Source organism: Streptomyces nidicola, from assembly GCF_050106155.1.
In the GTDB taxonomy this organism is placed as follows: Bacteria; Actinomycetota; Actinomycetes; order Streptomycetales; family Streptomycetaceae; genus Streptomyces.
The window spans coordinates 5,324,094-5,783,605 of sequence record NZ_JBNBPI010000001.1 but is presented as its reverse complement, the minus strand read 5'-3'; the positions used below and the strand labels follow the sequence as shown (position 1 = coordinate 5,783,605).

The 459,512-nt window shown below is 70.4% G+C and carries 385 protein-coding genes, 8 tRNA genes, 3 rRNA genes, 1 other RNA gene, 1 pseudogene and 2 riboswitches (2 of these 400 cut by a window edge); of the genes and pseudogenes, 173 read left to right on the top strand and 225 right to left on the bottom strand.

What is annotated here, in order from left to right; genetic code table 11:
- The 11 genes from ACOKM3_RS26245 to ACOKM3_RS26195 form a co-directional block, all read left to right on the top strand.
- Positions 1-186, top strand: partial view of a carboxyl transferase domain-containing protein gene (locus ACOKM3_RS26245; protein ID WP_426903479.1) — the 3' portion only. 1,437 nt of this gene lie to the left of the window's left edge; the window shows 186 of its 1,623 coding nt (coding positions 1,438-1,623); its start codon lies beyond the left edge, outside the window; it ends in the stop codon at positions 184-186.
- A 15-nt stretch (positions 187-201) separates the two neighbouring features.
- A complete protein-coding gene (locus ACOKM3_RS26240; protein WP_426903478.1) occupies positions 202-2,133 on the top strand; it encodes an acetyl/propionyl/methylcrotonyl-CoA carboxylase subunit alpha in 1,932 nt (643 codons plus the stop codon).
- Positions 2,130-3,104 (top strand): hydroxymethylglutaryl-CoA lyase, encoded by a 975-nt coding sequence (locus tag ACOKM3_RS26235; protein WP_426903477.1) that lies wholly within the window; start codon positions 2,130-2,132, stop codon positions 3,102-3,104. Before ACOKM3_RS26240 ends, ACOKM3_RS26235 begins: the two co-directional genes overlap by 4 nt.
- Before the next feature lie 7 nt (positions 3,105-3,111).
- Positions 3,112-4,272 carry an acyl-CoA dehydrogenase family protein gene (locus ACOKM3_RS26230; RefSeq protein ID WP_426903476.1) on the top strand — a complete coding sequence of 387 codons (1,161 nt, stop codon included), beginning with the start codon at positions 3,112-3,114 and terminating at the stop codon, positions 4,270-4,272.
- A gap of 276 nt (positions 4,273-4,548) precedes the next feature.
- A complete protein-coding gene (locus ACOKM3_RS26225) occupies positions 4,549-5,595 on the top strand; it encodes an ABC transporter substrate-binding protein (RefSeq protein WP_426903475.1) in 1,047 nt (348 codons plus the stop codon).
- A gap of 4 nt (positions 5,596-5,599) precedes the next feature.
- Complete coding sequence (locus ACOKM3_RS26220; RefSeq protein WP_426903474.1) at positions 5,600-6,457, top strand: siderophore-interacting protein; 858 nt, start codon at positions 5,600-5,602, stop codon at positions 6,455-6,457.
- A 130-nt stretch (positions 6,458-6,587) separates the two neighbouring features.
- The gene (desA, locus tag ACOKM3_RS26215) at positions 6,588-8,030 is read left to right on the top strand and encodes a lysine decarboxylase DesA (RefSeq protein WP_426903473.1); all 1,443 of its coding nucleotides are present in this window, start codon (positions 6,588-6,590) and stop codon (positions 8,028-8,030) included.
- Positions 8,014-9,288, top strand: a complete 1,275-nt coding sequence (locus ACOKM3_RS26210) for a lysine N(6)-hydroxylase/L-ornithine N(5)-oxygenase family protein (RefSeq protein WP_426903472.1) — start codon at positions 8,014-8,016, stop codon at positions 9,286-9,288. The genes desA and ACOKM3_RS26210 overlap by 17 nt, the downstream gene beginning before the upstream one ends.
- The gene (locus ACOKM3_RS26205; protein ID WP_426903471.1) at positions 9,285-9,854 is read left to right on the top strand and encodes a GNAT family N-acetyltransferase; all 570 of its coding nucleotides are present in this window, start codon (positions 9,285-9,287) and stop codon (positions 9,852-9,854) included. The genes ACOKM3_RS26210 and ACOKM3_RS26205 overlap by 4 nt, the downstream gene beginning before the upstream one ends.
- Entirely contained in the window at positions 9,851-11,632 is a 1,782-nt protein-coding gene (locus tag ACOKM3_RS26200) for an IucA/IucC family protein (protein ID WP_426903470.1), read from the top strand. The genes ACOKM3_RS26205 and ACOKM3_RS26200 overlap by 4 nt, the downstream gene beginning before the upstream one ends.
- 79 nt (positions 11,633-11,711) lie before the next feature.
- Positions 11,712-12,611 (top strand): DUF4429 domain-containing protein, encoded by a 900-nt coding sequence (locus tag ACOKM3_RS26195; protein WP_426903469.1) that lies wholly within the window; start codon positions 11,712-11,714, stop codon positions 12,609-12,611.
- Here the strand turns inward: ACOKM3_RS26195 and ACOKM3_RS26190 are convergent.
- Positions 12,608-14,191: a purple acid phosphatase family protein gene (locus ACOKM3_RS26190; protein ID WP_426903468.1), complete on the bottom strand. Its 1,584-nt coding sequence runs from the start codon at positions 14,189-14,191 to the stop codon at positions 12,608-12,610. The two genes, ACOKM3_RS26195 and ACOKM3_RS26190, sit on opposite strands and share 4 nt — an antisense overlap.
- A gap of 230 nt (positions 14,192-14,421) precedes the next feature.
- Here ACOKM3_RS26190 and ACOKM3_RS26185 point away from each other — a divergent pair, with 230 nt between their 5' ends.
- Positions 14,422-14,679 carry a hypothetical protein gene (locus ACOKM3_RS26185; protein ID WP_426903467.1) on the top strand — a complete coding sequence of 86 codons (258 nt, stop codon included), beginning with the start codon at positions 14,422-14,424 and terminating at the stop codon, positions 14,677-14,679.
- A gap of 36 nt (positions 14,680-14,715) precedes the next feature.
- Positions 14,716-16,533 carry a glutamine--fructose-6-phosphate transaminase (isomerizing) gene (glmS, locus tag ACOKM3_RS26180; protein WP_426903466.1) on the top strand — a complete coding sequence of 606 codons (1,818 nt, stop codon included), beginning with the start codon at positions 14,716-14,718 and terminating at the stop codon, positions 16,531-16,533.
- A 248-nt stretch (positions 16,534-16,781) separates the two neighbouring features.
- On the opposite strand, the gene ACOKM3_RS26175 is transcribed toward glmS, so the two are convergent.
- Positions 16,782-17,306: a universal stress protein gene (locus ACOKM3_RS26175; RefSeq protein ID WP_266719304.1), complete on the bottom strand. Its 525-nt coding sequence runs from the start codon at positions 17,304-17,306 to the stop codon at positions 16,782-16,784.
- A gap of 1,072 nt (positions 17,307-18,378) precedes the next feature.
- On the opposite strand from ACOKM3_RS26175, the gene ACOKM3_RS26170 reads away from it, so the two are divergent.
- The 3 genes from ACOKM3_RS26170 (at position 18,379) to ACOKM3_RS26160 (ending at position 20,464) form a co-directional block, all read left to right on the top strand.
- Positions 18,379-19,587 carry a GlxA family transcriptional regulator gene (locus ACOKM3_RS26170; RefSeq protein WP_426903464.1) on the top strand — a complete coding sequence of 403 codons (1,209 nt, stop codon included), beginning with the start codon at positions 18,379-18,381 and terminating at the stop codon, positions 19,585-19,587.
- A gap of 79 nt (positions 19,588-19,666) precedes the next feature.
- Positions 19,667-20,269 carry an oligoribonuclease gene (orn, locus tag ACOKM3_RS26165; protein ID WP_266719301.1) on the top strand — a complete coding sequence of 201 codons (603 nt, stop codon included), beginning with the start codon at positions 19,667-19,669 and terminating at the stop codon, positions 20,267-20,269.
- Positions 20,270-20,391: 122 nt separating this feature from the next.
- Positions 20,392-20,464: transfer RNA gene (locus tag ACOKM3_RS26160), tRNA-His, on the top strand.
- Between the two features lie 89 nt (positions 20,465-20,553).
- Here the strand turns inward: ACOKM3_RS26160 and ACOKM3_RS26155 are convergent.
- The gene (locus ACOKM3_RS26155; RefSeq protein ID WP_426903463.1) at positions 20,554-21,609 is read right to left on the bottom strand and encodes a LacI family DNA-binding transcriptional regulator; all 1,056 of its coding nucleotides are present in this window, start codon (positions 21,607-21,609) and stop codon (positions 20,554-20,556) included.
- Between the two features lie 276 nt (positions 21,610-21,885).
- On the opposite strand from ACOKM3_RS26155, the gene ACOKM3_RS26150 reads away from it, so the two are divergent.
- The 7 genes from ACOKM3_RS26150 (at position 21,886) to ACOKM3_RS26120 (ending at position 31,922) form a co-directional block, all read left to right on the top strand.
- Positions 21,886-23,208 (top strand): ABC transporter substrate-binding protein, encoded by a 1,323-nt coding sequence (locus ACOKM3_RS26150; protein WP_426903461.1) that lies wholly within the window; start codon positions 21,886-21,888, stop codon positions 23,206-23,208.
- Positions 23,205-24,239 carry a carbohydrate ABC transporter permease gene (locus ACOKM3_RS26145; protein ID WP_426903460.1) on the top strand — a complete coding sequence of 345 codons (1,035 nt, stop codon included), beginning with the start codon at positions 23,205-23,207 and terminating at the stop codon, positions 24,237-24,239. The genes ACOKM3_RS26150 and ACOKM3_RS26145 overlap by 4 nt, the downstream gene beginning before the upstream one ends.
- Positions 24,236-25,111, top strand: coding sequence for a carbohydrate ABC transporter permease (locus ACOKM3_RS26140; protein WP_426903459.1), 876 nt, complete (start codon positions 24,236-24,238; stop codon positions 25,109-25,111). Before ACOKM3_RS26145 ends, ACOKM3_RS26140 begins: the two co-directional genes overlap by 4 nt.
- A gap of 177 nt (positions 25,112-25,288) precedes the next feature.
- Positions 25,289-26,740, top strand: a complete 1,452-nt coding sequence (locus ACOKM3_RS26135; protein WP_426903458.1) for a GH1 family beta-glucosidase — start codon at positions 25,289-25,291, stop codon at positions 26,738-26,740.
- Between the two features lie 107 nt (positions 26,741-26,847).
- On the top strand, positions 26,848-28,524 hold the full coding sequence (aspT, locus tag ACOKM3_RS26130; protein ID WP_426903457.1) for an aspartate-alanine antiporter: 1,677 nt from the start codon (positions 26,848-26,850) through the stop codon (positions 28,522-28,524).
- Positions 28,525-28,540: 16 nt separating this feature from the next.
- Positions 28,541-30,244, top strand: a complete 1,704-nt coding sequence (gene aspT, locus ACOKM3_RS26125) for an aspartate-alanine antiporter (RefSeq protein ID WP_426903456.1) — start codon at positions 28,541-28,543, stop codon at positions 30,242-30,244.
- A gap of 28 nt (positions 30,245-30,272) precedes the next feature.
- Positions 30,273-31,922 (top strand): bifunctional aspartate transaminase/aspartate 4-decarboxylase, encoded by a 1,650-nt coding sequence (locus ACOKM3_RS26120; RefSeq protein WP_426903455.1) that lies wholly within the window; start codon positions 30,273-30,275, stop codon positions 31,920-31,922.
- A gap of 33 nt (positions 31,923-31,955) precedes the next feature.
- Here the strand turns inward: ACOKM3_RS26120 and ACOKM3_RS26115 are convergent, their stop codons facing one another.
- The 3 genes from ACOKM3_RS26115 to ACOKM3_RS26105 form a co-directional block, all read right to left on the bottom strand.
- A complete protein-coding gene (locus ACOKM3_RS26115) occupies positions 31,956-32,984 on the bottom strand; it encodes a chitinase (RefSeq protein ID WP_426903454.1) in 1,029 nt (342 codons plus the stop codon).
- Positions 32,985-33,115: 131 nt separating this feature from the next.
- Positions 33,116-34,549, bottom strand: coding sequence for a sensor histidine kinase (locus tag ACOKM3_RS26110; protein ID WP_426903453.1), 1,434 nt, complete (start codon positions 34,547-34,549; stop codon positions 33,116-33,118).
- Positions 34,546-35,250, bottom strand: a complete 705-nt coding sequence (locus ACOKM3_RS26105; protein WP_426903452.1) for a response regulator transcription factor — start codon at positions 35,248-35,250, stop codon at positions 34,546-34,548. The genes ACOKM3_RS26110 and ACOKM3_RS26105 overlap by 4 nt, the downstream gene beginning before the upstream one ends.
- Before the next feature lie 437 nt (positions 35,251-35,687).
- Here ACOKM3_RS26105 and ACOKM3_RS26100 point away from each other — a divergent pair, with 437 nt between their 5' ends.
- The gene (locus tag ACOKM3_RS26100; protein ID WP_426903451.1) at positions 35,688-36,251 is read left to right on the top strand and encodes a hypothetical protein; all 564 of its coding nucleotides are present in this window, start codon (positions 35,688-35,690) and stop codon (positions 36,249-36,251) included.
- A gap of 189 nt (positions 36,252-36,440) precedes the next feature.
- Here ACOKM3_RS26100 and ACOKM3_RS26095 read toward each other — a convergent pair whose 3' ends face one another.
- Both ACOKM3_RS26095 and ACOKM3_RS26090 read right to left on the bottom strand, forming a co-directional pair.
- Positions 36,441-37,313, bottom strand: a complete 873-nt coding sequence (locus ACOKM3_RS26095; protein ID WP_426903450.1) for a spermidine synthase — start codon at positions 37,311-37,313, stop codon at positions 36,441-36,443.
- 33 nt (positions 37,314-37,346) lie between these two features.
- Positions 37,347-37,781: a hypothetical protein gene (locus ACOKM3_RS26090; RefSeq protein ID WP_426906900.1), complete on the bottom strand. Its 435-nt coding sequence runs from the start codon at positions 37,779-37,781 to the stop codon at positions 37,347-37,349.
- A gap of 309 nt (positions 37,782-38,090) precedes the next feature.
- Here ACOKM3_RS26090 and ACOKM3_RS26085 point away from each other — a divergent pair, with 309 nt between their 5' ends.
- Complete coding sequence (locus ACOKM3_RS26085; RefSeq protein WP_426903449.1) at positions 38,091-39,458, top strand: tetratricopeptide repeat protein; 1,368 nt, start codon at positions 38,091-38,093, stop codon at positions 39,456-39,458.
- 1,517 nt (positions 39,459-40,975) lie between these two features.
- Here ACOKM3_RS26085 and ACOKM3_RS26080 read toward each other — a convergent pair.
- Positions 40,976-41,575, bottom strand: a complete 600-nt coding sequence (locus tag ACOKM3_RS26080; protein ID WP_426903448.1) for a histidine phosphatase family protein — start codon at positions 41,573-41,575, stop codon at positions 40,976-40,978.
- A 243-nt stretch (positions 41,576-41,818) separates the two neighbouring features.
- Here ACOKM3_RS26080 and ACOKM3_RS26075 point away from each other — a divergent pair, with 243 nt between their 5' ends.
- From ACOKM3_RS26075 to ACOKM3_RS26045, 7 genes are all read left to right on the top strand, one after another.
- Positions 41,819-42,748, top strand: coding sequence for a phosphatase PAP2 family protein (locus tag ACOKM3_RS26075; protein WP_426903447.1), 930 nt, complete (start codon positions 41,819-41,821; stop codon positions 42,746-42,748).
- Positions 42,672-43,829: a hypothetical protein gene (locus ACOKM3_RS26070; RefSeq protein ID WP_426903446.1), complete on the top strand. Its 1,158-nt coding sequence runs from the start codon at positions 42,672-42,674 to the stop codon at positions 43,827-43,829. The genes ACOKM3_RS26075 and ACOKM3_RS26070 overlap by 77 nt, the downstream gene beginning before the upstream one ends.
- On the top strand, positions 43,826-45,433 hold the full coding sequence (locus tag ACOKM3_RS26065; RefSeq protein WP_426903445.1) for a hypothetical protein: 1,608 nt from the start codon (positions 43,826-43,828) through the stop codon (positions 45,431-45,433). Before ACOKM3_RS26070 ends, ACOKM3_RS26065 begins: the two co-directional genes overlap by 4 nt.
- An 11-nt stretch (positions 45,434-45,444) precedes the next feature.
- Positions 45,445-46,773, top strand: a complete 1,329-nt coding sequence (locus ACOKM3_RS26060) for an AAA domain-containing protein (protein ID WP_426906899.1) — start codon at positions 45,445-45,447, stop codon at positions 46,771-46,773.
- 197 nt (positions 46,774-46,970) lie between these two features.
- On the top strand, positions 46,971-47,321 hold the full coding sequence (locus ACOKM3_RS26055) for a hypothetical protein (protein WP_426903444.1): 351 nt from the start codon (positions 46,971-46,973) through the stop codon (positions 47,319-47,321).
- Between the two features lie 146 nt (positions 47,322-47,467).
- On the top strand, positions 47,468-48,109 hold the full coding sequence (locus ACOKM3_RS26050) for a bifunctional DNA primase/polymerase (protein WP_426903443.1): 642 nt from the start codon (positions 47,468-47,470) through the stop codon (positions 48,107-48,109).
- Positions 48,100-48,173: transfer RNA gene (locus ACOKM3_RS26045), tRNA-Lys, on the top strand. Before ACOKM3_RS26050 ends, ACOKM3_RS26045 begins: the two co-directional genes overlap by 10 nt.
- A 158-nt stretch (positions 48,174-48,331) precedes the next feature.
- Here the strand turns inward: ACOKM3_RS26045 and ACOKM3_RS26040 are convergent.
- Positions 48,332-49,621, bottom strand: coding sequence for a M6 family metalloprotease domain-containing protein (locus ACOKM3_RS26040; RefSeq protein WP_426903442.1), 1,290 nt, complete (start codon positions 49,619-49,621; stop codon positions 48,332-48,334).
- Positions 49,622-50,050: 429 nt separating this feature from the next.
- On the opposite strand from ACOKM3_RS26040, the gene ACOKM3_RS26035 reads away from it, so the two are divergent.
- Positions 50,051-51,802 (top strand): putative bifunctional diguanylate cyclase/phosphodiesterase, encoded by a 1,752-nt coding sequence (locus ACOKM3_RS26035; RefSeq protein ID WP_426906898.1) that lies wholly within the window; start codon positions 50,051-50,053, stop codon positions 51,800-51,802.
- 28 nt (positions 51,803-51,830) lie between these two features.
- Here the strand turns inward: ACOKM3_RS26035 and ACOKM3_RS26030 are convergent, their stop codons facing one another.
- From ACOKM3_RS26030 to ACOKM3_RS26020, 3 genes are all read right to left on the bottom strand, one after another.
- Positions 51,831-52,910: an LLM class flavin-dependent oxidoreductase gene (locus ACOKM3_RS26030; protein WP_426903441.1), complete on the bottom strand. Its 1,080-nt coding sequence runs from the start codon at positions 52,908-52,910 to the stop codon at positions 51,831-51,833.
- A gap of 520 nt (positions 52,911-53,430) precedes the next feature.
- Positions 53,431-54,162, bottom strand: a complete 732-nt coding sequence (locus ACOKM3_RS26025) for a maleate cis-trans isomerase family protein (protein WP_426903440.1) — start codon at positions 54,160-54,162, stop codon at positions 53,431-53,433.
- A 3-nt stretch (positions 54,163-54,165) separates the two neighbouring features.
- Positions 54,166-54,990 carry a maleate cis-trans isomerase family protein gene (locus tag ACOKM3_RS26020; RefSeq protein WP_426903439.1) on the bottom strand — a complete coding sequence of 275 codons (825 nt, stop codon included), beginning with the start codon at positions 54,988-54,990 and terminating at the stop codon, positions 54,166-54,168.
- Positions 54,991-55,330: 340 nt separating this feature from the next.
- Here ACOKM3_RS26020 and ACOKM3_RS26015 point away from each other — a divergent pair, with 340 nt between their 5' ends.
- The 6 genes from ACOKM3_RS26015 (at position 55,331) to ACOKM3_RS25990 (ending at position 60,912) form a co-directional block, all read left to right on the top strand.
- The gene (locus ACOKM3_RS26015) at positions 55,331-56,737 is read left to right on the top strand and encodes an amidase (protein WP_426903438.1); all 1,407 of its coding nucleotides are present in this window, start codon (positions 55,331-55,333) and stop codon (positions 56,735-56,737) included.
- A gap of 108 nt (positions 56,738-56,845) precedes the next feature.
- Entirely contained in the window at positions 56,846-57,778 is a 933-nt protein-coding gene (ehuB, locus tag ACOKM3_RS26010; protein ID WP_426903437.1) for an ectoine/hydroxyectoine ABC transporter substrate-binding protein EhuB, read from the top strand.
- The gene (gene ehuC / locus ACOKM3_RS26005) at positions 57,775-58,518 is read left to right on the top strand and encodes an ectoine/hydroxyectoine ABC transporter permease subunit EhuC (RefSeq protein WP_426903436.1); all 744 of its coding nucleotides are present in this window, start codon (positions 57,775-57,777) and stop codon (positions 58,516-58,518) included. The genes ehuB and ehuC overlap by 4 nt, the downstream gene beginning before the upstream one ends.
- Entirely contained in the window at positions 58,515-59,162 is a 648-nt protein-coding gene (ehuD, locus tag ACOKM3_RS26000) for an ectoine/hydroxyectoine ABC transporter permease subunit EhuD (RefSeq protein ID WP_426903435.1), read from the top strand. Before ehuC ends, ehuD begins: the two co-directional genes overlap by 4 nt.
- The gene (gene ehuA, locus ACOKM3_RS25995) at positions 59,152-59,967 is read left to right on the top strand and encodes an ectoine/hydroxyectoine ABC transporter ATP-binding protein EhuA (protein WP_426903434.1); all 816 of its coding nucleotides are present in this window, start codon (positions 59,152-59,154) and stop codon (positions 59,965-59,967) included. The genes ehuD and ehuA overlap by 11 nt, the downstream gene beginning before the upstream one ends.
- A gap of 174 nt (positions 59,968-60,141) precedes the next feature.
- Entirely contained in the window at positions 60,142-60,912 is a 771-nt protein-coding gene (locus ACOKM3_RS25990; RefSeq protein WP_426903433.1) for an IclR family transcriptional regulator, read from the top strand.
- A gap of 64 nt (positions 60,913-60,976) precedes the next feature.
- Here the strand turns inward: ACOKM3_RS25990 and ACOKM3_RS25985 are convergent.
- The 5 genes from ACOKM3_RS25985 to ACOKM3_RS25965 all read right to left on the bottom strand — a co-directional run bounded on the left by ACOKM3_RS25985 (position 60,977) and on the right by ACOKM3_RS25965 (position 66,105).
- A tRNA-Lys gene (locus ACOKM3_RS25985) sits at positions 60,977-61,050 on the bottom strand.
- Positions 61,051-61,113: 63 nt separating this feature from the next.
- Positions 61,114-62,784: an AMP-binding protein gene (locus tag ACOKM3_RS25980; protein ID WP_426903432.1), complete on the bottom strand. Its 1,671-nt coding sequence runs from the start codon at positions 62,782-62,784 to the stop codon at positions 61,114-61,116.
- Positions 62,785-62,890: 106 nt separating this feature from the next.
- Positions 62,891-63,502: a lytic polysaccharide monooxygenase auxiliary activity family 9 protein gene (locus ACOKM3_RS25975; protein ID WP_426903431.1), complete on the bottom strand. Its 612-nt coding sequence runs from the start codon at positions 63,500-63,502 to the stop codon at positions 62,891-62,893.
- Positions 63,503-63,682: 180 nt separating this feature from the next.
- The gene (locus ACOKM3_RS25970) at positions 63,683-64,792 is read right to left on the bottom strand and encodes an SPFH domain-containing protein (protein ID WP_426903430.1); all 1,110 of its coding nucleotides are present in this window, start codon (positions 64,790-64,792) and stop codon (positions 63,683-63,685) included.
- A 20-nt stretch (positions 64,793-64,812) separates the two neighbouring features.
- Complete coding sequence (locus tag ACOKM3_RS25965) at positions 64,813-66,105, bottom strand: peptidoglycan-binding protein (RefSeq protein ID WP_426906897.1); 1,293 nt, start codon at positions 66,103-66,105, stop codon at positions 64,813-64,815.
- Positions 66,106-66,339: 234 nt separating this feature from the next.
- Between ACOKM3_RS25965 and ACOKM3_RS25960 the strand changes: the two genes are divergently transcribed.
- The 3 genes from ACOKM3_RS25960 to glxA all read left to right on the top strand — a co-directional run bounded on the left by ACOKM3_RS25960 (position 66,340) and on the right by glxA (position 70,856).
- Positions 66,340-66,413: transfer RNA gene (locus ACOKM3_RS25960), tRNA-Lys, on the top strand.
- 538 nt (positions 66,414-66,951) lie between these two features.
- Complete coding sequence (locus ACOKM3_RS25955) at positions 66,952-68,922, top strand: glycosyltransferase family 2 protein (RefSeq protein WP_426903429.1); 1,971 nt, start codon at positions 66,952-66,954, stop codon at positions 68,920-68,922.
- The gene (gene glxA, locus ACOKM3_RS25950; RefSeq protein WP_426903428.1) at positions 68,919-70,856 is read left to right on the top strand and encodes a radical copper oxidase GlxA; all 1,938 of its coding nucleotides are present in this window, start codon (positions 68,919-68,921) and stop codon (positions 70,854-70,856) included. The genes ACOKM3_RS25955 and glxA overlap by 4 nt, the downstream gene beginning before the upstream one ends.
- A gap of 90 nt (positions 70,857-70,946) precedes the next feature.
- Here the strand turns inward: glxA and ACOKM3_RS25945 are convergent, their stop codons facing one another.
- Positions 70,947-71,948, bottom strand: coding sequence for a glycoside hydrolase family 6 protein (locus tag ACOKM3_RS25945; protein WP_426903427.1), 1,002 nt, complete (start codon positions 71,946-71,948; stop codon positions 70,947-70,949).
- Between the two features lie 160 nt (positions 71,949-72,108).
- On the opposite strand from ACOKM3_RS25945, the gene ACOKM3_RS25940 reads away from it, so the two are divergent.
- Complete coding sequence (locus ACOKM3_RS25940) at positions 72,109-72,849, top strand: ANTAR domain-containing protein (protein ID WP_426903426.1); 741 nt, start codon at positions 72,109-72,111, stop codon at positions 72,847-72,849.
- 211 nt (positions 72,850-73,060) lie between these two features.
- Here the strand turns inward: ACOKM3_RS25940 and ACOKM3_RS25935 are convergent, their stop codons facing one another.
- Positions 73,061-73,732 carry a class F sortase gene (locus ACOKM3_RS25935; RefSeq protein ID WP_426903425.1) on the bottom strand — a complete coding sequence of 224 codons (672 nt, stop codon included), beginning with the start codon at positions 73,730-73,732 and terminating at the stop codon, positions 73,061-73,063.
- Between the two features lie 7 nt (positions 73,733-73,739).
- The gene (locus ACOKM3_RS25930; protein ID WP_426903424.1) at positions 73,740-74,327 is read right to left on the bottom strand and encodes a hypothetical protein; all 588 of its coding nucleotides are present in this window, start codon (positions 74,325-74,327) and stop codon (positions 73,740-73,742) included.
- A gap of 138 nt (positions 74,328-74,465) precedes the next feature.
- On the opposite strand from ACOKM3_RS25930, the gene ACOKM3_RS25925 reads away from it, so the two are divergent.
- Positions 74,466-75,245: an HAD-IIA family hydrolase gene (locus ACOKM3_RS25925; RefSeq protein ID WP_266710698.1), complete on the top strand. Its 780-nt coding sequence runs from the start codon at positions 74,466-74,468 to the stop codon at positions 75,243-75,245.
- Positions 75,246-75,283: 38 nt separating this feature from the next.
- On the opposite strand, the gene ACOKM3_RS25920 is transcribed toward ACOKM3_RS25925, so the two are convergent.
- From ACOKM3_RS25920 to ACOKM3_RS25890, 7 genes are all read right to left on the bottom strand, one after another.
- Positions 75,284-76,345, bottom strand: coding sequence for a 2-aminoethylphosphonate ABC transporter substrate-binding protein (locus tag ACOKM3_RS25920; RefSeq protein ID WP_426903423.1), 1,062 nt, complete (start codon positions 76,343-76,345; stop codon positions 75,284-75,286).
- Between the two features lie 45 nt (positions 76,346-76,390).
- Positions 76,391-77,188, bottom strand: coding sequence for an ABC transporter permease (locus tag ACOKM3_RS25915; protein WP_426903422.1), 798 nt, complete (start codon positions 77,186-77,188; stop codon positions 76,391-76,393).
- Complete coding sequence (locus ACOKM3_RS25910) at positions 77,175-78,047, bottom strand: 2-aminoethylphosphonate ABC transporter permease subunit (RefSeq protein ID WP_426903421.1); 873 nt, start codon at positions 78,045-78,047, stop codon at positions 77,175-77,177. The genes ACOKM3_RS25915 and ACOKM3_RS25910 overlap by 14 nt, the downstream gene beginning before the upstream one ends.
- On the bottom strand, positions 78,040-79,107 hold the full coding sequence (locus ACOKM3_RS25905) for an ABC transporter ATP-binding protein (protein ID WP_426906896.1): 1,068 nt from the start codon (positions 79,105-79,107) through the stop codon (positions 78,040-78,042). The genes ACOKM3_RS25910 and ACOKM3_RS25905 overlap by 8 nt, the downstream gene beginning before the upstream one ends.
- Before the next feature lie 141 nt (positions 79,108-79,248).
- Positions 79,249-80,031, bottom strand: coding sequence for a GntR family transcriptional regulator (locus ACOKM3_RS25900; RefSeq protein WP_426903420.1), 783 nt, complete (start codon positions 80,029-80,031; stop codon positions 79,249-79,251).
- 123 nt (positions 80,032-80,154) lie between these two features.
- Positions 80,155-80,859 (bottom strand): hypothetical protein, encoded by a 705-nt coding sequence (locus tag ACOKM3_RS25895; protein WP_426903419.1) that lies wholly within the window; start codon positions 80,857-80,859, stop codon positions 80,155-80,157.
- A 273-nt stretch (positions 80,860-81,132) separates the two neighbouring features.
- Positions 81,133-82,260, bottom strand: a complete 1,128-nt coding sequence (locus tag ACOKM3_RS25890; protein WP_426903418.1) for an ROK family transcriptional regulator — start codon at positions 82,258-82,260, stop codon at positions 81,133-81,135.
- Positions 82,261-82,371: 111 nt separating this feature from the next.
- On the opposite strand from ACOKM3_RS25890, the gene ACOKM3_RS25885 reads away from it, so the two are divergent.
- From ACOKM3_RS25885 to ACOKM3_RS25875, 3 genes are all read left to right on the top strand, one after another.
- Positions 82,372-83,466: a Gfo/Idh/MocA family protein gene (locus tag ACOKM3_RS25885; protein ID WP_426906895.1), complete on the top strand. Its 1,095-nt coding sequence runs from the start codon at positions 82,372-82,374 to the stop codon at positions 83,464-83,466.
- Positions 83,466-83,951, top strand: a complete 486-nt coding sequence (locus tag ACOKM3_RS25880) for a heme-degrading domain-containing protein (protein ID WP_426903417.1) — start codon at positions 83,466-83,468, stop codon at positions 83,949-83,951. Before ACOKM3_RS25885 ends, ACOKM3_RS25880 begins: the two co-directional genes overlap by 1 nt.
- A 107-nt stretch (positions 83,952-84,058) precedes the next feature.
- Entirely contained in the window at positions 84,059-85,012 is a 954-nt protein-coding gene (locus ACOKM3_RS25875; RefSeq protein WP_426903416.1) for an IS481 family transposase, read from the top strand.
- Between the two features lie 905 nt (positions 85,013-85,917).
- On the opposite strand, the gene ACOKM3_RS25870 is transcribed toward ACOKM3_RS25875, so the two are convergent.
- From ACOKM3_RS25870 to ACOKM3_RS25855, 4 genes are all read right to left on the bottom strand, one after another.
- Positions 85,918-86,775: a fumarylacetoacetate hydrolase family protein gene (locus tag ACOKM3_RS25870; RefSeq protein WP_426903415.1), complete on the bottom strand. Its 858-nt coding sequence runs from the start codon at positions 86,773-86,775 to the stop codon at positions 85,918-85,920.
- A gap of 144 nt (positions 86,776-86,919) precedes the next feature.
- Complete coding sequence (locus ACOKM3_RS25865; protein WP_426903414.1) at positions 86,920-87,690, bottom strand: YidC/Oxa1 family membrane protein insertase; 771 nt, start codon at positions 87,688-87,690, stop codon at positions 86,920-86,922.
- A gap of 76 nt (positions 87,691-87,766) precedes the next feature.
- Positions 87,767-88,093: a DUF6412 domain-containing protein gene (locus ACOKM3_RS25860; protein WP_426903413.1), complete on the bottom strand. Its 327-nt coding sequence runs from the start codon at positions 88,091-88,093 to the stop codon at positions 87,767-87,769.
- Positions 88,094-88,140: 47 nt separating this feature from the next.
- Positions 88,141-88,668 (bottom strand): winged helix-turn-helix transcriptional regulator, encoded by a 528-nt coding sequence (locus tag ACOKM3_RS25855; protein WP_426903412.1) that lies wholly within the window; start codon positions 88,666-88,668, stop codon positions 88,141-88,143.
- Between the two features lie 113 nt (positions 88,669-88,781).
- On the opposite strand from ACOKM3_RS25855, the gene ACOKM3_RS25850 reads away from it, so the two are divergent.
- Together ACOKM3_RS25850 and ACOKM3_RS25845 are read left to right on the top strand one after the other, a co-directional pair.
- Positions 88,782-90,203: an MFS transporter gene (locus tag ACOKM3_RS25850; protein WP_426903411.1), complete on the top strand. Its 1,422-nt coding sequence runs from the start codon at positions 88,782-88,784 to the stop codon at positions 90,201-90,203.
- A gap of 112 nt (positions 90,204-90,315) precedes the next feature.
- The gene (locus tag ACOKM3_RS25845; RefSeq protein ID WP_426903410.1) at positions 90,316-92,844 is read left to right on the top strand and encodes an FtsX-like permease family protein; all 2,529 of its coding nucleotides are present in this window, start codon (positions 90,316-90,318) and stop codon (positions 92,842-92,844) included.
- A 36-nt stretch (positions 92,845-92,880) separates the two neighbouring features.
- Here ACOKM3_RS25845 and ACOKM3_RS25840 read toward each other — a convergent pair whose 3' ends face one another.
- The 3 genes from ACOKM3_RS25840 to ACOKM3_RS25830 are packed head-to-tail and all read right to left on the bottom strand — an operon-like array spanning position 92,881 to position 95,424.
- Positions 92,881-94,377: a sodium:solute symporter family protein gene (locus ACOKM3_RS25840; RefSeq protein WP_426903409.1), complete on the bottom strand. Its 1,497-nt coding sequence runs from the start codon at positions 94,375-94,377 to the stop codon at positions 92,881-92,883.
- A complete protein-coding gene (locus ACOKM3_RS25835; protein WP_426903408.1) occupies positions 94,374-94,577 on the bottom strand; it encodes a DUF3311 domain-containing protein in 204 nt (67 codons plus the stop codon). Before ACOKM3_RS25835 ends, ACOKM3_RS25840 begins: the two co-directional genes overlap by 4 nt.
- Positions 94,578-94,623: 46 nt before the next feature.
- Complete coding sequence (locus tag ACOKM3_RS25830; protein ID WP_426906894.1) at positions 94,624-95,424, bottom strand: class E sortase; 801 nt, start codon at positions 95,422-95,424, stop codon at positions 94,624-94,626.
- Positions 95,425-95,691: 267 nt separating this feature from the next.
- Here ACOKM3_RS25830 and ACOKM3_RS25825 point away from each other — a divergent pair, with 267 nt between their 5' ends.
- The 6 genes from ACOKM3_RS25825 (at position 95,692) to ACOKM3_RS25800 (ending at position 104,216) form a co-directional block, all read left to right on the top strand.
- Positions 95,692-96,729, top strand: coding sequence for a hypothetical protein (locus ACOKM3_RS25825; RefSeq protein WP_426903407.1), 1,038 nt, complete (start codon positions 95,692-95,694; stop codon positions 96,727-96,729).
- A gap of 194 nt (positions 96,730-96,923) precedes the next feature.
- The gene (locus ACOKM3_RS25820; RefSeq protein ID WP_426903406.1) at positions 96,924-98,474 is read left to right on the top strand and encodes an ATP-binding protein; all 1,551 of its coding nucleotides are present in this window, start codon (positions 96,924-96,926) and stop codon (positions 98,472-98,474) included.
- The gene (locus tag ACOKM3_RS25815; RefSeq protein WP_426903405.1) at positions 98,474-101,461 is read left to right on the top strand and encodes a Z1 domain-containing protein; all 2,988 of its coding nucleotides are present in this window, start codon (positions 98,474-98,476) and stop codon (positions 101,459-101,461) included. Before ACOKM3_RS25820 ends, ACOKM3_RS25815 begins: the two co-directional genes overlap by 1 nt.
- A 53-nt stretch (positions 101,462-101,514) precedes the next feature.
- Positions 101,515-101,913: a very short patch repair endonuclease gene (locus ACOKM3_RS25810; RefSeq protein WP_426903404.1), complete on the top strand. Its 399-nt coding sequence runs from the start codon at positions 101,515-101,517 to the stop codon at positions 101,911-101,913.
- Positions 101,910-102,902 carry a DNA cytosine methyltransferase gene (locus ACOKM3_RS25805; protein WP_426903403.1) on the top strand — a complete coding sequence of 331 codons (993 nt, stop codon included), beginning with the start codon at positions 101,910-101,912 and terminating at the stop codon, positions 102,900-102,902. The genes ACOKM3_RS25810 and ACOKM3_RS25805 overlap by 4 nt, the downstream gene beginning before the upstream one ends.
- 42 nt (positions 102,903-102,944) lie before the next feature.
- Complete coding sequence (locus ACOKM3_RS25800; RefSeq protein ID WP_426903402.1) at positions 102,945-104,216, top strand: DNA cytosine methyltransferase; 1,272 nt, start codon at positions 102,945-102,947, stop codon at positions 104,214-104,216.
- Here ACOKM3_RS25800 and ACOKM3_RS25795 read toward each other — a convergent pair.
- The 3 genes from ACOKM3_RS25795 to ACOKM3_RS25785 are packed head-to-tail and all read right to left on the bottom strand — an operon-like array spanning position 104,203 to position 108,217.
- Entirely contained in the window at positions 104,203-105,090 is an 888-nt protein-coding gene (locus tag ACOKM3_RS25795) for a DUF6339 family protein (protein ID WP_426903401.1), read from the bottom strand. The genes ACOKM3_RS25800 and ACOKM3_RS25795 overlap by 14 nt on opposite strands.
- Positions 105,087-106,079, bottom strand: coding sequence for a hypothetical protein (locus ACOKM3_RS25790; protein WP_426903400.1), 993 nt, complete (start codon positions 106,077-106,079; stop codon positions 105,087-105,089). The genes ACOKM3_RS25795 and ACOKM3_RS25790 overlap by 4 nt, the downstream gene beginning before the upstream one ends.
- Positions 106,079-108,217, bottom strand: a complete 2,139-nt coding sequence (locus tag ACOKM3_RS25785; RefSeq protein WP_426903399.1) for a helix-turn-helix transcriptional regulator — start codon at positions 108,215-108,217, stop codon at positions 106,079-106,081. The genes ACOKM3_RS25790 and ACOKM3_RS25785 overlap by 1 nt, the downstream gene beginning before the upstream one ends.
- A gap of 505 nt (positions 108,218-108,722) precedes the next feature.
- Here ACOKM3_RS25785 and ACOKM3_RS25780 point away from each other — a divergent pair.
- From ACOKM3_RS25780 to drmB, 4 genes are read left to right on the top strand one after another with little or no spacing between them, the layout of a single operon-like run.
- Positions 108,723-113,474 carry a DEAD/DEAH box helicase gene (locus ACOKM3_RS25780; RefSeq protein WP_426903398.1) on the top strand — a complete coding sequence of 1,584 codons (4,752 nt, stop codon included), beginning with the start codon at positions 108,723-108,725 and terminating at the stop codon, positions 113,472-113,474.
- Positions 113,471-115,375, top strand: coding sequence for a UvrD-helicase domain-containing protein (locus ACOKM3_RS25775; protein WP_426903397.1), 1,905 nt, complete (start codon positions 113,471-113,473; stop codon positions 115,373-115,375). Before ACOKM3_RS25780 ends, ACOKM3_RS25775 begins: the two co-directional genes overlap by 4 nt.
- Positions 115,372-118,629 carry a helicase-related protein gene (locus ACOKM3_RS25770; RefSeq protein WP_426903396.1) on the top strand — a complete coding sequence of 1,086 codons (3,258 nt, stop codon included), beginning with the start codon at positions 115,372-115,374 and terminating at the stop codon, positions 118,627-118,629. The genes ACOKM3_RS25775 and ACOKM3_RS25770 overlap by 4 nt, the downstream gene beginning before the upstream one ends.
- Positions 118,626-120,491: a DrmB family protein gene (gene drmB, locus ACOKM3_RS25765; RefSeq protein WP_426903395.1), complete on the top strand. Its 1,866-nt coding sequence runs from the start codon at positions 118,626-118,628 to the stop codon at positions 120,489-120,491. The genes ACOKM3_RS25770 and drmB overlap by 4 nt, the downstream gene beginning before the upstream one ends.
- Here the strand turns inward: drmB and ACOKM3_RS25760 are convergent.
- Positions 120,485-121,126, bottom strand: coding sequence for an ATP-binding protein (locus ACOKM3_RS25760; RefSeq protein WP_426903394.1), 642 nt, complete (start codon positions 121,124-121,126; stop codon positions 120,485-120,487). The genes drmB and ACOKM3_RS25760 overlap by 7 nt on opposite strands.
- A 226-nt stretch (positions 121,127-121,352) precedes the next feature.
- Here ACOKM3_RS25760 and ACOKM3_RS25755 point away from each other — a divergent pair, with 226 nt between their 5' ends.
- Together ACOKM3_RS25755 and ACOKM3_RS25750 are read left to right on the top strand one after the other, a co-directional pair.
- Positions 121,353-122,198: a helix-turn-helix domain-containing protein gene (locus ACOKM3_RS25755; protein ID WP_426903393.1), complete on the top strand. Its 846-nt coding sequence runs from the start codon at positions 121,353-121,355 to the stop codon at positions 122,196-122,198.
- A complete protein-coding gene (locus tag ACOKM3_RS25750; RefSeq protein ID WP_426903392.1) occupies positions 122,198-122,413 on the top strand; it encodes a DUF397 domain-containing protein in 216 nt (71 codons plus the stop codon). Before ACOKM3_RS25755 ends, ACOKM3_RS25750 begins: the two co-directional genes overlap by 1 nt.
- 339 nt (positions 122,414-122,752) lie before the next feature.
- On the opposite strand, the gene ACOKM3_RS25745 is transcribed toward ACOKM3_RS25750, so the two are convergent.
- Positions 122,753-123,454: a hypothetical protein gene (locus ACOKM3_RS25745; RefSeq protein ID WP_426903391.1), complete on the bottom strand. Its 702-nt coding sequence runs from the start codon at positions 123,452-123,454 to the stop codon at positions 122,753-122,755.
- A 198-nt stretch (positions 123,455-123,652) separates the two neighbouring features.
- On the opposite strand from ACOKM3_RS25745, the gene ACOKM3_RS25740 reads away from it, so the two are divergent.
- Both ACOKM3_RS25740 and ACOKM3_RS25735 read left to right on the top strand, forming a co-directional pair.
- Positions 123,653-124,126 carry a carboxymuconolactone decarboxylase family protein gene (locus ACOKM3_RS25740; RefSeq protein WP_426903390.1) on the top strand — a complete coding sequence of 158 codons (474 nt, stop codon included), beginning with the start codon at positions 123,653-123,655 and terminating at the stop codon, positions 124,124-124,126.
- A 90-nt stretch (positions 124,127-124,216) separates the two neighbouring features.
- Entirely contained in the window at positions 124,217-124,525 is a 309-nt protein-coding gene (locus ACOKM3_RS25735) for a hypothetical protein (protein WP_426903389.1), read from the top strand.
- A 16-nt stretch (positions 124,526-124,541) separates the two neighbouring features.
- On the opposite strand, the gene ACOKM3_RS25730 is transcribed toward ACOKM3_RS25735, so the two are convergent.
- On the bottom strand, positions 124,542-124,943 hold the full coding sequence (locus ACOKM3_RS25730) for a VOC family protein (protein ID WP_426903388.1): 402 nt from the start codon (positions 124,941-124,943) through the stop codon (positions 124,542-124,544).
- Positions 124,944-124,947: 4 nt separating this feature from the next.
- Complete coding sequence (locus ACOKM3_RS25725) at positions 124,948-125,952, bottom strand: GlxA family transcriptional regulator (RefSeq protein ID WP_426903387.1); 1,005 nt, start codon at positions 125,950-125,952, stop codon at positions 124,948-124,950.
- A 182-nt stretch (positions 125,953-126,134) separates the two neighbouring features.
- Between ACOKM3_RS25725 and ACOKM3_RS25720 the strand changes: the two genes are divergently transcribed.
- The gene (locus ACOKM3_RS25720; RefSeq protein ID WP_426903386.1) at positions 126,135-126,605 is read left to right on the top strand and encodes a GNAT family N-acetyltransferase; all 471 of its coding nucleotides are present in this window, start codon (positions 126,135-126,137) and stop codon (positions 126,603-126,605) included.
- Between the two features lie 17 nt (positions 126,606-126,622).
- Here the strand turns inward: ACOKM3_RS25720 and ACOKM3_RS25715 are convergent.
- A pseudogene (locus tag ACOKM3_RS25715) lies at positions 126,623-127,876 on the bottom strand (DUF445 domain-containing protein); the annotation flags it as partial.
- A 457-nt stretch (positions 127,877-128,333) separates the two neighbouring features.
- Here ACOKM3_RS25715 and ACOKM3_RS25710 point away from each other — a divergent pair.
- A complete protein-coding gene (locus ACOKM3_RS25710) occupies positions 128,334-129,653 on the top strand; it encodes an SGNH/GDSL hydrolase family protein (protein ID WP_426903385.1) in 1,320 nt (439 codons plus the stop codon).
- Positions 129,654-129,847: 194 nt separating this feature from the next.
- Here the strand turns inward: ACOKM3_RS25710 and ACOKM3_RS25705 are convergent.
- From ACOKM3_RS25705 to bcp, 5 genes are all read right to left on the bottom strand, one after another.
- Positions 129,848-129,922: transfer RNA gene (locus ACOKM3_RS25705), tRNA-Leu, on the bottom strand.
- Between the two features lie 10 nt (positions 129,923-129,932).
- Positions 129,933-130,589, bottom strand: a complete 657-nt coding sequence (locus tag ACOKM3_RS25700; RefSeq protein ID WP_426903384.1) for an HNH endonuclease — start codon at positions 130,587-130,589, stop codon at positions 129,933-129,935.
- A complete protein-coding gene (locus tag ACOKM3_RS25695; protein WP_426903383.1) occupies positions 130,586-131,209 on the bottom strand; it encodes an HNH endonuclease signature motif containing protein in 624 nt (207 codons plus the stop codon). The genes ACOKM3_RS25700 and ACOKM3_RS25695 overlap by 4 nt, the downstream gene beginning before the upstream one ends.
- Positions 131,210-131,375: 166 nt before the next feature.
- Positions 131,376-132,878 (bottom strand): glycine betaine/L-proline transporter ProP, encoded by a 1,503-nt coding sequence (gene proP, locus ACOKM3_RS25690; RefSeq protein ID WP_426903382.1) that lies wholly within the window; start codon positions 132,876-132,878, stop codon positions 131,376-131,378.
- Between the two features lie 173 nt (positions 132,879-133,051).
- Complete coding sequence (bcp, locus tag ACOKM3_RS25685; protein WP_266710760.1) at positions 133,052-133,519, bottom strand: thioredoxin-dependent thiol peroxidase; 468 nt, start codon at positions 133,517-133,519, stop codon at positions 133,052-133,054.
- Between the two features lie 135 nt (positions 133,520-133,654).
- Here bcp and ACOKM3_RS25680 point away from each other — a divergent pair, with 135 nt between their 5' ends.
- The 3 genes from ACOKM3_RS25680 (at position 133,655) to sugE (ending at position 134,941) form a co-directional block, all read left to right on the top strand.
- Complete coding sequence (locus tag ACOKM3_RS25680; protein WP_426903381.1) at positions 133,655-134,002, top strand: DUF3618 domain-containing protein; 348 nt, start codon at positions 133,655-133,657, stop codon at positions 134,000-134,002.
- Between the two features lie 146 nt (positions 134,003-134,148).
- A complete protein-coding gene (locus ACOKM3_RS25675; RefSeq protein WP_326015685.1) occupies positions 134,149-134,451 on the top strand; it encodes a GroES family chaperonin in 303 nt (100 codons plus the stop codon).
- A gap of 57 nt (positions 134,452-134,508) precedes the next feature.
- Positions 134,509-134,588, top strand: a riboswitch (guanidine-III (ykkC-III) riboswitch).
- A 32-nt stretch (positions 134,589-134,620) separates the two neighbouring features.
- Positions 134,621-134,941, top strand: a complete 321-nt coding sequence (sugE, locus tag ACOKM3_RS25670; protein ID WP_426903380.1) for a quaternary ammonium compound efflux SMR transporter SugE — start codon at positions 134,621-134,623, stop codon at positions 134,939-134,941.
- On the opposite strand, the gene ACOKM3_RS25665 is transcribed toward sugE, so the two are convergent.
- Positions 134,919-137,183, bottom strand: a complete 2,265-nt coding sequence (locus ACOKM3_RS25665) for a transglycosylase domain-containing protein (protein WP_426903379.1) — start codon at positions 137,181-137,183, stop codon at positions 134,919-134,921. The two genes, sugE and ACOKM3_RS25665, sit on opposite strands and share 23 nt — an antisense overlap.
- 154 nt (positions 137,184-137,337) lie before the next feature.
- Between ACOKM3_RS25665 and ACOKM3_RS25660 the strand changes: the two genes are divergently transcribed.
- From ACOKM3_RS25660 to ACOKM3_RS25645, 4 genes are read left to right on the top strand one after another with little or no spacing between them, the layout of a single operon-like run.
- The gene (locus ACOKM3_RS25660) at positions 137,338-138,141 is read left to right on the top strand and encodes an ABC transporter permease (RefSeq protein ID WP_426903378.1); all 804 of its coding nucleotides are present in this window, start codon (positions 137,338-137,340) and stop codon (positions 138,139-138,141) included.
- A gap of 52 nt (positions 138,142-138,193) precedes the next feature.
- Positions 138,194-138,958, top strand: coding sequence for an ABC transporter permease (locus ACOKM3_RS25655; RefSeq protein WP_426906893.1), 765 nt, complete (start codon positions 138,194-138,196; stop codon positions 138,956-138,958).
- 17 nt (positions 138,959-138,975) lie between these two features.
- Complete coding sequence (locus ACOKM3_RS25650) at positions 138,976-139,965, top strand: ABC transporter ATP-binding protein (protein WP_426903377.1); 990 nt, start codon at positions 138,976-138,978, stop codon at positions 139,963-139,965.
- 19 nt (positions 139,966-139,984) lie between these two features.
- Positions 139,985-140,725: a DUF1707 SHOCT-like domain-containing protein gene (locus ACOKM3_RS25645; protein WP_426903376.1), complete on the top strand. Its 741-nt coding sequence runs from the start codon at positions 139,985-139,987 to the stop codon at positions 140,723-140,725.
- A gap of 58 nt (positions 140,726-140,783) precedes the next feature.
- Here the strand turns inward: ACOKM3_RS25645 and rdgB are convergent, their stop codons facing one another.
- The 4 genes from rdgB to ACOKM3_RS25625 form a co-directional block, all read right to left on the bottom strand.
- Complete coding sequence (gene rdgB / locus ACOKM3_RS25640; RefSeq protein ID WP_426903375.1) at positions 140,784-141,392, bottom strand: RdgB/HAM1 family non-canonical purine NTP pyrophosphatase; 609 nt, start codon at positions 141,390-141,392, stop codon at positions 140,784-140,786.
- Positions 141,393-141,416: 24 nt separating this feature from the next.
- Positions 141,417-141,809: a hypothetical protein gene (locus ACOKM3_RS25635; protein WP_426903374.1), complete on the bottom strand. Its 393-nt coding sequence runs from the start codon at positions 141,807-141,809 to the stop codon at positions 141,417-141,419.
- 166 nt (positions 141,810-141,975) lie between these two features.
- The gene (gene rph, locus ACOKM3_RS25630; protein ID WP_426903373.1) at positions 141,976-142,710 is read right to left on the bottom strand and encodes a ribonuclease PH; all 735 of its coding nucleotides are present in this window, start codon (positions 142,708-142,710) and stop codon (positions 141,976-141,978) included.
- 85 nt (positions 142,711-142,795) lie between these two features.
- On the bottom strand, positions 142,796-143,029 hold the full coding sequence (locus tag ACOKM3_RS25625) for a PTS glucose/sucrose transporter subunit IIB (protein WP_306322340.1): 234 nt from the start codon (positions 143,027-143,029) through the stop codon (positions 142,796-142,798).
- Between the two features lie 199 nt (positions 143,030-143,228).
- On the opposite strand from ACOKM3_RS25625, the gene ACOKM3_RS25620 reads away from it, so the two are divergent.
- Positions 143,229-144,512, top strand: a complete 1,284-nt coding sequence (locus tag ACOKM3_RS25620) for a PTS transporter subunit EIIC (RefSeq protein WP_426903372.1) — start codon at positions 143,229-143,231, stop codon at positions 144,510-144,512.
- Positions 144,513-144,666: 154 nt separating this feature from the next.
- The gene (locus ACOKM3_RS25615) at positions 144,667-145,917 is read left to right on the top strand and encodes a PTS transporter subunit EIIC (RefSeq protein ID WP_426903371.1); all 1,251 of its coding nucleotides are present in this window, start codon (positions 144,667-144,669) and stop codon (positions 145,915-145,917) included.
- A 76-nt stretch (positions 145,918-145,993) separates the two neighbouring features.
- On the opposite strand, the gene ACOKM3_RS25610 is transcribed toward ACOKM3_RS25615, so the two are convergent.
- Positions 145,994-146,746: an MBL fold metallo-hydrolase gene (locus ACOKM3_RS25610; protein ID WP_266710785.1), complete on the bottom strand. Its 753-nt coding sequence runs from the start codon at positions 146,744-146,746 to the stop codon at positions 145,994-145,996.
- Between the two features lie 222 nt (positions 146,747-146,968).
- Here ACOKM3_RS25610 and ACOKM3_RS25605 point away from each other — a divergent pair, with 222 nt between their 5' ends.
- Positions 146,969-147,415 (top strand): type II toxin-antitoxin system PemK/MazF family toxin, encoded by a 447-nt coding sequence (locus ACOKM3_RS25605; RefSeq protein WP_426903370.1) that lies wholly within the window; start codon positions 146,969-146,971, stop codon positions 147,413-147,415.
- Positions 147,416-147,491: 76 nt separating this feature from the next.
- On the opposite strand, the gene ACOKM3_RS25600 is transcribed toward ACOKM3_RS25605, so the two are convergent.
- The 7 genes from ACOKM3_RS25600 to clpS all read right to left on the bottom strand — a co-directional run bounded on the left by ACOKM3_RS25600 (position 147,492) and on the right by clpS (position 152,268).
- On the bottom strand, positions 147,492-148,442 hold the full coding sequence (locus tag ACOKM3_RS25600) for a PLP-dependent cysteine synthase family protein (protein WP_266710789.1): 951 nt from the start codon (positions 148,440-148,442) through the stop codon (positions 147,492-147,494).
- Positions 148,443-148,450: 8 nt separating this feature from the next.
- The gene (locus ACOKM3_RS25595; RefSeq protein ID WP_426903369.1) at positions 148,451-148,729 is read right to left on the bottom strand and encodes a MoaD/ThiS family protein; all 279 of its coding nucleotides are present in this window, start codon (positions 148,727-148,729) and stop codon (positions 148,451-148,453) included.
- A gap of 117 nt (positions 148,730-148,846) precedes the next feature.
- Entirely contained in the window at positions 148,847-148,948 is a 102-nt protein-coding gene (locus ACOKM3_RS25590) for a putative leader peptide (RefSeq protein WP_323179532.1), read from the bottom strand.
- A 112-nt stretch (positions 148,949-149,060) separates the two neighbouring features.
- Positions 149,061-149,477 carry a M67 family metallopeptidase gene (locus tag ACOKM3_RS25585; protein ID WP_426903368.1) on the bottom strand — a complete coding sequence of 139 codons (417 nt, stop codon included), beginning with the start codon at positions 149,475-149,477 and terminating at the stop codon, positions 149,061-149,063.
- Positions 149,478-149,564: 87 nt separating this feature from the next.
- Entirely contained in the window at positions 149,565-151,001 is a 1,437-nt protein-coding gene (locus tag ACOKM3_RS25580; RefSeq protein WP_426903367.1) for an amino acid permease, read from the bottom strand.
- A gap of 333 nt (positions 151,002-151,334) precedes the next feature.
- The gene (locus ACOKM3_RS25575) at positions 151,335-151,940 is read right to left on the bottom strand and encodes a DUF2017 domain-containing protein (RefSeq protein ID WP_426903366.1); all 606 of its coding nucleotides are present in this window, start codon (positions 151,938-151,940) and stop codon (positions 151,335-151,337) included.
- Between the two features lie 10 nt (positions 151,941-151,950).
- The gene (gene clpS, locus ACOKM3_RS25570; protein WP_327663126.1) at positions 151,951-152,268 is read right to left on the bottom strand and encodes an ATP-dependent Clp protease adapter ClpS; all 318 of its coding nucleotides are present in this window, start codon (positions 152,266-152,268) and stop codon (positions 151,951-151,953) included.
- A gap of 81 nt (positions 152,269-152,349) precedes the next feature.
- On the opposite strand from clpS, the gene ACOKM3_RS25565 reads away from it, so the two are divergent.
- The gene (locus tag ACOKM3_RS25565; protein ID WP_426903365.1) at positions 152,350-153,678 is read left to right on the top strand and encodes a nicotinate phosphoribosyltransferase; all 1,329 of its coding nucleotides are present in this window, start codon (positions 152,350-152,352) and stop codon (positions 153,676-153,678) included.
- 124 nt (positions 153,679-153,802) lie between these two features.
- On the top strand, positions 153,803-154,393 hold the full coding sequence (locus ACOKM3_RS25560) for an isochorismatase family protein (RefSeq protein ID WP_426903364.1): 591 nt from the start codon (positions 153,803-153,805) through the stop codon (positions 154,391-154,393).
- A gap of 56 nt (positions 154,394-154,449) precedes the next feature.
- Here ACOKM3_RS25560 and ACOKM3_RS25555 read toward each other — a convergent pair whose 3' ends face one another.
- Both ACOKM3_RS25555 and ACOKM3_RS25550 read right to left on the bottom strand, forming a co-directional pair.
- Complete coding sequence (locus tag ACOKM3_RS25555; RefSeq protein WP_426903363.1) at positions 154,450-154,776, bottom strand: hypothetical protein; 327 nt, start codon at positions 154,774-154,776, stop codon at positions 154,450-154,452.
- A 121-nt stretch (positions 154,777-154,897) separates the two neighbouring features.
- Positions 154,898-157,309 carry an immune inhibitor A domain-containing protein gene (locus ACOKM3_RS25550; RefSeq protein ID WP_426903362.1) on the bottom strand — a complete coding sequence of 804 codons (2,412 nt, stop codon included), beginning with the start codon at positions 157,307-157,309 and terminating at the stop codon, positions 154,898-154,900.
- Positions 157,310-157,623: 314 nt separating this feature from the next.
- Between ACOKM3_RS25550 and ACOKM3_RS25545 the strand changes: the two genes are divergently transcribed.
- Positions 157,624-157,920 (top strand): hypothetical protein, encoded by a 297-nt coding sequence (locus tag ACOKM3_RS25545; RefSeq protein WP_426903361.1) that lies wholly within the window; start codon positions 157,624-157,626, stop codon positions 157,918-157,920.
- A 36-nt stretch (positions 157,921-157,956) separates the two neighbouring features.
- On the opposite strand, the gene ACOKM3_RS25540 is transcribed toward ACOKM3_RS25545, so the two are convergent.
- Positions 157,957-158,610: an RDD family protein gene (locus tag ACOKM3_RS25540; protein WP_426903360.1), complete on the bottom strand. Its 654-nt coding sequence runs from the start codon at positions 158,608-158,610 to the stop codon at positions 157,957-157,959.
- Between the two features lie 106 nt (positions 158,611-158,716).
- Complete coding sequence (locus ACOKM3_RS25535; protein ID WP_426903359.1) at positions 158,717-160,162, bottom strand: RDD family protein; 1,446 nt, start codon at positions 160,160-160,162, stop codon at positions 158,717-158,719.
- 232 nt (positions 160,163-160,394) lie between these two features.
- Between ACOKM3_RS25535 and ACOKM3_RS25530 the strand changes: the two genes are divergently transcribed.
- Positions 160,395-160,874: an SsgA family sporulation/cell division regulator gene (locus ACOKM3_RS25530; protein ID WP_426903358.1), complete on the top strand. Its 480-nt coding sequence runs from the start codon at positions 160,395-160,397 to the stop codon at positions 160,872-160,874.
- Positions 160,875-160,896: 22 nt separating this feature from the next.
- On the opposite strand, the gene ACOKM3_RS25525 is transcribed toward ACOKM3_RS25530, so the two are convergent.
- From ACOKM3_RS25525 to hppD, 6 genes are all read right to left on the bottom strand, one after another.
- On the bottom strand, positions 160,897-161,091 hold the full coding sequence (locus ACOKM3_RS25525) for a hypothetical protein (RefSeq protein ID WP_426903357.1): 195 nt from the start codon (positions 161,089-161,091) through the stop codon (positions 160,897-160,899).
- A 147-nt stretch (positions 161,092-161,238) separates the two neighbouring features.
- On the bottom strand, positions 161,239-162,609 hold the full coding sequence (locus ACOKM3_RS25520) for an FAD-binding oxidoreductase (protein WP_426903356.1): 1,371 nt from the start codon (positions 162,607-162,609) through the stop codon (positions 161,239-161,241).
- Between the two features lie 53 nt (positions 162,610-162,662).
- The gene (nthA, locus tag ACOKM3_RS25515) at positions 162,663-163,250 is read right to left on the bottom strand and encodes a nitrile hydratase subunit alpha (RefSeq protein WP_426903355.1); all 588 of its coding nucleotides are present in this window, start codon (positions 163,248-163,250) and stop codon (positions 162,663-162,665) included.
- Complete coding sequence (locus ACOKM3_RS25510; RefSeq protein WP_426903354.1) at positions 163,240-163,548, bottom strand: SH3-like domain-containing protein; 309 nt, start codon at positions 163,546-163,548, stop codon at positions 163,240-163,242. Before ACOKM3_RS25510 ends, nthA begins: the two co-directional genes overlap by 11 nt.
- A complete protein-coding gene (locus ACOKM3_RS25505; RefSeq protein WP_426903353.1) occupies positions 163,541-163,825 on the bottom strand; it encodes a hypothetical protein in 285 nt (94 codons plus the stop codon). Before ACOKM3_RS25505 ends, ACOKM3_RS25510 begins: the two co-directional genes overlap by 8 nt.
- Before the next feature lie 22 nt (positions 163,826-163,847).
- The gene (gene hppD, locus ACOKM3_RS25500) at positions 163,848-164,993 is read right to left on the bottom strand and encodes a 4-hydroxyphenylpyruvate dioxygenase (protein ID WP_426903352.1); all 1,146 of its coding nucleotides are present in this window, start codon (positions 164,991-164,993) and stop codon (positions 163,848-163,850) included.
- A gap of 139 nt (positions 164,994-165,132) precedes the next feature.
- Here hppD and ACOKM3_RS25495 point away from each other — a divergent pair, with 139 nt between their 5' ends.
- The 5 genes from ACOKM3_RS25495 to ACOKM3_RS25475 are packed head-to-tail and all read left to right on the top strand — an operon-like array spanning position 165,133 to position 169,410.
- The gene (locus ACOKM3_RS25495; RefSeq protein WP_266710827.1) at positions 165,133-165,603 is read left to right on the top strand and encodes an Lrp/AsnC family transcriptional regulator; all 471 of its coding nucleotides are present in this window, start codon (positions 165,133-165,135) and stop codon (positions 165,601-165,603) included.
- Positions 165,604-165,637: 34 nt separating this feature from the next.
- Positions 165,638-166,285 carry an ABC transporter permease gene (locus ACOKM3_RS25490; protein ID WP_266710829.1) on the top strand — a complete coding sequence of 216 codons (648 nt, stop codon included), beginning with the start codon at positions 165,638-165,640 and terminating at the stop codon, positions 166,283-166,285.
- Positions 166,278-167,549, top strand: a complete 1,272-nt coding sequence (locus ACOKM3_RS25485) for a betaine/proline/choline family ABC transporter ATP-binding protein (protein ID WP_426903351.1) — start codon at positions 166,278-166,280, stop codon at positions 167,547-167,549. The genes ACOKM3_RS25490 and ACOKM3_RS25485 overlap by 8 nt, the downstream gene beginning before the upstream one ends.
- Complete coding sequence (locus ACOKM3_RS25480) at positions 167,546-168,424, top strand: ABC transporter permease (protein WP_426903350.1); 879 nt, start codon at positions 167,546-167,548, stop codon at positions 168,422-168,424. Before ACOKM3_RS25485 ends, ACOKM3_RS25480 begins: the two co-directional genes overlap by 4 nt.
- 5 nt (positions 168,425-168,429) lie before the next feature.
- Entirely contained in the window at positions 168,430-169,410 is a 981-nt protein-coding gene (locus ACOKM3_RS25475) for a glycine betaine ABC transporter substrate-binding protein (protein WP_426906892.1), read from the top strand.
- A 28-nt stretch (positions 169,411-169,438) separates the two neighbouring features.
- Here ACOKM3_RS25475 and ACOKM3_RS25470 read toward each other — a convergent pair whose 3' ends face one another.
- The 4 genes from ACOKM3_RS25470 to ACOKM3_RS25455 all read right to left on the bottom strand — a co-directional run bounded on the left by ACOKM3_RS25470 (position 169,439) and on the right by ACOKM3_RS25455 (position 174,734).
- Positions 169,439-170,230 carry a S16 family serine protease gene (locus ACOKM3_RS25470; RefSeq protein WP_426903349.1) on the bottom strand — a complete coding sequence of 264 codons (792 nt, stop codon included), beginning with the start codon at positions 170,228-170,230 and terminating at the stop codon, positions 169,439-169,441.
- Between the two features lie 134 nt (positions 170,231-170,364).
- Entirely contained in the window at positions 170,365-171,006 is a 642-nt protein-coding gene (locus tag ACOKM3_RS25465) for an IclR family transcriptional regulator (protein ID WP_266710835.1), read from the bottom strand.
- Positions 171,007-171,288: 282 nt separating this feature from the next.
- Positions 171,289-173,091: a DEAD/DEAH box helicase gene (locus ACOKM3_RS25460; RefSeq protein ID WP_426903348.1), complete on the bottom strand. Its 1,803-nt coding sequence runs from the start codon at positions 173,089-173,091 to the stop codon at positions 171,289-171,291.
- 185 nt (positions 173,092-173,276) lie between these two features.
- Entirely contained in the window at positions 173,277-174,734 is a 1,458-nt protein-coding gene (locus ACOKM3_RS25455; protein WP_426903347.1) for an MFS transporter, read from the bottom strand.
- A gap of 186 nt (positions 174,735-174,920) precedes the next feature.
- On the opposite strand from ACOKM3_RS25455, the gene ACOKM3_RS25450 reads away from it, so the two are divergent.
- Positions 174,921-174,995, top strand: a tRNA-Cys gene (locus ACOKM3_RS25450).
- Positions 174,996-175,055: 60 nt separating this feature from the next.
- Here ACOKM3_RS25450 and ACOKM3_RS25445 read toward each other — a convergent pair.
- From ACOKM3_RS25445 to ACOKM3_RS25420, 6 genes are all read right to left on the bottom strand, one after another.
- Complete coding sequence (locus tag ACOKM3_RS25445) at positions 175,056-177,398, bottom strand: xanthine dehydrogenase family protein molybdopterin-binding subunit (RefSeq protein ID WP_426903346.1); 2,343 nt, start codon at positions 177,396-177,398, stop codon at positions 175,056-175,058.
- On the bottom strand, positions 177,395-178,969 hold the full coding sequence (locus ACOKM3_RS25440) for a (2Fe-2S)-binding protein (protein WP_426903345.1): 1,575 nt from the start codon (positions 178,967-178,969) through the stop codon (positions 177,395-177,397). Before ACOKM3_RS25440 ends, ACOKM3_RS25445 begins: the two co-directional genes overlap by 4 nt.
- On the bottom strand, positions 178,966-179,865 hold the full coding sequence (locus tag ACOKM3_RS25435) for an FAD binding domain-containing protein (protein ID WP_426903344.1): 900 nt from the start codon (positions 179,863-179,865) through the stop codon (positions 178,966-178,968). Before ACOKM3_RS25435 ends, ACOKM3_RS25440 begins: the two co-directional genes overlap by 4 nt.
- A 310-nt stretch (positions 179,866-180,175) precedes the next feature.
- Positions 180,176-181,825, bottom strand: coding sequence for a beta-N-acetylhexosaminidase (locus tag ACOKM3_RS25430; RefSeq protein ID WP_426903343.1), 1,650 nt, complete (start codon positions 181,823-181,825; stop codon positions 180,176-180,178).
- Positions 181,826-181,940: 115 nt separating this feature from the next.
- Positions 181,941-182,240 carry a DUF3039 domain-containing protein gene (locus ACOKM3_RS25425; protein ID WP_426903342.1) on the bottom strand — a complete coding sequence of 100 codons (300 nt, stop codon included), beginning with the start codon at positions 182,238-182,240 and terminating at the stop codon, positions 181,941-181,943.
- Between the two features lie 42 nt (positions 182,241-182,282).
- Positions 182,283-182,852: a YqgE/AlgH family protein gene (locus tag ACOKM3_RS25420; protein WP_389283253.1), complete on the bottom strand. Its 570-nt coding sequence runs from the start codon at positions 182,850-182,852 to the stop codon at positions 182,283-182,285.
- A 249-nt stretch (positions 182,853-183,101) separates the two neighbouring features.
- On the opposite strand from ACOKM3_RS25420, the gene murA reads away from it, so the two are divergent.
- Positions 183,102-184,442, top strand: a complete 1,341-nt coding sequence (murA, locus tag ACOKM3_RS25415; protein ID WP_266710853.1) for a UDP-N-acetylglucosamine 1-carboxyvinyltransferase — start codon at positions 183,102-183,104, stop codon at positions 184,440-184,442.
- 253 nt (positions 184,443-184,695) lie between these two features.
- Here murA and ACOKM3_RS25410 read toward each other — a convergent pair whose 3' ends face one another.
- The 7 genes from ACOKM3_RS25410 to ACOKM3_RS25380 form a co-directional block, all read right to left on the bottom strand.
- Positions 184,696-184,977: an HU family DNA-binding protein gene (locus ACOKM3_RS25410; protein ID WP_016645140.1), complete on the bottom strand. Its 282-nt coding sequence runs from the start codon at positions 184,975-184,977 to the stop codon at positions 184,696-184,698.
- Between the two features lie 299 nt (positions 184,978-185,276).
- On the bottom strand, positions 185,277-186,710 hold the full coding sequence (locus ACOKM3_RS25405) for an NAD-dependent malic enzyme (protein ID WP_426903341.1): 1,434 nt from the start codon (positions 186,708-186,710) through the stop codon (positions 185,277-185,279).
- 337 nt (positions 186,711-187,047) lie between these two features.
- Positions 187,048-189,438, bottom strand: a complete 2,391-nt coding sequence (locus tag ACOKM3_RS25400; RefSeq protein WP_426903340.1) for a HelD family protein — start codon at positions 189,436-189,438, stop codon at positions 187,048-187,050.
- A gap of 80 nt (positions 189,439-189,518) precedes the next feature.
- Positions 189,519-190,334, bottom strand: a complete 816-nt coding sequence (locus ACOKM3_RS25395) for an anti-sigma factor family protein (protein ID WP_426903339.1) — start codon at positions 190,332-190,334, stop codon at positions 189,519-189,521.
- Complete coding sequence (locus ACOKM3_RS25390; protein WP_266710860.1) at positions 190,331-190,936, bottom strand: sigma-70 family RNA polymerase sigma factor; 606 nt, start codon at positions 190,934-190,936, stop codon at positions 190,331-190,333. Before ACOKM3_RS25390 ends, ACOKM3_RS25395 begins: the two co-directional genes overlap by 4 nt.
- Before the next feature lie 74 nt (positions 190,937-191,010).
- Entirely contained in the window at positions 191,011-191,619 is a 609-nt protein-coding gene (locus tag ACOKM3_RS25385; protein ID WP_426903338.1) for a CGNR zinc finger domain-containing protein, read from the bottom strand.
- 65 nt (positions 191,620-191,684) lie between these two features.
- Positions 191,685-192,227: a GNAT family N-acetyltransferase gene (locus tag ACOKM3_RS25380; protein ID WP_426903337.1), complete on the bottom strand. Its 543-nt coding sequence runs from the start codon at positions 192,225-192,227 to the stop codon at positions 191,685-191,687.
- A gap of 93 nt (positions 192,228-192,320) precedes the next feature.
- On the opposite strand from ACOKM3_RS25380, the gene ACOKM3_RS25375 reads away from it, so the two are divergent.
- Positions 192,321-192,821, top strand: a complete 501-nt coding sequence (locus ACOKM3_RS25375) for an anthrone oxygenase family protein (RefSeq protein ID WP_426903336.1) — start codon at positions 192,321-192,323, stop codon at positions 192,819-192,821.
- A gap of 98 nt (positions 192,822-192,919) precedes the next feature.
- Here the strand turns inward: ACOKM3_RS25375 and ACOKM3_RS25370 are convergent, their stop codons facing one another.
- The 6 genes from ACOKM3_RS25370 to ACOKM3_RS25345 all read right to left on the bottom strand — a co-directional run bounded on the left by ACOKM3_RS25370 (position 192,920) and on the right by ACOKM3_RS25345 (position 201,351).
- Positions 192,920-194,095 (bottom strand): uroporphyrinogen-III synthase, encoded by a 1,176-nt coding sequence (locus ACOKM3_RS25370; protein ID WP_426903335.1) that lies wholly within the window; start codon positions 194,093-194,095, stop codon positions 192,920-192,922.
- A 126-nt stretch (positions 194,096-194,221) separates the two neighbouring features.
- The gene (locus ACOKM3_RS25365; protein WP_426903334.1) at positions 194,222-195,592 is read right to left on the bottom strand and encodes a nitrate/nitrite transporter; all 1,371 of its coding nucleotides are present in this window, start codon (positions 195,590-195,592) and stop codon (positions 194,222-194,224) included.
- 173 nt (positions 195,593-195,765) lie between these two features.
- Entirely contained in the window at positions 195,766-197,250 is a 1,485-nt protein-coding gene (locus tag ACOKM3_RS25360; protein ID WP_426903333.1) for an acyltransferase family protein, read from the bottom strand.
- Positions 197,247-199,436: a glycosyltransferase gene (locus tag ACOKM3_RS25355; RefSeq protein WP_426903332.1), complete on the bottom strand. Its 2,190-nt coding sequence runs from the start codon at positions 199,434-199,436 to the stop codon at positions 197,247-197,249. The genes ACOKM3_RS25360 and ACOKM3_RS25355 overlap by 4 nt, the downstream gene beginning before the upstream one ends.
- The gene (locus ACOKM3_RS25350) at positions 199,437-200,213 is read right to left on the bottom strand and encodes a hypothetical protein (protein ID WP_426903331.1); all 777 of its coding nucleotides are present in this window, start codon (positions 200,211-200,213) and stop codon (positions 199,437-199,439) included.
- Positions 200,214-200,373: 160 nt separating this feature from the next.
- Positions 200,374-201,351 carry a LysR family transcriptional regulator gene (locus ACOKM3_RS25345; RefSeq protein ID WP_426903330.1) on the bottom strand — a complete coding sequence of 326 codons (978 nt, stop codon included), beginning with the start codon at positions 201,349-201,351 and terminating at the stop codon, positions 200,374-200,376.
- A 106-nt stretch (positions 201,352-201,457) separates the two neighbouring features.
- Between ACOKM3_RS25345 and ACOKM3_RS25340 the strand changes: the two genes are divergently transcribed.
- A complete protein-coding gene (locus ACOKM3_RS25340) occupies positions 201,458-202,672 on the top strand; it encodes an MFS transporter (RefSeq protein ID WP_426903329.1) in 1,215 nt (404 codons plus the stop codon).
- A 10-nt stretch (positions 202,673-202,682) separates the two neighbouring features.
- On the opposite strand, the gene dacB is transcribed toward ACOKM3_RS25340, so the two are convergent.
- The 6 genes from dacB to ftsE form a co-directional block, all read right to left on the bottom strand.
- Positions 202,683-204,266 (bottom strand): D-alanyl-D-alanine carboxypeptidase/D-alanyl-D-alanine endopeptidase, encoded by a 1,584-nt coding sequence (gene dacB / locus ACOKM3_RS25335; RefSeq protein ID WP_426903328.1) that lies wholly within the window; start codon positions 204,264-204,266, stop codon positions 202,683-202,685.
- A 117-nt stretch (positions 204,267-204,383) separates the two neighbouring features.
- Positions 204,384-204,771, bottom strand: a transfer-messenger RNA (tmRNA) gene (gene ssrA, locus ACOKM3_RS25330).
- 143 nt (positions 204,772-204,914) lie between these two features.
- On the bottom strand, positions 204,915-205,463 hold the full coding sequence (smpB, locus tag ACOKM3_RS25325; RefSeq protein ID WP_399233573.1) for an SsrA-binding protein SmpB: 549 nt from the start codon (positions 205,461-205,463) through the stop codon (positions 204,915-204,917).
- A 31-nt stretch (positions 205,464-205,494) separates the two neighbouring features.
- A complete protein-coding gene (locus ACOKM3_RS25320; protein WP_426903327.1) occupies positions 205,495-206,667 on the bottom strand; it encodes a S41 family peptidase in 1,173 nt (390 codons plus the stop codon).
- A 78-nt stretch (positions 206,668-206,745) separates the two neighbouring features.
- Entirely contained in the window at positions 206,746-207,663 is a 918-nt protein-coding gene (gene ftsX / locus ACOKM3_RS25315; protein ID WP_426903326.1) for a permease-like cell division protein FtsX, read from the bottom strand.
- 61 nt (positions 207,664-207,724) lie between these two features.
- Positions 207,725-208,414, bottom strand: coding sequence for a cell division ATP-binding protein FtsE (gene ftsE / locus ACOKM3_RS25310; protein WP_266710884.1), 690 nt, complete (start codon positions 208,412-208,414; stop codon positions 207,725-207,727).
- A gap of 301 nt (positions 208,415-208,715) precedes the next feature.
- Between ftsE and ACOKM3_RS25305 the strand changes: the two genes are divergently transcribed.
- A complete protein-coding gene (locus tag ACOKM3_RS25305; RefSeq protein WP_426903325.1) occupies positions 208,716-208,907 on the top strand; it encodes a hypothetical protein in 192 nt (63 codons plus the stop codon).
- A 68-nt stretch (positions 208,908-208,975) separates the two neighbouring features.
- Here ACOKM3_RS25305 and ACOKM3_RS25300 read toward each other — a convergent pair whose 3' ends face one another.
- The 4 genes from ACOKM3_RS25300 to ACOKM3_RS25285 form a co-directional block, all read right to left on the bottom strand.
- Entirely contained in the window at positions 208,976-209,797 is an 822-nt protein-coding gene (locus ACOKM3_RS25300) for a hypothetical protein (protein ID WP_426903324.1), read from the bottom strand.
- Positions 209,798-210,138: 341 nt separating this feature from the next.
- The gene (gene prfB, locus ACOKM3_RS25295) at positions 210,139-211,245 is read right to left on the bottom strand and encodes a peptide chain release factor 2 (protein WP_426903323.1); all 1,107 of its coding nucleotides are present in this window, start codon (positions 211,243-211,245) and stop codon (positions 210,139-210,141) included.
- Between the two features lie 55 nt (positions 211,246-211,300).
- Positions 211,301-212,542: a serine/threonine-protein kinase gene (locus ACOKM3_RS25290; RefSeq protein WP_426903322.1), complete on the bottom strand. Its 1,242-nt coding sequence runs from the start codon at positions 212,540-212,542 to the stop codon at positions 211,301-211,303.
- A gap of 157 nt (positions 212,543-212,699) precedes the next feature.
- Positions 212,700-214,346, bottom strand: a complete 1,647-nt coding sequence (locus ACOKM3_RS25285) for a serine/threonine-protein kinase (RefSeq protein WP_426903321.1) — start codon at positions 214,344-214,346, stop codon at positions 212,700-212,702.
- Between the two features lie 431 nt (positions 214,347-214,777).
- Between ACOKM3_RS25285 and ACOKM3_RS25280 the strand changes: the two genes are divergently transcribed.
- The 6 genes from ACOKM3_RS25280 (at position 214,778) to ACOKM3_RS25255 (ending at position 224,242) form a co-directional block, all read left to right on the top strand.
- Positions 214,778-217,900, top strand: coding sequence for an FHA domain-containing protein (locus ACOKM3_RS25280; RefSeq protein WP_426903320.1), 3,123 nt, complete (start codon positions 214,778-214,780; stop codon positions 217,898-217,900).
- A 187-nt stretch (positions 217,901-218,087) separates the two neighbouring features.
- Entirely contained in the window at positions 218,088-219,500 is a 1,413-nt protein-coding gene (locus tag ACOKM3_RS25275) for an ABC transporter substrate-binding protein (RefSeq protein WP_426903319.1), read from the top strand.
- Between the two features lie 7 nt (positions 219,501-219,507).
- Positions 219,508-220,911, top strand: coding sequence for a carbohydrate ABC transporter permease (locus ACOKM3_RS25270; protein WP_426903318.1), 1,404 nt, complete (start codon positions 219,508-219,510; stop codon positions 220,909-220,911).
- Complete coding sequence (locus ACOKM3_RS25265; RefSeq protein ID WP_426903317.1) at positions 220,908-221,789, top strand: carbohydrate ABC transporter permease; 882 nt, start codon at positions 220,908-220,910, stop codon at positions 221,787-221,789. The genes ACOKM3_RS25270 and ACOKM3_RS25265 overlap by 4 nt, the downstream gene beginning before the upstream one ends.
- 175 nt (positions 221,790-221,964) lie before the next feature.
- Complete coding sequence (locus ACOKM3_RS25260) at positions 221,965-222,807, top strand: class I SAM-dependent methyltransferase (RefSeq protein ID WP_426903316.1); 843 nt, start codon at positions 221,965-221,967, stop codon at positions 222,805-222,807.
- A 124-nt stretch (positions 222,808-222,931) separates the two neighbouring features.
- The gene (locus ACOKM3_RS25255; protein ID WP_426903315.1) at positions 222,932-224,242 is read left to right on the top strand and encodes a hypothetical protein; all 1,311 of its coding nucleotides are present in this window, start codon (positions 222,932-222,934) and stop codon (positions 224,240-224,242) included.
- Positions 224,243-224,249: 7 nt separating this feature from the next.
- Here the strand turns inward: ACOKM3_RS25255 and ACOKM3_RS25250 are convergent, their stop codons facing one another.
- Entirely contained in the window at positions 224,250-224,663 is a 414-nt protein-coding gene (locus tag ACOKM3_RS25250; protein WP_426903314.1) for an organic hydroperoxide resistance protein, read from the bottom strand.
- Between the two features lie 127 nt (positions 224,664-224,790).
- Between ACOKM3_RS25250 and ACOKM3_RS25245 the strand changes: the two genes are divergently transcribed.
- The gene (locus ACOKM3_RS25245; protein ID WP_426903313.1) at positions 224,791-225,273 is read left to right on the top strand and encodes a MarR family winged helix-turn-helix transcriptional regulator; all 483 of its coding nucleotides are present in this window, start codon (positions 224,791-224,793) and stop codon (positions 225,271-225,273) included.
- On the opposite strand, the gene ACOKM3_RS25240 is transcribed toward ACOKM3_RS25245, so the two are convergent.
- Entirely contained in the window at positions 225,270-226,808 is a 1,539-nt protein-coding gene (locus ACOKM3_RS25240; RefSeq protein WP_426903312.1) for a threonine/serine exporter family protein, read from the bottom strand. The genes ACOKM3_RS25245 and ACOKM3_RS25240 overlap by 4 nt on opposite strands.
- Before the next feature lie 65 nt (positions 226,809-226,873).
- On the opposite strand from ACOKM3_RS25240, the gene ACOKM3_RS25235 reads away from it, so the two are divergent.
- Genes ACOKM3_RS25235 through ACOKM3_RS25225 form a run of 3 tightly spaced genes read left to right on the top strand, consistent with a single transcriptional unit; the run spans position 226,874 to position 228,714 of the window.
- Positions 226,874-227,362, top strand: a complete 489-nt coding sequence (locus tag ACOKM3_RS25235) for a helix-turn-helix transcriptional regulator (protein ID WP_426903311.1) — start codon at positions 226,874-226,876, stop codon at positions 227,360-227,362.
- Positions 227,363-227,419: 57 nt separating this feature from the next.
- Complete coding sequence (locus ACOKM3_RS25230) at positions 227,420-227,854, top strand: VOC family protein (RefSeq protein WP_266710901.1); 435 nt, start codon at positions 227,420-227,422, stop codon at positions 227,852-227,854.
- Complete coding sequence (locus tag ACOKM3_RS25225; RefSeq protein ID WP_426903310.1) at positions 227,851-228,714, top strand: class I SAM-dependent methyltransferase; 864 nt, start codon at positions 227,851-227,853, stop codon at positions 228,712-228,714. Before ACOKM3_RS25230 ends, ACOKM3_RS25225 begins: the two co-directional genes overlap by 4 nt.
- Before the next feature lie 93 nt (positions 228,715-228,807).
- Here the strand turns inward: ACOKM3_RS25225 and ACOKM3_RS25220 are convergent, their stop codons facing one another.
- A complete protein-coding gene (locus ACOKM3_RS25220; protein ID WP_426903309.1) occupies positions 228,808-229,431 on the bottom strand; it encodes a TetR/AcrR family transcriptional regulator in 624 nt (207 codons plus the stop codon).
- A gap of 149 nt (positions 229,432-229,580) precedes the next feature.
- On the opposite strand from ACOKM3_RS25220, the gene ACOKM3_RS25215 reads away from it, so the two are divergent.
- Together ACOKM3_RS25215 and ACOKM3_RS25210 are read left to right on the top strand one after the other, a co-directional pair.
- Positions 229,581-230,501 (top strand): ABC transporter permease, encoded by a 921-nt coding sequence (locus tag ACOKM3_RS25215; protein WP_426903308.1) that lies wholly within the window; start codon positions 229,581-229,583, stop codon positions 230,499-230,501.
- Positions 230,494-231,351 carry an ABC transporter ATP-binding protein gene (locus tag ACOKM3_RS25210; protein WP_426903307.1) on the top strand — a complete coding sequence of 286 codons (858 nt, stop codon included), beginning with the start codon at positions 230,494-230,496 and terminating at the stop codon, positions 231,349-231,351. The genes ACOKM3_RS25215 and ACOKM3_RS25210 overlap by 8 nt, the downstream gene beginning before the upstream one ends.
- A 73-nt stretch (positions 231,352-231,424) precedes the next feature.
- On the opposite strand, the gene ACOKM3_RS25205 is transcribed toward ACOKM3_RS25210, so the two are convergent.
- The gene (locus ACOKM3_RS25205; protein ID WP_426903306.1) at positions 231,425-236,374 is read right to left on the bottom strand and encodes an NAD-glutamate dehydrogenase; all 4,950 of its coding nucleotides are present in this window, start codon (positions 236,372-236,374) and stop codon (positions 231,425-231,427) included.
- A gap of 461 nt (positions 236,375-236,835) precedes the next feature.
- Between ACOKM3_RS25205 and ACOKM3_RS25200 the strand changes: the two genes are divergently transcribed.
- Positions 236,836-237,405 carry a DJ-1/PfpI family protein gene (locus tag ACOKM3_RS25200; protein WP_426903305.1) on the top strand — a complete coding sequence of 190 codons (570 nt, stop codon included), beginning with the start codon at positions 236,836-236,838 and terminating at the stop codon, positions 237,403-237,405.
- Positions 237,406-237,917: 512 nt separating this feature from the next.
- Here the strand turns inward: ACOKM3_RS25200 and ACOKM3_RS25195 are convergent.
- From ACOKM3_RS25195 to ACOKM3_RS25185, 3 genes are all read right to left on the bottom strand, one after another.
- Complete coding sequence (locus ACOKM3_RS25195; protein ID WP_426903304.1) at positions 237,918-240,236, bottom strand: ATP-binding protein; 2,319 nt, start codon at positions 240,234-240,236, stop codon at positions 237,918-237,920.
- A gap of 178 nt (positions 240,237-240,414) precedes the next feature.
- Positions 240,415-241,098, bottom strand: a complete 684-nt coding sequence (locus ACOKM3_RS25190; RefSeq protein ID WP_426903303.1) for an HAD family hydrolase — start codon at positions 241,096-241,098, stop codon at positions 240,415-240,417.
- 116 nt (positions 241,099-241,214) lie between these two features.
- The gene (locus ACOKM3_RS25185; RefSeq protein ID WP_426903302.1) at positions 241,215-241,721 is read right to left on the bottom strand and encodes a DUF6912 family protein; all 507 of its coding nucleotides are present in this window, start codon (positions 241,719-241,721) and stop codon (positions 241,215-241,217) included.
- A 269-nt stretch (positions 241,722-241,990) separates the two neighbouring features.
- Here ACOKM3_RS25185 and ACOKM3_RS25180 point away from each other — a divergent pair, with 269 nt between their 5' ends.
- Positions 241,991-242,440: an Rv3235 family protein gene (locus tag ACOKM3_RS25180; RefSeq protein WP_426903301.1), complete on the top strand. Its 450-nt coding sequence runs from the start codon at positions 241,991-241,993 to the stop codon at positions 242,438-242,440.
- Between the two features lie 47 nt (positions 242,441-242,487).
- Here ACOKM3_RS25180 and secA read toward each other — a convergent pair whose 3' ends face one another.
- Positions 242,488-245,301 carry a preprotein translocase subunit SecA gene (gene secA / locus ACOKM3_RS25175; RefSeq protein ID WP_426903300.1) on the bottom strand — a complete coding sequence of 938 codons (2,814 nt, stop codon included), beginning with the start codon at positions 245,299-245,301 and terminating at the stop codon, positions 242,488-242,490.
- A gap of 228 nt (positions 245,302-245,529) precedes the next feature.
- Between secA and ACOKM3_RS25170 the strand changes: the two genes are divergently transcribed.
- The gene (locus ACOKM3_RS25170; RefSeq protein ID WP_426903299.1) at positions 245,530-246,102 is read left to right on the top strand and encodes a GNAT family N-acetyltransferase; all 573 of its coding nucleotides are present in this window, start codon (positions 245,530-245,532) and stop codon (positions 246,100-246,102) included.
- A gap of 179 nt (positions 246,103-246,281) precedes the next feature.
- Positions 246,282-247,469 carry a winged helix-turn-helix domain-containing protein gene (locus tag ACOKM3_RS25165; protein WP_426903298.1) on the top strand — a complete coding sequence of 396 codons (1,188 nt, stop codon included), beginning with the start codon at positions 246,282-246,284 and terminating at the stop codon, positions 247,467-247,469.
- Between the two features lie 38 nt (positions 247,470-247,507).
- Here ACOKM3_RS25165 and ACOKM3_RS25160 read toward each other — a convergent pair whose 3' ends face one another.
- From ACOKM3_RS25160 to mtnA, 7 genes are all read right to left on the bottom strand, one after another.
- Positions 247,508-248,260, bottom strand: coding sequence for a response regulator (locus ACOKM3_RS25160; RefSeq protein WP_426903297.1), 753 nt, complete (start codon positions 248,258-248,260; stop codon positions 247,508-247,510).
- Between the two features lie 204 nt (positions 248,261-248,464).
- Positions 248,465-249,160 carry a ribosome hibernation-promoting factor, HPF/YfiA family gene (hpf, locus tag ACOKM3_RS25155; protein ID WP_426903296.1) on the bottom strand — a complete coding sequence of 232 codons (696 nt, stop codon included), beginning with the start codon at positions 249,158-249,160 and terminating at the stop codon, positions 248,465-248,467.
- 335 nt (positions 249,161-249,495) lie between these two features.
- A complete protein-coding gene (locus ACOKM3_RS25150) occupies positions 249,496-250,323 on the bottom strand; it encodes a ComF family protein (protein WP_426903295.1) in 828 nt (275 codons plus the stop codon).
- Positions 250,324-250,449: 126 nt separating this feature from the next.
- On the bottom strand, positions 250,450-252,312 hold the full coding sequence (locus tag ACOKM3_RS25145) for an LpqB family beta-propeller domain-containing protein (RefSeq protein WP_426903294.1): 1,863 nt from the start codon (positions 252,310-252,312) through the stop codon (positions 250,450-250,452).
- Positions 252,296-254,452, bottom strand: coding sequence for an MtrAB system histidine kinase MtrB (gene mtrB / locus ACOKM3_RS25140; protein WP_426903293.1), 2,157 nt, complete (start codon positions 254,450-254,452; stop codon positions 252,296-252,298). The genes ACOKM3_RS25145 and mtrB overlap by 17 nt, the downstream gene beginning before the upstream one ends.
- Position 254,453: 1 nt before the next feature.
- Positions 254,454-255,143 (bottom strand): two-component system response regulator MtrA, encoded by a 690-nt coding sequence (mtrA, locus tag ACOKM3_RS25135; RefSeq protein WP_306324333.1) that lies wholly within the window; start codon positions 255,141-255,143, stop codon positions 254,454-254,456.
- A 4-nt stretch (positions 255,144-255,147) separates the two neighbouring features.
- The gene (gene mtnA, locus ACOKM3_RS25130) at positions 255,148-256,335 is read right to left on the bottom strand and encodes an S-methyl-5-thioribose-1-phosphate isomerase (protein WP_426903292.1); all 1,188 of its coding nucleotides are present in this window, start codon (positions 256,333-256,335) and stop codon (positions 255,148-255,150) included.
- Positions 256,336-256,475: 140 nt separating this feature from the next.
- On the opposite strand from mtnA, the gene ACOKM3_RS25125 reads away from it, so the two are divergent.
- The 5 genes from ACOKM3_RS25125 (at position 256,476) to ACOKM3_RS25105 (ending at position 262,192) form a co-directional block, all read left to right on the top strand.
- Positions 256,476-257,825, top strand: coding sequence for a glycerophosphoryl diester phosphodiesterase membrane domain-containing protein (locus tag ACOKM3_RS25125; RefSeq protein ID WP_426903291.1), 1,350 nt, complete (start codon positions 256,476-256,478; stop codon positions 257,823-257,825).
- Positions 257,826-257,829: 4 nt separating this feature from the next.
- Positions 257,830-258,522, top strand: coding sequence for a DUF4129 domain-containing protein (locus tag ACOKM3_RS25120; protein ID WP_426903290.1), 693 nt, complete (start codon positions 257,830-257,832; stop codon positions 258,520-258,522).
- Between the two features lie 167 nt (positions 258,523-258,689).
- Positions 258,690-259,856, top strand: a complete 1,167-nt coding sequence (locus ACOKM3_RS25115) for a DUF4350 domain-containing protein (RefSeq protein ID WP_426906891.1) — start codon at positions 258,690-258,692, stop codon at positions 259,854-259,856.
- Positions 259,856-260,845, top strand: a complete 990-nt coding sequence (locus tag ACOKM3_RS25110) for an AAA family ATPase (protein ID WP_426903289.1) — start codon at positions 259,856-259,858, stop codon at positions 260,843-260,845. The genes ACOKM3_RS25115 and ACOKM3_RS25110 overlap by 1 nt, the downstream gene beginning before the upstream one ends.
- 36 nt (positions 260,846-260,881) lie before the next feature.
- Positions 260,882-262,192 carry a DUF58 domain-containing protein gene (locus ACOKM3_RS25105; protein WP_426903288.1) on the top strand — a complete coding sequence of 437 codons (1,311 nt, stop codon included), beginning with the start codon at positions 260,882-260,884 and terminating at the stop codon, positions 262,190-262,192.
- Between the two features lie 86 nt (positions 262,193-262,278).
- Here ACOKM3_RS25105 and rrf read toward each other — a convergent pair.
- From rrf to ACOKM3_RS25085, 4 genes are all read right to left on the bottom strand, one after another.
- A 5S ribosomal RNA gene (rrf, locus tag ACOKM3_RS25100) occupies positions 262,279-262,395 on the bottom strand.
- A gap of 89 nt (positions 262,396-262,484) precedes the next feature.
- Positions 262,485-265,608, bottom strand: a 23S ribosomal RNA gene (locus ACOKM3_RS25095).
- Positions 265,609-265,919: 311 nt separating this feature from the next.
- Positions 265,920-267,445 (bottom strand): 16S ribosomal RNA (locus ACOKM3_RS25090).
- The 16S, 23S and 5S rRNA genes sit together here, the layout of an rRNA operon.
- Before the next feature lie 583 nt (positions 267,446-268,028).
- Positions 268,029-269,036: a stage II sporulation protein M gene (locus tag ACOKM3_RS25085; RefSeq protein ID WP_426903287.1), complete on the bottom strand. Its 1,008-nt coding sequence runs from the start codon at positions 269,034-269,036 to the stop codon at positions 268,029-268,031.
- 105 nt (positions 269,037-269,141) lie between these two features.
- Between ACOKM3_RS25085 and ACOKM3_RS25080 the strand changes: the two genes are divergently transcribed.
- A complete protein-coding gene (locus tag ACOKM3_RS25080) occupies positions 269,142-270,116 on the top strand; it encodes an RDD family protein (protein WP_426903286.1) in 975 nt (324 codons plus the stop codon).
- A 10-nt stretch (positions 270,117-270,126) separates the two neighbouring features.
- On the opposite strand, the gene ACOKM3_RS25075 is transcribed toward ACOKM3_RS25080, so the two are convergent.
- Both ACOKM3_RS25075 and ahcY read right to left on the bottom strand, forming a co-directional pair.
- Positions 270,127-270,741 carry a hypothetical protein gene (locus ACOKM3_RS25075; protein ID WP_426903285.1) on the bottom strand — a complete coding sequence of 205 codons (615 nt, stop codon included), beginning with the start codon at positions 270,739-270,741 and terminating at the stop codon, positions 270,127-270,129.
- A 225-nt stretch (positions 270,742-270,966) separates the two neighbouring features.
- Positions 270,967-272,430, bottom strand: coding sequence for an adenosylhomocysteinase (ahcY, locus tag ACOKM3_RS25070; RefSeq protein WP_422407643.1), 1,464 nt, complete (start codon positions 272,428-272,430; stop codon positions 270,967-270,969).
- 462 nt (positions 272,431-272,892) lie between these two features.
- Here ahcY and ACOKM3_RS25065 point away from each other — a divergent pair, with 462 nt between their 5' ends.
- Positions 272,893-275,010 carry a fructose-specific PTS transporter subunit EIIC gene (locus tag ACOKM3_RS25065; protein WP_426903284.1) on the top strand — a complete coding sequence of 706 codons (2,118 nt, stop codon included), beginning with the start codon at positions 272,893-272,895 and terminating at the stop codon, positions 275,008-275,010.
- Positions 275,011-275,128: 118 nt separating this feature from the next.
- On the opposite strand, the gene ACOKM3_RS25060 is transcribed toward ACOKM3_RS25065, so the two are convergent.
- The 7 genes from ACOKM3_RS25060 to ACOKM3_RS25030 form a co-directional block, all read right to left on the bottom strand.
- The gene (locus ACOKM3_RS25060; protein ID WP_426903283.1) at positions 275,129-276,106 is read right to left on the bottom strand and encodes a cation diffusion facilitator family transporter; all 978 of its coding nucleotides are present in this window, start codon (positions 276,104-276,106) and stop codon (positions 275,129-275,131) included.
- A gap of 85 nt (positions 276,107-276,191) precedes the next feature.
- Positions 276,192-277,343 (bottom strand): mannose-6-phosphate isomerase, class I, encoded by a 1,152-nt coding sequence (gene manA, locus ACOKM3_RS25055; RefSeq protein WP_426903282.1) that lies wholly within the window; start codon positions 277,341-277,343, stop codon positions 276,192-276,194.
- An 82-nt stretch (positions 277,344-277,425) separates the two neighbouring features.
- Positions 277,426-278,553 carry an SIS domain-containing protein gene (locus tag ACOKM3_RS25050; RefSeq protein WP_426903281.1) on the bottom strand — a complete coding sequence of 376 codons (1,128 nt, stop codon included), beginning with the start codon at positions 278,551-278,553 and terminating at the stop codon, positions 277,426-277,428.
- Between the two features lie 105 nt (positions 278,554-278,658).
- Positions 278,659-278,829 (bottom strand): Trm112 family protein, encoded by a 171-nt coding sequence (locus ACOKM3_RS25045; RefSeq protein WP_266710935.1) that lies wholly within the window; start codon positions 278,827-278,829, stop codon positions 278,659-278,661.
- A gap of 223 nt (positions 278,830-279,052) precedes the next feature.
- Positions 279,053-280,420 (bottom strand): phosphomannomutase/phosphoglucomutase, encoded by a 1,368-nt coding sequence (locus ACOKM3_RS25040; protein WP_426903280.1) that lies wholly within the window; start codon positions 280,418-280,420, stop codon positions 279,053-279,055.
- A 158-nt stretch (positions 280,421-280,578) separates the two neighbouring features.
- Positions 280,579-282,195, bottom strand: a complete 1,617-nt coding sequence (locus ACOKM3_RS25035) for an L-lactate permease (protein ID WP_426903279.1) — start codon at positions 282,193-282,195, stop codon at positions 280,579-280,581.
- 148 nt (positions 282,196-282,343) lie between these two features.
- Positions 282,344-282,721 carry a DUF3499 domain-containing protein gene (locus ACOKM3_RS25030; protein WP_206302118.1) on the bottom strand — a complete coding sequence of 126 codons (378 nt, stop codon included), beginning with the start codon at positions 282,719-282,721 and terminating at the stop codon, positions 282,344-282,346.
- Between the two features lie 321 nt (positions 282,722-283,042).
- Here ACOKM3_RS25030 and ACOKM3_RS25025 point away from each other — a divergent pair, with 321 nt between their 5' ends.
- On the top strand, positions 283,043-283,537 hold the full coding sequence (locus ACOKM3_RS25025; protein WP_426906890.1) for a metallopeptidase family protein: 495 nt from the start codon (positions 283,043-283,045) through the stop codon (positions 283,535-283,537).
- A gap of 81 nt (positions 283,538-283,618) precedes the next feature.
- Here ACOKM3_RS25025 and ACOKM3_RS25020 read toward each other — a convergent pair whose 3' ends face one another.
- From ACOKM3_RS25020 to ACOKM3_RS25010, 3 genes are all read right to left on the bottom strand, one after another.
- A complete protein-coding gene (locus tag ACOKM3_RS25020) occupies positions 283,619-285,079 on the bottom strand; it encodes a DUF5719 family protein (protein WP_426903278.1) in 1,461 nt (486 codons plus the stop codon).
- The gene (locus tag ACOKM3_RS25015) at positions 285,076-288,771 is read right to left on the bottom strand and encodes a glycosyltransferase family 2 protein (protein ID WP_426903277.1); all 3,696 of its coding nucleotides are present in this window, start codon (positions 288,769-288,771) and stop codon (positions 285,076-285,078) included. Before ACOKM3_RS25015 ends, ACOKM3_RS25020 begins: the two co-directional genes overlap by 4 nt.
- A 217-nt stretch (positions 288,772-288,988) precedes the next feature.
- Entirely contained in the window at positions 288,989-289,252 is a 264-nt protein-coding gene (locus ACOKM3_RS25010; protein WP_127831770.1) for a WhiB family transcriptional regulator, read from the bottom strand.
- 612 nt (positions 289,253-289,864) lie between these two features.
- Here ACOKM3_RS25010 and ACOKM3_RS25005 point away from each other — a divergent pair.
- From ACOKM3_RS25005 to ACOKM3_RS24995, 3 genes are read left to right on the top strand one after another with little or no spacing between them, the layout of a single operon-like run.
- Entirely contained in the window at positions 289,865-290,398 is a 534-nt protein-coding gene (locus ACOKM3_RS25005) for a cysteine dioxygenase (RefSeq protein WP_426903276.1), read from the top strand.
- 43 nt (positions 290,399-290,441) lie between these two features.
- Complete coding sequence (cofD, locus tag ACOKM3_RS25000) at positions 290,442-291,410, top strand: 2-phospho-L-lactate transferase (protein ID WP_426903275.1); 969 nt, start codon at positions 290,442-290,444, stop codon at positions 291,408-291,410.
- A complete protein-coding gene (locus ACOKM3_RS24995) occupies positions 291,407-292,726 on the top strand; it encodes a coenzyme F420-0:L-glutamate ligase (protein ID WP_426903274.1) in 1,320 nt (439 codons plus the stop codon). The genes cofD and ACOKM3_RS24995 overlap by 4 nt, the downstream gene beginning before the upstream one ends.
- A 25-nt stretch (positions 292,727-292,751) precedes the next feature.
- On the opposite strand, the gene ACOKM3_RS24990 is transcribed toward ACOKM3_RS24995, so the two are convergent.
- The 3 genes from ACOKM3_RS24990 to ACOKM3_RS24980 all read right to left on the bottom strand — a co-directional run bounded on the left by ACOKM3_RS24990 (position 292,752) and on the right by ACOKM3_RS24980 (position 296,360).
- Entirely contained in the window at positions 292,752-293,786 is a 1,035-nt protein-coding gene (locus tag ACOKM3_RS24990; RefSeq protein WP_426903273.1) for a DNA-3-methyladenine glycosylase family protein, read from the bottom strand.
- A 128-nt stretch (positions 293,787-293,914) separates the two neighbouring features.
- A complete protein-coding gene (manB, locus tag ACOKM3_RS24985) occupies positions 293,915-294,997 on the bottom strand; it encodes a mannose-1-phosphate guanylyltransferase (RefSeq protein WP_426903272.1) in 1,083 nt (360 codons plus the stop codon).
- 91 nt (positions 294,998-295,088) lie between these two features.
- Complete coding sequence (locus tag ACOKM3_RS24980) at positions 295,089-296,360, bottom strand: peptidoglycan recognition protein family protein (protein ID WP_426903271.1); 1,272 nt, start codon at positions 296,358-296,360, stop codon at positions 295,089-295,091.
- 366 nt (positions 296,361-296,726) lie between these two features.
- Between ACOKM3_RS24980 and ACOKM3_RS24975 the strand changes: the two genes are divergently transcribed.
- From ACOKM3_RS24975 to ACOKM3_RS24960, 4 genes are all read left to right on the top strand, one after another.
- Entirely contained in the window at positions 296,727-297,482 is a 756-nt protein-coding gene (locus ACOKM3_RS24975; RefSeq protein WP_426903270.1) for a TIGR03089 family protein, read from the top strand.
- An 87-nt stretch (positions 297,483-297,569) separates the two neighbouring features.
- Positions 297,570-298,817: an LCP family protein gene (locus ACOKM3_RS24970; RefSeq protein WP_426903269.1), complete on the top strand. Its 1,248-nt coding sequence runs from the start codon at positions 297,570-297,572 to the stop codon at positions 298,815-298,817.
- 277 nt (positions 298,818-299,094) lie between these two features.
- Positions 299,095-300,804: an LCP family protein gene (locus ACOKM3_RS24965; protein WP_426903268.1), complete on the top strand. Its 1,710-nt coding sequence runs from the start codon at positions 299,095-299,097 to the stop codon at positions 300,802-300,804.
- A gap of 86 nt (positions 300,805-300,890) precedes the next feature.
- The gene (locus tag ACOKM3_RS24960) at positions 300,891-302,567 is read left to right on the top strand and encodes an LCP family protein (RefSeq protein WP_426903267.1); all 1,677 of its coding nucleotides are present in this window, start codon (positions 300,891-300,893) and stop codon (positions 302,565-302,567) included.
- 70 nt (positions 302,568-302,637) lie between these two features.
- Here the strand turns inward: ACOKM3_RS24960 and ACOKM3_RS24955 are convergent, their stop codons facing one another.
- Positions 302,638-303,696, bottom strand: coding sequence for a glycosyltransferase family 2 protein (locus ACOKM3_RS24955; RefSeq protein ID WP_426903266.1), 1,059 nt, complete (start codon positions 303,694-303,696; stop codon positions 302,638-302,640).
- A 175-nt stretch (positions 303,697-303,871) separates the two neighbouring features.
- On the opposite strand from ACOKM3_RS24955, the gene ACOKM3_RS24950 reads away from it, so the two are divergent.
- A complete protein-coding gene (locus tag ACOKM3_RS24950; protein ID WP_461855555.1) occupies positions 303,872-305,344 on the top strand; it encodes an LCP family protein in 1,473 nt (490 codons plus the stop codon).
- Positions 305,345-305,402: 58 nt separating this feature from the next.
- Here ACOKM3_RS24950 and ACOKM3_RS24945 read toward each other — a convergent pair whose 3' ends face one another.
- The gene (locus ACOKM3_RS24945; RefSeq protein ID WP_426903264.1) at positions 305,403-305,948 is read right to left on the bottom strand and encodes an acyl-CoA thioesterase; all 546 of its coding nucleotides are present in this window, start codon (positions 305,946-305,948) and stop codon (positions 305,403-305,405) included.
- A gap of 108 nt (positions 305,949-306,056) precedes the next feature.
- On the opposite strand from ACOKM3_RS24945, the gene ACOKM3_RS24940 reads away from it, so the two are divergent.
- Genes ACOKM3_RS24940 through ACOKM3_RS24930 form a run of 3 tightly spaced genes read left to right on the top strand, consistent with a single transcriptional unit; the run spans position 306,057 to position 308,846 of the window.
- The gene (locus ACOKM3_RS24940; protein ID WP_426903263.1) at positions 306,057-307,331 is read left to right on the top strand and encodes an LCP family protein; all 1,275 of its coding nucleotides are present in this window, start codon (positions 306,057-306,059) and stop codon (positions 307,329-307,331) included.
- Between the two features lie 15 nt (positions 307,332-307,346).
- The gene (locus ACOKM3_RS24935) at positions 307,347-308,090 is read left to right on the top strand and encodes an SDR family NAD(P)-dependent oxidoreductase (protein WP_426903262.1); all 744 of its coding nucleotides are present in this window, start codon (positions 307,347-307,349) and stop codon (positions 308,088-308,090) included.
- A 12-nt stretch (positions 308,091-308,102) separates the two neighbouring features.
- Positions 308,103-308,846, top strand: coding sequence for an SAM-dependent methyltransferase (locus ACOKM3_RS24930; RefSeq protein WP_426903261.1), 744 nt, complete (start codon positions 308,103-308,105; stop codon positions 308,844-308,846).
- A gap of 37 nt (positions 308,847-308,883) precedes the next feature.
- Here the strand turns inward: ACOKM3_RS24930 and ACOKM3_RS24925 are convergent, their stop codons facing one another.
- Positions 308,884-310,041 carry an acyl-CoA dehydrogenase gene (locus ACOKM3_RS24925; RefSeq protein ID WP_426903260.1) on the bottom strand — a complete coding sequence of 386 codons (1,158 nt, stop codon included), beginning with the start codon at positions 310,039-310,041 and terminating at the stop codon, positions 308,884-308,886.
- Between the two features lie 203 nt (positions 310,042-310,244).
- Here ACOKM3_RS24925 and ACOKM3_RS24920 point away from each other — a divergent pair, with 203 nt between their 5' ends.
- The gene (locus tag ACOKM3_RS24920) at positions 310,245-311,627 is read left to right on the top strand and encodes a UDP-glucose dehydrogenase family protein (RefSeq protein WP_426903259.1); all 1,383 of its coding nucleotides are present in this window, start codon (positions 310,245-310,247) and stop codon (positions 311,625-311,627) included.
- Positions 311,628-311,703: 76 nt separating this feature from the next.
- On the opposite strand, the gene ACOKM3_RS24915 is transcribed toward ACOKM3_RS24920, so the two are convergent.
- Positions 311,704-312,207, bottom strand: coding sequence for a CGNR zinc finger domain-containing protein (locus ACOKM3_RS24915; protein WP_426903258.1), 504 nt, complete (start codon positions 312,205-312,207; stop codon positions 311,704-311,706).
- 87 nt (positions 312,208-312,294) lie between these two features.
- On the opposite strand from ACOKM3_RS24915, the gene ACOKM3_RS24910 reads away from it, so the two are divergent.
- Both ACOKM3_RS24910 and ACOKM3_RS24905 read left to right on the top strand, forming a co-directional pair.
- Positions 312,295-312,657: a VOC family protein gene (locus tag ACOKM3_RS24910; RefSeq protein WP_426903257.1), complete on the top strand. Its 363-nt coding sequence runs from the start codon at positions 312,295-312,297 to the stop codon at positions 312,655-312,657.
- Between the two features lie 39 nt (positions 312,658-312,696).
- Positions 312,697-313,083, top strand: coding sequence for a VOC family protein (locus tag ACOKM3_RS24905; RefSeq protein ID WP_426903256.1), 387 nt, complete (start codon positions 312,697-312,699; stop codon positions 313,081-313,083).
- A 34-nt stretch (positions 313,084-313,117) separates the two neighbouring features.
- Here ACOKM3_RS24905 and ACOKM3_RS24900 read toward each other — a convergent pair whose 3' ends face one another.
- From ACOKM3_RS24900 to ACOKM3_RS24885, 4 genes are all read right to left on the bottom strand, one after another.
- The gene (locus tag ACOKM3_RS24900; protein WP_426903255.1) at positions 313,118-314,344 is read right to left on the bottom strand and encodes a dipeptidase; all 1,227 of its coding nucleotides are present in this window, start codon (positions 314,342-314,344) and stop codon (positions 313,118-313,120) included.
- A 1,514-nt stretch (positions 314,345-315,858) separates the two neighbouring features.
- On the bottom strand, positions 315,859-317,055 hold the full coding sequence (locus ACOKM3_RS24895; RefSeq protein WP_426903254.1) for a dipeptidase: 1,197 nt from the start codon (positions 317,053-317,055) through the stop codon (positions 315,859-315,861).
- Positions 317,056-317,060: 5 nt separating this feature from the next.
- Positions 317,061-317,597 carry a 5-(carboxyamino)imidazole ribonucleotide mutase gene (purE, locus tag ACOKM3_RS24890; protein ID WP_426903253.1) on the bottom strand — a complete coding sequence of 179 codons (537 nt, stop codon included), beginning with the start codon at positions 317,595-317,597 and terminating at the stop codon, positions 317,061-317,063.
- Positions 317,594-318,796, bottom strand: coding sequence for a 5-(carboxyamino)imidazole ribonucleotide synthase (locus ACOKM3_RS24885; RefSeq protein ID WP_426903252.1), 1,203 nt, complete (start codon positions 318,794-318,796; stop codon positions 317,594-317,596). Before ACOKM3_RS24885 ends, purE begins: the two co-directional genes overlap by 4 nt.
- Before the next feature lie 152 nt (positions 318,797-318,948).
- Between ACOKM3_RS24885 and ACOKM3_RS24880 the strand changes: the two genes are divergently transcribed.
- A complete protein-coding gene (locus tag ACOKM3_RS24880) occupies positions 318,949-319,473 on the top strand; it encodes a GtrA family protein (RefSeq protein ID WP_426903251.1) in 525 nt (174 codons plus the stop codon).
- Positions 319,474-319,476: 3 nt separating this feature from the next.
- Here the strand turns inward: ACOKM3_RS24880 and ACOKM3_RS24875 are convergent, their stop codons facing one another.
- Together ACOKM3_RS24875 and ACOKM3_RS24870 are read right to left on the bottom strand one after the other, a co-directional pair.
- Entirely contained in the window at positions 319,477-320,757 is a 1,281-nt protein-coding gene (locus ACOKM3_RS24875; protein WP_426903250.1) for an ATP-binding protein, read from the bottom strand.
- A 162-nt stretch (positions 320,758-320,919) separates the two neighbouring features.
- A complete protein-coding gene (locus ACOKM3_RS24870) occupies positions 320,920-321,597 on the bottom strand; it encodes a response regulator transcription factor (RefSeq protein ID WP_266710971.1) in 678 nt (225 codons plus the stop codon).
- A gap of 512 nt (positions 321,598-322,109) precedes the next feature.
- Between ACOKM3_RS24870 and ACOKM3_RS24865 the strand changes: the two genes are divergently transcribed.
- Entirely contained in the window at positions 322,110-323,603 is a 1,494-nt protein-coding gene (locus ACOKM3_RS24865) for a peptide MFS transporter (protein WP_426903249.1), read from the top strand.
- Positions 323,604-323,678: 75 nt separating this feature from the next.
- Here the strand turns inward: ACOKM3_RS24865 and ACOKM3_RS24860 are convergent, their stop codons facing one another.
- From ACOKM3_RS24860 to ACOKM3_RS24830, 7 genes are all read right to left on the bottom strand, one after another.
- Positions 323,679-324,035 (bottom strand): hypothetical protein, encoded by a 357-nt coding sequence (locus tag ACOKM3_RS24860; protein WP_426903248.1) that lies wholly within the window; start codon positions 324,033-324,035, stop codon positions 323,679-323,681.
- Between the two features lie 203 nt (positions 324,036-324,238).
- Positions 324,239-325,579, bottom strand: coding sequence for a hypothetical protein (locus ACOKM3_RS24855; protein WP_426906889.1), 1,341 nt, complete (start codon positions 325,577-325,579; stop codon positions 324,239-324,241).
- Positions 325,580-325,617: 38 nt separating this feature from the next.
- Positions 325,618-326,787, bottom strand: coding sequence for a hypothetical protein (locus ACOKM3_RS24850; protein WP_426903247.1), 1,170 nt, complete (start codon positions 326,785-326,787; stop codon positions 325,618-325,620).
- Positions 326,784-327,539 (bottom strand): hypothetical protein, encoded by a 756-nt coding sequence (locus ACOKM3_RS24845; protein WP_426903246.1) that lies wholly within the window; start codon positions 327,537-327,539, stop codon positions 326,784-326,786. The genes ACOKM3_RS24850 and ACOKM3_RS24845 overlap by 4 nt, the downstream gene beginning before the upstream one ends.
- 361 nt (positions 327,540-327,900) lie before the next feature.
- On the bottom strand, positions 327,901-328,608 hold the full coding sequence (locus tag ACOKM3_RS24840; RefSeq protein WP_426903245.1) for an LPXTG cell wall anchor domain-containing protein: 708 nt from the start codon (positions 328,606-328,608) through the stop codon (positions 327,901-327,903).
- Between the two features lie 145 nt (positions 328,609-328,753).
- A complete protein-coding gene (locus ACOKM3_RS24835; protein ID WP_426903244.1) occupies positions 328,754-329,245 on the bottom strand; it encodes an ATP-binding protein in 492 nt (163 codons plus the stop codon).
- A 283-nt stretch (positions 329,246-329,528) separates the two neighbouring features.
- On the bottom strand, positions 329,529-329,912 hold the full coding sequence (locus ACOKM3_RS24830) for an STAS domain-containing protein (protein ID WP_426903243.1): 384 nt from the start codon (positions 329,910-329,912) through the stop codon (positions 329,529-329,531).
- Positions 329,913-330,155: 243 nt separating this feature from the next.
- Between ACOKM3_RS24830 and ACOKM3_RS24825 the strand changes: the two genes are divergently transcribed.
- Both ACOKM3_RS24825 and ACOKM3_RS24820 read left to right on the top strand, forming a co-directional pair.
- On the top strand, positions 330,156-331,067 hold the full coding sequence (locus tag ACOKM3_RS24825; protein WP_426903242.1) for an RNA polymerase sigma factor SigF: 912 nt from the start codon (positions 330,156-330,158) through the stop codon (positions 331,065-331,067).
- A 200-nt stretch (positions 331,068-331,267) separates the two neighbouring features.
- Complete coding sequence (locus tag ACOKM3_RS24820; protein ID WP_426903241.1) at positions 331,268-332,965, top strand: ricin-type beta-trefoil lectin domain protein; 1,698 nt, start codon at positions 331,268-331,270, stop codon at positions 332,963-332,965.
- Between the two features lie 3 nt (positions 332,966-332,968).
- Here the strand turns inward: ACOKM3_RS24820 and ACOKM3_RS24815 are convergent, their stop codons facing one another.
- The 3 genes from ACOKM3_RS24815 to ACOKM3_RS24805 form a co-directional block, all read right to left on the bottom strand.
- Positions 332,969-333,820 carry a hypothetical protein gene (locus tag ACOKM3_RS24815; protein ID WP_426903240.1) on the bottom strand — a complete coding sequence of 284 codons (852 nt, stop codon included), beginning with the start codon at positions 333,818-333,820 and terminating at the stop codon, positions 332,969-332,971.
- Positions 333,821-333,923: 103 nt separating this feature from the next.
- Entirely contained in the window at positions 333,924-334,124 is a 201-nt protein-coding gene (locus ACOKM3_RS24810) for a DUF397 domain-containing protein (protein WP_426903239.1), read from the bottom strand.
- Positions 334,121-334,933 carry a helix-turn-helix domain-containing protein gene (locus tag ACOKM3_RS24805; RefSeq protein WP_426903238.1) on the bottom strand — a complete coding sequence of 271 codons (813 nt, stop codon included), beginning with the start codon at positions 334,931-334,933 and terminating at the stop codon, positions 334,121-334,123. Before ACOKM3_RS24805 ends, ACOKM3_RS24810 begins: the two co-directional genes overlap by 4 nt.
- An 83-nt stretch (positions 334,934-335,016) precedes the next feature.
- Here ACOKM3_RS24805 and ACOKM3_RS24800 point away from each other — a divergent pair, with 83 nt between their 5' ends.
- Complete coding sequence (locus tag ACOKM3_RS24800; RefSeq protein ID WP_426903237.1) at positions 335,017-335,475, top strand: ATP-binding protein; 459 nt, start codon at positions 335,017-335,019, stop codon at positions 335,473-335,475.
- Between the two features lie 28 nt (positions 335,476-335,503).
- On the opposite strand, the gene ACOKM3_RS24795 is transcribed toward ACOKM3_RS24800, so the two are convergent.
- The 5 genes from ACOKM3_RS24795 to hutU form a co-directional block, all read right to left on the bottom strand.
- Positions 335,504-336,076 carry a Uma2 family endonuclease gene (locus ACOKM3_RS24795; protein ID WP_426903236.1) on the bottom strand — a complete coding sequence of 191 codons (573 nt, stop codon included), beginning with the start codon at positions 336,074-336,076 and terminating at the stop codon, positions 335,504-335,506.
- Between the two features lie 116 nt (positions 336,077-336,192).
- Positions 336,193-337,368: an imidazolonepropionase gene (gene hutI / locus ACOKM3_RS24790; protein WP_426903235.1), complete on the bottom strand. Its 1,176-nt coding sequence runs from the start codon at positions 337,366-337,368 to the stop codon at positions 336,193-336,195.
- Between the two features lie 149 nt (positions 337,369-337,517).
- Positions 337,518-338,870, bottom strand: a complete 1,353-nt coding sequence (locus tag ACOKM3_RS24785) for a formimidoylglutamate deiminase (protein WP_426903234.1) — start codon at positions 338,868-338,870, stop codon at positions 337,518-337,520.
- Positions 338,867-340,078 (bottom strand): allantoate amidohydrolase, encoded by a 1,212-nt coding sequence (locus ACOKM3_RS24780; protein WP_426906888.1) that lies wholly within the window; start codon positions 340,076-340,078, stop codon positions 338,867-338,869. Before ACOKM3_RS24780 ends, ACOKM3_RS24785 begins: the two co-directional genes overlap by 4 nt.
- A 161-nt stretch (positions 340,079-340,239) precedes the next feature.
- Complete coding sequence (gene hutU, locus ACOKM3_RS24775; protein WP_426903233.1) at positions 340,240-341,898, bottom strand: urocanate hydratase; 1,659 nt, start codon at positions 341,896-341,898, stop codon at positions 340,240-340,242.
- 343 nt (positions 341,899-342,241) lie between these two features.
- On the opposite strand from hutU, the gene ACOKM3_RS24770 reads away from it, so the two are divergent.
- Genes ACOKM3_RS24770 through ACOKM3_RS24755 form a run of 4 tightly spaced genes read left to right on the top strand, consistent with a single transcriptional unit; the run spans position 342,242 to position 344,385 of the window.
- Positions 342,242-342,655, top strand: a complete 414-nt coding sequence (locus tag ACOKM3_RS24770; protein WP_426903232.1) for a hypothetical protein — start codon at positions 342,242-342,244, stop codon at positions 342,653-342,655.
- Positions 342,652-343,422, top strand: coding sequence for a DUF4388 domain-containing protein (locus ACOKM3_RS24765; RefSeq protein ID WP_426903231.1), 771 nt, complete (start codon positions 342,652-342,654; stop codon positions 343,420-343,422). Before ACOKM3_RS24770 ends, ACOKM3_RS24765 begins: the two co-directional genes overlap by 4 nt.
- 44 nt (positions 343,423-343,466) lie before the next feature.
- Positions 343,467-343,970 (top strand): roadblock/LC7 domain-containing protein, encoded by a 504-nt coding sequence (locus ACOKM3_RS24760; RefSeq protein ID WP_426903230.1) that lies wholly within the window; start codon positions 343,467-343,469, stop codon positions 343,968-343,970.
- Positions 343,971-344,010: 40 nt separating this feature from the next.
- Positions 344,011-344,385, top strand: a complete 375-nt coding sequence (locus tag ACOKM3_RS24755) for a roadblock/LC7 domain-containing protein (RefSeq protein WP_426903229.1) — start codon at positions 344,011-344,013, stop codon at positions 344,383-344,385.
- Positions 344,386-344,450: 65 nt separating this feature from the next.
- Here ACOKM3_RS24755 and ACOKM3_RS24750 read toward each other — a convergent pair whose 3' ends face one another.
- The 6 genes from ACOKM3_RS24750 to ACOKM3_RS24725 are packed head-to-tail and all read right to left on the bottom strand — an operon-like array spanning position 344,451 to position 349,718.
- A complete protein-coding gene (locus ACOKM3_RS24750; protein ID WP_426903228.1) occupies positions 344,451-344,882 on the bottom strand; it encodes a hypothetical protein in 432 nt (143 codons plus the stop codon).
- 11 nt (positions 344,883-344,893) lie between these two features.
- Positions 344,894-346,309, bottom strand: a complete 1,416-nt coding sequence (locus ACOKM3_RS24745; protein ID WP_426903227.1) for a purine-cytosine permease family protein — start codon at positions 346,307-346,309, stop codon at positions 344,894-344,896.
- An 11-nt stretch (positions 346,310-346,320) separates the two neighbouring features.
- On the bottom strand, positions 346,321-347,271 hold the full coding sequence (locus ACOKM3_RS24740; protein WP_426903226.1) for an ABC transporter substrate-binding protein: 951 nt from the start codon (positions 347,269-347,271) through the stop codon (positions 346,321-346,323).
- Positions 347,272-347,282: 11 nt separating this feature from the next.
- Positions 347,283-347,960 carry an ABC transporter permease gene (locus ACOKM3_RS24735; RefSeq protein ID WP_426903225.1) on the bottom strand — a complete coding sequence of 226 codons (678 nt, stop codon included), beginning with the start codon at positions 347,958-347,960 and terminating at the stop codon, positions 347,283-347,285.
- A 7-nt stretch (positions 347,961-347,967) separates the two neighbouring features.
- Entirely contained in the window at positions 347,968-348,624 is a 657-nt protein-coding gene (locus ACOKM3_RS24730) for an ABC transporter permease (protein ID WP_426903224.1), read from the bottom strand.
- Positions 348,621-349,718 (bottom strand): ABC transporter ATP-binding protein, encoded by a 1,098-nt coding sequence (locus tag ACOKM3_RS24725; protein ID WP_426903223.1) that lies wholly within the window; start codon positions 349,716-349,718, stop codon positions 348,621-348,623. The genes ACOKM3_RS24730 and ACOKM3_RS24725 overlap by 4 nt, the downstream gene beginning before the upstream one ends.
- Positions 349,719-349,897: 179 nt before the next feature.
- Here ACOKM3_RS24725 and ACOKM3_RS24720 point away from each other — a divergent pair, with 179 nt between their 5' ends.
- Both ACOKM3_RS24720 and ACOKM3_RS24715 read left to right on the top strand, forming a co-directional pair.
- A complete protein-coding gene (locus tag ACOKM3_RS24720) occupies positions 349,898-351,361 on the top strand; it encodes an aromatic amino acid ammonia-lyase (RefSeq protein ID WP_426903222.1) in 1,464 nt (487 codons plus the stop codon).
- A gap of 96 nt (positions 351,362-351,457) precedes the next feature.
- The gene (locus tag ACOKM3_RS24715) at positions 351,458-352,339 is read left to right on the top strand and encodes a MurR/RpiR family transcriptional regulator (protein WP_426903221.1); all 882 of its coding nucleotides are present in this window, start codon (positions 351,458-351,460) and stop codon (positions 352,337-352,339) included.
- Positions 352,340-352,632: 293 nt separating this feature from the next.
- On the opposite strand, the gene ACOKM3_RS24710 is transcribed toward ACOKM3_RS24715, so the two are convergent.
- Positions 352,633-354,024: a cystathionine beta-synthase gene (locus ACOKM3_RS24710; RefSeq protein ID WP_426903220.1), complete on the bottom strand. Its 1,392-nt coding sequence runs from the start codon at positions 354,022-354,024 to the stop codon at positions 352,633-352,635.
- 158 nt (positions 354,025-354,182) lie between these two features.
- Between ACOKM3_RS24710 and ACOKM3_RS24705 the strand changes: the two genes are divergently transcribed.
- The 3 genes from ACOKM3_RS24705 to ACOKM3_RS24695 all read left to right on the top strand — a co-directional run bounded on the left by ACOKM3_RS24705 (position 354,183) and on the right by ACOKM3_RS24695 (position 357,747).
- Complete coding sequence (locus ACOKM3_RS24705) at positions 354,183-355,205, top strand: SGNH/GDSL hydrolase family protein (RefSeq protein ID WP_426903219.1); 1,023 nt, start codon at positions 354,183-354,185, stop codon at positions 355,203-355,205.
- A gap of 259 nt (positions 355,206-355,464) precedes the next feature.
- The gene (locus tag ACOKM3_RS24700; RefSeq protein WP_426903218.1) at positions 355,465-356,685 is read left to right on the top strand and encodes an acetyl-CoA C-acetyltransferase; all 1,221 of its coding nucleotides are present in this window, start codon (positions 355,465-355,467) and stop codon (positions 356,683-356,685) included.
- Between the two features lie 243 nt (positions 356,686-356,928).
- Positions 356,929-357,747, top strand: a complete 819-nt coding sequence (locus ACOKM3_RS24695) for a hypothetical protein (protein WP_426906887.1) — start codon at positions 356,929-356,931, stop codon at positions 357,745-357,747.
- Positions 357,748-357,807: 60 nt separating this feature from the next.
- Here the strand turns inward: ACOKM3_RS24695 and ACOKM3_RS24690 are convergent, their stop codons facing one another.
- The gene (locus tag ACOKM3_RS24690) at positions 357,808-358,119 is read right to left on the bottom strand and encodes a hypothetical protein (protein ID WP_426903217.1); all 312 of its coding nucleotides are present in this window, start codon (positions 358,117-358,119) and stop codon (positions 357,808-357,810) included.
- An 87-nt stretch (positions 358,120-358,206) separates the two neighbouring features.
- On the opposite strand from ACOKM3_RS24690, the gene ACOKM3_RS24685 reads away from it, so the two are divergent.
- A complete protein-coding gene (locus ACOKM3_RS24685) occupies positions 358,207-358,437 on the top strand; it encodes a DUF4287 domain-containing protein (protein ID WP_326019949.1) in 231 nt (76 codons plus the stop codon).
- A gap of 93 nt (positions 358,438-358,530) precedes the next feature.
- Here ACOKM3_RS24685 and ACOKM3_RS24680 read toward each other — a convergent pair whose 3' ends face one another.
- The 3 genes from ACOKM3_RS24680 to ACOKM3_RS24670 form a co-directional block, all read right to left on the bottom strand.
- Positions 358,531-359,427: a Bax inhibitor-1/YccA family protein gene (locus ACOKM3_RS24680; protein WP_426903216.1), complete on the bottom strand. Its 897-nt coding sequence runs from the start codon at positions 359,425-359,427 to the stop codon at positions 358,531-358,533.
- Between the two features lie 147 nt (positions 359,428-359,574).
- A complete protein-coding gene (locus ACOKM3_RS24675; protein WP_426903215.1) occupies positions 359,575-360,750 on the bottom strand; it encodes a 4-hydroxybenzoate 3-monooxygenase in 1,176 nt (391 codons plus the stop codon).
- Positions 360,751-361,012: 262 nt separating this feature from the next.
- A tRNA-Leu gene (locus ACOKM3_RS24670) sits at positions 361,013-361,095 on the bottom strand.
- A gap of 382 nt (positions 361,096-361,477) precedes the next feature.
- Here ACOKM3_RS24670 and ACOKM3_RS24665 point away from each other — a divergent pair.
- On the top strand, positions 361,478-362,251 hold the full coding sequence (locus ACOKM3_RS24665; RefSeq protein WP_426903214.1) for an ABC transporter ATP-binding protein: 774 nt from the start codon (positions 361,478-361,480) through the stop codon (positions 362,249-362,251).
- Between the two features lie 57 nt (positions 362,252-362,308).
- On the top strand, positions 362,309-364,840 hold the full coding sequence (locus ACOKM3_RS24660) for an ABC transporter permease (RefSeq protein WP_426903213.1): 2,532 nt from the start codon (positions 362,309-362,311) through the stop codon (positions 364,838-364,840).
- A gap of 70 nt (positions 364,841-364,910) precedes the next feature.
- On the opposite strand, the gene ACOKM3_RS24655 is transcribed toward ACOKM3_RS24660, so the two are convergent.
- From ACOKM3_RS24655 to ACOKM3_RS24580, 16 genes are all read right to left on the bottom strand, one after another.
- The gene (locus ACOKM3_RS24655; RefSeq protein WP_426903212.1) at positions 364,911-366,230 is read right to left on the bottom strand and encodes a class I SAM-dependent methyltransferase; all 1,320 of its coding nucleotides are present in this window, start codon (positions 366,228-366,230) and stop codon (positions 364,911-364,913) included.
- 210 nt (positions 366,231-366,440) lie between these two features.
- Positions 366,441-367,853 carry an NAD(P)/FAD-dependent oxidoreductase gene (locus ACOKM3_RS24650; RefSeq protein ID WP_426903211.1) on the bottom strand — a complete coding sequence of 471 codons (1,413 nt, stop codon included), beginning with the start codon at positions 367,851-367,853 and terminating at the stop codon, positions 366,441-366,443.
- Between the two features lie 459 nt (positions 367,854-368,312).
- Complete coding sequence (locus ACOKM3_RS24645) at positions 368,313-369,257, bottom strand: Ppx/GppA phosphatase family protein (protein ID WP_426903210.1); 945 nt, start codon at positions 369,255-369,257, stop codon at positions 368,313-368,315.
- Positions 369,258-369,476: 219 nt separating this feature from the next.
- Complete coding sequence (locus tag ACOKM3_RS24640; protein WP_266711015.1) at positions 369,477-370,001, bottom strand: DUF501 domain-containing protein; 525 nt, start codon at positions 369,999-370,001, stop codon at positions 369,477-369,479.
- Between the two features lie 45 nt (positions 370,002-370,046).
- On the bottom strand, positions 370,047-370,538 hold the full coding sequence (locus ACOKM3_RS24635) for an FtsB family cell division protein (protein WP_426903209.1): 492 nt from the start codon (positions 370,536-370,538) through the stop codon (positions 370,047-370,049).
- A 94-nt stretch (positions 370,539-370,632) separates the two neighbouring features.
- Positions 370,633-371,913: a phosphopyruvate hydratase gene (gene eno / locus ACOKM3_RS24630; protein WP_426903208.1), complete on the bottom strand. Its 1,281-nt coding sequence runs from the start codon at positions 371,911-371,913 to the stop codon at positions 370,633-370,635.
- Positions 371,914-372,275: 362 nt separating this feature from the next.
- Positions 372,276-372,995, bottom strand: a complete 720-nt coding sequence (locus tag ACOKM3_RS24625; protein ID WP_426903207.1) for a transglycosylase family protein — start codon at positions 372,993-372,995, stop codon at positions 372,276-372,278.
- 4 nt (positions 372,996-372,999) lie between these two features.
- Positions 373,000-373,157: riboswitch (cyclic di-AMP (ydaO/yuaA leader) on the bottom strand.
- Between the two features lie 180 nt (positions 373,158-373,337).
- Complete coding sequence (locus ACOKM3_RS24620; RefSeq protein ID WP_426903206.1) at positions 373,338-374,384, bottom strand: LysM peptidoglycan-binding domain-containing protein; 1,047 nt, start codon at positions 374,382-374,384, stop codon at positions 373,338-373,340.
- Positions 374,385-374,527: 143 nt separating this feature from the next.
- A complete protein-coding gene (locus ACOKM3_RS24615; RefSeq protein ID WP_426903205.1) occupies positions 374,528-375,823 on the bottom strand; it encodes a cytochrome P450 family protein in 1,296 nt (431 codons plus the stop codon).
- A gap of 19 nt (positions 375,824-375,842) precedes the next feature.
- Positions 375,843-376,853 (bottom strand): nucleoside triphosphate pyrophosphohydrolase, encoded by a 1,011-nt coding sequence (locus tag ACOKM3_RS24610; RefSeq protein ID WP_426903204.1) that lies wholly within the window; start codon positions 376,851-376,853, stop codon positions 375,843-375,845.
- A 46-nt stretch (positions 376,854-376,899) separates the two neighbouring features.
- Entirely contained in the window at positions 376,900-377,568 is a 669-nt protein-coding gene (locus ACOKM3_RS24605) for a SurA N-terminal domain-containing protein (RefSeq protein ID WP_426903203.1), read from the bottom strand.
- Between the two features lie 142 nt (positions 377,569-377,710).
- Entirely contained in the window at positions 377,711-378,547 is an 837-nt protein-coding gene (locus ACOKM3_RS24600; protein WP_426903202.1) for a glycoside hydrolase domain-containing protein, read from the bottom strand.
- Between the two features lie 41 nt (positions 378,548-378,588).
- A complete protein-coding gene (locus ACOKM3_RS24595; RefSeq protein WP_426903201.1) occupies positions 378,589-379,311 on the bottom strand; it encodes a hypothetical protein in 723 nt (240 codons plus the stop codon).
- A gap of 221 nt (positions 379,312-379,532) precedes the next feature.
- Positions 379,533-381,068: a serine/threonine-protein kinase gene (locus tag ACOKM3_RS24590; protein ID WP_426903200.1), complete on the bottom strand. Its 1,536-nt coding sequence runs from the start codon at positions 381,066-381,068 to the stop codon at positions 379,533-379,535.
- Positions 381,065-381,667, bottom strand: coding sequence for a hypothetical protein (locus ACOKM3_RS24585; RefSeq protein WP_426903199.1), 603 nt, complete (start codon positions 381,665-381,667; stop codon positions 381,065-381,067). Before ACOKM3_RS24585 ends, ACOKM3_RS24590 begins: the two co-directional genes overlap by 4 nt.
- A gap of 227 nt (positions 381,668-381,894) precedes the next feature.
- On the bottom strand, positions 381,895-383,973 hold the full coding sequence (locus ACOKM3_RS24580) for an N-6 DNA methylase (RefSeq protein WP_426903198.1): 2,079 nt from the start codon (positions 383,971-383,973) through the stop codon (positions 381,895-381,897).
- 225 nt (positions 383,974-384,198) lie between these two features.
- Here ACOKM3_RS24580 and ACOKM3_RS24575 point away from each other — a divergent pair, with 225 nt between their 5' ends.
- Positions 384,199-385,044, top strand: a complete 846-nt coding sequence (locus ACOKM3_RS24575) for a DUF4190 domain-containing protein (protein ID WP_426903197.1) — start codon at positions 384,199-384,201, stop codon at positions 385,042-385,044.
- A 97-nt stretch (positions 385,045-385,141) separates the two neighbouring features.
- Here the strand turns inward: ACOKM3_RS24575 and ACOKM3_RS24570 are convergent, their stop codons facing one another.
- The 5 genes from ACOKM3_RS24570 to ACOKM3_RS24550 all read right to left on the bottom strand — a co-directional run bounded on the left by ACOKM3_RS24570 (position 385,142) and on the right by ACOKM3_RS24550 (position 394,112).
- A complete protein-coding gene (locus tag ACOKM3_RS24570; protein WP_426903196.1) occupies positions 385,142-385,924 on the bottom strand; it encodes a GNAT family N-acetyltransferase family protein in 783 nt (260 codons plus the stop codon).
- A gap of 55 nt (positions 385,925-385,979) precedes the next feature.
- Positions 385,980-386,510, bottom strand: coding sequence for a hypothetical protein (locus ACOKM3_RS24565; RefSeq protein ID WP_426903195.1), 531 nt, complete (start codon positions 386,508-386,510; stop codon positions 385,980-385,982).
- A 142-nt stretch (positions 386,511-386,652) separates the two neighbouring features.
- Positions 386,653-390,189, bottom strand: a complete 3,537-nt coding sequence (gene mfd, locus ACOKM3_RS24560) for a transcription-repair coupling factor (protein ID WP_426903194.1) — start codon at positions 390,187-390,189, stop codon at positions 386,653-386,655.
- A gap of 546 nt (positions 390,190-390,735) precedes the next feature.
- The gene (locus ACOKM3_RS24555; protein ID WP_426903193.1) at positions 390,736-393,327 is read right to left on the bottom strand and encodes an ABC transporter permease; all 2,592 of its coding nucleotides are present in this window, start codon (positions 393,325-393,327) and stop codon (positions 390,736-390,738) included.
- Positions 393,324-394,112: an ABC transporter ATP-binding protein gene (locus ACOKM3_RS24550; protein WP_426903192.1), complete on the bottom strand. Its 789-nt coding sequence runs from the start codon at positions 394,110-394,112 to the stop codon at positions 393,324-393,326. Before ACOKM3_RS24550 ends, ACOKM3_RS24555 begins: the two co-directional genes overlap by 4 nt.
- Positions 394,113-394,409: 297 nt before the next feature.
- Between ACOKM3_RS24550 and ACOKM3_RS24545 the strand changes: the two genes are divergently transcribed.
- From ACOKM3_RS24545 to ACOKM3_RS24535, 3 genes are all read left to right on the top strand, one after another.
- Positions 394,410-395,999 (top strand): MFS transporter, encoded by a 1,590-nt coding sequence (locus ACOKM3_RS24545; protein ID WP_426903191.1) that lies wholly within the window; start codon positions 394,410-394,412, stop codon positions 395,997-395,999.
- A gap of 116 nt (positions 396,000-396,115) precedes the next feature.
- Positions 396,116-396,523, top strand: coding sequence for a DUF485 domain-containing protein (locus ACOKM3_RS24540; protein ID WP_426903190.1), 408 nt, complete (start codon positions 396,116-396,118; stop codon positions 396,521-396,523).
- Positions 396,520-398,157 carry a sodium/solute symporter gene (locus ACOKM3_RS24535; protein ID WP_426903189.1) on the top strand — a complete coding sequence of 546 codons (1,638 nt, stop codon included), beginning with the start codon at positions 396,520-396,522 and terminating at the stop codon, positions 398,155-398,157. Before ACOKM3_RS24540 ends, ACOKM3_RS24535 begins: the two co-directional genes overlap by 4 nt.
- Before the next feature lie 13 nt (positions 398,158-398,170).
- Here the strand turns inward: ACOKM3_RS24535 and def are convergent, their stop codons facing one another.
- The 5 genes from def to ACOKM3_RS24510 all read right to left on the bottom strand — a co-directional run bounded on the left by def (position 398,171) and on the right by ACOKM3_RS24510 (position 404,855).
- Positions 398,171-398,773: a peptide deformylase gene (gene def, locus ACOKM3_RS24530; protein ID WP_426903188.1), complete on the bottom strand. Its 603-nt coding sequence runs from the start codon at positions 398,771-398,773 to the stop codon at positions 398,171-398,173.
- Between the two features lie 188 nt (positions 398,774-398,961).
- Positions 398,962-399,864 (bottom strand): cellulose-binding protein, encoded by a 903-nt coding sequence (locus ACOKM3_RS24525; protein ID WP_426903187.1) that lies wholly within the window; start codon positions 399,862-399,864, stop codon positions 398,962-398,964.
- Positions 399,865-400,016: 152 nt separating this feature from the next.
- Positions 400,017-401,015, bottom strand: coding sequence for an LCP family protein (locus ACOKM3_RS24520; protein ID WP_426903186.1), 999 nt, complete (start codon positions 401,013-401,015; stop codon positions 400,017-400,019).
- A 107-nt stretch (positions 401,016-401,122) separates the two neighbouring features.
- Positions 401,123-403,855, bottom strand: a complete 2,733-nt coding sequence (locus ACOKM3_RS24515; protein WP_426903185.1) for an SUKH-4 family immunity protein — start codon at positions 403,853-403,855, stop codon at positions 401,123-401,125.
- A 7-nt stretch (positions 403,856-403,862) separates the two neighbouring features.
- Positions 403,863-404,855, bottom strand: coding sequence for an SMI1/KNR4 family protein (locus ACOKM3_RS24510; RefSeq protein WP_426903184.1), 993 nt, complete (start codon positions 404,853-404,855; stop codon positions 403,863-403,865).
- Between the two features lie 290 nt (positions 404,856-405,145).
- Here ACOKM3_RS24510 and ACOKM3_RS24505 point away from each other — a divergent pair, with 290 nt between their 5' ends.
- Together ACOKM3_RS24505 and ACOKM3_RS24500 are read left to right on the top strand one after the other, a co-directional pair.
- Positions 405,146-405,709, top strand: a complete 564-nt coding sequence (locus ACOKM3_RS24505) for a YwqJ-related putative deaminase (protein ID WP_426903183.1) — start codon at positions 405,146-405,148, stop codon at positions 405,707-405,709.
- Positions 405,709-406,206 carry an SUKH-3 domain-containing protein gene (locus tag ACOKM3_RS24500; RefSeq protein WP_426903182.1) on the top strand — a complete coding sequence of 166 codons (498 nt, stop codon included), beginning with the start codon at positions 405,709-405,711 and terminating at the stop codon, positions 406,204-406,206. The genes ACOKM3_RS24505 and ACOKM3_RS24500 overlap by 1 nt, the downstream gene beginning before the upstream one ends.
- A 1,886-nt stretch (positions 406,207-408,092) precedes the next feature.
- Here ACOKM3_RS24500 and ACOKM3_RS24495 read toward each other — a convergent pair.
- Complete coding sequence (locus tag ACOKM3_RS24495; RefSeq protein WP_426903181.1) at positions 408,093-409,409, bottom strand: sensor histidine kinase; 1,317 nt, start codon at positions 409,407-409,409, stop codon at positions 408,093-408,095.
- Positions 409,410-409,577: 168 nt separating this feature from the next.
- On the opposite strand from ACOKM3_RS24495, the gene ACOKM3_RS24490 reads away from it, so the two are divergent.
- The 7 genes from ACOKM3_RS24490 (at position 409,578) to ACOKM3_RS24460 (ending at position 415,228) form a co-directional block, all read left to right on the top strand.
- The gene (locus tag ACOKM3_RS24490; RefSeq protein WP_426903180.1) at positions 409,578-410,450 is read left to right on the top strand and encodes a hypothetical protein; all 873 of its coding nucleotides are present in this window, start codon (positions 409,578-409,580) and stop codon (positions 410,448-410,450) included.
- A gap of 11 nt (positions 410,451-410,461) precedes the next feature.
- A tRNA-Gln gene (locus ACOKM3_RS24485) sits at positions 410,462-410,532 on the top strand.
- 115 nt (positions 410,533-410,647) lie between these two features.
- The gene (gene glmU / locus ACOKM3_RS24480) at positions 410,648-412,108 is read left to right on the top strand and encodes a bifunctional UDP-N-acetylglucosamine diphosphorylase/glucosamine-1-phosphate N-acetyltransferase GlmU (protein ID WP_426903179.1); all 1,461 of its coding nucleotides are present in this window, start codon (positions 410,648-410,650) and stop codon (positions 412,106-412,108) included.
- Between the two features lie 130 nt (positions 412,109-412,238).
- The gene (locus ACOKM3_RS24475; protein ID WP_385760460.1) at positions 412,239-413,216 is read left to right on the top strand and encodes a ribose-phosphate diphosphokinase; all 978 of its coding nucleotides are present in this window, start codon (positions 412,239-412,241) and stop codon (positions 413,214-413,216) included.
- Between the two features lie 197 nt (positions 413,217-413,413).
- Positions 413,414-414,010, top strand: coding sequence for a 50S ribosomal protein L25/general stress protein Ctc (locus ACOKM3_RS24470; protein WP_426903178.1), 597 nt, complete (start codon positions 413,414-413,416; stop codon positions 414,008-414,010).
- A gap of 94 nt (positions 414,011-414,104) precedes the next feature.
- Positions 414,105-414,698 (top strand): aminoacyl-tRNA hydrolase, encoded by a 594-nt coding sequence (pth, locus tag ACOKM3_RS24465; protein ID WP_426903177.1) that lies wholly within the window; start codon positions 414,105-414,107, stop codon positions 414,696-414,698.
- A gap of 74 nt (positions 414,699-414,772) precedes the next feature.
- Positions 414,773-415,228 (top strand): hypothetical protein, encoded by a 456-nt coding sequence (locus ACOKM3_RS24460; RefSeq protein ID WP_426903176.1) that lies wholly within the window; start codon positions 414,773-414,775, stop codon positions 415,226-415,228.
- Positions 415,229-415,241: 13 nt separating this feature from the next.
- On the opposite strand, the gene ppc is transcribed toward ACOKM3_RS24460, so the two are convergent.
- Positions 415,242-417,980 carry a phosphoenolpyruvate carboxylase gene (gene ppc / locus ACOKM3_RS24455; protein WP_426903175.1) on the bottom strand — a complete coding sequence of 913 codons (2,739 nt, stop codon included), beginning with the start codon at positions 417,978-417,980 and terminating at the stop codon, positions 415,242-415,244.
- A 286-nt stretch (positions 417,981-418,266) separates the two neighbouring features.
- Here ppc and ACOKM3_RS24450 point away from each other — a divergent pair, with 286 nt between their 5' ends.
- Together ACOKM3_RS24450 and ACOKM3_RS24445 are read left to right on the top strand one after the other, a co-directional pair.
- On the top strand, positions 418,267-419,256 hold the full coding sequence (locus ACOKM3_RS24450) for an acyl-CoA desaturase (RefSeq protein WP_426903174.1): 990 nt from the start codon (positions 418,267-418,269) through the stop codon (positions 419,254-419,256).
- Between the two features lie 23 nt (positions 419,257-419,279).
- The gene (locus tag ACOKM3_RS24445; protein WP_426903173.1) at positions 419,280-419,969 is read left to right on the top strand and encodes a TetR/AcrR family transcriptional regulator; all 690 of its coding nucleotides are present in this window, start codon (positions 419,280-419,282) and stop codon (positions 419,967-419,969) included.
- Between the two features lie 109 nt (positions 419,970-420,078).
- On the opposite strand, the gene ACOKM3_RS24440 is transcribed toward ACOKM3_RS24445, so the two are convergent.
- A complete protein-coding gene (locus tag ACOKM3_RS24440) occupies positions 420,079-420,468 on the bottom strand; it encodes a VOC family protein (protein WP_426903172.1) in 390 nt (129 codons plus the stop codon).
- Complete coding sequence (locus ACOKM3_RS24435) at positions 420,465-421,259, bottom strand: trans-aconitate 2-methyltransferase (RefSeq protein WP_426903171.1); 795 nt, start codon at positions 421,257-421,259, stop codon at positions 420,465-420,467. Before ACOKM3_RS24435 ends, ACOKM3_RS24440 begins: the two co-directional genes overlap by 4 nt.
- A gap of 88 nt (positions 421,260-421,347) precedes the next feature.
- Between ACOKM3_RS24435 and tamR the strand changes: the two genes are divergently transcribed.
- Entirely contained in the window at positions 421,348-421,845 is a 498-nt protein-coding gene (tamR, locus tag ACOKM3_RS24430) for a MarR family transcriptional regulator TamR (protein ID WP_266711058.1), read from the top strand.
- Positions 421,846-421,875: 30 nt separating this feature from the next.
- Here tamR and ACOKM3_RS24425 read toward each other — a convergent pair whose 3' ends face one another.
- Positions 421,876-422,625: a LuxR C-terminal-related transcriptional regulator gene (locus tag ACOKM3_RS24425; RefSeq protein WP_266711060.1), complete on the bottom strand. Its 750-nt coding sequence runs from the start codon at positions 422,623-422,625 to the stop codon at positions 421,876-421,878.
- A gap of 287 nt (positions 422,626-422,912) precedes the next feature.
- Here ACOKM3_RS24425 and ACOKM3_RS24420 point away from each other — a divergent pair, with 287 nt between their 5' ends.
- Positions 422,913-423,368, top strand: coding sequence for a GNAT family N-acetyltransferase (locus tag ACOKM3_RS24420; RefSeq protein WP_426903170.1), 456 nt, complete (start codon positions 422,913-422,915; stop codon positions 423,366-423,368).
- Positions 423,369-423,371: 3 nt separating this feature from the next.
- Here ACOKM3_RS24420 and galK read toward each other — a convergent pair whose 3' ends face one another.
- Genes galK through galT form a run of 3 tightly spaced genes read right to left on the bottom strand, consistent with a single transcriptional unit; the run spans position 423,372 to position 426,590 of the window.
- Positions 423,372-424,535 carry a galactokinase gene (gene galK, locus ACOKM3_RS24415; RefSeq protein ID WP_426903169.1) on the bottom strand — a complete coding sequence of 388 codons (1,164 nt, stop codon included), beginning with the start codon at positions 424,533-424,535 and terminating at the stop codon, positions 423,372-423,374.
- 19 nt (positions 424,536-424,554) lie between these two features.
- On the bottom strand, positions 424,555-425,526 hold the full coding sequence (galE, locus tag ACOKM3_RS24410) for a UDP-glucose 4-epimerase GalE (RefSeq protein ID WP_426903168.1): 972 nt from the start codon (positions 425,524-425,526) through the stop codon (positions 424,555-424,557).
- Entirely contained in the window at positions 425,526-426,590 is a 1,065-nt protein-coding gene (galT, locus tag ACOKM3_RS24405) for a galactose-1-phosphate uridylyltransferase (RefSeq protein ID WP_426903167.1), read from the bottom strand. Before galT ends, galE begins: the two co-directional genes overlap by 1 nt.
- Before the next feature lie 259 nt (positions 426,591-426,849).
- Here galT and ACOKM3_RS24400 point away from each other — a divergent pair, with 259 nt between their 5' ends.
- From ACOKM3_RS24400 to ACOKM3_RS24390, 3 genes are all read left to right on the top strand, one after another.
- Complete coding sequence (locus ACOKM3_RS24400; protein ID WP_426903166.1) at positions 426,850-428,532, top strand: sodium:solute symporter family protein; 1,683 nt, start codon at positions 426,850-426,852, stop codon at positions 428,530-428,532.
- 18 nt (positions 428,533-428,550) lie between these two features.
- Positions 428,551-428,862: a hypothetical protein gene (locus tag ACOKM3_RS24395; protein WP_426903165.1), complete on the top strand. Its 312-nt coding sequence runs from the start codon at positions 428,551-428,553 to the stop codon at positions 428,860-428,862.
- Between the two features lie 73 nt (positions 428,863-428,935).
- Positions 428,936-429,292 (top strand): hypothetical protein, encoded by a 357-nt coding sequence (locus ACOKM3_RS24390; RefSeq protein WP_426903164.1) that lies wholly within the window; start codon positions 428,936-428,938, stop codon positions 429,290-429,292.
- A 176-nt stretch (positions 429,293-429,468) separates the two neighbouring features.
- Here ACOKM3_RS24390 and ACOKM3_RS24385 read toward each other — a convergent pair whose 3' ends face one another.
- The 9 genes from ACOKM3_RS24385 to rsmI all read right to left on the bottom strand — a co-directional run bounded on the left by ACOKM3_RS24385 (position 429,469) and on the right by rsmI (position 442,669).
- Positions 429,469-430,158, bottom strand: a complete 690-nt coding sequence (locus tag ACOKM3_RS24385) for a helix-turn-helix transcriptional regulator (RefSeq protein WP_266711072.1) — start codon at positions 430,156-430,158, stop codon at positions 429,469-429,471.
- A 250-nt stretch (positions 430,159-430,408) separates the two neighbouring features.
- A complete protein-coding gene (locus tag ACOKM3_RS24380) occupies positions 430,409-432,028 on the bottom strand; it encodes an outer membrane protein assembly factor BamB family protein (protein ID WP_426903163.1) in 1,620 nt (539 codons plus the stop codon).
- 195 nt (positions 432,029-432,223) lie between these two features.
- A complete protein-coding gene (locus tag ACOKM3_RS24375) occupies positions 432,224-434,047 on the bottom strand; it encodes an ABC-F family ATP-binding cassette domain-containing protein (RefSeq protein WP_426903162.1) in 1,824 nt (607 codons plus the stop codon).
- A gap of 2,827 nt (positions 434,048-436,874) precedes the next feature.
- Positions 436,875-437,777, bottom strand: coding sequence for a 4-(cytidine 5'-diphospho)-2-C-methyl-D-erythritol kinase (locus tag ACOKM3_RS24370; RefSeq protein ID WP_426903161.1), 903 nt, complete (start codon positions 437,775-437,777; stop codon positions 436,875-436,877).
- Positions 437,774-438,640, bottom strand: coding sequence for a 16S rRNA (adenine(1518)-N(6)/adenine(1519)-N(6))-dimethyltransferase RsmA (gene rsmA, locus ACOKM3_RS24365; RefSeq protein ID WP_426903160.1), 867 nt, complete (start codon positions 438,638-438,640; stop codon positions 437,774-437,776). Before rsmA ends, ACOKM3_RS24370 begins: the two co-directional genes overlap by 4 nt.
- A 173-nt stretch (positions 438,641-438,813) precedes the next feature.
- A complete protein-coding gene (locus tag ACOKM3_RS24360) occupies positions 438,814-440,079 on the bottom strand; it encodes a ubiquitin-like domain-containing protein (RefSeq protein ID WP_426903159.1) in 1,266 nt (421 codons plus the stop codon).
- Positions 440,080-440,242: 163 nt separating this feature from the next.
- Positions 440,243-441,121 (bottom strand): TatD family hydrolase, encoded by an 879-nt coding sequence (locus ACOKM3_RS24355; RefSeq protein WP_426903158.1) that lies wholly within the window; start codon positions 441,119-441,121, stop codon positions 440,243-440,245.
- Between the two features lie 24 nt (positions 441,122-441,145).
- Positions 441,146-441,586 (bottom strand): hypothetical protein, encoded by a 441-nt coding sequence (locus ACOKM3_RS24350; RefSeq protein WP_426903157.1) that lies wholly within the window; start codon positions 441,584-441,586, stop codon positions 441,146-441,148.
- Positions 441,587-441,784: 198 nt separating this feature from the next.
- Complete coding sequence (gene rsmI / locus ACOKM3_RS24345; RefSeq protein ID WP_426903156.1) at positions 441,785-442,669, bottom strand: 16S rRNA (cytidine(1402)-2'-O)-methyltransferase; 885 nt, start codon at positions 442,667-442,669, stop codon at positions 441,785-441,787.
- A gap of 63 nt (positions 442,670-442,732) precedes the next feature.
- On the opposite strand from rsmI, the gene ACOKM3_RS24340 reads away from it, so the two are divergent.
- The 5 genes from ACOKM3_RS24340 to ACOKM3_RS24320 all read left to right on the top strand — a co-directional run bounded on the left by ACOKM3_RS24340 (position 442,733) and on the right by ACOKM3_RS24320 (position 449,617).
- Positions 442,733-444,496, top strand: coding sequence for a dolichyl-phosphate-mannose--protein mannosyltransferase (locus tag ACOKM3_RS24340; RefSeq protein WP_426903155.1), 1,764 nt, complete (start codon positions 442,733-442,735; stop codon positions 444,494-444,496).
- A gap of 126 nt (positions 444,497-444,622) precedes the next feature.
- A complete protein-coding gene (locus ACOKM3_RS24335) occupies positions 444,623-446,254 on the top strand; it encodes a penicillin-binding transpeptidase domain-containing protein (protein ID WP_426903154.1) in 1,632 nt (543 codons plus the stop codon).
- A gap of 232 nt (positions 446,255-446,486) precedes the next feature.
- Positions 446,487-448,199, top strand: coding sequence for a penicillin-binding transpeptidase domain-containing protein (locus tag ACOKM3_RS24330; protein WP_426903153.1), 1,713 nt, complete (start codon positions 446,487-446,489; stop codon positions 448,197-448,199).
- A 57-nt stretch (positions 448,200-448,256) separates the two neighbouring features.
- Positions 448,257-448,769: a YbaK/EbsC family protein gene (locus ACOKM3_RS24325; protein WP_426903152.1), complete on the top strand. Its 513-nt coding sequence runs from the start codon at positions 448,257-448,259 to the stop codon at positions 448,767-448,769.
- Positions 448,766-449,617: an EamA family transporter gene (locus tag ACOKM3_RS24320; protein ID WP_426903151.1), complete on the top strand. Its 852-nt coding sequence runs from the start codon at positions 448,766-448,768 to the stop codon at positions 449,615-449,617. The genes ACOKM3_RS24325 and ACOKM3_RS24320 overlap by 4 nt, the downstream gene beginning before the upstream one ends.
- A 36-nt stretch (positions 449,618-449,653) precedes the next feature.
- Here ACOKM3_RS24320 and ACOKM3_RS24315 read toward each other — a convergent pair whose 3' ends face one another.
- Genes ACOKM3_RS24315 through ACOKM3_RS24305 form a run of 3 tightly spaced genes read right to left on the bottom strand, consistent with a single transcriptional unit; the run spans position 449,654 to position 452,011 of the window.
- A complete protein-coding gene (locus ACOKM3_RS24315; protein WP_426903150.1) occupies positions 449,654-450,028 on the bottom strand; it encodes a VOC family protein in 375 nt (124 codons plus the stop codon).
- Between the two features lie 27 nt (positions 450,029-450,055).
- On the bottom strand, positions 450,056-450,829 hold the full coding sequence (locus ACOKM3_RS24310) for an SDR family NAD(P)-dependent oxidoreductase (RefSeq protein ID WP_426903149.1): 774 nt from the start codon (positions 450,827-450,829) through the stop codon (positions 450,056-450,058).
- Between the two features lie 9 nt (positions 450,830-450,838).
- Positions 450,839-452,011, bottom strand: a complete 1,173-nt coding sequence (locus tag ACOKM3_RS24305) for a serine hydrolase domain-containing protein (RefSeq protein WP_426903148.1) — start codon at positions 452,009-452,011, stop codon at positions 450,839-450,841.
- Between the two features lie 82 nt (positions 452,012-452,093).
- Between ACOKM3_RS24305 and ACOKM3_RS24300 the strand changes: the two genes are divergently transcribed.
- Together ACOKM3_RS24300 and ACOKM3_RS24295 are read left to right on the top strand one after the other, a co-directional pair.
- Positions 452,094-452,225, top strand: coding sequence for a hypothetical protein (locus ACOKM3_RS24300; RefSeq protein ID WP_426903147.1), 132 nt, complete (start codon positions 452,094-452,096; stop codon positions 452,223-452,225).
- A gap of 45 nt (positions 452,226-452,270) precedes the next feature.
- Positions 452,271-452,438 (top strand): hypothetical protein, encoded by a 168-nt coding sequence (locus ACOKM3_RS24295; RefSeq protein WP_426903146.1) that lies wholly within the window; start codon positions 452,271-452,273, stop codon positions 452,436-452,438.
- Between the two features lie 21 nt (positions 452,439-452,459).
- On the opposite strand, the gene ACOKM3_RS24290 is transcribed toward ACOKM3_RS24295, so the two are convergent.
- From ACOKM3_RS24290 to ACOKM3_RS24280, 3 genes are read right to left on the bottom strand one after another with little or no spacing between them, the layout of a single operon-like run.
- Positions 452,460-453,245 carry an energy-coupling factor ABC transporter ATP-binding protein gene (locus tag ACOKM3_RS24290; protein WP_426903145.1) on the bottom strand — a complete coding sequence of 262 codons (786 nt, stop codon included), beginning with the start codon at positions 453,243-453,245 and terminating at the stop codon, positions 452,460-452,462.
- Positions 453,233-453,994 carry a cobalt ECF transporter T component CbiQ gene (gene cbiQ / locus ACOKM3_RS24285; RefSeq protein WP_426903144.1) on the bottom strand — a complete coding sequence of 254 codons (762 nt, stop codon included), beginning with the start codon at positions 453,992-453,994 and terminating at the stop codon, positions 453,233-453,235. Before cbiQ ends, ACOKM3_RS24290 begins: the two co-directional genes overlap by 13 nt.
- A gap of 1 nt (position 453,995) precedes the next feature.
- Positions 453,996-455,060: an energy-coupling factor ABC transporter permease gene (locus tag ACOKM3_RS24280; RefSeq protein ID WP_426903143.1), complete on the bottom strand. Its 1,065-nt coding sequence runs from the start codon at positions 455,058-455,060 to the stop codon at positions 453,996-453,998.
- A gap of 181 nt (positions 455,061-455,241) precedes the next feature.
- Here ACOKM3_RS24280 and ACOKM3_RS24275 point away from each other — a divergent pair, with 181 nt between their 5' ends.
- The gene (locus tag ACOKM3_RS24275) at positions 455,242-455,616 is read left to right on the top strand and encodes an SsgA family sporulation/cell division regulator (protein WP_426903142.1); all 375 of its coding nucleotides are present in this window, start codon (positions 455,242-455,244) and stop codon (positions 455,614-455,616) included.
- Positions 455,617-455,639: 23 nt separating this feature from the next.
- Here the strand turns inward: ACOKM3_RS24275 and ACOKM3_RS24270 are convergent, their stop codons facing one another.
- Positions 455,640-457,838: an MMPL family transporter gene (locus ACOKM3_RS24270; protein WP_426903141.1), complete on the bottom strand. Its 2,199-nt coding sequence runs from the start codon at positions 457,836-457,838 to the stop codon at positions 455,640-455,642.
- A 123-nt stretch (positions 457,839-457,961) separates the two neighbouring features.
- Complete coding sequence (locus ACOKM3_RS24265) at positions 457,962-458,549, bottom strand: TetR/AcrR family transcriptional regulator (protein ID WP_426903140.1); 588 nt, start codon at positions 458,547-458,549, stop codon at positions 457,962-457,964.
- A gap of 145 nt (positions 458,550-458,694) precedes the next feature.
- Here ACOKM3_RS24265 and ACOKM3_RS24260 point away from each other — a divergent pair, with 145 nt between their 5' ends.
- Positions 458,695-459,512, top strand: partial view of a S41 family peptidase gene (locus ACOKM3_RS24260; protein ID WP_426903139.1) — the start only. 2,530 nt of this gene lie beyond the right edge of the window; the window shows 818 of its 3,348 coding nt (coding positions 1-818); the start codon lies at positions 458,695-458,697; its stop codon lies off the right edge, out of view.

Here is a 459,512-nt window from a genome sequence, read left to right as displayed (position 1 = left end):
TTCAAGGCGCCGATCCGCGCCCAGTACGAGTCGCAGGGGAACGCCTACTACGCGACGGCCCGGCTCTGGGACGACGGCGTGATCGACCCGATGGAGACCCGCCAGGTCCTCGGCCTGGCCCTGACCGCGTGTGCCAACGCGCCGCTGCCGGAGAAATCCGCCGGCTTCGGCGTCTTCCGGATGTGAGGGGCGGAGCGAGACGTGTTCGAGACGGTACTTGTGGCCAACCGCGGCGAGATCGCGGTGCGCGTCATCCGTACGCTGCGGGCGCTCGGCATCCGCTCGGTGGCGGTGTTCAGCGACGCGGACGCGGACGCGCGCCATGTGCGCGAGGCGGACGAGGCGGTGCGGATCGGGCCGCCGGCGGCCACCGAGAGCTATTTGGTGGCGGACCGGCTGATCGAGGCCGCGGCGGCGACCGGCGCGCAGGCGGTGCACCCCGGCTACGGCTTCCTCGCGGAGAACGCGGAGTTCGCGCGGGCCTGCGAGGAGGCGGGCCTGACCTTCATCGGCCCGCCCGCCGACGCGATCGGGCTGATGGGCGACAAGATCCGCGCCAAGGAGACGGTGAGCGCGGCCGGGGTCCCGGTGGTGCCGGGCGGCCGCGACCCTGAACTGGCAGAGGCAGCAAGGAAACTGGGCGCGCCCGTCCTCCTGAAGCCGAGCGCGGGCGGCGGCGGCAAGGGCATGCGGCTCGTCCGCGATCTGACCACCCTGGAGGAGGAGATCGCGTCCGCCCGGCGCGAGGCGCGCGCCTCCTTCGGTGACGACACGCTCCTCGTGGAGCGCTGGATCGACCGGCCGCGCCACATCGAGATCCAGGTCCTCGCGGACGGCCACGGGAACGTGGTGCACCTCGGCGAGCGCGAGTGCTCCCTCCAGCGCCGCCACCAGAAGATCGTCGAGGAGGCGCCGTCGGTGCTGCTCGACGAGGCCACGCGCGCGGCGATGGGCGCGGCGGCCGTGGAGGCGGCGCGCAGTTGCGGATACCGGGGCGCGGGCACGGTGGAGTTCATCGTGCCGGGCGAGGACCCGGCGGCGTACTGCTTCATGGAGATGAACACGCGCCTCCAGGTCGAGCACCCGGTGACCGAGCTGGTCACCGGCATCGACCTGGTGGAGTGGCAGCTGCGGGTCGCGGCGGGCGAGCGACTGGGCTTCGCCCAGGAGGACATCGAACTCACCGGGCACGCGGTGGAGGCGAGGCTCTGCGCCGAGGACCCCGCTCGCGGCTTCCTCCCCTCCGGCGGCACGATCGTGGCGCTGCACGAACCCGAGGGTGAAGGCGTCCGGGTCGACTCCGGTCTCACCGAGGGCACCGAGGTCTCCAGCCTCTACGACCCGATGCTCGCGAAGATCATCGCGTACGGCCCCGACCGGGACACGGCGCTGCGCAGGCTGCGGGCGGCGCTCGGCCGTACGGTGACGCTCGGCGTGCCGACGAACGCCGGGTATCTGCGGCGCCTGCTCGCCCACCCGAACGTCGTGGCGGGCGAGTTGGACACGGGACTTGTGGAGCGTGCGACGGACGAGCTGGTCGACGCGGAGGTCCCGGCGGGGATCTACGCGGCGGCGGGCGCACTGCGTCAGGAGCGTCTTGCCCCGGCCACGACCGGGGGCTGGACGGACCCGTTCGACCGGCCCACCGGCTGGCGGCTCGGCGGCGAACCGGCGTGGACCGTGCACCCCTTGAGGGTCGCGGGACACGACCCGGTCGAGGTCCGGGTGCGCGGCACCGAGGTCCTGGTCGACGGCGTCCCGACCACGCCCGCCCGCCTCACCGCGACGGCGGGCGACTGGCTGGCGCGCGACGGCGACGCCTGGCACGTGCGGGACCACGACCCGGTGGCGGCGAACCTGACGGGGGCGGGCACCGGCGGCGCGGGCTCCCTGACGGCGCCGATGCCCGGCACGGTGACCGTGGTGAAGGTGGCCACGGGCGACCAAGTTGCGGCGGGACAGAGCCTGTTGGTGGTGGAGGCGATGAAGATGGAACACGTGATCACGTCCCCGCACGCGGGCACGGTGACGGAGCTGGATGTGTCACCCGGGACGACGGTGGCGATGGACCAGGTGCTGGCCGTCGTCGCCCCGGCGGACGCGGACGCGACCGAAGAGGGGGCCGCGCGATGACGCCCTCCGCACTCCCCATGGTCGTCCCCACCCAGGGCCTCCCGGCCCGCGTCCGGATCCACGAGGTGGGCGCGCGGGACGGACTGCAGAACGAGAAGCGGGCCGTGCCCACCGAGGTGAAGGCCGAGTTCATCCACCGCCTCGCGCGCTCCGGCCTCACGACCATCGAGGCCACGAGCTTCGTGCACCCCAAGTGGGTGCCCCAACTCGCGGACGCGGAGGACCTGTTCCCGCGGATCCAGGACCTCGGGCCCGGCGTCCACCTCCCCGTCCTCGTACCGAACGCGCGCGGCCTCGACCGGGCCCTGGCCCTCGGCGCGAACCGCGTCGCCGTGTTCGCCAGCGCCACCGAGTCCTTCGCCAAGGCGAACCTGAACCGCACCGTGGCGGAGTCCCTCGCCGTGTTCGAGCCGGTCGTGGCGGCGGCCAAGGAGCACGGGGCGCACGTCCGCGGCTACCTCTCCATGTGCTTCGGCGACCCGTGGGAGGGCCCGGTCCCCGTCCACCAGGTCGTCTCCGTCGCCAGGGCCCTGAGGGACATGGGGTGCGACGAGCTGAGCCTCGGCGACACGATCGGCGTGGCCACCCCCGGACACGTACAGACGCTCCTGTCGGAGCTGAACGAGGAGGGCGTGCCGACGGACGCGATCGGCGTGCACTTCCACGACACGTACGGCCAGGCGCTCTCCAACACCCTGGCGGCGCTGCAGCACGGCGTGACGACGGTGGACGCCTCCGCGGGCGGCCTCGGCGGCTGCCCGTACGCGAAGAGCGCCACCGGCAATCTCGCCACCGAGGACCTCGTCTGGATGCTGCGCGGACTCGGCATCGAGACCGGGGTCGACCTCGGCCGTCTCACCGACACCAGCAGGTGGATGGCCGGGCATCTGGGCCGACCCAGCCCGTCCCGCACCGTCCGCGCCCTCGCACCCGAGGCCGACGCGGACGCCGATGCCGACCAGGAGCAGTGAGGCAGTCATGGATCACCACCTCTCCCCCGAGCACGAGGAACTCCGCCGCACCGTCGAGGAGTTCGCGCACGAGGTCGTCGCCCCGAAGATCGGCGACCTCTACGAGCGGCACGAGTTCCCCTACGAGATCGTCCGCGAGATGGGCCGCATGGGGCTCTTCGGCCTGCCCTTCCCCGAGGAGTACGGCGGCATGGGCGGCGACTATCTGGCGCTCGGCATCGCCCTTGAGGAGCTGGCCCGCGTCGACTCCTCGGTGGCGATCACCCTGGAGGCGGGCGTCTCGCTCGGCGCGATGCCGCTCCACCTCTTCGGCACGGAGGAGCAGAAGCAGGAGTGGCTGCCGAAGCTGTGCGCGGGCGAGGTCCTGGGCGCGTTCGGGCTCACCGAACCCGAGGCGGGCTCGGACGCGGGCGGCACCCGCACCACGGCCGTACGGGACGGGGAGACCGGCGACTGGATCATCAACGGCACGAAGTGCTTCATCACCAACTCCGGTACGGACATCACGGGCCTGGTGACGGTGACGGCGGTGACCGACCGCACAGCGGACGGCCGCCCGGTGATCTCCTCGATCATCGTGCCGTCCGGGACGCCCGGCTTCACGGTCGCGGCGCCGTACTCGAAGGTGGGGTGGAACGCGTCGGACACGCGTGAGCTGCACTTCGACGACGTACGGGTGCCGGCGGCGAATCTGCTGGGCGCGGAGGGCCGGGGTTTCGCGCAGTTCCTGCGGATCCTCGACGAGGGGCGCGTGGCGATCTCCGCGCTGGCCACGGGTCTTGCGCAGGGGTGCGTCGACGAGTCGGTGAAGTACGCCAAGGAGCGCCGCGCCTTCGGGCACCACATCGGCAGCTACCAGGCGATCCAGTTCAAGATCGCCGACATGGAGATGAAGGCGCACACGGCGCGGCTGGCCTGGCGGGACGCGGCGTCGCGGCTCGTCTGCGGGGAGCCGTTCAAGAAGGAGGCGGCGCTGGCGAAGCTGTACTCGTCGACGGTCGCGGTGGACAACGCGCGGGAGGCGACGCAGATCCACGGTGGGTACGGGTTCATGAACGAGTACCCGGTCGCCCGGATGTGGCGCGACTCCAAGATCCTTGAGATCGGCGAGGGCACGAGCGAGGTGCAGCGGATGCTGATTGCGCGGGAGCTGGGGCTGACGTCATAGGGCGCCGGCGCCGGTTGGGCAATTTAAGCCCCTGCGGCGATTGAGCAGCGGGGTATGGGGCAGAGCCCCATGTCTTTGGGCCGGCATCCGGAGCTGAGGCCACGGGGCTCCGCCCCGGACCCCGCGCCTCAAACGCCGGCGGGGCTTGATTTGCCCAACCGGCGCCGGGGCGAGGGGCCGCCCCCACCCTCTGGACAACCGGGGAACTTAGGTTAACCTACCCTGAGTTTACGTACCCGCCCGGTCGCCGCCTCGGCACGTCCGAAAGTAGCCCGCATGTCCAACGCCCGACTGTCCCGCCCCACCCGCCGCGGCATCCTCGCCGCGACCGGCGCCATCGGCCTCGGGGCCGCACTCGCCGCCTGCGGCGACGGCGGCTCCAAAGAGGGCGGCTCGAGCTCGGCCGGCTCCGCCGAGAAGTCCGGCCCCTGGTCGTACAAGGACGACCGCGGCAAGACCGTGAAGCTGGACAAGGTCCCGACGAACATCGTCGCCTTCACCGGCATGGGCGCCGCCCTCTACGACTACGGCATCCAGGTCAAGGGCGTCTTCGGCCCGACCACCACGAAGGGCGGCAAGGCCGACGTCCAGGCCGGCGACATGCCCGTCGACAAGGTCACGGTCATCGGCAACGAGTGGGGCCAGTTCAACATCGAGAAGTACGCGGGCATCGCGCCCCAGGTGCTGATCACCACGATCTTCGACGGCGCGGGCACCCTCTGGTACGTCCCCGAGGAGTCCGCCAAGAAGATCGCGAAGCTCGCCCCGAGCGTCGGCATCTCCGTCTACGACCGCCAGCTCACGACGCCGCTCGAGCACGTCTACAAGCTGGCCGAGTCGCTCGGCGCCGACCTGAAGGCCGACAAGGTCGTCAAGGCCAAGAAGCGCTTCGAGGACGCCGCCGCCCGGCTGCGCAAGGCGGCGAAGGCCCACCCCGACATCAAGGTGCTGGCGGGCAGCGCGAGCCCCGACATCTTCTACGTCTCGGGCACGAACCTCTCCGTCGACCTGGAGTACTTCAAGGCGCTCGGCGTGAACTTCGTGGAGCCCTCGGAGGCCGCGAAGAAGGCGTCCGGCGGCTGGTTCGAGAACCTGAGCTGGGAGAACGTCAACAAGCACAAGGCCGACATCATCATGATGGACGACCGCGCCCAGGCGATTCAGCCCGCCGACATCGACGAGCCGACCTGGAAGAAGCTGCCTGCGGTCAAGGCGGGCCAGGTCATCTCCCGCTCCCCCGAGCCGATCCTGTCCTACGACAAGTGCGCCCCGCTCCTGGAAGACCTCGCGAAGGCCATCGAGACGGCGAAGAAGGTGTCCTGATCCCATGACGGCGACGACCGAAGCCCCCGCTGTAGCCCCTTTCCGATTCTTCGATCTGCAAGTGGTCCGCACCCGGCGGCTCGGTCCGTCGCTGCTCAGGGTCACTTTCACGGGCCCCGACCTCCCCGACTTTCACGGCGGCGGCCGGGACCAGTCCCTCTCCCTCTTCCTGCCGCATCCCGGCCAGGACGCCCCCGTACTGCCGCCGATCAACGCCGGTGACGACGGCCGCGCCTGGCACGCGGCGTACCGGGCGATCCCGGACGGCGAGCGCGCGATCATGCGCTCGTACACGCTGAGCGGCCAGCGCCGCTTCCCCGCGGAGGAAGTCGACATCGACTTCGTGCTGCACGACGACGACCCGTCGACCTCGGGCCCCGCCTGCCGCTGGGCCCGCGCCGCGGCCCCCGGTGACCGCGCCGTCGTGCTCGGCCCGGCGATCGCGGACAACGCCGCCGTGCGCTGCCAGCCCCAGGACGACTTCGACCACATCCTGATGTGGGGCGACGAGACGGCGCTTCCCGCGGCGCTCGGCGTGCTGGCCTGGCTGCCCGAACACGTCTCGGCGCACGTGTACTTGGAGGTTCCGCACCGCGAGGACATCCAGCCGATCATCACGCTCGCGAACGTCTCCGTCACCTGGCTCGTCCGTGACGAGGGCGCACCCTCCGTGGTCGACACCGTGCGCGCGGCCCAACTCCCGGACGCCGTAAGCCCGTACGCGTGGCTGGCCGGCGAGTCCGGGACGATGAAGGAGCTGCGGCGGCACCTGGTGCGTGAGCGCGGCTACGACAAGCGGGCGGTGACCTTTGTCGGTTACTGGCGGCGCGGCATGAGCGAGGACGCGCTGCGCGCTGCGTGAGTGACAACAGAACAGGGGGCGGGGTCGCGAACCAAAGTTAGGTTAGGCTAACCTAATCCAAGGGTTCGCGACCTCGCCCTTTTTCCTGCCCCACCCGGGAACCACCCCACCCCACCCGGAGGAACCGTTCATGCGCTCGCACCTGCTCAATGACACCACCGCGGAGCTGTACCGCAGCTCCGTGACCGAAGGAGTCGAGCGGGTGGCGGCCAAACTCGCCACCACCACAAGGCCGTTCACCGGCGTCACCCCCGACGCCCTCTCCCCCACCGTCGACGCCGTCGACCTGGACGAGCCGCTCCAGGACACCATCGCCGCCCTGGACGAGCTGGAGGACGTCTACCTCCGCGACGCCGTCTACTTCCACCACCCCCGCTACCTCGCCCACCTCAACTGCCCGGTCGTCATCCCGGCGGTGCTCGGCGAGGCGATCCTCTCCGCGGTCAACTCCTCGCTCGACACCTGGGACCAGTCCGCGGGCGGCACGCTCATCGAGCGCAAGCTCATCGACTGGACCACCGGACGGATCGGCCTCGGCCCCGCGGCCGACGGCGTGTTCACCTCCGGCGGCTCGCAGTCCAACCTCCAGGCGCTGCTGCTGGCCAGGGAGGAGGCCAAGTCGCGGGACCTGTCCAAACTCCGCGTCTTCGCCTCCGAGGTCAGCCACTTCAGCGTCAAGAAGTCCGCGACGCTGCTCGGCCTCGACCCGCAGTCGGTCGTCTCGATCCCCGTCGACCGCGAGAAGCGCCTCCAGACCGTGGCCCTCGCCGCCGAGTTGCAGCGCTGCCGCGAGGAGGGCCTCGTCCCCATGGCCGTCGTCGCGACCGCGGGGACGACCGACTTCGGCTCCATCGACCCGCTGCCGGAGATCGCCGAGCTGTGCGCCCAGTACGACACGTGGATGCACGTCGACGCCGCGTACGGCTGCGGGCTGCTCGTGTCGAACAAGAACCGTGAGCGGCTCACCGGCATCGAGCGCGCCGACTCGGTCACCGTCGACTACCACAAGTCCTTCTTCCAGCCCGTGAGTTCGAGCGCGATCCTGGTCCGCGACGCGGCCACGCTCCGGCACGCCACGTACCACGCGGAGTACCTCAACCCGCGCCGCACCGTCGCCGAGCGGATCCCCAACCAGGTCGACAAGTCCCTCCAGACCACGCGCCGCTTCGACGCGCTCAAGCTGTGGCTGACGCTGCGCGTGATGGGCGCGAAGGGCATCGGCGGCCTCTTCGACGAGGTGTGCGACCTGGCGTACGAAGGCTGGCAGCTGCTCGCGTCCGACCCGCGCTTCGACGTGGTCGTGGAGCCGAGCCTGTCCACGCTCGTCTACCGCTACATCCCGGCCGACGCCACCGACCCGGCGGAGATCGACCGCGCCAACCTCCACGCCCGCAAGGCCCTGTTCGCCTCCGGCGACGCCGTCGTGGCGGGCACCAAGGTGGGCGACCGCCAGTACTTGAAGTTCACCCTGCTCAACCCCGAGACGACCCTCGACGACATCTCGGTCGTCCTCGACCTCATCGCCGGCCACGCCGAGCAGTACCTGGGAGACACCCTTGACCGCGCATCCTGACACGTACGACTTCATCGGGATCGGCCTCGGCCCCTTCAACCTGGGTCTGGCCGCGCTCACGGAGCCGATCGACGAGCTGACCGGGCTGTTCATCGAGTCCAAGCCGGACTTCGAGTGGCACTCGGGGATGTTCCTCGAAGGCGCCCACCTCCAGACCCCGTTCATGTCGGACCTGGTGACGCTCGCCGACCCGACGTCCGAGTACTCCTTCCTCAACTACCTGAAGGAATCGGGGCGGTTGTACTCGTTCTACATCCGCGAGAACTTCTATCCGCTGCGCGTCGAGTACAACAACTACTGCCGCTGGGCCGCCGCCAAGCTGTCCTCGATCCGCTTCTCGACGAGCGTCACCGAGGTGCGCTACGACGACGCGGCCGAGGTCTACCTCGTGGACACCGACAAGGGCGAGACGTTCCGCGCCCGCCACCTGGTCCTGGGCACCGGCACCCCGCCGTACGTCCCCGAGGCCTGCCGGGGTCTCGGCGGCGACGGGGTCGTCCACAACTCCCGCTACCTCCAGCACAAGCAGCAGCTCCAGCAGAAGAAGTCGATCACCCTGGTCGGCAGCGGGCAGTCCGCGGCCGAGATCTACCAGGACCTGCTCAGCGAGATCGACGTGCACGGCTACCGGCTCAACTGGGTCACCAGGTCGCCGCGGTTCTTCCCGCTGGAGTACACCAAGCTGACGCTGGAGATGACGTCCCCGGACTACATCGACTACTTCCACAAGCTGCCGGAGGAGACCCGCTACTCGCTGGAGCAGCGGCAGAAGGGCCTGTTCAAGGGCATCGACGGCGAGCTGATCGACGCCATCTTCGACCTGCTGTACCAGAAGGGCCTCGACGGTCCCGTGCCGACGCGCCTGCTCACCAACTCGGCGCTGCGCACGGCGAGTTACGAGGACGGCACGTACACGCTCGGCCTGCACCAGGAGGAGCAGGACAAGGCGTTCGAGCTGGAGACCGAGGGCCTGATCCTCGCCACCGGCTACAAGTACACGACGCCCGCCTTCCTTGAGCCGGTCCGCGACCGCATCCGCTGGGACGGCCAGGGCCGCTACGACGTCGCCCGCAACTACGCGATCGACACCACCGGGCGCGGCATCTTCGTGCAGAACGCGTCCGTGCACACGCACTCGATCACCAGCCCCGACCTGGGGATGGGCGCGTACCGCAACAGTTACATCATCGGCGAGCTGCTCGGCTCCGAGTACTACCCCGTCGAGAAGACCATCGCGTTCCAGGAGTTCGCAGCATGAGCACCACAAGCACCACCACCGGGACCCTCGGGAAACTCTCCCTCCGTCCCGTCGACCCGCAGGCCGACGCCGAACTGCTGCACCGCTGGGTCACCGACCCCAAGGCCGCCTTCTGGCTGATGCAGGAGGCCAGGCTCCAGGACGTCGAGCGCGAGTACATGTCGATCGCGGCGCACGAGCACCACGACGCCTTCCTCGGCCTGCACGACGGCGAGCCCGCGTTCCTGATGGAGCGCTACGACCCGCGGTACGTCGAGCTCGTCGGCCTGTACGAGCCCGAGCCCGGCGACATCGGCATGCACTTCCTCACCGCGCCCTCGGACGTCCGCATCCCGGGCTTCACGCGCGCCGTGATCACGACGGTGATGGAACACCTCTTCGCCGACGCGTCGGTGAAGCGCGTCGTCGTCGAGCCCGACGTGGGCAACAAGGCGGTGCACGCCCTGAACGAGGCCGTCGGCTTCGTCCCCGAGCGTGAGATCGACAAGCCGGAGAAGAAGGCGCTGCTGAGCTTCTGCACGCGCGAGCAGTTCGAAGCGGCCACGGGAAGGACCACCGGAGCATGAGCATCGCCGACGCCGCCACCCACCTGACCCCTGAGCGCTGGGCCGAGGCCAACCGCCTCCTCATCCGCAAGGGCCTCGCGGAATTCAGCCACGAGCGGCTCCTCAAGCCCGAGATATCGGGGGCCGCCGCCGCTGACCGCTACTTCGTCCTCAGCGACGACGGCCTGACCCGCTACGAGTTCACCGCGCGCCGACTGCGCCTCGACCACTGGCAGGTGTCCGCCGACTCGATCACGCGTCACCGCGACGGCGCCGAACTCCCGCTGAACGCCCTGCAGTTCTTCATCGAGCTGAAGGACAGCCTGGGCCTGAGCGACTCGACCCTCCCGGTCTACCTGGAGGAGATCTCCTCCACGCTCTCCGGCACCTGCTTCAAGCTGACGAAGCCGTACCTGTCCTCCGCCGAACTCGCCGCCTCCGGCGACTTCCAGGCGATCGAGACGGGCATGACCGAGGGCCACCCCTGCTTCGTCGCGAACAACGGCCGGCTCGGCTTCGGCGTCCACGAGTACCTCTCGTACGCCCCCGAGACCGCGAGCCCCGTCCGGCTGGTCTGGCTGGCGGCGAGCCGCGAGCGCGCGGCCTTCACGGCGGGCATGGGCCTCGACTACGAGTCGTTCCTGCGCGCCGAGTTGGGCGAGGCCACCCTGGAGCGCTTCGACGGCATCCTGCGCGACCAGGGCCTCGACCCGGCCGACTACCTCCTCATCCCCGCCCACCCGTGGCAGTGGTGGAACAAGCTCTCCGTCACGTTCGCCGCCGAGGTCGCGCAGCGGAACCTGGTGTGCCTGGGCGAGGGCGAAGACGAGTACCTGGCGCAGCAGTCGATCCGCACGTTCTTCAACAAGAGCGCCCCCGAGAAGCACTACGTGAAGACGGCCCTCTCGGTCATCAACATGGGCTTCATGCGCGGCCTTTCGGCGGCGTACATGGAGGCGACTCCGGCGATCAACGACTGGCTGGCGAACCTCATCGAGAACGACGAGGTGCTCAAGGACACCGGCCTGACGATCATCCGCGAGCGCGCGGCCGTCGGCTACCGGCACCTGGAGTACGAGGCCGCCACCGACCGCTACTCGCCGTACCGCAAGATGCTGGCGGCGCTGTGGCGCGAGTCCCCGGTGCCCTCGCTGGCCGAGGGCGAGCGCCTGGCGACGATGGCGTCCCTCCTGCACGTGGACCGCGAGGGCAAGTCCTTCGCGGGCGCCCTGATCGAGCGCTCGGGCCTCACGCCCCGCGAGTGGCTCAAGCCCTACCTGAAGTCGTACCTGACCCCGCTCCTGCACAGCTTCTACGCCTACGACCTGGTGTTCATGCCCCACGGCGAGAACGTCATCCTGGTCCTGGACGAGCAGGGCGTCGTCAAGCGGTCGATCTTCAAGGACATCGCCGAGGAGATCGCGGTGATGGACACGGAGGCCGTCCTGCCGCCCGCCGTGGAGCGGATCAAGGCCGAGGTCCCCGACGACATGAAGCTGCTCTCGATCTTCACGGACGTCTTCGACTGCTTCTTCCGCTTCCTCGCGGCGAACCTCGTCGAGGACGGCGTCGTGGACGAGGAGACCTTCTGGTCGGCGGTCGCGGACTGCGTGCGCGACTACCAGGCATCGATGCCCCAACTCGCCGAGAAGTTCGAGCAGTTCGACATGTTCGCCCCGCAGTTCTCGCTCTCCGCCCTGAACCGGCTCCAGCTGCGCAACAACGAGCAGATGGTCGACCTGGCGGACCCGTCGGGCGCCCTTCAGCTGGTGGGCGACCTGGAGAACCCGATCGCGTAGGCGGTCTCAGCAGGCCTCACGGACCAGGGGGCTCGGGAGACGGTCCTCCCGAGCCCCCTTCTCGTACGAGAATGGCGGCATGGCGGAAATCATCCAGCGCGACGGCACGTGGACGTATCTCGGGGACACGCTGCGGCTCGTGCCGGGGCGCGACAAGGCCGTGAGCCCGCTCCGCAAGGCGCTGGGCGAGCTGACCGTGCCGCTGACGGCGCTCGCCGGCGCGTCCTTCGAGCAGGGCAAGAAGTCGGGCCGGCTGCGGCTGCGGCTGCGCGACGGCGCCGACCCCCTCCTCCAGGCGACCGGCGGCAAGCTGACCGAGGGCATGGACCCGTACCAGCTCACCGTCGAGCCGGACCGCTACGGCGTCGCCGAGTACTTCGTCGACGAGGTGCGCAACGCGCTGCTCCTGGACGAGGTCCCCACGTCTGCCTCCGACACGTACCTCCTGCCGGGCCCCGCCGTGCCGCTGTCCGTCTCCGCGGGGGACGGCACGGCGAGCTTCGACGGGGAGCGCGTGCGCCTGGAGTGGAACTGGAAGACGGAGGAGGCGAAGTCCTCCGCGGGCACGCGGGTGCTCGCGCTCGGCGACATCACGGCGGTCGAGTGGCAGCCGGCGATCGGCCTGGAGAACGGCTGCCTCCGCTTCACGGTCCGCTCCTCCCCCACGAAGGCGCCACCGAAGTACGACCCGAACTCGATCGAGCTGTGGGGCTTCAAGAAGGACCCGCTGATGGCCCTCGTGGCGGCGGCAGTCCAGGCCCGCCTCCCCCACCCGGGCCCCGCGGGCGAACCCGCCACGCCCCCGGCCTTGGAACAGGCCCCACCCGCGGCGGCTCCCGCCGAGGACGAACACGACGCCCTCCTGCGCCGCCTCCGCGAACTGGGCGACCTCCACAACTCCGGAATCCTGACGGAGGACGAGTTCGCACTGGCGAAGGCGGCGGTCCTGAAACGCCTTTCAGGCCCCTCCGGCGATTAGCGCCTCACCTTCCGCGCCACCACGAACCGGTCGACCTCCGCCCCCGTCTCGGCCAGCCCCCGCACGGTCAGCTTCGCGGTACGTCCTACTGGCGCGGGCTCCACATCCACCCGCAGGAACGAGTAGTTGGTGTACCGCACCCGCGACCAGTCGACGGTCACCGCCTTCTTGCCGCCCCCGTCCTTCGTCACGTACGAGGCGAACGGGTCGACCTTCTTCTCGTTCCCCTCGTACGTGTCCTCGACCGGGAACTCGTAGAGCCCCTTGCCCGCCGCGCCCGCCGTCACATACACGACCCCGTCTGTCTCCGGGTACGCCGTGCCCCCGATCGGCAGCTCCTTGGTGACCTTGTCGCCCTTCAGCACATCCGTGCGCTCGTAGACGTGGTTGTGCCCGTTGATCACGAGGTCGACCGTGTACTTCTCGAACAGCGGCACCCACTCCTCGCGCACACCGCCCTCGGAGGCATGCGCGGTGGCGGTGCAGTAGGCACAGTGATGGAAGAACACGACCACGAAATCGATCCCGGACCCGGCGGCCCGGAACTTCTTCAACTGCCGCTCGAACCAGGCGGTTTGCGTACCCCCACTGATCCCCAGATTCGCCGGAATCTCGTACGAGATGTCATTCGCGTCGAGCGAGATCACGGCGGTGTTGCCGTGCACGAACGAGTACACGCCCGGCAGTTCCTTCGGGTCGGGCCCATTGGCCGGCGGCGCGAACCGGGCCTCCTGGCTCCCGTACCCGTTCGGCGAGTACCACGCCTCCATGTCGTGATTGCCGTACGAAACCATCCACGGCACGGACTTGGCGACCGTCTCGGTCTGCGCGAGGAACTGGTCCCAGGTGCGCGCGTCGAACGTATCGCTGGTCTTACCCTGCCCGGAGGGATCCGCGTACGCGATGTCACCGGCGTGCAGGTGGAAGGCCGGGCCCTGCGCGAGGATCAGGCTGTCGTTGGCGAGCGCGTGGTAGCTGACGCCCTGGTCGCCGAAGGCGGTGAACGTGAAGCGCTCCGAACGGGCGGGCGCGGTCGTGAACGTACCGATCGTCCCCGCGAACTTCGGCGACGCCGGGTCGAAGCCCCGGTGCCCGACTCCGTAGTAGTACGTCTTGCCGGGCTTGAGCCGGGTCAGCTTGGCGTGCACGTAGTACTGGGTGTGATCGGCACTGGTCCCGACACCGGCCGGGGTGTGGAGCGCCTTCAGCTCCGCCGGAATCTTCCGCGACAGCTCACCGGCACTGGCCCCGACCCGGATGAACGGGTCCTTCACCGCGACCGGCACCTGCCAGGACACGGTCATCTCGGTGCGCGCGTCGTCGCCGTACGAGAGGTGCCGGCCGAAGGGCGCGACGAGCGCACCGTCGACGGCCTCTGCCGCCGGAGCGGTCGCGGCCGCCGAGGCCGTCGCGGCACCGGCCGCCCCCGGCACGAAGACCCCGCCCGCGACCGCGCCCAGGGTGACGGCCCCGCCCCGGATCACCGTCCGCCGCGAGAACCGGCTGCGCAGATACTCGTGCTGCTCGGCGAGGGACCGGTCGGCGAGCTCGGCGGGTACGCCCATACGTGGAATGTCCATGCCCGGAAAGATGCTTGAGGCATCTATCCGCGAGGGGTACACCACGTGAACGCGCCCCTAATTGAGCCCCGCCGTCGGCCGAGAGCCGACATTCAAGCCCCGCCGGCGATTGAGGCGCGGGGCCCGGGGCAGAGCCCCGCGACCTCAACCACGCCCACCCGAGCGAACCTCCTGCCCGATTTCGGGCAGGATTCTTGCAAAACCACCCCCCAGCCCCGAGGATCGCTTCCGTGCACGAGGAACTTGTCGACCACCTGACACGCAGCAGCGCCCTGAGCCGGGGCGAGGCGCTGCGGGTGGTCCAGGACGTGCTCGCCTACTTCGACGAGTCGACGGAGGACTACGTCCGCCGCCGGCACCGCGAACTCCAGGGTCAGGGCCTGGTGAACGCGGAGATCTTCGAACAGATCACGGCGGACCTGCGGTACCGGGCGGTGGCGCCGCCGGAGCTCTCGCTCCGGCAGTTGCGCCGCATCGTCTACGGCTGACCGCGGACCCACTACCCGAGGGGATCAACACCACATATGTGCGGAATCGTCGGTTACATCGGCAAGCGTGACGTCGCGCCGCTCCTTCTCGAAGGACTGCAGCGCCTGGAGTACCGCGGATACGACTCCGCGGGCGTCGTCATCACCAGCCCCAAGGCCACCGGCCTGAAGATGGTCAAGGCCAAGGGCCGGGTGCGCGACCTGGAGGCGAAGGTCCCGGCCCGCTTCAAGGGCACCACCGGCATCGCCCACACCCGCTGGGCCACGCACGGCGCCCCCTCCGACCACAACGCGCACCCGCACATGTCCGCGGACGACAAGGTCGCCGTCGTCCACAACGGCATCATCGACAACGCCTCCGACCTGCGCGCCAAGCTGGTCGCCGAGGGCGTCGAGTTCCTCTCCGAGACGGACACCGAGGTCCTCACCCACCTCATCGCCCGCTCCCAGCTGCCCGAGCTGGAGGACCGGGTCCGTGAGGCGCTGCACCTGATCGAGGGCACGTACGGCATCGCGGTCCTGCACGCCGACTTCCCGGACCGCATCGTGGTCGCGCGCAACGGCTCGCCGGTCGTCCTCGGCATCGGCGACAAGGAGATGTTCGTCGCCTCCGACATCGCCGCGCTGATCACCCACACCCGCCAGATCGTCACGCTCGACGACGGCGAGATGGCCACGCTCAAGGCCGACGACTTCCGTACGTACACCACGGCCGGCACCCGTACCGCCAACGAGCCGACCACCGTGGACCTCGAGGCCGCCTCCTTCGACATGGGCGACCACGACACGTACATGCACAAGGAGATCTCCGAGCAGGCCGACGCCGTGGACCGCGTGCTGCGCGGCCGCATCGACGACCGCTTCTCCACCGTGCACCTCGGCGGCCTCAACCTGGACGCCCGCGAGGCCCGCACGGTCCGCCGTGTGAAGATCCTCGGCTGCGGCACCTCGTACCACGCGGGTCTGATCGGCGCCCAGATGATCGAGGAGCTGGCCCGCATCCCCGCGGACGCCGAGCCGGCCTCCGAGTTCCGCTACCGCAACGCGGTCGTGGACCCCGACACCCTCTACATCGCGGTCTCCCAGTCCGGCGAGACGTACGACGTCCTCGCCGCGGTCCAGGAGCTGAAGCGCAAGGGCGCCCGCGTCTTCGGCGTCGTGAACGTCGTCGGCTCGGCGATCGCCCGCGAGTCGGACGCGGGCGTGTACGTCCACGCGGGCCCCGAGGTCTGCGTCGTCTCGACCAAGTGCTTCACCAACACCACGGTCGCCTTCGCCCTGCTCGCCCTGCACCTCGGCCGCATCCGCGACCTCTCGGTCGCCGACGGCAAGCGCATCATCGAGGGCCTGCGCAAGCTCCCCGCCCAGATCACCGAGATCCTGGAGCAGGAGGCGGAGATCAAGAAGATCGCCGAGGAGTACGCGGACGCCCGCTCGATGATGTTCATCGGCCGCGTGCGGGGCTACCCGGTGGCCCGCGAGGCGTCCCTGAAGCTCAAGGAGGTCTCGTACATCCACGCCGAGGCCTACCCGGCCTCCGAGCTCAAGCACGGCCCGCTGGCCCTCATCGAGCCGGCGCTCCCCACGGTCGCGATCGTCCCCGACGACGACCTGCTGGAGAAGAACCGCGCCGCGATGGAGGAGATCAAGGCCCGCTCCGGCCGCATCCTCGCGGTCGCCCACCAGGAGCAGGAGAAGGCCGACCGCACGATCGTCGTCCCGAAGAACGAGGACGAGCTGGACCCGATCCTGATGGGCATCCCGCTCCAACTCCTCGCCTACCACACGGCCTTGGCCCTCGGCCGCGACATCGACAAGCCCCGCAACCTGGCGAAGTCCGTCACGGTCGAATAGACACCTCGCGCCGCACAAACGGGTCCCGTACGCGCCACCATGCGCACGGGACCCGTTTTCGTGAGGGCCGGAGCCGCCCATTGCCCCGGCCCTTGGCCATCGGCCGGCGGCCGTCACCCCCCGGCCAACAGCACGCCAACGCCCCGTATTTACCCTTCACAAGGGCACAAAGCACCTCTACGCGGGAGTAGATTTATCCAACGGCGCGAATTCAACCACCGGCCCAACTCCCGCTTCCCGAAAGGGACTTACGGGATCACAATGACGGGCCGCTGCGCGCGCCGCGCGAGCCGTCCCGCGACCGAGCCGAAGATCCGCCCGACGAGCCCGTGGGTCGAGCCCACGACGATCGCGTCGGCCGAGTACTCGTGCCCGACCTCCTCCAGCTCGTGGCAGATGTCGCCACCGCGCTCGACGAGGATCCAGGGCACCTCGGACAGATACTCCGCACAGGCGAGCTCGAGCCCGAGGACCTCCGTCCGGTGATCCGGCACGTCCACGAACACGGGCGGCTCACAGCCCGCCCACACCGTGGTGGGCAGCCGATTGGCCACATGGACGATGACAAGACCCGAGCCCGAACGGTGGGCCATGCCGATCGCGTACGCGAGTGCCCGCTCACTCGATGTCGAGCCGTCGAAGCCGACGACGACACCGTGCTTGAACGCGGGGTCACAGGCTTGACGTGTCTCTTCCGCCGCTCGGGGCGTCGCCGTGGGATCGGCGACCTGCCGCTTGCGGTCCGCGGGTTCAGGGATTTCGTGACCGGCCATGAGTGTCTCGGCGTGTACCTCGTGGGCCTCTAAAGAGGGGACGACAACTGATCGGCGGAGCTGTGTCCGGGAATCATCTTCCCAACCCCATACCCCCAAGGGTACGGCGACACTCCTCCTCTGCCCAGACTCTGCTTTCCGGGCCCAGAGCCGCACCTTCGTTCACCGATGGCTCCGCTCCGCCGCGTTCAGGGGAGCATGCACGAGGGGCGACCGTATGGCAATGGTTGCTGCCCCGTACAGGCGGATTGCGCACTCAACTGGGCGTCTGCCCTCCCCCGGCGAAGTGACCCGGGCCGGTCGTCGGCGTTGAACTCGCGTACCGAAAGACACAGGGGAGCGCTCAGTGCCCGGACCGACCATCGCCCAGCGAACCAGCGCCGCGGCCCACCCCGACACGCCCCTGCCCGCGCGCTGGGCCGCGTTCAGCTGCGTCCTGGTGCCCCCGCTCGTACTCGTCTGGTACGCCTCCTCCGCCACGGGCGCCGCCGGCGCCGCCCTGGGGCTCGCCGCGATCACCGCGGCGTGCCGGGTACTCCTTCGACAGACGGAGCGCGGGGCTGCACAGTTGCACAGTGAACAATGCGTCGCGCATCGTGGTCGACGCGAGTGGAACGGACCTGACGCACAGGACGGCGGGCGTCGGACCGAGTGGGATACGCCGGTTGGCTGACCGGTTTCAACGCGGCGCTCCGATAATTTTCAGCCAACTTGGGCCAGCGGGCCTCCCCTTGCGTTTCGCCTCCCCCAACCCCCTTTCCACCAGGGCAAAAACGGCGACGAAAAGCGCTTCCACCCTACGGGGACCGGCCACGGAGTTGAGGCCCACTTCCCAGCAACGCCCCTGAGTGCGACGCTTCGTGATCGAATGCTTCACGCCAAGTTGCCATGTCGACAATCTGTCAGGTTCTTAACTGGTCACGACGGCACCATGGGACGCAGTAGATTCGATCTTGACTGTCTGATCTGAAGGCGGCGGGGGACTTCGTGCATCACCGAGGGGAAACGTGCAGGAGCGAACGACCCGTCAAAATATTGAGGGAGCCGGGATCACCGAGGGGGGCTTAGCAGCATGAGCCACGACGCCACCACCGCGCCGGAGGCGGCGGCTCGCAAGCTGTCGGGGCGCCGTCGACGAGAGATCGTCGCGGTGCTGCTGTTCAGCGGCGGACCCATCTTCGAGAGTTCCATTCCACTCTCCGTGTTCGGCATCGACCGACAGGACGCGGGAGTTCCGCGCTATCGATTGCTCGTGTGCTCCGGCGAAGAGGGGCCCCTGAGGACGACAGGGGGACTCGAACTCACCGCGCCGCACGGGCTCGAGGCGATATCGCGAGCGGGCACGGTGGTCGTGCCCGCCTGGCGGTCCATCACTTCTCCGCCACCGGAGGAGGCGTTGGACGCCCTGCGCCGCGCCCACGAGGAGGGCGCGCGCATCGTCGGCCTGTGTACGGGAGCCTTCGTGCTCGCCGCCGCGGGCCTGCTGGACGGCCGTCCGGCGACCACGCACTGGATGTACGCGCCGACGCTCGCCAAGCGCTATCCGTCGGTCCACGTGGACCCGCGCGAGCTCTTCGTGGACGACGGCGACGTACTGACGAGCGCCGGCACCGCGGCCGGTATAGATCTGTGTCTGCACATCGTGCGCACGGACCACGGCAACGAGGCGGCCGGGGCGCTCGCCCGGCGCCTGGTGGTCCCACCGCGCCGCAGCGGCGGCCAGGAGCGCTACCTCGACAGGTCTTTACCGGAGGAGATCGGCGCGGACCCGCTGGCCGAGGTCGTCGCCTGGGCCCTGGAGCACCTCCACGAGCAGTTCGACGTGGAGACGCTCGCCGCCCGCGCCTATATGAGCCGCCGCACCTTCGACCGCCGCTTCCGGTCGCTGACGGGGTCCGCCCCGCTCCAGTGGCTGATCACGCAGCGGGTGCTTCAGGCCCAGCGGCTCCTGGAGACCTCCGACTACTCGGTCGACGAGGTGGCGGGCCGCTGCGGCTTCCGCTCCCCCGTCGCGCTGCGCGGGCACTTCCGGCGCCAGCTGGGCTCGTCCCCGGCCGCGTACCGGGCGGCGTACCGGGCGCGCAGGCCGCAGCCGGGCGAGGGCCAGGGGAAGCCGGAGAAGCCCGACAGGACGGTCGAGCTCGCGGGTGTGCCGGGCGCCGAGGGGGCTCCGGTCCCCGCGCAGTCCCGGCGCACGGCGGCCGCGAGCGCGCTGGGCCCGCACGCGGCCTCGATGCCGACGGGCCACTCGGGACTGCCCGGCCCGCGCACGGCTTCGTAGCCCCGCGGGACAGCACCGAGCACAGGAGCTGATGCCCGTCGTCTGCCAGTGGGAAGGTCGGACCCGTAGGGTTGGGCGCATGAACGATCGCATGGTGTGGATCGACTGCGAGATGACCGGACTCTCGCTGGCGAACGACGCGCTCATCGAGGTGGCCGCACTGGTCACCGACTCGGAGCTGAACGTACTCGGCGACGGTGTGGACATCGTGATCCGCCCGCCGGACGAGGCCCTGGAGACGATGCCCGAGGTGGTGCGCAACATGCACACCGCCTCGGGTCTCCTCGACGAGCTGGCGGGCGGCACGACGCTCGCGGACGCCGAGGAACAGGTCCTGGCGTACGTACGTGAGCACGTCAAGGACGCGGGCAAGGCCCCGCTGTGCGGGAACTCGGTCGGTACCGACCGCGGATTCCTGCTGCGTGACATGCCGACGCTGGAGGACTACCTCCACTACCGGATCGTCGATGTGTCCTCGGTCAAGGAGCTCGCCAGGCGCTGGTACCCGAGGGCGTACTTCAACAGTCCGGACAAGAACGGCAACCACCGGGCGCTCGCCGACATCCGCGAGTCCATCGCCGAGCTGCGCTACTACCGCGAGGCGGTCTTCGTCCCGCAGCCGGGGCCGGACTCGGACACCGCGAAGTCGATCGCGGCGAAGTACGTCCTGCCTGCGGAATAACCCCTCGTAAGCCCCTGTGTACGGGGTCCGGACCCGCTCGGGAAAAGGTGTGCGCGAGCACCCCTTCGGACCCTGTACACTTTTTCTCGGCCGGTCGGAAGAAAGACAAACGACCGGACATGGTGGGTGTAGCTCAGTTGGTAGAGCACCTGGTTGTGGTCCAGGTGGCCGCGGGTTCAAGTCCCGTCACTCACCCTGAAGGGTCCGAAGGCCCCGGTTCGAGAGAACCGGGGCCTTCGGCGTTCCCGGGGGATCCGAACGGTTCCGGACCCCCGGGGCCGCATCTACGACGAGGCGCGGACCACCAGCTCCGTCGGCAGCACCAGGTGCCGCTGCGTGCCCCGGCGGACGGACGAGCGCTTCCCCTCCGCGGCCAGGGCGATCTCGTCGAGCAGCAGCTCCGTCATCGCCCGGCCCATGTCCAGGGTGGGCTGGCGCACGCTGGTGAGGCCCGGCTCCATGTGGCGGGCGATCACCGAGTCGTCGAAGCCGACCAGGGAGACGTCCTCGGGGATGCGGCGGCCCGCCTCGCGCAGCACCTGGCGGGCGCCCGAGGCCATCAGGTCGGAGCAGGCGAAGACCGCGTCGAGGCCGGTGCCGCGCTCCAGGAGCTCCTCCATGCAGCGGCGGCCGCCCTCCTCCGTGAAGTCTCCGTAGGTCACCAGCTTCTCGTCGTAGCTGATGCCGCTCGCGGCCAGCTCGTCCTGGTAGCCGGCGAGGCGGCGCTGGGCCCCGTACACATCGAGCGGGCCCGCGATGATCGCGACGGAGCGGCGGCCCCGGGAGACCAGGTGCCCGACGGCGGAGCGGGCGCCCGCGTGGTTGTCGGTGTCGACCGAGGGCAGCGGCTCGTCCGCGGAGCGGGGGCCGCTGATCACGGTGGGGATGTCCATCTGGATGAGGCGGTCCGCGAGCGGGTCGTCGGAGTGCACCGAGACCAGGAGGACGCCGTCGACGCGGTGGGCGGCGAGGTAGGTGGCCAGCCGGTCCTGTTCGCGCTCGCCGCGGGCGAAGGTGAGCAGGAGCTGGAGGTTGGTCTCGGCGAGGGCGAGGCCGACGCCGCCGACCATGCCGGAGAAGTACGGCTCGGAGAAGAACCGGGACTCCGCCTCCGGGACCACCACGGCTATGGAGTCCGAGCGGTTGGCCGCGAGGGCACGGGCCGCCGTGTTCGGTACGTAGCCGAGCTCGGCGACCGCTTCCTCGACCGCGGCGCGGGTGCGGTCGCTGACCCGCGGCGATCCGTTGATGACACGGGAGACCGTGCCCCGGCCGACGCCCGCTCGGGCCGCGACCTCCTCGAGGGTCGGGCGCCTGCCGTGCGTGCCGTGAGCCACCATGACTCGTACCTCCCCAGATCTTGAGCGGAATCTAACAGCCCGATAACCGCACGAACTTGTCGCCGCCGGGTGTCTTGACACCCCGGGTTCGAGCGACGACCCTTCAACTCATCACGGATGGGAGCGCTCCCACCCTACTGGACGCATACAGAAGCCGCACGTTCCCCGCCCGAGCCGCACGTGAACAACCGGGCCCAGTACAACAGTTGGCAGTGGCAGTTGGCCGGGGGTCTGCACGTCTCAGCATCAAGAGCACTTGAGCACTTGGAGGACGCAATGCGCACTGCCCGTACGTCCCGACGCGCGATGACCTTCGCGGTCGTCGCCGCCCTGGCCACTGGCCTGCTTGCCGGTTGTGCGAGCGATGACGGCGACGACTCCGGGGGCGCCGGAGGCTCCGGTGACAAGGAGGGCGCGACCACGCTGACGGTCGGCACCTTCGGCACCTTCGGTTACAAGCAGGCCGGGCTCTACGACGAGTACATGAAGCTGCACAAGAACATCACCATCAAGGAGAACGTCACCACCCGGACCGACGTCTACTGGCCCAAGACCCTCACCCGTCTGCAGGCCGGCTCCGGCACCGACGACATCCAGGCCATCGAGATCGGCAACATCACCGAGGCCGTGCAGACGCAGGCGAACAAGTTCGTCGACCTCGGCAAGGAGGTCGACAAGTCGCAGTGGCTTGACTGGAAGAACAAGCAGGCCACCACCAAGGACGGCAAGCTGATCGGTCTCGGCACGGACGTCGGCCCGATGGCGATCTGCTACCGCAAGGACCTCTTCAAGAAGGCCGGCCTGCCCACCGACCGCACCAAGCTCGCCGAGATGTGGAAGGGCGACTGGGCGAAGTACGTCGACGTCGGCAAGGACTACATGAAGAAGGCGCCGAGCGGCACCAAGTTCGTGGACTCCGCCTCGTCGGTCTACAACGCGGCGCTGGGCGGCGCGAAGGACCGCTATTACGACAAGAGCGGCAACGTCATCTGGGACAAGTCCGAGGGCGTCAAGCAGTCGTGGGACGCCGCGATGGAGGTGGCGACCTCCAACATGTCGGCGAAGCTGAAGCAGTTCGACAAGCCGTGGGACCAGGGCTACGCGAACGGCACCTTCGCCACCGTCGCCTGCCCGGCGTGGATGGTCGGCTACATCCAGGAGAAGTCCGGTGACTCCGGCAAGGGCAAGTGGGACATCGCCGCCGCGCCGACCGCGGCCAACTGGGGCGGCTCGTTCATCGGTGTGCCGACGGCGAGCAAGCACCAGAAGGAGGCCATCGCCCTGGCGAAGTGGCTGACCGCCCCCGCGCAGCAGGCGAAGGTCTTCGGCAAGCAGGCCAGCTTCCCGTCGACGCCGTCGGCGTACGCGACGCTGAAGCCGAAGGCGGACACCACCGCGTACTTCTCGGACGCGCCGATCACGCAGATCTTCTCCGACTCGGCGAAGACCATCCCGGTGCAGATCTTCGGCATCAAGGACCAGCCGATCAACACGGCGATCACCGACACGGGCATCCTCCAGGTCGAGCAGAAGGGCAAGTCGCCCGCGCAGGGCTGGGACGCCGCCACCGCGGAGGTCAAGGACGTGCTCGGCCAGTGACCAGCTCCAACGAGGCTCTCGCGCAGACCGCGTCGAGCGCCGACGCCGCGTCCGACTCCACCGAGGAGTCGGGCGCGGCCCGGGGCGCTCAGGGTCGCGGTACGCCGCCGTCGGACACCACTTCCTGGCGCAGCCGGCTGTACCGCTGGGACATGAAGGCGTCTCCGTACGCGTTCATCGCCCCCTTCTTCATCATCTTCGGTGCCTTCTCCCTGGTGCCGCTGCTCTATACGGCCTGGTACTCGCTGCACAACGTGCAGTTGGCGAACCTGGACGGCCAGACCTGGGCGGGTCTGGAGAACTACACCAACCTGTTCCAGTCGGACTTCTTCTGGAACGCGCTGAAGAACACCCTGACCATCGGTGTGATCTCCACGGTTCCGCAGCTGGCCGGGGCGATCTGGCTCGCGCACATGCTCAACTACCGGCTGCGCGGCTCGGTCGTGTGGCGCGTCGTCGTGCTCACGCCGTACGCCACGTCGGTGGCGGCCGCGACGCTCGTCTTCGTGCTGCTGTTCGCGCCGGACAGCGGGATGATCAACTGGGCGCTCGACTCCATCGGCCTCGACAAGATCAACTGGCAGGAGTCCGACTGGGGTTCACAGCTCGCGGTGTCCTCGATCGTGATCTGGCGGTGGACCGGGTACAACGCGCTGATCTATCTGGCGGCGATGCAGGCCATCCCCGCCGACCTCTACGAATCGGCGGCGCTGGACGGGGCCAACCGCTGGCAGCAGTTCCGGCACGTGACCATTCCGATGCTGCGGCCGACGATCCTCTTCACGATCGTCGTCTCCACCATCGGCGCGATGCAACTCTTCGGTGAGCCCCTGCTGTTCGGCGGGGTCAGCGGCACCAAGGGCGGGTCCGAGCACCAGTACCAGACGATCGGCCTCTACATGTACGACCAGGGCTGGATCGTCGGCAACCTCGGCAAGGCGTCCGCGATCGCCTGGTCGATGTTCCTCATTCTGCTGATCGTCGCCGCGATCAACCTGCTGATCTCCCGCCGGCTGAGGAAGTCCCAATGACCACCATCGAAGATGCGACGCGGACGAAGCGCCGCCGGATCCTGGGCGCGGGCAAACAACTGCACGCCGGTCCCGTCACGTACGTCGTGCTGGCCCTGTTCGCCGCGATCTCCCTCGCCCCGCTGCTGTGGACCGTGGTCGCGGCCTCGCGCACCAACGAACGCCTCGCCCAGACTCCGCCGCCGTTCTGGATCGGCGGGAATCTCTTCAAGAACCTGGAGACCGCCTGGAACCAGGCCGGCCTCGGCACGGCGATGTGGAACAGCATTCTCGTCGCGTCGGCCATCACCGTCGGTACGGTGCTGTTCTCCACGCTGGCCGGGTTCGCCTTCGCCAAGCTGAAGTTCCGGTTCTCGACGACGCTGCTCCTGATGACCATCGGCACGATGATGATTCCGCCGCAACTGGCCGTCGTACCGCTGTACTTGTGGATGACGGACCTCGGGTGGGCCAACCATCTGCAGACCGTCATCCTGCCGACGCTCGTCTCCGCCTTCGGCACGTTCTTCATGCGGCAGTACCTGGTGCAGGCGCTGCCGGGCGAGCTCATCGAGGCGGCGCGGGTCGACGGGGCGAGCAGCCTGCGGGTGGTCTGGCATGTGGTGTTCCCCGCGGCGCGGCCCGCGATGGCCGTGCTCGGGCTGCTGACGTTCGTCATGGCCTGGAACGACTTCCTGTGGCCGATCATCGCGCTCAACCAGGAGAACCCCACGGTGCAGGTCGCGCTGAACGCGCTCGGGACCGGGTACATCCCCGATGACTCGGTGATCATGGCGGGGGCGTTGCTGGGGACGTTGCCGTTGCTCGTCGCGTTCTTGCTGTTCGGGAAGCAGATCGTGGGCGGGATCATGCAGGGAGCCGTCAAGGGGTGAACACGGGGAGGGCGGGGTGTTCTCGTTGCGCCCCGCCGCTCCCACGCCTCGGGGCTCCGCCCCGGACCCCGCGCCTCAAACGCCGGCGGGGCTGGATCTGCTCAATCGCCGCAGGGGCTTGATGTGCGCGGCTCGAAGTGCCCGCCCCGTCTGATCACTATCTATGGGAGCGCTCCTATGACCACCACTGACAACACCAGCACCGGGCTCACCACCGAACCCGTCGCCACCCGGTTTCCGGCCGGGTTTCTTTGGGGGGCGGCCACTGCCTCGTACCAGATCGAGGGGGCCGTGCGGGAGGACGGGCGGACGCCGTCGATCTGGGACACGTTCAGCCATACACCGGGCAAGGTGCTGAACGGTGACACCGGGGACGTCGCCGTGGACCACTACCACCGGTGGCGCGACGACGTGCGGCTGATGGCCGACCTGGGGCTCACCGCGTACCGCTTCTCCGTGGCGTGGCCGCGGGTGCAGCCCACCGGGCGCGGGCCCGCCGTGCAGCGTGGGCTCGACTTCTACCGGGGGCTCGTGGACGAGCTGCTCGCCAACGGGATCAAGCCCGTGGTGACGCTCTACCACTGGGACCTGCCGCAGGAGTTGGAGAACGCGGGCGGCTGGCCCGAGCGGGACACCGCCTACCGGTTCGCCGAGTACGCGGGGCTCGTCGGCGAGGCGCTCGGCGACCGCGTCGAGAGCTGGGTGACGCTCAACGAGCCCTGGTGCAGCGCCTTTTTGGGCTACGGCTCCGGGGTGCACGCCCCCGGCAGGACGGACCCGGCGGCCGCCCTGCGCGCGGCGCACCACCTCAACCTCGGCCACGGGCTGGCAAGTTCGGCCCTACGCGGCGTGCTGCCGGCCCGCGCCAAGGTCGGCATCAGCCTGAACCCGAGCGTGGTCAGGGCGCTCACCGATGCACCTGCGGACCTGGACGCCCGGCGCCGGATCGACGCGCTGGCGAACCGGGTCTTCACCGGGCCGCTGCTCAAGGGCGCCTATCCGCGCGACCTCTTCACCGACACCGCGGCCGTCACGGACTGGTCGTTCGTGCGGGACGGGGACACCGCGGCGATCCACCAGCCGCTCGACTTCATCGGCCTGAACTACTACACGCCCGCCGTCGTCTCCGGCCCCCGTCCCGACCGGGACGGCCCGCGCCTCGACGGGCACGGCTCCAGCGAGCACTCCCCGTGGCCGGCCGCCGACGACGTCCTCTTCCACCACGCGCCCGGCGAACTCACCGCCATGAACTGGCCCGTGGACCCGACCGGCCTCACCGACCTGCTCCTCGACCACACCGCGCTCGCGCCGGGCATCCCGCTCTACGTGACCGAGAACGGGGCGGCGTACGAGGACGTCGTCGACGCCGAAGGACGCGTGCACGACCCGGACCGCATCCGCTATCTGCACGGCCACCTCGCCGCCGTCCACGAAGCCATCGAGCAGGGCGCCGACGTCCGCGGCTACTTCCTCTGGTCGCTGCTCGACAACTTCGAGTGGGCCTACGGATACGGCAAGCGGTTCGGCGCCGTGTACGTCGACTACGAGACGCAGGAGCGCATCCCGAAATCCAGCGCCACCTGGTACTCCCAGGTGGCGCGCCGCGGGGGGCTGCCCGCCGAATCCTGACGCCGGCGGGCAGTAGGGCCGGTGCGCGTCGCGTGGCAGCGGGGCGCACCGGCCCTTAGCTTTCGCATATGCCCGATACTTACCAATACGAGCGGTTCTGAAGCGCCATGGGTGTGCTCAAGGACCATCCGGAACTCGTCCTGTTCGTGAGCCTCGCGCTCGGCTACCTCGTGGGGAAGCTGCGCGTGGGGCCGCTGACGTTGGGCGGCATCTGCGGGACGCTGATCGTCTCGCTGCTGCTCGGGGCCTGGACCAAGGCCCATGTCTCCGACGACGTGAAGACCGTGTTCTTCGCGCTGTTCATCTTCGCGCTCGGCTACATGGCCGGGCCGCAGTTCTTCCGCAACCTCAACAAGAAGAGCCTGCGCTTCTTCGTGCTGTGCGGCATCGAGCTGGTCTGTGTCATCGGCATCGCGCTCGGCCTGGCGAGCTGGTTCGACCTGGACGTCGGCACGGCCTCCGGCATCCTGGCCGGCGCCGCCACCGAGTCCGCGGTCGTGGGCACGGCCACCGAGTCCATCGGCAAGCTCAGCGACCTCACAGCCGCTCAGATCACCGAGTACCAGGGCAACGTCGCCACCGCGTACACGGTCTGCTACCTCTTCGGCCTGATCACGATCGTGCTCTACACGAGCCAGATCATGCCGATGATGATGCGCATCAACCTGCGCGACGCCGCCCGTGAGCTGTGGGAGCGCACGCGCAGCAAGGGCAGCCTGGAGGCGGACGAGCGCCCCGCCCTGCCGGGCATGGTGGGCCGCACGTATCTGGTGACGACCGCCGACGGACGTACCGTCGGGGACCTCCAGTCCTCGCTCGCGGACCGGGTCACCGTCGAGTCGGTCAAGCGCGGCAGCAAGGTCCTCGACGTCGCCCCGGACCTGGAGCTCACCCTCTCCGACCTGGTGCTCCTGGTCGGCCGCCGGGCGAACGTGATCGACGCGGGCCGGGTCATCGGCCCGGAGACGCCGGGCGTGCCGGGGCTGGACTCGCCGCTCGCCTCCCGCGAGGTGTCCATCACCGACAAGGCGCTGGACGGCAAGTCCGTCGACGAGCTGCAGAAGGCCAACCCCGAGTTCTACAAGGACGGCGTCTACGTCACCGACATCACCCGCGGCGACCAGGACATGCCCGCCAACGGGGACACGGTGCTGCACCGCGGCGACGTGGTGACCCTGGTGGGCGCCCGCTCGGGCCTCAACAAGCTGGTCGCCAGGATCGGCTCGGTGGTCAAGAACGACGCCACCGACTTCATCTACCTGGGGCTCGGCATCGCGGCCGGTTCGCTGCTCGGGCAGGTCGTGGTGAAGTTCGGCGACATCCCGATGTCGCTCGGCACCGGCGGCGGCTGCCTGATCTCGGGGCTGCTGTTCGGCTGGTTCCGCTCGCGCTCGCAGACCTTCGGCGCGTTCCCGCCGCAGGCCGCCTCGACGATCAAGGACATGGGGCTCGCGGTCTTCATCGCCTGCACGGGCCTCGTCTCCGGACCGCAGGCCTGGCCGCTGATCAAGGAGTACGGGGCGCTGCTCCCGTTCGCCGGGATCGCGATGGTGCTGATCCCCGCGACGATCTCACTGATCGTCGGCCGCAAGCTCCTCAAGATCGAGAAACCGCTCCTGATCGGAGCCATCGCCGGACAGCAGTGCTCGACCCCCGCGATCACCGCCGTCACCCAGGTGGCGCAGTCGTCCGTACCAATGCTCGGCTACACGATCACCTACGCCCTCTCCAACTTCCTGCTCCCCCTGACGGGCCCTGTGCTCGTCGGCATCCTCGGCAACTGAGAGGACGGTTCACGACGTGATCGACTTCCTCAACCGGAACATCTTCCAGCCCTATCCGGAGCTCCTGGTCTTCCTCACGGTCGCCTTCGGCTTCCTGCTCGGGAAGATCCGCTACAAGGCCATCGCGCTCGGCGCCGTCACCGGCTGCCTCGTCGCGGGCCTGCTGCTCGGCGCCTGGACCGGGGTCGAGATCAACGGCACGGTGAAGAGCCTGTTCTTCATCATGTTTCTGTTCGCCCTCGGCTACAAGGTCGGCCCGCAGTTCTTCCGCGGCCTCAAGACCGACGGCCTGCCGCAGGTGCTCAACGCCATCGTGGTCTGCGTCTCCGGCCTGCTGATCTGCTGGATCTTCGCCGCGATGCTCGGCTACGGTCCCGGGCTCTCGGCCGGACTGCTCGGCGGCGCGCTCACCCAGTCCGCCGTGATCGGTGTCGCGCAGGACGCCATCAGCACCCTGCCGGGCCTGTCCTCCGGGGCGGCCAAGCACGAGGGGAACCTCGTCGCGATCGGCTACGCGGTGACGTATCCGCTCGGCACCATCCTGTGCGCGATGCTGCTCGCCAACATCCTGCCGAAGCTCTACAAGAAGGACCTCGCCGCCGAATCGGCCCGGATGGCAAAGGAGTTGGACGCCCCGGACAACGACCCGGACCTCGCCGAGGGCTACTACGAGGTGGTGCTGCGGGCGTACACCATCGAGCGCCCCGACATCGTCGGCCGCACCATCGAGGACTTCGAGAACCAGCAGAAGGAGCTCGGCCACCGCATCTACCTCACGCGGGTGCGCCGGGACGGGCAGATCCTCGACCACACCCAGCAGACGGCGCTGCGCGAGGGCGACGTCGTGGCGGTGAGCGCGCTGCGCGGCTCGCTCGTCGACTACGACGCCCGCACCCACATCGGCAGGGAGACCGACGACGTCGAACTGCTCGGCTACGAGACGGAGACGCTGCACGTGGTGGCGTCCGAGAAGGCCCAACTGGGCAGGACCGTCGCTGAGTTGAGGCGCGAGCCGTTCATGGTCGGCGTCTACATCGACAAGATCTACCGGTCCGGCGCCGAGTTCCCGTACCGCCTCTCCTCGAAGGTCGAGCGCGGCGACACGCTCGTCCTCACCGGGCCCAAGCGCCTGGTGGACCCGGCGGGAGCGGCCCTCGGCAAGCCGGTGCCGACCTCGTTCGCCACCGACATGATCTGGGTGGGCCTCGGCATCTTCCTCGGCGGCTGCATCGGCATCCCCGCGCTGACCGTCTCCGGCGTCCCGATCTCGCTGTCCACGTCGGGCGGCGCGCTCATCATGGGCCTGGTCTTCGGCTACATCCGGGGCAAGTACCCGACATACGGCAACGTCCCGCCCGGCGCCCAGTGGTTCATGGACACGCTCGGCCTGTGCATGTTCGTCGCCATCGTCGGCATCAACGCGGGCCCGAGCTTCACCTCGGGGCTCTCCGACGCCGGCTGGGGCCTGCTGGTCTTCGGCGCGGTCGCCACCGTCGTCCCGCTGATCGTCGGCTTCCTGTTCGGCCACTACGTGCAGAAGATGCGCTTCCCGATCCTGATGGGCGTCCTCGCGGGCGGCCAGACGACCACCGCGGCGATCGGCGCGATCAACGAGTCCTCCCGCTCCCAGGTGCCGACCCTCGGCTACACGATCCCGTACGCGGTCGGCAACGTGCTCCTGACCATCTGGGGCGCCGTGATCGTCCTCCTCCAACACTGAGCCCCCGCACCGCACTTAAGGACCCCTCATGACCAAGACGACGTTCACGCGCGAAGAGATCCAGCAGTACGCCCAGCTCTCCCCCTTCGAGCTGAAGAACATCTTCATCGACCTCGCCGAGCAGGCGCAGGCCGACAAGCCGGGCCAGAAGGAGAAGTCCAGCCGTCAGATGCTCAACGCGGGCCGCGGCAACCCGAACTGGATCGCCACCGGCCCCCGCGAGGCCTTCTACGCGCTCGGCTACTTCGCCCTGGAGGAGTCGCGGCGCGTATGGACCGCCGACAACCTCGGCGGGATGCCGGAGAAGCACGGCGCGTACGAGCGCTTCGACACGTTCGTGCGCCGCCACCCCGACCTGCCGGGCATCGAACTCCTCGCTCAGTGCGTGCAGCACGGCATCCAGCGCTTCGGGTTCGACAAGGACGAGTGGGTGCACGAGCTGACCGACGGCATCACGGGCGACAACTACCCGGTGCCCGACCGGATGTTGACCCACGCCGAGCAGGTGGTGCGCGGCTACCTCGCCGACGAGATGTTCGACAAGAAGGCACCCGCGGACAATCTGTCGCTGTTCGCCACCGAGGGCGGCACGGCGGCCATGTGCTACATCTTCGACTCCCTCATGAAGAACGGGCTGTTGAAGAAGGGCGACAAGATCGCGCTGATGACCCCGGTCTTCACCCCGTACATCGAGATCCCCGAACTCGACACCTACGAGTTCGACGTCACGTACATCTCGGCCAGCAAGTTCGCCGAGACGGGCGTGCGCGAGTGGCGGTACCCGGAGGAGGAGGTCGCCAAGCTGGAGGACCCGGAGATCAAGCTGGTCTGCCTGGTGAACCCCTCCAACCCGCCCTCTCTTGCCCTGAGTTCGCGGGTCGCGAACCAGATCAAGGAGATCGTGGCGCGCAAGAACCCGAACCTGCTGCTCGTCACCGACGACGTGTACGGCACGTTCGTCCCGGGCTTCCGCTCGATCGCCGCCGACCTGCCGCGCAACACCCTGCTCGTCTACTCGTACTCGAAGCACTACGGGTGCACGGGCTGGCGGCTCGGGGTGATCGGGCTGCACGACGACAACGTCATCGACGAGCGGATCGCCCAGCTCCCCCAGGAGGAGAAGGACCGCCTCAACAAGCGCTACGGGTCCCTCACCCTGGAGCCCGAGAAGATCAAGTTCATCGACCGGCTCGTCGCGGACTCCCGGCAGGTGGCGCTCAACCACACGGCGGGCCTGTCGCTGCCGCAGCAGGTGATGATGGCGCTCTTCTCCCTGTTCGACATGCTGGAGGAGGGCCAGGCGTACAAGGAGAAGATCCGCTCCATCGTCCACCAGCGCCTGGACCTGCTCCTCGAAGGCGCCCAGATGAAGATCCACGAGGATCCCCACCGGGCGGCCTACTACATCGAGCTGGACCTCCTCGCCGAGGCCGAGCGCGTCCACGGCAAGGACTTCGCGAGCTTCCTGGAGAAGAACTACGAGCCGGTCGACGCCCTGTTCCGGCTCGCCCAGCAGACCGGCGTGGTGCTCCTCAACGGAGGCGGCTTCGAGGGCCCCACGTGGTCCGTCCGCGTCTCGCTGGCCAACCTGGACAACCTCGACTACCTGAAGATCGGCCACCATCTGCGCAGCATCTTCAACGACTACGCGGAGGAGTGGCAGACGTCGAAGGCGTAACGCCAGGGCCTCCGGGGCCAGTTGGACGAGATGTCAGTTGAACGAGGCGAACGCCTTCTGGAAGGCGTTCGCCTCCTGCTCGATCGAGCTGCACGTCGGCTGCGCCGAGTCGGAGGCCCCGCCCTCGCAGGCCTTGTCACGGGTCGCCGACCACATCGACAGACCGCCGAGGTCCTTCTCCTTCGCGAAGGAGACGAGCTGCGTGGCGTCCTCGACCTTGAAGACCTCGGACGAGACGTCGTTGACGCCGATCATCGGGGTGATCGCGAGGGCCTTCCAGGCGTCCGCGTCCGACAGGCCGAGGGCCGACTTCACCTGCGCCTGCGTGGCGGTCGCCGCCTGCTCGGCGTAGTCGCCCATGTCGCCGCTGTACGACGCCCCGTAGTCCATCGCCATGATGTTGACGAGGTCGGGCGAGGCGCCGTTCTCCTTGGCGTTCTTGAGGAAGTTCACGCCGTCCTGGGTGAGTCCCTCGGGCATCACGGGAAGCGTCACCGACACGTTCAGGTCCGCGTTGTTCTTCTGAAGCGTCGCGATCGCCTCGGCGCGCTCGGTGTTGGCCGCCGTGTCGGGCAGCGCGCCGCCCTCGATGTCGAAGTCGACCTTGGTGAGGTCGAACTGGTCGATGACCTTCTGGTACGCCGCCGCGAGCTCGGAGGCGGACGAACACGCCTGGGCCAGCTCGGTGCCGGACGCGCCACCGAAGGAGACCCGTACGTCACCGCCCGCCGACCTCAAGTCGCCTATTTGCGCGGCGACTTCGTCGCTGCCGAGGTCGGTGACGCCGCCCCACTTCGGCGCGCAGTCGCCGCCGGAGGTGATGAAGGCGAGGTTGAACTCCTTGACGCCGGTGGCCTTGGAGGAGTCGACAAGGTCGAACTTCGGCTGCAACGAGGTGTCGACGTACGGGGCGAAGCCGGCGCCCGCAGCCGCGTCCGTCACCTCGGCGGACGCGCCGGAGGCGAAGAGGAACGCGCCGCCGCCCACGAGGGCGGCGGCCACGACACCGCCCACCGCCTTCTTCCTGCCGCTGATCCTGCGCCGGTGCATGCTGCTGCTCATCGCGTGCCTGCCTTAGGTCTACGTGGGGGGTGGATGCGCCCACGAGGAGGCGAGGGCGCAGCAGCACGCTAGCGATCGACAACCCGGCAATTCGGGCAAGCGGCAAGGGTGTTGAGGATCTTAGGGTTGGCTTAAGTAAGGGATCGGGAGCGGTTAAAGGTCGATACCAATCCGTGCACGACCGATTTCTTTCGGCTGCCGCTCCCTCCCTTTCGGTCCCGGCCGCGCCGCCCGTGCCCGCGGCGCCCCTCGACGCGCCGGTGCCCCTCCAGCTGGAGCCAGATCCGCACCTCGGTGCCGCCGAGCACGGACGAACCGATGCGCACGTCGCCGCCGGTGGACTCGGCGACCCGGCGCGCGATGTCCAGGCCGAGCCCGGTCGAGCCGACCTCGACGCCTTCCGTGCCGCGGGCCAGCGCGGCCTCCGGGTCGGCGATGCCGGGGCCCGCGTCGGATACGAGCACGATCACGGCACCCTCGGCCCGGTGCACGTCGACCGCGAACGCCGTGCCCTCCGGGGTGTGCCGGAACACATTGCCCAGCAGCGCGTCGAGGGCGGCCGCCAACTCCCCGCGGGCGACCGGCAGTCGGACGGGCCGGTCGACGCCGGCGACCCGCACCTTGCGCCCCTCGTCCTCGGCGAGCGCCGACCAGAAGTCCATCCGCTCGCGGATCACCTCGGCGGCGTCGCAGCCCGCGCCGGGCCCGGCCGCGGCGGTCTGGGGCTTGGCCTCCCTGGCCGTACGGATGATGGTGTCGACCTCGTGCTCCAGCTGCTCCACGGCGGCCCGGGTCTGCTCGGCGGCGGGCCCGTCCCCGAGCGAGGCGGCATTGAGCCGCAGCACGGTCAGCGGCGTCCGCAGCCGATGCGACAGATCGGCAGCCAACTCCCGCTCATTAGCGAGCAGTTGCACGACTTGATCGGCCATCGAATTGAACGCGACGGCCGCGAGCCGCAGCTCGGTGGGACCGTCCTCGGGCACCCGCGCCCCGAGCTTCCCGTCCCCCAGATCGTGCGCCGCGCCCACGAGCCGCTGCGCCGGCTGCACCATCCGCCCGCCGAGCCGGTCCGCGACCGCCACGGAGCCGATGATCAGCGCGATGCCGACACCACCGAGCACGACCCACGCGGTCGTCACGCCATTGGTGACCTCGGCCTCGGGCACGTACACCTCGACGACGGCGATCTTGCCCGTGCTCACCGCGATGGGCTGCAGCCACACCGAGCCGCCCGGCACGTCCACGACGGTGGCCTGCCGGATGTCGAGCCGGTCCCGGCCGACCCGCTGCTCGCCGAGCCGGATCGCCTCGTGCCCACCGCCAGCCGGGACGTACACCGACATCCGGTCCTCGCCGCCGGTCTGCGCGGTGGCGAGGGCGCGGGCGAGCTGGTCGCGGTCGGTGGTGATGGAGAGGGTGGGGCCGATGGCGGCGGCGGTCCGCTCGGCGTTGGAGAAGGCCCGGTCCCGCGCCATCTCCTTGATCACGAGGCCGAGCGGTACGGCGAAGGCGACCACCACCATCGTCGTGACGGCGAGGCACACCTTCACCAGCGCCCACCTCATGCCGGCGGCTCCACGCGAGGGGGCTCCAGCTTCACACCGACGCCGCGCAGGGTGTGCAGATACCGCGGCCGCGCGGCAGTCTCCCCGAGCTTCCTCCGCAACCACGACAAATGCACATCAATGGTCTGATCGTCCCCATAGGACTGCTGCCACACCTCGGCGAGCAGCTCCTTGCGCGCGACGACGACGCCGGGCCGTCCGGCGAGGAAGGTCAGCAGATCGAACTCGCGCCGCGTCAGATCCAGCGGCGCACCATCGAGCTCGGCCTGCCGCCGCAACGGATCGATGGCGAGCCCGCCGACCCGGATCACCCGCGAGGGCGGCTCGGCGCCCGTGCTCCCCCGCGAGCGGCGCAGCACGGCGGCCATCCGGGCGGACAGGTGCTCGGGCGAGAACGGCTTGGTCAGATAGTCGTCGGCGCCGTCGTTCAGCAGCCGCACGATCTCGGCCTCGTCGTCCCGCGCAGTGGCGATGATCACGGGTACGTCGGTGATCCCGCGCAGCATCTTGAGCGCCTCGGCCCCGTCGAGATCGGGCAGACCGAGATCCAGAATCACGACGTCGAACCGGAAATGAGCGACCTCGCGCAGCGCCTCCAACGCGGTGCCGACGCTGCGCACGGTGTGCGCGGCGTCGGTCAGGTGCCGGATGAGGGCTGAGCGTACGAACTGGTCGTCCTCGACCACGAGCACACTTGCCATGGGACGGCACCGTACGCCATCCGGCGGTTCAGGGTCTGGGTGGAGTGATGGTCCGGAGAAGGGAGCGGGGCGTGGTGCGTGCGATCGCAAGGCGCCGGGAAGTCCTCGTAGCGGAGCTACTAGGTCCTGTCGTCAAACTCCCGTCGTCGCCCGCAGGGCGGCCCGGCGGCGCCTGGTGCGTGCGATCGCAAGGCGCCGGAGAGTCCTAGTAGCGGAGCTACTCGGGCTTTTCGGCAACGCCGCGAGCGTGCGTGCCAGGCGCCGCCGGGCAGACGGGAGTTTGACGACAGGGCCTAGGTCTTCTCGGTAACGCGGCGAGCGTGCGTGCCACGCCCCGCGAGCCCGGACCATCACTCCACCCGGGCCCTGGGGCCTCTTCCGGGTGACTGGGGGACCTGCGGGACAGGCGGGGCGGGTGTGGTGCAGTATGGCCCGCGATGCACGAGACACCCCCGCCTCCGAAGCACTCCGGCCGTAGGTGGCTCACTCACGGCGTCGCGTGGCTGCTCGCCACGGGGGCCGCGGTGACGCTGTCGTGGTGGGGCGTCCACACGGTGATGTCGGGCACGGTGTACGACCCTCCGCAGGCGCTCCCCGTCGCGGCGACGCAGGACGAGCCGGACGCGAAGCCGCCGGTGTCCTCCTCGACCCACCGGCCCCAGCCGTCGACGTCGACGCGCAAGCCGTCGGTGTCACCGAGCCATACGTCACCGCCTCCGTCGCGGTCGACGTCCCCCTCGCCCACCCCTCGTACGACATCCCCCGCACCGCCGTCCTCCGGCTCCGTCAAGAGCTACGCGACGACCGGCGGCCGCGCGGTCTTCGACCTCCAGAAGACCTCGGCCACCCTCGTCTCCGCGACACCCGCCGCGGGCTGGTCGGTCCAGGTGTGGAAACAGCCCACGTGGATCCGCGTCGAATTCACCTCGGGCGAGAAAAAGGTCTCGGTCTTCTGCACGTGGCACGACCACGAGCCGACGGTGGAGATCGCGAAGTACTGACCCATTTGAGCCCCGCTCTTGGACGGGAGCCCGCGGGGTCCGGGGCTTTCAAGCCCCGCTCTGGGACGAGACTCGCGGGGTCCGGGGCAGAGCCCCGGCCTTTCAAGCCCAGCGGCGAGTGGGCAAATCCAGCCCCGCCGGCGTTTGAGGCGCGGGGTCCGGGGCGGAGCCCCGTGACGTGGGCAACGACTAGCGAAACACGGACGGCGGCGGAGCCGGAGACGCCTTCGCCGACGCGTCGGTGACCGCAACCACCCCACCCGCAAAATCCACAAGCTCCTTGCCGTGCAGAACCCGCCCCGGATGCGGATCCCCCGCCGCCCGCCGCGTCAACTCCGCCACCCCCAACACCCCCGCGGACGCGACCAGCACCGCATTCCCGAACCGCTTCCCCCGCAACACCGTCGGATCAGCGACGAGCGCAAGCTCGGGAAACACGGCCGCGGCAGTGGCGATCTGCCCCCGCAGATACGCGAGCGGCGGCCCGTCCGCGATATTCGCGACATACGTCCCCGCGGGCCGCAACACCCGCCGCACCTCCGCCAGGAACTCCGTACTGGTGAGATGCGCGGGCGTCCTGGCCCCACTGAACACATCGGCCACGAGCACATCCGCCCAGTCGTCGGGCAACTTGGCCAACGCCTCACGCGCATCCGCGGTCCGCACCCGAATCCGCTGCCCCGGATCCAACGGCAGCGTCCCGCGCACGAGTTGGATCAACGCCCCGTCACGCTCCACGACCTGCTGCGTGGAACGGGGCCGGGTCACGGCGACGTAGCGGGCCAGGGTGAACGCCCCGCCACCGAGGTGCACGGCCTGCACGGGGCGGCCCCGCTCGGCGGCCAGATCGATGACGTGCCCGATGCGGCGCTGGTACTCGAAGGAGAGGTGGACCGGGTCGTCGAGATCCACGTGCGACTGCGGCGCACCGTCCACGAGCAGCGTCCAGCCGGCCGGGCGGTCCCGGTCGGGCACCAGCTCGGCGAGCCCGCCGTCGACCTTCTCGACCACGGCTTCCCGCCCCGCGCGCCCCTGCCCCTGTTTCCCTCGCGACCTTCCCATTCGCCCATTATCGACGCCCACCCCCGGAACGGCTCAGCGGCAGCCGTCCGCCGCCTCGATCATGCGCGCCGCCTCGTCGAGCGCGGCCCGCAGCACCGCGGGATCGGTGACCAGGTCCGTGGGCCGCTCCGCGGGGTCCGGCGGGAGCAGCCAGCCCGTGCCCTCGACCGGCGGGTCGGGCCGGGCGCCGAGCGCGAGGCCGCGCCCCTGCGTGTGCGTGCAGTCGCTGCCGGGCAGGTCCCAGCCGTCGGCGGTGCCGGGCGGGACGAGGAAGCCGAGGGTGTCGCCGCCCCCGTCGTGCAGCACCGGGCCAACCGTTTCCGTACAGCCGCGGCGCAGGATGTCGACCGCCTCCAGGCCCTGCCGGGCCGGCACGGTGACCAGGTCGCAGTCGCCGGGCGGCGACGCGCTGCACTCCTCGCTCGGTCGATGCCGCACCGTCGTGGGGGTCGTGGGAAGTGACAGCATGGGCTTGGCCGCATCCAACACGTCGGCCCCTCCTCGCTCGTGGGGTTTCGCCGCAAGGTTCAACGCGCACGTGCTGTCAACGGCTACGGCGGCACACCGCCGCAAAGGATGGCAGTTCATGGCGGATCGTGGGTGAGATATCCGGTTTGTAGCCAAACCCAGCGTGTCGCGGTCGTGACAGCCGGTACCTTCGAGCCTCGCCGGAACAAGGAAGTTGCGGCTGCCCTCCCTCTCCCGGGACCTCCGGGATGCCGGGCGCGCTCCCAACTTCCCTGCCGTCCGGCACGGTTCGCACGGGAGGACCCGCTCATGACGTCGTCGCCGATCGCCTCGGACACCTCGACGCCGCAGTCTCCACGACCGAACCTCGCCTTCCGGGAGCTGCGCGGTCAGCGCTCGCCGGGCGAGTTCGCGGCCGCGGTGCGGCGCGCGGCGCGGGAGATCGGTGAGCGGGTCAGCTGCGACGCGCGCTACATCGGACGCGTGGAGGCGGGCGAGATCCGCTGCCCCAACTACGCGTACGAGCGGGTGTTCCTGCACATGTTCCCGGGCCGGACCCTCGCGGACCTGGGGTTCGCGCCCCGCTCTGCGGTACGTGGCCGGGGTGCGCGCCCCGCCGCTGCCACCGCCGACCCGCAGTATCCGTACGACGAGGAGAGCGACGTGCGACGTCGCGCATTCATGACCGGCATGACCGGCTCGACGGCCACCGTGGCCGTCGCCGCCCTGGCACCCTTCGGCGTCCCCACGCTTCCCGCGGACCTCGACCGGCATCCGGCGCGGGCCGGGATCAACGCCGTCGAGGAGGCGATCCGGCGGATCCGGCTGCTCGACGACCGGCACGGCGCGGACGGCCTGTACCGGCGGGCCTCGACCCCGCTGCGGACCGCCTTCGAGCTGCTCGACGCGGGCCCGGGCCGGCGCGAGGTCACCGAGCGATTGCAGGCCGGGGCGGGTGAACTGGCCATCTCCGTCGGCTGGTTGGCCCATGACTCGGGCCGCTTCGACGACGCGCGCTCGCACTACGCGGAGGCGCTCGCGACGGCGCGGATGGCGGGCGACGAGGCGTTGGAGGCGCACGCGTTCTGCAACACGGCGTTCCTGGCGCGCGACGCGGGGCGCCCCCGCGAGGCGGTGCGCGCCGCCCAGGCGGCGACCCGCGTGGCGTCCCACCTCGGCTCGCCGCGCCTCCTGTCCCTCCTCGCGCTACGAGAGGCGGGCGGCTGGGCGGGGTTGGGCGACCAGCCGTCCTGCGAACGCTCTCTCGCTCGGGCGCAGGCGCTGTTCGCGCGGGGGGCGTCGGACGCGGATCCGGAGTGGATGTCGTTCTACGGGGAGGCCGAGTTGGAGGGCCTGGAGGCGCAGTGCTGGTCGGCGCTGGGCGGCTGGGACCGGGCGTCCCTGCACGCGCGGCGCGCGGTGGCCCTCCAGGATCCGCACTTCACCCGCAACATGGCTTTGTACACGGCCGAGTTGGCCGACGACCTGGCGCGGGCGGGGCACCCCGACGAATCGGCTGCCGAGGGTCTGCGCGCCCTCAACCTTCTCCAGGACGTCCGCTCCTCCCGCATCGAGGGCATGCTGGCCACGACGGCCCGCGTCCTCCTCCCCCACCGCCGCGCATCAGGCGTCTCCACGTTCCTGAACACCCACGCGACATCACGCCGCTCGGCTTGACCACCCACCCCTCCACCACGGGCTCCGCCCCGGGCCCTGTGCCTGAACCGCCGGCGGTGCTGATTCGCCTACCCGACGTCACAACCTCGGGGCTCCGCCCCGGCCCCCGCGGGCTCTCGCCCGTAGAACGGGGCTTCAAAGATCGGGGCTCCGCCCCGGACCCCCGCGCCTCAAACGCCGGCGGGGCTGATGTGCCGAACCGGCATTACGGCCTCGGGGCTCCGCCGGCTCCCGCCCAAGAGCGAGGCTTAAGTTGAACACCCGCCACAGGGGCTTGAATTGGCCCGCGCCCCCGCAGGCAATCGCCCGGCTCCCCACCCGCCCGCCCCCTCCGGGGGCGTCGGCCCGACGGGGTACCGCCACCGTGGGCAATCCGCCGCCGGCCACGGCCCCGCACCCGTCGCGATCGACGCCGCCCCGCCTTGGCCAACGCCAACCACGGCTCCCCACCCAAAACAGCGAGCTCCGCCCCCGCCGCTACCTCCGCCAACCGCGACTCCCCACCCGCTGCGGCCGACCGAACGCGCCTTGGATAACACCAACCACGACTGCCCACCCGCTGCGATCGGGCTGCACCCGCCTTGGACAATCCGCCACAGCCACGGCTCCCTACCCGTGACGGTCGACGCTGTCCCCGCCTTGGGCAACCCGCCGCAACCACGGCTCCCCATCCAAGACGGCGAGCTCCGCCCTCCGTCGCTACCTCCGCCAACCGCGACTCCCCACCGGCTGCGGTCGGCCGGACGTGCCTTGGGTAACGCCAACCACGACTGCCCACCCGTGACGGTCGACCGCACCCGCCTTGGGCAATCCGCCGCCTGGGGCGGCTCCCCACCCATTGCAGTCGACGCCGTCCCCACGTTGGACAATCCGCCACAGCCACGGCTCCCCACCCGTGACGGTCGGCCGTCGCCGACTTGGGCAATCTGCCGCCTGGGGCGGCAGGGTGGGCAAGGCGGCACCCCGGTGCGGCGCACCCCTCACGAAGGGCCCGGCCACAGCACAGCGACCGGGTCCCCGGACGAGCCGGAGCCCCCGGAGGGGGCGGGCGGGTGGGAGATGACCGGGCACCGGCCCAGCCGGACAGGCACCGGTGCCGTGCGCCGAACACAGGGACGCCCACTCCCGCGCGCCCGGACAAGGACCGGTCCCGCGCGCCGAACGCAAGAGCGCCCGCCCCGGCACAGCCCCAACACCCAGTGCCCCGCAACCAGAACGCGAGACGCCGACCACGGCACAGCGGCACCCAGGTGCCGCGCAACAGCTACGACAGGCGCCGACCAGGGCACAGCAACCCGGGCCCCGGACAGGCCGAAGCCCCCGGAGGGGGCGGGCGGGTGGGAGATGACCGGGCACCGGCACAGCCGGACAGGCACCGGTACCGCGCACCCAGCGCACCGGCCTCGACCCTCGGCACAGCCGGACGAAGACCGGTACCGCGCACCCGGCGCACCGACGTCGACCCCCGGCCCAGCCGGACAAGGACCAGTACCCACCGGCCCCGCCCCCAACACCGCTCAGCCCACCGCCAGGTGCCCCGTGTCGTTCCACGCCTCCAACGCCGGCTCCCCATAGGCCCACCCGAGCACCGACAGCGACGTCGGGTTCAGCCGGATCCGCGCCGCGAAGTCCAACGGGAAACCGAGCCAACGCGCCCCGATCGACCGCAGAATGTGCCCGTGGGCGAAGACGAGAACGTCCCGGTCGGCCGACCGCGCCCACTCCACGACCTCGTCGGCCCGCGCCGTCACCTCGTCGAGCGACTCCCCCTCCGGCACCCCGTCCCGCCAGATGAACCAGCCGGGCCTGCGCTCCTGGATCTGCGCCGGCGTCAGCCCCTCGTACGCCCCGTAGTCCCACTCCATGAGCGCGTCCCACGTGCTCGCCCGCTCCCCGAACCCGGCAAGCTCGCACGTCTCGCTCGCCCGCACCAGCGGGGACGTCCGCACCTCCACCCCGTCGAGCCCGTCGTACGGCGCACGCCCGAGCCGCTCGCCGAGCAGTTTCGCGCCGCGCCTGCCCTCTTCCAGGAGGGGAATGTCCGTCCTCCCGGTGTGCCGTCCGGACAGCGACCATTCGGTCTGTCCGTGCCGGGCCAACAGGATGCGCGGTGCCATGAGCGGGGCCTCTTTCGAAACTGCAAGCAACTACAAGGGTTCAAGGGTGAACATAGGGCGAGCGGGAAGGATCGCCCCGTCCATCATCGCGCAACCCACAGGGAGGACGCCCGGCGGGCAACCCGCAGCGTGATCGCTGCGTCTAGGAGGGTCAAGGGTCGCCCACGCAGAGGCCCATATACACCGTAAAAGTGAGGCCGTGGCCAGAGGCCGCCGCACGAGCGAAGAGGGGGAGCGGCCCGCATGTCGCAGACCGACGAGGCACCGCGCACGGAAGCGATACCCGGCGCCGGGCTCCGCTGGTGGACGGAACTGCCGCTGATCCTCCTGGTGTACGGCGCGTACTCGGCGGGCCGGCTGCTCGCGCGTGGCGACGTGGGGCAGGCCGTCGACCACGGCCTCGCGATCCTCCGGGCCGAACAGGCCGTCCACCTCAACCTCGAACACCCGCTGAACCGTCTCTTCACCCGCGAACCGTGGCTCGGCATCCCCGCCGACTTCTGGTACGCCTCGCTGCACTACCTGGTCACGCCGATCGTCCTCGTCTGGCTGTTCCGCCGCCGCTCCGAGATCTACCGCACGGCGCGCACGTGGCTGATGACCTCGACGATGATCGGCCTCGTCGGCTTCGTCCTGCTGCCGACCAGCCCGCCCCGGCTGCTCGCCGCGCACCACGGCTTCATCGACACGATGGCCCACTACAGCTCGTACGGCTGGTGGGGCGGCGCGGCCAGCGCCCCCAAGGGCATGGGCGGACTGACCAACCAGTACGCGGCGATGCCCAGCCTGCACGTCGGCTGGGCACTGTGGTGCGGCGTCCTGCTGTGGCGGCACGCCCGCTCCCCGTACGTGAAGGCGCTGGGCGTCGCGTACCCGCTGCTCACCACGGTCATCGTGATGGGCACGGCCAACCACTACTTCTTCGACGCGCTCGCCGGGGTCGCGGCGATGGCCCTCGGCCTGCTCCTGACGAAGCCGGTGCGGCTCGTCGCGGCGCGCCTGAAGGACCGGGCGTACACCGTGCTCGCGGGGGCCAAGGCCTTCCCTTCCGCCACGCACGCCCCGATTGTCAGTGGAGAATGCCAGACTTCCCAGGGTGAGCGAATTCCCCGACAGCGCAAGGCAGCCGCGTCACAGGACAGCGACGACGGGGCTGCGGCACCGGCTCGCTGAACTGCGCGGCCCGGACCATCCGCCGCGTCCGCTGGACGCCCGGGCCCTGGCCGCGCTCGCGGCGAACCCGGGCTGCCGAAGGCGGGCGCTCCTGGACGGTGCGGGGGTCGACAAGGCGCGCATCGCGGATGCGCTGGGTTCACCGTCCTCGTTCGGCCAGTCCCAGTTCGCCCTGGCCCGCGGCAATGTGTTCGAGGCGCGGGTGAAGTCGGACGGCGGCGCGGAGCTGCTCAAGCTGGTCCGCGCGCGCGTGGACGGCGCCGCGCCGGAGCCGACGCCCGATGTCGTACGGGCCCCCGACCTGTCGGCGATCGGCCCCGAGGGCCGCACGGCGCGCACCGCGCTCGCCCTCCGTGAGGCCGTCGAGTCGCCGGGGACGTGGACGTTCCTCGACCATCCGATGCTGGCGCTCGACGTGGCGGGCAGCCCCGCGTTCCTGGAGCCGGACGCGGTGGTGGTGCATCCGGACGGCAGCTGGACGGTCGTCGAGATCAAGTCGTTCCCGATGATCGACGGCGCGGCGGACGCGTCGAAGGTGGGCGCGGCGGCCCGCCAGGCGGCGGTGTACGTGCTGGCCCTGGAGGAGGTCGCGGCGCGGATGCCGGACGCGGAGGTGCTGGTCAGGGACCGGATCGTCCTCGTCTGTCCCAAGGACTTCTCGAACCTGCCGGCCGCGTCGGCCGTCGACGTGCGCAAGCAGCGGGCGGTGACGCGGCGCCAGTTGGCGCGTCTGACCCGCGTGGAGGACATCGCGGAGGCGCTCCCGCCGGGCACGGTCTTCGACCCGGAGCTGCCCGCGGATGAGCTGACGGCGGCGGTCGAGTCGGTTCCCGCGACGTACGCGCCGGAGTGCCTGGCCGCGTGCGAGCTGGCGTTCCACTGTCGCGACCACGCGCGCGGGGAGGGCGCGGTGACCGCGCTCGGCCGCCCCTTGCGCGCCGAACTCGGCTCGCTGACGACGGTCGACGAGGTGCTCGCCGCCGCCCACGGCGAGGCGGGCGACCCCGCGGATCCGACGGTGGCGGCACTGCGCCGTGCGGCGGCGCTGCGGGCCGAGGCGCTCGGAGGTGTGCACCAGTGAGCCTGATCAACCATCTGGCCCGGCTGGAAGCCACCCGATCGGGCCGCGCGCAGCGCACGGCCACGGTCCGGCACCGCCATCTGTCCCAGCGCCCCCTGGTGGTCGTACCGCTCACGACGGCCGGCGAGACCGGCGCGCCGCTCGGCGCGCTCGTCGGCACCGAGCGCACGTCACCGCGTCTCCTGGTCGTCCCGCAGCCCCGCGACCGCGACCTCCGCTTCGCGTTCCTGACGCAACTGGCCGACGGGGTCCTGCCGTACATCGACTCGTACGCCACCGACGTCGAGGCCGCCGAGCGCAGCGAGGTGGATCCGGAGACCGGCAAGAAGGTCAAGGTCGAGGTCGAACTGTGCGCGGACGCCCCGCAGATGATCGTGCCGGGCCGCGCGGGCATCGAGTTCCTGCGCCTCCTCGGCCGCTCCATGCGCTTTCGCCGCACCGCCGAGCAGGACCCGGAGACGCCCTACCCCGCGCCGCCGCACGTCCCGCTCCTCGGCCGCTGGCTCACGCACTTCGGGGAGCGGGCGCGGGTTCCCGGCTCCGCCCTGCTCCTCGCGATGACCGACCTGCTGTCGCGGCACTGGGCGACGGGCCAGTCGAGCCTGGAGGACCAGCACTTGGGCGCGCTGCTCGCCTGGATCGAGGCGCCGGAGGGCACCTCGGGCGCGGCGGCCGCGCTCGGCGCCGAGCTGGACCGCGACAGGCACGGGCAGCTGCTCTGCCCGCCGGCGGGCCCCGCCACGGACCCCGCCTTCGACAACAAGCTGCTCGCGCCCGCGATCGAGCGCTACGACAAGGCCCGTACGCGCCACGCGGCCGCGGAGGACGCCGTCGAGGCCGAGGGCCGCCTCGCCGAACTGACCGCGGCCGAGCGGGAGATCAACGCCCTGGTCGAGTCCCGGACGCGGCCCACGTGGGACGCGGTGTGGCGCGGCCTCGACCAGCTGTGCACGCTGCCCGAGGGCGCGTACGCGGCGGAGCGCTGGACCCGCGACCGCTGGTCGTTCACCGGGCACCGCGACCGGGTCCTGGCGGGCGAGCCCCCGCAGCCGCGCCGGGACGACGCGGTGACGGCGGCGAACAAGCTGGCCACGCGCGAGCGCGAGCAGGCCCGCCTGGAAGCGCAGGAGGCGCTGGACGACCCGCTGGTGATGGCGGGCCGCCGCCTCGCGGGCGAGGCGTTCGCCGGGGAGGTGACCGAGGTGGTGGCGGCGTACAACGAGAAGAAGCGGCCCCGCCCGCTCGTCACGGTCCGCACGCAGGACGGTCCGCGCCTCGGCGTGGGCGTGAAGGTGTACCGAACCCTCGAAGGCAAGCCGCAGACGGCCGAGTTCGTGGGCTACGAAGACGAGGGAGCCGAGGGCGTCGAGGGCGGGGACGCCTCCGTCGTGCTGCGGATCCTGGACAAGATGGGGCGCGGCAAGGAGCCGGCCGAGGGCTCGCTGCCGGAGAAGGGCGAGCGGATCTGCTGGACGCTGTTCGAGCACGAGCAGCGCGGCGGCCCCAAGCTGCCGGAGCCGGAGGAGACACCGTGGACGCACGGCGGCCCGCCGGGGACGGGCGCGGAGTCGCCCGACACCGTGACTTCGGAGGACGTGCTGTGACCACGACGACCATGACCACGACCACCGCCCTCAGCCCGTCGGATGCGGCCGGGCAGGCGACCGCCGCCATCCTCCGCGACACCCTGCACGGCACGGCGCGCGGCATCGTCGTCGACTCGCCTCCCGGCGCCGGAAAGTCCACCCTCGTAGTGCGCGCCGCGCTCGAACTCTCCGAGGCAGGCCGCCCGTTGATGATCGTGGCGCAGACGAACGCGCAGGTGGACGACCTCGTCCTCCGCCTCCACGCGAAGAACCCGGAGCTCGCCGTCGGCCGGCTGCACAGCAGCGATCCCGACGCGTACGAGAAGGCGCTCGACGACCTGCCGAACGTCCGCCTGTCGACGAAGGCCGGCGACCTGGCCCCGCTGCCGATCGTCGTCTCGACAGCCGCGAAATGGGCGCACGTCAAGGACGTGGAGCCGTGGCCGCACGCGATCGTCGACGAGGCGTACCAGATGCGCTCCGACGCGCTGCTCGCCGTGGCGGGGCTGTTCGAGCGGGCGCTGTTCGTGGGCGACCCGGGGCAGTTGGACCCGTTCGCGATCGTCGGCTCGGAGCAGTGGGCGGGCCTGTCCTACGACCCGTCGGCCTCGGCGGTCTCCACGCTCCTCGCCCACAACCCGGACCTCCCGCAGCACCGCCTCCCGGTCTCCTGGCGCCTCCCGGCGTCCGCGGCCCCACTCGTATCGGACGCCTTCTACCCATACACACCGTTCCGCAGCGGCACGGACGAGGGCGACCGGGAGCTGGACTTCAAGGTGGCGTCGGACGGTTCGGGCCCGGACCTGGTCATCGACGAGGCGGCGGCCTCCGGCTGGGGCCTGCTGGAACTCCCCGCGGCGCACACGCCACGTACGGACCCGGAGGCGGTACGGGCCGTGGCCCTGGTCGTCCGGCGCTTGCTCGACCGGGAGGGCGTCACCCGCTCCGAGTCCGGCGAGGGCGCGCTGACGGCGGACCGGATCTGCGTCGGCACGGCGCACCGCGACCAGGCGGCGGCGGTACGGGCGGCCCTCACCGAACTCAATGTCCAGGACGTCACCGTCGACACGGCGAACCGCCTTCAGGGCCGCGAGTTCGACGTCACCGTCGTCCTGCACCCGCTGTCCGGACGCCCCGACGCGACGGCGTTCCACTTGGAGACGGGCCGCCTGTGCGTCCTGGCCTCCCGGCACCGGCACGCGTGCGTGGTGGTGTGCAGGGCCGGGGTCGCGGACCTCCTGGACGAACACCCGTCGGCGGACCCGGTGCAACTCGGTGTGACGGTGAAGTTCCCGGACGGCTGGGAGGCGAACCACTCGGTCCTGGCCCGCTTGGCGGAACACCGGGTCCACCTCTGAGTAGCGGGTACGCCTTCAAGCCCCGCTCTTGGACGAGACTCGCGGGGTCCGGGGCAGAGCCCCGATCTTTCACCCCGGGCCGGCCCGACCACCCACCCGCAAGAGGGCGGAGCCCCCCGCCCTCTTGCGGGCCGAAGGACAATGGAAGGTGGCCCGACACCGAACCGCGGGTCACCCCGGCAACAGGAGGCCGCACGATGGCGGAGCCCGACCGTACCCACCAGCCCCGGCTGCGACCCGCCCCGCTGATCTTCGAACCCGCGGAGGCGTCCGCCGACCCGGAGCACTTCTTCGACCTGGAGTCCATCGAGGACCCCCGCGACCTGCTGACCCGCGCCACGGAGCTGACACACGCGTTCCGCTCCGCGGCGGACCGGTCCATGGAGTTCCAGGCCGTCGCCGCGGCGCAGCTCGCGGACCCGCGCCGCTTCGACCGGCTCACCACGGCGGACATCGCGGAGCGCGCGGACTGGACCGAGGACTACGCGAAGAAGATGGTCGAGTTCGGCCGCGATCTGCTGCGCGGGGCCAAGGACCAGACGACGTGACGAGGCCGCGTCGGGGCCGCACCACGAGGCCCTAAAGATCATCTGGCATATGCCAGGTGGGCAAGATACTCCACCCCGCCCACCCCTGTCCCGATTTTCCGCAACCCTTGGCGATTGCCCCCTCACCCCCTGTAGATGTATGAGGCATGAGCACCGCGACGCCTTCGTACTCCCCCCACGCCCCGTCGGCCACGGCCTCTGGCACGCGTGGCCACTTCGACATCTGCGACGTCACCCCCGAGGGCGCCGCCTGGCTCGCCTCCGCCGGGGCGTACCCCCGGTCCACGCTCGCCCACTGGGAGGCGCGACCCACGGCCCCCGTCGTCCTCCCCTGCGGATCCGCCTTCGACGTGGTGAACGTGCCCGCGATCTTCGGCCGGCGGATGTTAGACCACCTCTGGTCCGAGGGGCCCGGCTCCGGGCCCGTCGCCACGCACCGGGGCCGCATGCTCCTGTTCACCGCGCCGGGCACGGCCCAGCGCCTACCGTCCCTCCTCCACTGGGAGGAGTGGGGCCACGCGGTGCCGCCGCTGCTGTACCACGGCGCCGGCGACGCGGTCACGGGCCCGGCCCCCACGACCCGCGCCGCGCTCCGGCCCGACCAGCGCCAGGAGTCCCGCTGGGTCGTCGCCCCCGACACCCGCCACCCGTGGCTGCCGGGCCCCGAGGTCATGCGCTGGGCATGCGTCCGGGCGGCCCGCGCGAGTGCGCAGGCCGCGGTACGGATTTCGATTTTTCCTGCCCCGGATCCTGATGCTAATGTCTACGACGTCAACCGGCGCCATTAGCTCAGTTGGTTAGAGCAGCGGACTCTTAATCCGCGTGTCCGGGGTTCGAGTCCCTGATGGCGCACCTAAAGCCGAAGGCCCTCCGCGAATCGCGGAGGGCCTTCGTCGTGCGTCACGACGGCGGCCCGCCCAAGCACGGGTGGGCAAATCAAGCCCCTGCGGCGATTGAGCAGCGGGGTCCGGGGCAGAGCCCCGAGGCCGCAACCACGGTGCCGTGTGGGATCAGCCCGCCGTCGTCACCTTCACCGTCCACGCCCCCGAACCCGTACGGCCCTCCGCCTCGACGCGGATGTCGTCGCCCGGCACCGTGAACGTCTCCCCCATCCCCACCGGCGCGTCGGCCAACGGCGGGTAGACGGATTCGCCGTAGCAGGCCTCCGTGCGGGGGTGGGCGTCGAGGACCTCAATGGGGCCGCCCCCGGACGAGGAGTCGCTGCGTACGCGGTAGACGAGAACACCCCGGCTGCAGGTCGCGGCATCATTGCCGGAGCCGCCTCGCGCCTCCAGGGCGATGGCGCTGTCGACACCCGTGCGGATGACGGCGAGCTTGGTGCCACCCCCCGTACCGAACGGAGAACCCGCCCCCCGCGGCCCCGTACTCAGCGGTTCCAGGGTCAACCGCGTCTCACCACTGCGCTTCACACACGCCACCTGCCGCCGCTCCAGCCACCCCAGCTTCCACTTGTGCCAGCCGAACAGATCCGGCGAGAGGCCGAACTGGCTGCCCATGACGTCCCAGTCACCGACGTACGTGTCCCAGTCCCCCTTGCCGTCGGTGGGCCGGTGGTACAGGTCGGGCAGGTCGAAGACGTGACCGGTCTCGTGCGCGAGCACATTGCGGTCCGGCGGGTGCCGCTCGAAGACCGTGACGATGCGGCGGATGTCGGTGCCGTCGGCGCGCATCGGCCGGTCGAAGTTCACGACCTTCGTCGCGTCGGAGTCGACGCCCGGCGCGTCCGGGTCGGCGACGAAGTAGACGACGTCGTACTTGCTGAAGTCCGTGTGCGGATCCGCCGCCTTCAGGGCGTCCTGCAGATACGCGCTGCGGTGCGCGGCGTCCCAGTCGCGCTGTATGGCGTACGCGGTCGAGGGGTGCGGCATCTGGACCCACTGCCGCTGCGGATGCGGGACCAGGGAGAACTTCCCGTACGAGGCCCGGTCGAAGAAGCGGCTGGTGGACGGGAAGTAGTCGGAGGCCAGCTCGTCGGGCGTGGCCAGGGGCAGCGAGTCGGGAAACGAGAGGAAGACCATCACGGCGTTGAGGGTCTTCTTGGGCTTCGGGTACGCCGGGTTCCAGGTGTCCAGACCCTCGGAGTGGTGGGCCGCCGTGCGCTCCAGGGCGCAAGGCCCCGCGAACGGAACGGCCGCGGCCGGCCCCGCGACCAGCCCCATGGCGGCCACGGCCGCGAAGGCGGTGAGCCCCGCCGCGAGTGCGCGCGGGCGCGGCTTGTCCACTCCCGCGAGTGGCTGCGGACGCGGCAAGTCGACCTCCGGGACGGGAATGCGGGACACCCAACCCAGAATGTTGGTGTTTGATGAAACTTGCCCTGTTTATCTGGCCCGGATGAGTGACCGGACGACACTCCGGTCGATCACGGAACGTCACAGCCGATCGGCCACGATCGGGCCCCGACAGAAGGTCGGTCCCCGGCGAGCAGAAACGATCTACCGGGGAGGGGTTCGGCGGCCCGGAACCCGCGTGCACCGCGATCCAGGCTGGATAGGCCGTCCGACCTGCCTCTATGATCGGCACACTTTCCAGCCGGGACCCGGCCGCAGCAGATCACGCAACCATCCGACGCACCACGGGAGCGAGCGGTGAGCGCACAGCCCGAAGGGCCCACGACCGCGCGCCGGGTGGCCCCGCCCGGCCTACGCCACGATCCCCTCGCGGGGATCCAGGGGCTCACGGAGACCTCGGATTTCACGGAGGGTGATGACATGGGGTCGGCCTCCCGGGCCCCGTCCGCCCAGGCGCTCTACCGGCCGGCGTTCGCGACGTCACCGCTGGCCATGGCGGTCGTCGACCGCGAGGGCGCGATCGTCGGCGCCAACGACGCCGCGTGCGCGCTGCTGTGCGGGGAGGACGCCGAGCAGGACACCGGGCAGCTCGCGGGCCGCTCCGTCGACGAACTGCTGGACCTGCACTCGGACCCGCGCACCGCGGACGCCTACCAGGAGATCCTGCGCGGTCGGCAGGCCCGGCTCAGCCGCACCCGCCGCCTCAAGCACCCCTCGGGCCACTCGATGTGGCTGCGCGTCACGGTGTCCCCGCTCCCGGACGCGGAGGCCGTGCTGCTCTCGCTCAGCGACATCACCGCGCACCGCGGCCTCCAGGACCGGCTGCACCACCTGGAGCTGCACGATCCGCTGACCCGGCTGCCCAATCGCGCGCTGTTCTTCGAGCGCGTCTCCGCGGCCCTGGAGGCGCGGCCGTACGAGAGCACGGGCGCGACCGGGCGCGTGGGGCTCTGCCTGCTGGACCTCGACGGGTTCAAGGCGGTCAACGACTCGCTCGGGCACCCGGTCGGCGACCGGCTGCTCGTCGCCGTCGCCGAGCGGCTCACGCGCTGCGCGGACCGCGCGCAGAGTGCCTCGGGCGCCCCGCTGGTGGCCCGGCTCGGCGGCGACGAGTTCGCGCTGCTCGTCGAGGACTCCACCGGTACGGAGCAGGTGGCCGAGCTCGCCCGGGCGGTGCTCGACGCGCTGCGGGAGCCCTTCGACCTGGCCGGTGAGCAGGTGTCGGTCTCCGCCTCGATCGGCGTGGTCGAGCGGCAGGTCACGGGCGTCAGCACGACGGCCCTGATGCAGGCGGCCGACACGACGCTGTACTGGGCGAAGGCGGACGGCAAGGCCCGCTGGACCTTCTTCGACCCGGAGCGCAACGCCCACCGGATGACCCGCCAGGCCCTGTCGTCCAGCCTGCGGCCCGCGGTCGACCGGGGTGAATTCGCCCTGGAGTACCAGCCGTTGGTGGAGATGGCGGACGGTGCGCTGCGCGGGGTCGAGGCGCTGGTGCGCTGGCGGCACCCGCAGTTCGGCCTGCTGACGCCGAATCGGTTCATCGGACTGGCCGAAGAGGACGGCTCCATCGTCGAGTTGGGGCGGTGGGTGCTGCGGACGGCCTGCGCGCAGGCGCGGCGCTGGCAGGTGGAGCACCCCGAGGCGCCGCCGGTGTTCATGAGCGTCAATGTGGCGGTTCGTCAGATGTGGGACTCGGACCTGGTGGCGGACGTCGCGCGGATCCTCGCCGAGACCGGACTCCCGCCGGAACTCCTCCAGTTGGAGCTGATCGAGTCCGCCGTGATGGGCCCGACCGGACGGCCGTTGCAGGCGCTCAGGGCGCTGAGCGACATGGGCGTGCGCATCGCCATCGACGACTTCGGCACCGGGTACTCCAACCTCGCGTACCTCAGCCGGCTGCCGGTGTCGGTGCTCAAGCTCGACGGGGCGTTCGTGCGGGGGTTCCAGGACGACGGGTCCGCGCCCGCGGAGCCGGCGGACGCGATGATCGTCGAGGCGCTCGTGCAGCTGGCGCACCGGCTCGGGCTCACCGTGACCGCCGAGTGCGTGGAGACGGCGGAGCAGGCGGAGCGGCTGCGCCGGCTCGGGTGCGACACCGGGCAGGGGTGGCTCTACTCGCGGCCGGTGACGGCGGATCGTATCTCTGGGCTTCTCGCCGAGCGCAGATGATCCGCCGCCGTCAGGCGTCCTCGTACGCTCAGGGGCGCGGCAAGTCGTAGGCGTCCGCGATGAGTTCGTAGGAACGCAGGCGTACGTCGCCGCCGTGGGCGTTGGCCGTGAGCATCAACTCGTCGGCGCCCGTGCGCTTTTGCAGCTCGTCGAGGCCGGAGCGGACCTCGTCGGGGGTGCCGTGGATGACGTTGGAGTTCCAGGAGTTGACGAAGTCCCGCTCCATCTCGTTGAACTGGTACGCCTCCGCCTCCTCGGGCGTCGGCACGAGGCCGGGGCGGCCGGTGCGCAGCCGGACCATGTTGAGGGCGGCGGCGAGCACCTGACGGCGGGCCTCCGTGCCGTCGTCGTCCGTCGCGAGGGCCGATACGCCGATGAGGGCGTAGGGCTCCGACAGGATCTCGGACGGGCGGAAGTTCTCGCGGTACAGGTCGAGCGCCGGGAGGGTGTTCTGCGCCGAGAAGTGGTGCGCGAAGGCGAACGGGAGGCCGAGGGTTGCGGCCAGGCGCGCGCTGAAGCCGGAGGAGCCGAGGAGCCAGACCGGCGGGCGGTTCGGGTCCTGTACGCCACCCGGGGACGTGGCCTGGACCGGGCCGGGGACGGCGTGGATGCGGGAGTACGGGTGGCCGTCGGGGAAGTCGTCGTCGAGGAAGCGGGTGAGCTCGACGAGCTGCTGCGGGAAGTCGTCGGCGCCCTCGTTGAGGCGGTCCGTGCGGCGCAGCGCGGCGGCGGTCGCGCCGTCCGTGCCGGGGGCGCGGCCGAGGCCGAGATCGACACGTCCCGGGGCCATCGCCTCCAGCGTGCCGAACTGTTCCGCGATCACGAGCGGGGCGTGGTTCGGGAGCATGACGCCGCCGGAGCCGAGGCGGATGCGGTCCGTGTGGGCGGCCAGGTGGGCCAGGATCACGGCCGGGCTGCTGGAGGCCACGCCGGGCATGGAATGGTGCTCGGCCACCCAGTAGCGGTGGTACCCGCGGTTCTCCGCGAGGCGGGCGATGTCGACGCTGGTGCGGAGGGCGTCGGTGGCTGTGCGACCCGCTCCGACGGTGACCAGGTCCAGGACGGAGAGGGGGGTCGGGGCAGTGCCCTGGGCTGCGCCGCGGATCACGGGTCCTCCTGCGTACGTACGGGTGTGTGTGGCTTGACCCCGTTCGTAACGGAGGGCTACTCCGCTTTATTCCCGGCACCGTGGCCGGACCCCTCTTCCTGTTACGCCGCACCGGGGCGCCGCCTTGCCCACCCTGCCGCCCAAGGCGGCAGATTGCCCAAGGCGGGGGCGGCCACCCGTAGGCCCGAGCGGCAGGTTGCCCCAGGCGGGGGCGGCCACCCGTAGGTCCGAGCCGCAGGTTGCCCAAGGCGGCGACGGCCACCCGTAGGCCCGAGCGGCACGTTGCCCCGGGCGGGGCGGGCACACCCGTCGGGCCGACGCCCCCGGAGGGGGCGGGTGGTGGGAGGTGGGCGGGGCAGATCAAGCCCCGCTCTACAGACGAGAGCCGGCGGGGTCCGGGGGCGGAGCCCCGATCTTTTCGGCCCCGGCGGCGGGTGGGCAAATCCAGCCCCGCCGGCGTTTGAGGCGCGGGGGCCGGGGCGGAGCCCCGTGGCGTAGGGCCGGGTGGGCGTCACCCCACTCACACCTGAACCACCGGCTCCTTCGTGAAGAGCGCGCCCAGGGCCGGCGCGTTGACCCTCCGGTCGACCAGTCGCAGCGCCTCCCAGACCGTGACCTGGTTCGCCGTGAGGACCGGCTTGCCGAGCTCGGACTCCAGGTCACGGACGTACGCCGCCGTGTGCAACGCCGTGTCCGGCAGCAGCAGCGCGTCCGCGTCGGGGTGGTCGCCGGCCCGGGCCATGGCGAGGACCTCGTCCCACCCCCACGTCCCCACCTCGGCCGCCGTGATGATCCCGCTCCCCCGGACGGACACGACCTCCGCCCCGCCCGCCTTGAGGAACGTGGCGAAATGGTCCGCGACATCCTCCGGATAGGTCGCGGCGACCGCCACCCGCCGCGCCCGCACCTCCCGCAACGCATGAGCGAAGGCGAAGGACGTACTGGAGGCCGGCAGCCCCGCCGCACGCGCAAGCCCACGCACCTGCTCGTGCGCACCGTCCCAGCCGAAGACGAAGCTCCCGGACGTGCACGCCCACACCACCGCCTCCGCACCGGAGAGCCGCAGTTCCTCGACCCCCGCGGCGAGGCGGTCCGGCGCGCCCATCTCCAGCAGCGCGTCGACACGGTGCGCGTCCTCTCCGATGTCGGTGTGGACGACGGGCAGCCGCACATCGCTGTCGATCAGCATCTCGATGCGCGGGTAGTCGTCCTCCGCGGAGTGTCCGGGGTAGAGAAAACCGAGCGAGGTCATGCGCTATGCCCACCCTTCCTGTTCCTTCGACCGTTCCCTCGGCAGATCCTCCGGAGGCAGCGCCTCCGGCACGTCCGCCGGGGGCCACACCCGCGCCGCCGGATCGAGCAGCGCCTGGTAGGGCCCCACGGCACGGGTACCCAGTCGGGCGAGGGCTGCCCACATCGTGACTTGATTGGCCGAGATCACCGGGATCCGCAGCTCCGCCTCCAGTTGCGGGATGATGTCGTAGGTCGGCAGGTTGGTGCAGCTGATGAAGAGCGCGTCGGCGCCGGAGCGCCCCGCTTCCCTGGCCATCGCCGCCACATCCCGGTAGGGCACCTTCCAGATGTGCCGGGTCAGACCGAGGTAGGCCCGGTCCGTGACCGTGATGCCCGCCTCGGACAGATACTCCTCCAGCGATTCGGTGACGGATCGCGTATAGGGCGTCACGAGGGCGATGCACCGCGCGCCCAGTTCGGACAGGGCCTGGAGCAGGGCCCCTGAGGTGGTCACGGCGGGCAGCTCCCCGGCCCGCCGCATCGCCGCGCACATCGCCCGCTCCCCCGCGAGACCGCCGACGAAGCTGCCGGAGGCGCAGGCGTACGCGAGGACTTCGGGCCCGGTGGCACCGAGCGCACGGACCGCCTCACCGAGCGTCTCGTGCTCGCTGACCAGGCGGGCCAGGTCGAGGCCGACCTCGACGGGCACGTAGGGAGTACGGGTGAGGTGGAGGGATACATGGTCGGGCACCCAACGCCACAGCTCGCGGTCGAGAGCGAAGTCGAACGGGGCGACGACGCCCACACCGCGCTGCGGTTTCGGTCCCCCCAGGAATGAGACGTCCATGAGCAGGCCCCATGTTCAGCTGACTGATCAATGCCGGTGTGGTGCATGAGCCGGCGAACCGCCGGGACGTCGGGACAGCGACACAGCGCGAAACAAGGTGCAGGAACCCTAGTGGTGTCCTCTGTTGTCGACGGTAGGTTCCGGTGCCTGCGGGGTCAATCCGCACATGTCGGCAGGTGTCTTTGAACTTTCCGGTGTTCATGAAATGGGTGGCTGTTCCCGACTTCTCGCGCCCAGGAAAGCGGATCTTCATTGCCGGACGGTTTCCCCGCGATGTCCGTGCCTGACGAGGTGATCCTGGGTAGGTCCCCGGCAACATATCGCTGGTGCTGGAGGGCGGATGACGAGCGAGCTCATCGGACTGACCGCGCAGGACCTCATCGAGGGATATCGCAAGGGAGAGATCAGCCCCGTCGACGCGACCCGCGCCGTGCTCGCCAGGATCGAGGAGACCGACCCTGTACTGAACGCGTTCGTGCGTGTCGACGCGGAGGGGGCCCTCGCCCGGGCGGAGGCGAGCGCGCGGCGGTGGCGCGAGGGTGCGCCGATGGGCCTGCTCGACGGGGTGCCGGTGTCGGTGAAGGACATCCTGCTGCAGCGCGGAGCACCCACGCTGCGCGGCTCGAAGACCGTGTCGGAGCAAGGGAGTTGGGACGAGGACTCGCCGTCGGTGGCCCGGCTGCGCGAGCACGGCGCGGTCCTCCTCGGCAAGACGACGACGCCGGAGTTCGGCTGGAAGGGCGTGACCGACTCGCCGCTGTCGGGCGCGACCCTCAACCCGTACGACACCTCGCGGACGGCGGGTGGTTCGAGCGGCGGGAGCGCGGCGGCGGTCGCGGTGGGGGCGGGGCCGCTGTCGCTCGGCACGGACGGCGGGGGTTCGGTGCGCATACCAGCCTCCTTCTGCGGGATCTTCGGTCTCAAGCCGACGTACGGGCGGGTGCCGCTGTACCCGTCGTCGGCGTTCGGGACGCTGGCGCACGTGGGGCCGCTGGCCCGTACGGCGGCCGACGCGGCACTCATGATGGATGTGATCTCGAGCCCCGACCCGCGGGACTGGTCGGCCTCGGGACCGCCGTCCGGCGGCTTCCGGGACGCGCTGCACGGCGGGGTGCGCGGGCTGCGTGTCGCGTACTCGCCGACGCTCGGCGGACAGGTGGCGGTGCGGCCCGACGTCGCCGCGGTGGTGCGCGCGGCGGTGACGCGGCTCGCCGAACTCGGCGCGTACGTCGAGGAGGTGGATCCGGACTTCTCGGATCCGGTCGAGTCCTTCCACACGCTGTGGTTCAGCGGGGCCGCGCGGGTGGTGCAGCATCTTCCGGCGTCCAGGCGGCAGTTGCTCGACCCGGGGCTGCGGGAGATATGCACCCGGGGCGCGCGGTACAGCGCGCTCGACTATCTGGCGGCGGTCGATGCGCGGATGGCGCTCGGACGGCGGATGGGCGCCTTCCACTCGACGTACGACCTGCTGGTGACGCCGACGGTGCCGATCACCGCCTTCGAGGCCGGAGTTGAGGTTCCGCGCGGCTCCGGTCTGCGCCGATGGACGGGCTGGACCCCGTTCACGTACCCCTTCAACCTGACCCAACAGCCCGCCGCCTCCGTGCCCGTGGGGCTCGACGGGGGCGGCCTGCCGGTCGGTCTCCAGCTCGTGGCGGCACGGCACAGGGACGATCTCGTACTCCGGACCGCGCACACGCTCTACGAGGCAGAAGTGGCGAGTCACTCCAGTCCCAACACGGCCTGAATCGCGCGAAGTGAGGACATGGCCGTATTGCAGTGAATTCAGATCTCGGCTTTATCAAGGGCCGAAAACGATAGGCATACCTCTCGGGGCTTCGGGTAATGGCGCGCCATGGCTCCACCACTTGGTAACAATGAGGGATTCATCGCCAGACCAGTCCGCCGCCGCTCCCTGCTCTACGGTGCGGGGGCGGCGGCGCTGGGTGTGTTCGGCGCCGCGGCCTGTGCCCGTGTGCCGGAGGAGGGGAAGGTCGAGGGCGGGGATCTGCTGGACCGGCTGCGCGACGCCGGAGAGGTCAAGATCGGTGTGGCGGGGGAGGTCCCGTTCGGATACATCGACGAGAACGGCGAGGTCACCGGAGAGGCGCCGGCGATCGCCAAGGTGATTTTCCCGCGCCTCGGTGTGCCCAAGGTGAAAGCGGTGCCGACGCAGTTCAGCGCGCTGATTCCCGGGCTGACCCAGGCGCAGCAGTTCGACGTGGTGTCTGCGGGCATGTACATCAATCCGGATCGCTGCGAACAGGTGCTGTTCTCCGATCCCGACTACCTGATGCCCGACTCGTTCATCGTGCGCAAGGGAAACCCGCACGGCATCAAGACGTACAAGGAAATCGCGGACAAGAAGCTGAAGTTCGCGACGGGCACGGCCTACGCGGAGATCGATACCGCCAAGGCCCTGGGCATCAAGGACATGCTGATCCTGCCCGACCAGGTCGCCGGGCTCGACGCCGTGCGCCAGGGCAGGGTCGACGCCTTCGCCGGCACGGCCGTCACGGTCCGCAGGGTGATCAAGGGCAAGAGCGGGGTCGAGGGCGTCGAACCCTTCCAGCCCTACGTGGACGGAAAGCCGGTCTACGGAGCGGGCGGATTCGCGTTCCGAAAGTCGGAGAAGAACCTGCGCGACGCGTTCAACAAGGAGCTGCACAAGCTCAAGGACAGCGGTGAACTCCTGCGCATCATGGCGCCCTTCGGCTTCACGAAGAAGGAGATGACCGACCTCACGGTCGAGAAACTCTGCCCCCCTGCCAAGGGAGCCGCCTCATGATGTCCGCGAAGTTCTTCGAAAACTGGTTCCTGCCGGGCATCTGGATCACGCTCGAGGTCACGGTCCTCAGCGCGGTCATCGCCTTCGTCATCGCGTTCATCATCGGCGTCCTGCGCACGTCCAACGTGTGGTTCGTGCGCTTCCTGTCCGGGGCGTACTTCGAGATCTTCCGCAGCACGTCGTCGCTGGTCTTCATGTTCTGGATCGCGTTCACCGTGCCGATGCTGTTCCAGATCAAGTTCCAGCCCATGTTCGCGGGCATCCTGGCGCTCAGCATCACCTACGGCGCCTACGGTTCGGAGATCGTGCGCGGCGCACTCGCCGCGGTGCCGCCCGCGCAGCGCGAGGCCGGCATCGCCCTCAACTTCTCGCGCAGCCAGCGCCTGCGCCGCATCGAGATCCCGCAGGCCTGGCCGGAGATGATCCCGCCGTTCAACAACCTGCTGATCGAACTGCTCAAGGGAACCTCGCTGGTCTCCCTCATCGCGGTGGCCGACATGACGTTCGCGGGCAACCTCAAGCGGCTCGTCTCCGGTGACAGCGCACCGGTCTACACGCTGCTGCTCGTCCTGTACTTCGTGTTCGCCTTCATCTTCACGCGCCTCATGCGCCTGCTTGAGCGCCACGCCAAGAGCCGTGTCGGCCAGGCGCCCGAGAAGGGTGGCCTGCGCGTGCTCCTCGGCGGGATGCGCTCCAAGTCGACGATCGACGCCGTCACCGGTGCCGGAGGTGCCAAGTGAACTGGGACTGGTCCAACGTCGCGGACTTCATGCCGCAGTTCTGGGACGGCGTGCTCGTCACGCTCCAGGCGCTCGTCGGAGGCGTGATCATCGCCTTCGCGCTCGGCCTGGTCTGGGCGATCGCCCAGCGCTCGTCCACGAAGTGGGTCAGCTGGCCGGTGACGGTGGTCACCGAGTTCATCCGGAACACCCCGCTCCTGGTGCAGCTGTTCTTCCTCTTCTACGTCGTTCCCTCCTGGGGCATCTCGATGTCCCCGCTGGTCACCGGCATCGTCGGTCTTGGCCTGCACTACTCGACGTACACGTCCGAGGTCTACCGGGCCGGCATCGAGGGCGTGCCCGTCGGCCAGTGGGAGGCGGCCAAGGCGCTCAGCCTGCCCAAGGGCCGCACCTGGCGCGCGGTGATCCTGCCGCAGGCAGTGCGCAGGGTGATCCCCGCGCTCGGCAACTACGTGATCGTCATGCTGAAGGAGTCGCCGCAGATCATGGCGATCGGCGCCCTCGACATGCTGGGCGAGGCGCAGGGCTTCAGCCAGACCACCTTCACCTACGAGGCCATCAGCATCGTGGGTATCGCCTTCATCGTCATCGCCTACCCGGCTTCTCTTCTTCTGCGAGTTTTGGAGCGTCGTCTTGTCCGCTGACAGCAGCACTTCCCAGGAAATTCCCAATCCTGCCGTCGACGGCAGCGAGCTCATCCGCTTCGACAAGGTCACCAAGCGGTTCGGCAGCAACACCGTCCTGGACGACCTGGACTTCTCCGTCGCGTCCGGCAAGCACGTCACGCTGATCGGCCCGTCCGGATCCGGCAAGACCACGATCCTGCGGCTGCTCATGACGCTGATGAAGCCCGACGAGGGCACGATCAAGGTCGGCGGCGAGTACCTCACGCACGAGCAGAAGGACGGCAAGCTCGTCGAGGCCGGCGAGAAGCACATCCGCGAGATCCGCAAGAACATCGGGATGGTCTTCCAGCAGTTCAACCTGTTCCCGAACATGAACGTGCTGCGCAACATCACCGAGGCGCCGGTCAACGTGCTGGGCCTGTCCAAGGACGAGGCGGAGCAGCGGGCCAAGGAGCTGCTCGACATGGTCGGCCTCGGCGACCGCTGCGAGGCGTACCCCTCGCAGCTCTCCGGCGGCCAGCAGCAGCGTGTGGCGATCGCCCGCGCGCTGGCGATGCGCCCGCAGGTGCTGCTCCTGGACGAGGTCACGTCGGCGCTCGACCCCGAGCTGGTGGCCGGCGTCCTCGACGTCCTGCGGGACATCGCGCACACCACGGACATCACCATGCTGTGCGTGACGCACGAGATGAACTTCGCCCGCGACATCTCGGACCAGGTCCTGATGTTCGACTCGGGGCGCATCATCGAGTCCGGTACGCCGGAGAAGATGTTCGGCGAGCCGGAGCACGAGCGCACCAGGGAGTTCCTGAGCGCGGTCCTGTGACCAGCCGCTCACCGATTGGTGCATGACTTTGGCATATGCCAGGGTGGCGCGTTCCTGCTGAGAGGCACGGAACGCGCCACCAATCTCCCCAACCGCCGCCCCCAAAGGGGGTGTTGGCGGCTATCGTGGACCCAGCCCAGCTGTCCGGAACCGGTCCATGCAGGGGGAAGAACCGTGGCGCTGAAGCACGAGCGAGGTGCGTCCCCGCACCAGCCGCACGAGGCGGTGCAGCACGCGTTGCGCGTGCTGGAGACCGTCGCCCACCGAGGCGCGGGCGTGACCGACACGGAGCTGGGGCGCGTCACCGGACTGCCCGCCGACCAGCTGACGATCCTGCTGCGGATGCTGCGCAGGGAGGGTTACGTCCAGCAGGGCGCCGACGGGGCGTACACGACCGGCGAGACGCTGACCAGGCTCGGCGCCGCGGACGGCCAGGCGGCCGCGCTCACCGAAAAGCTCCAGCGGACCCTCGACCGGCTGCGCGACGACGTGGGGGCGGCGGTCTACATGAGCCGTTACGTCGACGGGGAGATCCGGATCACGCAGGTGGCGACGGGGCCCGAGACGCCCGCGGTCAACGAGTGGGTGGACTTCCGCGTCTCTGCGCACGCGAGCGCCATCGGCAAGAGCCTCCTCAGCCAGCTCGACATGAACGGGCGGCGGGATCATCTGTCCCGCCACAAGATGGCCCGGCTCACCTCGCGCACGATCACCAACGAGAAGGTGCTGCTGTCCCGCCTCGCGGCGCAGCCGGCGACGGTGCCGGTCCTCGACCTCCAGGAGTACGCGGTGGGCACGGTGTGCGCCGCGGTTCCCATCACGGCGGGCGCGTCCGTCGGATGCCTGGCACTCTCCCTCCCGGTCGAGCACGCGCACCGCTTGCACGACGCGGCGGAGCAGCTCAACAAGGAGGCGGCACCGGTCCTCCTGTCCTTGGCGATCTGAGCCACACCGGCAGCAGAAACGCACGACGAAGGCCCCTCGCTGCTGCGAGGGGCCTTCGCTTCTGTGCGCCATCAGGGACTCGAACCCCGGACACGCGGATTAAGAGTCCGCTGCTCTAACCAACTGAGCTAATGGCGCCGGTTGACGAGGTAAATACTACCTGGCCCCAGGGGGTGCTTTTGACCACCGGAGGCGCAGGCGTCACGTGGGGGTGACCAGGGACTCGCGGCCGTGGTCCCGGTAGGCCGACGCCAGGTCAGCGCGGTCCTGACCGGTCAGGCGGCGGTGGGCGGGGGCGCCCGGGGGCCGCCACCACACGTCGCCGCCGCTCCAGAAGCCCTCGCGGCGCAGCTCCCCGCGGCGGACCTTGTTCGTCGCGGTGACCGGCATACGGTCCACCACCCGGAGGAAGCGAGGGGCCATCTTCGTACCGAGGTCCGGCTGGGAGCGGAGGAAGGTGTCGAAGCCGGACGGATCGAAGGCCCGGCCCTCGTGGAGCGCGATCGTCGCCATCACCTGGTCCCCGGCCACCGGGTCCGGCACCCCGTAGACCGCGACGGCCGCCGCGTCCGGCCAGCGGGCGAGGATGTTCTCGATCATGGCCGGGGCGAGGTTCTCGCTGTCGACGCGGATCTTGTCGTCGCCGCGCCCGGCGAAGTAGAGGTATCCGTCGGCGTCACGGTAGAAGTGGTCGCCGGTCCAGTACCAGCCGTGCTCCCGGACGCGTTCGGCGTACGCGGCGTCGTTGCGCCAGTAGCCCTCGAAGGGCGAGCGGCCCCGGTTCACCAGCTCCCCTATGGCCTCCGCTCCATTGAGGAGGCGCCCGCCCCCGTCGAAGCGTGCCGGCGGGCACTCCGCCTTCGTCTCCGGGTCGAGCACCGCGAGGTCACTGCCGGGAGCCGCCAGGCCGATCGCCCCCGCCGGGGTGCCTGCCGTGCGCTGCACCGCGGCCCCGCCCTCCGAGGACCCGTACCCCTCGACGAGCCGCACCCCGAACCGCCCCTCGAACCGCGCCGCGTCCACGGCCCCCGCCTCCGTACCGAAACCGACCCGGAGGGGGTTCTCGCGGTCGTCCGGCCGCTCCTCGGTGGCCAGGATGTACTGGACGGCTCGGCCTACGTAAGTGAAATACGTGGCGCCGAAGCGGCGCACGTCGCCCAGGAACCCGGACGCCGAGAAGCGGCGGCGCAGCGCCACCCCGGCGCCCGCCGCGACGGCCGGCGCCCAGTCCGCGATGACCGCGTTGCCGTGGAAGAGCGGCATGCAGATGTAGTGCACGTCGTCCGCGCGGACCCCGAAGTTGTCCACCAGGGACTGCCCCGCCGCCGCGAGCCGCCCCTGCGTGCACAGCGCCGCCTTCGGGGCCCCGGTCGACCCGGAGGTGAAGTAGAGCAGCATGCGGGTGCCGGGTCCGACCCGGTCGTCCGCCTCCGGCTTGGCCCCTTCGTACGGCGTGAGCAGCTCCTCGTACGCGCCGGTGTCGGTCACCAGGATCCGGATGCCCGGCAGGTCGAGTCCGTCGAGCAGCGGGAGGTGGGCCCGCTCGGTGACCAGGACGCGGCACTCGGTGTGCGTGATGTCGCGGGCGAGTTCGGCGCCCCGCCGGGTCGGGTTGAGGCCGGCGACGGCGGCGCCGGACAGCGCGGCGGCGCCCAGCCACTGGGGGAATTCGGGGGTGTTGTCGAGGAGCAGGCCGACGTGGGGCTCCGCCGACCGGGGCAGCAGCTCGCCGAGCAGCGCCGCGCGGGCCGCCGCTCCGGCCGCGACCTGGTGGTGGCTGAGCACCTGATCCTCGTACGCGAGCCCGGGCCTGTGGTCGCCCCAGCGCTCCTGGACGAGTTCCGCGAAGGTACGCGTCGTCATGGATCCCATGCGGGTGCACCATAATTGACACTCCGTCAGATGTGGAGGGCACCGACGAAGCGTTCGACCGGAGCCCCGGCACGCCGTAGGGCGACGCACCGGGGCAGCCGGAGGCTCAGAACGTGACGTCCGAGCACGCGTAGAACGCGTTCCCCGTGTCCGCGACGTTCCACACCGCGAGGATCACGTGATGCCCCGACTTCCCGGAGGGCAACGTGCCGGAGTGCGAGAGCGTCGCCGGCGGCTGGCCACTGAACGGGACCGTGAGGAACGGCGCGGTCTGCAGGGCCGACCGGGTCAGCGGTTTACTCTGGTCCCAGCCGTCCTTGGTGATGTAGTAGCGGAAGTCCGTGGTGGAGTGCCGCGCGGTGAACTGCCAGCGGAACGTCTGGCTCTGACCGCCCGTCACCTTTGTCGTCGGCCAGGCGTTGCCGTTCGGCTGCTTGGCGGCGTCGAGTGCGCTGAAGCCACCGTTCCCGGCCGAACAGAGCTTGCCGTCGGCGGGGCCCGCCGCCGGGAAGCCCTTCGGCCCCTCGACACTCTGCGGCTCCCACTGGATGCTGCCGCAGCCGCTGACGCCGCCATTGGCGCACAGCTTCTGCCTGCTGACGGGCAGGTCGGTGTAGCCGTGACCGCTGGCGCCACCCACGGAGAGGGCGAACGCCCCCGCGGTCGTCAGGCCGAGCAGGGCCGCGTACGCCTTCGTACGCTTCGAGGTCTTTCGCATGCTGCCGCTCCTGGGGGGTGTTGGGAGTGCCGGAAGCCGTGCGCACAGCGATGGTTCAGGTCTAGACCAACGCACAATGTAGAACCGCGAGTTGAGCATGTCCAGACCAATCGCAATTCCCGGCACGGCCCCTTCCGGTCACCCCCGGCGCGGCGCCCCCGTCACGTCACCCCCGGCGCGTCACTCGCCCCGACCCGTGTAGAACGCGACCGTCAGGTCCTTCACGAGCAACTTGCGCTCGTAGTCGTCGAGATCGACGAGACCCCGCGCGGTCAGGCGCGTCACGGTGTCCTCCACCGAGTCCACGACCGTGGTGAGGACGCTGTCCCGGCGCCGCGCGTCGAGCGCCGCGATCCGGCGGCGCCGCATCGCCGCGGCCACCTCCGGCTCGTACTCGATCCGCGTGGGCTGCGCCGAGAACACCTCGATGCCGACCGGTTCCGCGTCCTCGGCGAGGCGCCGGGTGAGCAGATCACCGAGGGCCTCCGCGTTGCGCAGCACGGGCGCGTCCCGGTCGCCGACCACGGCGGGCAGCCGGGACAGCACGCGCGCGAGACCCGCCTCCACACACTCGCGCAGATACGTCTCGTGGTCCTCGGTCCCGAGCGTCGCCCGCGCCGTGTCCTTGATCCGCCACGCGACGAGCACGACGACGCGCAGCGCCTCGCCATTGGTGTCGACCGCCGGCATCGGCTCGCTGCGCCAGTGCCGCAGCCGCAGGTCGACCCGGCGGCGTACGAGCAGCGGGTTCAGCCACAGCAGCCCCGCCCGGCGCACGCTCCCCCGGTAGCGGCCGAAGCGCGTGAGCACCCAGGCCCCGCCGGTCCGCCCGCGCGCGAGCCCGCCCACGCCGAACAGGGCGAGCGCGCCGGACCCGGCGAGCGCCGCCCACTGCGCGGGCCCGAACCCGGCGCCCGCGTATCCGTCGAGTCCTGCGAGGTCGGTCATGATCCGGGGCAGCGCGCCCGCCCAGCCGAGCGTGGCACCGGCCCCGGCCGCGCCCACCGCCCCGCCGAACAGTCCGAGGACACCGGGCAGCGCCCGCCCCGCCCGCTCCTTCAGGTCGGGGTCGACGGACGGGACGGGGCGGCGCGGGGTGAGCGCCGGGGGCGTCCTGCGCGGCGTCTTCGCGCTCGCCCGCTCGACCTGGGCCTTGGTGACCACCGCGGGCCGCAGCGGCACGGCCACCGGGTCCGGGTCGTCGCGGAAGAGGAGGTGGACCGGGATCTCGGTGGTGGACTCGTTGCGGATGAGCCGCGCGGCGCGCGCCCCTCCGTCGGTTTCGGTCATGGAACCCTCCGCGTTGCGCGTCATGAGAACAGCCGGCGCCAGGTCTCGGGGCCGGGATAGCCGTCGGCCGCCTTGCCGCGCCAGCCCTGGGCCCGCTGGAAGGCCTCGACGTTGCGCCGGTCCGCCTCGCTCCAGCGCGGTCCGGGGCCCTTGGTGTAGAACTTGCCGAATCCTTTCTTCACGAGCTGCTTGCCGAGCCGCGTGACGTCGGAGTTCTCCGCGCCGGGGCGGAACTTCGCCTTGCCGGGGAAGCCGGAGGAGGACGGGGCCCGCTCGGCGCCGCCGCTGCCGGCGGACGGAATGCTCCGGCCCTGCCCGGTCGACAGATACGCCCAGGTCGTGGGGCCCGGGATGCCGTCCGCCGCCGCGCCGCGCCAGCCCTGCGCACGCTGGAACGCACGCGTGGCCTTGCGGTCGGCCTCACTCCACCGCGGTCCAGGACCGACCTTGTAGAACCGCTTGCCGCCCCGCTCGACGAGCATCTGGCCGAGCCGTGTCACGTGCGCGTTGTTCTTGCCGGGGCCGAAGTACTTGGCGCCGGGGAACTTCGTCGACGACGCGCCCGAACCGTAACTGCCGTCCGTGACGGCCCTGTAGCGGTACGCGACGTAGCTGCTCGAGTGGCTCCAGTACGCGTACGGGGTGGCCTGCACCCGCGTGCCCGGCTTGGTCTGCTCGTACGCGATGTACCGGGTGCGGGAGGCGTCCGTCCAGCCGCCGAAGATCGTGACGTGCGAGCCCTTCTCCGGGTCGGCCGGGTTGTGGAAGAGCAGCATGTCGCCGGGCTGCAGCTGCGACTTGGTGATCCGGGTGCCGTACTGGGCGAGGCTCCCGGTCCACTCGTTGCCGGGCAGGCCCCACGCCATGGAGACGAAGCCGGAGCAGTCCTGGCGGTAGCCGTCCTTCCAGTACTTGTTCATGTTGTACGGGACCTTGGCCGCGACCCACTTCTTGGCGCGGTCGAGGATCGCGGTCCGGGAGGTCTTGCGCAGGGCCTTGGACTGGACCATCGAAACGGAGCCGGCGGCCGGGGCGGGCGCTCCGTGCAGCGGTCCGGTCCCGCCCTGCGGCGTCGTGCCGACCCCGTCGTCCGGGGCCGGGGTCAGTGGTCTGGCCTCGTGGTGTTCGGCCGCGGCCGCCGGGGTGGTCTGGAGGCCGCCGATGACGGTGCCCGCGGCGGCGGCGAGGACGAGGGCGTGGCGGGCGCCCACCTTGGTGCGCACCGGGTGCGGCACCGCGCGCCGCCACTCGGCGCAGCCCGCGCAGTCGCAGTCCTCGGCCGGGTCGACGTCCTCGAAGACCGGGGCGCCCATCGGCTCCGCCGTGTCCCCGTGCTCCATCCGCTCCATGCGATTCCCCTCACACTCCGGTGCCGGACTTTGGAATAACGAGCCTCGATTCCGCACGCAGGAAGCGTCTCAACTGTCATGACAAATCGCATGTTGACGGTCCAAAAGGTGGAAACCCCCAGATTTCACCCAGCTCCCCGGCGTGTCGAGTGGTCAGAAGCACCCCAGGGGGTCGGGTAAAGTTATGCAGGTCGACCGGCGCCATTAGCTCAGTTGGTTAGAGCAGCGGACTCTTAATCCGCGTGTCCGGGGTTCGAGTCCCTGATGGCGCACAAGCAAGTGAGGCCCCCGCAGCAGCGGGGGCCTCACTTCGTGTTGCCGTCCGGCGGCGAGTGGGCACATCCAGCCCCGCCGGCGCTTGAGGCGCGGGGTCCGGGGCAGAGCCCCGAGGCCGTCACGCCGGTGCGCGTGAACTCTCGGCCCGGGGGCCCACCCACCCGCAATCGCCAGGCACGGAAGCACCCCCCGGCGTAAACGGCACGTTTCGCGGCGTATCGGCCTTGCGATCATGAACCGGGGCACAGCACTCTGTCATGGAGCCATTGGCTCCCAAGATGCTTACGGTACAAGGCAGTTGAAATGGGCACCGTGTCACACCGGGCCCGAGCCGGTTGCCGAGCGCGCGGGGAGGGGGCCCCGCTCATGAAGCGATGTCGAGGGGGGCATCATGCAACCGGAAGGCCGCCGTACCAGTCTTAGGTAAGGGTGGGACGGTGGCCCGCCAGTGATACGTCCGGGGGCACGGTCAGGGGGCCCGTTCCCGGGCGCAGGACCGACGACCACGCGGTGACGCGTGCGGGGGGATGACTCATGACGTCGACGCCGACGGGCGCCCGGCCGGAATTCGACCCGTCCGAGACGACCCAGCTGCGAGTGCCACCGCACCGCACTGGCGGTTTCCGGCGCATCAGAAAATCGTTGCCGCGCTACGACTACGAGCACTACAGCCGGCTCGCCGGGCCACTGACCCAGCCCGATCCGAACCAGCCGTACAAGGTGCGCTACCGCTCACTGCTCTCACAGGAGCCGCACAGGATCCGGGCCGCGCTGATGCTGGGCGCGGCCCCACTGCTCTCCCTGGTCCTGCTGTTCTGGCTGATGCAGCCCACGCACTGGACCGAACGGGACTACCCCGCCTACGACTTCCTGCCCGCCCTCGACATCGTGATGCTGGTGTCCATCGGGCTCATCGAGTTCTTCCGCTGCATGAACGTGCTGTCGAACGCGCACGCGACGCTGGTCGCCCGCGACCCGATCCCGGTCGTACCGGAGACCGGCACCCGCGTCGCGTTCCTCACCTCGTTCGTGCCCGGCAAGGAACCGCTCGAGATGGTGACGAAGACCCTGGAGGCGGCAGTGAAGCTGCGCCACCGGGGCCTGCTGCACGTCTGGCTGCTCGACGAGGGCGACGACCCGGAGGTCAAGGAGGTCTGCGAGCGGCTCGGCGTGCACCACTTCTCCCGCAAGGGCGTCGCGAAGTGGAACCAGCCGAAGGGCCCGCACCGCGCCAAGACCAAGCACGGCAACTACAACGCCTGGCTGGACGCGCACGGGGACGAGTACGACTTCTTCGCCTCCGTCGACACCGACCACGTGCCGATGCCCAACTACCTGGAGCGGATGCTCGGCTTCTTCCGTGACCCCGACGTGGGCTTCGTGATCGGCCCTCAGGTCTACGGCAACTACGACAACTTCATCACCAAGGCCGCCGAGTCGCAGCAGTTCCTCTTCCACGCGCTGATCCAGCGTGCGGGCAACCGCTACGGTTCGCCCATGTTCGTCGGCACCTCGAATGCCGTACGCATCAAGGCGCTCAAGCAGATCGGCGGCCTGTACGACTCCATCACGGAGGACATGGCGACCGGCTTCGAGATCCACCGGCACCGCAACCCCTCCACCGGCAAGAAGTGGCGTTCCGTATACACGCCGGACGTGCTCGCGGTCGGCGAGGGCCCCAGCGCCTGGACGGACTTCTTCACCCAGCAGATGCGCTGGTCGCGCGGCACCTACGAGACGATCCTCAAGCAGTACTGGAAGGGCTTCTTCACGCTCCCGCCGAGCAAGCTCTTCAACTACACGATGATGATCATCTTCTACCCGATGGCGGCCATGAACTGGATCCTGGCGGCGCTGAGTTGCGCGCTGTTCCTGGGTCTGGGCGCCTCGGGCGTGAACATCGACCCGACGATCTGGCTGATGCTGTACGGCAACGCGTCGGCACTTCAGATCGGCCTGTACATCTGGAACCGCCGGCACAACGTCTCGCCGCACGAGCCGGAGGGCTCCGGCGGCGTGGCCGGCATGGTGATGTCCGCGCTGTCGGCGCCGCTGTACGCGAAGGCGCTCTTCGACGCCGTGCTGCGCCGCAAGAGCAAGTTCGTGGTGACCCCCAAGGGCGATTCCGCGAGCCCCGACCGCTGGTTCGGGACCTTCCGCTACCACTGGTACTTCATCCTCATCTTCGGCGGCTCCATCGGCGCGGGCTTCTACTTCGGCCACTCCCACCCCGCGATGATCACGTGGGCCTGCTTCGCCCTGCTGATCACCGCGGCCCCGATGTTCGCGTGGCGCTACATGCTCCGCCAGGACAAGAAGAAGCCGAAGCCGCCCGCGCAGGACCCGCGGCCGGAGCGCCCCGAGCAGCCGGCGCCCGCGCCGCGGGCGCACACCGCGCCCCAGCACAAGCCGAGTTGGGCCGCGCAGCCGAGCGGCAGGAGCGACGTCGTCAGCTGGGGCAACGACCAGAACACGCAGATTTCCCTGGGGGGACATAACAAGTGAAAGACGGTGCGAGCCGCCGCCGTGCCCGGCGCATAGTCATCGGCACGGTGGTGGTCCTGGCGCTGGCCGGGATGAACGGACCCTGGCTGTACCGCTTCGGATCGGCCAAGTATCACGAGTACAAGATCAACAAACCGGAGTACAAGGCCGAGAACGGGCACTGGGACGTCATCGATTTCCCCCAGGACATGCGCCTGAACACGATTCACGCGGCGCTGTTGCACACCGGGAAGATCCTGCTCGTCGCCGGGTCGGGGAACAACCAGAAGAACTTCGACGCGAAGAAGTTCGACACCCGGCTCTACGACCCGGTGAAGAAGTCCATCAAGAAGATTCCCACGCCGACCGACCTGTTCTGCACGGGACATACGCAGCTGGCGAACGGGAATCTGCTGATCGCGGGCGGCACCAAGCGCTACGAGAAACTGAAGGGCGACGTCACCAAGGCCGGCGGCCTGATGATCGTGCACAACGAGGACCCGGACGCGCCCAAGACCATCAAGGCGGGCACGGTCTTCACCGGCAAGGAGAACGGCAAGTCGTTCGTCGCCAAGGACAACATCACGGTCGAGCGCGCCAAGAAGGTCTTCGACAAGGCGACCGGCAGGTTCCTGCGCAATGAGCCGGGCCTCGGCCGGGTGTACGTGGAGGCGCAGCGCCGCGGCGCCAAGTACGAGACCGGCACCCAGGACAACTACCGGGTGCAGGGTCTGACCGGCCAGGAAGCGCGCAATGTGTACGGCATCGCGCAGAAGCTCGCCCTGGACAAGAAGGACTTCCAGGGGATCAGGGACAGTTACGAGTTCGACCCGGTCGCCGAGAAGTACATCAAGGTCGACCCGATGAACGAGGCGCGCTGGTATCCGACGCTGACCACGCTCTCCGACGGCAAGGTCCTCTCCGTGTCCGGGCTCGACGAGATCGGGCAGCTGGTGCCGGGCAAGAACGAGGTGTACGACCCGAAGACGAAGAAGTGGACGTACCTGAAGGACGTCCGCCAGTTCCCGACCTATCCGGCGCTGTTCCAGATGGAGAACGGGAAGATCTTCTACTCGGGCGCGAATGCCGGTTACGGTCCGGACAACGTCGGCCGCAAGCCCGGCGTTTGGGACCTGACGACCAATAAGTTCGAGAAGATTCCCGGGCTTTCGGACCCCGACCGTCTGGAGACGGCCAATACCGTCGAACTGCCGCCCGCGCAGGACCAGAAGTACATGGTGATCGGCGGCGGTGGCGTCGGCGAGTCCAAGCTCTCCAGCAAGAAGACCCGGCTCGTCGACCTGAAGGACCAGAACCCGAAGTTCGTGGACGGGCCGAAGCTGGACAAGGGGACGCGTTATCCGCAGGCCTCGATCCTGCCGGACGACTCGGTCCTCGTCTCCGGCGGCTCGGAGGACTACCGCGGGCGCGGCGACACCAACATCCTCGAGGCGCGGCTCTACGACACGAAGAAGAACACGTTCAAGCGGGTCGCCGACCCGAACGTGGGCCGCAACTACCACTCGGGCTCACTGCTCCTGCCCGACGGCCGCGTGCTGTTCTTCGGTTCGGACTCGCTCTACGCCGACAAGGCCAACACCAAGCCGGGCACGTTCGAGCAGCGCATCGAGATGTACACGCCGCCGTACCTGTACCGGGACTCGCGGCCTGCCCTGGAGGGCGGCGAGAAGACGATCCGGCGCGGTGGCTCGGCGACGTACAAGACGGAGCACGCCTCGTCCATCAAGACGGCCCGGTTGATCCGGCCGAGTGCGTCGACGCATGTGACGGATGTGGACCAGACGTCCATCGCGCTCGATCTGAAGAAGTCGGCGGACTCGGTTTCGGTGACGGTGCCGAAGAGCCGGTCGCTGGTGGAGTCGGGCTGGTACATGCTGTTCGTCACGGACGACGAGGGAACACCCAGCAAGGCGCAGTGGGTTCACGTGCCCTAGCCGGGTGGCGTGGGGCGGAGGTCCGGGCCCCGAGTCGTGCACACGACTCGGGGCTCTGCCCCGGACCCCGCTGCTCAATCGCCGCAGGGGCTATCCATTCGCCAGCTTCACCGCGTACTCGCCCCACCATTCGCCCGCCTTCGGGCCGCCCTTGCAGGTGCCGTCGGATTCGCCGGGGCGTTTGACCCACAGGTAGGCCTTCACCTGCGGGTCGCCGGTCTTGGTGGTCGGCTTCTCGCCGAGGGCACGGCCCGGCGGGTTGCACCAGCGCTCGTCCGCGGCGCCGCCCGTGTACGGCCCGTTGCCGTTGCGGCTGGTGTCGACCACGAACGGCTTGTTCCCGACCTTCGCCGAGAGCTCCTTGCCGTACTTGACCGACTCCTCGGTGGTGTAGAAGTTCGACACGTTGACCGAGAAGCCGTCGGCCTGGTCGATGCCCGACCACTTCAGCGGCTCGTAGATCTGGTCCGGCTTGCCCCAGCCCGCGTTGCCCGCGTCGAGGTAGACCTTCGTGTCCTTCAGGGAGTTGAACTTCGCGATGGCGCCCTTGAGCAGGTCGTAGCGCTCCTCGTGGAACTGCTCCGGCGTGCAGTTGTCCACCATGTGCTGCACCGCGTCGGGCTCCAGGATCACCGTCGCGGGGCGGTCCCCGATGCCCGCGGCGACCTGGTCGATGAACTCCCGGTACGCGTTGCCGTCCGCCGCGCCGCCGCCCGAGTACTGGCCGCAGTCGCGGTGCGGGATGTTGTAGACGACGAGCAGCGCGTCCCGGTCCGCCTTCTGGGCGGCCTCGGTGTAGCCGCGCGCCTGTTCCGTCGCGTTCTCCGGCAACAGCCATTCCCCACTGGGCTGTTCGGCGATCTTACGGACCTTCGCGGCCTCGTCGTCCTTGCCGTCCTTCGCGAGAGCCGCGGCCGCCTTCGCCGCCTTGCTGTCGGGGTTCACCCAGAACGGGTCCGCGCCCTTGGGCTGCTGCTTCACCGGCCCCGTCGACCCGTCCCCCTCGTTGTTGTCCCCGCCGCCGGATGAACAGGCCGACACGAGCAGCGCCGCCCCCACGGCAACCGCTCCAGCCCTCAGTTTCCGGTACATCCACTCCCCCTTGGGTGCACTGTCTGGCTCTCAATCCTGGCATACGCCCCTGTCGTGCCACGAGCGCGTACGCCGCTTGTCAAGGACCTGTTACAGCGTGCGCGGCCCGGGTAGGCGCGACCAGTAACACTCCGATGCGCGGGGTGAAAGGGGGCGTGACTTGTCCAGTGAGACGAGTGAACTGCGCCTGGCAGTTGCCCTTCTGGAGTACGCGGAGATCTTCCGCGACACCTTTGACCCGCCGCGCTATCTGCGCCGCCTGACCGACCACTGCGTGGATCTTCTCGGCGCCCTGGGCGCGGGCGTGCTCCTCGCCCGCCCCTACTGCCCCGCCCCGGCCAGCCATCGGCGTCAACGGGCGGACATCGTACGGGAGTTGGTGACATCGGACAGTCCGGTGGGCCCTGCGCACGACACCCTGCGCACCGGCCGGGCGGTCGCTCCCGTGAATCTGGGTTCCGTGACGAGCGCGGCGCGCTGGCCCGCGTTCACGGCGACCGCGCGGCGCCGCGGCATCGCCTGCGCCTACGCGGTTCCGCTGCGCGGGGCCGAGGGTCTGGAGGGAGCGCTCGCCGTCTTCCAGGCGGAAGGGTCGGCGCGCGAGGGCGAGTTCGCGGTCGCGCAGGTGCTCGCCGACGCGGCCACCACCGGGCTGCACAATCACCGTGCGCACGCCCGCTACCAGGATCTGACCGAGCAGTTGGGCGTGGCGCTCGCCAGCCGGGTGCGGATCGAGCAGGCGAAGGGCATGCTCGCCGAGCGCTGGGCGACCGCTCCGGACGCCGCGTTCACGGCGCTGCGCCACTACGCGCGCTCGAACCGGCTGCCGCTCGACCAGGTCGCGTACTCGGTGATCAGCCGCACCCTGCCCGACGACCGGGTGCGGCCCGACCCGTCGTGAACCCCCGACCACACTCTGTGCTTGTCCGCCCAACCGCTCTAGAGTCGTGATGAGTGGCCCCAGTCCTCGGCCGGTTCGATCCGACGGACCATCACAGCCTCCCGTGCAGAGGCCGGGCCCTCCCGCAGCCCGCCGCCCGCGCGGTCGAGGACCGGTCCGGCCGGCGGTTCCCGGGGGAGTGGGCTGCTGGCCGGACCAGGTGGCCCGCGCCTCAACTCGCTTTCTGTGCCGCACCGTTCACGTCCGAGAGATACGCGGACACGACGACGTTCGCCGAGTACGTGCCCGAGGCCTCGTCGAAGCTGCCGCCGCAGGTGATCAGGCGGAGCTCCGCGCGCTCGGAGCGGTGCGGCCCGTATGCCTCGGCCGGGTCGAAGTTCTCGCGGGAGAACACCCGGACGTCGTCGACGGTGAACTCGGCGACGGAGCCGTCGGCCCGCGTCACGCGCACCGTGTCACCGGGCTCCGCCTCGCTGAGGTGGTAGAAGACGGCGGGCCTGCTCTCGGTGTCGACGTGCCCGACGAACAGGGAGGTGCCGCGCTCCCCCGGCCGCACCCCGTCGCCGTACCAGCCGACGACGCCGGCCCGCGCGTACGGCGGCGGGTCGATGGCGCCGCCCGCGTCCAGGCCGCGGGACACGACGGGCGCCTGGATACGCAGCGCCGCGATGTCGACGCGCCGCGGGTCCGCGCCCGCGACCGGCTCGTGGGCGGCCGGGAGGCGGACGTCCGAGGGTCGGCCGACGGCGGCCGCGTCCCCGGTCGTCGGCGAGGACAGGTTGAGGTCGGTGGCGCCGTGGCCCCACAGCCACAGGCCGAGCAGCAGCACCACCCAGGCGACCCCCGTGAGGAGCCGCCCGGCGCCCTGCGACCGGTCACTCATGGCGGGCTCAGTGCCTCGACGTCGAACCGGGTGACCTGCGGCGGCGCGTGCTGCGCACGGCCACGGCGACGGCGGCGATCGCGGCGAGACCCAGGCCGATGAGGGCGTGCCGGGTGCCGGGGCCCTCGCTGGGGGCGGCGGACGGGGCCCGGTGGACGGCGAGCGCCTGCCGTTCGGCGGTGCCGCCGCCGCCCGCGTGCACGGGGGCGGTCGGGGACGGGGAGGGCGTGGCGCCCGCGGCGGATCCGTCGAGGACCCGGAGGGTGCCGGTGACCTTGCCTTCGACTCCGTCGCAGGTCACCGAGACCGGGTAGGCGTCGGGCGCGGCGGCGGACTTCACGCGGGCCTCGGCGTACAGGGTGGGGTCGTCGGCGGAGGGCGCGAGCCGGGCCGGGGACACGAAGGCCGCGGAACTGGCGCTGCCCGTGACGCCGTCGCAGCCGGTCACCCGCAGGTCGACCTCCGTGCCCGCGGGCGCGACCTTCGGGGTGACGGTGATCGCCGCGCCGCCGTCGGCCGCCTGGGCCGCGGTGGCCGGTGCGGTCACCAGGACGGCCGCCCCCGCGACACCGACAGCAAGCAGTCCTGTACGCATCGTGAACCTCCTCTAGGCAGGGTCACGCTTCGGGCCGCGTTCCGCATCCCGAGAGGCTCCCGCGGCACGTCACGCCTGTAGGGACGGGTGAATACGATGGCAGCAGTCAGTCGATCCTGAGCCGAGGAGTCCGCACACATGGCAGAGCCCAAGCCCATCCAATCGTGGCTGACCGACATGGACGGGGTCCTCATGCACGAGGGGGTGCCGATCCCGGGCGCGGACGCGTTCATCAAGAAGCTGCGGGACTCCGGCAAGCCGTTCCTCGTCCTGACGAACAATTCCATGTACACGGCCCGTGACCTGCACGCCCGCCTGAACCGGATCGGCCTGGAGGTCCCGGTCGAGAACATCTGGACGTCCGCCCTCGCGACCGCCCGGTTCGTCGACAGCCAGCGGCCGAACGGCACGGCGTACGTGATCGGCGAGGCCGGTCTGACGACGGCGCTGCACGAGGAGGGGTACATCCTCAGCGACTCGGACCCCGACTTCGTGATCCTCGGCGAGACCCGTACGTACTCGTTCGAGGCGCTCACCAAGGCGATCCGGCTGATCAACGGCGGGGCCCGGTTCATCGCCACCAACCCCGACAACACCGGCCCCTCGACGGAGGGCGTGCTGCCCGCGACGGGCTCGGTGGCGGCGCTGATCACCAAGGCGACCGGCAAGGACCCGTACTTCGTCGGGAAGCCGAATCCGCTGATGATGCGGACCGGGCTCAACGCCATCGGGGCGCACTCGGAGTCCAGCGCCATGATCGGCGACCGGATGGACACGGACGTGCTCGCGGGCCTGGAGGCCGGGATGACGACGTATCTCGTCCTCACCGGGCTCACCAGCACCTCGGACATCGACCGCTTCCCGTTCCGGCCGACCAAGGTGGTCGACTCGATCGCGGACCTCGTCGACCTGGTCTGATCCGCCGGATTCCGTACGGCGGCCGGTCCGGCCGCGGGTCAGCTGCCGGTCGCCGTCTTCCAGTCGTCCACGTACGTCTGGAGGTTCTTGGCCACGTCGTTCCAGTCCGGCTCGAAGATCTGCACGCCGTCCATGATCTTGGCGAGTTCGACGGCGTTGTCGTCGGTGGCCTTCACGTCGGCGCGCGGCGAGAAGCCGCCGCCGATGGAGCTGACCTCCTTCTGCTGCTGCGCGGCGAGCATGAAGTCCAGCAGCTTCTTGCCGTTGGCGGTGTGCGGGGCGTTCTTCACGAGGCCGCCCGCGTACGGCAGGGCGAAGGAGGTCGGCTTGCCGCCGGCCTTCTTCGGGAACCAGATGCCGAGGTTCGGCATGTCCTTGGACTGGGCGTAGTTCATCTGCACATCCCCGTTGGCGACGAGGAGTTCGCCCTTGTCGACCTTCGGGGCGAGCTTGCCGGTGGAGGCGGACGGGCCGACGTTGTTGGCCTGGAGCTTCTTCAGGTAGGCCATGGCCTGCTCCTTGCCGCCGAAGTCGTGCATGGCCTTGACCAGCAGGGCGGTGCCGTCGCCCGCGATGCCGGGCGTGGAGTACTGGAGCTTGTTCTTGTACTTCGCGTCGAGGAGCTGCTCCCAGGTGGCGGGCGGGCTCTTCAGCTCCTTCGTGTTGTGGACGAAGCCGAAGTAGTTGTTCACGACGGACGTCCAGGTGCCGTTGGCCGCCTTGTCGGCGCCGTCGACCTGGTCGGAGCCCTTGGGTGTGTACTTCGCCAACAGGCCCTTGCTGTCGGCCTGTTGGATGAACGGCGGCAGCGTGACGAGGACGTCGGCCTGGGTGTTGACCTTCTCGCGGACGGCGCGCTGCACCATCTCGCCGGAGCCGCCCTCCACGTAGTTGACCTTGATGCCGGTCTTCTTGGTGAAGTCCTTGAAGACCTTGTCGTACCAGCCGTCGCCGTTCTCGCCCTTGAGGCCGTCGGCGCTGTAGACGGTGACGGTCTTGTCGTCGGAGGCGGCGGAGCTGCCGCCGCAGCCGGTCAGGGTCGCGGCGAGGGCGAGAGCGCCGGTGGTGGCGGCGACGGTGGTGAGCGTGTTCTTGCGCATGGCGTGGTGAACTCCCGTATCAAGTCAGGGTTTTTCAGCGGTACTTCAGCGGTACGACGCCTTGGTGCGGATCCGCGAGACGGCCAGCAGGACGAGCAGCGTGGCGGCCATCAGGACCACCGCGATCGCGGAGCCGGTGAAGAGAGAGCCGCGGTCGGTGGTCGCGTAGATCTGCACCGGGAGCGGCATCCAGTCCGGCGGGTAGAGCATCATCGTGGCGCTCAACTCGCCCATGGACAGGGCGAAGCAGAGGCCCGCGGCGGCGTTCAGGGAGGGCAGGAGCAGCGGCAGCCTCACCTTCCACAGGACGTACGCGGGGCGGGCGCCGAGGGAGGCCGCGGCCTGTTCGTAGACCGGGTCGAGGCGCTGGAGGGCGGCCGATACGGACTGGTAGGCGAACGCCGTGACGAGGATCGTGTGGGCGATGATCACGATCCAGCGGGTGCCGTTGAGCAGCATCGGCGGCCGGCTGAACGCCACGAGGACGGCGAGGCCGACGACCACGGACGGCACGGCGACCGGCAGCATGAACAGGGCGTCCATCACGCGTCGCCCGCGCTTCTTCAGCGCGCCGGCGGCGAGCGCGGCCCACCCGCCGACGACCAGCGCGAGCACGCTCGCGGTGACGGCCGTGACCAGGCTGGTGGTCAGGGCGGTGAGCGAGTCGCCGCTGGTGGCGGCCTCGTAGTGGCTTCCGGTGAAGCCGGAGGGCAGGGCGCCGGACCAGTTCGTGGCGAAGGACGCGGCGAGGACCACGAGGAGGGGCAGGGCGAAGAGGGGCAGGAAGAGGACGAAGAAGACGGCCCAGGTCGCCCACTTGCCGGTCTTGCTATGAACGAGCACGGCGGCTCACCACCCGGTACAGGCCGTAAAGGCTCACGGACACAAGGACGTTGACGACCGCGACGACGCATGCGCCCGGATAGTCGGACTCGAGGATCGCCTTGCTGTAGACGAGCGTCGGCAGCGTCGTGACGCCCTTGGCGCCGGTGAACAGGACGATCCCGAACTCGTTGAGGCACAGGACGAGGACGAGGCTGCCGCCGGCCGCGAGCGCGGGCAGCGCCTCCGGCAGGATCACCTGCCGCACGATCCGGGCGGGCCGCGCCCCGAGCGACGCGGCGACCTCCAGCTGCGCCGTGTCGACCCCCGAGAACGCGGCGAGCAGCGGGCGCATCACGAACGGCGTGAAGTAGGTGATCTCCGCGAGCAGCACGCCCCACGGCGTGGCCAGGAACTGGAAGGGCCCGGTCGCGGCGCCCGTGGCGTCCGTCCACAGCCCGTTGGCCATGCCCACCTGCCCGTACACGAAGAGCAGTGCGAGCGTGATCAGGAAGGACGGGAAGGACAGGAACACGTCGATGAAGCGGGCGACGGCCTTCGCGCCGGGGAACGGCACGAACGCGACGATCAGCGCGAGCGCGAAGCCGAGCACGAGACAGCCGGCCGTGGACCCGACGGCCAGCCACACCGTCGTGCCGAGCGCCTCGCGGAAGGCGGAGGACGCGAAGACGTCGGCGTACGGCTCAAGGGAGGTGCCGCCGGTGTCGGGGGTGAGGGACTGCTGGACGACGAGGACGAGCGGGTAGAGGAAGACGACGGCGAGGGCGGCGACGGGCGGCAGGGCCCATATCCAACGGGCGCTCCTCTTAGGGGACTTGGTGGCGCCCTGACGAGGCGCGGCGAGCGTGGCGCTAGCCATCCTTGCCCACCTCCGCGGCGAGCAATATGCCGTCCTCCGGCGCGAAGTGCACGGTGACCTGCTCCCCAAGCGCCGGCGGCTCACGCAGTTCGCGCAGGTCGGCCTTGACGCGGTGGCCGTCGATGTCGACGTAGAGGCGGTGGATCGAGCCGCGCCACTGAACCTCGGAGACCTTCCCCGTAAGGGAGTTGGGGCCTTCGCCGAGGCCGACGAGGTGCGGGCGGACGCAGAGCGTGGCGGTGGCTCCTGGCACCACGTCACCTTGTGTCGGGACCTTCAGCTCGGTCGGGCCGAAGGAGACGGCGTCCGTGCCGACCTGCACGGGAAGCAGGTTGGCGTTGCCGACGAAGGAGGCGGTGAACTCGGTGCGGGGGCGCCGGTACAGGTCCTGCGGCGTGCCGACGTCCTGGAGGCGGGCCTTGTCCATGACGGCGATACGGTCGGCGAGGGTGAGCGCCTCGACCTGGTCGTGGGTGACGTACAGGATCGAGACGTCGGGCAACTCGCGGTGCAGCCGGGCCAGTTCGGCGAGCATTCCGGAGCGGAGCGTCGCGTCGAGCGCGGACAGCGGCTCGTCGAGCAGCAGCACACCGGGCCGGACGGCGAGGGCGCGCGCGATGGCGACGCGCTGCTGCTGGCCGCCGGAGAGTTCGCGCGGGTAGCGCTTGGCGTAGGCGGCCATCCCGGTCAGTTCGAGGGCCTCGGCGACACGGGCGGGGATCTCCCCCTTCGGCACCTTCTGCGCCCGCATCCCGAAGGCGACGTTGTCCTCGACGCGCAGGTGCGGGAAGAGCGCGTACTGCTGCACGACCATGCCGATGCCGCGCCGGTGCGGCGGCAGGTCGGTGACGTCGCGCCCGCCGAGGAACACCCTCCCGGACGCGGGCCGCACGAACCCGGCGACGGCGCGCAGCGCGGTGGTCTTCCCCGAGCCCGAGGGGCCGAGGAGGGCCATCACCTCGCCGGGCTCGACGGTCAGGTCGAGGGAGTCGAGAACGGTGGTGCCGCCGTACGCGACCGACACCCGGTCGAACCGGATGCCGCTCAGCTTCTGGTCGATGTCTCTCACGGCGGCCACGCTCGTGGCGGCGGGTGTCCCGCGCGGAGCGGCGCGGCAACGGGACGGTGAACGGGCACCCAAGCTTGGACCAGACCCGTTATCTGTTTGTTATTCGGATGGCGTGCGGAAGGTCAACTGGCGCTAGGAGGTGGCGGGTTGCCACCCCTCCGCTCCCAAACGGGCGGTGAACGAGAAGCGGTCCCCGCGGTAAAGCGTCCGCACCCGCTCCGTGGCGCGGCGCCCGGTGTCGTACGAGATCCGGTGGATGAGCAGCATCGGGAGCGCGGGCGGCGTGCCGATGAGCAGGGCCTCGCGCGGGGTCGCGAGCACCGTCTCGATGCGCTCGTCGGCCGAGCCGAACTCGATGCCGAGGCGGTCGTGGACGTAGGAGTAGAACGAGGAGTCGGGGTCGAACTCGGCGTCCAGGCGCGGCACTCGGGACACGGGGACGTAGGTGGACTCCAGGCCGACGCGCTCGTCGTCGGCGAGCAGTACGCGCTCCATGTGCCAGACGGGCTCGCCCCGTTCGAGGCCGATCTCGGCGGCGAGCGCGGGCGGACACGGGAAGCGTTCGAGGCCGATGAGGGTGCGCCCGGGGCGCCGGCCCTGTCTGCGCACGCCTTCCGTGTACGAGGCGAGGGAGAGCGGCTGCGCCAGCTTGGGGCCCGCGACGACGGTGCCCCTGCCGTGCCGTCGCAGCCGCCCTTCGAGCAGCAGCTCGCGCAGCGCCTGCCGCACGGTCTCGCGCGCGACCTCGTACCGGAGGGCGAGTTCACGCTCGACGGGGAGAGTCTCGCCTTCGCTCAACTCGTCGACGAGCGCGGCGATCTGGGCCTTCACGGCGTAGTACTTCGGGATGCGTCCGTGCTCGGGGATGCCGTTGCGCACGGGGGCGCCGGGGGCCTGGTCGTTCGGGTAGTCCACGCGGGGATGGTCGCAGATGGGGGTGAACGGCTGTCCCGCGTCCCCTGGGAGGGCGGGTTCCCTGGGCCCGGCCGCCGCGCTTGTTCGGCTGGGGCGGCGGCCGGGCCGGTGGCGGGCCGGGGCTCAGCGTCCGCCGACGCGGAGCCGCCGGGCTCCCACCACGAGGGCCGTGCCGGCGAGGAGGAGGGTGCCGGCCGCGACCCCCAGTCCGAGCAGGGCGCGCGGGCCCGTCCGGGCGAGCTCCTCCGCGAGGGTCGGGCCCGCGGCCTCCTCGATGGTGAACGGGTAGTCGTCGGACTCGCCGACCCAGTCGCCGTCGTCGTCCTTGCGCCGGACGAGCGCGGCGGTGGCGACGACCCGGTCGGGCCGGGTGCCGCCGGCGAACGCGAGGCGGACGTCGACGGTGACCGTGTCGCCCGCGCCGACCGAGAACCCGGGGAAGCCGTCGAAGACGCCGATGTTCTCGTCCCGGCCGGTCCGCTCGACGGTCACGGGGCGCCAGCGGCCCGCGTCCCGGAACTCCAGCGTGATGCGCTTCGGCGTCAGTTTCCGGGTCTCGTCGACCAGTACGAGGACGGGGTGGAGGTCGGCGCAACGGCTGGCGGTGGTGTTGGTCAGGTCGAGCGAGAAGTGCCGGGGGGCGTCGCCGGGGTGATAGGTGGCGGGGCCCTCGTCGATACGGGTGTCGATCGGGAAGTCGCCGCGCTTGTCGGCGGCGCAGGCCCTGGTGCCGGTGTCGGCGGCGGCCACGTGCGTGGGACCGAGGGCGGTGAGGGCGGTGGTGGCGATGACGGTGGCGGCGAGGGCGAGCGGGCGGCGCGGTCGCATGAAGGCCCTTCACTGGTCGCGGAGTCGACGACAGTCGTGGGCCAGAACGTTTCCATCGCGGGGCGGCGGGGTGGGGGTTGCGCGCGGCGGCGCGCGGAACGTTTCCCCCGATCGGCCCACCCGGCACCGGCGTTGCACCCGGGGCTCCGCTGCGGACCTCGCGCCTCAAACGCCGGCGGGGCGTGAATGATCCGCTCCCGCCTTGGGCGGCAGGGTGGGCAAGGCGGCCCCCGGTGCGGGCCGCACCCGCGTCAGGCTCCGGCCACGGGACCGTTACGACGGAGCCGCTCGGCCGAACAGAGGGGCCAGGATCATGTGAGCCGCGCCCTCCACCGCCTGATTGTCGCCCCCGGGGGCCGCCCGCACGGGTATCGCGGGGCCGCCGCCCTCCCGGCGGGCGCGGGCCGCGACGACCCGTTCCACTCCACGTACGAAACGCTTCTCGTGCGCCGCCACCGTCCGCCCACCGAGCAGCACCGCGTCGATGTCGAGCAGGCTCACCAGGTTCGCCGCCCCCTCGCCGAGCACCCGCGCCGCCTCGTCCAACCCCCCGTCCCCGCCGGAGGCGACCGCCGCGAGGCAGAGCGCCTCGATGCACCCCCGGTTGCCGCAACCGCACCGCGGACCGTCCAACTGGATCACCTGGTGGCCGAACTCGCCCGCACCGGTACGCGCGCCACGGTAGAGCGCGCCGTCGAGGACGAGCCCGGCCCCCAGTCCCGTACCGAGGTGGAGGTAGGCGAAGGAGCGCTCCCCCTCCCCCTCCAGGGCGAGACCGAGCGCCGCCGCGTTCGTGTCCTTGTCCACGACGACCGGCAGGCCGAGCCGCTCGGCGAGCGCGTCACGCAGCGGGAAGCCGTCCCACTGCGGGAACCCGGTGACCCGGTGCAGCACCCCGCCGGTGTGGTCGAGCGGCCCCGGCACGGCGACGCCGACGCCGAGGACCGTCTGCGCCCCGTCCGCGTCGAGCAGCGCGTCGACCTCACAGGCCGCGGCCGCGAGCACCGCGTCGGAGCCCGCGCCGAGGTCGAGCGGGGCACGCCGGGCCGCGACGACCGCGCCGGACAGATCGGTCAGCACGGCGCGCAGCTCGTCGCGGTCCAGGTGCAGGCCGACCGCGTGCGCGGCGCCCGCGAGCAGCCGGAGCACGGTGCGCGGCTTGCCCCCGGTGGAGGCCCGGCGGCCGGCCTCGACGGCGAGACCGTCCCCCCTGAGCCGCGCCGTGATCTTGCTGACGGCCTGCGGGGTGAGCCCCGTGCGCTCGGCGAGCTCCAGGCGGCTTATCCCTGCCTCCCCCGCCGTACGCAGCAGATCGAGCACGAGCGCCGCGTTGTGCCCGCGCAGGGCACTCAGGTTCGCGCCCACCGTCGCCGCCATGGTCCTCCTCACGTGCCTGTTCATCACGCCCATTGTCCCCCGCGCTTGCACTTTGGCAACACCGTTGCTTAAGTGGAAGCCATGGATCGTATGGAAGGTGCGAAAGGCATGGAAGGTGCGGAAGGCATGGAACGCATGACCGGTACGAGTGTCGGTACGAGTGCCCCCTTGCGCGTGGGCCTGGTCGGCTACGGCCTGGCGGGCTCCGTCTTCCACGCCCCGCTGATCGCCGCCACCGAGGGCCTGACCCTGGACACGGTCGTCACCTCGAACCCCGAGCGGCAGGCCCAGGCGCGCGCCGAGCACGGCGAGGACCTGCGCTTCGTCGCGTCCCCCGACGACCTGTGGGCGCACGCGGACGAGCTCGACCTGATCGTCATCGCGTCGCCGAACAAGACGCATGTGCCGCTCGCGAAGGCCGCCATCGCCGCGGGCCTCCCGGTCGTCGTCGACAAGCCGGTCGCGGGCACCGCCTCCGAGGCCCGCGAGCTCGCGGAGCTGGCCGAGAAGCAGGGCGTCCTGCTGTCGGTCTTCCAGAACCGCCGCTGGGACAACGACTTCCTGACCCTCCAAAAGCTGCTAGCCGACGGCGAGTTGGGCGACATCTGGCGCTTCGAGTCGCGCTTCGAGCGCTGGCGCCCGCACCCCAAGGGCGGCTGGCGCGAGTCCGGCAACCCGGAGGAGATCGGCGGCCTCCTGTACGACCTCGGCAGCCACGTCGTCGACCAGGCCCTGGTCCTGTTCGGCCCGGCCGTCTCCGTCTACGCCGAGTCGGACGTGCGCCGCCCCGGCGCCGAGGCCGACGACGACACGTTCATCGCGATCACCCACGCGAACGGGGTGCGCTCGCACCTGTACGTCTCCGCCACCACGGCCCAACTCGGCCCGCGCTTCCGCGTATTGGGCTCGCAGGCCGGCTACGTGAAGTACGGCCTGGACCCGCAGGAAGCGGCCCTCCGCGACGGCAAGCGCCCGACGGCCGGTGAGCCGTGGGGTGTCGAGGGCGAGTCGCTGTGGGGCCGCGTCGGCTCCGGCGAGTCCCCGCTGACGGGCGGCGGCCGCCCGCTCGCGACGGTCGACGGCGACTACCCCGCGTACTACGCCGCCGTCGCCGCGGCGCTGCGCGACGGCGCCCCGAACCCGGTGCCCGCCACGCAGGCCGCCGACGCGCTCGACGTCCTGGAGGCGGCCCGCGTCTCGGCCCGCGACGGTGTGACGGTGACCCTCTGATGAGCGCCCAGAACGCGAACCCCGAAAACGCCCCGCAGATCCCCGAGCTGGAGGACCAGGAACGCCGTCTGGTCCTCGACTCCTTCACGCACGACGACGCCTGGGCCCTCGGCAACCTCCTCGTGGACCTCGCGCGCGAGCGGCAGGCACCGGTCGCGATCGACATCACGCGCGGCGGCCAGCAGCTGTTCCACGCGGCGCTGCCCGGCTCGGCCCCGGACAACGACGCGTGGATCGCCCGCAAGCGCCGCGTCGTGGAGCGCTACCACGCCTCGTCCTACCTGGTCGGCAGCCGCTTCCGGGCCAAGGGCACGACATTCGAGGACGCCTCCCGCCTCGACCCGGACACGTACGCGGCACACGGCGGAGCGTTCCCACTGGCCGTTCGGGGAGCAGGAGTCGTAGGCACGGTCGTGGTCTCGGGCCTCCCCCAGATCGAGGACCATGCGCTGGTGGTGGAGGCCCTGGAGCGGTTCACGGGCTAGGTGTGCTGTCTCGGCACGTTGGTGACGCCGGCGCGGTCTTGCATGGGTGAGGGCCGTCTGGTTTCGGTGGGGATTGCGACATCTACCGCCGAGTCCAGGAGGCCCTCATGTGCCACCGTAACGCGCCGCTGACCCCAACGGGCAGGCTGCGTCTGGCCGTGTGCATCGTCGAGGACGGTTGGCCGCTGCGCCGCGCCGCCGAGCGTTTCCAGGTCAGCCACACCACCGCCCAACGCTGGGCAGGCCGCTACCGAAAGTCGGGCTGGGCCGGCATGTACGACCGCTCCAGCCGCCCGCTCCACCAACGCCACAAGACCCCGGCCCCCGTCGAGGACGAGGTGGTCCGGCTGCGCCAGGAACACCGGATCGGGCCGCAGCGGATCGCGGTGCGCACGGGGATCGCCGCCTCGACCGTCCACCGCATCCTGCAGGCCCACCGGCTGCCGCCGCTGTCCTGCACGGACCGGGCCACCGGACGGCCCGTGCGCCGCTACGAACGCGCCCGGCCCGGCGAACTCGTCCACGTCGACGTCAAGAAGCTGGGCCGCATCCCCGACGGCGGCGGACACCGGACGCTGGGCCGGGCCGCGGGCCGCAAGAACCGGCAAGCGGCCGGAGTGGCCTACCTGCACACGGCGTTGGACGACCACTCCCGCCTCGCCTACACCGAGGACCTGCCCGACGAGAAGGCCGCCACCTGCGCCGGCTTCCTCGAGCGGGCCACCGCCTGGTTCGCCACCCGCGGCATCCCGGTCGAGCGGGTGCTGACCGACAACGCCTGGGCCTACACCAAGAACACCTGGGAACAGACCTGCCGCCGGCTGGGCATCAGCCCCCGCTGGACCAGGCCCTGGCGGCCGCAGACCAACGGCAAGGTCGAACGCTTCCACCGCACCCTGCTCGAGGAATGGGCCTACCAGCGGCCCTACACCTCGGACGCCGAACGCCGGGCAGCGTTTGACGACTGGCTCGACTGGTACAACTACCACCGACCCCACACCGGAATCGACGGCCACACACCAGCCAGCCGCGTCACCAACGTGTCAGAACAGCACAGCTAGGGCCCTTCTGACGGATCAGGCTGGATGCGGGCGGCGTCCATGTGCGGTGCAGGCGAGTGGGGTCTGGTGCGTGCAGCTGCAAGGCGGAGGAGGGCGTCAACGCGGAGCGTTGGCAACCGACGACAACGCAGCAGATGTGCGTGCCAGGGCCCGCGACTCCAGCAAGATCCGTCAGAAGGGCCCTAGTCCCCGTCGTCAAACTCCCGCCTGCCCGGCGTTACCGATAGCGCGGTACCGGTGCCGGTGCCGATGGTGCCGGTGCCGGTGCCGGTGCCGCCCGTAGCGTTGCGCGGCACCGGGGCGCCGCCTTGCCCACCCTGCCGCCCAAGGCGGCAGATTGCCCAAGGCGGGGGCGGCCGACCGCGACGGGCGGGAAGCCGTGACCGACGGCGGATCGCCCGCGGCAGGTGCGGTCGACCACCCGGGCGGGGAGCCGTAGCCGACGGCAGATTGCCCGCGGCAGGTGCGATCGACCACCCCGGCGGGGAGCCGTGGCCAGCGGCGGATCGCCCAGGGCAGGGCGGGGGCACCCCGTCAGGCCGACGCCCCCGGAGGGGGCGGGCGGGTGGGAGATAGGCGGGGAAAAGGGCGTCGGCGGCGACGGCCTTCGCGGGGCGCAGCGCCGGTTCCGGCAATTCAGGCCCCGATCTTGGACGAGACTCGCGGCGGCCGGGGCGAAGCCCCGCCTCCGCCACCCCGGTTCGGCACTCGAGCCCCGCCGACACCCAAGGCACGGGGCCCGGGGCGAAGCCCCGCCTCCGCCACCCCGGTTCGGCACTCAGGTCCCGCGCGGGGGCCGGGGCCGACACGGGATGGCCCGCCCCCAGCCCGGCAGACGGGCACCCGGACGACCGCCGACGGAAGAGCGGCGCAGGCCACACCGCCCCCGCACCCCAGCGGAGCGCCTACGCCCCCTTCAACTCCTGACGTTGCCGCCCCAGGCCGTCGATCTCCAGTTCCACCACGTCACCCGCCCGCAGATACGGCTTCGGTTCGGGTTGGCCCATGGCGACGCCCGCCGGTGTGCCGGTGTTGATGACGTCGCCGGGGTACAGGGTCATGAACTGGCTTACGTAGCGCACCACTTCGGCCACCGGGAAGATCTGGTCGGCCGTGCTGCCGTTCTGCTTGAGCTCGCCGTTCACCCACAGCCGCAGGCCGAGCGCCTGGGGGTCGGGGACCTCGTCGGCGGTCACGAGCCACGGGCCGAGCGGGTTGAACGTCTCGCAGTTCTTGCCCTTGTCCCACGTGCCGCCGCGCTCGATCTGGAACTCGCGCTCGGACACGTCGTGCGCGACCGCGTACCCGGCGACGCACGCGAGCGCCGCCTCGTGGGACTCGACGTAGCGGGCCGTGCGGCCGATGACGATGGCCAGCTCGACCTCCCAGTCGGTCTTGACCGAGCCGCGCGGTACGAGCACCGTGTCGTCGGGCCCGACGACCGTGTCGGCCGCCTTGAAGAACACGACCGGCTCGGCGGGCGGCTCCGCGCCGGTCTCCGCCGCGTGGTCGTGGTAGTTCAGCCCGATGCACACGACCTTGCCGATACGGGCCACCGGCGGGCCGATCCGCAGCCCCGACGCGTCGAGGACGGGCAGCTCCCCGGCCGCGGCAGCGGCCCGTACGCGCTCGATCGCGGCGTCGTCGGAGAGCAGCGCCCCGTCGACGTCCGTGACGAGTTCCGACAGGTCGCGCAGGGTTCCCTCGGCATCGAGCAGCGCGGGGCGCTCGGCTCCGGCGGGACCGACTCGCAGCAGCTTCATGGTGTAACTCCCTCTGCAGTAGGAGGAGCCTCCACGGCCCGGTGCGGCGTGCAGCCATCGGAGGACTGGTCGATCCTCCAAGGAGAACGTCCAGTCCGCAATACCCCGTTCACGGACTGGACCCGGATCACCGCTGAGCGTCGCTCAGAGCGCCGGCGCGGCCGCCGCCCCACCCGCGTACGGCATGTCCCGGTAGAGCACGGCCCGCTCGATCGAGCTCCACGTCGTCGACGTGACGACGTACAGCGCGGCGGCGAGCGGCACGAAGGCCACCGTGAAGAGGGTGAAGAAGGACATCAGCGGCATGAACTTGCCCATCGCCGCCATGCCCGGCACCTGCGGCTGGTCACCGTTCGGCCTGTTCTGCTGCGCCTGCGCCATCTGCCGCTTCGTCCGCCGGTAGTTGAAGCTCGCGACGGCGGCGACGAGCGCGAACAACGCCACGTAGACGAGCCCCTGCTCCCCGAACAGCCCGCCGTGCGCGAGCGCGTCGTGGAACCGGCCGCTGAGCGGCGCCGCGCCGAGGGTGTGGCCGAGCAGGGTGTTGGGTTCGCCGCCGATGCTCCGGTTGGAGAACAGGTGGTAGAGCAGGAAGAACGCCGGCATCTGGCAGAGCATCGGCAGGCAGCCGGTCAGCGGGGAGACCTTCTCCTCGCGGTGCAGCTCCATGATCGCCTTCTGCATCGCCTCGGGGCTGTTCTTGTGCTTCTTGCGCAGCTCGGCGATGCGCGGCTGCAGCTTGGCCCGTTCCCGCTGGCCACGGGCCGCCGCCCGCGACAGGGGGTGGACGAGGAGGCGTACGAACGCGGTGAACAGGATGATCGCCGCAGCCGTGGCGGAGGCGCCGAGCAGCGGGTGGAGGAGGTCGGCGAGGTGTGCGACCAGGCTGGCGAAAACGGACATGAACGACGACATGGATGAGCCCTCCGGGGGTCTCGTCGTGCCTGAATCGGTGAGCGAAACGGCGTGACGGACCGCTGAACCGGAAGGTTCAGCAGGCCGTCGGGACGAGGCGTCCGGGTGCTCGGGGCCTGGGGCGGCCCGAGGCGTCGGGATCGCGCTGCGGCAGGAACGCGGTGCGCCGCTCGCGGTCGCGGATGGCGGTGCGGACGCGGGTGCGCGCCACGGCGGGCGCGGAGCGCGCGGCGAGGACGGCGCAGGCGGCGAGCGCGGAGCCCGCGGCGGCGGTCGCGGCGAGCGCGACGGCGCCGGCGATGCTGCCGGTGTCGACGAGCGCCGAACCGAGGAGGACGAAGAGCAGCAGGGCGACGGGCCGCAGCGTCATGGACCGGGCGGGTCCACTGGTCGTGCGTGCCATGTGCCTGCCTCCTCTCGCCGCTCGCGCGTGCGTACGCGTCCTGCCAGTTATACAGGCTCGGTCACGACCGGCTGGAGGAGGCGTCGCGGTTCGAGCAGCGCCCGGCTCACCGGATCGGCGGGGTCCGGGTCGAGCGCGGCGCCGGGCAGCATCTCGACTTCCTCCGGTGGCACGAAGCCCCCGCAGGCCGGGCACTCCCCCACGACGCCGAGCCCGGTGCCGCACGCGGCGTGCCGGAACTCACGCGCCGGCAGGGTCCCCGGGATCGTCCGCCCCCACTGGCTGAGCGAGAGCAGCACCGGCCACAGCCCGCGTCCGTGCGCGGTCACGACGTACTCGTCGCGCGGCGGCGACTCCTGGTAGCGGCGCTTCTCCAGGACCCCGGCCGCGGTGAGTGCCTGGAGCCGGGTGGCGAGGACGGCGCGCGGGATGCCGAGGTGGACGAGGAAGTCGTTGTAGCGCCGCACGCCGTAGAGGGCGTCGCGCACGACGAGGAGCGTCCAGCGTTCACCGACGACCTCCAGCGCACGGGCGGCCGAGCACTGCTGCGTCGCGTAGTCCTTGCCGAGAGCCATGGCCCCACTGTAGCCACTTCTCCGCTATTAGGTTCAGTGAATGAACTCACCGTGCTACGTTCAGGTGGCCCGGTAAGTTCATTCACTGAACCTAAGACTGGATGGGTCCAGCCATGTCACAGCCCACGCCCCGGCCCGTACTCGCGAAGGCCCCGCCGGGGGCCGCCGCCGTCCGCCCGGCCGCCACCCTCGCCGTCACGAGCGCGGCGACGGCGGTGACGCTGATGACGTACGCGGCGCCGTCGATCACGCTCGGCGACACGGCCGCGTCCCTGCACACCGGCCTCTCCGCCCAGGCCTGGCTGCTGAACGGCACCCCGCTCGGTCTCGCCGCGCTGCTCCTGGTCGCGGGCAGCCTCGCGGACGACTACGGGCGGCGCCGCGCCTTCGTCCTCGGCACCCTCGCCCTCGGCCTCACGACGATCCTGGGCGCACTGGCCCCCACCACCCTGCTCTTCACCCTCGCCCGGGTCGCGCAGGGCGCCGCCTCGGCCGCGATCATCGCGGCGAGCCTGGGCCTGCTGGTGCACGCGTTCCCGACCCCGGCGGGCCGCATCAGGGCGACCGGCGTGTGGGGCGCGTGCGTCAGCGGCGGCATCGCGCTCGGCCCGGTGGTCGCGGGCTGGGTGGCCGGGCTCGCCGACTGGCGCTGGTCGTACGCGGTCCTGGGCGCGGCCGCGCTGCTCGTCACGGCCCTCGCACCCCGGGCCCTGACCGAGTCCCGCTCGCCTCGCGCCGGCCGCCCCGACCTGCCCGGCGCCCTCACGCTCGGCCTCGCGCTGGGCGCCCTCCTCGCCGCGCTCACCCTCGGCCGCGACGGCTGGCTCCGCGTGTCCATCGGCGTACTCCTGGCCGCAACTGCCGTGCTTCTGGCGGCATTTGTGGCGGTCGAGCGGCGCAGCGCGACCCCGATGCTCGACCTGTCGCTCCTGCGGCGCCCCCTCTTCCTCGCCGCCACGGCGGGCGGCCTGTTCACCGGCCTGTCGGTCATCGCGCTCTTCAGCTACGTCCCCACGCTCGTCCAGCGCACGATGGGCGTGAGCCCGATGGGCACAGCCGGGCTGTTGGTCGTCTGGTCCGGCACGTCGTTCCTCGTCGCGCTTCAGGCGCGGCGCCTGGCGGGCCGGGTCTCCCCGCGCCACCAACTGGCCGTCGGCTTCGCCCTGCACGCGCTGGCCGTCGCCACGATGCTGGGCGCGGCGGGCTCCGGGCACTGGACGCGGCTGCTGCCCGGGCTCGTCGTCTCCGGCATCGGCAGCGGCCTGCTCAACGCGGCGCTCCCGCTCCTCGCCGTCGAATCGGTCCCGGCCGGTCGCGCGGCGATGGGCTCGGGCGCCAACAACACGGCGCGGTACATCGGTTCGGCGGCGGGGGTGGCCCTGATGATCGCGGTGTCCACGTCCACGGGCACGTCGACGCACGCGCTGGCCGACGGCACGAACGCGGCGCTGATCGCCTCCGGCGTGCTGGCCCTCGCGGCGGCGGGCCTGCTGCTCGGGCTGCGGGAGCGGAAGCCGGCGCCTGCCCGGGGCTGAACCGGGGGTTCTCCCCACCCCGCACACGGGCGCCACTCCCATGGGCGCGCGCGACCCGCGTCCATAGCGTGACCGGTGAGATCAGGCGGAGGGGACGAGGGGACAACGGAACATGTGGAAGCTGGCCAGGCGCACCATCCGGTACCGGGGAAAGAGCCTCACGGCCACCTTCCTCGCGCTCTTCCTCGGCACGGTCATCGTGATGTCCTGCGGCGGCCTGCTGGAGACCGGCGTACGCAACAACGCGCCCGCGCAGCGGCTCGCGCGGGCCGACCTCGTGGTGACGGGCGACCGTTCGGTGACCCCGCCCTCCAAAGGCGACGAACCCGATGACAGCGACGACCCGGCGATCATGCCCGAGCAAGTGCCCGTATCCACCACGGCACTTGACCGGGTGCGGGCCGTCGAGGGCGTGCGCGATGCCGTCGCCGAGCGGACCTTCGACGCGGCGCTCGTACCGGAAGCACGCGGCGGGGCCTCGCCGGTGAAGGCGCAGGCGCACGGCTGGGCCTCGGCCGCCTTCGCGCCGTACCGGATCGCCGAGGGCAAGGCACCGGCGCGGGACGGCGAGGTCGCCCTCGACACCCGGACGGCCCGGGCCGCGGGCGTCGGCCCCGGCGACGAGGTCCGGATCGCGGCCGGGGACGGCACGCGGACGTACACCGTGAGCGCGGTGGTGAAGGCCGCACAGGAGATGGACCGGGCGGCCGTGTTCCTCTCCGACGACGCCGCGCAGGCGCTCGCCCCCGCGGTCGCGGACATCGCCGTACGAACAGCGCCCGGCACGGACCTCGGGGACGTACGCGACCGGGTCGCCGCCGCACTCGACGGGCAGCCGCTCAAGGTCGTTACCGGCGACGGCCGGGGCACCGTGGAGTTCCCCGAGGTGCTGACCAGCGGCTCCGATCTGGTCGCGCTGGCGGGCGCGTTCGGCGGCATGACCACCGTCGTCGCGATCATGGTGGTGTCCGGGACGGTCGCGCTGTCGGTGGGCCAGCGGCGCCGGGAGTTCGGGCTGCTGCGGTCCATCGGCTCGACGCAGCGCCAGCTGCGCCGGATGCTGCTGACCGAGACGCTGCTGGTCGCCGTGGTCGCGGCGGGCGCGGGCTGGTTCGTGGGACCGCCGGTGGGCCGGTGGCTGTTCGGCGAGTTCCAGGGCACGGGCTTCGTCTCCGATTCCGTGACGTACGCGCAGGGCTGGATCCCGGCCGTGGCCGCGGCCGGCGCGCTGCTGATCACCGCGCTCCTCGGCGGCTGGATCGGCGCCCGGCGCGGGGTGAACGTCAAGCCGGTGGAGGCGCTGCGCGAGGCCGAGGTGCAGCTGCGCTGGGCACACCCGCTGCGGATCGTCCTGGCGGTCCTGTTCCTGTCCGGGGCCGCGGCCCTGGCCATCCTCACCGTCCTGCTGTTCGACGGGCCCATCGCGGGCAGCACGGCGGGACCGACCGTGCTGTGCGCCGTCATCGGGTTCGCGCTGCTCGGACCGGGCCTCACCAAGCTGATGGCGTGGCTGATCGGCGGCCCGGTGCGCCGGCTCACCGGAGCCGGCGGCAAGCTGGCCGTCTCGCACGCCCGGGTCCGCGCCGTCCGCATGGCCGCAGCGGTGACGCCGCTGATGCTGGCGACGGGCATGGCGACCGGCAACCTCTACCTCCAGACCACGCAGATCGAGGCCACGAAGTCGGCGTACGCGGCCAACCTCCGCGCGGACGCGGTGCTTTCACCGGCGGCGGGCGGCGTCTCGGACGCGCTCCTCGCCGAGGTCCGCCGCACCAAGGGCGTCGAAGCGGCGAGCGCCTACGCCACGAGTACGGGCTTCATCGACGGCGTGACCGACGAGGACGGCATCCCGCTCCAGGGCGTCAGCGCGCGGCAGGCCTCCCTCACCACGGCCGTACGACCGGTCGCGGGCAGCCTGGAGAAGCTCGACGGGAACACCGTGGCGCTGACCACCGAACGGGCGCGCAAGCTGCACAAGGCGGTCGGCGACAGCTTCACGCTCCGCCTCGGCGACCGGGACAAGGTCGACGTCCGCATCGTCGCCCTCTTCAAGGGCCGCCCCGGCTACGAGACGGCCTTCCTGCCCGCCGGTCTGCTCGCGGCCCACACGGATCTGGGTCGCCCCTCGCAGATCCTGGTCCGGACGTCGTCCTCGGCCGCCGTCCCGGCTCTCGCGTCCCTCGCACCGGGCCTGGAAGTCACCGACCGCGAGTCGCTGATCGAGGCCACGGCCGAGGACGCTCAGACCCAGGCCTGGATCAACTACCTACTCATCGCGATGATCGTGGCCTACACGGTGCTCGCGGTGGTCAACTCGCTGGTCCTCTCCGTCGGCAACCGCAGCCGGGAGTTCGCGCTCCAGCGGCTGGTCGGCTCCACGAAGGGCCAGGTCATGAAGATGCTGACCATCGAGGCCCTGATCGTCGCCGCGATCGGCCTGCTGCTCGGCACGGCGGCCGCGAGCACGTCACTGTTCCCGTTCGCCCATGCGGCGGCGAACACCTGGATGCCGTCAGGACCTTGGTGGATCTACGGGGCGGTCGTGGCCGGTGCCGTCACGCTGTCGCTGGCCGCGACGCTGCTGCCGGCGTGGGCGGCGCTGCGTACGCGGCCGGTGGAGGCGGCGGGGGCGCAGGAGTAGGGGCAGGGGCAGGCGCGGGGGTAGAAGTACGAGTGGCTACCCGGCCTCCGCCCCGACCGGCTCCCGGGCCAGCACGTCCTCGTCCGCCCGCTCGTCCCTGTCCGCCGGGAACGCGTACGTCACCACCAGCGTCACGGCGAGATTGGCGGCGAGGGCGACGATCCCGGCGTTCACCCCGAACACCGGATCGTGCCCGCTGAACACGAGCCCGCACACGACCCCGACCCCCACCACGAGCCCACTCAGCGCACCCACCAGACTCAGCCTCCGCCACACCAGACCCACGAGCAGCATCGGCACGAGCTGCGCCATCCCCTCGTACGAGATGAGGGAGAGCCGTACGAGCGTGTTGGGCGCGGCGTACGTCAGCACGAGCGCGACCGACCCGGCGACGACGACCACGACCTGCGACCACGTCTTCTGAGCCTGGGAGGAGTCCCGCCAGCGCGGCACGAGCGAGAACACGCTGCTCCCCCACATCGTCCCGATGACCAGCATGAACACGGCCATCGGCACGATCGACGACAGTGCGGCCGCGACCCCGACGATCCCCACGACCCACGCGGGAAGCGAATCGACGACGAGCTTGAAGAGCGCGAGGTTCGACTCGGCCCCGGTGAGCCCGGGCACGACGAACAGCGCCGCCATCCCGAGGAACATGGGCACGAACAGCAGCACGTTGTACGCGGGCAGCCACATTGCATTGCGCCGCAGCGCGTCCGCGCTCCGGGCGCCGAGATACCCGGCGACGGTGGTCGGGAAGATGACGACGGTGAGGGCGTTCAGGAAGGTCGTCGTGGCGAACCACCCTTCTCCGTAAGGCGATCCACCACTCCCCGGCAACGTCAGCCAGGCCCCCTTCTCCTCGACGAGCCGCCCGAGGAAGTCCCCGTACCCGTCGAAGTAATGAAGAGGTACGTAGACGGCGAGGAAGGCGAGCGTGACGATGACGAGGAGGTCCTTCAGGACGGACACCCAGGCGCTCCCCCGCAACCCGCTGACGACGACGAAGACGGTGGTGACGGCGAAGCCGATGAAATAGGCCCAGTTGAGGCCGACGGCACCGTACGAGATCGTCGAGACGACGACGCCCATCCCGGTGATCTGCAACTGGATGTACGGGAGCAGGAACACGGTGACGAGAACGGCGACACCGGCACCCAGCCATGGCTGCCCGAACCGGTGCGCGACCATGTCGGTGATGCTCACGAGCCCGTGCCGGCGCGCGTAGGCCCACAACAACGGCCCGACGACGTACCCGATGGCGTACCCGCAGGACATGTAAGCGACGACGTACAGCACAGGGGCGCCGTAGTTGTACCCCCACCCGGCAGCACCGAGATACGAGAAACTCGTATACCCCTCCCCCGCCATCAACACCCACACGAACACGGCCCCGAGCGACCGCCCGCCCACGGACCACTCGGCGAGCCCGCCTCCGCCGCCCCTTCCACGTACGGCGAGCAGCCCGAGCGCGACGGTGACGACCATGAAGACGCCGAAGAGGGTGGTGGCGACGGCGGCATCGCTCATGACCGGCCCCGCTTGAGCCGCTGGTCGCCGCGCCAGGTGAGCCAGGCGGCGAACGGGGTGACGAGCGTGGCCCCCAGCAGCCACACGAACAGGAACGGCAGCCCGAACACGACGGGTTCGACGCGGTTCACGAAGGGCAGCGCGCCGATGTAGAGCACGAAGGGGACGAGGAGCCAGAGCAGGTGGGGCCGTTTGATCACGAAACGGCAGCCTATCGGGGGTGGCGGGCGCTGCCGGGGACCCCGGTCACCGAGGGCTCATCTTGCTGAGCTTCCCCCACACGATGAGCCGGTACTTGGAGGTGAACTCGGGCGTACAGGTGGTGAGGGTGATGTAGTACCCGGGTTCGCCGTACCCGGCTCCCGCCACGACGCGACTGCGCGGCACGGGATCGATCACGCCCCCGTCGCCGGCCGAGGTCTGGGCGAGCGTCTTGTCGACGACGTACGTGTACGAGGCGGTCTTCGTCCGGACGGTGAGGGTGTCGCCGCGCCGCAGCCGGTTGATGTAGCGGAACGGTTCGCCGTGCGTGTTCCGGTGCCCGGCGAGCGCGAAGTTCCCGGCGCCGCCGGGCTGGGCGGTGCCGGGATAGTGGCCTACGTAGCCGTGATTGAGGACGTTCGCCTTGCTGATGCCCTGGGCGACGGGGGCGCGCAGGCCGAGGCGGGGGATGCCGAGGACGGCGTAGGCCTGGTCCCAGTTCGGCTGGGGCGGCGGCGCGGGCTTGGCGCGGTGGTCGTCCGGAGTGACGGAGGGATCGTCGCTCGGGGTGCCACTGGACTCGACGGCCCCGGCGGCGGGCTCGGTGTGATCGACACTTCCGTCACTTCCGGCCGAGGCCTCCCCCCATTGCCGCTCGAGGGCCTCTACCTGCCGATCGGCACCGGCCCTGGCCTGCCGGTTGGTCCACCACAACTGGTGCACGACGAGCAGCAGCACGACGAGCCCGAGGGTGACGGCGACCTCGGCACCGTTCCAGAGCAGGCGCCGCACGGAGGACCGCCGCGAGGGCCCTTGGGTCACGACGGCGGGCCGATCGGTACGCATACGTTGCAGACGTTGCAGCAGCACGCGCGCAAGATAGATCGCGGGGCGCGAAGTCACCAGGGGCAGGGCGTGGCGCCGTGGGCGGGGTTGCCCACGGTTCGGTGCGCCGGGAGAGCCACCCGACCCTGCGCCGGGAGAGTCGCCCGCCCCTCGGCCGGGAGAGTCGCCCCGCCCTGCGCGGGGAGAGCCGCCCGCCCCTGCGCCGGGAGAGTCGCCCGACCCGATCGGGGGGTCCCCGGCCAGGGTTCCGGCAGTACGGTGTCCCCCATGCGCCCCGACACCCCTGCCACGCCCGCCGAGACCGACCGTGCGAACCATGTCGCGGAAGCCGAGCGCCTGGAGCGCACGGCGGCGATGTACCCGGAGGACGCGGAGCACCTGCTCCTCCAGGCCGCGGCCCACTACGAACTGGCCGAGGCCCGCGACCGCGCGACCACCCTCTACGACGGCCTGCTGTCCGCCGAGGCCCCCCAGTCCCCCGCCCTGATCCGCGCACTCAAGGCAGCGAACCTCTGGGAGTACGGCCACGAGGCCGAGGCCCAGGCGATCATCACGGGAATCCGCACGGCGGCGCCGCGCGACCCGGCGCCCTGGGTGATCGTGGCGGAATCCCTCGAGGCCCACGACGAACTCGAACAGGCCCACGAGACGTTCACAGAGGCCCTCGACCTCCTGGTTCCTTCCTCGGAGCGGGAATCGGGAGTCCCTCTGCCGAAGCACCCCTTGCTCCTCGGCCGCCACCGCGTGCGCCGCATGCTCGGGGTGGAGCACGACGCGTGGGACGCCCTCGCCGACCAGGCCAACCGCACGCCGGTCTCCCTGGACGAACTCCACGACCCGAAGCGCACCTGGGCCCTCGGCTCGGAGAACCCGGCGGAACTCCAGGCCGAAATCTCCCGCATCCGGGCGGAGTTGGGCTCGTACAGGGAGGCCCTGTCCCGCCCCTTCCCGGTGGCAGTCCTGCACTGGCCATCGCCGGAATACACAGAACTCCTGTCGGCATACCCGACCCTGACCTCCGAATACCCCTCCTACGAGGCCCACTTGTCGTCGACGGAGGCATCCCTTCGGGAACTGACGGCATCGGGCACGGCCAACGTCGGCATCGTCACGGGCACGGTCCCCTCCTACGAAGCCTTCGCCGCCTCCGAGGGCTCCTCCCCGGAGGACGTCTCCCTCCTCCCGCAATACGCGACGACGCTGGCGGCGCGGGGGCGGGCGGTGGCGTGGCCGCCGGCGGCGGGGGCGGGGTGTTGGTGTGGGTCGGGGAACGCGTATGCGTCGTGCCACGGTGACGCAGCCTGAGGCCACGCTCCTGAAGCGCGCCCCTCACGTTCCTGATACGGGATCGTCAGGGCCCTAAGCCCTCCGTTTCGAGGGCTAGGGCCTCTATGTCCGACCCGTGCAGTATCTTCACACTCGTTGACTGAACCGTCGGGCCGCCCCTCCCCCACGTAGGCCCCGCCGCGTGCGTGAGATGGATGCGAGTGGAAGCGACCATGCCCGAGATACCCAGTGCCGACTGGCAGTACGAGGTCCCCGTCACCGGAAGCAAGCAGCTTCCGCCTGATGCCGGATACGGCAAAGCCCTGACCAACCAGGGCTACGACTTCGAGGTCGCCGTCGCCGACCTGATCGACAACTCCATCGACGCCGAGGCTCGTAACGTCGTCGTCCACTTCCTGCGCGACGACAACCGCGTCGTCAGCCTGCTGATCGTCGACGACGGTCGCGGCATGGACGACGGTGGCCTCGACGCCGCGATGACCGTCGGCCGACGTCGCGCCTACGGGAACGGCGCCCTCGGCCTCTACGGCACCGGCCTCAAGGCCGGTTCCCTCTCCAACGCGGCCTCGCTCAGCGTCATCAGCCGCACCCGCCGCAGCCGGGCCGCCGGACGCCGGCTCACGGCGGCGGGCATCGAGGACGGCTTCCGCTGCGACACCGTGGACCCGGACTACGCCCAGAACCTCATCGACCGCTACGACGGTGTGATCCAGTGGCAGGGCACGATCATCCGCTGGGACCAGGTGCGCGACTTCGACACGGTGGCCCCCGGCCAGATCGAGCGCTTCCTCTCCGAGGCGATCGGCCGTCTCGAGCGCCACCTGGGCCTCCACCTGCACCGCTTCCTGGCACGCGACGACCTGAACATCGACATCGTCGTCGAGCACGTGGACCTGCCGGGCGAGGAGCTGGAGCACATCGGAGTCGAGCCCCTGGACCCCTTCGGCTACAAGCTCCCGGGCCGCCCGGGCTACCCGGCCGAGCTGACCGCCCCCGTGGAAGGCGCAGGCGACGTCGTCCTGCACGCCCACGTCTGGCCCGCCAAGTCCAAGCTTCCCGGCTACCGCGACATCGGCCCTCTCGCGGACCGCCAGGGTTTCTACTTCTACCGCAACGACCGCCTCGTCCAGGCAGGAGGCTGGAACGGCCACCGCGCGGCCGAAGGCCACCTCGGCCTCGCCCGCATCGCGGTCGACCTGCCCGTCGCCCCCAACGACGTATTCAGCCTCGACGTGAAGAAGAAGGGCGTCACCGCCACTCCCGCCTTCGCGCGCGGCATCGAGAAGGCGGTCGACACCGAGGGCCGCACTTTCCGTACATACCTGGAGGCGGCGCAATCCGCCTACCGCGAGGGCAACTCACGCACCGAGATCGAGCGCAAGCCCGTCATCTACCCGGGCAAGGGCCTCGACCCGAAGATCCGCCGCGCGGTCCGCCAGGAACTCCCGGAGCGGGGCAGCGAGGATCCGATCACCTTCAGCTGGGTTCAGCTGTCCGAGGACCGCTTCTTCGACATCGATCGCGAGGACCACGTCGTCCTGCTCAACAAGCAGTACCGGGACGCCTTCAACGCGGGCCGCCGCGGGGGCCTCAACGACGCACCTGTCGCCAAGACGATGCTCTACCTCCTCCTGGAGGACTGCTTCGCGCTCGGCCGCTGGGAGAAGCGACGGCAGGACCGGCTCGACTACTGGAACACAATCATGCTCACGGCGGTGCTGAGCCAGCGGGAGCGCTTCTTCGATGGCGAGGAGAACGCCTGATGACAACCGCCCCTGCGACATTGCTCGAGATCCACTCCGAGGCACTCGACAGCATGACGCGCCGTCCCCGCCCCTTCCTCGACGCGGCGGCCGATATCGCCGAGGAGGACCATCCTGGCGCCGATCTGAGCCAGGAGACCCTCCGAGCCCTGCTCGCCTCGGGAGACGCGCCCCTCGTCGACCTGTGGACGCGCAGGCTCACCGACTGGGACTTCGCCGATGCCCCGCGCTGGAGCCAAGGCACTGAGACCCGCACGGACGAACGCCGTCAACTGGTCTACGAGCGGCTCGGCTTCGACCCGGAACTGCGCAAAGCCCTCGACGCCGTCGCCCCCGTCCACAAGGATCCGGGTTCCGTGGTCATCACCGGGGGCTCCACCACCTGGACCCCCTGGTACACGCCGGACCGTGCCGCACGGAACGCCTTCTACTGGCCCAAGTACCGCGAGGTACTGGAACGCAAAGGCCTGCCCGCAGCGGCTGTCGGCCACCTCGACGAGGCCGCGCGCACTGTCGTGGAACGCATGGCGGACCCGGAGCAGAGCAAGCCCTGTCAGACCAAGGGCCTCGTGGTCGGCTACGTACAGTCCGGCAAGACCGCCAACTTCACGGGCGTAGCGGCCAAGGCCATCGACGCGGGCTACCGCCTGATCATCGTCCTCGGCGGCACCCTCAATCTGCTGCGCGCCCAGACCCAGCGCCGTCTCGACAAGGAACTCGTGGGCCAGGAGAACATCCTCGGCGGCGCGGACCCGACCGACCCCGACACTCTCGTCGGCATCGACTACGTCGGTGACGACGACGAATGGGACGACTTCGTCTCCTTCGGCTTCCGACCGTCACAGCAGGGCCGCCCCGACATCGACCGGCTCACCACCCGCGACATGGACTACACCGGTCTCCAACAGGGCATCCGAGCCCTGGAATTCGAGAAGCGAAACCGCCGGGCGCCCCTCTACGACCCGGAGAACCTGCACCACACCGCCGCCCGCATCGTGGTGGTGAAGAAGAACAAGTCGGTCCTGACCAAGCTGGTCAAGGACCTCAAGCAGATACAGGCCCAGGGCCTTCTCGCCGAGATCCCCGCGCTGATCATCGACGACGAGTCGGACCAGGCGTCGGTCAACACCACCGACCCGAAGAAGTGGGAAGGCGACGCCCCGCAGCGCACGGCGATCAACGGCCTGATCTCACAGTTGCTGGGTCTGTTGCCGCGGTCCCAGTACGTCGGCTACACGGCGACCCCCTTCGCCAACGTCTTCATCGACCCGGCCGACGGCGAGGACATCTTCCCCAACGACTTCCTCATCTCCCTGCGGCGCCCCGAGGGGTACATGGGCGTACAGGACTTCCACGACCTGGAGTCCCCGATCCCTCCCGAGGACCGCACTGTCGCGAACTCCCAGGAACTCGCGCACGTGCGCGGTGTGTACGACTCGACGGGAGACCGTCTGCAGGAAGCTCTGGATGCGTTCCTCCTCGCCGGCGCGATGAAGCTCTACCGCGCCGCCCATGGTGTGTCGGAGAAGCGCTTCCGCCACCACACCATGCTCGTCCACGAGTCTGTCCGCATGGCGGAGCACAACCAACTCGCCGACCGGATCGACAGGTTGTGGCACGAGTCGGCGCCGCTCGGCCCTACCGGACAGGCCCGGCTCCGCGACCTCTACGCATCCGACTTCGCACGCGTCAGCGAGGCCCGGGCCGACGGCCTGCCCACCCCGGCCTCCTTCGACGAACTGCGTCCCTACCTCTCCCGGGCCCGTCAGCTCATCAACAAGGGCGAGTCGGCCGTGGTCGTCGTCAACGGCGACAAGGAAAGCGACTACGCCAAGACCGATCTGGACTTCGACCGCACCCCGCATGTCTGGAAGATCCTGGTCGGCGGCACCAAGCTGTCGCGCGGGTTCACGGTGGAGGGGCTGACAGTCACGTACTACCGCCGCAAGACACAACAGGCGGACACGCTCATGCAGATGGGGCGATGGTTCGGGTTCCGGGAGGGATACCGGGACCTGGTGCGTCTCTACATCGGGCGCGAGGAGACGCTCCGCCCGGCGACGGCAACCCGACCGGCCACGACTGTGGATCTGTACGAGGCGTTCGAGGCCATCTGCCGCGACGAGGAACTCTTCCGCGACCAGCTCTCCCGCTACGCCGAACTGGTTGACGGCAAACCTCAGTTGACCCCGGCCCAGATCCCGCCGTTGGTGTCCCAGCACCTGCCGTGGATCAGGCCTTCGGCTCGAAACAAGATGTTCAATGCGGAGTTGGTGGAGGTGCGGTCGCCGGGCGCGTGGGTGGAGCCGACGGCATACCCGGACGTTCCTGGGAGCCTGGCCCACAACACCGACTGCTGGGAACCCGTGCTCGCTGCTCTGGACGCGGACCCGGTGCGGTTGGCGGTCGGAGAGGCGCTCCCGTACGAGGCGCGGGTGGGAACCGTCTCCCACAACACGCTGATGAAGACTCTGTGCGACCTGCGTTGGTCGCTCCCGAGCCAGTTCTCACCGCATCTGGAGTTCCTGCTGGGGGCGGGGTCGGGCCTGACGGCGATCGACGACTGGTGCGTGATCGCGCCGATGCAGACGTCGGCGCGGCGGCGCGAGGCCCGCATCCTGGGCCACGGCCCGTTCACACCCGCTCGACGGGCCCGTCGCCGTGGAGCGCTGTTCGGCGCGATCAGCGAGCCCAAGCACCGCGCTGCCGCCCTGCGGATCGCCGGTGCCCTCACCGAGGTCGGTAACCCGACAGTGGAGGAGCACGTACGCCCCCGCCGTGGCGCCGTGCTGCTCTACCCGGTAGTGGAAGCCGAGCCGCAGCTCTCCCCCGACGGGACGATGGCCCCGGAAGAGCTCGTCATGGCCTTCTCCTTCGTGGCCCCGGCGTCGTCCGTGGGAGCGGGACGCCCGCTGGTCCGATTCCGCACCATCGACTCGAGCCGGCAGGATGCAGTCGTCATCGACACCGGCGACGAACCTTCCTGAGGCACCACTGCATGGACAGCGTGAGACCTTCCTCCCCCGGCGTCTCTGCCCGCATGTCCCGGCAGGTCAGCAAGGACACGGCGGCCGAGCTCGCCGTCCGTCGCCTGCTGCACGCCGAGGGGATGCGCTACCGCGTGGAGTACCCGGTGCCCGGCATGGCCCGGCGCAGGATCGACGTGGCCTTCACGCGGGCCAAGGTCGCCGTGTTGATCGACGGCTGCTTCTGGCACGGCTGCCCACGGCACGCGACACAGCCCAAGGCCAACTCGAAGTGGTGGCGGGCGAAGTTGGACCGGAACATGGCGCGGGACGCGGAGACAACTACGCATCTCGAGTCGCTGGGGTGGGAAGTGTTGCGCTTCTGGGAGCACGAGGCTCCCGATGATGTCGTGGCCGTCGTGTCGGACGTGGTCGAGCGTAGGCGCGCGGCGAGGGGGCGGGGAGAACAGTGAGCGAGCTGACGTTCGTCGATGTGTGCAGTGGCGCCGGAGGACTGGCCCTCGGCATGGAGCAGGCCGGCCTACACCCCCGCCTGCTCCTCGACAACGACCCGCTGGCCTGCGAGATCCTCCGCCTCAACCGGCCCGACTGGCCGATCGACATGGCTGACCTGATGGACTTCGACCCGGTGGAGAGCAGCGAGGTCTACGACGTCGACGTGCTGCTCGCCGGGGTTCCACGGTTTCGGTCCAAGGCAACCGTCCAGCGAGCCTCGGACGACGAAGCGGTGCAGTTGTTCCGAGCGGCCATGTATCTCGTACCGGCCGTGCGCCCCAGGGTGTTGGTGATCGAGAACGTGCCCGCCATGGTGGAGTCGGAGGAGCTTGCACCGATGCGCGAGCTGGCTCACGCCGAATTGGAACACCTCGGGTACCGGCTGAACTGGACGGTGCTGAACGCGATGGACTTCGGCGTACCTCAGGACCGCAGAGTGGGGCTGCTCATCGCCGTACGCGAGGAGTACGCGGACAGGTTCCGGCTGCCGGTGTCCACTGTTCGTGAACCGGTCGCCCTCGGCGAGGCGCTCCTGGATTCCATGGTCTCGCATGGCTGGTCCGACGCCGCACGATGGGCGGCGCAGGCCGACCAGGTGGCACCCACCGTCGTGGGCGGGTCCACCAACCGCGGTGGTCCTGACTTCGGTCCACGTGGCTCCCAACGGCGATGGCAGCGGATGGGGGTGTACACGAAGTCGTACGGCGATACGCCGCCCGGCCCCGACTTCGTCTGGAATCCGGACCTGGGGGACACGGGCCTGGTCCGGGTCACCGTGGAGCAGACGGCGCTGGTCCAGGGCTTCCCGGCCGATTGGCGATTCACCGGCGGAAAGACCAAGCGGTACGGGCTGATCGCCCAGGCGTGCCCGCCGCCGGTGGCCAACGCGTTGGGGCGGGCGATCGAGAGCGCCCTGCGGCACCCGTCTCACCTGTCCGCCGGCTAGAATCCGATCCCGTACCACCCTCCCGAAGCAACGGAATCCACTGTGCCTGAACAACGCTTCAAGATCCTCGACCTTTTCGCCGGTCCTGGCGGATTGGATGTCGCGGCACATTTTCTCGGGATTCCGAGCATGGGTATCGAGTGGGACAGAAATGCCTGCCTGACGCGCTACCAAGCGGGCTTGGACACCATTCACGGCGATGTCTCCAAGGTGCGAAGAGAGCGCTTCTCGGAGATTCCCGAGGACTTCAACGTCCTGGCCGGCGGGCCTCCTTGCCAGTCCTTCTCAGTCGCAGGGAAGGGGAGAGGCCGGGGGCAGATCGAGGATCTCAGGAAGCTCATGAACCTCATGAAGGCCCTGGTGAACGATCACGAGAACCCTGAGATCGACAAGGAGCTCGGGAAGCTCGACCCTCGCGCCGCCCTGGTGTTGGAGCCGCTGCGTTGGCTGTTGAAGAGGAATGCCGAGTACGGCAAGCCCTACGACGCGATCATCTTGGAACAGGTACCGACCGCGTTGCCCGTGTGGCAGGAGTACAAGGAGATCCTGGAAAGCCTGACCGGCGAACTCGAATATGAATGCGCCGAACCGCATGTGCTCCGAACGGAACGCTACGGTGTGCCACAGACCAGGCAGCGAGCCATCTTCATCGCGCGGCGAAAGAAGGCGGACTTCGGAAGCGTTCCTGAACTCCCTAAGGGAATCTTCCGGAGCTTCGATCCACGGGCTCCGTACGAACGATCCGTCGATGCCCCTGTGCAGGAACAGATGCAGTTCGACGCTCACCTCGACTCGGCCGAGCCGGAGCCTTGGCGCTCCATGCACACAGCCCTGAAGGCAGCCGGTCCGTTCCTGCCCCACGCGGAGGGAACGACGGCCCTGCCGGAGAACTTCGTCGTGGTGTCCAACTACGGCTCCGGCGGCGACCCGAAGAAGCGGGGCAGGCGCTCCAGCCACTTCCCAGCGTTCACAGTGACCGGGAAGGTGTCGCGGAACGTCATCCTGGTCGACGACAAGGACCACGGACGGTTCAGCATCCCGGAGGCGGGTGCTCTGCAGACGTTCCCCGGGAACTACCCGTGGTCCGGAAATGATCGGTCGCAGCAGGTCGGAAACGCAGTCCCCCCGCTGTTCGCCATGCACGTCCTCGGCGCGGCGCTCGAGGTGCCCTTGCCGGAGGACCCGATCGAATCCGCACTCAAGTGGGAACCCGCGAGTGAGGAACGAGCCGCCGAACTCCGCGAGCGGGGATGCGGCGATGAGGACCGATGCACCGACCTGTGTCCTCCGCAGGACGAGGTCACGAAGAAGTGACCTCCTCGGCCTCGGCCGTGTCCGCCTCCTGATCACGGCCGCGGACCGGAGCGTCTTTGAAGAGGTCGGCGAACAGTTCCGTGAGAGTGTCGACCGACCCCTTCGGGACATGCGGCTCGGCGGGGCCGGTCGGCAGGACGAGGTCACCGCGGAGAGCGGTCTCGTAGCGGATCCAGTCGGCGACGGCGTTCGCGTCGCGCTCGGCATCGGGTGCGATCACGTCGTAAGCAAGGGTCATCGCGGCGGCGTTCACGACGGAACAGAGCGCGTTGACCTCTCGACCGGTCGAGACAGTTCCTCGGCTCAAGAGGACAGCGACAGACTGGGCGACCGGCCGGTGGTCCATGACGTCCATCCGTAGAGCCGTGTTGAGCATGTCCTGGTTCCTACAGGTGAGGACCGCGGGCAGGTAGTCGCCACCGTCTCGGAAAAGTTCGGCGGCCCACCACAGGCGCGCGAACGTCTGCTTGTAGTGCGGGCCCTGGAAGCGGTCGGCATTGACTTTTCCCGACCCACCATGGCGCCACACGACATAGTCGGGTGCCACGACAAGCGCCAAGTAGGACCAGAGTTCAGCGTCCGCCGCCTCGGCACGGGTCAGCCGCAGTGTCGCGTGCAGACGGGGGGCGAGCCACTCGTCCGCCGCCGTCGGCTTCTCGTTGCGGCACAGATGCATGGCCCGATCGAGGAGTGCTCGAACCGGTTCGGCCCGGAACCGGTCCTCCTCCGGCAGCGGTCGCGCGAGATCCGAGAGGGCGATCGGGCGCGGATTCTCCGTGCCGGTCAGCAGTCCCTCGGTGAGCTGTTCCGATGCTGTCTCCGCATCGAGCAGACCGAGGAACTCCGGGATGTAGGAGGGTTTTTCGGTGGTCACTCGGACTCCTCGCGGTCGATCTTCTCCAGTGCTCGGACGGTCTCGCGGACTACCTTGGCGAGGCTGGCGCGCTCCTGTGCGGCTGCCTGGATTCGGGACTGGAGCTCGGCCCAGCCGTGGTCCCCGGTGCGTCGTCGATGTACCTCTCGCAGGGCCTCGGTGGGAGTACGGTCCGGCAGGACGGTCTGAAGCATGTCCCGCAGCGCCTCGCCACGCCAGCCAACAGGAAAGAGCGGAGTGCCGTCGCTCTCGTCGAACTCCAGATCACCGAGCGCAGCATGGAAAGTGGCCGTCCACATGGCTTCGCCGAGTTGGGCGAGGAGAAGGCCGCCGACGACACCCGCGGGAGTGTCGCCCTGGGCGTCCAGGAGTTCGGCCAAGCGCTCCACATCGGCGTTGAGGCGGACCTCGGGCCGGTCGCCGGCCGCGTTGACCGACCAGGGAAGATCGGGCAGGTTCCGCAACCACGTGGGCGACCGGGAGAAGGCCGTCTCACGGACGGTGAAGGTCTGGCCGCGCTCCGGCTGGGCGGCACGTACGTCGACGATCCAGTTCTCGTCCGGCTCAGCCAGAATGCGCCCGGGGACACCCCCCACGGTTCCGACGACCTGCACGGTGAGTGTGGCCCGGTGCGAAACGTCGGCGCGCAGCACGTCCAGATCGCCGACCCACTCGGTGGGCTCTTCCGAAGGACGCAGCAGGGTGATGACACGGAGGTTGGTGGCGCCCTCGGTGAGGATCGCGCACACCGTTACGGCGGCCCACGGTTCACCCACGGCTGTCGCCTTGGCGGGGACTGTGGCCGAGACACGCAGGCGGGCCGTGTTCCAACCGACGGTGTCGGCGGATCCCAGGGCTGTGGTGCGGTCGGCGCTGACAGCAACATCGAGGTGCTCCCAGTCGCCGTCGGGTCCCTTGACGCTCGCCGCCTGCACACGCAGTGCGACCGTGCCCTTGAGCGTGGGGTACGGACGGATCACTCTCGCCATCAGCGCTGCTCCTTCTCACCGGTGCGGAGTTCGACGACGAGGCCACTGCTGCTCGCGCGGACGGGGTGGGTGGACGGGTCGGTGACCGCCCGGAAGGTGGCGCGGCGCGATCCAGGCAGGAACGTCAGCCGCCCCTCCTGCTCCACCCATTCGCATCCTTCGATCGGCTCGACGGTCTCCCAGGCGATGAGCGGCGCGCTCCCCGAGCGCACGGCGAACCGTGCGCTCGGGACGGCGAACACGGCCTCGGGAACGGAGCCCGGCTTGATCTCTCCGAATACCTCCCAGGCGCCGGAGGCGATCGGCTTCGCCTCCACGGTGTCGAGGACCGGCGCCGTGGGCGCGCCGCGCCCACGGCGAGGACGCGGTTTGGGCTTGTTCGGCTTCGTCATGGCCTTCGCCAACCCATCCCCGCCTACAGGGCTCTCCGTCTTGGGCAAGGCGACCAGTTGTCTGACGGCCGCATTCGTGTCACGGACGAGTGTGGAGATACGCCGGTGGGCCGAGTACGAATAGAGAGCGGCCAACTCTTCGGTCTGACGCCACTTGTTGTGTTCGGGCGGCTCGGCGGCACGCAGGAACCGCTCGGCCGCCCCGGCTCCCCGCACGTCGGCTCCAGCTGCCAGTCCGACCAGGAGAACGGCCTGGAACGGTCGCACGTTGCCGGGCAGCGCGGGCACGTGACTGTCACGCACGACCATGCGGTTGCCTCGCATGGCGACCAGCCGGTTGTGCCGGTCGTCGTCATCGTCTGCGCGCGTCACCAGGAGCACGGCGTCGTGCGGTTCACCACCCCTGGCGCCGCCCTCGAGGGGCACATTGACGGTGACGGTGGTGAGGGCGACGTCATCGGCGTGCGTCCGCCTGTCGACGGTGGTCCCGTTCAGGAAAGCACGGACGGCGCGGGTACGGGACGGCTGTTCCTTCTCCGGATCTACATGCTTCTCGGAGTCGATCTCGACACCGTCGCGGAGCACACGAACTGAGGCGTGCAGCATCGGGGCTCGGCCCCCGCCACCAGCCATCGCCGCCCAGAAGTTGCGACCGAGGGCCTTGAGCAACCGATCCCGCATGGCGAGCACGGAAGCCCCTTCGTCCTCGTCGCCCGCCTCGTCGGAGGTCCGTTCATCGAACGAGGCCATGTCGTACGCACCGACGATCAGGAAGGAAGTGCCGGGCTCGTCGCTGTCGCGCGTCAGATGGAGGCGCTCGATCTCATCGGCCTCGGCCCACCAGGAACGCGTGACCTCCGCGCCGGTCGACGCCGGATCGGGTCGGCCGAGCCAGGCCGGGCCCGCGAGAGCCTGGTCGCCGACCTGCCGCCAGGGCAGGTCGAGACGGCCTACGACGCGTCCGTGAGTGCGGCCCTCGTGGGGCTCGCAGAGCGTCGAGTTGATCAGAACCAGGCCGAGGCGGCTGGTTCCCCAGATGGTGGCTTTGCCGAGCCCGTATGAACCACCGGCGGTGGACCCTGCCTCCTTTCGACTGTCGAGTTGGCGGCGGACGACGGCCGCGAAGCGGCCGTCGTCGTAGTCGTCACCGGTGAGCCCAGAGGCGTTGTAGTCGTCCACGCGCAGCAGCACCAGGCGCTGCCGCTCACGCATGTCACGTAGGCCTGCGGCCACCACCCTGCCGACCTTCTGGTCCTGGTCGGCGACGGCTTCGTAGTGGGGCAGCAGTTCGTCCCACTGCGCGGCCTCGAGGAAGCGATGCATGTGCTCGCCGGTCAACTCGTGCAGGGTGTAACGGACCTGGACCGGGCGGCCACTCCCGCTCAGTCGTTCGTCCAGGCTGTTCTGGCAGGTCTCACGGGCGAGCACCTCGACATCCGGGTCGAAGGCGAAGGCTGCAGCATTACCCAATTCCCGTCCGCCGTCAGTGTGTTGTGGACGGTGGTACCAGGTCACAGGCAGACCCGCCTGGGTGTCCGTGGTGCGGGTGTGGACGGTCGCGGTATCGGTACCCAGGGCCGTGGCGATGCGTCCGATGGTCTCGGTACGCGGAGTGGCCCGGCCCGTGATCCAGGCGGAGACCGCCGCACGTGTCACTTCGATCTTTCCGGCCAACTCGGTCTGGGTCATGCCGGCGATCTTCAGCTGCCTGGCCAACCAGGGGCCGAAGTCCTCGCTCGCGTCCACGTACACCTGCTCTCGAAGTCGGGGCCTCGGATCCGGAGAGACCCTCGCGGGACATATATGGGTTCCGGGGAACCGAACCACGGTACCTCGACGTCGTTGACATCGACCAGGTCGTCAAATCTTGTTTGACGGCAGTCGGGGTTGACGACAGGACTCAAGGGGAGGGCGGTATGGGTGAGATGCCCCAATTCGAGCCTTCCGCCCCTATGTGGGTCGGGCCGAAAGTCCCCGACTCGCACAGAAGATGCGGAATCTTCAATTCGCGTCTTGCGCAATGTCGAAAACTCGGTCTACCGTCTGGAACAGCGGCCCCACCTGCCACTGCTCCAGCAGCAGTTCGACAGTAGTAGTGATTCGACTCTCAAGGTGCGGGAGCCCGCGTCGCCTTTCCGCATGCGATATTCGCATTGCATCGAGGGACATTCCTGCCTCAGCCGAATCAAATTCGGTACGCACAAGAACCGGAAGAACCTGTTCCCTCTCTTTTGAAACGGCAGGTCACTCGATGCCCTCTGAGCCCACCTTTCCCGTCTTGACCACCGTGGTCGATCAGTCCGCCCGCGTCCTCAGGACGTACGAGGCCGACCCCGGCCTCGTACCTGAGCACGCCAACGGCGAGCGGCGCATCACGAAGGGTGGCTACGGTGACCGCCAGCTCTTCGAGCTCGTGCAGAACGCGGCGGACGAGATCGCCAACAAACCGGGCGGCATCACACACGTGGTGCTCACGCAGACGCATCTCTACTGTGCGAACGAGGGGACACCAGTCACCCCCGAAGGCGCGGAAACCATTCTCCGAATGAGCGTCTCTCGAAAGCGTGGGGGCCAGATCGGAAGATTCGGTGTGGGCGTCAAATCCGTGCTCGTTGTGACGGACACTCCCCAATTCTTCAGCCGCACCGGTTGTTTCGGATTCGATCGCGAATGGTCCGCAAGGCTGATCCGAGAGGTTCCCGGAGTCGTGGAGAAGCTCGGCGGAGATTTCGAGACGCCGGTGCTCCGCATGGCCCGTCCACTGGACGAGCACGCCGAGCGGGAGGCCGACCCGACACTCGACGGGCTGATGCGCATGGCCACGACGGTCGTTCGCCTGCCGCTGCTGCCAGGCGCGGCGAAGCAACTCGGTCTGGACATGTTCGGGGGCGGCAAGGTCGGCGGCCGTGAGGAGTTCCCTCTCGGGTTCCAGCTCTTCTCACCGCACGTCTCCCGTGTCGTGCTGGAGGACCGGCGCGTCTCTCCGCCCATCGCACGCGTCCTACGGGTCGACAGCGACGACGATCTGCACGTCATTCGGGAGGAGCGGACCGGACGCCACCCCGTGACGACGCGGTGGCGCGTGTTCGCGCATGCGTACACTCCGTCCGCCACCGCCCGCGATGATGCCGGGGAGCTGCACGACCGGGCCACTCTCGACCTCAGTTGGGCTGTCCCGGAATACACGAAGGACAACGACCTCCTCACCGTCCCCACCGGTCGTGGACGCTTCTGGGCGTTCTTCCCGACCAAGTACGAGATGGGACTGAGTGGCATCCTCAACGGTCCTTGGAAGACCAACGAGGACCGGCAGAACCTGCTGGACTCCTCTCCGTTCAATACGGAAATGATCAAGACCGCCGCCAGATTGGTCGTGTCCTCTCTGCCGAGTCTCGCCCCCGCCGAAGACCCGGGCGCCTACCTTCCCCTGCTGCCCGGTCGTGAAAAGGAAGCGGTCATCTGGGCCGACAACAACCTGACCCACCAGGTGTGGCAGGCGACCGTCGAACTGCCCTCACTGCCCGACCAGGACGGTGTACTGCGCCGGCCCGAGCAGCTGAACATCACCCCCGATCTGAGCAAGGACACCAAGTCGGTGCGGCGTTGGACCAGTTACTGGAACGCCCACCCGAGCCGCCCGGTCGACTGGCTGCACCCCTCCGCAGAGGCCACGCCCCTACGCGCGGGCAAGGTCGAGCACATCCTGTCCACGGCGGGAAAGAAGCGGGCAGGCGTACGCGAGTGGCTCGAGGCTCTTGTCCAGGACGGCACAGCGGCCTCCTCCGCCGCCGCGATCGAGATCGTCGCCGACATGATCGACACGGGGGCCGAGTGCGCGACCGAGGCCCGCCACGCGAAGATCGTCCTCACGGAGGAGAACGGTCTGGTCGCACCGGTCGGCGGCGAGGTTTTCCGCCGCGCTTCCAGGGACGGCCTGCGCGAGTCCCTCGTGTACGTGGCTCCGGCTCTGTCCGACGACCCTGCCCTGTCGAGCTCCCTGAACTCGCTCGGCATCCGCGAGGCCGATGTCCGAGGTCGCTTTCTCAGCGTCCTGGAACAGGGCTTCGTCGGCTACGGCGACGAGCAATGGCAGCGGTTCTGGGAACTGCTCCACCATGCCGGCGCCACCGCGGTCGGGCACGAGGTCCAGCGACGGATCGCCGACCCTCGCGACACCTTGCGCGTCCGTTCTGCCGACGGCACCTTTCGACCACTGCGCGACGTGATGCTTCCCGGTCCCGTGGTCACCGCAGAGAGCGACCCGACCATCGCCGTCGATGTCCGTTTCCACGCTGACTCCAAGGGTTTCCTCAGCAGCATCGGCGTCCGCGAGCGGCCCTCCTCGGAACACCGGCCGGAAGGCGAGGAGTGGTTCGAGGAGTACCGGGCCGCGGTGCACGCCACGTACTGCGAACAGCTGTCTGACGGCACCGCTCAGCGGCCCACTCTCTCCCGAGTCCGCCTCGACGGCGCCGCGATCGGCGGCCCGTTGCACCTGCTGCCGCACATGTCGGAGAAGGCCCGCGCCGGCTTCGTCGCCGCGCTTCCCCAGTCAGGACTGATCAGCTCCTGGACGATGCAGATCGGAGCCCAGGCGGGAACGCGCAGGGCCGTCCGCTCGCCGATCGTCTGGATGCTCCAGCGACACGGCCGGGTCGAGACCACCCAAGGCCTGCGTGAGCCTGCAGGTGCCGTCGGGCCGCAGCTCGCCGCATACCGTTCCGTGCTCCCGGTCGCCGACATCACCGAGGAGAAGGCACGTCTTCTCCGTCTCCCGGCCGAGCTCGAGAACGTCCCCGGGCGCCTCTGGCAAGGATTGCTCGAGCAGTTGGACGCCACGGACAACGACAGCTTCGTCGGCTCGACGTACGCCATGCTCGCGACCATCAACCACGAATTCGACGAGGGGTACCTCACCCGTTGCCGCATCGGTGCCGACTGGCAACGCCGCACCGATGAGGAGATCGCCGTCACCTCCTCCCCCTCCGAGTACAGCGCGCTGCGCGCCGAGGGGGTCCCCGCCCTGCTCACCGCCACGGCCGACGAGGCCGAGACCTTGATCTCCCTGTGGGGCATGCGTCGCCACAGCGAAGTCATCACCCGTGAGACCCGCTACGTCGCGGACGGCGAGCCCCGGCCGGTGGACGAGGTCCTCCCCGTCCTGCGCCAGTACGGGCACCGGAACACGGTCAGGGGTCTCCAACTGCAGCGTGTCAGCGAGTTGGAGGAGATCACCCGCACCCCCCACGGCATACGGGCCACGCCGCTGAAGACCACACGTCAGGACGGGCTGATCCTGGTGGGCAAGGACGCCGACGAGTTGGCGACGCTCCGTGCTGTGGACGAGGCGCTCGGTCTGCGTCTCGGTCGACAGGGTTGCGAGCAGCTGTTGGCACGGCAGCGCCACGATGCCGCATCGAAGGAGGCCCTGGCCCGTCGCGCGGCCATCCGCGACGAGGAGGACATCGTCCGCAAGCTGCTTCTGATGGTCGGCGCCGATGCCCTGCGCGAGGGACTCCCGGCCGGTCTGCTGGACGGTGAACGTGACGAGAACGGCGGTGGGGAGCCGAGCGAGTATCGCATCGCCCAGATGGCGTTCAACGCGCACGGCGACTCCGTCCTGCGCCAGTATCGCCGCGAGATCCGTCTCGCCCATCCGGACGCCCCGGAGAACTACGGCGGCTCCTCCGCGTCCGTGAAGTTCGTGTCCGACCTGAAGTTCCCGGAGTCCTTCGCCGGCTATCGCAAGACCACCTTGGACCCGCGCATCGAGGTGGCAGGACCGCGCGACTTCCCGCGCCTGCACGACTACCAGGAACGGCTTGCGGCCAACATCGTCGACATGCTCGACCAGATCTCTCCGAAGCGAGCGATGCTCTCGCTGCCGACTGGTGCGGGGAAGACCCGCGTCGCGGCCGAGGCCGTGATCCGCTGGGTTAAGAAGGTCGGTGCCCTCCCAGGGCCGATCCTGTGGATCGGCCAGACGGAGGAGCTGTGCGAACAGGCCGTCCAGAGCTGGAAGTTCGTGTGGGAAAAGGTGGGCGCGGAGACCCCCTTGGCGATCAGCCGCCTGTGGTCGTCCAACGAGGCAGGTGACGTCACCGACATGCCCCATCTGGTAGTCGCCACCGATGCCAAACTGGACGCCGGATGCCTCATCTCCGACTCGTACGCGTGGCTCCGTGGCGCCTCCCTCGTCATCGTCGACGAGGCGCACACGGCCGTGGGCCCTCGCTACACCGAGATCCTGAAGCTGCTCGGCCTTCAGGCCCACCGTACGGATCGTCCGTTGCTCGGCCTGACGGCGACGCCGTTTCGCAACACCAACGAGGAGGAGACCCGCCGCCTCGTCAACCGCTTCGGCGCCGACCGCCTCGACCACGGGATCTTCGACGGCGACGACCCGTACGAGGAACTGCAGAAGCTGGGGGTGCTGGCCCGCGTCGAGCACCGGGAGCTCGTGGGCGGGTCCATCACCCTGGACCGTGGTGAGCGGGAGCAGGCCGAGACCATGGGCGCGTTGTCCAAGTCCGCCGAGCACCGACTTGCCGGGGACCACGACCGCAGCTCCCGCATCGTCGCGGAGATCCGGGACATGCCGACGGACTGGCCGGTCCTGGTCTTCGCGACCTCCGTCGACCACGCCAAGCTCCTCGCGGCCAAGTTGAGGTTCGCCGGCATCGCCGCGGACTCGGTGGACGCGTCGACCTCGACCGCAGATCGTCGGCATCGGGTGGACGACTTCCGCAACCGGAGGCTTCGGGTGCTGACCAACTACGGCGTACTCACACAGGGGTTCGACGCCCCGGCAACCCGCGCGGTGGTCGTGGCCCGGCCGGTGTACAGCCCCAACGTGTACATGCAGATGATCGGGCGCGGTCTGCGCGGTCCGCTCAACGGTGGCAAGGACACCTGCCTGATCCTCGACGTACGGGACAACATCACCAACTTCGACACCGAGCTGGCCTTCACCCGGTTCGATCACCTGTGGAGTGAGCAGTGACCCACACCTCCGACGACCGCCCGACGCTCACGGAAGAGCAGCGCGCGATCGTGGAACGCCCCTGGGACGCCCGGGTCCTCGTGACCGCGGGCGCGGGGGCGGGCAAGACCCACACCATGGTCGGTCGACTTGATCATCTCGTTGGCCACCCGGATCCCGAGGAGGCCGTCAGCGCGGACGAGCTCCTGGTACTGAGCTTCTCGCGCGCTGCCGTGCGCGAATTGGCAGACCGTCTCCGCAGGCACGGCGGGGCCGCCCGCACCGTGCGGCCGAGGACGTTCGACTCATGGGCTCTCGAACTGCTCGCCGGCGCCTATCCGGACACCGACTGGTCGACCAGGCCCTTCGACGAGCGGATCCGCGAGGCCACCGCGGCCATCGAAAAGGGGGCCGTGGAAAGCAGCGCTGCCGGTGTGCCCGCGCACATCGTCGTCGACGAGGCCCAGGACCTCGTCGGCGATCGTCGGAATATGGTCGAGGCTCTGATCGACGTGCACAGGGAGTCCGCCGGGTTCACCGTCGTCGGCGACGACGCCCAGTTCGTGTACGGCTTCCAGGTCGAGGATCGCGGCGAGCGCGATCTGGAGGCGGGCCGGTTCTTCGACTGGGTGCGGAACTCGTTCGACGACCACGAGGAGCACCACCTCACCCGCAACTTCCGCGCTGCGAGCGGCGAAGTGCGTCGCGTGCTCGCGTTCGGCGAGGAACTGCGGAGTCTTCCCCTCGGAGCGGCCGCACAAGTGGCGGCCGAGGACGTCTATGACCGCTTGCGTTCCCTGCTGATGGATCAGGGCGGTTTCCCATCCGTCGACGACGAGCTGTTCCTGGCGTCGCTGCGGACCACTCAGGACCGGGTCGCCATCCTGACCCGGGACAACCGGCAGGCGCTGAGGGTGTCGGAAATCCTGTATGAGAACGGGGTGGAGCACGCTCTGCGGAGGCCCACCCGGGACAGGCCGGTACCCGCCTGGGTCGCCGACCTTCTGACGAGGACCGACGCCACCACGGTGTCCGAGAGCAGGTTCCACACCCTGCTGGAATCCATCAGTCTTCCCGAGGGCAACGAACCCACCGGAGCCTGGCGTGCGCTGCGCGGGGTCGCCGCAGCCCGCGGCAGCCAGGGGCTGGACTTCGGTCGAATACGCCAATTGATACAACAGGACCGTTTTCCTGAGGATCTGGCGGATCCGGTGACCACCCGCGTCGTGGTGTCCACCGTGCATCGGGCCAAGGGCCTGGAGTTCGACCGTGTCATCGTGCTCACACCGCCGACCGCAGCCGAGTTGCGTGCCATTCACGATGAACCGGACATGCCTGCAGAGGCACGTGGGCTGTACGTGGCGATGACCCGACCACGCGAGGAGCTGTACCACCTGCCGTCCCCCTGGGTGGCCAAGCTCCGCAAGATCGCGGCCGGTGATCGGATCTACCGTGGTGGCCTCGGTGCCAAGCGGTGGCAGCGGTCCGGCGTCGAACTGCGCGGAGGCGACGTCGATCACACCGTGCCGCCACGTGATGCCGATGGCACCTCCGTCGCCGTACAGGCGTACCTCCGGGACGAGGTGCGACCGGGAGATCTCATCGAGGTCCGGCAGATCCATCAGGTCATGATGGGCGAAGGACAGAGCCCTCCGTACGAGATCCTCCACGGCGACCATGTGATCGGAGAGGTGTCCGACACCTTCCGGCGGGACCTGTACAGGATCCTCAAGACCGGTCGGAAAGAACCGATCTGGCCGCTGGCGGTGGCTGGTTGCCGCGTCGACGCGGTGGTCACGGCGGCTGGAACACCGGCCGCGTCGAACAGTGCGGGCCTGGGCCTGCGGGGGGTGTGGCTCGCCCCACGAATCATCGGACTCGGTCACCTCGAATGGCCGGCCTACGAGGAGAGCGCGGAGTGACGAAGAGCGACAAAACCCCCGGCCATGACGCCCACTACGAGGCCAGGCTCGGCCTGGTCGACGCCCTGCGGCGTGAGCTGCTGGGCCCCACGGAGGCGGACGATGCCGAGGACCTCACGGAGATCCTCACCGATGACGCGCCCATCACCCGGTATGTCGTCGGGGTGCTGCATCCTCAACGCGCCGAACCCGTTCGCTCGGACGCTTCGGAACAGAACCCCGACGACGGCTTGGACGACGCCCCGATCGTGTCGGGCGGCGGCTCCGACGACGGAGGTGTACCCGAGCCTCCCGCCGCGGGCGATCGCAAGCCGTCGTCGGCCGGTCTCACCTTCGCGGTCGCCCCGAACATCGCGTCATCGATCACGGTGACCGCTCGCGCCGCCGTGTACGAGCCGGTCGACGAGAAGGGCAACCGCGTCGAGGCGACGCGTGCGACCGCCCGCACCACTGCCGACCAGCGAGAGAACTGGCGACGTCGCCAACTCGATCTGAATCAGCTCACGTTCGATGTCACACGCCCGGGGCGCCACCGCGAGCCGCTGGGCGACGGCGGAGCGGAGCTGGACATTCATGTCCGCGGGGCGAGCCCCGACGACACGGTGACGGTCACCGTCACGCTCGTCAACGGCAACCGCATAGGTGAGAACCAACTCGCGGACGCACACGCCCTGTTCCAGCCCGGACTGAGGGTGACCGCTGCGGATGGAACGGGAGCCTTTGTCGAGCGCCCCGCGTCGAGCGGCTCGTTCGATGCCGAGGTGGCCGCGAGCCGGCTGCTGTATCGGCACGCGCCCACGTTCGCGGTCGGGCACGGGTGCTCGGCCGAATGGACGTGGCGTCCCGCATCCGTGGGGTTGATCGAAAAGGAGCGGGCTGCCGTGGAGGAGGTCCGAACCCAGTTCCTCCCGCGCCACGAAGTGCTGCTCGCCGACTCCAACGCGGAGATCGAGCGGATCGCGCCCGCGGCACTGTCCATGAACGGGCTGGCCACTCGATCCCCCACAGACATCGTTACGGACCTGACCGCACTCGCCGACGGTTACGAGGCCTGGGTGTCCTCCAAGAGGGCCGAGGCGGCGGACCTTGCCGGTGGCCCGCACGACGAGGGAGCTCTTGCGCAGATCAAGGCGTGCGAGAAGGCCTTGAAGCGGCTGCGCGGCGGCATCGACGTCCTGGCCAAGAATCCCGACGTCATGCTGGCGTTCCGGCTGGCCAACCAGGTCATGACCGATCAGCGCTCACGCAGCGCCTGGATCAAAGAAGGCCGAAAGGGCACCCCCGACCGGGACGCCGCGAAGTGGCGACCGTTCCAGATTGCGTTCATCCTGCTGTGCCTGGCCGGTATCGAGGACCCCAAGCATCCGGACCGTAAGATCTCCGACCTGCTCTGGTTCCCGACCGGTGGTGGCAAGACCGAGGCGTACCTCGGTCTGATCGCCTTCACCGCCTTCCTGCGCCGGCTGCGACACCGCGACAACGACGACGGCGGGGGCGTCACCGTCCTTATGCGGTACACGCTGCGACTGCTCACCCTCCAGCAGTTCGAGCGTGCCACCATCCTGATCTGCGCCATGGAGAAGCTGCGCCGGACCATGCCGGAGGAGCTGGGCGGCGAGGAGATCTCGCTGGGCATGTGGGTCGGCCAATCGGCGACACCGAACACCTTGGAGAAGGCCGGCAAGCGCCTCGCCGACATCGCGGACAAGGGCGAGTTGGACACCGAGAATCCGGTCCAGCTCCAGGTCTGCCCATGGTGCGGTACCGACCTCGACCACACCGACTACGCCGTCGACGAAGCTGCTCGCCGCATGTGGGTGCGCTGCCGTGGCGGGGACTGCGACTTCACCGAAGGCCTCCCGGTGCACCTGGTGGACGAGGCCGTCTACGCGGCTCGCCCCACCCTGGTCATCGCCACCGTGGACAAGTTCGCCTCGATGCCATGGCGCTCACAGACGGCCGCTCTCTTCAACCGCGACCGGGACGGCGACACGACCCCGCCGCCGGAACTCATCGTCCAGGACGAACTGCACTTGATCTCCGGCCCGCTCGGCACTCTCACCGGCCTCTACGAGACCGCGGTGGACGCCCTGTGCGAGACGCCCAAGGTGATCGCCTCCACGGCCACGATCCGCCGCGCCGCCGAGCAGGGCCACAGCCTCTTCGACCGTGAGGTACATCAGTTCCCGCCCGCGGGACTGGACGCGCGTGACTCGTGGTTCGCGATCGAGGCACCCCCCGAAGACAAGGCGACACGAGAGTACGTCGGCCTGTTCGCTCCCGGCACCAGCCAGTCCACGCTCCTCATCCGCACCTACGCGACGCTGCTTCACCAGGCCATGCGGGCCGATCTCGCCCCGGAAGTACGGGACGCGTACTGGACGCTGGTCGGCTACTTCAACAGCCTGCGGCTGCTCTCGGCGGCCAAGCTCCAGGTCGAGGACGACGTCAAGGACTACCTGAAGCTGCTCGCCGAACGTGACGGCATCGAACCGCGTGACGTCGACATCGTCGCCGAGCTGACCAGCCGGCTCCGGGCCAGCGAAGTGCCCACGGAACTGAAGAATCTGGAGCGCCGCTACGGCGACCCGGAGGCCGTCGACGCGCTGCTCGCCACCAACATGATCGCCGTAGGGGTCGATGTCGACCGACTCGGCCTGATGGCCGTCATGGGTCAGCCGCAGACCACCGCCGAGTACATCCAGGCCACCAGCCGTGTGGGGCGCCGTCACCCCGGCCTGGTCGCCGTCATGCTCAACTCGGCACGCTCTCGGGACCGTTCTCACTACGAGAACTTCCAGTACTTCCACTCGGCCCTCTACCGCGAGGTCGAGTCGACGTCCGTGACCCCCTTCTCGGCCCGTTCCCGCGATCGCGGCCTGCACGCGGTGGTGGTCGCCCTCACCCGCATCCTCGTACCCGAGCTGCGTGAGAACCACAGGGCCGGTGAGATCGAAGCGCACCTGGACAAGATCGAGACGCTGGTACGTCCCGCGCTCCTTGAACGGGTCGGCCGAATCGCCGAGAAGGAGGCCGAGGCTACCGAGGACGCCTTCGACGAGTTCGTCGACTGGTGGCGCGAAGCTGCCGAAGCACACGGACGGCTGCTGTACGAGTCGCCCACCAGCCAGGGCCCACCCTCGCTGCTGCGTCCCTTCGACGACCGGTCCGAAAACGCGGATGCCTGGTCGACGTTGTGGAGCATGCGCGACGTGGACGCCGAGACCGCACTCTTCATGGAGGCCACCCGATGACTCCCCCCAGGCAGCGCCGCACCGCAGGCGGCACGTCCGGCGCCCCGCGCCAGGCCCTGTCCCGCAAGGGCGCCGTGCGTCGCGCTCAGGCTGTCACCACGTACGGGGTCGGTTCCCTCGTCGCCTTCGAGCAGGAGTCGTTCATCGTCAGTGGCCTCGACGGTGCGGATGCGAGCTGGTCGGAGAAGGAAGCACCCAAGGTGCACGAGCACCGACTGGCCCGCAGCCTCGGAGTGACCCACTTCCGGCTGCCGCCGGGCTCCGACGAGCGGAGTACGGACGGCATGCGGGTACGCCGGTTCCCGTTGATGCACAGCTGCCCGGGATGCGAGAAGCTCCAGACGATCTCAAAGTTCAACCCCCCGGCCGGCAAAGCGACCTGCCAGGACTGCGCCAAGGATCTCGTCCCCTCTCGCTTCGTCATCGCCTGCGAGAAGGGGCACATCGACGACTTTCCGTACTGGAAGTGGCTGCACCGGGACAACCGTCCCGGCGGCACCACGGGAGGCTGCGGCGGCACGCTCATGCTGCATTCCACCGGGCGTACGGCATCCCTGCGCTCGATCGTCATCTCCTGCACCTGCGGAACGGTCAAGGAGGTGTCCATGGAGGGCGCCTTCGGCCGCCAGGCTCTTTGGGACCTGAAGATTCGGTGCGAAGGACGACGGCCCTGGTTGAAGGGCGCGCCGGACGAGAAGGACTGCACCGCCGCGCCCCGGACTCTGCAGCGTGGCGCTTCCAGCGTGTGGCAGCCCGTCCTGAAGTCCGCGTTGTCCATCCCACCGTGGAGCGACGGCAGCACCGACCCACTGGATGAGATCTGGGACCAACTGCGCGAGTGCGAGACCGAGCGAGAGATCTCCCTCGTCCTCAACGGAAAGTTCAACGGCAACCCGCCGATCAACGCCGCCAGGGTGGCGGAACTGCTCGTCGCCGAGACACAGGACGACCCCGATCCCGAATCGGACGAGGCCCAACTCCCGGACGCCCAGTACCGCGTCCTCCTGCGCCAGGAGTACATGAAAATGACCGAGGGGAATCCGGAACGGGCCGACCGCCGTGAACAGTTCGTGTGCGAGCCACCGAAGGAGGACCACAGGAACCGTCTTGGCCCGTTCGGCCTGGATCGACCGATGCTGGTGAAGCGACTGCGCGAGGTGCGTGCCCTGAAGGGCCTCACCCGCATCGTCCAGGCCGACGCCGTCCCCGACAAGCAAGGCGCTCCCTTGTCGTTGCAGCCCTTGAACTGGCTCCCGGCGATGGAGGTCAGCGGCGAGGGCGTCTTCCTCCGCCTCGAGAACAGCCGTCTCGACGCGTGGTCTCGGCGCCCCGAGATACGGCATCGGGTCGCCCGGATGACCAACCGCCACGACGACGCGCTGGTCAAGGCCGCACCCAAGGGTGCGGCCCCGCGCCGCTCTCCCGGCACGCCCCGCATGGTCCTTCTGCACACGCTCGCGCATGTGCTGATCAACGAGTGGTCGCTGGACGCCGGATATCCCGCCGCGGCACTGCGCGAGCGTCTCTACTCGGATGCCACCATGGCGGGCTTCCTGATCTACACCGCCACCAGCGATTCGGCGGGAAGCCTGGGCGGGCTCGTCGCCCAGGGCGAGCCCAAGACGCTGGCGGCCAGCCTGCTGTCGGCTCTCCGCCGCGCCTGCTGGTGCTCGGCCGACCCGCTCTGCATAGAGTCCGGCCCCTCCGGGACCTACGGCGCCAATCTCGCGGCCTGCCATGCCTGCCTGATGCTTCCCGAGACAAGCTGCGAGCACAACAATATCCTGCTCGACCGGGCCCTCCTCGTGGGAACTCCCGAAGACCCGACCATCGGCTTCTTCAGGAATCTCCTGGATCACTGACTGCCCTCCTGTACAGCCTCCGCCTCGAAATGGTCCTGAGCCCGATCCAGAGCCAAGTCCGGATCGCACCCGTGCGCCCGTAGCCAGTGGAGGAGATCGGCGATCAGGTCGATCGCCGTCTCCTCCACCACAGCGACGCCGCCCCTTCCGAAGCCCACCGCGTACGGCGACTTGAGGCTTCCGCTCAGCGTCAGCACGGCCTCGGCCCGCGTGACCCGAGATCCTCCCCCGTGCCCGTCCGGGGACATCAGGTCCGTGGCCAGCTCGCACCACGTGACCTTGCGTTCGGCCCTCAGCTGGACGCCCCATCGGTCGGTCACCGCGTCGACGAGAGCCATCCCTCTACCCGACTCCGAGCCCGGGTCGGCGGCAAGAAGCGTGGGCAGCACCCTCGTGTCGGGGTCATGCACCTCGATGCGCAAGTACGTGCCGTTCATCGAAACGGCGAGAGTGGTGGGAGTTCCGGTGCCCACATGCGTGATGACGTTGGCCACCAGCTCGCTCACGCAGAGTTGGGCCGATTCGATCACTCCGTGCAGGCCCCAGAGTTCAAGGTGTGCCCGCATGACGTTACGCAGGCCGGCCACCTCCTCGGGCTCGGCCGTGAAGGCCAGGTCCCAAGGCTTTCGTGACATGCAAGTGGATGCACAGTCCACAACCAGGCTCCTCACGACTCGACTTGAGAGCGCGAAGCGCACTCGTCCCACTACTGAGAGTTGCATTGGAACTTCCAAAATGGAACTCTCATAAAGAGGGTTGAAGAAGCACACGACTCGCCCGCGCGCCCCTGGCGCGCGCCACCTTGCCGCCGCACGCGGTCGCCCATCACGATCTGATGGATCGACACGGAGGGCACGGAACATGGCAGTTGGACCCACCACTCGCCGCCGACAACTCGGGGCCGACCTGCGTCGCCTTCGCGAGGGCGCCGGGCTGACCCTGGAAGAGGCAGGCGCCCGCGTCGGCTCCTCCAAGGCCACACTCAGCCGCTACGAGACCAAAGAAGGCAGCGTGAAGTGGCCGACGGTCGACGCGCTGTGCCGTGAGTACGGGGCCGATGACGCGGAGCGCGAAGCGCTGGTCGAACTCGCCAAGGGTGCGAAGATCCAGGGCTGGTGGCGCTCGCTCGCCGACCCGATCCCCGAGTCCATGAATCTCATGCTCACCCTCGAGGACGAGGCCTCCCGCGAGGACCACTACGCCTCCATGTACGTCCCCGGGCTGCTCCAGACCCGCGGCTACTCCGAAGCCGTGCACCGTGCTTCCGAGATGCGCTGCCCCGAGCAGGAGGTGCGGCACATGGTCGAGATCCGCATGAAGCGCCAGGAGTTGCTCGACCGCGACGAGCCGCCGCACGTCTGGGCCGTCATCGACGAGGCGGCAATCCGGCGCGTGGTCGGCGGGCCCGAGGTGATGAGTGCACAGCTGCGGCACCTGATGGCCATGTCGGAGCGGCCCAACATCACTGTGCAAGTACTGCCGTTCGCATCGGGCGCCCACGCCGCGGCCGTGGGCAGCTTCCTCATCCTCGGTGGGGCGACTCCCGAACTCGACGTCGTCTACGTCGACATCCTCGGCGGCGGCCTGTTCATGGAGAAGCCCCAGGAACTCGAACGCTATAAGTTGGCCTTCCAATACCTCTGCGCACAGGCACTCGATCTCGGCGCCTCGGCGCACCTCATCGACCGGATAAGCAGGGAACTTTGATGTACGACAGGGAGCAACTCCACTGGTTCACCTCGTCGTTCAGTGGAGGAAGCGGAAACGAGTGCGTCGAGTGCGCCCGAACCGCCGGCTCGATGGTCGTTCGCGACTCCAAGGCCCCCGAAGGGAACGTGGCTACGTTCGGCGCCCGGTCATGGGGTGACTTCCTGCTCTCCCTTCGGGCCTCCGGCCTCCGCGCCCCTCTGGGTGTGAGGTAGAACCCGCGGCCCGCCGCGGCGGGTTGACGAGGAGCGGAGGTGCGGGGCGGCGCCGAGCCGACGCCAACGCCCCCCGAATCTCCCCCGCCACCCCCTCCGCCCGCCCCCGCAGGTCCTCCGCCGTGATGGCGAGGACCGGGAGGCCCGCGGTGGCGAGGCGGTTGCGCTGGGACAAGGTGCGGCGCCAGGAGCCCGGGTCCAAGTGGTACTCGCGGGAGTCGACCTCAAGGGCCAGGCCCTCCGCCGGCCAGTACGCGTCCGGGCGGGCCAGAAAGGCGCCGGTCAGCGGGTCGTGGAGGTTCGGGTTCCAGAGGGGTTCCGGGAGGGCGTAGGCCTGGATCAGCGCGCGGGCGTCCGCCTCCAGCGGTGAGTGAACGCCGCCATCAAGTGGGCCGTCGACCTCGCCACGTACGGGGCGTAGCGGCGCCGCGACGCGGCCAGTTCCGCCAGCAGCTCCTCCGGCGTGCAAAAGCCCCGCTGCACCGCCTCCGCCAGGAGCGCCGTCACGTCGCGTTCGCAGGTGAGGCCGGGCACCGCGTCCGCCACCGCCCGCGCGATCGCCGCGCAGCCCAGGCCCGCCATCGGGTGGTTCTCCGGCATACGGCGCGTGCGGTGCACCTTCACGTACGACGTTCCGCGCGCGCCCGCCCCCTCGTACGGGACCAGCACGTCCACCCATCGCAAGCGCTCCGGGCGCGGGGCCGCGCGGAAACCGTGTGCCGCGAGTGCCGCGAGCCCGGTCAGCAGGGCGTGCTCACCCGCGTACAGGAGCGCCGCGCGCATGCGTTGGCGTGGGGTCGGGGTGCCGGAGTGGAGGAGGTGGACCCGCGGCAGCACCCGCTGCCACGGGCCGCCGCGGTGACAACGGCGGTTCGTGGTCGAGTTCGCGCAGCCGAGTTCCATCAGCTGTTCGCGCGTGAGGAGTTGGTCCTGGGTGAGCGCAAGCGGATGGCGGGCGAGCGCGCGCACGGAGGTGGCGGGGTGCGGGTGTGTGGGGGTGTGGTTCACGGTGGGTTCGTGCCCGTCCCCGTGCGTGCTCACCTCTCCGTATCCGGTCCGTAGCGGGGCACGGACCGGACTGTGACGGCTCAGCGCCGGTCCGTGGTCATTGTGCGTCACGGTCCCGCCGAAGCGTGAGACCCAAGTCACATTCTGCGCTGTCACACTTCCGCCCCCGGCCCCGTCACATCTACGTAGCCACCAAGAAAGCCCGCACAGGGCGTACACGAGGAGCCCACCATGGAAGCCCGCATCAATCCCTTCGCCAGCCCCATCGCGGGGAAGGTCATCAAGCACATCAACTCCGCCGGGAAGGTCGTCGCCGACTCCACGCTCCCCGCCGCGACGCAGGAGCTCGTGAAGATCCGGGCCAGCCAGATCAACGGCTGCGGGTTCTGCACCGACATGCACACGAAGGACGCAGCGCACGCCGGCGAGACCGTGCAGCGGCTGCACCTCGTCGCGGCCTGGCGCGAGGCCACCGTGTTCACCGACGCCGAGCGCGCCGCGCTCGAGCTGACCGAGCAGGGCACGCGGATCGCCGACGCGGCCGGCGGCGTGCCGGACGAGGTGTGGGCGAACGCCGCGAAGCACTACGACGAGGAGCAGCTCACCGCCCTCGTCTCGCTGATCGCCATCATCAACCTCTACAACCGCGTGAACGTCATGGTGCAGATGCCCGCCGGGTCCTACCAGCCCGGCCAGTTCGGCTGACGGACCCAGGGCGTAACCTCACAAATGGGCGGGTCCTGGCCAGCCCTCCGGAAGCCGCTTCCGGACACCACTACGCAGGAGGTTCACCCCATGGCCCGCGCCCTCCCCACCGCCCCGATAGCCGCCGCCGGACTCGTCGGGGGTTACGCCACCGCCCGGTTCACCAAGAAGCGGCAGCTGGGTGGGGCCGTGCTCGCCGTGGCCGGGGCCGCCGCCGCGACGCAGTGGACGAAGACGCGGGGCGGGAAGGTCGCGGGGGCGCTGACCGGCGCGTACGTGGCGGCGTTCGCCGGGTCGCACCCGCTGGCCAAGAAGGTGGGGGCCTGGCCCGCGGTGTTCGGCGTCGCCGGGGCCGTCGCCGCCGCCTCGTACGTCCTCGTGGACCGCAAGGCCGCCTGACGCCTGCGGTTCCCGGTTACGGCCGGGCGTGCGTCAGGACGTTCACGACCTTGCCCTGCGGGTCCCGTACGAAGAAGCGGCGCACGCCCCACTCCTCGTCACGCAGGTCGTGGACGATCTCGGCGCCCGCCGCGCGCATCGCCGCGTACACCGCGTCGACGTCGTCCACCTCCACGCTGATGTCCGGCACCACCGGGCCCGTCGCCTCGTGCGTGAAGAACTGGATCTGGGCGGTGGGGTCGGACGGCGAGACCATCGTCATGATCCAGCCCATGTTCATGGCCTCGCGGAAGCCCAGCGCGCCGTAGAAGTCGCGGTTCGCCGCCATCGACTCCTCCCCCGGCACCTCTACGTTCGGAACCGCCCTGCGGATGTGCCGGTGTGCGTGTGCGTGTGCGTGTGCTTCGTCGGGTGCCATGCGCTCATCGTCCCCGGAACGTCGCCCTGTACGCCCCCGGCGACACCCCCAGCACCGCCTGGAAGTGCTGGCGCAGCGATGTTCCGGAGCCGAAGCCCGTCTCCGCCGCCACCCGGTCCACCGTGTGGTCCGTCTGCTCCAGCAACTCCCTGGCCCGGTCGACCCGTTGGCGGTTCAGCCACGTCATCGGGGTCAGGCCCGTCTCCTCGCGGAAGCGACGGTTGTACGTGCGGATCGACATGGCGTCGCGGGCCGCCAACTGCCCCAGCGACAAGGGCTCCGCCAGCCGACCCAGCGCCCACTCCCGCGAGGCCGACGTCGATGCCGCTCCCAACTCCTCGGCGGGGACCGGACGTTGGATGTACTGCGCCTGGCCGCCCTCCCGGTGCGGAGGCACCACCGTGCGGCGCGCCAACTCCGCCGCCACCGCGGCACCGTGGTCCTCGCGGATCATGTGCAGACACAGGTCGATGCCCGCCGCCTCCCCCGCCGAGGTCAGCACCTTTCCTTCGTCTACGTAGAGGACGTCCGCGTCGACCGTCACCGACGGGAACGTACGGGCGAAGTGGGCCGATGACATCCAGTGCGTCGTCGCCCGGCGGCCGTCCAGGAGGCCCGCCGCCGCCAGGACGAACGAGCCCGTGCAGATCGATGCCACCCGGCCTCGTGAGCCGTCGACGACATCGGCCAGCACCTCCGTCAACTCCCCCTCAAGTACCCCTGGTCGGAGCGACTCGTCCGTCTCGTGCGAAGCCGGGACCAGCACCGTGTCCGCCGCCGCGACCGCCTCCAGGCCGTGCTCCGCGTAGATCGGGAAGTCGGCGTCCGTGCGGATGCGGCCCGGGCGGGGCGCGCACGTCGTCACCTTGTAGAGGCGCTCCCCCGTGGACGGATCACGGGCCGTACCGAAGAGCTGGTGGACCAGGCCCAGCTCCATGGGCAGGACACCGTCCCGTACGAGGACCGCCACCGAGGCCGGACCGCCGCCCTTTCCACGCCGCGTACGCATGGCCAGATTCTTTCAGACCGTGGCCGACTGGCCAGCCGCGCGGGCGTACCGCTCCGGCGCGGCGCGGTGGCGGCGCCGGGGATCCCCCCACCCCGCCCGAACACCTCACCCCCACCCGGCCTAACCTCCCGAACATCGCTGACCGAGCGGGGCGACCCGCACGAACGACCGGGTGGGACGACATGGCCGACTGGACGCTACGCGCGGCCACCGCCGCCGACATGGAGCCGATCGCCGAGCTGCGGGCCGTCGTGATGCGGCCCGACCTCGAACAGCTCGGACGGTACGACGAGCAGCGCGTACGGCAGCGGTTCCGCGACGCGTACGAGCCCGCGCACGCCTGGGTGATCGAGGCGGCCGGGGCCTTCGCCGGGTGCGTGGCGCTGCGCCCGGACGGTGCCGCGTACTGGCTGGAGCACTTCTTCCTGGCCCCGGAACTGCACGGCCGGGGCGTCGGCGGCGCCGTGCTCCGCGACCTCCTGGAACGGTGCGACCGGGAGCGCACCCCGGTCCGCCTCAACGTACTGCGGGGCAGCCCCGCCCGCCGCCTCTACGAACGGCACGGTTTCACCGTCGAGAGCGAGGACCCGGTGGACGTGTTCATGGCACGCCGACCGGCCACCACCACGCCGGAACGCCGACCCGCCCCGTAAACCCGTAAAGCGCCCCGCTACGCCCCCAACGCCCGCGACACCGTAAAGATCAGCAGGCCCGCCAACGAACCCACCACCGTGCCGTTGATCCGGATGAACTGCAGGTCACGGCCGATGTGCGCCTCGATCTTGCGGGTCGTGTGCTCGGCGTCCCAGCCCGCCACCGTGTCCGTGATGAGGGACGTGATCTCCGCGCGATACGTCGTCACGACATACACCGCCGCGCCCTCCACCCAGCCGTCCACCTTCGAGCGGACATCCGGCTCCGTCGCCATCCGCCGGCCCAGCGAGAGCAACGAGGCCCGCACCCGAAGGCGCAGCTCGCTGCGCTCGTCCTCCGCCGCCGCGACGATCATGCCGCGGACCGCGGACCAGGCCGACGCGATGATGTCCTGCACCTCGGAACGGCCGAGGATCTCCGACTTCAGACGCTCCACCCGGTCCCGGGTGTCCGAGTCGCCCTGCAGATCGGCCGCGAAGTCGGCGAGAAACCGGTCGAGCGCGCCACGCGCCGGGTGCCCCGGCATGTCCCGCATCTCCGTGACGAACCGCAGCAGCTCCTTGTAGACGCGCTCACCCACCCGCTTGTCGACGAAACGGGGCGTCCAGCCGGGGGCGCCGCCCTCCACCGCGTCCATCACCGAGTCCGAGTGCAGCACCAGCCAGTCGTGGGCGCGGGCACACACCAGGTCGACGACCCGTTTGTGACCGCCGTCCGACACCACCTTCTCCAGCATCTTGCCGAGGCCCGGCGCGATCTCCGCGTTGTCCGCCCGGCGCGTGATGGCCTCGCCGACGATCGCCTGCACGTCGGAGTCGCGAAGGACCGTCAGGGCGCCCCGCAGCGCCGTCGCCAGCTCCGCCGTCACCCGATCGGCGTGCTCCGGCTCCGCGAGCCACGAACCGAGCCGGCTGCCGATGCCGACGGCCCGCAACCGGTCCCGTACGACCTCGCCCGACAGGAAGTTCTCGCCCACGAACTCGCCGAGCGAGACGCCCAGCTGGTCCTTCTTGGTCGGGATGATCGCCGTATGCGGAATACGCAGGCCCAACGGGTGGCGGAACAGGGCCGTGACCGCGAACCAGTCGGCCAGCGCACCGACCATGCCGGCCTCCGCGGCCGCCGCGACATACCCGGTCCAGGCGCCCGCACCCGCGTGCTCCGCCCACGTGGCCAGTACATAGACCAGCGCCACGAAGACGAGCAGCCCGACCGCCATCAGCTTCATCCGGCGCACGCCGCGCCGCTTCTCCTCATCGGCCGCGGTGAACTCCGCGACGAAACGACGGGCGGGACGAGAGGGCCGGGAGGGCCGGGATTGACCCGATGTGGCGCGGGAATACTGCCCATTGTCCGCTTCAACCGCTTCGGACCCTTCGGACCCTTCGGCCGTTTCAGACCCTTCTACCGCTTCAGCCGTTTCAGCCGTTTCAAGCGCTTTGTCCGCTGTGTCGTACGCACCCTGGGACCCCTGCGCCCCACGCTTCACGTCGCCGTCCACTCAGCCCACTCCGCATCGGTCATCGGCCCGACCTGTCGACTTCGACTCGACTGTCATTCGCCTCACACATTGTCCCTTCCTGACCTACTCCCGGAACGAACCAAAGGTTCCCGGCGTCTACCTGTCCGGAGGGGGGCCAGTGTCGGCTCCCGCCCGCCCCATGACGCATCATGGGTTCATCACATCGGAGCCTCGGGCTCCCCCTGCCCGAGGAGACACACACCGCATGACCAAGCGTCACGGTTATGCCTTGTTGACCGCGCTCGTCGCGGTCGTCGTGATGATCTCTGCCGCCATCTACGTGGGCTTCTCCGGAGTCTTCGGCGGCGACGACGACATACAGGCCGGCGGCGCGCACCCGCGCAGCTCCGCCGCCCCCGCCTCCACCGGAACATGGACCGGCAGCTGGTCCGCCTCCCCCGCCGGCGGGGAACCCGGCACGGAGACCAACGGCTTCTACGGCCACTCCATCCGCAACATCGTGCACACCAGCGTCGGCGGCAACGCCGCGCGCATCACCCTCTCCAACCTGTACGGGCAGTCGCCCCTGCGCATCACGCACGCCTCGATAGCCGTGGCCTCGGCGCCCAACAACCCGACGGCCCTGTCCGACACGATGCGGCGCCTGACGTTCTCCGGAAACTCCTCGGTCGTCATCCAGCCCGGCCAGCAGGCCGTCAGCGACGCACTGCGGATCACCGTGCCGAGCGACTCGGACATGCTGGTCACCACGTACTCGCCGACTCCGTCCGGACCGGTCACGTACCACCCGCAGGCCCGCCAGATGTCGTACGTCGCCCGGGGCGACCGCACCGAGGAGCCCAGCGGCACGCTCTACAACCAGCAGAGCCCGTACTGGCGCTACCTCAGCGCCCTCGACGTGCTCAGCAACGAGGCGCAGGGCACCGTCGTCGTCATCGGCGACTCCCTCACCGACGGCATCACCTCCACGATGGGCGCCAACCGCCGGTGGACGGACATACTCGCCGAGCGGCTGCGCACGGAGTCGGGTGCCCCGCGCTACGGCGTCGTGAACCAGGGCATAAGCGGGAACCGGATACTGGCCGACGGCTTCGGCCGTCCCGCCAACAACCCGAGCGGCCTGTCCCGCTTCGAGCGTGACGCGCTCAGCCGCTCCGGCGTCCGCGCGGTCATCATCGACCTCGGCATCAACGACATCCTGCGCACGCCGCAGCAGACCGACCCCGCGAAGATCGTCGACGGACTGCGCGAGCTGACCCGGCAGGCGCACGCGCGCGGCCTGCGGGTCGTCGGTGCGACGCTCATGCCGTTCCAGGGTCACCCCGGCTACCGCCCGGACCTCGAGGCGGTCCGCCAGTCCGTGAACGAGCAGATCCGCGCCGGCAAGGTCTTCGACAGCTACGTCGACTTCGACCGCGCCCTGCGCGACCCGTACAACCCGCGCCGCCTCCTCGACCAGTACGACTCCGGCGACCACCTCCACCCCAGCGACTCGGGCTACCGCAAGATGGCGGAATCCCTGGACCTGTCGTCCCTGCGGGGGTCGACGGGGGCGGAGCTGTAGCACCTCTCCGGGGCGGGTCACCGACGTGGCGCCTGCACCTCCGGCGCCACGCCGCTCTCTGCCCCGCCCCTCTCCCACCCCCCGCCCCCTCCGGGGGCTCCCGCTCAGAAGCGGCGCGGGCCCGTCTCGGGCGGTTACTGGGCTGAGCCCGGAATACAGCGAAGGGCGCCCCTGTGGGGGGCGCCCTTCACATGTGGGCCCGGCGGGACTTGAACCCGCGACGCACCGCTTCTAAGGCGGCGTCCTCTAGCCAACTGGGATACGGGCCCGCAGCGGTGCCTACTCTAATGCGTCCTTGCGATGACGGTTCGAGAAGGTGCGGGTCTGGCTGTGGCACGAGGGACAGAGGTACCGGAGGTTCTCCCGGCGATTGTCCAGCCTGTCGCCGTCGATGTGGTCGATCTCCAGCACCAGCCGTTTCCCCTGCCACAGCTCGCCCTGGCCGCACTCGGCGCAGGCATGTGGAACGCCGACTTCGTCGAGGGCCCTGCGTAACAGGGATGCCCGGGTTCGTTGCGAGCCTGCTGGGCGGCGCACGAGAATTTCAGGTGCGGACATACGCCTTGGCGAGACTGTCCCCGCCCGGTGTCCCTGGCCGACGAAGTGCTCCGTCGACAGCCCGTATTCGTCAATGCTGCGCTTTGCCCTGGCGCGGTCAGTTCCGTTCACAGGTGACAGGCCGAGACGGCGCAGCACGTCGGCCAACCCTCTCGACTCGGCGACGGCTCGCGTGAATTCCTCTTCCGGGAAGAGGTTTTGGCCCGCTGTCCCCCGCCAGGTGAAGTGACTGATGTCGATGCCGTAGTGGGCGAGTTGCAACTGCAGATCCCGGCGAGGCTCGCTGGCCATGGGAGCGTCGACGCGGCGCATGAGGTCGACCAGGCTGGAGGAGGCCGCCGCGGCCTCCTCCAAGAGCTCCCGTGGGTACTTGCTCATGCTGACCTCCCCTTCCGGCCGCGGTAAGTGTCGGTCACGGAGTGGCAGTTGGGGCACAGCAGGCGCAGGTTCTCGCGGCGGTTGTCCCACCACTGGCCGTTGATGTGGTCGACCTCCAGTCGCAGGGGCCGCTTGTTCCACTCCGTACCGGTCCCGCACATCGAGCACTGCTCGGGGACGCCAAGTCGCAGCAACTCGCGCCGGAGACGTCGACCCGGCAGCCGCCCGTCCTCTGGGGAACGCAGGGTCAGGGGATTGCCGAGCGCCCCCTTTGGCCTCTGCTCCGGACGCACGAAGTGCGATGTGTCGATCCCGAGCGCCACGATCCGGCGACTGATGTGAGCCTGGTTGCCACCCACGGCACTGATACCCAGGCGGCGCACAACGTCCTTGAAACTGCTGGACTCCGCGACCGCCACGCGCAGTGTCTCCTCCGTATGCCGTGACCAGTACCGAGGAAAGTGCGACGTATCGATCCCTTCCTCGGCCATCCGCTTGTGGAGGTAGGCCCGACGGCCCGCCGTCGACTCACCCCCGCAATACCGGACCGCCTCGTCCCACGAACCCGCGTTGCGCGCCGACGCCTCCAGCCGCTCCCGCGTGTACCGCTGCCCCGCCATGTGACCCCTCCCTTTCGGCCACGCGTTCGTGGCCTCGTACAGGGCAACGAAATGAAAATCGGACCGTCACGCACGGAATGCGGAACGGTCCGAACTGTGTGGGCGGGCCACATACGGGGGGTGTGGCCCGCCCACACAAGGAGCAAGGGAGGGGTGTGAGGGGGTGTCAGAACCTCGGCGTAGGCGCCTGGGATTCGACCATTTCCGCCGCCTCCTCGTCCGTCTCCACCGAGGGCGGGGAGCCGGCCAGGGGCTTCTGGGCGGTTTCCTTCATACAGGCCACCGCGATGACGCCGATGAGCGCCGCGGCCATCGAGTAGTACGCGGGCATCATGTCGGAGCCGGTCAGGCCGATCAGGGCGGTGATGACCAGGGGCGTCGTGCCGCCGAAGATCGAGGCCGAGAGGTTGTAGCCGACCGAGAGGGAGCCGTAGCGGACCTGGGTCGGGAAGAGCGCCGGGAGGGCCGCCGACATGGTGCCGAGGAGGCAGACCAGGGAGAGGCCGAGCAGCAGCATGCCGAGCGAGACGGCCCACAGGGCGCCGTTCTTCACCAGGAGGAAGGACGGGACCGAGAGGACGAAGAAGCCGATCATGCCCGCCATGAGGAGCGGCTTGCGGCCGAAGCGGTCGGAGAGCTTGCCGACCTGGTTGATGATGCACATCAGGACGATCATCGTGACGATCAGGATCAGCAGGCCGTGCGTCTCCGAGTAGCCCATCTCGTCCGACAGGTACGTCGGCATGTACGAGAGGAGCATGTAGTCGGTGATGTTGTAGGCGCCGACGAGGCAGATACAGAGGATCAGCGTCGGCCAGTAGTCGCGGAAGATCTTCGCGAGGTCGCCCTTGGCGGTCGTCTCCACGGAGGAGGCGGCGTCGGTCGCGCGGTGCGAGGACTCGTCCTCCAGTTTCTGGAAGGCGGGGGTCTCGTCGAGGCGCAGTCGCAGGTAGAGACCGACGAGGCCGATGGGGCCCGCCACCAGGAACGGGACGCGCCAGCCCCAGGACTCCATGCCGTCGCTGCCGAGCACGGACGTCAGGATCGTGACGAGGCCGGCCGCGCCGACGTAGCCGGCGAGCGTGCCGAATTCGAGGAAGCTGCCGAAGAATCCGCGCTTCTTGTCGGGGGCGTACTCGGCGATGAAGGTGGAGGCGCCGCCGTACTCACCGCCGGTGGAGAAGCCCTGGACGAGGCGGAAGAGGATGAGGAGGACCGGGGCCCAGAAGCCGATCGAGGCGTAGGACGGGATCAGGCCGATCGCGAAGGTGCCGATGGCCATGAGGATCATGGTCAGTGCGAGGACCTTCTTGCGGCCGACCTTGTCGCCCATGGGGCCGAAGACCATGCCGCCGATCGGGCGCACGAGGAACGAGACCGCGAAGGTCGCGAACGACGAGATCAGCTGGACGGTGTCGTTTCCTGAGGGGAAGAAGACGTGGCCGATGGTGACGGCCAGGTACGAGTAGATCCCGAAGTCGAACCATTCCATGGCGTTACCGAGCGACGCCGCCTTGACCGCGCGCTTCACCGCGGTGTCGTCGGTGACGGTGATGTCGGTGCGGCGCAGCGGCGGGTTCTTGCGCCGCTTGACGGCGCGGAACAAGGCGCGGTGACGCTTGACCGCCTCCGGGTCGGGCACCAGCCCTTCCTCGGTGTCGGTGGTCATGGGGTGGATCCCTTCTCTGACTGCAAAGCGCTTCCAGGTTCCACCTGCTCGCAGACGTTGGTTGCAAACGAAAGTCCCCTGCTTTCGGGACCTTCGTCACAACCTTTCGTCCCTAACTTCCGTCAATGACCGAACTTTCGCACGTGGGATTCCCCCACAAGGTGCGGGGTTTCTCAGATGCCGAGATCCTTGATGATCTTCGCTACGTGGCCGGTCGCCTTCACGTTGTAGAGGGCGCGCTCGACCTTTCCTTCCTCGTCGACGACGACCGTGGAGCGGATGACTCCGGTGACGACCTTTCCGTACAGCTTCTTCTCGCCGAAGGCGCCGTAGGCCTCGAGGACCTTCTTCTCGGGGTCGCCCACCAGGGTGACCTTGAGGTTCTCCTTCTCCCGGAACTTGGCGAGCTTCTCCGGCTTGTCGGGGGAGACGCCGATGACGTCGTAGCCGGCTTCGGCGAGCACGTCGAGGTTGTCGGTGAAGTCGCAGGCCTGCTTGGTGCAGCCGGGGGTGAGGGCGGCGGGGTAGAAGTAGACGATCGTCTTGCGGCCCTTGTGGTCGGCGAGGGAGACCTCGTTGCCGTCGGCGTCGGGCAGGGTGAAGGCGGGTGCGGTGTCGCCGGGCTGCAGTCGCTCGCTCATGGGTGGCCTCCTGGGCGTCGTGGCGTGTGGACTTGTTGAGCGTAATGGGGGGTGCCGGGGGGTGGTGGAGGCGGTGAGCTGACAGACTGTCCATTACTCATACGCAGTGAGAGCAGCGACCTTGGAGGCAGCGCGGTGTCGCACACGTCCAGTACGCCGGATACCCCGGACACGCGGACCCCGGCCCAGATCGAGGCGGACATCAAGCGCCGTCGCGAGACCTTGGCCGAGACGCTCGACGAGATCGGTGTCCGGGTCCACCCGAAGACGATCGTCGGCGATGCGAAGGCCAAGGTCGCCTCGCAGGTCGACCACACGCTCGGGCGGGCCTACGTCGGGGCGAACCGGCTGGTCTCCGAGGTGAAGGGGCAGTTGGTCTCGGAGGAGGGCGCGCCGCGCCTGGAGCGGATCGTGCCGGTCGCGATCGTCGTGGTGGGTGTCGTGGGGCTTCTCGCGGTGGGGTCGCGGCGTCGCAAGCGCTGAGCCGGGGGCGTCGTCGGGGCTGCCGTGCCGCGTACCAAGGGGCGACCCGGCGGCGTACAAGTGCGCGTGGGGCAGGTAAGTTCGTCGGCGTGAGCGCCAATCCCGATAAGCACAGCACCGGCCATGACGACAAGCTGCCCATCCGGATGCTGCACGACCGTGTGCTCGTGCGGCAGGACACCTCCGAGGGTGAGCGGCGCAGTGGTGGCGGCATTCTGATTCCCGCGACGGCGGCCGTGGGCAAGCGTCTTGCCTGGGCCGAGGTCGTCGCGGTCGGGCAGAACGTGCGGGCCGTGGAGCCGGGGGACCGGGTGTTGTTCGATCCGGAGGACCGGGCGGAGGTCGAGGTGCGGGGTGTCGCGTACGTGCTGATGCGCGAGCGGGATCTGCACGCGGTGGCGGCCGACCGGTTCGAGGGCTCCGAGGATTCGACGGGCCTGTACCTGTAGCCGTCCGCCTCCCCACATGAGGAGAGGGCTGGTGACCATCGTCACCAGCCCTTTTTATCTGTCCTTTGCTACCTTTGAGGGACCCCGACGAGACGCGCCGTACCGGGCTGAGCCGCACTTCGCAAAGACGACGCACCCCTGTTGAGAACCACTGACGGAGGTGCCAGTCATGGCCTGGATCCTGATCGCTGTTGCCGGACTTCTCGAAGTCGCCTGGTCGATCGGCATGAAGTACACCGAGGGCTTCACCCGCCTTTGGCCGAGCGTCTTCACCGGCGCCGGAATCGTCGCGAGCATGCTGCTCCTGTCCTACGCCGCCAAGTCCCTGCCCATCGGTACCGCGTACGGCGTGTGGGTGGGGATCGGGGCCGCGGGAGCCGCGATCGTCGGAATGGTCGCCCTCGGCGAACCCGCGTCCGCGGCCCGAATCGGCTTCATCGCACTGCTGCTCGTCGCGATCGTGGGGCTCAAGGTGACTTCTGGGCACTGAGGGGGTTCAGGCCCGTGTCGTCGGGGCTGGGGGAATCGGTGGGGTCTTCCCCGCCGCCCGTCGACTCCTCGGACGGGGGTGTCTCGCTCGACGGTTCGTCGGACGGGGTGTCCTCGTCGGAGGGGGTCGCGGAGGCGGTGTCCGAGGGGGATTCGGTCGTCGATTCCGATGCGGATTCCGAGGTCGAGGGCAGCGGTTCCTGTTCGGCGCCGCTCTGGAGGTCGAGGTCGAAGTCGTTGGCCGGGGTGCCGGACAGCGCCGCCTGTGTGAACTGGGCCCAGATCTGCGCCGGGTATCCGCCGCCGTTGATCCGGTCGAGGCCCGTCGCCCCGTACAGCGGGGTCTGTGCGCCGGAGGTCGGGTCCTGGCCCATCACGGAGACGACGGTGGCGAGGTCCGGGGTGTAGCCGGCGAACCAGGCCGCCTTGTCCTCCTCCGCGGTGCCGGTCTTGCCGGCGGCGGGGCGGCCCGCGGCCTTGGCGGCGGTGCCGGTACCGCCGTCGACGACCGATTTGAGGATCGACGTCGTGGTGTCGGCGGCCGCGCGGGGGACGGCCTGCCGGGTCTCCTTCTTGGGGAGCGTGATGTCCTCGCCGTTCTTGGTGATCGAGTCGAGCAGCGTGTACCGGCCGTGCTCGCCGTGGTTGGCGAGCGTCGCGTACGCCTCGGTCATGTCGAGGACGGACGCGGTGGACGGGCCGAGCGCGATCGAGGGTGAGGCCGTCAGGTCCGGGGTGTCCGAGGGGATGCCGAGGTCGAGGGCGGTCTGCTTGACCTTGTCGGAGCCGACGTCGACGGCCATCTGCGCGTACACGGCGTTGACGGACTTGTCGGTGGCGGTGGAGACGGTGATGTTGCCGTAGGAGCGGTCGTCCTCGTTGGCGGGGGCGTAGTGGCCGCCGTCCCAGCCTTGTACGGGGCGCTTGTTGGTGCCGTCGTAGATGGTGCTGGGGGTGATCCTGCGGCCGTCCTGCGTGGTCGAGGCGTTCTCGACGGCGGACGTGAACACGAACGGCTTGAACGTGGAGCCGACTTGGTAGTCGCGGCGTGTGGCGTTGTTGACGTACTGCTTCGTGTAGTCGACGCCGCCGTACATGGCGCGCACCTTGCCGTTCGACGGGTCGATGGCGGCGCCGCCCGCGCGGACGTTCTTGTCGATGTCCCGGGCGTTCTTGTCGAGCTTCGACATCAGCTGGTCGTCGACGGCCTTTTGGAAGGCGTCCTGTTTCTTCTTCTGGAGCGTGGTGGTGATGCGGTAGCCGCCGCCCGCGAGGGTGTCCTCGTCGAGGATCTTGTTGTCGGTGATGTAGTCCTTCACGGCCTGCACGAGGTAGCCGCGCTGCCCGGAGAGGCCCGAGGGCGCCTTCGCCTGGTCGGGCACGGGGAACTTCATGTTCTTGCGGTCGGAGGCGTCGAGCCAGCCCTCCTTGACCATGCCGTCGAGCACGTAGTTCCAGCGGGCGGTGGCCGCTTCCTTGTTCTCGGGGTGGGCGGCCACGTCGTACGCGCTCGGGGCGTTCACGAGGGCCGCGAGGTAGGCGCCCTGGGCGGTCGACAGGTCCTGGACGTCCTCGCCGTAGTACGCCTGGGCGGCGGCCTGGATGCCGTACGCGTTGCGCCCGAAGTAGCTGGTGTTGAGGTAGCCCTCGAGGATGTCGTCCTTGGACTTCTCGCGGTCCAGCTTGATGGAGATGAAGAACTCCTTCACCTTCCGGGTGACGGTCTGCTCCTGGCCCAGGTAGTAGTTCTTCACGTACTGCTGGGTGATCGTGGAGCCGGACTGTTTGCCCTTGCCGGTGATCGTGTACCAGGCGGCGCGCAGCATGGCCTGCGGGTCGACGGCGGATTCGGAGTAGAAGTCGCGGTCCTCGGCGGCGAGCACGGCGTGCTGCACGGATTTGGGGATCTGGGTGAGGCTCACGTTCTCGCGGTTGACCTCGCCGTCGCGGGCGATCTGGCTGCCGTCCGCGTACAGGTACACGTTGCTCTGCGCGGTCGCCGCCGAGTTGGCGGCGGGGATGTCCACGAGGAAGTAGCCGAGGGCGAACAGGCCGACGCACAGCAGGATGAAGGCGACGAGGCCGCCGAGCACCATCCGCCACGTGGGGATCAGGCGCCGCCAGCCGGTGCGCTTGGGCCGCTTGCCCTTGCCCGCGGCGGCGGGCGTGGCGCCCGTGCCGGGCCCGCCCGGTTCCTGGGGATCCGTCGGCTGCTCGGGCTGCTCCGGCTCGTCGCTGCTCATGTCCTGTGGAACTCCTGATCCGCGTCGTACGTCACGTACGCCTCGTATGGCACATAAGACCTCTAAGACTGCTACATCCCATGGAAAATCCGTGGCAGGCGACGCGCCCTGTGACTAGGCTCCTGCGCTTCGGCCTATTTCGCGAGGGGGACCGGTGGGAGCAGTGCGGCTGTACGCGACCGTCGCCGCAGGAGGTTTCCGCAGATACGCCACCTATCGCGGGGCGACGCTCGCCGGGGTCTTCACGAACACGGTGTTCGGCCTGATCATCGCCTGCACCTATATCGCGCTGTGGGACGAGCGGCCGCGTCTCGGCGGGTACGACCAGGCGCAGGCTCTGACGTTCGTGTGGGTCGGGCAGGCGATGTTCGCGGTGATGGTCCTGCAGATCGGCGGCGGTTTCGAGACCGATCTGATGGAGCGGATCCGCAGCGGGGACATCGCGGTCGACCTGTACCGGCCGGTGGATCTGCAGTGCTGGTGGCTGGCGCAGGACCTCGGCCGGGCGGCCTTTCAGTTCCTGGGGCGCGGGGTCGTGCCGATGGCGGTGGGAGCGCTGATCTTCCAACTCGCGCTGCCCGCCGACCCGTTGAGGTGGCTGGCGTTCCTGTTGACTCTGCTCGCCGGGGCGACGGTGAGTTTCGCGCTGCGCTATCTGGTGGCGCTGTCGGCGTTCTGGCTGATGGACGGCAGCGGGATCGTGCAGATGTCGGGGCTCGTGTCGACGTTCATGTCGGGGATGCTGCTGCCGCTGAACGTGTTCCCGGGGGCCTTCGGCGAGTTCGCCCGCGCGCTGCCGTGGTCGGCGCTGCTCCAGGTGCCGGCGGATGTGCTGCTCGGTGAGCGGGGTGTGGGCGGGGCGCTGCTGTTCCAGGGGGTGTGGGCGGTGGTGCTGCTGGGCGCCGGGCGGCTGTTGCAGTCCGCCGCGACACGGAGGGTGGTGGTGCAGGGTGGCTGAGCGGGGCACGGTGCTTGCCGAGTCGCTGCGGACGTACCGGCTGGTGGGCGGGATGTGGATCCGGTCGACGATGACGTACCGGGCGTCGTTCCTGATGACGGTCTTCGGGAACTTCGCGGTGACAGGGCTGGAGTTCGTCGGGATCCTGCTGATGTTCTCGCAGGTGGACCGGCTCGGCGGGTACGGGCTTCCCGAGATCGCCTTTCTGTACGGGGCGGCGGGCACGTCCTTCGGCCTGGCGGATCTGGCGTTCGGGTCGGTGGGGCGGCTGGGGCAGCGGGTGCGGGACGGCACGCTCGACACGTTCCTGGTGCGGCCGGCGCCGGTGCTCGCGCAGGTGGCGGCGGACCGGTTCGCGCTGCGCAGGCTGGGGCGGGTCACGCAGGGCGTGGTGGTGCTCGGCTATGGCCTGACCGTGGTCGACGTGGCGTGGACGCCGCTGAAGGTGCTGCTGGTCCCGGTCCTGGTGGTCAGCGGCGGGGCCATCTTCACGGCCGTGTTCATCGCGGGCGCGGCCTTCCAGATCGTCGCGCAGGACGCCTCCGAGGTGCAGAACGCGGCGACGTTCGGCGGCAACGCCATGCTCAGCTACCCGCCCACGGTGTTCGGTGACGCCTTGCTGAGAAGTGTCACGTTCGTTCTGCCCCTGGCCTTCGTGAACTGGCTGCCCGGCCTCTACATCCTGGGCCGCCCTTATCCGCTCGACCTGCCGCGGTGGGTGGCGTTCGCGCCGCCGCTGGTGGCGGCCGCCTGTCTGGCCCTCGCGCTGTCCGCCTGGCGGGCGGCGCTTCGTACGTATCGCAGCACGGGGAGTTGATGGTGGAAGTGGGCCCCATGGGTGACGAGACGGGTGACGAGTTCATCCGGCTCGACGAGGTCGAGAAGGTCTTCGACGTACGGCGCAAGACGGGCTTCATGCGGCGGGAGCGGCGCGAGGTGCGGGCCGTGGACTCGCTGAGCTTCGGCGTGCGGCGCGGCGAGATGGTCGGCTACATCGGTCCGAACGGCGCGGGCAAGTCGACGACGATCAAGATGCTGACGGGGATCCTCACGCCGAGCGCGGGCCGGCTCCGGGTCGCCGGCATCGACCCTTCTCGGGAGCGGGCCCGCCTGGCGAGCCGCATGGGCGTGGTCTTCGGCCAGCGGACGACGCTGTGGTGGGATCTGCCGCTGATCGACTCGTACCGCCTGATGCGGCGCATGTACCGGATCGAGGAGAGCCGCTACGAGGAGAACCTCGCCCGCCTCGTCGAACTCCTGGAACTGGGCGACCTGTTGGACGCGCCCGTACGACAGCTGTCGCTCGGCCAGCGGATGCGCGGCGACATCGCGGCGGCGCTGCTGCACGACCCCGAGGTGCTGTACCTGGACGAGCCGACGATCGGCCTCGACGTCGTCTCGAAGGTCAAAGTACGCGGATTCCTGAGGGACTTGAACGCCGACCGCGGCACGACGGTGCTGCTCACGACGCACGACCTCACCGACATCGAGCAGCTGTGCCGCCGCGTGATGGTCATCGACCACGGAAAGCTCATGTACGACGGTGAGCTGGAGGGCCTGCACGCGACGGGCGGCGCCGCGGCCGAACGCACCCTCGTGGTCGACCTGGAGCGTGAACTGCCGCCGCTGGAGGTCGAGTTCGCGCGGGTGGTGAAGGTGGAAGGGGCACGGCAGTGGCTGGCGTTCCCGGCCGGGCAGTCGGCGGCGCCGCTCGTGGCGCGGATCGCCGAGCGGTATCCGATGGTCGACCTGTCGGTGCGCGAGCCGGACATCGAGGCGGTCATCGCGCGAATGTACGCGAGGGACACGTCCGTATCGCCCTGACCTACGTACGCTGACCCCTATGACGGACGAATCCGGCCGCCCGAGGCCCTCCGCTGCCACCCCCGAACTGCGCGCGTCCGATGCCGACCGCGAGCTCGTCGCCGAGCGTCTGCGGGACGCGCTCGCGGAGGGGCGGCTCGACATGGAGGAGTTCGGCGAGCGGCTCGACGCGGCGTATCAGGCGCGTACGTACGGGGAGTTGGCGCCGCTGACGAAGGACCTGCCGGCCGGGGCGGGCGCTTCGGGGGCCGTGAGTTTCGTGAAGGAGCCGCTGCCGGAGGGGGCCGTCGACTGGGCTTCGCGGATCCGGGGCGAGGCGAGTTCCACGTGGGGCGTCGGGGTCATGTCGGGGTTCCAGCGCAAGGGGCGGTGGACGGCGCCGAGGCGGTTCAACTGTTTCGCGTTCTGGGGCGGCGGCGAGATCGATCTGCGCGAGGCGGACTTCGAGGCGCGGGAGATCGTGATCAACTGCGTGGCGGTCATGGGCGGCATGAACGTGGTCGTGCCGCCCGGCGTCGAGGTCGTGGTGCGCGGCATCGGCATCATGGGCGGCTTCGACCACAGCGAGGAGGGCGTGCCGGGCGACGCGGGCGCGCCGCGCGTGGTGGTCACCGGTTTCGCGTTCTGGGGCGGCGTCGGCGTGGAACGCAAGGTCACCCGCGCCGAACGCCAACGCCTCAAGGCGGCGCGCCGGCAGGAGAAGTTGGACCGCCGCTCGGACCAGCGGGGGCTCGACCGGGGGCCGGACGACACGCCGTGACGTGCCGCCGCCCTCGGGGCTCTGCCCCGGACCCCGCTCCTCAATCGCCGGAGGGGCTCTATTTGGCCAACAGTTCCCGGACCACCGGGACCAGCGCCCGGAACGCCTTCCCGCGGTGGGAGATCGCGTTCTTCTCGTCGGCCGTCAGCTCCGCACACGTACGGGTGTCCCCCTCGACCTGGAGGATCGGGTCGTAGCCGAACCCACCCGAGCCCGCCGGGGCGTGGCGCAGGACGCCACGGAGCCGGCCCTCGACCACCCGCTCCGTACCGTCCGGCAACGCAAGCGCCGCCGCACACGCGAAGTGGGCCGTACGGTGCCGGTCCTCGTCGATGTCGCCGAGCTGCGCCAGCAACAGCTCCAGGTTCGCCTGGTCGTCACCGTGCTTCCCGGCCCAACGCGCCGAGAAGATCCCGGGCGCACCGCCCAGGACATCGACGCAGAGGCCGGAGTCGTCGGCGACGGCGGGCAGCCCGGTGGCCCGGGCCAGGGCGTGGGCCTTGAGGAGGGCGTTCTCGGCGAACGTCACCCCGGTCTCCCGGACGTCCGGGACCTCGGGGTACGCGTCGGCGCCGACCAGTTCGTGAGGCAGACCGGCGTCGGCGAGGATGGAGCGCAGCTCGACGATCTTGCCGTTGTTACGGGTGGCGAGGATGAGGCGGGTCATGCCCCCCAGTGTCCCAGGCGACCGCTACGACGACGTGCAGACCTTCGTCAGCTCGCCCGCGGAGTCGGTGACCGGGGTCACGTCCGGGGCCGCGTCGCCGTTCTTGATCGACGTACGGACGTTGTCCACCGCCTTGTTGAGGTCGTCGACGGCCTTCGAGACATCCGCGTTGTCGGTCTTGTCGCCGATGTCGTCGAGGTTCTTGTCGATCTTGTCGAGGGACTCGCCGGCCTGCGTCGGGTCGTTGGACGCGTTCTCCACGGCCTGCTGGAGGTCGGTCACGCTGTCGGCGATGGAGTCGGCGGTGCGGGCACAGTCGAGTGCCTTGTCGACGGCCGAGCAGCCGACGGTGACCGGAATCGCGACGAGTGCCGCGGTGGCGGCCAGTACGGCGAGACGGCGGTGGCGCGCGGGCATGGAAGGGTCCTCCCCCTGAAGTACGGACGGCTGGACGGCAGTTGGTGTCGTGCGCCGTCCACCCACCCGTAGTGACGCAGTCGATGGCTGTGCGGTTGCTGTGCCCGGCCACCCTACTTGGGGAGTTCTTTACCTGGTCGGAGAGCCAGGCGGCGACCCGGCAGTCCTAGGGGAGGGTCTCCTCCAGCGCCTTGCGCTGGATCGCCGCGAGCTCGTCGCAGCCGCCGACGGCCAGGTCCAGAAGCACGTTGAGCTCGTCGCGCGCGAAGGGCTCGGCCTCGGCGGTGCCCTGGATCTCGACGAAGCGGCCGTCGCCGGTGCAGACGACGTTCATGTCGGTGTCGGCGCGCACATCCTCCTCGTACGGGAGGTCGAGCATCGGGACGCCGTCGATGATGCCGACGGAGACGGCGCTCACGGACCCGGTCAGCGGCTTGCGGCCGGCCTTGATCAGCTTCTTGCCCTGGGCCCAGGAGATGGCGTCGGCAAGCGCCACGTACGCGCCGGTGATGGCGGCCGTGCGGGTGCCCCCGTCGGCCTGGAGGACGTCGCAGTCGAGGACGATGGTGTTCTCGCCGAGGGCCTTGTAGTCGATGACGGCGCGCAGGGACCGGCCGATGAGGCGGCTGATCTCGTGGGTGCGCCCGCCGATCTTGCCGCGGACGGCCTCGCGGTCGCCGCGGGTGTTCGTGGAGCGCGGCAGCATCGAGTACTCGGCGGTGACCCAGCCCTCTCCGCTGCCCTTGCGCCAGCGCGGGACGCCTTCGGTGAAGGAGGCGGTGCAGAAGACCTTGGTGTCTCCGAAGGAGACGAGGACGGAGCCTTCGGCGTGCTTGCTCCAGCCGCGTTCGATGGTGATCGGGCGGAGCTGTTCGGGGGTGCGGCCGTCGATGCGAGACATAGGGAGGAGCGTATCGGGTGCGCCGAAGGCCCCACCCCTTGCGTGGGGGTGGGGCCTTCGTGCGTGTGGCCTCAGTGGGGCGAGGTCACATCATGTCTTCGATGTCGGCGGCGATGGGGTCCGCGTCGGTGCCGATGACGACCTGGATCGCGGTGCCCATCTTGACGACGCCGTGGGCGCCGGCGGCCTTGAGCGCGGCCTCGTCGACCAGGCTCGGGTCGGAGACCTCGGTACGCAGGCGGGTGATGCAGCCCTCGACCTCTTCGATGTTGTCGAGTCCGCCGAGGCCGGCGACGATCTTCTCAGCCTTCGTGGCCATTTCGTTCTCCCTGTGTTCTCCGGGCCCGCCTCTGGGCCGCTTTGTCACGGTAACCCACGGTTGGCCCATCTTCGCGGGCGGTAATCCCGCCCGTGACGAAAGATGACGAGCACGGACCGACCCGTCCCCGCAACTGGTCTACACCAGTAGCCAGAGTATCTGACGCCCGCCAAACGTGGCCTGTTCCGGGAGGACGCCCATGAGCTCCAACGCGGCCGCCGCACCACGACCGAGCCCCTGGAGCAACTTCTTCCAGGGGCTCCAGAAGATGGGGCGCAGCCTTCAACTGCCCATCGCCGTGCTGCCGGCGGCGGGCATCGTCAACCGGCTCGGCCAGCCCGATGTCTTCGGCGACGACGGTCTCGGCTGGACCAATGTCGCGAAGGTCTTCTCGGGCGCGGGCGGCGCGCTGCTCGACGCCGACCTCGGTCTGCCGCTGCTCTTCTGCATCGGTGTCGCGATCGGCATGGCCAAGAAGGCGGACGGTTCGACGGCTCTGGCGGCGGTGGCGGGCTTCCTCGTCTACCGGGGCGTGCTGCACCAGTTCCCGATCGACTGCCCGTCCGGGTCGAAGACGGTGGCGACGGGCTGTCTGGCGGACGGGGCGGTGACCGCCGCGACGTTCCAGAACCCCGGGGTGTTCGGCGGCATCATCATGGGCTTTCTGGCCTCGTTCTTCTGGGTCCGCTACCACCGTACGAAGTTGGTCTCCTGGCTCGGCTTCTTCAACGGCCGCCGGCTCGTCCCGATCATCATGGCCTTCGTCGGCATCGTCTTCGCCGCGCTGTGCCTGTGGGTCTGGCCCGCGATCGGTGACGCCCTGGAGAGCTTCTCGAACTGGCTGGAGAGCCTGGGCGCCGTCGGGTCCGGCATCTTCGGTGTCGCCAACCGCGCGCTGCTCGTGATCGGCCTGCACCAGTTCCTCAACGTGCCTTTGTGGTTCCAGTTCGGCTCGTACACGAAGCCCGACGGCACGACCGTGCACGGCGACATCAACATGTTCCTGAGCGGCGACCCGAGCGCGGGCATCTACCAGTCGGGCTTCTTCCCGATCATGATGTTCGCCCTCCCTGCGGCCTGTCTCGCGATCGTCCACTGCGCACGGCCGGAGCGGCGCAAGGTGGTCGGCGGCATGATGCTGTCGCTCGCGCTGACCTCGTTCGTCACGGGTATCACCGAGCCCATCGAGTACTCCTTCGTCTTCATCGCGCCGGCGCTGTACGCGGTGCACGCGGTGCTGACCGGTGTCTCGATGGCGGTGACCTGGGCGCTCGGCGTCAAGGACGGCTTCAGTTTCTCCGCGGGCCTGATCGACTACCTGATCAACTGGAACCTGGCCACCAAGCCATGGATGATCATTCCGATCGGCCTCGCCTTCGCCGTCCTCTATTACGTGATCTTCCGTTTCGCGATCACGAAGTGGGACATCAAGACACCGGGTCGCGAGCCCGAGGAAGAAGTCGAGGACATCACCAAGGCATAACGCTTTTCGGCTCCTTCGCGATGGGCCCCCGGACCACTCGGTCCGGGGGCCCATTGCCGTGGGAATCAAGGGTTCCTTATCCCGCCTTCACCGTGCTACAACAGGTCTACACCACTGAGTGGTGTAGACCATCTGCTTTTCATGGAGGAAGTTGATGAGCACCGCCAGCGCTACGGCGGCCCCCGCAAAGAAGCGGGGTTCCGGCCTTTTCCAGGGCCTCCAAAAGGTGGGCCGCAGCCTGCAGTTGCCGATCGCGGTGCTTCCCGCCGCCGGCATCATGGTGCGGCTCGGCGCCGATGACGTCTTCGGAAAGGACGGTCTGGGCTGGGGCACTGTCGCCACGGTCTTCGCCAACGCCGGTTCGGCGATCACGGACAGCCTGCCGATCCTGTTCTGCATAGGCGTGGCCATCGGCTTCGCCAAGAAGTCCGATGGCTCGACGGCGCTCGCCGCCCTCGTCGGCTTCCTCGTCTACAGCAAGGTCCTCGAGGCCTTCCCGGTCCACGAGGCAGTCATCAAGAAGGGCGAGGACGTCGCCGCCGTCTACAACAACCCCGGTGTCCTCGGCGGCATCATCATGGGTCTGCTGGCGGCCGTCTTCTGGCAGAAGTACCACCGCACCAAGCTCGTCGACTGGCTCGGCTTCTTCAACGGCCGCCGGCTCGTCCCGATCATCATGGCCTTCGTCGGCATCGTCGTCGGCGTCTTCTTCGGCCTGATCTGGGAGCCCATCGGCGAGGGCATCACCAGCTTCGCCGAGTGGATGACCGGCCTCGGCGCCGGTGGCGCGGGCCTGTTCGGCCTGATCAACCGCGGTCTGATCCCGATCGGCATGCACCAGTTCGTCAACACGGTGGCCTGGTTCCAGCTCGGTGACTTCACGAAGCCCGACGGCTCCGTCGTGCACGGCGACATCACGCGCTTCCTCGCGGGCGACCCGTCGGCCGGCATGTACCAGGCCGGCTTCTTCCCGATCATGATGTTCGGTCTGCCGGCCGCCGCCATCGCCATCGCGCACTGCGCACGCCCCGAGCGCCGCAAGGTCGTGATGGGCATGATGGTCTCGCTCGCGCTGACCTCGTTCGTCACCGGTGTGACCGAGCCGATCGAGTTCACCTTCATGTTCATCGCGCCGCTGCTGTACGTGCTGCACGCGGTCCTGACCGCCGTCTCCATGGCGATCACCTGGGGTCTCGGCGTCCACGCGGGCTTCAACTTCTCGGCGGGCTTCATCGACTACGCCCTGAACTGGAACCTCGCGACCAAGCCATGGCTGATCATCCCGATCGGCCTGGTCATGGCGGTCCTCTACTACGTGGTGTTCCGCTTCGCGATCATCAAGTTCAACCTCACCACCCCGGGCCGCGAGCCCGAGGAGGAGATCGAGGACCTCACGAAGGCGTGAGCCCCTCCCCCGTGTGACCGCACGACGAGGAAGGCCCCGGAACCGCTTCGGTTCCGGGGCCTTCCTCGTACGTCTCTCAGACCGTGTACGTCACTCCGGGCGCGGCCAACTCGACCGGGCCGTCGTACACCGCGCGCGCGTCCGCGAGGTTCACCTGCGGGTCGGTCCACGGCGGGATGTGCGTCAGGACGAGCTTGCGGGTGCGGGAGCGCTGCGCCGCCTCCCCCGCCTCCCGGCCGTTGAGGTGCAGCGCCGGGATGTTCTCCTTGCCGTGCGTGAACGCGGCCTCGCACAGGAACAGGTCGCTGTCCTCCGCCAGTTCGTCCAGCGCGGCGCACGGCCCGGTGTCCCCGGAGTACGTCAGGGAGCGCCCGCCGTGCTCGACCCGGATCGCGTACGACTCCACGGGGTGGCACACCTTCTCCATGCGGACGGAGAACGGCCCGATCTCGTACGAACCCGGCTTCACGGTGTGGAAGTCGAAGACCTCGCTGAACGCGGAGGCCGAGGGCGTGTCGGCGTGCGCGGTGGTCAGGCGCTGCTCGGTGCCCTCGGGTCCGTAGACGGGCATGGGGGCGCAACGGCCGCCGTCGTGGCGGTAGTAGCGCACGACGAAGTACGCGCACATGTCGATGCAGTGGTCCGCGTGCAGATGCGAAAGGAAGATCGCGTCGAGGTCGTAGAGACCGACGTGGCGCTGCAGCTCGCCCAGGGCGCCATTGCCCATGTCGAGGAGCAGCCGGTAGCCGTCGGCCTCGACGAGGTAGCTCGAGCAGGCCGAATCCGCGGACGGGAACGACCCCGAGCAGCCGACGACGGTGAGCTTCATAAGAGCTTTCAACCTCCGCGCTGGCGGTCGGAAATGCGGGGTGGAGCCACGGGCCGTGGGCCGGGGCCTGTGCCGAAGGGGTCAGTCGAGCGTAAGGCGCAAAAGGGCGGGTGGCTCCTCCGTCACGGGCTGTTGTGGGCGAACTCACCTGCGCTGTCACCGGTTCGGAGGGCTTCGGGGCCGCGGGAGCACCCCGCGTGTCCCACCGGTACCGTCATGCCTATGGACACGTCCTGGTGGCTCGCGCTCGCTGCCGTCGTACTGCTCGCGCTCGTCGCGACGCTGGTCGACGGGTGGGGACGCGGCACGCGTCACCGCCGCCGGGAGCGGCATGTGCCGCGGGACGCGCATGCGCGGGGGCCCGAGCCGGGTGACATCTGGTGGGCGATGGTGCCGTACGAGGACGGGCCCGGCGGGAAGGATCGGCCGTGCCTGGTCCTGTCGGTGCGGCGGGGGGTGGCGACGGTCGCCAAGATCACCAGCCGGTACCACGACGAGCGGCCGGGGGTCATCGCGCTGCCGCCCGGGACGGTGGGGGACGCGCGGGGGCGGGCGAGCTTCCTGGAGACGGATGAGCTCCGCAAAGTCCCTCTGGGGGATTTCCGGCGGCCGGCCGGGGTGATCGATCCGGGGCTGTGGGATCAGGTGCGGCACCTGGGCCAAAAATAAGCCCCGCCGGCGATTGAGGCGCGGGGTCCGGGGCGGAGCCCCGCGTCCTCAACCACTGAGAGGCTTAAGAGTGGGCCTACGCCCACAACTGGCCGTGCAATACCTCGATCGCTTCTTCCGTGGTGGCGGCCGTGTAGACGCCCGTCGACAGGTACTTCCACCCGCCGTCGGCGACGACGAACACGATGTCGGCGGACTCCCCCGCCTTCACCGCCTTCTTGCCCACGCCGATCGCCGCATGCAGCGCCGCCCCCGTGGAGACACCCGCGAAGATGCCCTCCTGCTGGAGGAGGTCACGCGTACGGGTCACCGCGTCGGCCGAGCCGACGGAGAACCGGGTCGTGAGCACCGACGCGTCGTACAGCTCGGGCACGAAGCCCTCGTCGAGGTTCCGCAGCCCGTAGACGAGGTCGTCGTAGCGCGGCTCCGCTGCGACGATCTTGACGTCGGGCTTGTGCTCGCGCAGATACCGGCCGACGCCCATGAGCGTGCCGGTGGTGCCGAGCCCCGCGACGAAGTGCGTGACGGACGGGAGGTCGGTGAGGATCTCCGGGCCGGTCGTCGCGTAGTGCGCGCCCGCGTTGTCCGGGTTGCCGTACTGGTAGAGCATCACCCAGTCCGGGTGCTGCTCGGCCAGCTCCTTGGCGATGCGGACCGCCGTGTTGGAGCCGCCCGCGGCCGGGGAGGGAATGATCTCCGCGCCCCACATGGCGAGCAGGTCGCGGCGCTCCTGCGAGGTGTTCTCCGGCATGACGCAGACGATGTTGTAGCCCTTGAGGCGGGCGGCCATCGCGAGCGAGATGCCGGTGTTGCCGGACGTGGGTTCGAGGATGGTGTCCCCGGCCTTGATCCGGCCTTCCTTCTCGGCCTGTTCGATCATGTGGAGCGCGGGGCGGTCCTTGATCGAGCCGGTCGGGTTGCGGTCCTCCAGCTTCGCCCAGATCCGCACGTCGTCGGAGAGCGAGAGCCGCGGCAGGCGCACCAGGGGGGTGTTGCCCACCGCGGCCAGCGGGCTGTCGTAGCGCATGAGCCCGCTCAGCGCATTCCGCCGGCCACGGCCGGCAGGATCGTGACGTTGTCGCCGTCGCTGAGCTTGGTGTCGATGCCGTCGAGGAAGCGGACGTCCTCGTCGTTCAGGTAGACGTTCACGAAGCGGCGCAGCTTCCCGTCGTCCACGATGCGCTCGGCGATGCCCGCGTGCCGGGTGTCCAGGTCGGCGAAGAGCGCGCCGAGGTTGTCACCGCTGCCTTCGACGGCCTTCGCGCCGTCGGTGTAGGTGCGGAGGATGGTCGGGATGCGGACCTCGATGGCCATGCTGGGCTCCTGTCGGGAGTCGGAAGTCTGTGGGTGAGCGCGCCTGGGCGCGGGCGTTTCCGGTCAGGTGCGCGGGTGGCGGGAGCCGCGGGCCCTCGGCGGGTACGGCGATCCGGCTCAGCGCGGACAGATGGCGCTGGCGAGGCGGCACAGGTCGACGTGCAGCCGCGCCACGAGCAGCATGCCCGGCGTCTTTTCGCTCACGTCGTGGGAAACCATGGGCTCATCGTATCGATTCCCGGTCCGGATCCCGGAATGTGATCTCACCATGCGGTCGAAATGCGTCCGGCAGTTGAGAACTGCATGGTCGGGGGCGGTGCCCGGGCGGCGCTCAGGCGGTGATCTCGACGTCTTCCTCGGTGATCTCACCCTCGACGATGCGGTACGAGCGGAACTGGAAGGGGCCCGCGTCGTCGGTGTCCGCGGTGGAGACCAGCACGTAGTGGGCGTTCGGCTCGTTCGCGTACGTGACGTCGGTGCGCGAGGGGTACGCCTCGGTGGCCGTGTGCGAGTGGTAGATGACCACCGGCTCCTCGTCGCGGTCGTCCATCTCGCGGTAGAGCTTCAGCAGGTCACCGGAGTCGAACTCGTAGAACGTGGGCGAGCGGGCGGCGTTCAGCATCGGGATGAAGCGCTCGGGGCGGCCCTCGCCGACCGGACCCGCGATGACGCCGCAGGCCTCGTCGGGGTGGTCCTTGCGGGCGTGCTCGACGATCTGGTCGACCAGGGACTGGGAAATCTTCAACATGCGGCCAGCATAAGCAAGTGGGCCTCCTTGTACCGAAGTGCGGTACAAGGAGGCCCACTTGGTGAGACGAAGGCGGGACGCGGTGCGTCAGTTGCGCTTCGCGAACGCGGCGCCCTCGGGGTTGCGCTTCTTCAGGAAGAAGTACGAGACACCCAGGATCGCGGCCCAGACCGGAGCGGCGTACAGGGAGACGCGCGCGTCGGGGTCGATGCCCATGAGGACGATGACGAGGAAGATGAACGCCAGCGCGAGGCCGCTGACCCAGACGCCCCACGGAGCGCGGAACTCGGACTTCGGGAGCTCACCGCGGTCGGACTTGAGGCGGTAGCGGATCTGGCAGATCAGGATGACGATCCAGGCCCACATGCCGGAGATGGTCGCGAAGGAGACGACGTAGTTGAACGCCTCGCCCGGCCACTGGTAGTTGATCCAGACGCCGACCAGCATCATCGCGGCGGAGAACGTGGTGCCGATGACCGGCAGGCCGTTCTTGCTCAGCTTGGTGAAGAAGTTCGGGCCCTGGCCGTTCTGCGCGAGGTCGCGCAGCATGCGGCCGGTGGAGTACATGCCCGAGTTGCAGGAGGACAGCGCGGCGGTCAGCACGACGAAGTTGACGATGGCGGCGCCGATGCCCAGGCCCATCTTGTCGAAGGCGTGCACGAACGGGCTCTCGCCGGCCTTGAAGGACGTCCACGGCACGACCGAGAGGATCATGATCAGGGCGCCGACGTAGAAGACGGCGATGCGCCACGGCACGGTGTTGATCGCCTTCGGCAGGACCTTCTTGGCGTCCTTGGCCTCGCCCGCGGTGACGCCGACGAGCTCGACCGCGAGGAACGCGAACATCACCATCTGCAGGGTCATCAGCGTCGAGCCGATGCCGTTCTCACCGGCGAAGAAGCCGCCGACGTCCCACAGGTGCGTGATGGAGGCCGTGTCACCGGCGTCGGAGAAGCCGATCGTGAGGATGCCGGCGCAGATCAGGATCATGCCGATGATGGCGGTGACCTTGACGGTGGAGAACCAGAACTCCAGCTCACCGAAGAGCTTCACGGAGATCAGGTTGGCGCCGTAGAGGATGACGGTGAAGACGAGTGCGGACACCCATTGCGGGATGTCCCACCAGTACGTCATATAGGTGGCCGCCGCGGTGACCTCGGTCATTCCGGTGATGACCCAGAACAGCCAGTACGTCCAGCCGGTCGCGAAGCCCGCGAAGGGGCCGATGAACTCGCGCGCGTACTCCGAGAAGGAGCCGGACACGGGTCGGTACATGAGGAGCTCGCCGAGAGCCCGCATGATGCAGAAGATGACCACGCCGGCGACCGCGTACGCCAGGATCAGGCTGGGCCCCGCCTTGGAGATGCCCTTGCCCGCGCCGAGAAAGAGGCCGGTTCCGATGGCACCGCCGATGGCGATCATCTGGATCTGCCGGGCCCCGAGTCCCCGCTTGTAGCCCTCGTCGGTCTCGGCCTGCGCGGCCTCATTGCCGTCGTGCTGCTCGTCGACCTGCACTGAGGTCATGATGTGCGCCTTTCTCCATGCCGATCCGTGCCGTACTCGGCTCGGATCGACTGTGACGATCCTTTGGGGTCTGGGCCCCTGGATGGATGGAGCTTGTGCCTACCGGCGGTCGGCCGGTCGGGGCGCCCTCTGACAGGACAGGGGTGGCGTCCGTCAGGTGGTCGTGAAGATTTATCACGGCGTTCATCGGGGTCGGCCGAGGCGCGTGTGGCGTACGCCACCAGCAAAATAGGACAAAACAAATCACCGCGCCGCAATGTGGGTGGGTGCGGTGACGGGATCGTTATACGGATTTGAGGGCCCGCTGAGCGAACAGCACAACCTGACCGAAGGTCAGGCCGTCAGGGTCTCGACGAGGGTCTCCTGGAGCCCGCCGAGCCACAGATATGCCATCACCATCGGCTTGCGCGCGTCGTCGTCCGGGAGCCGGTAGAGGAGGTCCGTGTCCTCCTCGTCGGTGATGTCGAGGCGGGTGCCGATCGCGAGGCGCAGATCGTTGAGCGCGCGCATCCACTGGATGGACTCGCCCTGGGACAGCTTGAGGACCGCGCCGCCGTCGCCCGCCGGGCTCAGCGTGTCCAGCGTGCGGATCACCGCGAGGGCGTCCTCGCGCTTGCCGGCCCGCAGATCGTTCTCGGTGAAGCGGCGGAACTCCGAGGAGTGGGCGCGCAGCTCTTCGGCGTCCTCGGCGTTCTCGCCGTCGCCGCCCGGGCCGCCGTACGCGTCGGGGAAGAGGCGGCGCAGCACCGCGTCGGAGGGCGGTTCGCTCGGCCCCTCGGCGAAGAGTTCCGCGAGCGGGTCGTCGCTCACCTCGCCGCCGGGTCCTGGCCCGATCAGCTCCAGGAGCTGGACCGCCAGCGAGCGGATGATGGAGATCTCGACGTCGTCGAGGGCGACGGCCGCGCCGCCACCGGGGATCGGTTCGAAGTGTCCTGGCATCGGGATGCTGCTACTTCCGATCCTGTTGAAGCGTGGCCCACAGGCCGTATCCGTGCATCGCCTGCACGTCGCGTTCCATCTCCTCGCGGGAGCCGCTGGAGACGACGGCCCGGCCCTTCTGGTGCACGTCCATCATGAGCTTGGTGGCCTTGTCCTTGGAGTACCCGAAGTACGTCTGGAAGACGTACGTCACGTAACTCATGAGGTTCACCGGATCGTTGTGGACGAGCGTGATCCAGGGGACGTCCGGCTCGGGGACGACGGACGCGTCCTCCGTCGTCTCGGGCCTTTCGATCTCAAGGGGTGCTGGAGCCGTCACAGGGCCCATGCTGCCACCACCACCCGCCCCACGCACAAACGGACGCAGAAATCGTCACCTTGACGCTAATCGGGGGGTAGCATCCATCCTATGAACACAGCGGACCTGGGCCTGCCGGTGGACGTTCCGTCGACGGCGCTCTTCACCGACCACTATGAGCTGACGATGCTGCAGGCGGCCCTGCGCGGGGGCACCGCCGACCGGCACTCGGTCTTCGAGGTCTTCACCCGCCGGCTGCCCGAGGGCCGCCGCTACGGCGTCGTCGCGGGCACCGGGCGCGTCCTGGACGCCGTCGAGAACTTCCGCTTCGACGCGGGCGTGCTCGACTTCCTGCGCGAGCGCGACGTCGTGGACGAGCCGACGCTCCAGTGGCTCGCGGACTACCGCTTCTCCGGCGACATCTGGGGCTACCCCGAGGGCGAGGTCTACTTCCCCGGCTCCCCCGTGCTGCGCGTCGAGGGCTCCTTCGCCGAGTGCGTGCTCCTGGAGACGGTGATCCTCTCGATCCTCAACCACGACTCGGCGATCGCCGCCGCCGCGTCCCGGATGTCCTCGGCCGCCGGTGACCGGCCGCTGATCGAGATGGGCGCGCGCCGTACGCACGAGCTGGCCGCCGTGGCCGCCTCGCGCGCCGCGTACGTGGGCGGGTTCGCGACGACCTCGGACCTGGCGGCCGGGTTCCGGTACGGGATCCCGACCGTCGGCACCAGCGCGCACGCCTTCACGCTGATCCACGACACCGAGCGGGACGCCTTCCGCGCCCAGGTCGACTCCCTGGGCAAGGGGACGACGCTGCTCGTGGACACGTACGACGTGCAGGAGGCGGTCAAGATGGCCGTCGAGATCGCGGGGCCCGAGCTCGGCGCCGTGCGGATCGACTCCGGCGACCTGTTGCTCGTCGCGCACCGGGTGCGCCAGCAGCTGGACGAGCTGGGCGCCACGAACACCAAGATCGTCGTCACCTCCGACCTCGACGAGTACGCCATCGCCTCGCTCGCCGCCTCGCCCGTGGACGCGTACGGGGTGGGTACGCAGCTGGTGACCGGGTCCGGGCACCCCACCTGCTCCATGGTCTACAAGCTGGTCGCGCGCGCCGAGTCCGCCGACCCGAAGGCGCCGCTGGTGCCCGTGGCGAAGAAGTCGGCGGGCGGGAAGACCTCGGTCGGCGGCCGCAAGTGGGCCGCGCGCCGGCCGGACGCGGACGGGGTCGCGGAGGCCGAGGTCGTCGGCACGGGGGCGGTCCCCGAGGAGCTGGCCGACCGGCAGCTCCTCGTCGAGCTGGTCAAGGGCGGCGAGGTGGTGGCCCGCGAGCCGCTCGACGCGGTGCGCGAGCGGCACATCGCGGCGCGGGACCGGCTGCCGCTGTCGGCCACGCAGCTGTCCAGGGGCGAGCCGGTCATCCCGACCGAGTACGTCTGAGACCGCTTGGGGCCGTTGGGGCCGTCCGGGACCGGGCGGCCCCAACGGCCGTCCCCCACGCCCTCTCCCGCAACGCACTTGAAGCTTCTACGCTCTTAAGTCTCCAAGCAGAAGGACAGCAATCATGCGTCGCGCCCTGATCGTCGTGGATGTGCAGAACGACTTCTGCGAGGGCGGCAGCCTCGCGGTGGCGGGGGGTGCCGATGTCGCTGCCGCGATCACCGATCTCGTCGGGCAGGCGGGTGGCGGTTGCTACCAGCACGTCGTCGCCACGCGTGATCATCACGTCGATCCCGGTGAGCACTTCTCGGAGGCGCCGGACTTCGTGCACAGCTGGCCGCGGCACTGTGTCGCGGGGACCGAGGGGGTCGGGTTCCATCCGAACTTCGCCCCTGCGGTGGCCTCCGGCGCGATCGACGCGGTGTTCGACAAGGGGGCGTACTCGGCCGCCTACAGCGGGTTCGAGGGGGCGGACGAGAACGGGGTGCCGCTGGCGGAGTGGCTCCGGGCGCGGGAGGTGTCCGAGGTGGATGTGGTCGGGATCGCGACGGATCACTGCGTTCGGGCTACCGCCGTGGATGCGGCGCGGGCCGGGTTTCGTACGAAGGTGCTGCTCGACCTGACGGCCGGGGTTGCCGCCTCCTCCACGGAGGCGGCGCTCGAGGAGCTGCGCTCGGCCGGCGTGGAGCTCACGGGCAAGCCCGTCGTGGCCTAGGTCGCGGGGCTCCGCCCCGGACCCCGCTCCTCAAACGCCGGAGGGGCTGGATGGGCTCAGACGCCCGACGGGCTCACTCTGCCCGGCAAGAGGCTGCGTATCGGGTGCCAGAGTTCGCCTGATCGCGCGTCCGGGGCCGTGCGCCAGATCAGGCCGTCCGGGTGGTGGAGGACCGCGGTTATCTCGTCCGGGGTCGGTGGCTGGGCGTTGCCTCTGAGGTAGACCGCGCGCAGGCCCAGATTGCGCAGGCGGGTCAGGGCACGGGCCCGGTTCGCGGCGTGCACCAGGAACCGTACGGCGCCCTCGCCGGGGCCCGGCGCGGGCAGCGTCAGAGCGACCACCACCGTGCCTCCCGGCAGCTTGCAGAACCCTCCTGCGGACATGACTGTCACACCCCCGTGAGACGTAGTGTCAATAAGGAACTCACAGGACGCACCTAAACACGACCGGCCGCGACCCCGCTAGAGGGTCGCGGCCGATACGTTTCTGACCTGCGGTTTTGCCTTACTTCTTGGCCGAGGGGCCCACCTTGATCGTCATCGAGGAGCCGTCGAGCGGCTGCTTCACGATGCTGATCTTGGTGTTGGTGTCAGTTGTGCGCACGCTTCCCGTGGGGTTCTCCTCGTACCAGTACGTGCCCTTGTGATCGTCGAAGACGGGGACGCCGGCCTGCGCCGGGATCTTCGTCTCGACGCCCAGCTTGTGGAGCGTCATGCCGGGGACCGGGTAGCGCCCGAAGGCGGCGTCGTACGGCGTGATCTTGTTGGTGATCAGCTTGCCGTCGGACCACTTCAGCGGCTTCGCGTGCGCGTCGACCGGGAGGATCAGGCCCTTGCCGGGGTGCTGGCCGACGTTGTTGTTGCGCTGCGAGGTGTCCCACTGCCAGACCATGAGGCCGGGGCGGTAGGAGTAGTGCTCCACCCAGTTCTGCTTGGCGCCGCCGTCACGCCAACCGAAGTTGTACGGGCCCGACTTGAGGGTCTTGTCGTACGAGACGTACTGGCGGTTCTCGGCGAGGTAGAACTGCGGGAAGTCGCCGGAGATCGAGGCGCCGACGCGGGAGAAGCCGCGCGTGGTCCAACCGGCCTGCTCCGTCTCGGCGTTGTCGGAGAAGAGCGTCGCGCCGTCCGCCTCGACCGTGAAGTTGTCGAAGGCGAAGCCCATTTGGGCCACTCCGCCGTCGGTCTTGTAGCGGAAGCGCACGTCGACCTTCTGACCGGCGTAGGCGTCCAGCGGGTAACTCAGGTGCTGGAACTTGCCGTTGGTGCCCGTGAGGGCCGGCTTGTCGCCGCCGTCGCGCGGGAGGGGAGAGCCGTCGGCGGTGCCGTCGATGGTCTTCCAGCTCGCGCCGCCGTCGGTCGACACCTGCGTGTACAGGTAGTCGTAGTCCTTCTCGATGTCGTACCAGCCGTCGAGTTCGAGGGCCGCCGACGTCTTGCCGGTCAGGTCCACGGTGCGGCTGAGCGTGTTGTCGAGGTCGTCGCCGTAGTCCGACCACCACTGCTTCGTGCCCTCGGCGGGCTTCACGATGTCCGTGGTGACGTTCTTCTTCGGCAGTTCGACGACGAGCGCCTGCTTGAGCTTGGTGTTGTACTCCGAGACACCCAGCTTGTGCGTCGACCTGGTGGCGGCCTTCGCCTTGTCGTAGTTCAGCCAGCCGAGCTGGAGCTTGTCCCAGGCCGTCATGTCGCCGGGCATGTCGCCGATCGAGTCCTTGCCGGTGCCGAGCCAGGAGCCAGCCGACATCAGCGACCAGAAGCCGACCGAGTTCTCGCCGGTGTACGTCGTGTCGTACAGGTCGGGCAGGCCCAGGTCGTGGCCGTACTCGTGGGCGAAGACGCCGAGGCCGCCGTTCTCCGGCTGCATCGTGTAGTCGCCGACCCAGATGCCGGTGTCGCCGACCGGGGTGCCGCCCGCCTTGAAGCCGGACGGGCCCGTGTCGCCGTCGTCACGGGAGAAGGCGTAACCGCGGTGCGCCCAGAGGGAGTCACCGCCCTGCGCGCCGCCGCCCGCCGAGCCGTCCTCGCCCGCGTGCACGATCTGGAAGTGGTCGATGTAGCCGTCGGGCTCGTTGAAGTCGCCGTCGTTGTCGTGGTCCGTGCGGTCCCACTGGTCGTACTGGGCCATGTCGGCCTTGATGTCGGCGTCCGACTTGCCGGCCGCCTTCTGCTGCGCGACCCAGGCGTTGACGCCGTCGCGGACCAGGTCCTCGACGTTCGGGCAGTTGTCGGCTCCGCAGTAGTTGGAGCCGTAACGGGCCTCGTTGTACTCGACCTTGACCCAGTCGGAGACCTCGCCCTCGACCGAGTAGCGGCCCGATGAGGTCTTCTCGTAGTACGTCTTGAGGGACTCGGAGCCCTTGCCGGAGGCGGTCTTGCCGTCGCCGAAGTAAAGGTCCTTGTAGTGCTGGGAGTTGTAGTCCTTCTGCCAGGCCGTGCTGTTGTCCTTGGCACGGTCCGGCTCGGCTATCTGGTTGTGCAACGGGCCGGGCGTGCCGCCGTACTTGGGCTTCAGCTCGTCCGTGTCGTCGTCCACGCGGTCGACCAGCGTCGTGTTGTCGACCTTATCGCCGAACTCGGTCAGGATCGTGAAGATCTTGTCCGTGCGCTCGCGGCCCAGCTCGACGTACTTGCCCTTCGACAGCTCCACGACCTTGGAGCCGTGCTTCTCCTGGACCTTCGAGTCGCCCTGGAGGACCTGCTGCAGCGCCGCCTGCCGCTGCTTCTCCTGCTGCTTGCTGAACGGGCCGTCGAAGACGTGGCCCTTGCCCCCGTACGTCTTTCCGTCGGCGGTCGCGCTCGTCCTGGCCGGGGTGTCGGCCCGAGCGGTGGTCGCCGCGAGCGAGCCCGTGGCCGCGGTGGCGGCGAGGGTCGCGAGCACGGCGACCGATCTCAACGCCCGTCTCTTGGTGGTCACTTGAGTGGTCCCCTCCTCCGTGGCGTGAGATCCACGCGTCACAAGTGACGTCATTTGACCGGAGGTAGAGAAGAAATAATAGACCTTGACTGAGACGTTCTCTTTGCACTATGCAGAGCGTTCGGTTCGGAATGCGGACGCGGCGATCGAGGCCGCCACATGAGCAACAGGCGCGCCTTACCGTCCACTTGGCGGACCTGGTGACTCCGTGCGCCCCCCATGCTCCGGCCACAATGCTTAGGGCATGCTTACCGGGTGCCCTGCTCGGGCACAGGTCCGAATAGTCCCCCGATGTCACGAGGACGGATCTCACCATGCCTCGCCCGACTGTCGCTCAGCTCGCCTACGGTTCGGCCACCGTCGTCTGCTCCACCATCGCCATGGTTCTGCTGTCCCAGACGGAATCGGGGCCCGGCATCCCGGTCATCGCCGTCTCGGCGCTCATCCTGGGCCTGTTCGTGGCGATGTCGGTGCCGACCCGCAAGCGGGAGACCGCCGCAGGGGCGGCCGCCGCGGAGGAACGGGTGCCGGCGCAGCGCCTCAGCACCAGGGTCCCCTCCCCCTCGGCCCCGTCCGAGGCCTCGCGCGCACGCGAACCGGCGGGCCCGTGAGACACGGACCCGCCGGTTCGCCGGTGCGGACTTCGGTCAGGCGGTGCTGACCACCACGGTCTTCGCCGCCTTGTCGTGCAGGCCCTGCTTGTAGGGCTTGTCGAAGAAGCTCCAGCCGCCGCAGATCGCTGTCCAGATGCAGGCGCAGCAGAACACCGCGGGCACCCACAGGACGACCGCGCGCAACAGGTTGGTCTGCATGCTGGGCGTCGCGCCGTCGCTCAGGTTGGCGACGCGCAGCTTCAGCCACTTCTTGCCGAGCGTCTGCCCGGTCCTCGCCGTCATGATCGTGTCGTAGCCGACGTAGAGAATGGCTCCGATCAGCGACTGGGCGAGGCGCTTGCCCGCGTCCATCTCGTCGGTGTCGATGTCGTACTGGCCGACGCCGAAGATCCACGAGAGCAGGCCCACGACGATCGTGATGAGGATGATGTCGATGATCCGCGCGAGGACGCGCTTGCCGCTGTCGGCCAGCGGCGGCATCCCCGCGAGCGGGTCGGCGGCGCCGTAGCCGCCACCGTAGGGATCACCGCCGTACGGGGGCGGTGGCGGAGGCGGGGGCGCCGAGCCGTAGGGGTTCTGGGGGTTGTCGTACGGCGAGCCGCCGCCCTGATCGGTGGGCGGCGGCTTACGGAACGGGTCGTCGTCCGGCGGCTGGCCGGACCCGGAGGGCGGCGGTTCGGTGCTCATGGCCCGAGTGGAACGCGAACCCCGCCGCCCTGCACGTGGCGGGCCGCCGTCCGGATGACCTTGCCGTCGGTCGGACGACCCTGCCGTCAGTCGGGCGACCCTGCCGTCAGTCGGCCGCCGCCACGAACGTGCGCGCCGCCTTGTCGTGCAGGCACTGGCGCCACGGGCGGTCGAAGGCGCCCCACAGGACGCCGAGGACGCCCACGACGAGGACGCCGGGCACGCTGTACGCGAGCCAGCGCTTGAGGGCCGAGACGAACGTCGGGGACTCGTGCTCCTCGATGTCACGGACCGTCAGGCCGAGCAGCTTCTTGCCGAGGGTGTAGCCCCACTTCGACGTCGGCAGCGCCTCGTAGAGCGTGCCGACCACGAGCAGTACCGCGAGCACGATGCCCAGGTACGTGCCGGTCGTGCCGTCGAGCAGCCAGACCGTGACCTGGTGCCCCGAGGCCTTCGCCTCGTCGATCTTGCCGTTGATGTGGTCGGCGGCCTTGGTGCCGAGCGGCACGGCGACGGTCGCGGTGACCGCGCCGACGACGACCGAGTCGATGAGCCGGGCCGCGAACCGCTTGCCGAGGCTTGCCGGGCGGGCCGCCGCCGCGGCCTGCGCCGCCGCGAGGAACGGGTCGGTGGAGACCGGCTTGAACGGCGTCACCGGACCGTTCGGGTCCGCCGCGGGGGCGGGCGCCTGGCCCTGGGGCGGTCCTTGAACCTGGCCCTGGCCGGCCAGCTGGTGCACCTGCTGCGGCCACGAAGGGGAGCCGCCGCCGGGCCCCTGCGTCATGGGGCTCTGGAGATGCGCCTGCGCCTGGGGCGGCTGCTGCTGTTGCGGCTGCTGGGTCTGGTGCTGCTGCGGCTGCTGTTGCGGGACGTTCGGCTGGGCCGGGGCGGCCGGGGTCTGCGGAGCCGGCTGCGGGTTCAGGCCCGCGCGGGCCTGCGCCTGGGACTGGCCCGGCGTGGCGGCCCGGCCACCCTGCCCGCTCTGCCCACCCGGCCCGCTCTGCCCGTCCTGCTTCGGCAGCGCGCGGAACGCCATCGTGCCGTCGGCGGGGGCCTGCTGCCCGCCTCCCGGCTGCTGCATGGCGCGGAGCTTGACCGTGCCGTCCGTGCGGTCCGGCGGCGGGGACGCCTCCGGGGAGGCCTGCTCGGGGGTCTCGGCGTTCGGACCCGCGCCCCAGGACACCCGGTTCGCCTGCTCGGCGCCGAAGCCCGTCTGCCGGGCGGTGTTGGCGCCCCAGGCGGACGCGGGCTCGGGGGCCGCGGGCGCGCCGTGGTCCGCGGGCCCCATCTCCGTACGCACGGAGGGCTCCTCGTCGAGGAAGACGGGTCCGGTCTCCTCCGCGGGAGGGGGCTCGGACGCCGAGGCGGGGGCGGTGGCGGCGCCGCCACCGGGCGGGGCCGGAAGGGTTTCTCCGTCGGAGGGGGCGGGGCGGCTGGTGCCCGGGACCCACGCAGCCCCGTTCCAGTACCGGACATATCCGGGAATGGACGGATCGGGGTAGTAGCCTTCGCGGGGCCTGTCGTCACCGGGGGCCGGGGTTGGCGCACTCATGTCCGTCGTCCCGTATCTGCTCGGGGGTCTTGTTGTGGGTTCCACATCTATCAGACCGCCGCGCCCGCCCGTGCCGCTCCGCCGTTACGGACCACTTTCCGGGGAACGCGGGCCCCCTGCCGGGACGCTGAAAAATATCTTCGCCGAACTCGCGTAATGCTCCCGGCAGATCGTGCTCTCACCTTGCAACGGGCCCGCTCCGGACCCGTACGACGGAGAGGAAACGCACGACATGCACACCGTGGTGGAACGCGAACTGGAACTGAAGCTGGTGCTCTCGCCGGAGCGGAGCATCCCCGTTCCGGCCCGACTGTCCTACCGAACCGACGATCCCTACGCCGTCCACATCACGTTCCACATCGGCTCGCACCACCCGGTCAACTGGACGTTCGCCCGCGAGCTGCTCGTGGAAGGGGTGTTCCGGCCGTGCGGGCACGGGGACGTGCGGGTGTGGCCGACGAAGGTGGAGGGGCGCAGCGTGGTTCTGGTGGCGCTGAGTTCGCCGGACGGGGATGCGCTGCTCGAGATGCCGACCGCGCAGGTCTCGGCCTGGCTGGAGCGGACGCTGCGGGCGGTGCCGCCCGGGACGGAGACGGAGCAGCTCGGCATCGACGATGCCTTGGCCGAGCTGCTCACCACGGCCCCGGCCGTGGACGACCTGTACCTGTGCGACCCGTGGCCGGGGGACGAGTCGTCCTCCGACGACCTGTGAGGGGTCCGGCACGGGGACCGGGTCACTCGGAAGACGCGCCCGGGTCCAGCGTGCCGGTGAGCGTGGTGCCTGCCGGGGCGGGGCCCGGGTCCGCGACCGCGGTGCCGACCGCGAGGCCGACGGAGGAGAGTGCGATGGCGCCGACCAGTACGGCGGCGGTCGTCCTGCGGCGGCGGGCGGACTTGTCGTGGTTACGGCCGGCGTTGCTGGTGCTCATCGGCGGGACCTCATCGGGCTGCGGGGGTGCGACCCGTTCAGGATCCCGCCGGAACACGGCCCGCCACATGAGGCTTTCGTCCTTTATGTGCGCCCTACGTGACGGGGCCCGCACTCCCCGCGACGCTCGCCGCCACGCTTACGGCGGTCAGAACAGCTTGCCCGGGTTGAGCAGGCCCAGCGGGTCGAAGGCCGCCTTCACCGCCTGCTGCATCTCGACCCCGACCGGGCCGAGCTCGCGGGCGAGCCACTCCTTCTTCAGCACGCCGACGCCGTGCTCGCCGGTGATGGTGCCGCCGAGTTCGAGGCCGAGCGCCATGATCTCGTCGAAGGACTCACGGGCGCGGCGCCCCTCGTCGGCGTCCTGCGCGTCGAAGCAGACGGTGGGGTGCGTGTTGCCGTCGCCCGCGTGCGCGCACACCCCGATGGTGAGGTCGTACTTCTCGGCGATCCGCTCGACGCCTTCGAGCAGCTCGCCGAGCTTGGAGCGGGGCACGCACACGTCGTCGATCATCGTGGTGCCCTTGACCGCTTCGAGGGCGGTGAGCGACAACCGCCGCGCCTGGAGCAGCAGTTCGGACTCCGCGGCGTCCTCGGCGGGCACGACCTGGGTGGCGCCCGCGGCCTCGCACAGCGCGCCGACGGCGGCGAGGTCCTCCGTCGGGTCCGGGGTGTCGAAGGCGGCGAGGAGCAGCGCCTCCGTGGTCTCCGGCAGGCCCATGTTGGCCATGTCGTTGACGGCCTTGACCGTCGTACGGTCCATGAGTTCGAGCAGGGACGGGACGTGCCCGCCCTCCATGATCCGGCAGACCGCGTCGCAGGCGGCCTCCGCGGAGGCGAACTCGGCTGCGAGCACGAGCTGTTGGGGCGGCTGCGGCTTCAGCGCGAGCGTCGCCTTGACGACGATACCGAGGCTGCCCTCGGAGCCGACGAAGAGCCGCGTCAGGTCGTAGCCGGCGACGCCCTTCGCGGTGCGCCTGCCCGTCTGGAGCAGCCGCCCGTCGGCGAGGACGACGTCGAGGCCGAGCACGTACTCCGCCGTCACCCCGTACTTCACGCAGCACAGGCCGCCGGAGGCCGTGCCGATGTTGCCGCCGATGGTGCACATTTCCCAGCTGGAGGGGTCCGGCGGGTAGTAGAGCCCGTGCTCGTTCACCGCGCGGGAGATCGTGGCGTTGATGACGCCCGGTTCGACGACGGCGATCCGGTCGACCGGGTTGATCTCCAGGATGCGGTCCATCTTGACGAGCGAGAGGACGATGCAGCCCTCGCTCGCGTTGGCCCCGCCCGACAGGCCCGTGCGGGCGCCCTGCGGGACGACCGGGACACGCAGCGCGGTCGCCGTGCGCATCACGTGCTGGACCTCTTCGACGGTGCGCGGCAGGACGACGACGGCCGGGGTGCCGGCGTCGCAGAAGCTCGCCATGTCGTGGGCGTACGAGGCGGTGACGTCGGCGTCGACGATGACGGCTTCCGCGGGCAGGCCCGTACGGAGCTCTTCCATGAGTGTGCGGCTCATGATCACACCCTCGCACTCCGTGCCGACCGTGTGAACCCCTTACCGAATCGGGGTTACACCAGCGCCGTGCCGATCAGGCCGTTGCGGGTGACCAGGGACGCCAGCTCCGGCTCGCTCAGCCCGTCCGTCCCGGCGGGACGCCTCGGGAGGACCATGTAGCGGGTCTCCGCGCTGGAGTCCCAGACGGTGACCTTGACGTCGTCCGGGAGGGTCACGCCGAACTCGCCCAGCACCGCACGGGGTTCACGCACCACCCGCGACCGGTACGCCTCGCTCTTGTACCAGCCGGGCGAGGGGCCGAGGAGCCGCAGCGGGTAGCAGGAGCAGAGCGTGCACACGATGACGTTGTGCACGGCCCCCGTGTTCTCGGTGACGCGCAGCCTCTGGGGCTGAACTCCCCCGCTGGAGAAGCCCAGTTCGGCCACCGCCGACGAGCCGTCCGCCAGCAGCCGCTCCTTGAACGCCGGGTCGGTCCAGGCGCGGGCCACCACCTTCGCCCCGTTGACCGGCGAGGCCCCCGCGAGGAAGCCGTCGATGACCTCGTCGACCGTCTCGCCGCCGACGATGCCCTTCTCCTCCAACAGGCTCTCCAGGAGCCGCACTTGGCGGGAGATCACCGCGTCGTCGTGGTTACCGGACATCGCCGTCGACCTCCTCGTAAGGCTCCAGATAGCTCTCGGACAGGTCGAGGACGACGTCGTGCCCGCCCTCGCCCCACAGCTCGCGCGCCGCGAACCGCACCGCGTAGATCATCTCGACGGGCGCGTCCGGGCGCCCCTGCGCGCGCACGTCGGCGAGCGGCGCCCGGCCCTCCGGCTCGACGACGACGCCGAGCTTGCCGCGGGCGTAGCGCGGCAGGCGGGTGTGGTGCGGCGGGTCGTGCCGGTACGTACGGACCAGGTCCCCGGCGACGTAAGCGGGTTGACCGGATTCAGACACGGTCGAGCACCCCCTCCTCGATGACGCCCTTGCGTTCGAGGAGCGTCCGGATCGCGTGGAACCAGCGCTCGTAGTACGAGGCCGCGAGGTACTCCTGGGGCGGCATCGTCTCGATCGCGTCCCGGAACTCGTCGAGGTTGAAGACCTTCTGGACGAGCAGCGCGCGCTGGAGCGCGAAGACCCGCGCCTCCCAGTCCGCGTGGAAGGGTTCGGCGTCATCGCTGGTGTCGATGGCGCCGAACCCCGTCGTTCCGCCTACATCGTTCATCCTGGCCATGAGGCCAGCCTACGAGTGCCGGTCAGAGATTTCCGCGCTTCTCCTGCTCCCGCTCGATCGCCTCGAAGAGCGCCTTGAAGTTGCCCTTGCCGAAGCCCATGGAGCCGTGCCGCTCGATCATCTCGAAGAAGACGGTCGGCTTGTCCTGGACCGGCTTGGTGAAGATCTGCAGCAGGTAGCCGTCCTCGTCGCGGTCGACGAGGATCTTCAGCTCGCGCAGCGTCTCGACCGGCACGCGGGTCTCGCCCGCCCACTCGCCGAGGGTGTCGTAGTACGAGTCCGGGGTGTCCAGGAACTGAACTCCCGCCGCCCGCATGGCCTTTACCGACGCGACGATGTCGTTCGTGGCGAGCGCGAGGTGCTGGACGCCGGCGCCGCCGTAGAACTCCAGGTACTCGTCGATCTGCGACTTCTTCTTGGCGATGGCCGGTTCGTTGATCGGGAACTTCACCTTGAGGGTGCCGTCCGCGACCACCTTCGACATCAGCGCGCTGTACTCGGTCGCGATGTCGTCGCCCACGAACTCCTTCATGTTCGTGAAGCCCATGACCTTGTTGTAGAACGCCACCCACTCGTTCATCTTGCCGAGCTCGACGTTGCCCACGCAGTGGTCGATGGCCTGGAAGGTGCGCTTGGCCGGGGGCTCGACGATCGGGGCGGCGGCGGAGTATCCGGGCAGATAGGGGCCGTCGTAGCCGGAACGCTCGACGAGGGTGTGGCGGGTCTTGCCGTACGTGGCGATGGCGGCGCGCACGACGGTGCCGTGCTCGTCCTTCGTCTCGTACGGCTCCTCGATGCCACGGGCGCCGTGCTCGGTGGCGTACTTGTACGCGGCGCGCGCGTCCGGGACCTCGATGGCGAGGTCGACGACGCCGTCGCCGTGCGCCGCGACGTGGTCGGCGAGGAAGTGGCCCCAGTCGGTGGAGGCCTTGATGACCGAGGTGAGGACGAAGCGGGCCGAGCCGTTGGTGAGGACGTAGGACGCCGTCTCGCGGCTGCCGTTCTCCGGTCCGGAGTAGGCGACGAGCTTCATGCCGAAGGCGGTCGAGTAGTAGTGCGCGGCCTGCTTGGCGTTGCCCACGGCGAAGACGACCGCGTCCATCCCCTTGACCGGGAAGGGATCGGCCTGCCGTGCGGTGTCGGGGGTGTGCTGTGTGGTCTGCGTCATACCGTGAGACTCCCGCCGGTCCGCAAGGTGCGCAATAGTTTGCGTTTTCGCTGGGCAATCTGACCAGTGGAGGGTCCGTTTCTGCGGGCGGCTTGTACAGGGTGACCACCCGGCGACGGGGGTGGGGACGGAGGCGTGCATGGCGATCGACGATCTGGACGGGCGGCTCATCGTGCTGCTCGCGCGCGAACCGCGGATCGGGGTGCTCGAGATGTCCCGGCGGCTCGGCGTCGCGCGCGGCACCGTGCAGGCCCGTCTCGACCGGCTTACCTCGAACGGAGTCATCCGCGGCTTCGGCCCCCAGGTGGACCCGGCGGCGCTCGGCTACCCGGTCACCGCGTTCGCGACGCTCCAGATCAGGCAGGGTCAAGGAGCCGATGTCAGGACCCATTTGGACGGCGTCCCCGAGGTGCTCGAACTGCACACGACGACCGGCAGCGGGGACATGCTGTGCCGGCTCGTGGCCCGCTCGAACGCGGATCTTCAACGTGTGATCGACCGGGTTGTCGGTTTTGATGGCATCGTCCGGGCTTCCACGGCGATCGTCATGGAAAATCCTGTTCCGCTGCGGATCATCCCGCTCGTGGAGCAGGCGTCAGGAGATTCCTGACGGCTATCCGAGCACCGCCCGGGAGTGAGGTGCGATGAACTTCTGGGACTACCTGGGCGCCCGGCACCAGCAACTGCTCGCCGACGCCTATCAACACGCGAGCGCCGTCTTCCAGTGCATGGTCCTCGCGACCTTGATCGGCATCGTCATCGGCATCGTCTCGTACCGCAGCGAATGGGCCGGGAACCTGGCGACGACCGCCACCTCGACCATTCTCACCATCCCCTCGCTCGCCATGATCGGTCTGCTGATCCCGATCGTGGGCCTCGGCGTCGCGCCGACCGTCATCGCGCTGACCCTGTACGGGCTGCTGCCGATCGTGCGGAACGCGATCGTGGGCCTGCGCGGCGTCGACCCGGCGCTCATCGACGCGGCGAAGGGCATCGGGATGTCCAGGACCGCCCGCCTGTTCAAGGTGGAACTGCCGCTCGCCTGGCCGCCGATCCTCACCGGGATCCGGGTCTCCACGCAGATGCTGATGGGCATCGCCGCCATCGCCGCGTTCGCCTCCGGACCCGGGCTCGGCAACGAGATCTTCCGCGGCATCGCCTCCCTGGGCAGCGCCAACGCGCTCAACCAGGTGCTCGCCGGAACGCTCGGCATCATCATCCTCGCCCTGCTCTTCGACGCCGCGTACGTCCTCATCGGACGGCTGACCATCCCGAGGGGGATCCGTGCCTGACACCACCACCGACACCCCACAGGGGCAGCAGGCGTCCGGGGCCAGCATCGAGCTGGAGAACCTCACCAAGCGCTATCCGGGCTCCACCGACCCCGCCGTGGACAGCGTCAACATGGAGATCAAGGCCGGCGAGCTGATCATCTTCGTCGGCCCGTCCGGCTGCGGAAAGTCCACGACGCTGAAGATGATCAACCGGCTGATCGAGCCGACCGGCGGGCGCATCCGCATCGGCGGCGAGGACGTCACCGACATGGACCCGGTGAAGCTGCGCCGCAAGGTCGGGTACGCGATCCAGTCCTCCGGGCTCTTCCCGCACATGACGGTCGCCCAGAACATCGCGCTCGTGCCGAAGATGATCGGCTGGTCCAAGTCGAAGATCAAGGCGCGAGTGGAGGAGATGCTCGACCTCGTCGGTCTCGACGCCGCCGAGTACCACGGCCGCTATCCGCGCCAGCTCTCCGGCGGCCAGCAGCAACGCGTGGGCGTGGCACGGGCGTTGGCGGCGGACCCGCCCGTGCTCCTGATGGACGAGCCGTTCGGCGCCGTCGACCCGATCACCCGCGACCACCTCCAGGACGAGCTGATCCGGCTCCAGCACGAGCTGCACAAGACGATCGTCTTCGTCACGCACGACTTCGACGAGGCGATCAAGCTCGGCGACCGGATCGCGGTGCTCCGCGAGAAGTCGCACATCGCGCAGTTCGACACCCCGGAGGCGATCCTCACCAACCCGGCGGACGACTTCGTCTCCGGGTTCGTCGGCGCCGGGGCCGCTCTGAAGCGCCTCAACCTGACCCGCGTACGCGACGTGGAGGTCACCGACTATCCGACAGTGGGCGTCGACGACCCACTCCAGGACATCTTCAACAAGCTGCGGGCGGCCGGCACCAACGAGCTGCTGCTGCTCGACAAGCGCGGCCGGCCCTACAAGTGGCTGCGCCGCGGCGACCTGATGCGCGCCAAGGGCTCCCTCGCCCGCGCGGGCACCCTCGTGCACGACACCGTCACCCGCGACGCCACCCTGCGCGACGCCCTCGAAGCGGTCCTCACCGACAACGCGGGCCGCGTCGCGGTGACCGGGCGGCGCGGCGCGTACGAGGGCGTCGTCGACATGGAGACGCTGATGAACTCCGTGCACGAACTCCTGGAGGCCGACCGCCTCGAAGCGGTCGAGCACCAGCACGAGCTGGAGGAGAAGCGCGCCGAGCAGACGCATCTGGAGCAGGAGGGTTCCCAGGCCCCCGGCGGGGAGGCGAAGGCGTGAGCACACCGTCCCGCAAATCGCCTCCGAAGGGCGCGCGCCCCGAGGGCGAGCACGAGGTCAAGGGCCTCGCGTTCCGCGACGAGGGCCAGGGCGAGCAGGAGGCACCGCCGCCCGTCACGCCCGCCCGGAAGGAACCGTCCCGCATCACCTGGAAGAAGCTGACGTTCCTTCCGGTGTTCCTGATCCTCGTCCTGCTGATCACCTGGCTCTGGTTCCGCAACGCGGACCTCGACACGATCTCCGAGAACGCCATCTCGGGCGGCAAGGTGTGGAAGGCGCTGCGCCAGCACATCAGCCTGACGGTGATCTCGACGTTCTTCGTGCTGATCATCGCGATCCCGCTGGGCATCGTGCTGACCCGCAAGATGTTCCGCAAGGCGACCCCGTTCGCCCTGGCGATCGCCAACATGGGCCAGGCCACCCCGGCCATCGGCCTGCTCGCCCTGCTCGTCATCTGGCTGGGCATCGGCGAGCGGTCGGCCCTCATCGGCATCATCATCTACGCGATCCTGCCGGTGCTCTCCAACACCATCGCGGGTCTGAAGGCCAACGATCCGACGCTCCTCGAAGCGGCGAAGGGCATCGGGATGTCGCCGATGGGGGTGCTGCGCAAGGTCGAACTCCCCCTCGCCGTACCGCTGATCCTCGCGGGCGTGCGCACGGCGCTCGTCCTCAACGTCGGTACGGCGACGCTGGCGACCTTCGGCGGTGGCGGCGGCCTCGGCGTCCTCATCACCACCGGAATCACCAACCAGCGCATGCCAGTCCTGATGCTCGGCTCGATCCTGACGATCGCGCTGGCCCTGCTCGTCGACTGGCTGGCCTCGCTGGCCGAACTGCTGCTGCGCCCGCGCGGGTTGGAGGTGCGCTCATGAAGCCCATGAAGCCCACGAAGTACCGCGTACGGGTGGCCGTGGCGGCGGGCTGCGGGATCGCGCTCCTCGCGAGCGGCTGCGGGCTCACCAGTGGCAGCCCGCTCGTCGACGACGTGCAGCCCGGCTCCATCGGCAAGGGCAAGCCGCTGGAGGGCGCCGACATCACCGTCACGTCCAAGGAGTTCACCGAGCAGCTGGTGCTGGGCGCGATCATGGGCATCGCGTTCAAGGCGGCAGGCGCGGACGTCCTCGACCGGACCGGCATCCAGGGCTCCATCGGCGCCCGCGAGGCCATCAAGTCCGGTGACGCCGACGCCATGTACGAGTACACGGGCACGGCCTGGATCACCTACCTCGGCAACTCGGACCCGATCACCGACCCGCAGAAGCAGTACGAGGCCGTGGCCAAGGCCGACAAGAAGAACGGCATCACGTGGCTGCCGCAGGCCGAGCTCAACAACACCTACGCGCTCGCCATGAACAACGCCAACTTCAAGAAGTACGGCACCAAGACGCTCTCCGACGTCGCCGCGCTCGCCAAGAAGAACCCGAAGGCCGTCACGCTGTGCGTGGAGAGCGAGTTCGCCAACCGGGCCGACGGTCTGCCCGGCATGCAGAAGGCGTACGGGATGAACGTGCCGCCCGCCAACATCACGCAGATGGACAGCGGCATCATCTACACCCAGGCGTCCAAGGGCAGTTGCACCTACGGCGAGGTCTACACGACCGACGGCCGGATCAAGGCGATGCACCTGAACGTCATGGAGGACGACAAGAAGTTCTTCCCGAACTACAACGCGGCGCCCTCGATCAACACCAAGGCGCTCAAGAAGTACCCGGCGATGGCGGACGTCCTGGAGCCGATCACGAAGAAGCTCGACAACACGGTCGCCCAGGACCTCAACTCGAAGGTGGACGTCGAAGGGCAGGACCCGCACGACGTGGCGAAGGACTGGCTGGTGAAGGAAGGGTTCGTCAAGGAGTGAGCCGAGCGGGCCCCCTCGGGCCGACCGCTCAGCACTCCGGGACCGTGCCCGAGCCCTTCTCCATGTTCGTCAGCGCGGTCATCGTGCCCTTGAGCGTGCTCACCGAGATCAGCTTCATCGACCCCGGCGCGGAGGCCTTCGCGTCCGAGCACTCCGCCTTCGGTACGAGGAAGACGGTGGCGCCGTCGCGGTCGGCGGCCTGCACCTTCAGCGAGACACCGCCGACCGGGCCGACCTTGCCCTCGGCGTCGATGGTGCCGGTGCCCGCGATGGACTTCCCGCCGGTGAGGTCGCCGCCGCTGCCGTCGCCGTCCAGCTTGTCGATGATGCCGAGGGAGAAGAGCAGTCCTGCGCTCGGGCCGCCGACGTCGCCGAGCTGGAGGTCGACCTTGACGTCCTTCGAGGACTTGCCGAGGTAGGACAGCGCGGCCTCGGTGGCGGCGTCCTGCGAGCCCTTCATCTCCTGCTGGTTGTGCTGCTCGACCTCCTTCGTCGAGTCGCCCGACGGGTACACCGCGTCGCGCGGCATGACCGCGCGGTTCTCGGCGAACCAGCCGTCGAGCACGTCGCTGAGGTGCACGGAGGCGTCGGGGCCCGTCGCCACGATGGTCACCGCGCGGAGTTTGCCGTCCGTGGGGCGGGTGGGCGCGCCGCTGATGTCGATGACGGGTTTGCCGTCCGACGTGCCCAGGACGTTCGTCGTGGGCCCGGGCTGCGCGACGGAGAACGGCAGCGGCGCGAACCCCGCTACCGCGAGCAGGGCGACGACCGGAGCCGCGCAGGCGGCGATAGCAACGGGGCGGCTGAGGCGATTGAGCACGGGGTGACTCTAACGTGGTCGTCGTTGATCACCGGCGACGGCGTTGCGGTCGCGGGGCGCTGCCCCGGACCCCGCGGGCTCTCGTTCGAAAGGCGGGGCTGGAAATGCTCAATCGCCGCAGGGGCTGAAAACACCTACCGCAGCGCGTCCGAGACCTCGCGGGCCGCGTCCAGGACACGTGGGCCCACCCGTTCCGGGACGGAGTCCGAGAGCATCACCACGCCCACGCTGCCCTCCAGGCCGGTCACGCCCAGCAGCGGCGCAGCCGCTCCGCTCGCGCCCGCCTCCAGTTCGCCGTGCGTGAGGGTGTAGCCGGACTCCGGGAGCACGCCCTGGCGGGCGCCGAGGATGGCGCGGCCCGCGGCGCCCCGGTCGAGCGGGTGGCGGAAGCCCGTGCGGTACGCCACGTGGTAGTCGGTCCAGGTCGGCTCGACGACGGCCACGGCGAGGGCCTCCGTACCGTCCACCAGGGTCAGGTGCGCCGTCGCCCCGATGTCCTCGGCGAGGGAGCGGAGGGCCGGCAGCGCGGCCTCGCGGACCAAGGGGTGGACCTGGCGGCCGAGGCGCAGGACGCCGAGGCCGACGCGGGCGCGGCCGCCCAGGTCGCGGCGGACGAGGGCGTGCTGTTCGAGGGTGGCCAGCAGGCGGTAGACGACCGTGCGGTTGACCCCGAGCTTGTTGGAGAGCTCGGTGACGGTCAGGCCGTGGTCGGTGTCTGCGAGCAGTTTGAGGACGCGCAGTCCCCGGTCGAGCGTCTGGGAGGTCTCCGCGGTCACGACGCCCACTCCTTAGTGGTGAGGGACGGCGATCCCTGGCGCGGGGGTCGCGTCACCTGTCCCGTGGGCGACGCGCGTCAGAGGCCGCCGGTCGGTGATCAGGCGCTGGGCTGCTTACGGCTGTCTTTTGGCGCACCGGCTGCGCTCCGCGGCGGCTCTGCCACGGGGCGTGTGCGTTGCCCGGAATGTAGCGAGGTCGTCCCGCTGAGCGGAAGACTCCGTCCAGAATCCGGGCAGCCGACGGCCGGAGATGTGCGCGATTGCCCGCACTTGATCCCCATGTCACTTCATGCGGGTGGCCCATTCCTGCACCTTGGCGATGCGCTGGCGCAGCTGTCCGCCGGTCGCCTCCGCGCTCGGCGGCCCGCCGCACACCCGGCGCAGCTCGGTGTGGACGACACCGTGCGGCTTCCCGCTCTGATGCACGTACGCGCCGACGATGGTGTTGAGCTTCTTGCGCAGCTCCATCAGCTCCTTGTGGGAGACGACGGGGCGGCGGTCCGCGGGCAGTTCGAGGAGGTCGGCCTCGCTGTCCGGCTTCTTCTTGCTGTGCGAGATCTGGCGGGCCTGGCGCTTCTGGAGGAGCAGCTGCACCTGGTCGGGTTCGAGGAGGCCCGGGATGCCGAGGTAGTCCTGCTCCTCCTCGCTGCCGGGGTGCGCCTGCATGCCGAACTCGGCGCCGTTGTACATGACCCGGTCGAAGGTGGCCTCGGACTCCAGGGCCTCGAAGGAGAACTGCTCCTGCTCGCCGGTGTCCTCGTCCTGCTCCTTGTTCGCCTCGTCCATCTCCTTCTCGGACTCGGCGTAGGGGTCCTCCTCCCCCTCCTTCTTCGGCTTGTCGAGGACGTGGTCGCGCTCGACCTCCATCTCGTTGGCGAAGCCGAGCAGGTCGGGGACGGTGGGCAGGAAGACGGAGGCCGTCTCGCCGCGCCTGCGGGAACGTACGAAACGGCCCACGGCCTGCGCGAAGAAGAGCGGGGTGGAGATCGTCGTGGCGTAGACGCCGACCGCGAGGCGCGGCACGTCGACGCCCTCGGACACCATGCGGACGGCGACCATCCACCGGTCGTCGCTCGCCGCGAAGTCGTCGATCCGCTTCGAGGCGCCGGTGTCGTCGGAGAGCACGACGGTGGCCCTGCTGCCCGTGATCTCGCGGATCAGCTTCGCGTACGCGCGGGCCGAGTCCTGGTCGGAGGCGATGACGAGGCCGCCCGCGTCCGGGATGCCCTTACGGACCTCGGTGAGGCGGGCGTCGGCGGCGCGCAGCACGCTCGGCATCCACTCGCCGCGCGGGTCGAGGGCCGTGCGCCAGGCCTGGCTGATGGCGTCCTTGGTCATCGGCTCGCCGAGCCGGGCCGCGATCTCGTCGCCGGCCTTCGTGCGCCAGCGCATGTTGCCGCTGTACGAGAGGAAGATGACCGGCCGCACGACGTTGTCGGCGAGCGCCTGGCCGTAGCCGTACGTGTAGTCGGCGGCCGAGCGCCGGATGCCGTCCCGCCCCTCCTCGTACTGGACGAAGGGGATCGGGTTGGTGTCGGAGCGGAACGGCGTACCGGTGAGCGCGAGGCGGCGGGTGGCCGGCTCGAAGGCCTCCAGGCAGGCCTCGCCCCACGACTTCGAGTCACCGGCGTGGTGGATCTCGTCGAGGATCACGAGCGTCTTGCGCTGCTCGCTGCGGTTGCGGTGCAGCATCGGGCGCACGCCCACACCCGCGTACGTGACGGCGACGCCCTGGTACTCCTTGCTGAGCGGGCCCGCGCTGTACTCGGGGTCCAGCTTGATCCCTATGCGGGCGGCGGCCTCGGCCCACTGCTTCTTCAGGTGCTCGGTCGGCGCGACCACGGTCACCTGCTGCACGACGTGGTGGTGCAGCATCCAGGACGCGAGGGTGAGCGCGAACGTGGTCTTGCCTGCGCCCGGGGTCGCGACCGCGAGGAAGTCGCGCGGCTGCTCCTGGATGTACCTGTCCATCGCACCCTGCTGCCAGGCACGCAGCTTGTTGGCGGTGCCCCAGGGGGCGCGGCCGGGGAAGGCGGGTGACAGGTGGGCGGACGAGGCAGAAGGAGTGGTGGATGTAGTAGTCACGGTCTCCGGTTACTCAAAGCTGGACGGCACGGCTACGTATGACAACCGGGCCACCCTACCGGTGCCGAGGTTGACGGGCGCGCTGGGCGAGGCCGGGGACGGCGTGGTTGGGACGTGTGTCACAGATCAACTGGCGCCCCGGCGCGTCGACTTCTGCGTCACTTCTACGCGGAGTCAGGGCTACGTCACCGGTGCACACGCAGCCGCGAAGCCACCCACACGCCCACGAGCGCGACGGCCGCCATCGGCAGGAACACGGCGACGAACGCGGCCGGATGCGAGCCCCCGGCCCCCTGTGCGGCTCCGTGGCCCGCCGCGCCCACCGCTCCCCCGCCGAGCGCCGCGAAGGCCGCGCCGCCCACGGCGAGCAGCAGCGCGTTGGAGAGGCCGTCGGAGATCTGGAGCGCGGCGGAGTTCGTCCCGGCCTCCTCGGGCGCGGACAGCTGCAGCAGCAGCACGGACGTGGACGAGATCACGAGCCCCATCCCCAGGCAGCCGAAGGCCCAGGCGACCGCCACCGTCCACACGGGCACGGCCGGGATCAGCACGCTCGGCGCGACGGCGACGGCCGCGGCGACCAGCACCATGCCCCCGGCGACGAGCCGCTCCCGGTACGGCTCGACCCGCGGCCGGGACTGCAGCCACGAGCCGAACGCCCAGGTCCCGCCGCCCGCGGCGAGCGAGAACCCGGCGAGGGTGGGGCTCACGCCCCGCTGCGTCACCAGCATCAGCGGCACGAAGGACTCGGCCGCGATGAACGACCCCGCCGAGATCCCGCGCAGCAGCACCACGGACGGCAGCCCGCGCGCGGCCCGGTACGTGCCCTTCGGCAGCAGCCCGAGCACGGACGGCACGAGGAGGGCGACGCCGACGGCCGCGGGCAGCAGGGACAGCGGCCGCAGATCCTGGGCGGCGTACTGGAGGAGGCCCGCGCCGAGCGAGATGCCGAGGGCGAGGCGGATGCGCCGCCGGTCGAAGCGCGCGGGCGCCGTCCCCTCGGGCGGCCCGCCGGCCCGCCGCCGCACCTCGGGAAGGGCGAGCGCGAGCGGCAGCACGACGAGCACGGGGATCCCGAGGAACACCCATCGCCAGCCGATGTGCTCGGTCACGGCCCCGGACGCCAGCGGCCCGACGATCGACGGCACGACCCAGCTCGCCGCGAACGCCGCCATGATCGCGGGCCGCAGCCGCTCCGGGTAGGCGCGGCTGACGACCACGTAGAGCCCGACGATCACCAGGCCGCCGCCGAGCCCCTGCACGGCCCGTCCGGCGATGAACATCCACATGCCGCCCGCGGTCCCGGCGAGCAGCAGCCCCGCGGCGAAGGACCCGATCCCGGCCGTGACGGGGCCCAGCGGCCCGCTCCGGTCGGCCCACTGCCCGGCGAGCACCATCCCGAACAGGCTGGTTGTAAAGAAGCCGGAGAACGCGAACGCGTACAGCGACACCCCGTCCAACTCCCGTGCGGCCACGGGCATTGCCGTCCCGACGGCGGTCGCCTCGAAGGCGATGAGCAGCACGACGGTGACGATGCCGATGCTGAGCGCGCGATAGGTGCGGCCGAGGACACCTTCGGTCTCGGAGGGGGCGGTGCGGGCGGGGTGGGTGGGGACGTCGTCGGTGACGTCTTCGAGGGCGGCCATGCGGTTCAGGGTAAGGGGCGTAGGGGGTCCTGACCCCTGTCGTGAGACGGGTTCTCGGGTCGTCCGTTGGTCGTAGGTCCGGGCGCCGCGTGCGCCGCATCATGAACGGCGTATGGCAGTCGCATTGCAGGGCGCCCGGAAGGCTTGAGGCCGGTGATCGCGTGCCCGTAGCGTGAGGCGCAGCTTGGCCGTGTGCCCGAGTGGTTTAGGGATTCGCCTGCAAAGCGAAGCACACCGGTTCGATTCCGGTCACGGCCTCCACGCACGAAGGGGCGCCCCGCATGAAGCGGGGCGCCCCTTCGTCGTGCACGGGGTGCGGCCTCAGCCGGTCGCGTCCGCCACGACCGCTCCCGGAGCCGGCGCGTCCGTGACCACCGCCGCCTGCGGCCTGATCGGCAGCCGGTTGACGGGGCGGCCGGTCGCAGCGCGGACCGCCGAGGCGACCGCCGCCGGGGACGCGACGACGGGGGCCGCGCTCGCGGACTTCGCGCCGAAGGGGGCGACCACGTCGCGCTCCTCGACCAGGTTGACGATGTGGATCTCGGGGGCGTCGAGCGAGGTGGGCAGGGCGTACCCGGTCAGGTCGGGGCGGCGGACGATGCCCTTCGGGGTGCGGAGGTTCTCCGTGAGGGCCGCGCCCACGCCCTGGGTGACGCCCGCCTCGATACGGGCCGCGAGCTGGGCGGGGTTGAGGATGCGGCCGACGTCCTGGGCGACCGCGAGTTCGACGACACGCACCGAGCCGAGCTCGACGTCCACGTCCACCACCGCGCGGATCGCGCAGAAGGCCATGCCGACGAAGGCGTCGCCCTGGCCCGAGGCGTCGAGCGGCTCCGTGGGGTGCGGGCGGCACTGCGCCGTGGCCCACAACTCCTTGCCGTCCATGGCCTCTTCGACGGTCGTCGAGAGCACGCCGTCGTAGGACGTGATCTTGCCGTCCGCGATCTGGAGCAGCTCCGTGGACATGCCGAACTTGTGCGCCAGGGGCTGGAGGAGCTGGGTGCGGACCATCTTGGCCGCCCGCTCGACCGCTCCGCCCGACACCCACGTGTGCCGGCCCCGGCAGCCGGGGCCCGCCGGCGGCTGGTCGGTGTCCACCGGCGCCACATGCACTTCTTCCACGCCGAGCGTCTCCTGGACGATCTGGCGGGCGAGCGTGGCGAAGCCCTGGCCCGTCTCCACGGCGGCGCAGATGACCGTCGCGACGCCGCCCTGGACCTTCACCGTGGCCGTGGAGACCTCGTCCGCGCCCTCCGCGCCCAGCATGTGCACCATGCCGACGCCGTAGCCGACACCGCGGCGGATCGCGGCCGGTTCCCCGACGCCCTCGGGCCCGCCGGGGAGCAGCCAGTCCTCCTCCGGGGAGTCCTTGGGCAGCGGCGGCAGCGGGAAGTCCCTTACGGAGGTCAGCAGTTCGGCCACGGGGGCCGGGCACGTCACCGTCTGCCCCGTCGGGAGGATGTCACCGGTCGCCAGGACGTTGCGCAGGCGCAGTTCGGCCGGGTCGACGCCCAGCTTCTTCGCGAGCTTGTCCATCTGCGCCTCGTACGCGGCGCAGACCTGGAGCGCGCCCTCTCCCCGTACGTGTCCCGAGGGCGGGTTGTTCGTCCGTACCGCCCAGCCCTCGATGGAGGCGTGCGGCACTACGTAGGGGCCACAGGCGAAGGAGACCGCGGCAGCGAGCGCGTCGGACGACGTGTCCGCGTAGGCGCCCGCGTCGAGCAGGATCTGGGCCTCCACCTTGACCAACCGGCCGTCCGCGTCCGCGTGGTGGCGGTAGCGCAGGAGGGTGGGGTGGCGGTGCGGGTGACCGAGGAAGGACTCCTCGCGGGACGCCGCCAGCTTGACCGGGCAGCCGGTGTGCAGGGCGAGCAGGCCCAGCGGGAGGTGGAAGCTCGGGTCCTCCCGGTCGGCCGTCGCGCCGGGCACGCCGGTGACGACGACCTTCACGCGCTCGCGCTCCAGGCCGTAGCGGGCTGCGGCCAGATCGCGGTCGCCGTGCGGGTCGGTGGAAGCGATGTACAGCTCGACGCCGCCGTCGGGGCGGGGCACCGCGAGGCCCGCCTCCGCGCCGATCGGCGCCGGGTCCTGGCGGCCGATGCGGTAGAGGCCCTCGACGATGACCTCGCCGGTCGCCTCGGCGTCGCCGTGCTGGAGCGGGATGTGGCGGATCAGGTTGCCGTCGGGGTGCAGGGGCTCGGCGCCGAAGGACTGCTCGGGGTCCGTGACCGGGTCGAGGACCTCGTACTCGACGATGATCGCGGCCGCGGCCATGCGCGCCGTGTCCGGGTGGTCGGCCGCCACGGCCGCGAGCGCCTCCCCGTGGTGACGCACCACTTCGGAGGCGAACATCGGGCGGTCCGACGCGCGGTGTCCCGCCAACGGGCCGCCGGGGACGTCCTCGTGCGTGACGACCGCGAGGACGCCGGGCATCTCGCGCGCGTGGCTGGTGTCGATGCTCACCACGCGCGCGTGCGCGTGCGGGGAGCGCAGGATCGACGCCCAGAGCAGGCCCTCGGCCCACAGGTCGGCGGCGTACGGGAACGTGCCCTCCGCCTTGGCGTGCGCCTCCGCCGAGGGGAGCGACGTGCCGAGGCCGTGCGGGAAGCTCTCCGCTTCCGGAGCGGCGGGGGCCGTGGAGGTCGTGGCCGTCTCGTTCGTCATGCCTGGCCTCCGTCCGGGAAGTCCTGCGGGTTCTCGGGGTTCTGGAAGCCCTGGGGACGGGGGACGTCAGCCGGGTTCTGGAAACCCTGGGGACGCGGGAGGTCCACCGGGTTCTGGAAACCCTGCGGGCTCTGGAAGCCCTGCGTGGCCTGGTCGCTCCGCGGCTTCGCGTCGCCCTGGATGTCCTCGCTCGTCACCGGGCCCGCCTGGCGCGGGATCAGCGGCTCTTCCGCGCCGCCCTCGGCCGACGAGGACTCGCTCGCGGCATCGGCCGCGGCCCGGCGCTCCTCGGCCACCTGGCGCACCGCGTCCACGACGCCCCGGTAGCCGGAGCAGCGGCACAGGTTGCCGCACAGCGCCTGGCGGGTCTCCAGGGCGGTCGGGTTCGGGTTGCCCTCCAGGAGGTCGTGCGCCGTCATCGCCATGCCGGGGACGCAGAAGCCGCACTGCACCGACCCGCAGGCGGCCAGCGCCCGCTGCACGTCCGAGGGGCGGCCGTCGGTGGCGAGTCCCTCGACCGTACGGACCTCGCTGCCCGCGGTGGTCGCAGCGGGCACCAGGCAGGAGGCGACGAGACGGCCGTCCACCTGCACGTTGCACGCGCCGCACTCGCCCTGCGAGCAGCCGTCCTTGGCCCCCGCGAGCCCGAGTCGCTCCCGCAGCACGTACAGCAGCGACTCCCCGATCCAGGCGTCCGTGACGGGCCGATCCGCACCGTTGACCCGCAGGACGTAGCTGGCGAGGGGGTGGTCGTCGTGGAGCGGAGGACGAGCGGCAGCGTCGTCCTCCGGCACCTCCGGTCCCTGCGGGACACTGTCGGCCTCTGCCTCCGGTCCCTGCGGGACGCTGTCCCTCTCGGCCTCCGGCCCGTCCGGGGCGCCGTCGACCTCGACCTCGGGAACCCCCGGGGCGATGCCGGCCTCTGCCTCGGGGGCCGGGGCGACGGCCTCGTGGCCATCAGGGCCTGCCGGTACATCCACCTCTACCGGCGATTGAGCCATATCCAGCCCCGCCGGCGTTTGAGGCGCGGGGTCCGGGGCAGAGCCCCGCGACGCAGGCCCGGTCGACCGCTCCGGGGAGACGAGCGAGGGCTCCGCCTCAACACCCGGTACCGCCGCCCACGGCGCAGGCGCACCCCCCGGCAACGTCGCCGGCGGCGTGTGGTGCCCACCCCACTGCTGAGCCATCGTGGACGCGGTGAACTCCCCGGATTCGTCCGGGAGTTCACCCCCGGCCAGCGGAATCGACCACTGCCCGGTCTGCCCGTGATGCGGCGCCTGCTCCACCGGCTCGGCCGCGACGGCGTCACCCGCCCCACCGCCGGAGGTGCCCGGCCCGACCAGGTTCTCCGGCAGCATCCACACCCCGGTCGCCGCGGGATCGGTCGCGGCCGCACCCGTGGCCGGGCTCACCGTTATCGGCGGCGGCACGTAGCCGTGGCCCGGCGCCTCCAGCGGTGCCGCGTCCGGGAAGCCCTCGGGGGGCAGCTGTACGAAGGCCGTGGCGTCGGAGTCGTACTCACCCTGGGGCACCGGCTCCCAGCCGTCGGGTCCGGGGTACTCGTTCGTCACGACAGCGCCCTCCCAAGTGCACGTCGGGCCAGCACGGCGACGGTGCGCCGCAGATGCAGTACGGCGGGCGGCAACTGCTGCTGCGTGCCGTCCGGCGCGGGCTCCGGGTCGGGGACGCAGGCCGCGGCGACGTATTCACCGAAGGCGTGCACGGCCTCCGGCACGAGGGCGCCGCGATTGCCGTCCCAGTCGATGAGCGAGGCCACCCACTGCTCGGCCTCCAGGGGCCGCAGCGGCATCGGCGCGATGGCCCCGACGGCGCAGCGCACCCCGCGCCGCGCCGGGTCGAGGACGAGCGCGACGGAGGCCATGGCGCGGCCGGGGCCCGTACGCCCGGTCGCCTTCAGGAAGACCTGCGGCGCATGCAGCAGCGGAACCCGCACAAACCCGATCAACTCGCCCGGAGCGAGCATCTCCATGCCGGCCAGCAGGTGCGAGACCGGCACTTCGCGTCTCGCACCGCCCTGCCCCGCGATGATCAACGTGGCTTCCAGCGCGGCCAGTACGGGCAGCGTGTCGTTCGCCGGGGCGCCGGAGGCGATGTTGCCGCCGAGCGTGGCGGCGTTGCGGATCTGGGGCGGGCCCGCGGCCCGCGCGGCGGCGGCGAGGCCGGGGATCAGCGCGGCGAAGTCGGGGCGGCCGATGCGCGCGTGGGTGAGGCCCGCGCCGAGCAGCGCGTTCCCGTCCTGGTACTGCCAGCCGCGGATCTCGCTGATCCGGCCGAGCCCGACGAGGGCGGCGGGGCGCAGTCCCCCCGCGTTGACCTGGGCCATGAGGTCCGTGCCCCCGGCCACCGGTACGGCGGCGGGCATGGCGGCGAGCGCCGCGACGGCCTCGTCCAGCGAACCCGGAAGTACCGCGGCTTGTGTCGTCGCCTGCGGTGCGTGCGTGGTCAAACCGGCTGCCCCTTCCCGATGTCCGGCCGCGTGCCTGGCAACGGCGCCGGTCCCCGCGTGGTCCGCGCGTGACCGCCGTTCCCGCCGTTACGCCTGTTCCGCCGTACGGTACGTGCTGACAGGCCGGACGTGGCAACTCTGGCACATCTTCCCTCCGGCCTGGATAGGGGGTCCGGTAGGAGGCATTCGCCCCTTCCACCTCACGGATGACCGATATCGCACCAGATCACCTGTGGGAGCGAATTGCCGTTCTGTGCCTACGTATGAGGTGAGGTGCGCGGTGCCGGGCGCACCCCGCCGCCGCACAAGCTCACACGTTCGGGGGTTCCCCTTCGAAGGGACGTCCGAGCACCCCTGGGCGCCGCTGCCAGGGCAACGGGCCGCCCGGGGGCCGGTAGGCGACGCCGAGGGCGTCAAGTCGCCGGTAGTGCGCGGTCATTCGGCGCTCGAAGTCCGCGAAGTCGCGTGCGCCGGGTGCGGGCAGCTCGCTCCACGCGACCTCGCTGAAGGCCGAAAGCCGCGGGTACACCTGGTAGTCGAGGCGCTGCTCGGTCTCCGTCACCTCGGTCCACACGTTGGCCTGCGCACCGAGGACGTGCCGCGCCTCCTCCTCGCTCAGCTGCGGAGGAACGGGTTCGAAGCGGTAGACGTCCTCCAGGGTGCGTACGTAGCCGATGGGGACCGGCTCCTCGTCGCCGGGGGCCTGCCGGTAGTTCAAGTAGACCTGCTGCTCGGGGCACATGACGACGTCGTGGCCCGCCCTCGCCGCGGTGATGCCGCCCTCGTAGCCGCGCCAGGAGGAGACCGTGGCGCCGGGCGCGAGGCCGCCTTCGAGGATCTCGTCCCAGCCGATGAGGCGCCGGCCGCGCGCGGTGAGCCAGGTGTCGAAGTGCCGGATGAACCAGGACTGGAGCTCGTCCTCGTCGGCCAACCCCAGTTCCTTGATGCGCGCCTGGGCGGTGGGCGACTGCCTCCACTGGTCCTTGGGGCACTCGTCGCCCCCGACGTGGATGAAGGTCGACGGGAACAGGTCGAGGAGTTCCTCGAAGACGCCCTCGTAGAAGCGGAGGGTGTTGTCAGTGGGGGCGAGTACGTTCGGATTGACGCCCCAGGTGTCCCAGACGGGGAGGGAAGCCGTGTCGACGACATCGCTGTTGCCGAGTTCCGGATACGCGTGGATGGCTGCCTGTGAGTGGCCCGGGAGGTCGATCTCGGGGACGACCGCGATATGCAGCGCGTCGGCGTACGCGACGATTTCGCGGATGTCGTCCTGGGTGTAGAAGCCGCCGTGCGGCTTGTCCTCCCACAACTCCGAGGCGCGGTGGCCGAATTTCGTCCGTGACCGCCAGGAGCCGTGCTCCGTCAGCCTCGGGTGGCGCTTGATCTCGACGCGCCAGCCCTGGTCGTCGGTGAGGTGGAAGTGCAGGACGTTGAGCTTGTGGGCGGCCATCAGGTCGAGTTGGCGCAGCACGCCGTCCTTCGGCGTGAAGTGGCGGGCGACGTCGAGCATCATGCCGCGCCAGCGGAAGCGGGGCGCGTCGTCGACGGTGACGTGCGGGACGGTCCAGGTGCGGCCGGGGAGCGGGGCGCGGCGGTACGCGTCGGGGCCCAGGAGTTGACGCAGCGTCTGGGCGCCCCAGAAGACGCCTGCCGCGGATCCGCCCTCGATCGTGATGCCCGCGTCCGTCGCGCGCAGCCGGTAGCCCTCCGGGTCCAGGGACGGGTCGATGCGCAGGGCGATGACGTCGCCCTCGTCCTCGCCCTCGCCCTCATCCTCATCCTCATCCTCGTCCACGGCCTTGGGCGGCAGGGCGAGGCCGGTCGCCGCGCCGAGCGTCGCCCGCAGCCAGCGCGCGGTGTCCTCGGTCCCCTCCCCCGCGGCGATGCCGGTGCGCTCGCCGAGCGCGTGGCTCCCGTCGCCCGAGCGCGTCAGCCGGCGGGGTGCGGGGATGAGTTCCATGGCGGGAGGCTAAGAGGACTGGACCAATTCGCGCAATGGTGGGGCGGACGCGCGAAACCCCGGGCATGCGTCACCGCACGCCCGGGGTTCACCGGGAAAGGGGAGCGGGGGCCGCCTACTTGCCCTTGCCGCCGCCGTCCTTGCCGCCCTTGTCCTTGTCGCCGCCGGCGCCCATGGACTCGTAGATCTCCTTGCACATGGGACACACGGGGTACTTCTTCGGGTCGCGGCCGGGCACCCACACCTTGCCGCAGAGCGCGACGACGGGCGTACCGTCCAGCGCGCTCGCCATGATCTTGTCCTTCTGGACATAGTGGGCGTAGCGCTCGTGATCGCCGTCGCCGTTCGACGTCTGTGGCGTCGGCTCTACGAGGGTCCCCGTACCTGTCCCGCGCTCGGGCTCAAGAGTGCTCATAACCGCCAAGGGTACTTAAGCCCGCCCGGTCCCGGAACGAGGTCAGTTGAGCGAGGGGTCGTCCGGATACGTGGCCACCATCGCCAGTTCACCCCGCTGGCGCCGCAGCACCGCGCGCCACAGCCCCTCGGGACGGGTGGCCGAGACATCGCCCGGCTCCGACTCGACGACGTACCAGGCGCCCTCGGTCAGTTCGTCCTCCAGCTGCCCCGGGCCCCAGCCCGAGTAACCGGCGAAGATCCGCAGGGAGCCGAGCGCCGCCGCGAGCAGCTCCGGCGGCGCCTCCAGGTCGACGAGGCCGATCGCCCCGTGCACCCGGCGCCAACCGAGCGGAGCCTCCCGCTCGTCGTCCCCGGGGATCACCGCAACGCCGAGCGCCGAGTCGAGCGAGACCGGGCCGCCCTGGAACACGACCCCCGGCTCGCCGGCCAGATCGCCCCAGCCCTCCAGGATGTCCCCGACGTCCACCGGCGTCGGCCGGTTCAGCACGACGCCGAGCGAGCCCTCCTCGTCGTGGTCGAGGAGCAGCACGACCGCCCGGTCGAAATTCGGGTCCGCGAGGGCGGGTGTGGCCACGAGCAGCCGCCCTGTGAGCGAGGACACCTCGGTCATGCGTGACATGATCCCGCATCTGCCCGCCGTACGGGGAGCCAAGCGCAACAACCGCGTGAACGCAGCTCAGCGCGCGGGGAAGTGGAAGAGCCGCACTTCACAAAACCGTCACGCTTTGTGCTCTGTTCGGCGCGCTTCGTGTTGTAGCGAACTCATGACGCTCCCTGACACCCGCAGGCATACGAATAAGGGGCGCACCGCCCTTACCCTTGAGCCTGGCCCTGCCCTTCTCTTCGGAACGCGAGATTCATGACCGTCACCGACGATGTCCTCCTTGTCCACGGCGGAACCCCGCTGGAGGGCGAGATCCGTGTCCGCGGCGCGAAGAACCTCGTGCCCAAGGCCATGGTCGCGGCGATTCTCGGCAGTGCGCCGAGTCGGCTGCGCAATGTCCCGGACATCCGCGACGTGCGCGTCGTACGCGGCCTGCTGCAGCTGCACGGCGTGACGGTCGGCCCCGGTGAGGAACCGGGCGAGCTGGTGATGGACCCCTCGCACGTGGAGTCGGCGAACGTGGCCGACATCGACGCGCACGCGGGCTCCTCCCGCATCCCGATCCTGCTGTGCGGCCCGCTGCTGCACCGCATCGGCCACGCCTTCATCCCGGGTCTCGGCGGCTGCGACATCGGCGGCCGCCCGGTCGACTTCCACTTCGAGGTGCTCCGCCAGTTCGGCGCGACGATCGAGAAGCGCGCGGACGGCCAGTACCTGGAGGCCCCGCAGCGCCTGCGCGGCACGAAGATCCGCCTCCCGTACCCCTCCGTGGGCGCCACCGAGCAGGTGCTGCTCACGGCCGTCCTCGCCGAGGGCGTCACGGAGCTCTCGAACGCGGCGGTGGAGCCGGAGATCGAGGACCTGATCTGCGTCCTGCAGAAAATGGGCGCGATCATCGCGATGGACACCGACCGCACCATCCGCGTCACCGGCGTCGACAAGCTCGGCGGCTATACGCACCGCGCCCTCTCGGACCGCCTGGAGGCGGCCTCCTGGGCCTCGGCGGCGCTCGCCACGCACGGCGACATCTACGTCCGCGGCGCGCAGCAGCGCTCGATGATGACGTTCCTGAACACGTACCGGAAGGTCGGCGGCGCCTTCGAGATCGACGACGACGGCATCCGCTTCTGGCACCCCGGCGGCCAGCTGAAGTCGATCGCGCTCGAGACGGACGTCCACCCCGGCTTCCAGACGGACTGGCAGCAGCCGCTCGTCGTGGCGCTCACGCAGGCCACGGGGCTCTCGATCGTCCACGAGACGGTCTACGAGTCGCGCCTCGGCTTCACGTCCGCGCTGAACCAGATGGGCGCGCACATCCAGCTCTACCGCGAGTGCCTCGGTGGCTCCGACTGCCGCTTCGGGCAGCGCAACTTCCTGCACTCGGCGGTCGTGTCCGGGCCCACGAAGCTGGAGGGCGCCGACCTGGTCATCCCCGACCTGCGCGGTGGCTTCTCGTACCTGATCGCGGCGCTGGCGGCCCAGGGGACGTCCCGCGTCCACGGGATCGACCTGATCAACCGCGGCTACGAGAACTTCATGGAGAAGCTCGTCGAACTCGGCGCGAAGGTCGAACTCCCGGGCAAGGCCCTCGGCTAGCCGCCACTCGCTCCACGTAGGCAAGGGCCGCCCCGGTCGACCGGGGCGGCCCTTGTTTTTGCCTTTAGGGGCGCGGGGAACTGCGCGAACGCAACCACACGAAAAGCCGCGACGGCCACAGAGCTGAACCTTGCCGGCAGACGCGCCCGACCGTGGCTGGGCGCGCAGTTCCCCGCGCCCCTGGGCGGCAACGCAAAGGGGCGGTCCCCCGGAAGGAATCCGGGTGACCGCCCCAAGGCGTTGCGCCTAGGACTTACTTACCCTTGGCCGCTTCCTTGAGCTTCGAGCCCGCGGAGACCTTCACGCTGTAGCCGGCCGGGATGTTGATCGGCTCGCCGGTCTGCGGGTTACGAGCGGTGCGAGCGGCACGGTGGGTGCGCTCGAAGGTCAGGAAGCCGGGGATGGTGACCTTCTCGTCGCCCTTGGCAACGATCTCGCCGACGGTCTCGGCGAACGCGGCCAGCACGGCGTCGGCGTCCTTGCGGGTCACCTCGGCGCGGTCGGCCAGCGCGGCCACCAGCTCACTGCGGTTCATGTTTGTACTCCCGTGTTCTTCTTGCCGTTGAGGCGTGCCACGCGGCCAGGCCGCGTGTTGGGCAACAGCAAAGTTGATGCTGCCAGGGTCTCGGTCAGGCCCAGGACCCGGGTCCGTCTTCCAGACCCTTGCGCCTGAAGAGGCATCCTGCCCCTACCCACGGCGGTAAAGCCAATCCGGCACCCCTTGGGGTCACACGGAAAGCGCCACCGCGCCGGTTGCAGGGGCGGGCCCGGGGGGCCTGTTTCCCGGCCAGCCTATGGGGCCCGGAGGCCCCGTAAACCGCGACGCGCCGGTAATTAAGCGGTCGTGGCCCCTGTCACAGCCACTCCGGCCGCCTTCGCCGCGTCGCGGACGGCGCCGGCGACGGCTCCCGCGACCTTGTCGTTGAAGACGCTCGGAATGATGTAGTTCGGGTTGAGTTCGTCCTCGGTGACCACGTCGGCCAGGGCCGTCGCGGCCGCCAGCATCATCTCCGTGTTCACCGTGCGCGACTGGGCGTCGAGCAGGCCGCGGAAGACGCCGGGGAAGACGAGGACGTTGTTGATCTGGTTCGGGAAGTCGGAGCGGCCCGTGGCCACCACGGCGGCCGTCTGACGGGCGATCGCCGGGTCGACCTCGGGGTCCGGGTTCGCGAGCGCGAACACGATGGCGCCCTCGGCCATCGCGGCCACGTCGTCGCCGTTCAGCACGTTCGGGGCCGAGACACCGATGAACACGTCCGCGCCGACGACCGCTTCCTTCAGCGTGCCGGTGAGGCCCTCGGGGTTGGTGTTGTCGGCGATCCAGCGCAGCGGCGAGTCGCTGTCGGCGTCCTTGAGGTCCTCGCGGCCCGCGTGCACGACACCGTGGATGTCGGCCACGACGGCGTTCTTGACGCCCGCCGCGAGCAGCAGCTTCAGGATGGCCGTACCGGCGGCGCCGGCGCCCGACATGACGACACGGGTGTCGCCCATGTCCTTGCCCGCGACGCGCAGCGCGTTGGTCAGCGCGGCGAGCACGACGATGGCGGTGCCGTGCTGGTCGTCGTGGAAGACGGGGATGTCGAGGGCCTCGCGCAGGCGGGCCTCGATCTCGAAGCAGCGGGGCGCCGAGATGTCCTCGAGGTTGATGCCCGCGAAGCCGGGGGCGATGGCCTTGACGATCTCGACGATGGCGTCGGTGTCCTGGGTGTCCAGGCAGATCGGCCAGGCGTCGATGTCGGCGAAGCGCTTGAAGAGGGCCGCCTTGCCCTCCATGACCGGCAGCGCGGCCTTCGGGCCGATGTTGCCGAGGCCGAGCACCGCGGAGCCGTCCGTGACGACCGCGACGGAGTTGCGCTTGATGGTCAGACGACGGGCGTCCTCGGGGTTCTCCGCGATCGCCATGCAGACGCGGGCCACACCCGGCGTGTAGACCATGGAGAGGTCGTCACGGTTGCGGATGGGGTGCTTGGACTGCATCTCGATCTTGCCGCCGAGGTGCATCAGGAACGTACGGTCGGAGACCTTTCCGAGCGTGACGCCCTCGATGCCGCGGAGCTTGTCGACGATCTCGTCCGCGTGGGACGTCGACGACGCCGCGATCGTGACGTCGATCCGGAGCTTCTCGTGACCGGAAGCCGTGACGTCCAGGCCGGTCACCGAGCCGCCGGAGGACTCCACGGCGGTGGTCAGCTGCGAGACGGCGTTACCGCCCGCGGGGACCTCCAACCGGACCGTCATCGAGTAGGAGACGCTGGGCGCCGTTGCCATGGCCGACTTCCTCTGCTTTCACCGTGTAGCTGTTGCCGTCCGATGGTCCCACCTACCGGTGAGTACGTGGTAGTCGCATCGGGTTTTGAAGCTAACGTTCATTCATCTTTTGGAAAGTGGTTTCCACCATACGAGAAGTGGGGGGAAACGGGAAGAGGGAACAGAACGAGGCCCACGTCACGGAAGTGACGTGGGCCTCGCCTCACATTCATGACACCGACCCGCCATGCTCGCCTCGCGGCAAGTGGTCCCTCTAAGGGACGATGGTTGGGCCCGGGGGCTTGGATCGAGCCGGTGCCGTCATCAACGGTAACACCGGAGACAGTGGGGGCAAGAGTCAGTCGCGGAGCAGATCCGGCACCCCGTTCGCGTCCGGTTCGTCCCGCTCTCCGGAGACCACCGTGAGCTGCTGCGTGGCCCGGGTCAGGGCCACGTACAGGACCCGCAGACCCGCAGGGGACTCGTCGGCGATCTCGGCCGGGGAGACCACGATCGTGGCGTCGTACTCAAGGCCCTTGGCCTCCAGGGAGCCGAGCGCCACGACGCGCTCGCCGAGCCCGGAGAGCCAACGGGCCGCCTCCTCGCGGCGGTTCATCGCCACGACGACGCCGACCGTGCCGTCGACCTGCTCCAGGAGCCGGGCGGCCTCCGCCCTGACGGTGTCCCCGACCCGGTCCCGTACGACTTCGAAGCGCGGCTGCACGCCCGTCGAGCGGACCGCCGAAGGGGATTCGGAGCCGGGCATCGCGAGCGCCAGGACCTTCGCGGCGAGCTCGGCGATCTCGGACGGGTTGCGATAGTTCACGGTCAGGGTGAAGCGGCGGCGGGGCCGGGAGCCGAGGGCCTCGTCGCGGGCCGCGCCCGCCTCGTCCGGGTCGGACCACGACGACTGGGCCGGGTCGCCGACGATCGTCCACGTCGCGTGCCGGCCGCGACGGCCGACCATCCGCCACTGCATCGGCGTGAGGTCCTGCGCCTCGTCGACGATGACGTGCGCGTACTCGGTGCGCTCCTGGGCGAGGCGCTCGGCGCGCTCGCGCTGGGACTCCTCACGCTGCGGCATCAGCTCTTCGAGGCCGGTGAGCTGGTCGAGCGGGTCGTACTCGCGCTTCTTCTTCGGGCGGGCCGGGGAGCCGAGCACGGCGTTCAGCTCGTCGAGCAGGGCGACGTCGTGGACCGAGAGGGCGTCGCGGCGCAACGATTTGGCGAGCTTGCGGACCTCGCCGGGGTTGAGGATGCGGCGGGCCCAGCGGCCGAGGCGCCGCTCGTCGGACATGGCGGACAGGACCGCGCGGGGCGTCAGCTCCGGCCACCACGCGTCGAGGAAGTGGATGAACTCGTCCTCGCTCGTGACGTCGTCGTCGAAGGAGGAGCGCAGCTCGGCCGCCAGCTCGGGGTCGGAGTGCCGGCTCCCGGCGCCGGACTGGTCCCACAGGGCGTCGAGGAGGAGCTTGCGGGCGCGCGGGCGCAGGTGGTTGACGGGGGCGGTGCCGCCGAGGGCGGCCTGCCGGATCCGGTTCAGGCGGTCCGCGTCCAGCTCCAGGCGGCGGCCGAAGGCGACGACGCGGAGCCGGGTGGGGGTCTCCTTCGCGGTCGTCTCGGGTTCCTCGTCGCCGAACGCGAGTTGTTCCTGGGCAGCGGTCTGCTGCGGGCGTCCCGATTCCAGGGCCCCGCGCGCCGCTTTCCGCAGCACCTTCAGCATCCGCGACGAGCCCTTGACGCGGGCCACCGCCGGGGAGTCGTAGACCGTGGCCTCCGCGCCGTCGACCAGCGAGCCGACCGCGCGGATTGCGACCTGGCCCTCCTCGCCGAGCGAGGGCAGCACGCCCTCGGTGTAGGCGACCAGGAGCGGGGTCGGCGAGACGATCAGGATGCCGCCCGCGTAGCGGCGCCGATCCTGGTACAGGAGGTACGCGGCGCGGTGCAGCGCCACCGCCGTCTTTCCGGTGCCGGGCCCGCCCTCGACGTACGTCACGGACGCGGCGGGGGCCCGGATGACCTGGTCCTGCTCGGCCTGGATGGAGGCGACGATGTCGCGCATCGAGTGGCTGCGGGCCTGGCCGAGCGCGGCCATCAGCGCGCCGTCGCCGATGGCGGGCAGCCGCTCGCCGTCCAGGTACGCGGTCAGCTCCGGGCGCATCAGGTCGTCCTCGACGCCGAGCACCTTGCGGCCCTTGGAGCGGATGACGCGGCGGCGCACCACGCGGCCCGGGTCGACCGGTGTGGAGCGGTAGAAGGGGGCGGCGGCCGGGGCGCGCCAGTCGATGACGAGCGGCGAGTAGTCCGCGTCGAGCACGCCGATGCGGCCGATGTGCAGCGTTTCGGCGATGTCGGCCGTGTTGTCCTCGCGGACGGCGCCGTCGGCCGGCTCGAGCGCCGTGTACGCGCCGTCCGGGCCCTTCTTGCCGTCCTTGCCCTGGAGCAGGTCGATGCGGCCGAAGAGGAAGTCCTCGAACTCGTTGTTGAGGCGGTTGAGATGGATCCCCGCGCGAAAGACCTGCGCGTCGCGCTCGGCGAGCGCGCCGGGCGTGCCGACCTGGCCGCGCTTGGTGGCGTCCTCCATCAGGAACTCGGCCTCGTGGATCTTCTCTTCGAGGCGTCGGTAGACGGCGTCGAGATGGTTCTGTTCGACGCCGAGCTCGCGGTCGCGGACCGAATCCGCGGACTCGTCCCCACCTGGGTTCGTATCCGATTTCACCGCTGAATCGTGCGGAGCCTGAGCGGCCACCGGGCCCCCTTCTGACGTGCTGGGCAGCCGTCAAAGGTACGCGAAAGGGGCCCCGTAGGGCTACGTGCGGCGCCGTGCGGTCAGGCGTTCACCTCCACGAGCCGCTTTCCGTCGAGCGTCTCGACCTCGAAGTGGTCGATCTGGCCCCGGTCGAAGGCCGCGCCCCCGTGCACGTACAGGGGGCTCTTCGCGTTCGCGTTCGCACTGTCGTCGATGCCGTAGCCCCATTTCGGAACGGCCCAGGTGGTGACCGTCTCGCGCTCGCCGTTCTTGCCGACCGCGACGAGGGAGCACTTCAGGGGGCCCTTGACGTTCTTCAGTTCCAGGACCGTGTGGGTGCCCCAGGCCTTCTTCTCCATGCCGATCGTCGCCGTGACGTTCGTGGTGGCGTCGGTGGCCTTCACCTTGTCGGGCATGTGGTTGAAGAAGGCGTCCTTGGCGGGGCTGGTGGAGTGCGGCTGGGCGACGGTGTTGTTGCCGCCGTCGTCCGTCACCGCCAGCACCGTGAGCGGGCCGCCGATGATCAGGGCCGCGGCGGCCGCGACCAGGTAGAGGCCGCGCCTGCGCTTCTTCGCGCGGCGGCGGCCCAGTTCGTCGGCGAGGGACTCCGCGAGGCGGGGGCTCGGGCGGGCCGCGAGGGAGTCGCCGATCTGCGGGGTCGGCTCGCGGGGTGCGCCGCGCTCGGCCGGCAGGTCGGCGAGGGCGGCGAGCATCGGCTCCATGCCCGCGAACTCCTCAAGGTTCCGCGCGCACCGCTCGCACGTCGCCAGGTGTGCCTCGAAGGCGCTCGCCTCGATGTCGTCGAGGATGCCGAGCGCGTAGGCGCCGACGGTCTCGTGCACGTCGCCCGCCTGCTCATGGCCGAAGGGACCGTACGATCCGTGGCCCGTCGTCATGCCGTCACCCCCCGCTCCTCCAGCGCCAGCTTCATCGAGCGCAGCGCGTAGAAGACCCGCGAGCGCACCGTGCCGCTGGGGATACCGAGCGTCTCGGCCGCCTCGTTGACCGTACGTCCTTTGAAGTACGTCTCCACGAGTACTTCCCGGTGGGCCGGGGTCAAGTCCTCCAGCGCGTCGGAAAGGGTCATCAGCCAGAGCGCCTTGTCGATCTCGTCCTCCGCGGGGATGACCTCCAGCGGCGACGGATCGACCTCCTGCGGCCGGGCCTGCCGACTGCGGTGGCCGTCGATGACGATGCGCCGGGCGACCGTCACCAGCCAGGGGCGTACCGAACCGGTCGCTCGGTTGAGCTGTCCGGCGTTCTTCCAGGCACGGATGAGCGTCTCCTGTACGACATCCTCCGCACGCTGCCGGTCCCCCGCCACCAGTCGGAGCACATAGGCCAGAAGCGGCCGTGCGTGCTCGGCGTAGAGCGCGCGCATCAGCTCCTCGTCCGGCTCGGGGGGCCGGGGAGCGCGATGTCGGGCCCGGGGCGGGCGTTCATCGGCCACGGCGGAATCCTTGCGCACGCCTACCTCCGGTGTCCCCTGTTCGGCCATGTCTCTCGGCTGGGCTCACGGGAGGGATACGCAGACGAACTCACGGATGTTCAAAGGGAGTTACGAAACCCGACTCACGCCCTCGCCAGAGCCGCCGCCCTGCGCCGATGTCTGGCCACCCGTTCCCGGTTGCCGCACACCTCGCTGGAGCACCAACGGCGCCTGCGACCGCGCGACATGTCGAGGTAGATGATGGGGCAGTTGTCGCCCTCGCACTGGCGCAGGGAGCCGCGCACGGTGGGGTCGGTGAGGAGGTCGATGGCGTCCCGGGCGACGGCCGCGAGCAGGGCCGGGCAGCCGGGCTCGCTGTGCAGGGAGCGGACGAGGGCGCCGTCGGCCGCGCGTACGGCGCGGGGTGCGGGCGGGGCCGCGCGGGCGAGCAGGTTGACCCGTTCCAGGGCGCCGGGGACCGGGCGGCCGGAGAGTTCGCCGCGCACCAAATGGGCCACGTGGCCGCGCAGTTCACGGAACGCGGCGAGCCAGGCGGGCGAGCGGTCCGGCAGCGCGGCGGCGTCCGGGACGAGCCCCGCGCCGACCAGCCAGGCGCGCAGCAGGTCGGGGCTCGTGAGGCGTTCGTCGGGGTGCGCGGTCGCGACGAGGTCCAGGCAGAGACGCCCGGAGTCGAACCGCAACTCGTAGGGGGCAGGGGCAGGCGGGTGGGGCCCTGTGGGTACTGCTGCCATGCCCTCTACAGTGCCCGCCCACGGGCGCGGCCGGAACCCCCGCTGCCGGAACCGGAGTTGACGGCCTAGGACCGTCCGTACGCCGGGGGATCGTCGTGGAGGATCCGCTGGAACAGGACGTGGTCGCGCCAATCCCCGTTGATGTGGAGGAACTTGGGCGCGAGCCCGAACCGGACGAAGCCGCACTTGGCGAGGACGCGCTGGGACGCCTCGTTGTCCGTGAGCGTGCCCGCCTCGACACGGTGCAGGCCCATCTCGTCGCGGGCGGCCCGGCAGGCCTCCTCCACGGCGGCGGGGATCAGCCCCCGGCCCCGGTAGTCGGCGTCGACCCAGTAGCCGAGGCTGGCGCTGCACAGGGGGCCGAGGTGGATGCCGCTGAGCGCGACGCGGCCGACCACGCGCCCGCCGGCGGCCCGGTCGAACAACAGCCACAACGCCCCGCCCGGCTCGGCGATCCGCTCGGCCTGCTCCCGCGCCGTGTAGTACTCCTCGGAGCGGTACGGCTCCCACGTCTTCATGAACTCCCGGTTGCGGACCACGGCGTCGGCCAGCGCCTGGGCGTCCTCGGGAACGGCGCGGCGGAGTTCAATGTCGGGGCTGATCAGCATGCCCGTACGGTACGCGGCCCCCTGGACGCTCGCGCATGGGGTTGCGCGGCTCGACGATGTCGGGGCGGCACGGCCCGCGGCTTGACTGGGGCCATGACGACATCGACGCGTTTCACGGGATGGGTGCTGGGGGCGGCCACGGTCGCCACGGGCCTGGCGGCAGGTTCGTTCTACGTGTTCGCGTGCGCCGTGATGCCCGGCCTGGCGCGCAGCGGCGACCGTACGTACATCGAGGTGATGCAGAACATCAACGACGTCATCCAGAACCCGGTGTTCTTCCTGAGCTTCATCGGAGCGCTGGTGCTCACCGGGTACGCGGCCTGGCGGGTGCGACGTCAACGGGGGCCGCGCGGCTGGGTGTTCGCGGCGCTGGCCTGCTACACGGTGGCGTTCCTGCTGACGATGACGGTGAACGTGCCACTGAACGACGCGCTGGCCGCGGCCGGCTCCCCCGCGGAGATCTCCGATCCGGCGCGGGTGAGGGAGGATTTCGAGGGGCCGTGGGTGGCGTGGAACGTGGTCCGGGCGGTGCTGTGCACCGGGGCGGTGGGGTGCCTGGTTAGGGGGCTCCGATCAAGCCCCTGCGGCGATTGAGCAGCGGGGTATGGGGCAGAGCCCCAATCTTTGGGCCCGTCCGGCGCTCGCTCCCGGGGCTCCGCCCCGGACCCCGCTGCTCAATCGCCGCAGGGGCTCTAAATGTCCGCGTACTTCGCGTCCGCCGCCGGGTCCAACGCCAACCGATACCCCCGCTTGACCACCGTCTGGATCAGCTTCGGTGTCCCGAGGGACGACCTGAGCCGCGCCATCGCCGTCTCCACCGCATGCTCGTCGCGGCCGGCGCCCGGCAGCGCGCGGAGCAGCTCCGCGCGGGACACCACCCACCCGGGGCGCCGCGCCAGCGTCCGCAGCAGTGACATGCCCGCGGGCGGCACCGGGCGCAGCTCGTCGTCCACCACCACGGCCTGCCCGCGGATCTGCATCTGGTGACCCGCGATCGGCAACGTACGCGCGCGTGCGGGCAGTTCCTTGCACAGCAGCTGCACCAGGGGGCCGAGCCGGAAGCGCTCCGGCTGCACCGTGTCCACGCCCCGCGCCTGCAACGGCACCGCCGTCACCGGGCCGACGCAGGCCGCCAGCACGTCGTGGTGCAGGGCCGCCAGCAGCTCCGCCTCCAGGCCCCGCTCCTCCGCGCGACGCAGCAGCGCCTGCGCGGCGGGGGCCGAGGTGAACGTCAGCGCGTCCACGCCACCCGACACCGTGGCGTCGAGGAGGCGGTCGACGGGCCCTATGTCCTGCGGCGGGAGCCAGCGGTAGACGGGCACGCCGACCACCTCGGCGCCCGCCTCGCGCAGCGCCTCCACGAACCCGGGCAGCGGCTCGCCGTGCAGCTGCACCGCGACGCGCCGCCCCTGGACGCCCTCGTCGAGCAGCCGCTCCAGGACCTCGGCCATCGACTCGGACGAGGGCGACCACTCCTCGGTGAGGCCGGCCGCGCGCACCGCGCCCTTCACCTTCGGGCCGCGCGCGAGGAGCTCGACGCCGCGAAGGCGCCCGAGCAGGTCCTCGCCCAGGCCCCAGCCGTCGGCGGCCTCGACCCAGCCGCGGAAGCCGATGGCGGTCGTGGCCACCACCACGTCCGGCGCGTGGTCGATCAACTCCTTGGTCGCGACGAGGAGTTCACTGTCGTCCGCGAGCGGCACGATCCGCAGGGCGGGCGCGTGCAGCACCGAGGCGCCGCGCCGCTGGAGCAGCGCGCCCAGTTCGTCGGCGCGGCGCGCCGCGGTGACGCCCACGGTGAAGCCGGCGAGCGGCCCGTGGGCCTGCTCCGGCCTCGTGGCCTGCTGCGTGGCCTGCTGTTCCTCGTCCATGCTCGTTCTCGCCCCGCTCGACGTGTCTCCCGTGCGCCGGACACACCGGCGCATCGTCCGAGCCTGTCAACGCTCCGTGTCGGGCCCGGATCAACGCTATTGCGTACGTGTTACGGGGGCCAAATGTCACACCTCCGCGTAGCTGAGCTGCGGCTGTGCCTCCGTCGTGGAGCTCGCGACGGTGCGCGAGGCCGAGCGGCGAAGGTATACGGCCCAGGTCACGGCGAAGCACACGGCGTAGAAGGCGAGGAAGGCGACGAAGGCCCCGGTGCCGGTGCCGGCCGTCTGGAAGGACTGCCGGAACGCCAGGTTGATGCCGAGCCCGCCGAGCGCGCCGACCGCGCCGATCAGCCCCATGGAGGCGCCGGAGAGCCGCCGCCCGTACGCGGCCGCTTCCTCGCCCGTGAGCCCCTTGGCCAGCGCCTTCGTCTGGAAGATGCCGGGGATCATCTTGTACGTCGACCCGTTGCCGAGCCCGCTCAGTACGAACAGGGCGATGAACGCGACGGAGAACAGGGCCAGCGACTTCTCGACCGAGGCCAGGATCACGACGGCCGTGGCGAGGGCCATGCCGACGAAGTTCCACAGCGTGATGCGCGCGCCGCCGTACTTGTCGGCGAGCTTGCCGCCGACGGGCCGGATGAGCGAGCCGAGCAGCGGGCCGATGAAGGTGACTCCGGCCGCCTGGAGCGGCGTACGGCCGAACTGGGTCTGCAGGACGAGACCGAAGGCGAACGAGTAGCCGATGAAGGAGCCGAACGTCCCTACGTAGAGGAACGACATGATCCACGTGTGGGCGTCGCGCACGGCCTCCTTCGCGGCGCCGGTGTCGTTCTTCACCGTCGCCAGGTTGTCCATGAACAGCGCGGAGCAGACCGTCGCGACGACGATCAGCGGGATGTAGATGCCGAGCAGCACGCGCGGCCCGCCGCTCGCTCCGATCACGGCGAGCGCGACGAGCTGGATGACGGGGACGCCGATGTTGCCGCCGCCCGCGTTCAGACCGAGCGCCCAGCCCTTCTTCCGCAGCGGGAAGAAGGAGTTGATGTTGGTCATGGAGGAGGCGAAGTTGCCGCCGCCGACGCCGGTGAGCGCCGCGCACCACATGAAGGTGGTGTACGAGGTGCCCGGCTCCATCACCGCGAACGCGGCGACCGACGGCACAAGCAGCAGGCTCGCCGACATGATCGTCCAGTTGCGGCCGCCGAAGATCGCGACGGCGAACGTGTAGGGCACGCGCGCGAAGGCGCCCACCAGCGTCGCCATCGACACGAGGAAGAACTTCCCCGCCGGATCGATCCCGTACTCGGGTCCCATGAACAGGACCATCACCGACCACAGGGTCCAGATGGAGAATCCGATGTGCTCGGAGAGGATGGAGAAGGCGAGGTTGCGCCGGGCGACCTTCGCGCCCGTCTCCTCCCAGAACACATCGTCCTCGGGATCCCATCGCTCGATCCAGTTCCGGCTCCGGGTCTGTTCCTTGGGGCCAGGCATCTCACGCCTCCAGGTCACGGTTCGCGTCTGTGTGACCGAAGGTAGGGAGGCGGGATTTCCGCTTCGTGGCGCGAAGTGACCACGGGGGAACTTTGCGCTCACCTGGAGGGCGGGGCGGGGGTGAGGCCCCTCCTGGCGCCTCGCCCTCCTCCTGGCGCCTCACCCTGCTCCGCCTACTTGCGCCGCTTCCCGGAGCCGCCGCTCCGGCGGCCGTCCGGCCACAGGCGCGGTCTGCGCTTCGCGGCCAGGTCCTCGACCCAGCCGGTGGCGACGATCGCGAGGCCGATGAGCGGCCAGATGAGGACGAACGACCAGAGCATGTACGTCGAGTCCAGCGCCGAGCTCAACTTGTCGTCCATGAACGGCAGTTGGTAGAGCAGGTCGATCAGCGGGAACGTCGCCATGATGAGCAGGTTGTGCCAGAGGTAGATGGTGACGGCTCTGTTGTTGGCCAGGGTCACGAGGCGGTCCCAGCGCGCGAGCCGGCCGGGCAGCTGCTGCCAGGACGGCGCGTACTGGAGCAGGATGACGACGAACCCGAGGGACCAGGTCGCCTGCGCCAGCGGGATCTCGTTCAGGTCCCAGCCCTCTTCGCTGAGATGGCCCGAGGCCCACCACAGGCCGAAGCCCATGAGCAGCGCGGCGCCGGACACCGCGGCGTAGCGCGGCACCTTCTGCAGCACGCCCTCCTGGTGCGCGAAGCCGAGGACCCAGCAGCTGCCGTACACGGCGAAGTCGGTGACTGCCTCCCCGGTGCGGCCGGGGATCTCCACCAGGCCCGTGCCGATCACGGCCGTGAGGGCGAGCGGCGCGCACAGCGTCGCCCACGGCAGCTTGCGGAACGCCTTGAGCAGCAGCGGGGACGCGAGCACGAACCACAGGTAGGCGCGCAGGTACCAGAGCGGGCCGATGCCCTGCTCGGCCCACGTGGTCTCCAGGAAGCCGGGCGGGTTGGCGATCTCCCACGGGTAGGCGGGGGCGCCGATCGGAATCACATAGTTGACGATGCCGAGCCAGCCCCAGGCGCCGCCGCCGGTGTCGGGGTCCTTGCCCGGGTTCCAGCCGCCGATGAACAGCAGGGGCAGCACCAGCGCGCTGAACAGCCACATCGGCGGGAGGAGCCGCCGCAGCCGCCCTCGTACGACGCTCAGCGCGGGCCTGCTCAGGGAGCGCGCCATCAGCGATCCGGCGAGGGCGAACATCACGCCCATGGACGGGAAGACGACCGAGAGCCAGACCCAGCCGAACAGGTGGTAGGCGACGACCCGGACGAGTGCGACGGAGCGCAGCAGGTCGAGGTAGCGGTCCCGGCCGGGCTTCTTGGGCGCGGGCGCCACCTCCGGCAGCGGACTGTCCGCCTTCGGCAGCGGACTGTCCGCCTTCGGCAGCGGGCTGGTGGCGTCGGCCCGCGGGAGCACTTCGGGAAACCGGGCGGTCGCCTCGGCCGCCACTCCCCCGGTGGACACGGCATCGGTGAGCACCGGGCCGCCGCCGGGGCCGCGGGGCGGCGTCGCGCCGGTCCTGCCGGGCGGCACGGCCGGCCATCCGGCCTCGGAGACACCCAGGGGGCGGTCCCGCTCCGGCTTGGCGAACCAACTCCCCTGCGCCGAGGGCCCGTTCGCTCCCTCGCCGCTTCCTCCGTTCGTCGGCTGCGTCATGCCACCGGCCTCCGCTCGTCACCGGAGACGGAGGACGTCCGCTGGGGCGGCACCCGGCCGCCGGGGCCCGCGCCCACCACGCCGGTGCGGCGCAGCTTCTGCCAGCGCAGCCGGCCGCCGGTGAGCGCGGTGATCCAGGACTGGAGCAGCACGACATACATCAGCTGCCGGTACAGGAGTTGCTGGAGCGGGAGGGATATCAGGTGCGTCATGCGTTCCTTGTCGAGCCGGAAGGCGTACGCGGCGCAGACCGCCTGGATCGCGAGCACGCCGAACCAGGCGCCGACCGTCTTCTCCGTCGGACCGAACACGAGCCCGTAGAGGAGGAAGATGTCGATCAGCGGCGCGAGCAGCGGGGCCAGCACCATGAAGAGCGAGACCAGCGGCAGGCCGACCCGGCCGAAGCGTCCCGAGGGGCCCTTGTCGACCAGGGCCCTGCGGTGCTTCCAGATGGCCTGCATCGTCCCGTACGACCAGCGGTAGCGCTGCGACCACAGCTGCTGGACGGTCTCCGGGGCCTCGGTCCAGGCGCGCGCCTTCTCGGCGTAGACGACGCGCCAGCCGTCGCGGTGCAGCGCCATCGTGACGTCGGTGTCCTCGGCGAGCGTGTCGTCGCTCATCCCGCCGACGCGCTCCAGGGCGCTGCGCCGGAAGGCGCCGACCGCGCCGGGGATCGTCGGCATGCAGCGCAGGATGTCGTACATGCGGCGGTCGAGGTTGAAGCCCATCACGTACTCGATGTGCTGCCAGGCGCCGATCAGCGAGTCCCGGTTGCCCACCTTCGCGTTGCCCGCGACGGCGCCGACGCTGGGGTCGCCGAACGGCTGGACCAGCTCGCGCACGGTGGCCGGTTCGAAGACGGTGTCGCCGTCCATCATCACGACGAGGTCGAACCGGGCGTTCGCCAGGCCCCTGTTGAGGGCCGCGGGCTTGCCCGCGTTGTGCTGCCGGATGACGCGGACGCCGGGCAGCCGCATGTTCTCCACGATGCGGGCCGTGCCGTCCGTGGAGCCGTCGTCGATGACGATCACCTCGATCGGCTGCTCGCTCAGCGCCAGCGAACGGACCGTGTTCTCGATGCACTTGGCCTCGTTGAAGGCCGGTACGAGAACGGAGACCGGTTCGGTGACCGGCGGCCCCCACGCGAAGTTCTTGCGGCGCACCCTGCGCGCGTGCACCGCGGACAGGATCAGCATCAGGCCGAAGCGTGACATGACGAGGACGCCGATGACGGCGAGCCCGACGACGAGGACACCGGTGATGTTCTCCGAGGCCTCCACCGCGTAGACCCACGCCTTGCCCTTCCACAGCTCCACGCCGCTGACGGGCGTGTGCGCGCTGGGCATGCCGAGGGCCTCGGTGAGGTTCGCGAACTTGTAGCCGTCGTCCTGGAGCCCGGGCAGGAAGCGGTCGAGCGCGGCGACGGTCTGCGAGCGGTTGCCGCCGGAGTCGTGCATCAGGACGATCGCGCCCTTGCCGCCCTTGGGCGTCGCCCGCTTGATGATCTCGTCGACGCCGGGACGCTTCCAGTCCTCGCTGTCCGTGTTGTTGACGACCGTGATGTAGCCGCGGCTCGCGATGTACTCGGTCACCGGCCAGGACTTGTTGTCGAAGGCGTCGGAGAACGACGAGTAGGGCGGGCGGAACAGCGACGTGCGGATACCGGCCGCGCCCTCGATCGCCAGCTGGTTCTGCGCCAGCTCCCAGTCGATGCGGCTCTTGGACTGGTAGGAGAGGTCCGGGTGGTTGAAGGTGTGCAGCCCGACCTCGTGCCCCTCCGCGACCATGCGCTGCACCAGGCCCGGGTAGCGGGAGGCCATGGTGCCGGTGACGAAGAAGACGGCGTGCGCGTCGTGCTTCTTCAGGACGTCGAGGACCTTCGGCGTCCACTCGGGGTCGGGCCCGTCGTCGAAGGTGAGCACCAGCTTCTGGTGCGGTATTCGCGCCGTGTTGATGTGGTTGTCGCGGGCGTCGATGACGGGGCCGCCGCCGAGCACCCGGTGCGGCACCTTGTCGATGGCGGCCTCGGGCTGGACGCGGTGGTCGGCGAGGATCTCACTGTGCACGTAGCCGCGCAGCATGAGCATCACGATCATCGCGACGAGCAGCAGCGAGGGCAGCAGATAGCGCAGCGGGAGGCGGCGCCTGCGGGCAGCGGCCGGCGCGTGGCGTGGGCGGTCGGACATCTACAGGACGCTGCTTTCCAGGGGCGGGACAAGGGGCGCCACCAGCGGCGCGGTGAGCAGGTGCGCGAGGGCGCCGTCGGCGAGGGTTCCCGAGCCGTCGGCCCCGGTTCCTGCTGCCGGTTCGCTCGCGTCGTCGCCGGGCGTCGTCGACGGGTCGGCGGAGTTCCCTCCGGTCGGCTCCGTCGTCGGCTCGTCGGTGTCGTCCGGCTCGGTCGGCCTCGTCGTGGTCGACGGCTTGCCGCCCGTGGGCCTGTCGGACGGCGAGGTGCCGGTGGACGGCTTCTGCGACGTACTGGTGCCGGTCGACGGCGCCACGCTCGCGCCGGGCGCCGCGGAGGTGCCCGGCACGGCGCTGCCGGAGGCGCTCGGCCCCGGGGTGGCGCCCGGCGATCCGGACGACGAGAGGGACGGGGACGGCTCGGACGACTCGGTGCCCACCTTGCCCGCGCTCTTGCCCTCCGCGGGCATCGGCAGCCACGGCGCGTCGGAGTTCCCGGAGAGGACGGTGACCGCGATGACGACGGCGTAGACCGCGACGGCAAGGCCCGCGGCCACGCCGAAGCGGCGGAAGTTGCGGCCGCGGCGCCCCGAGTCGTCGACGAAGACGGGGAGTTCCTTGTCGTCGGCGCCGGGCTCACCGGCCCCTTCGCCCCCGGGCGCGCCGGGTCTCGCACCTGGCGTGGCACCCAACTGGCGCCCGGTGAAGTCGAGTTGGACCGTCACCTCGTGCGGGTCATGAGTCGGCCCGGACAGGCCGTCTTCTCGCGAGTTCTCCACCGTGCGCACATCCCCCCAAGGACACGTTCATGAGTGCGTGGGCGACGCCGCGGGGCTTTCACCGACCGAACCGGGCCCCCACCCGATCCGAGCGCCCCCACTATCACATCGCACCCAAACCCAGAATGTAGCGCACACCAGTGACACTCACGCACACACCTCATTCACGACTCCCCATAATCTGCACATCTGCGGCTGGAATCCATGCGTCCGCGGGCCGTTCCAGCCACCCGTTCTCGGCCGCGAGGGCGGTCGCGGCGGCCCGGAGTGCCTCAATTCCGGGGTGTTTACGCCCCTTTCGCCACACGAGTGACACAGGCGACAGCGGCACCGGGTCGACGAGCGGGCGCAGCACCGACCCCGGCATGGCCGGAAAATCCACTCCGGTGAGGACCGGATTTCGGTATTTGTCCATGATCCGGCGGAACTCCTTCTTGCCGATCGCGAGCGGCGCGGGAGGCGCGACGCGGATGCCCCGGCCCTCGAACAACAGGCGGGCCAGATCGGTCCATTCGGGCGTGCGGGGGTTGCCGGCGCCCGCATAGACCGTCTCACCGGCGAGCCGGCCCAGGGGCACGGCGTCGAGCGCCACCAGCGGATGGTCCTCGGGCAGCATGATCGCCATCGGCTCGTAGCGCACGGGCTGTTGGGAGAGCCGCGCGCGCACGGCCGGGTCGAGCCCGGCGAACCGGCCGAAGGACACGTCGAGACGGCCCGCGAGGAGTTCGGCGGCGGCGCCGGTCAGGCCGCTCTCGTAGCGGGCCATCAGCTCGTGGTCCGGGGCGAGTTCGCGGGCGCGCGCGAGCACCCGCTCGTGCGCGAGACCCGGGCTGTTGACGTCGACGAGCAGCGGCCGGCCGGTGGCGGCGGGCCCGGTGAAGGCCGCGAGCAGCTCGTCCTGGGCCGCGATCACGCGCCGCGCGTGCGGCAGCAGCCGGGCCCCGTCCGCGGTGAGCGTCACCTGCCGGGTGGTGCGGCCGAAGAGGTCGACTCCCAACTCCCGCTCCAGGCGCCGGATGTCGCGGCTGAGCGCCTGCTGGGCGACGTAGAGCCGGGCGGCGGCGCGGGTGAAGTGCAGCTCGTCGGCGACGGCGAGGAAGGCGCGCAGCAGGCGGGGTTCGACGTTCGCTGGAGACATCGGGCGAACTTACAACGCAGGCGCGTGAAAACTAACAACACAGAGGCGTGAATCGGCACCGAGTAAGTGTTGGACCCCGCCCGTGACCTGCGGCGATGCTCTCCACATGCCCACAGCCGCTTCTGTCGCCGCTTACACCCGCCTGTTCGCCGTCCCCGGCGCCCGCGCCTTCACCCTCGGCAACCTCATCGCCCGCTTCCCGTCCGGGATGTTCAGCATCAGCGCCGTGATGCTGATATCCGGCGCCCGCGGTTCGTACGCCCTCGCCGGGGCGCTCGGCGCGACCGGACTCGTGGCCGGCGTCTTCGTCGGCCCCTGGCTCGCGCGCCAGATCGACCGCCGCGGGCAGGCGCAGGTCGCCGTGCCCGCGACCCTGGTGGCGGCCGGCGGCGTGCTCGCCCTCCTGCTGTGCGTACGCTTCGACGCCCCTGACTGGGCGCTGTTCGTGGCCTATCTGCCGACGGCCGCGACCCCCAACACCGGAGGGATGTCGCGGGCCCGCTGGGCGCACCTGCTCAAGGACGAACCGCGGGCGCTGCACACGGCGAACTCCTTCGAGCAGGCCGTCGACGAGCTCTGCTACATGCTGGGCCCGGTCGTGGCCGCCTTCTTGTGCAGCGCCCTGTTCCCGGAGGCGGGCGCCATCGCCGGAGTGGTGCTGATGGTGAGCGGCATGCTCCTGTTCGCCGCCCAACGATCGACACAGCCGCCCGCCCGGCCGCGTACGGCGGCAACGAGAACACCCCTGCGCGCCCCCGGGATGCCGCCGCTGCTGATCGCGTTCCTCGCGACGGGCGCGATCTTCGGCTCGCTGGAGGTGGTCACGGTCGCGTTCGCGGACGCACAGGGCCACAAGGCGTGGGCGGGCGTCGTCCTCGCACTGCAGGCGGCGGGTTCGGGAGCGGCGGGCCTCGTCTACGGGACGCTGAAACCGTCGGGCCCGGCCGCCCGGCGCCACCCCCTGTGCGTCGCGGCGATGGCGGCGCTCATGACGCTCCCGCTGCTCGCGGCCTGGGGCACGGGTTCCCTGTACGTCCTCGGGGGCGCGCTCCTGATCGCCGGAATGGCGACGGCGCCGACGATGGTGACGGGCATGACCCTGATCCAACAGCGCACCCCTGAGGGCCAGTTGAACGAGGGGATGACGCTCGCCGTGACCGGCATACTCGCCGGCATCGCCTGCGGCTCCGCGACCGGCGGCGCCGCGGTGGAGCACTGGGGCCCCACCGCGGCGTACACGGTGCCGGTCGCCGCGGCGGCGACGGCACTGCTGCTGGCGCTCTACGGCTACGTACGACGTCCGCGGCAGGCGCAGCCGTAGCCGTAGCCGCTCAGCACGTGGCCGGCTTGCGCCACGAGCACTCCAGGTCGCCGTCCCGCTCGGCGGCCGGCACGGCGCGCGTGGACTTCGGCACGGCGGCCGTCGCCTCCTTCGAGGTCGACTTCGCGAGGGTCACGACGATGGCGTCCTCGAGCGGCTTCACGGAGTCGACGAGGTAGTTGTTCTGGACGACGCTGTAGACGAGCAGCCGCCCGTCGGCGTCCTTCACGTACCCGGACAGTGCCGACGCGCCCGTCAACGACCCTGTCTTGCCACGGGCGTTGAGAGCGGCGGGCGTGTCGCACATCCGGCTCCGCAGCGTCCCGCCGACGAACCGGTCCGGGTCGCAGGCCACCGGCAGCGACTTGTACCAGTCGGCGTACCAGGGCTCGTCCTGTACGGAGAGGAGGAGGTCGGCGAGCTGCCGGGCGGCGAAGTTGTCCTTGCGCGAGAGCCCGGACCCGTCGACCTGCCGCAGCTTGGTGGCGTCGACCCCGGCGCCCTTCAGATAGTCGGCGACGGCGTCGATTCCGGCACCCCAACTCCCGGGTTTTCCGGTCGCCTTGTACCCCATGGCCTTGGTGAGGGACTCGGCGTGCATGTTGTTGGAGAGCTTCATGAACGGGATCAGCAGGTCCTTCAGGGGCATGGACTCGTGCGCGGCGAGCCGCTTCGCGCCCGCGGGCGTGGCCCGCCCCAGCTTGGTACCCCCGCCGACCTTCACCCCGTGCGCGGCGAGCGCGTCGCGGAACACGGCGGCCGCGTACCCGGTCGGCTCCCACACGGTCACCCACTCCTTGGTGGTGTCCCCGCCCACCGGCACGGTGCCGCTCACGGTGATGGTGTTGGTCCCGTGCCGCCGCTCGACGGCGACGGTGTCCTCGCCCCCGGCCCCTACGGTGGACGCCTCCATGTCGATGTGCACGTAGCGGTTCTTCGGCGTGACGCTGACGGCGGGCTCGTCCCCCGCCTTGGCGCCGGGCTTCACCTCGACGATGACGGTCCCGGTGTCGTAGTCGGTGTCCGGGGCGACGCTCAACGCGCTGATCTGGGCGGCGTAGTACGAGGACTCGTCGTCGCCGCCCCAGGTGTCACCGATCCGGTGGTCGTCGAACCGGGTGTCGTCGGCGACAAGGCGTCCGCTCACCCGCTTCACACCGGCCGCGGCGACGTCGGCCGCGAGCTTGTCGTAGTCGGCGGCGAGGGTGGTCGGGTCCCCGGTGCCGCGCAGATACAGGTCCCCGTCGAGCACCCCGCTCCGCACCCGCCCACCCGCGAGCACGTCCGTGCCGAAGCGGTAGTCGGGGCCGAGGACGCCCATGGCCGCGGCGGAGGTGGCGAGCTTCGTGTTGGAGGCGGGCATCAGCCGCCCGGTCGGATTGTGCTGGTACAGGGTCTCCCCGGTCTTCGCGTCGGCCACGACGACGCTCGCCGCGCCGCCCTCCATCCGGGCGTCCCCGAGAATCGTGTCGATCGCCTCCGGCAGCCCGCCGGGGGTGGATTCCGCGCCGGCGGGCGCTCCCCAACTCAGCGTGGCGGCAACGCAGACGGCTACGGCGGGCAGGGCCCATCTCGATCCCTTACGTCTCCTCATGCCACAGGAGCATCCCGGAAGCGCAGGGCCCCGCCAAGACCCACTACTGAGCCAACGACCAACGACAAAGGCCCGACCGTGTGAACAGTCGGGCCCGTATCGCATGGGATGAAACGATGGTGGAGATGGCGGGAATCGAACCCGCGTCCAACGGTGCAGCAGCAGGGCTTCTCCGTGTGCAGTTCGCTTCGATTTTCTCGGCCCCGGTGATCACGCGAACAAGTCACCGACGGGCCCAGCCACTGTTTGATTTCCTTTTCCGCCCCGTGGCCGGACGGAAAAGTTTAGTTCCCTAGATTATGCCAGGATCCGGGCCGGGAACACTCCCGGGCTGACACCCTTTTAGGGTCCTTCAGTCGCTGTTATTAGGCAGCGAGGGCGAAGGACTGGGAATCGCTCTTAGAATTGGCGATTATTGGTTGCGACATATGGTTAACGAGATCATTGCCGCTTCCTCGACACGCTTCCCCTGCTTCGACATCCGCTGTCGAAACCGATCATCCCCATGTGGATTTTTCAAAGGTGGACCTTGCGGTCCGTGGGCCTTGCGACCCGTGGATCTTTCGATCCGGCGTCCCTGCGTGAGGAACAACCCCATCGTACGTGACCAACGCACGACGATGCCAGCGTATTCCTGACGGACGGGCGTCAGCCCATCCGCTCGTTGTTCCGCTGCCGCCGCTTCGCCGCCGCGATCGCCCGGTCCGAGTCCCGCCGGTCCTGCTTCTCGCGCAGCGTCTGCCGCTTGTCGTACTCCTTCTTGCCCTTGGCGAGCGCGATCTCGGCCTTCGCCCGGCCGTCCTTGAAGTAGATCGCCAGGGTCACGATCGTGTGACCCGTCTCCTCGGACTTCGACTCCAGCTTGTCGATCTCCTCGCGGTGCAGCAGCAGCTTGCGCTTGCGGCGCACCGCGTGGTTCGTCCAGGTGCCCTGGTTGTACTCGGGGATGTGGGCGTTGTGCAGCCAGGCCTCGCCCCTGTCGATCTGGACGAAGGCGTCGGCCAGCGAGGTGCGGCCCTGCCGCAGCGACTTGACCTCCGTGCCGGTCAGCACGATGCCGGCCTCGTAGGTGTCCATGATCAGGTAGTCGTGGCGCGCCTTCTTGTTCTGCGCGACCATCTTGCGCTTGCCGTCCTTCTTGTCGGACGACGCCCCCTTTTTGCCCTGCTTGGGCTGGGACTCCTTCGGTACATACATTGCCTTGGCCATAGTGCTGACCATTTTCGCACTACGAGGGGGCCCCGAGGCCAGTCAATACTGTCTCCGCCCGCCGCAGCGTGTCCGCCCCGGTCTCCAGATCGGGGGTGATGCCCCGGCCGTCGACCGCGCGGCCCGAGGGAGTGCGGTAGTGCCCGACGGTGAGCTCCGCCACGGAGCCGTCGGGCAGTCGGCTCGGCATCTGGACCGAACCCTTGCCGAAGGTCCTGGAGCCCACGACGACCGCGCGGCCGCGGTCCTGCAGGGCGCCGGTGAGCAGCTCGGCCGCGCTCATCGTCCCGCTGTCGACGAGCACGACCACCGGTCTGGACGTGTCGGCACCTCGCTGTGCGTGCAGGGCCCGCTGCGCCCCGCGCACGTCGTACGTCGCCACGAGCCCGCCGTCGAGGAACGCGGAGGACGCCCTGACCGCCTCGGTGACCAGTCCGCCGGAGTTGCCCCGCAGGTCGAGCACGACGCCCGCGCGCGCGGGTGCCGCGGCGACCGCCGTGCGCACCTGGTCGCCGACGCCCTTGGTGAAGGCGCTCACCTTCACGAGCGTCGCGCCGTCGGGCAGCTGTGCGGAGGTGACGGAGTCGGTCGACAGGTTGGCGCGGCGCAGGGTCTCGCTCCACGCGCGCGTACCGCGCTGCAGGCCTACGTGGACGGGGGTGCCCGCGTGCTTGCCCCGCAGGAGCGCGAGGACCTCGGTGACGGGGTGCCCGGTGACCGGCTCGCCGTCGACCGCCGCGATCCGGTCGCCCTCGCGGATGCCGGCGCGCTGCGCGGGCGATCCCTGCCGGACCTTGGAGACCCGCACCGACCCGTCGGCGGTGCGGCGGGCCCGCAGGCCGATGCCGGTGTACTCGCCGTCGAGGGCCTGCTCGAACTCCTCGTACTCGCCCTGCGAGTAGACGGAGCCCCAGCGGTCGCCGCTGCGGCTGACGGCGTCCTGGGCGGCCTTCGTGGGCGACTTCCCGTCGGCCATCGCCTCGGCCGCCGCGTCGCTCGGATCGGTCGGTCCCGCGATCGGCTTCTCGTGCGCGGCGACGAGCGAACTGTCCGCGTTCTCCGTGGGTTTTCGGTGCTCCCCCGGCCAGGAGCCGGTCGCGGCGCCCGCGGCGAGGACCGTCATGAAGATCAATGTCAGGGTCGCCCCGCGGCCGATACGGCGGGGCGTGGAGTACAGCTCCGGACCTGACATGTCGGTGAGTCTAGGACAACCAAGGGCGCCGTACGGGCCGTTGACCCGCACGACGCCCCGTGGCGCGAAGGACTCTCGTCACACCTTCAGATACTTGCGCAACGCGACGAACGCGGCAAGCGCCGGCATCAGCACACTCACGGCGAGGATCAGCGGCAGCTTCGTCAACACCGAGTCCCAGCCGATGAAGTTGATGAGCTGCAGCTTGTCGGAGAGCGCCACTCCGTTGTCGATCACGAAGTACTGGCCGGCCGCGAGGAACACACAGGCGATGCCGCCGCCGATGAGTCCGGCGACCGCGGCCTCCATGATGAACGGCGCCTGGATGTAGAAGCCGGACGCGCCGACGAGCCGCATGATGCCGGTCTCGCGCCGGCGGCTGAACGCGGACACCCGGACGGTGTTCACGATCAGCAGCAGCGCGACGACGAGCATCACCGCCATGACCGCGCTGGCCGCGTAGTTGAGGTAGCCGAGCAGCCGGAAGAGGTTGTCGAGCACGCCCTTCTGGTCCTGCACGGACTGCACACCGGGCCGCCCGTTGAACGCAGTCGCGATGACGTTGTACTTCTCCGGGTCCTTCAGCTTGATCCGGTACGACTCCTGGAGCTGGTCCGGCGTGAGCGAGCTGGCCAGCGGGGAGTCGCCGAACTGCTCCTTGTAGTGCTTGTACGCCTGGTCCTGCGACTCGTGCGCCACGGACTCGACGACGGGCAGCTTGTCGAGGTCCCGCCGGATCTCCTTCTTCTGCTCGGTCGTGACCGGGCCCTTGGCGCAGTTCGGGTCGGAGTCGGCATCTCCCTTGTTGCACAGGAAGATCGAGACGTTGACCTTGTCGTACCAGTAGCCCTTCATCTGGTTGACCTGGTCGCTCATGAGCAGCGAGCCGCCGAACAGAGCGAGCGAGAGGGCAACCGAGATGATCACGGCGAAGGTCATCGTGAGGTTACGGCGGAGGCCTACGCCGATCTCCGACAGAACGAATTGGGCACGCATAGCGTCACTAACGCCTTTCGCAGCTTTCTTTTCTCGGTACTTCTCGCGGTTCTGCGGTTTGTCAGTGCTGGTAGCCGTAGACGCCGCGCGACTGGTCGCGGACGAGGCGGCCGTGCTCCAGCTCGATGACGCGCTTGCGCATCTGGTCCACGATGTTCTGGTCGTGGGTCGCCATGATCACGGTGGTGCCCGTCCGGTTGATCCGGTCGAGCAGCTTCATGATGCCGACCGAGGTCTGCGGGTCGAGGTTGCCCGTCGGCTCGTCCGCGATCAGCAGCTTGGGCCGGTTGACGAAGGCCCGCGCGATCGCCACGCGCTGCTGCTCACCACCGGAGAGCTCGCCGGGCATCCGGTCGTCCTTGCCGCCGAGGCCGACGAGGTCGAGGACCTGCGGCACGGACTTGCGGATCTCACCGCGGGACTTGCCGATGACCTCCTGGGCGAAGGCGACGTTTTCACCGACCGTCTTGTTGGGCAGGAGCCGGAAGTCCTGGAAGACCGTGCCGAGCTGGCGGCGGATCTGCGGGACCTTCCAGTTGGATACGCGTCCGAGGTCCTTGCCCAGGACGTGCACCTGGCCGTGGCTGGCCCGCTCCTCGCGCAGCACGAGACGCAGGAACGTCGACTTGCCGGAGCCGGACGAGCCGACCAGGAAGACGAACTCACCACGCTCCACCTCCAGGGAGACATCCCTGAGGGCGGGCCGGGTCTGCTTGGGATAGACCTTGGAGACGTTGTCGAATCGGATCACGGGTGCGCCTCGGTGCATCGGGGGGCGTCGGAGGTAGGTGTGCGTGACCATACGCGAAGCCGCGCACGGAGCGCAGGCGCCGTCCCCCGTTGAGCGTTTTGTCCCGCTGTGATGCCGCATACGGAGCCGGAATTGTCCGCCCAGTACCTGGTCAGGGGCGCTACTTCCAGGGGGACGCGCCGAATTTCCGGGAAGCTGGCACAGTGGTAGGGGGAACGGTTGCGTTTCCCGGAGCGTTGAGCGGAGAGAACCCCAGGGGTGCCCGGTGGCAAGCTCCGCCGCGCGGGAGGAGGAGAAGCGCATGACCTACGACCGATTGGTGTGCGCGAACTGCGCGGCCCCGGTGAGCGAGGGCCGCTGCCCGGTGTGCCGGGCGAATCGCGATCGGCTTCAGCAGCAGAACCCGCTGTCCGCGCTCAGCCCCATGGCGCTGGTCGCTCTGGTGGCGGTGCTCGTGGCAGCGATGGCGCTCCTCGCGCATCAGACGGTGTAGCCGCCGCACACAGACATGCGAAAGGGCCCGGAGCCGATCGGCTCCGGGCCCTTTGCGTGTGCGCGGTACTACGCGGCGGCGCCGCCGCGGTTGTTCGCGAGACGCGGCAGGAGTCGGAAGCCGACACCGCCCGCGATCATCGTGGCCGCACCGATCACCAGGAACGTGGTGCCGGAGGAACCGGTCTCGGCGAGCTCACCGCCGGCCTTGGCGTTGCCGGAGCCCGTGCCGGTCTGCTCGACGGGAGCGGAACCGGTGTCCTGCAGGCTGTCCTTGCCCTGACCCTGCTCGACGGGGCTGTTGTTGCCGTCGGGGTTGGTGTTGTCACCACCGCCGGTGGACGAGCCACCGGTGCTGGAGCCGCCACCCGTGGAGTCGTCGCCACCGGTGGAGGAACCGCCGGTGCCGTTGCCACCCGAGTTGCCATTGCCGCCCGAGTTGCCGTTACCACCCGAGTTGCCGTTGCCGCCCGAATTGCCGTTGCCACCGGTGGAGTCGTCGCCGCCGGTCGTGGCACCGCCGGTGGAGTCGTCACCGCCGGTCGTGGCGCCACCGGTGGAGTCGTCGCCACCATTGCCGCCGGTGGTCACACCGGCAACCGAGCCATCGTCGCCGCCGCTGCCGCCAGTGGCCACGCCGGCAATCGAGCCGCCGTCGCCGCCACCAGCGACGCCGGCGATCGACCCCTCGGTGCCGCCTTCGTCGCCGCCGTCGTCCGCGCCGTCGTCCTCGGTGGGCCAGCAAATAAGGCCGAGCGGGCCGCAGGTCTCGCCGCTCTTCTCGTCGACGGTGGCGGCGGATGCCGCACCCGCGGCGGTCAGCGAGGCACCGGCCGCGATCACCGCGCCGGCCGCTATCCGCGCAACGCGGATCCGCGTCTTCTTGGTCATCTGTCTGCTACCCCCAGTAGCCAATCGTCATTGGAGCAGCGCCAGGGACCGCGTTCAACCGGAGGCAGCAGAGGCCTCGTTCACCCCTCCCCCGTTCACACGCGTCCCACTAATACGCATGCCGCGCGCCAGCCTTTCCACTTTTGGGATCAACGTCAAGGGCGTTGCGCACGCTATGTCCACAATTAAGGGGAGTTGGTCGCCTTACGAACATGTGACTGTGACGTAAATGCCAGGCCAGTCTTCACAAGTACGGCACATTTGGAGTTCGGGGCGGGCAAAACGAAAGGCAACTGCCGCTCCTCGAACGGCAGTTGCCTCTGATTCGTTGAATCCTGGAGTTACTTCTCCTGCTGCTTGCGCCAGCGAATTCCGGCCTCGATGAAGCCGTCGATCTCGCCGTCGAGAACGGCCTGCGGGTTGCCGACCTCGAACTCCGTACGCAGGTCCTTCACCATCTGGTACGGGTGCAGGACGTACGAACGCATCTGGTTGCCCCAGGAGCTGCCGCCGTCGCCCTTGAGGGCGTCCATCTTGGCGCGCTCCTCCTGGCGCTGGCGCTCGAGGAGCTTGGCCTGCAGAACGTTCATGGCCGTGGCCTTGTTCTGGATCTGCGAGCGCTCGTTCTGGCAGGAGACCACGATGCCGGTGGGGATGTGCGTCAGGCGGACCGCGGAGTCCGTCGTGTTCACGCCCTGGCCGCCGGGGCCCGAGGAGCGGTAGACGTCCACGCGCAGGTCCGACTCGTCGATCTCGACGTGGTCGGTCTGCTCGACCACCGGGAGCACCTCGACGCCCGCGAAGGACGTCTGGCGGCGGCCCTGGTTGTCGAACGGCGAGATGCGCACCAGGCGGTGCGTGCCCTGCTCGACGGAGAGCGTCCCGTACGCGTACGGGACCTGGACGGCGAAGGTGGTCGACTTGATGCCGGCCTCTTCCGCGTACGAGGTCTCGTAGACGTCGGTCTTGTAGCCGTGGCGCTCGGCCCAGCGCAGGTACATGCGCTGCAGCTGCTCGGCGAAGTCCGCGGCGTCGACGCCGCCGGCCTCCGCGCGGATGTTGACGACCGCCTCGCGGGCGTCGTACTCGCCGGACAGGAGGGTGCGGACCTCCATCTCGTCCAGCGCCTTCTTGACGGCCGTGAGCTCGGACTCGGCCTCGGCACGGGTGTCCGGGTCGTCCTCCTCCTCGGCCATCTCGAACAGCACGCCGAGGTCGTCGAGACGGCTGCGCAGCGCCTCGGTCTTGCGGACCTCCGCCTGGAGGTGGCTCAGCTTGCTGGTGATCTTCTGCGCCGCCTCCGGGTCGTCCCACAGGGACGGCGCGGCCGCCTGCTCCTCGAGCACGGCGATATCTGCCCTCAGCTTGTCGAGGTCCAGGACGGCCTCGATCGACTCCATGGTCGAGGAGAGGGACTTCAGCTCTTCGGATACATCGACGACTGCCACAGGACAAGCGTAAGGGGTGGCGCAAGTGATCGGTGTCGGCCGCCCCCGGGTCGGCCTATGGCTCACTCGGTGCGGAATTGTTGCTGTCCGAGGGGGGCGCCTCGTCGGAGCCCGAGGATGTGGCCGCCCATACGCCGCCGCCGACCGCGGCGACCAGTACGAGGCCTGCCACCCCGAGCGTGATGCGTCTGCGGCGCGCGGAGTGCCGGTTGCGGGCCGAGCCGGGCCGTGGCGACCCGTGGGCGCGGGGCGCGCGGGCCGTGCCGCGGGCGCCGCCGGCCAGCTCGTCCGGGGCCGGGACCCTCATCGACGTATGGGTGTCGCGGTTGGAGTCCTTGGGCGCGGAGCCGGGGATCAGGGAGACGGCGCCGCGGCGGGGCCGCTCCGGGGGCTCCTGCGGCGTCTCGGCCCGCTGCTCCGACTCGTCGGGGGCGGGCTCCGTCTCCGGCTCGTCCACGTCGAGCGGGGGCAGGCCCGTGAGCATCGGCTGAAGTTCGCGCAGGCGCGCGGCCAGCTCGGAGGCCCGCAGGCGGGAGGCCGGGGCCTTGGCGAGGCACTGGATGAGCAGCTGCCACAGCTCGTCGGGGATGCCGGGGAGCGGGACCACCGTCTCCGTGACGTGCCGGCGCAGGATGGCGCCGGGGTGGCCGCCCCCGAACGGCGTGAAGCCCGCGAGGAGTTCGTACAGGACCGTCGCGAGCGCGTAGATGTCGACGGCCGCGCGCGCGGGCAGGCCCTCGATGACCTCGGGGGCGAGGTAGTCGGGCGTGCCGATGATCTTCGTCGCGCGGGTTCGGCGCGGGGTGTCGATCAGCTTGGCGATGCCGAAGTCGGTGAGCAGTGCGGGGTGGGAGCCGCCGGGGCCGAGCTCGCCCTGCATGTCCAGGAGTACGTTCTCCGGCTTGACGTCGCGGTGCACGATGCCCGCGGCGTGCGCGGCGGCGAGGCCCTCGGCGATGTCCGCGACCACGGCGACCGCCGCCTCGGGCGGCATCCGGCGCTCGCGGTCGAGCCGCGTGCGCAGGTCCGTGCCGCGTACGAGGTCCATGACGAGCGCCAGGTCGTTGCCGTCCACCACCAGGTCGCGCACGCCGACCACGCGCGCGTGGTCGAGGCTCAGCAGGGCGGTGCGCTCCTGGACGAAGCGGCCGACCAGTTCCTGGTCCGCTGCGAGGTCCTCGCGCAGCAGTTTGATGGCGACCGGACCCTCGGGTCCCTCGCCCAGCCACACCGTGCCCGCACTGCCGCGCCCCAGGATCTGGTGTGCGGTGTACCGGCTGCCGATCTTCCGTGCCAAGGCTGCTCCTACAGACGCGTGTTGGCGCCCAAGCTACGCGGCTCGGACGCCAACCTACGCATCAGAGGGGGAATTCACCCGCTGGGTGTCGACAAATCTCCAACGTCACCGATCAGTTGCCCTTCGGCGGTCGGTCGTGACAGTCCGTCAAGACGGACTAGTTGCCGGTTTTGCTCCCCAGGTCGCCGATCCAGCCGGAGACCGTGGAGAACCAGTCGGAGATCTGGGCCCAGTAGCCCTTGCCGGTGCCGATCCAGTCCTGGAGCGGGGTGAACTCCCAGACCAGCCAGCTCACCACGAAGAGCATCACGATCATGAACAGGCAGCCCTTGAGGCAGCCGAGACCCGGGATCCGCATCCGGTTGGGGCTGCGGCGGCGCGGCTCACGCGGCTCCGGTGCCGGGCGCGGGGCCTGGCGGGGCGGCGGCTGCTGCGGCGGCGCGTACTGCTGGGGCTGCTGCGGCTGCTGCCGCTGCGCGTACTGCTGCGGCTGGTGCTGCGGGGGTTGCTGGGGCTGCTGCTGCGGGCGCGCGACCTGGCGCTGCGGGCGGCGGCGCAGCGGGTCCTCGTTCGGGTCGAGGTACTGGACCTGCGTCTGCTCGTTGCGGTCGCGGGCGGCGCGCAGTTGATCGCCCCAGGCGTCGGGCATCTGCTGCGGCGGGCCCTGCGGCATCGGCGGCATGACGGCCGTCGGATCGGCCGCGTCGGCGTTCTGGTCGCCGCCCTGCTGGTTCATGACGCTGGTGGCCGCGTTCGGGTCGTACGCCGATGCCGCGGCGGCGCCGGCCGCCGCTCCTGCCGCGCCCGCGAGGCCCGCGGCCGCCGCGTTGTTCGGCAGCACCTGCGTGGGGTCCGCGTCCGAGGTGCCGGGGGTGCCGGGGACCTGGGCCGGGGTGGGGTCCGGCATCAGGAGCGCGCCGACGCCCTCGGCTGCGGCGATCTGCGCGCTGCTCGCGTGCACGCCGATGCCCTCGGCGACGGTGCGCAGGCCGCGCGCGAGGTTCTCCGCGCTCGGCCGTTCGTCCGGGTTCTTGCGCAGGCAGCGCTCGATGACCGTCCACAGCGGGTCCGGGACCGTCGAGGGGCGGCGCGGTTCGGCGCTGAGGTGCTGGTGCAGGACTTCGAGGGCCGAGCCGCCGGAGAACGGGGGCCGTCCTGTCACCAGCTCGTACAGCAGGATGCCCGCGCCGTAGATGTCGACGGCGCTGGTCTGCGGGCGGCCCTCGGCGGACTCGGGCGCCACGTAGGCGGGCGTGCCGACGAACTCGTGGGTGCGGGTCAGGCCCGGGGAGTCGGCGAGGCGGGCGATGCCGAAGTCGGTGAGCATCGGGTACATCTCACCGGTGTCCTGCTTGAGCAGCACGTTCGCCGGCTTGAGGTCGCGGTGCACCACGCCGTCCGCGTGCGACGCGGCCAGCGCGTCGGCGATCTGGGCGGTCAGGAGCGCAGCGCCGACCGGCGAGAACGGGCCGTTCTCGCGCAGGTAGCGGTGCAGGTCGGGGCCCTCGACGAGGTCCATGACGAGGGCGAGCAGCTCGCCCTCGACGACCAGGTCGCGGGTCCGCACGATGTTCGGGTGGGTGAGCCGCAGCAGGACGGAGCGCTCCCTGAGGAAGCGCATCACCACGTCCGCGTCGTTGGCGAGCTCTTCCTTGAGGACCTTGATCGCGACGGTCTCGCCGGGCTGCCCGGCGACGGCCGCCTCGGCGCCCGCCGTCTCGCGCTGGCGGGCTCGCCAGACGGTGCCCGTGGCGCCGCGTCCGAGCGGCTCCTCGAGCAGGTACTTGCTGCCTACCGGCCGCACGTCATGCGCTCCCTGCATCGGTACTTGCTTGGGTCACCTGGTTCCGGGTGTTCCGACCCACTCTAGTGGCGGATCCCCCGGTACCCACTGTCGATCTTCTGTGGCTTTGGGTTCGGTTCCGCGCCGACCGCACCACCCGGGTACGGCCCCGGACCTACCCGTGTTCGACGGAAAGACGCACGGCTGGGGCCGTTGGTTGCCGAGGGGCGACGTGACCGATCTCAACCGGGCAACGAGCAGGCACTTTTACGGGCAGAGCCGACCAATCAAGATCACTTACGGGTGGCTGGCGGGCGTGTTGTCAGCGGCAAGTGCAAGGATGCCTCCAGCACTGGCTGACGTGCCCGTGGCGGTGGGGGGATCTGCGGTGGGGGACCGCGGGGCAGCCCCTCTGTCTCCGGGCGCCCGCGCAGAAGGGACCGCAGGCGGCGATGCAGATCCGGCTTACCGTCGTAGACCCCCTGGGCACGCGCCCCGACATGCTCGCACGTGGTGACGACACACTCGCGCGCGGTGTTGACGTACTGGTCACGGCCCCCGCGGGCACGGCGCTCGCCGCGGTCGCCTCCGGCCTGGCCACGGCCGTCGCGGGCGGCGAGGCGGGGTCCGCGACGTTGTACGCGGGCACGGAGCGGCTCGACGCGCAGCGCTGCGTCATAGGTGAGCCCCCACTGATCGACGGCGCGGTGATCGCGCTCGGCGCCCCCGTGGACCCCGGCCCCGAGCCGGACGACGCGGCGGCCCAGCTCCATGTGGTGGCGGGTCCCGACGCCGGCGGCGTCCATCTGCTGCACGGCGGGCAGATCCGCATCGGCCGCTCCGCCGACGCGGACGTCTCCCTCGACGACCCGGACGTGTCCCGCCTGCACTGCGCGGTGACGCTCGGCGACGACGGCCGGATCTCGGTGGAGGACCTGGAGTCGACGAACGGGACGTCGGTGGACGGCCGCCCCCTCGACTCCCGCCCCGTCCGCCTGTCTCCCGGTTCGCTGGTGCGCCTCGGCGAATCGGCGCTGCGGGTCTCCGTCGCGGGCGACGCCGCCCGCCCCAGGCCGCTGCGGACTGCGCCTGACGGGGAGGGGCACGTACGGGTGCTGTTCGCCGAGAAGCCGGTGGACGCGCCCGCGCAGACCGCTGCCGCCGATGCCGCCGGCCCCGAGCAGGAGACCCGGCACGCGTACGGGGACTCCGCCTGGGGCGCGGCCGGCGACGCCGCTCAAGGGGGCGCGCGGTCACTGGTGCCCGAGCCGGAGGCGGCCGAGGAGGCGGACGACACGCGCGTGGGCACCCCCGCGCGCGGCACCTCGCTGCCACGCGCCCCGCGCAAGCGCGGCGGGCTCTCCCGGCTGCTGCGCCGCGGCAAGCGTGACGAGCGCGACGGCTTCGACATGGCCGACCAGCACCACGAGATCCACGAACCGCACGTGCTGCGGACCCCACAGCGCTCCGAGCCCGTCGCGGGACCGGCCTCGCCCCCCGCGGCCCCCGCGTACGAGGAGGAGCCCAGGCCCCTCGCCGGCGCCGCCGAGACGTGGCCCGACGCGGCCGCGCTGCTCCTCACCGCGCTCGGCCCCGGGCCGCGGCTGTGGGAGCGCGGCCTTGGCCACGCGGAGGCGCTCGCGGTGCGGCTCGGCAGCGTCGACCGGCCGGGCCCCGGCGGGGTGGGGCTGCTCCCTGCGGTGCCGGTGACCGTGGGCCTCGCCGAGGCCGGGGCGCTGGGGCTCGCGGGGCCACGCGCGCGGCTCGCGGGTCTGGCGCGCTGCGCCGTCGCCCAGCTCACGACGCTGCACGCGCCGGAGAGCCTGGAACTCGTGCTGATCTCGACCGACCGTGCGCGCTCCCTGGAGGAGCGGGTCGCCGACTGGTCCTGGCTCGGCTGGCTGCCCCAGGTGCGGCCCGCCCACGGCCAGGACTGCCGGCTGCTGCTCGCGTACGACCGGGAGCAGGCGGCGGCCCGTACGAACGAGCTGCTGCGCCGCCTCGACGACCACGCGGCGGGGCTCAGGCCCTCGGCGCAGGCGCCCGACGAGCCCGTCGCCGCCACGGTCGTCGTGATCGACGGCGACCCCGGGAGCGCCTCGCTGCGGGAGGCCACGGTGCGGCTCGCCGCCGAAGGGGCCGCGGCCGGTATCCACGTCGTGTGCCTGGCCGAGGCGCCCGCCGCCTCACCCGCATCTCCGGCCACACAGAGCTACGAAGCGGCGTGCGCTCAGAGCCCGGCGTTCCGCGCGTGCGGGGCCGTGGCGCTGCTCAGCGGTGACGTGGCGACGACGCTGCGGTTGCACCGGGCGGCGCAGGGACAGCTCGTCGGGCACGGGACGGTCGGCACGGCCGACGCGGTGTCGCTCGCCTGGGCGGAGCGGTTCGCGCGGGCGCTCGCGCCGTTGCGCACGGACGCGGTGGGTGGTTCGGGTGACCGGCCGGGCTCGCGTGTGTCGGCGCCGCTGCCTCAAACCTCCCGACTCCTCGACGAGTTGGGGCTCGCCCGCGCCACCCCGGCGTCCCTGATGGCGCGTTGGGCGGCGGCCGGGGACGATCCGGACTCGCTCGGCGGGCGGGTGTGGGCGGTGCTCGGGGCCGGACCCCGCGGCCCGTTGACCGTGGATCTGGCCGCCGAAGGGCCCCATCTGCTGGTCGAGGGGCCCGCGGGCAGTGGCCGTACGGAGCTGCTGCGTTCGGTCGCCGCGTCGCTGGCCGCGGCCGAGCGTCCCGACCGGCTCGGGATGGTGCTGGTCGACGGGACGTCGGGCGGGGAGCGCGCGGAGGGGCTGCGGGTCTGCACGGACCTGCCGCACGTCACGACGCATCTCGCCGCCAACGACCCCGTACGGATGCGGGAGTTCGCCCAGGCGCTGAGCACGGAGCTGAAGCGGCGGGCCGAGCTCATAGGGCGTACGCACTTCTCGGAGTGGCACACGCAGCGGGCCGTGGCGGGGCGGGTCGTGTCGCAGCGCGGCGCGCCGTCCGCCGAGAGCGCCGGGGACGTGGACGTGCCGCCGAGTTCGACGATGCGGCTCCGTCCCGGTGCCACGCGGGAGAAGGCGGAGGCCGGGCCTCCGTTGCCGCGGCTCGTGGTGGTCGTGGACGACCTGGACGCGTTGCTCTCACCGCCGCTCGGTTCGCCGGGGCGGCCGGCCGCCGGGTCGGTCGTGCGGGCCCTGGAGGCCGTGGTGCGGGACGGGGAGCGGCTCGGGGTGCACCTCGTGGCGGCGTTCGCCTCCGGCGGGGCCGGGGGGTGGGCCGCCCGGCCGCATGTCGTGCTCGACGCGCCGGGGACCGGGAGCGAGGATCCGGCGCCGGGCCGCGGGGTGTTGCACGGGGCGGACGGGCGCGACGTGGAGGTGCAGGCGGGGCGGGTGACCGGGCGCATCCCCCGTACGGCGACGCAGCGGCCCACGGTGGTGGCGCTCGAGTGGGCCCGCATGGGCGACCCGCCGGACCGCCGCCCGGTCCGCGAACTGGGCAACGGCCCGACCGACCTGGCCCTCCTCGCCAGCGCCCTGGAACGCGCGGCCCGCTCCGTCTCGGCAACCGAGGTCCCGTCACTCCTGTGACCACATCTGGCCACTGCTGCTCAATCTCCTTAGGGGCTTGAGGAGTTGACTCATCACGACCCCGTCACGATCACCCGGTTGACAGCACGGGCACCCTTGCCGGTTCTCCCTGGTCGGGCGTAGACCAGTGCGCACGGGACAGCGCTCAGTACGTACGTTCAGCGTTCAGGACGAGAACGGGGCAGTGATGGGCAGCACTCGCAGCACTTTTCGTACACGCACCCCCAGCACCCGCAGGACCCGCGGCACCCACACCTTCCGCACGACCCTCGTGGGCATCGCCATCGGCTCCCTCGCGCTCACGCTCACCGCCTGTGGAGGCGATGACGACAACGGCACGTCCGACGGGAGCGGCGACAAGACGCCCGCGTCCTCGGTCAAGCTGCCGAAGCTGAACGGCAAGTCGGTGGAGATCGCCGCCGTGTGGACCGGCGACGAGCAGAAGAACTTCAAGCAGGTGCTCACGGAGTTCGAGAAGCGGACGGGCGCCAAGGTCACCTTCGTCCCCGCCCAGGACCCGATCATCAACTTCCTCGGCTCGAAGGTGGCCGGCGGCGCCCCGCCGGACGTCGCGATGCTGCCGCAGCCCGGCGCCATCAAGCAGGCCGTCGACAAGAAGTGGGCCAAACCGCTCGGCAAGGACGCCGAGGCGCAGCTCGCCAAGAACTACTCCCAGGGCTGGCAGGACCTCGGCAAGGTCGACGGCAAGCAGTACGGCGCGTACTACAAGGCGGCCAACAAGTCCCTGGTCTGGTACAACACCAAGGTCTTCGAGAACGCCGCCGCCAAGGAGGCGAAGACCTGGAAGGAACTGCTCGCCACCTCGCAGGCGATCTACGACTCCGGTGTCACGCCGTTCTCCGTCGGCGGGGCCGACGGCTGGCCGCTGACCGACTGGTTCGAGAACATCTATCTGTCGCAGGCGGGCCCCGAGAAGTACGACCAGCTCGCCAAGCACGAGATCAAGTGGACCGACCCGTCCGTGAAGGACGCGCTCACCACGCTCGCCCAGCTGTGGGGCAAGAAGGACTTCCTCGCCGGCGGCAACAAGGGGGCCGTGGGGACCGAGTTCACGAAGTCGGTCGAGCAGACCTTCACCGGCGGCGACCAGCCCAAGGGCGCCATGGTCTACGAGGGCGACTTCGCGCAGGTGAACATCCAGCAGACCAAGGCGAAGGTCGGCACGGACGCGAAGGTGTTCCCGTTCCCCGCGGTCGGCTCCGGTGACAAGCCGGTGGTCAGTGGCGGTGACGCCGCGGTGATCCTGAAGGACTCCGAGGCGTCGCAGGCGCTGGTGACGTGGCTGGCCTCGCCGGAGGCGGCGACCATCCAGGCCAAGCTGGGCGGCTACCTCTCCCCCAACAAGAACGTGGACCTCGCCTCGTACCCGAACGCGGTGCAGCGCGAGATCGCCAAGGCGCTCGTAGGGGCCGGCGACGACTTCCGCTTCGACATGTCGGACCAGATGCCGCAGGCCTTCGGCGGTACGCCCGGCAAGGGCGAGTGGAAGGCGCTGCAGGACTTCCTGATGAACCCCAAGGACATCGCGGGCACCCAGAAGGTCCTGGAGGCCGAAGCGGCCAAGGCGTTCAAGGACTGACGCGGCGATGACCTCCGCCACCGGCGGCGGCACCCCGGATCCCGGGGCTGCCGCCGCGACGCCGCCACGCAACCGTAAGAGCGTCACCGGCACCCGCAGGTCCGTCGCCGGGCTCTTCCTGCTGCCTTCGCTGATCCTGCTCGGCGCCCTGGTCGTGTACCCGATCGGCTACTCGCTCTTCCGCAGCTTCTTCAACGCCTCGGGCGGCTCGTTCATCGGGTTCGACAACTACGAGACGCTGTTCACGCGCGAGGACACCAAGGCCGCGATCAACAACAACATCTGGTGGGTGGTGCTGGCCCCGACGGTCGCCACGGCGCTCGGCCTGATCTTCGCCGTGCTCACCGAGCGGATCCGCTGGGCCACCGCGTTCAAGCTGGTGGTCTTCATGCCGATGGCCATCTCGATGCTGGCCGCGGGCATCATCTTCCGGCTCGTCTACGACCAGGACCCGGAGAAGGGCGCGGTGAACGCGGTCATGGTCGGGGTGCACGACACGTTCGCCGACTCCTCCGAGTTCCCGAAGGCGCATCCGCGCGGGAACGGCGCGCTCGAAGGGAAGAGCGGCGGACCGTTCCTCACCAAGGAACCGGTGCGGGCCGGAACTCCCGTGCTGCTCCCGCTGGTCGGCGTCGCCGCCGACCAGATGCCCGAGGACGCCAAGCCCGCGAAGGAGCCCGCCGCCGGGAAGGCCGGGGTCACCGGCACGGTGTGGCAGGACTTCACCCTCGGCAAGGGCGCGGGCGGCCTGAACAAGGTCGACGCGACCGAGGTCGGCTACCCCGGCATGCGCGTCGAGGCCGTCAAGGGCGGCAAGGTCGTGGCTTCCACTACGGCCGCAGCCGACGGCACCTTCGCACTTCCGGCCAAGGCCGACGGCGCCCAACTCCGGCTGCCCGCGGCCAACTTCAAGGAGCCGTACAACGGCGCCGACTGGCTCGGCGACAAGAAGTTCTTCACGATCCACCTCGGCGGATTCGATCTGTACCTCAACATCGTGACGACCTCGATCATGGTCGCGTACGTGTGGATGTGGGCCGGGTTCGCGATGGTGCTCATCGGGGCGGGCCTCGCCGGCATCCCCCGCGAACTCCTCGAAGCCGCCCGTGTGGACGGCGCCTCCGAGTGGCAGGTGTTCCGCCGGGTCACGGTGCCGCTCCTGGCGCCCGTGCTCGCGGTCGTCCTCGTCACGCTGATGATCAACGTACTGAAGATCTTCGACCTGATCTTCATCATCGCGCCGGGTTCCTCGCAGGACGACGCCAACGTGCTGGCCCTGCAGCTGTACAGCTCGGCGTTCAGCGAGGGCAACGAGGGCCTGGCCAGCGCGATCGCGGTGCTGCTCCTGCTGCTCGTGATCCCGGTGATGTGGTTCAACATGCGGCGGCTGCGGCGGGAGACAAGGCGATGACCACTCTCCACGAGACCGTCAAGGCACCGCGCTCGCTCGCGCGCCGGATCGGCGACCGGGTCAGCGGCGGGTTCGTCCAGTTCGTGCTGCTGCTGATCGGCGTGCTGTGGCTGGTGCCCACGATCGGCCTGCTGTTCTCCTCGCTGCGCTCGCCGGAGGACATGGCGGACAGCGGCTGGTGGACGGTGTTCAGCAAGCCGGCGCAGCTGACCTTCGAGAGCTACAGCAGCCTCCTGGAGAACTCGGACATCACACGTTCCCTGGTCAACACGGCCCTGATCACGGTGCCCGCGACCCTGCTCGTGATCGTGATCGGCTCGCTGGCCGGCTACGCGTTCGCGTGGATGGAGTTCCCGGGCCGCGACTGGTGGTTCCTGATCGTGGTGGGGCTGCTCGTGGTTCCCGTGCAGGTCGCGCTCGTGCCGATCGCCCGCCTCTTCGGCGACATCGGCATCTTCGGCTCGATCTTCGGCGTGATCCTCTTCCATGTCGGCTTCGGGCTGCCGTTCGCGGTGTTCCTGCTGCGGAACTTCTTCGCGGAGATCCCGCGCGAACTCCTGGAGGCGGCCCGGCTGGACGGCTCGGGTGAACTGCGCCTGTTCCTGCGGGTCGTGCTGCCGCTCGGCGCTCCCGCGATCGCCTCGCTCGGCATCTTCCAGTTCCTGTGGGTGTGGAACGACATGCTGGTCGCGCTCATCTTCACGGACACCGACAGCCAGCCGATCACGGTCGCGCTGCAGACCCAGGTACGGCAGTTCGGCAACAACGTCGATGTGCTCGGTCCCGGCGCGTTCATCTCGATGGTGGTCCCGCTGGCCGTGTTCTTCGCGTTCCAGCGTCAGTTCGTGTCCGGCGTGATGGCGGGCGCCGTGAAGTAGGAAGATCGGGATGAGGCGTACAACCGGGATTTATCGAGCGAGAAGGCCTCTCGTTCCCTCCCGGCCACTGCGCGGACACCCCGTGCACCTACCCAGAGCTGATGGCCTCCCGGGCCCTGCGGGCGAACGCGTCGTCCGCAGGGCCCGCACCCACGTCATCCGTACTGGAGCTGACATGCAGCACGAGTCCCGCCCCGCGCCCGCCGAACCGCCCCGCCCGGCCGCGCTCGACGACGTCAAAGGCTGGTTCCACAACATCGACCAGGTGCTCTTCGACTGGTTCCTGAGCCGGCAGCGCGCGCTCGGCCAGGACGGGGATCTCCTCGAACTCGGCGTCTATCTGGGCAAGAGCGCCATCTTCATGGGGCAGTACCTGGAGGAGAAGGAGACCTTCACGGTCTGCGACCTGTTCGACTCACCCGCCGACGACATGGCGAACGACAAGGAGATGAACAAGTCCTACAGCACCCTCACGCGAACCGCCTTCGAGTCCAACTACCAAGCGTTCCATGACGAGTTGCCAGAGGTGGTGCAGGGCCCCTCGCACGTGATCACGTCCGTGGTCGCCCCCGGCAGCTGCCGCTTCGTCCATGTCGACGCCTCGCATCTGTACGAGCACGTGCACGGCGACATCGAGGCGTCCCGCGAACTCCTCGGCGAGGACGGCATCGTCGTGCTGGACGACTTCCGCGCCGAGCACTGTCCGGGGGTCGCGGCCGCGACGTGGGGCGCCGTCGCCACGACGGGGCTGAAGCCGCTGTGCATCACGGCGACCAAGTTCTACGGGACGTGGGGCCCGTTCGAGCCGGTGCGCACCGAGCTGGGCGCGATGCTCGCGGGGCGCAAGGACTTCTGGCACGGCGCGGAGGAGGTCGCCGGGCACTCGATGATCCGCATCGACGGCAAGAAGGCGAAGCGCCCGGCGCAGCCGGTGTCGCGCTACGAGTCGACGGCGTCGGCCGTGCCCACGCAGGGCCCGCGTCCGAAGGGCCTGCTGCGCTCCCTGCTGGGCCGCTGACGCCCCAGGGCCTTGCGGCTCCTTCGGGACTCGCCCCGCCTTCGTGGACCGTGGCGCTCACCCGCACGGCCCACGAAAGGCGGGGCGGGCCGCTCCGGCGGGGCACGCATGCCCCATGCCGTACATGACGACCACCGCACTCGTCCGGGGAGCGGCGCGCGGCGCCACGGCGCTGCGCGGCGGCCACTTCTGGCGCCCGACCCCGTTCTTCGTCTTCGGCGGCCTGTGCTGGCTGCTGCTGACGCTGGCGTACTGGTGGGTGCCGATGGCCTACGACTACGGGCTGCACGCGGCGGTGATCGAACGCCTGAAGGTGAGCCTGCTGCACCCGCGCCACCCGCTGGTCGACCTGCCGGGCGCGGGCAACCCGTACGTCTCGTCCCCGTACGCGATGGCGGAGGGAGCGTTCGCGCGGGCAACGGGCCTGACGGGCTGGGAGGTCATGAAGCTCGCGGGCCCCGCCAACCTGCTGGTCCTGCTGACGGGCCTGAACCGCTTCGTCCGGGCGCTCACATCACGCCAATGGGCCCCGGTTCTCGCCCTGTTGACGCTGACGCTGCTCTGGGGAACGAGCACGGACTGGCGGACCGAACCGCTCGCGCTGCGCTCCCTGATGATCGACCTCGGCTACCCGTCGACGTTCGCGATCGGGATCGCCCTGTGGGTGTGGGCGGGCGCGTGGCGACTGCCGCGGGAGAGCGCACGCTGGACCGTGGCGGGGGTCGCGGCGGTGGGGCTCGTATGGCTGTGGCCGGACGCGGACCCCGCGCAGCCGCACTTCCCGTGGCTCGCGCTGATCGGCCTCCCGCCGCTGTGGCTGCGGCTGCGCCGCGACCGCAAGGACCCGCTCGTACTGCTGTGCGCGGCGGGCATCGCGGCCCTCGCGTACGCCGCACTGGCCGATCCCTCCGCGTACGGCGCGGCCATGGTCCTCACGGTGGTGCCGCTCCAGCTCGCCCTGGCGATCGCCCTCGCGGCGCCCCGCCCCTGGCCGCGGCGGCGCCGGGCGCTCGGCGCGCTGGCGGCGACGGGCGCGGCGCTCGGCTTCCTGGCCACGGCCCTCGACCCGCCGCCGAGCTGGCCCGCGTACACCTGGGCCGCGCAGCACATTCCACCCGGCGACACGGTCCTCACCAGCGGCTACCGTCCGATCCGGGCGCTTCCGGGCTACGGCCCGACGCTGGTCGCGCCCGCCCGCCCCGACCCGGTCGTGGACAGGGCCGAGTGGGACCGGCGCCGGGCGGCGGTGCGCGCCTACCTCTCCCCCACGTCCACCCGCGCGGAACGGGAGGCCGTCGCCGACCGCTACCGCGTCCGCTGGCTGCTGCTCGACCGGGGCGAGCGGCTGCCGCCGGAGGCGGTGCTGGTGGCGTGGAGCCCACAGACGGGTGAGGTGCTCGCGCGGGTCAACGGGGGTACGTCCAGGGCCGGTTGACGCGGGCCTACTCGACGACGAGCTGCACGTCGATGTTGCCGCGCGTCGCGTTCGAGTACGGGCACACCTGGTGCGCCTGCTCGACCAGCTTGCGGCCCGTCTCGGCGTCGACCGAATCGGGCAGTTCGACGCGGAGCACGACGGCGAGCCCGAAGCCCTCGCCCTGCTTGCCGATGGAGACCTCGGCGGTGACGGCGGCGTCGGCGACGTCCACCTTGGCGTTCCGGCCGACGAGTCCGAGCGCGCTGCCGAAGCAGGCCGCGTAACCGGCGGCGAAGAGCTGCTCCGGGTTGGAGCCCTGGCCGTTGCCGCCCATCTCCGTCGGGATGCCGAGCTGAAGGTCGATCACGCCGTCCGAGGAGACGGCACGCCCGTCGCGGCCGTGGGTGGCGGTGGCGACGGCGGTGTAGATGGCGTCCATGGGAGGACCTGCCTCTCGGTTCCGTGAGTGTCTTCGTGAATCTCTTCGCGACTGTCTCTGTACCCCACCAATAGAGCACACAATTCAATTGTGCACAACTAAATCGCGCGAGCGTTACTCTGGATGCATGGCCAAGCGCAGCACCCCCGACACCCCCGGCACCGACGAGTTCCTCCGGCTCGACCGCCAGATCTGCTTCTCGCTCAACGCGGCGTCGCGCGCCTTCGGCGGCGTCTACCGGGTGCTGCTCAAGGACCTGGGCCTCACCTACCCCCAGTACCTGGTCATGCTGGTGCTCTGGGAGGCCGCCCCCGAGGAGGGCCCGCTCCCGGTCAAGCGACTCGGCGAACGCCTCCGCCTCGACTCCGGCACCCTCTCCCCGCTCCTCAAGCGCCTGGAGGCGAACGGCCTCGTCCGCCGCGAACGCAGCGCCACGGACGAGCGCTCGGTGACCGTCGCACTCACCGACTCCGGCGCGACCCTGAAGGTCCGCGCGGCGGAGGTCCCGCGCAAAATCGCCGCCGCAACAGGCTTCGACCTGCAAGAGATCGAATCCCTCCGCTCCCAACTCGACCGCCTGACAACCGCGCTGGACAACGCGGCGCTCTAACGCCGCGGCGGCCGACTCGGCACAGGCCGAGTGAGCGCATTCGCCCTCCGCCGGGTGGGCGAATTCAAGCCCCGCCGGCGATTGAGGCGCGGGGTCCGGGGCGGAGCCCCGTGACGTGGCCCCCGTCGCGGCGCACGAGAACCTCCGGCCCCCCGAACCCTCCGGACAAGCTGCGCAGCCTCCCCCGCAAGGCCCACCCCCACCGCGATCGCCAACGTCACCGCCGCCGCGTGCACAAGCCCCCCGATCCCCGTCATGGTCCGCCCGGAGGCAAGCGCGGCCAGCGCCACGTACAACGCGCTGCCCGGCAGCAACGGGGCGATACCAGGAACGACGAGCGGCAGCGCCGACTCCCGCCTCCGCCGGGCCACGGCATGCGCGGCGCACCCGACCCCGGCCGCCACCACCGCCGTACCGACGAGCGAGGGAAGCCCGAGGACCGCGAACTCGGCCGCCACCACGAACCCGACGAGCCCGAGCAGCGCCGCGGGCAACCAGTCCCGCCGCGGCGTCCGCGCCCGCGCCGCCACGGCCACCGAGAACACGGCGGCGCCCACGACGGGTGCCCCCAGATACTCGGCCCGCTCCGCCGTCGGCACGACCGGCGCCTCGAACCCGACGAGCCGCCCCACACCGAGCACGGCCACCACACCCGTGACCACCGCGGCGAACACGAGCATCGCGTCGAAGAGCCGCCCGAGCGCGGTCAGATAGTGCCCGGTGAGCGCGTCCTGCACGGCACTGACGAAGGTGACGGTCGGCAGCAGCCCCAGCACCCCGGCGACCACGACGGACTGCACGGTCGTCGGCGGCGCGCTGTGACTGATCGCGACGGCCAGCACGGCGGTCGGCATCGCGGCGACGGCCGAGCGGTAGAACGAGGGCACGCCGTTGCACCCCAACCAGCCGCTCAGCAGCGCCCCGAGCAGCCCGGCGAGGAACGCGCACACCGATGCGAGCGCACCACCACCGAAGGCGATACCACCGCCCGCGGCCACGAACCCGGTCTGCACCGGCACCCGCCACACCGCCCACCGCCCGCGCTCCGCCGGCACGTCGAGGATGCGCGCTATGGCGGCCCGCGCCTCGTCGAGCCCGAGCTGCCCTGCACTGATCCGCTCGACGAGGGCGTGAATGCGCCCCAACGTACGGAAGTCGGTGGCGTGCTTACGGATCACCCGGTTCGCGTGCAGCGGCGTGAGTTCACCGGGCGCGTGCGCGGACAGCGACACAGAGGCGAGCGTGACACCCGGCTCGCAATAGCTGAGCCCGTACGTCTCGGCGACGACCAGCATCCCGGCGACCGCCTCCTCGGCGGAGGCCCCGTACGACAGGAGCGCCTCCCCGAGCCGCGTCGCGAGCTCGGCGACGCGCGCGCCGTAGGCCTCCATGTCGGCCCGCCCGTCGTCGTGCAGCAGCTCCCCGCCGTACCCGTAACTTCTGGTCGGCTCGATGCCGCGCAGCCGGGGCAGCGCTTTCGTCAGCCAGGGGTCGGTGCGGTCGAAGGTGGCGGCGGCGCGGGCCCTCGAAGGCATACAAATGGAGCGTAACGGACATCACACTTAAACGACTTAAGAGTTTCGTGCCAGGATGCGAACCGATGGACGGACCCAGAAGCAGATCGAGGGAAGGTCACCTCACGCACCTCCGCCGGCTCCGCGCCGCCAAGGACGTGATGGACCGCGACTGGGCCGACGAGACCCTGGACCTGGACGCGGTGGCGGCCCACGCCGGCTACTCGCGCTCGCACTTCGTCCGCGTCTTCAAGACGGCCTACGGACGGACCCCCGGCCAGTACCTCTCCCAGCGCCGCATCGAACGCGCCGCGGAGATGCTGCGCACCTGCGACCTGAGCATCACCGAGATCTGCCACCTGGTCGGCTTCGCCGGCCTCGGCACGTTCACGACACGCTTCAAGCAGCACATGGGCCAGACCCCCGGCGAGTACCGCCGATCGAAGATCGCCCGCGGCGCCGCACTCATCCCCGGCTGCTACGCCCTCCTGTGGGCAGGCGGCTTCCACCCGACCAGAGACAGCGCGACCAGGAACAGCGGGGACGAGGACAGCAATTCCGAAGAAGCCGACTGACACCCCCGCTGCCTACGGTGGACGAGCCAGGACAGACTCAGCCCCGCGGGAGCCACCATGATCAAAGGCGTCGGCATCACCACCATCTGGACGCTCGACCAGGAGCGTACGAAGACGTTCTTCACCGAGAAGCTCGGCATGGAGCTCCGCACCGACATGTCCATGGGCGACTCCCGCTGGATCACCGTCGGCGCCAAGGACCAGCCGGAGTTCGAACTCGCGCTGATGCGCCCCGACGGCCACGGCGTCGACCCCGAGTCCGCCCGCGCCCTCACGGAACTGGTCACCAAGGGCGTCCTCGGCGGCGGCGCGCTGCGCACGGACGACTGCCGCGGCGACTACGAGACGTTCAAGGCACGCGGCGTCGAGTTCCTCCAGGAACCGAAGGAACGCCCGTACGGCATCGAGGCCGTCTTCCGCGACGACAACGGCAACTGGTACTCGCTGACCGAGCGCAACGAGGAGCTCGACCTCACCAAGGAGTGGGCGTGAGCACGCAGCCGTCCCCGGCGCCCGCACCGGACAACACGGCGGAGCGCTGCGCCCTGTGGCGGGCGATGCACGTCCAGGTCGACGAGGCGCCGCACGTGCTGGAGGACGAGGTGGGCCTGAAGCTGGTGAACCCGCCCGCCGACTGGCGCGAGCGCCCCGACATGGAGCCGGCCGCGACCCGCGGCTTCCGGGCGGCGATGGTCTCGCGGGCCCGCTTCGTCGAGGACCTCGTGGAGCGGGAGTCGGAGCGCGGCGTCGACCAGTACGTCATCCTCGGCGCGGGCCTCGACACACTGGCCCAGCGCCGCCCGGAACTCGCCGCCCGCCTCGACATCTACGAGGTCGACCAGCCGGGCCCGCAGTCCTGGAAGCGCGCCCGCCTCGAAGCCCTCGACTACGGGGTCCCGCCGCGCCTGCACCTCGTCCCCGTCGACTTCGAGGCGCGGGAGTCCTGGTGGGACGGGCTCACGGCGGCCGGTTTCGATCCGCGCCGCCCGGCGCTCGTCGTCTCGACGGGGGTCGCCATGTACCTCACCCGCGAGGCCACGGCCGCCACCCTGGAGCAGAGCGCGAAGCTCGCCCCGGGCTCGACCCTGGCGCTCTCCTTCATCCTCCCGGCCGACCTCCTCGACGAGGCGGACCGGTCGGGCATGGAGACCAGCAAGCAGGGCGCGAGCGCCTCCGGCACGCCCTTCCTCAGCTTCTACGCCCCCGAGGACATGCTCACCCTGGCCCGCGAGGCAGGCTTCGCGACCACCCGCCACATCCCGGGCGCGGACCTGGCGACCCGCTACTTCGCGTCCCGCAAGGACGCCCTGCGCCCGTCGAGCGGCGAGGACTTCCTGGTGGCCACCACCTGATCCGCAGACAGCCCGCAGACAGTCCGCAGGCAGTCCGCAGGGACTGTGACGTCGAACGACACCCAAGTTGTCATTCGACGTCACAGTCACCCCTCACAGCGCCTTCAGCGCCGCCGCCGTCGCCACCGACAGCTTCTTCAGATGCCCCTTCGGCAGCTTCGGCGTGCGCACCACCAGCGTGCGCCAGTACAGCGGGCCCGAGATGAGGTCGAGCGCGAGCTCCTCGTCGAGGCCGGAGCTCAGCTCTCCGCGCTCCACCGCCGCTCGCACGATGCCGCTCGCCACCCCGTGCTGCCCCTCGCGCAGCGCCTTCTGCAAAGCCTCGGCGATCTCCTCGTTGCGGGCCGCCTCCGCCTGGAGGTCCGGGATGATCTGGCCGGCCACCGGATGGCGCAGCGCGCGTGACGTGACCTCGTAGAGGAGGCGAAGGTCGGCCTCCAGGGAACCCGTGTCCGGGGCGGGCAGGCCCTGCACGGCGATCGCCGAGACCAGGTCGAGGACCAGGTGGAGCTTGGACTTCCAGCGGCGGTAGACCGCCGTCTTGCCGACGCCCGCGCGGCGCGCGATGCCCTCGATGGACATGCGCGCGTAGCCGACCGAGGCCAGCTCCTCGAAGACGGCCGCGCGGATGGCTTCCGTCACGTCCTCGCGCAGGACGGCCGCGCCGGCGGGGGCCCTGCGGCGCGTCGGCTTGGGGGAGTCGGCGTTGGTCGTCATATGGCAAAGCATAGGCGCGCGACGACGAAACGGTTGCGTTCCGACGTCGATCCGTCCTACGCTCACGTCACGACGATACGGACCCGTCCCGACGTAAACGGCGGGTGAACACCGGCCGTCGCCCCACCCCTCGACCGAAAGCAGCGGATGTGAGCCAGGTCCTGGACACGCCTCCCCCGCAGGAGGCACCGCGGTCCGCCCCCGAGGATCCGGCGGCCCTCGCCGCCCGGTACGGGCTGAGCGTGAGCGGCGCGCGGCCCTCGCTGTCCGTGTACGTACGCCAGCTGTGGCAGCGCAGGCACTTCATCTCGTCCTTCTCCACCGCCAAGCTCACCGCCCAGTACAGCCGGGCGAAGCTGGGGCAGGTCTGGCAGGTGCTGACGCCGTTGCTGAACGCGGCGGTGTACTACTTCATCTTCGGCAAGCTCATGGGCACCAGCAGGGGCGTGCCGGACTACATCCCGTTCCTGGTCACGGGCGTGTTCGTGTGGACGTTCACGCAGTCGTCGGTGATGGCGGGGACGCGGGCGATCTCCGGGAACCTCGGGCTCGTCCGGGCCCTGCACTTCCCGCGGGCCTCGCTCCCCGTCTCGTTCTGCCTGCAACAGCTCCAGCAGCTGCTGTTCTCCATGTGCGCGCTCGTGGTCATCCTGCTGGCCACGGGCATCCCGCCGGCGCCGTCATGGCTGCTCGTGGTGCCCGCCCTCGCGCTTCAGTTCGTGTTCAACACCGGGCTCGCGCTGATCATGGCGCGGATGGGTTCGAAGACCCCCGACCTCGCGCAGCTGATGCCGTTCCTGCTGCGTACGTGGATGTACACGTCCGGCGTGATGTGGAGCCTGACCCGGCTGACGGAGGGGCAGGACGTCCCGTCGTACGTACGGACGCTGCTCCAGCTCAACCCGGCCGCCGCCTACATCGACCTGATGCGCTTCGCGCTCATCGACAGCTTCACCGCGGATCAACTGCCGCCGCACATCTGGGCGTTGGCGGCCGGCTGGGCGCTGCTCGCCGGAGTCGGCGGGTTCATCTACTTCTGGAAGGCCGAGGAGACGTACGGACGTGGCTGAGCACATCGACGACCAGGACGACCGGCGGATTCCCACCGTCATCGCCGACAGTGTCGACATCGTCTACCGGGTCAATGGAACGGGCGCGGGCCGTGGCGCCGCGACCGCCGCCCTCAGCCGTATCCTCGGCGGCCGGAAGAAGGCCGAGAAGCGGGCGGGGGTGCGGAAGGTGCACGCCGTGCGCAACGTCTCGTTCACTGCTTATCGTGGCGAGGCCATCGGGCTCATCGGGACCAACGGGTCAGGTAAATCAACCCTGTTGAAGGCCGTCGCCGGGCTGCTGCCCACCGAGAACGGGCATATCTACACCGACGGGCAGCCCTCGCTGCTCGGTGTGAACGCGGCCCTCATGAACGACCTCACCGGCGAGCGCAACGTGCGGCTCGGCGGGCTCGCGATGGGCATGTCGCGCGAGCAGGTGCGGGAGCGCTACGACGAGATCGTCGACTTCTCCGGGATCAATGAGAAGGGCGACTTCGTGACGCTGCCGATGCGGACGTACTCGTCCGGGATGGCCGCCCGGCTGCGGTTCTCCATCGCCGTCGCCAAGGAGCATGACGTGCTGCTCATCGATGAGGCGCTGGCCACCGGTGACCGGGCCTTCCAGAAGCGGTCCGAGCAGCGCATCAAGGAGCTGCGCAAGCGCGCGGGCACCGTCTTCCTCGTCAGCCACAGCAACAAGTCCATCCGCGACACCTGCGACCGGGTGCTGTGGCTGGAGCGCGGCGAGCTGCGGATGGACGGGCCGACCGAGGACGTCCTCAAGGAGTACGAGGCGTTCACCAACGCCACCACCGGGGCCGCCAAGCCCAAGCCGAAGCCCAAGGCGAAGGCTCCCGTCGCCGCCTGACCGCGCCCGACCGTCAAAACGGGGGCGCCCCGAGCCGGAAGTCCGGCTCGGGGCGCCCCCGTTCGCGTATCCGCTACGAGTGCGTACGCAGCAGCGTGCGCATCGTGCGCATGGCGACCGAGAGGTTCGCCAGGTCGAACGAGTCCGAGCCCTGGATCTCCTCCAGGGTCGAGCGCGCCCGGCCCAGGATCGCCGCGTTCTTCTCCTCCCACGCCTTGAACCGCTGCTCCGGCGTCGAGGTCCCGTTGCCCGCCGCCAGTACGTCGGCGGTGAGCGCGGCGTGCGCCGCGTACAGGTCCTCACGGATCGACGCGCGGGCCATGGACTGCCAGCGGTCGGAGCGCGGCAGCTCGATGATCCGGTCCATGAGCTGGGTGATGGAGAGCCGGTCACCGAGGTCGTAGTAGACCTCGGCGACGGACAGCGCGTCCTTGCCCGTGCGGTCGGCGATCTGCACGATGTCGAGCGTCGGGAACGCGGACGAGAATCCGGCGACCCGCTCCGCGAGCTCCTCCGGCACGCCCGCGCCGGTCAGCTCGTCGACGATGCCCTGGTACCACTCGGCGTCGGCGCCGCGCAGCATCTTCGGCATGGCGGCCCAGACCTCGGTGACGCCCTCCTTGAAGAAGCCGATCGTCTCCGCCAGCTGGAGCGGCTGCGGACGGTTGTTGAGCAGCCAGCGGGTGCCGCGCTCGACAAGCCGCCGCGAGTGCAGCCGGATCCGGGTCTGGACGTCGGCGGCGACGACATTGTCGAGCGCCTCGACCGCGTCCCACACCTCACTGAGGCCGAAGATCTCGCGCGCGGCGAGCTGCGCCCGCACGATCTCCTCCAGGGACGCGCCCGTCTCCTCGCGGAGGCGGTGCAGGAACGTCGAACCGCCCGTGTTCACCGTGTCGTTGACGAGGACCGTCGTGATGATCTCGCGGCGCAGCGCGTGCCCGTCGATCGCCTCGCCGTACTTCTCGCGCAGCGGCTTCGGGAAGTAGGTGTGCAGCAGGTGGCGCAGGTAGTCGTCGTCCGGGAGCGAGGTCTGGATCAGCTCGTCGGCGGCCGTGATCTTCGTGTACGCGAAGAGGACGGCGAGCTCCGGCTGGCTCAGGCCCCGCCCGGAGTTGAGGAGTTCACGGATCTGCCGGTCGTTGGGCAGGAACTCCAGACCACGGTCCAGGTGGCCCTGCTTGCCGAGGCGGCGCATGAACCGCTGGTGGGCGTGGAGCAGGGACGGCGCCTGGGCGCAGGAGTTGGCCAGCGCGGTGTTCTGCGCGTAGTTGTTGCGCAGCACCAAGTGGCCGACCTCGTCCGTCATGGCGGCGAGCAGCTTGTTGCGCTGCTTGACCGTCATGTCGCCGTCGGACACCAGACCGTTGAGCAGGATCTTGATGTTCACCTCGACGTCCGAGGTGTTGACGCCGGCGCTGTTGTCGATGGCGTCGGTGTTCACCCGGCCGCCGTTGCGGGCGAACTCGATGCGGCCCAGCTGGGTCGCGCCGAGGTTGCCGCCCTCGCCGATGACCCGGGCGCGCACGTCCTTGCCGTCGACGCGGATCGGGTCGTTGGCCTTGTCGCCGACGTCCGCGTTGGACTCGACCGACGACTTGACGTACGTACCGATGCCGCCGTTCCACAGCAGGTCGACCGGCGCCTGGAGGATGGCCTTCATCAGCTCGGCCGGGGTCATCTTCGCCTGGCCGGACTCGATGCCGAGGGCCTCGCGGATGTGCGCGTTGAGCTGGATGGACTTGGCGGAGCGCGGGAAGATGCCGCCGCCCGCCGAGATCAGCTCCTTGTTGTAGTCCGCCCACGAGGAGCGCGGCAGCTCGAACATCCGGCGGCGCTCGGCGTAGCCGGTGGCCGCGTCCGGCTTCGGGTCGATGAAGATGTGCCGGTGGTCGAAGGCGGCGACCAGGCGGATGTGCTCGGAGAGCAGCATGCCGTTGCCGAACACGTCACCGGACATGTCGCCGACGCCGACGACCGTGAAGTCCTCGGACTGGCTGTCGACGCCCAGCTCCCGGAAGTGCCGCTTGACGGACTCCCAGGCGCCGCGGGCGGTGATGCCCATGCCCTTGTGGTCGTAGCCGGCCGAGCCGCCCGAGGCGAAGGCGTCACCGAGCCAGAAGTTGTAGGACTCGGCGACCTCGTTGGCGATGTCCGAGAAGGACGCCGTGCCCTTGTCGGCCGCGACCACGAGGTACGTGTCGTCCTCGTCGTGCCGCACGACGTCGGCGGGCGGCACGACCTCGCCGCCGACCAGGTTGTCGGTGATGTCGAGCAGCGCCGAGATGAACGTCTTGTAGCTCGCGATGCCCTCGGCCATCCAGGCGTCGCGGTCCACCGACGGGTCGGGCAGCTGCTTGGCGACGAAGCCGCCCTTCGCGCCGACCGGCACGATGACGGTGTTCTTCACCATCTGCGCCTTCACCAGGCCGAGGATCTCCGTACGGAAGTCCTCACGCCGGTCCGACCAGCGCAGGCCACCGCGCGCGACCTTGCCGAAGCGCAGGTGCACGCCCTCGACACGCGGCGAGTACACCCAGATCTCGTACGCGGGCCGGGGCTCGGGCAGGTCGGGGATGGCCTGCGGGTCGAGCTTCATGGAGACGTACGCGTGCGGCTTGCCGCCCTGCGCCTCCTGGAAGAAGTTCGTGCGCAGCGTCGCCTTGATGACGGTGAGGAAGGACCGCAGGATCCGGTCCTCGTCGAGGGACGCGACCTGGTCGAGGGCGCCGTCGACCTCTTCGAGGAGGCCGTCGATCAGCTCGGTCCCGGCGCGCTGCCGGTCCGGCGACATCCGCGCCTCGAACAGCGACACCAGCAGGCGCGTGGTGTGCACGTTCGTCCGGAGGGTGTCCTCCATGTAGTCCTGCGAGAACGTGGAGCCCGCCTGGCGCAGGTACTTGGCGTACGCGCGAAGGACCATCGCCTGACGCCAGTTCAGACCGGCGCCCAGGACGAGGGAGTTGAAGCCGTCGTTCTCGGCGAGGCCGGTCCAGGTGGCGGCGAAGGCCTCCTGGAAGCGCTCGCGGCCGTCGGCCCCGAGGTCGTCCCCGTTGCCGTTCGCCGGCTTCGGCATGCGCAGGCCGAAGTCGTAGATCCACGCGGTCTTGCGGTCGCTGCAGCGCAGCTCGTACGGGCGCTCGTCGGTGACCTCGACGCCCAGGCGCTGGAGCACCGGCAGGACGGCGGAGAGCGAGACGGGCGCGCCGATCCGGTAGATCTTGAAGCGGCGCTCGCCGGGGGCCGCGCCCACCGGCTCGTACAGGGAGAGCTCGAAGTCCTTGTTCTCCTGCGTGAGCTGCTCGAGGTGGACCAGGTCGGCCACGGCGGCGCGCGGCGAGTGGTCGGCCTTGAAGCCCTCGGGGAACGCCTGGCCGTAGCGGCGCAGCAGTTCGGCGGCGCGCTCCTCGCCGCACTCGGCGTTCAGCGCCTCCCCGAAGCCGTCGGCCCAGGAGCGGGCGGCCTCGACGAGGCGGGCCTCGATGCGGTCCTTGTCGGCGTCGGAGAGCTCCGGCAGCTCGGTGCCCGGCGGGACGCGGACGACGAAGTGCAGCCGGGAGAGGATCGACTCGGTGTTCCAGGCGGTGAAGTCGACGCTGGTGCCGCCGAGCTCCTCCTTGAGGATGTCGATGATCCGCAGCCGGACGCCCGTGGTGTAGCGGTCGCGCGGCAGGTAGACGAGGGCCGAGTAGTAGCGCCCGTACTCGTCCTGACGCAGGTAGAGCCGCAGCCGGCGGCGCTCCTGGAGGTAGAGGACGGAGGTGACGATGGAGCGCAGCTCGTCGGCGGGCGTCTGGAAGAGCTCGTCGCGCGGGTACGTCTCCATGATCTGCATCAGGTCACGGCCGTCGTGGCTGTTGGGCGTGAAGCCCGCGCCCTTGAGGACCTCTTGGACCTTGCGGCGGATGACCGGGACGCGGCGCACGCTCTCGGTGTACGCGGCGGATGAGAAGAGGCCGAGGAAGCGACGCTCGCCGACGACGTTCCCGTCGGCGTCGAACTTCTTCACGCCGACGTAGTCGAGGTAGCTCGGCCGGTGCACGGTGGCGCGGCTGTTGGCCTTGGTGAGGACCAGCAGGCGGTGCTCGCGGGCCTTGGCCCGGGCGTCGGCCGGGAGCCGGTTGAAGGACGGCGACACCGGGTGGTGCTCGTCGCGCTCGTGGTGCGGGTCGGAGCGCAGGATGCCGAGTCCGGTGCCGGGCACGGCGGCCAGCGAGTCGTCCTCGGAGAGGTCGTACTCGCGGTACCCGAGGAACGTGAAGTGGTCGGCGGCCAGCCAGCGCAGCAGCTCGCGGGCCTCCTCGACCTCCTGGTCGGGCAGGTCACCCGCGGTCGGCTCGCTCGGCAGCTCCTCGGCGATGCGCAGCGCCGAGTCCCGCATCTTCTCCCAGTCCTCGACGCACTCCCGTACGTCGGACAGGACGCGCAGCAGGTCGGCGGTGATCTGCTTGAGGTCGGAACGGTCGGTCTCGCGGTCCATCTCGACGTGGATCCACGACTCGGTGAGCACGTCGTGGCCCTCGGCGGACGAGCCGGCCGGCAGCACCTCGAGGAGCTTGCCCGCGACATCGCGCCGGACCGTGATCTGCGGGTGGATGACGACGTGGATGCCGCGGCCCTGGCGGGACAGCTCGTTGGTGACGGAGTCCACCAGGAACGGCATGTCGTCGGTGACGACCTCGACGACCGAGTGGCTGCACGTCCAGCCGTTCTCCTCGACGGTCGGCGTGTGCACCTTCACGTTGGCCGTGCCCTGCGGGCGGTTCTCCGCGAGGCGGTGGTGCGAGTGTGCGGCCCCGAAGACATCGACCGGATCGCGGTCGCTCAGGTCCTCCGGTGCGGTGTGCAGGTAGTAGCGCTGGAGGAACGCGAGCACGTCGTCGGTGTCGGTGGTGTTCCCGGCGGCTTGCGTACCCTCGCCCGTCGCCCCAGTCGGTAGGTTCCCCCCTACCGGGCTGTTCTCAGCTACCCGGGCGGCCCTGGTGAGCAGCTCGGCTTTGGCTTCGTCCAGCTTGGTCTGCATTGTCCTCTGGCTCCTGTCGCGCGCCGTTGCGAGACGTAGACGTGGCGTAGATGAATCGCTCGGCACAACGTCCCGACGCGGGGTGTCCGGTCTGAGACGACGTTATGCCTGGATGAGAGATGGGTGGACGACAATGCGCCGTTTTCAACGAAGAGGCCATCCGCCCGAAATGATCTGCGTCTGAGCGCCGGGCACGACCGCTGTGGCAGGTCGTGATCTCCCGGCGCGGGCAGGGGGCGACGATGCCCCCGCGAGATATCGCGCTGATCACGGGACCAGGCTATCGCTCCCCGAGGGGGCATCGTCATGAGCCGCTTGTGTACAAATCAGGGGGGCGAACTTTGACACTCTGCACAGAACCCCTGAAGCCCTTGCGTAGTACGGGCTCTTGCGGACCGAGCGGTGCGGCGACACGTTGGGCGGACGACACGGCGGATCCCGGCGAGGGGAGCGTGTGACCAATGGCACCCAAAATCCTGATCGTCACCGGCGACGCGGCGGAGTCGCTGGAAGTCCTCTACCCCTACCAGCGGCTGCGCGAGGAGGGCTACGAGGTCGACATCGCGGCACCGACCCGCAAGAAGCTGCGGTTCGTCGTCCACGACTTCGAGCCCGGTTTCGACACGTACACGGAGAAGCCCGGCTACACCTGGCCGGCCGACCTGGCCTTCTCCGAAGTCGATCCGGGCCAGTACGCCGCACTGGTGATTCCGGGCGGCCGGGCGCCGGAGTACCTGCGCGCCGACGCCGAGCTCCGCAAGATCATCAAGTCCTTCTTCGACACCGACAGGCCCGTCGCGCAGATCTGCCACGGCCCGCTCCTGACGGCGGCGGTGGACGGACTGCGGGGCCGGCGCGTCACGGCGTACCCGGCGCTCGAGACGGACATGCAGGCGGCGGGCGCCACCTTCCGGGACGCGGAGGTGGTCGTCGACGGCACGCTGGTCTCGTCCCGCTCCTGGTCGGACAACGCGCAGTGGATGCGGGAGTTCCTGACGGTGCTGCGGGCGAAGGCGCCGGCCGGCGGGTAGGTAAGTGCGGTGGCTGCCCCGCCGACGAGGGCAGCCACCGAAACGCGCCGTACTCCGGACGCAGCGACGGGGGGCCGATGCCACGACAGCCGTGGGGAGTTGACCATTGCCGTCCGGCGCCCCGCCGCGCCGTTCCTCCAGAGCACGCGACACCTGTACAGCGTGCCGCGCCCGGAACTCCCGGTCATCGGTATCGCCGGGGAGCCGTATACGCATCTACGCACCCACCCCCGGAATCCGTATACCTATGCCATCCCCCAGACCAAGCCCCTGCACATCCGGCCACCAGGCGGGGGACCGGGCAAATCAAGCCCCGCCGGCACACCAAGCCCCGCCGGCGATTGAGGCGCGGGGCCCGGGGCAGAGCCCCAATCTTTCAGCCCCGCCGGCACACCAAGCCCCGCCGGCGATTGAGGCGCGGGGCCCGGGGCGGAGCCCCGATCTTTCAAGCCCCGCCGGCGATTGAGGCGCGGGGCCCGGGGCGGAGCCCCGCAACCGAAACCCCGGCGCGGCTACACCCGATCCGACTGCCCGCCCGGATCCCCAACCCCCTGACCGACGGAGGAAATCGCGGGGATCTCCGTCCTCGACCCCACCCCCAACTTCGCCAAGATGTGCTCCACATGCGCATCCGCCGTCCGCTTGGAGATCACCAGCCGCTCCGCGATCTCCCGGTTGGACATCCCCTCCGCCACCAGCGCCGCGACCTCCCGCTCCCGCCGGGTGAGCGCATCCACCCCGCCCCCACGCGCCGCCGGCACGTGCGCCACCGAGGGCGCGTCGGCCCCGGCCCGTACGGCATCGAGCACCTGCCGCCCCGAAAGCCTCGCCCCCACGCCCCACCACCGCCCGAACTCCTCCTCGCCCAGAGCCCGCAGCACGGCGCCCCGCACGGTCTCCTGCTCCTCGAAGAGGGACGGCAGCATCCCGACCGGGTCCCCGCCCCCGAGCCGCCGCGCGTTCTCCGCGTACCCGAGCAGCCACGCCGCCCGCACCTGCCGCTTGTCGTACGCGGCGGCCCAGGCGAGTCCGAGGCAGCACAGCGCGGCGATCAGCACCTCGTCGATCTCCGCGGCGGCCTCAAGGCCCCGGCACAGCGAGGCGACGGCCTCCGCCCGCTCCCCGGCGAACCAGAGGATGAGCCCCTGCACCATCAGCGTGGACCCGTACAGCTGCCGTTCCCCCGTGCCCTCCAGGTGGGCGAGCCCCGTGCGGCACAGCGCGAGCGCGCCGTCCGTGTCGCCGAGCACGCCGAGCAGCAGCGCCGCTTCGTAGTGGATGACGCCGATGCCGAGGCCGTCCTCGCGCGCCAGGATCCGCTGCCGCGCGTCCTCCATGACGTCGAGCCCGTCCGGCTCTCCGCACAGCGCGCCGAGACCGCCCAGGTACGCGTCGCAGAACAGCTCCACCCGGTCGTTGCCCGAGCGGCGCGCGATGTCGACGGCCCGGTGGAAGAGTTCGAGCGCGCCCGGCAGATCCCCCTGCCACACCGAGAACAGGGCGGTCATGAACCGCCCCCACGCCTGCTCCTGCCCCACCTCGTCGAGGAGCGCGAGCCCCTTCTCGATCCAGTACCGCCCCTCGGAGAGCTGGCCGACCGCCCGCCAGTACGGGCCGAGCTGCGCGGCGAACCACACGCCGGCGGCCACCGAATCGGGGCTCTGGTAGGCGTATTCGAGCGCGGCCCGCACATCGGCCCGCGCCGCGCGCAGCACCCGGTAGTGGCCGACCTGCTCGGTCGTCAGGAAACCGTCCCAGTAACGCTGCCCGAGCTCCCGGTGGTACGCGGAGTGCCGCTGCCGCACGGCCGCCGACTGCCCCGCCTCCTCCAGCCACTCGGCGCCGTACTCGCGGATGGTGTCGAGCATCCGGTACCGCCCGCCGTTCTCCCCGATCCGCTGCACGACGGACTTGTCGACGAGACCGATCAGCTGCTCAAGCACATCGGGGCCCGCCAGCTCGCCGCCCGCGCCCACGAATTCGGCGGCGGCCAGCTCGAAGGAGCCCGCGAAGACGGAGAGCCGCGCCCACAGCAGCCGCTCCTGCGGCGTGCACAGCTCGTGCGACCAGCCAATGGCCGTACGCAGCGTCTGGTGCCGGGTCAGCGCGGTGCGCCGGCCGCCCGTGAGCACCTCGAAGCGCTGGCCGAGCCGCTGCACCAGGTGTTCGAGGGGCACCGCCCGCAGCCGCACCGCCGCCAGCTCGATGGCGAGCGGGATCCCGTCGAGCCGTCGGGCGAGCGCCGCGAGCTGCTCCCGGTTCGTCTCGTCCACGGCGAACCCCGGCACCACGGCGGACGCCCGCTGCACGAACAGTTCCAGGGCGTCGTCGGGGGCGAGCGGCGCGATGGCGCAGCAGCGCTCCCCCGGCACGTCGAGCGGCTGCCGGCTGGTGGCGAGCACGCTGACGCCTGCCGCCTCCCGCAGCAGCACGTCGGTGAGCATGGCGCAGGCGTCGACGAGGTGCTCGCACGTGTCGAGCACGATGAGCAGCCGCCGCCCCTGAAGGTGCGCGACGACGGCGTCGAGCGGCTCCATGCCAGCCTGTTCCGGCAGTTCGAGCACGGCGGCGAGGGTCGCGGGGATCAGCTCGGGGTCGCGCAGCGCGCTCAGCTCGACGAGCCACACCCCGTCCGGGAACCGTCCGGCGAGCCCGGCCGCGGCCCGCATCGCCGTACGGCTCTTGCCGACGCCGCCCGGTCCCACCAGGGTGACGAGGCGGGCGCGCTCGAACCCGGCCCGCACCTCGGCCAGTTCGGCCGTCCTGCCGACGAACGTGGTTACTTCTACGGGAAGTTGACCGCCCCGCCGCTGCCCGAACCCGAACCCCATGGCTGTCGCCCCCGTCGTATCGCCACGCCCGTGACCCCAGCACAGCGTACGCAGCCGAAAGCGGAGGGTGAACTGAGTCGATGCAAAAGGTTCCGGATACGGGTCGGTTCACCGCTCGGGTTGACGACCGGGGGTGCGGTGCGGGTACGGGTGCGGCTCAGGGCGGCGGGGGTGCGGCTCAGGCCGCCGCGGCCAGCCGCTCGGCCTCGCGCACCGCCTCCGCCAGGGTGTCGACGACGGGGGCGCCCACCCCTTCGAGGCTGGCCCTGCTGTGCGAGCCGCCGGTGTAGAGGACGGCCTGCGCGCCCGCGGCGATCGCCGCCACCGCGTCGTCCGCGGCGTCGCCGATGACCACGGTCCGCTCCGGGGCCACGCCGTCGAGCACCTTCAGATGCCGCACCATGTACTCGGTCTTGCTGCCACCGGAGGGACCCGTCCGCCCGTCGACGCGCACGAACCGCTCGGCGATGCCGAACTGTGTTACCAGCGGCACGAGTTGCTCGTGTCCGGCCATGCTGAGGATGGACTGGCTGCGCCCGGCCTCCTGCCAGCCGGCCAGCAGCAGCTCGACGCCCTCGGTGAGCCGGCAGTCCACCGCGTACCGCTCGTAGTGCTGGTGGAACGCGCCGTCCATCGCCCTCCACTCGGCGTCGGTGGGCAGCCGGCCCATCAGCCGCTCGTAGAACTTGGGGATGGGGATGCAGTACAGCTCGCGGTACTTCTCCAGCGTGATCGGTTCGAGCCCGACCGCCGCGAAGGCCGCGTTGCTGGCGCGTATGACGGCCTCGTTGTCATGGAACAGCGTGCCGTTCCAGTCCCAGACGATGTGTGTGCCCGTGTGCATCCCGAAGTGCCTCCCCATGACAAGAATCTACCCACCCCCGAGGCGAATCCTTCAGCGGTCGTCCTAGGCCCTGTCGTCAAACTCCCGTCTGCCCGGCGGCCCTTCGGGCGACGACGGGAGTTTGACGACAGGACCTAGCCCACGAGGCCCGGGATCTCCTGCGTGGCGAACCACAGCAGGTCGTGGTCCTCGGCGCCGTCCACGACGAACTGCGCGTCGTCCTCACCCCGGTCGGCCGCGGCGAGCGCCTCCGCGGCGGCCGCCACATCGGCGTCGGCGTCGCCCGAGTCGACGTGCACGGCGGCGACCTTCGCCAGCGGCACGGTCTCGCGCACCGTCACCGCACCGAGCGCGCCCTGCTCGCCCCCGCGGTCCGGGTCGGCGACGGCGGCCTGATCCGGCACGTCCACGGCGACGACGACCCGGCGGCGCGCGGCGGCGGGGTCGGCGGCGACGAGCCTCAGCGAGGCGAGCGCGGCGCGATTGAGCGCCGCGTACTCCAGCTCCTCGATGTCCTCGGACAGGTACCACTCGCGCAGCGCGGGCGTCACGGCGAACGCGGTGACGGGCGCGGGCCCGATCTCGCCGGCCTTGTACGCCTCTGCGAGTCGAGGCAGGGACAGAGGTACGTACACGCGCATGGTCCGGCTGCTTTCTGCTCTGCGTCGGGGGCTTCAGGATACGTGGGGGCGTCCCCCTTCGGGCCGCCGCCCGCGTCCGCCCGGGCGTCAACGCCCGTCCGCGGCCGACCCCCGTACGCTCCCGGGAGCCCGGCCCCCGCGCCGCCCCGGTCACCCTGATAGGCGAACCCGCCGCCGCGCCCCGGCGCCGCCCGCCGGCGCTTGCCGCCGCGTCCCCGGCCTCGTACAAGATCCCCACGAGGTGTTACCGGTCGGTATGGGGAGGCGTCATGCAGAAGGTCATGAACAGGCGGGGGCCACGCGGAAACACCCGGCCGCCCACCCGCCGCGACAGCCGTCGCCCCGGCGCGGGGCCGCGGCGCGTCCCACCACGGATTCCGCCGCACCCCACCGAGCTGTTCACCCAGCGCCTGCTCCTGGTGCTCAGCGGCGACAGGCCCCTGCACTGGTTCGCCCGGCACGCCGCGCACCAGGCCTTCGACGACCTGCTGTGGCTGGTGGAACGCCGCACCCTGCTGCCCGGCGCCGGGCCCCGCCCGACCGTGCACGGCATCGGCCACTTCGAACCCGCCCCCGGCAGCTACGAGGTCTTCGCCCGCATCGCGGTCGGCCCCCGGCTGCACGCCCTGGCCTTCCGGCTCGCCCTGGGCGAGGACCAGCGGTGGCGCTGCACGGCGGTGGAACTGGGCGGCCGACCGCCACGGGACGACGTCGAGTGACACGAGAGGGGCCGGGCACACCGTGCCCGGCCCCTCTCGAACCGACGTCACTTCTTGCGACGGCGGCCCTTCTGCTGCTTGCGCCGCTCCGCGCGGGTCAGCCCGTCCGCCGAGGAGCGCGTGGGCCCGCCGCCCTCGGTCACGAAGTCGCCCTCGTCGACACCGCCCTCGGCGTTCGGCGCCTGGAAGTGCAGCCGGTCGGGACGCTGCGGGGTGTCCAGGCCCTTGGCCCGGATCTCCGGACGGCCCCCGGCCTGCGCCGGCACCGCGTCCTGCTTCTCCAGGTTCGCGGCGGGCGCCGTGTCCGCCACCGGGACCTCCTCGACCTGCTGCTCGACCTGGACCTCCAGGTTGAACAGGTAGCCGACGGACTCCTCCTTGATGCCCTCCATCATGGCGGTGAACATGTCGAAGCCCTCGCGCTGGTACTCGACCAGCGGGTCCTTCTGCGCCATGGCGCGCAGGCCGATGCCCTCCTGGAGGTAGTCCATCTCGTAGAGGTGCTCGCGCCACTTGCGGTCGAGCACGCTCAGCACGACCCGGCGCTCCAGCTCACGCATGATCTCGGACCCGAGCTGCTCCTCGCGCGCCTCGTACTGCGCGTGGATGTCGTCCTTGACGGCCTCGCCGATGAACTCGGCGGTGAGACCGGCCCGGTCCCCCACCTCGTCCTCGAGCTCCTCCACGGTGACCTTGATCGGGTAGAGCTGCTTGAAGGCGCCCCACAGCCGGTCGAGGTCCCACTCCTCGGCGAAGCCCTCGGCGGTCTCAGCGCCGATGTAGGCGTCGATCGTGTCGTCCATGAAGTGCTGCACCTGCTCGTGCAGGTCCTCGCCCTCCAGGACGCGGCGGCGCTCTCCGTAGATGACCTCGCGCTGCCGGTTGAGCACCTCGTCGTACTTCAGGACGTTCTTACGCGTCTCGAAGTTCTGCTGCTCGACCTGCGACTGGGCGGAGGCGATGGCACGGGTCACCATCTTGTTCTCGATCGGGACGTCGTCCGGCACGTTGGCCATCGACATCACGCGCTCGACCATCTGCGCCTTGAAGAGCCGCATCAGGTCGTCACCGAGCGACAGGTAGAAGCGGGACTCACCGGGGTCGCCCTGACGGCCGGAACGACCGCGCAGCTGGTTGTCGATACGCCGCGACTCGTGCCGCTCCGTACCGAGGACGTAGAGCCCGCCGAGCTCCTTGACCTCCTCGAACTCGGCCTTGACCGCCTGCTCGGCCTTCTCCAGGGCGGCGGGCAGCGCGGCGGCCCACTCCTCGACGTGCTCGACGGGGTCGAGGCCCATCTGGCGCAGCTCGGCCTCGGCCAGGTCGTCCGGGTTGCCGCCGAGCTTGATGTCGGTACCACGGCCGGCCATGTTCGTGGCGACGGTGACGGCGCCCTTGCGGCCGGCCTGGGCGACGATCGTCGCCTCGCGGTCGTGCTGCTTCGCGTTCAGCACTTCGTGCTGAACCCCGCGCTTGGAGAGCTGCTGCGACAGGTACTCGGACTTCTCGACGGAGGTCGTACCGACGAGGATCGGCTGCCCCTTGCCGTGCTTCTCTGCGATGTCGTCCACCACCGCGTCGAACTTGGCGACCTCGGTGCGGTAGATCAGGTCGGCCTGGTCCGCACGGACCATCGGCTTGTTGGTCGGGATCGGGACGACGCCGAGCTTGTAGATCTGGTGGAACTCGGCGGCCTCGGTCATCGCCGTACCGGTCATGCCGGAGAGCTTGTCGTAGAGACGGAAGAAGTTCTGCAGGGTGATGGTCGCCAAGGTCTGGTTCTCGTCCTTGATGTCCACCCCCTCCTTCGCCTCGATCGCCTGGTGCATGCCCTCGTTGTAGCGGCGGCCGGCGAGGATACGGCCGGTGTGCTCGTCGACGATCATGACTTCGCCGTCGATGACGACGTAGTCCTTGTCCTTCTTGAAGAGTTCCTTGGCCTTGATGGCGTTGTTCAGGTAACCCACGAGCGGCGTGTTGACCGACTCGTAGAGGTTGTCGATCCCGAGCCAGTCCTCGACCTTGGCGACACCCGGCTCGTGGATGGCCACGGTGCGCTTCTTCTCGTCGACCTCGTAGTCGCCGGTCTCCTCGATGCCCTTCAGCGTGTTGCCCGCCTCGCCCTTCTTGAGGCGGGTGACGAGCTTGGCGAAGTCGCCGTACCACTTCGTGGCCTGGTCGGCGGGGCCGGAGATGATCAGCGGCGTACGGGCCTCGTCGACGAGGATGGAGTCGACCTCGTCGACCACCGCGAAGTTGTGGCCGCGCTGGACGAGCTCGTCCTGGGACCACGCCATGTTGTCGCGGAGGTAGTCGAAGCCGAACTCGTTGTTCGTGCCGTACGTGATGTCGCAGTTGTACATCTCGCGGCGCTGCGCCGGGTTCATGTTCGCGAGGATGCAGCCGACGGACAGGCCGAGGAACTTGTGGACGCGGCCCATCATCTCGGAGTCGCGCTCGGCCAGGTAGTCGTTCACCGTGATCAGGTGGACGCCCTTGCCGGACAGCGCGTTCAGATACGTCGGCAGCGTGCCGACCAGGGTCTTGCCCTCACCGGTCTTCATCTCCGCCACGTAACCGAGGTGGAGCGCGGCGCCACCCATCAGCTGCACGTCGTAGGGGCGCTGGCCCAGCACGCGGCGGGCGGCCTCACGGACGGTGGCGAACGCCTCGGGCAGCAGGTCGTCGAGGGTCTCGCCGTCCTCCAACCGCTGCTTGTACTCGTCCGTGAGTGCGCGCAGCTCGGCGTCGGAGAGACTCTCGAAGTCCTCTTCGATGGAGTTGACCTGGTCCGCGATGCGGTGCAGCTTGCGCAGGATCTTGCCTTCGCCTGCACGCATGATCTTCTGGAGGACGGACACGGGGGTTGGTCTCCTTGCCGGTCGGGCCTGGCACGGTCGGTTTTCTCTGAAACTTCTAAGTATTACTGGGGACTACCAAGGACTACTAGAGCAACGGCCATCGTATGCGAGGACCCCACCGTGCCGGGAGGTCTGCCATGAGGTCCAACGCGCGGGCCGCCGCGAAGGTGCCGGTACTGACCATGAAAAGTCTTGGCGCCCCTGTCGCGTGCCGAGCAGAATCGGGCGATGGACCCCGTGACGCTGACCACCGACCGCCTGCAGCTGCGCACCTTCGTGCCCGCCGACATCGACGAGGTGTACGCCGCGGCCCAGGATCCCGACATCCAGCGCTGGACCACGATTCCCTCGCCGTACGCGCGCGTGGACGCCGAATACTTCGTCAACCGTGTCGTCGCGGACGGCTGGCGCGGTGACACGGAGTACACCTTCGCGATACGGACGGAGGACCCCGGCCCGGTGGTCGGCGCGGTCTCCCTCCACCACCCGCGCGCGGGTGGCTGGGAAGTCGGCTTCTGGACGGCCAAGCGGTTCCGCGGCCACGGCTACATGACCGAGGCCGTCCTGGGCGTCGCCCGCTGGGCCTTCACCGACCTCTCCTGTCCGCGCCTGGAGTGGCGCGCGGAGGTCGGCAACGTGGGCTCCCTCACGGTCGCGGAACGCGCGGGCTTCACCCTGGAGGCCACCCTCCGCGCCGCCATGCCCAACAAGGGCACCCTCCGCGACTGCTGGCTCGCCTCCCTCCTCCCCACCGACCTGGGCCTCCCGACCCCTCTCCCGTACCTCCCAGCCCCGAACTGACCGGTCACCTACGCCGAGGCCACCCCGCCTTGGGCAATCTGCCGCCTTGGGCGGCAGGGTGGGCAAGGCGGCACCCCGGTGCCGGGCAGGCGTACGGTCGGCGCCCACCCCGCCGCCGCCCGCACCCCGCCACCGGCACCCAGCACCCGTTGTCAGACCCGGCCTCTATCGTTCCGGCCATGACGACCCCGCCGCGTCCCACCGCCACCTTGTCCGCCGACGAGGCCCGCCGCATCGCCCTCCGCGCCCAGGGCTTCCTCGGCGCCCCCGACCGCAAAGCCGGTGTACGTGGCGTACTCCGCCACCTCGGCGCGGTCCAGCTCGACACGATCTCCGTACTCGCCCGCTCGCACGAACTGATCCCCTACGCCCGCCTCGGCGCGGTCCCCCGGACCAAGGTCGAGTCGGCGTACTGGACACCGGGCGCGGGCCCGTCCCCCACCCCCCACGCCTTCGAATACTGGTCGCACGCCGCCTGCGTGCTCCCCATCGAGGAATGGCCGCACTTCGCCTTCCGCCGCCGCGCCTACCGCTCCCGCCCCCACTGGCACCACCACCTCCCCGACGGCGCTTACGACCAGGTGATCAAGCAACTCCGCGCGGAAGGCCCCCTCACCGCCACGGAACTCGGCGGCGCGAAGAACAAGGGCGAGTGGTGGGACTGGTCCGAGTCGAAGATCGCCGTCGAGCGCGCGCTGATGTACGGCGAGGTGGTCTGCGTGGAGCGCCGCGGCTGGAAGCGGATCTACGACCTGGCCGAGCGCGCGATCCCGTCCCCCCTCCTGCACGACGACCTCGACGACACGGAGTGCGTCCGCCGCCTGATCCGCCAGGCCGGCGAGGCCCTCGGCGTCGGCACGCGCGCGGACATCGCGGACTACCACCGCCTGAAGAGCGACCAGTTCGACGCGGTGATCGAGGACACCGGCCTCGTCCCGGTCACGGTGGAGGGCTGGGGCGGCAAGCCCGCCTGGGCGGACCCCGCGGCCCTGGAATCAGCGCCCCGCGGCCGCCACCGCACGACGCTCCTGTCCCCCTTCGACTCCCTGATCTGGGAGCGGGCCCGTACGGAGCGGATCTTCGGCTTCACGCACCGCCTGGAGGCATACGTCCCCAAGCCGAAGCGGATCCACGGCTACTTCGCGATGCCGGTCCTGTCCGGCGGCCGCCTGGTGGGCCGCGTGGACCCCGCGCGAGCGGGCAGCACCCTGGTCGCCAAGCAGGTCTCCCTGGACGGCCCGAAGGCCGTACCGGCGGTGGCGGCGGCACTCCACGAAGCGGCGAGCTGGGTCGGCTGCGACAGCGTAAGAGTCGAGCACATGGAGTCGGCGCCCCTGAAGAAGGCCCTGATCGAAGCCCTGCGCTAGCAGCCTCACCTCAGGAGACCCGATCCAGGGGACCCGCCCTACCGGATCTCCAGGATCTTCTCCCGCATCGCGTACACCACGGCCTCCATCCTGGAGTGCAGCTGCAGCTTCTCCAGGATGTTGCGCACATGGTTCTTCACGGTGTTCTCGGAGATGAACAACTCCTTGGCGATGTCCCGGTTGTTCATGCCCGTCGCCACCAGCTTGAGCACCTCGAGCTCCCGGTCGGTCAGCCGGGGCGCGGGCACGAGCCGGCGCTCGTCCGTGCGCTGGATCATCGACTTGAACTCGGTGAGCAGCTTCGACGCCATGGACGGGCTGATCTGCGACTGCCCGTCGGCCACGGCACGAATGGCCGTGGCCACCTCGTCGGTCGAGATCTCCTTCAGCAGATATCCCGTCGCGCCCGCCTTGATCGCGTCGTAGAGATCCGCTTCCTCATCACTGATCGTCAACATGATGATCTTGGCGCTGGGCGCCACCTCCTTGACGGAGGTGCACGCCTCGATGCCGCCTCTCTTGGGCATCCGTACGTCCATGAGGACGATGTCCGGCAGCAGATCGGCCGCCTTGTCCACCGCCTCCGCCCCGTCGCCCGCCTCGCCGACGACCTGGATGTCCTCCTCGGCCTTGAGGACGATCTCAAGGCCGCGCCGGAACAGGGCATGGTCGTCCACCACAAGCACCCGGATGGGTTCCTCGCGCGAGGATCCGGCACCCGGCCCCATGCCGACGCCGTCCTCGCCGGCACCGGCGTCCTCGCCCCGAACCGTTCCGAAGCTGTCCGCCATCGTTCCTCCCCCTGAAGGCCGCGGCCTGTCTTCCTGTGCCGCGCCAACCCGAGGCACCAGCACGCCGGTTGACCCGGCGCCGCCATGATTTCATGCTCCGGCGTCGGCGCGGTGGCCGTGCGGTGCACCAGGGGGTCGCACGAGGGTGCCCCTGGAGGCGCACACGCACCTCAGGGGCACCCGATGAGTGGGTGTCAGTTGTGGTCAGCCGCCGATGGCGTCGCCCGCGTCGGCTCCCCTGACCTGGGAGACCATGGGGTCGGTGCTGAGGTGGATGACGCCGTAGTCGTAGGCGTGCCGCCGGTAGACGACGCTGGGTTCCTTCGTCTCGGAGTCGACGAACAGATAGAAGTCGTGCCCGACCAGCTCCATCTCGTAGAGCGCCTGATCGAGCGTCATGGGTGCCGCCACGTGGGTCTTCTCACGGACGACGAGCGGACCCTCGCCCTTGACCTCGAGCGAGCCCATCTTGGTGGTCGGTACGCCGTCGGGCTCGGCCTCCTCGGCCTTGGCGATCGTGCCGTCCACGTTGAGCAGGGCGGCGTCCGGGACGTGCTCGGCGACCTCCGCCGCGGAGATCCGCTTGCCGCGCCGCGACGACCGCTTGTCGTGCTGCTTGCGCAGGCGTGCGTCGAGCTTGTCCGTGGCCAGGTCCAGCGCCGCGTACGGGTCGCTTGCCGCGGCCTCTGCCCTGATCACCGGGCCCCGCGTGCGCAGCGTGATCTCGACGCGCTCGCAGCGGTCCGCCTGCCGGGGGTTCGGCTCCTTGGACACCTCCACGTCGAGGCTGATCACCTTGCCGTCGAGCTTCTGGATCTTCTCCAGCTTCAGCTTCTCGGCCACGTGCTTACGGAACCGCTCTGGTACTTCGGTCTTGCGGCCCTTGACGACGATGTCCACGCAGAACTCCGTTCCCGGATAGCCCCGCTCCTTGGGCGGAGCATCTCCCTCTTGCACCAGACTCCGGCCACTTCCGGAGTCTCGGACTCGGTGACTTCCACCTCCTCCTCCCCCGTGGACAAGATCTACACCCCACCACGACGAGTGATTGCGAAATTGTCTGTGCAATGCGCCTGACACGGCAATCCAATGGTGAGGAGCGGCTCAGACCTTTCTGCCGAGTTCCTCACAACCGAACATATCTCGCCCGGACGGTTGTCGGCACCCTCTACTGACACGTACCTCCAACCGAGCGAATGAACCCTGTCTCTACCTGCAACGATGCAGATTCCCAACTAGTTCCGGTTTATTTCGAAGGATTCCGGAGACGCTGCCACCACAGCTGCCCGAAACGCGATCCCGGTGATCTCGCCGGCCTTTCCCGGGCCTGCCTCGGAGCGGCCCCGATCCGCCTCGCGTTCCCTATCGATCTCCACGTAACCGGTCGCGGCCGCTATTGCGCGCGCCGCCTCCGCCAGAGAAGCACCCGTCGTGATCAGGTCGTCGACCAGCACGATCCGGCCAATTCCGGTGAGCAACCCGCTGCCACCGCCCACCACTTCCAGCGCGCCCGTCACATTCACCAGCCGCTGCCGGGCGTCCAGGCCCGACTGGTCGGCCACCGCGCGCCGCTGCCGCAGCACGGCCAGCACCCGCGCCGCGACACCCGCACGGCGCAGCTCGGCCGCCGCGGCGTACGCGATCCGCCGCGTCGGGTCGTGCCCGCGCGCCCGCACGGCCCGCGGCGCGGACGGCACAGGGACCAGCGTCACGGGGCTCAGGGGGCCACCAGGAGCCCTCCCGGCCCCGCCGCCCCACCCGGCCCCACCGTCCACGAGTCCGGCCCGCACAGCCCCGGCGAGCGCCGCACCCAGCGGCCGGGCGAGGCCGAGCGCACCACGCTCCTTGTGGGCGAGGAGCACGGCCCGCACCGCGTTCCGGTACGGGACGGCGCCGAACACGACCGGCATCCCCGGCGGAGCCGGTCGGGGCCGCACCCGGCTCGGCACAGCGCCACGCAACGCCGCCGAGCACCGCGCGCACAGCGTCGTACGAGACCTGCCACAGCCGGCACACTCGGCCGGCAGCACCAGATCGGAGAGGTCCTGCCACCACCCCCGCATACCCACCACTGTGCCGACCCGCGGGCCGCCCCACCAGCCCTGTGGACAATGCCCTGTGGACAACTCGACGGTTGTGAACAGGGGTTGAGTACGTGTGGGTGACACCCGGGCCGCCGGCCCGCGCGGCTACCCCGGATAGACCGGAGCCGTCCCGTCCTTCAGCACCGACTGCCACGCCGCCCCGGAGGGCAGGCGGACGATCCCGTCGTCGGAGTGCGCGAGCAGCGGCAGTTCGTCGTTGTCCGACGCCGCGATCTCGCTGACCCTGGTCAGACCCGGCAGCGCCTGCCCGGTCGGCGTCGATCCGTCGCTCAGTACGTACTGCATCTGCTGCAGCCCACCGGGCTCCCGGCCGACGACGACGAGCCGGCTGTCGCCCGCCCACGACACGGCCGTGACCTCTTCCATCTGCGGTGCGGCCCGGCGCAGTTCGGTCACAGAGACCTCCGTGTCGCCGTTCGCGTCCGCGTGCCGCTCGACGCGCCCGATCCACAGCGACGTGGTGTCCTTCTCCGCCACAAGGAGGCCGATGCGCGCTCCGTCGGCGGACGCCTTCACCGTCTCGATGGTGGCGTCGTCACCGAGCCCCTCGACCCGGACCTTCTGCACCTTGTCCGCCTGGCCCTGCCCGAACATCAGCAGCCGCCGGTGCTTCGGATCACGGTCGGCCACCCACAGGTCGCCGTTCCCGTCCCAACTCGGTGTCGTGAAGCCGTTCTTCTCCGCCTTGGCGTGGCTGCTCGCGACCGGGTCCCCCAGCGAGGCACCGGCGATCAGCGACGCCACGTACAGCGAGCGCCCGTCGTTCGAGACCCCCGCCGCGCGCTCCTGGTCGCGCGAGACGGCCACGGAACGCAGCACCTGCTCGCCCTCGCCCAGCGGCCCCGGCACCTGCTCGGGGCTCTTGTCGGACCTGCTCTTGCCCGGCATCCGCACCAGGCGGCCCTTGGCGTCGAGGAAGTACTGGTCCGGGACTCGCCCGGTGGAGCGCGGCGCCGCGAGGGCGTCCGCCCCGTCCTCGGTCATCGCGCACATGAACCGGCCGTCGGAACGCTTCAGTTCCACCTCGTTCACGCTCGACGACGACAGGTCCCGCAGGGAGAACAGCAGTTGGGCCGCCATCTCCTTGCACGTGGCCTGCCCGGCCCCGCTGCCCGCCTCGTTCAGCGGCACCGTCAGCTTGTTGGCGTCGTCCGGCGCCAGCGAGTCGGTGCCCTTCTTCAGCGCGGCATGCGACGGGAACGCGGTCCGCACCACCGGATTCAGCCAGTGCGTCGGCCCCTGCAACAGCTCCTTGACGGTCTCCGTCAGCGGGTCGGTCCACTGCCGTACGAAGACGGGGTCCGCGACCAGGCGCCGCTGCCCGGCCTCGCCGCCCGACGTCGAATCCACCGCGTAGTAGTACTTGTTGACGGAGCTGTAGATCCGCTGGAAGTCGGACTCGCCGAGCACGACCCCCTCCGGGAGGGCGTCGATCCGCCACTGCTTGCCCTTGGAGGTGTTCACCTGCGTCAGGTGCAGATCCCCCTGGTACGACCCGCCCTTCGGCTGGTACGCCTGCTGCTGGTCGACCGTGGCGACCAGACGGCCGGTCAGCTGGTAGGAACGCCCGTCGTTCTCGGAATTCGGCCGGCCCGTCGAGCGCTTACCGGGCCCGTCGTCGAGCACGACGGTCTGCCGCCCGGGCTCCCAGTTCTTCGCGGCCTTCGGCGTGAGGTACTTGCGCGCCATCCTGTACGAAGGGTCGTCACTGGTCAGCGCCTCCAGGAAGCCCTCGACGATGGCGGAGGGCCCGACGTCGTCCTTCGGCGGCAGGGCGAAGACGCGCACCTGTGAGTCCGGGCGCTGCGAGGCCTCGACCGATTCGAGGCCCCCGTTGTCGGGCATCGACGCGCACCCGGCGAGTACGAGCGCCCCGCACCCGGCCAGCATTCCGGCCCGCATCCCGCGCCGCTGCCGCGGCACCCGCTGTTCAGCCACGACCGCCATCGCTCCCCTCACCGCGCGATGTCGCCGCGGTCCGCTCCGTACGCGCCCGCGCGGGCGCGCCGGGTTCCGTCGACGCCTCGTCGTCCGCCGCGCGCGGCCCGCCGCGCCCGTCACGCCCACCGTGCCCATCCGGGTCACCGTGCTCGTCGCGCTCCTCGGCCTGCCGCGGCTCGTCCGTCGCCCCGCCGCGCGCCACCACGCGCGCACCGCTGCCGGGCAGCGCCGTGGGATCGGCGGACACCGCCACCTGCCCGGAGCGCGGGGCGATCGGGGCCCTGGCCGGTACGGGCGGCGCCTGGGCCGGCACGGTGGCGAGCTTCTTGCCGTCGGCGCCCGGAACACCGGCGTCACCGAGCCCCCGATTGCGCCGCGAATCCTCCGGCTCCAGCGGTATCGGCGAACCGCGCAGCGCCTCGTCCACCGTCCTCGGCAACGTGAGCCGGAACTGTGAGCCGCCGCCCGGCTCACCCCACGCCTGCAGCCACCCTCCGTGCAGCCGCGCGTCCTCCAGGGCGATCGACAGGCCGAGCCCGGTCCCGCCCGTAGTACGCGCGCGTGCCGGATCGGCCCGCCAGAATCGGCTGAACACGCGGGTCGCCTCGCCGGGCTTGAGCCCCACTCCGTAGTCACGCACAGCGACGGCGACCGCGCCTCCCGCAGTCGCGAGCCGCACCACGACGTCCTGGCCGTCACCGTGCTCCACGGCGTTCACCACCAGGTTGCGCAGCACGCGCTCCACACGCCGCGCGTCCGCCTCGGCGACCACCGGCTGCTCGTCGCCGACGATCCGGATGTGCGTGCCCTTGCGCTCCGCGAGCGGCTCGGCGCCGCCCACCACGCGCCGTACGACCTCCCGCAGATCTATCGGCTCGGCCTCCAGCGCGGCGGCCCCGGCATCGAACCGGCTGATCTCCAGCAGGTCGGCCAGCAGCGACTCGAACCGGTCCAGCTGGTCGGCCAGCAACTCCGCGGACCGCGCGGTCACCGGATCGAAGTCGACCCGCGCCTCATGAATGACATCGGCGGCCATCCGTACGGTCGTCAGCGGCGTACGCAGCTCATGGCTGACGTCCGAGACGAACCGCCGCTGCATCCGCGACAGGTCCTCGAGCTGCTGGATCTTCAGATAGAGGTTCTGCGCCATCTTGTTGAAGGCCTCGCCCAGGCGCGCGATGTCGTCCTCGCCCGTGACCTTCATACGCTCCTGGAGGCGGCCCGCGGAGAGCCGCTCGGCGACCCCCGCCGCCATCCGCACCGGCGTGACGACCTGCCGCACGACGAGCCAGGCGATGGCCCCGAGCAGCACCACGACGAACAGCCCGGCCGTCGCGAGCGTCCCCTTGACCAGCCCCAGGGACTTCTCCTCCTGCGTCAGCGGGAAGAGGTAGTACAGCTGATAGGCGTGCCCCTGCGGATCGTTGAGCCGCTTGCCGACGACGAGCCCCGGCTGCGCGTCCTTGCCGCCGTCGTAGACGATCTTCGTGTACTGCTGCGACGCGCCGGCGATCCGGTCGACCTGCCCCCGCAGATCGTCGGGCACGCTGCGGTTCGGGTCCACCAGACCAGAGCCGCGCGGCGCCCGCCCATTGCCACTGTCGGCATCGTTCGAGCTGAGGGTCACGACGTCGAACGCGCCCTTGCCACCACTCGCGAGCTGCGTGACGAGCTCGCTCATCCAGTTGTTGGGGTTCAACGTGGTGCGACTGTCACCGGACGCACCGTCCCGCACCCCGGCCGCGGCAGAGTCCGCCTTGTCCTTGGCCGCGCGGAAACCGCCCTCGGCCTGGCTCTGCGAGGCCTTCACCTTGGCATCGAGCAGCCCGTTGCGCACCGAGCCGATGACGACGATGCCGAGCAGCAGCACGACACCGAGGGACATCAGCAGCGTCGTGACGACGACCTTCAGCTGGATGTTCCGCCGCCACAGCCGCATCGCGGGCAGCAGCGGACGACGCACCCAGCGCGCGAACAGGCGCAGCACGGGGCTGCCCTGCATGCCGCCCTGGAGCAGCAGACTCCCGTCGACGGCCCGGCGCAGCCGTGAACCCCGAGCGGCGGTCGGTCCCGCCGCGGGCCCCACAGGCCGCTCCGGGCGGGACCCCGCGGCCCCGGGCGCCGAAGCGGCACTGTTTCGGGACACGTCAGCTCGGTCCTGCCTTGTAACCGACGCCTCGGACGGTCACCACGATCTCCGGCCGCTCCGGGTCCTTCTCGACCTTGGAACGCAGCCGCTGCACATGCACATTGACCAGACGCGTGTCCGCCGCGTGCCGGTAGCCCCACACCTGCTCGAGGAGCACCTCACGCGTGAACACCTGCCAGGGCTTGCGCGCGAGCGCGACCAGCAGATCGAACTCCAGCGGCGTCAGCGCTATCGGCTGTCCGTCTCGCTTCACCGAATGCCCGGCCACATCGATGACCAGGTCACCGATGGCGAGCTGCTCCGGCGCAGGCTCCTCCGATCTCCGCAGCCGTGCCCGGATCCGGGCGACCAGCTCCTTCGGCTTGAACGGCTTGACGATGTAGTCGTCGGCCCCCGATTCGAGGCCCACCACCACATCCACGGTGTCGCTCTTCGCCGTGAGCATCACGATCGGCACCCCGGACTCCGCCCTGATCAGGCGGCACACCTCGATACCGTCCCGGCCCGGCAGCATCAGATCGAGCAGCACCAGATCGGGCTTGGTCTCACGGAAAGCGGCCAGCGCCTTGTCGCCGTCAGCTACGAACGACGGCTCAAAACCTTCACCACGCAGCACAATGCCGAGCATCTCGGCCAGTGCGGTGTCGTCGTCGACGACAAGGACTCGTCCCTTCATGGACCACATCATCCCATTAGCTCATCGTTGCCTGGAGTGAACTGGCACACAGTTCACCCAAGCCATCACTTGTCACAGGGGACACAACGCCCCACTCCGTGACGATCGCCGTCACCAAGTCCGGAGGCGTCACATCGAACGCGGGGTTGTACGCCTGCGTCCCCAGTGGTGCCACCGGAATCCCGCCACCTGCCTCCACTCCGGCCAGCGGCACCCGCGGCGCCGTGACCTCCGTCACCTCATGCCCGGCCCGCTGCTCCACCTCGATGGAAGCCCCGTCCGCGGTCTCCGGGTCGATCGTCGTCACCGGCGCGACCACGATGAACGGCACATGGTGATAACGCGCCAACACCGCGAGCGGATAGCTCCCCACCTTGTTCGCCACCGAACCGTCGGCCGCGATCCGGTCCGCGCCGATGAGCACGGCATCCACCTCACCCGCGGCGAACAGCGACCCTGCGGCGTTGTCCGTGAGCAAGGTGTACGCCATCCCGTTGCGCGCGGCCTCGTACGCGGTCAGGCGAGCCCCCTGCAACAGCGGGCGCGTCTCGTCCACCCACAGCCGGCGCAGCCGCCCCGCCCGGTGCGCGGCGAGCGCGACCGCGAAAGCCGTGCCCTCACCGCCGGAGACCAGCGCCCCGGTGTTGCAATGCGTCAGGATGCGGTGATTGCCACCGGGCACCAGCTCGTCGAGGAGCCGCAGCCCCTGCTCGGCCATCTTGGCGCTGGCCGCCGCGTCCTCCTCGTGCAGCGCCCGCGCCGAGGCGAGCGCCGCCGCGGCAGCCCGCTCCCGGGCCTGCGCCTCGTCACCCGCCCCGCTCTCGAACGCGGACCGGTACGCCTCCTGCGCCCTGCGCGCCCCGTACGCCAGATTGACCGCGGTGGGCCGCGCGTCCGCCAGCGCGTCGGCCGCCTCCTCCACGTCGAAGCCGCGGGCGGCGGCGAGCGCCACCCCGTACGCCCCCGCGATCCCGAGCAGCGGCGCCCCTCGCACGGCGAGGGTACGGATCGCCTGCACCAGGGCCTGCGGATCCGTGCACACCAGCTCGACCTCTTCCGCGGGCAGCCGCGTCTGGTCGAGCAGCACCAGAACGGGCCCCTCCGCCGGCTCCTCCCACCGGATCGCCGGGATGTCGACGGCCTCGGGCTGTGCGCCGTCGATGGGCCGTATGTCCTCGCCGGATTGCGCGTACTGATCAGCCATCCGCCCAGTCTGCCCCGTACCGACCCGACAATTGAAGGTGTGCAGCCCTCACGGGGCCAGGTCATCCGGCACCCACCCCATGGCACGATGGCAGCCAACCTGCTGCCGCGACCGCGGTCGGGCACTTTGAAGGAGCGACGATGAACGACACTCCGGGCTGGGCATCGCCCGGATCTGCCCCCTCCGACGGCCCGGACGGCACCCGCAAGGACAGCCCCGAGCAGAACGGCGACGCACAGGGCAGCGGTCCGCAGGACGCGCCCCCGCAGGACGCCGCGGGCCAGGGCCCGAAGTGGTCCAAGGAGCAGCCGCCGCCCGCCCAGTGGTCCGCCCCCTCCGGCTCCGCCCAGGCCCCTCCCCCGCCCCCGCCGGCTCCCGGCCAGGGCCAGGGCTGGGGCGGCCAGGGCTGGGGTGGTCAAGGCTGGGGCGGCCAAGGCGGAAACGGCGGCCCCGGAGGCGGCGGCTACCCCGGCTGGGGCGGCGGCTGGCAGAGCAAGCCCGCCGCGGCCAAGCCCGGCGTCATCCCGCTGCGCCCGCTCGGCGTCGGCGAGATCCTCGACGGCGCGGTGTCGACGATGCGCACCTACTGGCGCACCGTCCTCGGCATCTCCCTGACGGTCGCCGTGGTCACCCAGCTCCTGGCGGTCCTCCTCCAGGGCTTCGTCCTCAACGACGCGGCGACCACCACGGCCCTCGACAATCCCGATGCCACCCCGCGCGAGATCTTCAGCGCCCTGGGCACGCTCCTGATCGGCTCCGCGGTCGTCGCGGTCGTCACACTGCTCGGCACGATCGTCGCTACAGCCCTGCTGACGACGGTCACCAGCCGCGCCGTGCTCGGTCGGCCCGTCACCATAGGAGAGGCCTGGCGCGACGCCCGGCCGCAGATCCTCAGGCTGCTCGGCCTGACGCTGCTGCTCCCGCTGATCGCCGCCGCGATCATGCTGGTGAGCATCGTGCCCGGCATCCTCGTCGGCGCACTCGGCTCGACCGAGGGCGGCATCGCACTCGGCGTCGTCGGCGGTCTCATCGGCTTCGCCGTGACGATCTGGCTGATGGTCCGCCTGTCGCTGGCCTCGCCCGCGCTGATGCTGGAGAAGCAGACCGTCCGCAAGGCCATGGGCCGCTCCACCAAGCTGGTCCGCGGCTCCTGGTGGCGGGTCTTCGGAATCACGATCCTGGCGTCCCTGATCGCCGCGGTCGTCTCGGAGATCATCCTCTTCCCGTTCACCGCCATCGCCGGGGCGGTCAGCGGAGACGGCTTCGCCGGTCTCCTGGACAGTGGCGGGAACTTCGGCTGGGCCTTCCTCATCATCACCGGCATCGGCTCGGTCGTCGGCTCCACCATCACCTTCCCGATCACGGCCGGTGTCACCGTGCTCCTCTACATCGACCAGCGGATCCGCCGCGAGGCACTCGACCTCGAACTCGCCCGCGCCGCAGGCCTGCACGACTACGGGTCCGCTCCCGGCGCCACTCCGGGGAGTTGATGGCGTGAGCGCACTTGGGGGAGTGCTCCGCACGACGATCTCGTCGGTCCTCACCGGCGGCGACGAGCCGCCGGTGAGGATCCCGCGCGGCCCCGCGCGCGAAGCGGCGAAACGCGAGCTGTCCAAGCCCGCGTACCACCAGGACGACCCGAACTGGTTCATGCGCGCCCTGAACAAGTTCTGGGACTGGATCGACGAGCTCTTCTCCGCCGCGTCCGGCGCCGCCCCCGGCGGCACCGTCGGCCTGCTCGTGATCCTCCTTGCCGTCGTCGCCGTGGCGGCCGCCCTGTGGTGGCGCCTCGGCACGCCCCGCCGCTCCCCCGCCTCAGCGCCCCCGCTCTTCGACGACCGCCCGCGCAGCGCCGCCGAACACCGCGCGGCCGCCGCGGCGCACGCCGCCCAGGAACACTGGAACCAGGCCGTCCAGGAACGGATGCGCGCCCTCGTCCGCTCCCTGGAGGAACGCGCACTCCTCGACCCGCGCCCCGGCCGCACCGCCGACGAGGCCTCCGCCGAAGCGGCCCGCCCGCTGCCCCGGCACGAGGACCGCCTCCGCGCGGCAGCCCGCGACTTCGACGACGTCGCGTACGGCGGCCGCACCGCGACCCCGGAGACGTACGAGCGCCTGTCCACCCTGGACACCGAGGTGGAACGCACCACCCCCACCCTCACGCCCACCGCGGGAGCGCCCCGGTGACCGAACCGACCGACCCCCGTGACACGGATCAGCAAATCAAGCCCGTAGGCACGGGTGAGCATTTCAAGCCCCTGCGGCGATTGAGCAGCGGGGTCCGGGGCGGAGCCCCGCGGCCTGAGGACGGCCCCCATGCACCACCACCGCCGCCGCCCGACGGCCCCACCTCCATCACCCCCACCGCCCGCCAAATCTGGACCCGCACCCGCGGCATCGCCCTGGCCCTGACCTTCCTCCTGATCGCAGCCGTGATCATCGCGGTCGTCCGCTCCGGCGACCAGCACGGCACCCTCGACCCCCGCTCCGCCGACAAGCGCGGCAGCCGCGCCGTCGCCGAACTCCTCGCTGACCGGGGCGTCGACACGCGCGTGGTCACCACAACCGCCGAGGCCCGCGCGGCGACAGGCCCCGACACGACCCTCCTGGTCGCCGCGCCCGACCGGCTCACGGCCCACCAGCAGTCCCGGCTCCAGGCCGCCACGGTCGACTCCGGCGGCCGCACCGTCCTCGTCGCTCCCGGCGCCGCCGCGGTCGACACGCTGGCCCCCGGCGTCACCACCGACCCAGAGCCCGCCGCCGACAAGCCCCTCGCGCCCGGCTGCGCGCTGCCCGAGGCCCGCCGCGCCGGCCCCGCGGACACCGGCGGCCACCGTTACAGCACGACGCTCACCGGCGCCGACTCCTGCTTCCCGAGCCACGGCTCCCCCACGCTGCTGCGCTTGCCGTCCCCCACCGACGAAGGCGACACGATCGTCCTCGGCTCGCCCGACATCCTTCTCAACGACCGCCTCGACGAACAGGGCAACGCCTCGCTCGCCCTTCAACTCCTCGGTTCGCGCCCTCATGTGGTCTGGTACCTCCCCTCCCTCTCCGACGACTCGGCGGCCGACGACGCACAGAACGACCGCAGCTTCGTCGACCTGATCCCCAAGGGCTGGCTCTGGGGCACCCTTCAGCTCTTCATCGCGGCAGCACTGGCCGCCCTGTGGCGCGCACGCCGTCTGGGCCCCCTGGTCCAGGAGCGCCTGCCCGTCGCGATCCGCGCCTCCGAAACCGTCGAAGGCCGTGCCCGCCTCTACCGCAAGGCGAACGCCCGCGACCGCGCCGCCACGGCCCTACGTATCTCCACTCGCACGCGCCTGGCCCCCCTCATCGGCATCCCCGTCTCCCAGGCCCACTCGCCCGAGACCTTCCTCCCGGCCCTGGCACGCCAACTCCCCACGCCCGCCCGGGACCCGCACGCTCTCCTCTTCGGCCCGCCCCCCGCGACCGACGCAGCACTCATCGCACTCGCCGACCACCTCGACGCCCTCGAAAGTGAGGTACGGAACCCATGATGGACCCGACCACTGACAACGCCGGGCCCACGACGGATCCCCGCAGCTCAAGGGCGTCTTTGGAGGCCCTGCGCACGGAGATCGCCAAGGCCGTGGTCGGCCAGGACCCCACCGTCACGGGCCTCGTCGTGGCCCTCCTCTGCCGCGGCCACGTCCTCCTCGAAGGAGTGCCCGGCGTCGCCAAGACCCTCCTCGTACGCGCCCTGGCCTCGTCCCTCGAACTCGACACGAAGCGCGTGCAGTTCACCCCCGACCTGATGCCCAGCGACGTGACGGGCTCTCTGGTCTACGACACCAACACCGCCCGCTTCTCCTTCCAGCCGGGCCCGGTCTTCACCAACCTCGTCCTCGCCGACGAGATCAACCGCACGCCGCCCAAGACCCAGTCCTCCCTCCTCGAAGCGATGGAGGAACGTCAGGTCACGGTCGACGGCACAGCGCGCCCGCTCCCGGACCCGTTCATGGTGGTCGCGACCCAGAACCCGGTCGAGTACGAGGGCACCTACCCCCTCCCCGAGGCCCAACTGGACCGCTTCCTCCTCAAGTTGAACGTTCCGCTGCCCACCCGCCAGGACGAGATCGACGTCCTGACCCGGCACGCCTCCGGCTTCAACCCCCGCGACCTGCACGCAGCGGGTATCCGCCCGGTGGCCACGGCAGCCGACCTCGAAACGGCCCGCGCGGCGGTCGCCAAGACAACGGTCTCCCCCGAAATCACCGCCTACGTAGTCGACATCTGCCGAGCGACCCGCGATTCCCCATCGCTCACCCTCGGCGTCTCCCCGCGAGGCGCCACGGCCCTCCTCGCCACCGCCCGCGCCTGGGCCTGGCTGACCGGCCGCGACTACGTCACCCCCGACGACGTCAAGGCCCTGGCCCTCCCCACTCTCCGCCACCGCATCCAACTGCGCCCGGAGGCCGAAATGGAGGGCGTCACCCCGGATTCCGTCATCAACGCGATCCTGACCCACGTCCCCGTCCCCCGCTGACCCGACGCCCGACGCCCGACGGAGGACGACACGACAATGGCACTGACCGGACGCACGGCCCTTCTCGCAGCCCTGGGCTCCCTCCCCGTCGGCATCTGGGACCCCAGCTGGACCGGGATCCTGGCCGTCAACGCCCCGCTGGCCCTGGCCTGCGCCTGCGACTTCGTCCTGGCCGCCCCCGTACGCCGCCTGCGCCTGACCCGCTCGGGCGCCACCTCCGTACGCCTCGGCGACCCGGCCGACGTCACTCTCACGATCGCCAACCCCTCACGCCGCCCCCTGCGCGCGAGGGTCCGCGACGCCTGGCCCCCGAGCAGCTGGCACTCCGGCATGGAGTACGACTCGTCCCGCCACCGCGTGAACATCCCCGCCGGCGAGAGGCGCCGCGTCACGACGCGCCTCCAGCCCACCCGCAGAGGCGACCGCACGGCCGACCGCGTCACCATCCGCTCCTACGGCCCCCTCGGCCTGTTCACCCGCCAAGGCACTCACAGAGTCCCCTGGACGGTCCGCGTCCTGCCGCCCTTCCACAGCCGCAAACACCTCCCCTCCAAGCTGGCCCGCCTCCGCGAACTCGACGGCCGCACCAGCGTGTTGACCAGGGGCGAGGGCACAGAATTCGACAGCCTCCGCGAGTACGTTCCCGGAGACGACACCCGCTCCATCGACTGGCGCGCAACGGCCCGCCACTCCGCGGTGGCCGTCCGCACCTGGCGCCCGGAACGCGACCGCCACATCCTCCTGGTCCTCGACACCGGCCGCACCTCCGCCGGCCGAGTCGGCGACGCCCCACGCCTCGACGCCTCCATGGACGCCGCGCTCCTCCTGGGCGCCCTGGCCTCCCGAGCCGGCGACCGCGTGGACCTGCTGGCCTACGACCGCCGCACCCGCGCCCTGGTCCAGGGCCGCACCGCAGGCGACGTCCTTCCTGCCCTGGTCAACGCCATGGCTCCACTGGAACCAGAGCTGATCGAAACGGACGCCCGAGGCCTCACGGCGACAGCCCTGCACACAGCGCACCGCCGATCCCTCATCGTCCTTCTTACGTCCCTGGACGCGGCCCCCATCGAAGAGGGCCTCCTCCCCGTACTCTCACGCCTCACGAAGCGTCACACGGTCGTCCTGGCATCAGTTGCCGACCCCAAAATCGAATCGATGACGTCGGCCCGAGGCACCACAGAAGCCATCTACGACGCCGCATCAGCGGCCCAGGCAAAAGCCGAACGCCTACGCACAGCCGAACAACTCACCCGCCACGGCGTCACCGTCGTGGACGCCACCCCATCCGAATTGGCCCCAGCCCTCGCGGACGCCTACCTGTCCCTGAAATCCGCCGGCCGCCTTTGAGGAAAGGGGGGGCTTCCCCCAAAACGCTCCTGAAACGCAGAAAAGCCCCGGACCGTATCCCGGTCCGGGGCTTTTCTCTAAAAATAGTTCGGCGGCGTCCTACTCTCCCACAGGGTCCCCCCTGCAGTACCATCGGCGCTGTGAGGCTTAGCTTCCGGGTTCGGAATGTAACCGGGCGTTTCCCTCACGCTATGACCACCGAAACACTATGAAACTGTCAACCGGAGCCGTAGCCAATCGGCTTCGACGGTTGTTCATGGTTTCAGAACCAACACAGTGGACGCGAGCAACTGAGGACAAGCCCTCGGCCTATTAGTACCGGTCACCTCCACACCTTACGGTGCTTCCAGATCCGGCCTATCAACCCAGTCGTCTACTGGGAGCCTTAACCCCTCAAAGGGGGTGGGAATACTCATCTCGAAGCAGGCTTCCCGCTTAGATGCTTTCAGCGGTTATCCTTTCCGAACGTAGCCAACCAGCCATGCCCTTGGCAGGACAACTGGCACACCAGAGGTTCGTCCGTCCCGGTCCTCTCGTACTAGGGACAGCCCTTCTCAATATTCCTACGCGCACAGAGGATAGGGACCGAACTGTCTCACGACGTTCTAAACCCAGCTCGCGTACCGCTTTAATGGGCGAACAGCCCAACCCTTGGGACCGACTCCAGCCCCAGGATGCGACGAGCCGACATCGAGGTGCCAAACCATCCCGTCGATATGGACTCTTGGGGAAGATCAGCCTGTTATCCCCGGGGTACCTTTTATCCGTTGAGCGACGGCGCTTCCACAAGCCACCGCCGGATCACTAGTCCCGACTTTCGTCCCTGCTCGACCCGTCGGTCTCACAGTCAAGCTCCCTTGTGCACTTACACTCAACACCTGATTACCAACCAGGCTGAGGGAACCTTTGGGCGCCTCCGTTACTCTTTGGGAGGCAACCGCCCCAGTTAAACTACCCATCAGACACTGTCCCTGATCCGGATCACGGACCCAGGTTAGACATCCAGCACGACCAGAGTGGTATTTCAACGACGACTCCACAACCACTGGCGTGGCCGCTTCAAAGTCTCCCACCTATCCTACACAAGCCGAACCGAACACCAATATCAAACTGTAGTAAAGGTCCCGGGGTCTTTCCGTCCTTCTGCGCGAAACGAGCATCTTTACTCGTAGTGCAATTTCACCGGGCCTATGGTTGAGACAGTCGAGAAGTCGTTACGCCATTCGTGCAGGTCGGAACTTACCCGACAAGGAATTTCGCTACCTTAGGATGGTTATAGTTACCACCGCCGTTTACTGGCGCTTAAGTTCTCAGCTTCGCCACACCGAAATGTGACTAACCGGTCCCCTTAACGTTCCAGCACCGGGCAGGCGTCAGTCCGTATACATCGCCTTACGGCTTCGCACGGACCTGTGTTTTTAGTAAACAGTCGCTTCTCGCTGGTCTCTGCGGCCACCCCCAGCTCAGAGTGCAAGACTCATCACCAGTGATGGCCCCCCTTCTCCCGAAGTTACGGGGGCATTTTGCCGAGTTCCTTAACCATAGTTCACCCGAACGCCTCGGTATTCTCTACCTGACCACCTGAGTCGGTTTAGGGTACGGGCCGCCATGAAACTCGCTAGAGGCTTTTCTCGACAGCATAGGATCATCCACTTCACCACAATCGGCTCGGCATCAGGTCTCAGCCTTGTGTGCGACGGATTTACCTACCGCACGGCCTACACCCTTACCCCGGGACTACCATCGCCCGGGCTGGACTACCTTCCTGCGTCACCCCATCGCTCACCTACTACCAGCTTGGGCCGGCGGCTCCACCACTTTCCATTCCCCGAAGGGTCCGGAACGGCTTCACGGCCTTAGCATCACTGGATTCGATGTCTTTCGCTTCACAGCGGGTACCGGAATATCAACCGGTTATCCATCGACTACGCCTGTCGGCCTCGCCTTAGGTCCCGACTTACCCTGGGCAGATCAGCTTGACCCAGGAACCCTTAGTCAATCGGCGCACACGTTTCTCACGTGTGTATCGCTACTCATGCCTGCATTCTCACTCGTGAACCGTCCACAACTACCTTCCGGTGCTGCTTCACCCGGCACACGACGCTCCCCTACCCATCCATACAGGCGTTGGCCCTATGTGTATGAATGACACGACTTCGGCGGTACGCTTGAGCCCCGCTACATTGTCGGCGCGGAATCACTTGACCAGTGAGCTATTACGCACTCTTTCAAGGGTGGCTGCTTCTAAGCCAACCTCCTGGTTGTCTCTGCGACTCCACATCCTTTCCCACTTAGCGTACGCTTAGGGGCCTTAGTCGATGCTCTGGGCTGTTTCCCTCTCGACCATGGAGCTTATCCCCCACAGTCTCACTGCCGTGCTCTCACTTACCGGCATTCGGAGTTTGGCTAAGGTCAGTAACCCGGTAGGGCCCATCGCCTATCCAGTGCTCTACCTCCGGCAAGAAACACACGACGCTGCACCTAAATGCATTTCGGGGAGAACCAGCTATCACGGAGTTTGATTGGCCTTTCACCCCTAACCACAGGTCATCCCCCAGGTTTTCAACCCTGGTGGGTTCGGTCCTCCACGAAGTCTTACCTCCGCTTCAACCTGCCCATGGCTAGATCACTCCGCTTCGGGTCTTGAGCGCGCTACTATGTCGCCCTATTCGGACTCGCTTTCGCTACGGCTTCCCCACACGGGTTAACCTCGCAACACACCGCAAACTCGCAGGCTCATTCTTCAAAAGGCACGCAGTCACGACGCATTGAGTAAACTCAATGCGCGACGCTCCCACGGCTTGTAGGCACACGGTTTCAGGTACTATTTCACTCCGCTCCCGCGGTACTTTTCACCATTCCCTCACGGTACTATCCGCTATCGGTCACCAGGGAATATTTAGGCTTAACGGGTGGTCCCGCCAGATTCACACAGGATTTCTCGGGCCCCGTGCTACTTGGGTGTCTCTCAAACGAGCCGCTAATGTTTCGACTACGGGGGTCTTACCCTCTACGCCGGACCTTTCGCATGTCCTTCGCCTACATCAACGGTTTCTTACTCGTCTTACGGCCGGCAGACCGTAAAAGAGAGATCCCACAACCCCGTACACGCAACCCCTGCCGGGTCTCACACGTATACGGTTTGGCCTCATCCAGTTTCGCTCGCCACTACTCCCGGAATCACGGTTGTTTTCTCTTCCTGCGGGTACTGAGATGTTTCACTTCCCCGCGTTCCCTCCACACTGCCTATATATTCAGCAGCGGGTGACAGCCCATGACGACTGCCGGGTTTCCCCATTCGGAAACCCCCGGATCAAAGCCTGGTTGACGACTCCCCGGGGACTATCGTGGCCTCCCACGTCCTTCATCGGTTCCTGGTGCCAAGGCATCCACCGTGCGCCCTTAAAAACTTGGCCACAGATGCTCGCGTCCACTGTGCAGTTCTCAAACAACGACCAACCACCCATCACCCCGAACCAGCAGGTTCGAGTGCACTGGGGCCGGCACTGAAGGATCAGGCTCTACAGCCCGTACCTTCAGACACCCAACAGCGTGCCCGACACGTTCAGTTGAAGCTCTGTGTTCCACGCCGAAGCAGTACTAACAGTCCTCATCCTGATCGTGCCGAATAATCAACGTTCCACCCATGAGCAACCACCGTCGAACGTTTGCCGACGTAATGGCCCTGGACCACCAAACAACGTTTGGCGGCCTAGATGCTCCTTAGAAAGGAGGTGATCCAGCCGCACCTTCCGGTACGGCTACCTTGTTACGACTTCGTCCCAATCGCCAGTCCCACCTTCGACAGCTCCCTCCCACAAGGGGTTGGGCCACCGGCTTCGGGTGTTACCGACTTTCGTGACGTGACGGGCGGTGTGTACAAGGCCCGGGAACGTATTCACCGCAGCAATGCTGATCTGCGATTACTAGCAACTCCAACTTCATGGGGTCGAGTTGCAGACCCCAATCCGAACTGAGACCGACTTTTTGAGATTCGCTCCACCTTGCGGTATCGCAGCTCATTGTATCGGCCATTGTAGCACGTGTGCAGCCCAAGACATAAGGGGCATGATGACTTGACGTCGTCCCCACCTTCCTCCGAGTTGACCCCGGCGGTCTCCTGTGAGTCCCCATCACCCCGAAGGGCATGCTGGCAACACAGAACAAGGGTTGCGCTCGTTGCGGGACTTAACCCAACATCTCACGACACGAGCTGACGACAGCCATGCACCACCTGTACACCGACCACAAGGGGGCGCCCATCTCTGGACGTTTCCGGTGTATGTCAAGCCTTGGTAAGGTTCTTCGCGTTGCGTCGAATTAAGCCACATGCTCCGCTGCTTGTGCGGGCCCCCGTCAATTCCTTTGAGTTTTAGCCTTGCGGCCGTACTCCCCAGGCGGGGCACTTAATGCGTTAGCTGCGGCGCGGACAACGTGGAATGTTGCCCACACCTAGTGCCCACCGTTTACGGCGTGGACTACCAGGGTATCTAATCCTGTTCGCTCCCCACGCTTTCGCTCCTCAGCGTCAGTAATGGCCCAGAGATCCGCCTTCGCCACCGGTGTTCCTCCTGATATCTGCGCATTTCACCGCTACACCAGGAATTCCGATCTCCCCTACCACACTCTAGCTAGCCCGTATCGACTGCAGACTCGGGGTTAAGCCCCGAGCTTTCACAATCGACGTGACAAGCCGCCTACGAGCTCTTTACGCCCAATAATTCCGGACAACGCTTGCGCCCTACGTATTACCGCGGCTGCTGGCACGTAGTTAGCCGGCGCTTCTTCTGCAGGTACCGTCACTTTCGCTTCTTCCCTGCTGAAAGAGGTTTACAACCCGAAGGCCGTCATCCCTCACGCGGCGTCGCTGCATCAGGCTTTCGCCCATTGTGCAATATTCCCCACTGCTGCCTCCCGTAGGAGTCTGGGCCGTGTCTCAGTCCCAGTGTGGCCGGTCGCCCTCTCAGGCCGGCTACCCGTCGTCGCCTTGGTGAGCCATTACCTCACCAACAAGCTGATAGGCCGCGGGCTCATCCTTCACCGCCGGAGCTTTTAACCCCCATCCAGGAGAATGGGAGTGTTATCCGGTATTAGACCTCGTTTCCAAGGCTTGTCCCAGAGTGAAGGGCAGATTGCCCACGTGTTACTCACCCGTTCGCCACTAATCCACCCCGAAGGGCTTCATCGTTCGACTTGCATGTGTTAAGCACGCCGCCAGCGTTCGTCCTGAGCCAGGATCAAACTCTCCGTGAATGTTTCCCCGTCATCGGGGTGACACCACGAGAGCGGAACAGTCGGAGGAATAATCCGACCGTTCACAGCGTCCTCGCTGTGTGCCTGCCAGCCAGTGGCCTGCAGGACTTTTCAAAGGAACCTCGCCCCAGCAGATGCTGGAGACGGGGTATCAACATATCTGGCGTTGATTTTTGGCACGCTGTTGAGTTCTCAAGGAACGGACGCTTCCTTTGTACTCACCCTCTCGGGCTTTCCTCCGGGCGCTTCCCTTCGGTATTTCGTGTTTCCAACCTTACCAGATCCGTTTCCCGTTCCGTTTCCGGTTCGGATTTCATTTCCGGTGGCCGTTGGAGGGCCTTTGCCTTTCGGCGGTGCCGACTTTATCAGAAGTTTTTGGCCGGGCTGACCGGCTCAGGGTTTCCGATTAATCGGGAGGGGCTTCTCGAAGAATTGAATTTCGTGAAGCGCGCTAGATACTAGCCGTTGCAATCGAACCTGTCGAGTTCGGGGCAACTGTTCGAATCTACCTCCCCGGTCTGTCCGTGTCAACGGTCTTTCCGGGGCGAAGAGGAGACTAGCAGGTCAGCGGGGCGCTCGCACATCAGGCGGCCGTGGGAAGCAGCGCACTGCGCTCGTCCGTGGCCACATCGCCCGTTTCGCCCTCACGAACCGCTCGGCCGCCGAGGACATAGACGTACGCCAGGAAGGCCAGTTCTGCCGTGATGCCGATGGCGATGCGGGCCCAGGTCGGGAGGCCGGAGGGGGTGACGAAGCCTTCGATGGCCCCGGAGATGAAGAGGACCAGGGCCAGTCCGATGGCCATGCCGAGAGCCGCTCGGGCCTCTTCGGCCAGGGCCGTTCTGCGCGTGCGGGGGCCCGGGTCGATCACGGTCCATCCGAGGCGGAGTCCGGTCCCGGCGGCTACGAAGACCGCGGTCAGTTCGAGCAAGCCGTGCGGAAGGATCAGCCCCAGGAAGGTGTCGAGGCGGCCGACGGAGGCCATCAGGCCGATGCCCACACCTACGTTGAGCATGTTCTGGAAGAGGATCCACAGGACCGGCAGGCCCAGGAAGACGCCCAGAACCAGGCACATGGCAGCGGCCTGGGCGTTGTTCGTCCAGACCTGGGCGGCGAACGACGCGGCCGGGTGGCTCGAGTAGTACGTCTCGTACTGCCCTCCGGGGCGGGTCATCTCGCGGAGCTCGGAGGGGGCCGCGATGGCGGCCTGGACATCGGGGTGGGTGCCGATCCACCAGCCGATGAGGGCGGCTGTCGCGGTCGACAGCAGTGCGGTGGGTACCCACCAGTGGCGCGCTCTGTAGACCGCTGCCGGGAAACCGTGGGTCAAGAAGTGCGTGACGTCGCGCCATGAAGCGCGGCGGGTACCCGTCACTGCACTACGCGCGCGGGCCACGAGTTGAGTGAGGCGGCCGATCACCCGGGGGTCCGGTGCGCTCGACTGGATGAGCGAGAGGTGGGTGGCGGTGCGCTGGTACAGGGTCACCAGTTCGTCCGCCTCTGTGCCGGTGAGTCGGCGTCGGCGGCGCAGCAGGGAGTCCAGTCGGTCCCACTCGGCCCGGTGGGCGGACACGAAGACGTCGAGGTCCATCCGGTCTGCTGCTCCTCGCTTTCCGGCACCTGTACGGCGCGATGGTCCTTCAGCTTGGCAGACTGGCGGTTCCTGGGGCAGCTCGTTGAAGGGTGGGTGGCCGGCGTGAGTGAGCTGGTGACGGGTGAGGCGGTGGCGCTGGAGCTGCGGCCCGCGAAGCTGCCGAGTCGGGCGCTTGCGGTACTCATCGATCTGGCGGTGGCGTTCGCCGTCTATATCGCGGTGACCATGGCGTTCGCGGCGGCGACCGCCTCGCTCGACGACGCGGCGGTCGCCGCCGTCGCGGTGGCCACGTTTCTGTTGGTACTGGTCGGGATTCCGATCGCCGTGGAGACGTTGAGCCATGGGCGATCGCTGGGGAAGCTTGCGTGCGGGCTGCGCGTCGTGCGGGACGACGGCGGGCCGATCCGGTTCCGGCATGCGCTGGTACGGGGGGCCGTCGGGGTCGTGGAGATCCTCATGACCTTTGGGGTCGTGGCGTGCATCGCTTCGCTCGTGTCCGCGCGGGGCCGGCGGGTCGGCGACGTGTTCGCCGGGACCCTCGTCGTACGGGAAAGGGTGCCGACCGGGCAGTTGGCGGTCGTGCCGCCTCCCCCGCCGTGGCTGGTGGGAAGGTTCGCCGAGCTGGATCTGTCGGCCGTGCCGGAGGGGCTGTGGCTCGCGGTGCGGCAGTACCTGACGCGGATGGGGCAGTTGGATCCGCAGGTCGGGTGGGGGATCGCCGAGCGGCTCGCGGGTGAGCTCGCCGCGCACACGGGGGCGCCGGTGCCGAGTGATGTGCCGCCCGCCGCGTTCCTGGCGGCCGTGACGCACGAGCGGCAGGCGCGGGAGGCTCAGCGGGCGTTCGGAGCGAGCGCCGCGGGTGGTCAGGCGGCTTCGCCTGCGGCCGGTGCCGCTCCGGGGGCGTATGGCGGATACGGAGAGGCCGCGGGCCCCGTGCCGCCGTGGACTCCGCCCGCTCCTCCGGCTCCTCCCGCTCCCCCTGTTTCTCCGGCCCCTGCGCCCGGTGTGGCCGACAACTCCCCGGCGGGATCCGGGAGTTCGGACGGGCCGGCCACCGGGTTCGTACCGCCGGCCTGAGCGCGCGGCGTCAGCGGAACACCGACGGCGGGGTCTCGAGGTCCTCCAGCTCGATGCCGGGGGCCGCCAGGACCACGTCTCCGCTGATGTGGACTGCCTGCTGCTCCCCCGTGTCCAGGGCTGTGACCTGGTATTCGTCCACGGTCAGAGGCCCGTTGTCAGTGGCGTGTGCTTCGCTGTTCAGCAAGGTCCAGGACTGGTCCAGAGTGCGCGGCGCAAGGACGGGGTCCGTCAGAGCGACGAGGCGGACGCGGGTCGGAGGGGAAGCGGGGGTGAGACCGAGCAGACGTGCGGTGGCGATGAGGAACGCGGGGGAGGTTCCCGTGAACGCGTGCGCGGGGGCGTTTCCTTCGGTCGCGTGAGTGCCGGTGGGGTCGGTGCGGACCCATGTGACGCCGTCGATGGCGGCGCCTCTCACCTGCCAGCTCGCCGCATTCAGTTCGAGGCGGATGGGGCGGCCGAGTTCGTCGAGGGCGAGGTCGATCGAGCCGGCGTGGTCGCCGGAGGGGGTGGTCCGTTGCGCTACATAGCGCCAGCCGGAAGGGCCGGGCGCGCACTGGAAGTGTTCTTCGCCGAGGGGGGTGTGATCGTGCAGATCGTGGAGCGAATAACGGCCGCGGGGCATGGCGTTCGTGGAGTCCTCTGTCTGGCCTGGTGACGGCCGCCGTCGGGTGCGGCGTCGGCGGTCGTCGAAGGACGTGTCCACCGTAGCCAGCGGTGTGCGCGGACACGGGACAGGCCCCCGACACGGGGGTGCGGGGGCCTGTCCTGCGAGGCGGTCAGCCGACGGGCGGCTGGTGCGCGGTGCCGAGGCGAGTGGTCAGGAGACCAGTGCCCGGCAGGCGCGTGCTCAGTAGCGGTAGTGGTCCGGCTTGTACGGGCCCTCGACCTCGACGCCGATGTACGAGGCCTGCTCCGGGCGGAGCGTCGTCAGCTTCACGCCGAGCGAGTCCAGGTGGAGGCGGGCGACCTTCTCGTCCAGGTGCTTGGGCAGCACGTACACGCCGGTCGGGTACTCGGACTGCTTGGTGAAGAGCTCGATCTGGGCCAGCGTCTGGTCCGCGAACGAGTTGGACATCACGAAGGACGGGTGGCCCGTCGCGTTGCCCAGGTTCAGCAGGCGGCCCTCGGACAGCACGATGATGACCTTGCCGTCGGGGAACGTCCAGGTGTGGACCTGCGGCTTGACCTCGTCCTTGACGATGCCGTCGATCTTCGCCAGGCCGGCCATGTCGATCTCGTTGTCGAAGTGGCCGATGTTCCCGACGATCGCCTGGTGCTTCATCTTGGCCATGTCGCTGGCCATGATGATGTCCTTGTTGCCGGTCGTCGTGACGAAGATGTCGACCTTGTCGACGACCTCGTCGAGCGTGGTGACCTGGAAGCCGTCCATGGCCGCCTGCAGGGCGCAGATCGGGTCGACCTCGGTGACGATGACGCGGGCACCCTGGCCGCGCAGCGACTCCGCGCAGCCCTTGCCCACGTCGCCGTAGCCGCAGACGAGGGCGGTCTTGCCGCCGATGAGGACGTCGGTGGCGCGGTTGATGCCGTCGACGAGCGAGTGGCGGCAGCCGTACTTGTTGTCGAACTTCGACTTGGTCACGGCGTCGTTCACGTTGATCGCCGGGAACAGGAGGACGCCGTCGCGCTGCATCTCGTACAGGCGGTGGACGCCGGTCGTGGTCTCCTCGGTGACGCCGCGGATCTCGGAGGAGAGCTGGGTCCACTTCTGCGAACCGTTCGAGATCGTGCGGTTCAGGAGCTGGAGGATGACGCGGTGCTCGTCGGACTCGGCGGTGTCGACCGAGGGGACCTTGCCGTCCTTCTCGTACTCGACGCCCTTGTGGACGAGGAGGGTGGCGTCACCACCGTCGTCGAGGATCATGTTCGGGCCGCCGGTGGGGGTGTTCGGCCAGGTCAGAGCCTGCTCCGTGCACCACCAGTACTCCTCCAGCGTCTCGCCCTTCCAGGCGAAGACCGGGATGCCCTGGGGGTTGTCCGGCGTGCCGTTCGGGCCGACGGCGATGGCCGCGGCGGCGTGGTCCTGCGTGGAGAAGATGTTGCAGGAGGCCCAGCGGACCTCGGCGCCGAGCGCGACGAGGGTCTCGATGAGGACGGCCGTCTGGACCGTCATGTGGAGGGAGCCGGTGACGCGGGCACCCGCGAGGGGCTGGGCGGCGGCGTACTCCTTGCGGATCGCCATGAGGCCGGGCATCTCGTGCTCGGCGAGGGTGATCTCCTTGCGGCCGAAGGCGGCGAGGGAGAGGTCGGCGACCTTGAAGTCCTGGTCCTGTCGGTTGGCGACAGAAGTCATAAGTGAGCTGCTCCTCGGTGCTGTTGCAGTCGGTCGAGGTGGGCTGACGCGCCTGCCCACGGTATGGGCGATGCGCGCATGGAGCTGACCTGCGGCGTCCTGGGACACAAGTGTCCCCTGGCGCTCGCAGCGCAGTCCGTCGGAGGCCCTCTCTCCCTCGGCCGACCCGGCGTACGGGCCGCCCGACCGCCATCAGCAGCGACGTCTGGCTCGGTACAAAGCTACACCGATCGGCCCAGCCGAACCCACCCCGCCTCTCGATCCGGTCGGGCGCGTTCCGGACCGGGCCTCCTCTGCCGGGCCTCCTCTGAGGGGAAGGCGGAGCGGAAACAGGGATACATGACGACGGACTACCGGATCAGGGACCTTTGAACTGTCGGGCCTGTGCGTATGTGTTGCACCATGCTGGGAGAGCGGCAAAGATTTGCGCGCTCTTGCACGGAACGCTTGAAGGAGAGCCACGTGACCAGTCCGGCCGACCCCCACGCGGGCGGAGGAACCGTCGAGCAGCAGAAGAAGTTGAGGCTGCTCGCGGTGACCGCATGTCCGACCGGCATCGCGCACACCTACATGGCGGCGGAGAAGCTGCAGCAGGCAGCGGACGCCGCGGGTATCGACATGAAGGTGGAGACGCAAGGGTCCATCGGGGCCGAGAACGTCCTGACCGACAACGATGTCAAGAACGCCGACGGCATCATCATCGCCGCCGACAAGGACGTCGACCGTGCCCGGTTCGCCGGTAAGCGGGTGCTGTCGGTCGGCGTGTCGGAGGGCATCAGCCACCCCGAGCAGCTGATCGAGCGAGTACAGAGCGCGCCGGTGGCCGGCTCGGAGGGCGGCGGTGCGCAGGAGGCGGCGGCGTCCGGCGGGAAGGAGCGCAGCGCGGCGTACAAGGCGCTGATGAACGGCGTCAGCTTCATGATCCCGTTCGTCGTCGTCGGCGGTCTGCTGATCGCCGTATCGCTGGCGATCGGGGGGCATGCGACGCCCGACGGGATCCAGATCCCCAAGGACACGTTCTGGTTCAACGTCAACGCGCTCGGCACGCTCGGCTTCAAGCTGATGCTGCCGATCTTCTCCGGCTATATCGCCTACGCGCTCGGTGACCGGCCCGCGCTCGTGCCGGGCATGATCGGCGGCTTCCTCGCCGCCGATGCCAGCATCTACGGCTCCGACGCCAACGCCGGCTTCCTCGGCGCCATCGTGACCGGTTTCCTCGCGGGCTATCTCGTCCTCGCGATCCGGAAGATCAAGGTCCCGAAGGCCATCCAGCCGATCATGCCGATCATCGTGGTCCCCATCGCGTCCACGCTGGCCGTCGGTCTCGCCTTCATCTACATCCTCGGCGGGCCGATCTCCTGGGTGTTCACGCACCTCACCGACTTCCTCGGCGGGATGACCGGGTCGAGCGCGGTGCTGCTCGGTGCGCTGATCGGTCTGATGATCGCGTTCGACATGGGCGGCCCGGTCAACAAGACCGCGTTCCTGTTCGCCGTCGGTCTGATCGGGACGAACAACGCCGTCATGGGTATGGCCGCCGCGGCCATCCCGGTCATGCCGCTCGGCCAGGGTCTGGCCACGATGATCCGCCGCAAGCTCTACACGGACGCGGAACGCGAAGCCGGTATCGCGGCGCTGTTCATGGGCTGTTTCGGCATCTCCGAAGGTGCCATCCCGTTCGCGGCGGCACGTCCGGCGCAGGTCATTCCGGCGAACATGCTGGGTGGCGCGGTCGCCGGTGCGATCGCCGGTCTCGCCGGGGTCGAGGACTCCGTGCCGCACGGTGGTCCGATCGTCGCGGTGTTCGGCGCGATCAGCGGGCTCGCCATGTTCTTCGTCGCGATGGCGGCGGGCACCGTGGTCACCGCCATGACCACGAACGCGCTGATCGGCGTGAGCAACCGCCGCTCCGCGGCCAAGCAGGCCGCGGCCGATTCCGCGAAGTCCGATGAGGCCGGCTCCGGCGAGGCCGAGCCCGCCCTGGCCGGTGCCACTCCGGCCGTCGCCGCCGAGAGCGCGCCGGAGGAGCACGCCTCGGCGACTGTTGCCTCCGCGTCCGCGGCGGCGTCCCTTCAGGCGGCCGCCTCGGCCTCTACCGCCTCCGCCGCCGATGACCAGGCGCCCGAGGTGCTCTCCGGCTACCTCACCGACCGGACCGTCAAGGTGCAGCTGGACGCGCAGGACAAGGAAGCGGCCATCCGCGAGATGGCGGGCCTCGCCGCCGGTACCGGCAAGGTCGCCGACATGGAGGAGCTCGTACAGACCGCGCTGCGGCGCGAGGAGCAGGGCACGACCGGGCTCGGCGAGGAGATCGCCATCCCGCACGCCAAGACGGACGCGGTGACCGCCCCGGTCGTCTGCTTCGCGCGGTCCGACGAGGGCATCGAGTGGGGTTCGCTCGACGGCACGAAGGCCAGGCTCGTCTTCATGATCTCGGTGCCGGAGGCGGCCGCGGGCGACGAGCACCTGCGGATCCTGGCGCTGCTCTCGCGGAAGCTGATGGACACGGACTTCCGGGCGCGGCTGCAGGAGGCTCCGGACGAGGCCGCGATCCTGCGGGTGCTGGCGGAGGTTCAGTAACCCGGAGGTTCAGTAACCGAACCAGGTGCCTACGTAGCTCAGTAACCGCACCGCGTGCCTACGTAGATGGGGCCCAGCCAAGATTCTCGGCTGGGCCCCATCTACGTAGAGGGAGTGTTCAGTGCTCCGGGGTCGGCGTCGGGCCGCCCGGGCGGGCCTCCCGGTCGGATCCCTTCGCGGCCTCGGACTCGCTGTAGATGTCGGGCTCGAGGTAGATGACGCGGGCGATCGGGACGGCGGCGCGGATGCGGGCCTCGGCCTCGTTTATGGCGCGGGCCACCTCGGCGGCCGTGTCGTCGTGCTGAACGGCGACCTTCGCGGCGACGAGGAGCTCCTCGGGGCCGAGGTGGAGCGTGCGCATGTGGATCAGGCCGGTGACGGTCTCGCCGTCGACGACGGCCTGCTCGATCTTCGCGACCTCCTCAGCGCCCGCGGCCTCGCCGAGCAGCAGCGACTTGGTCTCCAGGGCGAGGACGATCGCGATGGCGATCAGCAGGATGCCGATGCAGAGCGTGCCGATGCCGTCCCAGACGGCATCGCCGGTGGCGAGCGTCAGGCCCACGCCGAACAGCGCGAGGACCAGACCGATGAGCGCGCCGAAGTCCTCCAGGAGGACGACCGGCAGCTCGGGCGCCTTGGCGCGCTTGATGAACTGGCCCCAAGTGAGCTTGCCGCGCAGCGCGTTGGACTCCTTGATGGCCGTACGGAAGGAGAAGCCCTCGGCGATGATCGCGAAGACGAGGACGCCGACCGGCCAGTACCAGTGCTCCAGATCGTGCGGGTGGCTGATCTTTTCGTAGCCCTCGTAGACGGCGAACATGCCACCTACGGAGAAGAGGACGATCGACACCAAGAAGGCGTAGATGTAACGCTCGCGTCCGTACCCGAAGGGGTGTTGCGGAGTCGCCTCGCGCTGGGCCTTCTTGCCGCCGATCAGCAGCAGGAACTGGTTGCCCGAGTCCGCGAGCGAGTGGACTGCCTCGGCGAGCATCGACGAGGAGCCACTGAAGAGGAACGCCACGAATTTCGCTACCGCGATCGCTAGGTTGGCGGCCAGCGCCGCCACGATCGCCTTGGCTCCGCCTGAAGCACTCATGTCGTTCCTGGTGTCCTTTCGAGGTTCTGCGTACGTCCCGTGCGCGGTGGGTCATTGTTGCAGCACGGGACGTCGCAGGTGCCTCTCAGGCCACCACCGTCGCACGGAAAACCGTGCCGGATCCGGACACATTCACCTTTTCGCCCGCCGGAACGAAGGCCGATTCGCCGGGTGCGAGCGCGAGCTCGCCGGCCCGGACGGTGCCCGCCGTGCACAGCAGGATCTGCGGCGTCGCGGCCGTCAGCTCGTGGTCCGCGCCGCCCTCGGGCAGGACGAAGCGGGAGAGGCGGAACTCGTCGATGGGGGTGTCGTAGACCTCTTCGCCCTCGGGTGAGGCCTCGGGGCGCAGTACGCCCGGGTCGGTGGCCTCGAAGCGGACGATGCGCAGCAGCTCGGGGACGTCGACGTGCTTGGGGGTGAGCCCGCAGCGCAGCACGTTGTCCGAGTTGGCCATGATCTCGACGCCGAGGCCGTTGAGGTAGGCGTGCGGGACGCCCGCGCCGAGGAACAGGGCCTCGCCGGGCTGCAGTTGGACGTAGTTGAGCAGCATCGCCGCGATGACGCCCGGGTCGCCGGGGTAGTGGTGGGCGATGCCCGCGTACGGCTCGTAGGCGCCGCCGATGCGCTGGGCGGCGGCCGTGGCGTCGGCGACGGTCCGCTCCATCTCCCCCGGATCGGCGCTCAGTACGGCGGTGAGGACCTCGCGCAGCGCCGCCTCTTCGGGGTGGGCGCGCAGCAGATCGGCGTACGGCTTGAGGCTGTCGACGCCGAGGCCTTCGAGGAGTCGGGCGGCTTCCTCGGGCGCGCGGAAGCCGCACAGACCGTCGAACGGCGTGAGCGCGCAGATCAGTTCGGGCTTGTGGTTGGCGTCCTTGTAGTTGCGGTGCGGGGCGTCGATCGGGACGCCGCGCTTCTCCTCGTCCTCGTAACCCTCCTTCGCCTGCTGGAGGTTGGGGTGCACCTGGAGGGAGAGGGGCGCGCCCGCGGCGAGCAGCTTGAGGAGGAACGGGAGGCGGGGGCCGAACTTTTCGACGGCGGCGTCGCCCAGTTCGTCGGCCGGGTGTGCGTCGATGACCTCGTTGAGCGGGCCGCGCTCGGTGCGCGAGGGGGCGCCCGGGTGCGCGCCCATCCACATCTCCGCCTGCGGTTCACCGGTCGGGTTTACGCCGATGAGCTGCGGGATGGCGGTGGTGGAGCCCCAGGCGTAGGGGCGGATGGTGTTGGTGAGGCGGTCCATGAGGCTTTCTTTCGATACGCGGTCCGGGCGGAGGTCCGGGCGGACGACAAGGGCTGTTCTGAAGCCGATTGTTCTGAAGCTGTCAGGCGCGCGAGGCGAGACCCAGGTAAACGGCGGCGAAATCCGTGACGGCGATCAGCTCCGCGAGGGTCTCCAGGTCGCTGCCCTCCTCCGGTTCCAGCTCGCTGATGGCGATGTCGTGCGACAGCGCGAGTTCGCGGGCCGCGGGTGCGGCGGTGAGGCCGCCGGCCGGGCGGTCGCGCAGCAGGACGACGCGGGCGCGCATCATCTGGACCTCCTCGACGCGGTCGCGGAAGAAGTCCTCGGGGTCGGCGCCCGCGGCCAGGTCGCCGGTGAGGAGCGCGCCATGGGCGGGCATCGCCTCGGGCAGGTCCGCGGCGAGCGCGGGGTGCCCGGCGAGCTCGGCGATGGCCGCGGCGAAGCGACGGCCCGCCGGGCCCGCGGCGGCGCCCTCGGTCCAGATCAGCGGGAGCGCCTCGGCGAGCTCGGCGGCGAGCGTCTTGGCCGGGTTGCTGTACGTGGCGACGGCCGGGCCGCAGCGCTCGGCGACCTGGTCGAGGCGGTCGGCGACCTTCTCGAGCGTGTCCGGCGCGGCCGGGAGGAGGCCCGTGCGGTCGAGCAGCGCGAGGAGGGGCGTGAGCAGCGCCCAGAGTGCGCCCGGCGCGGAGGCGGCCGCGGGTTCGTCCTGCTCGTACGGGGCCGTGGCCATCGGTACGGACAGTCCGTGCGCCCCTGCGACGGCCTCGGTCAGCGGGGCGCCGGAGGGACAGACCGCGACGGCCGTGACGCCGCGCCGGTACGCCTGCTCCACGAGGAGCGAGAGGCTCGGCTCCGTGCCGTCCGGGGTGGCGATCAGGAGGAGGTCGACCGAGCCCGCCCAACCGGGCAGCTCCCAGCGCAGCGCGCCCGCCGCGGGGGCCACGCCGGTGGGGCGCAGGCGGACGACCGGGCAGGCCGCGCCCGCCAGGCGCCCGATGAAGTCGGCGACGCCCGCGGCGGCCATGCCGGGGCCCGCGATCAGGACGGCGCGGGGGCGGCCGTCGGGCTTCAGGTCGGCGATGCCGGCCTCCGCCGCGTGCCGGGCCGCCGTGCGGACGCGGGCGCCGGCCTCTGCGGCGCCGCGCAGCAGGCCGCGGTGGTCGGCCCTGGCCAGTGCGTCCGGGTCGTCCAGGAGCGATTCGTCGAACATGGCGTCGGGCCTCCTGCGGGGCGTGGTGGAGGGTCAGGGCCTGCCGGGCGGGTGTCCGGCGGATCGGGTCGCGTGCGGCCCTGATCCGTCGGCGCCGGGGAGGTCCTACGCGGGGCGGCGCGCCTCGTCGATCAGGAGGACGGGGATGCCGTCGCGGACCGGGTAGGCCAGGCCGCAGTCCTTGCCGGTGCAGATCAGCTCGGCGTCGGCCTCCTTGAGCGGGGCGTGGCAGGCCGGGCAGGCGAGGATCTCCAGGAGGCCGGCTTCGAGCGGCATGGTTTCCCTCCGAGGGTGAGTGGGGTTCAGGTGCGCTGCACCGTGTGCGGCGCTGGTCACCAGCCTACCGGCGGGAACCGGTGCCGTGCGGTGGCCGGGGCCCCCGTGAACGGGTGCGCGGCACCGGGTGCCGCCTTGCCCACCCTGCCGCCCAAGGCGGCAGATTGCCCAAGGCGGCGAGGCCCACCGGACCGGGCGGCGATCCGCGGTCGGCGGCAGAACCTCAGCCCCGGATGATCGCCAGGACCTCGTCGCGGGTTTTTTCCATCGTTGGGGTGTCCCGGGCCTCCGTGTTCAGGCGGAGCAGTGGTTCCGTGTTGGACGGGCGGACGTTGAACCACCAGTCGGCCGCGGTGACCGTCAGGCCGTCGAGCTCGTCCGTCGTGATGCCCTCGCGGCCCGCGTACGCCGCCTTGATCGCGGCGAGGCGGTCGGTCTGGTCGGCGACCGTGGAGTTGATCTCGCCGGAGGCCGCGTAGCGGTCGTAGGAGGAGACCAGGGCGGAGAGCGGGCCGTCCTGGCCGCCGAGCGCCGCGAGGACGTGGAGCGCCGCCAGCATGCCCGTATCGGCGTTCCAGAAGTCGCGGAAGTAGTAGTGCGCGGAGTGCTCGCCGCCGAAGATCGCGCCGGTGGTGGCCATCTCCTGCTTGATGAACGAGTGGCCCACGCGCGTGCGCACGGGCGTGCCGCCGTTCTCCTTCACGACCTCCGGCACGGTCCAGGAGGTGATCAGGTTGTGGATGATCGTTCCCGAGCCGCCGTTTCGCGCGAGCTCGCGGGCGGCGACCAGGGCGGTGATCGCGGACGGGGACACCGGGTCGCCGTTCTCGTCCACCACGAAGCAGCGGTCCGCGTCCCCGTCGAAGGCGAGGCCGAGGTCGGCGCCCTCGGCACGCACGCGTGCCTGGAGATCCACGATGTTCGCGGGGTCCAGCGGGTTCGCCTCGTGGTTCGGGAACGTGCCGTCCAGCTCGAAGTACATCGGCACGACGTCCAGCGGCAGTCCTCCGAGGACCGTCGGGACCGTGTGCCCGCCCATCCCGTTGCCCGCGTCCACCACGACCTTCAGCGGGCGGATCGCCGTCAGGTCGACCAGGCCGCGCAGGTGCGCCGCGTAGTCCTGCAGCGTGTCCCGCCGCGTGACGGTCCCAGGCGTGGCGGCCGGCTCCGGGGCGCCCGACGCGCTCCACTCCTCGGCCAGCCGGCGGATCTCCGCGAGGCCCGTGTCCTGCCCGACCGGCGCCGCGCCCGCCCGGCACATCTTGATGCCGTTGTACCGCGCCGGGTTGTGCGAGGCCGTGAACATGGCGCCGGGCAGGTCGAGCGCACCCGACGCGTAGTACAGCTGGTCCGTCGAGCACAGGCCGATCTCGGTGACGTCCGCGCCGAGGGCGGCGGCCCCGCGCGCGAACGCCCCTGTCAGGCCGGGCGAGGAGGGCCGCATGTCGTGACCCACGACGATCGCGGAAGCGCCCGTCACTCGCACGAACGCGGCGCCGAACAGCGCGGCGAGTTCCTCGTCCCACTGGTCCGGGACCACCCCACGTACGTCGTACGCCTTCACGATCTGCGACAGATCAGCAGCAGCCACGGTCTGCCCAGCCCTCCTGGAGTCCTGCACGGACCCACAAAGTACCTGGCCGCACTGACAGCGGATCGTGAACCCCTCATTCCTCCCGAGGAACCCGGCCTCCCACGTCCTCACTGGTCACAGCAGTTCCAAACAGCACCGAGCGATGCCGAGCCTCCTCACGGCAGCATCCACCCCAGCACCGCCGTGCTCTGCCCCCACACGATCAGGCACATCACCAGCAGCAGCCCGGCGCTCCACGGCAGCACCTTGCGCAGCAGGTCGCCCTCCCGGCCCGCGAGGCCGACCGCCGCGCAGGCGATCGTCAGGTTCTGCGGCGAGATCATCTTGCCGAGGACGCCGCCCGAACTGTTCGCCGCGGCGAGGAGTTCCGGCGAGAGGCCCGACTGCTGGGCGGCCGTCACCTGGAGGGCGCCGAAGAGGGCGTTGGCCGAGGTGTCGGATCCGGAGACCGCGACGCCGAACCACCCCAGAACCGGCGACAAGAAGGCGAGCCCGGCGCCCGCCGCCGCCACGAAGTGCCCGATGGTGGCGGCCTGTCCGGACAGGTTCATGACGTACGCGAGGGCCAGCACGCTCGTCACCGTCAGGATCGCGAACCGCAGTTCGTGCACGGTGCCGAACCACTCACGCACCGCATCGCGCGCGTGCACCCCGATCACGACCGCGGTGAAGACGCCCGCGATCAGGACGAGCGTGCCGCCGGTGGAGACGAGCGGCAGCGTGAAGATGTTGCCGCCCACGGGCTTGCCGCTCGGGTCGGCGACGTTCAGGAAGGGCCAGTCGAAGACCCAGTTGGCCTTGGCGAGCCAGTCCTTGACGGCCGGGATCTGCGCCAGGGAGAAGATCACGACGATGAGCGCGTACGGGGCGTAGGCGCGCAGCACCTCGGGCCGCGCGTCCTCCTCGTCCAGGTCCTCACTGCGTACGCCGGTCAGGACGGCGGCGCGTACGGGCTCGGCGGCCGGCCTGCGCGCGTGCGGCACCGCGACGAGGGCGCCCGCGCCCACCAGGGCGGCGCCGATGTCGGCGAGTTGGGCGGACACGTAGTTGGAGGCCACGAACTGGGCGACGGCGAAGGCGAATCCGCACGCGAGGGCGGGCACCCAGGTCTCCCGCAAGCCCCGCTTGCCGTCCACCAGGCCGACGAGCACGAGCGGCACCACGAGGGCGAGCAGCGGCGTCTGACGGCCCACCACAGAGGCGACGGTGTCCAGCGGGAGGCCCGTCACCTGAGCCAGCGTCACGACCGGCGTGCCCATGGCCCCGAAGGCGACGGGCGCCGTGTTGGCGACGAGCGCGACGACCGCCGCCTTCACGGGGTCGAAGCCGAGCGCGACCAGCATCACCGAGCAGATGGCGACCGGCGCCCCGAACCCGGCGAGCGCCTCCAGGAGCGCGCCGAAGCAGAACGCGACGACGAGCGCCTGGATGCGCGGATCGTCGGAGAGCCGCCCGAAGGAGCGGCGCAGAATGTCGAAGTGCCGGGTGCGCACCGTCATCCGGTACACCCACAGTGCGTTGACGACGATCCACATGATGGGGAAAAGACCGAAGACCGCGCCCTGTGCGGCGCTGGAGACGGTCTGCCCGAGGGGCATGTCGTACGCGATCCAGCCGACGGCGGCTGCCACGGCGAGGCCGATCAGGCCCGCCCGGTGCGCCTTCATGCGCACGGCGCCGAGCAGGACGAGGACGGTCACGAGCGGCAGGGCCGCGACGAGGGCGGACAGGCCGAGCGAGCCGCCTACGGGCTCCAATTGCTGGACGAACACTTTCGCCTCCCGGAATCCCGGAGTCGGGTGGCGAAATCGTCGTGTCCTCAACAATCGCGGGTCAACGCGTACGACTGTGAAGATCCCGTGAAGGGGTCGATCTACAAGGAAGCCGACCTACAAGGAAGTTGACCGGCCGTCGGCCCGGTCAGTTGTCCGGCGAGCGCAGCACCCGGAGGTGGCCACGGCGCGCGACCTCCATGGGGTCCGCGGTGCGCGGCCCGGAGCCGCCGGCCTCGGCCGCGCGCTCCTGCGGGCGGGCCGCCTCGCGCACGGCGTTGGCGAGGGCCTCCAGGTCGTCCCCGCTGGGGCGGCTGGGACCGCTGGTGTCGGCGAGGCGGACGACCTCCCAGCCGCGCGGCGCGGTGAGGCGCTCGGAGTGCTCGGCGCACAGGTCGTAGCAGTGGGGTTCGGCGTAGGTGGCGAGCGGGCCGAGGACCGCGGTCGAGTCGGCGTAGACGTACGTCAGCGTCGCGACGGCGGGACGGCCGCAAGCGGTGCGCGAACAGCGACGTACAGGGCTCACAGCGTTGGACGGTACCGCACTCTTGAGCGGGCCGCGACGACTCGCCCCGAGGTCACCCCACCGTGTCGTGGCGTGATACGGCGCACACCACCGCGCGCGTGCGCCCCGATGACCTGCGTGGACCCCGGGTTGTGCGCCCCACGGGGCAGTTGAAAGCGGTCACCACTCGGGGCATATAGCGCCAATTGCCGCGAGATCATCGATCCGGGAGAGAAGTTGAATCAGCCCCAAGATTGGCTTGATCGGTCAGGAAGCGACATGGAGCGCTCCGTCAGGCGCCGCCCCGCTTCCGGCGCCGCGGAGGACTACGCTGCGTCAGTGATGGAAAGGCCAGTCAACACAGACGACGCGGTTTCGCCGCCCTCCGGGGAACCGCGCCCGCCGCGCCGCCGCGACCGGCACGGCCGGGGCATGCGCGGCCCCGTGGCGCCGCCGCAGGTGCCGCTGTCCGCCAGCCGTGCCGAGGCCTTCTCCGACCTCGTGCAGGACTCCGTGGAGCGCCTGGAGCGGCGCTGGCCGCAGCTCGCCGAGGTCGACTTCCTGATTCTGGACGTGCCCCGGCTGACGGCCGAGGACGAGGCGATGACCGGCGGCACGGTGCCGCTCGGCGGCACGGTCCCCGCGCGGGACGACACCCCCGCGCGCGTGGTCATCTACCGGCGGCCCGTGGAGATCCGCACCAAGGGGCGCGAGGAGCAGGCGGCGCTCGTGCACGAGGTCGTCGTCGAGCAGGTCGCGGAGGTCCTGGGGCTCACCCCGGAGACCGTGGATCCCCGCTACGGGGACTATGGCGACTACGGAGACGGCGAGGACTGACCCCGCCGCCCCGCAGGCAGCCGCTTCTTTACGTAGGCAGTTGCTTCCGGTCCGTAGGCAGCCGCCTCTGTACGTAGGCAGCTACTTCTGCACCACCGACAGGTCCTCGTCCGCCTTCGGCACCGACACCATGCCCCGGTCGTCCGGCAGCGTCTGCACCGTGAACGCGGGGACGGAGCCCTGCTTCTCCTCCAGCATCCGCGAGCCGTGGACCGGGCCGCCGGACACCGGCTCCACCGTCAGCGCGTAGCTGCCCTTCAGGCCGGACGGGACGGGCGGGGTGACCGACAGGGTCGTGCCGCCCTTGACCGTGTACTCCTTCGTGGTCGCCGTGCCGCCCTCGGTGCCCGGGGACGCGGTGACCTTGACCTTGCCGGTCGACTCGGGGGCGGTCAGGGCGAGCGTGGAGCCCTTGGAGCGGTTGTCGGCGACCGTGGCGCGCGCGCCGATGCTCCGCGTGGCCGGGATGAACGCCGTCTCCTGGTCGGCGCCCTTGCCGCGCGTGACGCGCAGGGCGGCCACGACCGGCACGGAGCCCTCGGAGGGCGTCAGGATCAGCGAGCCCGCGTCGCCGCGCGTCACGGCGCCGAGGTCGACGGCCGTGGTCATGCCCGACTTCAGGTGCAGCGTGTCGTGCCCGGCGGGCGCGATCTTGCCGCTGGAGGTCGCGAGCCGGACCTTCAGGTCGGCATCGTCCTGCCCCGGTGCGAAGGCGACCAGCCGCACGTTCTTGGCGTCCTTCGGGATGCCGGGCAGCACGAGGGACGGGGCCGGGTCGGCGGCGGCCGGCAGCCAGTCCCCGCCCTGCTTCTCGTCCACATCCGACAGGGCCGCCCCGACCCGGCCGCTGCGCGCGGTCACGTGCAGCGTGAGGTTCGTGTACGCCTTGTCGGTCAGCGTCGACAGCAGCACCGGGACGCTGGAGTGCGGTCCCACGGTGATGCCCTCGCCGACCTCGGACTTGATGGCCCCTTCGGGGCCGTACATCTGCACGTCCACGACCGCGGCCTCGTCGTCCGGGTTCGTGAGGTGGACGTAGTCGCTGCGGCCCTTGGCGGTGCTGGCGCCGGGGAAGTAGAAGTCCGTGTCGGGCTCCGAGCAGTTCACACCGAGCAGGCCGCGGCCCGATCCCGCGGTCACGCTGGTGGTCTGCTGGACGGTCCAGCCGGGTGCGAGGGGGCCGTCGGCGGTGCCGGTCAGGGCGGGCGCCTCGGCCCCCGTGGCGTCGCCCGCGACGGGCGTGCCGGGCTTCTTCGGGGTGACGACCGCCTTGCCCTTCTTGCCACCCTTGGCGGGCACCAGCTCGGCCGTGCCGGAGCCCTCGGTGCCCTTCGTCACGGGCGTGTACGAGGTGTACGCGGTCTCGGCCAGGTCGGACTGGCTGGGCTCCGGGCACAGCAGGCTGGAGCGCTCGACAGGGAGGCGCGCGGCGGCCGCGTTGCCGGAGGTGTCGTCCCCGCCGGGCGTGGTGGCCGCGGCGAAGCCCGTGACGGCGGCCAGGGCGGTCACGGCGGCGATCAGGGACAGGGTCGTGCGGTTCACTGCTGGCTCCCGTCGGGGCGCTCATTGTCGGCGCCGTTGCCGTGGCCGTGCTGCTGCTCGTACGTCGGGTCGTACTGCGGGGGCTGGGGCTGGGCCTGGGGCATCTCGTACCCGCCTCCGTAGGCGTACGGGTCGTACTGGCCGGCCTGGTAGGGGTCGGCCTGCTGGTCGTACCCGTAGGCGCCGCCCTGGTACTGCTGCTCCCCCGCCGCGTACGTGCCGTACTCGGCGCCCGCGTAGCTGGGCTGGTCCCACTTCGCGTAGGTCTGCTGGTGCGGGAAGCCCGCCACCGGGGCCTCCTCCGGAGGAGGAGGCATGTCGGCTCCGGGAACAGGCTGGGGCACGGGCTCCGCCTGTGCGGCCTGCTCCGCCTCGGCCTGGGCGCGCAGTCGGCGGGCCCTTCGGCCGTCGCCCGCGAGGTCCTCCGCGGTCACCACGGGCTCGTCCGGCAGGTCGTCGTCGACGTTCTCGCGCCGGCCCGGCAGGGCGAGCACCACGAGGACGAGGGCGAGCGCGCCCTGCGCCCACAGCCAGGCGACATGCGTGATCGGCGCGTCGTACGTGACGTCCAGCGTGCCGCCCGATGCGGGCAGTTCGAAGCCCTGTGCCCAGCCGTCGACGGTGGTCTTCGTCAGAGGTGCGCCGTCCAGCGTCGCGGTCCAGCCCTCTGCGGACTGGTCGGCGAGGCGCAGGATGCGGCCCTCCTTGCCCTGCGGCACCTTCGTGTGCAGCTCGACGGGGCCCGCCGCGACCGGCACGGCCTCCTCCGCCGTGGAGCCGGCGTCGGCCTTCGGCAGGACGACGGCCCGCGCCACCTGCCGGTCGACGCGCCAGAGCGCCGTGCCGTCCTGCTGGCTGAGCCGGGTCAGGCCGGGCGTCGCGTCGAGGACGCGGCTCATCTCGCGCGGTGCGCCGCCCCGTACGAGGACGTAGCGCACGGCGAAGCCGCCGAGCTGGTCGGCCTGGTCGGCGCCGGAGCCGGCGACCAGGTTGGCGACGACCTTGTCGAGCTTGGCGTTCTCGCCCGCTGCCTCGGTCAGCTCGCCGTCGCCGAGACGCGCGCCCGCGCCCCGCACCAGCGAGTACGCGACGTCGCCCGTGGAGCCGTCCATGACGAGTGTGCGGGCCTGGTCGCGGGTGCCGGCCTCCTCGGCGACGAACGCGGGCACCTGCACCGGATCGCGCCGCTCGACGGGCCCGTCGGCGCCGCCGATCATCCAGCCCGCGGCGAGCAGCACAGGGCCGGCCGCCGCGGCGAACGCGATGAGCGCGGCCACCGGCTGCCGCCAGCCGAAGCTCTGCTCGGCCACCCGCGAGCGCGCGCCGTCGGCGCCGAGCGCGGCGGCGGCCAGGAGCGCGATGCCGTACACGAGGGTGGCGGGTCCGGCCCACGCCGAACCGTTCGAGAGGGCCGCGAAGACGAGCGCCACGACGGCGACGGACCAGGAGGCGACGATCGCGCGGCGGCGTTCGGTGCGCAGCAGGGCGGCCAGCGCCGCGAGGACGATACCGACGAGCAGCAGGCTGCCCGTGGTCCCGGCGCCGCCCGGCGACGCGCCGAGCAGTCCGAGCCCGGTCGCGGACCCCGCCCCGTACGGGATTCCGGCCTCCTTGAAGAAGCCGAACGGGAGCAGCGAGAGCGACCACGGCGCGAGCATCAGCAGCGGCGTGCCGAGCACGGCCAGGAAACGCAGCCCGTAGGCGGTGATGTCGGAGCGCCGCACTACAAGGAGGGCGATGCCGAGGACGAGCGCGATCGGCCACACGATCGGCGTGAAGGCCGTCGTGATCGTGAGCAGCAGCGCGTACGCCCAGGTGGCCCGCCAGCTGCCGCGCCCGCCCTGAGTGTGCGTCAGGCCCGAAGCGGCGAGACCCGCGCGCGCGAGGAGCGGCAGCAGGATCGCGAGCACCGCGGTGCCGATACGGCCGCCCGCGAGGGCGCCCGTGACGGCGGGCAGGAAGGCGTACGCGACGGCCGCCCACGCGCGCAGCAGGCGCGAGGTGACGAGCGGCCTGGACGCGAAGTACGCGGTGAAACCGGCGAGCGGCACCGAGCCGACGAGCAGCACGGTGACCGCGAGGCCGGTGGAGCCGAACAGCACGGAGGCGAAGGTGGCGAGCAGCGCGAGGTACGGGGGCGCTGCCTGGGTGCCGCCCGTACTGGTGGCGTGCCAGGCGTCGATGTACCGCGCCCACAGCTCGGACGCGTCTGCGGGAGCCGGCAGCAGTGCGCCGCCCGCGAGCGCTCCGCCGCCCAACAGCCCTCTACAGGCGATGAGGGAGACGAAGAGCAGCACTACCAGGAGCACCGGTCCGGGGTTGCGGGCGATGCGCTTGAGGCGCGCGAACCGCTCGACCCGGACGAATTCGGCGTCGTCGGGCGACACGAGGCCACCGCCACCGTGCCGGCCCGCCCTCGCGGTCTCCGGGTCGGAGCCCTCGAAGAGGCTTCCCGCCACCTGCTCGACGGTGAGCCGCACCGTCGCGCCCGGCGGCGGGAACAGCGGTCGCAGTTCCTTGGAGTCGACGACACCCTTGCCGCGCTGCCTACGGGCGGCGAGGATCCGCCCCGGCCGCAGCAGCGTCGCCAGCAGACCGGTGATCTCGTCGAAGGCCTGTCCGGGCACCTTGCCGACGAGGTACGCGAGCGTACGGAGCAGTGTGCCGAACACAAGGCGGAGCAGGGCCCACGGAAGCGCCGCCCCGCGCGCGTTGGCGAGCAGCGTGTAGACGGCGCCCGCCTTGTCGACCTTGTGCGGCGACGTGGCGGTGCGGCCGACGCAGTCGACGGTGCGGCGCTCGCGGGAGGAGGCCTCGGCGTGCCGCACGACGGCCTCGGGGGCGACGACGACCCGGTGACCCGCGGCATGGGCGCGCCAGCACAGGTCGACGTCGTCACGCATCAGCGGCAGCCTGCGGTCGAAGCCGCCGAGCTGCTCGAAGACATCACGCCGGATCAGCATGCCGGCGGTGGACACGGACAACACGGGCCGCACGTGGTCGTGCTGCCCCTGGTCCTGCTCGCGGCGGTCGAGGCCGGTCCAGCGGCGCCCCGAGTGGGCGATGGAGACGCCGACCTCGAGCAGCTGCCTGCGGTCGTACCAGCCGCGCAGCTTGGGGCCGACGATCGCGACGTCGCTGCCGGCCTCGCGTTCCATCTCGACGACGCGCAGCATCTGGGCGAGCGCGTCAGGATCGGGCGCGCAGTCGTCGTGCAGCAGCCACAGCCACTGCTCGGGTTCGCCGTGCGGCAGGTCCGGGAGGTCGTACGCGTCGTCGCGCCAGGAGCGGCTGACGGGGTCCCAGCCGCTGGGGCGCTTCAGGTACGGCAGCTCTTCCGGGGTGAGGACGCCCGCGCTGCGCACGGCCTCCTCGACGGCCTGGCCGAAGCCGGTGCGGCGCGCGAGGTGCAGAACGCGGTCGTCACCGATGGCCCGCGCGACGAGCGCGGCGGAGTCGTCGGCGCTGCCGGTGTCGGCCGCCATCGCGTTCTGTACCGGGCGCTCCTGGGAGAGCAGTCCTGTCAGAACGTCGGGCAGCCAGCGCGCTCCGTCGTGCGAGACGACGACGGCGGTGACGACATGCCTGGGGAACTCGGGGGCGCTGCTCGGGTCGACCCCTGCTGCGGGCCCCGGGTTGAACGCGGCGGCGGCAGTACCGAATTGGTCTGCCGAGTGGCTGTGCACGGACATCGAGGTACGGGCCCCGGTTCGTTGGACTGCGGTGGACGCCCGCGCCCGCTGGGGACACGGTGGCGTCCGGGACGGGGCCCCACACTAACGGCTGCCAACAACAGCGACCCGCCGCCTGTGGACAACCACGGGCAGCGGGCCGGAAAGCACCGCACATCTCGGACGACGACGGGAGTTCGAAGACAGGACCCAGGGGCCCGATCCGGACAACAGACCCCTAGACAGCGGCCTTCTTCAGTCGGCGGCGCTCGCGCTCGGACAGGCCGCCCCAGATCCCGAAGCGTTCGTCATTGGCGAGCGCGTATTCGAGGCACTCGGAGCGGACCTCACACGCGAGGCAGACCTTCTTGGCCTCTCTCGTGGAGCCGCCCTTCTCAGGGAAGAAGGATTCGGGGTCGGTCTGGGCGCACAGCGCGCGCTCCTGCCAGCCGAGTTCTTCTTCCGCGTCCTCGACCAGCAGATCCTGAAACGACTCGGTCATAGTGCGCCCCTCGTCTGTCCGTGCGTCCCCGTGATGTTGCCGCTACCGATTTCGGCTGAACGACACGAGTGAAATTACAAGTGTGCCGATCCGGGGCAGTCAAGCCGAGATCTGCTATTGGGCCCGTTATTCACTCTGCGGAACCAAGGCTATGCGGAAAGTGTTCAAATCGCCAAAAACCATGACACTTGCCCGCGGCTCATGCGGAGCGGGCCGCACTCCTTGCAGTCACCCCTCCTTCGATGAACCGCTACAAGGAAGGACGCCGCAAAGATCGCTGCCGTTCCGACGTTTGCACGCCTGGTTGCTGCGCCACATGTCCGGGGGCCGCGCTGCACAAACCTTTCGCCTGCCAAGGGCACTGGATGAGGTGAACCATATTCCACAATCCGGACATTGGGTTGACAACAAGGGCATGAACCGCTGTCCTGTTGGGCATGCTCGCGAATTCGGCATCCTCGACGACCCGCACCGCCGGGTCCGTCCGCGCTGCCCTCGCGTGTTGTTGCTGTTCCAGCTGTTGAGTCGTTGAGCCCGTCGGCTCCGACCACGCTTCTTCTCATCTCAGTACGGCCCTGTGCACCGCACTCCCTTGAGGAACACCACCACCCCATGAACAGCGACAGCGACCTCCAGATCGCCGGCGACCTCCTCGAAGTCACGCACCTGCTGCAGCCCGCCCGTGAACACCCCGAGACGGTGGCCGAATTCGTCGGTCTCGCGCGCTCCATCGCCGCCGACCGCTCCCAGTGGGAGCACCTCGTCGAGTACGACGCCACGACCCGCTGGTACCACCGCCTGCGCACGGGCCCCGGCTACGAGGTGTGGCTCCTGTCGTGGGTGCCGGGCCAGGGCAGCGGGCTGCACGACCACGGTCCGTCCTCCGGCGTACTGACGCTGCTCCAGGGCGAACTGACGGAGCGTACGGAAGGGGGCGTGCGGGCGCTCGGCACCGGCGCGCAGCGGGTTTTCGCGCCCGGTTACGCCCACGAGGTCGTCAACGACTCCCTGGAGCCCGCGGTCAGCCTGCACGTCTACTTCCCCGGCCTGACCCAGATGCCCATGCACCCCCAGGCCGATGACTCCGCCCGGGCGGCGGGGGCGCCCTCCCCCGCCTGCTCGGTCGCCGAAGGCGCCACTGTCTGAGACCGGCCGACGCATTGTCAGAGGTGCCTGCGATGCTGGGCACATGCGCATTGTGGTTCTGGCAGGCGGCATCGGTGGTGCCCGGTTCCTTCGCGGTCTCAAGCGGGCGGCTCCGGACGCGGACATCACGGTCATCGGCAACACCGGGGACGACATCCATCTCTTCGGCCTGAAGGTCTGTCCTGACCTCGACACGGTGATGTACACGCTGGGCGGCGGCATCAACGAGGAGCAGGGCTGGGGACGTACGGACGAGGCGTTCACGGTCAAGGAGGAGCTCGCGGCGTACGGGGTCGGACCCAAGTGGTTCGGGCTCGGCGACCGGGACTTCGCGACCCACATCGTCCGTACGCAGATGCTGGCCGCCGGCTACCCGCTCAGCGCGGTCACCGAGGCGCTGTGCGAGCGGTGGCAGCCGGGCGTGCGGCTCCTGCCCATGTCGGACGACCGCGTGGAGACGCACGTGGCGGTCGATGTGGACGGCGAGCGCAAGGCCGTGCACTTCCAGGAGTACTGGGTGAAGCTGCGCGCCTCCGTGGACGCGCAGGCCGTGGTGCCGGTCGGCGCCCAGGAGGCGAAGCCCGCGCCGGGCGTCCTGGAGGCCATCGCCGAGGCCGACGTGATCCTTTTCCCGCCGTCGAACCCCGTGGTGAGCGTCGGGACGATCCTGGCGGTCCCCGGGATCCGGGAGGCCATCGCCGAGGCCGACGCGCCCGTCATCGGCCTCTCGCCGATCGTCGGTGACGCTCCGGTGCGCGGCATGGCCGACAAGGTGCTCGCGGCCGTGGGCGTCGAGTCCAGCGCGGCCGCCGTCGCCGAGCACTACGGAGTGGGGCTGCTCGACGGGTGGCTGGTCGACACCGTGGACGAGAAGGCCGTGGAGCGGGTCGAGGCGGCCGGGATCCCGTGCCGGTCCGTGCCGCTGATGATGACGGACCCCGTGGAGGGCACCGCCGCCGCCGAGATGGCGCGTGAGGCCCTGAAGCTCGCGGAGGAGGTGCGGGGCGCGTGACCGGAACCTCCGCCGCTTCCCCCGCCTTTCGCGCGTGGGCCGTCCCCGGCATCCCCGAGGTGCGGGAGGGCGACGACATCGCGAAGCTGATCGTCGCCGCCGAGCCGGGGCTCGTCGACGGGGACGTACTGCTCGTCACCTCGAAGATCGTCAGCAAGGCCGAGGGCCGCGTGATGCAGGCCGACGACCGGGAGGCCGCGATCGACGCCGAGACCGTACGGGTCGTGGCGCGGCGCGGCACCCTGCGGATCGTCGAGAACAAGCTGGGGCTCGTGATGGCCGCGGCGGGCGTCGACGCCTCCAACACCCCTGCCGGGACAGTGCTGTTGCTGCCCGAGGACCCGGACGCGTCCGCGGCCGCGATCCGGGACGGCGTGCGGGACGCGCTGGGCGTGGACGTCGGGGTCGTCGTCACCGACACCTTCGGCAGACCGTGGCGGAACGGGCTGACGGATGTCGCCATCGGGGCGGCAGGCGTGCGCGTACTCGACGATCTGCGGGGCGGCACGGACGCGTACGGGAATCCGCTCAGCGCCACCGTGGTGGCCACCGCCGACGAGCTGGCGGCCGCGGGTGACCTCGTGAAGGGGAAGGCCGGCGGGCTGCCGGTCGCCGTGGTGCGCGGTCTCGACGCGACCGCGGCCGAGGGTGAACAGGGCGGATCCGCAAGGGAGTTGGTGCGGGTCGCGCGCGACGACATGTTCCGGCTCGGCACGTCGGAGGCGGTACGGGAGGCCGTGACACAGCGGCGGACCGTGCGCGCGTTCACCGAGGAACCGGTGGACCCGGGGGCCGTGCGGCGGGCCGTCGCCGCGGCCGTCACCGCGCCCGCGCCGCATCACACGACGCCGTGGCGGTTCGTACTCCTTGAGTCGGAGGAGTCGCGGGTGCGGCTGCTCGACGCGATGCGGGACGCGTGGATCGAGGATCTGCGGCGGGACGGGAAGAGCGAGGAGTCGATCGCGAAGCGGGTGCGGCGCGGGGATGTGCTGCGCAATGCGCCGTACTTGGTCGTTCCGTGCCTCGTGATGGACGGGTCGCACACGTACGGGGACGCGCGGCGGGATGCCGCCGAGCGGGAGATGTTCGTGGTGGCCACCGGGGCCGGGGTGCAGAACTTCCTGGTCGCCCTGGCCGGGGAGCGGCTCGGGTCCGCGTGGGTGTCGTCGACCATGTTCTGCCGGGATGTCGTGCGCGATGTGCTCGATCTGCCGGAGTCGTGGGACCCGATGGGGGCCGTCGCGGTGGGGCATGCGGCGGGGGCGCCGGGGGTGCGGCCGGAGCGGGTCGTCTCCGACTTTGTCGAAGTGCGCTAGGACCCGGTCGCGGTGCCGTCGGGCGTCACCACTCCGCGATGTTCACCTTGCGCATCTTGGGTTGTCTGCGCGCCGGTGAGACGCCGCTGAGCATGATCAGGCGGGCCGCCCGGTGGCGCTGGCCCGCGTACGGGGCCAGGAGTTCCAGCATGTCCTCGTCCGTCGCGTCCCTGTTGGCCGCGAGGGCGTAACCGACGATGCCGGGCAGATGCAGATCGCCCGTCGTCACCTCGTCGGGGGCGCCGTGCGTGCGCTGGACCGTCTCCGCGGAGGTCCAGGGGCCGATGCCGGGGACGAGTTCCAGGCGTGTGCGGGCCGCCGCCGGCTCCATCGCCGCCGCTTCCTCCAGGCGGCGGGCCACCTTCACCGCGCGGATGATCGTCGAGGCGCGCTTGTTGTCCACGCCTGCCTTGTGCCACTCCCAGGACGGGATCAGCGCCCACGTGCGGGGATCCGGCATCACGCGCATGCGCAGTTCCTCGCCCGCCGGGCCCGGGGCCGGTTCGCCGTACTTGTTCAGGAGCAGGCGCCAGGCGCGGTACGCCTCATCCGTCGTGACCTTCTGTTCCAGGATCGACGGGATCAGGGACTCGAGGATCAGGCCCGTGCGGGTGAGGCGGAGGCCGGGGCGGCGGCGGGTCGTCTGCGCGACGAGGCGGTGGCGGGGTTCGAAGGCGGTGGGGTCGTCCGACTCGCCGAGCAGGTGCGGGAGTTGGGCCAGGAACCAGGTGGCGCCTGGGCCCCAGGCGTGTGCCTCGACCGCTGTCGTGTCGGGGTGCTGGGTCACGCGGAGCGTTGCGGGGCCCTCCGGGGTGCGGCTGGCTCGCCACAGGGCGCCGGTCGGCGTGGTGCGGAAGGTGGGGTCGGCGGGGCCTCGGCGCAGGGGGCCGAGGGTGAGGCCCAGGTGGAGGGGGGTTTCCGGGGTGTGGGTGTGGGTGTGGGTGTGAAGGGTCGGGGTGTCGGACCCGGTGGCCGGGGTGGGGGCGGGTACGCGGGTTTCGCCGCCGCGCACGGTTGTGCGGGTGGGTTGTGTGCGGGGGGCGTATCGGCGGCCGGCCACGGGGTCCTTCGGGTGGGGCGGGTGGTGCTTCGAGGGTAGGGCTTTTCCTTCCCCGACCCGCCCCTTCCCGGAACTGGGGGCTCTGCCCCCAGGCCCCCGCGCCTCAATCGCCGGCGGGGCTCAATCGGCTACTGGTCCGATGAGAAGCGGATGGAGGACGGGGGGAGGGTTGTGTCGCACCACACGCGGGCGCCGGATTGGAGTTCGTTGTCGGCGCCGACGTGGGCGCCGTCTCCTATCACCGCGTCCTTGAGGGTCGTGCGGGCGCCCACGCGGGCGGCGGTGCCGACCAGGGAGTCCGTGATCACCGCGCCCGGTTCGATCACGGCGTCGGGCAGGATCGTGGAGCCGGAGATGCGGGCTCCCTCGCCGATCAGCGCGCCCTCGCTCACGACCGTGCCCTCGGTGAGCTTCGCGTCCGGGGCCACCCGTGCCGTCGGCAGGACCAGTCGGTCGCCGCGGCGGCCGGGGACTGCGGGCGACGGGGCGCGGCCCATGACCAGGTCGGCGGAGCCGCGGATGAAGGCCTGGGGGGTGCCGAGGTCCAGCCAGTAGGTCGAGTCGACCATGCCCTGGAGGTGGGCGCCGGAGGACAGCAGGTCGGGGAACGTCTCGCGCTCCACCGACACCGGGCGGCCCGTCGGGATCGTGTCGATGACCGAGCGGCGGAAGACGTACGCGCCCGCGTTGATCTGGTCCGTGACGATCTCTTCGGGGGTCTGGGGCTTCTCGAGGAAGGCCGTCACCCGGCCCGTGTCGTCCGTGGGGACCAGGCCGTACGCGCGCGGGTCCTCGACGCGGGAGAGGTGGAGGGAGACGTCCGCGCCGGTCGTCTCGTGCTCGTCGACCAGCGCGGCGATGTCGAGGCCCGTGAGGATGTCGCCGTTGAAGATGAGGACCGGGTCGTCGGGGGCCGAGTGCAGGCGCGAGGCGACGTTACGGATGGCGCCGCCGGTGCCGAGGGGTTCGACCTCGGTGACGTACTCGATGTGCAGGCCGAGGCGGGAGCCGTCGCCGAAGTACGGCTCGAAGACCTCCGCCAGGTAGGAGGTGGCCAGAACGATGTGGTCGACGCCCGCCGCCTTCGCGCGCGCCAGCTGGTGCGTGAGGAACGGCACACCGGCCGCCGGGACCATCGGTTTCGGCGTGTTCACCGTGAGTGGCCGGAGTCTGGTGCCCTTGCCGCCGACCAGGAGGATCGCTTCTGTCACCTGTCGTCTCTGCTTCCTGCTTGGGCCGGCCGAACTGTCTTTCGGCCGGCCAGTGTATGCAGACCGTGCGAGGCGCCCAGGCCGGCCGGCGTCAGCGACCCTGGAGGTGGGCGGAGCTGGAGCGGGCACTGCCGAGCTTGTTGTAGAGACGGCGTCCCGGACATTCGGTCGCGAAACCGTCCCTGTGACCGGAGATCACCTTGAGTCGTACATTCTTTCCCTTGCGGTAGAGATTGCCACCGCCCGACTTCAGATATGTCGACCCGCGCGGATTCGCGCCGTAGAGCCCGAGCTTCCAGGCCGTGAGACGCGCGATGGCCTTGACGGCCGCGGAGGGCGGGTTGGAGCTGCCGTACGAGCCCAGGACCGCGATGCCCGTGCTGTTGGTGTTGAAGCCGAGGGTGTGTGCGCCCATGACCGGCTTGGCGACGCCGCCGGCCCGTCCTTCGTAGATGTTTCCGCACTTGTCCACGAGGAAGTTGTAGCCGATGTCACGCCAGCCACTGCTCTTGACGTGGTAGCGGTAGATACTGCGGATGACGGAAGGGGCTTGCGAGCAGCGGTAGTTGTTGCCGGAAGCGCTGTGGTGGACGAAGGCGGCCTTGACGGTTTTGGTGTAGCCGAGTTTGCGTTCCCGGAGTTTCTCGTTGGCGCCCCAGCCCTTGCGCGTGATGATGCGCGGGCGCGGGCCGATGAACGGGCGGGACCCGGCCGCGGCCGGCTTGCCGCCGCGGGCCTCGATCAGCTCGTCCTCCGTCTGCTTCTTGTCGAGGGCGGGGATGACGCCGGCGTCGACGCCTTCCGCGCGGGAGCCCTGCGGGGGCTCCTTGCCGGGGTCGACGAGTTCGAGGCGCAGGCCCTTGGGGAGGGGGCTCGGCTGCGCGGCGCGCTCGGCGTCGGGTTCGTCCGCCTTCACGCGTACTTCCACGCCGTCGCTGTCGCCGACCCAGAGCGGGGCGGTCGAGCCGTGCAGGTTGCCCGCGGCGCGTTCCGGGGTGTCCAGGTCGGGGGCGTCGTCGTTGTGGGTCTCCACGTCCTGCCAGGTGGACCAGCGGGTGGTGTCCGTGGTCCGCGTACGCACTTGTACGTGGCCGTCGAGGTGGGCGTCCGGGTCGTCCCAGACGACGCCGACGAGGGAGAAGGGGCGCACGTCGCGGCGTGTGAGCCCCTGTTCTTGCGGGGCGCCCGCGGCGCGCGTCGAGGTGCTGCCGGGGGACGATTCGAGGGGCAGGGACTGGGTGCTGCCGGGGACCGCTTCGCGCGTCGGGGACGGCGCGGCGTGCGAGGCCGTGGGCAGGGTGAGCGGGAGGGCCAGGGCCGCCGCGCAGGTGACACCGATCGATGAAGCCAGAAATCCACGCATGCGCACGATGCTGTGCGGATCCTTGGGCGTCGGCCATTGGGGAGGGTCATACGGGTGTTGGCTCGGCGCCGCCCGGGGGGAGCTGTGCCGGGGTCGGCGCCTCCCGTCCTGGTTGCGCGGCACCGGGGTGCCGCCTTGCCCACCCTGCCGCCCAAGGCGGCAGATTGCCCAAGTCGGGGGCGGCCGGCGGCAGATTGCCCAAGGCGGAGGCCGTCGACCGCAACGGGTGGGGAGCCGGGCCGGCCGCAGATTGCCCAAGGCGGAGGCGGACGACCGCAACGGGTGGGGAGCCGGGCCGGCGGCGGATTGCACGAGGTGGGGGCGGGCGACCGTGACGGGGGGTGGGTGGTGCGTAGGGTGGTTGGTGTGAATGTTGCTGCTCGTACTCCCGCCGCTCTGCTTCAGGACGCTCTCGTCGCCGATCCGGGGCGGCCGCTCGTCACCTTCTATGACGACGCGACCGGGGAGCGCGTGGAGTTGTCCGTGGCCACGCTCGCGAACTGGGTGGCCAAGACCGCCAACCTGTTGCAGGGCGACCTGAACGCCGAACCCGGCGACCGCCTCGCCCTGTTGCTGCCCGCCCACTGGCAGACCGCGGTGTGGCTGCTGGCCTGTTCGTCCGTCGGTGTCGTCGCCGATGTGGGCGGGGATCCGGCCGGAGCCGATCTGGTCGTGAGCGGGCCCGACGCTCTCGACGTCGCCCGTTCCTGCTCCGGGGAGCGGGTCGCGCTCGCGCTGCGGCCGCTCGGTGGACGGTTCCCGCAGCCGCCCGAGGGCTTCCTCGACTACGCCGTCGAAGTGCCGGGGCAGGGCGACCGGTTCGCCCCCTTCGCACTGGTCGACGTGGACGAGCCCGCGCTCGTCGTGGCCGGCGCCGAGTGGACGGGTGCCGAGGTCGTGGAGAAGGCCTCCGCCGATGCCGGCGGGCTCGGACTCACCGGTCCCGGTTCGCGACTGCTGTCCGGGCTCGCGTACGACACCTGGCAGGGGCTCGCCGCGGGCCTCTACGCGCCGCTGGCCACCGGCGGCTCCGTCGTGCTCTGCCGCAACCTCGACCGGCTCGACGAAGAGGCCCTCGCCAAGCGCGTGGAGAGCGAGCGGGTCACCGCGACCGCCCGCTGACCCGTTCGGCTCAGCTCCCCCGGCCCGTTCGCGCGGCGGGGTCCATGGTCGTAGGTACGCCTACGTTTCCATGAGGGGGACCTGTACGTGACCGACTCCGCTGCCACGCCCCCGGACCCCGGGCCGGCCCACGGCTCCTCGCCCACCGGCGCGGGGCGCGCGCGGCGGCGCAGGCGATGGCTGCGGTACTCGGCGATCTGCGCGGCGTTCCTGGTGCTCGTCGCCGGCGGCGTCGGCTGGGTCGCGTACGACAGGCTCAACGGGAACATCACCGAGGACACGGACGCCGCCACCGAGCTCGCGCGCTACGAGAAGGAACGGCCCACCGTGCTGGCCGAGGGCGCGCAGAACCTGCTGCTCATCGGCTCCGACTCGCGGGCGGGCAAGAACGGGAAGTACGGCCGCAACGACGGCACCCAGCGCTCCGACACCACGATCCTGTTGCACGTCGCGGCGGACCGGAAGAGCGCGACGGCCGTCTCGTTCCCGCGCGATCTGATGACCGACGTGCCGGCCTGCCGGCAGCGGGACGGCTCCCGGCACGACGAGATGTTCGCGATGTTCAACTACGCCTTCGAGGTGGGCGGTTCGGCCTGCACGATCCGTACGGTCGAGAAGATGACGGGGGTCCGGATCGACCACCACATGGTCGTGGACTTCGACGGGTTCAAGGACATGGTGAACGCCGTCGGCGGCGTCACGGTGTGCCTGGACCGGCCGATCGACGACGACGACGCGCATGTGCGGCTGGCCGCGGGCACCCACCATCTGAACGGCGAGCAGGCCCTGGGCTACGTACGCGCCCGCAAGAGCCTCGGCAACGGCAGCGACACCGACCGGATGGACCGTCAGCAGCGGTTCCTCGGCGCGCTCGTCGAGAAGGTGCAGAGCAACGGCGTGCTGCTGAACCCGACCCGGCTCTACCCCGTGCTCGACGCCGCCACCTCCTCGCTGACCACCGACCCCGGGCTCGCCAGCCTGCGCGGGCTCTACGACCTGGTGCGCGGCATGCGCGGCATTCCCGCCGAGCGCGTCCGGTTCCTGACGGTGCCCCGCGAGTCGTACGAGTACAACGCCAATCGGGACCAGCTCGTCCAGCCCGCGGCCGAGCGGCTGTTCACGCAGCTGCGCAAGGACACGCCCGTGAAGGTGGCCGAACAGACGCCCCCGGCCGAGGAGTACGGCGCGCAGGATGAATACGGCACAGACGGTGAATCCGACGGATACGACGACGGATACGACGAATACGGCAGCTACGGCAGCGTCGGGAAGCCCGGCGCCTCCCCCGCCCCCACCTTCCGCGGCAACACCGCCGGACAGGCCTCCTGCGGCTGAGAACGAACCTCCGGACGGCGCCTCAACGGCCCCTGGGTAAAGCGCGAGTCATCAACCGACTCACAGGTTCAAAGAAATGGTCCGTATTGCCCAGTTGTAGGGGAGTGGAATTTGTCACCGTCCTCGCTTGACGCTGAACTGGGCGGATAGTGTGAGCGATCCGGTGCACCCGGCCATGCTTGCGAGCCCGGTCGCGCACTACTGACCGACTTGACCGGGCGCCCGCTTTTAAGGGGGGTGGGGCGCCGCGTGGCCCCGACGGAGGACACAGACAACCGTGGACGCGCAAGGCCGTGGGCGGGCTGAGAACATCGACCCCGCAGATCAGTGGGTGCTCAACCCCCACACCGGTGACTACGAACTGCGACTGACCCCCTCCGCTGGGCAGTCGGCAGTGCCCAGCCCCCGCCGAGCCGCCCCGCGCGGCGGCGGCCCCCGCCGTGGCAGCCCGCAGGGTGGCGGCGGTCGACGCGACGTCCCCCCGCAGCGCAGACGACGCGAGGCGCCGGCGGCGCAGGACCCCGGCCCCGGCCGGCGGCGTTCGCGGCCGAAGAAGAAGTCGAAGGCCAAGAAGGTCATGCTGTGGACGGCCGGCGGCATGGCCATGGTCGTCCTGGTGGGCGCCGGGGTCGGCTACTGGTACTGGGAGCACCTCAACGGCAACATCACGTCGCAGGACGTCGTCGGCGCGAAGAACGGCTTCGCCAAGGACGAGGCGATCAACGTCCTCGTCATGGGCACCGACAAGCGCACCGGCAAGGGCAACGAGGGCTACGGCGACAAGGGCAGCGTCGGCCACGCCGACACCAACGTGCTGCTGCACGTCTCCAAGGACCGTACGAACGCGACCGCGTTGAGCATTCCGCGCGACCTCGTCGTGGACGTGCCGGACTGCCAGGTGAAGCAGAAGGACGGCTCGCTCAAGACCATCAAGGGCACGCCGAACGTCCGCTTCAACACCAGCCTCGGGCAGGACGAGCGCGACGCCGGCTGTGTCATGAAGACCGTCAAGGCGGTCACGGGCATCACCGTCGACCACTTCATGATGGCGGACTTCAACGCGGTGAAGACGCTGTCCAGCGCCGTGGGCGGCGTCCAGGTCTGCGTCGGCAAGGACGTCAACGACCCGGACTCGCACCTCAAGCTGTCCGCGGGCACCCACAATCTCCAGGGCGAGCAGGCGCTGGCCTTCCTGCGCACCCGGCACAGCTTCGGCAACCAGGGCGACCTGGACCGGATCAAGGTGCAGCAGCAGTTCCTGGGTTCGCTCGCGCGCAAGATGAGTTCGAGCGACACGCTCACCAATCCGCGCAAGCTGACGAGCCTCGCCGAGGCGGCGACCAAGGCGCTCACCGTGGACAAGGGCATCGGCAGCCTGAGCAGCCTCAAGGACCTGGCCCTCGAGATCAGGAAGGTGCCGCCGAAGAACCTGTCGTTCACCACGGTTCCGGTGATCGACAACCCGGCGGAGCCGACGCCCGTGACCGTCGTCGTGAACCCGACGGCCGGACCGCCGGTCTTCAACGCGATCAAGAACGACGTGTCCCTCACGGAGACGAAGAAGAAGCAGAAGGAGAAGCAGGACGCGAAGCTCAAGGGCTCCAAGTCCGCCGCCTCCGCGGTCCGCGTCAACATCTACAACGGCAGTGGCAAGACCGGCGCCGCTCAGGAAACTCTCACGGAACTGCAGAACAATGAGGGCGTACTGAAGTCGAGCCAGATGGGCAACAAGCCGAATCAGGCGAAGACGAGCCTCGAGTACGCGCCGGACCAGGCGAGTCAGGCCCGGCGGCTCGCGGACATCATGGGCCTTCCGGCGTCCGCGCTGAAGGAAGGCAAGAGCGAGACCAACGATCAGGGGCTGCCGGCGATGACGCTCATCCTCGGCGGCGACTTCAAGGGTGCGGGGACACCCGTCGACGGAGCTTCGGCAAAGGCGCCGGACGTCGACAAGACAACAGCGGACAAGGCTGTGTGCGCCAAGTGACCAACCTCGGCCGCCTGTTGACTGTCTAAGCAAGTGACAGAGGGCGGCCGAGCCGCTGTCACAGGGCGGGGAGGGCGGGGTACGACATGGGGCGAGGCACTGTGCGTGGGGAGCGCACACGGCGGCCTGCCGGGCGGGGCGAACCACCGAAACAGGCGTCCGACCTGGGGTGGGACGACAGCCTGTACGAGCATGCGCCGGGCGGGGACGACGCGGACAGCCGCGGCCGGACCACCCGCAGCAGGCAGCGCGCGGCCGTCCGGCCGCGCCGCCGCAGACGACGAATACTGCGCTGGACCGCGAGCATCCTCGCGGTCCTGATCATCGGCACGGCGGGCGCCGGATACCTCTACTACCGCCATCTGAACGGAAACCTCGAGACGGGCAAGCTCAATCTCGGCGAGCACAAGGTCCCCGAACCGACGCCGAACGCGGCGGGTCAACGGCCGCTGAACATCCTGCTGATCGGCTCCGACAGCCGGAACACCAAGGAGAACCTGAAGCTCGGCGGGCACAAGCAGAGCGTCGGCTCCGCCCCGCTGGCCGACGTACAGATGCTGCTGCACCTGTCGGCCGACCGCAGCAACATGTCCGTGGTGAGCATGCCCCGCGACACCCTGACCCGGCTGCCCAAGTGCACCGACCCGAAGTCCGGCAAGGTGTACGAGGCGACGTTCTCCCGGCAGATGGTGAACTCCTCGCTGGCCCGCGGCGGCGCCGGCTGCACGGTCGCCACCTGGGAGGAGATGACCGGCATCCACATCGACCACTACATGATGGTCGACTTCTCGGGTGTCGTGTCGATGGCGGACGCGATCGGCGGCGTACCCGTCTGCGTCAACGCCAATGTCTACTCCAGGAACAGCTCGGGCGAGGGCTCGGGTCTGAAGCTGAGAAAGGGCACGACGTCCGTCAAGGGCGAGCAGGCCCTGCAATGGCTGCGGACCCGGCACGGCTTCGAGGACGGCAGCGACATCGCGCGCGCCAAGGCGCAGCACATGTACATGAGCTCGATGGTGCGCGAGCTGCGCGAGAACGCGACGTTCAGCCACCCGGCCAAGCTGCGCACGCTCGCCGAGAAGGCGACGGACGCGCTCAGCGTCGACGACGGCCTCGACACGGTCAAGAAGCTGTACGACCTGAGCAACGAGCTGAAGCGGCCCGCGCCGAAGCGGATCACGATGACGACGATGCCGTTCGTGTACGAGGGTGCGCGCGTGGTGCCGAAGGAGAAGGACGCCGACGCGCTGTGGCGCCTGCTCCGTGACGACATCGCGCTCGACGGCAAGGACAAGGCCGACAAGGAGAAGCCGAAGGACGAGACGTCCGACGATCCGGCCGCTGCCGACGACAAGATCGCGGTGCAGGTGCGCAACGGCACGCGGACGGCGACGACACCCGCGGCGCCCGGCCGGGCCGCGCAGGTGGCACAGGCGCTCACCGCCGAGGGCTTCACGCAGGCGGTCCCGGACCAGGCGCAGTCGCTCGTCGAGGACAAGACCGTGATCCGCTTCCCGTCGTCCGATCTGGAGGGAGACGCCCAGGCAGTCGCCAAGTCCCTCGGGATTCCGCTGAGTTCGGTGCAGGAGTCGACGGAGGTGTCCGGGGTGACGCTGATCGTGGGCGCCGACTGGAAGACGGGGACCGCCTATCCGAAGTCGACGGACGACGAGGACGCGAGCAAGGCGCTGGACAAGGAGCAGACGCAGAACGGTGCGGACGACTCCAAGTGCATGAAGGTGGAACCGGGTTACACCTGGTAGCACACCTGGCGGCTCCTACGAGAACGGGGCGCGGGAGACGAACTCCCGCGCCCCGTAAGGAAGTTGACGGTCAGTTGACCGCGGGCTCCTGCGGCACGGCCGGGCGGCGCGACGCGATGACCTTCTTCGCGAGCGACTTCGGGCTGGTCAGAAAGCCCCAGCCCCACGTCATGTGCATCGTGGCGAGCGCGACGGGGATCTGGGCGCGCGCCTTCAGCGACAGCCCCTTGCCCGCCGGGATCGAGCCCGCGACGATCGCCGCGAGGTAGCCGCCGGGGATCACGAAGCCCCACGGCGTGAGCGCGACGCCGACCACGACGCCCGCCGCGATCGCGCACACGGCGGCCGGCGGGGCGAGGTAGCGCAGATTGATCGAGCCGGAGTGGAAGCGGGCGACGACGTGCCGCCAACGGCCGTAGTTCCGGTACTGCTTGGCGAGTTCCTTCACGCTGGGCCGCGGCCGGTAGTCGACCAGCAGATCGGGCGAGAACCAGATGAGGCCGCCCGACTCACGGATCCGGAAGTTCAGCTCCCAGTCCTGGGCGCGGATGAACTCCTCGTTGTACCCGCCGAGCTTCTCCAGGACCTCGCGCCGGAAGACGCCCAGATAGACCGTCTCGGCCTGCTGCGCCTCGCCGCCCGTGTGGAACGCGGCGTTGCCGACGCCGATCTTCGACGTCATCGCGGCGGCGACGGCCTGCTCCCAGGCGTTGGTGCCCTGGGCGTGCATGATGCCGCCGACGTTCATCGCGCCGGTCTCCTCCATGAGGCGGACGGCGGTGGCGATGTAGCCGGGCGAGAGCGCGGCGTGGCCGTCGACGCGGACGACGATCGGGTGCCGGGAGGCCTTGATCGCGGCGTTCAGGGCGGCGGGGGTGCGGCCCGTCGGGTTCGGCACCGTGGACACGCGTTTGTCCGAAGAGGCGGTCTCGGCGACGAGCCGCGCGGCGACCTCGTCCGTACGGTCGGTGGAGGGGCCGAGCGCGAGGACGACCTCCATCTCGCCGTCGTACTCCTGCGCCAGGATCGCCTCGACGGCCTCCTTCAGATGCCGCTCCTCATTGAGGATGGGCATGATCACGGAGACGGCCGGGAGCTGCCGGTCGGGATTCGTGTTCTGGGTGTCCATTTCGTCTTTCACGGCCGGGGGCCCGGGGGTTGCCCCCGGAAAGTGCAGCATCGGCGCTCACGTTACCGCTAATGGGGGACACGGGCGCGCGCCGCCGAGTCGCTGCCGTGGGCAGCAGATCGTATGGGCCTACTGTGCTCGCGTCCCACGCCCACTGTCGCGGAGGTGTCCCCCGGTGCCCACGCCGCCCCGCTCCCCCGACCGTCCGCAGCGGCCTTCCCGCCCTCGTGGGCAGGCCCGCAGGCCCGGTCGCCCGCCGCTCAGGAAGAAGTCCAGGTGGGCCATGCGGGTGGCGACGGCGCTGTCGGTGACGGTGCTCGCCGCGGCAGGCGTCGGGCACGCGCTCGTCACCGGCATCGGCGCCGGGATCCACCGGATCGACCCCTTCAAGGACATGAAGAACCGGCCCGCCGCGGGCGACGGCATGAACGTGCTGCTCGTCGGCACCGACGGCCGCGACAAGATCAGCGAAGAGGAGCGCCGGAAGTACAAGCTCGGCGGCGCGCCCTGCCACTGCACGGACACCGTGATGATCGTGCACATCTCGGCGGACCACGAGCGCGCCTCCGTCGTCTCCCTCCCCCGCGACAGCTACGCGGAGATCCCGGCGCACACCGACATCAACAGCGGCGAGAAGCATCACCAGCACCCCGTGAAGCTGAACGCGGCGTACGCGGAGGGCGGGCCGCAGCTGACGCTGCGCACGGTCGAGCACATGACGAAGGTGAAGCTCGACCACTATCTGGAGGTCGACTTCACCAGCTTCATGAAGACGGTCGACGAGCTCGGCGGCGTCGACATCTGCACGGACTCCCCGCTCAAGGACTCCTACACCGGGCTCGACCTGGATGCCGGCACGCATCGGTTGAACGGCGGGGAGGCGTTGCAGTACGTGCGGGCCCGGCACATGGACAGTGCGGGCGACCTCGGCCGGATGCAGCGCCAGCAGCGGTTCATGGCCGCGCTGATCTCGAAGGCGACGTCGTCGGGCGTGCTGCTCAATCCGGTCCGGTTCCGCGGTGTCGCCTCCACGCTGCTCAACTCGGTCCGTGCCGACAAGGGCTTCGGGTCGGACGAGATGGTGGACCTGGCGCGGGCCATGCGGAACTTCTCGCCGTCGTCCTCGGAGTTCACGACCGTGCCGATCGGGAACATGAGCTACCCCGTGCCGAACATCGGCTCCACCGTGAAGTGGGACGACAAGAAGTCCGCGGCGCTGTTCAAGGCGCTGCGCGAGGACAAGCCGCTCGCTCCGCACCTGCCGAAGGCGAAGAAGGCGGCCGTGGTCGACATCTCGCCGAAGGAGATCAGCGTCCAGGTCGAGAACGGGACGATGTCCTCCGGGCTCGGCAAGAAGGTCGACTCCGCGTTGAAGAGGACCGGGTTCCGGACGACCGGGGCGCCGGTCAACGCGGACGACCGCACCGCGAAGCGGACGACCGTGTTGTACGACCCCGGGTGGGACCGGTCGGCGAAGTCGCTGGCGGCGTCCCTGCCGGGGGCGAAGATGGAGCCGGTGGACGGGCTCGGGTCGACGCTGAAGGTCGTCGCCGGGGCGGATTACAAGGGTGTGCGGGCGGTGCGAGCACAGGATGCGGAGCCGGGGGCGTACGGGGCGGTCACCGGGGACCAGGTCGTGTGTGGTTGACCTCTTGTTGCGGTCGGCCGGGGTTGCGGTCGCGGGGCTCTGCCCCGGACCCCGCGCCTCAATCGCCGGCGGGGCTTGAATTGGTCGCCCGTAGTTCCTTGATTGCGCGGCGCTTCGCCAAGCGGTGTTGGCGGCGGATCTGGGCCTCCTGGTAGCGGCGGCGGTCGCGGTCGGTCTCGGGTTCCACCGGGGGGACCGTGCGGGGCTTGCCGTCCGCGTCGACCGCGGCGAAGACCAGGTACGCGGAGCCGACCTGCTGCGCGGGCGTCGACTCGTTCCAGCGCTCGGCGAGCACTCGCACGCCCACCTCCATCGACGTGCGCCCCGTCCAGTTCACCTGCGCCTTCACGTGCACCAGGTCGCCCACGCGCACGGGCTCCAGGAACGCCATCTCGTCCATGGACGCCGTCACCGCAGGTCCGCCCGAGTGCCGGCCGGCCACGGCGCCCGCCGCGTCGTCCACCAGTTTCATGATCACGCCACCGTGCACCGTGCCGAGAAGGTTGGTGTCGTTGTGCGTCATGATGTGCGACAACGTCGTGCGGGAAGCGGAAGTCGGCTTGCCCGGAATATCCGATTCCGCGCCGTGGGCCTGGTCTGTCATGCCACCAACCTTATGCGCGCACCGAATGTGTTAGCTCTGCAACAGCACTGGTGCGATTTCCCTTCAGGGCTTGTAAGGCACGTATTCGAGCACGGCACACTGAGCCCTATGAATGAGTGGCCCGACGGGCGGAGCGACAGGCAGGGCGGCGCCGGCAACGGTGGATACGGCCGTGGCAGCGGTAGCGCACGCCCGGAAGGCGCCCGCGTGATGCGGCACGTGCAGCGCCCCGTGCCGCCGCAGCAGCAGCCCGCGTACGACGGCGGCGGGTACAACCCGTCGTACGACGACGGGTACAACACCGGCCAGGTCTACGGCCAGCCGAGCGGCCGGGGCGGGGGCCGGGGTCCCGGCTTCGACGACGGTGGCGACTACGGGCCGCCGACCGGCCGGCCGGTGCGCCCCCGCAACTGGGGCAAGCGCATCAAGTGGACCGTCCTGACCGTGATCTTCGTGGTGGTCGTCGCGAGCATCGGCACGTACTTCTGGGCCGACTCCAAGCTGCACCGCGACGTCGACCTGTCGAAGGTCATCGACCGGCCCGAGGCGGGCGACGGCACGAACTACCTGATCGTCGGCACGGACAGCCGTGAGGGCATGTCCGCCGAGGACAAGAAGAAGCTGCACACCGGCTCCGCCGAGGGCAAGCGCACGGACACGATGATGATCCTGCACGTCGGCTCCAACGGGGACACCCTCGTCTCGCTGCCGCGTGACTCGAACGTCGAGATCCCCTCGTACAAGGGCGCCGAGTCCGGCAAGACGTACCCCGCCACGGGCCGTCAGACGAAGCTGAACGCCACGTACGCGGAGGACGGCCCGACGCTGCTCGTGCGCACCGTCGAGTCCAACACCGGTCTGCACATCGACCACTACGCGGAGATCGGCTTCGGCGGCTTCGCGAGCATCGTGGACGCGGTCGGCGGCGTCGAGATGAATCTGAAGGAGGGCTTCAAGGACAAGTGGTCCGGGGCCGACTTCCAGAAGGGCAAGCAGACCCTGGACGGCCAGCAGGCCCTCGCGTTCGTCCGTACGCGGCACGCCTTCGCCCAGTCCGACCTGCAGCGCACCAAGAACCAGCAGCAGTTCCTCGGGGCGCTCGCGCACAAGGTGTCCTCGCCCTCGACGATCCTGAACCCGTTCACGCTGTACCCGACGATGGGCGCGGGTCTCGACTCGCTCACCGTCGACAAGGACATGAGCCTGTGGGATCTCGGCAAGATGTTCATGGCGATGAAGTCCACCAACAGCGGTGACGGCAAGTCGATGAACATGCCGACGAGCGGTTCGGTCGGCGGCAACCTGCTGTGGGACAAGGCCAAGGTCAAGCAGCTGGTCGACCAGTTCAACAACGACGAGAAGGTCACGGTCTCCAGCGACTGAGGCCAGGATGTCGTCATGACGTCCGCTCTCGTACTCGGTGCCGCCGGTGGGGTCGGCCGGGCGATCGTGGCCCGGCTCGCCGCCGGCGGTACGCATGTCGTCGCGGTCGACCAGGACCCGACGGCCCGTCAACTTCCGGGCACACACGCGGTGTTGGCGGGCGACGCCACGGACGAGGCCGTCATCGGACGGGCCTTCGACGCCGCCCCCGAGCCGCCCTCCGTCCTCGTACACGCCCTGCTGCACGAACTGCGGGCGCCACTCGGCGAGTTGACGCCGCCGCAGTGGCACCGGGTCTTCGACGTCGGGCTCGTCTCCGCCTGGCAGGCCGCCGCGGAGCTGGTGCGGCGCAAGGGTGCGGGGCCCGCGTCCGTGGTCCTCGTCGGGTCGGTGCACGCGCACGGTGCGGCGCCCGGCTGCGCGCCGTACGCGGTCGCCAAGGCGGGGCTCGGAGCGCTCGCCCGCGCGGCGGCCACCGAGTGGGGGCCGCTGGGGGTGCGCACCAATGTCGTCGAGCCCGGCTTCGTGCCCGTCGAGCGCAATGCCCACCGCTGGCGCGAGCCCGCCGCGCGCGCCCGCGTCGAGGCGGACTACCCGCTCGGCCGCCTCTGCTCCCCCGAGGAGATCGCCGACGTCGTCGCCTTCCTGGCCGGGCCCTCCTCCTCGTACGTCAACGGGGTCTGCCTGCCCGTGGACGGCGGCTACCTCGCGGCGCTGCCGGAAGTCACAAAAGGTGATGCGGAGGGCCCCCGCCCCTGACACGCTGCGCCGATGGATCGCGAAGAGATCTCCCGCATCGCCCACGCCGACCACCCGATCAAGGCCCCGCTCGGCGACGACTCCGTGAGCGAACTGCTGCGCCACGCCCTGCCCCGCGGCGACGAGCGCGTTCTCGACCTCGGCTGCGGCCCCGCCGAATGGCTGCTGCGCGCCCTCGCGACGCATCCGGACGTCCGGGCCGAGGGCGTCGACCTCGCCGAGAGCTCCCTCACCGAGGCCCGCGAACGGGCGGAAGCAGCAGGTGTGTCCGACCGGCTCGCGCTGCACCACAAGGCGGCCGAGGACTTCGTGCCGGAGAAGCCGTTCGACGCCGTGCTCAGCGTCGGCGCCGCGCACGCCTTCGGCGGCCTGCTGCCCACGCTCGACGCGGCCCGCGCGCACCTGGCTCCGGGCGGCCGGGTCGTGATCGGCGACGGCTACTGGGAGGCCACGCCCTCCGCCGAGGCGGTCGAGATGCTCGGCGACTTCGCCGACCTGGCGACCACCCTCGACCGGGTCGCCGGGGCCGGCTGGACCCCGGTCGCGGCACACCTCAGCACCCGGCACGAACTGGACGCGTACGAATGGTCCTGGCTCGGCTCCGTAGCGAACTGGTCCCTCGACCACCCGTCCCACCAGGCCGGCGCCGACCTCCTGGCCCTGGTCGACGAACGCCGCACGGAATGGCTCCGCGGCTACCGCCACTGCTTCGGCTTCGCGTGCCTGGTGCTGCGGCGGACGCACGAAGGCCCCTGATCCGTGCGGGTGATCAGGGGCCTCGGCGTGAGCGGCGCTACGGCAGGTTGCGCGCCATGACGATGCGCTGGACCTGGTTCGTACCCTCGTAGATCTGGGTGATCTTGGCGTCGCGCATCATGCGCTCGACCGGGTAGTCGCGGGTGTAGCCGTAGCCGCCGAGGAGCTGGACGGCGTCCGTGGTGACCTCCATGGCGACGTCCGAGGCGAAGCACTTGGCGGCGGCGCCCTGGAAGGTGAGGTCCTTGTCGCCGCGTTCCGACTTGGCGGCGGCCGCGTAGGTCAGCTGGCGGGCGGCCTCGATCTTCATGGCCATGTCCGCGAGCATGAACTGGATGCCCTGGAAGTCGCCGATCGGCTTGCCGAACTGCTTGCGCTCCTGGACGTAGCCCTTGGCGTAGTCGAGGGCGCCCTGGGCCACGCCGAGGGCCTGGGCGGCGATCGTGATGCGGGTGTGGTCGAGGGTCTTCATCGCCGTGGCGAAGCCGGTGCCCTCGGCGCCGATCATGCGGTCGGCGGGGATCCGCACGTTGTCGAGGTAGACCTCGCGGGTCGGCGAGCCCTTGATGCCGAGCTTCTTCTCCGGGGCGCCGAAGGAGACGCCCTCGTCGCTCTTCTCCACGACGAAGGCGGAGATGCCCTTCGAGCGCTTCTCCGGGTCGGTGACGGCCATCACCGTGTAGTACTCGGACTCACCGGCGTTGGTGATCCAGCGCTTCACGCCGTTGAGGACCCAGAAGTCGCCGTCGCGCACCGCGCGGGTCTTCATGCCCGCCGCGTCCGAACCCGCGTCCGGCTCGCTCAGGCAGTACGAGAACATGCCGTCGCCCTTGGCCAGCGGGCCCAGGTACTTCTTCTTCAGCTCCTCGGAGCCGGAGAGGATCACGGGCAGGGAGCCGAGCTTGTTCACGGCGGGGATCAGGGAGGACGAGCAGCAGACGCGCGCCACCTCCTCGATCACGATGACCGTGGCGAGCGCGTCGGCGCCCGCGCCGCCGTACTCCTCGGGTACGTGCACCGCGTGCAGGTCAGACGCGGTGAGCGCGTCGAGCGCCTCGCGCGGGAAGCGCGCCTCCTCGTCCACCGCGGCGGCGAACGGGGCGATCTTCGCCTCGGCCAGCGCGCGGATCGTGTCGCGGAGCATGTCGTGCTCCTCGGACGGGCGGTACAGGTCGAAGTCAGCCGATCCGGCCAAGGTCTCTCACGCTCCAAGCCACGCTTCTGCTGGTGCAGATGTCGATGCTAATTACCGTTAAGTAACCCGAATTTTAGGTCTCGGCGCACACCACGGATACGTGAGCTACGCGACAAAGGGAAAGTTGCCCGGTGAGGCGCCTCCACATGCCACGGCTATGCTCGGCAGCGCCCTGAAGCACCCACACCTCTGGAGCCCCCGATATGGCCCTCAAGATCACCGTGATCGGCACCGGCTACCTCGGCGCGACACACGCCGCAGCCATGGCCGAACTCGGCTTCGAGGTGCTCGGCCTGGACGTCGTGCCCGAGAAGATCGACATGCTCACGCGGGGCGAGGTCCCGATGTACGAGCCCGGCCTGGAGGATCTCCTGCGCCGGCACGTCTCGGGGTTCGAGGGTTCGAGCGGGCGGCTGCGCTTCACGATGGACTTCGCCGAGGCCGGCGAGTTCGGCGATGTGCACTTCGTGTGCGTGAACACGCCGCAGAAGCACGGCGAGTACGGCTGTGACATGAGCTACGTCGACGCGGCCTTCTCCTCGCTCGCCCCGCATCTGAAGGAGGGCGCGCTCGTCGTCGGCAAGTCGACCGTGCCGGTCGGCTCGGCGGACCGCCTCACCGAACTGCTGCCGGAGCACGCGGAGTTGGCGTGGAACCCGGAGTTCCTGCGCGAGGGCTTCGCCGTGAACGACACGCTGCACCCGGACCGGATCGTGGTCGGCGTGAACAGCGACAGGGCCGAGAACCTGCTGCGCGAGGTGTACGCGAAGCCGCTCGCCGAGGGCACCCCGTTCATCGTGACGGACTACCCGACCGCCGAGCTGGTGAAGACGTCGGCGAACTCCTTCCTCGCCACCAAGATCTCCTTCATCAACGCGATGGCCGAGGTCTGCGAGGCGGGCGGCGGCGACGTCGCGAAGCTCGCCGAGGCGATCGGCTACGACGAGCGGATCGGGCACAAGTTCCTGCGGGCCGGGATCGGCTTCGGCGGCGGCTGCCTGCCCAAGGACATCCGCGCGTTCATGGCGCGCGCCGGCGAGCTGGGCGCCGACCAGGCCCTGACGTTCCTCCGCGAGATCGACTCCATCAACATGCGGCGGCGCGGCGCGATGGTCGAGATGGCGCGCGAGGCTTTGGATTCAGGGGGCGAGCGCGGAGCGCTCTCGGGTAGGGATGGTGGCGGGCGACGGGCGGGAGGCGGGGCGTTCCTGGGCAAGCGGGTCGCCGTCCTCGGCGCCACGTTCAAGCCCGACTCCGACGACGTACGCGACTCCCCCGCGCTGAACGTCGCCGGGCAGATCCACCTCCAGGGCGGCCAGGTCACGGTCTACGACCCGAAGGGCATGGACAACGCGCGCCGCGTCTTCCCGACGCTCGGCTACGCCGACTCGGCGCTTGAAGCGGTGCGCGGCGCGGACATCGTGCTGCACCTCACCGAGTGGCGCGAGTTCCGCGAGCTCGACCCGGCGGAGCTTGCCAAGGTCGCCACGAGCCCGGTGATCCTGGACGGGCGCAACGCGCTGGACAGTTCGTTGTGGCGGGCGGCCGGGTGGACGTACCGGGCGATGGGGCGTCCGTCGGCGTAGGACCGTCCGTCCGTGTAGGACCGTGCTTGTTCGGAAGCTCTACCTGGCGCGGTAGCCCCGTACCTGTTCGGAAGTACTACTTGGCGCGGTAGCGCCGCATCTTCGCCCGGGCCCCGCAGACCGCCATGTCGCACCAGCGACCGCGGCCGGCGGGGCTCCGGTCGTAATACGCCCAGTGGCAGTCGGCCGCCTCGCAGGCCTTGAGCCGTGCCCAGGTGCCGTCGCCGCGCGCCTCGGCGATGGCCGCCGCGACGCGTCCGGCCAGGGAGTCGCCGCGCACCGGGACCAGGCTCGCCGCGCCGTCCCGCTCGTCGACCGCCACCCGCAGCGGCGCCCGCGCGAGCAGCTCGCCCAGCGGGGTCACGGTGCGGTGCGGCGGATGGCCCGCGTGGGCCAGGCAGGCCGCGCGCAGCGACTCGCGCAGTTCGCGCGCCTCGTCGAGCCCGCCCGCCGTGATGCCGAAGCGCTCGCGCTGCTCGGCCAGGTCCAGTGCGTCCTCGCCCGTCGTGATGTCGAGCAGCGTGTTCACCAGGGCCTCGATCAGGGCGAGGCCGCCGGGTGCGGTCGGGCGCGCATTCATGGTTGCGACGTTACCTGCTATGCGGGAGTATCCAGTAACGCCGAAGTTACCGGTTAACCCCGTATAGGGGTAACACGAGGAGGCATCATGCCCATCGCACAACTCGGAGTCGTCGTCCTGGACTGTCCGCGGCCGCGTGAGCTGGCGGAGTTCTACGCCGCCCTGCTCGGCGGCAGCATCACCGGCGACGAGGAAGGCTGGGTCGATGTGGAGGCGCCGGGCGGCCACCGCCTCGCGTTCCAGGAGGCACCCGGTTACGTGGCGCCCTCCTGGCCCGCGGCGGACGCGTCACAGCAGTTCCACCTCGATCTGACGGCGGCGGACCTGGACGCGGCCGAGAAGGAGGTCCTCGCGCTGGGCGCCACGGCGCTCGACGCGGAGGACCGTGATCGCAGCTGGCGGGTTTACGCGGACCCCGCGGGGCACCCGTTCTGCCTCTGCGCCTGCTGAGGCGCGTGGGACGCAGCCGGCGAGACGGAGGGACCTCCCATGGCATTCGCGAAGATCGGCACCATCGCCTACGACTGCCCCGACCCCCTCGCACTCGCCGAGTTCTACGCGGCCGTGCTCGGCGGCGAGATCGAGAACTACGAGGGCAAGGGGTACTGGTACAACCTCCACGTGCCCGGCGGACAGCAACTGTCCTTCCAACGGGTTCCTGACCACAAGCCCCCGCAGTGGCCCGCCGCCGACCACGACTCGCAGCAGCTCCACCTCGACCTGGACGTGGAGGACATCGAGGCCGCGCAGGAGCAGATCCTCGCCCTCGGCGCGGTCCCGCTCGACCTGGACGACGAGGGCGGCGCGCGTGACTTCCGGGTGTACGCGGATCCGGCGGGGCATCCGTTCTGCTTGATCCGGCCGGAGGCGGATTAGCGGCCGGATCAAGCAGGGATGGCCGGCCCGGTCCCTACGGTTCGTGGGTGGCGGTCGACGGGCCGCGGCGGTGTTGCGCGGCACGGGAGACGAACTCCGTGCTGCGCAGCACCCGTTGGGCGTTGCCCCAGGTGAGCAGGGCGAGGTCGGCGTCGGTCCAGCCGCGGTCCTGGAGTTCCGCGATCAGGGCCGGATAACCGGCGACGTCGGTGAGGTCCTCGGGGCGGGCCTCCCCGGTGTCGTACGTCCCTGACAGGCCCACCGCCTCGGGGCCCGCGAGGCGGCGCACATGGTCGATGTGGTCGGCCACGTCGCGCAGGGCGGGGCCCGTGCGGTCCGCGGAGCACGGCACCAGGCACAGTCCCCCGTTCTCGCCGAGTGCGGCGAGGAGGTCGTCCGGGGCGTTGTCGGGGTGGTGGTTCAGGGCGTGGGCGCCGGAGCGGGTCAGGGCGACCGGGGCCTTGGAGACGTCGAGGACGCGGGCGGCGGTCGCGACGGAGGCGCCGGTGAGGTCGATGAGCATGCCGAGCCGGTTCATCTCCCGTACGACCTCTTCGCCGAACCGGGTCAGGCCGGCGTCCGACGCCCATGAGGTGCCGCTCAGCGTGAGGGCGCGCAGGCCGAGGGCGTGCAGGGAGCGCAGCGTGCCGAGCGAGTCCGCCGCCGCCGTGGCCGGGGCCGGGCCGATGAGAACGGCGATACGGCCGTGGGCGCGGGCGTCGGCGGTGTCCGAGACGGAGCGGGAGAGGCGGAGGTCCTCCGGGTGGCCGGCGACGACGTTGGTGATCAGGTCGATCTGTTCCAGCGTCGTGGCGACGGGGGCGTCCGGGGCTACGTGGGGTGCCCACAGCTGAGCGCCGGTGCCGCCTGCGCGCAGCCTCGGGAGATCGACCTCCACGGCGGTCTCGCCCAGCTCCAGGTCGTACCAGGGGAGGGTGCGCAGAACCTGCGGGAGCCCGCAGTAGCCGTCGGCGACGGGGTGGCGGGTGAGGAGGTCGTGGGGTGGGGTGGGGGTGGGGGCCGGGGGTGCGTTGCCCGCGGGTGTGGGGGTCGCGGGTGCGTCACCCGCGGGTGCGTTGCCCGCGTCGGCCGGGGCGTGGCCTGCGGGGGCCGCGGGTGTGGGGGCCGCTGGTGTGTTGCCCGTGTCGGCCGGGACGTGGCCTGTGGGCGTGGGTCTTGCGAGGTCGGCGGTGGCGGGCCTCGCGGCTTCCAGATCGCCTGCCTCGGCGGGGGCGGTGAGTTCGTCCTGTAGGTCTGCCATGGCAGGGCTCCGGACGTCGGTGGGACAGTCGTTCGGACCACCGTTGCACGGGGTGGGGGCGGGGTCTCGGCGAGCGGTGCCGTTCGGGTGGGGCGAGGGGGTGGTTGGGCGGGGCCGGGGGCTCTGGTGTGCGGCGCCGGGGTCCCGGCCGGCGTACCTGTGCGCGGCGACGGGGGGCGGCACCGGGGCCTGCCCGGCGCACTTGTGCGCGGCAACGGGGTGCCGACCTGCGTACTCGTGTGCGGCAACGGGGCCCGAGCTTTGCCGGGGGCGGCATCCCACGCCATCCCCACGATGCGCTGCGCCGCCCCTCGCCGACCGGGTCGGCACCCGCCTATCCCCCACCCACCCGCCCCCTCCGGGGGCGTCGGCCCCAGGGTCCGGGGCGCCGCACCGGTCGCCGCGCGTGCCGCAACCGCCGCACCCGGAGTTGGCGCCTGCCGTGTTCGCTGCGCGGCACCGGGGCCCCACCCCGCGCCCTCGCACGCGGCACCGGCCCCCGAGCCTTGCCGGGGCGACACCCCACGCCGTCCGCACGATCCGCTGCACCTCCACCGCACCGGCAGTGCCGGATCCCGCCTATCTCCCACCCACCGCCCCCTCCGGGGGCGGTGGCCCAACGGGGCCCGGTCCCAGACGCTTCGCAGCGCCTGCCGCAACAGCCGCGCGGCAGCGGGGTTCCGGGCGTTGCCGGGGCGGCGCCGGAGGCGTGGTGCGGGGCACCGGGGGGCGAACGTGCCCACCCTGGCGTCGGATGGGGTCTCACCCGCGCGGAGCCAGGCGGACGGCTCGGGAAAGGCAGTTGCCCAAGGCGGGGCAGGTGGGTGGGGAAGTCACCTCCGGCGGCGGACAACCCGACGCCGGCGGCAGCCGGCGCCATGGATGGGCCGCTGCCTGCTCGTCCGAGGCAGGGGCGGCGGGGCTGCCTCAGGTGACGGAACCATGCCTGCGGCCGATTCGCCCAAGGCAGGAGCCGGGGGGGCCGACCCGGGAGGCGAACCACGCCGACCAGCCACTCACTCAAGGTACGGGCCGCGGAACCAACCCGGGAGGCGGATCACACCAGCCGGCCACTCGCCCGAGGCACGGGCCGCAGAGCCAACCCCGCGTGACGGACCACACCAGCCGACCACCCGCCCGAGGCAAGGCCGTCTCAGGGAGCCATGCCTGACGGCGGACCGCGCCGAGCGGTGGTGGTTGCGGGTTTCGCAGTGGGCCGGAGCGGCGGGCGGTCGTGGAGCATGCGCGCTCGTGGGCGGACGGCATGAGCCGGCAGGGCGGCGTAGCCCCAAGGCACGACCCCGGCGCAGGCAGCTGGGAGCGCCCGACCGGAGCCCCCGGAGGGGGCGGGTGGTGGGAGGTGGGCGAGGCAAGCCGAGCGATCCGGGGGGGCACCGCAACCACCCCGACGCCCCGGGACACCGGCCCCCGGTCCGGGACACCGCAACCACACCCCACCCGGCCCGGGAGGGGGGCAGGGCACCCGAACCACCCCACCCGGTCCGCGCCCCGCGCTACCCGTCCAGTTGACCCAGCGTCGCGTTCGACGGGCCCCTGCGGGTGCGGAGGTCGGAGGCGACCGATTCCGCGTCGGCGAGGACTCGGACCGCGTTGCGCCACGTCAGTTTGGAGAGGTCGGCGCGGGACCAGCCCCGGTCGACCAGCTCCGCGATGAGGTTCGGGTAGCCGGAGACGTCGTCGAGGCCGTCCGGTGTGAACGCCGTGCCGTCGTAGTCGCCGCCGATGCCGATGTGGTCGACGCCGGCGACCTCGCGCATGTGGTCCAGGTGGTCCGCCACCGTGGGGACCGTCGCGATCGGACGGGGGCGTGCCTCCTCGAAGGCGCGGTGCAGCTTCATCGCCTCCGGGGACGTGTCCAGGTGGTGGAAGCCGTGGGAGCGGAGGTTGTCGTCCGCGGCCGCCGTCCAGTCGACGGCCGCCTGCAACACGAACTTGGGGACGAAGGTGGCCATGGCCACTCCCCCGTTCCCCGGCAGGCGTTCCAGCACGTCGTCCGGGATGTTGCGCGGGTGGTCGCACACCGCCCGCGACGAGGAGTGGGAGAAGATCACGGGCGCCTCGGACACGTCCAGCGCCGCGCGCATCGTCGTCGCCGCGACGTGCGAGAGGTCGACCAGCATGCCCTCGCGGTTCATCTCGCGGACCACCTCGCGGCCGAAGGCGGAGAGGCCCCCGACGCCCGGCTCGTCCGTCGCCGAGTCCGCCCACGCGATGTTGTCGTTGTGCGTGAGTGTCATGTAGCGGACGCCCAGCGCGTACAACGCCCGTAGCGTGGCGAGGGAGTTGTTGATGGAGTGGCCGCCCTCGGCGCCCTTGAGCGAGGCGATGCGGCCCTCCTTCCGCGCCGCTTCCATGTCGGCCGCGGTCCGCGCCTCGCGCAGCTCACTCGCGTACCGGGCGATCAACTGGTCGACGCAGTCGATCTGTTCGAGCGTGGCGCTGACCGCCGCGTCGCCCGACAGGTCCGTACGGACGTACACCGACCAGAACTGCGCGCCGACGCCGCCGGCCTTCAACCGGCCCAGGTCCGTGTGGAGATGGGCGCTCTGGTCGGTGGCGATGTCGCGCGCGTCGATGTCGTACGTGACCTGCTCGCGCAGCGCCCACGGCAGGTCGTTGTGCCCGTCGACGACCGGGAACTCGGCGAGCAGCGAGCGGGCTTCCTCAATACGAGTCGGAGGGGTACTCATGCGCGTCACTTCCCGAATCCGAAGCCCGTGCCCGAGCCCTCGACCTTGGCCCGCAGCCGCTTGCCCTTCTCGGTCGCCTGGTCGTTCAGCTCCTGCTGGAAGTCCCGCATGCGGCCGAGGAGTTCCTCGTCGTGGGCGGCGAGCATGCGGGCCGCGAGCAGGCCCGCGTTGCGCGCGCCGCCGACCGAGACGGTGGCGACGGGGACGCCGGCCGGCATCTGCACGATGGACAGCAGGGAGTCCATGCCGTCGAGGTACTTCAGCGGGACCGGCACGCCGATCACCGGCAGCGGCGTCACCGACGCCAGCATGCCGGGCAGGTGGGCCGCGCCGCCCGCGCCCGCGATGATCGCCTTGAGGCCGCGCTCGGCGGCCTGCTCCCCGTACGAGATCATCTCGTGCGGCATCCGGTGCGCGGAGACGACGTCGACCTCGTAGGGGATCTCGAACTCGTCGAGGGCCTTCGCCGCGGCCTCCATGACGGGCCAGTCGGAGTCCGAGCCCATGACGATGCCCACCACGGGACTCACTGCAGAACTCATTCTGTGATCGTTCCTCGGAGGTAGCCGGCTGCGTGACGGGCGCGCTCCAACACGTCGTCCAGGTCGTCGCCGTAGGTGTTGACGTGGCCGACCTTACGGCCGGGCTTCACGTCCTTGCCGTACATGTGGATCTTGAGCTGCGGGTCGCGGGCCATGCAGTGCAGATACGCGCTGTACATGTCCGGGTAGTCGCCGCCCAGGACGTTGCACATGACCGTCCATGTCGCGCGCGGGCGCGGGTCGCCGAGCGGCAGGTCGAGGACGGCGCGCACGTGGTTCGCGAACTGGGACGTCACCGCCCCGTCCATCGTCCAGTGCCCGGAATTGTGCGGGCGCATCGCGAGCTCGTTGACCAGGATGCGGCCGTCGCGGGTCTCGAAGAGTTCGACCGCGAGGTGGCCGACCACGCCGAGCTCCTGCGCGATGCGCAGCGCCAGCTCCTGGGCCTCACCCGCGAGGGACTCGTCGAGCTCGGGCGCCGGGGCGATCACCGTGTCGCAGACGCCGTCGACCTGCTGGGACTCGACGACCGGGTAGGCGACCGCCTGGCCGTGCGGGGAGCGGACGACGTTGGCCGCCAGCTCGCGTACGAAGTCGACCTTCTCCTCGGCGAGGACCGGCACGCCCGCCTTGAACGGGTCGGCGGCGTCGGCCTCGGAGCGTACGAACCACACGCCCTTGCCGTCGTACCCGCCGCGCACCGTCTTGAGGATGACGGGGAAGCCGTCCCCCTCCGCCGCGAAAGCGGACACGTCCGCCGGATCCGTCACGATCCGGTGGCGCGGGCACGGCACGTCGAGCGACGTGAGCTTCGCACGCATCTCGCCCTTGTCCTGGGCGTACAGCAGCGCGTCGGGCCCCGGGCGGACGGGGATGCCGTCCGCCTCCAGGGCCCGTAGGTGCTCTGTCGGTACGTGCTCGTGATCGAAGGTGATCACGTCGCAGCCCCGCGCGAACTCGCGCAGCGTGTCCAGGTCGCGATAGTCGCCGACCACGACATCGCCGACGACCTGCGCCGCGGAGTCCTGCGGAGTGTCACTGAGGAGCTTGAACCTGATGCCGAGCGGGATGCCTGCCTCGTGTGTCATACGAGCGAGCTGTCCACCGCCGACCATGCCGACTACGGGGAACGTCACCGGTCCAGGGTATCGGCCATTTGACCGGATCCCGTACGCACCTCGTCCTGTAGGAAAGGACAAGGAGAGGACGAGGGAGGGGCGAGAGAGGGGCGGGGTGCGGCCATCGTCGCCGTCCCCCGACGTCCGGGTGGGGCCCCGGTTAGCATGGCTGGGTCGGTCATGACCGGACGACCGGCCCGGATCAGGAGACGACGGGGGCTGAGGGCGACTACATGGGTATCACCGGACGTACCGGCCGCATCGGCGCACTGCGACAGCGGCTCGCGGGCGTGGCCCGTGAGGTCGCGAAGTTCGGAGTCGTCGGCGCCCTGGGCGTCCTCGTGAACTTCGCCGTCTTCAACCTCATGCGGCACAGCACCGACCTCCAGGTGGTGCGGGCCAGCGTGATCGCGACGGTCGTCGCCATCGCCTTCAACTACGTAGGGTTCCGCTACTTCACGTACCGCGACCGCGACAAGAGCGGGCGGACCAAGGAACTCACGCTGTTCCTGCTGTTCAGCGCGGCGGGCCTGATCATCGAGAACGGGGTCCTGTACGCGGCGACGTACGGGTTCGGCTGGAACAGCTCGCTGCAGAGCAACATCTTCAAGTTCCTCGGCATGGGCCTCGCGACCCTGTTCCGGTTCTGGTCGTACCGGACGTGGGTGTTCAAGACGCTGCCCGCGCGGGAGGCCGTGGCCAGCGCGGAATCGTTCCTCGGCGAGTCGACCGCGAAGCCGGTGCAGCGCGTGAAGTGACCGCTACCTGATCATCTGGTTCTCGTCCTCGGCCTCGCCCGACGCCTTCTTCAGTGGCGTACGGGAGAGGAACAGGCCGAAGACCGGCGGGGTGGTCTGGAGCATTTCGAGGCGGCCGCCGTCGGCCTCCGCCAGGTCGCGGGCGACGGCGAGGCCGATGCCCGTCGAATTCCGGCCGCTGATGGTCCGCTCGAAGATCCGCGAGCCCAGCTCCGGCGGGACCCCGGGGCCCTCGTCCGTGACCTCGACGATGGCCTGGCTGCCGGTGACGCGGGTGCGCAGGGCGACCGTGCCGCCACCGTGCATCAGCGAGTTCTCGATCAGCGCGGCGAGCACCTGGGCCACCGCGCCGGGGGTGCCGACCGCCGTGAGGTGGCGCTTGCCGGAGGAGACGATCGCGCGCCCGGCGCTGCGGTAGGCGGGCCGCCACTCCTCCAGCTGCTGCTTGATCACCTCGTCCAGGTCGAAGGGGACGGCGGATCCGGTGCGCGGGTCGCGGGAGTTGGTGAGCAGCCGCTCGACGACGTCGGTGAGCCGCTCGACCTGCGCGAGCGCGATCGTCGCCTCCTCCTTCACCTCGTCGAGGTCCTCGGTCATGGTGATCTCCTCCAGGCGCATGGAGAGCGCCGTGAGCGGCGTACGCAGCTGGTGCGAGGCATCGGCGGCGAGGCGCCGCTCGGCGGTCAGCATGCGGGCGATGCGTTCGGCCGAACCGTCGAGGACGTCGGCGACACGGTCGAGTTCCGGGACGCCGTAGCGCTTGTGGCGGGGGCGCGGGTCGCCGGACCCGAGGCGCTCCGCCGTGGAGGCGAGGTCGGTGAGCGGGGACGCGAGGCGGTTGGCCTGGCGTACGGCGAGCAGCACGGCGGCGACGATCGCGAGGAGGGCGACGCCGGCGATGATCAGGAGCGTGCGGCCGACCTCCGTGGTGACGGCCGAGCGGGCCTCCTCGACGGTGACCTTCTCGCCCTGCTCGCCCGTCGCCGTGTAGGAGATGACGTCGCCGACGGGCTGCGTGCCGATGGTGAGCGGCTGGCGGCCGGGCATGTCGATCTCGGCGTAGCGCTCCCCCGCGACCTGGTCCTTGAGGATGCTGCCGGTGATCTGTTCCTCGCCGAGGATTCTGCTGTCCACGATGGAGGCGAGGCGGACGGCCTCGGACTCCACGCGTTCCTGGGCGCTGTTGGTGATGGTCCGGGTCTCCACGATGACCAGGGAGACGCCGAAGACGGCGATCACGACCAGGACGACGGCGAGGGTGGAGTTGATCAGTCGGCGACGCATGGTCTCAGTGTCCCGGATTGGTGCGCGGCACCGGCGTTACGGACACGGGGCTCCGCCCCGGACCCCGCTGCTCAATCTCCCCCAGCTACCGCTGGGAGGTGCCCCCTGCAGGGGCTTGATTGGCTCACCCGCGCTTGATCGGCCCGGCCGGGCTTGAGTCGCTCAGCTCTTCTCGAACCTGAAGCCCACGCCGCGCACCGTCGCGATGTACCGGGGGTTCGCCGCGTCGTCGCCCAGCTTCTTGCGGAGCCACGAGATGTGCATGTCGAGGGTCTTGGTCGACGACCACCACGTCGTGTCCCAGACCTCGCGCATCAGCTGGTCGCGGGTGACCACACGGCCCGCGTCCCGGACGAGGACTCGCAGGAGGTCGAACTCCTTGGCCGTGAGCTGGAGTTCCTCCTCGCCCATCCACGCGCGGTGCGACTCGACGTCGATCCGGACGCCGTGCGTGGCCGGGGCCTGGACGGGCTCGGTGGCGCCGCGCCGGAGCAGGGCCCGGACGCGGGCCAGGAGCTCGGCGAGGCGGAAGGGCTTGGTCACGTAGTCGTCGGCGCCGGCGTCGAGGCCGACGACCGTGTCCACCTCGTCCGCGCGGGCGGTGAGGATCAGGACCGGCACCGTGTGCCCCTCGGCGCGCATTCTGCGGGCCACCTCGAGGCCGTCCATTCCGGGCAGACCGAGGTCGAGTACGACGAGGTCGATGCTTCCCTGCAGTCCGGCGTCGAGGGCGGTGGGACCGTCCTCGCGCACTTCCACCTCGTAACCCTCCCGGCGCAGGGCGCGGGCCAGCGGCTCCGAGATGGACGCGTCGTCCTCGGCGAGCAGTACACGGGTCATGAGGTGATGGTAGTCCGCGCCGGACGACGCCCGTGGGGTGATCGCCCACTGCGGCTTCCCGTGGCTAACGGAATTTTTGCCTCCGGGTTCGCGCCCTGCGGTGTCCGGGTGCCATCGTGGGGATGACCTTTGAAACAGCGCTGGTGGTTCCGTGAAGGCCTGTGATCCATCTCTCAAGTCCTTCCATATGCCACTGAGTCGTTCGTAAGGTGATTCAACGCCTGATGCACTACTGGGGGACCTTTGGAGCGCACTGCGCACCCAAGGTCCCTTTCTTGTGTGAGCTGACGTCAGTCAGCATTTTTAGGAATGACCTGTGGCCGGGCCCCGCGTGTGATGACGCGCGTCGGGTGTGGATCTCGGGTCCGCCGTACCTCGTCCCGCACGACAATCTCGTGCGGGCACATCCCTTCAGGGCGTGGGGAGGACGGTAGGACTCCGGTGCCGGCCGCCCCCACCGGGCGCGCACTCGCTTCTGCGCGGCGCGTCCCGACACCCCACGAGGATCGACCATGGCGTCCAGCCTGACGAAGGACTCGGCCGGTACCCCCGGCTCGCAGAAGACCTTCTTCGGCCACCCCCGCGGACTGGCCACTCTCTTCATGACCGAGATGTGGGAGCGCTTCAGCTTCTACGGCATGAAAGCCCTGCTCCCGCTGTACCTGATCGCTCCCGGCGGGCTTCACATGAACCCCGCCACGGCCACGGCGATCTACTCGGTCTACATGTCCATGGTCTACCTGCTCGCCCAACCGGGCGGCTGGTTCGCCGACCGCTTCTGGGGTCCCCGCAAGACGGTCGCCTACGGCGCGAGCATCGTGATCCTCGGCCACATCACGCTGGCCCTGCCCGGCTCGGGCACGTTCTTCGCGGGCCTCGCGCTCGTGGCACTCGGTTCCGGTCTCCTCAAGGCCAACATCTCCACGATGGTCGGCCACCTCTACGACGGCCCCGAGGACCCGCGCCGCGACGCCGGCTTCACCATCTTCTACATCGGCATCAACCTGGGTGCCTTCCTCGCTCCGCTGACCATCGGCACCGTCGGTGAGAACGTCGGCTGGCACCTCGGCTTCGGGCTCGCCGCGGTCGGCATGGCCCTGGGTCTGGCCCAGTTCCTGCTCGGCACCCGCCACCTCAGCAGCGAGAGCGACATCGTGGTGAAGCCCGCCACGGCCGAGGAGAAGGCCAAGTCGCTGCGCACGTCGCTGATCTGGGCGGTCGTCGCCGCCATCTTCTACGGGATCGTCGTCGCCACCGGTACGTACACCCTCAACTGGGTCCTCGTGCCGCTGACGCTGATCGGTCTGATCATCCCGGTCTCCGTCCTCGTGCGCATGAAGCGCGACAAGGAGCTGTCGAAGGACGAGCAGTCCAAGCTCTCCGGCTACGTCTGGTTCTTCATCGTCGCCGCGATCTTCTGGATGATCTACGACCAGAACGGCTCGACGCTCTCGATCTTCGGTGAGAACTCGACCACGAACCACCTGCTGGGCTTCGACTTCCCGACCTCCTGGTACCAGTCGCTGAACCCGATCTTCATCATGGCGATCGCGCCCGTGGTGGCCTCGGCCTGGCTGTGGCTGAACAAGCGCGGCAAGGAGCCGAGCACCGCGGTCAAGTTCGGCTCGGGTCTCGTCCTGATCGGCATCTCCTTCGTCGTCTTCCTCATCCCGCTGATCGACACGGCCAACAACGGCGGCCGCGTCTCCCCGATGTGGCTGGTGTCGATCTACTTCATCCAGACCATCGGTGAGCTCTGCCTCTCCCCGGTCGGCCTCTCGGTCACGACCAAGATGGCTCCGGCCAAGTACGGCTCGCAGATGATGGGTGTCTGGTTCCTCGCGGTCACGGCGGGCGACTCCGTCACCGGCCTGCTCTCGACGGGTGGTGTCGACCTCAATACGACAGCCGCGGTGCTGGTCGAGGCCGTCCTCGCGATCGCCGCCGGCGTCGCCTTCTGGATGTACCGCAAGAAGGTCAAGGACCTCATGGGCAGCGTCAAGTAGCCGCCCTTCGAGCGCGAGTGCAAAGCAAGCGCCGCCGCACCCGGACGGGTGCGGCGGCGCTTCGCTGTGTCCGGACTACTTGACCTGTTGGCCGTAACCGGCGAGGGACGAGCGGATCGGGCACTTCACCGTGGACTTGGTGCCCGCCTTCTTCCACGGGCCGTAACCGGTCCAGTAGATGTCGTGCTGGTTGCCCTGCCCCCGCATCATCGCGCACTTGATCTGGGCGCGGTGCTTGCCGACCTTCTTGCCGCTCTTCGACTTCTTGCAGGTGGAGGTGGACTGGGCGGTCCCCCACACCAGCTTGGCCGACGGCTTGCACTTGTACTTCGCGCCGGCGGCCTCGGCCGAGCCCGCCGTGGCGAGGCCCGCCCCCGAGGCGAGCAGAACCGCCGCCAGGGCCCCCGTCACGGACTTCTTCAACTTCCCCATGTGCATTTCCTTCAGCAGGACTCAGAGGATCGCGGACCGTGGTCGAGGTCCCCTCCGAGGAGTTTCTTGTGAGTCGCCAACGTTTTCACGTTCGCGAACTGCCAACAGGCCCCCTCCCGCCGTGCACGACGGCTCCCGGGTGCGGGAACAGACGGAGGCCGCCGCATCCGGGTGCGGCGGCCTCCGTTCCTGTTGGTTGCCTGCTACCGGCGGACCACCCGCCGTGCCCGCGGGAGGAACGTGAAGACCGCGCCGCCCAGGAGGATCACCGTGCCGGCCGCCAGGCCGAGGGCGCGGAGGGCGCCGTCGCTGGAGGAGCCGGTTTCGGCGAGGCCGCCGCCGGTCGCCGCGGAGCCGCCGGCCGCCGAGCCGCCGGCCGCCGCGTCACCCGAGCCGCCTGCCGAACCCGTGCCGCCCGCCGCGCCGCCCGCCTGCTTCGACGTGTCGAGCTCCAGGGAGACCGGAGCGCTCTTCGGCGTGCAGGTGGTGGTCGTGCCCAGCGCCTTCACCGTGAGGACGCCCGGCGAGAGCGTCGACTTGCCGTCGGCGCCTGGCTTGTACGTGCCGGTCAGGTCGGGGATCTCGATCGGGTCGCCGGACTTGAAGGCCTTCTTGTTGGTCGGGCCCTCGACGGGGACGGTGCCCTTGTCGGAGCCGCCCAGCTTGACCTCCATCGACGGCTTCACCGAGTCGGCCGGGATGTCGGCGGGGCTGTCCATCACGGACTTCTTGAACTTCACCGTGAGGCCGAAGTTCCCGCCGTCCTTCTTGGCGTTGATCTGCACCGGGGACGTGGCGCTCTTGTCGCCGATGGGCGTCTTGCAGGCGTAGGGGACGCTGACCTCCTTGCCGGTGAAGTCGCTCTGGCCGCTGCCGCCGCCACCGCCCGTGGAGGAGCCGCCCGAGCTACTGGACCCGGCCGAGCCACCGCCACCGGAACTCGACGAGCCGCCCGACGAGCCACCCGTCGACGTGCCCGGCAGACCACCGATGAGGCCTCCCGTGCCTCCCGAGCCGCTCGAACCGCCCGAACTCGCCGCCCCCTCGACGACCTTGATGACCGCACCCGGGTCCACGCTCCCCGTCGGAGAGCACTTGGTGTCCGTCGACATCGGCTTGCTGACGTTGATGTTGTACTTGTCCGGGGTCAGCTTCACCTCCCCCGGCTTCGTCAGCTTCAGCTTGCCCGTCATCGTGGACAGCTTCATCGGGCTGTTCTTGGGGATCGCGGGGTTCTCGCGCGGCCCCTGCATATCGATGTCACCGGTCTGCGCGCCGGCCGCCTCGAGCGTGCCGGTGGGCTGGACGGTGTTCTCACTGAGGTCGAGCACGTCCGGGTTCTTCGACGCGCCCTGGATGAACTTCCAGGTCACATTGACCGTGTCGCCGACCTTCGCCGTGGCGGGCGCCGCGATCTGCGTGATCGTGGTGCCCTGCACCGGGTCGAGCCCGGAGATCGAGGGCGGTATGCACTCCGTCTTGTACGAGGTCTCGGCGGCCTGCGCGGGAGCTGCCACGAACAGCAGGCCCGCCCCGCCGAGCATCAGGGCGACACCGGCCGCGCTCACTCTCCGTTGGGTGATCACGTGTTTCCTTTCGTCGTCGGACTGTTCTCGTGCGGTGCGGAGAGTTGACCGGCCTCGGGCCGCTCCGGACCGGTGGGACCGGTGTCCGGGGTGAACCAGGGCAGGGTCGTGGTCTGTGTCGTGCCGTTCGGTGCGGTGGCCGGGTCGGCGGGCGCCGGCTTCTGCGGCGCCGGCCGCACCTTCGGAAGCCGTACGGTGCGCCCGCCCGCCCCGTTGGACGCCCGCGACCCCTTGGACCTCGACGGCCTCGACGGCCTCGACGACCTCGACGGCCCCGACCGGCGATCACGCGGCCGTACGCGGTCCACGACCGCCATGCCGATCCGGAAGACGGCGGCCGGCACGACGATGCACAGCAGGATCCAGAAGAGCGTGACGCCCCAGGGACGGCCCACGCCCCAGGGCTGTTCGGCCAGCACCTTCCCGCCGTACTTGAGCGAGACGAGATAGTCGCCGTGCGCGCCCGCCGACAGTTCGACGGGCAGCTTCACCTGCGCCTTCTGCCCCGGCTTGATCGTGCCGCGCCACTGCTGGTCCTCCCATTGCGGCGCGAACACACCGTGGGAGGTGCCGACTTGGAATATGGGGTTCTTGACCGGGGTCGAGCCGACGTTGCCCACGGTGAACGTGAAGGACCGCGACGGCGGGGCGCCGAACCAGGTCAGCAGGCCGCTGGAGCCCTCGAGCCGGGTGTCGGCCACCATGGAAAGCTGCCCGCTGCCGGACGCCTTCGGCAGCGCCTTCACGGGATGCCCGGCCACCTGGAACACGGCGTCCGCCTGCGCCTTCTGCCCGGTCACCGTGGCGACATGGACGACGCACGGGCACGGGTTCGGCGGCTCGGCGACCGGAAGCGACTTGCTGAACGCCCCCTCCGTGTCGGTGGTGACCGCGCGGCCCTCGGAGTTGGCGCAGGAGTTGGTGCCGCCGATGACACCGCGCGACGGGCTGGACTGCCCGCAGATCAGCATCATCAGCAGCGTGTCGGGCCGCCAGCCCGCGCCCTTCACGGTGATCGAACCCCCGGTCCCCGCCTGGGACTTGGAGAGGGTCACGGATGGCTTTTCGGCGGCTGCGGAGGCGGCGGCCGCCCACGGCGCGGTGCCCGCGAGCAGGGCCGCCACGAGGGCGAGGACGGTCAGCAGCCGCGAGCTGCGGCGGTTCATGGCGCACTCCTTACGTTCCCTTGTCGGCGGAGCAGTCGGAGCAGGTGCGGCGGTACGGGCCAGGAGGGCCGCCGGCGGCGCAGGTACCAGTAGGCGGCGCACCCCGCCCCCGCCAGCACGGCGAGGATCCCGCCGACCGCCGCCCACGGCACGAACCGGGCGCTCGCCGTGGCCGAGTCCGCCGCGCCGCCGCCCGCGGTGACCGTCACCTTCACGTCGACGGCGTCGAGCGCGGGGGCGTTCTTCCACGGTTCGGTGAGGCTGACCCTGCGGCCCGGCAGCAGCTGCACCGGCAGGGCCCGGCTCCTGTCGAGGGCGGCGCCGAGCACCCCGTCGGCGTGCACCGCGAGGCGCGGCGAGAGCGTCGTGTTGCCGCGGTTCACCACGTCGTAGGCGATGGCGCCCTTGTGCACCCGTACGTTCTCGACCGTGAGCGCGGACAGCGTGGGGCCGCTGACCCGCAGATGGACACTGACCCCGGCGTCGCGCCCGCCCGCCCGCGCCACGACGGCGCCCGGGTGGTCGCCGGGGGTCGCGCCCGCGGGCACCGAAACCGTGAAGGGAACCTCGGCACGGGTCCGCGCCGGGATCTCCACGCTCTCCTCGGCGAACCGGATCCACGCCCCGGTGTCCGTGGCCTTCTTACGGACATCCAGCGCCCCGTCGCCCGTATTGTCGGCGTCGGCCCCCCGCAGGGAGACCTTCAACGGCTTGTCCCCCGGATTCGCCACCGCCACCTTGTCCTCCAACACGGACCCGGGCGTCCCCTCGGCATAGATGTACGCCCGCCCGTCGCCGTCGGCGGGCCGAGTCCCCCCGGCAGACGAGGGCGCAACGGTCCAGCCGGGTCCGGCCGCGGCGACCGGGACCGAGAGTCCACCCATGAGGAGAGCCGCAGCAGCAACAATCAAGCCCCCGCGACGCTTGAGCAGATCTTTCAAGCCGGCGAGGCGCTTGAGCAGACCTTTCAAGCCCCCGCGGCGATTGAGCGGATCTTTCGAGCCCCTGCGGCGATTGAGCAGCGGGGTCCGGGGCAGAGCCCCGCGGCGCAGGCACCGCGGAGCCCCACCTCGCATCGACGAGCGCAACGTCATCGCAGCTACTCACGCCCCCTTAACGGGACGCCGCCTGATGACGCCGCGTCAACCACAGCACCCCCGCCGCTCCGGCCAGGAGCACCGTGCCACCCAGCGTCCCGAGCGCAATCGCCGAATCCTCCGGCCCGGTCTGCGGCAGCTCCCCGCCGGACGGCGCCGACGCCGAGGACCCGCTACCCGAATCCGCGGCCCCGCCGCCACCCGCCGCCGCCTTCACGTCCATCTCGAGCGAGGGCTTCGGACTGTTGGACGGCGTACACGTCGTGTTCGTACCGAGCGCCTTGATGGTGAGGACGCCGGCGGTGAAGTTCACCTTGCCGCTCTTCTTCGGCGTGTACGTACCCGTCAAGTCACTGATCTTGATCGGGCTGTTGGCGGGGATCGCCTTGTCGTTGGGCGGCCCGGTCGCCGTGAACTGGCCGCTGTCCGCGCCGCCCACCTTGATCACCGCGCTCGGGTGCATGGCGCCCTTGCCGAGCTCGACGGGGCTGGAGGAGACGCCCTTCTGGAAGGACATCGTGATCTTGTAGCCGCTGCCGCTCTTGGCGCTCTTCATGTCGATCGGGGAGACGGCTCCCTTGTTCCCGATCGGCGTCTTGCACTGGTAGTTCACGTTCTGCACCGTGGCCGAGGCGGTGGGGGCGGCCATCAGCACCGCCGAGCCTGCCAGGGCCGCGCTGAGCGCGAACGCGGCGGTTCGTTTCTGGTACGTCCGGTACGTCACCTCGAAGTCCCTTCAAACCGAAGGTTACTGACGGTTCATCAGATCTGGGTGGCTCAAGGTACGCCGGGGACCCTGCCGAGGGAAGACAAAGAGCACGCCGGATCGAAGTCGATCCGGCGTGCTCTTCAGAACGCACGAAAGGGGGCTATGCGGGGGCGCCGACCTCCGCCCACACGACCTTGCCCGTGACTCCCGGGGTGCGGACAACTCCCCAGTCCAGGCAGAGGCGTTGGACGATGAACATGCCGTGCCCACCGGGCCGTCCCGCCCGGTGCGGGGTGCGCGGCGCCGGCTGGCCCGCCCCCCGGTCCGCGACCTCGATGCGCAGCACCTTGTTGGCCGGGGAGTCGCCGAAGTACAGGATGATCTCGTCGGGCCCCTCGGCGTGCAGGCACGCGTTCGTGACGAGCTCGGAGACGACGAGCAGCACGTCCTCCGCCGCGGCCCGGCGGTCCGCGGTCGCCGCCGGCAGCCAGCCCCAGGCGTGCAGCGCTTCGCGGGTGAAGTCACGGGCGAGCGGAACGATCCCGCTCGCGCCGCTGAGGCTCAGCCTGCGGACCCGCGTACCCGCGACGACCGGCACTTCACCGGACTCGGGGCCGTGGTCGCCCGGCGAGTAAGGCCGGGTGGTGCTCATCAGCACTTCACCTCACCGATTCACCAATTCAGCTTCAGGATTCAGGATTCAGGGTCCGAGTTCCCACTGCCCGGCCATGAAGCCCGGGTCGCGGATCGGGGTCGGAGGGTCATCGGAGTCGCAGGGTCGGGGTCGTGTTCGGGGGGTCTCCTGCCCGAGGGAACGACGGAAACACCCACTTGTTCAGAACGGCTCCTGTGACGCTGGTAACGCCGAGATCACACAGCGACAACTGGAGCGTAACTTCTGCTGTCGACCACAGTACGCAGCCGCCCGCTTCCGGTCAGTCGCCGGAGGGGTCCGGCTGGAGGGCCTCGTCGAGCGACGCGTGCACCGTGAAGACGGCCTCCGCACCAGTGATCTCGAACACCCTGGCAACCACCGGAAGCATGCCCGCGAGGTGCACTCCACCACCGGCCGCCTCGGCCTTGAGCCGGGCCCCGAGCAGCACGTTCAACCCCGTCGAATCGCAGAATTCGAGGCGAGAACAGTCGATCACCAGCCGGGAATGTCCATTACTGAGGCATTCATCCAGGGGTTCACGCAGCAGGTCGGCCGTATGGTGATCCAACTCACCGGCCGGGGTCACGACGGCACTGGTGCCCTCTTGTCGCACCTCGACCAGAAGCCGGCCCCGATGCGCACTGCCGACTGTCCCGCGGTCCATGACGTCTCTCTCTCGCTGCCTTCGACGTGCCGATTGACGCCCTCGAACACTACGCCCTCAGGCTGTGCATCGACACCCGAACAACCTCTAGAATTCGGACATTTCGACTCAGAACGCACTTGCGACCCGGTGTGGAAAACGGGTAGGCCTAGTAAGGACAACATTCGACCACGGCCGGCTTTGGAGGCGCCGCACTTAGAAGCAGTGCACGCATTGGCATCGGCAGCCATATGCCGAGAACGCATGGAGGACATCATGTCAGCCCGGCTCGACGAATCGCGTACTGACCAGGCGACGTCGACACTCCCCCCGGAAACTCATGTCGACGTCGAGGCCGAAAGCCTTGAGGGCCTCGAAGGCCTTCCGGAGATCCCTCCGTACGACGAGGTGGGACCGCTCGACGCCCGAGCCCTCTCCAAGACCCTCTTCGAGCGACTGGAGTCCCTCGAAGAAGGCACGCACGAATTTTCGTATGTCCGCAACACGCTGGTCGAGCTGAACCTGGCTCTGGTCAAGTTCGCGGCCTCCCGGTTCCGCTCCCGCAGCGAGCCGATGGAGGACATCATCCAGGTCGGCACCATCGGCCTGATCAAGGCGATCGACCGGTTCGAACTGAGCCGCGGGGTCGAGTTCCCGACCTTCGCGATGCCGACCATCGTCGGCGAGATCAAGCGCTTCTTCCGCGACACCTCCTGGTCCGTGCGCGTACCGCGCCGCCTCCAGGAACTCCGTCTCGACCTCGCCAAGGCGGGCGACGAACTCGCCCAGCAGCTCGATCGCGCCCCCACGGTGGGCGAGCTCGCCGAACGCCTGGGCCTGTCGAAGGAAGAGGTCGTCGAGGGCATGGCGGCGTCCAACGCCTACACCGCCAGCTCGCTCGACGCCCAGCCCGAGGAGGACGACTCCGAGGGTGCGCTCGCGGATCGCATCGGCTATGAGGACCACGGGCTCGAAGGCATCGAGTACGTCGAGTCCCTGAAGCCGCTGATCGCCGACCTTCCCCCGCGCGACCGCAAGATCCTCTCGCTGCGGTTCGTCGCCAACATGACCCAGTCCGAGATCGGTGAGGAACTGGGCATCTCGCAGATGCACGTGTCGCGGCTGCTGTCGCGGACGCTGGTGCGCCTGCGCAAGGGTCTGACGCTCGAGGAGTAATCGCTCGGACCCGTAACACCGGCACCACCCGTAACACCCTGTCACGTCGAGGGGGCCGACCGTCACACGGTCGGCCCCCTCGGTGTGTTTTCGCCAACTCCCGCTCCTCCACGGCCGGTTACCCGGAGAAACACCTACCCGTAGCACCTCTCCTGCACCACTATGAGCACCCATCTGGCACCCGGTGACAGGAGGACACGGTGTTTGCGAACGGTGGCGCCCATGCCACGGCGCCCGACCACCGGCTCGTCGCCCTGCTGCGGGCCGACACCCCGACCGCGTACCCGGCGCTCGGCGAGCTGCGCGGCAGGCACCGGCACGCGCTCCTGGCGTACGCGAGAGTGTGCGCCAACGACACGGACGCCGCACGGCAGTTGGGGGCGCAGGCCTTCGCACGCGCCGCACGCGAGGTCGCGCGCGGCGTCGAACCGCGCGGCTCCTGGCGCCATCACGCGCTGCTGCTCGTCCACCGCACCGCGGCCGAGTGGGCCACCGACGAGCGCCGCGCGCGCCTCTCCCCCGGCCTACTGACCACCCTCGTCCCAAGGGACAGGGACGCCCCCCGGGCACCCGCCGCGCTGCTCTCCGCCTTCCATACGCTGTCGCCGGGCACCCAGACGCTGCTCTGGCACTCCGTGGTGGACGGGGACTCCGACGCCGCGACCGGCATCGTCACCGGCATGTCCGCGCGGGACGTGGCGCAGGCGCGGGGCGCGGCGCTCGACGCGCTGCGCGACGCGTGCCTCGCGGCGCGGGTGGCCCGCGCGCAGGGCACGCACTGCCGGGGCTACGGGCGCCTCATCGAGGAGGCGACCAGACCCGGCCGGCCCCGCAACACCGCCGACCTGGACGCCCACCTCGCCCGCTGCCCTAGCTGCACGGCCGCGTACCTGGAGCTGACGGCCCTGCGCGACGATCCGCGCCGCGCGCTGGCGGAGGGCCTGTTGCCGTGGGGCGGCACGGACTACCTCCTGACGGAGCCCCCGCCGACGGCTCCCGCTCCTACGGTTCCGGCGCCCCAGCAGACCGCCCCGCACCGCCACCGCGCGACGCCCACGACAGGGCCCAGGGCCGACCGACGCCGCCGCCCGGCCGGCGGCGCCCGCCGGAAGGCCGCCCGGCGCCCGTCGGCCGTCCGCGCGACGCCGATGGGCTTCGCGCTCGCCTCGGCCGCGGTCGGCGTGCTGCTCGTACCGCTGCTGATCCTGACGCTGACGGAGGGCCGCCCCGACCTGTCGGCGGTGGGCCAGGGCATGGGCGCGACGCCCACGACACCGCCCCCGGTCCGGGTGACGGTCACGGCGACGACGACGGCCACCACGACGACAACGACGACCGCCACGGCGACGACGACGGCGCGGAGCACGGAGACGGTCACGGTGCCGCCGTCGCCGAGCCCGACCACCAACCCCCCACGGGGGAAGCCGAGTTCGAACCCGTCCTCGCCTCCGTCCGGCAAACCGAAGCCACCGCGCTTCCGCCCGCCCGGCGAGGAGTACGCGGAGGTGATCGACGTCGCCTCCGGCCTGTGCCTCGACGTCTCCCGCACGCCCATGACGGACGGCGACGACGTCGTGGCCGCGAAGTGCGACCGCACGGGCAGCCAGCAGTGGCGCGTGGACCCGGCTCTCGGCGTCATCCAGTCCGCCGCCAACCCCGACTTCTGCCTGGACAACCGCGGCGACACCGACCGCACGATCGGCCTCGGCCACTGCACGGCCGCCGACGACGACCACGGAGCCGACCTCACCTTCTCCGTGCACGGCGACGGCTCGATCCGCCCCGCCTCCGACTGGAAGTCCGCCGTGACACCCCTCGACGACGGCTCCTTCCACCTCGGCCAACGCAAGTTCCACGGCGGGGACGAGCAGCGGTGGCGGGCGGGGGAGAGCCTGTAACCCCTAGTCGACGGGGCGGAGGGCGGCCCTCGCGAGGGCGATCACGTCACGCAGGCCCTGGCCCGGGGCAGGCGCCGGTGCCGACGCCGGCTTCGCCGCGATCCCGGCACAGGCACGGCAGATCCCCTTCCCGGCTCCTCGCGGCAGCGGGTCGCGGCACTCCGCGCATTCACCGAGGGGAGCCACGCGCTTGTCCACGGCGGGAGTTGGCCGGGCAGCGGCAGGCGGCCGGTTCTCCAGGCGGTACCTGACGAGGGCGGCAGCGGAACGGAGGGTGCGTGGCAGGTCCGTGGCCAGGCAGCGGCGGAGGTCGGTTTCGGTGGCGCCGGTCGCCAGTGCGCCGTCGATGAGCGGCGCGAGGCTTTCGACGTCGCGGGCGCCCAGGCGCAGCGCCGGTTCGCGGTCGGCGAGGCGTTCCAGGAACGTCACCCCACGGTTGGGGGTGTTGTCCTTCGGGGTTTCGCCCAAGGGGTATGCGCCGACGGCCCGCTCGGTCGCGCCACCGACGGGCGGGTCCTGGTCACTCGGACCGAAGGCGGCGGTGACCTCTTCGGGTGACGTCAACGGCACGTTGGAGACGAGGACTTGGGTCGTCCAGCGCCCCGTGTCCGGATCCTGCGAACGTCGTGTGTGGAGGTACCCCTCCTCTTCCAGCTGCCGCCTGGCCTTGCGTACGGCCAGGCGGCCTTCCGGCATCTTCTCGCCGAGGGACTGGACGGTTTCCCGGGAGCCCTCGGGGAGGGACAGGGCCCAGAGGAGGAGCCGTACGGCGGTCCCGTTCAGGCGCGGGTTCCGGATGATCTCGTTCGGCACCTGGGAGAAGAAACGGGCAGGAGGGATAGCATGCTTGAGCATCGCGATGGACCTCTGATCCATTCGTCGGTGAAGGCCCTCAGATTGGTGTTGGTAGCACCGCTGGGGGCCGCTCCGCGCTTACACACGGAGCGTGATGACGCGATTACTGTAGCGCGGACTTCGAGGCGAAGTTTACGAAAGCGGTCCAGCTGTCGGCCGAAATGGCCAGTGTGGGGCTGGAGTTGGATTCGGCGTTCTTCGAGTCGCGGACGTGGATCGCGGAGGCGTGAGCGACCTCCAGGCATTGGCCACCTGCGTCGCCGCTGTAGCTGGACTTGAACCACGTGAGGTCTGCGGTGGTCATAGTTCGCTCGCCATCCTCTCGATGAGCTTCACGGAGTCCCCTGGAGCGAGGGCCTGGGACCGGATCATGCCAAACCGCTGGAACAACTCGCTTACCTCTGTGCGATCTTCGAGGACCAAGCCGCCCGCCTGCCCTTCGACGTACGCCACCCATTCCCGCGCGGGTGTCTCCAGAAGCGTCCACGGGCCGTTGAACCCCGCGTGCGACTCGATCGCCGTCGGCATGACCTGGATCGAGATGTTGCGCTTCGCGTTCAGTTCCAGCAGGTGCTCCAACTGGCCCCCCAGGACGCCCGATCCGCCCACCGGCCGCCGCAGCACCCACTCCTCGATGACCAGCGCCAGTGACACGGGCGGCACTCTGGTGAGGAGCGCCTGCCGCTCCAGGCGAGCCTGTACGCGGCGCTCGATCTCTTCGTCCTCCAACACCGGGACGCGTGCGCCGAGCACCGCCCGTGCGTAGTCCTCGGTCTGCACCAGGCCCATGATCACGTGGGTGTCGTACGTCCACAGGCTGACCGCCACCGCTTCCCTCTCCGCGTAGTCGTCGAACCACGCCGGATACCGCCGCCGCTCAAGATGCGCGGCCGCCGCCTCCACCGCCGCCCGCGCGCCCAGGAACTCCCCCGCCCGCGCCACGAACCGCGCGCTCGGCATCCGCTCGCCGCGCTCGACCATCGCCACCTGCGACGCCGAATACCCGACGTACGCCCCGAAGTCGTCCCGCGATCCGCCCCGCGCCTCCCGCAGGGCCCGTACCACCGCGCCGAACATCCGCATGCTCGACGACCCGTCGACACAGTCCTGCACAAGGAACCCCCTCGCCTGCACACCTCGTTGTGTGCAGCTGTCGGCCCTGGTCAGGCTAGCCATCGGTCACGCACTGTGAGCACATGAAGACGCAATCTCCACCCGAAGTCGTTCTCCAGCTGCGGGCGGACCCCGAGCGGTTCACGGACGTACGACGCACGGTCGCCACGCACCTACGGGCCTGGGGGCACCCCGCCCTCATCGACGCGGCGCAGCTCTGCGTGACGGAAATACTGGCGAACGTGCACCGGCACGTGGCGGTGCCCGAGTGCGAGGTCCGGCTGCGGGTACTGCCGGAGACCGACGCGGTACAGGTGTCCGTGGCCGACCGCTCCCCCGCCCTGCCGGTGCTGTGCGCCGAGCCCGACTGGGAGGCCGAGTCGGGACGCGGAATGTTCCTGATCGCGGCGACGGCCGACCTGTGGGGCACCATGCCGACGCGGGACGGGAAGCTGGTGTGGGCGCGGCTGGCCGCCCGCCCGAGCGGGCCGTCCAAGCTGTCCGCCGTGCTGCTCCAGATGCGTGAAAAAGAGGTCCGGTGATCCCCGGTAATCCATCTCGCCTCGTACGTCAGGGCACCAAGCCCTCGAGTCCGATGTCGAAGGGGAAAGGTACGGCTGTCTTCAGACGGGCGCGGTGAATGCCGGTGGCCACATAGGTGTGGGTCATGGTGTCGAGTTCGTAGGTGTGAACGGCGGGGGTGCCCGCCTCATCCTCTACGCGCCAGAAGTGGGGGATCTTGGCCTGTGCGTATTTGAAGGGCTTGATGGATCGGTCACGGTCGGCCGACTCGTCCGAGACCACCTCGATGACCAGCGCGACCTCCTCCGGTGCGTACCAGGTACGGTCCGGGTCGTACGCAGCGGTGGTGACCACGATGTCCGGCTCGGGGCGGCTCTTCTTGTCGAGGCGGACAGTCATCTCCCGCTCGGTGTCGAACCCCGCCGGAGCCGCCTGCCGCAGGGCAAAAGTCAGGTTCTCCACCAGCCGGGAGTGCCAGGACCGCTGCGGCGACATCATGAAGATCAGGGCTCCGTCGATGAGTTCGGTGTGCCGCGGCGCCTGAGGAAGGAAGTCGAGATCGTCCGCCTCCCAGCCGCTCGGCCGGGGCGGGATCATCCAGTCGGGGAGTTCAGCGGTCACGGCTTCCTCCAGCGCCTGACAACGACGGTCCAAGGGCGTGATCCCGGATCGCGGATGCGGGCCACATGGCCTGAGCCAGCCTAGTAGAAACCTCCGGCTCGCGAGCGGTGCAGCCTTCAGGCAGCGCGGTTCCCCGACCTCCACACCTCCGACACCAGCGGGACGCCCGGGCGGTAGGCGAAGTGGACGTGGCTCGGGGCGTTCAGGAAGGTGAGGTCGGCCTTTGCGCCCGGGGAGAGGTGGCCGATGTCCGTGCGGCGGAGGGCCTTGGCGCCGCCTGCCGTGGCCGACCAGAGGGCCTCGTCGGGGGTCATGCCCATGTCGCGTACGGCGAGGGCGATGCAGAAGGGGACCGAGGACGTGTAGGACGAGCCCGGGTTGCAGTCCGTGGAGAGCGCGACCGTTGCGCCCGCGTCCAGGAGGCGGCGGGCGTTCGGCCACTCGGCGCGGGTGGAGAATTCGGCGCCGGGGAGGAGTGTCGCCACCGTGTTGCCCTGCGCGAGGGCGTCCACGTCCGCGTCCGTGAGGTGCGTGCAGTGGTCGGCCGATGCCGCGTCCAGTTCGACCGCGAGTTGGACGCCGGGGCCGTACGACAGTTGGTTCGCGTGGATGCGGGGGAGCAGGCCCTTGGCCTTGCCGGCCGTCAGGATCGCCCTTGCCTGGTCGCCGTCGAACGCGCCCTTTTCGCAGAAGACGTCTACCCAACGGGCGTGGGGGGCGCAGGCGTTGAGCATTTCGCCGGTTACGAGATCGACGTACGCGGCCGGGTCGTCCGCGTAGTCCGGGGAGACGATGTGGGCGCCCAGGTACGTGACTTCGTCCGTGTGGGCTGCTGCGATGCGGAGGGCGCGTTCCTCGTCGGCTGTCGTCAGGCCGTAGCCGGACTTGGTTTCGAAGGTTGTGGTGCCCTGGCGGAGGGCCTCGGCGAGGTGGTGCTTGAGGTTTGCTTCGAGTGCTTCGTCCGTTGCGGCGCGCGTTGCCGCGACTGTCGTGCGGATGCCGCCCGCGGAGTAGCTCTGGCCCGACATGCGGGCGTTGAATTCGGCGGTGCGGTCGCCTGCGAAGACGAGGTGGGAGTGGGAGTCGACGAAGCCGGGGATCACGGCGCGGCCGGCGGCGTCGTGGGACTCGTCCGTCGCCGGGGCCTTCGCCGTCGGGCCCGCCCAGGCGATCTTGTCGTTTTCGATGACGAGGGCGGCGTTGTGGATCTGGCCGAGGGGGCCTTCGCCCAGGTCGGGGTTGTTCGTGACCAGGGTGCCGATGTTGGTGATGGCCGTGGTGGGGTTCGTCATGGTTCCTCTCCGTGGGTGGTGGGGTGTTGATTCCCCACCCCGCCCCTTCCCGAAAGTCCTGCCGGACGGGCCTCCTCAATCGCCGGAGGGGCTCCATTGGAGCCCCTCCGGCGATTGAGGAGCGGGGGCCGGGGCGGAGCCCCGTGGCGTTAGGTGTGGAGTGCGGCGATGGACTCCGTCAGGGCGTCCGCCACGTTGCCGATCCGGACGTGTTCGCCGTTGCGGACCACCGCGCGGCCGGACGACACCACGTCCGTCACGTCGGCGGCGCTCGCCGCGAAGACCGCTGTTTCCGCGCCGAAGCGGGGCTCGGGGCCCGACGTGCGGACGGAGTTCAGTGACACCGTGACCAGGTCGGCCCGCGCGCCCGGTTCGATGGCGCCCGCGTCGTCCCAGCCCAGGGACGCGTGGCCGGTGGCGGAGGCCGCGCGGAGCAGGGCCGCCGCCGTCCAGTGGCCGCGCGTACGGGAACGTAGACGCTCGTTCAGCTCCATCGCGCGCGCCTCCTCGAACAGGTCGATCACCGCGTGGCTGTCGGAGCCCAACGACAAGGGTGAACCCGCGCGCTCCAGTTCCACCGCCGGGCCGATGCCGTCCGCCAGGTCACGTTCCGTCGTCGGGCACATGCACGTTCCCGTGGACGAGCCGCCGAGCAGGGCGATGTCCGTGTCCGTGAGGTGCGTGTTGTGGACGCCCGTCGTGCGGGCGCCCAACACCCCGTAGTCCGAGAGGAGTTGGGTCGGGGTGCAGCCGTGTGCCGACTGGCATGCGTCGTTCTCCGCCGTCTGTTCGGAGAGGTGGACGTGGAGTGGGGCGCTGCGGGCCGCGGCCCAGTTCGCGACCGTTGACAGTTGGGTCGCCGGGACCGCCCGTACCGAGTGGATCGCCGCACCGATCCGTACCCCCGGCCGCTCCTTCAGCAGGGACGCGCGTTCCGCCCACGCCTCCGCCGTGCCGTCGCTGAAGCGCTGCTGGTGGTGGTCCGGGGCCTTGCCGAAGCCCGACGAGACGTACGCCGTGTCGAGGAGGGTGATGCGGATGCCCGCCTCGTCCGCCGCCGCGATCAGCGCCTCGCCCATCGCGTTCGGGTCGGCGTACGGGGTGCCGCCGGGGGCGTGGTGGAGGTAGTGGAACTCCCCCACCGACGTGATGCCCGCGAGTGCCATCTCCGCGTACACCGCCCGCGCGAGCGCGTGGTACGTGTCCGGCGTCAGGCGGTCCGCCACCGAGTACATGACCTCGCGCCACGTCCAGAACGTCCCCGATCCGACCTGGACCGTCGAGCGGAGTGCCCGGTGGAAGGCGTGACTGTGGGCGTTCGCGAGGCCGGGGACGGTCAGGCCGCGCAGGGCCGTCGCGCCGGGCGGGGGTGCGCCGACCCCCGTGCGGACCGCCGTGAAGCGGCCCACCCCTTCTTGATCGGACACGTCCACCGCCACGCCCGGCTCGACATGCGTGCCGAGCCAGGCGTGTTCCAACCAGTACGTCGTCGTCTGCGTCACGTGCAGGCCAGTCCTTCCAGTACGTCGGCCAGTGCGCGCACCCCTTCCAGGCAGTCGTCCTCGGCCGCGGATTCGGCCGGGGAGTGCGAGACGCCCGTCGGGTTGCGCACGAACAGCATGGCGGTGGGGATCGACTGGGCGAGGATTCCCGCGTCGTGTCCCGCTCCCGTTCCGAGGACGGGGACCTTCAGATCCGCTGCAGCGTCCCGCGTACCCAGGATGCGGGCCAGCTCGTCGCGGAGCGCGTCGTCGAACTCGACGATCGGCGTGAACGACTCGCGGGTCAGCGATACGTCGATGCCGTGCGCCTGCGCGTACTCGCGGGCCGCCTTCTCGACCCCGGTGACCGTCGCGTCCAGGGACTCCTGGTCGGCGGCGCGGGAGTCGAGCCAGCCGCGGACGAGAGAGGGGATGGCGTTGACGCCGTTCGGCTCGACCGAGATCTTGCCGAATGTCGCTACCGCGCCTGCCAGTTGGGCCTCGCGGCGGGCCGCCAGGACCGTCTCCGCGTAGGACAGCATCGGGTCGCGGCGGTCGACCAGGCGGGTCGTGCCCGCGTGGTTGGCCTCGCCGCGGAAGTCGAAGCGCCAGCGGCCGTGCGGCCAGATGGAGCTTGCGATGCCGATGGCGTCGCCGGAGAGGTCGAGGGCGCGGCCCTGTTCCACGTGGAGTTCGATGAACGCGCCGATGCGGTCCAGGCGTTCGCGGTCCGCGCCGATCGCGTCGGGGTCGTAGCCGGCGCGTTCCATCGCCTGCGGGAGGGTGATTCCGTCGGCGTCCGTGAGCTTGTGGGCCGCCTCGGGGGTGAGGACGCCCGCGGTGAGGCGGGAGCCGACGCAGGCGAGGCCGAAGCGGGCGCCTTCCTCGTCGCCGAAGTTGGTGATGGCGATCGGCTTGGTGAACTCCGCTCCCCTGCGGTGGAGTTCGTCCAGGGCGGCGAAGGAGGAGACGACGCCGAGGGGGCCGTCGAAGGCGCCGCCGTCCGGGACGGAGTCCAGGTGGGAGCCGGTCACGACTGCGTCGCCGGCCTCGGGGTCGCCGAGCCAGGCCCACTGGTTGCCGTTGCGGTCGACCTCGTAGGTCAGGCCGCGGGTCTCGGCCTGGGCCTTGAACCATTCCCGGCAGTCGGCGTCGGCGCCGGTCCAGGCGAATCGGCGGTAGCCGCCGGAGTCGGCGTTGCGGCCGATGGGGTGCAGATCGCGCCACATCTCCAGGAAGCCAGGAGTTTCCCCCACCCCGCCCCTTCCCGAAAGTCCTGCCGGACGGGCCGCCTCAAACGCCGCCGGGGCTGGATTTACCGGAACCGCCTGATTTGCCGGCGGGGCTGGATTTGCCGGAGCCGCCTGATTGGCCAGAGGGGCTTGGTCGGTCACTCGCCCTCCCGCATCGGGACCCGTACGCCGCGCTCTGCCGCAACGTCCGCCGCGTGGTCGTAGCCCGCGTCCACGTGGCGGATGACGCCCATCGCCGGGTCGTTCGTGAGGACGCGTTCGATCTTCTGGGCGGCGAGGTCCGTGCCGTCCGCGACGCAGACCTGGCCCGCGTGGATGGAGCGGCCCATGCCGACGCCGCCGCCGTGGTGGAGGGAGACCCAGGTGGCACCGGAGGAGGTGTTGACCAGGGCGTTCAGGAGCGGCCAGTCGGCGATCGCGTCGGAGCCGTCCTTCATGGCCTCCGTCTCGCGGTAGGGAGAGGCGACCGAGCCCGAGTCGAGGTGGTCGCGGCCGATGGCGACCGGGGCCGAGAGTTCGCCGGACGCGACCATCTCGTTGAACTTGAGGCCCGCCAGGTGGCGTTCGCCGTAGCCGAGCCAGCAGATGCGCGCCGGGAGGCCCTCGAAGGCGATGCGCTCGCCGGCCATGTCGAGCCAGCGGTGCAGGTGCTTGTTCTCGGGGAACAGCTCCTTGATCGCCTTGTCGGTGGCCTCGATGTCCTTCGGGTCGCCGGAGAGCGCGGCCCAGCGGAACGGGCCGAGGCCCTCCTCGAACAGCGGGCGGATGTGCGCGGGCACGAAGCCCGGGAAGTCGAAGGCGCGGTCGTAGCCGGCCTTGCGGGCCTCGTCGCGGATCGAGTTGCCGTAGTCGAAGACCTCGGCGCCCGCGTCCAGGAAGCCGACCATGGCCTCGACGTGCAGCCGCATCGACTGCCGGGCCTTCTCCGTGAAGCCGGCCGGGTCCGCCTCGCGCTCCTTGTCCCAGTCCTCGACCGAGATGCCGACGGGCAGGTAGGCGAGCGGGTCGTGGGCGGAGGTCTGGTCCGTGACGATGTCGATGGGGGCGCCGCGGCGAAGGAGTTCAGGGAAGACCTCGGCCGCGTTGCCGACGACGCCGATGGACACGCCGCGGCGCTCGTCGCGGGCCTGCACGGCCAGTTCGAGGGCGTGGTCGAGGTTGTCGGCCTTGACGTCGAGGTAGCGGGTGCCGATGCGGCGGTCGATGCGGGTCTCGTCGACGTCGACGCAGATCGCGACGCCCTCGTTCATCGTGACCGCGAGGGGCTGGGCGCCGCCCATGCCGCCGACACCGGCGGTGAGGGTGATCGTTCCGGCGAGCGTGCCGTTGAACTTCTTGCGGGCGACCGCGCCGAAGGTCTCGTACGTGCCCTGGACGATGCCCTGCGAGCCGATGTAGATCCACGAGCCGGCCGTCATCTGGCCGTACATCATGAGGCCCTCGGCCTCCAGCTTGCGGAACTCCTCCCAATTGGCCCAGTCGCCAACGAGGTTGGAGTTCGCGAGCAGCACCCGCGGCGCCCACTCGTTGGTGCGCAGTACGCCGACCGGCTTGCCGGACTGGACGAGGAGCGTCTCGTCGGACTTCAGCGTCTTCAGCGTGCGCACGATCGCGTCGTACGCCTCCCAGGACCGGGCCGCCTTTCCGGTGCCGCCGTAGACGACGAGCTTGTCGGGGTGCTCGGCAACCTCGCCGTCGAGGTTGTTCATGAGCATCCGCAGGGCGCCCTCCTGCTGCCACCCCAGGGTGTTGAGCTCGGTGCCGCGCGGGGCTCGTACGGGGCGGGGTCCTGACATCGGCGGCCTCCTGGAGTGCGTATCAATCAACTGTTCAGCCTTCTATTCACATCCTGGCGACATGAATAGGTCTAGTCAAGAGGTGCTCGGGGGAATCCCTGCCGACGGGGCTCGGCGACAGCAACGTGGTGATGAAGACACACGGGGAGGAGTGGGGCTCCGAAGCGCACGGGCGGCCTGAATCCGCCTGACCCCGCGACCGGTTGGCGGATTTTAGTCGCCCTGCGCATGTTCCACCGGGAAATGCCAGAAGCCTCACCTGCTCTCCGTACCGTGCGTAGCTTCGTCGTCACGCGTGTACGAGCGGTGCACAAAGTGTGCGATCGGGTGGGGAGGTTCAGGGGTGCCCGGAATCGACGAATGTCTCCTGGAGGTCATGCGGCTTCCAGGAGCACGAGGCGCCTCCGTCGTCGACTGGACCAGCGGACTCGCCCTCGGCACCGTCGGCGACGCACGCAACGGGGACCACGAGGCGGACGCCGCCGAGTCCGCCGAACTGGCCCGGCTCGCCGCCGAGCACCGCGCCTTCGCCCCCGCCGACGGCAGCGACTGGACGCAGGGCTCCGCCAGTGACAAGGCGCCCCCCGTCGAGGACGTCATCGTCACCAACCGCGACAGCTATCACCTGCTGCGCTTCGTGCGCACCACCTTCGACAGCAGTGTCTTCATCCACCTGTGGCTGGACCGGGACGAGGGCAACCTCGCGCTCGCCCGGCTGCGGCTCACCGACGTGGCCGACCGGATGGTGCTGGGATGAGCACCGACGTCCGCACGGACGTCCGTACGGGTGTCTCGCCGATGCTCGTCCGCCTCGCCGAAGAGGGGGCCACCGGCGCCCTGATCCGCGAGCACGGCACCCTCTATCTCGAGGACGGCCGGGTCGTGCACGCCGAATCGCCCGCGACCCCCGGCATGGACGTGCTGCTCACCAGAGGCGGCGCCGTGCAGGCCGAGGGTTGGTCGGAGGCCGTGGACCGGGCGGGCGCGCGGCAGCGGGTCGGCCGCTACCTCGTCGAGCAGGGCCGGCTCTCCGACGGGGCGCTCGAACTGTGCCACCTGGGCGCCCTGTTCGACGCCGCGTACTTCACGCTCGCCCCGAGCAGCGGGCCGACCCGGTTCCGGTACGGCGTCTCGCACTGGTTCGGGTCGGTGCGCCCGGTGCCGGTGGCGGCGGTCCAGCGCGAGACGCTGCGCCGCCGCGACCTGCTCCAGCGGATCTGGCCCGAGCCGGACACGGACACGGCGCCGCTCAACCGGATCGTCCGGCACGGCGAGGTGTGCGTACCACCGCGCAGACGTCACGTCCTCGACCTCGTCGACGGCGCGCGCACGGCCTCCCAGATCGCGCTCACCCTGGGCAGGCCCGCCTTCCACACCCTTGTCGACCTGCGTCGCCTCGCCGCGTGCGGACTGGTGACCCCGGTCCCCGCCGCGGCTCCGCCCACGTTGCCCGAGCAGGCCGTCGTCGAGGACCCCGACGTGGCCCTGTTGCGGCGGCTGCGCGCCGGTCTGGAGGCCCTGTGAAACGCCTGCTGCGTTCCTCCCGAACCCCAGAAAGGAGACTTCCGATGGCCGACCAGGGCGCGCTCCTCGCCGAACTGCAGCGGTTGAGAGTCCGCGTACCCCAGGTCACCGGGGCCCTCGTCGCCAGCGTCGACGGCCTGGTGCTCGCCCATGACGCCCCGGGCGTCGAACCGGAGGGCGTCGCCGCGCTCACCGCCACCGCGCTCGGTGTCACCCAGCGCCTCGCCGACGCCACCGCACAGGGCGCCTTCCGCGAACTCCTGGTGCGCGGCGCCGACGGCTACGTCGCCACGTACGCGGCCGGGGACACCGCCGTCCTCACGCTCCTCGCGGAGGACCGGATCAATGTCGGCCGGCTGCACCTCGAGGGTCGCCGCTCCAGCATCCGCATCGGGGAGCTCACGGCTCCCCCGGAGGAGGAAACACCGCCCGAGCCGGCCCCCCGCGTCCGCGGCCGGGCCCGTGCCCGCACGGCATCCACCACGACGACAGAGACCGGACTCCCTGTCCGGCCGCCCACCAACGTGCCGCCCCAGCCCACGCGTTGACCACCGGCACGCCCACGGAAAGCACGAAAGGACCAGCACCATGGCCAACACCGACACCGCACTCAAGGACGCCCTCGCCTCCATAGAAGGCGCCACCGCCGCGGCCCTCGTCGACTACACGAGCGGCATGGCCCTCGGCACCATCGGCGGCACCAAGAGCTTCGACCTGGAGGTCGCGGCCGCCGGCAACACCGACGTGGTCCGCTCCAAGCTGCGCACCATGGAGCAGCTTGGCCTCAAGGACGGCATCGAGGACATCCTCATCACCCTCGGCTCCCAGTACCACCTGATCCGCCTGATCCAGGGGCGCGGCGGCAACGGACTGTTCCTGTACCTGGTGCTCGACAAGTCCCGCGCGAACCTGGCGATGGCCCGCCACCAGCTGAAGAAGATCGAGGCCGAGCTGGAGGTCTGAGCGCGCGAAGGCGCCGCGCTCGACAGAGCACGGCGCCTTTCACCTCGTCCCGGGCACGCCCCCGGCTACCCCTCCCAGTCGGACTCCTCGCGCTCCCGGCGCTCGCGGCGCCGGACGGGTCCCCACCGCACCGCGTGCAGCGCGTTCACGCCGACGATCCCGCCCCAGGCCACGAAGAGCCCGGGCAGTCCGGCGTTGACCACGGCGATCGCGGACAGCGGGATGGCGAGGACGAGCGAGACCACGGCGAAGCCGAAGCGCTCGCCCCAGTTCTCCGCGCCGGTGTCGCGGGCCCCGCGGGCCACGGTGATCCGGTGCTCGGCCAGCTGTCGCCGCACCCTGCGGTCGACGACGGAGTCGAGCCGCTGCTCGACTTTTTCCAGGAAGGAGTCGACGAGCGCCGGCTCGTAGTCGTCGCCGAGTTCCCTGCGTGCGTGCAGGGTGGCGTCGAGTTCCTTCTTGAGTTCGGCGTCGCTTGCGCGTTCGCGGGCTTCCATACCGCTCGACGTTACGGAGCGGTGGCCCCCACCGCAGTAGGGCTATCCCCCGTCTTCGCACTGGGCCACTCCCCCGCATCGCGGCGGGCGAGCAGCCAGTACAGGACGGCCGGGACGACGAGCCCCACGATCCACGACACGTCCGCCCCGCCGAGCGGCCCGACGAGCGGGCCCGTGTAGAAGGCGGTGGCGAGGAACGGCAGCTGGGCGAGCAGCCCGATCCCGTAGACCACGAGCGCGTCCCAGCGCCAGGCGCCGTAGCGGCCGTTCGGATCGGAGAGGGCCGGGAGGTCGTAGCGCTCGCGCGAGATCAGGTAGTAGTCGACCAGGTTGATCGCGGACCACGGCGTGAAGAACGTCAGCAGGAACAGCAGGAAGTCCTTGAACGAGGTCAGGAAGCTGTCCTTGCCCGCGAGGGCGACCACCGTGCCCGCGACCATGATGATCCCGATGTAGACCGCCCGGCCGCGCTGCGAAAGCACCCGCTGCCCGCGGAATCCGCTGATGCCGGTGACCATCGACATGAAGCCGCCGTACGTGTTGAGCACGTTGACGGTGAGCTTGCCGAGCGCGATCACGAAGTAGAAGAACGAGGCTACGAGCCCCGCCCCGCCGAGCGACACGACGTACCCGACCTGGTTGTCGATGAACTTCTCGCCCGCGCTCGCCGCGACCAGCACACCGAACGCCATGGACCACTGCGAGCCGAGCGCGGAGCCCGCGAGCGTCCACCAGAACGTGGCCTTGCCGCTGGTCGTACGCGGCAGATAGCGCGAGTAGTCGGCGACGTAGGGGCCGAAGGCGAGCTGCCACGAGGCCGACAGGGAGACGGCGAGCAGGAACATCGGCAGCGAGAAGTGCGCGTCGGACAGGAGCGCGCCGACGTCGGCCTTGTCGAAGAGCCGCACGCCCAGGTAGACGAAGGCGAGCGCGCACACGACGCTCGCCACCCGCCCGAGGACGTGGATGACCCGGTAGCCGACCGTCGCCACGATCCCCGTGACGAGCGCGAAGACGATGATGCCCGTCGTGTCGTTGGTGTGCGTCAGCTCCGCGGTGGCCTGCCCGGCGAGCACGGTGCCGCTCGCGAAGAAGCCGACGTACATCAGGATGACGAGGAGCAGCGGGACGACGGCGCCCTTCACCCCGAACTGGGCCCTGGACTGGATCATCTGGGGCAGCCCGAGCTTCGGGCCCTGCGCCGAGTGCAGCGCCATGACGGCGCCGCCGAGCAGATTGCCGAGCACGAGGCCGATCAGCGACCAGACCACGTCGCCGCCGAAGACGACGGCGAGCCCGCCGGTGACGACGGCCGTGATGTGGAGGTTGGCGCCGAGCCAGAGGGTGAACTGGTTGAACGCGCTGCCGTGCCGTTCGCTGTCCGGCACGACGTCGATGGAGTGCTTCTCCACTACTCCTGCTGCCACAGCCGTCCTCCCTACTTCTGCTTCTTGGTGAGCCCGTGCTTGCGCGCGTAGTCGTTCGCGACGTCCTCGGGGTCCTTCTTGTCCTTGTCCACGAGCCGGTTGAGCTCGGTGAGGTCCTCGGTCGTCAGCACGTTGCCCAGCCGGGCGAGGGCCTTGCGGACGGTCGAGTCGGCCTTGCGGTCGGCGATCAGCGGGACGACGTGCTGGCCGGGGACCAGGTTCTTGGGGTCGGTGAGGACGACCCAGTCGTTGGCGGCGATGTCGGTGTCGGTGGTGAAGAGGTTGGCGACGTCGACGTCGCCCTTCTTCAGCGCGCCCTTCACCAACGGCCCCGACGAATCAAGGGACTTGAACTCCTTGAACTCGACGCCGTAGACGTCCTTGAGCCCGACGGACCCCACCTGCCGCTTCTTGACCTCCGGGGCGGCGCCGATGACGAGCTTCCCGTTGTGCTCCGCGAGGTCGGCGAGCGACTTGAGCTTGTACTTCTTCGCGGTCTCGCGGGTCACCACGAACGCGTCGGAGTCCTCGGCCAGCCCGTACGGCAGGATCTGGAGGCCGGCCGGGAGCACCATGGCGAGCGCGTTCTGCATCTCGCCCTCCTCGGTGGCCTGCGACTTCTTGTCGAGGTAGTGCAGGAGGGCGCCCTGGTACTCGGGCAGCAGGTCGATGTCGCCGCCCTTGAGGGCGGGGATGAGGATCTCGCGGGTACCGAGGTTCGGCCGCACGCTCGTCTTCACACCGGCGGCGTCGAGCGCGGCCGCGTACAGGTAACCGAGCACCTGGTTCTCGGTGAAGTTGGCGGTGCCGATGGTGACACCCTTCTTGCTGGAGCCGCCGCCGGAGAGCGAACCGCCTTGCTGGTCGAGCGAGGTGATGCCGCTGGAGCAGGCGGACAGGGCCGGGACGGAGGCTGCGGCCGCCAGGCCGCCCAGGAGGGCACGTCGGTTGAGATTGCGCATCTTGCTTGCTCCTAGGCGGACTTGAGAGTGGTGGGGCGGTTGCGGAAGAGGAGCCTCTGGAGCCCGGACAGCGCCAGGTCGAGCACGATGGCGACCACCGCGACGAGCACGGCACCGCCGAGCACCTGCACCAGGTCGCGCTGGGCGAGCCCGTCGAAGACGTAGCGGCCGAGCCCGCCGAAGGACACGTACGCGGCGATGGTGGCGGTGGCGACGACCTGGATGAGCGCGAGCCGGAGCCCGGTCATGATGAGCGGCAGCGCGAGCGGCAACTCGACCTGGAACAGCACCTGGTGGGCCTTCATGCCCTGCCCGCGCGCGGCATCCCGCACCTCGGGATCGACGGCGGTCATCCCGGCGTACGTATTGGTGACGATGGACGGCACCGCGAGCGCGACGAGCGCGATGTAGACGGGCCACATCGACAGACCGCTCGCGAGGAACACGAGCACGACCAGGCCCACGGTCGGCAGGGCCCGCCCGAAGGACGACAGGTTGATGGCGACGAAGGCGCCACGGCCGGTGTGCCCGATGAGCAGCCCGACCGGAAGGGCGATCGCGGCGGCGACGAGCGTGGCGAGCAGCGAGTACTGGAGGTGTTCGGCGACGCGCGTCGCGATGCCGTCGCTCCCCGCCCACTGCTCCCCGCCGACCAGCCAGGCCCCGAGGTTCTTGAAGAGTTCGAACATGGCGGGTTCAGGCCTTCCGGGTCCGAGTACGGGTACGGGCCCACGGAGTGAGCAGCCGCTGCACGCCGACGAGCAGCGCGTCCGCGACGAGCGCGAGCAGCAGGGTCAGGACGACGCCGACGATCACGGGGGTCGGGAAGTTCCGCTGGAACCCGTCGGTGAACAGCTGACCGAGGCCGCCGTCCCCGATGTACGTCGCCACGGACACGAGCGAGATGGCCATCACGGTGGCGATCCGCACGCCCGCCATGATCACGGGCAGCGCGAGCGGCAGCTCGACGGTGAGCAGCGTCCGCATCGGCCGCGTCCCCATCGCCTTCGCGGCCTCCTTCGTCTTCGCGGGCACGGAGTCGAGGCCTTCGACGGTGTTCCGCAGGAGGACGACGAGCGTGTAGATCGTCAGGCCGATGACGGTGGTGGTGCGGGTGAGCCCGGAGACGGGCAGCAGCAGCACGAAGACGGCGATGGAGGGGATGGTGAACAGCACGTTCGACATCCCGAGCAGAAACCCGCGCAGTGGCCGTACCCGGTGCGCGACGACGGCGAGCGGCAACGAGATCACCAGCCCGAACAGCACGGCGCTGAAGGCGGCTTGGAGGTGGGAGAGGGTGAGGGTGGCGAGATCGGCCTGATGCGACCCGATCCAGGACCAGTCGATGGTCATGACGTCACGTCCGTGTCCTCGGCGGCCTCGGCCTTGTCTGCTCCCGCGCCCTGTTCCGTACGGGGCCCGGCGGTGGCGTGGGCGAGGCCGGCCCGGTCGTGGATCTCGTCGCGGGACGAGACACCGACCAGCACGCCGTCCGCGTCCACCCGGGCCACGAACCCACCCGGCGCCGCGATCGACTCGTTCAGCGCCGACAGGAGGGAGTCCGTGTCCCGCAGGGGGCGGATGGGCAGCTCAGCGCCCGTCCCCTCGTCACGCCAGAGCAACGGCTTACGCGCCGCGTCGAGGACCAGTTCCCAGCCGGTGTCCGCGGGGTACTCGCCCTGCCCGACGCCCGCGAGCGTGGTCAGGGACAGCAACTTGAGCCCGCGCTCCGCACCGAGGAAGTCCGCCACGAACTCGTCCGCGGGCCGCGCCAGCAGTTCCTCCGGCGGAGCGCACTGCACGAGGTGCCCGCCTTCCCGGAACACGGCTATTCGGTCCCCCAGCCGCACCGCCTCGTCGATGTCGTGCGTGACGAAGACGATCGTCTTGCTCAACTCGGTCTGAAGCCGCAGCAGTTCGTCCTGAAGCTGCGTGCGCACGACAGGGTCGACCGCCCCGAACGGCTCGTCCATGAGCAGCACCGGCGGATCCGCGGCCAGCGCCCTCGCCACGCCCACCCGCTGCTGCTGACCACCGGACAGCTGATGCGGATACCGCTTCCCCATCTCGGCCGAGAGCCCGACCCGCTCAAGAAGCTCGCCGGCCGCGGCCCGCGCCTTCTTCCGCCCCCACCCGAGCAGCAGCGGCACCGTGGCGACGTTGTCGAGCACGGTGCGGTGCGGGAAAAGACCCGCCTGCTGGATCACGTACCCGATGGACCGCCGCAGCTCGGCCGCGTCCTGCTCCAGAACATCGCGCCCACCGACCCGAATGGTGCCCGACGAGGGCTCGACCATACGATTGATCATCCGGAGGCTGGTCGTCTTGCCGCAGCCCGACGAGCCGACGAAGACGGTCACACCCCCTTCCGGCATGTCGAGCGAGAGATCGTGCACCGCTGTCGTGCCGTTCGGGAACCGCTTGTGGACCGCGTCGAACTGGATCATGGAGCGCCTCTGGAGTCCTCTTGCCCGTCCTGCATATCGTCATGCAGAGTTCTCGGTACGTGAATAACTTGTCAATGCCCCCGCGTAAATCGCAGGTAAATCCCCGTACCGGGGACCGAACTATGAGACGCGGACGCCCTTTTCGGGGCATTTGAACACTGATCAAGGGGGAACAGCGCATGGTGTCACAGCCGGTCGTCGTGCTCGACGGCCACGGCCTCCCGGTCGCCGACGTGGTCCGCCTCGCCCACGCGAGCGCCCGTCCGGTCCCCGGCACGGACGCCATGAACCGCGTGGACCGGTCCTGGAACGCGGCGCGGGAGATCGCCGCCTGGGGCAGGGTCTACGGCCGCTCCACCGGCGTCGGCGCCAACCGCAGCGAGGACGTGCCCACCGAGGCCGCCGCCGACCACGGACTGCGCCTGCTGCGCAGCCACGCGGGCGCGATCGGCGACGAGCTGCCCGAGCGCGAGGTCCGGGCGATGCTCGCGGTCCGCGCGAACCAGCTCCTGGCCGGCGGCGCGGGCCTGCGCCCCACGGTCGTCACGGCGCTCTGCGAGGCCCTGGAGGCGGGCGCGTACCCGGCGGTCAACGAGCACGGCTCGGTCGGCACCGGCGACATCGCGCCCCTGGCCCAGATGGGCCTGGCCCTCGCCGGCGAGCACCCGTGGCGCGGCAAGGGCACCCCGCCCAAGCCGCAGCCCCTGGACAACAACGACGCCCTGGCCCTGATCTCCTCCAACGCGCTCACCCTCGGCCAGGCGGCCCTCGCCCTGCACGAGATGCGCGACCTGCTGGCGGCGACGGACCTGGTGGCGGCCCTGAGCCTGCTGGCGGTCGACGGCTCCTACGAGGCGTACGCCCTGCCCGTGCACGAGTCGCGGCGCCACCGGGGCAGCTTCGACGTGGCGGCCCGGATGCGCGAGATCCTCGGCGCCGACGACCACCCGACGCCCCCGCTCGGCCGCATCCAGGACCCGTACGGCTTCCGCTGCGTACCGCAGATCCACGGCCCGGCACAGGACGCGGCAGACGCCCTGGAGGACGTCCTTACGGTCGAGATCAACGCGGCGGCGGAGAACCCCCTGATCTCGTACACGGAGATGGCGGCCTACCACCACGGCGGCTTCTACATGGCCCAACTCGCCCTGGCCCTGGACCACTTCCGCCTCGCGGTCAGCCAGGTGGCCCGCCTCTCCACGTCCCGCCTCTCCACCCTCAACGAACCGAACTTCACCCGCCTGCGCCCGTTCCTCGCGGACGGCGAACCGGCCTCGTCCGGCGTGATGATCCTGGAGTACGCGGCCGGTGGCGCCCTCGCCGACCTGCGCGCCTTCTCCGCCCCCGCCTCGCTCGGCCACGCCGTGCTCTCCCGCGGCGTCGAGGAGCAGGCCAGCTTCGCCTCCCTGGCGGCCCGCCAGACCCTGCGCGCGTGCGCGGCGTTCCGCCAGGTGGTGGGGTGTGAACTGGTCGCGGCGGTACGGGCGTTGAGGCTGCGCGACCTGCACCCGGACGCGGAGCTTCCGGTGGGCCGGGCGTTCGAGCTTGCGTCGCAGGAACTGTCGGCGGAGATCGCGGACCGGCCGCTGACGGAGGACGTGGAGCGCGCGGCGCGACTGCTGGGCCGGTTCGTGACCCCGTAGCCCCGACCTTCTGGCCCTCTGGCCCTCTAGCCCCCACCCCTTCGTTTTGAATAGAATCATGCACAATTCGGCACCGTTGAATGGACCGGCGGAGACATGAGCGAGCGCACGGACAGCACCCGGAGCGGGTCGGACAACGACGCGGGGGCACAGGGCCCCTCCGCCCGCCTCCAGAGCCTCTTCGAGGGGCACCGCCTCACCCCCACCCAGCGCCGCATCGCGCACTGCATGGTGCGGCGCGCGGCCGAGGTGCCGTTCCTGTCGTCCGTGGAGCTGGCCGAGCTCGCGGGCGTGAGCCAGCCCTCCGTGACCCGGTTCGCGGTGGCGCTCGGCTTCGACGGCTACCCGGCGCTGCGCAAACACCTGCGCGAGACGGCGCCCTCCGGGCCGGCCACCGCCACCAAGGCCAACGAGTACCAGCAGGCCGTGGAAGCCGAGATCGCCAACCTCCGGCACCTCGCCGAACTGCTCGCCGACCCGGAACCGGTCGAGCGCGCGGGCAGGATCCTCGCCGCCTCGCCGACGCTGCTCGTCCTGGGGCTGCGCGCGGCCGCGTCCCAGGCGTTCGGCTTCGCCTACTTCGCCGCGAAGGTCCACCCCGACGTACGCCTCCTCGACGAGGGCGGCACCATGCTCGCCGACCGCATCGACGCGGCCGTGCGCGCGGGCGCCACGACCCTGCTCTGCTTCGCGCTCCCCCGCCACCCGCGCGAGGTCGTCGACGCCCTCGCGTACGCGAAGGAGGCGGGCCTGACCGTCGTCACGGTCGCCGACTCCGCCTTCGCCCCCGTCGCCCGCCACTCCGACCTGCTGCTGCCCGCGGCGGTCGGCACGGGCCTCGCCTTCGACACGGCGTGCTCGCCGATGCTGCTGGGCCGGGTGCTGCTCGAGGCGATGTGCGACGGGCTGCCGCAGGCACAGGCGCGCCTCGAGGAGTTCGACGTACGGGCGGCGGAGCGCGGCCTGTTCGTGGAGTAACACCCTTACGGGGAAAGTGAGTTGCGCGGGGACCGCCGCACCCCCGTGTGACGGGGGGCGGGACGACGGCGGTCCCCGCGAGGGACGCGCCCCGGTCAGGCCGGGTGCGCGCCCAGGGCGTCCATGGAGGTCCGGGAGCCGCTCCGGAGGTTCCTTTGACGCCGCTCGGTGCCGGGTGGGGCGGGGAGCCGCTCCCGCCCCTTCCGACATCCACCAATCTGCCGGAGCCGTGTTAAGCCGGTGCTGCGCGCACGTGTCGCGCTCGTACCGTTTTCGCGAACCCCCGCTTCCGACTACCTGGCACCCGACTTGGCCAGGAACGACAGCAGGTCCTGACGGCTCACCACACCCGTCGGCCTGCCCTCGACCAGCACGATCGCCGCGTCGGCCGCACCGAGCACGGTCATCAGGTCCGCCACCGGCTCCCCGGAGCCGACCTGCGGCAGCGGCGCCGACATGTGCTTCTCCAACGGGTCGTGCAGGGAGGCCCGCTGGGCGAACAGCGCGTCGAGCAGCTCCCGCTCCACGACGGACCCGATGACCTCGGCGGCCATCACGTCCGGGTGCCCCGCGCCCGGCTTCACGATCGGCATCTGCGAGACCCCGTACTCCCGCAGCACGTCGATGGCCTCACCGACCGTCTCCTCCGGGTGCATATGGACGAGCGAGGGCAGCGCGCCGCCCTCCTTGTCCTTGAGTACGTCGCCGACGCGCGCACTCGGCCCGGCGTCCTCCAGGAAGCCGTAGTCGGCCATCCAGTCGTCGCTGAAGATCTTCGACATGTAACCGCGCCCGCTGTCCGGGAGCAGCACGACCACGATGTCGTCGGGCCCGAGCCGCTCCGCGACCCGCAGCGCCGCCACGACCGCCATTCCGCAGGAGCCGCCCACGAGGAGCCCCTCCTCCTTGGCGAGGCGCCGCGTCATCTGGAACGAGTCCTTGTCGGACACCGCGACGATCTCGTCGGCGACGTTCCGGTCGTACGCGGTGGGCCAGAAGTCCTCCCCCACGCCCTCGACGAGGTACGGACGCCCGGAGCCACCGGAGTAGACGGACCCCTCGGGGTCCGCGCCGATGACCTTGACGCGCCCCTCGCTCGCGTCCTTCAGATAGCGCCCGGTCCCGGAAATGGTGCCGCCGGTGCCGACGCCCGCGACGAAATGGGTGATCCGCCCGTCCGTCTGCTCCCACAGCTCGGGTCCGGTGGAGTGGTAGTGCGACTCGGGGTTGTGCGGATTGCTGTACTGGTCCGGCTTCCAGGCGCCGGGCGTCTCGCGTACGAGCCGGTCCGAGACGTTGTAGTACGAATCCGGGTGCTCGGGGTCCACCGCCGTGGGGCAGACCACGACCTCGGCGCCGTACGCGCGCAGCACATTGATCTTGTCCGTGGAGACCTTGTCAGGGCAGACGAAAATGCACTTGTAGCCCTTCTGCTGGGCCACCATGGCGAGGCCGACGCCGGTGTTTCCGCTGGTCGGCTCGACGATGGTGCCTCCTGGCTCCAGCTCCCCGCTCTTCTCCGCCGCCTCGATCATGCGCAGCGCGATGCGGTCCTTCACGCTGCCACCGGGGTTGAAGTACTCGACCTTGGCCAGGACGGTCGCCCGCAGCCCTTCGGTCACCTTGTTGAGCCTCACCAGCGGGGTGTTGCCGACGAGGTCGATCATCGATTCGTGGATGCGCACCGTGGTCTCCGGGTTCTCCTCCGTAATGGTGCCGCCAGGGTAAGCGGCACACCATGGACCATGTCGCTTCATCCGGCGTTGCGATTGGCCGACAGGGATAACGGGGCAAGGAGTCCTTGTAGCCGTAAAAGAGTCGCAGAGGCAGGTGGCCGCGGAACATGTCGAGCAGGGCGAGGGTGGCACGGCGGATCGCGGCGGGCGCCGCGTACGGCGGCGGCGGGATCGGGCTGCTGGGCGCGGCCACGGTCGGCGTGGTGCTCGCCGAGGTGCAGATCGCGCGCCGTCAGGTCGGCAACCACGGTTCCGAGCCGGTGCACGTGCCGGCCGCGGACGGTGTGTACGGGCGGCGGATGTACGGCCCTCGCGACGGCGAACCGTTGCGCTTCCTGATGCTGGGCGACTCGACGGCCGCGGGGCAGGGCGTGCACCGGGCGGGGCAGACGCCGGGCGCGCTGCTCGCGTCCGGGCTCGCGGCGGTGGCGGAGCGGACGGTGGAGCTGCGCAATGTGGCGCTGCCGGGCGCGCGCTCCGACGACCTGGACCGTCAGGTGCCGCTCGGGCTCGCCGACCCCGACTGGCAGCCCGACGTCTGCGTGATCATGATCGGCGCGAACGACGTCACGCACCGCATCCCGGCGACGAAGTCCGTACGCCACCTCTCCGCGGCCGTACGCCGCCTGCGGACGGCCGGCGCCGAGGTGGTGGTCGGCACGTGCCCCGACCTCGGGTCGGTGGAACCGGTCCAGCAGCCGCTGCGGTGGCTGGCCCGCCGTGCCTCGCGGCAGCTCGCGGCGGCGCAGACGATCGGCACGGTGGAGCAGGGGGGCCGCACGGTGTCGCTGGGCGACCTGCTGGGCCCCGAGTTCTCGGCGAACCCCCGCGAAATGTTCGGCCCGGACAACTACCACCCCTCCATGGAGGGGTACGCGACCGCGGCGATGGCGGTGCTGCCCACGCTCTGCGCCGCGCTGGGCCTGTGGCCGGAGGAGGAGCGTCCGGACGCCTCCCGCGCCGAGGGCTTCCTCCCGGTGGCCCGCGCGGCGGCGCAGGCCGCCCAGGAGGGCGGTACGGAGGTCGCGGCCGCGATGCCGACCGGTCCCCGGGGTCCTTGGGCGCTGCTGAAGCGGCGCCGCAGGCGTCGGGTCACGACGGAGGAACCGGTATCGCAACCGAGCGCTTGACCGCGCATATCCAGCCCCTCCGGCGATTGAGGAGCGGGGTATGGGGCAGAGCCCCAGCCTTTCGCCCCGTCCGGCGATCGGCTCCCGGGGCTCCGCCCCGGACCCCGCTGCTCAATCGCCGCAGGGGCTTAATTTGCGGAGCCCTGAGCAAGCGCTTAGTAAAATGCGGTGCGGGTCACACACCTCACCCGGTGACCCAGCCGGTACGTACGGGTAACTTCCCTCACGGTCAGCCGTATCGAACTCTTGGAGCCGCGTGATGCCCGAAGCAGTGATCGTCTCAGCCGCCCGTTCCCCCATCGGCCGCGCCTTCAAGGGGTCGCTCAAGGACCTCCGCCCTGACGACCTGACCGCCACGATCATCCAGGCCGCCCTCGCCAAGGTCCCCGAGCTCGACCCCCGCGAGATCGACGACCTGATGCTCGGCTGCGGCCTCCCCGGCGGCGAGCAGGGCAACAACCTCGGCCGCATCGTCTCCGTGCAGATGGGCATGGACCACCTCCCGGGCTGCACCGTCACCCGGTACTGCTCCAGCTCGCTCCAGACGACCCGCATGGCGCTGCACGCCATCAAGGCCGGCGAGGGCGACGTCTTCATCTCGGCCGGCGTCGAGATGGTGTCCCGCTTCGCGAAGGGGAACTCGGACTCGCTCCCGGACACCCACAACCCGTTCTTCGCCGAGGCCGAGGCCCGCACCGCCGAGGTCGCCCAGCAGGAAAACACCACCTGGCACGACCCGCGCGAGGACGGCCTGGTCCCGGACGCGTACATCGCGATGGGCCAGACCGCCGAGAACCTGGCCCGCGTGAAGGGCATCACCCGCGCCGAGATGGACGCCTTCGGCGTGCGCTCGCAGAACCGCGCCGAGGAAGCCATCAAGAACGGCTTCTGGGAGCGCGAGATCACCCCGGTCACGACCCCGGACGGGACCGTCGTGAGCAAGGATGACGGGCCGCGCGCCGGCGTCACCCTCGAGGGCGTCTCGGGCCTCAAGCCCGTCTTCCGCCCCGACGGCCTGGTCACGGCCGCCAACTGCTGCCCGCTGAACGACGGCGCCGCCGCCCTCGTGATCATGTCCGACACCAAGGCGCGCGAGCTGGGCCTGACCCCGCTCGCCCGCGTCGTCTCCACCGGCGTCTCGGGCCTGTCCCCCGAGATCATGGGCCTCGGCCCGGTCGAGGCCAGCAAGCAGGCCCTGAAGCGGGCCAACCTGACCATCGACGACATCGACCTGGCCGAGATCAACGAGGCCTTCGCCGCTCAGGTCATCCCGTCCGCCCGCGAGCTCGGCATCGACGAGGACAAGCTGAACGTGAACGGTGGCGCCATCGCCGTCGGCCACCCCTTCGGCATGACCGGCGCCCGGATCACCGGCACGCTGATCAACTCGCTCCAGTTCCACGACAAGCAGTTCGGTCTGGAGACCATGTGTGTGGGTGGTGGACAGGGCATGGCGATGGTCATCGAGCGACTGAGCTGACCCCCGCAGGACCGAGGCGGTCTACCCGTTCGTGATCCAATCTCCCCCAGGATGTGACGTGCATCTCGGGGGAGATTCATTTTCGCAGGTCAACCCCGTTCCCACCCCATACCGGTGCTAAACACCCGCCAAAAGACCTGTCCGTTTCGTGACGTAATGCACTGACAGCTGGTTCGTCCAGGCTTCAAGCTGATGTAGGAAGTCGGGGGTCGACTTGAAACCGGGAGTACGTCAGTGAGCGCCATGCCTGCCGCCATAAGTGTCCTTGTGCTTGCTACGGCCGCTGCCACGGCCGTCGGCGTCGCCACCCTGCAGCACGTCAGGGGTCTGCGCCGACAGGTCTCGGAGCTGCGCGAGGAGCTGAGCAGGGATCGCGCCGTCCAGGCGCTTCCCGGCGTCCCCGCCGCCCGCACCACGCCGGACGCCGAGGCGATACGCACCGCCGTCGCCGACGCCCTCGCCGAGGAGCGGGAGCGGGAGCTGGCGGAGGCCCGGGCGTTCTGGGCCGCCCAGGAGGCGCGGGACAGCTCGGAGCTGCCGCCGTTCCTGGCCGGCGGCGCGCTCGGCGACGACATGTTCCTGCCGCGTCAGGCGGACCTCGCGGGCCTCGAGCCCTTCGGGGAGCCCTCGCTCGAGCCGGAGGACGAGTTCGCCGGCACGGCCGCGCTCGACGAGATCGTCGAGGAGTCGCCCGAGCTGGCCGCCGCGCGCCGGCGGCACCCCTCGCACCCCGACTTCGTTCCGGTCCAGTCGCCGGTCGTGGGCGACCACGAGCGCACGGTGCAGTGCCTCGAGGAGCTGGCGCAGACGCGTACCGCCCTCGCCGACGTCCGGCCCGGCCCGCTCGGCACGCTCGACGTGTACGTGTTCGCCGACGGCACGACGCTCTGCATGACGCCCGGCCACCGCGAGACGGCGGAGCAGTTGGCGTCCGCCCTGCGCGAGGGCGAGACCCCGGTCCTCCTCGGCGGCTCCGGCGTCTCCGGCGCGTACGCCCTGACCTTCGAGTGCGCCCGCTCCAACGTCTACATCCTGGCCGACCGCGTCATAGCTTCGGCTTAATTCAGCCCCGCCGGCGCTTGAGGCGCGGGGTCCGGGGCGGAGCCCCGAGGCCGTAACGGGTCAGATACCGGCCCGCTTCATCGCCGCCTCGACCAGCTCCACCGCTTCCGCGAGGCCCTCCGCATCCCGGAGGGAAACCGCCAAGTCCCGCCCCGCGACCGTCACTTGGTCGGCCGCGGCGAACATCCCCGCATCGGGCATCTCCCGCACGGGCACGCCGGGCTCGTCCAACTTCTGGGCCCGCTCCGAAAGCTCCCTGGCCAGCGCCAGCGCCTCCGCGGCACCGCCCCGCTGCAATCTGCTCTGCGGCGCGGCCCGGAGCCGGTCGGCGAACTGATCCACTGCGGCGGTCAAAGGCGTCGTATCAAGCACGCGCCGACTGTAGCTGTTTACAAGGCCCCAACGCTCAGGCACGGTGGCGTGAAGGACCGGCCACATCGAAGCGTTCCGGAGGCGCCGATGTCCCAAGTCTTCTCCGAGGAGACCCACCGCAATCTGCTGGCTCGCATCCCCCACTGCACCGGTCGTGAACTCGGCGACTGGATGCGCACCGTTGAAGAAGGCCCCTGCTTCCTTCGCTTCGAAGAGAAGGTCAGTTGGCTGCGTGGCGAGCACGATCTCGCGTACGGCCACGCGAAAGCGATCATCCACGAGTACGACCTGAGGCGCGCCGCACGGCGATTCCGGTAGCGCCCCGCTCCCCTTCACAACCTCACCTCACGGCAAGGGGCCCGCACACCGAAGGTGTGCGGGCCCCTGTCGCTCGACCGTCGGGCGTTACGCCTAGTCGTTGCCCTGCAGGATCGCGATGAGCCGCAGGAACTCCATGTAGATCCAGACCAGCGTCATGGTGAGGCCGAACGCGGCCAGCCACGCCTCTTCCTTCGGGGCGCCGTAGGCGATGCCGTCCTCGACCTGCTTGAAGTCGAGGGCCAGGAAGCAGGCACCGAGCAGGATGCCGGCGATGCCGAACACGACACCGAGCCAGCCGCTGCGGAAGCCGAGGCCGTCACCGCCGCCGAAGACGGCGAACAGCAGGTTGACGGCCATCAGCAGCACGAAGCCGAGGGCCGCCGCCATCACGAAGCCGTAGAAGCGGCGGTTGACGCGGATCCAGCCCGCCTTGTACGCGACGAGGACCGCCGTGAAGACGGCCATCGTGCCGAGCACGGCCTGCATGGCGGCGCCGGGGGCGATGTACGTGTCGACGATGCTCGAGAGCACGCCGAGGAAGACACCCTCCAGGGCGGCGTACGCCAGGATCAGCGGCGGGGACGCCTTGCGCTTGAAGGCCTGGACGAAGCCCAGGACCATCGCGACGAGGCCCGCGCCGATCGCGATGCCGTACGACTTGCCCATGTTGGCCTCGTCGATCGGCAGCAGCGCCCAGGAGAGCGCCGCCGTCACGATCAGCAGGCCGAGAGTCGTGGCGGTCCGCGTGACGACGTCGTCGATCGTCATGCGGCCGGTGGCGGGCGCCTGCGGAGCCCCGTACTGGACGTCCTGCTGCGCGTAGGGGTTCTGCGCGTACGGGTTGCCGGCGGGGGCCTGGGCGTAGGGGTTCCCCTGCGCCGTGCCGACAGCGGGGCCCCCGGCCTGCGGCTGCTGCGCGTTGAACTGCGCGTAGCCGTTGTCGCGGCTGAACCCCCGTCGCGAGAAGACCGGGTTGCTGCTCCTCATTTCACTCCTCCATGGCCACCCTGTATGGCCTTGCCATCAAGAGTAATGGTCTGGCAAAGATCCGACCCTAGTGCTCAGGGAGGATCTTTCCCATCCTGTTACGAGGAACGTCCCGTGCACCCTCTGTGTTCCGCCTTCCGGCCCCCGTCAGACGGGGAATCCCGTGTACGCCTCGGCAAGATCCGTCTCGGCCGCCCTCGACGTGGTCACGCGGTCCAGCTGGGCCAGCTGGATCTTGTCGTCGAAGGCGGTGGCGTCGGGGGCGCGGTGCAGCATCGTCGTCATCGCGTACGAGAACCGCTCCGCCTGCCAGACGCGGCGCAGGCAGGTCCCCGAGTACGTGTCGAGCCCTTCCGCGTCGCCCTTCTCCACGTACGCGGTGAGCGCGCGGGCGAAGGTGATGACGTCGCCGACGGCGAGGTTGAGGCCCTTGGCGCCGGTCGGCGGGACGATGTGCGCCGCGTCCCCGGCGAGGAAGAGGCGGCCGTGCCGCATCGGCTCGTGGACGTACGAGCGCATGGGGGTGACGGACTTCGACGTGATGGGGCCGCGGGCGAGGCGCCAGGTCGGGTCGTCGACCTCCAGGCGGCGGTCGAGTTCGGCCCAGATCTCGTCGTCGGACCAGGACTCGGCGTCGGTGTCGGCCGGAACCTGGAGGTACGCGCGCGTGACGTGCGGTGAGCGCATGGACATGAGGGCGAAGCCGCGGTCGGAGCGGTTGTAGATCAGTTCGTCGTGGGAGGGCGCCACATCGGCGAGGATGCCGAGCCAGGCGTACGGGTAGGTGCGCTCGTACGTCCGCGAGAGCTCCTCGGGGACGGCCTTGCGGGCCACGCCCCAGAAGCCGTCGCAGCCCACTACGTAGTCGCAGTCGAGGGTCTGCTCGCGGCCCTCGTGACGGAAGCGGACGCGGGGGCTCCCGGTGTCGGCGCCCTCCACCGCCAGCGCCTCCGCCTCGAACAACAGGGGGCCACCGTCGGCCAGTTGGGCCGCGATGAGGTCCTTGCAGACCTCGGTCTGCGCGTACACCATGACCTGCTTGCCACCGGTCAGGGCGGGGAAGTCGACGCGGTGGCGGCGCCGGTCGAAGCGCAGCTCGATGCCGTCGTGCGGCAGGCCCTCGCGGTCCATGCGCGCGCCGACACCGGCCTCGCGCAGCACGTCGACGGTGCCCTGCTCCAGGATCCCGGCGCGCTGCCGCTGCTCCACGTAGGCGCGATCGCGGCTCTCCAGGACGACCGATTCGATGCCGGCGTTGTGCAGGAGCCTGGCCAGGAGCAGCCCGGCCGGGCCCGCTCCGATGATGCCGACGGTGGTGCGCATACGGGATCCCTCTCGCGTCATTGCGGTTGTTCGCCTGTGGTGCCGTGCGTGGCGCCGTGCCTTGTCATGGCACGTGTTCGCCTGGTGAACTTTCGTTCATCAAGTTCTGAGCGGATCCTCGCCCCGCACGGGGCAGGTGTCAATGGTGTCGAGGGCCCCCGGGCCGGCCGGGCCACGCGGGAGCTGGGAGAACGCACGCCAACGCCCTTGAGAACCAAGGACGTTGGAGGTCGCGACGCGGACCGGAGAGGAAGTTCGGAGGTGCCCGGAACCGGACTTGAACCGGTACGCCCGTTAAGGGCAGCGAGGTTTAAGCTCGCCGTGTCTGCATTCCACCATCCGGGCAGGCTGTGGGGCTCCGCGTCGACGTTCCGAGCCTATCCGGCGGCGTCCCCCGATCAGCGGAAGTACATCCCCACGTTGTCTTATTTTATTGACGTCTGAGGGTGCATCAGCACACGCCGGGGCCCTTCAGCACCTGCCGGGAGCGCTGCGGCCCCCGGGGACGGGTCCCCGGGGATTGACGGAATTTCACCGTCCCGGTCCGCACACCCGGGTCCGGCACCTCTCAGGGGCCGGGGTCATCCCCAGGTATGACTCGGGCTCCCCCGATCCCTCCGAAGTCGCCCTCCGGAACGAGAGCTGCGGCTGACCTCCCCCGCCAGATCCGCCGGGAGGATGGAAACGTCCCCGTAAGCAGCACACAGACCGACAGGAGCACCCTCCCGTGACCACCACCCCGCTCGCGGGCCGCCCCACCACCACGGCCGCCGCCCGCGCCACGGATCTGTCGAAGATCTACGGACAGGGCGAGACCCGGGTGGTCGCGCTCGACCAGGTCTCCGTCGAGTTCCGGCAGGCCGAGTTCACCGCGATCATGGGACCGTCCGGTTCCGGCAAGTCGACGCTGATGCACTGCGTCGCGGGCCTCGACACGTTCTCCTCCGGATCCGTCCGGATCGGCGACACGGAGCTCGGCTCGCTGAAGGACAAGCAGCTGACCAAGCTGCGGCGCGACAAGATCGGGTTCATCTTCCAGGCGTTCAACCTGCTGCCGACGCTGACCGCCCTGGAGAACATCACGCTTCCCATGGACATCGCGGGCCGCAAGGCCGACAAGCAGTGGCTGGAGAACGTGATCCACATGGTGGGGCTCTCCGGGCGCCTCGGGCACCGGCCCGCGCAGCTCTCCGGTGGTCAGCAGCAGCGCGTGGCGGTGGCCCGCGCGCTCGCCTCCAAGCCGGACATCATCTTCGGCGACGAGCCCACCGGAAACCTGGACTCGCGGTCCGGGGCGGAGGTCCTCGGCTTCCTGCGCAACTCCGTGCGGGAGCTGGGTCAGACCGTGGTCATGGTCACGCACGACCCCGTCGCGGCGGCGTACGCGGACCGGGTGATCTTCCTGGCCGACGGCCGCATCGTCGACGAGCTCCGGGACCCGACGGCGGACGCGGTTCTGGACCGCATGAAGCGGTTCGACGCCAAGGGCCGGACGAGCTGACCGGCCGTACGACCCGAGCGCCCCGCTGAAGCCACCGACCCAGGACTGAGTAGACCCATGTTCCGAACCGCCCTGCGCAACGTGCTCGCGCACAAGGCACGGCTGTTGATGACCGTGCTCGCCGTCATGCTCGGCGTCGCCTTCGTCAGCGGCACCCTCGTCTTCACCAACACCATCTCCGGCGCCATGGAGAAGTCCTCGGCCAAAGGCTTCAGCCACGTCGACGTGGCCGTCACCGGCAAGTACGCCGAGGACAAGGGCGACACCGTCGGCAAGGAGTACAAGCTCACCGACGCCACCCTGAAGGCGGCCCGGGACACCCGGGGCGCCGGCTCCGCGTACGGCGTCCTCAGTGGCTACGCCGCCGTCGCCGACCAGAGCGGCAAGCTCGTCGGTGACGGGTTCTCCACCAAGGGCGGCAACTACTGGGGCAAGGACGACGCCCGGTACCCCCTGAAGAAGGGCACCGCCCCGCACGGCGCGAACCAGGTCGCCCTCGACGCGAAGACCGCCGAGCGCGCCGGCTACAAGGTCGGTGACCAGGTGCGGATGTCCGTCGACGGGCCGGTCCTGACCCCGACGCTCACCGGCATCTTCACCACCGACGACGGCAACGTCGCCGCGGGCGGCTCGCTCGCCCTCTTCGACACCCCGACCGCACAGCAGCTCTTCCACAAGCCGGGCGCGTACGACGAGATCGATGTGACGGCCGCGGCCGGGACGAGCCAGGGTCAGCTGAAGTCCGCGCTGGACAAGGCGCTGCCCACCGGACAGACCGAGACCACCACCGCGCAGCAGCTCGCCGACGACCAGGCGGAGCAGATCTCGTCGTCGATGAGCTCCATGAAGACGATGCTGCTCGTCTTCGCGGGCATCTCGCTCTTCGTCGGCATCTTCATCATCGCCAACACCTTCACGATGCTGGTCGCCCAGCGCACCAAGGAGCTCGCCCTGATGCGGGCCGTCGGCGCCTCCCGCCGTCAGGTCACCCGCTCCGTGCTCCTGGAGGCCTTCGTCGTGGGCGCGGTCGCCGCCGTGACCGGACTCGGCGTCGGCATCGGCATCGCCGCAGGCATGCGGGAACTCATGGGCACGACGGGCGCGATCATCCCGGACGGGCCGCTCGTCGTCTCCCCCGACACCGTCGCCGCCGCACTGGTCGTCGGCATCCTGATCACGATGCTGGCCGCCTGGCTGCCGGGCCGCCGCGCCGCGAAGATCCCGCCGGTCGCCGCGATGAACTCGGTGCACGCCGCGCCCACCGCCAAGGGCCTGGTGCTGCGCAACACGCTGGGCGCCCTGGTCTCCGCGGCCGGTGTCGCCGCCGTGCTCTACGCGACGACCCTCAGCGGCGACAGCGGCCAGGCCCCGATGGGGCTCGGCGCCGCGCTCCTGGTCATCGGCGTCTTCATCCTCACGCCGCTGCTCTCCCGCCCGCTGATCGCGCTCGCGGCCCCGGTGCTGCGCGCCTTCGGCATCTCCGGCAAACTGGCCCGCCTCAACTCGGTGCGCAACCCGCGCCGCACCGCCGCCACCGCGTCGGCGCTGATGATCGGCCTGACCCTGATCACGGGTCTCACGGTGATCGCGGGCAGCGTGCAGTCGGCGATCAACAAGATGGCGGCGGACTCCCTGAAGGCGGACTACACCGTCTCCATGGCGAACGGGAACCAGCTCTCCCCCGACGTCGTACAGACCCTCGACAAGACGCCCGGTGTCACGGCCGTCAGCGGCCTGACCAACTCCCCCGCCCGCATCGACGGCGGCACCGAGTTCCTGACCGGCGTCAACGGGAAGACGATCACTCAACTCGCCGAACTCCCGCTGGACAGCGGCAAGTTCACCGTCGGCGGCAGCCACGTCGTCGTCGACGACAAGACCGCGAAGGACCACGACTGGACCACAGGCTCGACCTTCACCACGCACTACGAGGACGGCAAGCAGCAGAAGCTGACCGTCGCGGGCGTCTACGAGGCCAACGAGATGATGCGCGGCATCATGATCGACAGCCCGACTCTCGCCCCGCACCTCGCCAAGGACGCCGGTGACATGCAGGTCATGGTGAAGACGTCCGGCGGCGCCTCCGACGCCACGCAGGACAAGCTCACGAAGGCGCTCGGCGAGAACCCGGCGATCAAGGTCCAGGACAAGCAGGACGTCTCCAACGAGATCGCCCAGGTCTTCACGCTGATGCTGAACATGCTCTACGGCCTGCTCGCCATGGCGGTCATCGTCGCCGTGCTCGGCGTCATCAACACCCTGGCGATGTCGGTCTTCGAGCGCCAGCAGGAGATCGGCATGCTCCGCGCCATCGGCATCGACCGCAAGGGCATCAAGCGGATGGTCCGCCTGGAGTCCCTGGTGATCTCCCTGTTCGGCGGCGTGCTCGGCATCGGCCTCGGCGTGTTCTTCGGCTGGGCGGCAGGTCAGCTCATCGGCAACTCCATGTCGACGTACGAACTGATCCTGCCCTGGGGCCGGATGGGGATCTTCCTCGCGCTCGCCGCGGTCGTCGGCATCCTGGCGGCCCTGTGGCCGGCCCGCCGCGCGGCCCGCCTGAACATGCTCGACGCGATCAAGTCCGAGTAGCCGTACCGGAGTTACGAAACTGGGGCGCATCCGCGACTGCGGATGCGCCCCAATTCGCTTACGGGACGGGCTAGCTGACGACGTTCCAGGTACGCGCCCGCAGCGGCATCCCCGACGCCCCGCTCTCCGGCGTCTTCACCGCGAGGATCTGGTTGACCCCGATGCGGTTGCGCTCGAAGCTGAGCGCGGACGCGGCCATGTAGAGCCGCCAGACCCGGGCCCTGCCGGGGCTGACCAGCTTCAGGGCCTCGGACCAGCGGGCCTCCAGGTTCCTGACCCACTGGCGCAGCGTGAGCGCGTAGTGCTCGCGGATCGCCTCGACGTCCCGCACCTCGAAACCGGCCCGCTCCAGCTGCCCCGTGGTGGAGCCGACCGGCGCGAGCTCACCGTCCGGGAAGACGTACGCGTCGATGAACTCGTCCACCTCGTACGCCGACTCGTCCCGCTGCGGCCGCCGCGCGATCTGGTGATTGAGCAGCCGCCCGCCGGGCTTGAGGAGGGCATACAGATCGGATGCGTACTCCAGGTACCGCTCGGCGCCCACGTGCTCGGCCATGCCGATGGACGAGATCGCGTCGTACGGGCCGTCACGCACGTCGCGGTAGTCCTGGACGCGGATCTCGACGCGGTCGGTCAGACCCTCGTCGGCGACCCGCTTCCTGGCGTACGCGGCCTGCTCCTGGGAGAGCGTCACACCGACGACGCTCACGCCGTGCTCACGCGCGGCGTGGATCGCCATGGAGCCCCAGCCGCAGCCCACGTCGAGCAGCCGCATACCGGGCTTCAGCGCGAGCTTGCGGGAGATCAGCTCCAGCTTGTCGCGCTGGGCCGATTCGAGACCGGCCTCGGGCGACTCCCAGTAGGCGCACGAGTAGACCATCGACGGGCCGAGGACCAGCTCGTAGAAGTCGTTGCCGACGTCGTAGTGGTGGCTGATGGCCCGCTTGTCGCTGCCCTTGGTGTGCAGGTGGAGACGGCCACCCCTGCGCATCTCCTCGGGCGGCGGCGCGGGCGGCAGCGGGGCGCCGGCGAGCTTCACCAGCTCCTTGGCCGCGGAGCGCACCTTGGGGTCCTTGAGGGCCTGTGCGAGGCTTCTGGACCCCTCGGCGTCGTCGTCGGGATCCCGCTCCCAGATGAGTCCGGCCATCCGGTCGAGGGCCGCGTAGAGGTCGCCCTCCACGTCCAGTTCACCGGCCACCCAGGCACGGACGAGGCCCAGCTCTCCGGGTTTCCAGACCAGTCGGCGCAGCGCGCGACGGCTGCGGACGATGAGCACGGGGGCGTCCGGAGGACCTGCCTCCGTACCGTCCCAGGCGCGCAGGCGCACCGGGAGCTCGACGCCGAACAACTGCTCGGCGAGATTCTTCAGCCGCTGTGCGGCGTTCTGCATGGCGGACACCTCCGTGACGAGACGAATTCTCGGAAATCCCGGAACGGTTCAACACCACGTAAACACCGACAGGCCGCCTGCGCAGTCCCGTTACCGAGTCACGGAACGGCAAAATACCTGTAGCCACCACGCACATCGGTGCGGAAATGCCGAAGGGGCCGCCCGCACCACGGATGGCGAGCGACCCCTTCGGGATGAACTATCTGCAGGTCAGGAGGCCTTGGCCTTCTCCTCGACCTTCTCGTCCTTCTTCTCCTCGGCCTTCGGCGCCTCGGCGGCGGGCTTCGGAGCCGGCTTGGCGGCCTCGTAGAACTCCTCGCGCGGAGTCTCCAGGGCGCCGAGCGCGGTGATGTCGCGCTTCTGGAACATGTTGATCGTCCACTCGGCGATCACACGGATCTTGCGGTTGTACGTCGGCATGGCGAGCCCGTGGTAGCCACGGTGCATGTACCAGGCGAGACGACCCTTGAGCTTGATCTTCATCTTGCCCATGACGATCATCGCGACGCCCTTGTGGAGGCCGAGACCGGCCACCGCACCCTTGTTGGCGTGCTTGTACTCGCCCTGCGGGAAGCCCCGCATGCCCGAGACCACGTTGTCGCCGAGGACCTTGGCCTGGCGCATCGCGTGCTGGGCGTTCGGCGGGCACCAGGCGTTCGGGTTGCCGTTGGCGCGGCCGACCAGGTCCGGAACCTGGGCGTTGTCGCCCGCGGCCCAGATGTAGTCGCTGCCGGCGACCTGAAGCGTGGCCTGCGTGTCCACGTGACCACGCGGGCCGAGCGGCAGACCGAAGCGGGAGAGGGCCGGGTTCGGCTTGACGCCGGCGGTCCACACGATGGTGTTGGAGTCGACCTCGAGGCCGTTGCTGAGGACCACGTGACCGTCGACGCAGGACGGCATCGTCGTGGAGAGGTAGACCTCGATCCCGCGGGACTCCAGGTGCTTGCGGCCGTAGACGCCGAGCTCCGGGCCCACCTCGGGCAGCACCTTGTCGGCGGCGTCGACGAGCACGAAGCGCATGTCCTCGCGCTTCACGTTCTTGTAGAACTTGGCCGCGTCGCGCGCCAGGTCCTCGACCTCACCGATGGTCTCGGCACCCGCGAAGCCACCGCCGACGAACACGAAGGTGAGCGCCTTGCGGCGGATCTCCTCGTCCGTCGTCGACTCGGCCTTGTCGAGCTGCTCAAGTACGTGGTTGCGCAGGCCGACGGCCTCCTCGACACCCTTCATACCGATACCGGCCTCGGCGAGGCCCGGCGTCGGGAAGGTGCGGGAGACCGCGCCGAGCGCGATCACCAGGTAGTCGAAGGGAACCTCGTACGCCTCGCCGACGATCGGCGCGACGGAGGCGACCTTGCGGTCCTGGTCGATGGAGGTGACGCGGCCGGTGAGAATCTCTGCGCCCGGCACAGCGCGTCGCATGGGGACGACGACGTTGCGCGGCGAGATGCTGCCGGCGGCGGTCTCGGGGAGGAAGGGCTGGTACGTCATGTACGAGCGCGGGTCCACGACCGTGACGGTCGCTTCGCCGTAGCGCATCTTCTTGAGAATGCGCCGCGCCGCGTACAGGCCTACGTACCCACCCCCGACAATGAGGATCCTGGGACGCTCCGTGGTGCTCATGCCATCGAGTATCCACCCGACTGGCGGGGGTCGCTCGTGCGCCCCTTCACAAGCTTGTAGGGGGGCTCTGCTACACTGCGCCGCCCACGTGACCCATGTCATGACATCCAGGGGGAACCACCGGGCCGTCCCAGACGTTGCTCACCCCTCTTGAGCAGCCATAGTGAGCATTTGGCGGTACTGGACCACTTCGGTCCGCAACCGGCTCGCAACACTGCGGCAACCTCACGCGCGACCCTCGACGGGTCCCCCGTGAGCCCCTGAACGGACCCGAGAGCGCGTAACAGCGACCAAGTGGGCCGATTTCCTTGTGAAGAACTTCACGAACTTTCCCGACAGCGTGTCGCGGCGGGGTGTCGGAAGCGCCCCACGGGGCGCTCAGACGCTGCGTGGGGCGCTCAGGAGAGACGATTTCGGGGGTGGTTCGGGGGCTGTTCCGGGCCTGTTGCGGGGCCCTGTTCAGGCGATGGACCAGGCGATGCCGTCGAGGATGTCGTGCTCGCTGACGACCACCTCGCGCGCCCCGGTCCACTCCATGATGAGACGCAGTACGAGCGCGCCCGAGGCGATGACGTCGACCCGGCCCGGGTGGATGACCGGCTTCAGCGCGCGCTGGTCGTGCGTGGACGTCAGCAGCCAGTCGGTGAGCTCGGCGACCTTGTCGAAGGAGATCCGGGAGTGGTGGATCGCCGTCGAGTCGTACTCGCTCAGACCGAGGGCCAGCGCGGCCACCGTGGTGACGGAGCCGGCCAGGCCGACCAGGGTGCGGGCCGAGGTCAGCGGCACCGTCTGGTTGACCAGGTCGAGGGCCTCGCCGATGTCCTGGCGGATCGCCTCGATCTGCGCCGGGGTCGGCGGGTCGGAGACCGTGCCGTCCTCGGCGACGAGGTGGCGCTCCGTCATCCGTACGCAGCCGATGTCCACGGAGCGGGCGGCGCGCACGGTGTCGTCGCCGACGACGAACTCGGTGGAGCCGCCGCCGATGTCGACGACCAGGTAGGGCTTGTCCAGGTCGGCCCGGCCCGTGAGTTCCTTCGTCGCACCCGTGAAGGAGAACGTGGCCTCCTGGTCACCGGTGATGACCTCGGGCTCGACGCCCAGGATGTCGAGGACGCCGCTCACGAAATCCGCGCGGTTCTCGGCGTCGCGGGAGGCGGAGGTCGCCACGAAGCGGAGCTTTTCGGCGCCGTGTTCCTTGATGACCTCGGCGTACTCGCGGCACGCCGCGAACGTCCGCTCCAGGGCCTCGGGGGCGAGGCGGCCCGTCTTGTCGACGCCCTGGCCGAGCCGGACGATCGTCATCCGACGGTCCAGGTCGACGAGTTCACCGGTCTCCGGGTTCGCGTCCGCGACGAGGAGTCGGATCGAGTTCGTGCCGCAGTCGATGGCGGCGACCCTGGTCATGGCGGGTGGGCTCCTTAGGTCCTCGGATGGTTACGGTTCGCCGCTGGGGGCTCCGCCCCCAGACCCCCGCGCCTCAATCGCCGGCGGGGCTGAATTTTCAGCCCCGCCGGCGATTGAGGCGGCCCGTCCGGCAGGACTTCCTGATCTTCAAGCCCCTCCGGCGATTGAGGAGGCCGTCCGCAGGACTTTCGGGAAGGGGTGGGGTGGGGAAGGAGAAGGTCAGTCGGTGGACTCGGACGTGACGCAGGCGCCCTTGCGCCACCACTCCGGCAGCATGGCGATCGCCTCGTCACCGAGGGGGTTCACACCGGGCCCCGCGGCCAGGGAGTGCCCGACCAGGACGTGCAGGCACTTCACACGATCGGGCATACCGCCGGCGCTCGGGAAGTTCTCGAGGACCTCGATGGCGTCACGCCGCGCGATGTAGTCCTCGTGCGCGGCGCGGTACTGACGAGCCAGCTCAGGATCCGTCTTGAGCCGCTCCGTCATCTCCTTCATCACCCCGTTGGCCTCGAGCGTCCCGATCGCCGACGCCGCCCGCGGACACGTCAGGTAGTACGTCGTCGGGAACGGCGTCCCGTCCTCCAGACGCGGGGCCGTCTCGACCACATCCGGGTTGCCACAGGGGCAGCGGTGCGCGATGGCGCGCAGTCCGCGCGGCGGGCGCCCCAGCTGCTCCTTGAACGCCTGGATGTCGGCGTCCGTGGGCGCGGTGGGCTCGGTCTGCGGCGGGGGCGTTTCCATCGCTCGGGTGTTCCTTCAGTGATCGTCAGTTGTCGGCGGTGAACGTCAATTGTCCGCCTGGTCGGCCTTGTCGACGCCGTCCCAGACGTTGGAGTACCAGGGGCGGTCCTCCGCGCCCTGCTCGGCGCGCTCGGCTGCGGCGGTGCGCTCGTTCGGCACCACGTAGCCGGTCTCGCCCGGCATCACCATGTGCAGGCGCTCGCGGATCCGCTGCTCGGCGAACGCGTCGTCCTGCCAGCGGGCCTTCTGGTCGCGCAGCTTGTCGACCCGCGCCTTGGCCTCCTGCTGCTGGCGCTGCAGGTCCTCGATCTCGCCGCGCTGCGACACGTACTGCCTTATCGGGTACGCGAGCGCTACCACGAGGGTGCACAGGACGAGGGCGAGCAGGGCCGCGCGGCCGGTGAGCCGGGAGCGGCGGGCCTGCCGCTTGCTCTGCGAGCGGTAGACGCGCTCGGCGGTCTGCTCACCCAGGACGCGCAGGCGGGTGGCCGTCGAGAAGCGATCTCTGGAGTCCCTGTTCCGGACCTTTCCGGGCATCGCCTGCTCCCGCCTCCCCGCTCACGTACGTACGTCCCCGCACACGGTACGGGACCGAGTGCGGGGACGTACGTAACTGCTACCTCAGTGAGGCTCAGCCCTTGAAGCGCGGGAACGCCGAACGGCCGGCGTAGACCGCCGCGTCGTCCAGGATCTCCTCGATGCGCAGGAGCTGGTTGTACTTGGCGACGCGCTCGGAGCGGGCCGGGGCGCCGGTCTTGATCTGGCCGCAGTTCGTGGCGACGGCCAGGTCGGCGATCGTGACGTCCTCGGTCTCGCCGGAGCGGTGGGACATCATGCACTTGAACCCGTTGCGCTGCGCGAGCTCGACGGCGTCCAGGGTCTCGGTCAGCGAACCGATCTGGTTCACCTTCACGAGCAGGGCGTTCGCCGAGTTCTCCTCGATGCCGCGGGCGAGGCGCTCCGGGTTGGTGACGAAGAGGTCGTCGCCGACGAGCTGGACCTTGTCACCGATGCGCTCGGTGATGGTGTTCCAGCCGGCCCAGTCGTCCTCGTACAGCGGGTCCTCGATGGAGACGAGCGGGTACGCGGAGACGAGCTCCTCGTAGTACTCCGTCATCTCGGCGGCGGAGCGCTCCTTGCCCTCGAACTGGTACTTGCCGTCCTTGTAGAACTCGGAGGCGGCGACGTCGAGCGCGAGGGCGATCTGCTGGCCGGGAACGTAACCGGCTTCCTTGATGGCCTCGAGGATCAGGTCCAGGGCCTCGCGGTTCGAGCCCAGGTTCGGGGCGAAGCCGCCCTCGTCGCCGAGGCCGGTGGCCAGGCCCTTGCTCTTCAGGACCTTCTTCAGCGTGTGGTAGACCTCGGCGCCCCAGCGCAGGGCCTCGGAGAAGGACTCCGCGCCGATCGGGGCGATCATGAACTCCTGGATGTCCACGTTGGAGTCGGCGTGCGACCCACCGTTCAGGATGTTCATCATCGGGACGGGCAGCAGGTGCGCGTTCGGACCACCGAGGTAGCGGAACAGCGGCAGGTCGGAGGCCTCGGAGGCGGCGTGGGCCACGGCGAGCGAGACGCCGAGGATGGCGTTGGCGCCGAGCGAGCCCTTGTTGTCGGTCGCGTCCAGGTCGAACATCGCCTGGTCGATCAGGCGCTGCTCGGTGGCGTCGTAACCGACGAGCTCCGGGCCGATCTGCTCGATGACGGCGAGGACGGCCTTCTCGACGCCCTTGCCCTGGTAACGGTTCGGGTCACCGTCGCGGAGTTCGATGGCCTCGAAGGCACCGGTGGAGGCGCCCGACGGGACGGCGGCACGGCCGGTGCTCCCGTCGTCGAGGCCGACCTCGACCTCGACCGTGGGGTTGCCTCGGGAGTCCAGGATTTCCCGGGCTACGACGACGTCGATGGACGGCACGAGCATCTCCTTCTTGGATGTGACGCAGGCTATGCGGGCGGCTGCTTGGTACGTGGTCCCGCACCCCTGAGCGTAACCGGCTCGCGGGCATCGGCCATCCGAACGCCCGCCTCGTGGACAACGCCGATAGCGAAATGTTCCTTAACTGAACAAAAACAGCGACCTCCGTCCCGGCTGTGCCGGGACGGAGGTCGCCGAAGTGAGCGGCCCGTGGGGACGGGGTGCGGCGGGGCTCGGCGTCCGCCGATGCCGAGCCCGTACCTGATGGCCTGGGAGGGCCTTGGGTGGTCCGGTACGAAACCGTGGTCCGGTACGAAACCGTGGTCCGGTACGGACCGGTGGTCCTGCGCGGACCGGACGCTTTAGCTGAGGTGCAGCTGCTGACCCGGGTAGATCAGGTTGGCGTCCTTGACGATGTCCTTGTTCTTCGAGAACAGCTGCTGCCAGGTCGTGTCGTGCGCCTCGGCGATCTTGCTGAGGGTGTCGCCCGTCTTGACCTTGTACTCGCCGTCGCCCTTCTCGACCTTGTTGCCGGTCGGGGTGGTGACGGTGTCCTGCTTCGGAGCCGCCTGCTGCTTGGGGGCCTCCTGCTTGGGGGCCTCCTGCTTCGGCTGCTGGCGCTGCTCGGAGCGGTCGGCACGCTGCTGGGTGTTCTGCTGCTGCGTGTTCTGCTGCTGCGAGGACGAGTCGTCGGCGCCACCCTCGTTCGGGGTGGAGGACAGGCCCGAGCCGCAGTTCGGCCAGGCACCGTTGCCCTGGGAGGCGAGGACCTTCTCGCCGACGGCTATCTGCTGGGCCTTGGAGGCCTGGTCGGCGGTGGAGGCGTACTGGTCGCCGCCGTAGGCGGACCAGGTGGAGGACGAGAACTGGAGGCCGCCGTAGAAACCGTTGCCGGTGTTGGTGGACCAGTTGCCACCGGACTCGCACTGCGCGACCTGGTCCCACTCGGACGTGGTCGCGGCGGAGGCGGAGGTCGCACCCATCAGCGGCACGGCGACGGCGGCAGCGGCGACACCACCGAGCGTGGCGACGCGGACGGCCTTGGACGGGCGGCGGTGCTTGTTCTTGCCGGAAAACAGCATGGAGATATCTCCTCACCGACGCCTGCGAGGTGAGCTGTCGGGTTCGGGCCAGTGAGTGCCCGGCAGACGCATCCTTGTGCGCTGCTTAACCCCAAGCCCGTCCGGTCTCCCGGAAGGGCGCTTACCTGGGTCCCCCGCTCCTGCCTACGGCGCATAAGCGTCGACTGTTCCCGTACGGACGTTGGCAGGATTCGGCGTGACGTCCATCGGGGCCCGCTGAAGCGAGCGGTCACGAACGTAAGCGGTCGATCCGTCCGATTTCAAAGTCGATCAGGGGCTTTGAGACCCATATCTCACTCGATCAAGATCGGACAAAGCCCCTTCAACCGCCCCGAACTCCCGCTACTTTTTGTCCGATCCGTCCCCAAGGTCCAGGCTCTGACCAGGAAGGATGAGGTCTGGGTCGGTACCGACCGTCTCCTTGTTCCGCTCGTAGAGCGCGTCCCATCCGCCGCGCACGTCCTGGGCCTTCGCGATGTCCCAGAGGTTGTCGCCGGCGTGCACCTTGTACGTGTCGCCGTCGCGCCTTTCGTCGCGCGAGGCGTGACGCCCCTCCCCCGTACGGGAGTCGGAGCCGTCCTCGGCGGCGCGATCGCCGCGATGGCGGCCCGACGTGGCGCTGTCCTGCGCCTCGTCGGAGGGCGAGGCGGACGGCGGGGCCGTCTCGGAGGCGGTGCCGTCAGAAGGCGCGTGGGACTTGTCACTTGAAGGGGCCGAGGAGCCCTCGGCCTTGTTACCGGAGGTATCGCCCGACTCGTCGGCCGACGGGCGGTCCGACGCGGCGGAGTCCTCGGCCCCGTCGTGACCCTTGTCTCCCGAATCCGCCGATTCGGTCGAATCGCTCGCGCCGGTCGAATCCGTCGCGTCCGTGGAGCCCGCCTTGTCGGCGTCCTCGTCGGCGCTGTTGTCGCCGCCGTCGTCCGACTTGCTGTCGGCATCGGTGCCGGACGGCGTGGAGGACTCGGACGGCTGCGGCGACGCGGACACGCCCGGGTCGACGTCCGCCGAGCCGTCGTCCTCGGTGAGGTCGGCGGTGAGCGAGCACATCGGCCAGGCGCTCACGCCCTTGTCGTCAAGAACCTTCTCGGCGACGGCTATCTGCTGCGAGCGGCTGGCCTGGTCGGCACGCGGGGCGTAGTCGAGCCCCCCGTACTCCTCCCATCTCTCCTGCGTGAACTGGAGACCGCCGTAGTAGCCGTTACCGGCGTCCAGGCTCCACTGCCCACCGCTCTCGCACTCGGCGAGCTTGTCCCACGCCTGCGTGGTCGCGGCGCTCGCGCCGCTCGCGGCGAACAGCGGGATCGCGATGGCGCTGCCGGCGACTCCGGCTGCGACGACGAGAGCAGGGGCCTGACGGGGGCGACGGTGACGACCGTTCCCGGAGAGCATGCGTTTGCCTTTCGCGAGACTGATGCTGCTACGCGCGACGGGTGGTGCAAGTGGTGCGGGTTGTGCATGTGTCGCGATGATCCGTGAACGTAGCGGCACTCGAACACCTGTCACAAGTCGATGCAGCGTAGATCACGTGAAAGTCACAGTGTTGACGGCCCGTCAGCTGACCCGTCGGTTCCGGTGGGGATCTGACGCGGGGTGAACTCCACCGGGAGCGTGCGCAGTCCACGCATGATGAGGCCGCCACGCCACCGCAAATCGGTAGGTTCCACCGCAAGTCGCAGGTCCGGGAGGCGGGTCAGGAGGGTGGCGAGGGCGGTCTGTCCCTCCAGGCGGGCGAGCGGGGCGCCGAGGCAGTAGTGGATGCCGTGGCCGTAGCCGAGGTGCTGGTTGTCACGGCGGGAGAGGTCGAGGGTGTCGGGTTCCGTGAAGCGCGCCGGGTCGCGGTCGGCGGCGGCGAGCACGACGAGCACCGGGTCGCCCGCGCCGATCTCCTGACCGCCGATGGTCAGCGGCTCCCTGGCGAAACGCCACGTGGCCATCTCCACCGGCCCGTCGAAGCGCAGCAGTTCCTCGATCCCGGTCGCCAGCAGCCCCGTCTCCCCCGCCGCGATCGACGTCGCGAGGCGCTCGCGCTGGTCGGGGTGCGTGAGCAGGGCGTACGTGCCGTTGCCGATCAAGTTGACCGTAGTTTCAAAACCGGCGAAGAGCAGCACGAAGCACATGGCCGCCACCTCGTTCTCCGTGAGGTGTTCGCCGTGGTCGGAGGCGCGGATCAGTTCGGAGATCAGGTCGTCGGTGAGGTCGCCGCGCTTGCGGTGGATCAGCTCCACCAGGTACGCGCGGATCCGCTTCACGGCCCGGCCCACCCCGCCGCGTGGTCCCCCGCCGTGGCGGATCATCATGCCCGCCCACTCGCGGAAGTCGTCCTGGTCCTCGCGGGGGACGCCGAGCAGGTCGCAGATGGCGTAGATGGGGAGGGGGAAGGCGAAGTCGTGGATCAGGTCGGCTTCGCCCTTGGCCGCGAAGGCGTCGATGAGGTCGTCCGTCAACTGCTGGACGCGTGGCGCGAATTCGGCGACCCGGCGCGGGGTGAACGCCTTCGAGACGAGGCGGCGCAGGCGGGTGTGGTCCGGCGGGTCGATGTTGAGGAGGTGGGTCGTCAGCTCGGCCTGGCGTTCGCCGGGGATGCCCGTCTTGCCCTTGGCGGGGCTCCGCTCGTCGTGGTGGTCCGCGTTCTTGCTGAGGCGTTGGTCGGCGAGCGCCTGGCGGGCGTCCGCGTACCGGGTGACCAGCCAGGCCTCGACGCCGCTCGGCAGCGTGGTGCGGTGCACGGGGGCGTGCTCGCGCAGCCAGGCGTAGGCGGGGTACGGGTCGCTGGCGAACTCCCAGCTGAAGAGTTCGGGGGCGCTGGAGGGGGTGGGGCTCTCGGTCACCACCCGACGGTATCGGGGCCTACCGGTCGGTGAGTCCCTCGGTGGTCCGTACCGCGTCACGGTAGGCGCGGGCGGCGGCTCTGAGTGCCGCCTCCGGGTCCACGCCCTCCGCCTCGGCGCGCAGGGCGAGGGCCAGGAGTTCGTAGCCGACGCCCTCGCCCGTGGGGACCGGGACTTCCAGGCCCGCGGTGCGGACCCGGGAGCCGAGCTTGGCGGTGAGGGCGAGGCCGGGCTGGCCCACAGGGACGCCGTCCGTGACCGAGGCGCGGCGCTTCTCCTCCGCCTTGGTGCGCAGCCAGTGCTCCTTGACCTCTTCGGGGGTCGTGGCGGTGTCGTCACCGAAGACGTGCGGATGGCGGTGGATGAGCTTGTCGACGATGCCGCCCGCCACGTCGTCCACCGAGAACGGCTCGTCGGTGTCCTCCTCGGCGATGCGCGCGTGGAAGACGACCTGGAGGAGTACGTCGCCGAGCTCCTCGCGCAGTTCCTCCCGGTCGTCCGTCTCGATGGCCTCGACCAGCTCGTACGCCTCCTCGATCGCGTACTTGGCGAGGTCCTCGTGGGTGCGCTGTTTCGACCAGGGGCATTCGCGGCGGATGCGGTCCATGACCTGGACGAGGTCGAGGAGGCGGGCGCCCGGCAGGTCGTAGGAGCCGGGGAGCAGTTCGAGGTTCGGCATCTGTTCGCGGCCCGAGCCCGCGAGGCGCGCCAGGCCGTCCGTGAGCTGCCGGTCGCCCTCGGCGGTGGCGAGGACGACGAGGGTGCGCCCGCCGTCGGCGCAGCGGTCGACGAGCTCGCGGGCGGTGGGCGAGGCGATCGTGACCTGGACGCCCGCGTCCTTCACGTACGGCAGCTGCGGGTGCGCGGAGTCGGCGCACAGCACCTCGTCGGCCGTGCGCAGCGTCTGCCACGCCTGCCAGGAGAGGAGGCCGGGGGCGACCCGGTGGCTGGTGGTGAGCAGGACGACGCGGCCGGCGGTGTCGCCTGCGTCGGCGGGGGTGTGGTGGTCGTGCGCCTCGGGTTCGTTCACCCCTCGAACGTAACGCAGACCACTGACATCCCCGCCGCTCACGTGCCTATGCGGTCTGCTGCTCCGCCGCGGGTTCCTTCGTGATCTGCCTCAGCCACGGCGTCTTCGCGTCGACCCGGCTGTTCTTGGTGACGTCCCACGTTCCGTAGCGGGGGTTGAGGTCGACGTTCAGTTCCTTGGAGGCGCTGGAGAGTGCCTTCCAGAAGACGGCCTTGCCCTGGGGGGTCTGCATGTCCGCGCCGAGCGCGGTCGACAGCTTCTGCGCCTCGATCTCGGTGCGCAGGCTCTCGGTGAGCCGGTTCGGCGGGATGTTGTACTGCTGGAGCCAGGCGACCTCCAACTGCTTCGCGCCGCCCGCCTGTTGCTCCAGGCCGGACCGCATGCTCTGCATCTCCTTGCGGGTGACGGAGATGCCGGCGTCGGTGGCGGCGCGGTGCAGGACCCGGTCGAGGACCATGGTGTGCAGCGTGTTGCGGGTGAGGCCGCCGGTCTTGGCGATGGCCTGTTCGTACTGCGCGGAGTCCTTGGTGGCGGTCTGTTGCGCGTCCCGCACCTCGTTCACCCGGCTCTCCAGTTGCGAGACGGTGATCCGCTGGCCGCCGACGACGGCCGCGGCACCGGGGTGCGCTTCGCTGCCGCAGGCGGTCAGGGCGGGTACTGCGGCGATGGCGACGGACAGAGCAACTACGGTGCGGCGGCTGTTGCGGCGGTGCAAGGTGGGCCTCCCTGCGAAGAGTTTGTGCGTCGGTGCACAAAGTCCGGCGGTGATCGATGTTAGGAGGTGGCCGCGTGCTAGGCCACCTATTCGACAACGATTCGCCGCGGGTCGAGGTATCGACCGGGGTATCGACCGGCGCTCAGCCGACCACGGCCACCGGTGCGTCCCACGCGTCGCGGTCGACGGTGATCGCGTAACCGCCGCGCGTCTCCTTGCTGTTGACCATGTACTGGTGGCCGCGGTGGTGGCCGGTCCACAGGGTGGAGGCGAACGGCCAGTCGGTGGTGGTCGTGTTCACCTTGTCCCACTTGGCGTACCAGAGGGTGCCCGGCAGGTTCGTGCGGTCGGTCGTCGTGGCGACGGCCTTGGCGCTCGAGCTGGAGAACCCGTACAGGCCGGTCCGGTAGTACTTCGCGTGGACCGCCTTCTGCCAGTTGCGGATGTAGGTGAGAACGGCCGTGTTGCAGGAGGAGTTCGTGGTGTCGTACGCCTCCATGTCGAGGTAGAGCGCGCTGCCCGCCTTCATGTTGAGCGCGGAGGCCTTGGCGACGGCGTCGGCGCCGTCGGTGGCGCCGAGGGAGGCGGCGGTCGTGGTCGTCATCCTCTCGGGGTTGGTGCCGCTCGCGCAGGGCGGTTGCGCGCCTACGTAGAGCGGAATCAGCTTCCAGCCCTGGGAGTTGATGGTCTTGACCCAGGAGGCGGTGAGGTTGGCCTGGGTGCAGCCGCGGTTCTTGCCGCCTACGTAGACGGCTGCCGCGCCGTAGAAGCCGGTGTGCCAGGCCTTCATGGCGGAGGCGGTGGGCGCGGTGCAGGCGTCGAAGGCGCGGCCGGTGTAGTACTTCGCGGCGGGCCAGGTGGTCGTGGTGGCGAGGGACTGCTGGACCGTGATCCCGCCCGCGAGGACGGCGGCGCCGACCGCGCCGATGGCGAGGCGGCGTCTTGTGCGGGAGCGGCGGTGCCGGACCGGAGTGGGCATGCGTCTTCCTTCGTCGTACGCGGGCGGGCGGGGGTGCGGCGTCAGTTGAGGGCGGCGACGGCGGCGGTGACCTTCGCGGCGAGCTTCTTCGCCGTGGCCGCGCCGTTGTCGTGGCCGTCCGTCGACATGACCGTGACGACGGCGGTTGCGGTGCGGGCGGCGATCAGGGTCGTGCCGTTCTCCCACGTCGGGTCGGTGAGGGTGATCGTGTACGCCTCGTCGCCGAGCCCGGACGTCGTGGTGCCCGCCACCTTCACGTCGCTCTTGGTGTCGGCGTCCTTGTAGGTGGGGCAGGAGGCGACGGCCTTCTGGAGGTGGTGCATGACGGTGGCCGCGGTCCTGCCGCGGAAGACGTCCACCTCTTGTGCGATGTCTGCGGTGGTCTTCGCGTTCGTGTAGTCGTTCTGCGCGAAGGAGACGCCTTCGTCGCCGGTGAGGGCGAGCCAGCTGGTGCCGCCGAGTTTGGTGCAGTCCGGCTTGCTCAGGGCGGCCGGGTCGCTGCTCGGCTCCTGGTAGGTGCCGCCGGTGTCGCGGGCGGCGTCCTGGTCGATCCGGTAGCCGGCGCCGAAGAACGACGCGGGTGCGAGCGCGGTCTTCAGGCGGGCTCCGTTCGCGAGTCCGGCGTCGGGGTTCCGGGAGGCCTTGGCGGCCGGCTCGGCGGCGCCGTCGGAGTCGTCGTGGGAGCTGCCGGACGAGCAGGCGGTCAGGGTGAGCGGGAGGGCGGCCAGGGCGAGCACGGCGGCGGCACGGACAGCGGTACGCATGAGGTTCCTTGGGGACTTGCGGGGTGGGGACATGCGTGGGGGGAACGCCGTGTGGGCGCCGCCGAGGGCGGGATGCGCGGGGTCCGGTGGGGCGGGACCCGGGCGCGCCGGGGGGATGCACACAGGGAGCTGACTGATTGTGCACGATCAATTCGCCGTCACCGCCCCTGGAACGGCGCCTTGGGAGGATCTTGGCCGGGGCTTGACCGTAAGGCCGCTGCTCAGCCGCGCACTTGCCCCAGCCACTGCAAGGTGCGGCGCACCTCCGCCGGGAACGGGTGGCCGGGGCCGTGCAGCCGTTCGGCGTCGTGCAGGAGCCGGGTCAGCGTCTCGTGGGCCGCGCCCCGGTCGCCCACGGAGAGCAGCAACTGGCCGATGCGGCGCCGCACTTCGAGGGCGAGCCTGAGGTCCGTGGTCGCGTACTGGTTCTCGTAGTACGGGAGGAGGGAGCGGTATTCGGCGAGCGCCGCGGCGGGTTCACCGAGGGCTTCGAGGCATTGGGCCGCCTCGTAGCGGAACTGGAGGGACTGCGGGTCGGCGTGGCCCGCCTCCGCGGCGCGTTCGTCGGCGAGGCGGCGCAGTTCGGGCAGGGCGCGCCGGTACTGGCCGTCGTCCATGAGGGTGGCCGCGTACTGCTTGCGCAGGGTGCGGACGACGGGTGAGTGCTCGCCGTGCTGGACGGCCGCGGCGGGCAGGATCGCGCCGAGGATGTCGACGGCCTGCGTGATGCGGCCCTCGCCGAGCAGCACCTTCACTTCGTCGACGGCGCGTGCCACGTCGGGGCGGTCGCCCTGGAGGTCGGTGCCCGGGGGCTGCGGGGCCGGGGTGACGGCGCGGTCCGGCCAGGGGGCGTGCGGGCGCAGGAAGGGGCGGGTGGGGTCGAGCGGGCGGCCGGTGGGCACGCCGCGCGCGGGCAGCAGCGGGAGCAGTTCCTCGTACGTCTGCTGGGCGGAGGCCGGGCGGTCCTGGGGGTCCTTGGCGAGCAGGCGCAGCACCAGGTGTTCGAGGGCCTGCGGTACTTCGGGGCGCAGTTGGCGGACCGGGACGGGGGCCTCGTAGAGGTGGCGGTGGAGGATGCCGAGGGCGGTGGTGCCGGCGAACGGGACGTCGCCGCTGAGGAGTTCGTACAGCAGCACGCCGAGCGCGTACAGGTCGGTGTGCGGTCCTACGGCGCCGCCCATCGCCTGTTCGGGCGCCATGTAGGCGGGGGTGCCGATGGGCGAGCCGGTGTGGGTGAGGCGGGTGGTGTCGGTGTCGAGGACGGAGGCGACGCCGAGGTCGAGGACGGTGAGCGTGCCATCCTGCTTGACCATGACGTTCCGTGGCTTGAGGTCGCGGTGCACGATCGGCACCGCGTGCACGGCGGAGAGCACGGCGCACAGTTGCGCGGCGACCGCGACCGCCCAGGGCCAGGGGAAGGGGCTGTGCTCGGCGAGGTGGTCGGCGAGGTCGGCCCCGTCGATGTACTGCATGACGAGGTACAGCTCGTCGCCGTCACTGCCCGCGTCGTGCACGGTGACGAGGCCGGGGTGGTCGACCTGTGCGGTGACCCGGCATTCGCGCAGGAAGCGGCGGCGCAGCTCGTCGGCCTCGGCGCCCGCGACGCGGTCGGGGCGTACGAGTTTCACGGCGACGCGGCGGTCGAGGCGCTGGTCGTACGCCGTCCAGACCTGGCCCATGCCGCCCTGGCCGATGAGCGTGGACAGTTCGTAGCGTCCGGCGACGACGCGGCCGCCGGCCTGGGGGTGCCCGGTCACTGGCCGCCGTCCTGCTTGCGCAGGTAGTCGCTCAGCTCGTCCAGCTCCGCGCGGACCTGGTCCATGCGGTGCGGCGGCTGGGCCTGGTTCTGCGGGGGCGCGGGCGGCGGGGCGGGTGTGGGCGGCGGCGTAGGCGTAGGCATGGGTGTGCCCGGTGTGCCCATCGTCGTGTGCGCCTGCGGCGGTGCGGCGGGCCAGGGTTGCTGCGGTTGCGGGTGGCCGTAGGCGGACGGCCCGGACGGGGGCCTCGGCGCGTACGCGGTCAGCGGGGGCGCGGAGGACAGCCTGCGTATGTCGTACACGAGGAAGTACACGGCGCTGCCGAGCGCGAGGAGCAGCAGCAGGGCGAGGGCGACGTCGGTGCGCGTGTCCTCCTCCGGCAGCGAGCCGATGATCGCGAACAGCGTGATGCTGACCGGCAGCGAGGCGACGGCCAGGGCCCAGTCGAGCGGCCTGCGCCGCAGTGTCGCGATGCGGAACAGTGGGGCGCAGGAGAGCAGGCCGCACGTCAGCACGGACAGCGCAGGGAACAGCACCCTCAGGGTGATGACCGCGCCGTCGCTCTCGCGTCGGGGCGGCACCGCGCCGGGCCCGTACATGGCAGCTCCTGGTCACTTGTCCGGGGTGGAACACGCGGCAATGCGATGCCGGTTCCTTCGAGCGTATAGGCGGACTCGGACAACGGGCCCGGGGTTGTACGGAACGGATGTCGCTCCGCTCACACCGGGTTCTTGTGGAACGGGGGCCTCCGGTGGTGGCCGGCCGACCGGTCCTGCGCCGCGGGGCTCTGCCCCGGACCCCGCGGGCTCTCGTCCAAGAGCGGGGCTCAATCAGGTGGCAACGTGCCCGCCGTCAGGCCGTCGTGGAGGCCCTGGACGAGTTGTTCGCCGAGGCGGGACGCGTGGCGGAGGGTGTCCTCGAATGTGGCCAGGGATTTGAAGCGCTCGCCGTACTCGGACTGTTCGGCGCGGGGCAGGCGGGGCAGCTGGAGGCGTCGGACGTCGAGGCGCGTGGCGGTGGAGGCGTGGCTGGAGGCCTGCCGGTTGTTGGCGGTGGAGCGCAGGAAGCCGGCGAGGAACCACGGGTCGAGCGCGGCCGGTTCGGGTCGCAGCAGGGCCAAGCCCCTGCCGAGCGCGGCGCCCGCGTCCGCCTCGTCGACGACGCGGACGGCGGCGGTGCCACCGACCACCGGCACGACGACGTCCCCGACTTCGAGGATCACGGGGTCGTCGTCCGCGGCATGGGCGCCGGAGGGCGCGGTGCTCGTCAGCACGTCGTGGTCGGTGAGGACGGGTACGCGCGCGTGGCCCCCCGCCCCTGAGTGGGTCGCCGCCGTGCGCAGTGTCAGGGCGCCCGCGCGCGCGAGTTCGCCGACCGTGGTCAGTGGCCAGCGGGCCGGGGCCGTGGCGTCGGGGACGGCCCGCGGGGCGAGCTTCGTGGTCAGCCGCAGCGTGTCGGCGAGCTCCTCGCGTACGGCGGTCAGCTCCGCGGCGCCGCCGCCCGTGGCCGGCGGGGGCAGGCGGCGGGCGGGCGCGAGGTCGACCTCGTCGTCGAGCAGGTCGATGACGGGCACGGAGCGGGCGAGGCCCGGCCGCTCCTCCAGGGAGCCGTCCCGGTCGTGGGCGCGCCAGGCGTCGAGCACGGTGCCGCGCACCTCGTCCCACACCTGCTGCTCCCGTACGTCGCCGGACTCGGCGAGCGAGGTCGTGTCGACGAGCAGCAGTTCGGGGGCGGCGGGCGCGCCCGGGCCGGGGCGGCGCAGCACCCACAGGTGCAGCGGGATGTTGTTGGGCGGGACGGCCCCTGCGGGCAGCGCGATCACGGCGCGCAGGGCGCCGCGGCGCAGCAGGTCGGCGCGGATCCGGCGGCCCGAGCGGCGCGAGGCGACGGTGGGCGGCATCAGGAGCACGGCGCTGCCGCCGTCCTTCAGGCGCGCCAACGCGTGCTGCACCCAGGCCAGTTCGGACTCGGTGCGGGCGGGGAGGCCGTACTCCCAGCGCGGGTCGTAGGCCAGCTCGTCGTGGCCCCAGCCGCGCTCGTTGAACGGCGGGTGGGCGAGCACCGCGTCGGCCCGTACGTCGCTCAGGGCGTCGGCGCGCAGGGTGTCGGCGGCGGCGGTGCGCACGGCAGGGGCGTCCGTCCCGCCGTTGCCGTCGAGGGCGAGGCGGAGCGCGGTGAGCGCGGCGAGTTCGGCGGAGGCGTCCTGGCCGTACAGGGTGCGGCCGGGCCGCGGGTCGTGGGCGCGTACGGCGTCGAGGAGGGCGCCGGTGCCGCAGGCCGGGTCGAGTGCGGTGGTGGCGGGGCCGACGAGCGCGGCCATCAGTTCGGCGGGCCCCTGCGGGGTGAGCGTGTACTGGCGCGGGTTGGCGTCGAGGTGCCGGCCGAGCAGGAACGCGAAGGTGCCGCGGGCGCCCAGCTCCGCGGCGAGTTCGGCGGCGCCGCGCAGCAGCGGCACCGAAGGCAGCAGGTCGGCGGGCGACGGCGTGCCGACCGCCCGCTCCGTGGCGTGGCCGAAGCGGGGGGTGAGGACGCCTTCGAGGGCGGCCGACAGGCGCTGGGCCAGGTCCCGGTCCTTGTCGGTCGCGGCGAGCGTGAGCCATTCCGTGGGCCGGTCATGGACGAGCAGCAGGGCGCAGCCCGCGTGCAGGAGGGCGGTGACCGGGCCCGCCGGGTGACCGGCGAGCTGCTGCCACACGCGCTCGCGCAGCGGGACCTCGGCGAGCTTGCCCTGGTCGCGCAGCCATTCCTCGACCTCGGTGAGAGCGAAGGAGGGGCTGGTCTCGGTGCCGCCGACCGGCCTGGGGAAGTCCGCGTGTCTGCGGCGCCAGTTGCTGACGGCGGCGCGCCCCACCCCGGCGAGCCGGGCGATTCCCGCGGCCGTCACCTCTGTCGCGTTGTCCTGCACCGAGCCGACTCCTCTCCGGACGCCTGTCCCACCGATGCGTCCTGACGTGCCTGTGCGACCGACCATACAGACTCCCGCGTAAGACCCGCATTCACAGCCGTGAGCGCATCAAGTTTTGTGTACGCGGTTGACTCGGTTCACAGACAGTGCTGTTATTGCCTCAGCCAACCGCCGGATACACGGAAAGCCGGGGGGAGGTTGGCATCTCTCATCGGAGGAACAGCCATGTCCCAGACCCAGCCGCCCCAGTCGTCCCAGCAGTACCCCCAGTACCCGCCGTTCCAGCAGCAGCCGCCGCGGCAGGTCGCGCGCAACGGGCTGGGGACTGCGGCGTTGATCCTCGGCGTCATCGGCGCGCTGTCGGGGCTGATCCCGCTGCTGTTCTGGCTGGCCGGGATCCTCGGTGTGATCGCCCTGATCCTGGGCCTGACGGGGCGCGGCAGGGCCAAGCGCGGCGAGGCCACGAACAAGGGCGTCGCCCTGACCGGCACGATCCTCGGCCTCGCGGCCATGGGCCTCGCGGTCTTCGGCGCGTACACGACGTTCAAGGCGGCGGACGACCTGGTCGACGAGCTGAACAAGTCGGTGTCCGACACGAAGGCCAAGGACTCGAAGTCGTCCGGCGACGCGAAGGGCAAGGACGGCGGGAGCGGCAAGGGCGGGGAGAAGCCGGCCGCGGGCAAGACGCTCGCCGCGGGCGACGCCGTGGTCTATGACGACGACCTGAACGTCGCCGTCTCCAACGCGGTCACGTTCAGCCCGAGCGAGTTCGCGGCGGGCCACAAGAACGGCAACCACGCCTACAAGGTCACGGTCACCGTCACCAACGACTCCAAGGAGAAGTTCGACGCGACCCTGCTCACCGCGAACGCCCGCGCGGGCGAGGACGGCACCAAGGCGGAGCAGATCTTCGACGACAACGTCGGCGACGCCTTCACCGGCACGATCCTGCCCGGCAAGAAGGCCACGGTCGTCTACGGCTTCGACGCCCCGGGGGACGCGAAGAACCTGACCGTCGAGGTCACGCCGGGCTTCGACTACGACGGCACGCAATGGGACCTGAAGCTGTAACCGGCTTCGGAAAATGGGGGGAGTGGACGCGGCACGCGCTCAACGCGCGTGCCGCGTCCGCGTGTTCACAAGGAACCACCCCCCCCGGGGGGGCGGTTCACAGCACGTGCCGCACCCACACGTTCGGCTCGACGTACACGCCGTAGCCGTGCTCGGGCTCGCAGCGCACCGGCACCAGCGCGGCGGGCACCTCGACGGGCCCCTCCTTGTCGAAGGGCAGCCCGGTCCACTCCCGCCACTGGTCAAGCGACCCGGCCACGACCATCGACGCGGGCGCGACCTTCTCGATGACGCCGCCCGCCCGCACATGAACCCGCAGCCACGGATCGTGCGGCAGCCCGTCCGACTCCCGCACCCGGAACGCGTATTCGCCGATCGGCGCCCCGGGTTCGAGGTGCTTGGCGCTCGGCCGCACGGGCGCGACGACCTCGCCGAACCCGCGGGCCCGCGCGTTCTCCCGCATCGCCGCGAGCATCCGGCCCGACAGGCCGCGCCCCTGGAGCCCCGGCGTGACGGCGATCTCGATGGCGCTCACGGTGTCGGGCGCGACCCCGCCCGCCAGGTCGGCGAACGCCCACTGCAACACCTGGTCCCAGCCCCCGTCCGGCAGCGCCCCGCGCCCCTCGGCGCGCAACGCGAACGGCACGCTGTACGCCTTGGCGACCACGTCCCCTCCGGCGTCCGTCGCCACGAACGCGTACTCGGGCAGCTCCTCCCAGATGCGCCGCAGAAAGATCCCGGCACACACGTCGTGCCCGATGAACGCGGGCCAGGTGTCCGGCATCGTCCACATGGGAACCGCAAGCTCGGGCCGCTCGGCAAGCGTGCTGATCGTCGGCTCGGGGCCGGATTCGGGGCCGGGGCCGGGGTCGGAATTCATGCGCCACATCGTGCAGCGGACGGGTCGACATCGCAGCCGGTTTTCCGCGGGTCGGTCAGGCGTAGACCCATCGGTTGGAACCGGAGCTGAAGGTGCACTTGACGATCCGGCCGTTGGCGGCGTGCGTGGTGCGGCCGACGTCGGCATTGCGGCAGAACTGGCCCGCGTTGTAGCAGTTCCCCGCGTTCGAGACGATCTCGCAGGTGGGAGCGGCCGGCTTGGCCGGCTTCGGGGCGGCGGTCGTGCGAACGGGCGCCGGGGCCCTGGTCCGTGTCGGGGCGGGCGCGGGGGCCCGGGTCTTCGCCCGCGTAGGCGTAGGGGTCGCCTCAAGGGTGGGGGTCGCCTTCGGGGTGGGCGAATGCGTGGTGCGGGTGCGGCTGGGAGTCGGGGTGGGCGACTCCGTCGAGGGGGTGGGGCTGGGAGTGGGCGTCGCGGAGACGGACTTCGTGGGCCGCGCGTCGGCCGCGTCGTCCGTGCCGGATCCTGCCCCGCAGGCACCGACGGCCAGGGACAAGGCGACAGCCCAGGCGGCGGCGAAGCCTGCGGAGCGTCTGCGTATCGACGCCTGACGAGATCTGTTGAGCATGTGAACCCCGTATGAAGAAAACGTGAAGAACCGTGGTAGTCGCGCACAGTAATCCACGAGGCGCCGTACGGGGAGCCTGTTCGGTTATTTGAGGTCGGGTGGAGCGGGCGCATGCCCGCCCCACCCGTCGTGCGGCCGCGGCCTACGCCCCCAGGATCGACGCCAGGAACTCTCCGACCCAGGCCAGCAGGTCCCGGCCGACCACCGGCTTGCCGCCCATTTTCTTGGGCTTGGGGCGGGGGACGAGGAGTTGGTGGGTGGCCGACTTGATGACCGTGCCGGGGTAGAGGCGCTTGAGGCGGAGTTCCTGGGACTCCCGCAGCTCCACCGGTGCGAAGCGGATGTTGTTGCCCTGGAGCACGATCTCGCCGACGCCGCAGGCCCGCGCCAGCATCCGCAGGCCCGCCACGAGCAGCAGGTTCTCCACCGGTTCCGGCAGCTTGCCGTAGCGGTCGACGAGTTCCTCGCGGACCTGCTTGACGTCGTCCTCCGTGTTCGCGGAGGCGATGGACCGGTAGGCCTGGAGGCGCAGGCGCTCGCCGGGCGCGTAGTCGTGCGGGACGTGCGCGTCGACCGGGAGCTCGATCTTGACCTCCAGCGGCGGCTCCTCCTCCACGCCGCCTTCGAGCGAGGCGCGGTAGTCCGCGACCGCCTCGCCGACCATGCGTACGTAGAGGTCGAAGCCGACGCCCGCGATGTGGCCGGACTGTTCGCCGCCGAGCAGGTTTCCGGCGCCGCGGATCTCCAGGTCCTTCATCGCGACGTACATGCCCGCGCCCATCTCCGTGTGCTGGGCGATCGTGGCGAGACGCTCGTGGGCCGTTTCCGTCAGGGGCTTCTCGGGCGGGTAGAGGAAGTAGGAGTAGCCGCGCTCGCGGCCTCGGCCCACGCGGCCGCGCAGCTGGTGGAGCTGGCTCAGGCCGAAGTTGTCGCCGCGTTCCACGATCAGCGTGTTGGCGTTGGAGATGTCGATGCCGGACTCGACGATCGTCGTCGAGACGAGGACGTCGAACTTCTTCTCCCAGAAGTCCACCACGACCTGTTCCAGGGCCTGTTCGGACATCTGACCGTGCGCCGTCGCGATCCGCGCCTCCGGGACGATCGCCCGGAGTCTCGCCGCCGCCCTGTCGATGGACTCGACCCGGTTGTGGATGTAGAAGACCTGGCCCTCGCGCAGCAGCTCGCGGCGGATCGCCGCGCCGATCTGCTTCTCCTCGTACGGACCGACGAAGGTCAGGACCGGGTGGCGCTCCTCCGGCGGCGTCGTGATCGTCGACATCTCGCGGATGCCGGTGACCGCCATTTCGAGCGTACGAGGGATGGGGGTCGCCGACATGGTCAGCACGTCGACGTTCGCGCGGAGCTTCTTCAGCTGCTCCTTGTGCTCGACGCCGAAGCGCTGCTCCTCGTCGACGATGACCAGGCCCAGGTCCTTGAACTTGGTCTCGGAGGAGAACAGGCGGTGCGTGCCGATGACGATGTCGACCGAGCCGTCCCGCAGCCCTTCGAGCGTCGCCTTCGACTCGGTCTCCGTCTGGAACCGGCTCAACGCCTTTACGCTGACGGGGAATTGGCCGTACCGCTCGGTGAACGTGCCGAAGTGCTGCTGCACGAGGAGGGTCGTCGGCACGAGGACCGCCACCTGCTTGCCGTCCTGGACCGCCTTGAACGCGGCGCGGACCGCGATCTCCGTCTTGCCGTAACCGACGTCGCCGCAGATCAGCCGGTCCATCGGGACCGTCTTCTCCATGTCCTCCTTGACCTCGGCGATCGTCGTCAGCTGGTCGGGCGTCTCCACGTACGGGAACGCGTCCTCCAGCTCGCGCTGCCAGGGGGTGTCCGCGCCGAAGGCGTGGCCGGGCGCCGCCATGCGCGCGCTGTACAGCTTGATCAGGTCCGCGGCGATCTCCTTGACCGCCTTCTTGGCCTTCGCCTTCGTCTTCGTCCAGTCGGCGCCGCCCAGGCGGTGCAGCGTCGGGGCCTCGCCGCCCACGTACTTGGTGATCTGCTCCAGCTGGTCCGTGGGGATGTAGAGGCGGTCGCCGGGCTGGCCGCGCTTGGCGGGCGCGTACTCGACGACGAGGTACTCGCGGGTCGCGCCCTGCACCGTGCGCTGCACCATCTCGATGTAGCGGCCCACACCGTGCGCCTCGTGCACGATGTAGTCGCCGGATTCGAGGGTGAGCGGGTCGATCGTCTTGCGGCGCCGCGCGGGCATGCGGGCGCCTTCCTTGCCGGCGGCCCGCTGCCCGGTGAGATCGGTCTCGGTGAGGACGGCGAGCTTCAACCCCGGGTCCACGAAACCGAATTCGAGGCTGCCGCAGGACACCTGGACGACGGACGGGGCGAGTTCACCGAGGTCCTTCTCCAGGCGGGCCGCGATGCCCTCGCCGCCGAGCACCTCGACGGTGCGGGCCGCGGGGCCGTGGCCCTCGGTGACGTAGACCGCGCGCCAGCCGTCGGCGAGCCAGCCCTTGGTGTCGGCGAGCGCGCGGGCGGTGTCACCGCGGTACGTCTCCGGGGCGTGCATGCCGAGCTGGAGCGTGTCCGCTTCCAGGTCGCCCTCGGCGTCCGCCGCGAACGGGGACACCGACCACCACATCATCCCGAGCTCGCGCGCCCGGTCCCGGACGTCCGCGATGGCCCACAGGGACGCCGCCCCTACGTCGATGGGGGCCTTGCCGCCGGTGGCCGACGCGGCCCAGGACGCCTGGAGGAACTCCTGGCTCGTGGCTACGAGGTCGGCGGCCCGGGTCCGTACGCGCTCGGGGTCGCAGACCATGGCCATCGATCCGGCCGGCAGCACGTCGAGCAGCAGCTCCATGTCGTCGACGAGGACGGGGGCGAGGGACTCCATTCCCTCTACGGCGATCCCCTCGGCGATCTTGCCGAGCAGTTCGCCGAGCTCCGGGTGCTGCTCGGCGAGCTCGGCCGCACGCGCGCGTACGTCGTCGGTGAGCAGCAGCTCGCGGCAGGGCGGCGCCCACAGGCCGTGCTCGGCGATTTCGAGAGAGCGCTGGTCGGCGACCTTGAAGTACCGGATCTCCTCGATGTCGTCGCCCCAGAACTCGACGCGGAGCGGGTGCTCCTCCGTCGGCGGGAAGACGTCGAGGATGCCGCCGCGCACGGCGAACTCGCCACGCTTCTCCACGAGTTCGACCCGGGCGTACGCGGCCGCGGCCAGCGCCTGGACGGTCTCCTCCAGGTCGGCGCTCTGCCCGCTGCGCAGGGCCACGGGCTCCAGGTCGCCGAGGCCCTTGACCTGCGGTTGCAGCACGGAGCGGATGGGCGCGACGACGACGGAGACGGGGCCCGTCTCCGGGTCGTCGGTGCTCGGGTGGGCGAGGCGGCGCAGCACGGCGAGGCGGCGGCCGACGGTGTCCGACCTCGGGCTGAGGCGCTCGTGCGGCAGCGTCTCCCACGACGGGTACTCGACGATCCCGCTCTCCGGCAGCAGCGAGCGCAGCGCCGCCGCCAGGTCCTCGGCCTCGCGACCCGTGGCGGTCACCGCCAGGACGGGGCGCTGCGCCTCGCGGGCGAGCGCGGCGATCGCGAAGGGGCGGGACGCGGGTGGGCCCACCAGGTCGACGTGCATCCGGTTGCCGTCCCCTGCGGCCTTCACCGCTTCGGCGAGGGCCGCGTCCTTGACTACGGCGTCGAGCAGTCCGTGCAGGCTCATGGAGAAGATCCGTCCCGGGTCAGTGGGCAACGCGAAGGGCCCGACACGTGGTACGGGCCGGGGGTTCCAGCGTACGTCGTCCTCCGGGGGCTCACCCGTTTGATCGCTTCCGCCCGGTCCGTCCCGGTGGGCCCACCCGGGGTTGCGGCCTCGGGGCTCCGCCCCGGACCCCGCGCCTCAATCTCCCCCAGCTAACGCTGGGAGGTGCCCCCTGCGGGGCTGAAAAGATCGGGGCTCCGCCCCGGACCCCGCTGCTCAATCGCCGCAGGGGCTCTATTTGCCCACCCGGCCGCAGGGACTTGGATGGCCCGCCCGCCGCGCGGGCTTGGATGGCCCACCCGACCGACAGGCTTGGATGGCCCGCCCGGCCGCACGAGCTTGAATTGCCCGACCGCCACGCGGGCGGGGAATGCCCGACCGCCGCGCGGGCGGGGAATGCGCGACTGTCGCGCGGGCGGGGAATGCGCGCCTGCGTCGCGGGCGGGGCCCGGGAAGCGTGTGCTTCCCGGGCCCCGTTCCTCCGCCCCCCCGTCTCCCGCCGGACGGCTATTCCGTCGCGATGGCGTTCAGGACGTTCATGCGGCCTGCGCGGAACGCCGGGACCAGGGCTGCGAAGAGGCCCACGAAGGCCGAGGCGATGAAGACCGCGATGATCGTCGGCCAGGGGATCTCCAGGACGCCGAGGCCCTCCAGGGCGAGCAGCTTCTGTGCGGTGGCGCCCCAGCCCATGCCCAGGCCGAGGCCCAGGAGCGCACCGAAGACGGCGATGACCACCGACTCCAGGCGGATCATGCGGCGCAGCTGGCGGCGGGAGAGGCCGATGGCCCGCATCAGGCCGATCTCCCTCGTCCGCTCGACGACCGACAGGGCCAGCGTGTTCACGACGCCGAGCACCGCCACGATGATCGCGAGCGCGAGCAGCCCGTAGATCATGTTCAGGAGCTGGCCTATCTGGTCCTTCAGCGTCTGCTTGTAGTCGGTCTGGTCCTTGACCTTGACCGTCGGGTCGGCGGCGACGGAGGCCTTGAGGGCCTTGTACGCCTGGTCGGTCTTGCCGGGCTCCGCCTTCGCGAACATCATCCCGTTCAGCGGCACCCGGTCCGCCGGCAGGTACCGGGCGGCCGTCGCGACGTTCGTGTACATCGCGCCCTTGTCGAAGACCGTGTTCTCGTCGTTCGTGATCGCCGCGACCTTCAGCTCGGCGGTCCGCCCGTGGTCGAAGGCGACGGTCATCGTGTCGCCGGCCTTGATGTGGTGGCGCTTCGCGAACTCCGAGCCGACCGACATCGCGTTCTTCCCGTACGCCGCCGACAGCTGCCCGGAGGTCATGTCGCGCCGCAGATCCTCGGCGTAGCTCGGGCTCGCCGCGGAGAGCTCCTCGTGCTCCTTCGCGCCGGAGGGGGTGGTCAGTGTCGCCTTGACGAACTTGACCTCGGTGACATGGGAGACGCTCCCGCCCTGCTGGACCTTCTTCAGGGCCGCCGCGGCCTGCGGTGTGATGTCTCCGTTGCTCGGCTCGACGATGAAGTCCGCGCCGACCGACTTGTCGAGCTGGTCGGTCGCCGAGGCCACCATCGAGGAGCCGACGACGGAGAGGCAGGCGACGAGCGCGAGGCCGATCATCAGGGCCGCGCCCGTGGCACCGGTGCGGCGCGGGTTGCGCAGCGCGTTGCGCTCGGCCATGCGGCCCACCGGGCCGAACATCCGCAGCAGCACGGCGCTGATGGCGCGGACCACGATCCCGGCGAGGAGCGGGCCGATGACGACGAAGCCGATGAGCGAGGCGACGATCCCCGCGCCGAGGAACAGCGAGCCCTCGCTCGCCTTGTCGGCCTGCGCGGCGAGGTACAGCGCGTATCCGCCGCCGCCCGTGAGGACGAGGCCGATGACTGCGCGTACGGCCCCCGCCTTGACGTCGGCCGGGGTGCCCGCGTCGCGCAGCGCGGCCATCGGGGAGACCTTGCCCGCGCGGCGCGACGGCAGATACGCGGCGAGGACGGTGACGACGATGCCGAGCAGCAGGCCGATCGCCGGGGTCGTCCACTTCACGGTGAGGTCGCCGGTGGACAGCTCCATGCCCATGGACGACATGAGCTTCATCAGGCCGACGGCCAGACCCACACCCGCGCCGACGCCGACCACCGAGCCGACGACGCCGAGCAGCAGCGCCTCGACCAGCACCGAGCGGTTGACCTGCTTGCGCGAGGAGCCGAGGGCGCGCATCAGGCCGATCTCACGGGTGCGCTGGGCGACCAGCATCGAGAACGTGTTGATGATCAGGAAGATGCCGACGAGGAAGGCGATGCCGGCGAAGCCGAGCAGGGCGTACTTGATGACGTCCATGAAGGAGCCGACGTCCGCGGCGTTGGCGTCCGCGGTCTCCTGCTGGGTCTGGATCTTGTACGCGCCGCCGGTGCCGAGGGTCGCGGCGACGTCCTTCTTGAGCTGCGTGTCACTGACTCCGCTGTCCGCGGCGACGTTGATCTGGGTGAACTGGCCCGTCTTGCCGAGGAGTTCACGCTGGGAGGTCGCGGTGTCGAAGTAGACGACGGCCGCGCCGGGGTTGGTCACCTTGAAGGAGGCGATGCCGGTGATCTTCGCCTTGAAGTCTCCGGTGGCGGCGATGGTGCGCAGCTCGTCGCCCAGCTTCAGGTGGTGCTTCTTCGCGGTGTCGGCGTCGACCATGACCTCGGTGGGGCCGCGCGGCGAGTGCCCGGAGGTGATCTCCATGGACCGCAGGTCGTTGTGCGTCCAGTTGCCCGCGATGGTCGGGGCGCCGGTGGTGGACCCCATGTTCTTGTTGTCGGAGTTCACCACGGTCACGTTCATCGAACTGACCGCGCCCTCGGCCGACTTGACTCCCTCGGCCTTCCGGACGGCCCCGAGCGTGGACGCGGGCAGCGACTCGGGCCGCCCGGTGGCGCTGCCCTCGGTCTCGGCGCCCTTGGGGCTGACGGTGACGTCGGACGCGGTGGCGCTGAAGAGCTTGTCGAAGGTCTTGTCCATCGTGTCGGTGAACACGAGGGTGCCCGTGACGAAGGCGACCGAGAGCAGCACGGCGACCGCCGAGAGGGCCATCCGGCCCTTGTGCGCGACGAAGTTGCGCAGCGAGGTCTTCATGACCGTGTTGGCACTCATGATGTGCGACCCCGCGCGTCGAAGTCCTTCATGCGGTCGAGGACGGCTTCGGCGGTCGGGCGGGTCATCTCGTCGACGATGCGGCCGTCGGCGAGGTAGAGGACGCGGTCCGCGTACGAGGCGGCCACCGGGTCGTGCGTGACCATCACGATCGTCTGGCCCAGCTCGTCGACGGAGCGGCGCAGGAAACCGAGGACCTCGGCGCCGGCGCGCGAGTCGAGGTTTCCGGTCGGCTCGTCACCGAAGATGATCGACGGCCGGGACGCCAACGCCCGGGCCACGGCGACCCGTTGCTGCTGTCCGCCGGAGAGCTGGGTGGGCCGGTGCTTCAGGCGCTCGGCGAGCCCCACGGTCTCGACGACCTGGCGCAGCCACGCGGCGTCCGGCTTGCGGCCCGCTATGTCCATCGGGAGCGTGATGTTCTCGATCGCGTTCAGCGTCGGGAGCAGGTTGAACGCCTGGAAGATGAAGCCGATGCGGTCCCGGCGCAGCTTGGTGAGCTTCTTGTCCTTGAGGCCGGTGATCTCGGTCTCGTCGAGGAAGATCTGCCCGGACGTGACCGTGTCCAGGCCCGCCAGGCAGTGCATCAGTGTCGACTTGCCCGAGCCCGACGGGCCCATGATCGCGGTGAACCGGCCGCGGGCGATGTCCACGTCGACGTGGTCGAGCGCGACGACTCGGGTCTCCCCCGACCCGTACGCCTTCACGAGCTGCCGCGCACGTGCCGCGACGGCCGAACTCTGTCCAGTGCCCCCGTGCCTGGGAATCGTTGCAGCCGTAGTCACGGTAAGTCTCCTAAGTCGGTCACGCGTCGAATGCGTGGATCGGTGCCCTGTGAGTAGAAGTCTGGTGGAGCGGGGTGCCCCGCCGCGCCCCGGAAAAGCCCCGTCTTTTGCGGGGGTTAACCCCACCCCTCGAACGCTACGAAGGTCCCCGCGCCCACTCGTCCTCCAGCGGAACGAACCGACCCTGCCCCCTTGTACGGAGGTCCCCTTAGGGGAGGTCCACCCCTCGGTGGACCTCTACTCAGGGTCGCCTCCACCCGCATAAGCTCCTGACGTAGATACGTGCAGGGGGAACACATGCAGGGGTCCACCGACCGGCGGCGCGGTGCCGTCGTCGCCGCGCTGATGCTGAGCATGGCGCTCGCCGCGCTCGACACGACGATCGTCTCGACGGCGGTGCCGCAGATCGTCGGCGACCTCGGTGGCTTCTCCGTCTTCTCCTGGCTGTTCTCGGGCTACCTGCTCGCGGTGACCGTCACCCTCCCCGTGTACGGGAAGCTGTCGGACACCTTCGGCCGCAAGCCCGTGCTGATCGCGGGCAGCGTGCTGTTCCTGGTCGGCTCGCTGCTGTGCGCGTCCGCGTGGAACATGGGCGCCCTGATCGCCTTCCGGGTGGTGCAGGGCCTCGGCGGCGGCGCGATCCAGGGCACGGTGCAGACCCTGGCGGCCGACCTCTACCCCCTGAAGGAACGCCCCAAGATCCAGGCCAAGTTGTCGACCGTGTGGGCCACTTCGTCGGTCCTCGGGCCTGCGCTCGGCGGGCTGCTCGCCTCGTTCGCGGGCTGGCGCTGGATCTTCCTGATCAACCTGCCGATCGGCGCCGTCGCGCTCTTCCTCCTCGTACGTCACCTGCACGAACCTCGGGCGGACCGGGAGCGGGCAGCCCGGCCGCGGATCGACTGGGCGGGCGCGCTCGCCGTGTTCGCGGCCGGCGGGGCGCTGCTGACCTGGCTGGTGCAGGGCGGGGTCGCGTGGGCGTGGGGATCGGCGCCCTCGCTCGCCCTGCTGTGTACGGGAGTTGTCCTCATCGGCGCCGTCTTCCTGATCGAGCGGCGGGTCGCCGAGCCGATCCTGCCGGGCTGGGTGTGGCGGCGGCGCACCATCGCCGCGGTCAATCTGGCGCTCGGCGCGATGGGCCTGCTGATGGTGGCGCCGACCGCGTTCCTGCCGACGTACGCGCAGTCCGTCCTCGGCCTGTCCCCCACGGCCGCAGGCTTCGTGCTCTCCGTCATGACGCTGAGCTGGCCGGTCTCCGCGGCCCTGAGCCAGCACGTCTACCGCAGGATCGGCTTCCGGGACACGGCCGCGATCGGGATGGCGGGCGCGCTGGTGCTGCTCGCCGCGTTCCCGCTGCTGCTGCCGTACCCAGGTGAGGTCTGGCAGCCGACGCTGCTCAGCCTGCTGCTCGGCGCCGCCCTCGGCCTCTTCCAACTCCCGCTCATCGTCGGCGTGCAGTCCACGGTCGGCTGGGCGGAGCGCGGCACCGCCACCGCGTCGGTCCTCTTCTACCGGCAGATCGGGCAGACGGTCGGCGCCGCCGCCTTCGGAGCGGTCGCCAACGGGGTGATCGCGGGCCGCCTCGGCTCCGGCACCGACCTCGACTCGGTGGCCCGCGACACCGGCGCCGACGAGGTCCGCCGGGCGATCGACGCGGCCGTCGACTCGGTGTACGTCGGCGCGGCCTGCGCCGCCGGAATCGCCCTGCTCGTCCTCCTCACGCTCGCCCCGCGGCGCTTCCCCGTACTGGAATCGGAGCCTCCCGAGCCTGTAGCGGAGAAGAGCGACCCCGTAGCGGAGAAGAGCGGGCAAGAAAAGTCATCCGCCGCACAACTCCCCCACCAGCAACACTCACCTCACGTACAAGAAAAGTCGCCCGGCACGGACTGATCGTTCATCCAAACGCTCCCCAACTCGTCTACCTACGAGTAACGTTCCGGCTCCCCACACACTCCCTGCGGTCCGTCCAGTCCCCGGCGGACCCGAGCCACGCAAGGAGAACAGGGATGTCGTACCAGCCGCACCCATCGCAGCCCTATCCGTTCCAGGCGTACCCCCCGCCCCACACGCGTCCCCCCGCTCACCCCCACTCGCACCGTCTCCCGCGCCATCCCGACGCCCCCAGCGGCGAACTGCGCCTGCTGCGCACCGCCTACCGCTGGCAGCGCCGCGTCGCGACCCTCACCGCCCTCGGTTACTTCACGCTGTTCCTGCTGCTCTCCGCGTTCGCACCGGGCCTGATGAACCGCTCGGCCACCGGCGGCCTCTCCACGGGCCTGCTCATCGGCCTGTGCCAACTCCCGGTCACCTGCGTGGCGTTGTTCCTGTACGAGTACACGGCACGACGCCGCGTGGACCCGCTCGTCCACCGGATCCGCCGGCAGTGCCGCAAGGGCGGGGGCTACGCGCGATGACCACGGGCCCGGCCGTCGCCGTCGCGTCCACCGACGCCATGTCCCTGGTCGCGTTCACCGCGGTGGCGACGATCACGCTGCTGCTGTGCATCATGACCGGCCCCGACCGCGACGGCCTCGAGGAGTTCTACACGGGCTTCGGCCGCCTCGGCCCGATCCGCAACGGTCTGGCCATCGCGGGCGACTACATCTCCGCGGCCACCGTCCTCGGCACCGGCGGCATCATCGCGCTGCTCGGCTACGACGGCGTGGTGCTCGCCCTGAGCACGGCGCTCTCCCTGATGCTGCTGATGTTCCTGCTGGCCGAACCGCTGCGCAACGCGGGCCGCTTCACGATGGGCGACACCCTGGCGCGGCGGATGCCGGGCCGCTCGGTGCGGATGGCGGCCTGCGCGGCAACGATCGTGGCCCTGATGCCCATCATGCTGGTCCAACTGGCGGGCTCGGGAGACCTGTTGGCGTTCCTGCTCGGCTTCACCAGCGACACCTTCAAGACGGCCGCCGTGATCGCGCTCGGCGCACTCATGATCAGCTACGCGGTGATCGGCGGCATGAAGGGCACCGCCGTCATCCAGATCTTCAAGATCGTGATGCTGCTCGGCTCGGGCGTGGTGATCGCCCTGCTCGTGCTGCGCCGCTTCGACTGGGACCCCGGAACCCTGCTCGCCGCTGCCGCGCGCGGCAGCGGCGCGGGCAACGCCTATCTGAGCTCGGGCCTCCAGTTCGCGGGCAGCCCCGCACCCCGCCTCGACATGATCACTTCGGAGCTGACGGTGGTCGTCGGCGGGGCCGCGCTGCCGCACGTCACGATGCGCATGTACACGGCCCGGCACGCGCGCGAGGTGCGCCGCTCGATGACCTGGGCGGTGTCCGCGGTCGGCCTCTTCGTCCTGATCATCTCCGTGGTCGCCTTCGGCGCGACGGCGATGCTCGGCAGCCAGGCGATCACGCAGGCCGACCGGCAGGGCAAAACGGCGTATCTGCTCGGGGCGCGGGCCGTCTTCGGCGCGACGACGAGCACGGGCGAGTCCCTGATGTTCACCGCCGTCACCACGGCACTGTTCCTGACGCTGCTCGCCTCGGTCGCGGGCATGATCCTGGCCTGCGCGAACTCCCTCGCGCACGACGTGATCGCCTACACCAAGCGGGAGCTGACGGGCCGTTCGGAGTTGACCATCGCCCGGATGTCGGCCCTCGGCGTCGGCGCCTTCGCGATCGCCCTGGCCTGCGTGTTCCAGCACCGCAACCTGCAGCCGCTGGTCACGCTCTCCTTCTGCCTCAGCGCGTCGGCCATCGCCCCGGCCCTCGTCTACAGCCTCTTCTGGCGCCGCTACACGCGCGCGGGTCTGCTGTGGACACTGCTCGGCGGCACGGCGGCCTGCCTCGTCCTGATGACCGGCACCAACCTGGTGTCGGGCTCCCCGACCTCGGCGTTCCCCGGCATGGACTTCAACTGGTTCCCGTTCACGACGACGGGCGTCGTGTCCATCCCGCTGGGCTTCCTGTTCGGCTGGCTCGGCACGGTCCTCACGGACCGGCGCAAGGCCGACGCGCAGCGGCAGCAGTACGAGGCCGTGGAGGCGTGGATCCTGGCGGGTTCGCCGACGGCGCCGAGCGGAAGTACGCGGAACTGAGCGCGCGTCGGCGCTATTTGCCGAGCCGCTCCGCCAACTCGGCGCGGCGCGCGAGCACATCGCCCTTCAGTTCCTCCATCTCCCGCAGCGCGTCCCGGCGTTCGCGCTTGGCGAGGCGGTCGATGTAGAGGCGGCCGTACAGATGGTCCGTCTCGTGCTGGAGGCAGCGGGCGAAGTAACCGCGGCCCTCGACGACGATCGGGTTGCCGTCCTTGTCCTGGCCGCGGACGACGGCGTGGTCGGCGCGCGCCACCGTCTTGTAGGGGCCCGGCACGGAGAGGCAGCCCTCCATCTCGTCGACGAGCCTGCGGTCCGCCGGCGGCTGCTCGTCGAGCACGGGGTTGCAGATGTGGCCGGTGTGCCGGACGCCCCAGTCGTCCTCCATGTCGTAGACGAAGAGCTGGAGGTCGACGTCGACCTGGTTGGCGGCGATGGCCGCGCCGTGCGCGACGTGGTTCGTGGCGAACATGTCGTCGATCAGGCGATCCAGCTCCGGGGTGCCGAAGTGCGCGTCGGTGACGGGTTCGCAGCGGCGGCGCAGTACGTCCTCGCCGACGATCGTGATGCGGCGGACCGTGCCGCGCTCCACCTCCGGCAGCAGCTGGCCATCACCCATGTCGACTCAACCTTTCGCATCCGCCCACCACTTGACGACCGCCCAACCTTAACGGTGCACTCGTCCGCCCCCACGCCACGGGGCCCTGCCCCGGACCCCGCGCCTCAATCGCCGGCGGGGCTGGAAAGAACGGGGCTCCGCCCCGGACCCCGCGCCTCAAACGCCGGCGGGGCTGGAGATGCCGGGCGTCACTCTGTCTCGGCCGGGGTCTTACCCGTGAGCGTGGCCAGTGAGGCGCGGACGTGTTCCATGTGGGACCGCATCTCCTCGCGCTCCTCCTCGTGCCCCTCGAGGATCGACTCCGTCTCCCGCTCGATCCGCTCCGCCCGCGCCCGCGCTTGCGCGAGCAGCTCCGCGGCCGCGGCCTCCGCGTCCTCCTGGCCGTGCCGCGCCTCCTCCTCGGTCTCACCGAGCATCCGCTTCGCCTCCGAGAGCCGCTCCTCGGCCTCGGCGACGGCACTCGCCTCCCACGCCTCGGACGCGGCCACCTGCTCGGCCGCCTCCCGGTCCGCCTCCTCGATCCGCTCGGCGTGCTCCTTGGCCTGGTCGGCGAGGTGCGCGTCCGTGCGCTCACGCATCTCGCGCAGCACCGTGAGGGCCTCGCTGCGCATCTCCTTGACGTCGCGCCGGGCGGACGCCCGGATGTCGTCGGCCTCGGCCTGCCCGGCCGCGATGCGCCGCTGCGCGTACTCCTCCGCCTTGCCGCGCACCTCGTCGGAGTGCGCCTGCGCGTCGTCCCGCGCCTCGTCCGCCGCCGCGCGCGCGGCATCGGCCTCGGCCTGCGCGTCGGCCAGCGCGGCGCCGCGCACGGCGGTTTCCTCCTCCTCGGCCAGCTCCAGGAGGTACTGGGCCCGCTTGCCGAGCGATTCGTACGTCTGCGGGGCGAGGTTCGCGACGGCCTCGCGCAGCCGCTCGGCCTCCTCCTCCATCTCCTTGGCGAGGACGGTCAGGCGCGCGGCCCGCTCCCAGGCCTCGTCCCGTTCCCCGGAGAGCTTGGCGGCGGCGGCCTCCACCTGCTCGGGCCGATACCCCCGGCCCCGTACGCCGACGAAGCCGTACTGCGACGACTCCGTTCCACCCGCACCGCTCATCTGGATCCCCTCTCCGGCAAGGCACCGACCGGCACCGGCAAGCCCGATCTACGACATTTTGCGCGATTGGCGCACATCTTGATGGAACAACCGGAGGCGGCCACAATCCGACACACGTGACACCCAGGTCGACCCACTCGGTCCAGGATGCGTCAATTGCCGTCGAAAGTCGGAATCGCCTTGTCCTCGCGCAGCGCGGTGAAGAGCTGATCGGCCTCGCTCTCGTTCCACATCACCACGTCCCCGACCCCCGAAACATCGGGCTCACTGCCCACAGGGACGGTCGTCGTCGCGGCCGGGTCGGACATCTTCACACCCATGTTCGCCAGCGCGGCGACCCCGGTGTCCTTGTCGACGGTCAGCGCGTCGAGGGAGGCGCTCACGAACGGAATGAGCTTCCACGGCGGCACCAGCACCCCCGCGCTGAGCGCCTTGTGGGCGATCGCGTCCACCAGCTGCTGCTGCCGCTTGACCCGGCCCAGGTCGCCGGTCGGGTCGGAGTAGCGGGCACGCGCGTACTGCAGGGCCTGCGTGCCGTTCATCGTCTGGCAGCCCGCGTCGAAGTCGGCGCCCGACTTCTCGTCGTGCAGACCGCCGTCGGCCACACAGATCTCGACGCCGCCGAGCGAGTCGACGACATCGACGAGGCCCAGGAAGCTGACCTCCGCGTAGTGGTCCATGCGCAGCCCCGTCGACTGCTCCACGGTCCGCGTGAGCAGCTTCGCGCCGCCCACCGAGTACGCGTAGTTGATCTTGTTCTTGCCGTACCCCGGGATCGAGACGTACGAGTCGCGCGGGATCGAGACGAGATACGGGCCGCTGTCCCCGTAGTGCAGCACCATGATCGTGTCGGTGCGATTGCCCTCGTCGTTGCCGACGTGCAGGTCCTTGCGCTGTTCGGGCGTCAGGTTCTCCCGCGAGTCCGAACCGACCAGCAGCCAGTTCGTGCCCGCGCCCGCGGCCGGACGGCCGTCGTAGTCGCTGAACGCGTCCGTCGTCTGAAGCCGCGAACCCGCCCAGAAATACAGGCCGACGACGTACGCGGCGAGCACCACGAGGACGACGAGCAGGGTCAGCACGACCCGCCGTGGCCAGCGCCGCCGCGGCCGCTTCGCCCGCACCGTCGTCGGCTCACTCCACTCAGCTGCCATGTGCGCATGATCGGGGCGCCCGACCCGTCGCGCAGGTCGAGCGCCCTGTCACTGCCTTACGAGGCCGCAGTACGAGGCCGCCGTACGAGGCCGCCGTACGAGGCCGCCTACAGCAGCCCGTCCCACATCTGCTCGAGCAGCACCGACCACCAGGTCTCGGGCGAGCCGAGCGCCGCCGAGTCGATCGCGCTCAGCTCCGCCTGGAAGTCCACGGTCCAGCGGCCCGCCTGCTCCTGGTTGAGCCCGAAGCGCAGCCGCCACATCCGGCCCAGCAGGGCGATGGAGCGGGCGAACTCCGGCAGCCCGCTGTTCACGAACTGCGGCGGCGCCGGGGTGCCGTCAGGACCCGCCTCCACCGGCACGGCCACGATGTTCGCCGTCCCGTACTGCACGCACAGCGCCTTGCCGAAGTCGCTGCCCATCACGAGGTACGAGCCCGCGTCCGACGCCGCCTGCACGCCACGCTCCTGCGCCAGCTCGGCGAGCGTCGGCACGGGGCGGCCCGGCTGGGCCTGCGCCCAGAAGAACGGCCCGAAGTCCGACGGAAGACCCGCGACGACGAGCGTGTGCGCCACGGTGTCCGGGACGCCCTGCCGCGACACGGCCCGCTGGTCGAACCGGAACACACCGGGGCCGAACGCCGCCGCCAGCTCCTGCGCGATCGCCTCCGGCGGGACCGGGGGCGCGGGGTGCGCGGGCTGCAGCGGGGCGCGCACCGGGGCCGGGCGCGCCGGGCCGTCGGCGACCTGGTGCAGCTCGCCCTGGTGCGCGAGGAGCTGCTGCATGCCCTGCTGACGGCTCGCGTGATCGGTGCCGTACGGCGCGATCGACGTGATCCGCGCCTGCGGCCACTGCTCCTGGATCATGCGCGAGCAGTACGCGCCGGGCAGCGAGCAGGACTCCAGCTCCGTGTGGAGTTCGAGGACCTGGTCCGGCGGCACGTTCATGCCGCGCAGCTCGTGGAAGATCTGCCACTCCGGGTGCGGCGTCCCCGGCGCGGACCGCCGGATGAGCTGCTGCTCGGACCCGTCGGGCGCGCGGTACCGCAGCACGGCCTGATACCCGGGCCCCACGGTCGGCTGCCCCGTCGGCTGGGCGGGCTGCTGAGGCTGCGGCGGCTGCGGATACCCGTACGCCGCCGGGGGCGCGCCGGGAATCTGCTGGCCGGGAGCGGGCGGGGGCATGGGGCCGGGACCCTGCGGGGCGGGACCCGAGAGCATCGTGGCGGCGTGGTGCACGCCCTCGCCGGGAGCGCCGGGGGGTGGGGGCGGGGGCGGGGGCGGCGTCGACTGGTCGGGGCCCTGCGGGCCGGGGCCCGAGAGCATCGTCGCGGCATGGTGCACGCCCTCGCCGGGAGCGCCGGGAGCGCCAGGGGCGCCGGGAGGCGGAGGCGGGGCCTGGCCCGCGGGGCCACCGGGAGGCGGGCCCGAGAGCATCGTCGCGGCATGGTGGACGCCCTCGCCGGGTGCGCCGGGCGGCGGGGGCGGGCCGGGCTCGCCGGGCGTCTGCGGGGGCCCGTCCGGGCCGGGCGGCGACATCATCTGCGTAGGCACGTGGCCACCCGCCGGGGCGCCGGGAGGTCCCGGCGGCGGCGGAGTCTGCGCGCCGCCTCCCCGCGGGGGCTCGGCCTTGCTGGTCGCGGCGTTCGCGATGTCACCGGCGCCGGGCGGCAGCGGCCGACCTGCGGAGTCACGGGACTCGGGACCGCCCTGCGGATAGCCGTACGAAGCCCCGGGAGGCGGCGGCCCGGGAACCGCGGTCCCCGGAGCGGGCGGCGGGAACGAGGCCGGGGCCGCGCCCTGCGGATAGCCGTACGAGTCGGACCGCTCGGCGGGAGGAGGCGTCGGAGCGGCGGGCGGCGCGGGCGGAGCCGACGGAGGCTGGGGGCCCGTGTCGGACGCGGCAGGCGGGAAGCCGTGCGAAGGGGCAGGCGGCGCCGACGGAGGCTGAGCACCCGTGTCCGACGCAGCCGGCGGGAAGGGCGGAGCCGACGGAGGCTGGGCAGACGCGTCGGGCGCGGACTGCTGGTTGGCGTACGTCACGGGGACGTCCGACGGGGGCGGTGGAGGGGGCGGCGGGATGCTGCCCTGGGGGTAGCCGTACGAAGGCGGCGCCGTCGGTGGTTGGGCGGCCTCGGGGGGACCCGCCGGGTAGCCGTACGAGGACCTCTCCGGCTGCTTGTCCAGGGCCGGGGACGTCGCCGTCGGCGGCAACTGGCTGCCACCCACGATGCGGGCCGTCTGCGCGTCCGGCGTGACACCGGGCGGCGGCGCGTCCTCGGCGAGCGGCGGCGAGAACACCGTGTCGGGCAGCGGAACCGAACGGTCCTCCTCGTCGCCCACCCCGTTCGTGTCCGTACCGGCCCACGGCGTCGCGTCGACCGGGACCGGGACCGGGGGCACGGCGTCCTGCGGCTCGGCATCGACCCGCGCAGGAACCGAATCCACCGGCTCGGCCGGCGCGTCCGAACGCCGGTCCGCCTCCTCCTGCAACCACTCCGGAGGAGTCAGCAGGAACGACGTCTGGTTCAGGTCCACCCGCTCCGGCGACCGCGGAGCCGACGGCTCGGCCGGCGCGTCCGGCAGCCCGTACTCCTCCTCGTACCGCCGAATCACCTCGCCCACCGGCAGCGAGGGCCACAGCGAGGCGTCACCACTGTCCCGCGCGATCACGAGGCGCTGCCGCCCGCCGTCGGACACCGGACCGGCCTCCCGGTCCTCCGCCCACACGACGAAGCCCAGCTCGAACTCCCGCACCCGCACCTCACGGTGCTGGTACGCGGGCACCTCCCCGTTGATCCATTCCTCGGCGCGCTCCTGCGCCTGCGCGAACGTCACCATCGCAAGCTCACTCCCCACCGGCGACCGGAACGGCACGCGCGAAGCCGCCGTCCACCATCAGATTCGCCACCGTCTCCAACTCCGGCGGACTGCCCGCGAGTCGGGACAGGAAACCGTCGAAGTCCGCACCGCAGGGCAGCAGCAGCCGCTCCACCCGCTCGGCCACCGGCAGCACCGCCGTCTCACCGCTGTCCCGCGCGTCGTCGTACGCGCAGAACCACACGGAGCCGACCGCGTCGCCCCGCACCTTCACGGCGAGCAACCCGCCCTGCACGAACGCGACACCCAGATAGTCCTTCGTCAGGTGATCGCGCAGACACTTGTTGACATACACCAGGTCGTTCACGGCCGCCTCGTCGCGCACCGTGAAGAACGGCTGGTCGACCAGGAGCCCCAACTCGGCGTCCAGGCCCGTCCCGACGGGCGCGCAGCCGCCGCCCGCCTTCAGGAACGAGCGGTACGCGCCCGGCAGCCGGTACCCCAAGTCCTCCTCCGCGGAGAGCACTTGGCTCTCCGACACCGCGACCCCGGACTTCGGGAGACCGAAGTGCACGGGCCGCGTGTCCTGCAACGGCCGCGTGCCACGCTTGTTCTGGTCCACCGCAGCCGTCGCCAGACCACCGTGGTGTCGAAGCAACGCCTTCACCTCGACCGGGACCAACTCCAGGCGCCGCGAGCCGCGCGCGTGGTGCCACGTCCAGCCGTGCGGCGTCGCCACCGGCGGGATCATGTCCCACAGTTCGTGCCCGGACGCGGCGAGCGCCGCGTTCGCCGACACGTAGTCCGTCAGCCGCAACTCGTCGACACCGAAGCCCTGCGGCGGATCCGCGATCTCCGCGACGGCACGGGCGTACGGGGAGAAATCCGGGAAACCGTCCTCGTCCACGCGAACTCCGCGCGGATGACGGGCAGCGCGGACCGGGTCCGGGAAGTGCACGACCTGCCCGGCATAAGCCGCGTTCGGCGGCGCGGCCTGCTGCCCGAGCCGACCTGTCGTCATGGCTGTTGCCCCCTGCGGCGCTCGTGACGGTTGCGGATCTGTCCCGGGGCTGTCCCGGGTCTGTTCCGGACCTGCTCCTGATCCGTACGAATCAAACGACAGCCTATGCGGTTGTGCGACACCGGTCACCGGGCCTCCGGTTCCATGACCAGCAGTCACCTGAGCATCACCACGACGTGACGATCGGGCGTGTCGCCGGGTACCGGCTTCCGCACCCGCCGACCCGTTTGGCAGTCTGTGCAGGCAACCAGGGGGATTGCAGTGGGGAACTGCAGGAGGGGAAACAACAGATGCGCAGCGGTACCGCAGAGGAAACTGCACCCGCGGACGAGCAGCCAGGCGACGACCCGCGCGTCGGCTGGAGCGCCACCGACGCCGGCGCCGTACCCACCCTTCGCGTGCGCCGGGACGGCATACTCCCCACCGTCGCCGCCGCCCTCTCCGTCCGCGGCACCACCCTCACCGCGACCGCGGCCCGCGGCGAAAAGGCCCCGGCCCTGCACCCGTTGGTCCAGGACTTCCTGGATACGTTGACCAGCGCGCAGCGCGACCGTTTCACCGGGCGCTGCGCCGAGGCCATCCTCGTCTCCCGGCACCTCACGGCGAGCGACACCGAGCGCGCGGAGAAGTCGAAGCGGGCCCGCCGCAGGCCCATGACCATCGGAGAGGCCCGCAAGGCCCTCAAGCAGTCCAAGCTCACCACCCGGCGCATCCGCGAGGACGGGGACCCGCTGCACGGCGGCTTCGCCCGCCCCTGCCGCGCCTGTACGGCGCTGACGGCCCACTTCGGCGTCCACGTGGTGGCCCCCGAGACGGACAGCACCCCGCACGACGACAACGAGGCCGCGCACTGATGCCCCACCCCATCTCTCAGGACGCCCGCTTCTCCGACCTGGTCGACGCCACGTTGCGGGTCGCCGGGTGGCAGCCGGGCCGCTGGGACATCAAGCAGGCCGAGTTCTGGGCGGACGCCCTGCGCACCCACGTCTCCCCCGCCGGCCACCGCCACTCGGTCTTCCCGGCGGCGGTCGAGGCCTGGGCGGAGTTCGGCGGCCTCCACCTCACACCCACGGGCCCCGGCCGCCACATCGCCCCCGCCCAGCCGCACCTGGACCCCCTCCACGGCCTCCACGCGGCCCGCACCCTCGGCGACCTCGGCCGCGCCCTCGACACGGAACTCGCGCCGCTGGGGGCGGAGTCGGGCACGGAGGCGTTGCTGGCGATCGACACGGAGGGCCGCATCTACGCCCTCGACCACAGCGGCGACTGGTACCTGGGCCCCGACATAGACGAGGCCCTCTCCACCCTGATCACAGGCCTCCAACCCCCTCGCCTCTCCCCTCCGGGGTGACCGGGCCGGGTTTGCCTACCCCTGCCGGGGTAGCCGGGCCGGGTTGCCGACTCCTGCCAAGGTGACCGGGCCGGGTTACCGACTCCCGCCAAGGTGACCGGGCCGGGTTACCGACTCCCGCCAAGGTGACCGGGCCGGGTTACCGACTCCCGCCGGGGCGATCGGACCTGGCCGCCGACTCCCGCCGGGGCGACCGGGCCAGGTTGCCGACCCCTGCCGGGGGACCGGACCTGGCCGCCCGCGGCACGGTGTTCCCCGCCCGTGTCGAACGGGGCCGCAACCTTCTGGTCCGGCCCCGTCCGCCCCCGTCCGGCCCCGTTCGGCCCCGTTCGGCCACGGCCGACTCCGCCTGATCCGCCGCCCATCTCCCACCCGCCCGCCCCCTCCGGGGGCTCCGGCCCAGAGGGGTGTGTGGCCCAGAGAGGGCGGACCAGAGGGGTCGGGCACCCCGGTTGGCGACCGGTGCCGCGCAACGTGGGCGTGGGGCCCAACCCCGGCCCCGGTCCCGGCTCAGGCCCCAACCCCGGCCCCGGTCCCGGCTCAGGCTCCGGCTCCGGCTCCGGCTCCGGCTCCGGCTCCGGCTCCGGCTCCGGCCAAGCACAGCCCTTGGCGCGGCACACCGTTCACGGCAGACGCCGAGCCCGGCCACGGCCGACCCCACCGGATCCGTCTCCCCCCGCCCGTCTCCTGGCCACCCGACCCCTCCGAGGGCTCCGGCCCAGAGGGGCGAGGCTCCCAGCGATTGCGGTCGTGCGACCGCCCACGGCTCCCCACCATCGGCAGTCGGTGGCCGCCGCCTTGGCCAATCCGCCTACGCCAAGCTCCGATCCGGGCGGGGAAGCCCTCGCCGGGCGACGGGGTGGTCAAGACGCCCCGGCGCAGCACACCGTTCACGGCAGACGCGAACCACGGCCCGGAGAGAAGCCCCGGTGCCGCGCAACCATCACGCCGGGCGTCGGGCCGAAGCCCCCGGAGGGGGCGGGCGGTGGGAGCTGAGCGGGTACCGGCACAGCCGGACGGGGCCATCGCCACGCAACGCGGGCGTGCGGCCCCACCCCCTGACGCAGCACGCCGTTCACGACAGACGCCGGGAACGGTGCAGCAATACGCCAGCCACCCAGGGGCGGACGGTGGGAGCCGAGCGGGCACCGGCACAGCCGGACGGGGACCGGCGCCGCGCAACCACCACGCCAGGCACCAACTCCGGCACCGCCCACAACCCCCCGGTGCCCCGCAGCGAAACCAGCGCACCACTCGCGGCAGACACGGACCACAGCCCGGCGAAACGCCCCAGTGCCGCGCAACGATCACGCCAAGCATCGGGCCGAAGCCTCCCGGAGGACAGGAACCGGCACCGCGCAACCACCACGCCAGACACCACTCACACCCCCTGGTGCCACGCAGCGAAAGAGGCGAGCTCACCCCCCGGGCACGCAGCGCACCACTCGCGGCAAACCCGGACCACAGCCCAGCGACAAGCCCCGGCACCGCACAACGATCACGCGGGCGTCGGGCCGAAGCCCCCGGAGGGGGCGGGCGGTGGGAGCTGAGCGGGCACCGGCACAGCCGGACAAGGACGGGCGCCGCGCAACCACCACGTCGGATACCAACGCCGGTACCGGCACAGCCGGACAACGACCGGTGCCGCGCAACCACCCCGCCAGACGCCAACTCCGGCACCCCCGGTGCCACGCGGCAGAAAAGGCAGGCGCCACCCCGGCGCAGCTCAGGACCGCGGTGCCGCGCAACGATCACGGCGGGCGCCACCCCGGCCCAACCCAAAACCCCGGCACCGCGCACCCATCACGACCGGCACCACCCCGGCCCAACCCAAAACCCCGGCACCGCCCAACCATCACGGAAGGCCCCCGGAGGGAACCCGCCCCCTACAACACCGCCGGCAGCACCGCCGACACGCGGAAGCCGCCCGCGTCCGTCGGGCCCGACACGAACACTCCGCCGAGCCCGGCGACACGTTCCTTCATGCCCACCAAACCGTTTCCCCCGGAAGGCAGCCCGGCCGACGCGGCAGCACCCGGCTCCGGCGGCGGCTCGTTCTCCACCTGCATCGCCACTTCCGCACCCCGATGCGCGAGCCGGACGTACGTCTTCGCGCCCGCCGCATGCTTGTGCACGTTCGTCAGCGCCTCCTGGACCACCCGGTACGCCGTCTGCTCCACCACCGCCGCGTACCCCCGCGACTCCCCCTCCACGGACACCTCGACGACCATCCCTGCCGCCCGCGACTGCCCGACCAGATCCTCCAGCTCGGCGAGCCACGGCCCGGCCTCCACCTCCGCCTCGGCCCGCGAGGCCGCCGCCGCGGCGGCCACCCCCACCGCCTCCAACGGCATCCGGTCCACCCGCCGCGGCACCGGCTCCCCGGCCCGCAGCACCCCCAACATCTCCCGCAGCTCGGTGAGCGCCTGCCGCCCCATGTCCCCGACCAGCGCCGCGTTCTTCACGGCCTTCTCGGGGTCCTTCCGCGCCACCGCCTGCAACGCCGCCGCGTGCACCACCATCAACGACACCCGGTGCGCCACCACGTCGTGCATCTCCCGCGCGATCCGGGTCCGCTCCTCGCCCCGCGCCCACTCGGCCCGCTCCTCGGCCCGCTCCGCGAGCAGCCCCAACTCCCGCTCCAGCGACTCGTTGCGCTCCTGCAGCGAATCCATCAGCCGGCGCCGCGCCCCCACGTAGAGCCCGAGCAGCAACGGCGGAGCCGTCACCCCGAGCGCCGTGGTGATCGCGAGGAACGGCACGACCCAGTTGGCCACCTGGAACGTGTCCGCGTGCGCCGCGGAGTCCTGCTGCACCCGCACCACCGACACGATCAACGTGCCCAGGAACGACATGCCCGCGAGCGCCCCGATGATCCGCCGCGGCACCTCCGACGCCGCAAGCGAGTACAGCCCGACGACCGTCAGCAGCACGCCCATCTGCGCAGGCGTCACCGCCACCGAGATCAGCACCACGGCGATCGGCCACTGCCGCCGCAGCACGAGCGTCGAGCCGGTCAGCGCCCCGAAAAGGACCCCCACCCAGACCGGCAGCCCGGCCTTGTGCGCGAACGGCACCCCCTCCACGGCACACTCCACCGCGGACGCCACCGCCAGCACCACATCCAGCGCGGCGGCCCTGCGCCGCGCCCACCACCACGGCCCCCCGGCCGCGGCTCGGTGAACTTCCCCCGCTGTGGTCATGCCCTCCAGACTACGGGCGCCGGGTGCCCGATTTCCGGCGAGTTTTACGCAGTGGTCTCCACCACCCCGCTCCGCACGGCCCGCATTGTGGATAACTCGACCACGCGAACTGGTGATCCGTAATCGAACATCCGCCGGAGCGTGAGGTTCCGCCGCAATCTGTTGCCCATGACGCACGCCACAGGCAAGTACGCCGACTTCGAAGCACTCCGCGAGCGAGCGGTCCAGCTGCGCCGCGAGGGCCTCAGCCGGCGCCAGATCCGCGACACCCTGCACATCGACAACAACGACATCCTCAACCGCCTCCTCGAAGGTGAGCCGCCCCCGGACTGGACCCGCCGCCCCAACGCGAAGGACGATCTGCGCGACCGCGCCCGCGAACTGCGCCTTCAGGGCTGGACGTACGACCGCATCCAGGTCGAACTGGGCTGCTCGAAGGGTTCGATCTCGCTGTGGGTACGGGACCTGCCGAAGCCGGAACAGTCATCCCGGTCGGACCAGGCCAAGCTGGCGGCACGGAAGAGGTGGGAGCACGAGCACGCAGTACGAGAGGCCGAACGGTCACGTACCAAGGAAGCCGCCCGGCTGGCAATCGGCCGGATGTCGGACCGCGAGCTGCTCCTCGTCGGCGCCGCCCTGTACTGGGCCGAGGGCACCAAGGACAAGCCGCACGCGCGACGCGAGACCGTCACATTCGTCAACAGCGATCCGGGCATGATCCAGGTCTTCCTGGCATGGCTCGACATGCTCGGGGTCGAGCGCCGCCGCCTGCGCTTCTGCGTGATGATCCACGAAACAGCGGACGTGCCTGCCTCCGAGCAGTACTGGGCAGATCTCGTCGGCTCGGACCGCGACGCCTTCTACAAGACGACGCTCAAGAAGCACAACCCGAAAACCGTGCGCAAGAACACCGGTGAGGCCTACCGAGGTTGCCTCGTGATCAAGGTTCTGCAGAGCGCCGAGCTGTACCGTCGCATCGAAGGCTGTTGGTACGGCATAGTAGGGGCTGCCTCCGCGAGTGATCCAAGCAATTGGACATAGCGGACGATCTATCCCGGGTCGTCTAATGGCAGGACAAATGGTTTTGGTCCATTGAATGAGGGTTCGATTCCTTCCCCGGGAGCACGCTGCGGGGCCCGATCGAAACGGTCGGGCCCCGCCCCCATGCCCGGCCCAAAACGCCCCGGTATCCTGCGGATGTCCACCCCACAACGCATCCGACGCCGAAGGGCCCACCCGTGAGCAGCGCCAACACCCCGGCAGCCGTCGTCGTACTCGCAGCGGGTGAGGGCACCCGTATGAAGTCGGCCACGCCGAAAGTCCTGCACGAGCTCTGCGGCCGCTCACTGGTCGGCCATGTGCTCGCCGCCTCCCGTGAGTTGAACCCCCAGCAGCTCGTCGTGGTCGTCGGCCACGAGCGGGAGAAGGTCGCCGCCCACGTGGGCGCGGTCGACGCCGAGGCCCGCACCGCCGTGCAGGCCGAGCAGAACGGCACGGGGCACGCCGTGCGGATGGGGCTCGAGGGGCTGGACGGCGGGGGTGCGAACGTCGAGGGCACCGTCGTCGTGGTCTGCGGCGACACCCCGCTGCTCACCGGCGGGACGCTCCAGGCCCTGTCCGCCACGCACGCCGCCGACGGCAACGCCGTGACCGTGCTGACCGCCGAGGTCCCCGACGCCACCGGCTACGGCCGGATCGTCCGGGACAACGTCTCGGGCGCGGTCACCGCGATCGTCGAGCACAAGGACGCGACCGAGGCGCAGCGCGCGATCAGTGAGATCAACTCGGGTGTGTTCGCGTTCGACGGGCGGCTGCTCGTCGAGGCGTTGAAGCAGGTGCGGACGGACAACTCGCAGGGTGAGGAGTACCTCACCGATGTGCTCGGGATTCTGCGGGAGGCCGGGCATCGGGTCGGGGCGTCCGTGGCGCGCGATCACCGTGAGATCGCCGGGATCAACAATCGGGTGCAGCTGGCCGAGGCCCGCCGCACTCTCAATGACCGGCTGCTCGAGCAGGCGATGCTCGCGGGTGTGACGGTCGTCGATCCGGCCAGCACCTTCGTCGATGTCACCGTGACGTTCGAGCGGGACGCCACTGTGCTGCCGGGCACTCAGCTGCTGGGTGCCACGCATCTCGCCGAGGGCTCCGTGGTCGGCCCCAACTCCCGTCTCACGGACACCCGTGTCGGTGCGGGCGCGCACGTCGACAACACGGTGGCGTACAGCTCGGAGGTGGGTCCGGAGGCGTCCGTCGGTCCGTTCGCGTATCTGCGGCCCGGTACCCGGCTCGGTCTGAAGTCGAAGATCGGGACGTTTGTCGAGGCGAAGAACTCGTCGATCGGTGAGGGCACGAAGGTGCCGCACCTGTCGTACGTGGGTGACGCGACGATCGGCGATCACACCAACATCGGTGCCGCGAGCGTCTTCGTGAACTACGACGGGGAGAGCAAGCACCACTCCGTCGTCGGGTCCCACTGCAAGACCGGTTCGGACAACATGTTTGTGGCTCCTGTCACTATTGGGGACGGTGCGTACACCGCTGCCGGGTCCGTGATCACGAAGGATGTGCCGGCCGGCTCGTTGGCCGTGGCGCGGGGCCAGCAAAGGAATATCGAGGGTTGGGTGGCCCGAAAGCGTCCGGGGAGCGCGGCCGCCAAGGCGGCGGAGGCGGCTTCCCGGAATCCGGAAACCGCGGACTGACGTGGTCTGACCGGAAACAGGTGCGCCCGACACGGCGTACCGTGATAGGTGCTCACGATTCGCCTGGCTCGCTGCTAATGGGACGCGCGGGCAGCTGCGGCGGACGAACTCGTCTGAGGAGACTAGTGCTGTGACCGGGATCAAGACGCAGGGCGAGAAGAAGTTGATGCTCTTCTCTGGCCGCGCCCACCCCGAGCTTGCCGAGGAGGTCGCGCACCAGCTCGGTGTCGGGATCGTCCCGACCAAGGCGTTCGACTTCGCCAACGGCGAGATCTACGTCCGCTACCAGGAGTCCGCTCGCGGTGCCGACTGCTTCCTGATCCAGAGCCACACGGCTCCGATCAATAAGTGGATCATGGAGCAGTTGATCATGATCGACGCGCTGAAGCGCGCGTCGGCCCGCTCCATCACCGTCATCGTGCCGTTCTACGGTTACGCGCGGCAGGACAAGAAGCACCGTGGACGTGAACCCATCTCGGCGCGCCTGGTCGCGGACCTGATGAAGACCGCCGGTGCGGACCGCATTCTCACGGTCGACCTGCACACGGACCAGATCCAGGGCTTCTTCGACGGCCCGGTGGACCACCTGTTCGCGCTGCCGATCCTGGCGGACTACGTGGGCGCGAAGGTGGACCGGAGCAAGCTGACGGTCGTCTCCCCCGACGCCGGCCGTGTGCGTGTCGCCGACCGCTGGTGCGACCGTCTGGGCGCCCCGCTCGCGATCGTGCACAAGCGCCGCGACAAGGACATCGCCAACCAGGTGACCGTCCACGAGGTGGTCGGTGACGTGAAGGGCCGCGTCTGCGTGCTCGTCGACGACATGATCGACACCGGTGGCACGATCTGCGCCGCCGCCGACGCCCTGTTCGCGCACGGCGCCGAGGACGTCATCGTGACGGCGACGCACGGTGTGCTCTCCGGCCCGGCCGCGGACCGTCTGAAGAACTCGAAGGTGAGTGAGTTCGTCTTCACGGACACGCTGCCGACGCCGGGCGAGCTGGAGCTCGACAAGATCACGGTCCTTTCGATCGCGCCGACGATCGCCTCCGCGGTGCGCGAGGTCTTCGAGGACGGCTCGGTGACCAGCCTCTTCGAGGGCGAGGCCTGATCCCGTAGGGGATCTCCTCACTGAAGATCCATTTGGGTGCGGCCTCCTCCGCCGGGTAAACTGCTGAAGTTGCTCGGCGAGGGAGGCCGTACTTCTGTTTTCGGAAGTGCCGGCTGTCCGTTATCGACGCGCTCTTCGTAGCAGGCCGTTCGTGGCCGGGTGACTATTTCCCCTAGTTCTACGAGGAGTTGAAGAGCATGTCCGAGGTCAAGCTTTCCGTCGAGACCCGCACCGAGTTCGGCAAGGGTGCCTCGCGCCGTCTGCGCCAGGTCGAGAAGGTTCCCGGTGTCGTCTACGGCCACGGCGACGAGCCGAAGCACATCGTGCTCGACTCGCACGCCCTGATGCTGGCCCTGCGTACGCCGAACGTCCTGATCCGTCTGGACATCGACGGCGGCAAGTCCACCGAGCTGGTCATCCCGAAGTCCGTGCAGCGTGACGCGATCACGAGCTTCCTGGTCCACGTCGACCTGCTCCAGGTGAAGAGCGGCGAGAAGGTCACCGTCGAGCTCCCCGTCCACACCGAGGGCGAGCTGGCCCCGGGTGGCAACCTGCTCGAGCACGTGCTGAACACGCTGTCGGTCGAGACCGAGGCGACGCACATCCCCGAGTCGGTCACCGTCTCCATCGAGGGCCTCGAGGCCGGTGCCTCGGTCCACGCCAAGGACATCAAGCTCCCCAAGGGCACCACGCTGTCCACGGACGAGGACGCCGTCGTGCTCCAGGTCCTGGCCGCGCAGGCCGAGGAGGCCCCGGCCGAGGCCGAGGGCGACGAGGCCGCCGCGGAGGCCTGAGCCTTCAGGGTCTGACCTGTACGGGGTGGTGGGCGCGGCCCACCACCCCGTATCGCTGTATCGCGACGTATCGACGTACACCTAAGGAATGTGCATGTCCGACGAGAACGCTCCCTGGCTGATCGCCGGGCTGGGCAACCCTGGGCCCGAGTACGCGATGAACCGGCACAACGTCGGCTTCATGGTGGCCGATCTGCTCGCGCAGCGGATGGGCGCCAAGTTCAAGCGGGCGACCAAGGGGCAGGCGCAGGTCGTCGAGGGGCGGATCGGCCCGCCGGGGCCGCTGAACCGCCGGGTGATCCTCGCGAAGCCGATGTCGTACATGAACGTCTCGGGTGGTCCGGTGACGGCGCTGTGCGACTTCTACAAGGTGCCGACGGAGCACATCGTGGCGATCCACGACGAGCTGGACATCGACTACGGGGTGCTGCGCCTGAAGCTGGGCGGCGGCGACAACGGGCACAACGGTCTGAAGTCGATCACCAAGTCGAAGGGCCCCGACTACCACCGTGTGCGGTTCGGGATCGGGCGTCCGCCGGGGCGGATGCAGGTCGCGGACTTCGTCCTCAAGGACTTCTCGTCGACGGAGCGCAAGGAGCTCGACTACTTCGTGGACCGGGCGGCCGACGCGGCAGAGGCTCTGGTGATCGAGGGCCTGGAGCGCGCGCAGTCGACTTACAACTCCTGACCTGTACGGACTTGTCGGGGCGGGATTCCGCCGGGAGTTGACCGTACGCAGGGTGATGGCCAAGGATCCCGGCCATGTTGCCAGTTGCCCGTCAAGTCGCGGCGGCCGTGGTCGCCGCGCTGCTGCTGATCGCCGGCGTGTGGGCCTCGTGGGGTGCGGCGCAGCACGTGATGTTCCCGACGGGCCGTGAGCGCGGCACGATGACGGTGAGCCGGTGCGCGGACAAGACCTGCGCCGGCCCGTTCTCGCCCGCCTCCCCCACCGCCGTACGGCACAAGAGCGTGACGATCGACCGCTCGATCGGGGAGAAGAAGGGCGCGCGCTTCCCTGTCATCCTCAAGCCGAGTTCGACCTCGGCGGTCCGTGCGGGCACCGCCGGACTTCTGCACGCCTGGGTGCCGCTCGGCGGCGCGCTGCTGCTCGCGTCGGTGGTGCTCGCGGGCGGGATACGCAACCGGCGCCTCACGTGGGTCACGGGAGGCGCCGGAATCGCGCTGCTGACGGCGGCTTTCGCCGCCGTGAGCCTGTAGAAGTGGCCCTCGGTCAGCCGGTGTTGCGCAGGCCCGCGGCCACACCGTTCACGGTGAGCAGCAGGGCGCGGCCGAGCGTCGGGTCCGCTTCCTCGCCCGCGGCCGCCGCGTCGCGCTGCCGCTTGAGCAGGGCGACCTGGAGGTACGAGATCGGGTCGAGGTAGGCGTCGCGGATCGCGAACGTCTGCTTCAACACGGGCTGCGCGGCGAGGAGTTCGTCCTCACCCGTGATGCGCAGCACCTCGGCGACGGTCAGCTCGTGCTCGGCCACGATCTCGTCGAAGACGTGCTTGAGGTTCTCGGGCACGAGCGTGTCGACGTAGTGGCGGGCGATGCGCAGGTCGGTCTTGGCGAGCGTCATCTCGACGTTGGAGATGAAGTTCTGGAAGAAGTGCCAGCGCTCGTTCATCTCGTCGAGCACGGTGTCGAGGCCCGCTTCGCGCAGCGCCTTGAGGCCGGAGCCGACGCCGAACCAGCCGGGCACGATCTGCCGGGACTGGGTCCAGCCGAACACCCACGGGATGGCGCGCAGTCCGTCGAGCGAGACGCCCGAGCCGGGGCGGCGGGAGGGCCGCGAGCCGAGGTGCAGGTCGGCGAGCTGGTCGACGGGCGTGGAGGCGAGGAAGTAGTTCGGCAGGTCCGGGTCCTCGACGAGCTTGCGGTACGCCGTGTGGGCGGCGTCGCTCACGACGTCCATGGCGGCGTCCCAGCGGGCGAGGGCCTCGTCGGACTGGCGCGGCGCCGTGTGCAGGGCGGAGGCCTGAAGTGTGGCCGCGACGGTCAGTTCCAGGTTCTCGCGGGCCAGGGACGGCACGAGGTACTTGTCGGAGATGACCTCGCCCTGCTCGGTCACCTTGATCTCGCCCTCCAGGGTTCCCCAGGGCTGGGCGAGGATCGCGTCGTGCGAGGGGCCGCCGCCGCGGCCGACGGTGCCGCCGCGGCCGTGGAAGAGGCGCAGCCGGACGCCGTAGCGGTGCGCGACGTCGCGGAGGCGGCGCTGGGCGCGGTGGATCTCCCACTGCGAGGTGGTGATGCCGCCGAACTTCGAGGAGTCGGAGTAGCCGAGCATGACCTCCTGCACGTCCCCGTTGAGCGCGACGAGGCGCCGGTAGGACGGGTCGGAGAGCATGTCCTCCAGGATCGTGTCGGCGGCCTTCAGCTCGTCCGTCGTCTCCAGGAGCGGCACGATGCCGATCTTCGCCCAGCCGGCGTGCAGGTCGATGAGGCCCGCCTCGCGCGCGAGGACGGCGGCGGCGAACACGTCGTCGGCGCCCTGGCACATCGAGATGATGTACGACTCGATGACCTCGGGCCCGAACACGTCGAGCGCCTTGGTGATGGTGTGGAAGACGCCGAGCGTCTTCTCGCCCTCGGCGTCGAGCGGCGCCGGGGTCGGGGCCAGCGGGCGGCGGGAGCGGAGCTCCTTGGCGAGCAGCTTGCCCCGGTAGTCGCGCGGCATGTCCGCGTACCGCCAGGACTCCTCGCCGAGCCGGTCGAAGAGCTGGCCGAGCGTGTGGTGGTGCGCGTCGGCGTGCTCGCGGACGTCCATCGTGGCGAGCTGCAGACCGAAGGCGGAGAGCGTACGGATCGTACGGTCCATGCGGCCTTCGGCGAACAGTCCGGCACGGTGCTCGCGCAGCGACGTCTGGATGAGCTTGAGGTCGTGCAGCAGCTCGGCCGTGCCGAGGTAGTCGCGGCCCTCCCGGTGCGGGGTGTTGTCGGCGAGCCGCGTCTTGGTGTTCTCCAGCTTCTGCCGGATCGCGGTGGCCTTGAGCCGGTAGGGCTCCTCCGCGTTGAGCCGCTTGTAGCGGGGGCTGATCTCCGGGAGGCGCTCCAGGTCGCACTGGAGCGAGGTGAGCAGCTCCTCGGTGGCGCCCGTGTAGCGGATCGAGTTCGACAGGAAGCCGCGCAGCTCGTCGATCATGTCGAGCGCGTCGTTGATGCCGTGCTCGTGCTGGAGGATCAGGACGTCCCAGGTGACGGCCGGCGTCACGTTCGGGTTGCCGTCGCGGTCGCCGCCGATCCAGGTGCCGAAGGTGAGCGGGCGGCTGTCCTCGGGGAGCTTGAAGCCGACGCGCTCCAGCTCGGCGGTGAGGTCCTCCAGGACGTCGCCGACGGCGCCGGCGTGCAGCTCGTCCAGGTAGTAGATCGCGTTGCGGGACTCGTCCGTGACCTCGGGGCGTACGACGCGCAGCTCGTCCGTCTGCCACACCAGGTCGATGTTCTCGGCGAGGCGGGTGTCGTAGCGGCGCCTGTCGGTCTCCAGGACCGGGGTCTCCAGGAGCTCGGCGACGCGGCGCAGCTTGTTGAGGACGCTTCGCCGGGCGGCCTCCGTCGGGTGCGCCGTGAAGACGGGTCGTACATTCAGGTGCTTGACCGTGTCGCGCAGGTGGTCCGGGTCGGCGTCCTTGAGACGGTCCGCGGTGCGGGCGAGCAGTCCGCCCTCGGCGGCCCGCATGGCGCGCAGCTCGCGGCCACGGTGCACCTGCTCCGTCACGTTGGCCAGGTGGAAGTACGTGGAAAAGGCGCGGACCAGCTTGGCCGCGGTGTCCAGCTCGGTGCCCCGCAGGAGCTCGGCGGCGGCCTCGCCGTCCTCGCGGGTCAGTCGGCGGACCTTCTCGACCAGCTCGAGGAGCTCCGGGCCCTCCTGGCGGACCAGGGTCTCGCCCAGCAGGTCACCGAGCCGACGGATGTCGGCGCGCAGCTCGGCGCTGGTGCTCGTCGCAGCGGTCTGTTCGTCGGCACTGCTCACAGGTGCGGCTCCTTGCAATGGTGAAGCACGTGACACGGGAGGAAGGATCCCCGGATCCGGGTACTAGACCCGGGGTGGAGATTCAGAGCGGACCGCGCTGTCCGACCGATTCCAAGGATATGTGCCACCGCCGACGGCGAGGCTTGGAGCCTCGTGCCGCCCGGCTGCACGCTTACGTACTTACGGTGCCGTAGGTTACGGAACCGTAAGCAAGCTGTCCGCGGATCCCCGTGGATCTCCTGACCCGTCTCAGCCCGTCTCAACCCTCGACTTACAGGGGACTCCCATGGCCACCAGTACCGATGTGATCGAAGAAGCTCCCGGTCCGGCGCCGGAACCGCCCGCCACCTCGCCCTCCGCGACGCTCGGCGGCGAGAAGAAGCGCTCCGTGGAACAGATCACACTGCTCCTGTTCATCGTCCTCCCGTTCCTGGCCGTGCTCGCGGCGGTGCCGCTGGCCTGGGGCTGGGGAGTGAGCTGGCTCGACCTCGGGCTGCTCGTCGCGTTCTACTTCATCGGCTGCCACGGCATCACGATCGGCTTCCACCGGTACTTCACGCACGGCTCCTTCAAGGCGAAGCGCCCGCTGCGGATCGCGCTGGCGGTCATGGGCTCGCTCGCGGTGGAGGGCCCGGTCGTGCGCTGGGTCGCCGACCACCGCAAGCACCACAAGTTCTCCGACGCCGAGGGCGACCCGCACTCGCCATGGCGTTACGGGGAGACGGTGCCGGCCCTGCTGAAGGGCCTGTGGTGGGCGCACATGGCCTGGATGTTCGACGAGGAGCAGACCTCACAGGAGAAGTACGCGCCGGACCTGATCAAGGACCCGGCGATCCGCGCGATCTCCCGCCAGTTCGTCCTGTGGACGGCGCTTTCGCTCTTCCTCCCCGCGCTGATCGGCGGCCTCGTCACGATGTCGTGGTGGGGCGCGTTCACGGCGTTCTTCTGGGGCTCCCTCGTCCGGGTGGCGCTCCTTCACCACGTGACGTGGTCGATCAACTCGATCTGCCACGCCGTCGGCAAGCGCCCCTTCAAGTCCCGCGACAAGTCGGGCAACGTGTGGTGGCTGGCCGTCCTGTCCTGCGGCGAGTCCTGGCACAACCTGCACCACGCGGACCCGACGTCGGCGCGGCACGGGGTGGAGCGCGGCCAGATCGACTCCTCGGCCCGCCTCATCCGCTGGTTCGAGCGGCTGGGCTGGGCGCACGACGTGCGCTGGCCGTCGCAGGACCGCATCGCGTCCCGCCGCAAGGAGAAGGTCGCCGGTGCCGCGTGAGCGCGGCACGGCATGATGGGGACGTGGCGACCGACTCAAGCACCCCTGGCAACGCGAGCAGTGACCGGCCCGAGCGGCCGGAGAAGGCTCGGCGCACGCGCAGAACGCGGATGACGGGGGCGGAGCGGCGACAGCAGCTCCTGGAGATCGGTCGCGTCCTCTTCGCCGCGAAGGGCTTCGAGGGCACGTCGGTGGAGGAGATCGCGGCGAAGGCCGGGGTCTCCAAGCCGGTGGTGTACGAGCACTTCGGCGGCAAGGAGGGCCTGTACGCGGTGGTCGTGGACCGCGAGATGCGCCAGCTCCTGGACATGGTGACCAGCTCGCTGACGGCGGGCCACCCGCGTGAGCTGTGCGAACAGGCCGCGTTCGCGCTCCTGGACTACATCGAGGAGTACACGGACGGCTTCCGCATCCTGGTCCGCGACTCCCCCATCCCGCAGTCCACGGGTTCCTTCGCGTCCCTGATCTCCGACATCGCGACGCAGGTCGAGGACATCCTCGGCCGCGAGTTCAAGAACCGCGGCTTCGACCCGAAGCTGGCGCCGCTGTACGCGCAGGCGCTGGTGGGGATGGTCGCGCTGACGGGTCAGTGGTGGCTGGACGCCCGCAAGCCGAAGAAGGCGGAGGTCGCGGCGCATCTGGTGAATCTGGCGTGGCATGGCCTGGACGGCCTGGAGCCGAAGCCGCGGCTGATAGGGCACCGGAAGAGTTGAGCCCCTCCGGCCCCCTTGCGACGGCTGGGCAAATTAAGCCCCGCCTTTCCAACGAGAGCCAGCGGGGTCCGGGGCGGAGCCCCGAGGCCGCAACACCGGAGCCGCCTGCTCAATCGCCGCAGGGGCTGGATTGTTGAGATTTTGGCTCCAAAATCTCCAGCCGGTTTCCCACCGGGTCCGCGCAATAGAAGCGCCGCCACCCCGGCAACAGGTCGTCCCACTCGACCTTGACCCCGCGCCCGGCCAGGCGCCGCGCGTACGCCTCGATGTCCCGCACCAAGAGGCCCGGGTGCGCCTTCTTGGCGGGGCGGAAGTCCCGGTCGATGCCCAGGTGGAGCTCCGCCGCCCCGGCCCGGAACCAGCAGCCGCCCCGCGCCGCGAGCGCCGGTGGCTTGGGGAGTTCGGTCATGCCGAGGTCGTCGACGTAGAAGGACCGCAGGACCTCCTCGCTGCCCGGTGGCGCCGCGAGCTGTACGTGGTCCACCCCGACCAGCGTCATGAGCGCGTCGCCACCACGAAGATCCGCCGGAACGGCAGCACCGTGCCGTGCTCCGTCGCCGGGTACGCCTCGCGGAGCAGGTCCCGGTACTCGGTGACGAAGGCGTCCCGCGCCTCCGGGTCGTCGGCGAGGGCCGTGAGGACCGGGCGCAGGCCCGTGCCCTTGACCCAGTCGAGGACCGGGTCGGCGCCCGACAGCAGGTGCATGTACGTCGTCTCCCAGGCGTCGACCTCGCAGCCGAGGCCGGCGAGCCGCTCCAGGTAGGCCGCGGGCGTGAGCACCGCGTCCCCGTGGCGCAGCACCCCGGCCAACCGGTCCTTCCAGCGGGCCGATTCCGCCAGCTCCCGCATCAGGACGTGACTGGGCGCGTCGAAGTTGCCGGGCACTTGGAAGGCGAACGTGCCGCCGGGGGCCACCGCGTCGATCCACCGGGGGAAGGCGTCGGCGTGGTCCGGGACCCATTGCAGGGTCGCGTTCGACAGCAGCAGGTCGTACGTCTCCGTGGGCGCCCAGTCGGCCGCGTCCGCGTACGCGAAGTCGAGGCGGTCGGTGGCGTGGGCGGCCGCCTGTTCCAGCATCTGGGGCGAGTTGTCGTAGCCGGTGACGCGGGCCGTGGGCCAGCGTTCCGTGAGCAGCGTCGTGACGTTTCCGGGGCCGCAGCCGAGGTCGGCGATGCGGGCGGGCTCCCCCGGCAGGGCGGGGACGCGGGCGAGCAGGTCGACGAAGGGGCGGCCGCGGTGGCCGGCGTGGCGGAGATACTGGTGGGGGTCCCAGGTGGGTGTGGGCGTCATGTCGTCAAGCGTCTTCCGCAGGTATCTCGATGTCAAGATAGTCGACCTCAAGAGACTTCATGTCGACACACCCCCTACACTGATCGTCATGGAGGACGAGGTCGACCGTCTGGTCTCAGCGTGGCGCCGAGAGCGCCCCGACCTCGACGTGGAGCCCCTTGAGGTGCTCAGTCGGGTCAGCAGGCTCGCGCGCCATCTCGACCGGGCCCGCCGCCTGGCGTTCTCCGAGCACAACCTGGAGCCGTGGGAGTTCGACGTCCTGACGGCACTGCGCCGCGCCGGCACCCCGTATCAGCTCTCTCCCGGCCAGTTGCTCACGCAGACGCTGGTGACCTCGGGCACGATGACCAACCGTATCGACCGGCTCGCCAAGAAGGGCCTCGTCGAGCGCCTGCCGGACCCCAGTGACCGCCGCGGCGTCCTGGTCCGGCTCACGGACGAGGGCCGCGACCGCGCCGACCAGGCCCTGGCCGGGTTGCTCGACCAGGAGCGGGCGATCCTGGCGGAGCTGTCGCGTACGCAGCGCGGTGAACTGGCGGGTTTGCTCCGCCAGTTGACCGCACCGTTCGACAACATCCCGGGTTGAGGACCGAGCTGAGGGCCAAGGCGTAAGGCCTCAGCTCGCCGCCTCCAGGTCTGCCGGGCCCACGCCCGCCCTGCGGGCGAGTGCGACCGCCGCGAGCGTCGAGTGGACCCCGAGCTTGCCCAGCACGTTCTGCATGTGCGTCCGCACCGTGTGCGGCGACAGGAACAGCCGCTCCGCCACCGCCTTGCGGCCGAGACCGGCCACCATGCAGCGCAGCACCTCGCGCTCCCGGGGCGTCAGGGACTCGACGAGCCGCTCGGACTCGGTGCGGTGCTTGCGCGCCGCGGTCAACTCCCGCAGTACGCCCGTGAGCAGCGCCGGCGGCAGATGCGTCTCTTCCCGCAGCACGCCCCGTATGACGGTCAACAGGCGCGACAGGGAACAGTCCTTGGCGACCCAGCCGGACGCCCCCGCCTGAAGCGCGAGCGCCGCACGGCGCGGATCGTCCCGCTCGGCGAGCACCACCGTACGGACGGCGGGCTGGCCCGAACGGACGCCCGCCACCAGGGAGATGCCGTCGACGAGGCCGTCCTGCGAGGCGCTGTCGGGTACCGCCGTCGGCGCGCGCATGCCCTGGAACGATGCCGCGCCCAGGTCCGCGTCGATCAGCAGCACATCGAAGCGGCGTCCCTCCGCGACCGCCCTGTCGAGGCAGCGCAGGGCCGCGGGGCCGCTCCCGGCGGCCGACACGTCGACATCGGGCTCGGCGGCGAGCGCCGCCGCGAGCGACTCGGCGAAGATGCGATGGTCGTCGACCACCAGGACCCGGATACGAACCACGTGATTACCCCCTTCCCCGAGCTCCCTGAAGGAGCAGGGGATACCCCATCGCCGGGGTCGGACCAACACAGGTACGGCGCCCGGAGTACGGGTCGCCGCAGCGGCACGGCCGCCGCCGTGCGCAGAACTGCTACCCCCGCTCCGGGCGTCGTACCCGGCTGTCTCGCCCCCTGATCGGCACCGGCCCCCACCGGTGCTGTCCTCAGAGTAGAGGCGAAGGCCCACAGGGGAAGTCAATTCGCAGAACTGGTTGCCGGTTGGCGGAGCAGCGACTGTCCCGCGCGTTTATGGTGATGCGCATGTTTCGCATCGAGACAGAAGTCGACAAGGAGCGCGCCCTTCTGCTCCGGTCGCTGCTGAGGGAGACCAATACGGCGGCGTCACCGGAGCTTCGCGAGCTGCGCGGCACCCCTGCCGACCAGCATGTCCCGCTCCAGGTATGGGTGTTGGACGAGGAGGGCGCACTGGCGGCGGGGCTCGACGCGTACACGTGGGCGTTCTGGCTGCACGTGGATCTGCTGTGGGTCGCCGAGCGGCACCGCGGGGCGGGGCTCGGCTCCCGGCTCCTCGCGGAGGCGGAGCGCCTCGCTCACGAGGAGCGCGAGTGCCGGGGCTCCCGTGTCGAGACCTGGGACTTCCAGGCCCCGGGCTTCTACCGGCTGCACGGATACGACGTGGTGTCCGTGATCCCGGACTACCCGCCCGGGGTCAAGGAGTTCACACTGACGAAGCGGCTGGGGTAGCCGTCACGAGGTACGGCGCGCCCCCGCCGAAGGCACCGCCGGGAACACCCGCGGCGCCGTGAAGCCGGCCTCCGCGAAGGCGTCGGCGATCGACTTCGTGACGGTGTCGGCCTCGTCCGACTCCACCAGGACGATCGCGGAGCCGCCGAAGCCGCCGCCCGTCATCCGGGCACCGATCGCTCCGGACGTCATCGCCGTGCCGACGACGAGGTCCAACTCCGGGCAGGAGATGCGCAGATCATCGCGGAGCGAGACGTGACCCTGGACGAGGATCGGGCCGATCGCGCGGACGTCGCCGGAGTCGAGCAGCTCGATGACGCGCTCGACGCGGTGGTCGTCGGAGACGACGTGGCGGACGTAGCGGACGACCTTCTCGTCGACCCCGGCCAGCTCCAACTCCGCGACGGACCTGCCCAGTTCGGCGTACGGGACATCACGCAGGTGACTCACGCCGAGGACGCGCGCGCCCTCCTCGCAGCCCGCGCGCCGCTCCGCGTACGCGCCGTCGCCCAGCTCGTGCTTGACGCGGGTGTCGACGACGAGCAGTTGGAGGCCGTGGGCCGCCAGGTCGAAGGGGACCTGGCGGATGGACAGGTCGCGGCAGTCGAGGTGCAGCGCGTGCCCCTCGGTGGCGCAGGACGAGGCCATCTGGTCCATGACGCCGCACGGCACGCCGACGAAGGCGTTCTCGGCGCGCTGCGCGAGCACCGCCAACTCGGCGCCGGTGAGCCCGAGTTCGTACAGGTCGTTCATCGCGTACGCCGTGACGACCTCGAGGGCGGCCGACGACGAGAGGCCGGCGCCGGTCGGGACCGTGGAGGCGAGGTGGATGTCGGCGCCGGTGAGCGCGTGGCCCGCCTCGCGCAGCGCCCAGACGACGCCCGCGGGGTACGCGGCCCAGCCGCCCTGGCCGTACTTGCTGAGCGGGGCCAGGTCGTCGACGCGCAGCTCCACGACCGGGGCGTCGATGTCGGCGGAGTGCAGGCGCAGCACGCCGTCCTCGCGCCGGGCCGCCGCGGCGACCGCGGTGTGCGGCAGCGCGAGCGGCATGACGAAGCCCTCGTTGATGTCGGTGTACTCGCCGATGAGGTTGACGCGGCCGGGGGCCGCCCACACTCCGGCGGGCTCGTACCCGTAGAGGTCCTTGAACTGCGCGTCGACGGACATGAGTTGAAGCCCCTGATTCCTACTGGCGGGCCTGGGCGAAGGCCCAGGCGTCGGTGACGATGCCCGCGAGGTCCGCGCGGGACGGGTTCCAGCCGAGGCGCTCGCGCGCGGCGCCGGCGGAGGCGACCAGGACGGCCGGGTCGCCGCCGCGGCGCGGGGCGACGACCTCGGGGATCGGGTGCCCGGTGACCTGGCGGACGGTCTCGATGACCTCGCGGACGGAGAAGCCGTTGCCGTTGCCGAGGTTGCAGATGAGGTGCTCGCCGGGCTGCGCGGCGTCGACGGCGAGCAGGTGCGCCTCCGCGAGGTCCACGACGTGGATGTAGTCGCGGATGCAGGTGCCGTCGGGCGTCGGGTAGTCGTCACCGAAGACGTTGATCGCCTCGCGCTTGCCCTGCGCGACCTGGAGGACGAGCGGGATGAGGTGCGACTCGGGGTCGTGCCGCTCGCCGCAACTGCCGTACGCGCCCGCGACGTTGAAGTACCGAAGGGACACTGCAGCCAGTCCGTGCGCGGCCGCCTCGCCCGTGATCATGTGGTCGACCGCGAGCTTCGAGGCGCCGTACGGGGAAGTGGGCGCGGTCGGGTCCGACTCGGTGATCGGGGTGTTGACCGGCTCGCCGTACGTGGCGGCGGTGGAGGAGAAGACGAGCTTGCGGACGCTCGCCGCGCGCATCGCGGCGAGCAGCTCCATGGTGCCGCCGACGTTGTTGGCCCAGTACTTCTCGGGCTTCACGACGGACTCGCCGACCTGCGAGAACGCGGCGAAGTGCAGCACGGCGTCGTAGGAGGAGTCGAGCCACTTGGCGGCGTCGCGGATGTCGCCCTCGATGAAGGCGGCGCCGGACGGGACGCCCTCACGGAAACCGGTGGAGAGGTTGTCGAGGACGGTGACCTGGTGGCCCGCCTCGATCAGGTGCTGCGCGACGACGCTGCCGACGTAGCCGGCACCGCCAGTGACCAGGTACTTCTTGGAAACGGCCTTACCCATTACTTGCTCGCTACCTCTCGCAGTCGCTCGGCCGCGGTCTCCGGCGGCACATCGTTGATGAACACGCTCATGCCGGACTCGGAACCCGCGAGAAACTTCAGCTTGCCGGAAGTGCGTCGGATGGTGAAAAGCTCGAGGTGCAGCGCGAAATCATCGCGGTTGACACCCTCGAACTCGTCCAGCGAGCCGAACGGGGCCTGGTGCCAGGCCGCGATGTACGGCGTCGCCGGCTGGTCCTCACCGAAGATCCGGTCGAAGCGCCTCAAGAGTTCCAGATAAATCTTGGGGAACTCTGTGCGTGCGTCGTCGTCGAGCGCGAGCAGGTCCGGGACCTGGCGCTTGGGGTAGAGGTGCACCTCGTAGGGCCAGTGGGCGGCGTAGGGCACGAAGGCCACCCAGTGCTCGCCGTCGATAACGATCCGCGAGCCGTCCTCGACCTCCTTCTCCACGACATCGGCGAAGAGGTTGCGGCCGCCGGTCTGCTCCTTGTGCTCGGCGGCGGAGCGCAGCATCAGGGCCGTGCGCGGGGTGGTGAAGGGGTAGGCGTAGATCTGGCCGTGCGGGTGGCCGAGGGTGACGCCGATCTCGGCGCCGCGGTTCTCGAAGCAGAAGACCTGCTCGACGGAGTCGAGGTGGGAGAGCTCGGCGGTGCGGTCCGTCCACGCGTCGAGGACGAGGCCCGCCTGCTCCTCGGTGAGGTCCGCGAAGGACTTGTCGTGGTCGGACGTGAAGCACACGACCTCGCAGCGGCCCGCGTCCCCGGCGAGCGAGGGGAAGCGGTTCTCGAAGACCACCACGTCGTACGAGGAGTCGGGGATCTCGCTCAGCCGCTCGCCCTCGGAGGGGCACAGCGGGCACTCGTCGGCCGGCGGGTGGTACGTGCGACCCTGGCGGTGCGAGGCGATCGCCACGGAGTCGCCGAGCAGTGGGTCGCGGCGCACCTCGGAGGTGGTGACGGTGGGGTCGAGGGGGCGGCGGTCGGCCGCGTCCCGGACGACGTCGTCGCGCGAGTCGTAATAGATGAGCTCACGACCGTCGGCGAGCCGGGTCGACGTCTTCTTCACGTCCGATGCTCCTCATCACACCAACCAAACAGAACCAAACACAACAAAGCATAAGCCAACAGCGGCGTCAAGAGAAGCGGGCCGCACCGACTACCCGCAGCGGGCTGTGCGCTTTCTGTGCTGTCTCGTGTCGTCCCGAGGGGTCGGAACGGGATCTCGATCACAATCCAACAAAGAACGTCAGCGGAACTGTTCACTTATTGAAGCCGGAGGCGTAGGTTCCGGACTGTTTCAGTTCGCGCAACGAAGCGAGATCTACATGCTGTCCCCCACAACAACCCTGGCCGAGGGGCTCCGGCTGCCCACCAATGGCCTCGACTACGCGATCATGGCGATCTACTTCGTCGTGGTGCTGGGCATCGGCTTCGCCGCTCGCCGGTCCGTGAAGACCAGCCTGGACTTCTTCCTGTCCGGACGCTCCCTGCCCGCCTGGGTCACCGGTCTCGCGTTCGTCGCCGCGAACCTGGGGGCCACCGAGCTCCTCGGCATGGCGGCCAACGGGGCGCAGTACGGCCTCTACACGGTGCACTGGTACTGGATCGGCGCCATCCCCGCCATGGTCTTCCTCGGCCTGGTGATGATGCCCTTCTACTACTCGTCGAAGGTGCGCTCGGTCCCCGAGTTCCTGCTGCACCGCTTCGGGCCCTCGTCCCACCTGCTGTCCTCGATCATCTTCGCCGTCTCCTCGGTGCTGATCGCGGGCGTCAACCTGTACGCGATGGCCCTGGTGCTCCAGGCGCTGCTCGGCTGGCCGCAGTGGGTGGCGATCGTCATCGCGGGCCTCTTCGTCCTCGCGTACATCACGATCGGCGGGCTCTCCTCGGCGATCTACAACGAGGTCCTGCAGTTCTTCGTCATCCTCGCCGCGCTCATCCCGCTGACCATCGTCGGCCTCAAGCGCGTCGGCGGCTGGGACGGCATCTCGGACTCCCTGACCAGCTCGCACGGCTCCTCGTTCATGACGGCCTGGCAGGGCACGGGCATCGGCGACGCCAACCCGCTGGGCGCCAACTGGCTGACCATCGTGCTCGGCCTCGGCTTCGTGATGAGCTTCGGCTACTGGACGACGAACTTCGCCGAGGTGCAGCGCGCACTGTCCGCGAAGAACCTCTCCGCCGCCAAGCGCACCCCGCTGATCGCCGCGTTCCCGAAGATCCTCATCCCGATGGTCGTCGTGATCCCCGGTCTGATCGCCCTGGTCATGGAGCCGTCCATCGGCAAGTCCGCGGACGGCCTGCAGTACAACGACGCCATCCCGGTCCTCATGCGCGACCTGCTGCCCAACGGTGTCCTCGGCATCGCGGTGACGGGTCTGCTCGCCGCGTTCATGGCGGGCATGGCGGCCAACGTCTCGTCGTTCAACACGGTGTTCACCAACGACATCTGGGCCGCGTACATCAAGAAGGGCCAGAGCGACCGGCACTACCTGGCGACCGGCCGCGTCGTCACCGCCGTCGGCGTCGTGATCGGCATGGGCACCGCGTTCATCGCGGGCAGCTTCAGCAACATCATGAACTACCTGCAGACGCTGTTCTCGTTCTTCAACGTCCCGCTGTTCGTGGTCTTCATCATCGGCATGTTCTGGAAGCGGACGACGCCGGCGGCGGGCTTCTGGGGGCTGCTGTCCGGCACGGTGGCCGCGATGGTGAACTACTTCTGGTTCTACAAGCAGGGCGTCATCTCGATCCCCTCGGACCAGGGCGCCAACTTCGTCTCCTCGATCGTCGCCTTCGTGGTCGGCGCGGTGGTGATGTTCGTGGTCACGCTCTGCACCAAGTCCAAGCCCGCCGAGGAGCTGGCCGGTCTCGTGTACGGCACGAAGTCGCCGGGCATGGAGGAGCCGCCGGCCGAGGGTGACGACGCCTGGTACCGCAAGCCGGCCCTGCTGGGCTGGGGAGCGATCGTCCTCGCCGTCATCTGCTACATCCCGTTCTCCTTCTGAGGTCCGAGGTAACACGACATGAGCGACGAAATGAACCAGCACGTCGAGGAAGTGAAGGAGCTCGAGGCCAAGTCGGCGACGGCGGCCCGCCTCTTCGACGTGCGACGCATCATCGGCGGCCTCTTCGTGGTGTACGGCGTGATCGTCACGATCGCCGGCTTCACGGCGTCCGACGCCGACCTCAAGAAGGCCCAGGACATCAACATCAACCTGTGGACCGGCATCGGCATGCTGATCCTCGGGGTGTTCTTCCTGGTCTGGATGAAGCTGCGCCCCACGGAGCCGCCGACAGCGGAGGAGCTGGCTGAGGCGACGGAGAAGTCCGAGTAACCGGCAGCAGACCAGGGCAGGGGCCCACCGCTTGGGAGAGCGGTGGGCCCCTGCTCTTCGCTAATGTGCGCGGATGGGAACGGAAAGGGCAGCCGGGACGCCGGCCGAGCGGGCGCTTCGACGCTCGTACACGGCGGGCGCCGGGGCGGAGCGCTTCGACGTCGAAGACCTGACGGTGGGCCACCGCCCGGACAGAACAGCCCTGTTGACGTACCACCTCACGGTCACGGCCCCCTCCCGGCCACCGGAGCGCTGGCTCTTCACCCTCCACTGGGACGACAAGTCCTTCACCGACGTCCTCACATCGGCGGCCCCCGACCCCGAGCGCCTCGACCAACTCGTCCACCTGGTCAGGTCCCTGCTGGAGGAGTGGTGGGCCACGAAGGGCCACAACCGCCGCTCGGCGAAGATGGGGCGGCGGTTGCCGTAGGCGCGCCGGACAACGCACAAGGCCCATCCCGCCTGAACGGAATGGGCCTTGACTTCTGGAGCGCCGGGCAGGCCTTGCACCTGCATTTCCCCGCAGGAAGCGGGGCGTCTTTCCTTGGACCACCAACGCGCGGTCACCCGCCGCGAGTTGCGGCGACCAACAAGATCAACTGTAGCTCAGGACTCGGGTTCTGGCGAGCCCACCGGGCCCGCCCGGTCCAGCAGACCCGTGCGGGCCGCGAGCGCCGCCGCCTCCAGGCGGGAGCCGACGCCCAGCTTCATCAGGACACGCTGAACGTGCGTACGGGCCGTGGACGGGGCGATGCCCATGCCCGCCGCGATCAGCCGGGTGTCCTCGCCGTCCGCGACCCGCACCAGGACCTCGACCTCGCGCGGCGTGAGCATCTGCAGCAGGCGCTGGCCCTCGTCGTCCGGCTGGGCCGCCGGGTTGAGCAGCTCCGCGAACGCGCCCTGGAGCAGGGCGGGGGCCACCGCGGCCTCCCCCGCCCGCGCCTTCATCAGGGCGCGCTCGACGCCCTCTATCCGCTCGTCGTGCCGTACGTAGCCGGAGGCGCCGGCCGCGAAGGCCGACGCGATGCCTCTTGGTGAGGGGACGGGGCCGAGAACCACCACCGCCACCTGCGGGCGCTCGCGTTTGATGCGGATCACCGGGTCGAAGGTGCCGGGTTCCGCGGGGGTCGCCGTGCCGAGCAGGCAGACCTCCGGCGCCCGCGAGATGACCAGATCCGCCGCACCGGCCGCGGGCGCGGCCGCCGCGAGCACCCGGTGCCCGCGCAGCTTCAGGGCCGAGGCCAACGCCTCGGCCAGCAATCGGTGGTCGTCGACCACCATCAGCCGCACTCCCATCGGGCCAACCCCCCAATCCACCCCGGGTGTCCCCGCGAACCCCCGGGCCCCCCAAGGACAGGCGAGCCCCCCCGACTCCCCGTCCTCCTTCATCCCCCGGAAGCTACACGCTTGTTCGAGGATGCGCGCCCCCTACCGGCCAGAAGCGGCCCTCAATGCTGAAATCCAGTGCATTGAGGGATGTTTGGGGGTACAGGAACGCAAAGCCAGCGCCAAGCAGCCTTTGCCCGGGGCGACTTCGCGGCCTCTTTCAGCCGGTGCCGAAACCGATCGCCGTGTACCGCTTGCCGTCGTCCGCGTAGGGCTCGCCGATCAGGGGCTGAGCGAGGAACAATCTCCCCTTGGAATAGTGGAGTTCGGAATTCGAGCGGCCCGGCGCCATGCCACTGATCATGTTCCGTACGGCAGGCGTGGCCGGTGTTTCCACCAGCGTCGACTGCTTCATGGTCCGGGGGTCGATCGTCACGATCTGGCTGCCCTTGGCGGCGGCCCCCGTCTTGAACGCCAGGAGGTTTCCGCCGTCCATGCGCACCGGGAAGATGTCGTGGTGCTCGCCTCCCGTGATGCGGTCACCCGTGCGCTTTCCCGTCTCCAGGGAGTACGACACGATCTCGTCGGCCGGTCCCGTGCCGCCGTCGGTCTCGTGCGACCGGGTCGCGAAATAGATCCGGCCATTGCCGACAGTGATCTTCGCGCAGCCCTCGGTCTTTCCGACCTCGCAGGCGAAGTCGTACTTCTTGGGGTCGATGGAGATCTTGCTCGCGAGCCTTCCACCGCTGTCCAGGGCGAATACGTCGGTGATCGTTCCCGCCGAGTTCGCGCCCCTTCCCACGCCGAAGACGACCGGCTTGGTGGACAGGACCTTTACGCCGGCGAGGCCCGCGGGGATCTTGTAGGACCACCTGGGCTGGCCCGTCACCGGGTCCAGGAGCTGGACGTCGTACGTCGCGTGCTCGCCGTAGGTACCGCATTTGCGGACCGTCACGAGCTGGGCGCCGCCGTGGTAGCCGAGGTCCTGGCACTCCCCGGTGTCGGGCTGCCACCGGATGGCGCCCGACTTGAGGTCGAAGGCGGCGCCGCCGTCGAGACCGCCGCCCGCCGCGAGCGTGGTGCCCGAGAGGGAGAGCTCCTCGAAGATCCGCCGGTTCGAGCCCTGGCCGAGGCTCTGCGTCCAGAGCTTGTGCCCCGTGTTGACGTCGAAGACCGTGATCTGGCTGCACGGCTTGTGGTCGCCGTTCCTGGGCCGCTTGCCGGCCTCGCTGACCACGGCCGCGAGCGCGTCGTCGGTGACGGTGTCCGTCCCCGCGCACGTCTGCCCCGACAGCGGGAGCGTCCAGGTCTTCCTGCCGCTCGCGGCGTCGTAGCCGACGATCTGGTTCACGCCCGCCTTGGCGTACGTCTTGTCGGTCAGCCAGGAGCCCTGGACGCTGTCCACCTGCCGCTTCGCCACCTTCGGCGCGGGCAGCCGCAGCGTCAGCCTCGCCGACGGGTCGGCCGGGGCCCGCTCCGCCGCGGAATCGCCGAAGCCGTCGCCGCTCTTGTCGCCGCCGGAGCCCGTGGCGCCCACGCCGGGGTCGTCACCCGACGTCGTGGCGTAGAGGAAGCCGCCGCCGACGATCAGCGCGATGGCCACGACCGCGGCGCCGATGACGAGCGCGATCGGCGGCACCTTTTTACGGGTGGGTGGCTGCGGGTGGCCGTACTGGGACTGCTCGTACGGCTGTTGCCTCTGTTGCCGCACGGGCGGGAGCGGTGTGCGCAAGGTGCCGTAACCGGGGGTGGTGTACGGCGGCATGGGCGGTGGGGCGCCGAATTCGCCCTGTGGGGACGGGGGTTCGTTCGGCGGGCGGGGCGGGGGTGGCTGGGTCATGACCTGGGTACCTCGGGGACGTTGAGTTGCGGCAAGGCCAGTCGCCGTGGGCCGGATCGGACGTTCTCGTCCCGGCGGCCCTTTTCTATCACTCGCGTCTGTCACGCACGGCTGACAGGCAGCGGCCGGTCCGTCCCCGTACCCAGGGGAGGACCGGCCCGCGGTGCGGACGGGAAGGTGAGGAGAGGGCCTCGCTCACGCGTCCTCGGCAAGCTCCAGCCAGCGCATCTCCAACTCCTCGCGCTGCGCGACCAGATCACGCAGCTCCGCGTCCAGCTTCGCGACCTTGCCGAAGTCCGTGGCGTTGTCGGCGATCTGCGTGTGCAGCTTGGTCTCCTTCTCGGAGATCTTGTCCATCTGCCGCTCGATCTTCTGGAGTTCCTTCTTCGCGGCGCGTACATCTTTAGAAGACCCAGTGGCCGCGGAAGGACCCGCCTTCTCGGCCGCGGCCGGGGCGGCGGCGGGAGCCGGGGACGCGGCCTCGATCATCCGCTGCCTGCGCTCCAGGTACTCGTCGACGCCGCGCGGCAGCATCCGCAGGGTGGCGTCGCCGAGCAGGGCGTACGTGTTGTCGGTGGTGCGCTCCAGGAAGAACCGGTCGTGGGAGATCACGACCATCGAGCCCGGCCAGCCGTCGAGCAGGTCCTCGAGCTGGGTGAGGGTCTCGATGTCCAGGTCGTTCGTCGGCTCGTCGAGGAAGAGGACGTTCGGCTCGTCCATCAGGAGGCGCAGGATCTGGAGCCGGCGCCGCTCGCCACCGGACAGGTCGCCGACCGGCGTCCACTGCTTGTCCTTCGCGAAGCCGAACTGCTCGCACAGCTGGCCCGCGGTCATCTCGCGGCCCTTGCCGAGGTCGACGCGGTCGCGGACCTGCTGGACGGCCTCCAACACCCGCAGCGTGGAGGGCAGTTCGGTCACGTCCTGCGACAGGTACGCGAGCCGTACGGTCTTGCCGACGACGATCTTTCCGGCGGCCGGCTGTACGTCGCCCTGGCTGCGGGCGGCCTCGTCGAGGGCGCGCAGCAGGGACGTCTTGCCCGCGCCGTTCACACCGACCAGGCCGACGCGGTCGCCCGGGCCGAGCTGCCAGGTCAGGTGCTTGAGCAGCACCTTCGGACCGGCCTGGATGGTGACGTCCTCGACATCGAAGACGGTCTTGCCGAGGCGGGCGTTGGCGAACTTCATCAGCTCGCTCTTGTCGCGCGGCTCCGGGACGTCGGCGATCAGCTCGTTGGCCGCCTCCACGCGGAAGCGCGGCTTGGAGGTGCGGGCGGGGGCGCCGCGGCGCAGCCAGGCCAGCTCCTTGCGGACCAGGTTCTGCCGCTTGGCCTCCTCGGTCGCGGCGATCCGCTCCCGCTCGGCACGGGCGAAGACGTAGTCGCTGTACCCGCCCTCGTACTCGTACACGTCGCCCTTCTGCACGTCCCACATGCGGGTGCAGACCTGGTCGAGGAACCAGCGGTCGTGCGTGACGCAGACGAGCGCCGAGCGGCGGTTGCGGAGGTGCTGGGCGAGCCAGGCGATGCCCTCGACGTCGAGGTGGTTCGTCGGCTCGTCGAGGACGATCAGGTCCTGCTCGGCGATGAGCAGCTTGGCGAGCGCGATACGGCGCCGCTCGCCGCCGGAGAGCGGGCCGATCACGGTGTCGAGCCCCTGCGGGAAGCCGGGCAGGTCGAGCCCGCCGAACAGCCCCGTGAGCACGTCGCGGATCTTGGCGCTGCCCGCCCACTCATGGTCGGCCATGTCACCGATGACCTCGTGCCGGACGGTGGCCTTCGGGTCGAGCGAGTCGTGCTGGGTGAGCACGCCCAGGTGCAGGCCACCGCTGTGGGTGACGCGGCCGGTGTCCGCCTCCTCCAGCTTGGCGAGCATCCGGATGAGGGTGGTCTTGCCGTCTCCGTTGCGTCCCACGACACCGATCCGGTCGCCTTCCTGTACGCCGAGGGATACGCCTTCGAGGAGGGCACGGGTGCCGTAGACCTTCGAGACGTTCTCGACGTTGACCAGATTGACTGCCATTTCGCTCCGCTCCGGGGGGTGGGCCACGGGGGTGGGCCGGTCTTCAAGCGTAGTGGGGGTACGGGGGTGCCTTTACGGCGCGGGGCGCCGGGGGGGCGGTCACGGGGGCACGGGGTGCCGGTCACGGGGACCGGGGTGCCGGTCGCGGACACCGGGGTGCCGGCCACGGGGCGCGGCCCCGGGCCCAGGCCCGGCCGGTCCTCACGCCACGGGCTCCGCCCGGACCTCGGCCGGTGCCCACGCCACGGGCTCCGCCCCGGGGACCCGCACCGGGGTTGCGGCCTCGGGGCTCCGCCCCGGACCCCGCGCCTCAAGCGCCGGCGGGGCTGATGGTGCCGAATCGGCGTTACGGGCTCGGGGCGCTGCCCCGGGCCCCGCGAGTCTCGTCCCGGAGCGGGACTGGAGATGCCCGCCCGCCGCAGGGGATCGAATTGTCCCGCCCGCCCTTGGGCAATCGCCCGGCTCCCGCCCATCTCCCACCACCCGCCCCCTCCGGGGGCGTCGGCCCGACGGGGTGCCGCCACCGCGATCCGGCGGCAGCCACGGTTCCCCACAGGGGACGGCGAGCGGTGCCCCGTCTTGGGCAATCCGGCGGCCGCCACGGTTCCCCACCAGTTGCGCCCGACGCCGCCACGGCCTTGGGCGACTTCCGCCGGCCGCGACTCCCCACCCGCTGCGGTCGACGCCGCCCCGCCTCGGGCAACCTCCGCCAGCCGCGACTCCCGCCCGTTGCGGTCGGCCGCACGCGCCTTGGGCGGCTTCCGCTGGCCGCGGCTCCCCACCCATTGCCGTCGACGCTGCCCCGCCTTGGGTAACGCCCACCACGCCTCCCCACCCGCTGCGGTCGACCGCCACCGCCTTGGGCATCCGCCGCAACCACGACTCCCCACCCTCTCCGGCCAACCGCACGCACCTTCGGCAACCCGCCACCCGACACAGCCCCCACCCACTGCGACCAACCACCACCATGGGCACCCGCCGCAAACACGACTCCCGACCCTCTGCGGTCGGCCGTCGCCGACTTGGGCAATCTGCCGCCTGGGGCGGCAGGGTGGGCAAGGCGGCACCCCGGTGCGGCGCACCCCTCACGACAGGCGCCGTCCCCGGCACAGCCCCAAGGCCCCAGTGCCGCGCTCCCAGGGCGGGAGGCGTCGACCACGGCAAGGCGGCACCCCGGTACCGCGCAACAGCTACAACAGGCGCCCGCCCCGGCACAGCAACCCGGACCCCGGACAGGCCAAAGCCCCCGGAGGGACGGGAGGGTGGGAGATGACCGGGCACCGGCACAGCCGGACAAGGACCAGTGCCGGGCACCGAACGCAAGGGACGGTGCCGAGCACCGAACGCAAGGGCGCCCACCCCGACAAAGCCCCAACACCCGGCGCCCCGCACCCAGGACGCGAGGCGCCGACCACGGCACAGCAACCGGGCCCCGGACAGGCCGAAGCCCCCGGAGGGGGCGGGCGGTGGGAGATGACCGGGCACCGGCACAGCCGGACAAGGACCGGTGCCGTGCACCGAATGCAAAGGCGCCCACCCCGGCACAGCCCCAACACCCGGTGCCCCGCAACCAGGACGCGAGGCGCCGACCACGGCACAGCAACCCGGACCCCGGACAGGCCAAAGCCCCCGGAGGGGACGGGAGGGTGGGAGATGACCGGGCACCGGCACAGCCGGACAAGGACCAGTGCCGCGCGCCGAACGCAAGGGACGGTGCCGGGCACCGAACGCAAGGGCGCCCACCCCGACAAAGCCCCGACACCCGGTGCCCCGCAACCAGGACGCGAGGCGCCGACCACGGCACGGCAGCATCCCGGTGCGACGTAATCGGGGCGGGAGGCGTCGACCCCGGCACAGCGACCGAGTCCCGGACGGGGCGAAGCCCCCGGAGGGGGCGGGCGGTGGGAGATGACCGGGCACCGGCACAGCCGGACAAGGACCGGTGCCGTGCACCGAATGCAAAGGCGCCCACCCCGGCACAGCCCCAACACCCGGTGCCCCGCAACCAGGACGCGAGGCGCCGACCACGGCACAGCAACCCGGACCCCGGACAGGCCAAAGCCCCCGGAGGGGACGGGAGGGTGGGAGATGACCGGGCACCGGCACAGCCGGACAAGGACCGGTGCCGCGCGCCGAACGCAAGGGACGGTGCCGGGCACCGAACGCAAGGGCGCCCACCCCGACAAAGCCCCGACACCCGGTGCCCCGCAACCAGGACGCGAGGCGCCGACCACGGCACGGCAGCATCCCGGTGCGACGTAATCGGGGCGGGAGGCGTCGACCCCGGCACAGCGACCGAGTCCCGGACGGGGCGAAGCCCCCGGAGGGGGGCAGGCGGTGGGAGATGACCGGGCACCGGCACAGCCGGACAAGGACCGGTGCCGTGCGCCGAATGCAAAGGCGCCCACCCCGGCACAGCCCCAACACCCGGTGCCGCGCACCCAGGACGCGAGGCGCCGACCACGGCAAGGCGGCACCCCGGTACCGCGCAACAGGTACGACAGGCGCCCGCCCCGGCACAGCAACCCGGACCCCGGACAGGCCGAAGCCCCCGGAGGGGGCGGGCGGTGGGAGATGAGCGGGCAACGGCGCAGCCGGACAGGGGGCGGTGCCGTGCGCCGAATGCAAAAGCGCCCACCACGGCACAGCCCCAACACCCTGTGCCGTGCGCCGAACGCAAGCGCGCTCACCCCGGCCAAGCCCCGACACCCGGCGCCCCGCACCCAGGACCAGAGGCGCCAGCCACGGCACAGCGGCACCCCGGTGCCCCGCGCCCAGGACCGGAGGCGCCAGCCACGGCACCGTGGCGCGCAACAGGGCCCCCGGGTCAGAGGAGTGTCGCGCCCGGGGCCGGGGACGGGGCCACCCGGGCCGTGCGGCACAACCCCGAAGCGGTCAGGGTCTCGGCCACCGTTCGGGCCGAGGTCTCGTCCGCCACCAGGAACGCCGTCGTGGGCCCGGACCCCGAGACCAGCGCGGCCAGCGCCCCCGCCGACGTACCGGCGTCAAGCGTGTCCTTCAGGGACGGGAAGAGGGAGAGCGCCGCGGGCTGGAGGTCGTTGGTGACCGTGGCCGCGAGGGCCTCGACGTCGCCGGTGCGCAGCGCCTCCAGAAGGGCGGGCGCGGCGACGGGGTCGGGAGCGTCGGGGCTGAGCCGGTCGAACTCGCGGTAGACCGCCGGCGTGGACAGGCCGCCGTCCGCCGCCGCGAACACCCACCAGAACTCCCCACCCACGTCGAGGAGTTCGAGCTTCTCGCCCCGCCCGGTACCGAGCGCCGCCCCGCCGACCAGGCTGAACGGCACATCGCTGCCCAACTCGGCGCAGATGTCGAGGAGTTCCTCGCGGGAGGCCTTCGTCCCCCAGAGCGCGTCGCAGGCGACAAGCGCGCCCGCCGCGTCCGCGGAGCCGCCCGCCATGCCGCCGGCGACCGGGATGTCCTTGGCGATGTGGATATGGACGGCGGGTTCGCCGAGGCCGTGTCGCGACGCCAGCGCGAACGCGGCGCGGGCCGCCAGGTTCGTACGGTCAAGGGGGACCTGGTCGGAGCCCGGGCCCGTGCAGGTGAGTTCGAAGGTGTCCGCCTCCGACACCGTCACCTCGTCGTAGAGGCCCACGGCCAGGAACACGTTCGCCAGGTCGTGGAAGCCGTCGGGGCGGGCGCCGCCGACCGCGAGCTGGACGTTGACCTTGGCGGGTACGCGTACGGTCACCGACGTATCCGATGTCACTGCTGCTTGGCCTCCGCGATGCGGGCGAACTCGTGGACGGTGAGCGCCTCGCCGCGCGCCTGCGGGGAGACGCCCGCCGCGACGAGGGCCTCCTCGGCGGCCTGCGCCGACCCCGCCCACCCGGCGAGCGCCGCGCGCAGCGTCTTGCGGCGCTGGGCGAACGCGGCGTCGACGACCGCGAACACCTCTTGCCTGGACGCGGTGGTGGGGATCGGCTCGGTGCGGCGTACGAGGGAGACGAGGCCGGAGTCGACGTTCGGGGCCGGCCAGAAGACGTTGCGCCCGATGCTGCCGGCGCGCTTGACCTCCGCGTACCAGTTGGCCTTCACGGACGGGACGCCGTAGACGCGGGAGCCGGGCCCGGCGGCGAGCCGGTCGGCGACCTCGGCCTGCACCATCACGAGGGTGCGCTCGATGGTCGGGAAGGACTCCAGCATGTGGAGGAGGACGGGGACCGCCACGTTGTACGGGAGGTTCGCGACGAGGGCGGTGGGGGCCGGGCCGGGGAGCTCGGTGACCTGCATCGCGTCGATGTTGACGAGGTCGAAGGCGTCCTTCTTGGCCGGGAGGCGGGCCGCGATGGTGGCGGGCAGGGCCGAGGCCAGTACGTCGTCGATCTCCACGGCCGTGACGTGGCGGGCCGCTTCGAGGAGGGCGAGGGTGAGCGAGCCGAGGCCGGGCCCGACCTCCACGACGGCGTCGTCCTCGGTCACTTCCGCGGTGCGGACGATGCGGCGGACGGTGTTGGCGTCGATCACGAAGTTCTGGCCGCGTTGCTTGGTCGGCCGGACGTTCAGCGCCGCGGCGAGTTCGCGGATGTCCGCGGCGCCGAGGAGGGGGCCCTGGGGGTCACTGTTGCTCACCGTTCAAGGGTAGCCGTGTGGTGGCGGGGGCCTCCCGCCCGTGTTCCGCGGCACCGGGGTGCCGCCTTGCCCACCCTGCCGCCCGATGGGGTCTCCCCTGCTCGGAGCTTGTCGGAGAGCTTGGGGAAGGCAGATTGCCCAAGGCGAGGGCAAGTGCCCCGTGACCGCAACGCCTACAACCGGCCCCCGCAATGCGGCCACGGCGTCGCCCCCCGGCTGACGTAAAGCTTCTTCGCCCGGTACGTCTGCTCCGCCGCAGGCGCGTCCTGGGGGCGGCCCGAGCCGCCGAGGCTGTGCCACGTCTGCGTGTCGAACTGGTAGAGGCCCCCGTAGGTGCCGGTCGCGTCCGTGGCTCCCGGCCGGCCGCCGGATTCGCACGCCGCGAGTCCTGACCAGTTGAGGGAGTCCGCCCCGGCCACCGACGTCGGCATCGGCTTCGTACCGACCCTGACCTGCTGCGTGCGCGGCTCCCGTACGACCTCCTCCCGCACGCGGCGCGGCCTCTCCCGTACCCCGTTGACGGTCCGCACCGAGTACGTGACCCGCTTCATGCCCGGCTCACCGGCCCGCGTGACGACCTCCGTGCCCTGGAACTGCGAGGCGTCCTCCGTGCGCTCGGTCGCGTACGGGATCGGCTCCTCCCGGACCTCCTTCGCCCCGGTCACCCGCATCACCGTGATCACCTGCCCGTCGCGCGGGAAGCTGCTCTGCGGCACCGACGTGGTGTCCTGCCCGCGCAGCGTCACGCCCGCGTCCTCGACGGCCCCGCCCACGGTCGCCGCGTTCGTGCGGATGGTGCGGCGGTTGCCGTCGGCCATGATCGTGACGCTGCGCTCCGTGCGTACGTCGAGGGCCAGACCGTGCCGGGCGATGCGCTGGGAGCGCGACGCCGAGACGTACGCGCCCTCCGCCCGCACCCCGAGTTGCCTGAGCGCCCCGTGCACGGTCCGCGCCGTCGTCCATACCTCGCGCCGCTGCCCGTCGAGGGTGAGCCGGACGGGCCGCCCGTACCGGACCGCGACCTCGTCCCCGCTGGCCAGCTCGGCCGTCTCGCCGGGCGCCACGACGTCGTGGTCGCCGACGTCCACGCCCTCGTCGGCGAGGAGTTCGGTGACATCGTCGGCGAAGGTGTGCAGGGTGCGCTCCTTGCCGTCGACGCTGAGGTGGATCGCCTTGTCGTCGGCGAGGAAGGCGGACGTGCCGCCCGCGAGGAACGCGACGACCAGCGCCTGCGGCAGCAGCCTGCGCAGCGATTCGGGCCGCTGTGCCACCTTCTTGCGCCGCGCGGCACGCCTGGCGGCGGCCCGCCCGCCGGTCGGTGCGGAGGCGGGGACCTGGGGCTCCTCGGCCCCCTCCTCGTGCGCCCCGTACGGCACGTGCGTCTCGTACCGCTCGTACGGCTCGTGCCGCTCGTACGTCTCCTGCGGCGTAATGCTCACGACGACGCTCCAGGCCACTCACAGGTGTCCGGTCCCCGGTGAGGGGCGGATCGGGCGAGCAGAACCTAGCGGAGCGTCCGTCACTCTCCAAAGCACCGCGACTACTCTGCGTGGCTACTTTGCCCGGAGGTGAGCGGGTGCGAGCGCCCGTGACCGTTATCGCTCAGTAATCGAAGGCACGCGCGGTGTTGGCGGAGACCGACGTCGCGAGGGCTTCCTCCGTGACGCCCTTGACCGCGGCCATGGCGCGCAGCGTGACCGGAATGAGATACGGGGCATTAGGCCGACCGCGGTACGGGGCGGGCGTCAGGAACGGTGCGTCCGTCTCGACCAGAACCAGTTCGAGCGGGGCCACCGCGAGCGCGTCGCGCAGCGGCTGCGCGTTCTTGAACGTCACGTTTCCCGCGAACGACATGAAGTAGCCGTTCTCCGCGCAGATTTGGGCCATGTCCGCGTCGCCGGAGTAGCAGTGGAAGACGGTGCGCTCGGGCGCGCCCTCTTCCTTCAGGACGCGTAGCACATCGGCGTGCGCCTCACGGTCGTGGATGACCAGCGCCTTGCCGTGCCGCTTGGCGATCTCGATGTGGGCGCGGAAGGACTTCTCCTGCGCGGCCTTGCCCTCGGGGCCCGTACGGAAGTAGTCGAGGCCGGTCTCGCCGACGCCCTTCACGTGCGGGAGGGCGGCGAGCCGGTCGATCTCGGCGAGGGCCTCGTCCAGGCCCGCGTCACCCAGCGGCTCCCTCGCACCCTGGCGGGACCAGCCGTCCGGGTCGCCGTGCACGATGCGCGGCGCCTCGTTGGGGTGCAGGGCGACCGTCGCGTGCACGCGCGCGTGCTCCTCCGCCACGGAGGCCGCCCACCGCGAGCCCGCGAGGTCGCAGCCCACCTGGACGACCGTGGTCACGCCCACCGACGCCGCCTTGGCGAGGCCCTCCTCCACGGTGCCCTCCTGCATGTCCAGGTGGGTGTGGGAGTCGGCGACCTCGACCTCCAGGGGCGCGGGCAGCGGCGGCGGGGTGACGTCCTTGGTGCTGGGGCTCATGCCCCCGATCCTACGAAGCCGGTGTCACTCGTCCCGCTTGTGGTGGTGGCTGAAGGGGTGCAGCAGGTCGGACAGGTGCCAGTGGTGGTGCCCCTCGCGCTCCGCCGCGTCCGGTTCCGGCACTTCCACCGGCCCCGCCTGCGGGGTGCGGTGGTGTTGCAGCGCGTCACGTGCGGAGGAGACGCGCCCCGCGCGCATGATGCGTACGACGTGGCCCTCGCAGTTCACACACGTGGGCCTGGTCAGCGGCGACGGCACCCGCTCGCCCCCGACCACGTACATCACGAAGTCCGCGCCGTCCCCGTCGACGTGGTGCTCGATCTCGTAGGACTGCTCCCAGCCGTGCCCGCACCGCATGCAGGCGAAGGAATACGACTCGTGGGCGATCGATGTCGCCGCGCTGCGATTCGGGACCGGGGGCGCCTGCGCACCAATGGCTGTCTTGGAGACTGCGAACTCGCTCATGCCAGCTCCTCTTGCCCGCTGGACAAACGCCGCCCTGCGGCAGCGTGGGGACGGGTGCGTCCCCTTCAACCAGTGGACGCCTCCGCCGGGCCGAGCGCAAAAGGCCTGTCGACTATTGGATCCGATTTGGCTTTTCCCTGCCGAAACGGCCCTGACGCGCGGTCTTCGCTTTGCTTTTCAGGTTAGTCCTTTACGCACCTATGGGGCGGTCCGAGCCGCATTCTTTGCCGCCACGACGGCATCGAAGACCTCGCGCTTGGGCAGCCCGGCGTCGGCGGCCACGGCGGCGATCGCCTCCTTGCGGCGCTCCCCCGCCTCCTCCCGCACCCGCACCCTGCGCACCAGCTCATCGGGGGTGAGGTCGTCGGCGGACTTCTCCGGCGCGCCCTCGACGACGACCGTGATCTCGCCGCGTACGCCCTCGGCGGCCCACTCGGCGAGCTCCTTCAGGGGGCCGCGCCTGACCTCCTCGTACGTCTTGGTGAGCTCGCGGCACACGGCGGCGCGGCGGTCCTCGCCGAAGGCCTCGGCCATCGCGGCGAGGGTGTCGTCGAGGCGGTGCGGGGCCTCGAAGTAGACAAGGGTGCGGCGCTCCTCGGCGACCTCCTTGAGCCGGGAGAGCCGCTCGCCCGCCTTGCGCGGCAGGAAGCCCTCGAAGCAGAAGCGGTCGACGGGGAGCCCGGACAGCGCGAGGGCGGTGAGCACGGCGGAGGGGCCGGGAACCGCCGTGACGCGGATGTCCCGCTCGACCGCCGCGGCGACCAGCCGGTACCCGGGGTCGGACACGGACGGCATCCCCGCGTCCGTCACGAGCAGCACCCGCGCCCCGCCGGCCAGCGCCTCGACGAGCTCCGGCGTGCGCGCCGACTCGTTGCCCTCGAAGTACGACACGACACGCCCGCCGACCTGCACCCCGAGCGCCTGCGTGAGCCGCTTCATGCGCCGGGTGTCCTCGGCGGCGACGACATCGGCGCCGGCCAACTCCTGGGCCAGCCGCGGCGGCGCGTCCGCCACGTCACCGATCGGCGTGCCTGCCAGCACGAGGGTTCCGGCGGACTCGGGGGATTCTGCGGTTCCAGTCACGTTTCCAGTCTCGCAGGAGCGGGCCGCGGGACTCGCACAGTCGTGTTCCCTACGATGGCGCGCGTGACCAGTACCGCGTCGTCGTCCGGGGCGACTCCGACCAGCGCACCGACCGAGCAGGCCGCAGGCGTGGAGCCGCAGCAGTCGTCGTGGCTGCGCGGGCTGCGCAGGTTCGGATACCGGGCGCAGGCCAGAGGCGGGGACGTGGGCACGCGCCTGGTGCCGCCGTTCCCGCCGCTCGGGGGCCGCCTGTGGGCGTCCTTCGGGCTGAGCCGGTTCTCCGCCGCGCAGGCGGAGCGGATCGTCGGCTGGGTCGGGCCGCTGCTCGTCACGCTCGTCGCGGGTCTCGCCAGGTTCTGGAACCTGGGCAGCCCGAAGGCCGTGATATTCGACGAGACGTACTACGCGAAGGACGCGTGGGCGCTCATCCACCGCGGCTTCGAGGTGAACTGGCCCAAGGACGCCAACGACAAGATCCTGGCCACGGGCGGAAACGTACCGATCCCGCACGACGCCTCGTACGTCGTGCATCCGCCGGTGGGCAAGTACGTCATCGGCATCGGCGAGTGGATGTTCGGGTTCGACCCGTTCGGCTGGCGGTTCATGACGGCGGTCCTCGGCACGCTGTGCGTGCTCATGGTCTGCCGGATCGGGCGGCGCATCTTCCGCTCCACGTTCCTCGGCTGCCTGGCGGGCGCGCTGCTCGCCGTCGACGGCCTCTCGTACGTGATGAGCCGCACCGCGCTGCTCGACTCGATCCTGGTCTTCTTCGTGGTGGCGGCGTTCTGCTGCCTGGTGCTCGACCGGGAGCGCACGCGCGGGCAGTTGGCCGCCGCGCTACCCGTGGACGAGCACGGCATTCCGCACCCCGACACCGAGGTCGCCGAGACGCTGCGGCTTGGCTGGCGGCCCTGGCGGCTGCTCGCGGGCCTGTGCCTCGGGCTCGGCGCCGCCACGAAGTGGAACGGCTTCATCTTCCTGGCCGCGTTCGCCCTCATGTCGGTGCTGTGGGACGTGGGTTCGCGGCGGGTGGCGGGCGCCGAGCGCCCGTACCGGGCGGTCCTGAAGCGGGACGTCGTGCCCGCCTTCGTCTCGACGGTCCCCGTGGCCATCGCCACCTACGTGCTGTCCTGGCTCGGCTGGATCCTCTCCCCCAGCGACGGCTCCGGCGGCTACTTCCGCAACTGGGCGGCGACCGACGGCAAGGGCGGCACCTTCACCTGGCTGCCGGACTGGGTGCGCAGCCTGTGGCACTACGAGCACGAGGTGTGGAACTTCAACACCACGCTCAGCTCGCCGCACACCTACCAGTCGAACCCGTGGAGCTGGATGGTCGACGGCCGCCCGGTCTCGTACTTCTACGAGTCGCCGAAGCCGGGCGCGCAGGGCTGCCCCGCCGACGCCACCGAGAAGTGCGCCCGCGAGGTCCTCGCCCTCGGCACGCCGCTGCTGTGGTGGGCGGCCTGCTTCGCGCTCCTGTACGTGCTGTGGCGCTGGTTCTTCCGCCGCGACTGGCGGGCGGGCGCGATCCTGTGCGGCGTCGCGGCGGGCTACCTCCCCTGGTTCAACTACCAGGAGCGGACGATCTTCTACTTCTACGCGGTCGTCTTCGCCCCGTTCCTCTGCCTGGCCCTGGCGATGATGCTCGGCGCGATCATCGGCAAACCGGGCTCCCAGGAACGACGGCGGGTGATCGGCGCGACGGCGGCGGGCGCCCTGGTGCTGCTGATCGCGTGGAACTTCATCTACTTCTGGCCGATCTACACGGGCGACGCGATCCCGGTCGACTCCTGGCGTTCACGGATGTGGCTGGACACGTGGGTGTGAGTCGGTTTCGGTCACCTTTGTGATCTCAATCCGGACACCTTCGGACATCATCTGAAGAACTCGCGGTACTTGAGGCACCTGCCGTGCTTACAGTCCCTCCCGTAAACCTGGGGAGGGGAGCGCGTCATGCGCAAGGGGGCCAAGATCGCCATCGTCGGCGGGGTGTGCACCGTCATGGTGGGCGGCGCGGGGTACGGGGCGTACAACCTCGTCACGGCGGTCACGGGCGGGAACACCGTGTCGTCGCAGGGGTCGGAGTACAAGTCGGGACCGCCGAGCGGCGACGAGGTGAAGGAGACCTCGGAGCAGTTCCTGGCGGCATGGCAGAAGAACGACGCGGCGGCAGCGGCGCGGCTCACGGACTACGCCGACAACGCGATGCGCGTCCTCGAGGACTGGCACGACAAGGCGCACGTCACACACACCGAACTGACCGCGACCAAGGCGGACGGCGCGAAGGTCGCCTTCCACGTCAAGGCCACCGTCGCGTACGGCAAGAAGACGAAGACGCTGTCGTACGACTCCTCGCTCACGGTCGTGCGCGGGCAGACCACGGGACGGGCGCTGGTCGACTGGTCGCCGGCGGTGGTGCACCCGGCGATGAAGAAGGGCGACACGCTCGTCACCGGAGAGGCGCCCGCGCCCCCGATCGAGGCCGTGGACCGCAACGGCACCGTGCTGACGAAGGACGCGTACCCCTCGCTCGGCCCCGTCCTCGACCAGCTGCGCGCCAAGTACGGGGATTCCGCCGGGGGTTCGCCCGGTATCGAGACGTACGTGGAGCGGACCGACGAGGGCGGGGAGACGAGCGCCGCGAAGACGCTCCTCACGCTCGCCAAGGGCAAGCCCGGCAAGCTGCACACGACGATCAGCGCGACCGCGCAGGCGGCCGCCGAGCAGGCCGTGAAGAAGTACCAGGAGTCGTCGGTGGTGGCCGTCAAGCCGTCCACCGGTGAGGTGCTCGCGGTCGCCAACCAGGCGCCGGGCGAGTTCAACGCGGCGTTCCAGGGCGGCACCGCGCCCGGCTCCGTGATGAAGATCCTGACCGCGGCCGCACTGATCGACAACGGTGTGACCTCGGCGAACGGCTCGGCGCCCTGCCCCGATTCGGCGGTCGCGCTCAGCCAGACCTTCCACAACCTCAAGGGCATGCGGCCCAACGAGAAGGCGACGCTGGCCGACAGCTTCGCCCGCTCCTGCAACACCGCCTTCATCAAGCTCTCCGACGACCTGGGCCCGGCGAAGTTCGCCGCGGAGGCGGAGGACCGGTTCGGCATCGGCAAGGACTGGAAGACGGGCATCGTCTCCCGCGACGGCTCGGTCGAGCTGCCGGGCGACTCCGACGACGCCGCCGCGATGATCGGCCAGGGCCGGGTCAAGATGAACCCGCTGAACATGGCGTCGGTCACGGCGACCGCCATCACCGGCACGTTCCACCAGCCGGTCCTCGTCTCCCGCGAGGTCGACGACCACCCGCTCGCCACGGCGAAGGGGCTGAAGCCCGGAACCTCCGAGCAGCTGCGGCAGATGATGCGGCTGACCGCGACCAACGGCACCGCCGCCGCGGCCATGGCGGGCGTGCCCGGCGACAAGGGCGCGAAGACCGGCTCCGCGGAGGTCGACGGCCAGGGCAACGCCAACTCCTGGTTCACGGGCTACAGCGGCGATGTGGCGGCCGCCGCGACGGTGCCGCGCGGCGGGCACGGCGGAGACGCGGCGGGCCCGGTCGTCGCGGCGGTGCTGCGGGCGGGGTCGTAGTTCCGTACACCACGACCACGGGCCGGGTCGTAGTTCCGTACACCACGACCACGGGCCGGTTCATGGGTCCGCACGCCACGACTGCGGCCCGGAGCGTAGTTCCCCTACGACTCCCTGCGCCTGGCGGTGAATCCACGCATCGCCAGGCGTTACCACGTCGTTCTGTCCTACGGAAAGTGCGTTCAGGGCCACCCCGTACCCTGGGCCACCCGTATATCTCCGGAGGACTCAGGTGGGCAGCAGAGGCAAGCGTCGCGGTGAGACGCGGCGCAACACGAACGCCCTGGTGATCGGTGGCGTCGCCGCCGTCGCCGTCATCGGGGCAGGCGTCGGCGCGTACGCGCTGATCGGGAGCGGGGGCCCGGCGGGCAGCACCTCGGCCTCGGCGGACGACGGCAAGCCCGAGATCCCGAAGGGCCCGCCGACCGCCAAGGAAGTACGGGCCGTCGCCGACGGTTTCCTCACCGCCTGGCAGCAGGGCGACACCGCGAAGGCGGCCGCGTACACGAACGACGCGGCGGCCGCGAAGAAGGCGCTCGCAGGACTCACCAAGGACGCCCACCTCACCGGCCTGAAGCTCGCTCCCGGCACCCGCAAGGCCGCCGAGGTCCCCTTCCACGTCACGTCCACGGTCGAGTACAAGGAGGGCAAGGGCGGCGGTTCGGGCGCCGAGCTGAGCGAGCCCTTCGCGTACGACTCCGCGCTGACCGCCGAGCGCCGCAAGAGCGACGGCAAGGTCCTCGTCGACTGGCAGCCCTCCGTCGTGCACCCGGACCTGAAGGACGGCGACCACCTGGAGACCGGCGAGGCGGGCGATCCGCCGGTCAAGGCCGTCGACCGGGACGGTACCGAGCTGGACGCGAAGAAGTACCCGTCGATCGGCACCATCGTCGACGGACTGCGCGAGAAGTACGGGAAGAAGGCGGGCGGCACCGCGGGCGTCGAACTGCGCGTCGTACGCAAGGAGTCCGGCGGGAAGTCGGACAAGAACGCGCTGCCCGACAAGACGCTGCTCACGCTCTCCAAGGGCACGCCCGGCACCGTGAAGACCACGCTGGACCCGGCGCTCCAGGCGACCGCCGAGGAGCAGGTGAAGTCGCGCAAGAAGGCCTCGGTCGTGCTCGTGAAGCCGTCGACCGGCGAGATCCTGGCGGTGGCGAACTCCAGCACCGGGTTCAACACGGCGTTCCAGGGCTCGCTCGCGCCCGGCTCCACGATGAAGGTCATCACGGCGTCGATGCTCCTGGACAAGAACATCACCGACGTCGACAAGAAGCACCCGTGCCCGAAGTACTTCACGTACGGGCACTGGAAGTTCCAGAACGACGACAAGTTCCAGATCAAGGACGGCACGTTCAAGGCGAGCTTCGCCGCGTCCTGCAACACGGCCTTCATCAGCCAGGCCCCGAAGCTCGACAACGACTCGCTGACCAAGCAGGCGCAGTCGGTCTTCGGCCTCGGCATGAACAACTGGTCGATCGGGGTGCCGAGCTTCGACGGCGCGGTGCCGGTGATGTCGGACGCGCAGATGGCGGCCTCGCTGATCGGGCAGGGCGGCGTCCGGATGAACCCGCTGAACATGGCCTCGGTGGCGGCGACCGTGAAGGCGGGCGCCTTCCACCAGCCGTACCTGGTGTCGCCGGACTTCGACGACCGGACGCTGGCGAAGGCGTCGAAGCCGATCTCCGCCTCGACGGCCTCGAAGCTGCGGGAGTTGATGCACTACACGGCGATCGCCGGTACGGCCGTGAAGCCGATGTCCGGGCTCGGCGCCGACATGGGCGCGAAGACCGGCTCGGCGGAGGTCGACGGGCAGAAGGACCCCAACGGCTGGTTCACGGCCTGGCGCGGGGACCTCGCGGCGGCGGCCGTGGTGCAGCAGGGCGGGCACGGCGGCGACTCGGCCGGTCCGGTGGTCCGCAAGATGCTGCTCGCGGGCGGCTGACCCGGGGGCCCGATACGGGGTCGCGTGGCCGGTACACGCAGAGCTAGCGTGCGGACCATGACGACAGCGGAAAGCAGCAACAGCAACACCAACAGCACGGCCGCACACCCCCGTTTCGCCGAGGCCGTCACCACGATGGGCCTCACCGAACTCCTGCCGCGGGTGCGGCGCTTCCCCGAGGCGACCCGCACCGCGCAGGAGGCGGCCGAGGCGATCGGCTGCGAACTGAGCCAGATCTGCAAGTCGTTGATCTTCGCGGCGGACGGGGTGCCGGTGCTCGTCCTGATGGACGGCGCGTCCCGCGTCGACCTCGACCTCGTACGCGACGAGTTGGGCGCGGAGAAGGTCACGCGCGCCAAGGCCGACGTCGTCCGGGAGTTCACCGGCTACGCGATCGGCGGCGTCCCGCCCTTCGGCCACGCGAACAAGACGCGGGTCCTCGCCGACCGCTCCCTGCTCACCCACGACACGGTGTGGGCGGCGGCCGGCAGCCCGTACGCCGTCTTCCCCATGGAGCCCAAGGAGCTGATCGCGCACGCGGGTGCCGCGCTCGTGGACGTGCGCGCATGACTCCGCTGGTCGCGGCGGCGGTCCTGCTCGCCGCGGTCACCCACGCCTCGTGGAACGCCCTCGCCCACCACATCACGGACAAGCTGGTCGGCTTCACTCTCATATCGGGCGGCGGAACATTGATCGGCCTGGTACTGGCGGCCTTCGCACCGCTCCCGGCGGCAGCCGCATGGCCGTACCTGGTGGCGTCGGCCCTCCTGCACATCGCCTACTACGCCCTGCTGATGACCTCATTCAAACTGGGCGACTTCGGTCAGGCCTACCCGATCGCGCGCGGCACGGCGCCGCTCGTCGTGACGGTGCTCGCGGCATTCTTCGCGGGCGAGGTGCCGGGCGGCTGGCAGGCGGCGGGCGTCGCGGTGTCCAGTGCGGGCCTGACGGGCCTGGCGCTGTGGGGTCTACGGGGATCGGGGCGCAGGCCGGACTGGCGGGCGCTGGGCGCCGCGCTGGCCACGGGTGTGGCGATCGCGTCGTACACGGTGGTGGACGGCCTGGGCGTACGCGCGTCCGGCTCCTCGCTGGGCTACATCGCGTGGCTGATGGTGCTGGAGGGCATCGCGGTCCCGGTGTACGCGGCGTATCGCTGGCGCGGTGAACTGGTGGAGCGGTTGCGGCCGTTCGCGTGGCGGGGCCTGCTGGGGGCGGCGCTCTCGGTCCTCGCCTACGGCCTGGTCCTCTGGGCCCAGACGCGCGCCGACCTCGCCCCGATCTCGGCGCTCCGGGAGTCGTCGATCATCGTGGGGGCGGCGATCGGCGCGGTCTTCTTCAAGGAACGCTTCGGCGCGCCAAGGCTTTTGGCGGCGGGTGTGGTGGTGGCCGGGATCGGGTTGATGCTGCACGCCGGGTGAGGGTGAGCCGTGGCTTCGGGGGCTCTGCCCCGGGCCTCAAGCCGTACGGGCGCCGGCCTCTCGCTCCACGCACAGCTCGTTGCCCTCGGGGTCGTGCAGGGTCACCCAGCCCCTGCCGCCGGGCCGACGGTGGTCTTCGTAGAGCGTGGCGCCGAGGGCGAGGAGGCGGTCGACCTCCTCGTCACGGGTGCGGTCCTGCGGCTGCAGGTCCAGATGCACCCGGTTCTTCACGGTCTTGCCCTCGTCGACGCGGATGAACAGCAGCGTCGCGTTCGCGCTGTGCACGAGGACCTCCGGGTCGCCCGGAACGTCCTCCTCGGAGAGCTTGCCGTCCAGGACGCCGGTCCAGAACGTCGCCAGGGCGTAGGGGTCGGCACAGTCGAAAGTGATGTGGCGCACCAGTGAACTCATGGGCGTGACCATAAGCCGGAGTTGGGCTCAACCGCGCATGATTTTGAAGCCACTGCTGACCGCGGTCGTCCCGCCGTCGACCGGAAGCACCGCGCCCGTCACCCACGCCGCATCGGCCGACGCCAGGAACGCCACCGCCGCGGCGATGTCCTTCGGCTCGCCCACCCTCCCCAGCGGGTACAACTCCCGCATCGCGTCGAGCTGTTCGTCGCGGCCCGCCCAGGCCGCGGTGCGGACCGTGCCGGGTGCGATCAGATTGACGCGGACGCCGCGCGGCCCCGCGTGCCCGGCCAACGTACGGGTCAAGGACGCGAGCCCCGCCTTCGCGGCGCTGTACGCGTGGTTGCCGAAGTCCTGGATGCCGTTGACGGAGCCGATGTTGACGATGGCGCCGCGTCCGGAGGCGACGAGGTGCGGGAGCGCGGCGCGGGCGCACCGATAGGCGCCGGTGAGCGTGATGTCGAGGTCGACGGCCCACTCCCCGTCGTCCTCGTCCTCGAAGAGCGGAGCGTCGGGGTGGCAGGCGCAGGCGTTGTTGACGAGGACGTCGAGCCGGCCGAAGGCCTCGACGGCGTACGCGACCGCGGCCTCCACGGCGGCCTTGTCGCCCACGTCGCAGGCGAACTCCCTTGCCGTGCCGCCCTGTTCACGGATCGAGGCGGCGACCTTCCCGGCCGCCGCCCCGTCGATGTCACTGACGAGGACGCTCGCGCCCTCCTCGGCCAGCCGGTGCGCGGTGGCGGCACCGATGCCGCTCCCGGCCGCCGTGATCAGTACCGCGTACCCCTCGAAGCGCCTCATACGCGGACGCTAACCCGCGTTCAGTGCCTCCCGCACCGACTTCACCAAGGCCTGGGCCCGCGGGTCCGCCGTGACGCCCTTCTGCATCCCGTTCGTCACGTACCCGAACGCGATCCCCGCCTCCGGGTCGGCGAAGCCGAGGGCGCCGCCGCGGCCCGGGTGGCCGAAGGAGTTCGGGGAGAGGAGCGGCGAGGCGACGCCGTGCAGCATGTAGCCGAGGCCGAAGCGGGACGGCGAGATCAGGACGCGGTCGGGACCGGACGAGGCTTCTGTACGGGCGAGTTGGGCCGTCTCCGGGGTGAACAGGCGCACCCCGCCCTCCACTTCGCCGATCAGCGACGCGTAGAAGCGGGCCAGGCCCTCCGCCGTGCCGATGCCGTTCGAGCCGGGGAGCTGGGCCGCGCGGTAGGCCGGGTCGTTCTCGTCCGCCGCCGGGGCGATCGTGCCGAAGGCGCGGCGGGTGAGCGAGTCCGGGTTCTCGTACGCCTCGGCTATCGCGCGCTTGGGGCGCGAGCGGAGGCCTTGTCCGGTGGCCGGAGGCTCCACCGGCCCGACCCGGCCGATCCGGTGGGCCTCGGCGTCCGGGAGGCCGATCCAGATGTCGGCGCCGACGGGAGCGGCGATCTGTTCCGCGACGTACTCGCCGATCGACCGGCCCGTGATCCGCCGCACCAGCTCCGCCGTGAGCCAGCTGTACGTCTGCGCGTGGTAGCCGTGGTCGGTTCCGGGCCCCCAGAACGGCACCTGCGCGGCGACGGCGGCCGCGGCGAGGTCCTGGTCGGCGGCCTCGGCGGGGGTGAGCGGGCGGTCGAGGGCCGGGACTCCGGCGCGGTGCGCGAGCACGTCCCGTACGCGGACGTCCTCCTTGCCGTGCGCCTTGAACTCCGGCCAGTACGAGCCGACGGGCGCGTCCAGGTCCAGCTCACCGCGCTGGTGCAGCAGGAGCAGCGCCGCGGCGGCGATCCCCTTGGTGCCGGAGCGGAGGATCTGGGCGGTGCCCGGCTCCCAGGGCGCGCCCCCGTCGACGTCCCGCGTGCCCGCGTACAGGTCGATGATCCGGCGCCCGTCGCGATAGACGACCAGCGAGGCGCCGCGCTCGCCCAGCGCCTCGAAGTTGCGCCCGAACGCTTCCCTGACGGCCTCGAAACCGTCGGCCACCTGGCCCTTCACCTCATTGCTCACGGGTAGGGGAACATTCGGGCGGGCCTGAAACTTCCCGTAACTCCCGGCCCCGCACGGCGACGCGCGGCGTGTCCGCCAGTGCGTGCGTCAATTCCGCGGCAACGGCTCCTTCGTCGGCGACACCGTCCTGGTCGGCGAGGTGCTCTCCGGCTCGGACACCGTAAAGCGCAGGCAGTGGAAGATGAACCGCTACGCGGAGGGCGGCATCCCCTGATACTGGGAGGTCGAGCTCGACACCGGCGGGACCTGGGACGTCACAGTGGTGCGGGCGTACGGGCTTGCCGTCCTGGAGCGGACCGGACTTCCCGTCAAGCCGCTACGCCCGGCGCTCTACGTCCCCGTCGGCGAATGGGACCCGGAGGGCCTCGGTATCGAGTTCCCCGAGCCCTTCAACCTGAGCATCACATGGGATGACCTGGCCTTCTGAGCCAGGCCGTCCCGTTCGCGCTCACGCCCCCCGCCCCGCCACAGACCGCGGGTCGAACCCGAAGGGGAGCTCCAGGCGGTGCGCCGTCATCAGGTCCTCGTCGACGAGGAGGTCGGCCGTCGGGCCGTCCGCCGCGATCGCGCCGCCGCTGAGGATCACCGCGCGGGGGCAGAGCTCCATGGCGTACGGCAGGTCGTGCGTGACCATCAGGACCGTCACGTCCAACGAGCGCAGGATGTCGGCGAGTTCGCGGCGGGAGGCCGGGTCGAGGTTGGAGGACGGTTCGTCGAGGACCAGGATCTCGGGTTCCATCGCGAGGACCGTGGCCACCGCCACCCTGCGGCGCTGGCCGAAGGAGAGGTGGTGCGGCGGACGGTCCGCGAATTCCTCCATGCCGACGAGGGCGAGGGCCTTGCGGACCCGCGCCTCCAGCTCCGGGCCCTTCATGCCCGCCGCCGCGGGGCCGAACGCGACGTCCTCCCGGACCGTCGGCATGAACAGCTGGTCGTCCGGGTCCTGGAAGACGATGCCGACCTTGCGGCGGATCTCCGCCATGTTCTTCGCGGAGACCGGAAGACCGGCCACCGTCACCGTGCCCGCGCCACCCGCCAGGATGCCGTTGAGGTGCAGGACGAGGGTCGTCTTGCCCGCGCCGTTCGGCCCGAGGAGCGCGACCCGCTCGCCCTTGCCGATGCGCAGGTCCACTCCGAAGAGGGCCTGGTGCCCGTCGGGGTAGGCGAAGGCGAGACCGGAGACTTCCAGGGAAGCCGGCACGGAGGAAGAAGCAGAAGAAGTCACAGCGTCCATCCCATCAGGCACACCACGAGCGCCGCACCCGGCAGGGTCAGCGCGTACGACCACTGGGCCCGGCTCGCCGCAAGGTCGTCGATCACCGGCATCGACCCCGCGTAGCCACGGCTGACCATGGCGAGGTGCACCCGCTCCCCGCGCTCGTAGGAGCGGATGAACAGGGCGCCCGCCGACTTGGCGAGCACGCCCCAGTGCCGTACGCCCTTCGCCTCGAAGCCGCGCGACTCCCGGGCGATCTTCATGCGGCGCATCTCGTCGGTGATCACGTCGCCGTAGCGGATCATGAATGAGGCGATCTGGACCAGCAGCGGGGGGAGCTTGAGGCGTTGCAGGCCGAGGATCAGTTCGCGCAGTTCGGTGGTGGAGGCGAGGAGGACCGCCGCCGCGACGCCGAGCGTGCCCTTGGCGAGCACGTTCCACGCGCCCCACAGTCCGCTCTCGCTCAGCGACATCCCGAGGACCTGCACCCGGCTCCCCTCCGCCACGAACGGCATGAGGACGGCGAAGGCGACGAACGGGACCTCGATGAGCAGCCGCTTCAGCAGGAAGCCCGCCGGGACCCGCGCCGTCGCCGCCACGACCGCGAGCAGCACCGCATACAGCCCGAAAGCCCACATCGCCTCGCGCGGCGTCGAGACGACCACGATCACGAAGCAGAGGACGGCCGCGAGCTTGGTGTGCGGCGGCAGCGCGTGCACGGGCGAGGTCCCGGCGCGGTAGAGCTGGTGGGCGTGACCGGCGCCCATGTCAGGACACCCGCTCCGAAGCGGTGGGCACCTCGGTGGAGGCCGCGTCGCCGGTGCGCCGCCTGCGCAGCGCCCAGAAGATCCCGGTCCCGGCGACGACGGTGACGCCGACGCCGATGATCCCGGCGAGGCCGCCGGAGAGGCGGGCGTCGGTGATGTCCTTCACGCCGTAGTCGGCGAGCGGCGAGTCGGAGGAGGCGTGCTGCTTCTCCGTACGGTCGATGCCCTTGTCGTGGGCGACCTTCTCCAGTCCGTCGGGGTTGGCCGAGGCGTAGAAGGAGACGAAGCCGGCGAGGACGACGGAGGCGGCCAGGCCGATGGCCCAGACCTTGCGGTGCGAACGGGCCGCGACCGGGGCGGCCTCGGGTGCGGGCGCGTCGACCAGCTCCCCGCCGACCTTCAGCTTCAGCGGCTGGTTGAGGCCCCGGGCCCCGTACACGAGGTCCGGGCGCACGGCGACGACCGCGCCGACGGTGAGCGCGGTGATCACGGCCTCGCCGATGCCGATGAGGATGTGCACGCCGACCATCGCGGTGGCGACCTTGCCGATGGAGACGTCGGTCGTCCCCCCGATGGCGTAGATCAGGGTGAAGACGACGGCGGCGGCCGGGACGGACAGCAGCGCCGCGACGAAGGACGCCACGGTGATCGAGCGGCGCTTGCGCGGCAGCAGCTTCACCAGGCCGCGGAAGACGAGGTAGGCGACGACGGTCGTGGTGATCGCCATGTCGGTGATGTTCACGCCGAGCGCGGTCAGGCCGCCGTCGGCGAAGAGCACGCCCTGCATCAGGAGCACCACCGATACGCACAGGACCCCGGTGTAGGGCCCCACGAGTATCGCGGCCAGCGCACCGCCCAGGAGATGTCCGCTGGTGCCCGCGGCGACGGGGAAGTTGAGCATCTGCACGGCGAAGATGAACGCCGCGACCAGGCCCGCGAGTGGCGCGGCCCGCTCGGAGCCCAGCTCGCGGCGGGCGCCGCGCAGGCTGACGGCGACGGCGCCCGCGGCGACGACGCCCGTGGCGGCCGACACGGGGGCGTTGATGAATCCGTCAGGGACATGCATGGCAGGGGGCTCCGCTCGGGTCCGGGGGCAGGGTCCGGGATCGGCGTACGTACGGTTTCGGCGTCCGGTGAACCGTTCGATGATAGTGCTTTGTTGCGAACGCCTTGCAATAGCGTCTCAGCACCCATTGCGCCCGGTCATCCCTGGTCTGTACACACCCACATATGCGACATTTAAGGACATGACGGTTGTCGAGCAGTACGTAGAGCAGTACGCGCGGGCCCGGGTCGTCACCGATTCCCCCGAGGCCGGCCGGGCGGTCCCCGTCGTGCTGCGTCACGAGAGCGGCACGGTCCATGTCGCACTGCCCGGCTCCGGCGAGTGGGGAGCCTTCCCCCGCGAGCTCCTCGAAGGCGGCCTGCGCGCCCCGGTCACCGGCGGCGCCGTCCGCATCTGGCCGTGCGGCCGCGTGCAGACGGTCATCGAGTTCCACGCGCCGCACAAGCCGAGCGGGGTGACGGTCGTGCAGTTCGACACGAAAGCGTTGGTCCGCTTCCTGCGCCGCACCTACACGACCGTCACCCCGGCCAAGGCCCCGCAGGGCGTCACCCACTGAAGGGCGTCACCCGCTGACGGGCATCACGCGCTGACGAGCTCCCGCTTCCCGTCCGGATCGTCGGCGGCGGCCGTCCTCAGCCCCTCGCCCTCCACGTCCACGTTCGGCAGCACCCTGGCCAGCCACTTCGGCAGCCACCAGGCCTTCTTGCCGAGCAGCGCGAGCACGGCGGGCACCAGCGTCATACGGACGATGAACGCGTCGAAGAAGACCGCGATGGCGAGGCCGAAGCCGATCATCTTCACCATCTGCTCGGAGCTTCCGATGAAGCCCGCGAACACCGCCATCATGATCACCGCCGCGGCCGTGACCACCCGCGCCCCGTGCTTGAACCCGGTGACGACGGCCTGCGCCGGCCGCTCCCCGTGGACGTACGCCTCACGCATGCGCGTCACGAGGAACACCTCGTAGTCCATCGCGAGGCCGAAGACCACGCCCACCATGAAGATCGGCATCATCGACATGACCGGTCCGGTCTGCTCGACGCCGAACAGCGAGCCGAGCCAGCCCCACTGGAACACCGCGACGACGGCGCCGAGCGCCGCGAGCACCGACAGCAGGAAGCCGAGCGCCGCCTTCAGCGGGACCAGGATCGAGCGGAAGACCACCATCAGGAGCAGGAACGCGAGGCCGACGACCAGCGCCAGATAGGGGATCAGCGCGTCGTTGAGCTTCTGCGAGACGTCGATGTTCATCGCCGTGGAGCCGGTGACGCTCAACTCGGCGCCGGTGTCCGCCTTGATGTCCTTGCCGGCGTCACGGATGTCGTGCACGACGTTCTCGGTGTCGACCGACGACGGCTTGTACTTCGAGACGACGCTGATGATCGCCGTGTCACCGGCCTTGTTGAACGTCGCCGGGGTGACGGCCGCGACCCCGTCCGTGCCCTTGATCTCCCGGACGACCTCGGAGACCGCGGCCTTCGGGTCGGCCGCGCCCTTGGCGTCGACGACCGTCATGAGCGGGCCGTTGAAGCCCGGGCCGAAGCCCTCGGAGAGCAGGTCGTACGCCTTGCGCTGGGTGGTGCTGGTCGGCTGCGCGCCGTCGTCGGGCAGGCCGAGTTCGAGCGAGGCGACCGGGACGGCCATGGCGCCGAGGCCGACGATGCCCGCGATCAGGACGGTGACCGGGCGGCGAAGCACGAAGCCGGCCCAGCGGGTGCCCATGTTGACCTTGGGCTGCTTCTCCTCGGACAGGTTCTTACGGGCCTTGCGGCCGTGCACCCGCTTGCCGACGTAGCCGAGCAGCGCCGGGATCAGGGTGAGCGCGATGAGCACGGCGATGGCGACGGTGCCGGCGGCCGCGATGCCCATCTTCGTGAGCATCGGAATGTTGACGACGGCCAGGCCGACCAGCGCGATGACGACGGTGAGCCCGGCGAAGACGACGGCCGACCCTGCGGTCCCGACGGCCCGCCCCGCGGCCTCCTCCCGGTCCCGGCCCTCCGCGAGTTCGCCCCGGTACCGGGACACGATGAACAGCGCGTAGTCGATGCCGACCGCGAGGCCGATCATCATCGCCAGGGTGGACGTGGTGCTGCCCAGGTCGAGCACGTTGGCGAGCGCCGTGATGGCGGATACGCCGATGCCGACACCGATCAGCGCGGTCAGCAGCGGAAGACCTGCCGCGATCAGCGAGCCGAACGTGATCACCAGGACGACGGCCGCGATCGCGATGCCGATGACCTCGGTGACGCCCGTCTCCGGCATGGCCTGGAGCGCGTCACCGCCGACCTCGACGGTCAGCCCGGTCTGCTTGGCCTCGTCGATGACGTCCTGCAACGCGTCCCGGTCGGCGTCGGTCAGCTCCATGGAGGAGACCTTGTACGTCGCCGAGGCGTAGGCGATCCGGCCGTCCTTGCTGAGCGTCTTGGCGACGAAGGGGTCGGCGACGGACGCGACCTGCTTCGAGCTGGACTTGATCTCGGCGACGGTGTCCTGGATGTCGGCCTTGTTGGCCGCGTCGGTGAGCTTCTCCCCCTTCGGCGCCTCGAAGACGACGCGGGCGGTGGCTCCGTCGGCGGCGGATCCGGGGAAGCGCTGGTCGAGCAGGTCGAAGGCCTTCTGGGCCTCGGTCCCCGGTATGGAGAAGGAACTGGAGGCGGCGGTCGGCGCGGTGGCGGCGCCCACGCCCGCGAGCGTGAGCAGGGCCACCCAGATCAGGGCGACGAAGTGCCGTCGGCGGAACGCGAGTTTGCCGAGTTTGTAGAGGAATGTGGCCACGGAGGCGTACTCCCGGTCAGGTCGTGGGTCCAGCAGGACAACGGGGCAGGTGTGATCGGCCCGACGACATGAGCGGTTGTGCGTCAGGTGGAACGGTGGGGAAGGTCAGGCGCTGGGAAAGGGTCAGGCACTGAGGGCGGGGAGGACCACAGCGTCGATGTACGAGACGAGGTATTCCTGCGTCGGTGGCTCTTCGTCGATGAGCGTGCGGGTCGCGAACGCGCCGACCAGCATGTGGAGCGCGTAGCCGAGCGCCGGGTTGTCGGCCCGGATCTCGCCCCGGTCCACCGCTCTGCGCAGCAGCCGGTCGAGGCCGGACAGCTCGGGAGTGACGATCCACTCCTTGAAGGCCGCGAGCAGATCCGGATTGGCGTGCACGGCCACCATCAGGCCGCGCATCAGCGCGCTGTTCTGCTCCATGTGACAGTCGTCCTCGCGGACGGCCATCGCATGCAGATCACCGCGCAGCGAACCGGTGTCGACCTCGTCGAAGTGCGGCTTCTGACTTCGCAGGGCCCGCACCACCAGCTCGGCCTTACCGCCCCACTGGCGGTAGAGCGTGGCCTTGCTCGACCGGGTCCGGGTGGCCACGGCGTCCATGGTCAGGGCGTCGTAGCCGACCTCGCGGAGAAGTTCGAGCACGGCGCCGTACAGCTCGGCCTCGCGCTCGGGCGTGATCCGGCTGCGACGCGTCGTTGCCTCGGCGACCATGTCACCCACCCGACCTCTCCGTATTCGTACGCCCTAAAAGTACCCTGCCCGCTAGCGAAACGAAACCGTTTCGTACGTGCGCTGCGCCACACCTTGTCGGCGAGTCCCGGTTGCCGGAGCCCGCGGCGCGGAAAAGCATGAGGAGGTGACTGAGGCGACTGAGGCAACCGAGGATGCGGACGGCCGGGCGTACCTGCGTTTCCCGCACATCAGCGGCGATCGGCTGTGTTTCGCCGCCGAGGACGACCTGTGGGTCGCGCCGCTCGACGGCTCGACGCGGGCCTGGCGGGTCACCGTCGACCGCACGAAGGTCAGCCACCCGCGCTTCTCCCCCGACGGCCGGCACATCGCGTACACGACGTGGCGCAGCCTCGACCCGGAGATCCACGTGGCGCCGGTCGACGGCGGCTCCGCGCGCCGGCTCACGTACTGGGGCAGCGTCGACACCCAGGTGCGCGGCTGGACTCCCCCCGACAAGGACGGCCGGTGCGACATCCTCGCGGTCGCCTCGCACGGTGAGCCGTTCTCGTACTTCACCTTCGCCTACAGCGTCCCGACCGACGGCTCCCCCGGCGGCAAGCTCCCCTGGGGACCGGTCTCCGACATCCAGGTCGCCGACATCGACGGGGAGCGGCAGACCCTGCTCCTGACCGGTACGGCGCCGCACGAACCGGCCGCCTGGAAGCGCTACCGGGGCGGCGCGCAGGGCCGGCTGTGGGTGCACGGGCAGCGCATCCTCGCCGACCTCGACGGACATCTCGACGACCCGATGTTCGTGGACGGCCGCATCGCGTTCCTCTCCGACCACGAGGGCATCGGCAACGTCTACTCCTGCCGCCCCGACGGCACCGACCTGCACCGCCACACCGACCACGACTCCTTCTACGCCCGGCACGCCACCACCGACGGCAGCCGCGTCGTCTACCAGTGCGCGGGCGACCTGTGGATCCTCGACGACCTCGA

Excerpts from the sequence above, each read along its gene's own strand:
- ACOKM3_RS24660 (WP_426903213.1), top strand. The coding sequence starts at position 362,309 with ATGTTCCGAACCGCCCTGCGCAACGTGCTCGCGCACAAGGCACGGCTG.
- bcp (WP_266710760.1), bottom strand. The coding sequence starts at position 133,519 with ATGAGCGAGCGACTGCAGCCCGGCGACACCGCACCCGCCTTCACCCTG.
- ACOKM3_RS24755 (WP_426903229.1), top strand. The coding sequence starts at position 344,011 with ATGGCCAACACCGACACCGCACTCAAGGACGCCCTCGCCTCCATAGAA.
- ACOKM3_RS26120 (WP_426903455.1), top strand. The coding sequence starts at position 30,273 with ATGACCAAGACGACGTTCACGCGCGAAGAGATCCAGCAGTACGCCCAG.
- ACOKM3_RS25320 (WP_426903327.1), bottom strand. The coding sequence starts at position 206,667 with ATGTCAGGTCCGGAGCTGTACTCCACGCCCCGCCGTATCGGCCGCGGG.
- ACOKM3_RS24620 (WP_426903206.1), bottom strand. The coding sequence starts at position 374,384 with ATGCTCTCCGGGAACGGTCGTCACCGTCGCCCCCGTCAGGCCCCTGCT.
- ACOKM3_RS24700 (WP_426903218.1), top strand. The coding sequence starts at position 355,465 with ATGCCCGAAGCAGTGATCGTCTCAGCCGCCCGTTCCCCCATCGGCCGC.
- ACOKM3_RS25860 (WP_426903413.1), bottom strand. The coding sequence starts at position 88,093 with ATGGCACGCACGACCAGTGGACCCGCCCGGTCCATGACGCTGCGGCCC.
- ACOKM3_RS25865 (WP_426903414.1), bottom strand. The coding sequence starts at position 87,690 with ATGTCGTCGTTCATGTCCGTTTTCGCCAGCCTGGTCGCACACCTCGCC.
- ACOKM3_RS24510 (WP_426903184.1), bottom strand. The coding sequence starts at position 404,855 with ATGACGACAGGTCGGCTCGGGCAGCAGGCCGCGCCGCCGAACGCGGCT.
- ACOKM3_RS24565 (WP_426903195.1), bottom strand. The coding sequence starts at position 386,510 with ATGCTCAACAGATCTCGTCAGGCGTCGATACGCAGACGCTCCGCAGGC.
- ACOKM3_RS25920 (WP_426903423.1), bottom strand. The coding sequence starts at position 76,345 with ATGCGCAAGAACACGCTCACCACCGTCGCCGCCACCACCGGCGCTCTC.
- ACOKM3_RS24525 (WP_426903187.1), bottom strand. The coding sequence starts at position 399,864 with ATGAGCGGTGCGGGTGGAACGGAGTCGTCGCAGTACGGCTTCGTCGGC.
- ACOKM3_RS24960 (WP_426903267.1), top strand. The coding sequence starts at position 300,891 with ATGGGGCGAGGCACTGTGCGTGGGGAGCGCACACGGCGGCCTGCCGGG.
- ACOKM3_RS26055 (WP_426903444.1), top strand. The coding sequence starts at position 46,971 with ATGGCGGAGCCCGACCGTACCCACCAGCCCCGGCTGCGACCCGCCCCG.
- ACOKM3_RS25565 (WP_426903365.1), top strand. The coding sequence starts at position 152,350 with ATGAACACAGCGGACCTGGGCCTGCCGGTGGACGTTCCGTCGACGGCG.
- ACOKM3_RS25580 (WP_426903367.1), bottom strand. The coding sequence starts at position 151,001 with ATGACCTCAGTGCAGGTCGACGAGCAGCACGACGGCAATGAGGCCGCG.
- ACOKM3_RS24695 (WP_426906887.1), top strand. The coding sequence starts at position 356,929 with ATGCCTGCCGCCATAAGTGTCCTTGTGCTTGCTACGGCCGCTGCCACG.
- ACOKM3_RS25125 (WP_426903291.1), top strand. The coding sequence starts at position 256,476 with ATGAACGACACTCCGGGCTGGGCATCGCCCGGATCTGCCCCCTCCGAC.
- ACOKM3_RS24815 (WP_426903240.1), bottom strand. The coding sequence starts at position 333,820 with ATGCTCAAGCATGCTATCCCTCCTGCCCGTTTCTTCTCCCAGGTGCCG.
- ACOKM3_RS24325 (WP_426903152.1), top strand. The coding sequence starts at position 448,257 with ATGACGACAGCGGAAAGCAGCAACAGCAACACCAACAGCACGGCCGCA.
- desA (WP_426903473.1), top strand. The coding sequence starts at position 6,588 with ATGCGCTCGCACCTGCTCAATGACACCACCGCGGAGCTGTACCGCAGC.
- ACOKM3_RS24470 (WP_426903178.1), top strand. The coding sequence starts at position 413,414 with ATGTCCGAGGTCAAGCTTTCCGTCGAGACCCGCACCGAGTTCGGCAAG.
- ACOKM3_RS24500 (WP_426903182.1), top strand. The coding sequence starts at position 405,709 with ATGCCCCACCCCATCTCTCAGGACGCCCGCTTCTCCGACCTGGTCGAC.
- ACOKM3_RS24880 (WP_426903251.1), top strand. The coding sequence starts at position 318,949 with ATGGGTATCACCGGACGTACCGGCCGCATCGGCGCACTGCGACAGCGG.
- ACOKM3_RS24780 (WP_426906888.1), bottom strand. The coding sequence starts at position 340,078 with ATGTGGCGCGATCTGCACCCCATCGGCCGCAACGCCGACTCCGGCGGC.
- ACOKM3_RS25220 (WP_426903309.1), bottom strand. The coding sequence starts at position 229,431 with ATGACGACCAACGCCGACTCCCCCAAGCCGACGCGCCGCAGGGCCCCC.
- ACOKM3_RS25200 (WP_426903305.1), top strand. The coding sequence starts at position 236,836 with ATGGCACCCAAAATCCTGATCGTCACCGGCGACGCGGCGGAGTCGCTG.
- ACOKM3_RS24835 (WP_426903244.1), bottom strand. The coding sequence starts at position 329,245 with ATGAGCACCACCCGGCCTTACTCGCCGGGCGACCACGGCCCCGAGTCC.
- ACOKM3_RS25280 (WP_426903320.1), top strand. The coding sequence starts at position 214,778 with ATGCAGATCCGGCTTACCGTCGTAGACCCCCTGGGCACGCGCCCCGAC.
- ACOKM3_RS25655 (WP_426906893.1), top strand. The coding sequence starts at position 138,194 with ATGTGGATCCGGTCGACGATGACGTACCGGGCGTCGTTCCTGATGACG.
- ACOKM3_RS25700 (WP_426903384.1), bottom strand. The coding sequence starts at position 130,589 with ATGAGCAAGTACCCACGGGAGCTCTTGGAGGAGGCCGCGGCGGCCTCC.
- murA (WP_266710853.1), top strand. The coding sequence starts at position 183,102 with ATGACCGTCACCGACGATGTCCTCCTTGTCCACGGCGGAACCCCGCTG.
- ACOKM3_RS25145 (WP_426903294.1), bottom strand. The coding sequence starts at position 252,312 with ATGGCGGTCGTGGCTGAACAGCGGGTGCCGCGGCAGCGGCGCGGGATG.
- ACOKM3_RS25260 (WP_426903316.1), top strand. The coding sequence starts at position 221,965 with ATGCAGCACGAGTCCCGCCCCGCGCCCGCCGAACCGCCCCGCCCGGCC.
- ACOKM3_RS24940 (WP_426903263.1), top strand. The coding sequence starts at position 306,057 with ATGAATGAGTGGCCCGACGGGCGGAGCGACAGGCAGGGCGGCGCCGGC.
- ACOKM3_RS25925 (WP_266710698.1), top strand. The coding sequence starts at position 74,466 with ATGGCAGAGCCCAAGCCCATCCAATCGTGGCTGACCGACATGGACGGG.
- ACOKM3_RS26060 (WP_426906899.1), top strand. The coding sequence starts at position 45,445 with ATGACCACGACCACCGCCCTCAGCCCGTCGGATGCGGCCGGGCAGGCG.
- ACOKM3_RS25555 (WP_426903363.1), bottom strand. The coding sequence starts at position 154,776 with ATGTCCGCAGGAGGGTTCTGCAAGCTGCCGGGAGGCACGGTGGTGGTC.
- ACOKM3_RS24655 (WP_426903212.1), bottom strand. The coding sequence starts at position 366,230 with ATGCAGAACGCCGCACAGCGGCTGAAGAATCTCGCCGAGCAGTTGTTC.
- ACOKM3_RS25595 (WP_426903369.1), bottom strand. The coding sequence starts at position 148,729 with ATGGCCATCGAGGTCCGCATCCCGACCATCCTCCGCACCTACACCGAC.
- ACOKM3_RS25425 (WP_426903342.1), bottom strand. The coding sequence starts at position 182,240 with ATGAGCACTCTTGAGCCCGAGCGCGGGACAGGTACGGGGACCCTCGTA.
- ACOKM3_RS24935 (WP_426903262.1), top strand. The coding sequence starts at position 307,347 with ATGACGTCCGCTCTCGTACTCGGTGCCGCCGGTGGGGTCGGCCGGGCG.
- ACOKM3_RS25880 (WP_426903417.1), top strand. The coding sequence starts at position 83,466 with ATGAGCGCCCAGAACGCGAACCCCGAAAACGCCCCGCAGATCCCCGAG.
- ACOKM3_RS24570 (WP_426903196.1), bottom strand. The coding sequence starts at position 385,924 with ATGAATTCCGACCCCGGCCCCGGCCCCGAATCCGGCCCCGAGCCGACG.
- ACOKM3_RS26035 (WP_426906898.1), top strand. The coding sequence starts at position 50,051 with ATGGGGTCGGCCTCCCGGGCCCCGTCCGCCCAGGCGCTCTACCGGCCG.
- ACOKM3_RS24740 (WP_426903226.1), bottom strand. The coding sequence starts at position 347,271 with ATGCGCAATCTCAACCGACGTGCCCTCCTGGGCGGCCTGGCGGCCGCA.
- ACOKM3_RS25085 (WP_426903287.1), bottom strand. The coding sequence starts at position 269,036 with ATGGACCTCGACGTCTTCGTGTCCGCCCACCGGGCCGAGTGGGACCGA.
- ACOKM3_RS24555 (WP_426903193.1), bottom strand. The coding sequence starts at position 393,327 with ATGAGTGCCAACACGGTCATGAAGACCTCGCTGCGCAACTTCGTCGCG.
- ACOKM3_RS25525 (WP_426903357.1), bottom strand. The coding sequence starts at position 161,091 with ATGAGCACCAGCAACGCCGGCCGTAACCACGACAAGTCCGCCCGCCGC.
- ACOKM3_RS24420 (WP_426903170.1), top strand. The coding sequence starts at position 422,913 with ATGGTGATGCGCATGTTTCGCATCGAGACAGAAGTCGACAAGGAGCGC.
- ACOKM3_RS24635 (WP_426903209.1), bottom strand. The coding sequence starts at position 370,538 with ATGCCCGGAAAGGTCCGGAACAGGGACTCCAGAGATCGCTTCTCGACG.
- ACOKM3_RS26235 (WP_426903477.1), top strand. The coding sequence starts at position 2,130 with ATGACGCCCTCCGCACTCCCCATGGTCGTCCCCACCCAGGGCCTCCCG.
- ACOKM3_RS24385 (WP_266711072.1), bottom strand. The coding sequence starts at position 430,158 with ATGGGAGTGCGGCTGATGGTGGTCGACGACCACCGATTGCTGGCCGAG.
- cbiQ (WP_426903144.1), bottom strand. The coding sequence starts at position 453,994 with ATGGGCGCCGGTCACGCCCACCAGCTCTACCGCGCCGGGACCTCGCCC.
- ACOKM3_RS24945 (WP_426903264.1), bottom strand. The coding sequence starts at position 305,948 with ATGACAGACCAGGCCCACGGCGCGGAATCGGATATTCCGGGCAAGCCG.
- ACOKM3_RS25475 (WP_426906892.1), top strand. The coding sequence starts at position 168,430 with ATGAAGCCCACGAAGTACCGCGTACGGGTGGCCGTGGCGGCGGGCTGC.
- rdgB (WP_426903375.1), bottom strand. The coding sequence starts at position 141,392 with ATGACCCGCCTCATCCTCGCCACCCGTAACAACGGCAAGATCGTCGAG.
- ACOKM3_RS25445 (WP_426903346.1), bottom strand. The coding sequence starts at position 177,398 with ATGACGAACGAGACGGCCACGACCTCCACGGCCCCCGCCGCTCCGGAA.
- ACOKM3_RS26220 (WP_426903474.1), top strand. The coding sequence starts at position 5,600 with ATGACGGCGACGACCGAAGCCCCCGCTGTAGCCCCTTTCCGATTCTTC.
- ACOKM3_RS25560 (WP_426903364.1), top strand. The coding sequence starts at position 153,803 with ATGCGTCGCGCCCTGATCGTCGTGGATGTGCAGAACGACTTCTGCGAG.
- ACOKM3_RS26050 (WP_426903443.1), top strand. The coding sequence starts at position 47,468 with ATGAGCACCGCGACGCCTTCGTACTCCCCCCACGCCCCGTCGGCCACG.
- ACOKM3_RS24715 (WP_426903221.1), top strand. The coding sequence starts at position 351,458 with ATGAGCGAGCGCACGGACAGCACCCGGAGCGGGTCGGACAACGACGCG.
- ACOKM3_RS24460 (WP_426903176.1), top strand. The coding sequence starts at position 414,773 with ATGTTGCCAGTTGCCCGTCAAGTCGCGGCGGCCGTGGTCGCCGCGCTG.
- ACOKM3_RS25645 (WP_426903376.1), top strand. The coding sequence starts at position 139,985 with ATGACGGACGAATCCGGCCGCCCGAGGCCCTCCGCTGCCACCCCCGAA.
- ACOKM3_RS25305 (WP_426903325.1), top strand. The coding sequence starts at position 208,716 with ATGACCTACGACCGATTGGTGTGCGCGAACTGCGCGGCCCCGGTGAGC.
- ACOKM3_RS24980 (WP_426903271.1), bottom strand. The coding sequence starts at position 296,360 with ATGCGTGGATTTCTGGCTTCATCGATCGGTGTCACCTGCGCGGCGGCC.
- ACOKM3_RS24810 (WP_426903239.1), bottom strand. The coding sequence starts at position 334,124 with ATGACCACCGCAGACCTCACGTGGTTCAAGTCCAGCTACAGCGGCGAC.
- ACOKM3_RS24730 (WP_426903224.1), bottom strand. The coding sequence starts at position 348,624 with ATGACCATCGACTGGTCCTGGATCGGGTCGCATCAGGCCGATCTCGCC.
- ACOKM3_RS24320 (WP_426903151.1), top strand. The coding sequence starts at position 448,766 with ATGACTCCGCTGGTCGCGGCGGCGGTCCTGCTCGCCGCGGTCACCCAC.
- ACOKM3_RS24435 (WP_426903171.1), bottom strand. The coding sequence starts at position 421,259 with ATGACGCCCACACCCACCTGGGACCCCCACCAGTATCTCCGCCACGCC.
- ACOKM3_RS24265 (WP_426903140.1), bottom strand. The coding sequence starts at position 458,549 with ATGGTCGCCGAGGCAACGACGCGTCGCAGCCGGATCACGCCCGAGCGC.
- ACOKM3_RS25845 (WP_426903410.1), top strand. The coding sequence starts at position 90,316 with ATGTGGAAGCTGGCCAGGCGCACCATCCGGTACCGGGGAAAGAGCCTC.
- ACOKM3_RS25970 (WP_426903430.1), bottom strand. The coding sequence starts at position 64,792 with ATGACCGAAACCGACGGAGGGGCGCGCGCCGCGCGGCTCATCCGCAAC.
- ACOKM3_RS25870 (WP_426903415.1), bottom strand. The coding sequence starts at position 86,775 with ATGAAGCTGCTGCGAGTCGGTCCCGCCGGAGCCGAGCGCCCCGCGCTG.
- pth (WP_426903177.1), top strand. The coding sequence starts at position 414,105 with ATGTCCGACGAGAACGCTCCCTGGCTGATCGCCGGGCTGGGCAACCCT.
- ACOKM3_RS25190 (WP_426903303.1), bottom strand. The coding sequence starts at position 241,098 with ATGGGGAGGCACTTCGGGATGCACACGGGCACACACATCGTCTGGGAC.
- ACOKM3_RS25615 (WP_426903371.1), top strand. The coding sequence starts at position 144,667 with ATGAGCACCGCCAGCGCTACGGCGGCCCCCGCAAAGAAGCGGGGTTCC.
- mtnA (WP_426903292.1), bottom strand. The coding sequence starts at position 256,335 with ATGGCTGATCAGTACGCGCAATCCGGCGAGGACATACGGCCCATCGAC.
- ACOKM3_RS25790 (WP_426903400.1), bottom strand. The coding sequence starts at position 106,079 with ATGGCGAGAGTGATCCGTCCGTACCCCACGCTCAAGGGCACGGTCGCA.
- ACOKM3_RS24675 (WP_426903215.1), bottom strand. The coding sequence starts at position 360,750 with ATGCGCACCACCGTCGGCATCATCGGAGCGGGCCCGGCCGGGCTGCTC.
- ACOKM3_RS25230 (WP_266710901.1), top strand. The coding sequence starts at position 227,420 with ATGATCAAAGGCGTCGGCATCACCACCATCTGGACGCTCGACCAGGAG.
- ACOKM3_RS26170 (WP_426903464.1), top strand. The coding sequence starts at position 18,379 with ATGAGCCACGACGCCACCACCGCGCCGGAGGCGGCGGCTCGCAAGCTG.
- ACOKM3_RS25885 (WP_426906895.1), top strand. The coding sequence starts at position 82,372 with ATGACCGGTACGAGTGTCGGTACGAGTGCCCCCTTGCGCGTGGGCCTG.
- ACOKM3_RS25370 (WP_426903335.1), bottom strand. The coding sequence starts at position 194,095 with ATGGACGAGGAACAGCAGGCCACGCAGCAGGCCACGAGGCCGGAGCAG.
- ACOKM3_RS26135 (WP_426903458.1), top strand. The coding sequence starts at position 25,289 with ATGACCACCACTGACAACACCAGCACCGGGCTCACCACCGAACCCGTC.
- galK (WP_426903169.1), bottom strand. The coding sequence starts at position 424,535 with ATGTCCGTCGACGCGCAGTTCAAGGACCTCTACGGGTACGAGCCCGCC.
- aspT (WP_426903457.1), top strand. The coding sequence starts at position 26,848 with ATGGGTGTGCTCAAGGACCATCCGGAACTCGTCCTGTTCGTGAGCCTC.
- glmS (WP_426903466.1), top strand. The coding sequence starts at position 14,716 with ATGTGCGGAATCGTCGGTTACATCGGCAAGCGTGACGTCGCGCCGCTC.
- ACOKM3_RS25620 (WP_426903372.1), top strand. The coding sequence starts at position 143,229 with ATGAGCTCCAACGCGGCCGCCGCACCACGACCGAGCCCCTGGAGCAAC.
- ACOKM3_RS24400 (WP_426903166.1), top strand. The coding sequence starts at position 426,850 with ATGCTGTCCCCCACAACAACCCTGGCCGAGGGGCTCCGGCTGCCCACC.
- ftsX (WP_426903326.1), bottom strand. The coding sequence starts at position 207,663 with ATGCGTGCCCAATTCGTTCTGTCGGAGATCGGCGTAGGCCTCCGCCGT.
- ACOKM3_RS24545 (WP_426903191.1), top strand. The coding sequence starts at position 394,410 with ATGCAGGGGTCCACCGACCGGCGGCGCGGTGCCGTCGTCGCCGCGCTG.
- ACOKM3_RS26110 (WP_426903453.1), bottom strand. The coding sequence starts at position 34,549 with ATGAGGTGGGCGCTGGTGAAGGTGTGCCTCGCCGTCACGACGATGGTG.
- ACOKM3_RS26200 (WP_426903470.1), top strand. The coding sequence starts at position 9,851 with ATGAGCATCGCCGACGCCGCCACCCACCTGACCCCTGAGCGCTGGGCC.
- ACOKM3_RS25955 (WP_426903429.1), top strand. The coding sequence starts at position 66,952 with ATGACGTCGACGCCGACGGGCGCCCGGCCGGAATTCGACCCGTCCGAG.
- ACOKM3_RS24825 (WP_426903242.1), top strand. The coding sequence starts at position 330,156 with ATGGAGGACATCATGTCAGCCCGGCTCGACGAATCGCGTACTGACCAG.
- sugE (WP_426903380.1), top strand. The coding sequence starts at position 134,621 with ATGGCCTGGATCCTGATCGCTGTTGCCGGACTTCTCGAAGTCGCCTGG.
- ACOKM3_RS24865 (WP_426903249.1), top strand. The coding sequence starts at position 322,110 with ATGGCGTCCAGCCTGACGAAGGACTCGGCCGGTACCCCCGGCTCGCAG.
- ACOKM3_RS25980 (WP_426903432.1), bottom strand. The coding sequence starts at position 62,784 with ATGGGATCCATGACGACGCGTACCTTCGCGGAACTCGTCCAGGAGCGC.
- ACOKM3_RS24760 (WP_426903230.1), top strand. The coding sequence starts at position 343,467 with ATGGCCGACCAGGGCGCGCTCCTCGCCGAACTGCAGCGGTTGAGAGTC.
- mfd (WP_426903194.1), bottom strand. The coding sequence starts at position 390,189 with ATGAGCCTGCACGGACTGCTCGACGCCGTAGTCAAGGACGCGGCCCTC.
- ACOKM3_RS25530 (WP_426903358.1), top strand. The coding sequence starts at position 160,395 with ATGCACACCGTGGTGGAACGCGAACTGGAACTGAAGCTGGTGCTCTCG.
- ACOKM3_RS24860 (WP_426903248.1), bottom strand. The coding sequence starts at position 324,035 with ATGGGGAAGTTGAAGAAGTCCGTGACGGGGGCCCTGGCGGCGGTTCTG.
- ACOKM3_RS26190 (WP_426903468.1), bottom strand. The coding sequence starts at position 14,191 with ATGGACATTCCACGTATGGGCGTACCCGCCGAGCTCGCCGACCGGTCC.
- ACOKM3_RS26075 (WP_426903447.1), top strand. The coding sequence starts at position 41,819 with ATGTCGCAGACCGACGAGGCACCGCGCACGGAAGCGATACCCGGCGCC.
- ACOKM3_RS25340 (WP_426903329.1), top strand. The coding sequence starts at position 201,458 with ATGCCCACAGCCGCTTCTGTCGCCGCTTACACCCGCCTGTTCGCCGTC.
- ACOKM3_RS25710 (WP_426903385.1), top strand. The coding sequence starts at position 128,334 with ATGACCAAGCGTCACGGTTATGCCTTGTTGACCGCGCTCGTCGCGGTC.
- ACOKM3_RS25420 (WP_389283253.1), bottom strand. The coding sequence starts at position 182,852 with ATGACCGAGGTGTCCTCGCTCACAGGGCGGCTGCTCGTGGCCACACCC.
- ACOKM3_RS25430 (WP_426903343.1), bottom strand. The coding sequence starts at position 181,825 with ATGGAACTCATCCCCGCACCCCGCCGGCTGACGCGCTCGGGCGACGGG.
- ACOKM3_RS25240 (WP_426903312.1), bottom strand. The coding sequence starts at position 226,808 with ATGCCTTCGAGGGCCCGCGCCGCCGCCACCTTCGACCGCACCGACCCC.
- ACOKM3_RS25575 (WP_426903366.1), bottom strand. The coding sequence starts at position 151,940 with ATGCCAGGACACTTCGAACCGATCCCCGGTGGCGGCGCGGCCGTCGCC.
- ACOKM3_RS24640 (WP_266711015.1), bottom strand. The coding sequence starts at position 370,001 with ATGGAAACGCCCCCGCCGCAGACCGAGCCCACCGCGCCCACGGACGCC.
- ACOKM3_RS25975 (WP_426903431.1), bottom strand. The coding sequence starts at position 63,502 with ATGCGAAAGACCTCGAAGCGTACGAAGGCGTACGCGGCCCTGCTCGGC.
- ACOKM3_RS25170 (WP_426903299.1), top strand. The coding sequence starts at position 245,530 with ATGGACCCCGTGACGCTGACCACCGACCGCCTGCAGCTGCGCACCTTC.
- ACOKM3_RS25780 (WP_426903398.1), top strand. The coding sequence starts at position 108,723 with ATGCCCTCTGAGCCCACCTTTCCCGTCTTGACCACCGTGGTCGATCAG.
- ACOKM3_RS25365 (WP_426903334.1), bottom strand. The coding sequence starts at position 195,592 with ATGCCTGGCCCCAAGGAACAGACCCGGAGCCGGAACTGGATCGAGCGA.
- ACOKM3_RS24720 (WP_426903222.1), top strand. The coding sequence starts at position 349,898 with ATGGTGTCACAGCCGGTCGTCGTGCTCGACGGCCACGGCCTCCCGGTC.
- ACOKM3_RS25820 (WP_426903406.1), top strand. The coding sequence starts at position 96,924 with ATGCCCGAGATACCCAGTGCCGACTGGCAGTACGAGGTCCCCGTCACC.
- ACOKM3_RS25005 (WP_426903276.1), top strand. The coding sequence starts at position 289,865 with ATGAACAGCGACAGCGACCTCCAGATCGCCGGCGACCTCCTCGAAGTC.
- ACOKM3_RS25740 (WP_426903390.1), top strand. The coding sequence starts at position 123,653 with ATGGAAGCCCGCATCAATCCCTTCGCCAGCCCCATCGCGGGGAAGGTC.
- clpS (WP_327663126.1), bottom strand. The coding sequence starts at position 152,268 with ATGGGCCCTGTGACGGCTCCAGCACCCCTTGAGATCGAAAGGCCCGAG.
- ACOKM3_RS25495 (WP_266710827.1), top strand. The coding sequence starts at position 165,133 with ATGGCGATCGACGATCTGGACGGGCGGCTCATCGTGCTGCTCGCGCGC.
- ACOKM3_RS25930 (WP_426903424.1), bottom strand. The coding sequence starts at position 74,327 with ATGCGTACAGGACTGCTTGCTGTCGGTGTCGCGGGGGCGGCCGTCCTG.
- ACOKM3_RS25755 (WP_426903393.1), top strand. The coding sequence starts at position 121,353 with ATGGCAGTTGGACCCACCACTCGCCGCCGACAACTCGGGGCCGACCTG.
- ACOKM3_RS24395 (WP_426903165.1), top strand. The coding sequence starts at position 428,551 with ATGAGCGACGAAATGAACCAGCACGTCGAGGAAGTGAAGGAGCTCGAG.
- ACOKM3_RS25380 (WP_426903337.1), bottom strand. The coding sequence starts at position 192,227 with ATGCTGATCAGCCCCGACATTGAACTCCGCCGCGCCGTTCCCGAGGAC.
- ACOKM3_RS24310 (WP_426903149.1), bottom strand. The coding sequence starts at position 450,829 with ATGAGGCGCTTCGAGGGGTACGCGGTACTGATCACGGCGGCCGGGAGC.
- ACOKM3_RS25695 (WP_426903383.1), bottom strand. The coding sequence starts at position 131,209 with ATGGCGGGGCAGCGGTACACGCGGGAGCGGCTGGAGGCGTCGGCGCGC.
- ACOKM3_RS25965 (WP_426906897.1), bottom strand. The coding sequence starts at position 66,105 with ATGGGCGCCCCGGTCTTCGAGGACGTCGACCCGGCCGAGGACTGCGAC.
- ACOKM3_RS25895 (WP_426903419.1), bottom strand. The coding sequence starts at position 80,859 with ATGCGACCGCGCCGCCCGCTCGCCCTCGCCGCCACCGTCATCGCCACC.
- ACOKM3_RS25910 (WP_426903421.1), bottom strand. The coding sequence starts at position 78,047 with ATGGCTAGCGCCACGCTCGCCGCGCCTCGTCAGGGCGCCACCAAGTCC.
- ACOKM3_RS24575 (WP_426903197.1), top strand. The coding sequence starts at position 384,199 with ATGTCCCAGACCCAGCCGCCCCAGTCGTCCCAGCAGTACCCCCAGTAC.
- ACOKM3_RS25625 (WP_306322340.1), bottom strand. The coding sequence starts at position 143,029 with ATGGCCACGAAGGCTGAGAAGATCGTCGCCGGCCTCGGCGGACTCGAC.
- ACOKM3_RS24955 (WP_426903266.1), bottom strand. The coding sequence starts at position 303,696 with ATGGACACCCAGAACACGAATCCCGACCGGCAGCTCCCGGCCGTCTCC.
- ACOKM3_RS25665 (WP_426903379.1), bottom strand. The coding sequence starts at position 137,183 with ATGAGCAGCGACGAGCCGGAGCAGCCCGAGCAGCCGACGGATCCCCAG.
- orn (WP_266719301.1), top strand. The coding sequence starts at position 19,667 with ATGAACGATCGCATGGTGTGGATCGACTGCGAGATGACCGGACTCTCG.
- ACOKM3_RS25825 (WP_426903407.1), top strand. The coding sequence starts at position 95,692 with ATGCGCCCCGACACCCCTGCCACGCCCGCCGAGACCGACCGTGCGAAC.
- ACOKM3_RS24490 (WP_426903180.1), top strand. The coding sequence starts at position 409,578 with ATGACGCACGCCACAGGCAAGTACGCCGACTTCGAAGCACTCCGCGAG.
- ACOKM3_RS26155 (WP_426903463.1), bottom strand. The coding sequence starts at position 21,609 with ATGGTGGCTCACGGCACGCACGGCAGGCGCCCGACCCTCGAGGAGGTC.
- ACOKM3_RS25545 (WP_426903361.1), top strand. The coding sequence starts at position 157,624 with ATGCCTCGCCCGACTGTCGCTCAGCTCGCCTACGGTTCGGCCACCGTC.
- manA (WP_426903282.1), bottom strand. The coding sequence starts at position 277,343 with ATGGACCGCCTCACCAACACCATCCGCCCCTACGCCTGGGGCTCCACC.
- ACOKM3_RS25015 (WP_426903277.1), bottom strand. The coding sequence starts at position 288,771 with ATGTCCGTGCACAGCCACTCGGCAGACCAATTCGGTACTGCCGCCGCC.
- ACOKM3_RS24625 (WP_426903207.1), bottom strand. The coding sequence starts at position 372,995 with ATGCTGTTTTCCGGCAAGAACAAGCACCGCCGCCCGTCCAAGGCCGTC.
- ACOKM3_RS25355 (WP_426903332.1), bottom strand. The coding sequence starts at position 199,436 with ATGTCCGACCGCCCACGCCACGCGCCGGCCGCTGCCCGCAGGCGCCGC.
- ACOKM3_RS26080 (WP_426903448.1), bottom strand. The coding sequence starts at position 41,575 with ATGGCACCGCGCATCCTGTTGGCCCGGCACGGACAGACCGAATGGTCG.
- ACOKM3_RS26020 (WP_426903439.1), bottom strand. The coding sequence starts at position 54,990 with ATGGACGTCTCATTCCTGGGGGGACCGAAACCGCAGCGCGGTGTGGGC.
- ACOKM3_RS25345 (WP_426903330.1), bottom strand. The coding sequence starts at position 201,351 with ATGTCTCCAGCGAACGTCGAACCCCGCCTGCTGCGCGCCTTCCTCGCC.
- ACOKM3_RS24645 (WP_426903210.1), bottom strand. The coding sequence starts at position 369,257 with ATGACCAGGGTCGCCGCCATCGACTGCGGCACGAACTCGATCCGACTC.
- ACOKM3_RS25385 (WP_426903338.1), bottom strand. The coding sequence starts at position 191,619 with ATGGCAGCAGTACCCACAGGGCCCCACCCGCCTGCCCCTGCCCCCTAC.
- ACOKM3_RS26230 (WP_426903476.1), top strand. The coding sequence starts at position 3,112 with ATGGATCACCACCTCTCCCCCGAGCACGAGGAACTCCGCCGCACCGTC.
- ACOKM3_RS25935 (WP_426903425.1), bottom strand. The coding sequence starts at position 73,732 with ATGAGTGACCGGTCGCAGGGCGCCGGGCGGCTCCTCACGGGGGTCGCC.
- ACOKM3_RS25045 (WP_266710935.1), bottom strand. The coding sequence starts at position 278,829 with ATGCCGCTCGAAGCCGGCCTCCTGGAGATCCTCGCCTGCCCGGCCTGC.
- ACOKM3_RS25245 (WP_426903313.1), top strand. The coding sequence starts at position 224,791 with ATGGCCAAGCGCAGCACCCCCGACACCCCCGGCACCGACGAGTTCCTC.
- hppD (WP_426903352.1), bottom strand. The coding sequence starts at position 164,993 with ATGACGCAGACCACACAGCACACCCCCGACACCGCACGGCAGGCCGAT.
- ACOKM3_RS25830 (WP_426906894.1), bottom strand. The coding sequence starts at position 95,424 with ATGCGTACCGATCGGCCCGCCGTCGTGACCCAAGGGCCCTCGCGGCGG.
- ACOKM3_RS24315 (WP_426903150.1), bottom strand. The coding sequence starts at position 450,028 with ATGAGTTCACTGGTGCGCCACATCACTTTCGACTGTGCCGACCCCTAC.
- ACOKM3_RS25180 (WP_426903301.1), top strand. The coding sequence starts at position 241,991 with ATGCAGAAGGTCATGAACAGGCGGGGGCCACGCGGAAACACCCGGCCG.
- hutU (WP_426903233.1), bottom strand. The coding sequence starts at position 341,898 with ATGTCAGGACCCCGCCCCGTACGAGCCCCGCGCGGCACCGAGCTCAAC.
- ACOKM3_RS24495 (WP_426903181.1), bottom strand. The coding sequence starts at position 409,409 with ATGACCACAGCGGGGGAAGTTCACCGAGCCGCGGCCGGGGGGCCGTGG.
- ACOKM3_RS26090 (WP_426906900.1), bottom strand. The coding sequence starts at position 37,781 with ATGCTGTCACTTCCCACGACCCCCACGACGGTGCGGCATCGACCGAGC.
- ACOKM3_RS25815 (WP_426903405.1), top strand. The coding sequence starts at position 98,474 with ATGACAACCGCCCCTGCGACATTGCTCGAGATCCACTCCGAGGCACTC.
- ACOKM3_RS24540 (WP_426903190.1), top strand. The coding sequence starts at position 396,116 with ATGTCGTACCAGCCGCACCCATCGCAGCCCTATCCGTTCCAGGCGTAC.
- ACOKM3_RS25405 (WP_426903341.1), bottom strand. The coding sequence starts at position 186,710 with ATGGCAACGGCGCCCAGCGTCTCCTACTCGATGACGGTCCGGTTGGAG.
- ACOKM3_RS26100 (WP_426903451.1), top strand. The coding sequence starts at position 35,688 with ATGCACGAGACACCCCCGCCTCCGAAGCACTCCGGCCGTAGGTGGCTC.
- ACOKM3_RS25360 (WP_426903333.1), bottom strand. The coding sequence starts at position 197,250 with ATGACGCAGCCGACGAACGGAGGAAGCGGCGAGGGAGCGAACGGGCCC.
- ACOKM3_RS25105 (WP_426903288.1), top strand. The coding sequence starts at position 260,882 with ATGGCACTGACCGGACGCACGGCCCTTCTCGCAGCCCTGGGCTCCCTC.
- ACOKM3_RS25600 (WP_266710789.1), bottom strand. The coding sequence starts at position 148,442 with ATGCGCTACGACAGCCCGCTGGCCGCGGTGGGCAACACCCCCCTGGTG.
- ACOKM3_RS25270 (WP_426903318.1), top strand. The coding sequence starts at position 219,508 with ATGACCTCCGCCACCGGCGGCGGCACCCCGGATCCCGGGGCTGCCGCC.
- ACOKM3_RS25375 (WP_426903336.1), top strand. The coding sequence starts at position 192,321 with ATGACGACATCGACGCGTTTCACGGGATGGGTGCTGGGGGCGGCCACG.
- ACOKM3_RS25110 (WP_426903289.1), top strand. The coding sequence starts at position 259,856 with ATGGACCCGACCACTGACAACGCCGGGCCCACGACGGATCCCCGCAGC.
- ACOKM3_RS25255 (WP_426903315.1), top strand. The coding sequence starts at position 222,932 with ATGACGACCACCGCACTCGTCCGGGGAGCGGCGCGCGGCGCCACGGCG.
- ACOKM3_RS25875 (WP_426903416.1), top strand. The coding sequence starts at position 84,059 with ATGTGCCACCGTAACGCGCCGCTGACCCCAACGGGCAGGCTGCGTCTG.
- ACOKM3_RS25395 (WP_426903339.1), bottom strand. The coding sequence starts at position 190,334 with ATGACGACGGGCCACGGATCGTACGGTCCCTTCGGCCATGAGCAGGCG.
- ACOKM3_RS25410 (WP_016645140.1), bottom strand. The coding sequence starts at position 184,977 with ATGAACCGCAGTGAGCTGGTGGCCGCGCTGGCCGACCGCGCCGAGGTG.
- ACOKM3_RS24830 (WP_426903243.1), bottom strand. The coding sequence starts at position 329,912 with ATGGACCGCGGGACAGTCGGCAGTGCGCATCGGGGCCGGCTTCTGGTC.
- ACOKM3_RS24505 (WP_426903183.1), top strand. The coding sequence starts at position 405,146 with ATGCGCAGCGGTACCGCAGAGGAAACTGCACCCGCGGACGAGCAGCCA.
- ACOKM3_RS25235 (WP_426903311.1), top strand. The coding sequence starts at position 226,874 with ATGGACGGACCCAGAAGCAGATCGAGGGAAGGTCACCTCACGCACCTC.
- ACOKM3_RS26015 (WP_426903438.1), top strand. The coding sequence starts at position 55,331 with ATGACGAGCGAGCTCATCGGACTGACCGCGCAGGACCTCATCGAGGGA.
- ACOKM3_RS25455 (WP_426903347.1), bottom strand. The coding sequence starts at position 174,734 with ATGGCCGCCCTCGAAGACGTCACCGACGACGTCCCCACCCACCCCGCC.
- ACOKM3_RS25275 (WP_426903319.1), top strand. The coding sequence starts at position 218,088 with ATGGGCAGCACTCGCAGCACTTTTCGTACACGCACCCCCAGCACCCGC.
- ACOKM3_RS25945 (WP_426903427.1), bottom strand. The coding sequence starts at position 71,948 with ATGTACCGGAAACTGAGGGCTGGAGCGGTTGCCGTGGGGGCGGCGCTG.
- ACOKM3_RS26025 (WP_426903440.1), bottom strand. The coding sequence starts at position 54,162 with ATGACCTCGCTCGGTTTTCTCTACCCCGGACACTCCGCGGAGGACGAC.
- ACOKM3_RS25610 (WP_266710785.1), bottom strand. The coding sequence starts at position 146,746 with ATGAAGCTCACCGTCGTCGGCTGCTCGGGGTCGTTCCCGTCCGCGGAT.
- rph (WP_426903373.1), bottom strand. The coding sequence starts at position 142,710 with ATGTCTCGCATCGACGGCCGCACCCCCGAACAGCTCCGCCCGATCACC.
- ACOKM3_RS25265 (WP_426903317.1), top strand. The coding sequence starts at position 220,908 with ATGACCACTCTCCACGAGACCGTCAAGGCACCGCGCTCGCTCGCGCGC.
- ACOKM3_RS25025 (WP_426906890.1), top strand. The coding sequence starts at position 283,043 with ATGGAAAGGCCAGTCAACACAGACGACGCGGTTTCGCCGCCCTCCGGG.
- ACOKM3_RS24390 (WP_426903164.1), top strand. The coding sequence starts at position 428,936 with ATGGGAACGGAAAGGGCAGCCGGGACGCCGGCCGAGCGGGCGCTTCGA.
- tamR (WP_266711058.1), top strand. The coding sequence starts at position 421,348 with ATGGAGGACGAGGTCGACCGTCTGGTCTCAGCGTGGCGCCGAGAGCGC.
- ACOKM3_RS24870 (WP_266710971.1), bottom strand. The coding sequence starts at position 321,597 with ATGACCCGTGTACTGCTCGCCGAGGACGACGCGTCCATCTCGGAGCCG.
- ACOKM3_RS24335 (WP_426903154.1), top strand. The coding sequence starts at position 444,623 with ATGCGCAAGGGGGCCAAGATCGCCATCGTCGGCGGGGTGTGCACCGTC.
- ACOKM3_RS25840 (WP_426903409.1), bottom strand. The coding sequence starts at position 94,377 with ATGAGCGATGCCGCCGTCGCCACCACCCTCTTCGGCGTCTTCATGGTC.
- ACOKM3_RS26195 (WP_426903469.1), top strand. The coding sequence starts at position 11,712 with ATGGCGGAAATCATCCAGCGCGACGGCACGTGGACGTATCTCGGGGAC.
- ACOKM3_RS24895 (WP_426903254.1), bottom strand. The coding sequence starts at position 317,055 with ATGAGTACCCCTCCGACTCGTATTGAGGAAGCCCGCTCGCTGCTCGCC.
- ACOKM3_RS24920 (WP_426903259.1), top strand. The coding sequence starts at position 310,245 with ATGGCCCTCAAGATCACCGTGATCGGCACCGGCTACCTCGGCGCGACA.
- ACOKM3_RS26205 (WP_426903471.1), top strand. The coding sequence starts at position 9,285 with ATGAGCACCACAAGCACCACCACCGGGACCCTCGGGAAACTCTCCCTC.
- ACOKM3_RS24905 (WP_426903256.1), top strand. The coding sequence starts at position 312,697 with ATGGCATTCGCGAAGATCGGCACCATCGCCTACGACTGCCCCGACCCC.
- ACOKM3_RS25605 (WP_426903370.1), top strand. The coding sequence starts at position 146,969 with ATGGACACGTCCTGGTGGCTCGCGCTCGCTGCCGTCGTACTGCTCGCG.
- ACOKM3_RS24355 (WP_426903158.1), bottom strand. The coding sequence starts at position 441,121 with ATGAGCCCCAGCACCAAGGACGTCACCCCGCCGCCGCTGCCCGCGCCC.
- ACOKM3_RS26225 (WP_426903475.1), top strand. The coding sequence starts at position 4,549 with ATGTCCAACGCCCGACTGTCCCGCCCCACCCGCCGCGGCATCCTCGCC.
- mtrA (WP_306324333.1), bottom strand. The coding sequence starts at position 255,143 with ATGATGTGGTCCATGAAGGGACGAGTCCTTGTCGTCGACGACGACACC.
- ACOKM3_RS26150 (WP_426903461.1), top strand. The coding sequence starts at position 21,886 with ATGCGCACTGCCCGTACGTCCCGACGCGCGATGACCTTCGCGGTCGTC.
- ACOKM3_RS24280 (WP_426903143.1), bottom strand. The coding sequence starts at position 455,060 with ATGCATGTCCCTGACGGATTCATCAACGCCCCCGTGTCGGCCGCCACG.
- ACOKM3_RS25535 (WP_426903359.1), bottom strand. The coding sequence starts at position 160,162 with ATGAGTGCGCCAACCCCGGCCCCCGGTGACGACAGGCCCCGCGAAGGC.
- ACOKM3_RS24515 (WP_426903185.1), bottom strand. The coding sequence starts at position 403,855 with ATGGTGACGTTCGCGCAGGCGCAGGAGCGCGCCGAGGAATGGATCAAC.
- ehuB (WP_426903437.1), top strand. The coding sequence starts at position 56,846 with ATGGCTCCACCACTTGGTAACAATGAGGGATTCATCGCCAGACCAGTC.
- ACOKM3_RS24735 (WP_426903225.1), bottom strand. The coding sequence starts at position 347,960 with ATGTTCGAACTCTTCAAGAACCTCGGGGCCTGGCTGGTCGGCGGGGAG.
- ACOKM3_RS25490 (WP_266710829.1), top strand. The coding sequence starts at position 165,638 with ATGAACTTCTGGGACTACCTGGGCGCCCGGCACCAGCAACTGCTCGCC.
- ACOKM3_RS25250 (WP_426903314.1), bottom strand. The coding sequence starts at position 224,663 with ATGGACGCCATCTACACCGCCGTCGCCACCGCCACCCACGGCCGCGAC.
- ACOKM3_RS24685 (WP_326019949.1), top strand. The coding sequence starts at position 358,207 with ATGTCCCAAGTCTTCTCCGAGGAGACCCACCGCAATCTGCTGGCTCGC.
- ACOKM3_RS24375 (WP_426903162.1), bottom strand. The coding sequence starts at position 434,047 with ATGGCAGTCAATCTGGTCAACGTCGAGAACGTCTCGAAGGTCTACGGC.
- ACOKM3_RS25195 (WP_426903304.1), bottom strand. The coding sequence starts at position 240,236 with ATGGGGTTCGGGTTCGGGCAGCGGCGGGGCGGTCAACTTCCCGTAGAA.
- ACOKM3_RS24705 (WP_426903219.1), top strand. The coding sequence starts at position 354,183 with ATGTCGAGCAGGGCGAGGGTGGCACGGCGGATCGCGGCGGGCGCCGCG.
- nthA (WP_426903355.1), bottom strand. The coding sequence starts at position 163,250 with ATGTCCGGTAACCACGACGACGCGGTGATCTCCCGCCAAGTGCGGCTC.
- ACOKM3_RS25730 (WP_426903388.1), bottom strand. The coding sequence starts at position 124,943 with ATGGCACCCGACGAAGCACACGCACACGCACACGCACACCGGCACATC.
- ACOKM3_RS24800 (WP_426903237.1), top strand. The coding sequence starts at position 335,017 with ATGAAGACGCAATCTCCACCCGAAGTCGTTCTCCAGCTGCGGGCGGAC.
- ACOKM3_RS25635 (WP_426903374.1), bottom strand. The coding sequence starts at position 141,809 with ATGCCCGCGCGCCACCGCCGTCTCGCCGTACTGGCCGCCACCGCGGCA.
- ACOKM3_RS25060 (WP_426903283.1), bottom strand. The coding sequence starts at position 276,106 with ATGAGTGCTTCAGGCGGAGCCAAGGCGATCGTGGCGGCGCTGGCCGCC.
- ACOKM3_RS24600 (WP_426903202.1), bottom strand. The coding sequence starts at position 378,547 with ATGCCCACTCCGGTCCGGCACCGCCGCTCCCGCACAAGACGCCGCCTC.
- ACOKM3_RS24850 (WP_426903247.1), bottom strand. The coding sequence starts at position 326,787 with ATGAACCGCCGCAGCTCGCGGCTGCTGACCGTCCTCGCCCTCGTGGCG.
- ACOKM3_RS24350 (WP_426903157.1), bottom strand. The coding sequence starts at position 441,586 with ATGAGCGAGTTCGCAGTCTCCAAGACAGCCATTGGTGCGCAGGCGCCC.
- ACOKM3_RS25850 (WP_426903411.1), top strand. The coding sequence starts at position 88,782 with ATGTCACAGCCCACGCCCCGGCCCGTACTCGCGAAGGCCCCGCCGGGG.
- hutI (WP_426903235.1), bottom strand. The coding sequence starts at position 337,368 with ATGACGAACCCCACCACGGCCATCACCAACATCGGCACCCTGGTCACG.
- ACOKM3_RS26085 (WP_426903449.1), top strand. The coding sequence starts at position 38,091 with ATGACGTCGTCGCCGATCGCCTCGGACACCTCGACGCCGCAGTCTCCA.
- ACOKM3_RS24725 (WP_426903223.1), bottom strand. The coding sequence starts at position 349,718 with ATGATCCAGTTCGACGCGGTCCACAAGCGGTTCCCGAACGGCACGACA.
- ACOKM3_RS25165 (WP_426903298.1), top strand. The coding sequence starts at position 246,282 with ATGACGACCCCGCCGCGTCCCACCGCCACCTTGTCCGCCGACGAGGCC.
- ACOKM3_RS26115 (WP_426903454.1), bottom strand. The coding sequence starts at position 32,984 with ATGAGCAGCAGCATGCACCGGCGCAGGATCAGCGGCAGGAAGAAGGCG.
- ACOKM3_RS24585 (WP_426903199.1), bottom strand. The coding sequence starts at position 381,667 with ATGTACGGGCCCGGCGCGGTGCCGCCCCGACGCGAGAGCGACGGCGCG.
- ACOKM3_RS25725 (WP_426903387.1), bottom strand. The coding sequence starts at position 125,952 with ATGCGTACGCGGCGTGGAAAGGGCGGCGGTCCGGCCTCGGTGGCGGTC.
- ACOKM3_RS24900 (WP_426903255.1), bottom strand. The coding sequence starts at position 314,344 with ATGGCAGACCTACAGGACGAACTCACCGCCCCCGCCGAGGCAGGCGAT.
- ACOKM3_RS25150 (WP_426903295.1), bottom strand. The coding sequence starts at position 250,323 with ATGCGGGGGTGGTGGCAGGACCTCTCCGATCTGGTGCTGCCGGCCGAG.
- ACOKM3_RS24915 (WP_426903258.1), bottom strand. The coding sequence starts at position 312,207 with ATGAATGCGCGCCCGACCGCACCCGGCGGCCTCGCCCTGATCGAGGCC.
- ACOKM3_RS25075 (WP_426903285.1), bottom strand. The coding sequence starts at position 270,741 with ATGCCCCGCGGCCGTTATTCGCTCCACGATCTGCACGATCACACCCCC.
- ACOKM3_RS25855 (WP_426903412.1), bottom strand. The coding sequence starts at position 88,668 with ATGGCTCTCGGCAAGGACTACGCGACGCAGCAGTGCTCGGCCGCCCGT.
- def (WP_426903188.1), bottom strand. The coding sequence starts at position 398,773 with ATGGGTGATGGCCAGCTGCTGCCGGAGGTGGAGCGCGGCACGGTCCGC.
- ACOKM3_RS26140 (WP_426903459.1), top strand. The coding sequence starts at position 24,236 with ATGACCACCATCGAAGATGCGACGCGGACGAAGCGCCGCCGGATCCTG.
- ACOKM3_RS24450 (WP_426903174.1), top strand. The coding sequence starts at position 418,267 with ATGGCCACCAGTACCGATGTGATCGAAGAAGCTCCCGGTCCGGCGCCG.
- ACOKM3_RS25160 (WP_426903297.1), bottom strand. The coding sequence starts at position 248,260 with ATGGCGGACAGCTTCGGAACGGTTCGGGGCGAGGACGCCGGTGCCGGC.
- ACOKM3_RS24750 (WP_426903228.1), bottom strand. The coding sequence starts at position 344,882 with ATGGAAGCCCGCGAACGCGCAAGCGACGCCGAACTCAAGAAGGAACTC.
- ACOKM3_RS24275 (WP_426903142.1), top strand. The coding sequence starts at position 455,242 with ATGACGGTTGTCGAGCAGTACGTAGAGCAGTACGCGCGGGCCCGGGTC.
- ahcY (WP_422407643.1), bottom strand. The coding sequence starts at position 272,430 with ATGACTTCTGTCGCCAACCGACAGGACCAGGACTTCAAGGTCGCCGAC.
- ACOKM3_RS24855 (WP_426906889.1), bottom strand. The coding sequence starts at position 325,579 with ATGCTCGGCGGGGCGGGCCTGCTGTTCGTGGCAGCTCCCGCGCAGGCC.
- cofD (WP_426903275.1), top strand. The coding sequence starts at position 290,442 with ATGCGCATTGTGGTTCTGGCAGGCGGCATCGGTGGTGCCCGGTTCCTT.
- ACOKM3_RS25750 (WP_426903392.1), top strand. The coding sequence starts at position 122,198 with ATGTACGACAGGGAGCAACTCCACTGGTTCACCTCGTCGTTCAGTGGA.
- ACOKM3_RS25760 (WP_426903394.1), bottom strand. The coding sequence starts at position 121,126 with ATGTCACGAAAGCCTTGGGACCTGGCCTTCACGGCCGAGCCCGAGGAG.
- proP (WP_426903382.1), bottom strand. The coding sequence starts at position 132,878 with ATGACCACCGACACCGAGGAAGGGCTGGTGCCCGACCCGGAGGCGGTC.
- ACOKM3_RS25590 (WP_323179532.1), bottom strand. The coding sequence starts at position 148,948 with ATGGTTTCCCACGACGTGAGCGAAAAGACGCCGGGCATGCTGCTCGTG.
- ACOKM3_RS24290 (WP_426903145.1), bottom strand. The coding sequence starts at position 453,245 with ATGGACGCTGTGACTTCTTCTGCTTCTTCCTCCGTGCCGGCTTCCCTG.
- ACOKM3_RS24930 (WP_426903261.1), top strand. The coding sequence starts at position 308,103 with ATGGATCGCGAAGAGATCTCCCGCATCGCCCACGCCGACCACCCGATC.
- ACOKM3_RS25300 (WP_426903324.1), bottom strand. The coding sequence starts at position 209,797 with ATGACCAAGAAGACGCGGATCCGCGTTGCGCGGATAGCGGCCGGCGCG.
- ACOKM3_RS25675 (WP_326015685.1), top strand. The coding sequence starts at position 134,149 with ATGCTGCACGACCGTGTGCTCGTGCGGCAGGACACCTCCGAGGGTGAG.
- ACOKM3_RS25010 (WP_127831770.1), bottom strand. The coding sequence starts at position 289,252 with ATGACCGAGTCGTTTCAGGATCTGCTGGTCGAGGACGCGGAAGAAGAA.
- ACOKM3_RS24910 (WP_426903257.1), top strand. The coding sequence starts at position 312,295 with ATGCCCATCGCACAACTCGGAGTCGTCGTCCTGGACTGTCCGCGGCCG.
- ACOKM3_RS25810 (WP_426903404.1), top strand. The coding sequence starts at position 101,515 with ATGTCCCGGCAGGTCAGCAAGGACACGGCGGCCGAGCTCGCCGTCCGT.
- ehuC (WP_426903436.1), top strand. The coding sequence starts at position 57,775 with ATGATGTCCGCGAAGTTCTTCGAAAACTGGTTCCTGCCGGGCATCTGG.
- galE (WP_426903168.1), bottom strand. The coding sequence starts at position 425,526 with ATGGGTAAGGCCGTTTCCAAGAAGTACCTGGTCACTGGCGGTGCCGGC.
- ACOKM3_RS25390 (WP_266710860.1), bottom strand. The coding sequence starts at position 190,936 with ATGGCCGAACAGGGGACACCGGAGGTAGGCGTGCGCAAGGATTCCGCC.
- ACOKM3_RS24380 (WP_426903163.1), bottom strand. The coding sequence starts at position 432,028 with ATGACCCAGCCACCCCCGCCCCGCCCGCCGAACGAACCCCCGTCCCCA.
- ACOKM3_RS25505 (WP_426903353.1), bottom strand. The coding sequence starts at position 163,825 with ATGGCCAGGATGAACGATGTAGGCGGAACGACGGGGTTCGGCGCCATC.
- ACOKM3_RS25890 (WP_426903418.1), bottom strand. The coding sequence starts at position 82,260 with ATGAACAGGCACGTGAGGAGGACCATGGCGGCGACGGTGGGCGCGAAC.
- ACOKM3_RS26105 (WP_426903452.1), bottom strand. The coding sequence starts at position 35,250 with ATGGCAAGTGTGCTCGTGGTCGAGGACGACCAGTTCGTACGCTCAGCC.
- ACOKM3_RS26095 (WP_426903450.1), bottom strand. The coding sequence starts at position 37,313 with ATGGGAAGGTCGCGAGGGAAACAGGGGCAGGGGCGCGCGGGGCGGGAA.
- ACOKM3_RS25735 (WP_426903389.1), top strand. The coding sequence starts at position 124,217 with ATGGCCCGCGCCCTCCCCACCGCCCCGATAGCCGCCGCCGGACTCGTC.
- ACOKM3_RS25585 (WP_426903368.1), bottom strand. The coding sequence starts at position 149,477 with ATGTTGAAGATTTCCCAGTCCCTGGTCGACCAGATCGTCGAGCACGCC.
- ACOKM3_RS25650 (WP_426903377.1), top strand. The coding sequence starts at position 138,976 with ATGGGTGACGAGACGGGTGACGAGTTCATCCGGCTCGACGAGGTCGAG.
- ACOKM3_RS24650 (WP_426903211.1), bottom strand. The coding sequence starts at position 367,853 with ATGAGCACCACGGAGCGTCCCAGGATCCTCATTGTCGGGGGTGGGTAC.
- ACOKM3_RS24875 (WP_426903250.1), bottom strand. The coding sequence starts at position 320,757 with ATGCGTCGCCGACTGATCAACTCCACCCTCGCCGTCGTCCTGGTCGTG.
- ACOKM3_RS25720 (WP_426903386.1), top strand. The coding sequence starts at position 126,135 with ATGGCCGACTGGACGCTACGCGCGGCCACCGCCGCCGACATGGAGCCG.
- dacB (WP_426903328.1), bottom strand. The coding sequence starts at position 204,266 with ATGAGGAGACGTAAGGGATCGAGATGGGCCCTGCCCGCCGTAGCCGTC.
- ACOKM3_RS24680 (WP_426903216.1), bottom strand. The coding sequence starts at position 359,427 with ATGAGGAGCAGCAACCCGGTCTTCTCGCGACGGGGGTTCAGCCGCGAC.
- ACOKM3_RS25050 (WP_426903281.1), bottom strand. The coding sequence starts at position 278,553 with ATGTTCGACGAATCGCTCCTGGACGACCCGGACGCACTGGCCAGGGCC.
- ACOKM3_RS25185 (WP_426903302.1), bottom strand. The coding sequence starts at position 241,721 with ATGCGCGTGTACGTACCTCTGTCCCTGCCTCGACTCGCAGAGGCGTAC.
- ACOKM3_RS24440 (WP_426903172.1), bottom strand. The coding sequence starts at position 420,468 with ATGACGCTGGTCGGGGTGGACCACGTACAGCTCGCGGCGCCACCGGGC.
- ACOKM3_RS25520 (WP_426903356.1), bottom strand. The coding sequence starts at position 162,609 with ATGAGCCGCACACTCATGGAAGAGCTCCGTACGGGCCTGCCCGCGGAA.
- drmB (WP_426903395.1), top strand. The coding sequence starts at position 118,626 with ATGACTCCCCCCAGGCAGCGCCGCACCGCAGGCGGCACGTCCGGCGCC.
- ACOKM3_RS25205 (WP_426903306.1), bottom strand. The coding sequence starts at position 236,374 with ATGCAGACCAAGCTGGACGAAGCCAAAGCCGAGCTGCTCACCAGGGCC.
- ACOKM3_RS24535 (WP_426903189.1), top strand. The coding sequence starts at position 396,520 with ATGACCACGGGCCCGGCCGTCGCCGTCGCGTCCACCGACGCCATGTCC.
- ACOKM3_RS24520 (WP_426903186.1), bottom strand. The coding sequence starts at position 401,015 with ATGGCAGCTGAGTGGAGTGAGCCGACGACGGTGCGGGCGAAGCGGCCG.
- ACOKM3_RS24595 (WP_426903201.1), bottom strand. The coding sequence starts at position 379,311 with ATGCGTACCGCTGTCCGTGCCGCCGCCGTGCTCGCCCTGGCCGCCCTC.
- ACOKM3_RS24765 (WP_426903231.1), top strand. The coding sequence starts at position 342,652 with ATGAGCACCGACGTCCGCACGGACGTCCGTACGGGTGTCTCGCCGATG.
- purE (WP_426903253.1), bottom strand. The coding sequence starts at position 317,597 with ATGAGTTCTGCAGTGAGTCCCGTGGTGGGCATCGTCATGGGCTCGGAC.
- smpB (WP_399233573.1), bottom strand. The coding sequence starts at position 205,463 with ATGTATGTACCGAAGGAGTCCCAGCCCAAGCAGGGCAAAAAGGGGGCG.
- ACOKM3_RS25540 (WP_426903360.1), bottom strand. The coding sequence starts at position 158,610 with ATGAGCACCGAACCGCCGCCCTCCGGGTCCGGCCAGCCGCCGGACGAC.
- ACOKM3_RS26175 (WP_266719304.1), bottom strand. The coding sequence starts at position 17,306 with ATGGCCGGTCACGAAATCCCTGAACCCGCGGACCGCAAGCGGCAGGTC.